Annotated in this window: 412 protein-coding genes, 15 tRNA genes, 7 rRNA genes, 2 riboswitches and 2 other annotated features (2 of these 438 only partly in view); of the genes, 64 read left to right on the top strand and 370 right to left on the bottom strand. The window is 51.7% G+C overall.

Annotated features, from left to right (window positions below; genetic code table 11):
* The 3 genes from MHH28_RS18380 to MHH28_RS18390 all read right to left on the bottom strand — a co-directional run.
* Positions 1–210, bottom strand: partial view of an Nramp family divalent metal transporter gene (locus MHH28_RS18380; RefSeq protein ID WP_405117166.1) — the 5' portion only. 1,086 nt of this gene lie to the left of the window's left edge; the window shows 210 of its 1,296 coding nt (coding positions 1–210); its start codon is at positions 208–210; its stop codon lies off the left edge, out of view.
* 641 nt (positions 211–851) lie between these two features.
* Positions 852–2,567, bottom strand: a complete 1,716-nt coding sequence (locus tag MHH28_RS18385; protein WP_405104471.1) for a glutamine--tRNA ligase/YqeY domain fusion protein — start codon at positions 2,565–2,567, stop codon at positions 852–854.
* A 77-nt stretch (positions 2,568–2,644) separates the two neighbouring features.
* Positions 2,645–2,909: a binding site (T-box leader), on the bottom strand.
* A gap of 72 nt (positions 2,910–2,981) precedes the next feature.
* Positions 2,982–4,550, bottom strand: a complete 1,569-nt coding sequence (locus MHH28_RS18390; protein ID WP_405104472.1) for a tetratricopeptide repeat protein — start codon at positions 4,548–4,550, stop codon at positions 2,982–2,984.
* Positions 4,551–4,669: 119 nt separating this feature from the next.
* On the opposite strand from MHH28_RS18390, the gene MHH28_RS18395 reads away from it, so the two are divergent.
* A complete protein-coding gene (locus tag MHH28_RS18395) occupies positions 4,670–5,869 on the top strand; it encodes an oxalate decarboxylase family bicupin (RefSeq protein WP_405104473.1) in 1,200 nt (399 codons plus the stop codon).
* 112 nt (positions 5,870–5,981) lie between these two features.
* Here MHH28_RS18395 and MHH28_RS18400 read toward each other — a convergent pair whose 3' ends face one another.
* On the bottom strand, positions 5,982–7,271 hold the full coding sequence (locus MHH28_RS18400) for an arsenic transporter (protein ID WP_405104474.1): 1,290 nt from the start codon (positions 7,269–7,271) through the stop codon (positions 5,982–5,984).
* A gap of 706 nt (positions 7,272–7,977) precedes the next feature.
* On the opposite strand from MHH28_RS18400, the gene MHH28_RS18405 reads away from it, so the two are divergent.
* Positions 7,978–9,024, top strand: coding sequence for an LLM class flavin-dependent oxidoreductase (locus MHH28_RS18405; protein WP_405104475.1), 1,047 nt, complete (start codon positions 7,978–7,980; stop codon positions 9,022–9,024).
* Positions 9,025–9,119: 95 nt separating this feature from the next.
* On the opposite strand, the gene MHH28_RS18410 is transcribed toward MHH28_RS18405, so the two are convergent.
* The 5 genes from MHH28_RS18410 to MHH28_RS18430 form a co-directional block, all read right to left on the bottom strand.
* Positions 9,120–9,608 carry a cysteine hydrolase family protein gene (locus tag MHH28_RS18410; protein ID WP_405104476.1) on the bottom strand — a complete coding sequence of 163 codons (489 nt, stop codon included), beginning with the start codon at positions 9,606–9,608 and terminating at the stop codon, positions 9,120–9,122.
* On the bottom strand, positions 9,605–10,126 hold the full coding sequence (locus MHH28_RS18415) for a GNAT family N-acetyltransferase (RefSeq protein ID WP_405104477.1): 522 nt from the start codon (positions 10,124–10,126) through the stop codon (positions 9,605–9,607). Before MHH28_RS18415 ends, MHH28_RS18410 begins: the two co-directional genes overlap by 4 nt.
* A gap of 160 nt (positions 10,127–10,286) precedes the next feature.
* Positions 10,287–11,141 (bottom strand): carbohydrate ABC transporter permease, encoded by an 855-nt coding sequence (locus tag MHH28_RS18420; protein ID WP_405104478.1) that lies wholly within the window; start codon positions 11,139–11,141, stop codon positions 10,287–10,289.
* A 3-nt stretch (positions 11,142–11,144) separates the two neighbouring features.
* The gene (locus tag MHH28_RS18425; protein ID WP_405104479.1) at positions 11,145–12,116 is read right to left on the bottom strand and encodes a carbohydrate ABC transporter permease; all 972 of its coding nucleotides are present in this window, start codon (positions 12,114–12,116) and stop codon (positions 11,145–11,147) included.
* A gap of 62 nt (positions 12,117–12,178) precedes the next feature.
* Positions 12,179–13,603, bottom strand: a complete 1,425-nt coding sequence (locus MHH28_RS18430) for an ABC transporter substrate-binding protein (protein WP_405104480.1) — start codon at positions 13,601–13,603, stop codon at positions 12,179–12,181.
* 444 nt (positions 13,604–14,047) lie between these two features.
* Here MHH28_RS18430 and MHH28_RS18435 point away from each other — a divergent pair, with 444 nt between their 5' ends.
* The 3 genes from MHH28_RS18435 (at position 14,048) to MHH28_RS18445 (ending at position 17,487) form a co-directional block, all read left to right on the top strand.
* Positions 14,048–14,482, top strand: coding sequence for a DUF4259 domain-containing protein (locus tag MHH28_RS18435; protein WP_405104481.1), 435 nt, complete (start codon positions 14,048–14,050; stop codon positions 14,480–14,482).
* A 126-nt stretch (positions 14,483–14,608) separates the two neighbouring features.
* Positions 14,609–14,731, top strand: a complete 123-nt coding sequence (locus tag MHH28_RS18440) for a hypothetical protein (RefSeq protein WP_405104482.1) — start codon at positions 14,609–14,611, stop codon at positions 14,729–14,731.
* A gap of 101 nt (positions 14,732–14,832) precedes the next feature.
* A complete protein-coding gene (locus tag MHH28_RS18445; protein ID WP_405104483.1) occupies positions 14,833–17,487 on the top strand; it encodes a cation-translocating P-type ATPase in 2,655 nt (884 codons plus the stop codon).
* Between the two features lie 80 nt (positions 17,488–17,567).
* Here MHH28_RS18445 and MHH28_RS18450 read toward each other — a convergent pair whose 3' ends face one another.
* The 7 genes from MHH28_RS18450 to MHH28_RS18480 form a co-directional block, all read right to left on the bottom strand.
* Positions 17,568–19,394, bottom strand: a complete 1,827-nt coding sequence (locus MHH28_RS18450; RefSeq protein ID WP_405104484.1) for an APC family permease — start codon at positions 19,392–19,394, stop codon at positions 17,568–17,570.
* Positions 19,395–19,616: 222 nt separating this feature from the next.
* The gene (locus MHH28_RS18455; RefSeq protein ID WP_405104485.1) at positions 19,617–20,276 is read right to left on the bottom strand and encodes a DUF4386 domain-containing protein; all 660 of its coding nucleotides are present in this window, start codon (positions 20,274–20,276) and stop codon (positions 19,617–19,619) included.
* Between the two features lie 65 nt (positions 20,277–20,341).
* Positions 20,342–22,483, bottom strand: coding sequence for a LuxR C-terminal-related transcriptional regulator (locus MHH28_RS18460; RefSeq protein ID WP_405104486.1), 2,142 nt, complete (start codon positions 22,481–22,483; stop codon positions 20,342–20,344).
* Positions 22,484–22,514: 31 nt separating this feature from the next.
* Positions 22,515–23,255 (bottom strand): DUF5071 domain-containing protein, encoded by a 741-nt coding sequence (locus MHH28_RS18465; protein ID WP_405104487.1) that lies wholly within the window; start codon positions 23,253–23,255, stop codon positions 22,515–22,517.
* A gap of 25 nt (positions 23,256–23,280) precedes the next feature.
* Positions 23,281–24,222 (bottom strand): metal-dependent hydrolase, encoded by a 942-nt coding sequence (locus tag MHH28_RS18470; protein WP_405104488.1) that lies wholly within the window; start codon positions 24,220–24,222, stop codon positions 23,281–23,283.
* 118 nt (positions 24,223–24,340) lie between these two features.
* On the bottom strand, positions 24,341–24,889 hold the full coding sequence (locus MHH28_RS18475) for an O-acetyl-ADP-ribose deacetylase (protein WP_405104489.1): 549 nt from the start codon (positions 24,887–24,889) through the stop codon (positions 24,341–24,343).
* A 171-nt stretch (positions 24,890–25,060) separates the two neighbouring features.
* Positions 25,061–25,726, bottom strand: a complete 666-nt coding sequence (locus tag MHH28_RS18480) for a VOC family protein (RefSeq protein WP_405104490.1) — start codon at positions 25,724–25,726, stop codon at positions 25,061–25,063.
* A gap of 180 nt (positions 25,727–25,906) precedes the next feature.
* Here MHH28_RS18480 and MHH28_RS18485 point away from each other — a divergent pair, with 180 nt between their 5' ends.
* On the top strand, positions 25,907–27,298 hold the full coding sequence (locus MHH28_RS18485) for a hypothetical protein (protein WP_405104491.1): 1,392 nt from the start codon (positions 25,907–25,909) through the stop codon (positions 27,296–27,298).
* A gap of 122 nt (positions 27,299–27,420) precedes the next feature.
* On the opposite strand, the gene MHH28_RS18490 is transcribed toward MHH28_RS18485, so the two are convergent.
* From MHH28_RS18490 to MHH28_RS18530, 9 genes are all read right to left on the bottom strand, one after another.
* Entirely contained in the window at positions 27,421–28,497 is a 1,077-nt protein-coding gene (locus MHH28_RS18490) for a WG repeat-containing protein (protein WP_405104492.1), read from the bottom strand.
* Between the two features lie 149 nt (positions 28,498–28,646).
* A complete protein-coding gene (locus MHH28_RS18495; RefSeq protein WP_405104493.1) occupies positions 28,647–30,056 on the bottom strand; it encodes a glycoside hydrolase family 1 protein in 1,410 nt (469 codons plus the stop codon).
* Positions 30,057–30,080: 24 nt separating this feature from the next.
* Positions 30,081–31,955: a beta-glucoside-specific PTS transporter subunit IIABC gene (locus MHH28_RS18500; RefSeq protein WP_405104494.1), complete on the bottom strand. Its 1,875-nt coding sequence runs from the start codon at positions 31,953–31,955 to the stop codon at positions 30,081–30,083.
* A 192-nt stretch (positions 31,956–32,147) separates the two neighbouring features.
* On the bottom strand, positions 32,148–33,005 hold the full coding sequence (licT, locus tag MHH28_RS18505) for a BglG family transcription antiterminator LicT (protein WP_405104495.1): 858 nt from the start codon (positions 33,003–33,005) through the stop codon (positions 32,148–32,150).
* 437 nt (positions 33,006–33,442) lie between these two features.
* Positions 33,443–34,318: a stalk domain-containing protein gene (locus MHH28_RS18510; RefSeq protein WP_405104496.1), complete on the bottom strand. Its 876-nt coding sequence runs from the start codon at positions 34,316–34,318 to the stop codon at positions 33,443–33,445.
* 176 nt (positions 34,319–34,494) lie between these two features.
* Positions 34,495–34,863, bottom strand: coding sequence for a VOC family protein (locus tag MHH28_RS18515; protein ID WP_405104497.1), 369 nt, complete (start codon positions 34,861–34,863; stop codon positions 34,495–34,497).
* A 70-nt stretch (positions 34,864–34,933) separates the two neighbouring features.
* Positions 34,934–35,353 (bottom strand): GNAT family N-acetyltransferase, encoded by a 420-nt coding sequence (locus MHH28_RS18520; protein WP_405104498.1) that lies wholly within the window; start codon positions 35,351–35,353, stop codon positions 34,934–34,936.
* Positions 35,350–35,940: a chloramphenicol phosphotransferase CPT family protein gene (locus MHH28_RS18525; RefSeq protein WP_405104499.1), complete on the bottom strand. Its 591-nt coding sequence runs from the start codon at positions 35,938–35,940 to the stop codon at positions 35,350–35,352. The genes MHH28_RS18520 and MHH28_RS18525 overlap by 4 nt, the downstream gene beginning before the upstream one ends.
* Before the next feature lie 67 nt (positions 35,941–36,007).
* Complete coding sequence (locus MHH28_RS18530) at positions 36,008–36,745, bottom strand: SDR family oxidoreductase (RefSeq protein ID WP_405104500.1); 738 nt, start codon at positions 36,743–36,745, stop codon at positions 36,008–36,010.
* Positions 36,746–36,926: 181 nt separating this feature from the next.
* Between MHH28_RS18530 and MHH28_RS18535 the strand changes: the two genes are divergently transcribed.
* Positions 36,927–37,835 (top strand): AraC family transcriptional regulator N-terminal domain-containing protein, encoded by a 909-nt coding sequence (locus MHH28_RS18535; protein WP_405104501.1) that lies wholly within the window; start codon positions 36,927–36,929, stop codon positions 37,833–37,835.
* Between the two features lie 46 nt (positions 37,836–37,881).
* On the opposite strand, the gene MHH28_RS18540 is transcribed toward MHH28_RS18535, so the two are convergent.
* Both MHH28_RS18540 and MHH28_RS18545 read right to left on the bottom strand, forming a co-directional pair.
* The gene (locus MHH28_RS18540; protein WP_405104502.1) at positions 37,882–38,256 is read right to left on the bottom strand and encodes a hypothetical protein; all 375 of its coding nucleotides are present in this window, start codon (positions 38,254–38,256) and stop codon (positions 37,882–37,884) included.
* Positions 38,257–38,283: 27 nt separating this feature from the next.
* The gene (locus tag MHH28_RS18545; protein ID WP_405104503.1) at positions 38,284–38,745 is read right to left on the bottom strand and encodes a GNAT family N-acetyltransferase; all 462 of its coding nucleotides are present in this window, start codon (positions 38,743–38,745) and stop codon (positions 38,284–38,286) included.
* Positions 38,746–38,982: 237 nt separating this feature from the next.
* On the opposite strand from MHH28_RS18545, the gene MHH28_RS18550 reads away from it, so the two are divergent.
* Positions 38,983–39,159, top strand: a complete 177-nt coding sequence (locus MHH28_RS18550; protein WP_405104504.1) for a hypothetical protein — start codon at positions 38,983–38,985, stop codon at positions 39,157–39,159.
* A 238-nt stretch (positions 39,160–39,397) separates the two neighbouring features.
* Here the strand turns inward: MHH28_RS18550 and MHH28_RS18555 are convergent, their stop codons facing one another.
* Both MHH28_RS18555 and MHH28_RS18560 read right to left on the bottom strand, forming a co-directional pair.
* Complete coding sequence (locus MHH28_RS18555; protein ID WP_405104505.1) at positions 39,398–39,913, bottom strand: GNAT family N-acetyltransferase; 516 nt, start codon at positions 39,911–39,913, stop codon at positions 39,398–39,400.
* Positions 39,914–40,149: 236 nt separating this feature from the next.
* The gene (locus tag MHH28_RS18560; RefSeq protein ID WP_405104506.1) at positions 40,150–41,436 is read right to left on the bottom strand and encodes an adenylosuccinate synthase; all 1,287 of its coding nucleotides are present in this window, start codon (positions 41,434–41,436) and stop codon (positions 40,150–40,152) included.
* A 111-nt stretch (positions 41,437–41,547) separates the two neighbouring features.
* Between MHH28_RS18560 and MHH28_RS18565 the strand changes: the two genes are divergently transcribed.
* Complete coding sequence (locus tag MHH28_RS18565) at positions 41,548–42,426, top strand: LysR family transcriptional regulator (RefSeq protein ID WP_405104507.1); 879 nt, start codon at positions 41,548–41,550, stop codon at positions 42,424–42,426.
* A 134-nt stretch (positions 42,427–42,560) separates the two neighbouring features.
* On the opposite strand, the gene MHH28_RS18570 is transcribed toward MHH28_RS18565, so the two are convergent.
* The 35 genes from MHH28_RS18570 to MHH28_RS18740 form a co-directional block, all read right to left on the bottom strand.
* The gene (locus MHH28_RS18570; RefSeq protein ID WP_405104508.1) at positions 42,561–43,058 is read right to left on the bottom strand and encodes a hypothetical protein; all 498 of its coding nucleotides are present in this window, start codon (positions 43,056–43,058) and stop codon (positions 42,561–42,563) included.
* Positions 43,059–43,066: 8 nt separating this feature from the next.
* Positions 43,067–43,813: a MerR family transcriptional regulator gene (locus tag MHH28_RS18575; RefSeq protein WP_405104509.1), complete on the bottom strand. Its 747-nt coding sequence runs from the start codon at positions 43,811–43,813 to the stop codon at positions 43,067–43,069.
* Positions 43,788–44,714, bottom strand: a complete 927-nt coding sequence (locus tag MHH28_RS18580) for a DUF2268 domain-containing protein (protein WP_405104510.1) — start codon at positions 44,712–44,714, stop codon at positions 43,788–43,790. Before MHH28_RS18580 ends, MHH28_RS18575 begins: the two co-directional genes overlap by 26 nt.
* A gap of 180 nt (positions 44,715–44,894) precedes the next feature.
* Positions 44,895–45,434: an AAA family ATPase gene (locus tag MHH28_RS18585; protein ID WP_405104511.1), complete on the bottom strand. Its 540-nt coding sequence runs from the start codon at positions 45,432–45,434 to the stop codon at positions 44,895–44,897.
* Positions 45,435–45,800: 366 nt separating this feature from the next.
* Complete coding sequence (glmS, locus tag MHH28_RS18590; RefSeq protein ID WP_405104512.1) at positions 45,801–47,633, bottom strand: glutamine--fructose-6-phosphate transaminase (isomerizing); 1,833 nt, start codon at positions 47,631–47,633, stop codon at positions 45,801–45,803.
* Positions 47,634–48,287: 654 nt separating this feature from the next.
* Entirely contained in the window at positions 48,288–49,628 is a 1,341-nt protein-coding gene (glmM, locus tag MHH28_RS18595; RefSeq protein ID WP_405104513.1) for a phosphoglucosamine mutase, read from the bottom strand.
* A gap of 111 nt (positions 49,629–49,739) precedes the next feature.
* A complete protein-coding gene (locus MHH28_RS18600; RefSeq protein WP_341183787.1) occupies positions 49,740–51,191 on the bottom strand; it encodes a CdaR family protein in 1,452 nt (483 codons plus the stop codon).
* The gene (cdaA, locus tag MHH28_RS18605) at positions 51,184–52,017 is read right to left on the bottom strand and encodes a diadenylate cyclase CdaA (protein ID WP_341183786.1); all 834 of its coding nucleotides are present in this window, start codon (positions 52,015–52,017) and stop codon (positions 51,184–51,186) included. Before cdaA ends, MHH28_RS18600 begins: the two co-directional genes overlap by 8 nt.
* 210 nt (positions 52,018–52,227) lie before the next feature.
* Positions 52,228–52,842, bottom strand: coding sequence for an anti-sigma factor family protein (locus MHH28_RS18610; protein ID WP_405104514.1), 615 nt, complete (start codon positions 52,840–52,842; stop codon positions 52,228–52,230).
* A 99-nt stretch (positions 52,843–52,941) separates the two neighbouring features.
* Positions 52,942–53,508, bottom strand: a complete 567-nt coding sequence (gene sigW / locus MHH28_RS18615) for an RNA polymerase sigma factor SigW (protein WP_341183785.1) — start codon at positions 53,506–53,508, stop codon at positions 52,942–52,944.
* A gap of 857 nt (positions 53,509–54,365) precedes the next feature.
* Positions 54,366–57,158 carry a phosphoenolpyruvate carboxylase gene (gene ppc / locus MHH28_RS18620; RefSeq protein ID WP_405117168.1) on the bottom strand — a complete coding sequence of 931 codons (2,793 nt, stop codon included), beginning with the start codon at positions 57,156–57,158 and terminating at the stop codon, positions 54,366–54,368.
* A gap of 300 nt (positions 57,159–57,458) precedes the next feature.
* The gene (locus MHH28_RS18625) at positions 57,459–57,737 is read right to left on the bottom strand and encodes a holin (RefSeq protein ID WP_405117170.1); all 279 of its coding nucleotides are present in this window, start codon (positions 57,735–57,737) and stop codon (positions 57,459–57,461) included.
* Positions 57,737–58,447, bottom strand: a complete 711-nt coding sequence (locus MHH28_RS18630) for a M15 family metallopeptidase (protein WP_405104515.1) — start codon at positions 58,445–58,447, stop codon at positions 57,737–57,739. Before MHH28_RS18630 ends, MHH28_RS18625 begins: the two co-directional genes overlap by 1 nt.
* On the bottom strand, positions 58,419–58,811 hold the full coding sequence (locus tag MHH28_RS18635; RefSeq protein WP_405104516.1) for a hypothetical protein: 393 nt from the start codon (positions 58,809–58,811) through the stop codon (positions 58,419–58,421). Before MHH28_RS18635 ends, MHH28_RS18630 begins: the two co-directional genes overlap by 29 nt.
* Entirely contained in the window at positions 58,798–59,019 is a 222-nt protein-coding gene (locus tag MHH28_RS18640; protein ID WP_341183781.1) for a hypothetical protein, read from the bottom strand. Before MHH28_RS18640 ends, MHH28_RS18635 begins: the two co-directional genes overlap by 14 nt.
* Positions 58,997–59,308 (bottom strand): hypothetical protein, encoded by a 312-nt coding sequence (locus tag MHH28_RS18645; RefSeq protein ID WP_341183780.1) that lies wholly within the window; start codon positions 59,306–59,308, stop codon positions 58,997–58,999. Before MHH28_RS18645 ends, MHH28_RS18640 begins: the two co-directional genes overlap by 23 nt.
* Before the next feature lie 319 nt (positions 59,309–59,627).
* A complete protein-coding gene (locus MHH28_RS18650) occupies positions 59,628–59,759 on the bottom strand; it encodes a hypothetical protein (protein WP_405104517.1) in 132 nt (43 codons plus the stop codon).
* Between the two features lie 51 nt (positions 59,760–59,810).
* Entirely contained in the window at positions 59,811–60,284 is a 474-nt protein-coding gene (locus tag MHH28_RS18655) for an XkdW family protein (RefSeq protein ID WP_405104518.1), read from the bottom strand.
* Between the two features lie 13 nt (positions 60,285–60,297).
* Complete coding sequence (locus MHH28_RS18660) at positions 60,298–61,773, bottom strand: hypothetical protein (protein WP_405104519.1); 1,476 nt, start codon at positions 61,771–61,773, stop codon at positions 60,298–60,300.
* An 11-nt stretch (positions 61,774–61,784) separates the two neighbouring features.
* Complete coding sequence (locus MHH28_RS18665) at positions 61,785–62,396, bottom strand: putative phage tail protein (RefSeq protein ID WP_405104520.1); 612 nt, start codon at positions 62,394–62,396, stop codon at positions 61,785–61,787.
* Positions 62,397–62,398: 2 nt separating this feature from the next.
* Positions 62,399–62,734, bottom strand: a complete 336-nt coding sequence (locus tag MHH28_RS18670; RefSeq protein ID WP_405104521.1) for a phage tail protein — start codon at positions 62,732–62,734, stop codon at positions 62,399–62,401.
* 12 nt (positions 62,735–62,746) lie between these two features.
* Positions 62,747–63,769 (bottom strand): DUF2793 domain-containing protein, encoded by a 1,023-nt coding sequence (locus MHH28_RS18675; RefSeq protein WP_405104522.1) that lies wholly within the window; start codon positions 63,767–63,769, stop codon positions 62,747–62,749.
* A gap of 1 nt (position 63,770) precedes the next feature.
* Positions 63,771–64,184 carry a phosphoglucomutase gene (locus tag MHH28_RS18680; protein WP_405104523.1) on the bottom strand — a complete coding sequence of 138 codons (414 nt, stop codon included), beginning with the start codon at positions 64,182–64,184 and terminating at the stop codon, positions 63,771–63,773.
* A gap of 2 nt (positions 64,185–64,186) precedes the next feature.
* Positions 64,187–65,245: a baseplate J/gp47 family protein gene (locus tag MHH28_RS18685; RefSeq protein WP_405104524.1), complete on the bottom strand. Its 1,059-nt coding sequence runs from the start codon at positions 65,243–65,245 to the stop codon at positions 64,187–64,189.
* On the bottom strand, positions 65,238–65,636 hold the full coding sequence (locus MHH28_RS18690; RefSeq protein ID WP_405104525.1) for a DUF2634 domain-containing protein: 399 nt from the start codon (positions 65,634–65,636) through the stop codon (positions 65,238–65,240). The genes MHH28_RS18685 and MHH28_RS18690 overlap by 8 nt, the downstream gene beginning before the upstream one ends.
* A 26-nt stretch (positions 65,637–65,662) precedes the next feature.
* Positions 65,663–65,956 carry a DUF2577 domain-containing protein gene (locus tag MHH28_RS18695; protein ID WP_405104526.1) on the bottom strand — a complete coding sequence of 98 codons (294 nt, stop codon included), beginning with the start codon at positions 65,954–65,956 and terminating at the stop codon, positions 65,663–65,665.
* A 5-nt stretch (positions 65,957–65,961) separates the two neighbouring features.
* Positions 65,962–66,924: a hypothetical protein gene (locus MHH28_RS18700; RefSeq protein WP_405104527.1), complete on the bottom strand. Its 963-nt coding sequence runs from the start codon at positions 66,922–66,924 to the stop codon at positions 65,962–65,964.
* 12 nt (positions 66,925–66,936) lie between these two features.
* Entirely contained in the window at positions 66,937–67,683 is a 747-nt protein-coding gene (locus MHH28_RS18705; protein WP_405104528.1) for a LysM peptidoglycan-binding domain-containing protein, read from the bottom strand.
* Between the two features lies 1 nt (position 67,684).
* Positions 67,685–69,517, bottom strand: coding sequence for a hypothetical protein (locus MHH28_RS18710; RefSeq protein ID WP_405104529.1), 1,833 nt, complete (start codon positions 69,515–69,517; stop codon positions 67,685–67,687).
* Between the two features lie 192 nt (positions 69,518–69,709).
* The gene (locus tag MHH28_RS18715; RefSeq protein ID WP_036696211.1) at positions 69,710–70,132 is read right to left on the bottom strand and encodes a phage tail assembly chaperone; all 423 of its coding nucleotides are present in this window, start codon (positions 70,130–70,132) and stop codon (positions 69,710–69,712) included.
* Positions 70,133–70,325: 193 nt separating this feature from the next.
* Positions 70,326–70,796, bottom strand: a complete 471-nt coding sequence (locus MHH28_RS18720) for a phage tail tube protein (RefSeq protein ID WP_405104530.1) — start codon at positions 70,794–70,796, stop codon at positions 70,326–70,328.
* A 1-nt stretch (position 70,797) separates the two neighbouring features.
* The gene (locus MHH28_RS18725; RefSeq protein WP_405104531.1) at positions 70,798–72,120 is read right to left on the bottom strand and encodes a phage tail sheath family protein; all 1,323 of its coding nucleotides are present in this window, start codon (positions 72,118–72,120) and stop codon (positions 70,798–70,800) included.
* Positions 72,120–72,326, bottom strand: coding sequence for a hypothetical protein (locus tag MHH28_RS18730; RefSeq protein ID WP_405104532.1), 207 nt, complete (start codon positions 72,324–72,326; stop codon positions 72,120–72,122). Before MHH28_RS18730 ends, MHH28_RS18725 begins: the two co-directional genes overlap by 1 nt.
* A complete protein-coding gene (locus tag MHH28_RS18735) occupies positions 72,323–72,949 on the bottom strand; it encodes a DUF6838 family protein (RefSeq protein WP_405104533.1) in 627 nt (208 codons plus the stop codon). Before MHH28_RS18735 ends, MHH28_RS18730 begins: the two co-directional genes overlap by 4 nt.
* Positions 72,950–73,211: 262 nt before the next feature.
* Complete coding sequence (locus MHH28_RS18740) at positions 73,212–73,703, bottom strand: ArpU family phage packaging/lysis transcriptional regulator (RefSeq protein WP_405104534.1); 492 nt, start codon at positions 73,701–73,703, stop codon at positions 73,212–73,214.
* Between the two features lie 296 nt (positions 73,704–73,999).
* Between MHH28_RS18740 and MHH28_RS18745 the strand changes: the two genes are divergently transcribed.
* A complete protein-coding gene (locus MHH28_RS18745) occupies positions 74,000–74,440 on the top strand; it encodes a helix-turn-helix domain-containing protein (protein ID WP_405104535.1) in 441 nt (146 codons plus the stop codon).
* 45 nt (positions 74,441–74,485) lie between these two features.
* Complete coding sequence (locus MHH28_RS18750; RefSeq protein WP_405117171.1) at positions 74,486–74,899, top strand: ImmA/IrrE family metallo-endopeptidase; 414 nt, start codon at positions 74,486–74,488, stop codon at positions 74,897–74,899.
* Positions 74,900–74,979: 80 nt separating this feature from the next.
* Here the strand turns inward: MHH28_RS18750 and MHH28_RS18755 are convergent.
* The 20 genes from MHH28_RS18755 to MHH28_RS18850 form a co-directional block, all read right to left on the bottom strand.
* A tRNA-Pro gene (locus MHH28_RS18755) sits at positions 74,980–75,053 on the bottom strand.
* Between the two features lie 17 nt (positions 75,054–75,070).
* A tRNA-Gly gene (locus MHH28_RS18760) sits at positions 75,071–75,144 on the bottom strand.
* A gap of 17 nt (positions 75,145–75,161) precedes the next feature.
* A tRNA-Pro gene (locus MHH28_RS18765) sits at positions 75,162–75,235 on the bottom strand.
* 37 nt (positions 75,236–75,272) lie between these two features.
* Positions 75,273–75,349 (bottom strand) — tRNA-Arg (locus MHH28_RS18770).
* Between the two features lie 8 nt (positions 75,350–75,357).
* Positions 75,358–75,432, bottom strand: a tRNA-Gly gene (locus MHH28_RS18775).
* Between the two features lie 7 nt (positions 75,433–75,439).
* Positions 75,440–75,523: transfer RNA gene (locus MHH28_RS18780), tRNA-Leu, on the bottom strand.
* A 15-nt stretch (positions 75,524–75,538) separates the two neighbouring features.
* Positions 75,539–75,611: transfer RNA gene (locus tag MHH28_RS18785), tRNA-Lys, on the bottom strand.
* Between the two features lie 5 nt (positions 75,612–75,616).
* Positions 75,617–75,690: transfer RNA gene (locus MHH28_RS18790), tRNA-Gln, on the bottom strand.
* Between the two features lie 53 nt (positions 75,691–75,743).
* Positions 75,744–75,819: transfer RNA gene (locus tag MHH28_RS18795), tRNA-Val, on the bottom strand.
* A 141-nt stretch (positions 75,820–75,960) separates the two neighbouring features.
* Positions 75,961–76,035 (bottom strand) — tRNA-Glu (locus tag MHH28_RS18800).
* Between the two features lie 11 nt (positions 76,036–76,046).
* A tRNA-Thr gene (locus MHH28_RS18805) sits at positions 76,047–76,122 on the bottom strand.
* 1 nt (position 76,123) lies between these two features.
* Positions 76,124–76,199, bottom strand: a tRNA-Asn gene (locus MHH28_RS18810).
* 9 nt (positions 76,200–76,208) lie between these two features.
* A 5S ribosomal RNA gene (gene rrf / locus MHH28_RS18815) occupies positions 76,209–76,325 on the bottom strand.
* 54 nt (positions 76,326–76,379) lie between these two features.
* Positions 76,380–79,307: ribosomal RNA gene (locus MHH28_RS18820) — 23S ribosomal RNA — on the bottom strand.
* 203 nt (positions 79,308–79,510) lie between these two features.
* A tRNA-Ala gene (locus MHH28_RS18825) sits at positions 79,511–79,586 on the bottom strand.
* Positions 79,587–79,615: 29 nt separating this feature from the next.
* Positions 79,616–79,692: transfer RNA gene (locus MHH28_RS18830), tRNA-Ile, on the bottom strand.
* Between the two features lie 47 nt (positions 79,693–79,739).
* Positions 79,740–79,856 (bottom strand): 5S ribosomal RNA (gene rrf / locus MHH28_RS18835).
* 125 nt (positions 79,857–79,981) lie between these two features.
* Positions 79,982–81,542: ribosomal RNA gene (locus MHH28_RS18840) — 16S ribosomal RNA — on the bottom strand.
* Together the 16S, 23S and 5S rRNA genes with 14 tRNA genes alongside form the textbook arrangement of a ribosomal RNA operon.
* Positions 81,543–81,921: 379 nt before the next feature.
* Positions 81,922–82,152, bottom strand: coding sequence for a hypothetical protein (locus MHH28_RS18845; protein WP_036692450.1), 231 nt, complete (start codon positions 82,150–82,152; stop codon positions 81,922–81,924).
* A gap of 240 nt (positions 82,153–82,392) precedes the next feature.
* Positions 82,393–82,947 carry a stage II sporulation protein M gene (locus MHH28_RS18850; RefSeq protein ID WP_405104536.1) on the bottom strand — a complete coding sequence of 185 codons (555 nt, stop codon included), beginning with the start codon at positions 82,945–82,947 and terminating at the stop codon, positions 82,393–82,395.
* Between the two features lie 190 nt (positions 82,948–83,137).
* Between MHH28_RS18850 and pdaB the strand changes: the two genes are divergently transcribed.
* Positions 83,138–83,941, top strand: coding sequence for a polysaccharide deacetylase family sporulation protein PdaB (pdaB, locus tag MHH28_RS18855; RefSeq protein ID WP_405104537.1), 804 nt, complete (start codon positions 83,138–83,140; stop codon positions 83,939–83,941).
* Positions 83,942–83,967: 26 nt separating this feature from the next.
* On the opposite strand, the gene MHH28_RS18860 is transcribed toward pdaB, so the two are convergent.
* Positions 83,968–84,789: a PPK2 family polyphosphate kinase gene (locus MHH28_RS18860; RefSeq protein WP_405104538.1), complete on the bottom strand. Its 822-nt coding sequence runs from the start codon at positions 84,787–84,789 to the stop codon at positions 83,968–83,970.
* Between the two features lie 133 nt (positions 84,790–84,922).
* Positions 84,923–85,513, bottom strand: coding sequence for a KinB-signaling pathway activation protein (locus MHH28_RS18865; RefSeq protein WP_405117172.1), 591 nt, complete (start codon positions 85,511–85,513; stop codon positions 84,923–84,925).
* A gap of 127 nt (positions 85,514–85,640) precedes the next feature.
* Between MHH28_RS18865 and gerD the strand changes: the two genes are divergently transcribed.
* A complete protein-coding gene (gerD, locus tag MHH28_RS18870; protein ID WP_405104539.1) occupies positions 85,641–86,354 on the top strand; it encodes a spore germination lipoprotein GerD in 714 nt (237 codons plus the stop codon).
* A 65-nt stretch (positions 86,355–86,419) separates the two neighbouring features.
* On the opposite strand, the gene MHH28_RS18875 is transcribed toward gerD, so the two are convergent.
* From MHH28_RS18875 to MHH28_RS18965, 19 genes are all read right to left on the bottom strand, one after another.
* Positions 86,420–87,529 (bottom strand): P-loop NTPase, encoded by a 1,110-nt coding sequence (locus MHH28_RS18875; protein ID WP_405117174.1) that lies wholly within the window; start codon positions 87,527–87,529, stop codon positions 86,420–86,422.
* Positions 87,530–87,624: 95 nt separating this feature from the next.
* The gene (gene cwlD / locus MHH28_RS18880; RefSeq protein ID WP_405104540.1) at positions 87,625–88,371 is read right to left on the bottom strand and encodes an N-acetylmuramoyl-L-alanine amidase CwlD; all 747 of its coding nucleotides are present in this window, start codon (positions 88,369–88,371) and stop codon (positions 87,625–87,627) included.
* A 71-nt stretch (positions 88,372–88,442) separates the two neighbouring features.
* Positions 88,443–89,618, bottom strand: coding sequence for a sulfate adenylyltransferase (gene sat / locus MHH28_RS18885; RefSeq protein WP_405104541.1), 1,176 nt, complete (start codon positions 89,616–89,618; stop codon positions 88,443–88,445).
* A 126-nt stretch (positions 89,619–89,744) separates the two neighbouring features.
* The gene (locus MHH28_RS18890) at positions 89,745–90,437 is read right to left on the bottom strand and encodes a phosphoadenylyl-sulfate reductase (RefSeq protein ID WP_405104542.1); all 693 of its coding nucleotides are present in this window, start codon (positions 90,435–90,437) and stop codon (positions 89,745–89,747) included.
* 494 nt (positions 90,438–90,931) lie between these two features.
* The gene (locus tag MHH28_RS18895; RefSeq protein WP_405104543.1) at positions 90,932–93,628 is read right to left on the bottom strand and encodes a phage tail protein; all 2,697 of its coding nucleotides are present in this window, start codon (positions 93,626–93,628) and stop codon (positions 90,932–90,934) included.
* A gap of 12 nt (positions 93,629–93,640) precedes the next feature.
* Complete coding sequence (locus MHH28_RS18900; RefSeq protein ID WP_405104544.1) at positions 93,641–94,192, bottom strand: phage tail protein I; 552 nt, start codon at positions 94,190–94,192, stop codon at positions 93,641–93,643.
* Positions 94,185–95,312 (bottom strand): baseplate J/gp47 family protein, encoded by a 1,128-nt coding sequence (locus tag MHH28_RS18905; protein WP_405104545.1) that lies wholly within the window; start codon positions 95,310–95,312, stop codon positions 94,185–94,187. Before MHH28_RS18905 ends, MHH28_RS18900 begins: the two co-directional genes overlap by 8 nt.
* 3 nt (positions 95,313–95,315) lie before the next feature.
* The gene (locus MHH28_RS18910; protein WP_405104546.1) at positions 95,316–95,645 is read right to left on the bottom strand and encodes a GPW/gp25 family protein; all 330 of its coding nucleotides are present in this window, start codon (positions 95,643–95,645) and stop codon (positions 95,316–95,318) included.
* On the bottom strand, positions 95,642–96,085 hold the full coding sequence (locus MHH28_RS18915) for a phage tail protein (protein WP_405104547.1): 444 nt from the start codon (positions 96,083–96,085) through the stop codon (positions 95,642–95,644). Before MHH28_RS18915 ends, MHH28_RS18910 begins: the two co-directional genes overlap by 4 nt.
* A complete protein-coding gene (locus MHH28_RS18920; protein ID WP_405104548.1) occupies positions 96,082–96,495 on the bottom strand; it encodes a phage baseplate assembly protein V in 414 nt (137 codons plus the stop codon). Before MHH28_RS18920 ends, MHH28_RS18915 begins: the two co-directional genes overlap by 4 nt.
* Before the next feature lie 3 nt (positions 96,496–96,498).
* Positions 96,499–97,530, bottom strand: a complete 1,032-nt coding sequence (locus MHH28_RS18925; RefSeq protein WP_405104549.1) for a phage late control D family protein — start codon at positions 97,528–97,530, stop codon at positions 96,499–96,501.
* A gap of 5 nt (positions 97,531–97,535) precedes the next feature.
* Entirely contained in the window at positions 97,536–97,736 is a 201-nt protein-coding gene (locus MHH28_RS18930; RefSeq protein WP_036721798.1) for a tail protein X, read from the bottom strand.
* Positions 97,733–100,714 (bottom strand): phage tail tape measure protein, encoded by a 2,982-nt coding sequence (locus MHH28_RS18935; protein ID WP_405104550.1) that lies wholly within the window; start codon positions 100,712–100,714, stop codon positions 97,733–97,735. The genes MHH28_RS18930 and MHH28_RS18935 overlap by 4 nt, the downstream gene beginning before the upstream one ends.
* Positions 100,715–100,863: 149 nt before the next feature.
* Positions 100,864–101,184 carry a phage tail assembly protein gene (locus MHH28_RS18940; protein WP_405104551.1) on the bottom strand — a complete coding sequence of 107 codons (321 nt, stop codon included), beginning with the start codon at positions 101,182–101,184 and terminating at the stop codon, positions 100,864–100,866.
* A 12-nt stretch (positions 101,185–101,196) separates the two neighbouring features.
* A complete protein-coding gene (locus MHH28_RS18945; RefSeq protein WP_405104552.1) occupies positions 101,197–101,715 on the bottom strand; it encodes a phage major tail tube protein in 519 nt (172 codons plus the stop codon).
* Between the two features lie 14 nt (positions 101,716–101,729).
* The gene (locus MHH28_RS18950; protein ID WP_405104553.1) at positions 101,730–103,175 is read right to left on the bottom strand and encodes a phage tail sheath family protein; all 1,446 of its coding nucleotides are present in this window, start codon (positions 103,173–103,175) and stop codon (positions 101,730–101,732) included.
* A gap of 3 nt (positions 103,176–103,178) precedes the next feature.
* Positions 103,179–103,451: a hypothetical protein gene (locus MHH28_RS18955; RefSeq protein ID WP_405104554.1), complete on the bottom strand. Its 273-nt coding sequence runs from the start codon at positions 103,449–103,451 to the stop codon at positions 103,179–103,181.
* Positions 103,448–103,873, bottom strand: a complete 426-nt coding sequence (locus MHH28_RS18960) for a hypothetical protein (RefSeq protein ID WP_405104555.1) — start codon at positions 103,871–103,873, stop codon at positions 103,448–103,450. The genes MHH28_RS18955 and MHH28_RS18960 overlap by 4 nt, the downstream gene beginning before the upstream one ends.
* Before the next feature lie 97 nt (positions 103,874–103,970).
* On the bottom strand, positions 103,971–104,492 hold the full coding sequence (locus tag MHH28_RS18965; protein WP_405104556.1) for a sigma factor-like helix-turn-helix DNA-binding protein: 522 nt from the start codon (positions 104,490–104,492) through the stop codon (positions 103,971–103,973).
* A 206-nt stretch (positions 104,493–104,698) separates the two neighbouring features.
* Between MHH28_RS18965 and MHH28_RS18970 the strand changes: the two genes are divergently transcribed.
* Both MHH28_RS18970 and MHH28_RS18975 read left to right on the top strand, forming a co-directional pair.
* Positions 104,699–105,094 carry a helix-turn-helix domain-containing protein gene (locus tag MHH28_RS18970; protein ID WP_405104557.1) on the top strand — a complete coding sequence of 132 codons (396 nt, stop codon included), beginning with the start codon at positions 104,699–104,701 and terminating at the stop codon, positions 105,092–105,094.
* 91 nt (positions 105,095–105,185) lie between these two features.
* Positions 105,186–106,082 carry an ImmA/IrrE family metallo-endopeptidase gene (locus MHH28_RS18975; RefSeq protein ID WP_405104558.1) on the top strand — a complete coding sequence of 299 codons (897 nt, stop codon included), beginning with the start codon at positions 105,186–105,188 and terminating at the stop codon, positions 106,080–106,082.
* Positions 106,083–106,145: 63 nt separating this feature from the next.
* Here MHH28_RS18975 and rpsI read toward each other — a convergent pair whose 3' ends face one another.
* From rpsI to MHH28_RS19150, 35 genes are all read right to left on the bottom strand, one after another.
* The gene (rpsI, locus tag MHH28_RS18980) at positions 106,146–106,538 is read right to left on the bottom strand and encodes a 30S ribosomal protein S9 (RefSeq protein WP_036692433.1); all 393 of its coding nucleotides are present in this window, start codon (positions 106,536–106,538) and stop codon (positions 106,146–106,148) included.
* Positions 106,539–106,558: 20 nt separating this feature from the next.
* The gene (gene rplM, locus MHH28_RS18985; protein ID WP_209878867.1) at positions 106,559–106,996 is read right to left on the bottom strand and encodes a 50S ribosomal protein L13; all 438 of its coding nucleotides are present in this window, start codon (positions 106,994–106,996) and stop codon (positions 106,559–106,561) included.
* A 231-nt stretch (positions 106,997–107,227) separates the two neighbouring features.
* Positions 107,228–108,007 (bottom strand): tRNA pseudouridine(38-40) synthase TruA, encoded by a 780-nt coding sequence (gene truA, locus MHH28_RS18990; protein ID WP_405104559.1) that lies wholly within the window; start codon positions 108,005–108,007, stop codon positions 107,228–107,230.
* Between the two features lie 278 nt (positions 108,008–108,285).
* Positions 108,286–108,651: a 50S ribosomal protein L17 gene (gene rplQ, locus MHH28_RS18995; RefSeq protein WP_019908254.1), complete on the bottom strand. Its 366-nt coding sequence runs from the start codon at positions 108,649–108,651 to the stop codon at positions 108,286–108,288.
* Positions 108,652–108,693: 42 nt separating this feature from the next.
* Entirely contained in the window at positions 108,694–109,638 is a 945-nt protein-coding gene (locus MHH28_RS19000; protein WP_036692422.1) for a DNA-directed RNA polymerase subunit alpha, read from the bottom strand.
* A gap of 131 nt (positions 109,639–109,769) precedes the next feature.
* Positions 109,770–110,165: a 30S ribosomal protein S11 gene (gene rpsK / locus MHH28_RS19005; RefSeq protein WP_020427052.1), complete on the bottom strand. Its 396-nt coding sequence runs from the start codon at positions 110,163–110,165 to the stop codon at positions 109,770–109,772.
* A gap of 19 nt (positions 110,166–110,184) precedes the next feature.
* Complete coding sequence (gene rpsM / locus MHH28_RS19010; protein WP_036721817.1) at positions 110,185–110,553, bottom strand: 30S ribosomal protein S13; 369 nt, start codon at positions 110,551–110,553, stop codon at positions 110,185–110,187.
* A 19-nt stretch (positions 110,554–110,572) separates the two neighbouring features.
* Positions 110,573–110,686 (bottom strand): 50S ribosomal protein L36, encoded by a 114-nt coding sequence (gene rpmJ / locus MHH28_RS19015; RefSeq protein WP_003322638.1) that lies wholly within the window; start codon positions 110,684–110,686, stop codon positions 110,573–110,575.
* 53 nt (positions 110,687–110,739) lie between these two features.
* The gene (infA, locus tag MHH28_RS19020) at positions 110,740–110,955 is read right to left on the bottom strand and encodes a translation initiation factor IF-1 (protein WP_018753971.1); all 216 of its coding nucleotides are present in this window, start codon (positions 110,953–110,955) and stop codon (positions 110,740–110,742) included.
* Between the two features lie 2 nt (positions 110,956–110,957).
* Positions 110,958–111,266 (bottom strand): hypothetical protein, encoded by a 309-nt coding sequence (locus MHH28_RS19025; protein ID WP_405104560.1) that lies wholly within the window; start codon positions 111,264–111,266, stop codon positions 110,958–110,960.
* Between the two features lie 11 nt (positions 111,267–111,277).
* Complete coding sequence (gene map, locus MHH28_RS19030; protein ID WP_405104561.1) at positions 111,278–112,030, bottom strand: type I methionyl aminopeptidase; 753 nt, start codon at positions 112,028–112,030, stop codon at positions 111,278–111,280.
* A gap of 4 nt (positions 112,031–112,034) precedes the next feature.
* The gene (locus tag MHH28_RS19035; RefSeq protein ID WP_405104562.1) at positions 112,035–112,679 is read right to left on the bottom strand and encodes an adenylate kinase; all 645 of its coding nucleotides are present in this window, start codon (positions 112,677–112,679) and stop codon (positions 112,035–112,037) included.
* Between the two features lie 98 nt (positions 112,680–112,777).
* Positions 112,778–114,076, bottom strand: coding sequence for a preprotein translocase subunit SecY (gene secY, locus MHH28_RS19040; protein WP_036721825.1), 1,299 nt, complete (start codon positions 114,074–114,076; stop codon positions 112,778–112,780).
* On the bottom strand, positions 114,076–114,516 hold the full coding sequence (gene rplO, locus MHH28_RS19045) for a 50S ribosomal protein L15 (RefSeq protein WP_036692409.1): 441 nt from the start codon (positions 114,514–114,516) through the stop codon (positions 114,076–114,078). The genes secY and rplO overlap by 1 nt, the downstream gene beginning before the upstream one ends.
* A 40-nt stretch (positions 114,517–114,556) precedes the next feature.
* On the bottom strand, positions 114,557–114,742 hold the full coding sequence (gene rpmD, locus MHH28_RS19050) for a 50S ribosomal protein L30 (protein WP_019908243.1): 186 nt from the start codon (positions 114,740–114,742) through the stop codon (positions 114,557–114,559).
* Positions 114,743–114,756: 14 nt separating this feature from the next.
* Positions 114,757–115,254, bottom strand: coding sequence for a 30S ribosomal protein S5 (rpsE, locus tag MHH28_RS19055; protein ID WP_036652980.1), 498 nt, complete (start codon positions 115,252–115,254; stop codon positions 114,757–114,759).
* A 26-nt stretch (positions 115,255–115,280) separates the two neighbouring features.
* On the bottom strand, positions 115,281–115,649 hold the full coding sequence (gene rplR / locus MHH28_RS19060) for a 50S ribosomal protein L18 (protein ID WP_405104563.1): 369 nt from the start codon (positions 115,647–115,649) through the stop codon (positions 115,281–115,283).
* Positions 115,650–115,733: 84 nt separating this feature from the next.
* Positions 115,734–116,276, bottom strand: a complete 543-nt coding sequence (gene rplF, locus MHH28_RS19065) for a 50S ribosomal protein L6 (RefSeq protein WP_036721827.1) — start codon at positions 116,274–116,276, stop codon at positions 115,734–115,736.
* Positions 116,277–116,306: 30 nt separating this feature from the next.
* Positions 116,307–116,705 (bottom strand): 30S ribosomal protein S8, encoded by a 399-nt coding sequence (gene rpsH, locus MHH28_RS19070; RefSeq protein ID WP_019908239.1) that lies wholly within the window; start codon positions 116,703–116,705, stop codon positions 116,307–116,309.
* Between the two features lie 32 nt (positions 116,706–116,737).
* Positions 116,738–116,923 (bottom strand): type Z 30S ribosomal protein S14, encoded by a 186-nt coding sequence (locus tag MHH28_RS19075; RefSeq protein WP_036589425.1) that lies wholly within the window; start codon positions 116,921–116,923, stop codon positions 116,738–116,740.
* A 44-nt stretch (positions 116,924–116,967) separates the two neighbouring features.
* On the bottom strand, positions 116,968–117,510 hold the full coding sequence (gene rplE / locus MHH28_RS19080) for a 50S ribosomal protein L5 (RefSeq protein WP_405104564.1): 543 nt from the start codon (positions 117,508–117,510) through the stop codon (positions 116,968–116,970).
* A gap of 30 nt (positions 117,511–117,540) precedes the next feature.
* Positions 117,541–117,894, bottom strand: coding sequence for a 50S ribosomal protein L24 (gene rplX / locus MHH28_RS19085; protein WP_019908235.1), 354 nt, complete (start codon positions 117,892–117,894; stop codon positions 117,541–117,543).
* 56 nt (positions 117,895–117,950) lie between these two features.
* Positions 117,951–118,319 carry a 50S ribosomal protein L14 gene (rplN, locus tag MHH28_RS19090; RefSeq protein ID WP_036680556.1) on the bottom strand — a complete coding sequence of 123 codons (369 nt, stop codon included), beginning with the start codon at positions 118,317–118,319 and terminating at the stop codon, positions 117,951–117,953.
* A gap of 40 nt (positions 118,320–118,359) precedes the next feature.
* Entirely contained in the window at positions 118,360–118,626 is a 267-nt protein-coding gene (gene rpsQ / locus MHH28_RS19095; protein WP_173140476.1) for a 30S ribosomal protein S17, read from the bottom strand.
* A 43-nt stretch (positions 118,627–118,669) separates the two neighbouring features.
* Positions 118,670–118,867 (bottom strand): 50S ribosomal protein L29, encoded by a 198-nt coding sequence (rpmC, locus tag MHH28_RS19100; protein ID WP_019908232.1) that lies wholly within the window; start codon positions 118,865–118,867, stop codon positions 118,670–118,672.
* On the bottom strand, positions 118,857–119,291 hold the full coding sequence (rplP, locus tag MHH28_RS19105) for a 50S ribosomal protein L16 (RefSeq protein WP_039298647.1): 435 nt from the start codon (positions 119,289–119,291) through the stop codon (positions 118,857–118,859). The genes rpmC and rplP overlap by 11 nt, the downstream gene beginning before the upstream one ends.
* A 2-nt stretch (positions 119,292–119,293) precedes the next feature.
* Complete coding sequence (rpsC, locus tag MHH28_RS19110) at positions 119,294–119,959, bottom strand: 30S ribosomal protein S3 (RefSeq protein ID WP_173140474.1); 666 nt, start codon at positions 119,957–119,959, stop codon at positions 119,294–119,296.
* 13 nt (positions 119,960–119,972) lie between these two features.
* Positions 119,973–120,305 carry a 50S ribosomal protein L22 gene (rplV, locus tag MHH28_RS19115; protein ID WP_036680546.1) on the bottom strand — a complete coding sequence of 111 codons (333 nt, stop codon included), beginning with the start codon at positions 120,303–120,305 and terminating at the stop codon, positions 119,973–119,975.
* 31 nt (positions 120,306–120,336) lie between these two features.
* Positions 120,337–120,615, bottom strand: coding sequence for a 30S ribosomal protein S19 (rpsS, locus tag MHH28_RS19120; RefSeq protein ID WP_036692395.1), 279 nt, complete (start codon positions 120,613–120,615; stop codon positions 120,337–120,339).
* 77 nt (positions 120,616–120,692) lie between these two features.
* Positions 120,693–121,523, bottom strand: coding sequence for a 50S ribosomal protein L2 (gene rplB / locus MHH28_RS19125; protein ID WP_405104565.1), 831 nt, complete (start codon positions 121,521–121,523; stop codon positions 120,693–120,695).
* A gap of 27 nt (positions 121,524–121,550) precedes the next feature.
* Positions 121,551–121,844 carry a 50S ribosomal protein L23 gene (gene rplW, locus MHH28_RS19130; protein WP_019908225.1) on the bottom strand — a complete coding sequence of 98 codons (294 nt, stop codon included), beginning with the start codon at positions 121,842–121,844 and terminating at the stop codon, positions 121,551–121,553.
* Positions 121,844–122,467, bottom strand: a complete 624-nt coding sequence (gene rplD, locus MHH28_RS19135; protein ID WP_036721837.1) for a 50S ribosomal protein L4 — start codon at positions 122,465–122,467, stop codon at positions 121,844–121,846. The genes rplW and rplD overlap by 1 nt, the downstream gene beginning before the upstream one ends.
* A 25-nt stretch (positions 122,468–122,492) precedes the next feature.
* Complete coding sequence (gene rplC, locus MHH28_RS19140; RefSeq protein WP_036692386.1) at positions 122,493–123,116, bottom strand: 50S ribosomal protein L3; 624 nt, start codon at positions 123,114–123,116, stop codon at positions 122,493–122,495.
* A 38-nt stretch (positions 123,117–123,154) separates the two neighbouring features.
* Positions 123,155–123,463: a 30S ribosomal protein S10 gene (rpsJ, locus tag MHH28_RS19145; RefSeq protein WP_017692074.1), complete on the bottom strand. Its 309-nt coding sequence runs from the start codon at positions 123,461–123,463 to the stop codon at positions 123,155–123,157.
* Positions 123,464–123,699: 236 nt separating this feature from the next.
* Positions 123,700–124,419, bottom strand: coding sequence for a Crp/Fnr family transcriptional regulator (locus MHH28_RS19150; RefSeq protein WP_405104567.1), 720 nt, complete (start codon positions 124,417–124,419; stop codon positions 123,700–123,702).
* A gap of 193 nt (positions 124,420–124,612) precedes the next feature.
* Here MHH28_RS19150 and MHH28_RS19155 point away from each other — a divergent pair, with 193 nt between their 5' ends.
* Together MHH28_RS19155 and MHH28_RS19160 are read left to right on the top strand one after the other, a co-directional pair.
* Complete coding sequence (locus tag MHH28_RS19155) at positions 124,613–125,029, top strand: V4R domain-containing protein (RefSeq protein WP_405104569.1); 417 nt, start codon at positions 124,613–124,615, stop codon at positions 125,027–125,029.
* A 34-nt stretch (positions 125,030–125,063) separates the two neighbouring features.
* Complete coding sequence (locus tag MHH28_RS19160; protein WP_405104571.1) at positions 125,064–125,405, top strand: cupin domain-containing protein; 342 nt, start codon at positions 125,064–125,066, stop codon at positions 125,403–125,405.
* A 163-nt stretch (positions 125,406–125,568) separates the two neighbouring features.
* On the opposite strand, the gene tuf is transcribed toward MHH28_RS19160, so the two are convergent.
* The 26 genes from tuf to MHH28_RS19290 form a co-directional block, all read right to left on the bottom strand.
* Positions 125,569–126,759 (bottom strand): elongation factor Tu, encoded by a 1,191-nt coding sequence (gene tuf / locus MHH28_RS19165; RefSeq protein WP_173140462.1) that lies wholly within the window; start codon positions 126,757–126,759, stop codon positions 125,569–125,571.
* A 108-nt stretch (positions 126,760–126,867) separates the two neighbouring features.
* The gene (fusA, locus tag MHH28_RS19170) at positions 126,868–128,946 is read right to left on the bottom strand and encodes an elongation factor G (RefSeq protein ID WP_405104573.1); all 2,079 of its coding nucleotides are present in this window, start codon (positions 128,944–128,946) and stop codon (positions 126,868–126,870) included.
* Between the two features lie 47 nt (positions 128,947–128,993).
* Positions 128,994–129,464 (bottom strand): 30S ribosomal protein S7, encoded by a 471-nt coding sequence (rpsG, locus tag MHH28_RS19175; RefSeq protein WP_020427074.1) that lies wholly within the window; start codon positions 129,462–129,464, stop codon positions 128,994–128,996.
* A gap of 45 nt (positions 129,465–129,509) precedes the next feature.
* Complete coding sequence (gene rpsL / locus MHH28_RS19180) at positions 129,510–129,929, bottom strand: 30S ribosomal protein S12 (RefSeq protein WP_020427075.1); 420 nt, start codon at positions 129,927–129,929, stop codon at positions 129,510–129,512.
* A gap of 134 nt (positions 129,930–130,063) precedes the next feature.
* On the bottom strand, positions 130,064–130,315 hold the full coding sequence (locus tag MHH28_RS19185) for a ribosomal L7Ae/L30e/S12e/Gadd45 family protein (RefSeq protein WP_238655649.1): 252 nt from the start codon (positions 130,313–130,315) through the stop codon (positions 130,064–130,066).
* Positions 130,316–130,494: 179 nt separating this feature from the next.
* Positions 130,495–134,106, bottom strand: coding sequence for a DNA-directed RNA polymerase subunit beta' (gene rpoC, locus MHH28_RS19190; protein ID WP_405104577.1), 3,612 nt, complete (start codon positions 134,104–134,106; stop codon positions 130,495–130,497).
* 113 nt (positions 134,107–134,219) lie between these two features.
* Positions 134,220–137,765 (bottom strand): DNA-directed RNA polymerase subunit beta, encoded by a 3,546-nt coding sequence (gene rpoB / locus MHH28_RS19195; RefSeq protein ID WP_405104579.1) that lies wholly within the window; start codon positions 137,763–137,765, stop codon positions 134,220–134,222.
* A gap of 425 nt (positions 137,766–138,190) precedes the next feature.
* Positions 138,191–138,787, bottom strand: coding sequence for a class I SAM-dependent methyltransferase (locus tag MHH28_RS19200; protein ID WP_405104581.1), 597 nt, complete (start codon positions 138,785–138,787; stop codon positions 138,191–138,193).
* Positions 138,788–138,923: 136 nt separating this feature from the next.
* Positions 138,924–139,283 (bottom strand): 50S ribosomal protein L7/L12, encoded by a 360-nt coding sequence (gene rplL, locus MHH28_RS19205; protein WP_405104583.1) that lies wholly within the window; start codon positions 139,281–139,283, stop codon positions 138,924–138,926.
* 63 nt (positions 139,284–139,346) lie between these two features.
* Positions 139,347–139,850, bottom strand: a complete 504-nt coding sequence (rplJ, locus tag MHH28_RS19210; protein ID WP_036721864.1) for a 50S ribosomal protein L10 — start codon at positions 139,848–139,850, stop codon at positions 139,347–139,349.
* A gap of 64 nt (positions 139,851–139,914) precedes the next feature.
* Positions 139,915–140,068 (bottom strand) — a sequence feature (ribosomal protein L10 leader region).
* 68 nt (positions 140,069–140,136) lie between these two features.
* On the bottom strand, positions 140,137–140,829 hold the full coding sequence (rplA, locus tag MHH28_RS19215; RefSeq protein WP_405104584.1) for a 50S ribosomal protein L1: 693 nt from the start codon (positions 140,827–140,829) through the stop codon (positions 140,137–140,139).
* Positions 140,830–140,910: 81 nt separating this feature from the next.
* Positions 140,911–141,336 (bottom strand): 50S ribosomal protein L11, encoded by a 426-nt coding sequence (rplK, locus tag MHH28_RS19220; RefSeq protein ID WP_019908208.1) that lies wholly within the window; start codon positions 141,334–141,336, stop codon positions 140,911–140,913.
* 75 nt (positions 141,337–141,411) lie between these two features.
* A complete protein-coding gene (gene nusG / locus MHH28_RS19225) occupies positions 141,412–141,945 on the bottom strand; it encodes a transcription termination/antitermination protein NusG (protein ID WP_020427084.1) in 534 nt (177 codons plus the stop codon).
* 21 nt (positions 141,946–141,966) lie between these two features.
* Positions 141,967–142,158 carry a preprotein translocase subunit SecE gene (gene secE / locus MHH28_RS19230; RefSeq protein WP_036692354.1) on the bottom strand — a complete coding sequence of 64 codons (192 nt, stop codon included), beginning with the start codon at positions 142,156–142,158 and terminating at the stop codon, positions 141,967–141,969.
* 21 nt (positions 142,159–142,179) lie between these two features.
* A complete protein-coding gene (gene rpmG, locus MHH28_RS19235) occupies positions 142,180–142,329 on the bottom strand; it encodes a 50S ribosomal protein L33 (RefSeq protein ID WP_074086515.1) in 150 nt (49 codons plus the stop codon).
* Between the two features lie 362 nt (positions 142,330–142,691).
* Positions 142,692–143,336, bottom strand: coding sequence for an RNA polymerase sporulation sigma factor SigH (gene sigH / locus MHH28_RS19240; protein WP_405104587.1), 645 nt, complete (start codon positions 143,334–143,336; stop codon positions 142,692–142,694).
* A 160-nt stretch (positions 143,337–143,496) separates the two neighbouring features.
* Positions 143,497–144,018, bottom strand: coding sequence for an NYN domain-containing protein (locus tag MHH28_RS19245; RefSeq protein ID WP_405117176.1), 522 nt, complete (start codon positions 144,016–144,018; stop codon positions 143,497–143,499).
* A gap of 2 nt (positions 144,019–144,020) precedes the next feature.
* The gene (gene rlmB, locus MHH28_RS19250; RefSeq protein ID WP_042140140.1) at positions 144,021–144,782 is read right to left on the bottom strand and encodes a 23S rRNA (guanosine(2251)-2'-O)-methyltransferase RlmB; all 762 of its coding nucleotides are present in this window, start codon (positions 144,780–144,782) and stop codon (positions 144,021–144,023) included.
* 24 nt (positions 144,783–144,806) lie between these two features.
* Positions 144,807–145,244 (bottom strand): Mini-ribonuclease 3, encoded by a 438-nt coding sequence (locus tag MHH28_RS19255; protein WP_405104589.1) that lies wholly within the window; start codon positions 145,242–145,244, stop codon positions 144,807–144,809.
* Positions 145,241–146,647, bottom strand: coding sequence for a cysteine--tRNA ligase (cysS, locus tag MHH28_RS19260; RefSeq protein WP_405104591.1), 1,407 nt, complete (start codon positions 146,645–146,647; stop codon positions 145,241–145,243). The genes MHH28_RS19255 and cysS overlap by 4 nt, the downstream gene beginning before the upstream one ends.
* A 51-nt stretch (positions 146,648–146,698) precedes the next feature.
* Positions 146,699–147,391, bottom strand: a complete 693-nt coding sequence (cysE, locus tag MHH28_RS19265; protein ID WP_405104593.1) for a serine O-acetyltransferase — start codon at positions 147,389–147,391, stop codon at positions 146,699–146,701.
* A 116-nt stretch (positions 147,392–147,507) separates the two neighbouring features.
* A complete protein-coding gene (locus tag MHH28_RS19270; RefSeq protein ID WP_405104595.1) occupies positions 147,508–147,636 on the bottom strand; it encodes a hypothetical protein in 129 nt (42 codons plus the stop codon).
* A 164-nt stretch (positions 147,637–147,800) separates the two neighbouring features.
* On the bottom strand, positions 147,801–149,264 hold the full coding sequence (gene gltX, locus MHH28_RS19275) for a glutamate--tRNA ligase (protein WP_405104597.1): 1,464 nt from the start codon (positions 149,262–149,264) through the stop codon (positions 147,801–147,803).
* A 58-nt stretch (positions 149,265–149,322) separates the two neighbouring features.
* The gene (ispF, locus tag MHH28_RS19280; RefSeq protein WP_405104599.1) at positions 149,323–149,811 is read right to left on the bottom strand and encodes a 2-C-methyl-D-erythritol 2,4-cyclodiphosphate synthase; all 489 of its coding nucleotides are present in this window, start codon (positions 149,809–149,811) and stop codon (positions 149,323–149,325) included.
* Entirely contained in the window at positions 149,808–150,506 is a 699-nt protein-coding gene (gene ispD / locus MHH28_RS19285; RefSeq protein ID WP_405104601.1) for a 2-C-methyl-D-erythritol 4-phosphate cytidylyltransferase, read from the bottom strand. The genes ispF and ispD overlap by 4 nt, the downstream gene beginning before the upstream one ends.
* A gap of 97 nt (positions 150,507–150,603) precedes the next feature.
* Positions 150,604–151,692: a PIN/TRAM domain-containing protein gene (locus MHH28_RS19290; RefSeq protein WP_405104603.1), complete on the bottom strand. Its 1,089-nt coding sequence runs from the start codon at positions 151,690–151,692 to the stop codon at positions 150,604–150,606.
* A gap of 210 nt (positions 151,693–151,902) precedes the next feature.
* Between MHH28_RS19290 and MHH28_RS19295 the strand changes: the two genes are divergently transcribed.
* Positions 151,903–152,298 carry a DUF1573 domain-containing protein gene (locus MHH28_RS19295; protein WP_405104605.1) on the top strand — a complete coding sequence of 132 codons (396 nt, stop codon included), beginning with the start codon at positions 151,903–151,905 and terminating at the stop codon, positions 152,296–152,298.
* Positions 152,299–152,564: 266 nt separating this feature from the next.
* Here the strand turns inward: MHH28_RS19295 and pssA are convergent, their stop codons facing one another.
* The 12 genes from pssA to MHH28_RS19355 all read right to left on the bottom strand — a co-directional run bounded on the left by pssA (position 152,565) and on the right by MHH28_RS19355 (position 167,944).
* Positions 152,565–153,302, bottom strand: coding sequence for a CDP-diacylglycerol--serine O-phosphatidyltransferase (pssA, locus tag MHH28_RS19300; RefSeq protein WP_405104607.1), 738 nt, complete (start codon positions 153,300–153,302; stop codon positions 152,565–152,567).
* A gap of 64 nt (positions 153,303–153,366) precedes the next feature.
* Entirely contained in the window at positions 153,367–154,443 is a 1,077-nt protein-coding gene (gene disA / locus MHH28_RS19305) for a DNA integrity scanning diadenylate cyclase DisA (protein WP_405104609.1), read from the bottom strand.
* A 13-nt stretch (positions 154,444–154,456) separates the two neighbouring features.
* Positions 154,457–155,824: a DNA repair protein RadA gene (gene radA, locus MHH28_RS19310; RefSeq protein WP_036692317.1), complete on the bottom strand. Its 1,368-nt coding sequence runs from the start codon at positions 155,822–155,824 to the stop codon at positions 154,457–154,459.
* A 217-nt stretch (positions 155,825–156,041) separates the two neighbouring features.
* Complete coding sequence (gene clpC, locus MHH28_RS19315; protein ID WP_405104612.1) at positions 156,042–158,510, bottom strand: ATP-dependent protease ATP-binding subunit ClpC; 2,469 nt, start codon at positions 158,508–158,510, stop codon at positions 156,042–156,044.
* 36 nt (positions 158,511–158,546) lie between these two features.
* Positions 158,547–159,611 (bottom strand): protein arginine kinase, encoded by a 1,065-nt coding sequence (locus tag MHH28_RS19320; protein ID WP_405104614.1) that lies wholly within the window; start codon positions 159,609–159,611, stop codon positions 158,547–158,549.
* A gap of 28 nt (positions 159,612–159,639) precedes the next feature.
* On the bottom strand, positions 159,640–160,161 hold the full coding sequence (locus MHH28_RS19325) for a UvrB/UvrC motif-containing protein (RefSeq protein WP_405104616.1): 522 nt from the start codon (positions 160,159–160,161) through the stop codon (positions 159,640–159,642).
* A gap of 30 nt (positions 160,162–160,191) precedes the next feature.
* On the bottom strand, positions 160,192–160,653 hold the full coding sequence (locus MHH28_RS19330) for a CtsR family transcriptional regulator (RefSeq protein WP_036721901.1): 462 nt from the start codon (positions 160,651–160,653) through the stop codon (positions 160,192–160,194).
* A gap of 360 nt (positions 160,654–161,013) precedes the next feature.
* Complete coding sequence (gene eis, locus MHH28_RS19335; protein ID WP_405104618.1) at positions 161,014–162,186, bottom strand: enhanced intracellular survival protein Eis; 1,173 nt, start codon at positions 162,184–162,186, stop codon at positions 161,014–161,016.
* A gap of 449 nt (positions 162,187–162,635) precedes the next feature.
* Positions 162,636–162,752 (bottom strand): 5S ribosomal RNA (gene rrf / locus MHH28_RS19340).
* A 127-nt stretch (positions 162,753–162,879) separates the two neighbouring features.
* Positions 162,880–165,926: ribosomal RNA gene (locus MHH28_RS19345) — 23S ribosomal RNA — on the bottom strand.
* 254 nt (positions 165,927–166,180) lie between these two features.
* Positions 166,181–166,256 (bottom strand) — tRNA-Ala (locus MHH28_RS19350).
* 127 nt (positions 166,257–166,383) lie between these two features.
* Positions 166,384–167,944, bottom strand: a 16S ribosomal RNA gene (locus MHH28_RS19355).
* Between the two features lie 493 nt (positions 167,945–168,437).
* On the opposite strand from MHH28_RS19355, the gene MHH28_RS19360 reads away from it, so the two are divergent.
* Positions 168,438–169,688: an MFS transporter gene (locus MHH28_RS19360; RefSeq protein WP_405104620.1), complete on the top strand. Its 1,251-nt coding sequence runs from the start codon at positions 168,438–168,440 to the stop codon at positions 169,686–169,688.
* 115 nt (positions 169,689–169,803) lie between these two features.
* Positions 169,804–171,078, top strand: a complete 1,275-nt coding sequence (locus MHH28_RS19365) for a molybdopterin-dependent oxidoreductase (RefSeq protein WP_405104622.1) — start codon at positions 169,804–169,806, stop codon at positions 171,076–171,078.
* A gap of 83 nt (positions 171,079–171,161) precedes the next feature.
* Here MHH28_RS19365 and MHH28_RS19370 read toward each other — a convergent pair whose 3' ends face one another.
* The 24 genes from MHH28_RS19370 to MHH28_RS19485 form a co-directional block, all read right to left on the bottom strand.
* Entirely contained in the window at positions 171,162–172,061 is a 900-nt protein-coding gene (locus MHH28_RS19370) for a hypothetical protein (protein WP_405104624.1), read from the bottom strand.
* Between the two features lie 13 nt (positions 172,062–172,074).
* Positions 172,075–173,349 (bottom strand): ABC transporter permease, encoded by a 1,275-nt coding sequence (locus MHH28_RS19375; RefSeq protein ID WP_405104626.1) that lies wholly within the window; start codon positions 173,347–173,349, stop codon positions 172,075–172,077.
* Complete coding sequence (locus MHH28_RS19380; protein ID WP_405104628.1) at positions 173,346–174,053, bottom strand: ABC transporter ATP-binding protein; 708 nt, start codon at positions 174,051–174,053, stop codon at positions 173,346–173,348. The genes MHH28_RS19375 and MHH28_RS19380 overlap by 4 nt, the downstream gene beginning before the upstream one ends.
* A gap of 30 nt (positions 174,054–174,083) precedes the next feature.
* A complete protein-coding gene (locus MHH28_RS19385) occupies positions 174,084–175,805 on the bottom strand; it encodes an alkaline phosphatase (protein ID WP_405117177.1) in 1,722 nt (573 codons plus the stop codon).
* 197 nt (positions 175,806–176,002) lie between these two features.
* Positions 176,003–178,015 carry an NAD-dependent DNA ligase LigA gene (ligA, locus tag MHH28_RS19390; RefSeq protein WP_405104630.1) on the bottom strand — a complete coding sequence of 671 codons (2,013 nt, stop codon included), beginning with the start codon at positions 178,013–178,015 and terminating at the stop codon, positions 176,003–176,005.
* A gap of 76 nt (positions 178,016–178,091) precedes the next feature.
* Positions 178,092–180,461, bottom strand: a complete 2,370-nt coding sequence (pcrA, locus tag MHH28_RS19395; protein ID WP_405104632.1) for a DNA helicase PcrA — start codon at positions 180,459–180,461, stop codon at positions 178,092–178,094.
* A 49-nt stretch (positions 180,462–180,510) separates the two neighbouring features.
* The gene (locus tag MHH28_RS19400) at positions 180,511–181,218 is read right to left on the bottom strand and encodes a heptaprenylglyceryl phosphate synthase (RefSeq protein ID WP_036721273.1); all 708 of its coding nucleotides are present in this window, start codon (positions 181,216–181,218) and stop codon (positions 180,511–180,513) included.
* A 167-nt stretch (positions 181,219–181,385) separates the two neighbouring features.
* Entirely contained in the window at positions 181,386–182,252 is an 867-nt protein-coding gene (locus MHH28_RS19405; RefSeq protein WP_405104634.1) for a phosphatidylinositol-specific phospholipase C/glycerophosphodiester phosphodiesterase family protein, read from the bottom strand.
* Positions 182,253–182,372: 120 nt separating this feature from the next.
* A complete protein-coding gene (locus tag MHH28_RS19410; RefSeq protein WP_405104636.1) occupies positions 182,373–183,773 on the bottom strand; it encodes an undecaprenyl-phosphate glucose phosphotransferase in 1,401 nt (466 codons plus the stop codon).
* Positions 183,770–184,723, bottom strand: a complete 954-nt coding sequence (locus MHH28_RS19415; RefSeq protein WP_405104638.1) for a glycosyltransferase family 2 protein — start codon at positions 184,721–184,723, stop codon at positions 183,770–183,772. The genes MHH28_RS19410 and MHH28_RS19415 overlap by 4 nt, the downstream gene beginning before the upstream one ends.
* A gap of 106 nt (positions 184,724–184,829) precedes the next feature.
* Entirely contained in the window at positions 184,830–185,816 is a 987-nt protein-coding gene (locus MHH28_RS19420) for a glycosyltransferase family 2 protein (protein ID WP_405104640.1), read from the bottom strand.
* A gap of 175 nt (positions 185,817–185,991) precedes the next feature.
* Positions 185,992–186,852, bottom strand: coding sequence for a dTDP-4-dehydrorhamnose reductase (gene rfbD, locus MHH28_RS19425; RefSeq protein ID WP_405117180.1), 861 nt, complete (start codon positions 186,850–186,852; stop codon positions 185,992–185,994).
* Positions 186,853–186,860: 8 nt separating this feature from the next.
* Complete coding sequence (rfbB, locus tag MHH28_RS19430; protein WP_405104642.1) at positions 186,861–187,883, bottom strand: dTDP-glucose 4,6-dehydratase; 1,023 nt, start codon at positions 187,881–187,883, stop codon at positions 186,861–186,863.
* Positions 187,884–188,065: 182 nt separating this feature from the next.
* On the bottom strand, positions 188,066–188,470 hold the full coding sequence (locus tag MHH28_RS19435; RefSeq protein ID WP_405104644.1) for a GtrA family protein: 405 nt from the start codon (positions 188,468–188,470) through the stop codon (positions 188,066–188,068).
* Positions 188,421–189,356, bottom strand: coding sequence for a glycosyltransferase family 2 protein (locus MHH28_RS19440; RefSeq protein WP_405104646.1), 936 nt, complete (start codon positions 189,354–189,356; stop codon positions 188,421–188,423). The genes MHH28_RS19435 and MHH28_RS19440 overlap by 50 nt, the downstream gene beginning before the upstream one ends.
* Complete coding sequence (locus tag MHH28_RS19445; RefSeq protein WP_405104648.1) at positions 189,337–190,434, bottom strand: DegT/DnrJ/EryC1/StrS family aminotransferase; 1,098 nt, start codon at positions 190,432–190,434, stop codon at positions 189,337–189,339. Before MHH28_RS19445 ends, MHH28_RS19440 begins: the two co-directional genes overlap by 20 nt.
* 32 nt (positions 190,435–190,466) lie before the next feature.
* Positions 190,467–191,021: an acyltransferase gene (locus tag MHH28_RS19450; RefSeq protein WP_405104650.1), complete on the bottom strand. Its 555-nt coding sequence runs from the start codon at positions 191,019–191,021 to the stop codon at positions 190,467–190,469.
* Entirely contained in the window at positions 191,018–191,431 is a 414-nt protein-coding gene (locus MHH28_RS19455) for a sugar 3,4-ketoisomerase (protein ID WP_405104652.1), read from the bottom strand. The genes MHH28_RS19450 and MHH28_RS19455 overlap by 4 nt, the downstream gene beginning before the upstream one ends.
* Before the next feature lie 23 nt (positions 191,432–191,454).
* Positions 191,455–192,804: a hypothetical protein gene (locus tag MHH28_RS19460; RefSeq protein ID WP_405104653.1), complete on the bottom strand. Its 1,350-nt coding sequence runs from the start codon at positions 192,802–192,804 to the stop codon at positions 191,455–191,457.
* A gap of 99 nt (positions 192,805–192,903) precedes the next feature.
* The gene (locus MHH28_RS19465) at positions 192,904–195,630 is read right to left on the bottom strand and encodes a YfhO family protein (RefSeq protein ID WP_405104655.1); all 2,727 of its coding nucleotides are present in this window, start codon (positions 195,628–195,630) and stop codon (positions 192,904–192,906) included.
* Positions 195,631–196,022: 392 nt separating this feature from the next.
* Entirely contained in the window at positions 196,023–198,425 is a 2,403-nt protein-coding gene (locus MHH28_RS19470) for a glycosyltransferase family 2 protein (RefSeq protein ID WP_405104657.1), read from the bottom strand.
* Positions 198,383–199,915, bottom strand: a complete 1,533-nt coding sequence (locus MHH28_RS19475) for a class I SAM-dependent methyltransferase (protein WP_405104659.1) — start codon at positions 199,913–199,915, stop codon at positions 198,383–198,385. The genes MHH28_RS19470 and MHH28_RS19475 overlap by 43 nt, the downstream gene beginning before the upstream one ends.
* Positions 199,912–201,120, bottom strand: a complete 1,209-nt coding sequence (locus MHH28_RS19480) for an ABC transporter ATP-binding protein (RefSeq protein ID WP_405104661.1) — start codon at positions 201,118–201,120, stop codon at positions 199,912–199,914. The genes MHH28_RS19475 and MHH28_RS19480 overlap by 4 nt, the downstream gene beginning before the upstream one ends.
* 11 nt (positions 201,121–201,131) lie before the next feature.
* Positions 201,132–202,499 carry an ABC transporter permease gene (locus MHH28_RS19485; protein ID WP_405104663.1) on the bottom strand — a complete coding sequence of 456 codons (1,368 nt, stop codon included), beginning with the start codon at positions 202,497–202,499 and terminating at the stop codon, positions 201,132–201,134.
* A 113-nt stretch (positions 202,500–202,612) separates the two neighbouring features.
* Here MHH28_RS19485 and MHH28_RS19490 point away from each other — a divergent pair, with 113 nt between their 5' ends.
* Positions 202,613–205,072 (top strand): O-antigen ligase family protein, encoded by a 2,460-nt coding sequence (locus MHH28_RS19490; RefSeq protein WP_405104665.1) that lies wholly within the window; start codon positions 202,613–202,615, stop codon positions 205,070–205,072.
* A 122-nt stretch (positions 205,073–205,194) separates the two neighbouring features.
* Here the strand turns inward: MHH28_RS19490 and galU are convergent, their stop codons facing one another.
* Positions 205,195–206,082 carry a UTP--glucose-1-phosphate uridylyltransferase GalU gene (gene galU / locus MHH28_RS19495; RefSeq protein WP_405104667.1) on the bottom strand — a complete coding sequence of 296 codons (888 nt, stop codon included), beginning with the start codon at positions 206,080–206,082 and terminating at the stop codon, positions 205,195–205,197.
* A gap of 158 nt (positions 206,083–206,240) precedes the next feature.
* The gene (locus MHH28_RS19500) at positions 206,241–208,760 is read right to left on the bottom strand and encodes a DUF3656 domain-containing protein (protein WP_405104669.1); all 2,520 of its coding nucleotides are present in this window, start codon (positions 208,758–208,760) and stop codon (positions 206,241–206,243) included.
* 267 nt (positions 208,761–209,027) lie between these two features.
* Between MHH28_RS19500 and rfbA the strand changes: the two genes are divergently transcribed.
* Both rfbA and rfbC read left to right on the top strand, forming a co-directional pair.
* On the top strand, positions 209,028–209,906 hold the full coding sequence (gene rfbA / locus MHH28_RS19505; RefSeq protein WP_405104671.1) for a glucose-1-phosphate thymidylyltransferase RfbA: 879 nt from the start codon (positions 209,028–209,030) through the stop codon (positions 209,904–209,906).
* Positions 209,907–209,927: 21 nt separating this feature from the next.
* On the top strand, positions 209,928–210,488 hold the full coding sequence (rfbC, locus tag MHH28_RS19510) for a dTDP-4-dehydrorhamnose 3,5-epimerase (RefSeq protein WP_405104673.1): 561 nt from the start codon (positions 209,928–209,930) through the stop codon (positions 210,486–210,488).
* A 78-nt stretch (positions 210,489–210,566) separates the two neighbouring features.
* On the opposite strand, the gene MHH28_RS19515 is transcribed toward rfbC, so the two are convergent.
* From MHH28_RS19515 to MHH28_RS19525, 3 genes are all read right to left on the bottom strand, one after another.
* Entirely contained in the window at positions 210,567–212,528 is a 1,962-nt protein-coding gene (locus MHH28_RS19515; protein ID WP_405104675.1) for a stalk domain-containing protein, read from the bottom strand.
* The gene (locus tag MHH28_RS19520; protein ID WP_405104677.1) at positions 212,509–213,702 is read right to left on the bottom strand and encodes a S1C family serine protease; all 1,194 of its coding nucleotides are present in this window, start codon (positions 213,700–213,702) and stop codon (positions 212,509–212,511) included. Before MHH28_RS19520 ends, MHH28_RS19515 begins: the two co-directional genes overlap by 20 nt.
* Before the next feature lie 131 nt (positions 213,703–213,833).
* Entirely contained in the window at positions 213,834–214,043 is a 210-nt protein-coding gene (locus tag MHH28_RS19525) for a hypothetical protein (RefSeq protein ID WP_209988697.1), read from the bottom strand.
* Positions 214,044–214,449: 406 nt separating this feature from the next.
* Here MHH28_RS19525 and MHH28_RS19530 point away from each other — a divergent pair, with 406 nt between their 5' ends.
* Positions 214,450–214,689: a DUF3977 family protein gene (locus tag MHH28_RS19530; RefSeq protein WP_405104679.1), complete on the top strand. Its 240-nt coding sequence runs from the start codon at positions 214,450–214,452 to the stop codon at positions 214,687–214,689.
* Between the two features lie 156 nt (positions 214,690–214,845).
* Here the strand turns inward: MHH28_RS19530 and uvrA are convergent, their stop codons facing one another.
* Complete coding sequence (gene uvrA, locus MHH28_RS19535) at positions 214,846–217,722, bottom strand: excinuclease ABC subunit UvrA (RefSeq protein ID WP_405104681.1); 2,877 nt, start codon at positions 217,720–217,722, stop codon at positions 214,846–214,848.
* Positions 217,723–218,294: 572 nt separating this feature from the next.
* Positions 218,295–220,286, bottom strand: coding sequence for an excinuclease ABC subunit UvrB (uvrB, locus tag MHH28_RS19540; RefSeq protein ID WP_405104683.1), 1,992 nt, complete (start codon positions 220,284–220,286; stop codon positions 218,295–218,297).
* Between the two features lie 181 nt (positions 220,287–220,467).
* Between uvrB and MHH28_RS19545 the strand changes: the two genes are divergently transcribed.
* On the top strand, positions 220,468–221,253 hold the full coding sequence (locus tag MHH28_RS19545; RefSeq protein WP_405104685.1) for a flagellar motor protein: 786 nt from the start codon (positions 220,468–220,470) through the stop codon (positions 221,251–221,253).
* Positions 221,250–222,146 (top strand): flagellar motor protein MotB, encoded by an 897-nt coding sequence (locus tag MHH28_RS19550; RefSeq protein WP_405104687.1) that lies wholly within the window; start codon positions 221,250–221,252, stop codon positions 222,144–222,146. The genes MHH28_RS19545 and MHH28_RS19550 overlap by 4 nt, the downstream gene beginning before the upstream one ends.
* A 100-nt stretch (positions 222,147–222,246) precedes the next feature.
* Here the strand turns inward: MHH28_RS19550 and gcvH are convergent, their stop codons facing one another.
* The gene (gene gcvH, locus MHH28_RS19555) at positions 222,247–222,639 is read right to left on the bottom strand and encodes a glycine cleavage system protein GcvH (protein ID WP_405104688.1); all 393 of its coding nucleotides are present in this window, start codon (positions 222,637–222,639) and stop codon (positions 222,247–222,249) included.
* Positions 222,640–222,824: 185 nt separating this feature from the next.
* A riboswitch (glycine riboswitch) is annotated at positions 222,825–222,922 on the top strand.
* Positions 222,923–223,106: 184 nt separating this feature from the next.
* Between gcvH and gcvT the strand changes: the two genes are divergently transcribed.
* Genes gcvT through gcvPB form a run of 3 tightly spaced genes read left to right on the top strand, consistent with a single transcriptional unit; the run spans position 223,107 to position 227,037 of the window.
* Complete coding sequence (gene gcvT / locus MHH28_RS19560) at positions 223,107–224,231, top strand: glycine cleavage system aminomethyltransferase GcvT (RefSeq protein ID WP_405104690.1); 1,125 nt, start codon at positions 223,107–223,109, stop codon at positions 224,229–224,231.
* Positions 224,228–225,580 carry an aminomethyl-transferring glycine dehydrogenase subunit GcvPA gene (gene gcvPA / locus MHH28_RS19565; RefSeq protein ID WP_405104692.1) on the top strand — a complete coding sequence of 451 codons (1,353 nt, stop codon included), beginning with the start codon at positions 224,228–224,230 and terminating at the stop codon, positions 225,578–225,580. The genes gcvT and gcvPA overlap by 4 nt, the downstream gene beginning before the upstream one ends.
* Positions 225,577–227,037, top strand: a complete 1,461-nt coding sequence (gcvPB, locus tag MHH28_RS19570; protein WP_405104693.1) for an aminomethyl-transferring glycine dehydrogenase subunit GcvPB — start codon at positions 225,577–225,579, stop codon at positions 227,035–227,037. Before gcvPA ends, gcvPB begins: the two co-directional genes overlap by 4 nt.
* 213 nt (positions 227,038–227,250) lie before the next feature.
* Here gcvPB and MHH28_RS19575 read toward each other — a convergent pair whose 3' ends face one another.
* A complete protein-coding gene (locus MHH28_RS19575) occupies positions 227,251–228,057 on the bottom strand; it encodes a LuxR C-terminal-related transcriptional regulator (protein ID WP_405104695.1) in 807 nt (268 codons plus the stop codon).
* A gap of 175 nt (positions 228,058–228,232) precedes the next feature.
* Here MHH28_RS19575 and MHH28_RS19580 point away from each other — a divergent pair, with 175 nt between their 5' ends.
* The 4 genes from MHH28_RS19580 to MHH28_RS19595 all read left to right on the top strand — a co-directional run bounded on the left by MHH28_RS19580 (position 228,233) and on the right by MHH28_RS19595 (position 231,420).
* The gene (locus MHH28_RS19580; RefSeq protein WP_405104697.1) at positions 228,233–228,583 is read left to right on the top strand and encodes a hypothetical protein; all 351 of its coding nucleotides are present in this window, start codon (positions 228,233–228,235) and stop codon (positions 228,581–228,583) included.
* 176 nt (positions 228,584–228,759) lie between these two features.
* The gene (locus tag MHH28_RS19585) at positions 228,760–229,809 is read left to right on the top strand and encodes an ATP-binding cassette domain-containing protein (RefSeq protein WP_405117183.1); all 1,050 of its coding nucleotides are present in this window, start codon (positions 228,760–228,762) and stop codon (positions 229,807–229,809) included.
* Complete coding sequence (locus tag MHH28_RS19590) at positions 229,787–230,596, top strand: ABC transporter permease (protein ID WP_405104699.1); 810 nt, start codon at positions 229,787–229,789, stop codon at positions 230,594–230,596. Before MHH28_RS19585 ends, MHH28_RS19590 begins: the two co-directional genes overlap by 23 nt.
* A 26-nt stretch (positions 230,597–230,622) precedes the next feature.
* Positions 230,623–231,420, top strand: coding sequence for an ABC transporter permease (locus MHH28_RS19595; protein WP_405104701.1), 798 nt, complete (start codon positions 230,623–230,625; stop codon positions 231,418–231,420).
* 567 nt (positions 231,421–231,987) lie between these two features.
* Here the strand turns inward: MHH28_RS19595 and MHH28_RS19600 are convergent.
* The 5 genes from MHH28_RS19600 to MHH28_RS19620 form a co-directional block, all read right to left on the bottom strand.
* Positions 231,988–232,800 carry a hypothetical protein gene (locus MHH28_RS19600; protein ID WP_405104703.1) on the bottom strand — a complete coding sequence of 271 codons (813 nt, stop codon included), beginning with the start codon at positions 232,798–232,800 and terminating at the stop codon, positions 231,988–231,990.
* A 184-nt stretch (positions 232,801–232,984) separates the two neighbouring features.
* On the bottom strand, positions 232,985–233,308 hold the full coding sequence (locus tag MHH28_RS19605) for an L-rhamnose mutarotase (protein ID WP_405104704.1): 324 nt from the start codon (positions 233,306–233,308) through the stop codon (positions 232,985–232,987).
* 110 nt (positions 233,309–233,418) lie between these two features.
* The gene (locus MHH28_RS19610; protein ID WP_405104706.1) at positions 233,419–234,579 is read right to left on the bottom strand and encodes an ABC transporter permease; all 1,161 of its coding nucleotides are present in this window, start codon (positions 234,577–234,579) and stop codon (positions 233,419–233,421) included.
* Positions 234,572–235,738 (bottom strand): ABC transporter permease, encoded by a 1,167-nt coding sequence (locus MHH28_RS19615; protein WP_405104708.1) that lies wholly within the window; start codon positions 235,736–235,738, stop codon positions 234,572–234,574. The genes MHH28_RS19610 and MHH28_RS19615 overlap by 8 nt, the downstream gene beginning before the upstream one ends.
* Before the next feature lie 15 nt (positions 235,739–235,753).
* Positions 235,754–236,689, bottom strand: a complete 936-nt coding sequence (locus MHH28_RS19620) for an ABC transporter ATP-binding protein (RefSeq protein ID WP_405104710.1) — start codon at positions 236,687–236,689, stop codon at positions 235,754–235,756.
* Positions 236,690–236,914: 225 nt separating this feature from the next.
* Between MHH28_RS19620 and MHH28_RS19625 the strand changes: the two genes are divergently transcribed.
* Positions 236,915–238,081, top strand: a complete 1,167-nt coding sequence (locus MHH28_RS19625; protein ID WP_405104712.1) for a sensor histidine kinase — start codon at positions 236,915–236,917, stop codon at positions 238,079–238,081.
* A gap of 187 nt (positions 238,082–238,268) precedes the next feature.
* Entirely contained in the window at positions 238,269–238,931 is a 663-nt protein-coding gene (locus MHH28_RS19630; RefSeq protein WP_405104714.1) for a response regulator, read from the top strand.
* Positions 238,932–239,115: 184 nt separating this feature from the next.
* Here the strand turns inward: MHH28_RS19630 and MHH28_RS19635 are convergent, their stop codons facing one another.
* From MHH28_RS19635 to ftsE, 5 genes are all read right to left on the bottom strand, one after another.
* A complete protein-coding gene (locus MHH28_RS19635; RefSeq protein WP_405104716.1) occupies positions 239,116–240,444 on the bottom strand; it encodes a PDZ domain-containing protein in 1,329 nt (442 codons plus the stop codon).
* 180 nt (positions 240,445–240,624) lie between these two features.
* Positions 240,625–242,091, bottom strand: coding sequence for a S41 family peptidase (locus MHH28_RS19640; RefSeq protein WP_405104718.1), 1,467 nt, complete (start codon positions 242,089–242,091; stop codon positions 240,625–240,627).
* A 143-nt stretch (positions 242,092–242,234) separates the two neighbouring features.
* On the bottom strand, positions 242,235–243,560 hold the full coding sequence (locus MHH28_RS19645; RefSeq protein ID WP_405104720.1) for a murein hydrolase activator EnvC family protein: 1,326 nt from the start codon (positions 243,558–243,560) through the stop codon (positions 242,235–242,237).
* A gap of 42 nt (positions 243,561–243,602) precedes the next feature.
* A complete protein-coding gene (gene ftsX / locus MHH28_RS19650; protein WP_405104722.1) occupies positions 243,603–244,517 on the bottom strand; it encodes a permease-like cell division protein FtsX in 915 nt (304 codons plus the stop codon).
* On the bottom strand, positions 244,507–245,193 hold the full coding sequence (gene ftsE, locus MHH28_RS19655; RefSeq protein WP_405104724.1) for a cell division ATP-binding protein FtsE: 687 nt from the start codon (positions 245,191–245,193) through the stop codon (positions 244,507–244,509). The genes ftsX and ftsE overlap by 11 nt, the downstream gene beginning before the upstream one ends.
* A gap of 188 nt (positions 245,194–245,381) precedes the next feature.
* Between ftsE and MHH28_RS19660 the strand changes: the two genes are divergently transcribed.
* The gene (locus MHH28_RS19660) at positions 245,382–246,809 is read left to right on the top strand and encodes a VanW family protein (RefSeq protein WP_405104726.1); all 1,428 of its coding nucleotides are present in this window, start codon (positions 245,382–245,384) and stop codon (positions 246,807–246,809) included.
* A 120-nt stretch (positions 246,810–246,929) separates the two neighbouring features.
* Here the strand turns inward: MHH28_RS19660 and MHH28_RS19665 are convergent, their stop codons facing one another.
* From MHH28_RS19665 to MHH28_RS19700, 8 genes are all read right to left on the bottom strand, one after another.
* Positions 246,930–247,532: a DL-endopeptidase inhibitor IseA family protein gene (locus tag MHH28_RS19665; protein ID WP_405104728.1), complete on the bottom strand. Its 603-nt coding sequence runs from the start codon at positions 247,530–247,532 to the stop codon at positions 246,930–246,932.
* 205 nt (positions 247,533–247,737) lie between these two features.
* Positions 247,738–248,394, bottom strand: coding sequence for a type 4a pilus biogenesis protein PilO (pilO, locus tag MHH28_RS19670; RefSeq protein ID WP_405104730.1), 657 nt, complete (start codon positions 248,392–248,394; stop codon positions 247,738–247,740).
* Entirely contained in the window at positions 248,381–250,003 is a 1,623-nt protein-coding gene (gene pilM / locus MHH28_RS19675) for a pilus assembly protein PilM (RefSeq protein ID WP_405104732.1), read from the bottom strand. The genes pilO and pilM overlap by 14 nt, the downstream gene beginning before the upstream one ends.
* Before the next feature lie 14 nt (positions 250,004–250,017).
* Entirely contained in the window at positions 250,018–250,767 is a 750-nt protein-coding gene (locus MHH28_RS19680) for a prepilin peptidase (protein WP_405104734.1), read from the bottom strand.
* Positions 250,768–250,866: 99 nt separating this feature from the next.
* A complete protein-coding gene (locus tag MHH28_RS19685) occupies positions 250,867–251,388 on the bottom strand; it encodes a type II secretion system protein (RefSeq protein ID WP_405104736.1) in 522 nt (173 codons plus the stop codon).
* A 144-nt stretch (positions 251,389–251,532) separates the two neighbouring features.
* A complete protein-coding gene (locus MHH28_RS19690; RefSeq protein WP_405104738.1) occupies positions 251,533–252,738 on the bottom strand; it encodes a type II secretion system F family protein in 1,206 nt (401 codons plus the stop codon).
* Entirely contained in the window at positions 252,725–253,786 is a 1,062-nt protein-coding gene (locus MHH28_RS19695; protein WP_405104740.1) for a type IV pilus twitching motility protein PilT, read from the bottom strand. Before MHH28_RS19695 ends, MHH28_RS19690 begins: the two co-directional genes overlap by 14 nt.
* Before the next feature lie 19 nt (positions 253,787–253,805).
* Positions 253,806–255,470, bottom strand: a complete 1,665-nt coding sequence (locus MHH28_RS19700) for a GspE/PulE family protein (protein WP_405104742.1) — start codon at positions 255,468–255,470, stop codon at positions 253,806–253,808.
* A 296-nt stretch (positions 255,471–255,766) separates the two neighbouring features.
* Here MHH28_RS19700 and MHH28_RS19705 point away from each other — a divergent pair, with 296 nt between their 5' ends.
* Complete coding sequence (locus MHH28_RS19705) at positions 255,767–260,293, top strand: DUF5057 domain-containing protein (RefSeq protein ID WP_405104744.1); 4,527 nt, start codon at positions 255,767–255,769, stop codon at positions 260,291–260,293.
* A gap of 111 nt (positions 260,294–260,404) precedes the next feature.
* On the opposite strand, the gene MHH28_RS19710 is transcribed toward MHH28_RS19705, so the two are convergent.
* The 3 genes from MHH28_RS19710 to MHH28_RS19720 are packed head-to-tail and all read right to left on the bottom strand — an operon-like array spanning position 260,405 to position 263,340.
* Positions 260,405–262,309 (bottom strand): hypothetical protein, encoded by a 1,905-nt coding sequence (locus MHH28_RS19710; protein ID WP_405104746.1) that lies wholly within the window; start codon positions 262,307–262,309, stop codon positions 260,405–260,407.
* Positions 262,284–262,811: a type II secretion system protein J gene (locus MHH28_RS19715; RefSeq protein ID WP_405104748.1), complete on the bottom strand. Its 528-nt coding sequence runs from the start codon at positions 262,809–262,811 to the stop codon at positions 262,284–262,286. The genes MHH28_RS19710 and MHH28_RS19715 overlap by 26 nt, the downstream gene beginning before the upstream one ends.
* Positions 262,795–263,340, bottom strand: coding sequence for a prepilin-type N-terminal cleavage/methylation domain-containing protein (locus tag MHH28_RS19720; protein WP_405104750.1), 546 nt, complete (start codon positions 263,338–263,340; stop codon positions 262,795–262,797). Before MHH28_RS19720 ends, MHH28_RS19715 begins: the two co-directional genes overlap by 17 nt.
* Before the next feature lie 264 nt (positions 263,341–263,604).
* Between MHH28_RS19720 and MHH28_RS19725 the strand changes: the two genes are divergently transcribed.
* The gene (locus MHH28_RS19725) at positions 263,605–264,390 is read left to right on the top strand and encodes an alpha/beta hydrolase (protein ID WP_405104752.1); all 786 of its coding nucleotides are present in this window, start codon (positions 263,605–263,607) and stop codon (positions 264,388–264,390) included.
* A 267-nt stretch (positions 264,391–264,657) separates the two neighbouring features.
* On the opposite strand, the gene argH is transcribed toward MHH28_RS19725, so the two are convergent.
* The 70 genes from argH to MHH28_RS20075 all read right to left on the bottom strand — a co-directional run bounded on the left by argH (position 264,658) and on the right by MHH28_RS20075 (position 345,713).
* On the bottom strand, positions 264,658–266,073 hold the full coding sequence (argH, locus tag MHH28_RS19730; protein WP_405104754.1) for an argininosuccinate lyase: 1,416 nt from the start codon (positions 266,071–266,073) through the stop codon (positions 264,658–264,660).
* 122 nt (positions 266,074–266,195) lie between these two features.
* Entirely contained in the window at positions 266,196–267,431 is a 1,236-nt protein-coding gene (locus MHH28_RS19735) for an argininosuccinate synthase (RefSeq protein WP_405104756.1), read from the bottom strand.
* A 643-nt stretch (positions 267,432–268,074) separates the two neighbouring features.
* A complete protein-coding gene (gene argF, locus MHH28_RS19740; RefSeq protein ID WP_405104758.1) occupies positions 268,075–269,043 on the bottom strand; it encodes an ornithine carbamoyltransferase in 969 nt (322 codons plus the stop codon).
* Positions 269,040–270,332 carry an aspartate aminotransferase family protein gene (locus tag MHH28_RS19745; protein WP_405104760.1) on the bottom strand — a complete coding sequence of 431 codons (1,293 nt, stop codon included), beginning with the start codon at positions 270,330–270,332 and terminating at the stop codon, positions 269,040–269,042. Before MHH28_RS19745 ends, argF begins: the two co-directional genes overlap by 4 nt.
* Before the next feature lie 122 nt (positions 270,333–270,454).
* A complete protein-coding gene (argB, locus tag MHH28_RS19750) occupies positions 270,455–271,270 on the bottom strand; it encodes an acetylglutamate kinase (protein WP_405104762.1) in 816 nt (271 codons plus the stop codon).
* A 112-nt stretch (positions 271,271–271,382) separates the two neighbouring features.
* On the bottom strand, positions 271,383–272,615 hold the full coding sequence (argJ, locus tag MHH28_RS19755) for a bifunctional ornithine acetyltransferase/N-acetylglutamate synthase (protein ID WP_405104764.1): 1,233 nt from the start codon (positions 272,613–272,615) through the stop codon (positions 271,383–271,385).
* A 21-nt stretch (positions 272,616–272,636) separates the two neighbouring features.
* Complete coding sequence (gene argC / locus MHH28_RS19760) at positions 272,637–273,692, bottom strand: N-acetyl-gamma-glutamyl-phosphate reductase (RefSeq protein WP_405104766.1); 1,056 nt, start codon at positions 273,690–273,692, stop codon at positions 272,637–272,639.
* A 161-nt stretch (positions 273,693–273,853) separates the two neighbouring features.
* Positions 273,854–274,738, bottom strand: a complete 885-nt coding sequence (locus tag MHH28_RS19765) for a YitT family protein (protein WP_405104768.1) — start codon at positions 274,736–274,738, stop codon at positions 273,854–273,856.
* Between the two features lie 72 nt (positions 274,739–274,810).
* Positions 274,811–275,945, bottom strand: a protein-coding gene (gene prfB / locus MHH28_RS19770; protein WP_405104770.1) for a peptide chain release factor 2 whose coding sequence is annotated in 2 segments (ribosomal slippage) — positions 274,811–275,851 and positions 275,853–275,945 — 1,134 coding nt in all. Because the reading frame shifts where the segments join, the coding sequence is not laid out codon by codon here.
* 467 nt (positions 275,946–276,412) lie between these two features.
* Positions 276,413–278,917 (bottom strand): preprotein translocase subunit SecA, encoded by a 2,505-nt coding sequence (secA, locus tag MHH28_RS19775; RefSeq protein ID WP_405104772.1) that lies wholly within the window; start codon positions 278,915–278,917, stop codon positions 276,413–276,415.
* Positions 278,918–279,225: 308 nt separating this feature from the next.
* Positions 279,226–279,783 (bottom strand): ribosome hibernation-promoting factor, HPF/YfiA family, encoded by a 558-nt coding sequence (hpf, locus tag MHH28_RS19780; RefSeq protein WP_405104774.1) that lies wholly within the window; start codon positions 279,781–279,783, stop codon positions 279,226–279,228.
* A gap of 227 nt (positions 279,784–280,010) precedes the next feature.
* On the bottom strand, positions 280,011–281,453 hold the full coding sequence (locus MHH28_RS19785; RefSeq protein ID WP_405104776.1) for an S-layer homology domain-containing protein: 1,443 nt from the start codon (positions 281,451–281,453) through the stop codon (positions 280,011–280,013).
* Positions 281,454–281,874: 421 nt separating this feature from the next.
* Positions 281,875–282,072, bottom strand: coding sequence for a cold shock domain-containing protein (locus MHH28_RS19790; protein ID WP_019915069.1), 198 nt, complete (start codon positions 282,070–282,072; stop codon positions 281,875–281,877).
* Positions 282,073–282,313: 241 nt separating this feature from the next.
* Complete coding sequence (locus tag MHH28_RS19795) at positions 282,314–282,649, bottom strand: flagellar protein FliT (RefSeq protein WP_405104780.1); 336 nt, start codon at positions 282,647–282,649, stop codon at positions 282,314–282,316.
* On the bottom strand, positions 282,642–283,034 hold the full coding sequence (fliS, locus tag MHH28_RS19800) for a flagellar export chaperone FliS (RefSeq protein WP_405104782.1): 393 nt from the start codon (positions 283,032–283,034) through the stop codon (positions 282,642–282,644). The genes MHH28_RS19795 and fliS overlap by 8 nt, the downstream gene beginning before the upstream one ends.
* Positions 283,035–283,062: 28 nt before the next feature.
* A complete protein-coding gene (gene fliD / locus MHH28_RS19805; RefSeq protein WP_405104784.1) occupies positions 283,063–284,946 on the bottom strand; it encodes a flagellar filament capping protein FliD in 1,884 nt (627 codons plus the stop codon).
* Positions 284,947–284,963: 17 nt separating this feature from the next.
* The gene (locus MHH28_RS19810) at positions 284,964–285,356 is read right to left on the bottom strand and encodes a flagellar protein FlaG (protein WP_405104786.1); all 393 of its coding nucleotides are present in this window, start codon (positions 285,354–285,356) and stop codon (positions 284,964–284,966) included.
* A gap of 205 nt (positions 285,357–285,561) precedes the next feature.
* Entirely contained in the window at positions 285,562–287,301 is a 1,740-nt protein-coding gene (locus tag MHH28_RS19815; protein ID WP_405104788.1) for a flagellin, read from the bottom strand.
* A gap of 246 nt (positions 287,302–287,547) precedes the next feature.
* Positions 287,548–287,784, bottom strand: a complete 237-nt coding sequence (gene csrA / locus MHH28_RS19820; RefSeq protein WP_076080051.1) for a carbon storage regulator CsrA — start codon at positions 287,782–287,784, stop codon at positions 287,548–287,550.
* A 1-nt stretch (position 287,785) separates the two neighbouring features.
* Entirely contained in the window at positions 287,786–288,232 is a 447-nt protein-coding gene (locus MHH28_RS19825) for a flagellar assembly protein FliW (RefSeq protein ID WP_405104790.1), read from the bottom strand.
* Between the two features lie 84 nt (positions 288,233–288,316).
* Positions 288,317–288,880: a DUF6470 family protein gene (locus MHH28_RS19830; protein ID WP_405104792.1), complete on the bottom strand. Its 564-nt coding sequence runs from the start codon at positions 288,878–288,880 to the stop codon at positions 288,317–288,319.
* 18 nt (positions 288,881–288,898) lie between these two features.
* Positions 288,899–289,816: a flagellar hook-associated protein FlgL gene (gene flgL / locus MHH28_RS19835; RefSeq protein WP_405104793.1), complete on the bottom strand. Its 918-nt coding sequence runs from the start codon at positions 289,814–289,816 to the stop codon at positions 288,899–288,901.
* Between the two features lie 13 nt (positions 289,817–289,829).
* Positions 289,830–291,425 carry a flagellar hook-associated protein FlgK gene (flgK, locus tag MHH28_RS19840; RefSeq protein ID WP_405104795.1) on the bottom strand — a complete coding sequence of 532 codons (1,596 nt, stop codon included), beginning with the start codon at positions 291,423–291,425 and terminating at the stop codon, positions 289,830–289,832.
* 58 nt (positions 291,426–291,483) lie between these two features.
* A complete protein-coding gene (locus tag MHH28_RS19845; RefSeq protein WP_036694669.1) occupies positions 291,484–291,984 on the bottom strand; it encodes a flagellar protein FlgN in 501 nt (166 codons plus the stop codon).
* A gap of 12 nt (positions 291,985–291,996) precedes the next feature.
* The gene (gene flgM / locus MHH28_RS19850) at positions 291,997–292,284 is read right to left on the bottom strand and encodes a flagellar biosynthesis anti-sigma factor FlgM (RefSeq protein WP_036694667.1); all 288 of its coding nucleotides are present in this window, start codon (positions 292,282–292,284) and stop codon (positions 291,997–291,999) included.
* Between the two features lie 106 nt (positions 292,285–292,390).
* Positions 292,391–292,798: a TIGR03826 family flagellar region protein gene (locus tag MHH28_RS19855; RefSeq protein WP_405104798.1), complete on the bottom strand. Its 408-nt coding sequence runs from the start codon at positions 292,796–292,798 to the stop codon at positions 292,391–292,393.
* Positions 292,799–292,939: 141 nt separating this feature from the next.
* The gene (locus MHH28_RS19860) at positions 292,940–293,821 is read right to left on the bottom strand and encodes a ComF family protein (RefSeq protein WP_405104800.1); all 882 of its coding nucleotides are present in this window, start codon (positions 293,819–293,821) and stop codon (positions 292,940–292,942) included.
* Positions 293,822–293,937: 116 nt separating this feature from the next.
* Positions 293,938–295,860 carry a helicase-related protein gene (locus MHH28_RS19865; RefSeq protein ID WP_405104801.1) on the bottom strand — a complete coding sequence of 641 codons (1,923 nt, stop codon included), beginning with the start codon at positions 295,858–295,860 and terminating at the stop codon, positions 293,938–293,940.
* A 363-nt stretch (positions 295,861–296,223) separates the two neighbouring features.
* A complete protein-coding gene (locus tag MHH28_RS19870) occupies positions 296,224–296,667 on the bottom strand; it encodes a hypothetical protein (protein WP_405104803.1) in 444 nt (147 codons plus the stop codon).
* A gap of 253 nt (positions 296,668–296,920) precedes the next feature.
* On the bottom strand, positions 296,921–297,643 hold the full coding sequence (locus MHH28_RS19875; RefSeq protein ID WP_405104805.1) for a response regulator: 723 nt from the start codon (positions 297,641–297,643) through the stop codon (positions 296,921–296,923).
* Positions 297,644–297,647: 4 nt separating this feature from the next.
* On the bottom strand, positions 297,648–298,805 hold the full coding sequence (locus MHH28_RS19880) for a histidine kinase (RefSeq protein WP_340751347.1): 1,158 nt from the start codon (positions 298,803–298,805) through the stop codon (positions 297,648–297,650).
* Between the two features lie 57 nt (positions 298,806–298,862).
* Entirely contained in the window at positions 298,863–301,580 is a 2,718-nt protein-coding gene (locus MHH28_RS19885; protein ID WP_405117184.1) for a stalk domain-containing protein, read from the bottom strand.
* 249 nt (positions 301,581–301,829) lie between these two features.
* Entirely contained in the window at positions 301,830–305,861 is a 4,032-nt protein-coding gene (locus tag MHH28_RS19890) for an Ig-like domain-containing protein (RefSeq protein WP_405104807.1), read from the bottom strand.
* Between the two features lie 220 nt (positions 305,862–306,081).
* Positions 306,082–307,284, bottom strand: coding sequence for a methionine adenosyltransferase (gene metK, locus MHH28_RS19895; RefSeq protein WP_076084485.1), 1,203 nt, complete (start codon positions 307,282–307,284; stop codon positions 306,082–306,084).
* Positions 307,285–307,489: 205 nt separating this feature from the next.
* The gene (locus MHH28_RS19900) at positions 307,490–307,762 is read right to left on the bottom strand and encodes a small, acid-soluble spore protein, alpha/beta type (RefSeq protein ID WP_405104809.1); all 273 of its coding nucleotides are present in this window, start codon (positions 307,760–307,762) and stop codon (positions 307,490–307,492) included.
* A gap of 188 nt (positions 307,763–307,950) precedes the next feature.
* Positions 307,951–308,520 (bottom strand): hypothetical protein, encoded by a 570-nt coding sequence (locus MHH28_RS19905; protein ID WP_405104811.1) that lies wholly within the window; start codon positions 308,518–308,520, stop codon positions 307,951–307,953.
* Between the two features lie 86 nt (positions 308,521–308,606).
* Positions 308,607–311,360: an Ig-like domain-containing protein gene (locus tag MHH28_RS19910; RefSeq protein ID WP_405104813.1), complete on the bottom strand. Its 2,754-nt coding sequence runs from the start codon at positions 311,358–311,360 to the stop codon at positions 308,607–308,609.
* Between the two features lie 588 nt (positions 311,361–311,948).
* Complete coding sequence (locus tag MHH28_RS19915) at positions 311,949–312,290, bottom strand: hypothetical protein (RefSeq protein WP_339220749.1); 342 nt, start codon at positions 312,288–312,290, stop codon at positions 311,949–311,951.
* Positions 312,291–312,415: 125 nt separating this feature from the next.
* On the bottom strand, positions 312,416–316,327 hold the full coding sequence (locus MHH28_RS19920; protein WP_405104815.1) for an S-layer homology domain-containing protein: 3,912 nt from the start codon (positions 316,325–316,327) through the stop codon (positions 312,416–312,418).
* Between the two features lie 206 nt (positions 316,328–316,533).
* Positions 316,534–317,661 carry a glycosyltransferase family 4 protein gene (locus tag MHH28_RS19925; protein WP_405104817.1) on the bottom strand — a complete coding sequence of 376 codons (1,128 nt, stop codon included), beginning with the start codon at positions 317,659–317,661 and terminating at the stop codon, positions 316,534–316,536.
* A gap of 116 nt (positions 317,662–317,777) precedes the next feature.
* Complete coding sequence (locus MHH28_RS19930; protein WP_405104819.1) at positions 317,778–318,470, bottom strand: WecB/TagA/CpsF family glycosyltransferase; 693 nt, start codon at positions 318,468–318,470, stop codon at positions 317,778–317,780.
* A gap of 70 nt (positions 318,471–318,540) precedes the next feature.
* Entirely contained in the window at positions 318,541–319,707 is a 1,167-nt protein-coding gene (gene csaB, locus MHH28_RS19935) for a polysaccharide pyruvyl transferase CsaB (RefSeq protein ID WP_405117186.1), read from the bottom strand.
* Entirely contained in the window at positions 319,680–321,719 is a 2,040-nt protein-coding gene (locus MHH28_RS19940; protein ID WP_405104821.1) for a DUF5693 family protein, read from the bottom strand. The genes csaB and MHH28_RS19940 overlap by 28 nt, the downstream gene beginning before the upstream one ends.
* A 142-nt stretch (positions 321,720–321,861) precedes the next feature.
* The gene (locus MHH28_RS19945) at positions 321,862–323,580 is read right to left on the bottom strand and encodes a phospho-sugar mutase (protein WP_405104823.1); all 1,719 of its coding nucleotides are present in this window, start codon (positions 323,578–323,580) and stop codon (positions 321,862–321,864) included.
* A 47-nt stretch (positions 323,581–323,627) separates the two neighbouring features.
* On the bottom strand, positions 323,628–324,050 hold the full coding sequence (gene fabZ, locus MHH28_RS19950; protein WP_339251866.1) for a 3-hydroxyacyl-ACP dehydratase FabZ: 423 nt from the start codon (positions 324,048–324,050) through the stop codon (positions 323,628–323,630).
* Positions 324,051–324,353: 303 nt separating this feature from the next.
* Positions 324,354–324,596, bottom strand: coding sequence for a DNA-directed RNA polymerase subunit beta (locus MHH28_RS19955; protein WP_405104825.1), 243 nt, complete (start codon positions 324,594–324,596; stop codon positions 324,354–324,356).
* A 9-nt stretch (positions 324,597–324,605) separates the two neighbouring features.
* Positions 324,606–325,421, bottom strand: a complete 816-nt coding sequence (locus MHH28_RS19960) for a flagellar hook-basal body protein (RefSeq protein WP_405104827.1) — start codon at positions 325,419–325,421, stop codon at positions 324,606–324,608.
* Between the two features lie 73 nt (positions 325,422–325,494).
* Positions 325,495–326,373 carry a flagellar hook-basal body protein gene (locus tag MHH28_RS19965; RefSeq protein ID WP_405104829.1) on the bottom strand — a complete coding sequence of 293 codons (879 nt, stop codon included), beginning with the start codon at positions 326,371–326,373 and terminating at the stop codon, positions 325,495–325,497.
* 49 nt (positions 326,374–326,422) lie between these two features.
* Positions 326,423–327,421: a rod shape-determining protein MreB gene (gene mreB, locus MHH28_RS19970; RefSeq protein ID WP_405104831.1), complete on the bottom strand. Its 999-nt coding sequence runs from the start codon at positions 327,419–327,421 to the stop codon at positions 326,423–326,425.
* A gap of 127 nt (positions 327,422–327,548) precedes the next feature.
* Entirely contained in the window at positions 327,549–327,836 is a 288-nt protein-coding gene (gene spoIIID, locus MHH28_RS19975; RefSeq protein WP_019915029.1) for a sporulation transcriptional regulator SpoIIID, read from the bottom strand.
* Between the two features lie 254 nt (positions 327,837–328,090).
* Positions 328,091–328,828 (bottom strand): peptidoglycan DD-metalloendopeptidase family protein, encoded by a 738-nt coding sequence (locus tag MHH28_RS19980; RefSeq protein WP_405104833.1) that lies wholly within the window; start codon positions 328,826–328,828, stop codon positions 328,091–328,093.
* A 61-nt stretch (positions 328,829–328,889) separates the two neighbouring features.
* Positions 328,890–329,783, bottom strand: a complete 894-nt coding sequence (gene spoIID / locus MHH28_RS19985) for a stage II sporulation protein D (protein WP_405104835.1) — start codon at positions 329,781–329,783, stop codon at positions 328,890–328,892.
* A gap of 534 nt (positions 329,784–330,317) precedes the next feature.
* Positions 330,318–331,694: a UDP-N-acetylglucosamine 1-carboxyvinyltransferase gene (gene murA / locus MHH28_RS19990; RefSeq protein WP_405104837.1), complete on the bottom strand. Its 1,377-nt coding sequence runs from the start codon at positions 331,692–331,694 to the stop codon at positions 330,318–330,320.
* A gap of 198 nt (positions 331,695–331,892) precedes the next feature.
* Positions 331,893–332,150: a DUF1146 family protein gene (locus MHH28_RS19995; protein WP_405104838.1), complete on the bottom strand. Its 258-nt coding sequence runs from the start codon at positions 332,148–332,150 to the stop codon at positions 331,893–331,895.
* A 351-nt stretch (positions 332,151–332,501) separates the two neighbouring features.
* Positions 332,502–332,918 carry a F0F1 ATP synthase subunit epsilon gene (locus tag MHH28_RS20000; RefSeq protein ID WP_036699230.1) on the bottom strand — a complete coding sequence of 139 codons (417 nt, stop codon included), beginning with the start codon at positions 332,916–332,918 and terminating at the stop codon, positions 332,502–332,504.
* A gap of 63 nt (positions 332,919–332,981) precedes the next feature.
* Complete coding sequence (gene atpD, locus MHH28_RS20005) at positions 332,982–334,379, bottom strand: F0F1 ATP synthase subunit beta (RefSeq protein ID WP_036721719.1); 1,398 nt, start codon at positions 334,377–334,379, stop codon at positions 332,982–332,984.
* Positions 334,380–334,414: 35 nt separating this feature from the next.
* The gene (gene atpG, locus MHH28_RS20010) at positions 334,415–335,284 is read right to left on the bottom strand and encodes an ATP synthase F1 subunit gamma (RefSeq protein ID WP_405104841.1); all 870 of its coding nucleotides are present in this window, start codon (positions 335,282–335,284) and stop codon (positions 334,415–334,417) included.
* A gap of 111 nt (positions 335,285–335,395) precedes the next feature.
* Entirely contained in the window at positions 335,396–336,907 is a 1,512-nt protein-coding gene (gene atpA / locus MHH28_RS20015) for a F0F1 ATP synthase subunit alpha (RefSeq protein ID WP_405104843.1), read from the bottom strand.
* A gap of 11 nt (positions 336,908–336,918) precedes the next feature.
* Positions 336,919–337,470 (bottom strand): F0F1 ATP synthase subunit delta, encoded by a 552-nt coding sequence (locus tag MHH28_RS20020; protein WP_405104845.1) that lies wholly within the window; start codon positions 337,468–337,470, stop codon positions 336,919–336,921.
* Positions 337,467–337,955, bottom strand: a complete 489-nt coding sequence (gene atpF, locus MHH28_RS20025; protein ID WP_405104847.1) for a F0F1 ATP synthase subunit B — start codon at positions 337,953–337,955, stop codon at positions 337,467–337,469. Before atpF ends, MHH28_RS20020 begins: the two co-directional genes overlap by 4 nt.
* Before the next feature lie 97 nt (positions 337,956–338,052).
* Positions 338,053–338,265, bottom strand: a complete 213-nt coding sequence (atpE, locus tag MHH28_RS20030; RefSeq protein WP_036699216.1) for a F0F1 ATP synthase subunit C — start codon at positions 338,263–338,265, stop codon at positions 338,053–338,055.
* Between the two features lie 104 nt (positions 338,266–338,369).
* Positions 338,370–339,137, bottom strand: a complete 768-nt coding sequence (gene atpB / locus MHH28_RS20035) for a F0F1 ATP synthase subunit A (protein ID WP_405104849.1) — start codon at positions 339,135–339,137, stop codon at positions 338,370–338,372.
* 29 nt (positions 339,138–339,166) lie between these two features.
* Entirely contained in the window at positions 339,167–339,544 is a 378-nt protein-coding gene (locus tag MHH28_RS20040; RefSeq protein WP_405104851.1) for an ATP synthase subunit I, read from the bottom strand.
* Positions 339,537–339,770 (bottom strand): ATPase F0F1, encoded by a 234-nt coding sequence (locus MHH28_RS20045; protein ID WP_405104853.1) that lies wholly within the window; start codon positions 339,768–339,770, stop codon positions 339,537–339,539. Before MHH28_RS20045 ends, MHH28_RS20040 begins: the two co-directional genes overlap by 8 nt.
* A 164-nt stretch (positions 339,771–339,934) precedes the next feature.
* A complete protein-coding gene (wecB, locus tag MHH28_RS20050; RefSeq protein ID WP_405104855.1) occupies positions 339,935–341,110 on the bottom strand; it encodes a non-hydrolyzing UDP-N-acetylglucosamine 2-epimerase in 1,176 nt (391 codons plus the stop codon).
* 39 nt (positions 341,111–341,149) lie between these two features.
* A complete protein-coding gene (upp, locus tag MHH28_RS20055) occupies positions 341,150–341,779 on the bottom strand; it encodes a uracil phosphoribosyltransferase (protein WP_405104857.1) in 630 nt (209 codons plus the stop codon).
* Positions 341,780–342,291: 512 nt separating this feature from the next.
* A complete protein-coding gene (glyA, locus tag MHH28_RS20060) occupies positions 342,292–343,539 on the bottom strand; it encodes a serine hydroxymethyltransferase (protein WP_405104859.1) in 1,248 nt (415 codons plus the stop codon).
* Between the two features lie 59 nt (positions 343,540–343,598).
* A complete protein-coding gene (locus MHH28_RS20065) occupies positions 343,599–344,183 on the bottom strand; it encodes a TIGR01440 family protein (protein ID WP_405117188.1) in 585 nt (194 codons plus the stop codon).
* Positions 344,184–344,338: 155 nt separating this feature from the next.
* Positions 344,339–344,422: riboswitch (ZMP/ZTP riboswitch) on the bottom strand.
* A 49-nt stretch (positions 344,423–344,471) separates the two neighbouring features.
* Entirely contained in the window at positions 344,472–345,059 is a 588-nt protein-coding gene (locus MHH28_RS20070) for a low molecular weight protein arginine phosphatase (RefSeq protein WP_405104861.1), read from the bottom strand.
* A gap of 75 nt (positions 345,060–345,134) precedes the next feature.
* On the bottom strand, positions 345,135–345,713 hold the full coding sequence (locus MHH28_RS20075; RefSeq protein ID WP_405104863.1) for a manganese efflux pump MntP family protein: 579 nt from the start codon (positions 345,711–345,713) through the stop codon (positions 345,135–345,137).
* Positions 345,714–346,092: 379 nt separating this feature from the next.
* On the opposite strand from MHH28_RS20075, the gene MHH28_RS20080 reads away from it, so the two are divergent.
* Together MHH28_RS20080 and MHH28_RS20085 are read left to right on the top strand one after the other, a co-directional pair.
* Positions 346,093–346,407, top strand: a complete 315-nt coding sequence (locus tag MHH28_RS20080; protein WP_340750738.1) for a helix-turn-helix domain-containing protein — start codon at positions 346,093–346,095, stop codon at positions 346,405–346,407.
* 5 nt (positions 346,408–346,412) lie between these two features.
* Positions 346,413–347,345, top strand: a complete 933-nt coding sequence (locus MHH28_RS20085; protein WP_405104868.1) for an IS3 family transposase — start codon at positions 346,413–346,415, stop codon at positions 347,343–347,345.
* 92 nt (positions 347,346–347,437) lie between these two features.
* Here the strand turns inward: MHH28_RS20085 and MHH28_RS20090 are convergent, their stop codons facing one another.
* The 17 genes from MHH28_RS20090 to MHH28_RS20170 all read right to left on the bottom strand — a co-directional run bounded on the left by MHH28_RS20090 (position 347,438) and on the right by MHH28_RS20170 (position 368,788).
* Positions 347,438–348,715: an L-threonylcarbamoyladenylate synthase gene (locus MHH28_RS20090; protein WP_405104870.1), complete on the bottom strand. Its 1,278-nt coding sequence runs from the start codon at positions 348,713–348,715 to the stop codon at positions 347,438–347,440.
* A gap of 527 nt (positions 348,716–349,242) precedes the next feature.
* Positions 349,243–350,028, bottom strand: a complete 786-nt coding sequence (gene spoIIR / locus MHH28_RS20095; protein ID WP_405104872.1) for a stage II sporulation protein R — start codon at positions 350,026–350,028, stop codon at positions 349,243–349,245.
* Positions 350,029–350,135: 107 nt separating this feature from the next.
* Entirely contained in the window at positions 350,136–351,323 is a 1,188-nt protein-coding gene (locus tag MHH28_RS20100) for an FtsW/RodA/SpoVE family cell cycle protein (protein ID WP_405104874.1), read from the bottom strand.
* 333 nt (positions 351,324–351,656) lie between these two features.
* Positions 351,657–352,850 carry an FtsW/RodA/SpoVE family cell cycle protein gene (locus tag MHH28_RS20105; RefSeq protein ID WP_405104876.1) on the bottom strand — a complete coding sequence of 398 codons (1,194 nt, stop codon included), beginning with the start codon at positions 352,848–352,850 and terminating at the stop codon, positions 351,657–351,659.
* 607 nt (positions 352,851–353,457) lie between these two features.
* Positions 353,458–354,570, bottom strand: a complete 1,113-nt coding sequence (locus MHH28_RS20110; protein ID WP_405104878.1) for a N5-glutamine methyltransferase family protein — start codon at positions 354,568–354,570, stop codon at positions 353,458–353,460.
* A 4-nt stretch (positions 354,571–354,574) separates the two neighbouring features.
* A complete protein-coding gene (gene prfA / locus MHH28_RS20115) occupies positions 354,575–355,642 on the bottom strand; it encodes a peptide chain release factor 1 (protein WP_405104880.1) in 1,068 nt (355 codons plus the stop codon).
* A gap of 245 nt (positions 355,643–355,887) precedes the next feature.
* Entirely contained in the window at positions 355,888–356,988 is a 1,101-nt protein-coding gene (ychF, locus tag MHH28_RS20120) for a redox-regulated ATPase YchF (RefSeq protein ID WP_405104881.1), read from the bottom strand.
* Positions 356,989–357,430: 442 nt separating this feature from the next.
* Positions 357,431–357,904 (bottom strand): GNAT family N-acetyltransferase, encoded by a 474-nt coding sequence (locus tag MHH28_RS20125; protein WP_405104883.1) that lies wholly within the window; start codon positions 357,902–357,904, stop codon positions 357,431–357,433.
* A gap of 47 nt (positions 357,905–357,951) precedes the next feature.
* Positions 357,952–359,088: a type 2 isopentenyl-diphosphate Delta-isomerase gene (gene fni / locus MHH28_RS20130; RefSeq protein WP_405117189.1), complete on the bottom strand. Its 1,137-nt coding sequence runs from the start codon at positions 359,086–359,088 to the stop codon at positions 357,952–357,954.
* A 526-nt stretch (positions 359,089–359,614) separates the two neighbouring features.
* A complete protein-coding gene (locus tag MHH28_RS20135) occupies positions 359,615–361,090 on the bottom strand; it encodes a phytoene desaturase family protein (protein WP_405104885.1) in 1,476 nt (491 codons plus the stop codon).
* Positions 361,087–362,241: a glycosyltransferase gene (locus MHH28_RS20140; RefSeq protein WP_405104887.1), complete on the bottom strand. Its 1,155-nt coding sequence runs from the start codon at positions 362,239–362,241 to the stop codon at positions 361,087–361,089. The genes MHH28_RS20135 and MHH28_RS20140 overlap by 4 nt, the downstream gene beginning before the upstream one ends.
* Positions 362,238–362,978: a lysophospholipid acyltransferase family protein gene (locus MHH28_RS20145; protein ID WP_405104889.1), complete on the bottom strand. Its 741-nt coding sequence runs from the start codon at positions 362,976–362,978 to the stop codon at positions 362,238–362,240. The genes MHH28_RS20140 and MHH28_RS20145 overlap by 4 nt, the downstream gene beginning before the upstream one ends.
* Entirely contained in the window at positions 362,947–363,732 is a 786-nt protein-coding gene (locus tag MHH28_RS20150; protein WP_405104891.1) for a carotenoid biosynthesis protein, read from the bottom strand. Before MHH28_RS20150 ends, MHH28_RS20145 begins: the two co-directional genes overlap by 32 nt.
* 2 nt (positions 363,733–363,734) lie before the next feature.
* Positions 363,735–364,592, bottom strand: a complete 858-nt coding sequence (locus tag MHH28_RS20155; protein ID WP_405104893.1) for a phytoene/squalene synthase family protein — start codon at positions 364,590–364,592, stop codon at positions 363,735–363,737.
* Positions 364,585–366,105, bottom strand: a complete 1,521-nt coding sequence (locus tag MHH28_RS20160; protein ID WP_405104895.1) for a phytoene desaturase family protein — start codon at positions 366,103–366,105, stop codon at positions 364,585–364,587. Before MHH28_RS20160 ends, MHH28_RS20155 begins: the two co-directional genes overlap by 8 nt.
* A complete protein-coding gene (locus MHH28_RS20165) occupies positions 366,102–367,658 on the bottom strand; it encodes a phytoene desaturase family protein (protein WP_405104897.1) in 1,557 nt (518 codons plus the stop codon). Before MHH28_RS20165 ends, MHH28_RS20160 begins: the two co-directional genes overlap by 4 nt.
* Positions 367,659–367,870: 212 nt before the next feature.
* A complete protein-coding gene (locus MHH28_RS20170) occupies positions 367,871–368,788 on the bottom strand; it encodes a MerR family transcriptional regulator (RefSeq protein ID WP_405104899.1) in 918 nt (305 codons plus the stop codon).
* A 289-nt stretch (positions 368,789–369,077) separates the two neighbouring features.
* Between MHH28_RS20170 and MHH28_RS20175 the strand changes: the two genes are divergently transcribed.
* Positions 369,078–370,622: a phospholipase D family protein gene (locus MHH28_RS20175; protein WP_405104901.1), complete on the top strand. Its 1,545-nt coding sequence runs from the start codon at positions 369,078–369,080 to the stop codon at positions 370,620–370,622.
* A 480-nt stretch (positions 370,623–371,102) separates the two neighbouring features.
* Here the strand turns inward: MHH28_RS20175 and cls are convergent, their stop codons facing one another.
* Positions 371,103–372,611: a cardiolipin synthase gene (gene cls / locus MHH28_RS20180; RefSeq protein ID WP_405104903.1), complete on the bottom strand. Its 1,509-nt coding sequence runs from the start codon at positions 372,609–372,611 to the stop codon at positions 371,103–371,105.
* A gap of 183 nt (positions 372,612–372,794) precedes the next feature.
* On the opposite strand from cls, the gene MHH28_RS20185 reads away from it, so the two are divergent.
* Both MHH28_RS20185 and MHH28_RS20190 read left to right on the top strand, forming a co-directional pair.
* Positions 372,795–373,709, top strand: coding sequence for a TetR/AcrR family transcriptional regulator (locus MHH28_RS20185; RefSeq protein WP_405104905.1), 915 nt, complete (start codon positions 372,795–372,797; stop codon positions 373,707–373,709).
* A 59-nt stretch (positions 373,710–373,768) separates the two neighbouring features.
* Positions 373,769–377,020: an efflux RND transporter permease subunit gene (locus MHH28_RS20190; protein WP_405104906.1), complete on the top strand. Its 3,252-nt coding sequence runs from the start codon at positions 373,769–373,771 to the stop codon at positions 377,018–377,020.
* 562 nt (positions 377,021–377,582) lie between these two features.
* On the opposite strand, the gene MHH28_RS20195 is transcribed toward MHH28_RS20190, so the two are convergent.
* A complete protein-coding gene (locus tag MHH28_RS20195) occupies positions 377,583–378,278 on the bottom strand; it encodes a molecular chaperone (RefSeq protein WP_405104908.1) in 696 nt (231 codons plus the stop codon).
* A 324-nt stretch (positions 378,279–378,602) separates the two neighbouring features.
* On the opposite strand from MHH28_RS20195, the gene moaA reads away from it, so the two are divergent.
* Complete coding sequence (gene moaA, locus MHH28_RS20200; RefSeq protein ID WP_405104910.1) at positions 378,603–379,604, top strand: GTP 3',8-cyclase MoaA; 1,002 nt, start codon at positions 378,603–378,605, stop codon at positions 379,602–379,604.
* Positions 379,605–379,727: 123 nt separating this feature from the next.
* Here the strand turns inward: moaA and MHH28_RS20205 are convergent, their stop codons facing one another.
* The 3 genes from MHH28_RS20205 to MHH28_RS20215 form a co-directional block, all read right to left on the bottom strand.
* Complete coding sequence (locus MHH28_RS20205; RefSeq protein WP_405104912.1) at positions 379,728–381,050, bottom strand: transcriptional regulator; 1,323 nt, start codon at positions 381,048–381,050, stop codon at positions 379,728–379,730.
* A 76-nt stretch (positions 381,051–381,126) separates the two neighbouring features.
* Positions 381,127–381,306: an aspartyl-phosphate phosphatase Spo0E family protein gene (locus tag MHH28_RS20210; RefSeq protein ID WP_036726170.1), complete on the bottom strand. Its 180-nt coding sequence runs from the start codon at positions 381,304–381,306 to the stop codon at positions 381,127–381,129.
* 378 nt (positions 381,307–381,684) lie between these two features.
* Positions 381,685–383,079, bottom strand: coding sequence for a helix-turn-helix domain-containing protein (locus tag MHH28_RS20215; RefSeq protein ID WP_405104914.1), 1,395 nt, complete (start codon positions 383,077–383,079; stop codon positions 381,685–381,687).
* A 181-nt stretch (positions 383,080–383,260) separates the two neighbouring features.
* Here MHH28_RS20215 and MHH28_RS20220 point away from each other — a divergent pair, with 181 nt between their 5' ends.
* Positions 383,261–383,641 (top strand): hypothetical protein, encoded by a 381-nt coding sequence (locus MHH28_RS20220; protein ID WP_405104916.1) that lies wholly within the window; start codon positions 383,261–383,263, stop codon positions 383,639–383,641.
* Positions 383,642–383,656: 15 nt separating this feature from the next.
* On the opposite strand, the gene MHH28_RS20225 is transcribed toward MHH28_RS20220, so the two are convergent.
* Positions 383,657–384,274, bottom strand: a complete 618-nt coding sequence (locus MHH28_RS20225) for a LysE/ArgO family amino acid transporter (RefSeq protein WP_405104918.1) — start codon at positions 384,272–384,274, stop codon at positions 383,657–383,659.
* Between the two features lie 170 nt (positions 384,275–384,444).
* Positions 384,445–384,858: a hypothetical protein gene (locus MHH28_RS20230; protein ID WP_405104920.1), complete on the bottom strand. Its 414-nt coding sequence runs from the start codon at positions 384,856–384,858 to the stop codon at positions 384,445–384,447.
* 107 nt (positions 384,859–384,965) lie between these two features.
* Here MHH28_RS20230 and MHH28_RS20235 point away from each other — a divergent pair, with 107 nt between their 5' ends.
* Positions 384,966–385,280, top strand: coding sequence for a helix-turn-helix domain-containing protein (locus MHH28_RS20235; RefSeq protein ID WP_340750738.1), 315 nt, complete (start codon positions 384,966–384,968; stop codon positions 385,278–385,280).
* 5 nt (positions 385,281–385,285) lie between these two features.
* Positions 385,286–386,218: an IS3 family transposase gene (locus tag MHH28_RS20240; protein WP_405104868.1), complete on the top strand. Its 933-nt coding sequence runs from the start codon at positions 385,286–385,288 to the stop codon at positions 386,216–386,218.
* Positions 386,219–386,533: 315 nt separating this feature from the next.
* On the opposite strand, the gene MHH28_RS20245 is transcribed toward MHH28_RS20240, so the two are convergent.
* The 3 genes from MHH28_RS20245 to MHH28_RS20255 are packed head-to-tail and all read right to left on the bottom strand — an operon-like array spanning position 386,534 to position 390,070.
* Positions 386,534–387,601 carry a sensor histidine kinase gene (locus MHH28_RS20245; RefSeq protein WP_405104922.1) on the bottom strand — a complete coding sequence of 356 codons (1,068 nt, stop codon included), beginning with the start codon at positions 387,599–387,601 and terminating at the stop codon, positions 386,534–386,536.
* A gap of 2 nt (positions 387,602–387,603) precedes the next feature.
* The gene (locus MHH28_RS20250; RefSeq protein ID WP_405104924.1) at positions 387,604–388,275 is read right to left on the bottom strand and encodes a response regulator transcription factor; all 672 of its coding nucleotides are present in this window, start codon (positions 388,273–388,275) and stop codon (positions 387,604–387,606) included.
* The gene (locus MHH28_RS20255) at positions 388,205–390,070 is read right to left on the bottom strand and encodes an ABC transporter ATP-binding protein (protein WP_405104926.1); all 1,866 of its coding nucleotides are present in this window, start codon (positions 390,068–390,070) and stop codon (positions 388,205–388,207) included. The genes MHH28_RS20250 and MHH28_RS20255 overlap by 71 nt, the downstream gene beginning before the upstream one ends.
* 240 nt (positions 390,071–390,310) lie before the next feature.
* Here MHH28_RS20255 and MHH28_RS20260 point away from each other — a divergent pair, with 240 nt between their 5' ends.
* Positions 390,311–391,528, top strand: a complete 1,218-nt coding sequence (locus MHH28_RS20260; protein ID WP_405104928.1) for an MFS transporter — start codon at positions 390,311–390,313, stop codon at positions 391,526–391,528.
* Positions 391,529–391,602: 74 nt separating this feature from the next.
* Here MHH28_RS20260 and MHH28_RS20265 read toward each other — a convergent pair whose 3' ends face one another.
* Entirely contained in the window at positions 391,603–393,306 is a 1,704-nt protein-coding gene (locus MHH28_RS20265; protein ID WP_405117192.1) for a glutamine--tRNA ligase/YqeY domain fusion protein, read from the bottom strand.
* 215 nt (positions 393,307–393,521) lie between these two features.
* Here MHH28_RS20265 and MHH28_RS20270 point away from each other — a divergent pair, with 215 nt between their 5' ends.
* Together MHH28_RS20270 and MHH28_RS20275 are read left to right on the top strand one after the other, a co-directional pair.
* Positions 393,522–393,767: a DUF2164 domain-containing protein gene (locus tag MHH28_RS20270; RefSeq protein WP_405104930.1), complete on the top strand. Its 246-nt coding sequence runs from the start codon at positions 393,522–393,524 to the stop codon at positions 393,765–393,767.
* 42 nt (positions 393,768–393,809) lie between these two features.
* A complete protein-coding gene (locus MHH28_RS20275) occupies positions 393,810–394,358 on the top strand; it encodes a GNAT family N-acetyltransferase (RefSeq protein WP_405104932.1) in 549 nt (182 codons plus the stop codon).
* Positions 394,359–394,655: 297 nt separating this feature from the next.
* Here MHH28_RS20275 and MHH28_RS20280 read toward each other — a convergent pair whose 3' ends face one another.
* From MHH28_RS20280 to MHH28_RS20370, 19 genes are all read right to left on the bottom strand, one after another.
* Positions 394,656–395,318 carry an MOSC domain-containing protein gene (locus MHH28_RS20280; RefSeq protein ID WP_405104934.1) on the bottom strand — a complete coding sequence of 221 codons (663 nt, stop codon included), beginning with the start codon at positions 395,316–395,318 and terminating at the stop codon, positions 394,656–394,658.
* The gene (locus MHH28_RS20285; RefSeq protein ID WP_405117194.1) at positions 395,308–395,832 is read right to left on the bottom strand and encodes a GNAT family N-acetyltransferase; all 525 of its coding nucleotides are present in this window, start codon (positions 395,830–395,832) and stop codon (positions 395,308–395,310) included. The genes MHH28_RS20280 and MHH28_RS20285 overlap by 11 nt, the downstream gene beginning before the upstream one ends.
* A 60-nt stretch (positions 395,833–395,892) precedes the next feature.
* On the bottom strand, positions 395,893–397,104 hold the full coding sequence (locus MHH28_RS20290; RefSeq protein WP_405104936.1) for an MFS transporter: 1,212 nt from the start codon (positions 397,102–397,104) through the stop codon (positions 395,893–395,895).
* Positions 397,105–397,660: 556 nt separating this feature from the next.
* Positions 397,661–398,488, bottom strand: a complete 828-nt coding sequence (locus MHH28_RS20295) for a formate/nitrite transporter family protein (RefSeq protein ID WP_405104937.1) — start codon at positions 398,486–398,488, stop codon at positions 397,661–397,663.
* 256 nt (positions 398,489–398,744) lie between these two features.
* Entirely contained in the window at positions 398,745–400,109 is a 1,365-nt protein-coding gene (locus MHH28_RS20300) for an FAD-dependent oxidoreductase (protein ID WP_405104939.1), read from the bottom strand.
* Positions 400,110–400,594: 485 nt separating this feature from the next.
* A complete protein-coding gene (locus MHH28_RS20305; protein WP_405104941.1) occupies positions 400,595–402,229 on the bottom strand; it encodes a formate--tetrahydrofolate ligase in 1,635 nt (544 codons plus the stop codon).
* A gap of 285 nt (positions 402,230–402,514) precedes the next feature.
* Entirely contained in the window at positions 402,515–402,991 is a 477-nt protein-coding gene (locus MHH28_RS20310; RefSeq protein ID WP_405104943.1) for a glutathione peroxidase, read from the bottom strand.
* 274 nt (positions 402,992–403,265) lie between these two features.
* Positions 403,266–403,604, bottom strand: a complete 339-nt coding sequence (locus tag MHH28_RS20315) for a DUF3243 domain-containing protein (protein ID WP_405104945.1) — start codon at positions 403,602–403,604, stop codon at positions 403,266–403,268.
* 158 nt (positions 403,605–403,762) lie between these two features.
* Positions 403,763–404,593: a D-alanyl-D-alanine carboxypeptidase family protein gene (locus MHH28_RS20320; protein ID WP_405104946.1), complete on the bottom strand. Its 831-nt coding sequence runs from the start codon at positions 404,591–404,593 to the stop codon at positions 403,763–403,765.
* A gap of 238 nt (positions 404,594–404,831) precedes the next feature.
* Positions 404,832–406,754, bottom strand: a complete 1,923-nt coding sequence (locus MHH28_RS20325; RefSeq protein ID WP_405104948.1) for a DEAD/DEAH box helicase — start codon at positions 406,752–406,754, stop codon at positions 404,832–404,834.
* A 371-nt stretch (positions 406,755–407,125) separates the two neighbouring features.
* A complete protein-coding gene (locus tag MHH28_RS20330; protein WP_405104950.1) occupies positions 407,126–408,796 on the bottom strand; it encodes an ABC1 kinase family protein in 1,671 nt (556 codons plus the stop codon).
* Positions 408,797–409,156 (bottom strand): phasin family protein, encoded by a 360-nt coding sequence (locus tag MHH28_RS20335; protein WP_405104952.1) that lies wholly within the window; start codon positions 409,154–409,156, stop codon positions 408,797–408,799.
* Between the two features lie 105 nt (positions 409,157–409,261).
* Positions 409,262–409,894 carry a ThuA domain-containing protein gene (locus MHH28_RS20340; RefSeq protein WP_405104954.1) on the bottom strand — a complete coding sequence of 211 codons (633 nt, stop codon included), beginning with the start codon at positions 409,892–409,894 and terminating at the stop codon, positions 409,262–409,264.
* 51 nt (positions 409,895–409,945) lie between these two features.
* Positions 409,946–410,758 (bottom strand): uroporphyrinogen-III synthase, encoded by an 813-nt coding sequence (locus MHH28_RS20345; protein WP_405104956.1) that lies wholly within the window; start codon positions 410,756–410,758, stop codon positions 409,946–409,948.
* A 156-nt stretch (positions 410,759–410,914) separates the two neighbouring features.
* Positions 410,915–412,903, bottom strand: a complete 1,989-nt coding sequence (locus MHH28_RS20350) for a methyl-accepting chemotaxis protein (protein ID WP_405104958.1) — start codon at positions 412,901–412,903, stop codon at positions 410,915–410,917.
* A 242-nt stretch (positions 412,904–413,145) separates the two neighbouring features.
* Positions 413,146–413,547 (bottom strand): Fur family transcriptional regulator, encoded by a 402-nt coding sequence (locus tag MHH28_RS20355; protein ID WP_405104960.1) that lies wholly within the window; start codon positions 413,545–413,547, stop codon positions 413,146–413,148.
* A 72-nt stretch (positions 413,548–413,619) separates the two neighbouring features.
* On the bottom strand, positions 413,620–414,744 hold the full coding sequence (locus tag MHH28_RS20360) for a Ger(x)C family spore germination protein (protein ID WP_405104962.1): 1,125 nt from the start codon (positions 414,742–414,744) through the stop codon (positions 413,620–413,622).
* The gene (locus MHH28_RS20365) at positions 414,741–415,841 is read right to left on the bottom strand and encodes a GerAB/ArcD/ProY family transporter (RefSeq protein ID WP_405104964.1); all 1,101 of its coding nucleotides are present in this window, start codon (positions 415,839–415,841) and stop codon (positions 414,741–414,743) included. Before MHH28_RS20365 ends, MHH28_RS20360 begins: the two co-directional genes overlap by 4 nt.
* Positions 415,838–417,205 carry a spore germination protein gene (locus MHH28_RS20370; protein ID WP_405104966.1) on the bottom strand — a complete coding sequence of 456 codons (1,368 nt, stop codon included), beginning with the start codon at positions 417,203–417,205 and terminating at the stop codon, positions 415,838–415,840. The genes MHH28_RS20365 and MHH28_RS20370 overlap by 4 nt, the downstream gene beginning before the upstream one ends.
* Before the next feature lie 153 nt (positions 417,206–417,358).
* Between MHH28_RS20370 and MHH28_RS20375 the strand changes: the two genes are divergently transcribed.
* The 4 genes from MHH28_RS20375 to MHH28_RS20390 all read left to right on the top strand — a co-directional run bounded on the left by MHH28_RS20375 (position 417,359) and on the right by MHH28_RS20390 (position 421,468).
* The gene (locus MHH28_RS20375; RefSeq protein WP_405104968.1) at positions 417,359–418,912 is read left to right on the top strand and encodes an FAD-dependent oxidoreductase; all 1,554 of its coding nucleotides are present in this window, start codon (positions 417,359–417,361) and stop codon (positions 418,910–418,912) included.
* Between the two features lie 168 nt (positions 418,913–419,080).
* Positions 419,081–419,800 (top strand): 3-ketoacyl-ACP reductase, encoded by a 720-nt coding sequence (locus tag MHH28_RS20380; protein ID WP_405104970.1) that lies wholly within the window; start codon positions 419,081–419,083, stop codon positions 419,798–419,800.
* A gap of 44 nt (positions 419,801–419,844) precedes the next feature.
* Entirely contained in the window at positions 419,845–420,189 is a 345-nt protein-coding gene (locus tag MHH28_RS20385) for an antibiotic biosynthesis monooxygenase (protein ID WP_405104973.1), read from the top strand.
* 175 nt (positions 420,190–420,364) lie between these two features.
* A complete protein-coding gene (locus MHH28_RS20390) occupies positions 420,365–421,468 on the top strand; it encodes an IS4 family transposase (protein ID WP_405104199.1) in 1,104 nt (367 codons plus the stop codon).
* 237 nt (positions 421,469–421,705) lie between these two features.
* Here the strand turns inward: MHH28_RS20390 and MHH28_RS20395 are convergent, their stop codons facing one another.
* The 7 genes from MHH28_RS20395 to cidR all read right to left on the bottom strand — a co-directional run bounded on the left by MHH28_RS20395 (position 421,706) and on the right by cidR (position 432,357).
* Complete coding sequence (locus MHH28_RS20395) at positions 421,706–423,934, bottom strand: MMPL family transporter (RefSeq protein WP_405104975.1); 2,229 nt, start codon at positions 423,932–423,934, stop codon at positions 421,706–421,708.
* A 1,106-nt stretch (positions 423,935–425,040) separates the two neighbouring features.
* Positions 425,041–426,945, bottom strand: coding sequence for an ABC transporter ATP-binding protein (locus MHH28_RS20400; protein ID WP_405104977.1), 1,905 nt, complete (start codon positions 426,943–426,945; stop codon positions 425,041–425,043).
* Positions 426,942–428,702: an ABC transporter ATP-binding protein gene (locus MHH28_RS20405; protein ID WP_405104979.1), complete on the bottom strand. Its 1,761-nt coding sequence runs from the start codon at positions 428,700–428,702 to the stop codon at positions 426,942–426,944. Before MHH28_RS20405 ends, MHH28_RS20400 begins: the two co-directional genes overlap by 4 nt.
* On the bottom strand, positions 428,695–429,081 hold the full coding sequence (locus tag MHH28_RS20410; RefSeq protein WP_405104981.1) for a MarR family winged helix-turn-helix transcriptional regulator: 387 nt from the start codon (positions 429,079–429,081) through the stop codon (positions 428,695–428,697). Before MHH28_RS20410 ends, MHH28_RS20405 begins: the two co-directional genes overlap by 8 nt.
* A 404-nt stretch (positions 429,082–429,485) precedes the next feature.
* Positions 429,486–430,895 carry a DNA-binding protein gene (locus MHH28_RS20415; RefSeq protein WP_405104983.1) on the bottom strand — a complete coding sequence of 470 codons (1,410 nt, stop codon included), beginning with the start codon at positions 430,893–430,895 and terminating at the stop codon, positions 429,486–429,488.
* 144 nt (positions 430,896–431,039) lie between these two features.
* Complete coding sequence (locus MHH28_RS20420; RefSeq protein WP_405104985.1) at positions 431,040–431,324, bottom strand: aspartyl-phosphate phosphatase Spo0E family protein; 285 nt, start codon at positions 431,322–431,324, stop codon at positions 431,040–431,042.
* Positions 431,325–431,439: 115 nt separating this feature from the next.
* Positions 431,440–432,357 (bottom strand): cidABC operon transcriptional activator CidR, encoded by a 918-nt coding sequence (gene cidR / locus MHH28_RS20425; RefSeq protein WP_405104987.1) that lies wholly within the window; start codon positions 432,355–432,357, stop codon positions 431,440–431,442.
* A gap of 111 nt (positions 432,358–432,468) precedes the next feature.
* Between cidR and MHH28_RS20430 the strand changes: the two genes are divergently transcribed.
* Positions 432,469–432,840, top strand: coding sequence for a CidA/LrgA family protein (locus MHH28_RS20430; protein WP_405117195.1), 372 nt, complete (start codon positions 432,469–432,471; stop codon positions 432,838–432,840).
* Positions 432,837–433,520, top strand: a complete 684-nt coding sequence (locus MHH28_RS20435) for a CidB/LrgB family autolysis modulator (RefSeq protein WP_405104989.1) — start codon at positions 432,837–432,839, stop codon at positions 433,518–433,520. Before MHH28_RS20430 ends, MHH28_RS20435 begins: the two co-directional genes overlap by 4 nt.
* 30 nt (positions 433,521–433,550) lie before the next feature.
* On the opposite strand, the gene MHH28_RS20440 is transcribed toward MHH28_RS20435, so the two are convergent.
* Both MHH28_RS20440 and MHH28_RS20445 read right to left on the bottom strand, forming a co-directional pair.
* Positions 433,551–434,519, bottom strand: coding sequence for a Gfo/Idh/MocA family protein (locus MHH28_RS20440; RefSeq protein ID WP_405104991.1), 969 nt, complete (start codon positions 434,517–434,519; stop codon positions 433,551–433,553).
* 53 nt (positions 434,520–434,572) lie between these two features.
* The gene (locus MHH28_RS20445) at positions 434,573–436,888 is read right to left on the bottom strand and encodes an ATP-dependent DNA helicase (protein ID WP_405104993.1); all 2,316 of its coding nucleotides are present in this window, start codon (positions 436,886–436,888) and stop codon (positions 434,573–434,575) included.
* A gap of 311 nt (positions 436,889–437,199) precedes the next feature.
* Here MHH28_RS20445 and MHH28_RS20450 point away from each other — a divergent pair, with 311 nt between their 5' ends.
* Positions 437,200–439,032, top strand: a complete 1,833-nt coding sequence (locus tag MHH28_RS20450; RefSeq protein WP_405104995.1) for an LTA synthase family protein — start codon at positions 437,200–437,202, stop codon at positions 439,030–439,032.
* 155 nt (positions 439,033–439,187) lie between these two features.
* On the opposite strand, the gene MHH28_RS20455 is transcribed toward MHH28_RS20450, so the two are convergent.
* The 3 genes from MHH28_RS20455 to MHH28_RS20465 all read right to left on the bottom strand — a co-directional run bounded on the left by MHH28_RS20455 (position 439,188) and on the right by MHH28_RS20465 (position 441,266).
* Positions 439,188–440,120: an IS3 family transposase gene (locus tag MHH28_RS20455; RefSeq protein WP_405104868.1), complete on the bottom strand. Its 933-nt coding sequence runs from the start codon at positions 440,118–440,120 to the stop codon at positions 439,188–439,190.
* 5 nt (positions 440,121–440,125) lie between these two features.
* A complete protein-coding gene (locus MHH28_RS20460; protein WP_340750738.1) occupies positions 440,126–440,440 on the bottom strand; it encodes a helix-turn-helix domain-containing protein in 315 nt (104 codons plus the stop codon).
* Between the two features lie 394 nt (positions 440,441–440,834).
* Positions 440,835–441,266: a MarR family winged helix-turn-helix transcriptional regulator gene (locus tag MHH28_RS20465; RefSeq protein WP_405104997.1), complete on the bottom strand. Its 432-nt coding sequence runs from the start codon at positions 441,264–441,266 to the stop codon at positions 440,835–440,837.
* A gap of 252 nt (positions 441,267–441,518) precedes the next feature.
* On the opposite strand from MHH28_RS20465, the gene MHH28_RS20470 reads away from it, so the two are divergent.
* Entirely contained in the window at positions 441,519–443,213 is a 1,695-nt protein-coding gene (locus MHH28_RS20470) for a methyl-accepting chemotaxis protein (RefSeq protein ID WP_405104999.1), read from the top strand.
* Positions 443,214–443,416: 203 nt separating this feature from the next.
* On the opposite strand, the gene MHH28_RS20475 is transcribed toward MHH28_RS20470, so the two are convergent.
* The 7 genes from MHH28_RS20475 to MHH28_RS20505 form a co-directional block, all read right to left on the bottom strand.
* Positions 443,417–445,426 carry a putative bifunctional diguanylate cyclase/phosphodiesterase gene (locus tag MHH28_RS20475; protein ID WP_405105001.1) on the bottom strand — a complete coding sequence of 670 codons (2,010 nt, stop codon included), beginning with the start codon at positions 445,424–445,426 and terminating at the stop codon, positions 443,417–443,419.
* Between the two features lie 225 nt (positions 445,427–445,651).
* Positions 445,652–447,316, bottom strand: a complete 1,665-nt coding sequence (locus MHH28_RS20480; protein WP_405105003.1) for a hypothetical protein — start codon at positions 447,314–447,316, stop codon at positions 445,652–445,654.
* The gene (locus tag MHH28_RS20485; protein WP_405105005.1) at positions 447,309–448,109 is read right to left on the bottom strand and encodes an ABC transporter ATP-binding protein; all 801 of its coding nucleotides are present in this window, start codon (positions 448,107–448,109) and stop codon (positions 447,309–447,311) included. Before MHH28_RS20485 ends, MHH28_RS20480 begins: the two co-directional genes overlap by 8 nt.
* Positions 448,110–448,308: 199 nt before the next feature.
* The gene (locus MHH28_RS20490; RefSeq protein WP_405105007.1) at positions 448,309–449,304 is read right to left on the bottom strand and encodes a Gfo/Idh/MocA family protein; all 996 of its coding nucleotides are present in this window, start codon (positions 449,302–449,304) and stop codon (positions 448,309–448,311) included.
* A 13-nt stretch (positions 449,305–449,317) separates the two neighbouring features.
* A complete protein-coding gene (locus tag MHH28_RS20495; RefSeq protein ID WP_405105009.1) occupies positions 449,318–450,271 on the bottom strand; it encodes a 1,4-dihydroxy-2-naphthoate polyprenyltransferase in 954 nt (317 codons plus the stop codon).
* Between the two features lie 32 nt (positions 450,272–450,303).
* Positions 450,304–451,077: a DUF6081 family protein gene (locus tag MHH28_RS20500; protein ID WP_405105011.1), complete on the bottom strand. Its 774-nt coding sequence runs from the start codon at positions 451,075–451,077 to the stop codon at positions 450,304–450,306.
* A gap of 43 nt (positions 451,078–451,120) precedes the next feature.
* Complete coding sequence (locus MHH28_RS20505) at positions 451,121–452,041, bottom strand: prenyltransferase (RefSeq protein ID WP_405105013.1); 921 nt, start codon at positions 452,039–452,041, stop codon at positions 451,121–451,123.
* 171 nt (positions 452,042–452,212) lie between these two features.
* Here MHH28_RS20505 and MHH28_RS20510 point away from each other — a divergent pair, with 171 nt between their 5' ends.
* The 4 genes from MHH28_RS20510 (at position 452,213) to MHH28_RS20525 (ending at position 458,131) form a co-directional block, all read left to right on the top strand.
* On the top strand, positions 452,213–454,585 hold the full coding sequence (locus MHH28_RS20510) for an EAL domain-containing protein (protein ID WP_405105015.1): 2,373 nt from the start codon (positions 452,213–452,215) through the stop codon (positions 454,583–454,585).
* Between the two features lie 121 nt (positions 454,586–454,706).
* On the top strand, positions 454,707–455,330 hold the full coding sequence (locus MHH28_RS20515; RefSeq protein ID WP_405105017.1) for an acetate uptake transporter: 624 nt from the start codon (positions 454,707–454,709) through the stop codon (positions 455,328–455,330).
* A 260-nt stretch (positions 455,331–455,590) separates the two neighbouring features.
* Positions 455,591–457,735, top strand: coding sequence for a putative bifunctional diguanylate cyclase/phosphodiesterase (locus tag MHH28_RS20520; protein ID WP_405105019.1), 2,145 nt, complete (start codon positions 455,591–455,593; stop codon positions 457,733–457,735).
* An 84-nt stretch (positions 457,736–457,819) separates the two neighbouring features.
* Positions 457,820–458,131 carry a hypothetical protein gene (locus tag MHH28_RS20525; RefSeq protein ID WP_405105021.1) on the top strand — a complete coding sequence of 104 codons (312 nt, stop codon included), beginning with the start codon at positions 457,820–457,822 and terminating at the stop codon, positions 458,129–458,131.
* Between the two features lie 299 nt (positions 458,132–458,430).
* Here MHH28_RS20525 and MHH28_RS20530 read toward each other — a convergent pair whose 3' ends face one another.
* Together MHH28_RS20530 and MHH28_RS20535 are read right to left on the bottom strand one after the other, a co-directional pair.
* Positions 458,431–459,363 (bottom strand): IS3 family transposase, encoded by a 933-nt coding sequence (locus MHH28_RS20530; protein WP_405105022.1) that lies wholly within the window; start codon positions 459,361–459,363, stop codon positions 458,431–458,433.
* Between the two features lie 5 nt (positions 459,364–459,368).
* Positions 459,369–459,683, bottom strand: a complete 315-nt coding sequence (locus MHH28_RS20535; RefSeq protein ID WP_340750738.1) for a helix-turn-helix domain-containing protein — start codon at positions 459,681–459,683, stop codon at positions 459,369–459,371.
* A gap of 305 nt (positions 459,684–459,988) precedes the next feature.
* Between MHH28_RS20535 and MHH28_RS20540 the strand changes: the two genes are divergently transcribed.
* Together MHH28_RS20540 and MHH28_RS20545 are read left to right on the top strand one after the other, a co-directional pair.
* Complete coding sequence (locus MHH28_RS20540) at positions 459,989–460,465, top strand: DsrE/DsrF/DrsH-like family protein (RefSeq protein ID WP_173135932.1); 477 nt, start codon at positions 459,989–459,991, stop codon at positions 460,463–460,465.
* 193 nt (positions 460,466–460,658) lie between these two features.
* Positions 460,659–461,373, top strand: partial view of an aminotransferase class V-fold PLP-dependent enzyme gene (locus MHH28_RS20545; protein WP_405105024.1) — the beginning only. The gene runs 803 nt beyond the window's last position; 715 of the gene's 1,518 nt are visible here — the first part of the coding sequence; it begins with the start codon at positions 460,659–460,661; the stop codon falls past the right edge of the window.

Genomic DNA, 461,373 nt, shown 5'->3' on the forward strand with positions numbered 1-461,373 from the left:
CAGGAGATACCCGTATTTCGAGCCTGCGGTAATATTGGTGGCGAAATTGCCGGGGTCCAGGTAAGCTACGGAAGCTATAAAAGCCGGGCCCAGGAACGGAAGGAGTCGCTTCAGTCCTTTGACATCTCCGTTAAGCACCGATTGTGCCGAATGATGATTCGTATGGCTTTTTAGTATAGGGGATGATTCTACTGCGGTATTCTGCTCCATCATGTTCTGTACCTCCTCTTGCCCGGAAAAAGTTGTCTATACACACGAAAGTTTCCCTGGTGCAACATTTAATCTGGTTTTATTATAATCCTCAATGTGAGAATTGTAAATGTATTTTCATTGGGTTTTCATACGCTGCCTGATCTTATGCCTGCACGCCTAATCCTCCACCCATATTATGTAATTCGACTCTATAAAGTGAGGCTTATGCCTTATGTTATTACCCGCTCCTACAATCGAGTTGACACCTCTGCTGGGGGTGATTGTACTTTGTGCAATAGATTACGCAATAATTTGCGATAGAACTCACTCTGTTGTATTTCATACATTTGATTTCCGGTTTTTTGTTTTCAAAGGCCATTTTCCCAATAATCTGCTGTATAAACTACAATAGAAGCTGTTTTTTGATCGATTTTAATGAAATCTAATGTACAAAGTGCAGCCAACGCTTTACTCCCAACCGGAAACGGTATGTCTCCCGCTTGTCGACCCTTAACTTGGCAGACGCCTCACGCAAATCAGCGATGCTCCTATAACAGGAGTATCGCTGCATGTGTAACTCTTTGAGCTTTTAAGAAATTACCTTGGCGAAGCCAGTCCGTACAGCGTTCACAGAATGTATGCGAAAGGTCTTGTATTTATTACGCTTCCCCAGATGTAGCCGTCTTGCCCTTCCAGGTGTCCTTCAGCGGGACGATTCTATTGAACACCAGCTTCTGATCTGTGCTATGCCTGCTGTCGATGCAGAAATAGCCGTGTCGCAGGAACTGATAGGTATCCCCGGGCTGCGGATTCCCTGCAAGCGGCTCCAGCAGGCAATTCTTGAGCAGAGTTACGGAACCCGGATTGATGTAATCCTCCCAGCTCTCCCCCTCCTCCTTCGGCCCGTTGTGATCCGTCAGCAGCTGCTCATACAGGTATACCTCACAATTCAGCGCATGGGCAGACGAGACCCATTGCACGGTCCCCTTAACCTTCCGGCCGCTGAGTGCACCGCCGCTCTTGGTATCCGGGTCGTAGGTACAACGCAGTTCGAGGATTTCTCCCGTCTCCGCGTCCTTTATGATTTCATTGCAACGGATAATATATCCGCCCTTAAGCCGCACCTCTCCGCCTAAGACCAGTCTGCGGAATCCCTTCACAGGCACCTCCATGAAATCCGCCCGTTCGATATAGAGTGTGCCGGAGAACGGCACCTCCCTTGAACCCAGCTCCGCGTTCTCAGGGTTGTTATTGACGGTAAGCAGCTCCGAGGCCCCGGCCGCGTAATTGGTAAGCACGACCTTCAGCGGGTCCAGCACAGCCATGACGGCAGGCACCTTCGCCTTCAGATCCTGTCTCAGACAATGCTCCAGCAGCGAAAAGTCTACCATGGCCGTATTGCGCACCATCCCGATCTCCTCCACGAAATCCCTGATGCTCTCCGGCGTAAATCCCCGTCTGCGCAGCCCGCTGAGCGTGGGCAGCCTTGGATCATCCCAGCCATCCACGTATTTCCCGGCTACCAGCGCCCGCAGATACCGCTTGCTGGTGACCACTCCCGTCAGGTTCACCCGGCCGAACTCCCTTTGCTTGGGTGCTTCCGGGGTATCCAGCTCCCGCAGCACCCACTCATACAGCGGGCGGTGATCCTTGAATTCGATGGAGCACAGCGAATGCGTCACCCCTTCCAGCGCATCTTGAATCGGATGGGCGAAGTCATACATGGGGTAGATGCACCAGGCATTTCCAGTGCGGTAATGCTCCGCGTGAATAATCCGGTACAGCACCGGATCACGCAGATTCATGTTCGGCGAGGCCATGTCGATCCGCGCCCGCAGTACTTTGGCGCCACTAGGATATTCGCCGCTGCGCATTGCTCTGAACAGCCGCAGATTCTCTTCCGGCGAGCGGTCCCGGTAAGGACTATCTGTCCCCGGCTCCGTTAATGTCCCCCGGTAAGCCGTCACTTCCTCCGCCGTCAGGTCACAGACATAGGCTTTGCCCTTCAGAATGAGCATCTCTGCGCTGCGGTAGATCTCCTCCGAATAATCGGAGCCGTAGTAGATATGCTCTCCGGGACTGCAGCCCAGCCATTCCAGATCACGTATGATCGCCTCCACATATTCCATATCCTCCTTGAGCGGGTTGGTGTCATCGAAGCGCAGATGGAAGCGTCCGCCATATTTACGGGCGATCCCCACATTCGTGTGGATGGCAAAAGCACTCCCGATATGCAGATAGCCATTGGGCTCCGGCGGAAACCGGGTACAGATCTCCCGGCTGTAGACTCCCTCCTCCACATCTTCTCTAATCAGCTTATCCATATAATTCTCCGGCAGGGCCGGTTCATTCGTATTAACAATATCGTCAGTCATTCGATCTCCTCCTGTAAATGGGTGGTATACTGCCTTCCCGGACAACAAAAAAGAACCTCACCTCCAAGACGTATGGTCTTGGGGACGAAATTCTCGCGGTACCACCCCAGGTTTATTAATATGTCACCATATTAATCTCATCAAGTACGGCGCTGCCGTCCGGCAGGGCTTATACTCTAGCTCTGTAACAGGAGCTCCTGTCGTACCATCCCCCGGCTGCTGCCTGGTTCCGGTAAGCCGCTCAGAGGCTTGTTTCCATTCAGTCTTCCCTGCTCCTTCACACCAGCCGGAGCTCTCTGTGAGGGAAGAACCTGAATGTACTCTTCTCGTCATCGCGTTTAAATTATTGGATACAGAATATCAAATCTCACGCCGGGTGTAAAGTACTTACGCCGGGCTGCCGGGAGCAGCAGCCTAAGCGTCTGCCGGGTCCTGGCTGAGTGCAGCCAGCAGCTCCAGCGCTTCCTCATGCTCCGGCTCGATCAGCAGGGATCTGCGCGTATAATCCAGCGCCGCCTCATCATCCTCCTGCTCATAGCTGCAGATCGCCAGGCAGTACAGCACCGTAATCACCGGCTCCTCCTCACTGGATGCAAGCGAATGCTCCAGGAAGCGGCGGGATTCCCCGTACTGCTCCATCTCGAACAGCAGCAGGCCGCAGTCGAGCGCCAGATCATACTTCTGCGGCATCGGATAGAAGCCCTTCCACATCCGGTCTATCCCCCGCTGCAGGTCCAGCAGCTCTTCGTCGCTGGCATCCGGCAGCAGCGCCGAGATCCGCTCCGCACTCTGGATGAACAGCTCCGCGTCATATCCCCCCAGCCGCCAGAAGGCCAGGATCTGCTGCATGCCGATGGTGTCATAATTCTTGTCGATCCACACCTTCAGGCTGAAGAAATCATCCGGCCCGAACCGCTCGACAAACCGCCGGTAGGCCAGCCGGGTATGCGGATGCAGCATCGGCTGCTCCAGCATCAGAATGCAGCCCACATTGAGATTCTTATAATGATGCTGCGTGAACTGCGACAGCGCGCCCTTCCGTTCAAAATAATGCACCAGCGCATGATAATTCGCCGTAAGCGAGATGCTGCCATGGTGGATCAGCTTCGGCGGTTCGGCGAATTCCCAGTTCTCCAGCCGGTGGTCCCCTTTATCGGCAGTGAGCAGCAGGAAGCTTCCCCGGGAGAGTGCCCCCAGACGCTCCATGCAGGACAGCGCCGCTTCCGGGAACAGCACATGTGAATCCTCCAGCTTCTCCAGATAGAACGAGATCACTTCATGATAAGGATATGAGCTGTCCTCATAGCCTGCTGCGCGCTTGTAATGATATTCCGGCACCAGATCACGGAGGACCTCGGACGGCCCCATAACAGCAGACTGCTCAGGATATTTCAGCGAGACTTCACATTCATAGATCTTGCCTTCATCGACATAGAGCAGCTCCTGCGGGATACTGTCGAAGAAGTAGTTGGCGATCACCATCAGCGGCTGCTCCAGCCCGCCGGGCTTAATCACCATTCCGCTCTGCGTTAAGCTCAGCTCGGTATCCCGGACCGCATCGAAACGGGCAAAGTCAAGAATCCCCTGCTCTACAAAAGGCTTCAGCCCCTCATGCTGCTGCCAGCCCTCAATGTTCTTCCAGGGCAAATCGCTCATTACGTAACGGAACGGCGGCAGCCGCACGCCCGCATACTGGATCAGCTCACACAACTGCTGCAGCACATGGAACGCCAGACGTCCCACTCCTGCACCCAGCTCCAGTACGATCACCGGCTCTGCGGTGTACCCCTTCTCCGCACGGTCCTGAAGAAATCCGAAGATCATCTCGGCATAAGCCGTTCCGATCATCGGATTGCTTGTAATATATTGCGGAACCTGGTCATTGGCCCAAGCCTGGAGGCCCAGCTGTTCATAATAGGTGCGCTGCAATTCCCATATCGGCGCTTCACTGAAGCGGTAGCGTTCTTGTCCATCTAATGTCATTGGTTCTAACCCTGCTCTCTTGATTATCTCGTACGGATATTTGTCCGGTAGTCAAATATTATCACATTTGCGCATATATTTTCTTGATAAGCTGTGCGTTCCAGAAAGGAGCCTATGTGATGAATCCTGAGCATCCCCGTTCTCCAGGCCAGCCCGTCATTCCCCAGCCCATACGCAGTGATGGTGCAGGCAATATCGACCTGGGTCCACGTGACGTCATGCGCGACCGGGAGAATCCCGACATGTTCATTCCTCCGGTCACGGACAACGGGCTGATCCCTAATCTGAAGTTCTCGTTCTCCGACGCCCATATGCAGCTGAATCATGGCGGCTGGTCCCGTGAGGTGACGGTCAGGGAGCTGCCGGTGGCCACTACGCTTGCAGGGGTGAATATGAGCCTGACGCCGGGCGGCGTGCGTGAGCTGCACTGGCATCAGCAGGCGGAATGGTCCTATATGCTGCTGGGCAGTGCAAGGATTACAGCCGTGGACCAGAATGGCCGCAACTTCATTGCCGATGTCGGTCCCGGCGATCTGTGGTATTTCCCTCCAGGCATCCCGCATTCCATTCAGGGTCTGGCTGAGGGATGCGAATTCCTGCTTGTGTTCGACGATGGAGGCTTCTCGGATCTGAACACTCTATCTATCTCCGACTGGTTCGCCCATACACCGCCCGAAGTTCTGTCCGCGAACTTCGGCGTACCTGAATCCGCATTCGCCTATCTTCCCAAGGAGCAGGTGTACATCTATCAGGACCAGGTGCCCGGCCCGATGGAGAGCCAGCGGATCGAATCGCCTTACGGGGAAATTCCGCTGAGCTTCAAACATCGGCTGATGGCCCAGCCGCCGTTCAAAACTCCGGGAGGCAGTGTGCGGATTGTCGACTCCAGCAATTTCCCCGTCTCCCGGAATATCGCCGCAGCCCTGGTAGAGATTGAGCCCGGGGCGATGCGTGAGCTGCATTGGCATCCGAATAATGACGAGTGGCAGTATTACCTCAGCGGGCAAGGACGGATGACGGTGTTCGGAGGCAACGGCGATGCACGCACCTTCAATGTCAGAGCCGGGGATGTCGGCTATGTGCCTTTTGCCCAGGGTCATTATGTCCAGAATACCGGCACCGATACGCTCTGGTTCCTCGAGATGTTCCGCAGTGACCGGTTTGCCGATGTCTCCCTCAACCAGTGGATGGCGCTCACGCCCCAGGAGCTGGTCCGCAGCAATCTGCATGCCGGGCCGGAGCTGATGAACGCCCTGCGCAAGGTGAAATGGCCTGTGGTGAAGTACCCGGATCAGGGTCAGGGGAAGAAGAAGGAATGATCTGGATTAGATTGTAAAAAAAAGAGCGGTCAGACTAAGGTCTGTACCGCTCCTTGTATATTGTGAATTGTACACGGGGTCGTGGTCCCTGGTTCGCTTATACGGCTCATGATCAGAGCCACTTCAGCTCCAGGTATAGACCCAGCAACGTGATGAACAGTGTGGGAACCGTCAGGATAATCCCTATTTTGAAATAGGTGCCCCAGGTGATCTTCACACCCTTGCCTGACAGCACATGCAGCCACAGCAGCGTGGCCAGTGAACCGATCGGTGTAATCTTCGGACCCAGATCGGAGCCGATGACATTGGCATAGACCAGCGCTTCTTTGATCAGGCCCCCGGTGTGTGCTGTATCCACAGCTATCGCACCAATCAGCACCGTAGGCAGGTTGTTCATTACTGAGGAGAGCAGTGCGGCCAGGAAGCCCATGCCCATCGTAGCCGCGAACAGCCCGTGCTTCGCAATGCCGCCGATCATCTCTGCCAGCACATCCGTCAGTCCCACATTGCGCAGTCCGTACACCACCACATACATTCCAATGGAGAAAAAGACAATCGCCCATGGCGCATCCCGCACCACTTCTCCAGTATTCACGAAAGGGCTTCTGCGGGCCAGCAGCAGGAAAATGACGGCAATCACACCCGCTACCACCGAGACGGGAATATTCAGAAACTCACTGATAAAATACCCGATCAGCAGAAGCGCCAGGATGACCCAGGACAGCTTGAACATCCTCAGGTCCTTAATCGCTTCTGCGGGAAGCTTCATTACCGAAGCATCATAGACCTTAGGAATGCTTCGGCGGAAGAACAGATATAGAACCAGGATACTTGCACCCAGCGAGAACAAGGTCGGCAGCCACATATGGCCCGCATACTGCATGAAGGTAATGCCGAAGAAATCGGCTGAGACGATGTTGACCAGATTGCTGACGGTCAGCGGCAGCGAGGTCGTATCGGCTATGAAGCCGCTGGCTATGATGAAGGGGAATACTTTTTTCTCGTCAAAATTCAGCGCCCGGACCATCGCCAGCACGATCGGCGTCAGAATCAGCGCCGCCCCGTCATTGGCGAACAGCGCTGCCACCACTGCGCCCAGCAGGATGACATAGATGAACATCAGCGTCCCGTTGCCGCGCGCCGCTGCAGCCATATGCAGGGCCGCCCACTCGAAGAAGCCGATCCGGTCAAGCAACAGCGAAATCAGAATAATCGCAACAAATGCCAGAGTGGCATTCCACACAATCAGCGTCACATCGCGGACATCCCCGAAGCTGACCACACCCGCCGCCAGCGCGACAATAGCTCCGCCGCAGGCGGACCAGCCAATGGACAAATTCCGCGGCTGCCAGATCACAAACACCAGTGTAACAACAAATATGAGACCGGCAACAATAATCATGCCCCGGCCACCCGTTCGATCTGCAGCAGCATTCCCTGAAGCACTCCTTAAGTAGATATAGATATAAGCCAATTTATATATACTAAAGCAGCCTAATCTGAAGTACAAGAGAAAAATCACTGGAAGAATCACCTGCGTTACGCAAGCCTGGTTAGAGGCATTGCCGCCCAGACCGGTAGCCGTCTGCTGCAATAATATTTATATGCTTAAGTACTAACTGTATGTAGGAATACATAGGCTGGAATATGGGGAACGAAGCAGCTTCTTGGAGAGGAGATGCAGGTCCGGAAGAGCCATCCTTGTTACGGGATTGGAGGTTCGGACTACCATGAGTACAGACCAGCTCATCGCACTGCTCGTTCTTGTTATTATGATTGTACAGCTTGCCGTCAAGAAGGATAAATCCTGAATCCTGCAGACAGCAGGCCGCTGAAGAGGCCGGGGCAACCCGGTCTTTTTGGCGTTAGGGCGTGTGAAGACAGCACGTACCGCCCTTTGTAATTTCACCTACGCGCCGCGTCCGGTCCAATTGTAATCGGTTTTTCGCATACATCGCTTCGATCTGCTAAAACTATAGTTTCCGATACAATAAGAAATCAATAACAGCCACTTATTTCACTTACTAAAGTTGAGAAACATTAAAAAGTATAGTAGAATGATCATATAAAGAAAGGGGCGGATGATGATGGCCGAGGAAAAGAAGATTATGGAAATAGGGATAAGCACGTTTTTGGAGACGACACCTGACCCGGTGACGGGACAGACGATCAGCCATGCAGAACGGCTGCGGGAAGCTGTCGAGGAGATTGTGCTCGCTGACCAAGTGGGCCTGGACGTATATGGAATAGGCGAGCATCACCGTAAGGATTATGCCGGGAGTGCTCCGGCTGTAGTACTCGCCGCCGCCGCAGCGACAACCAAGCGGATTAGACTGACCAGTGCTGTCAGCGTCTTGTCTTCAGATGACCCGGTCCGGGTCTATCAGGATTTCGCTACGCTGGACGGGCTGTCGAACGGCCGGGCCGAGATTATGGCCGGACGCGGTTCATTCACCGAATCGTTCCCGCTGTTCGGGTACAGCCTGGAGGATTATGATGAATTGTTCGAGGAGAATCTGGAGCTGCTGCTGGCGATCCGGGCCTCCGAGAAGGTCACCTGGCGCGGCGGGCACCGCCCGGCGATTCACAATCTTGCGGTCTACCCGCGTGCGGTCCAAGACCCGCTGCCCGTCTGGATCGCCAGCGGAGGCAATCCGGAGTCTGCCGTGCGTGCTGGAACGCTGGGTCTGCCGATTGCCTTCGCCATTATCGGCGGGATGCCCGAGCGGTTCGCGCCGCTCGTCAACTTGTACAAGGAGGCCGCGGCACGTGCAGGGCATAATCCCGACAAGCTGCAGATTGCCACGCACTCCCACGGCTTCGTAGGGGAGACTACCGAGCAAGCCGCTGCCCTGTTCTACCCGTCCACCCAGGCGCAGATGAATGTCATCGGACGCGAACGGGGCTGGGGCGGAACGTACAACCGCGCAGCCTTCGACGATGCCCGCAGCTTACGCGGAGCACTCTATGTCGGTGACGCGGAGTATGTCGCCGAGAAGATCATTCTGCTGCGCAAGAATCTCGGCGTGACCCGGTTCTTCCTGCATGTGAATGTCGGCTACATGCCGCATCGTGAGGTCCTGCGTGCCATCGAGCTGCTGGGCACCAAGGTGGCCCCGATTGTGCATGCAGAGTTAGCCCGTACTGAGGGGTAATAAAGACCGGACTGCACTCTAATTGCGCACTGTTACTCTTTCCTGTAAGAAACACCTCAAGCGACCAACCGCGCTTGAGGTGTTTTTGATGAAACCTAAGAATTTACCAGCGCCTCGATCACAGGATAAGAAACCAGATTCCGGTCTCTATAAGCCGCCGGGATCACATCACTTTGTGAGCTTAGAATGCCATTCTGCAATAGAACAGCCTTGAACCCTCTTTCCGCAGCCCCGTTATAGGTGAACAATACGCAATGCTCCGCAGCATACCCGGAGAGGATCAGCAGGTCGATACTCTGCTCCCGCACAATTTGTTCCAGATCCGTCTTCCAGAACGCATTCGAGTATTCCTTCTTAACGTTGAAATCCGTCTCCTCAATCTCAATTCCGGGGATGATCCCGAACTTCGCTTCCTCAGACGGCTGCATCCCTTCAATGTCCTGAATATGAATCACGGCATGTCCCTTGGCGCGCAGCAGCCCGGAGACATAATTGATATACTCGCAGACGCGGTCAATCTCCTTCTGCTCTACCCTGCTTACATGAACCTCTTGCAGATCAATAATTAACAATCCGATTTTCAATCCTGCTTCCCCCTATCCGTTGATCCTTCCACATTACCCGATGCCGCGTGTTCATTCAACCGCTTCTGCCAATCGATTCTTGTATATGTGGTCTCATACGCTGTACCGTCTTCTTTATAAAAAATCGCTGTTTTCAAATATGGCTCCGTAACCGCCTGATAACCGAGCCTGGTAACGAGCTGTATCATCCTTGGGTTGTCCACCGGATCAACACTGGTAAACAGTTCAGCATAGCCCAGCTTGCGGGCCAGTTCCTCATGGTAACGGATCAGAGCGGAGCCTACACCTTGTCCCCGGCTGGCTTCTTGTACATAGAGGTCACTTAATTTGGCTCCGCTCTTTCCATTTAACTTCAGCAGCCCGAACCCGGCAATCCTCCCATCCTTCTCAGCGGCAATAAAGCAGATGTCCCCTTGGCGATGCTGATCCAGATACTTGCGGAATAAGCCCTCGTGATTACGGATTGCACATAGACTACCCAGATCGCTCCCGCTGGCGGCTCTTATGTTATATTCCATTGCTGCCTCCCCCCTCATAGATCTTATCCCTAGAATTGTAGCATCAATTGGCACTGAACCGGAATCTCCCAACACAAAAAACTGCAGTAGAATGATCCACCGGAATGGACCCGTCTCTGCAGTATGTTTTGTCTTCACAGCTATCCTGAATCTGATCCGGTTACTCTTTGACCCCGCCCAGCGCTACGCCTGCGATAATATAACGGGACAGCAGGAAGTACACCACGAACAGCGGCAATGCGGTCAGCGCCAGCCCCATATAAATAGAGCCGAATTCCGTCTTGTAGATGTCTCCGCGCAGCAAGCTTACCATGATAGGCATCGTATATTTCTCCTTCTGGGTAAGGAGGATTAACGGCATGAACAAGTTATTCCAGTTGGCTACAAAAGCAAAAATCGCTTGAGTCGCAATGGCCGGCATCATCAGCGGCATAATAATCCGGTTGAAGGTGCGGAATTCGCCAGATCCGTCTACACGGGCTGCCTCTACGATCTCAATGGATAGAGTAGCGAGCAGATATTGACGCATGAAGAATACCACCGCAGGCGCTGCAATGGCAGGCAAGATCAGCGGCAGGAAGTTGTTGGTCCAGTGCAGCTTATACATGAACTGATAGAAGCCGATCGCACTGGCCTGGGAAGGAATCATCATCACGCACATAATGAAGGTGAAGAATGCGCCCCGCAGCTTCCAGCTGTAGGTAACCAGCCCGTAAGCCGCCAGTGAGGAGAAGTAGACCGTACAGAGCGTTGCACAGCTGGCAATAATGAAGGAGTTCATGAAGCCTTGCAGCGGATCAAAGCTCTTGTCGAGCAGTACCTTCAGATTGCTCATCATGTGGCTCGAAGGGAGCAGGGAGAGCCCGCTCTGAATTTCCGGCGTGGAGCGTGTGGCGTTCACGAACATGATCCAGAACGGCAGAATGCTCAGTACTGCCAAAGCGATGCAAACCACATAGATAATCGTCTTGTTGATAGTATGGGTAACCTTCCCGTTTTCACGAATCTTTTCCATGGATTACACCTCCCTGGCGGCTGTCTTAGCAGCATTTCTGTGTGTTTGTTTTTGGATTTTTTTCATTTTGGCTGCATCGCGGTCACGCATGACGTAGAACAGCAGGCCGGACAATACCGCCGAGATGACGAACATGATCATACTCGCCGCTGCTGCGCGGTTATACATGTAGCTGCCCTTGAACGCCTGCCCATAGATGAACATGGACGTAGTAAGCGTAGAGTCATCCGGTCCGCCCGCAAGGAATAATTGCGGAATATCGAACATGGTCAGACCGCCTACCATCGAGGTGATCAGCGTGAACAACAATATGGTACGCAGACTTGGCAGCGTGATCCGAAAGAAGGTCTGGAATCCGTTGGCGCCGTCAATTGCCGCGGACTCGAAAAGCGCCGGATTAATCCCCATGACGCCTGCAATCAGGACGATCATGGTGTTGCCGTACCACATCCAGAACTGGATGAAGGCGATAATACCGCGCGCTGTCGTCTTGTCCTGCAGGAAGAAGACCGGAGCGTCGGTCCATCCCAGCATTTGAAACAAGCTGTTGACCGGCCCCATCGGGTAGGCGAACAAAGTACTGAACAGCACGGCAATGGTACTTGCAGTGATGATGTTAGGCATATAGAGCAGGACCTTGAACAAGCCTTGCCCTTTAACATTCAGGCGTTTGTTGGTGAACCAGGCGGTCAGCAAGAGCGCAAGGGCCATCTGCGGAACGAAGTTCGTAATCCAGAGCAGTCCGGTGTTGATCAGGGACTTGCGGAAGGACACATTATCAAAGAGAAGATCCTTGAAGTTCTGAAACGGGTTATCCAGGATATGTATAGGCTTAGGAATGAGCCCCTTCATATCCGTGAATCCAATCACTGCCGTATACAGAATGGGATACAGTGAAAAAATCAAAAAGGCAAGTACAAAGGGAAAGGTAAAAATATAACCGAATTTCGCATAGCTGACATCCTTGCGGCGCATGCTCTCACCTCGTTAGTTGATTATAGGGGCGGGAAAACTTCCCCCGCCCCTCCGAATTCTTCTTATTCGCTTTCAATACCCAGCTGGTCTTTGACTTGCGATTTGAAGGTTTCGATTGCTTTTTCTTTGGTCTTATTGCCTGCAGTGTACTCGCGTACCTGTTCGCGCCAGGCTTTGTTGATTGTTTCGTCGAATTGGGTCAGGTTCTTACCGGATGCATTCGCATTGGCCGGAACGAAGACGTCGAACATGTTCTGTCCGCCGAGCAATGGCACTTCACCATTGGATTTGGACATAACCACGGAGGAAGCTACGCTATCCTTCGTACCTTGTTCGCCCGTTTTCATCGTACCGTTAGCCCAGTAATACTGGAGACCCGTCTCGGAGCTGTCGAGCGTTACCCATTTCACGAAATCTGCAACTGCTTGCTTCTTCGCTTCATCCTTGGTGACTTCGGCATTGGCCAAGAGCCAGGTACCGCCCCAGAAGAAGCCTGTAGTCGGCTCCGTCACTGCCCAGTCGCCGTTGGTGTCCTTCACCTGGCCGTTCATCACGTAGTTGATCAGCCAAGCCGGACCGAAGAATCCGAAGATCGGCTGAGCGCCTGCACCGGACATATCTGCATACCATGCTTCTGTCCAGTCTGTTGTATCGTTATGATAGCCGTTGTCTTTCAGCTTCTTGGAGAGATCCATGAATTCTTCACGCTTCGGATCAATGTGCAGCTTGCCGTCCACAATCCAGCCCTTGTCCGAGCTGTTCTCGATCGGGTGCCAGATGTCGCCGTCGCCGGATACGATACCATATCCTTTAGCCTTCAGCTTCTTCGCAGCATCGAAGAATTTATCCCAGCCGGGTCCAACCTCTGTTTTGATCTTGGCCGGATCATCGGTTCCGAACACATCCTTCGCAATGGAGCGGCGATAGATGAAAGCCCCGCCTGTAGCCTGGTAACCCAGACCTTTCAGGTGGCCGTCAGTGGTACTGCCGATATCTACAGAATACTGGGCGATGCCCGCATCTTTTACCATTTGATCATCAAGTCCGAGATCTGCATAATTGGCAGCATAGGTCGATGCATCGCCTTGCGTGTATTTAAGTACGAATGCGGATTCCGCTGCGTAAATATCCGGGGCATCCTTCCCGCCGCCTGCCAGCGCCTGGTCAAGCGCCGGCTGATAAGCGCCGTCTGTCGTTGCTATTACGGTAGTTTTGAATTCCACATTCGCATCAGGATGCGCTTCCATATACTTCTTGGTCATGTTCGGAATTTCGTCGGTGAAGCTCCACAGATTGATGGTTACCTTCTCACCGTTACCCACTGCTGGAGCTTTGGTAGCCTCTGCGGCAGTTGTAGCTGCTGGAGCTGTCGTTGCGTCTGTACCGGATGAGCTGGAATTCGAGTTCCCGCCTCCGCATCCTGCCAGCGCAGATGACATCACGAGCACTGTTGAGAGCCCCGCTAAAACACGCTTCATACTTTTCATACTTTGCCTCCCCTTTTATATTCATCCTCGGTTTCATGTAACCGCCTTCATATTATAGTGCTTGTCACTCTCCGGCATAAGGAACCCCTCATTGGGAAAAATACCACTATTTATGGGTTTTGCTCTTAAAAGGTACAAAAAAGACGCCCGGGGATGGCCCTTAGCGTCTCTAACAGGCTGGCGAGGGATCATCTACTGATCTCTTTTCCCAGAAGTATTCTTTTCAGGAGCAGACCGTCACTGAAGAATTCCTCTCCATACCGGATAATGATGCTTTTTCAACTCATTTTTCAACTGCCACTTCTAACATATGCTCTTCAGTAAGATCAGCATTCAGATTTAGAGCGGCTTGTTAACCGGAATCCGTTCTCCTTACGCTGCCATTTGACGCGCATTGGAAACGCTTCATATAATGAAGAGACTACAGTGACAGGAGGACATCGAATGGGCGCCTGGGGTATCACAGCATTGGAAAGTGATGAAGGGCTGGATCTAGTGGCAGCGATTGAGGACATGCTCCCTCGTGACACGCTGGATTTGGGTGAATTGATGACGAAGTTTGGTGAGGATCATTTCCTTTATGACGGAACCGTGCTCGCTCTCGCGGAGCTGTATATCGAGTTTCTGGAGAAGGGGCGTTTGGATTACGATCATGAGGAGAAAGTACGCTCCTTGACGCAAGTACGGGCGTTCACGGCCGATCGTATCTCGCTTGGAGCTTTGCTGGAGCATTTGAACGTGATTTGGACGGATATTGAGGGTGACTGCGAGGGGGATTTGGCGGAGCTGTGGCGGGAGTCGCCGAGCTGGGACGAATGGCGGGCTCATGTGCAGCAGCTGATTGCCAAGTTGGATGCACGGCTTGCCCAAGAACAGTAGCAGGATGATTGAACGGGAACAAAAGCGCCGCTACCCGATAGGGTTGCGGCTTTTTGTATAATGGATTTTTCGTTATTTCTGCGGAGAAATTGATCTCCGCCGCGTTTCTTCCAGTCCTCTACGAACTTGTCAAAGCTGTCAACCGGCTCAACGCCGGTGATGATCTTCGCCGCCATCTCCATCCACAAGCCGTTTTTGCCCAGCTCCGGCTTGGACAGCATCGCCTGGGTTGTCGGCATGCCGGTATAAGTAATTAGCTGCCCGGGCTGAAAATGTTGAAACTTGTCATACAAACTAACGTAAATTGGGACCATAGAGACAAAGAAACACGGGAGAGGAGCTTATACCTGATGGAGTATTACCGCAGCAGTGTGTCAGACACCCTGGAAGAAGTCCACAGTTCCACAAGCGGGCTTACGTCTGCTGAAGTAGAGAACCGGCTGGCCAAGGAAGGCTACAATGAGTTAAAGGGCAAAGCCAAAGATCCGCTCTGGAAGCTGTTCCTGGAGAATTTCAAAGATCCTATGGTCGTGGTGCTGCTCATCGCGGCAACGGTTCAGATCGTAATGGGACATATTATGGAATCCGTCATCATCTTTGTGGTGCTGATTCTGAATGCCGTAATCAGTGTGGTGCAGACCCGGAAGGCGGAGAGCTCGCTGGACGCCTTGCGCAAAATGTCCGCACCCGAAGCCAAAGTAATACGGGACGGGGCCCTGCTGTCGATTCCGGCAAGGGAGCTTGTCCGGGGAGACATCGTCTTCCTGGAGGCTGGCGATTATGTGCCTGCGGATGGACGGATTATTGAATCCGGGAGTCTGCGGATTGATGAGGGCATGCTGACCGGGGAATCCGAGCCCGTAGACAAGCATATCGAACCCATTCCGCAGGACGCTCCGCTGGGCGACCGGCGCAACATGGCCTTCAGCGGCTCGCTGGTCGTCTATGGCCGGGGAACATTGGTCATTACCGGAACGGCGCTCGGCACCGAGCTTGGGAAGATTGCCGGTCTGATTGAGAGCGCTGAAGCGAAGCAGACGCCCCTGCAGCGCAAGCTGGAGAGCTTCGGCAAAAAGCTGGGGATCGCCGTCCTGTTGCTGTCTGTGCTGATCTTCTCCATTCAGGCTGCACGCGTCTGGCTCTCGAATGACACGGTGGATACCACCGAAGCGATTCTAAATGCCCTGATGTTCGCCGTGGCTGTAGCCGTCGCCGCAATCCCGGAGGCGTTATCTTCTATCGTAACCATTGTCCTCTCCGTGGGCACGAACAAGATGGCCCGGCAGCATGCCATTATCCGTAAGCTGCCTGCTGTAGAAGCCCTGGGATCAACAAGTGTCATCTGTACAGACAAAACCGGGACGCTGACTCAGAATAAAATGACGGTTGTCGATTATTTTCTCCCCGGAGGACCGCAGGAGCAATTCAAGCTGAAGGCCGATGACTGGTCGGAGGAAGCCCGCAAGCTGCTGCATATCGCCGTACTCTGCAACGACTCCAATATCAATGAGGAAGGCAAGGAGCTGGGGGACCCGACTGAGGTTGCACTGATCGCCTTCAGCAACAGCAAGGACAGGGATTACCGCGAGATCCGCGATAACTTCCCGCGTGAAGCCGAGCTGCCGTTCGACTCCGAACGCAAGCTGATGACGACGCTGCATACCTTCGAGGGCCAGAAAGCCCTGCTGACCAAAGGCGGACCCGATGTCCTGTTCAGCAGATGTACCCATGTACTGCTGAACGGCCAGGAGGTTCCGCTGACACCGGAGGTTCTGGAGCGCTTCACCGAAGCCAACGAACAGTTCTCCAGCCGGGCCTTGCGGGTGCTGGCTTACGCCTATAAGACTGTTCCCAATACAGTGACTGAAGTGGGTCTTGAAGATGAACAGAATCTGGTGCTGGTCGGCCTGTCGGCGATGATCGACCCGCCGCGCGAGGCTGTATATGGCTCCATTGCCGAGTCCAACAAAGCAGGTATCCGTACGATTATGATCACCGGAGACCATAAGACCACCGCCCAGGCGATCGGCCGCGATATCGGGCTGATGGCAGAGCATGAGATTGCAGTCACCGGCCAGGAGCTGGATGCCATGTCCGAGGAGGAGCTGGACAACAGGCTGGAGCAGATCGGCGTCTATGCCCGCGTCTCCCCGGAGAACAAGATTCGGATCGTCCGTGCCTGGCAGCGTAAAGGCAAAATCACCGCCATGACCGGTGACGGCGTCAATGATGCACCGGCCCTGAAGCAGGCCGATATCGGTGTAGCCATGGGCAGCGGAACCGATGTTGCCAAAGATTCGGCGGCGATGATCCTGACCGATGATAACTTCGTATCCATCGTTAACGCAGTGGCCGTTGGACGGACGGTGTTCGATAACATCAAGAAGGCCATAGCCTATCTGTTCGCGGGCAATCTGGGTGCGATCATCGCGATCCTGTTCGCCCTGATCTTCGACTGGATTAACCCGTTCACCGCGATTCAGCTGCTATTCATTAACCTGGCGAATGATTCCCTGCCAGCCATTGCCCTGGGTATGGAGAAGGCGGAGCCGGATGTAATGAGCCGCAAGCCGCGGGATATCAGCGAGGGTATCTTCGCAGGCGGGATGATGCAGGCAGTGATCACCCGTGGTCTGCTGATCGGGATTGCCGTGATTATCTCCCAGTATATCGGGCTGCAGCATTCGGATGAAATGGGCATTGCGATGGCCTTCACTACGCTGATTCTGGCGCGTACCCTACAGACCTTCGCCGCCCGCTCCAACAGCCAGACCTCAGTGGAGGCCGGCTTCTTCAGCAACAAATATGTCATCGGCGCGGTCATGATCTGCTTCGCCTTCTATGGTATTGCGGTCCTTCCTGGTGTCCGTGAAATCTTCTCGATCCCTGCCACGTTCGGAATGAACCACTGGCTGACCGCCACCGGACTCGCCCTAGGCGCAGTCATTGTGATGGAGCTGGCGAAGCTGGTCCGCCGCCTGCTGCCTGCGAAGCAGGCTGCTTAAGCCAGGCTAAGTTAACGAACCTTAATAACAGCAAGAAGCCTGCACGCCCGGTATGGGGGTGCAGGCTTTTTTATACTCAATCACTTCTTCAAATGATAAGGCACTGTAGTGACAATCACATCGCTGCGGAACAGCAGACGGGCGCGTATCAGCAGGCTCGATTGATTATGAAGAATATTATGCCAGCCTTTCTTCGGAATGAACTGTGGAATAATGACCGTTACCCTATGGTTCAGCTCTGCGGCCTTCCAATTCACTTTATCAATAAACTTGGTCAATGGCTGTACGATGCTTCTATAAGGAGTATATAGAGTTACTAATCTTACGTCCGGCTGCCACTTTCTCCACTTCTCCTCGAACACCGCTTCATCTTCCCGCTCGAAGGGCACATAGACGGCTATAATCTGCTGCGGAGACAGCGACTTGGCATATTCCAGGGAGTTCATCACGACATGAGTGATTCCGGCAACCGGCACGATAATCACATTGCCTTCAATCTTGATCGTCTCCTCACAGGTCGAAATTCTAAGCTGGTCCGCAATGGCCTCATAATGCTTATGAATCCGGTGGAACACCAGGAGCAGAATCGGCAGGAAGACAAATACCGGCCATACCTGAGTAAACTTGGTCATGAAGAACATCATCGTTACCACGAAGCTGATTAGAGCGCCAACCGTGTTGATGATGAACTTTTGCACCCAGCCCGCAGGCTTTTCCCGGAGCCATTTCACCATCATTCCGCTCTGCGACAACGTAAAGGGAATGAACACACCTACGGCATATAAAGGAATCAGCTGCTCCGTTTTCCCCTCGAAGACATATATCAGAACCATGGACAGAACACCCAAGATGATAATACCGTTGGAGTAACCCAGCCGGTCCCCCCGCATGGTGAACATTCGCGGAATGAATTTATCCTTGGCAAGGTTCACAGCCAGCAATGGAAAGGCGGAATAACCGGTATTCGCAGCCAGTATCAAGATTAATGCAGTCGTTCCCTGGATAAAATAGTACATCGCATTCCGGCCAAAGGTTTGCTCGGCAATTTGCGAGACCACAGTGACGTCAGCACGGGGAGCAACCCCGTAATAATAGGCTAACACCACAATGCCGGAGAACATCACAGCCAATAAAGCCCCCATGGCGATTAAGGTTTTGGAGGCGTTGGACGCTTCCGGGTTTTTGAAATTCGGTATGGCATTGGAGATCGCTTCAACCCCCGTTAACGCAGAGCTCCCGGAAGAAAATGCGCGCAATAATAGAAATAGGCTGATCCCCGCTACCGGAGTCCCCAGTGAGGTATGCAGTTCTGCCGGAACGTTACCTGACAAGATGTTGTACAGACCTGTACCAATCAGGATGAATAAGGCCAGAACGAATAAATAGACCGGATAAGCGAGGACGGAAGCAGATTCCGTTACCCCTCTTAAGTTCAAAATCGTGATAAGCAGCACAAAAGCAATGGCAATCACCACTTTATGCTCATGCAGGCTTGGAAACGCTGAGGTGATAGCATCCGTACCCGCCGAAATACTTACAGCAACCGTTAAAATATAGTCCACCAGCAGAGAACCGCCAGCAATTAACCCCGGGTACTTGCCCAGGTTCTCCTTGGACACCACATAGGCGCCCCCGCCGTGGGAATACGCAAAAATAATCTGCCGGTAGGACAGAATGAGCGCGGTCAGCAGGATTAGCACACCCAGCGCTATCGGGATCGAATACCAGAAGGCGGCGGCCCCAATCGTAACCAGTACAATCAGGATTTGCTCCGGCCCGTAGGCAACGGATGACAGCGCATCAGAAGACAGTATAGCCAGCGCCTTCTTTTTATTCAACTTTTGTTCTCCGAGTTCACTGGACTTTAAGGGCCTGCCAATTAAAAATCGTTTTAAAAATGAAATCACTCAGTTTCACCACTCGCTTGTTATTTGTAGGATCTTGGTTGAACTCCATCTACTCCCGTTCCGGGACACAACAAAAACACCACAGAAGACTATTCTGTGGTGTTCAACATATCATGTCCGGCATTAATATAGCGTTAAGGAAAACGCAAAGACATTAAGATTGCATTAAGATTATTCTTTGGCCGGAGCATGGCCTGACCCTTGCTCCGGCCTGCGGACAATTCAGGGTGTCTCTGTACGCAGATTAAACCCCTTAACCAAGAGCCAAAGCGGCAGAATCATTTCAAATATGGCCCCTGGAATATACAGAATGGTTCCGGTATCACGGCCGCAGATGGCCAGACTACTGCTTGTTAACAACCCGGCATACCCGATGAAGCCAATCACAGACAACCATCGCGGAACCAGCTCTGAACGGTAGAGAACATAACACAATAACAAGCTGCCTAAGCTCAGCACGATCATAGCCAGTTGAAATAGCATCAAATGAGCTTCTACCGCTAAATCCGCTATACGCTGGAGGTGAGAATAACCTGAGGCTTCCGCCGATGTGTAATCTTCGCTCAACGAGATGAGCAGGATTGGCGCGATTAAACTGAGCATTAGAAGCGCAGACTCGATGATCCGGGAGCTTAAGTACCCTGCCGCAAACGCCCCGTTATATTTTTGTATAACAGGATAAAGCAGCATCGCAATCCCCACAACTGCTATAGCGTTGATCAACTCCAGCAATAATCCGGCGGTGGCTCTTGTTCTGTCTACAAATAAACCCGCGAGAAATTCAGGCTCCTGGAGGATGGGATTCAATAGCCCGCTCCCTAGCATGTAAGCCCCCGTTGACACCAGAAAGAGTACCCCTGCCACCCTTGCATTCCTATTCATCCTTATCTCCCCTTAACTCGAGTTACAAGGATTATAGCTAAGCGGCAGTATAGCCAGTAGACACTTTAGTGTGGTTTCAGCGGGTCTGGAAGCAAATTCAACTCACGGGCACGCGCGATCGCTTCTGTGCGTCTTTGTACTTGCAGTTTCTCAAAAATCCTGCGGTTGTGTCCTTTGACCGTGTCCACAGCTAAGAAGAGCTTCGCGCCGATGTCCCGGTTGGACAGTCCCTTGGCGATAAGTTCCAGCACTTCAAGCTCTCGTCTGCTGAGCGGCTCGATCAGGTGGTCTTCCTGGCCCGGTTTGCGGCCCCTCTGTACACGCTGCAGACCCGCCTGTGCTTCTTGAATAGCCGGAAGCGGCAGATCACCGGCCAGGCGAAGTGCCTCCTTGTAACATTCTCCTGCCGGACCGGGCCGGTTGTCCGCTTCCTCCATCTGACCCAGGCCGATCAGAGACAGAACAGCCATCGGTTGATGGCCCATCATATGGCTGTACGTAATGACCTCGTTATAGGCCTTTCGGGCTCCGGCATAGTCTCCCCGCCGTTGGCAGGCCACACCCAGCATCCAAGCAGCCGATGTCCTAACCGCAAGATTATCCTGACGGAGATATTCTAACGCACGGCTTGACTGGGTAATGACCTGGTCTATCTCCTGGCTTACATCTGCCCAAGCCTCCCTTGCAGGGGCAATCAGCCCGATGAGATCATCGGTCTTATCCTCCTGCTCCGTCAGTTGCATGAACGCCTCGGCTGCCAGTAACTTGGGGCTGGCTCCGCCAGGCTTTGATGCCATCATCAGCGCGGCTACGGCAGCCCGGGTTGCAGCAATAAGTCCGATCAATTCCCTAATACGGGCATCCTGCCGGACGCCCTCCAGCGCCGCTTCCGCTGCCCGCAGCTTAGGCTCGACATGTGTCGGCTTGCCGGTGATCAGCAGAACCGAACCATATATCACCAGCAGCACGGGTCTTGCCCCCAGCTCCGCAGCAGGCAACGACTCCAGCCATTTCAGTGCAAGGTCTGCTGCTCCGCGAAGATGCAGCGGCTTCCCGTCCCCTTCAAGCAGTCGTGCAGCACGCTCAATATCAGCCGATTGTACAGCATGACGAAACGCTTCGATCTCATAGCCTTGGCTTTCATACCATTCACTTGCCCGTTTATTCATTTCCGCGATACTGCTGTTGTCGTGACTATCCTGCAGCCGTCTTTGCAAGGATTCGGCAAACAAGTGATGATAACGATACCACTGTCTTTCATGGTCCAAGGGAATGACAAATAAGTTCTGGCGTTCAAGATCAAGTAGCTGCTGCCTGCCCGGCATTGCAGAATTAAGCAGAATGGCATCGCACAGAGAACCGCACAGGCGGTCAAGGACGGAGGTCCTTAGTAAAAAACTTTGAACTGCTTCCGGCTGCCGTTGCAGAACTTCTTCCACCAAATAGTCCAGTACGAAATGATGGCTGCCAGCGATAGACTGGATGAACCGTCCGGTACCATGATCCCCCTGTATCGAGAGTGCTGCCAGCTGCAAGCCGGCAATCCAGCCTTCGGTACGTGATGCCAATGCGTCTATTTCGTCTGCGGGCAGGGTAAGCCCCATGATTCCGTTAAGAAATTCTTCGGCTTCTGTGGAAGTAAACACCAGATCAGAGGCACGCAGCTCTGTTAACTGGTCTTGAACCCGTAACCGGGCTAATGGAATAAGGGGTTCCTCGCGGGTAATCATCACCAGATGAAAATCCCCGGGAAAATGGTCAAGCAGGAAGGAAACTAACTTGTCGGCAGATTTGGATTTCACTAGGTGATAATCGTCAAGGATGAGTATACAAGGAGCCATGGCGGCAATATCCTTAAGAAGTACCGGCAGGATCGACTCCATGGGCGGCGGCTCGGGAGACTGAAGCACAGCGAGCACGCCTTCACCTGTCTTCGGGGCAAGTGTTTGCAGGGATGAAATCAGGCAGCTCAGAAAACGCGCAGGCTCGCCGTCTTCTTCCTCCAGCGACAGCCATGCGCAAGGCCGCCCGCAATTGGCGATCCACTCACCGATCAATGTGGTTTTCCCATAACCCGCGGGCGCGGAGATCAGGGTCAATTTACGATGCATACCATCTCGAAGCTTATGGATCAACCGTTCACGGGGAACCGTTGCGGGCCGAAGCGGCGGGATATTGAATTTGGTATCTAGGATAGGTGTAGGCATAACCACATCTTACCATCCGCCATGACCATCATCAATGAGTCTGCCGCACTTCATTAGCAAGCTCCTCAATTTCACTTACGAGGTCATGAAGACTGGATTTCTGGTAACAGAAGCTGAATTCTTCCCGGTGCTGCTCCATATAAGACTTGGACAATCCAAATTGGGCGCTCACTTCACGGAATCCTCTTTCCAGCGCTTCACAATCGATGCCGGGATGCACGTTATCCAGCTCCACAATTTCTGCAAGAGCTCTCTGCTTCTTGTCCTCTAATAGTAGTTGAACGGCTTCTCCCGAATAGATCTGGTGGACCCATAGAATACGCAGGGCCTTCAGGCCTATCGTTCCTCCTGCTGTTAGCCGGATTAGCTCCTCCTGAAGCTGGGCAATCTGCTCCGGGCTCCAGTGATCAAGGATTACTTCAAAAATCCAGTACATCCATTCCTCATCTTGACTTTGATTCCTGAACACATCTTGAATATAGGGGATTAACGGATCACCGATCTCTCTCAAAAAAGGAGCAATCCGGCGCGATCCCGGCCAGTTCATGTCCTGAATCCACTCCAGCAGTCCCGGCAGGATCGGCTTCACGCGGGGATAGCCTAGCTTAACAATGACCTCCGCCGCTCCATCCCAATACTCTTTGCCCAGCGGCTGCAGCAATAGATGAAGCTGTTCATCGCGGATGTCCTGAAGCTTGTGAATGGCCTCTGCTTGTTCTGCTGCTGGTGTGTCCCAGTCCAGCTTTTGAATAAGTGCTTGAATGTCTTCCACTTGCTGACCCCTACTTTACAATAGTCTATTCCCTCTGTTCTTCTGCCCACGCTCCATCCTTATAGATGAAATAACGGGCATTTCCCTCCCGGTCGCGGGCAACAATCTTCCCTTCCGGCTCCTGTCTGCTCTCCCCGCTCACTTTAAATGAAGCTTCATCTTCAGCAGGAGGCACCCGGTACACGTACTCCAGCCCGTCTTTTCCCGAATTGCTGCGCACAACGTCACCCTTCGTGGCATAGATCAGATTAGCATCCAACAGGATGCCACCGCCCGGCACAGCCAACACCCCAAGCACCCTGCGCTGGGAGTCGATGACGTCAAACCCCATTTTCCAAAAATCACTCAGCTTGTGCACCTGATTATCCCCCAGCGGATACACCTGTACAGCAGCCTGTGGAGTGAGCGTGAATTTACGCGGAAGCTCCTGCTCCAGTTGTATCAGCATGGCAAGCTTAAGGCCAAGATAGATCACAATAAATCCAGCACACCCCATACTAAGTACCCGTCTCCTGCTCACAGGCACCGGAAGCACGAAACTCGTAACCCCCACCAACATAGGCACCCATACTGTAGGATCACCGAGATAGATCAATGCCAGCGTATAAGCTTCACTGGACAGCGGGTAGATCAAATGTACTCCATGTCCCAGATAGTCCACCAGAATATGACCCAGCACACTCCCCGCCAGACACAGATATAGTTGGATATATGAATATTTTTTCAATAGAAGCTTGAATATGAACACAATTGGAACCATAACCAGCCCCATGACGACGATGGAATGTGACCACGGAGATACATACCTGTTCCCCAAGAGATCCGGCACAATTCCCAGGAATGAGGCCAGTCCGAGTAAAACCACTTTTTCCTTAAAAGAAATCCCCTTGCGCATAAGCACCATCGATACAATGAAACTGCCCGTAAGCAGATGTGTCATCACATGCATAGCCAGTATAATCGTCAACTGTAGCCCTCCACTTTGCTGCTCTGAACAGCCAGACGTTCCCCACTGCCCAGAGCCTGTTAAGTTATAAACAAACGAAGGAGGCATAAGGTTCATTCGTGTTAACTCTTTATTCTTATTAAGCTTCGTACTTCTTGAATTCCTTCTTATAGAAGTCTAGGTTCTCTTCATCGAAACATACAAATATCACTTTCTTAATGCTGGTGTCATTCTCCGATAAATACCTGAACACTTCCCCTAGAGCGATGAAACAGGCGGAGTCTTTCGGATATCTGTAGATACCGGTGCTAATATTGGGAAAAGCGATGCTGCTCACTCCCTTTTCTTCTGCCTGCAATAATGCGTTTCTGTAGCAATTCCGCAGCTTGTCTTCCTCCTGATTCATGCCGCCATTCCACACGGGACCAACCGTATGAATGACATACCGGCTTGGTAATTTCCCGGCTGTGGTCACTACCGCCTCACCCACCGGACAACCGCCTTGCTGATTCCGGATCTTCATGCATTCTTCTAAAATAGCCTTGCCCCCGGCTCTATGGATAGCGCCATCTACACCACCTCCGCCCAGCAAGCTGGTATTTGCAGCATTGACGATTGCCTCTGTCTCCATTTGGGTGATGTCTCCGCGAATCAGCTCTATGCTGGAATCCTTCACGACCAGTTCCATAATTCCCCTCTCCTTATCCGTTTGGTGTGCTCGCTATTCACTGTACCGTATTACGGATTCATTATTTCCCCCTTAACGGGCATGAACCGGCCTTCAGCAATCTCAAATTAAAGCGGCAGCCCTGGCCACCCCCTCAGTCCTAGCTACCGTTACTTGTTATTTGCACTGCTGTTATGTTATCCCGCGGACCTGCATCCCCACTAAATCATCCAGCGTAATCTCACAGACGTCCGTCCTAATCATTAGCGGATGCGGATAAGCTTCCTCCTGGTCAGACATGAACCAGACCCGGCCTTGCCTAACTGCAATAATCAGCCCCTGCTCATCACCTGCGGCGGCGAACTGGCTATGGTAATCCTGCCAAGGAACGATCCCTACCCGGGATAGCTTGAGCAGTGCCTCCTCCACATCGCCTACAGGCAGACCGATCTCACTTACACATAACAGACTGGCCGAAGAAAATAATTCATTAGTGGAATTGTTCAGATTGTGCCGGGCAATCAGCTCCACAATATTACCTGCCGGATCATAGAAATAGATGGAATCGGCATTCCAGGACTCAAAGTGCACAATCTCCTGTCCTTGGCTCGGAATAATCTGGACCTTCGGAGTGATCCACAGCAACGCTTCATCTATCTGATTCTCAGGGATGTTGAACGCAAAATGATATTTCGGCTGTCTGCCTGGGTCAGACTCAGTAAAGGTTAGGGTAGACGCCCCTGCTTGTACACTAAAGGAGGCTGCAAGTTTCTGGACTACCGCCAGCCCAAGAGTATTCTCATAAAAGTCTTTCGTTTCTTTCAAGGAATGAGTTTGCATCTCTACTTCTCTTATCATTTAGGATCACCTCTGTTTGTGGCCTAAAGCCAGTACTTTGCTTCCATGGTATCCATGCAGAGAATTGAAGTCAAACCCGCATCTGCAACTTCTGCGCAGCAACCGCGTCCATAACAATATGGAAAATCTATCTATTATCAGAAAACAATAGGACAATTGAACACAACAGGAGGTTTATGTATGCGCTATATGGCAGCAATTGTGCTGGCGGCGGCTCTGCTCTCAGGGTGTCAGGGAGCAGACAGGGCCGCTGTGAACAGCTCTTCCTCAGCCCCACCCACAGCCTCCCCAACCATCGGATCACCTACGGCTGTGTCATCCACACCTTCCGCTTCAGCACCTTCAAGCGGGGAGGAGCCGCTGCTCTATATTGAGCAATTGAGAATTATCGGCGGAGGCGGACAACTGGTACAGGTGAAGTCGAACAGCGATATCAATAAACAATCATTGGAGCAAGCGCTGAAGAAAAGTCTGCAGACCAGTACTCCCGAGGCAGAGTTCCGTTACACGCTGGAATGGGAGTCCCCGCGCTTTGTGCAAATCCGCCTGCATCTGGATGAGAGCAGCGCCTGGTCCGGGACGTTCAACCTGGATGAAGCCGTCACCTCAGATGGGCGCAAGTATGCCAGTACCGAGCAGCCGCACCGCAACACGGTTGTGGTTAGAGCCCAGGCTGGTGGGGGCAGCCTGCTGTTCCAGGGCATCACCTCCGGCACCCGGCGCGTAGTACCTGCCTGGAACACGGGCTGGATCAAGTCGATTCAGACTGCTGGATCATCTGCTCCCTCCTATCTGTTCTACGGGCAGGAGAAGCACCATCTGGTACACGCCCTGACGGGCGAGGCGCTAGAGATTCCAGCTTGGCCGCAGGAGAAGAATGCCTACGGCAATGACTATGGCTACCATGAGCTGTACTCCGACCGCTTCTATTTGGGCTTCACTTATATGATTTCAGGCAATAAGACACTGTACCGGGTAGACCTGAAGGACTTCACCCGTACAAAGCTTCATGTGTTCAACAAGCCGGTTTACGGAATGTCCTCCTCTCCTGACGGTAAGCGCATTGCTGTATTAACTGCACATAACGAGTTTATCGGCCCGGAGGCAGATTTGACGGTACTGGATCAGAAGGGGAAAATACTGCATTCGCAGCAGAACGCCGCCTACATCTCCCATAGTGACGGCTTCCTGTTCGTATATTCTCTGACTTGGGAGGATGATTCGCATCTGCTTCTTCCCGCAGACAGAGGTGAGAAGAACCCTCTCGGCCAAAACCGCTACAATACCGGAAGCGGAACCTCCACGGTTATGCAGGATGAGCGGATCACGGACCAATTGAAGCAGGATCTCACAGAGCATGAGCGGCAGCCACATAATGATTTACTGCTATCCGGGCTGAAGTGGTCACCGGATGACAGATTCGCAGCCTTCCATTCAGGTACGGGCGCCATTCAGGTCTACGACACACAGGAGCGGACCTTCACGTTCGTATCCGCAGGCACGCTGCTGGGCTGGATGCCGGATGGAACGCTGGCCTGGGCGGATGCCGGGGATCATGTGTATACGTTTTGAGTAAAAAGATAGCTATTTATTGAAGCTAAACGGCGGCAGCCATTCACAGGAATGACTGCCGCCGTTTAGTGTGGAGCTATTTTGTTTTATCGGAAAACCATATACGAATAGTATCACACCAATTAACGTGGCCAGACGACGGTTCCGCTGCGGTTCATGTACCCTCTGATTTCCTCGCGAGTTTCTGGAACCAGTAAGGTGATTTCCGCCAACTCGCCGTTGAACGAATCCGCCCAATAGAGCTGCGGCTTGACCACGAAGCGGCCGGAGGTATTAATATAGCCATACCTCTGCCCCGGGCTGGCCGGAGCCAGACCGCCCTTGAACAATCCTCCGGCTGTGAATCCCTGGATGACTTTGGCGCCCTTCTTATTAATATAGAAGGTGGCTCCATTGCGCTCGACGAACGCCAGTCCTTCCGAGAACGGCTGCGCCATGCTGAACTGCGGCTTAATCAGGTAATTGCCATTTTTGTCGATGTAGCCGTATTTACCATTCACATACACGACTGCCGCCCCGTCGGAGAACGGTGTGGCGTGATCATACCGGGGCGTAATGCGAAGCTTGCCGGTGGTGTCGATATAGCCGTATTTGCCGCCAACGGCAAGCTTAACGATTGCCATGCCTTCGGAGAAATCAGACGTCGAGCTGTACCGGTACGGAATGATTAGCTCGCCCTTCGTGTTAATATACCCTGAGGCTTTGCCCATATTGACCGAAGCCAATCCTTCAGAGAAATTAAACGCCCGGACGTAGATTGGCTGTATGGCCACCTTGCCTTGACTGTCGATATACCCGTAACGGGTCGCCTTAGCTCCACCAGCGGTCTGAACCTGCGCGGTATACAGCGCGCGGTCATTATACAGAATGCCGGCATCTCTCAGCTTATATTCAAACAGCTTGGTACCGGCCGAGCTGAAATAATATTGCTTCTTAGCCGCATGGTCCTCGACATACACCGTCCCTCCAGGTATTCCTGAGTAACCATAACTATCATACACGGCTTCGATGACCACCGTACCTTTGCCGTTGATGAAGCCGTATTTCCCGTTCACTTCAACCGGATATAATTGATCGGCTGTCTTGGCCTGCACAGCGCCCGCACCGGCAGCCTGGGCCTTGTCCTGTGATAGACCTGCTACACTTGCACTGAACACCATCGTCGTCATTAGTAGGGTTACAGCCAGCTTTTTAAACACCTGTGGTTCACTCTCCTCAGAGGCTATTTTCCATTCTTTATGTATAGACGGCGATTGTACCGGTTTTGTTGTGCAATATTTGGAAGAAAAAAATAGGGCTGCCCCAAGCAGCCTCTCATGGCTACCAGGACAACCCTTTGCAATTACAATCAGCGAACCTCGCCTCTGGAAGCAATCAGCTTCTGATACCAGTAAAAGCTCATCTTGCGGATGCGGCGCAGCTCCTTCAGGTCGAACTCCTCACGGTCCACATAAATGAAGCCGTAGCGTTTGCTGGAGCCCTGATGCGTGCTGACCAGATCGATGGCAGACCAAGGACAGAAGCCGAACACCTCTACCCCATCGGTAAGTGCAAGCTGAATTTGCTCGATATGCTTGCGGAAGAATTCAATCCGGTACGCATCATTTACCGTTCCGTCTTCCTCCAGCTTGTCGAATGCGCCCAGCCCGTTCTCCGTAACAATCAGCGGCAGGTGGTAACGGGAATAGATTTGGCGGAGCGTTGTCCGGAAGCCAACCGGATCGATCTCCCAGCCGAACTCTGTGGTCTGCAGGTTAGGGTTCACTGAACCCCGATACGCTCCCGGCTCCCCGACGATTTCGTGCTGGTCGCCCGTGTGGGAGAAGTCGTTGCCGTCATTTTTACTCTCCCCAACGGTCTGTGAAGTGTAGTAATTGAAGGCGATGAAGTCCGGGTGGCCTTGCCGGAGGATATCCATATCCCCTTCCTCAATCTTCGGCTCGTAGCCCTTCTCCACTAGATAACTCCAGGCAATATGGTTATAACGTCCATAGACCGCCATATCTAGATAGAGCCAATTGCGAATCGCTGCATAGTTATCTGCGGCCAGCATATCCTCTGGCTTGGAGCTGGCCGGATAGATCACGCCGATGTTGGGGGCAGGCCCAATCTTCGCGCTAGGCAGCATCTGATGACATAGCACCATAGCCTTCGCCTGCGCAACGAGCATATGGTGATTCTGCTGGTAGAGCTCTTTTTGCGGATCGGTCATATTCTCATTCAGGGTTCCGATCGATCCCGGATGCAGAATCAGCATATTCTGTTCGTTGATGGTCAGCCACCACTTTACGCGGTCCCCGTAATTCTCATACAATGTCTTGGCATACTGTTCAAAAGCATCGATCGTCGCCCGATTGGACCACCCTCCACGCTCTTCAAGCCCGTAAGGCAGATCGAAGTGGTACATCGTGACGATAGGCTCAATGCCGTATTTAAGCAGCTCATCGATCAGATTGCTGTAGAATTCAAGCCCCTTCGGATTGACCGCTCCATCTCCTTGCGGGTAGATCCGGCTCCAGGCGATGGAGAAGCGGTACGCTTTGAAGCCCATTTCTGCCATCAGGGCAACATCCTCTTTGTACATATGGTAGTGGTCACTGGCGACCCTGAAGTCCGTGACCCCTTCCACGTGGTTGGCCAGGTCAATGACAGAAGGCCCTTTGCCGTCCTCATCCCAGGCACCCTCCAGCTGATAAGCTGAAGTGGACCCGCCCCACAAGAAATTCTCTGGAAAAGCGTGAAGTTGTTTGTGCAGCATACCTTATTCCTCCTCAGTCTTGTATTAATCCACCAATGTCAAAAGCACTTCGTTCTGCTCAATCTGCTGCTGGTCCGTCTCGAAGATCTCGACCTCTTTCGGGGTCAAGGTTACGATCACCGGCGTAATCGTCTGATACCCGGCTGCCCGGATCTGCTCCAGATCGAAGCGGATCAGCAGATCACCCTGGCTTACCCGGTCACCCTCCTTGACCACTGGTGTGAAGTGTTTGCCCTTCAGCCCGACCGTGTTAATACCGATATGAATCAGCAGCTCAGTTCCCGCAGCGGACGTGATGCCAATCGCATGACCTGTCGGGAAAATAGAAGTCACCGTCCCGTCCACAGGAGCGACCGCCTCCCCAATGACCGGATCAATGGCGAGTCCTCTGCCCATAGCCCCGGTTGAGAAGGCATCGTCCGGCACTGCGCTAAGCGGAAAGGCTGCGCCGGTCAGCGGGCTGAAGATCAGTTCCTTTTTCAAGTCCACAACTGGTGTTACTGGCTTGTCTGGCTGAATCTGTTCAGGCGCGGCTGCTGGAGCGGAAGCTTCGATTTTACCCTTACTCTCATATCCGAACAGCCAGGTCAGCAGCAGCCCTGTACCCATGGACACAACCATCGAGACAATGAAGATCGACATCGGCTGCTCTACCGGAATCGAGAAAATATTATGGAACACATACGCCGTATACAGCACACCGAAGTGTCCGTTAATCGCGCCGCCGAGCGCTCCGGCAATAATGACGATCGGAATGACCCGCTTGTAGCGGAGAATCAGGCCATACACAATCGGCTCACTGACCCCGGCCAGCAGTCCGGTAATCCCGGAAGAGGCGGCGATACTCCGCAGGTTCCGGTCTTTCTTGGCCCGCAGGAAGATCCCGAAGGCTACCCCGATCTGGGCGAATACCGCTGCTGAAGCCATGGCTTCAATCGGGTCACCGCCGTTCGCAATATTTTGCAGCGTGATGGGAGTGAAGCCCCAGTGGAGTCCGAACACGACCATGAAGGTCATCCCCCCGCCGAGGACGATCCCCGACAGGATGCCGCTTACGCCAATCAGCCAGGTCACACCGGAAGCGATCCAGTCGCCGACACTTGTACCGAATGGACCGAAGGCAATCACCGACAGCGGAACCATAATCATCAGCGAGAGCATCGGCACCATGAAGATCTGCAGGTCCTTGTGGATAATCTTCTTCAGCAGCTTATCCAGCAAGGCATAGATGCTAATCGCAATGAAGATCGGGAAGACGCTGGAGGCATAACTGACCATGACCACCGGAATTCCCAGGAAGGAATGTCCGCCATCTCCCTCCAGCATCGCCGTAAAGTTCGGTTCCATTAGCGCCGCCCCGATGGCTCCTGCTACGTAAGGGTTCGCTTTTAACTTGATGCCCAGGGTAATTCCCAGGAAGATCGGCAGGAAGTAGAACACGGCATTACCGGCCGCAGACAGAATCTTGTAGGCATCGCCTGAATCGGACATCCAGCCCAGCAGCGTAAGCACTGTCAGCAGCGCCTTAAGCATCCCCGATCCGGCCATTACAGGAATCAGCGGCGAGAAGCTCCCGGAGATAACCTCGAACACCTTTGATACCGCCGAAGTCTTCTGGCCGGAATTCTGATTATCGGTGGATGTGTTAGACAGGAAGCTGGTATTTTTGACAATTTCGGCGTACACATTCGCTACATTGCTTCCCACGACAACCTGGAATTGCCCCCCGCTCTCCACCACGGTAATGACGCCCGGATGCTTCTCCAGCGTCTCCCGCTCTGCCTTCTTGTTATCCTTGAGGCTGAATCTCAGCCGGGTGGCACAATGGACAAGATCGTTGATATTCTGCTCCCCGCCGACGAGACGGATGATGTCTTCTGACATTTTTTTGTTATCCATGCTGACTCTCCTTTGCTCTACTGCCAAAAATGGGCATAAAAAAAACCTAAACGAAAGTTGTGAGATCACACCGGTGTGATCCACATCTCGTTTAGGTATCGCCTGCTTCAGCAGTAACAATCCTTAGATTTAAGTTGTGACTCCAATATAGCGGATTAGGTAATCGTTTGCAAGCCCTTTCTTGCTTCCTTTTTAATCCAACGGGTTCATATCTCTCGAAGTGACCCGCTGAATATGAATTGTCAGATAGACCTTCTCATCAATGGACATGGCATTCCCGTAGGTCTCTTCCAGGTAATGATTAATCTTATTCGTACATGCAAAAGCCTGCGGAAATTTCACCTTAATCTGATCATACAGGAAGTTGTCGCCCGATGCGGACCGTTCCTGCTCCCCGCTGATCATACGCTGGAGAAAGTACTGGAGATGGGTGAGGAACCGGGAATAATTGAACGAATTCTCATTGAGCTTCACCTGGTATTCTTCTGACAGAATGCTGAAGATATCGCTCATCGCCTTGGTCACCTCGACCGTCCGCTGCATCTCCTGCCCATCCTGCCGCGCATTCACGAAATGCATGGCAATAAAGCTGGCCTCATCCTGATCCATCTCGATGTCAAAATGCTTGCGGATCAGACTCAGCGCATGTACGCCAATAGCGAACTCCTTGGGATAGAACCGCTTGATCTGCCAGAACAGGGCGTTCTTCAGATTCATCGACTTCCGGTAGCGGGCAATGGCAAAATGAATGTGGTCGATCAGCGTGATATATATATTGTCATTGAAGATGTCGCCCATATCGGCCTTGGCATAGGCAATAATCTCATCGGCCAGCGAGAAATATTCAGCCGAGGTCTCACCGATCAGATCAATCAATTTGCGCGGAACCTTCTCGGGCTTCAGCATGAAGGTCTTCTCAATCCGTTCCTCTTCGACCCGCTGGCCCGGCTTCTTCTTAAAGCCTAACCCGTTCCCAATGACAACGTATTCATGTCCGACCTGGTCTTCAGCCCGAATGACATTGTTATTGAAAATCTGCCGGATAATCATGGTGCTTCACCTCTTCTGTATGACTCCCTGAAAATATATCCTAAGATAACACAGTGGTATTAGAAAAGACAAGGGGCGCGGGCTTCTGTTCATTTGGAACGTATTGGTACTACAATGGTAGCTACGAATTGAACCAATAGAATCAGAAAAAATACGTTCCAAATGCTCGGAATGGATGCCATTGCCAAGTAGAATGAATAGGGTGCCAGCCAGATCCAAGAAATGGCCATGAACACGCGAAGACCAAGCCAGATTGAAATGGCCATGACGGCTGAAGGTACTATAAGCATGAGAAGCACAATCACTTGTGTGCTGCTGGATGCCGCCTGATCACTGTATGGGTTAGCAAACAGTAACAGAAAACTTAGTCCAATACCCAGTAGGGATAAGAAAAAGGCCAACCACCTCACCCCAAGTCTCAAATGCCCACCTCCTGTTCACTGTGGATAATAATCAGAGAATCCCGAAATCAGTACTCTGGAACCCTTAGTGACGCTGTCCACCTTCCAAGTTCCGTTCGCGAATATTAGCGAGACTGTCCGATCTTCTGCATATTGATCTTCACCTGTAAGACCATTCGCTACTATTACAGATTGTGAAAGTGTGGCAGAATTCTTACTGGTATACATAGGTGAAGTGACCGGCGTTTCATAAGCACCTGCTGTTTTCAATCCTTTGTTCTGAGTAATAGACTTAATTAATTTATCCGTGAAGTACGGTTTAAATGTTGAATTTACATTCTTAATTGAAGATACATTTGAGGCTTGATTTAATTTATCAGATAGAAGTTTCAAACGTGCTTCAGAAATTTTATTCTTTTCCGGAATTTGAATAGACGGGGTCTCCATATGAACAACCAATCCTTTGTTGCCCACTGTTACTGTAGCTTGTTTAGACAGTTGGTTCCACATTACCGTTGCCCCTAACGACTGACTAACAAAGCGAAGAGGAACATAAGTGGTTCCATTGATGACTTGTGTAGCAGTATCCAAATCAACATATTTCCGCGATGGTGTATCTGGAGCTTCACTTGAGGGAGCAGATTCAATAATCACACGTTTGAAATTTGCTGCAAGCCATATCGTCGAATTTCCGGTTTTGATTTTAACAACTTTATCTGTTTGAAACCATTTTAAGCTTGCGCCAAGATTTTCGGAGACAGCACGTAAGGGGATTAATACTCGACCGTTGTTTATTTGACCATTGTTAATCGTTGTAGATGTTTGTGCCTCTGCCGCATAACTAGACCCAGTTGTTAAAGGTAGCATAAGAAATGCAGTTGAAAGCAATGCAATCGTCCATTTTTTTATCATAATATTTCCTCCTCTTAAATAATTCACCACAAACTACTCTCACGCATCTGATTTCACTAAGAAAATAGAATTCGGTCACACAAAAACTCCCCATGCAGCAACAGGCTTTATTATCTCACCTGTCTACCATATGGGGAGCAAATCAGTGCAGAAACACTGTCTTCTTGTGGTGCGAATCAGCCTTTACTGTGAAGAGTGATCAGGTAACCGTCCGGATCGGCGAAGGTAAAGGTACGTCCGAAGGGGCCGTCGATGGGTGCGGATGTGATTTTTACGCCTGCTGCTGCGAGTTTATCGTGAATGTCTTGCGTATCCGGGGCATAGAGCCATAGCGCAACACCAAGTCCAGGCTGAGTCCCCGTACTGAGTTCGACTCCCGGCATGAGGTCACGAAGTGCAAATGCGATAGGCTTGGTGTCAAAAACCACCGCATGAGGCGGGCCCGCCTGTGAACGGACAAGTCCAAGATAGCGTTGATAAAATTCAGCAGAGCCTTCAAGATCGCTGACCTGAAGTGAGATGAAATCGGGTCCAATGACTGACATAATATAGCCTCCTAATATTCGCGTTTGTAGGTTAATATAGTCTTCATTATACCCACCCTTCCTGACAACGTTATGTCAGTAGCGTTCTATCTGCTCCCCCGGCATGGTTCAGCCTTGTCTCCTCCAGACGCCTCCTGCACAAGCGGTAAATCCGCATATGCTTGGTATCGTAGGTCAGGGTTACAATCTCCAGCCCGACATGCTCCGCTTCCTGAAGTAATCTCTTTACCAGGGCTTGCCCCAATCCCTTCCTCTGATATTCAGGATGCACGAGGATGTCCTCCATATAGCCATGCTGCAAGCCCATTCCAGCAACATAACCGAACGCTATTAGCTGCTGGCTCTGTTCATCCCTCACTCCTGCCCAGAAGTTGCATCGCTCGAATACAGCAGGGTAATCCACCTGCCTGCCCTCCCACCCCACGAGTTCCCTTAACACTGGAACTTCATGCGGTTGGATCGGGAGATTGAGGATGATCTCAAGGTTCATGGGCGGCTCCTTTTACGCAATTTCTGAAATGCCGAGTATTCCTGATTAGACTTAATATAACGTAAGATCTGTTCGGCGCATTCTGCCGGAGTCTGCTCTTCCGTGTTCACTTCGAGGTCATATTCATCAAAACAATAGACGACATCGAACTGGGCATCCGCCAGTCCAATCTGCCGGTCCCCTCTGGCCTGCTCTCTTCGGATGAGCTCTTCCCGAGAGCATAGGACGCCAACAAATAACGTAGTCCGGCCGGCAAAATGATCCAAAAACTCATTAAATCTCTTGTCGTTGTCGAATACGGTATCCACGATGACATTGAATCCCATTTCCGATAACAGCTTAATCGTCGAATAGAACACGGAGCAGATGGAATCATCCAGGATTTCCGAGACCACCTGATGGTCTATTTCCCGTACAGGATCATCCGGAAATTTATGATTAATGAAATCATTGTAATTCATGAAAAAATCATCAATTGATACATGATAAAACGGAATCTCTTTCTGCTTTATCAGTTCAGCCGAGATGGACGTCTTCCCGGAGCTTGAAGTCCCATTCAGAACAAGCAACATGCCTTTATTGTTCATTTTGCCCCCTCCTATTCATCTTCCATTATAAACCATAGGCGATAGAGGAAGGAACTCATCAGTTGTATCAGTTAAACCCGCCATTGACGCGAATCGTCTGTCCGGTGATCCAGCGGGCCTTGTCACTGACGAGCAGGTCGATCACATTCGCAATATCCTCCGGCTCCCCAAGCCGTCCAAAAGCATTCATCCGGCGGAAGGAATCCACCAGCTCCTCGGATTTCCCGTTCAGGAATAACTCTGTCGATACTTGTCCGGGTGCTACGCAATTCACGACGATATTCTTCGCCCCGAACTCCTTCGCTAATTGGCGGGTTAACTGCTCGACGGCCCCTTTGGTTGCGGCATAGACGCTATAGGTTGGCAGCATCGCGCCCGATACGGAGGTTGAGAAGTTGATAATCGTTCCGCCCCGCTCCATATGCTTCATCGCTTGCTGGCAGGCGAAATAAGTTCCTTTGACATTCACAGCAAAATGACGGTCGAACATCTCCTCCGTTACATCTGCGAGAGGCACACACTCCATAATTCCGGCATTATTCACCAGAATATCGATACGCCCAAATTGCCCGATTGTCTCCGAGAACAGCGCTTCGACCTCGCTTACTTTGCTTACATCGCCTTGAACGGCTATCGCTTCCCCGCCAGACTCCTTAATGATTTGCACGACCTCGTCCGCTTTCTCCCGGTGGGAAGAATAATTAACAGCTACTTTAATCCCTAATCCAGCCAATTGAATGGCGATTTGTCTACCGATCCCCCGTGACGCACCTGTAACAATCGCAACTTTTCCGTTCTGACTCACTCACGAACACTCCTTTATCCTCGTTTTAAGCCGGGTTGAACTCTGTCGGCCTTATGGATTCATTGTAAATCAATCGACGAGCATCCCGTTATAACAGACCTGTTCACTTCTTGCCTATTTCTCTTCAACTCGTTATGATTAACAGCAAACCCAACTCTTACGAAAAAAGGAGGCTTCTAACTTGGACGATACATTGCGGACCGGACCACTTTTACAGCAATTGGCTGCGCTGATTCTTCGCCATGCTCCATCGGCAGGCACCCGCCAGACGCTCATTCCTTCCTTGCAGCTGATGCACGCCACAGATGTAGCCGAACCGCTGGAGTCCGTGTATAAGCCATCGATCTGCGTCGTTGCTGAGGGATCCAAAGCAGCCGCCCTGTCCGGCGAAAGTTACCATTACGATCCTTCCACTTACCTGGTCACTTCGGTCGAGCTGCCGATTAACGGGAGAATTACCGGGGCTACGCCTGAGCATCCTTTTCTGGGCATCAAGCTAAGCTTCGATCCTGGTACCATCCTGGAAATTGTAAAAGAAATGGATGACCCCTCCCTTATCCCGGGTGAAACGTCTCTTGGCATCACGGTTGCCCAAACCTCCGGGCACTTACTTGCAGCCATCGTACGGCTCATCCAATTACTCGACGCGCCGCAGGATATTCCTGTTCTGTCCCCGCTCGTGATCCGTGAAATTCTCTATCGTGTTCTTCAGAGCGACCAAGGCGCACACCTGCATCAATTCGCCATCATCGGCAGCCATGCGCACCGGATTGCTCAAGCCATCCAAGTGATTACCAGGCAATATGCCGAGTCCCTTGTCGTGGAACAGCTTGCAGAATCCGTAAATATGAGCACCTCAGCCTTCCACAAGCACTTCAAGCGTGTCACCGCCATGAGCCCGCTCCAATACCAGAAGGTCATCCGACTGCAGGAAGCCCGCCGCCTCATGCTGACCGAATCGTTCAAAGCCTCTGATGCCGCCTTCCGAGTAGGCTATGAGAGCCCTTCCCAGTTCAGCCGGGAATACGCACGCCAGTATGGGAGACCTCCGGTGACCGATGTCCAGGGACTGCTGGGCTCAGCGAAATAGCGAAGTGGCAAGTGAAATTATCCGGCTGCAGACGATATTTTGCCCGCTATGGACAAACAAAAGCAGACATTACGTTCTTCGTGTCCTGGATTTGAATAAACACTCTCCATCTTTTCTTCGAAAATGGCTGATAAAAGAGCCGTTCCAGTTCTTCGAACTGTGCTTCATTCAGATGTAAAAAGAGCGCATGTTTTGCGATTTTGGCGGCAGGCTGGGAAGAAATTTTCCGTCCTCCGGCCTTTCGTTTGATAGGGATATGAAATTGCAGCAGGTCTTCCAGCTGATGCCAGCCTTCCCAACTCAGCCGGCCTCCGCGCTTCCAGTCGATGGCATAGAGGACATAATAGGCATGTACTCCTGATTGTTTGGCAGCAATAATCCAGGTGGAAGGAATAAACTTTTCCCGTTGTCTTCGATTCATTGAATTAAGCCCCTCTTTCAAAAGATATCAAAGTCCTTCACGCGTGACATCGAGATACATCCGGGGAGCCGGGCCGCCTTCCGTGTTGGCGAAGCCGTTAGCGATGAAGCCGGCGGCTTCGTAAAATCCTACAGCTTGCGGGCCAGCAATCACCTCTACACGTACACCGCGGCGCGCAATATCTTGGATCAGAGCACTCGCAACACCTTGGCGCATCCATTCAGGATCAGTGAACAGACCCTCTAGCTCAAGGCAGCAGTTGACAGGGCATACTGATGCAAAGCCGACGACTCTCCCGTCAACAACAGCGACACGTGTGAACGGCAACAGCTTGTCGTCCCATACGAGCCAATCAGGATGAGCAGCGAAGAGATCCCGGTCAGCCTCAACACTCAGCGAAGCACGGCGATAGATATCGCGAAGCAGGCCGATATCGTCGAAGACTGCGTTTCTAATGATGAAGTTAGACGAGTATAACGACTTTTTCATCCCGGTTCGACTCCCTTTTTAAGAAAATCAAAAAAAATAACGGCTTCATTCTCTGGCCAATTCTGAGAATTCTCTCTAACCAGCATGCAACCTATTTCCTGTTAGTTGAATAAGTACTGTGCATTATTTCTATCATCCATGTTTTACTTTTATTATGGGAAGGGTTAGAATAATATTGGTTTTATATACTTATTACCGATTATTAAGATGTGTACTCAATGAAAGGATTTGATGATTGTGGAATCGACTAATTTCAAAGTTATACCTGAAAAACTGAAAGGTAGGACGATTGAAGATATCGCCATCACTACTAAGGCTGTGGTTATTAAATTTACTGATGGTACTTTTTTAGATATCTATCTCGATGAGGCGGCACAAACATTAAAGACATCAACAAACAGGCTGGATAGTTAACTCAACCCTTTACACTTAGCTATCATTTTCCCAGCTTTCTACTTCACAGTATACGTCAAATACGACATATAACCTCCACTTATCTTCTTCAACTAAATTGCCCCGTTAGCTGGATTTGTTGCATTTCATGCATAATTTCAGCATATTCCGCTTTTATTGGCCAGTACTGCTGCATTTATTGCAGGATTTCGCTAAAAATGTCACTGGTTGCGGGGCATTGAACCGATTTCTCACCTGCTTATTTTGTCCGCTCCACAGAATACAGAAAAAACCCCATATCTGTATTCCTAAAATTCTTAGTATCTTTATCAATAATATTCATGCCGTTTCGGATAGCAACCTTTTGAGAGGCTATATTGGTGTCCCGAATAATAGAATAAACCCTATTTGCATTAAGAACTGAGAAGGCGTATTCCTTGCAAGCCATTGCCGCTTCTGTGGCGTAACCTTTGTGCCAAAACGCTTTTTGAAACAAGAATCCTATTTCCAAAACTTCTTTGTCTCTCCAGCCTTGCAGGGTCAAGCCACATTGACCAATCATTTCGTTGGTTTCTTTTAAGACAACAGCCCAAAGTCCGAAACCATAATCTTCATATCTTTTAAGATGCCTGTTAAGCCAATTTTGCGCTTCTTCTAAGGTGAATGCCCTCTCATAACTAGCACGCATTACTTCCTCATCACATAATATTTTGCACAATGCATCATAATCGGACTGTACCATTTCTCTAATGATAAGACGTTTTGTTTCTATCAAAAAAATCCCGCCTTTCTTTTAATTTCAGATAATGATCCATTGGAAAGTCAAATACAAGCAGTCCCCTCCGGCTGCGTAACCTTTGTTACATTGAAACCAGAATAACTACCAATCCATAAAAAAGACAAATATCGTATAGATATGCAAGAAGCACAGAGTTTAAACACACTCTGTGCTTCTTTTTTAAATATAGCAGCCGATCCTTAAATTGGCATCCATTTGCTAATTAGAATGTTTTATATGTTCCTCACTATTAACTGTTCACGTCTTGGCCCTATTGAAACGTACGTGATTGTCACATTAATTGCTGATTCAATAAACTCAACATAGTGCTTTGCGGCATCTGGCAGGTCATCATAAGATCTCGCATTAGATGTATCACATTTCCAACCTTGAAAGTGCTGCAGAATCGGCTTTGCTTTATCTAACTTAGCACTCACTGGAAATTGGTCAGTTATTGTTCCATCTTCTAATTCATAACCCGTGCAGACTGGAATGGTTTCCAAATATCCAAGTACGTCAAGATTCGTTAATGCGACTTCCGTTGCACCTTGTACCATACAGCCATAACGGGTTGCGACAGCGTCAAACCAACCGACACGACGAGGGCGGCCAGTGGTTGCGCCATACTCCCCCGCATCCCCTCCAAGCTGTCTCAATTCATCTGCCGCCAATCCATCTAATTCAGATACAAAGGGCCCCGTACCCACGCAGCTTGAATACGATTTTACTACTGCCAGTACCCTTGTAATCGCAAATGGAGGCAACCCAGCACCTACTGGAGCAAAACCTGCGAGTGTTGAAGAAGATGTAGAAAAAGGATAAATGCCATGGTCAGGATCTCGAAGTGCGCCAAGTTGGCCTTCTAACAGTATTGAATCACCATTTTCATAGGCTTCGTGGAGCATTGAAGTGGTGTTACAAACAAATGGACGAAGTTTTTCTCCTTGGCTTACTAATTCCGGCATCAACTCTTCGGGTTGAATCGGTTGCCGCCCGTACATATGTACAAGCAGCACATTTTTAATCTCCAGCGATTGTTGTAATCGTGAGTAGAGCCGCTCCTCATTGTACAAGTCCGACACTTGAATCCCAAGCTTTGCGTATTTATCAGCATAGAAGGGCGCGATTCCGCGTTTTGTCGATCCAAAACTGCGTGAACCTAGCCGCTCCTCTTCCAGTTCATCAAATAAACGGTGTATTGGAAGAATGATTTGGGTACGATCTGATACACGTAAACAAGGCTCTGGGACACCCCGGGCGATCAACTCTTCCCTTTCTCTCATAAGAGACTCTACATCAAGCGCTACTCCAGGGCCAATTACATTCGTAACGTTTGGATAGAAAACCCCCGAAGGCAGCATGTGTAGCGCAAATTTTCCGTAATCGTTGATAATCGTATGCCCCGCATTGCTTCCACCTTGATAACGGACCACATAAGATGATTTTGCGGATAGCACATCCGTCATTTTGCCCTTTCCTTCATCTCCCCAATTCGCTCCGACAATCGCTGTAACCGTCAATTTTATTCGCCCCCACAACTTGTAATCCTTTACAGCGATTATTATAATTTGAAGTGTGGGCATTAGTAAAATTGATTTTGATAATGACTGACATAAATTGAGGTAATGACTATGGAATTGAATATGGAATGGTATCGTGTTTTTTATTGGACGGCAAAACTAGGGAGTTTGACCAAGGCTGCAGAGAAACTCCATATCACTCAGCCTGCGGTCAGCCATACACTTAAACAGCTAGAAGGGGGCCTAGGCGGGCAACTATTTTTCCGTACGACAAAAGGGGTTACGCTAACTGCTGAAGGTGAAGTGCTGTTTAATTTTGTGGAGCAAGCCATGCATTTTATCGAAATTGGTGAGAAGAAACTTTCGGAGATGCAAGAGCTGTCTTATGGGGAAATCAACATCGGAGCAAGTGATACGCTATGCAAGCATTTTCTGTTGCCGCACCTTGAACAATTCCACAAACAATATCCAGAAGTCAGGATCCGCGTCACTAATCGGACAACACCTGAGACCCTCACACTTTTGAAGGAAGGTAAAATTGACTTCGGAGTTGTGAACCTGCCTGTGTTTGATTCAAAGATCGATTTCCGCACCAGTTCAACGCAGCAGGATTGCCTTGTTGGTAATCAAGAGTATGCGGCCTTAGCAGAAAACCCATTACCTCTGGAGGAACTTCATCGTTACCCTTTGCTGCTGCTTGAACCAGGAGGAAGCACAAGAAATTTTCTCGATGAGTATGCTGCATCTAACGGGATTACGTTAAGTCCTGAGTTTGAATTGGGCAGCCTTGATCTCCTTATACAATTTGCACAGAGCGGGTTTGGCCTTACCTTTATCGTGCGGAAATACGTTACCACTGAATTAAATACCGGTAAGCTAATTGAAATTCCCCTAACGCCTCCAATTCCTGAACGTCATGTCGGGATTGCGACACTTAAAAGTGTCCCACTTTCCGCTGCTTCGAGACGATTCCTTGAATTTTTGCCATGAAATTTTAAACTGGGCTCTTTATATGCAACAAATGCTGTAGATTCTTTTTCCACTAGGGCCCCGCCTATGATAAGCTGCGGCTAGTAGTTCGTTGGCTTTGCTAAGAATTGTTAGAATATCACTGTTGTAATCATTCAACGTTGTATCACATTCAATGATCTTCGTAATATGAGTAATAGTCCTGCAATCAAAGGTGTAGATAACGGGAGGAAAAGAACTGCATAAACAGGACCCCATTGCAAATAACCTTCAATGTTAACGGTCTCATACCCTCTGGTTTCACCACTAACAATAATTGCACCTGCTGTACCCATAATTAACACGTTTATAAAAGCGATGATCATACATAACACCATAAATTTGGCACCTTTAAATTGGATACGGTGGAATTGAAAACCGGATATCGCAAAAGACAAGGATAATGGAACACATAATGTCAAGAAAAACCATAGCCAGCCATCACTTCCTGCTCCTCCTGCAACACCGTTTCCGAAAATAGCTATAAGGAAACCAATGACCAGGCTGGCACAGACTTTTTTAACTTGGAAACTCACGTGATTCGCTGAATAATATAATTCTTGAGTATTATCACGTTGTGGTTTAAGACCGGCAGTTGAGCATTTACCATTCAATGAGATAATTACCGATTGATATTATGCATAATTGCGCTGTAAAGAAAATCTGCTAAATACTCATTACCATATTGATTAAAGTAGCTTTTGAATCGTGCATCGAATTTGTAGGTATGGGCAATGCAAGCCAGTAACTCTGCATCGCATGTCATGAATTGCATTAGATTTCCTTTCCACTCTTCGATTAATTGCTGCACTTCATCGGAGGAAGGATCCTGATGGATACAAGACGCAATTTTTTTATATATTTCCTCAGTATCGGAAAAACGTTTCTCTTTTTCATCGACAGATAGTTTTTCAATCGTCTCAATATACACTTTGTACGCCTCTGTTTCGCCATAAATGAATCTTGCCTCATTGGCATACTGTTCTTTCAATGGCAAAACGGAAGAATGGTTAAAAATGTGCAAATTACTAATATCATTCCCCGAAACGTATTCATCGAGAGCAGTCATGATGTTGTCCAGTCTTTGTTTTCTCAATAATAAAGTTTGTCTCTGCTTCTTTAATATTTGTTTCTGTTCTTGCCTGGTCAGCTTTAAAATGTCCGCAATTTCTTTCAAGGAAAAATCCAATTCCTTTAAGAATAAAATGGTTTGAAGTTTTTCCAAACTGCTTCGATCATATAGGCGATACCCTTTTTCAGTCAGATGTGTCGGTTTAAATAGATCGATTCTATCGTAATAGTGCAAGGTACGAGCTGTAATGCCTGTTATCTGAACAATATCTTTAACCGCTAATAATGGTTTCTTCATCCCAAAATCCCTTTACTTCGTCTAGTATTTGAGCAGCAGGCGTGATTGTTGCCTCAAAGATCGTTCTTCCCGTTTTTCTTAGGTAATACTGGATTAAATAATATCCGCAAGCGTAGCCGGCGCTGTAAGGCATATTGACCGGTTTAAAGTTCTGAAGTTCTGCGATCTCGTCACCGTAAAGATAAGGGGCAAATTGATCAAACCCCGTTAATTGCAATTGCTCTCTTAGCACGGGCTTAATGCGCCTGTTAAGTGTTTCTGCATTTGTTTTCGTTACCCAAGGGCCAAGCAACTCTTCTCCAAACATGAGCGTAGCAAAGTTCTCAGCTAATCCTTCACTTACAATAAGCTCGCCCAAATTAACGGTGTGATCCCATTGAATAAATTGATATCGCACATTATGATTGCATTCGTGCGCCAGCGAAGCCTTCATTCTAGGAAGCGTGTACTCATTTGGCAAGAGTGTACCCCAGATAAACCCGGGAATGCCCCCGAAGCCGCTATATCCTTCATTTATTAATAAGGCACGGCTTTCCGGATTTCCTAGTTGAATGGTAAACAAATATTCGGATACAGGGAGATTTATTTCATGTTCTATAAATAGATGGAGGCTTTTCTTTACAGCATGCTCACACTCTAACCAAAAAGAATCCGACGAAATCAACTCGATCTCTGATGAAATCTGCCCGGTAATCTGATCAGGGGACCGATGCATTATACTATTGAACGTAACAACGTCATAACCATTCGCCTCTTTAGCTTTAAAAGGGAGCTGTTGAATTTGCCATTGTTTCATAAAGGGAGCCATCATTTCATTTCTGAATAATTCAAGCTTTTCCTCGGGCGAAGCTTGGGCAACTTTTTGATAAATTTGGTCTGAACGCAATGTTTTTATGTTCATGTCTCTCACTCCTAGTTATTATTCATAGAGAGAATTATGCACTATGACCTAACGTCATAGTCAAGAACTTTTAAACTATCCTTCCGTTAGAATGAAGCAGCGGCAGTCTAAGACTTGATAAATAAAGTCTTGGACTGCCGCTGTGGTCGTTCAACTAACGTATCCCGTTAGCGTCATCGTTTATGTTATCAACGCCTCGTTTTGTAGTCGCATGATTATTTCTTTAACCGTCTCTGTAGGGGACAAATCAGATGAATCCAACCAAAGACCCGAGCGTGGAGTTTCATTTCGCAATACGCGATCCAACTCATCTACGCTCCAAATCCCATAACCCTTCTTAGCCCGCATAGCCTCTCTCGTTGCAACCACTGTAGAGTTTGGACAAAGCACGACTAAGTAAAATGGGCGGCTCTTAATAAACGAGATGAAATCGGTAAGTAACGGTCCAATGACAACATCTTGAACAACGACTGTATATCCCGCCTTATAATACATCTCCGCTGATTGGGCGGCGAGCTGGTATCGTAACCTCAACTGATCAAACTCGTCACTTTCTGAATCTGGACGAACCTCTTTGCGGTTATTTACAATCATTCTTCGAAAAATATCACCTCGTAAATGCACCGATTTATCAAATTGTTCGGACAGTAATTGTGCTACGGTAGATTTTCCACTGGCCATTATTCCTGTAATGAGTATGATGCTTGGATTTTCAATCAACGTAACCCACCATCCTTTAATATTATATAAACATAATAGTTGATAAGAAAAATCGAAAAAAGGTCGATTATAGATATATTCATTTATTACGCTACCCTGCCCGTTAGCTTAATCAAGCGCCCGCCAGTCTAACACTTTATTTTTCAGTCTAAACATTATTTTCTTTTGACAATTGAACTTCAACAATCCTCCGATATATGTGACTCTCCCCAAAAAAATAAAGCCGAACATCATAGAATCTCTTCTAGATGTTCGGCTCAGAACTACAATAAATAGGCGTTCCACACTTTTAACATTGGTTCCAGACTTTTTTACTGGTTCCAAACTTTTTTATCACCAGACACCGATGATACCCAATCCTATCCCCTACTCCACAGTAACACTCTTCGCAAGGTTTCTTGGCTTATCAACATCATGACCCAGAGCCAGCGAAGCGTAGTACGCCAGCAACTGCAGCGTAACTACCGACAGCGCAGCGGTCAGCAGCGGCAACGTCTGCGGGATCACGAATACCTGGTCAACGGAGCGGAGCAGGTCGTCTTTGTGCTCTTCATGGGTGATGGCCATGACATGGGCGCCACGGGCCTTCACTTCTTTGATGTTGCTGACGGTCTTCTCCAGCACAGATTCCAGGGTAGCCAGAGCGATGACAGGAACGCCTTCTTCGATCAATGCCAGGGTGCCATGCTTCAGTTCACCCGCAGCATAGGCTTCGGAGTGAATGTAGGAGATTTCTTTGAGCTTCAACGAGCCTTCCTGAGCTACAGCGTAATCTACGCCGCGGCCGATGAAGAACAGGTGCTTGTGCTCAGCAATTTGCTCAGCGTAAGCTTTGATCGCGTCTTTTTGACCGAGAATCACTTCTACTTGTTCCGGCAGAGACTGCATAGCGGCCAGAATCTTGGTAACCTCAGATTCAGACTGTGTGCCGCGTACTTCAGCCAGATACAGACCCAGCAAAGTGAATGCGATCAATTGGGACGTATACGCTTTGGTCGAGGCTACAGCGATCTCTGGACCCGCCAGCGTAACCAGTACACTGTCTGCTTCCCGGGCAATAGAGCTGCCTACTACGTTGGTGATCGCCAGCACATGGGCTCCGTTCGCTTGGCCTTCACGAAGAGCGGCCAGGGTATCTGCAGTTTCACCAGATTGGCTGACTACGATAACAAGTGTCTCCGAAGTTACGATGGGCGAACGGTAACGGTATTCAGAAGCGATATCATTCTCTACAGGAATGCGTACCAGGGACTCAATCAGATTACGTCCAACCAGACCGGCGTTATAAGCAGTCCCGCAAGCTACCACTTGGATATTGCGGATGTTCTTGATTTGTTCTTCTGTCAGGTTAAGCTCAGGCAGAATAACCTTGTTGCCTTCAGCGTTCATGCGGCCGCGCATCGTATCACGGTAAGCCTTAGGCTGCTCATGGATTTCTTTCAGCATGAAGTGCTCATAACCGCCCTTTTCTGCGGTAACGGCATCCCAATCGACAGTAATCATTTCCCGAGAAATAAAGTTGCCTTCAATCGTCATCAGTTCGACAGCATCCCGTGTCAGTACAGCCATTTCGCCGTCGTTCAGAATATATACGTTGCGGGTGTATTCCAGCAGTGCAGGAATATCGGACCCGATAAAGTTCTCGCCATCGCCAAGACCAATGATCAGCGGGCTGGCTTGACGCACAGCTACCAGCTTATCCGGTTCATATTCAGTCAATACACCCAGGGCAAAAGCTCCGCGCATGTAAGAGATCGCCTGCTGTACAGCCTTAACGATATCTCCCTTGTATTCACGGGCAATCAGGTGGGAGATGACTTCTGTATCTGTCTCCGAGGTGAAGTGGCATCCTCCGGCAATCAGCTCTTCCTTAAGATCAAGGTAATTCTCAACAATCCCGTTATGGACAACCGAGAATTTGTGAGTATTATCCGTGTGCGGATGAGAGTTCTCATCGGACGGCTTGCCGTGTGTTGCCCAGCGGGTGTGGCCGATGCCGGCACTTCCTGTCAGTGGAGTTGCATCCAGACGGGATTCCAGATTCGCCATACGTCCCTGTGCTTTTACAACCTGCAGACCATCCTTCGTGAACACAGCAATACCGGCGGAATCGTACCCGCGATATTCCAGCTTCTTCAAGCCCTCAACCAAGATCCCCTGCGAATTCTGATTACCAATATATCCTACAATACCACACATTATATTTTCCTCCGTCCAATTTATCGTAATTAGGGGCGCATGAGGAAAGAAACGTGCCGTGCGGCATGTTTTGAAGAAAAGCAAATATGATGTTGTCCATTACACTCAACATGATAACCTGTCAATTACATCGTTAGTCACGATTATGCACAGTCTTCTCCTCTGCCGTGGCAGAACCATCTGCGTTCCTGCAAATGCGCATACCCATGATTTGTACATCTTCAATTGGCACCCACAGAAGCGTTGTGTGCAAGGTCGCCCTCGCATTTTCCGCTTCCATTTACGGCTCTGGTGCATCACCGGGAGGTCCCCGCCGAACATTTCGAACACCTCCACCTCGTCAGCTTACATCTGCCGTGATCCGTTCAGACCGTCCTGCACTGTCGGCGCAGCTACCGGTCCTCCCTTCTCTCCCGCGCAAGATCAAGCTCTGGCGCTTGTGTTTCAATAACCTTACGATCCCCGCTTTCCTTCTGGAATGACACTCAGTCTATTATATGCATCTCAACCTGTTTTTGCAACGATGTGCCGAAGAAAACCTTTTTCATCCATTTCAAAATTCACCAGATAGCCATGACCACATTAATAATTCAGCCAGTGAACGAATCGGATCGATCCATCCACCAGCTGCGGGTCGTGCTATTCCATGTGTGATTACACCAGCTCGCGCTGAACCACTTCAACAATCTGCCCTACAAAAAGATCCAGCTCCGCCTTATCCGGCCCTTCGGCCATTACACGGATCAGCGGCTCCGTTCCCGAAGGACGCACCAGGACACGCCCGTTGTCGCCCAGCTTGCCTTCCACTTCCAGAATCGCGGCCTCAATCGCCGGATTGTTCGGATAATTGGTTTTGTCCTGCACACGCACATTGACCAGCACCTGCGGATATTTAGTCATCATGGACTTCAAGGTGCTCAGCTTTTTGCCGGAAGACTTCATGGTATTCACCAACTGGATGGCAGTCAGAATTCCGTCGCCTGTAGTATTATAGTCCAGGAAAATCACATGGCCGGATTGCTCCCCGCCCAGATTATAACCGCCGCGGCGCATCTCTTCCATCACATAACGGTCGCCGACCGCAGTCTTCGCGGTATTCAGCGACAGCTTCTCTGTGGCCTTGTAGAACCCGATATTGCTCATTACCGTTGATACAATAGTGCCGTCCTTCAGCTTTCCTGCACGGTTCATCGCATCCCCGCAAATGCAAAGAATGAAGTCGCCGTCTACCTCGTCGCCGTTCTCATCGATAGCGATCAGGCGGTCGGCATCCCCGTCAAAAGCAAGTCCCAGATCCGCACCATGGCGCAGCACCTCTGCACGAAGAGTCTCCGGATGTGTGGAGCCGAAGCCGTCATTGATATTAAGCCCGTCCGGCTCTGCCCCAATGGCAATCACTTCCGCACCCAGTTCCTTGAACAGACGCGGTGCCAGCTCATAGGCTGAACCGTGTGCACAGTCGAGTACTACCTTCATCCCCTTGAAGGTCTGGTCGATGGTTGTCTTCAGATACTCCAGATAGAGATATTTCGCTTGATCATCTGTCCGCAGTGTGCCCAGACCAGCTCCCACCGGACGCGGCAGCTCATCCTGCTCGGCATCCATCAGCTCCTCAATGCGCAGCTCTGTTTCGTCTGTCAGCTTGAAGCCGTCTCCGCCGAAGAACTTAATTCCGTTATCTTCCACCGGATTATGTGAAGCAGAGATCATCACTCCGGCATCCGCCTGGAGCAATCTTGTGATATAAGCAACAGCCGGGGTAGAGACTACACCCAGACGGATTACATCCGCCCCAATGGACAACAATCCGGCAATCAGTGCCGATTCCAGCATCGGACCGGAAATCCGTGTATCCATCCCGATGACCACCTTAGGCTTTTCCACATTTCCTGCCAGCACATATCCCCCGCAGCGTCCAATACTGTAGGCCATTTCTGCTGTTAATTCACGGTTAGCCACCCCGCGTACGCCATCTGTTCCGAAATACTTACCCATCTTATTTTCTCCTTTGTGAATACGCTGCTTCAGCTTAATAAATTATAGTATGAATGATTCAATAATTCGTGTATGTCAGGTGCTCATATAGACTCGTACATGACCGGAAAATTACGTTCCGCCCGTACTGTTGGCATTATTCCCGCTTGCGGGCGGCGTCGGTTCAGCCTCCGGCGGAATATGTGTCGGCGTCGGGGTCTCCTCTATAATCTCGACTGTAGGCTCAGGGGTAGGCTCTACGAGCGTCTCATTCCCGGATGCAGGCTCAGCACTGGGCTCCGGGGTAGGCGACGAGGCAGGCGTGCTCTCAGGCGCAGCAGTAGCTGCCGGAGCAGCAGGCGCTACCAGCTCCACCTTCGCAACAAGCTGCGAGGCGGGATTCTGCAGGGTAATGAACCGGGGGAGCGACACCTGCAGCGTGACATCATGAATGCCAGCCGCAAGCCCCCCGACATCTGCAACCACGCTGATACTATCCTGGGCCAGCTGATCCAGCAGCGTTGGCGCACCTGATATGGTCAGATCTATAGAGGTGCTTCCAGGGTCCAGCATACGGGCGGTCAGCCCGCTGCTGACGCCCTCCAGCTTAATCGGTACAGCGGAGAGGGTCCGCTGGGTAATCTCCGCCGCAGAGACCGCTACGTTCATGGCCGCAGGCTCAATCTTGCCGGTGCCCTCCGGCGGCTTAAGCTCCAGCTTCATCTGCTCGGTTCCTGCATTCTTGATCGTGCTCAAATCCAGTACGGCCTCATAGGAGGATAGGGTCTTCAAGGTCTCGGCACTGCCGAATACCGTGACCATATCCTGTTCAGGTGTCACCCTTGACAGCACCAGCGAACCGGGCAGACTGCCGGTGAAGCTGATGTCGAGCGGCAAGGTTTTGGAGGGGAGGGTAACAGGCACTTCCACTGCTGCTGTAGAGGGTTCAATGACCGCATCCTCCAGCTCTTTCCCCTTACTGTCCAGAGCATAGAGCTTCACCCGCTTCTCGCTAAAAGTCTCATCCTGCCCCTCCAGCTCCACCTTCCCCTGTACCTTCGCTACCCGCCCAAGATCACTTGCCGGCAGGGTAACCTCTACAGATACCGGGTCAATTACAGGCTCCCCTACTTCATAGCCTGCTGCCGGCTCTCCCGTAATATTCAGCGAGACGGGAAAAGACTTGGTCGTCCGCGGCTCTATATGCACATTCACCTGATTCGGGACCATAGCTTCCAGGGTGACACCACTCGGAGTCGAATACATCAGCGGAAGCGTGTTATCGCCGGGCTTCACATCCTTCAGATCCAGCCATACCCGATAAGCATCGGAGAACTTATAGGTCAGATCTGACTTTTTGCCCATTACCTCCATCCTGACGCTATCCACATCCTTGGTCAGTACATACTTCTCACTGTCGAAGCCTTCAATCTCCACTTTAACATTCTCAATCGTCTTCGATTCGTTATTAACCGTAGTCTGGTAGGTTGGCGCTGTATCTACATGCACAATGGTCCACAGAATAATGGCGAGTGCAAGGGCAAGGATCTTGTTGAAGTTGTTGTTCTTCATCCATTTATCCATTGTCTTTATTCCCCCTCCGTTTCCAGAAAGCGGAACTCTTCTCCATCAGGGGCGAGCTGGTTGCACTCAGCTCTTGGTGCAGCTTCGAGATCAGGGACTCTTCCTTAATATCCCGGACAATTTGTCCATTAATTGCCAGTGAGATCTGCCCTGTCTCCTCGGAGACGACCACAGATACCGAGTCTGCCACCTCGCTGATGCCGATTGCGGCACGGTGCCGGGTTCCCAGCTCTTTGCTGATGAACGGATTCTCTGAGAGCGGCAGATAACAGGCGGCCGCCGCGATCTGGCTTCCCTGCATAATCAGCGCACCGTCATGCAGCGGCGTATTGGGTATGAAAATATTAATCAGCAACTCCGAGCTGACTTGTGAGCGCATGGCGATCCCGGATTCCGTATATTCATTGAGCCCCGTCGCCCGTTCGAATACGATCAAGGCCCCTATTTTGCGGACAGCCAAATAATTCAGGGCTTTAATCACTTCACCGATTAATTTGCTAATCTCTTCATCGCTCTCCGCATTCCGCCCGAAGAACTTGCCCCGGCCCAGCTGTTCCAGCCCCCGCCGCAGCTCCGGCTGAAAAATAATAAAGACCGCAAATACCCCAAACGTAAACATCTGGTTCATCAGCCATTTCAGCGTGAACAAGTCGAGAAGCGTACTGCCGCCCCAGATCACGACCAGCACCAGAATCCCTTTGAGCAGCTGAACCGCCCGCGTCCCGCGCACCATATTGAGCACTTTATAGATAATGTAGCTGACAATTAGAATATCGATTATATCTTTAATGGATTCTTTCCATGTAAGGTCGGTAAAGTAGCTCATGACCGAAAACCCCCGTCATTTCAAATTAGCTGGGTTTATGTAAATTGTCTGTTAAGTTTGAATCTTATTCTAGGTTATAACGTTCCGCCTCCGGTTGCAAGTTTCGCGGCTGATAAATTGATGAACCTGTACTTTCAGGCAACAAAAAAGCGCCATCTTTCCGGAAAAAGAGGCGCAAATGAGTTATCTGCTACAAGCGACCAACATTAGCTATCGGTAGGCAACTTCAGAGAACATGTTCGTCACTTTATACCAGATCCAGCTTACGGCTTGGTCTATACTTTTGACTTGCCCGGAGATATGGGCGGTTGAAGCCTGATACAGCGAGCCGTCGATTACCGTTACGTTCCCGTTGACTTCCCCGTATACTTGAGTTTTACCGTTCTCCACCGTCAGATCACCGGAGATAATTTTGCCGGAGGGTACAATTACCGTATTCCCCTGGATCACAACCTGGTCGAGGTCTGCACCTCTCACTACAAGCTGCCGATCCTGATTCCAAAAGGTTACGGAGCTCATCAGCATCACCAGAATGAACAAAGACGCCGCCGTCAGGGCCGGATGTCTCTTGATCCAGGTGATAAAGGCTCTTTCCTTCTTGGGTTTCGGCAATGAATCCATAATCCGGCCAACCAAATCCTCCGAGGCCACAGGGGTCTGGTGCATCAGGGAAAACATCAGCATATCGGTCTGTTCCAGTTCTTTGAACCTCGCACGGCACTCCGTACAGGATAAAAGATGCTCCTTCAATTCCCTCTGCTGCAGGTCGGGCAAGTCGTCATCCAGGTAGTCGTGCATCATAGAGACGGCCAGTTTGCATTCCATAGGAGCCAATCCTTTCATACATGCTTATTTAGTGCATAAGACTTGCTTAACTTACATACGTCCCTGCCCTGCAGGAGTTTCATAAAAAATAATCTATTTTTACAATTTGGGTCCTAACTTCTTGCGCAAAAACTCACGCCCCCGGTGCACCCGGGTCTTGATCGTCGTTACGGGCATATCCAGCACATCGCCGATCTCCTGAAGCGACAAATCCTGCAGATACCGCAGAATCATGACCGACCTGTATTTCACGGGCAGGCTGTCGATGGCTTCATAGATGAGTCTCTGTGTCTCCGAGAGGAGCAGTTCCGTCTCCGGGGTCACATTATCGCTCGGAATCATGGAATACCCGTCAATACCCTCCTGGTCGTTCATCTCGGCATCCAGGGAATAGGTCGGGCGCCGCTTGCGCAGCCGGTCAATGCAGAGGTTCGTGCCAATCCGGTAGATCCATGTTGAGAACTTCTGCTTATCATCATACCTGTCCAAATTTCTGTAGACACGCAAAAAAGTCTCCTGAACAATATCCTCCGCCTCATGGCGGTTATTCAGCATACGGTAAGCCAAATGATAAATTTTGTCTTTATATAAATCCACAAGCTCAGCAAATGCCCTTTGGTCACCCTTCAGGGCGAGCTTTGTCAGTCTGCCTTCCAGATTCTCCACCTGTTAACTCCCCCAGACTTGCCGCCCTTGGACTGTCAGCTCTTCGAAGACCACGGTACAAGCAATTAAATCGTAAATCATGTGTCTTCAAAAATCAAGGTTTGTATTGTTACCTTCTATATAATGTGCTGGAAAAGGTTGCTGCCAGGTTGCGCTGAAGGAACCCCATGGCCCTCTGGCGGCTGATTAGTCGGGGGCTGCGCAGAACATTTGGACTTCCGGTCGCTGTTATTGGCAGATTTCCTGATTGGAACCGCAGGCTGCGGTCGAAATCTGCCAATAAAGGCGAACGCTATCGCTCCTACAGTTCCAAATTTCCGCTTCGCCCCCTCCATCAGCCTGGTTCCCCCACTGCTTTTCTTGTTGCCCAAGTATATCTCAGGCAACAATGGGGTGGGGCATGGGCTCGGCTGGGTCTTTGACTCCCGGCCTCCCTTCCTTCACAACAAACCCTCCGGACAGATGAAGCCTGCCGGTGCCTTATGCCCCTCTTGAAGCAGCACCCCACTTGTCTGCCCCACCTACATGAATCCTCATTCTATTTCTATTCGGTTTTCCGCATACAATTGGCCCGTGCGCCTTCGTAACCGCCAATTTCCTATAAAAAAATGCCCACCCCGGTTAGGAGGTGGGCGGAGACTTCTGAAGCGGCTTAGGGCCAGCTTCAAAGATTCAAGACCGAAAGATCAAAGCCTAAGATCGGAAAATCCAAACCTTAAAGCGGCTTCGCCGACTTTTAGACCCAAACCTTAAAGCGGCTTCGCCGACTTTTAGATCCAAACCCTAAAGCGGCTTCGCCGACTTTGAAGAACAAGATCGGTAGAGCAAAGTGCAGCTACGGTGAGCAACGCAAAGCATCAGCCGGTATTCCGAAGACCGGCGGCAATACCATTGATCGTGAGCAGCACTTCACGCAGCAGCTCGGCGTCATCCCCCTCAGCGTCACGCAGGGCGCGAAGCTCGGCGAGGAGCTGAACCTGCAGGTAGCTGAGCGGATCAACATACGGATTACGCAAGCGGATTGATTCCTGAATGACTGGAACATTATCCAGAATGTCCTGCTGACCGGTAATCTTAAGAATCAGCTCGGAAGTCAGCTTGAACTCGGCCTCAATCTGGCCGAAGATACGCGCACGCGCCTCCTCGTTCTTGCCCATCCCGGCATATTCCTTGGCGATGACAAGATCCGCCTTCGCAATAGCCATCTGCAGGGTATCGATCAGGGTCGTGAAGAATGAGAAGTTGGCATACATATGCTGCATGATCTTCATATTCTCTTCCTTGCCCTCATAGAAGCTCTGCAGACCCGTTCCGGCGGCGTACCATGCTGGAAGCAGATAACGGCTCTGCGTCCAGGCGAATACCCAAGGAATCGCACGCAGGTCCTCGAAGCGCTCGCTGTTCTTCCGCTTCGAAGGGCGTGAGCCGATATTCAGCTCCCCTACTTCCGGCAGCGGGGTTGACTCTTTGAAGTACGTAAGGAAATCCGGATCACGGAAAATCAGATCTTGATATTTGTTCAGGGACACCTCAGAGATGCGGGCAATAATCTCATCCCACTTGGCTTCATACAGATCCGTCTGCGGCGTTCTGGCATGAATAGCCGCTGTAATGAGCGCTGATGTTGCCTGCTCCAGACTGCGGTATGCAATACCTTTCATTGAATACCGGGAGGAGATCACCTCTCCCTGCTCGGTAATCTTGATCCCGCCGCCGATGGTGGAAGCCGGCTGGGCCAGAATGCTCCGGTTGAGCGGCATACCGCCGCGTCCGAGGGCACCGCCGCGTCCATGGAAGAACTTCAGCTTAATGCCGAAATCATCGGCAGTCGCTGTGATCTCCTTCAAGGCAACACGCAGCTCCCAGTTCGCTGTAACTACACCGCCGTCTTTATTACTATCGGAATACCCCAGCATGATCTCCTGGAGATCGTTCATCGCTCTGACTGCATCGCGGTAGATCGGCATGTTAAGCAGCGTACGCATAATCTGCGGCGCATCATGAAGGTCGTCAATCGTCTCGAACAGCGGCACTGCCTGCAGAGTACAGACTACCGTACCGTCATTGTCTTTACGGAACAAGCCGACTTCCTTGGAGAAGACCATTACCTCCAGAATATCACTTGCCGCTTCCGCCATACTAATCAGATAGCTTGTAATACACTGCTTGCCGTATTCCTCCTGTGCCTCATAGACCGCACGGTATACCGCCAGGCACTCCTCTGTCCCTTCACTGTAATTCTGGTAAGGGGAGGTCAGCGGACGCGGATCATTCAGCAGCTTCTCCAGCAGCACAATCTTCTCTTGCTCGGACAGCTTGGAGTAGTCCGGTGTAACATTCATCTTGGCCAGAATCTCGGTCATTGCATTCTCATGCTCCTGGCTGTGCTGGCGGACATCCAGCGTAGCGGTGTGGAAGCCGAACAGCTCCACCTGACGAATCAGCTTCTTAATGTAGGTATCCGCTACATAATCGGCATAGTGATGCCGCAGGCTGCGGTCAATCACGTTCAGATCTGCTATGAATTGCTCTGGGGACGAGTAGCGTTCCGGCGTTCCTTTTTTCTCATCGTCCAGCACATTCTGTGTCTTCGAGATCATATAGCTGAGTTTAATCCGGTAAGGCTCGTTATCATTACGCCAGGCATCGACCCGGTTGAGATTGATAATGTTCCGGTCCGCTTCAATGGATTCCACCAGCTCCGGCGTCACCTTCACAATGCTTGTACTAAAGCTGAGGTACTGCATCAGCTCGCGCATAATCCGCTGGTATTCACGAATAGCCAGCTTGCGCTGCAGACGTAGGGTCTGCAAGGTAACTGCTGCCTTCACCGACGGGTTGCCGTCGCGGTCTCCACCAATCCATGAACCGAAACGCAGATAGGTCGGCACATGCCAGTTCTGCCCCGGATAATATTTGCTCAGACAGCGTTCAAGCTCCTGATAGACATCCGGCAGCACTTCAAAAATCGTCTCATGGAAATAATACATCCCGTTACGCACTTCATCCAGCACCGTAGGCTTGCGGTCACGCAGTTCATCCGTCTGCCATAAGGTAATGACCTCATTCAGCAGCTTCTCACGGAGTTGTTCGCGTTCGCGGAAGGTCAGCGTCGGATTATCCAGCCCCATGACGTCATCGGAGATCCGTTTGTGGATATCGAGAATCGCACGGCGCATAGCTTCCGTAGGGTGAGCGGTCATCACCAGCTCCAGCGACATGCCCTTCATGATCTCATGAACCTCTTCATGCGAGAAATCCCGCTCGCGAAGCTCTTGAATAGCGCTCTCAATCGACCCCGGCTGTACCGTCTCCCCGGCAGAACGTTCGTAATCGCGTTTGCGGCGAATCCGGTGGTTCTGTTCGGCGATGTTCACCAGCTGAAAATAAATAGCGAAGGCACGGATCACCTGATGGCGATTCTCCGGGTCCAGCGAGCTGATCAGCTCTTTAAATTCATTGTGCAGTTCAGGCAAAAACAGTGAGCGCAGCGATTTGCTGGTCTCCCGGATCTTCTCCACGATATCCAGCAGTTCGTTGCCGCCTTGGTGTACCAAGACTTCGCCCAGTATGTTCCCCAGGAACCGTACGTCTCGCCGCAGCAGATTGTTGGAGTTGCTTTTGCTAACGGCAGTCGTAAGTTCGGTCATGCTGCTCCCCCCATCCTCTTCCGGATCAATGCTCTTAACATTGTCTATTTGAAAAGCTTTCCTCATATCATACAATAAAACCGCCCGGAAATCTTCAACTTTATTGCGCGGTAAAGCAGTGCAGTAATTTCGATTATACACTAACCCGGCTGTTTATGCAGTCAAAAATAATTATGTAATTCTTCCTATTAGATTATCTGTTATATATTTGTTTTATGTAGCGGTTATGTAAATTTATATAACGCCAGATGCTAAAAAACCGGCTCCAAGGAGCCGGTCATTTGTGTAACAGGTTACCTTTTATTTCATTGTATGATCGGAGCGGTTGTTGAATGCCAGTTCAAATAATCCGGTAGCCGATAATCCGGCCAATCCGCCTGCCCATAGACGCAAGGTCAACTCCAACTCTGTAAAAGGATACGCCGCCGCTCCGATCAGCAGCCCGATGCCAAGTCCAATAAACGGAATGCTGTTACGCGGCAGTGTGGTGTTATTTTTGATCAGCTGCACCAGGGCAAAAATAAATACGGCCAGGATAGAGGCAAAAGCCAACACATTATCCAGTAGTTCGCGGTTCATCATGAGATACCTCCCTTCTGCGGGATAGTGGTAATCTCGACCGTATTGACGGCCGGGTGGTAAGCAATCTGAGCGCCGAGCGCTTCCGCAATCTTACGTGCAGGAACATAGGTGACCCCGCCATCCAGCCATCCGTCCGCAATCTTCTTGCCATTGACCTGTACTGCAACTTTCATCTGAGTCTTCACTGCTTGTTCCTCCTTGGGCTTCATCTGTTCAACCACCGCCTCCACGGCCGCAGCCGCAGGCTTCTTCCCCGTCCGCAGCTCCGCCAGGCTTAATCCGAAGCGCATCTGCAAATGCGGGTAATCCTTGAAGCTCGTCCAGTCGCCGCCCCATTCGAACCCGATGGCCTTAGCGTGCTGCACCACCTCCATCCAATCCCGAGTGCCATTCTGGTTGCCGTCCCTGCTCATATCCCAAGAGACGCTGGAACCATTCGGAAGCAGCAGCGCAAAATCCACCGCCATTCCATAGTTGTGATAACTGTACCCGCCGCGCGCATTCGTCACGACCGCACCCGGCTTGGTTCGCCCCTGGGCATAGAGCGCATCCTGTTCTGCCATCGTCCGCAGGCCTTGCGTAATTAGGATGGGAATACCAGAGGCATAACTGCGTTCAATCAGTGCGTTCGCGGCGGCAAGGACGGCGGGATGAAGCCCGGACAGCCGGGCAGCGGATTTATTCAGAACCTGCGCCAGCGTCAGCATGCGAATCCCCTCCGTTCCTGATTTCAGAGAGGACCACGAACAGATCCCGGCGTCTGGTGTACATGAGCAAGGTCAGGATCACCAGCCCTAGGGTGGTTCCTGTCTGGGCAATGGCCCAGGCATCCGATTGCAGCGAGCTTCGTACAGCGTCCGGGACAGGCGCGGAGCTGAATCTGATCCAGAAGGCCACCGCCATTTTAACCGTATACGCCCCGAGGAAAAAGAACGCCGCCAGCATAAACAGACTGACTACGCGTACCCGGAATCTCCGGCGGAAATACAAAAAAAGCGCAGCCATCAGCAGCAGCGCACAGATAAAGGATATGGAATAGGCCAATAACAACACAATATCAATGCTGCTCATCTTCTGCCCCCCGATCATAGATTAGGAACTCGGCGAACCCGTTGTTCCTGATTTCTTCCTGAATGTCTTTGGATACATTCTTGTACCTGCGGATAGAGAGCGATACTCTATGTCCTGCCAGTGCAAGCTTCCGCTCTCTGTCCCGGTGCAGGGGCGATAGCCGCCTGATCCATTCACTCAGCACGTTATCCCCCCCTGTCTTCTTCATTCGTACTCCCCGTATGGCCGCCTGCGGAATGGTCTATTTTCAATCGCTGCAATACTTCCAGCGTGGGTGCCATGAAGTCTGACCGCTCTTTGTCGAGGATATTCTGCAGCCGGTCCCGGTCTTCCTCAGCACGCTCCAGCAGTTCACGCGGCACCAGATTCCCCTTCACAATTGACCGCAAAAGCACAAGCATAATCATGAGCAGAATCAGAGCGATGATATAAGCCAGTCCATACTTATCTGCAAGCGGCAGCAGCTTCTCCAGATTCGCAACATCATTGCTGTCCATTGCTTCACTCCCTTCTGTGTGGTTATTAAAATAATTATTAAAGTAGTTATATAAGACGCACTTAAGATTTAAACTTGAAGCTTCATCGTCACTGCGGTGAACATTTGGACTTCCGGCCGCTGTTGTCCGCAGATTTCTTGATTTTATACCGTTTCTAACGGTTGAAATCCGCAGACAAAGGCGGTCGCTATCGCTCCTACAGTTCCAAATTTCCCCTCCGCTTCTTTTGCTTTTTGTTTATTTCTTCAGTGCTTCTCATATAGCCCCCGGACGGGTCCGAGGGCAAAATAAAAACGCCTTGGTCGGCGCCTGCGGTTACCTATTCTTCAGTTGCCAGAAACTCCAGACCGTTATCTTCCAGAATTTCTTTGACGGCCAGCTTCAGCGTGGAGGGTACTTCACTATACTTCGTTTTCCCCAGAGTGACGCGTTGTGCGAAAAATAATGCCATTCTATCCTCACCACCTCTCCATATGAGTATGAGCTTATAAAAAACGAAATATTATGAATAGACCTGTATTGCCATTTCGGCAATGATGTCCTCAATAAAATCGGCACGCTCCGACAACGCGCTATTCTGCGCCTTCAGCAGCAGATTCTCATGCTGCAACTGCTCCATCTCCGTCAGCACCGGCGGCTTGTTCGCCTCAGCTTCCTGGTACGCTTCCCAAGCTGTCCGCAACTCAGCCTCTGTCGGCTGCGTCGCATCCAGCTTCCAGACCGCAATATACGGTCCGCGCTCCACCAGATCATAATCCTCGCCTTCGGTCAGCAGATTATAGTCGATACCGTAACGGTAATGGACGCCTTCTACGGGTTGTTCGCCGATTTCTGGCGGCTTGATCTCGTAGCGGACTCGGCCTTTGGCTTCGGCTCCCGGCCGAAGGACGGGTTCTGGTCCGTTGTCCTGGACGCTGAAGTCGTTCATGGGATTGGCGTTTGGGTGTAGGTGCTTGATTGCTTGTGACAAATTCATTTATTCATCTCCTTTATGCAACTCGAATTAATGATACATGTGTGTATGGATCATGAGGAGAAATAGAAATATTTTGAGTAGGGTTTACGAATATTTCTACATACTCTCCCGCACTAAGGCGCAGAAGCGAAGATCCGCCCAATGATAACCCTAATTGACTCGCATCACTCGTCTGTTCTATTAAAAGTCCATTTAGGTTCCCATTTACGAAAGCTCCAATAGCGGCCCGCCCTGCTCCTGAATTAGATACCGCTATACGGACATTCAATAAATATACTCCCGTTTCAGGAGAAACAAATCGACTGTTTACTGTGTCCGCAACATTTTTAATACTGTAAAGAGACTGCTTTAATGTAACCTTGCCCCATACTCCAGCACTTAATAATTGGTCAGAAAGCGGCTTCATCTCAGCCATAGGCCTATTTAATGTCGTATTATCTCCCCATGGGTTGAGCACTCCACCTGTTGTAAGTGTCCCACCTGCTATACCTTCCATTTGATTTCCAGTCAAGGAGCAGTTGAACTTTGTCACGAAGGAACCATCATTCGATCCAATTCCAACGGCATTCCCGGTTCCAGTAACACCGATCAAATCAATAGTCGATGCAGCACTGACATTGACCCCGAGAATTCGATTACTGAAAACACCACCGTTGATTATGCCAACAGAAAAATAAGCCATTACACCACTAAATGATCCTGTCGATGCCACAACTCTAAGATTATTCAGTCGGAACCCAGTGCATCTATTAACTATGAAAGCATCCTTACTCACAGTTGTAGCGGTGAGACTCTCTATAGTTACCTGCCCAAAATTGGAGTGTAACTCCATACTACTAATGGTAACAGTGGCCGGATTGGCTGGGTCTCCTGTTATGGTTAGACCTCCATTGGATCCAAAGTTAAATCCCCTAATAACAATGTTCTCTGAATAGTTACCGGAGGCGATATTAATTGCAGCTACATGACTGATAGTTTGGGGAAGCATATTCACAGCCTTCTGAATCGTCCGAAAAGCCCCACCCGCCGTATTCGCAAGCCCCGTATTCCCATCATTCCCATCCGTCCGGACGTAATAGGTAACATCCGCCGTAGTCTGCTGAGGTGTAGTCACCAGATTCGCCTTGCCATTCCAGGCCGTCTTCTCCGCATCGGTTACGAAGCGGTTGGACGAGTCCTGTACGATGATGGAAGGCGAGTGCGTGGACGGATGCACATAATTATTCGCCCCCTGCACCACGCTATCCAGCTTCGACTTATCCGCTGCGGCCATTAGCCCCGCAGCAGTCGTGGTTGCAACCGCCGTAGATGCCTTACCATTCCATGCCGTCCGCTCAGCCGCCGTAATATGCTTCACTGTATCGGCGGCGTGATCCTGCACAGCCTTGACGGCGGTGTCCAGAATATCCATATTGCCGTTCAGATCGGTGATATCTACAATGTCTGTACCATCGGGCTTTTTCAGCCCCAGATTACCCGTTGTCTTCATCGCTCACACTCCTATTCATATACTCTTAGTTCGTTCCAGGTCTTGCTGTGTGCACCGTTCCAGGTAAGGGACTTCAAGGAGTCCCACCAGGTGTAGCTGTACACGAAGCTATAGTCGAGATGGGCCGGCTTAATCTCTTCCATGATCTGAATCAGACCCGCCATGTTAGCTGGAATACCCAGCGTGCCGACGAAACGCACCTCGAAGCTGTAGGCTCCGGGCACCTCCACGACCTCCACATCCCCGCCGGAAAAAGCAGACGCCGTCCGCCGGATCATCTCCGGTGTCGTCGTGCCGCTGCCCCGCAGCTTGGCCTTGATCATCTCCCGCCGGGTAGCGTAGGACTTGTTCGGATCTGAGGCCAGTCCCAGCATCCGCTCCCAGCGGGACAGCCCCCAGGTGGCCGACTCCAGCGTCTTCTGCCCATCGCTGTCAGCCATGGCATAAGCCAATTCACCGCAGGCTATACCTGCGCTGGCCTGCACAGTCTCCATCTCAGGCACTCCCTGATAATAATCGGGCAGGTACTTCATCAGATCAGGAGCGGTAATCTCCGGCCCTTCCCCTGTCACACCATCTGCCGAATACGCCACAAGGCCATATATACTGTCTCCATAAGCCATAGCTACACCCCCTTCAGCTGGTTCCAGGTCAGCGGACCTTTGGGCAGATAATCATGGGTATGCGCAGCAGCCGGAAAGACAGAAGGCTTGCCGTCTACACCTGACCAGGGAACTGTATCCGCAGCCTGTGCATAATCGACCTTGCCGTTGTTATTGGTATCGTAGATGCTTTTCAGCATATCGCCTGTGCTTTGCCCTGCCGCCAGCAGCATATTGCTGCCGCCGCTGCCGATGAACAGCTTGCCGCTATCCGTGCAGTAGCCCAGCTCGCCTGCGGCCAGTGTGCCCAGCGCACTTTCCAGGCCGCGGCGGATTTGAATCAATGTCTTCAGTGCCATGCTCACCGCCCCCTAGAATGTTCCGCCATCGATACTGCCCACCGTCAGCCGGTTGCCGTTGCCCGCGTCATACACAATACTGCTGCCATCCACATTTGCCGCAACACCGGATGCATCTACGGTAATCCCCTTGCCTGCGGTTACAGCAATCGCATCTGCGCTTACCGTAACTCCATAGCCCGCTCCGATATTCAGCGTTACCGCATCCGCCTGTCCGCCGCCGGTAAGGCCGCTGCCAGCCGTAATGGTCTGCAGTGCCCCACCGGTACGCACCCAGGCGCTTCCGTTCCAGCTGTAGATTTTCTGCTCATCATCCACGTAGGCGGTCCAGCCAACAGCCGGAACATAATAAGACCAGCTACCTGCGGCATACTCCGCAATCTGATTGGTTTTACCCGCCCAGACTCCAGTCGCTCCAGCCGGGATAATATACCGGTCTGCCTCCACGGGACTGCCCGGCGGAGCAGTCAGGTTCTGATCCTTTACCGAAGCCTGAGGCTCGATATTATGCTTGGCCAGCTCGATTTCGTTTTTGATTTTTTGTGCGGACCACAGATCTGTCATCGCTGAGCCGCCATCGTTAATCACCCTGTGCTTCGCGGCATCGTTGATATGTGTTGCAATCTCTGCTGCCGTCTTCGTATTCGTGCCGTCCGACACTTTATTGGGATGCCCTGCTGTAAGATCTGCCCTCAGCACCTTGGCATATGTGGAACCGTCTGCAACATCGTCCACCGTTCCGGCCAGATCGGTTAATCTCTGCGCATTCACCCGGCGCCAGGCGGCCCCGTCATCGAAATACAGATACCCGTTGTTACTCCCGCTGCTCACAACATACAGACGCCCCACCGAGGCCGCCGCAGGTCGCGAAGCTTCGGGACCGGACAAGGCCCGGCCCACCATGGAATTAGAAGTACCGTCTCCGATATAGATCTCCTTCGTGTCTGTACAGAAGCCCATCTCTCCTGCTCTAAGCGCGCCGTAAGTGATCAGCTCCGCCCGCGTACCGCGTTTGACTTGAATGGTTTGTGCCATTTCACACCTCTCTTCTAAAAGATCCGCCGTCAATCCGTCCGGCCTGTTTGTAACGTTCCAGCTCACGCTGCGTGGCAGTCAGTCCCGTCTGTAACTGATTCACATCATCCGCTTCCACGGTGTCCCCAGGTGTCTCGTAAGTCACATACACCTCAGGAACATCGGCATAGATGCTGATAAGCCGCTGCCAAGGGGCCTCATCCGGGAAAGAGACCGAGTAATTCCGCACCTCTGTCCCGCTGAAGCGTGAGCCTGTGTACACGGCCAGTGTCTGATTGTTGATATTGTCATGAGCCAGCAGACCACTGAATACACCATTTGTAAGCAGAAGCTTCTCCTCTACAACATGACTGCCGCCGTTTGCCTTTTTGTTCAGCTTATCCTGAAAGACATCGATCTGCTCCGGATATCCCATGCCTACACCTCCAGTACGACATTGCCGAACAGCGGCACTTCCGTCTCCAGCAGCGGGATATTTGCCGTTCCGCCGTTCAGCTTAAGTCCGCTATAATCCACAACACCCTCGGTATCCAGCAGCAGCGCTCCAATGACGGATTGACTGATATAGGTAGCGGTAAAAGCTTTCTCCTTGCGGTACTTCTCCAGAAGCGCCGTAAACGCCTGAATGACCGGCTGCAGCGCATAACCCGCTGCCAGCGTGACCTTGGCGGTGACGCTGATCGTCTTGCCTGCGGCCGATTCCACCGTCACTACGGCACCCACCGGTGCTTGGCCCTCGCCAAGACCCGGCGCAGGATCAATGTACTGTTGCACCTGGGAGACCAGCAGCGTAGAAGCAGGCTGATGCCCCGCGTTCACAATGACCACTTTGACCGTCTTCGGCCCGGCCCACAGCGGGAAGACCCGCGCTCCCCCTACGCCCTGAATCTGCTCTGCCCACTCCATGTAATGATATTTATTGCCGCTCGTTGCTGGCCGGCGCGCCGAATCGAAGTACCGCTGCCGCAGCGCTTCATCCGTCTCCGCATCCGTACCGGGAACAAGCAGGGCCGTAATCTCCCCCCGGGCCAGCCCCGGGATATAATCGATAGGCAGCAGCGCCCCTGAATACTGATTCCCCTCAGTCCCGGCAGTCTCACTTTCGAGACGAACCATCCCAGGAGCCAGCTTCTCCGCCGCACTATAATGAAGCAGTCCCAGGGAGAAGCGGCTGCCCAGCGGAATGTCCAGCGGCTGCTCGCCGCTGGTATAGAACCTCGCACCCAGCTGCGCTTTGCCTGCGGGATGACGCTTCAGTCCCGTCCAGGCAATGGTCCGTTCCAGATATTCGCCGCCTGCCGTATCCGGGAAGAACAGATTGTTGCTGACCTCAAGCTCCAGATACATCTGGGCCATTTCGGCCGCTGCCGGAGCCAGCGCATCATAGATAATACTTCCCTCACGCTTGTCCAGCCCCTCTGGAACCCGGTCCAGCATCCGTTCAAGCAGGGCCTCATACGTCTGATCCTCATACACTCTCGATCCCCTCCTTTCTCAGTTCCAAATCACCATATACCGTGACAGCGATGCAGCTGAAGCTAACATTATCCCCGTCAAAAAAAATCTCCACATCCTCAAGCGCCAGAATCCGCTCATCCTGGAGCAGCGCATCGCTGATCAGCCGGCGAAGCTCCGGCCGGGCCAGCAGCCTGTCCTGACCCAGCACCAGCTTCCACTCTGTTCCATAGTCCGTACTATAGATCAGGTGCTCATAACGGCTGGTCTGGAGCACCTTGACCGCCGCCTGCTTCACCGCCTCCAGCCCGTCTACCCGTCCGCCGATCCGCCCGCGCTCCCAGTCCATCCGGTAGGTTAGACTTGGAGCATTCCCGGGATCGGTCACATTCCCTTCAAGAGCTCCCGTCACCGGACCGGATCTTCCTATCGCCGGAATCATAGATCCACCAGCCGATCGAGGACAATATAGCTCTGTCCGCCTTGCATCCGCACGAGCAGCACGCGGTCACCCGCTTCAAGTCCACGGCGCAGCAGGATCTCCCGGCCCTCGATCATAGCCTTGCTCTCCATCACGGATTCAACTACAACCAGTGCGGCTCCAGTCAGCAAGAGCCGCTGCTCCACCTGAATCTGCAGCGGCTGTGCCAGAACCACCGTCCCATAAGAAAAAGCCACCGGATTCGTATTCGATACTGCCCCGAGGCTTGCCTGTTTAATAATATCGAGCATGTTGTCTACACCACCTTAATGTCCAGGGACATCGTATGCTCCCCTCCAGATATTTTATGGCTGCATTGGTCCACCAGGAACAATTGTGTCTGGAATTCATCCAGCAGCACATAGATGAAGCTGCCCGCCCTCACCCGCATATCGCCAATGGCTTGTACAGAGAGGCTGATCTTCTCGCGGTTATGCTGCTTCAGCAGATTGTCTGCTTTCTCCTGGATCTGCGCGGCATTCGCCTTATCATCCGCCTTCTGGTAGAGATGCAGGATGCCCCAGCGTTTTACATTCTCCTTATCCGTAACCGGATAGAACTCGCGCTTCCCTGTCTTTTCGTTATCCTGGTACAGCAGGATCGTATTATACGTATTATCGTCAATGCTTCTTTTCAGCGAATAATCATACAGGTAATGGCCTGCCCCCAGGATCACATTCAGCAGCATGGACTGCGGACTGCGCAGCGTCAGCTTGCCGAAATCATCATAGAAGGCCATCAGCTGGCCCTTATACTGCAGCTCACTCCCGACAGCACCCATAATAATATCCAGCAGCTTCTTGCCGTCCTCGATCAGGGAGGGAATTTTATATAGAGACGGTTCCAGTAGTCCAACCCGCAAGCCGCGGTCTTTGGCAATAGTGCTGATAACCTCACTGGCTGTAACGTCCTGAAGCACATAACTGCCGTTGCCCAGCAGATAGCGGATCTGGTCATACGCCGTCAGCTTGATCTCCTGATTCGCACCCGTGTCGATGCTGAAGACGAAGCCGTAAAATACATCGACCCCGTCCCGCCGGAACTGTACAATATCCCCGTTACTGATAGCGAACTTCTTATGCTGGTATATCCCGCTGTCCACCAGGGTAAGCTCCAGCGTCGCTGGCTTGCCGGTCCGGGTTGTTTTCCACGAGATATCCGTAACGATCCCGGCAATATTCCAGATGGCGCCTTCCTTATTGATTAGAATTAATTCCATCGCCACGGCCTCCTAAGACAGCTTGATCACTCTGCCAACTTTGAGCTTCTTCAGTTCGCTGTCCGAGATATTATTCAGCTTTTGCAGCGTTTTGTATTTACTGCCGTCACCGAGCAGCTTTTGGGCAACCGACCAGAGCGTATCCCCGGCTTTGAGTGTATAGGTAGCAGGCGCTGCCTTCTCACTTGCCCGTTTCTGCTGCTTCTTCACTTCACCGGTGCTGCCCACCTTCACCGCTAACGCCTGATAGAACACATACTTTTTGAGTCCAAGTGTATAATCGATGTCCCCCGAGGACCCCGCACTAAGCTTCCAGGAGAAGTTCTCAATGCTAACCGCCATATTAATGCCAATATCCCCGGTAAAAGTCTGCTGCGCCTGCGCCCTGGCCTGCTTCAGCCAATCTGGGGTCTGCGTATTCTGCACGTTCGCCGGTTTCAGTCCTGAGAAAACAAACCGGACCGGCCTGCGGCTGAGCATCCATTTGCGGATCAGCTCTACATACTCATAGGGCTTCAGCAGCTTGCCGGCATTCTCGCCGGAATACACCACGAACGGATAATACTGTGCCGGGAACATACTCTCAATCGTAATCTCCGTCAGCTTCGGATAAGCAATCGCATTGATTTCGCCAAAATCCACAATCGTATAGCTTTTGCCATCGCTGTTCTCCTTGATCTCCAGCGTCTCAGGGTTCACCGGAAGCCGGATCACCTCTTCATAATTATTGAAGCTAAGATAGAATCCATACTCCTCCATGTTACGTGTACACCCCCTGCGCCGTAGAGACGAACTCCTCTTTCAGCTTTTGCCCGATCTTCGTAATGATAGAGTCAATATCGCCGGAATTATTAATATTTCCGGTTGTTACCTGCACCGTCGGCGTCAGCTCGACAAAATTCTGAATCGACTGAATCTCCGCCAGATCCCGCAGCATATCCAGATCATCACTGGAGATATCGACCTTTTCATTGATCTTGCCTACCTCGCCTACCTTGTTGACGTTGTTCATGTTTGTGGCAGCGGCCTGGGCAGGATTTGAAGAAGGAGCATCCTTGGGCTTGACCGGCTCCAGCTTGGTATCAAATTTATTAAGGAGATTTTTTGTTTTCCCAGCATATTCCTCCACACTCTTGGAGGTATCTACGAATTCCTTCTTCGGAGTATTGTATACATCCTTAGTCGATTTAGGTTCTACCAGCGTCCCTTGAACATTCTTGATCATATCACTGAAGACATGCGGGTTCTCCGGGTCAAGGAAGTTAGGCTTGAAATCAGCCAAGAATTCAAAGCCTGGAACTTTGCTTAACCACCCTGCCAGCGTTTGAACTCCTTTAAGCACGAAGTTTATACCCTCAGCTATGGCTTTGACGAACCCGCCTGCAAAGCTTTCAACACCTAATGCCATTTGATACATGAAGCCCAGGAAGTTCGTAGCCAGGTCATAAAACAGCTTCTGGACCGCATACGTCGGATCAATAAACAAGTTACGGAAGAAGTCTGCAAAGGAGACGAAGTTATTGTACAGACCGATTACAAAATTCTCTATAGTTGCCCTCAGCCAGCCAAATGCTCCCCCGATAAAAGCCACTACCTGGTCTACGGATACCCCCGCTTGCTGCAAAATATAAATAAGCAGCGCTACAGCAGCAACAATTAAAAGGATCGGCCACATGCCTACAAGCCACGCAGCAGCAAGACTATACAACTGCACAATCATCGCCGCTATGAAGACAATGGCAATGGCTGCAAGGATCGGACCTACTACATCCCAGTTCTCCTGAAATGCTGTGAACATATACATGATACCGTCCACCACTTCGCTAATCACCGTAGCAATGACCAAGAAGCCGTTCGCGATCAGATTTAGAGCCGTAGTCATTCCTTCAGACTGAAACGCATTGTTCAAGGTATCCAGAATCGGACGCAACGCAACAATCGCTTTTTGACCCATCAATTCAACTGCGTTGTCCATGTTGCCTTGCAGCTTGCCCCACTTTTCCTTATCTTTGTCAGAGGCATTGGCTACTACTGCCTTCGTGCCCAGTTCTTTCACCTTATCGAATACGCTCCCAAGGTCCAGTGCGCCTAATGAATCCTTTGCTTTGGAGAGGAATCCGGGCTCCGCTGCTTTTTTCTCCTTCTCAGCCTTTTCTTTTTCCTTCTCTTCTGCCTTTTCCTTTTTCTTGTCCAATAGATACCCAACTGCTTTTTCACCCACGTATGTGATTAACTCGAACCCGCTAACGTCCAGCGCCTTCATTATTTTTTGGACTTTACCCATGAACCCGTTTTTGGCATCACGGACCTCGCCGTCATCTGGACCGTTATCATCCGCCCCTCCAGCAGAGCGGCGGGATCGTGAAGAGGCCCCTTCCTCTGACAAGCGTCTGGCTGCATCCTGAGACTGCATGAATCCTTCCATGAAAGACTTGTTCTTCTCTTCATACACCCGCTCCAGGATCTGCTGCAGACCACTAAGCGAGTGGCTGGCCCGGTTAAAATTCTGGTTCAGCCTGTCCCACTGTGAGTTTACATTTTGCCAGACGGTTAGTGCAGTTACGGGAACCAGCGCTGTACTTGTAATTTCCATTCTTTCACCCCCTTCATCTCTTCTTCCCCTTGCTCCGCGCGCGCTCCCGCTTCTCCTTGTCCACGCGTACGGAGATCATGGCATAGATCGCCGCGCGTTCGCGGACGGAGAGCTTCATCAGCTCATGCGGCAGAATGTGCAGCTCATGGAGGGCGTAATAGGCCAGATTGGCCTCACCATCGCCCTCGTTGATTAGTTTTTTACGTCATCTACCAGCTCATTCATATCGGTGGCGAAGCCGTTCAGAGCCTGCACCCGCTCCCCAAGCGCCGCGAATTCTCCGGGCAGCAGCATTTTGCGCAGCAGCGATTCCGCGCCCATCACCCCGTAGGAACGCTGAAGCTCGGTGTTCTTGAGGTCCGGGTGCACGATGCTTGCCGTCATCAGCTTCGCCATATATTCATTGGGATCAATGTCCGTCGTGTAAGTGCCATTCTTTCCTTTGACCTTGCGGGTAGCCGCTTTGCGGCATTCCTGATTCTCTTCCTCATTCATACTGCGCAGCTTCCAGACCGCAGGGTTACCTTCCTTGTCCTTGAACCGCAGCGAGACCGCGAATTCCTCCGTTGTATCACAAGCCGCATTTTGCGCAAAAAACAAACTTAATTCACTCATATTGTTCCTCCCGGATTCTTATTGTGTTAAGGCAGCGAAGAGGCCCACCGCAGAATACCGCCGCCCAGCGCGGCTTTAACTGTAATGATCATCCAGGTACTTTGCGGGGGACCCCAAACCTATTCTTTCTTCTACGAACCACTACGAACGACTAGCCCTACCCGCTCTGAGTGAAGGGATCGTCTGTTATGCTTTATTGCCCGGAACTAGCCGGAGCCGCGAAGGGCTGCACCAGTTCCACATCCTCGAATGTAAAAGCAACCTCTTCCTCCAGCGCATCCGACTCCGTATCCAGCGAAGCCATAATAACACTGTCCAGATTGACATCCTTCAGCATGATGCGCTGGGCGCCTACGGTTGAGGACGGATCTTCATTGGTCACGATAATGCTGAAGTATTGGTCAATCCCTGTCTTCATGTACTCCAGCATCATCTGGCGGAAACGGCTCGTCATATAGAAAATCGTCATCGTCCCGCTGCCCGACCAGCCGGTCGCCTTATGCTGGACCCCGCGGCGTCCAAGCGTCTTCACTTCCGCCTTCTGCTTCTCAACCGTGGCTTCCAGGGTTTTGACATAGAACATCTCTTCTGTCTGTCCGTTAATCGTGGCATAGGCCCGGCCCTCCTGGCCGGACAGCGTATCGCTGGCTCTCAAGAATGTCATCTTAGACCACCTTCACTTTCATATATACTTTTTCTACGGAATCGACCGGCTTCACCGCTACCTCCAGCACTACGCTGTCGCTGTCCGCTCCGGGAGTTACCACAATGTCGGTCTGCGCATTGAAGTTCTCAATGGCCCCGAGGTTCTGGAGATCATTCATATAAGTGACGCACTGCGACCAGAACAATGCCCGTCCGTCCTCATTATTCGGCAATTTGCCAATGAAGTAGCTCTCAAAAATCCGCTTCAAATCACCAGCGATCCCATCCAGCACACGCAACACGCGGTTCTTGGAGAAGGCTTTGCCTTTGTCTGTGGAAAAGGAGGTGAACGTGTTGATGTCCTGCTCCACTACCGCCCGGCCGCCGCTATAGGTGAAGAGCAGCTCTCCGTCTGTGAGCGCCTCTACAGTCTCGGAATGGCTGAAACGCACATCGGCGTCCACCGCGTCATCATAGGCCTGATAAGTCAACGATTCATTCACCGCAGCAGCCGCAGTAGCACCGGCTACCCAAGCCACGGCATGGGCTTTATCCACTACCGTCCCGTCGCTCAGAATGACACCGTTCGCCACACTGATGATGCCTTCGTGGTCAGCCGTGGCGTAATCGGACAAGACCGCCTGCACCTTCTTGCCTTCCGTATTACGCAGACGCTTCACATAGGCGCTATACAGGGACTTCAGCGTGTTATCCTGTGACACCAGTCCTACCGTCTGGAAGTCCTGAACCTCCAGCGCCGACAGGAACGCACTATGCTCCGCATTAGTGACCGCACCATTCGCCCCGCCTGTCAGCGGCATGCCTGCCGTTACGCTCAGGGCACCGGGTCCGTTCGGTTTGAACTCCACGTAAGCATTCGCCATCAGCCCTTCAGCGGTGCTTACCGTCTGTTTGTCCACCTCGGCACCCTCCAGCAGCGTCCGGACATCGAACTGAGTGCTGTCATCGATATTTTTCTCAATAATCACCTTGAGCGCATTGCCGCGTTCCCCGCCATACAGCGCAGTCGCCTGAACTCCATTATTGGTTACTGCGGCCTTCACGCCCTGATTCAGACGGTAGAGCAGCAGCGTGCCCGCCCGCTTCAGCACCTCTCTCACCGGCAGCAGCTCTGCAGCCGTCAGGTCATAGCCCAGCTTTTGCTGGAAATCATCCTGCGCCGTAAGCTTAAGAATGACGCCCGCAGGCCCCCAAGGCAGTGCAAGCGCTAGCGCAGCCGTACCGCGTTCCCCCATTTTACCTGCTACAATGCCGTTCGAGGCCACATTTACATATACCCCCGGACGCACCTTGTTTTGTGTTGTCCATGTTCCTCCAGCCATTAGATAACCTCCTTATTTAGATACAGCTCCATTAAATGCTTAGCCTCTTCCAGGGTGTAGCTCCCGTCCTCTTGCAGAACTACCTCCAGTACATCCTTTTCCTTAGGCCCAAAAAGGGCCGAGCCCCTAATCTGCTTTTTCCCAAAAGCATCCGCTTCCCCGCTGCCGCGTACCCGCTCACTTGCCTTCAATTCCTTAGCACTCATTTCAGCCGCGCCCCTTCTGTGAAGTGTCCCATCAGCTCCGCCTCACCCTCCGGCAACTTCTGCTTCTGGAGATAGAGCATATAGTCCACGGTGAACAGCGCCCCCTGTCCCTCTCCTCCTGCTACCCAGGACTGGCGCACCACCCGGTAAGCGGGATTTACGCGTTCTCCTGCATCCAGTGCCTCGCACAACCCGTCAGCCATCGCCTCTGCGTCCAGCAGACTTCCTTGCTTATAGCGGATACCGAAGCGGTAGACCGCCATGTATCTGCCTTCACGTTGCCTGTCATAGGTTGCCGTGAGCAGCTCCAGCCTGAAGTAGGCTGACTGCGGCTTGTCCCCTTCCACATAGACAGGAATATCCGGGAAAAACTGCATCAGCGCAGCCGTGATAACTCCCCGTAGTTGTTGTACCGTCATGATTTCATTCCTCTCATGATTAGATGTGGTAATCCCTCCTGCCTTCCTTGAAGTCACCCGCGGGTTCGATTTCTGAAGAATAGGACCCGTCTTGTACCCGGCAATGACCGAAGGAGCTTTCACCGCGCTTGTATACCGGCCTGTAATGGCTGGATGATGTGGAGCATTCATGCTCCTGCGGTGTCCTTCTGCTTCATTTGCCATGTTATAATCATAGCCCCCCTGAGACCTTGCGCAGGCGCTATTACAGCGGAGTTAGCGATAACTTCCGGTGGTAAAAGGGATGGTAAACGGCGGTCCCCGCTCTTATCCCCGTCTCTCCTGCACGGCCGCTTCAATGGAAGGGTTCAATATAGGACAGGCCCGCCAGAATTTATAAGGTCATGCAAAAAAGCCGCATCACCCCGGCGGGCAATACGGCCATGTCGATTACATATGAAAGCTGCATTTTGTGTCCAAAGGACCTCTACCCCTTCGGCAGAGTCCCTCCGGCAGAGGTCTTCGTGAGTGCAGCCAGAGACAGCAGCTGCAGATCGGCGAGCGCCAGGGCCATCTTGTAGAACGCCTTCGATCTTATTTTCACATAAGTATCCTTGCTCACCGGGGGATCGAACACATGATTATATATGGTATAGTCGTAGCTCTCCTCCCTGCGCATGTAACGCTCCCGGACCAACTGCTGTTCTCTCTGGGTAAGCCGCTCCACCACCGAATCGATCACGGCACAGTAGGCCCGTCTGGCAGCAGGCACATCTACATTATGCGTTGCAATAGCTGCTGTCTGATCGGTAACCGTATGAGTTGCGCCATGGAACCGTTCTGTGTAAGAGTACGTTATCCCAGCCTCTTTGGCCTCGAACGTTACAGACTTGAAAATCCGGTATTTCTCCAGCATATTCTCTATAGTGACCTGAGTCCGTCGGCGGTCAAGCTCGGGCAGCGAAGATAGAATTATCATTTTATACCACTCCTTAGATGTTATACAGATTTATGAACTTTGTTGCGGACCTTTCCGGCCAAATGTGTTAAAATTCTACTTGTTCGTATAGTGTTCGCTTTTTTTAATAATATACCACTTATCTACCAATTCAGTAAAATCCCATTTTCGCCCGTTTTGCAGCATAAACAAGACCTATGCATGGTCATTCTTACCTTTTGGCAATATTGGACTCTTTATTGTTTACCTATTGGCATAAATAGCTTATAGTAGTAGCAACAGCTTTTTAGGCGATTAGGGATAAGGAGTGGTTATCGATGGCAGAGGAATTCGGAAACTATCTGAGACAGCTACGGGAAAGAAAGGGACTGACCATTAATCAGCTGGCAGCCCTTGCCGGAATCAGCGGAGCCCAAATATCACGGATAGAGAATGGATTGCGGGGTGTCCCTAAGCCGGCTACCCTGCGTAAGATTGCGGAAGCAACGGATGTCTCCTACGAGGAGCTTATGGGCCATGCCGGTTATTTAACAGAGACTGAGGGCAGTACAGAAGGCTCTGTGCCTGCGTGGGCCACGAGCAAGGATAAGCGGGACTTCCGCCAAATGCTGGAAGACGACGGTGAGCTGATGTTTGACGGGATTCCCTTGAACAAGGAGGACAAGCAGCGGATTAAGGATGTATTAACCGGCCTATTCTGGGAGGCGAAGCAGATGAACAAGCGGACCAAGCCCAAGCACGATCCAGGCAAGGAGTAAGTACCAGGCAATCCAACTACTATTAACATGCTGCGGGTGAAGAATATGGATGAGCTAATCAAGCGTTTGGTCAAAAAATACAATACCAGCAGCCCCTTCGAGCTGGCTGAAGCACTGGGGATCCATATCCGGTTCATGCATCTGGGTGACGGGACCAAGGGCCTCTATTACCGTAAGCTAAGAAGAAGGTTCATCGTCATTCATAACCAGCTGCCACTGGAGTGGCAACGATTCGTATGCGCGCATGAACTCGCGCATGACCGTCTGCATAAAGGGGTCAACCGGTTCTTTCTGGAGGAGAATTCCTATTTCTCGTCAGGCAAGCTGGAGCGGCAGGCTAACCTATTCGCGATCAAGCTGCTATCGGTCGGCACTGCCATTGAGCAGGATGAATCGGTGCAGAGCTATTATGCAAGGATCGGCATCCCGGCAGAGGTTGTCTTTTTTTTAGACGATTAAAGGAACATACGTTCCTTTGATGACGCAACAAAAAACTCTTACCGCAGTAAGAGTTCATTTGCCAGCCATAAGCTGTTCGATCGGGATGACACGATTTGAACATGCGACCCCCTGGTCCCAAACCAGGTGCTCTACCAAGCTGAGCTACATCCCGAAACTATGAGATTAATATGGAGCGGGTGATGGGAATCGAACCCACGCTATCAGCTTGGAAGGCTGAAGTTCTACCATTGAACTACACCCGCACAGGTGAAATGAAATATCGGGATGACACGATTTGAACATGCGACCCCCTGGTCCCAAACCAGGTGCTCTACCAAGCTGAGCTACATCCCGTTAATAAAAGTGAAACGATGATTCAATAAAGTGATAATGGCGCGCCCTGAGAGATTCGAACTCCCGGCCTTTTGATTCGTAGTCAAACGCTCTATCCAGCTGAGCTAAGGGCGCAAAAACATTGGAGCGGACGACGGGAATCGAACCCGCGACCCTCGCCTTGGCAAGGCGATGCTCTACCGCTGAGCCACGTCCGCAAATAAGTGGTGCGCGTGAAGGGACTTGAACCCCCACGTCTTACGACGCCAGATCCTAAGTCTGGTGCGTCTGCCATTCCGCCACACGCGCATGAATTAATAAAAGTGAGCCATGAAGGACTCGAACCTTCGACACCCTGATTAAAAGTCAGGTGCTCTACCAACTGAGCTAATGGCTCATATTTGGCAGGGGATATAGGATTCGAACCTATGATGACGGAGTCAGAGTCCGTTGCCTTACCACTTGGCGAATCCCCTACAATAGATACCTATATAATGCCCACAATTTCACCCAAATATCAAGGACATTATGGTGGAGGCTGAGGGGTTCGAACCCCCGACCCTCTGCTTGTAAGGCAGATGCTCTCCCAGCTGAGCTAAGCCTCCATATGTATGGTGACTAATAAGGGTACTGATTAATAATGGTGACCCGTATGGGATACTCTTCACTCCGTTACGAGATTGCGAAGTATTCCTAACGACGCCTATGCTTCAACGAACCTAAGGAATTCTCATCCCATAAAAAAGTGGTGACCCGTATGGGATTCGAACCCATGTTACCTCCGTGAAAGGGAGGTGTCTTAACCCCTTGACCAACGGGCCTAATAAATTTGTGGAGCTCTCAACCGGATTCGAACCGGTGACCTCTTCCTTACCATGGAAGCACTCTACCTGCTGAGCTATGAGAGCATGGCTCCCCGAACAGGACTCGAACCTGTGACAACTCGATTAACAGTCGAGTGCTCTACCAACTGAGCTATCAGGGAATATTGTCCGCTTGGCAACGTCCTACTCTCCCAGGACCCTTCGGTCCAAGTACCATCGGCGCTGGAGGGCTTAACGGTCGTGTTCGGGATGGGTACGTGTGGAACCCCTCCGCTATCGCCACCAAACGGCAGGCTTGATCGCCTGAAAACTGAATCCGAAACGAATCTGTGTATTAGAAATTGGATAAGCCCTCGACCGATTAGTATTGGTCAGCTCCATGCATTGCTGCACTTCCACCTCCAACCTATCTACCTCGTCGTCTTCAAGGGGTCTTACATACTGGGAAATCTCATCTTGAGGGGGGCTTCACGCTTAGATGCTTTCAGCGCTTATCCCGTCCGTACGTAGCTACTCAGCCATGCTCCTGGCGGAACAACTGATGCACCAGCGGTACGTCCATCCCGGTCCTCTCGTACTAAGGACAGCTCCTCTCAAATTTCCTGCGCCCACGACAGATAGGGACCGAACTGTCTCACGACGTTCTGAACCCAGCTCGCGTACCGCTTTAATGGGCGAACAGCCCAACCCTTGGGACCTACTTCAGCCCCAGGATGCGATGAGCCGACATCGAGGTGCCAAACCTCCCCGTCGATGTGGACTCTTGGGGGAGATAAGCCTGTTATCCCCAGGGTAGCTTTTATCCGTTGAGCGATGGCCCTTCCATGCGGTACCACCGGATCACTAAGTCCGACTTTCGTCCCTGCTCGACTTGTAGGTCTCGCAGTCAAGCTCCCTTATGCCTTTGCACTCTGCGAATGATTTCCAACCATTCTGAGGGAACCTTTGAACGCCTCCGTTACTCTTTAGGAGGCGACCGCCCCAGTCAAACTGCCCGCCTGACACGGTCCCCGTACCCGATAAGGGCACCAGGTTAGAACCTAGATACGATCAGGGTGGTATCCCAACGGCGCCTCCGCAGAAGCTTGCGCTCCTGCCTCACCGGCTCCCACCTATCCTGTACAGATCGTACCCAAATTCAATATCAAGCTGCAGTAAAGCTCCATGGGGTCTTTCCGTCTTGTCGCGGGTAACCTGCATCTTCACAGGTATTAAAATTTCACCGGATCTCTCGTTGAGACAGCGCCCAAGTCGTTACGCCATTCGTGCGGGTCAGAATTTACCTGACAAGGAATTTCGCTACCTTAGGACCGTTATAGTTACGGCCGCCGTTTACTGGGGCTTCGGTTCACAGCTTCGGGTTTAACCCCTAACCGCTCCCCTTAACCTTCCAGCACCGGGCAGGCGTCAGCCCGTATACTTCGCCTTGCGGCTTCGCACAGACCTGTGTTTTTGCTAAACAGTCGCTTGGGCCTTTTCACTGCGGCCCCCTCGGGCTATTCACCCTACCGAGGCACCCCTTCTCCCGAAGTTACGGGGTCATTTTGCCGAGTTCCTTAACGAGAGTTCTTCCGCGCGCCTTAGAATTCTCTTCTCGCCTACCTGTGTCGGTTTGCGGTACGGGCACCTTCTCCTGGCTAGAGGCTTTTCTTGGCAGTGTGAGATCATGACCTTCGCTACTGTAATTTTCGCTCCCCATCACAGCCCAGCCTTACGATGTGCGGATTTGCCTGCACACCAGCCTCACTGCTTAGACGGACATCCATCAGTCCGCGTCACTACCCTCCTGCGTCACCCCATCGCTCATAGCGGATTACGGTGGTACAGTAATTTCAAACTGTTGTCCTTCGACTACGCCTGTCGGCCTCGCCTTAGGTCCCGACTTACCCTGAGCGGACGAGCCTTCCTCAGGAAACCTTGGGCTTTCGGCGGATCAGATTCTCACTGATCTTTTCGTTACTCATACCGGCATTCTCACTTGTATGCTGTCCAGCGCTCCTTACGGTACACCTTCAACCCACATACAACGCTCCCCTACCCCAGATGCAAAGCATCTAGCCATAGCTTCGGTGGTGTGTTTAGCCCCGTTACATTTTCGGCGCAGAGTCACTCGACCAGTGAGCTATTACGCACTCTTTCAATGGTGGCTGCTTCTAAGCCAACATCCTGGTTGTCTGTGCAACTCCACATCCTTTCCCACTTAACACACACTTGGGGACCTTAGCTGATGGTCTGGGCTGTTTCCCTTTTGACAATGGATCTTAGCACTCACTGTCTGACTCCCGGCAAGAAGTAAATGGCATTCGGAGTTTGACTGAGCTTGGTAACCCTTGCGGGCCCCGCACCCAATCAGTGCTCTACCTCCACCACTCCATTCACCGAGGCTAGCCCTAAAGCTATTTCGGGGAGAACCAGCTATCTCCGAGTTCGATTGGAATTTCTCCGCTACCCCCACCTCATCCCCGCATTTTTCAACATGCGTGGGTTCGGGCCTCCAGTGCGTGTTACCGCACCTTCACCCTGGACAGGGGTAGATCACACGGTTTCGGGTCTACGTCCACATACTCAGTCGCCCTATTCAGACTCGCTTTCGCTGCGGCTCCGGCTTCTCACCTTAACCTTGCATGTTAAACGTAACTCGCCGGTTCATTCTACAAAAGGCACGCCATCACCCCTAAAACGGGCTCTGACTTTTTGTAAGCACACGGTTTCAGGTTCTATTTCACTCCCCTTCCGGGGTGCTTTTCACCTTTCCCTCACGGTACTGTTTCACTATCGGTCGCCAGGTAGTATTTAGCCTTAGCAGATGGTCCTGCTGGATTCATACGGGGTTTCACGTGCCCCGCACTACTCGGGATCCGTCTCGGAGGGAACACAGTTTGGGCTACAGGGCTTTTACCTCTATCGCGGGCCTTTCCAGACCTCTTCGCCTACTCGATTCCTTTGTAACTCCATGTGAGACGTCCCACAACCCCAAGAGGCAAGCCCCTTGGTTTAGGCTGTTCCGCGTTCGCTCGCCGCTACTGACGGAATCACTATTGTTTTCTCTTCCTCAGGGTACTTAGATGTTTCAGTTCCCCTGGTCTGCCTCTGCGTATCCTATGTATTCAGATACGAGTAACTGCGAATTACCACAGCTGGGTTTCCCCATTCGGACACCCCCGGATCAAAGCTTGCTTACAGCTCCCCGAGGCAGTTTCGTTGTTCGCCACGTCCTTCGTCGGCTCCTGGCGCCTAGGCATCCTCCGTGTGCTCTTAGTAGCTTAACCATGCGTTTTCCGTTAGGAAAATCGCTGTAGCAACTAATAACCATTTCAACTTGCTTACACAAGTTCCAGCTAAAAGATGTTCTAAAACGCAAATTCGTTTCGGTATCCAGTTTTCAAGGATCAAATTACTGTTATTTCGGGACATTCACGGCTGTGATGTTCGGAATAACAGATAATGTGCATATACTTTTGTAAAGAATTTTTGGTGGAGCCAAGCGGGATCGAACCGCTGACCTCCTGCTTGCAAGGCAGGCGCTCTCCCAGCTGAGCTATGGCCCCAAATAGGTATTTAATTCATAAGTGTTATATGGTGGGCCTTGGTGGACTCGAACCACCGACCTCACCCTTATCAGAGGTGCGCTCTAACCAACTGAGCTAAAAGCCCATATAACAAAACTTACAGTTGTGAAGCAATCAATAAATTGATTGTTCGCTTGGCGGCGTCCTACTCTCCCAGGACCCTTCGGTCCAAGTACCATCGGCGCTGGAGGGCTTAACGGTCGTGTTCGGGATGGGTACGTGTGGAACCCCTCCGCTATCGCCACCAAACGCATACGAAAGAGACTTGCTCTTTCAAAACTGAACACGAGTGAGTGTTCGAACCCGAAGGTTCTATTGTGGAAGCTTACGCTTCCGATTTGAATGTTTCCATTGCAGGAAACGATTCTCCATAGAAAGGAGGTGATCCAGCCGCACCTTCCGATACGGCTACCTTGTTACGACTTCACCCCAATCATCTACCCCACCTTCGGCGGCTGGCTCCCTTGCGGGTTACCCCACCGACTTCGGGTGTTGTAAACTCTCGTGGTGTGACGGGCGGTGTGTACAAGACCCGGGAACGTATTCACCGCGGCATGCTGATCCGCGATTACTAGCAATTCCGACTTCATGCAGGCGAGTTGCAGCCTGCAATCCGAACTGAGACCGGCTTTGCTGGGATTGGCTCCACCTCGCGGCTTCGCTTCCCGTTGTACCGGCCATTGTAGTACGTGTGTAGCCCAGGTCATAAGGGGCATGATGATTTGACGTCATCCCCACCTTCCTCCGGTTTGTCACCGGCAGTCACTCTAGAGTGCCCAGCTCTACCTGCTGGCAACTAAAGTCAAGGGTTGCGCTCGTTGCGGGACTTAACCCAACATCTCACGACACGAGCTGACGACAACCATGCACCACCTGTCTCAACTTTCCCCGAAGGGCACCTGATGCATCTCTGCTTCGTTAGTTGGATGTCAAGACCTGGTAAGGTTCTTCGCGTTGCTTCGAATTAAACCACATACTCCACTGCTTGTGCGGGTCCCCGTCAATTCCTTTGAGTTTCAGTCTTGCGACCGTACTCCCCAGGCGGAGTGCTTACTGTGTTAACTTCGGCACCAAGGGTATCGAAACCCCTAACACCTAGCACTCATCGTTTACGGCGTGGACTACCAGGGTATCTAATCCTGTTTGCTCCCCACGCTTTCGCGCCTCAGCGTCAGTTACAGCCCAGAAAGTCGCCTTCGCCACTGGTGTTCCTCCACATATCTACGCATTTCACCGCTACACGTGGAATTCCACTTTCCTCTTCTGTACTCAAGTCACCCAGTTTCCAGTGCGACCTCAGGTTGAGCCCAAGGTTTAAACACCAGACTTAAATAACCGCCTGCGCGCGCTTTACGCCCAATAATTCCGGACAACGCTTGCCCCCTACGTATTACCGCGGCTGCTGGCACGTAGTTAGCCGGGGCTTTCTTCTCAGGTACCGTCACTCCGGCAGCAGTTACTCTACCGGACGTTCTTCCCTGGCAACAGAGCTTTACGATCCGAAAACCTTCATCACTCACGCGGCGTTGCTCCGTCAGGCTTGCGCCCATTGCGGAAGATTCCCTACTGCTGCCTCCCGTAGGAGTCTGGGCCGTGTCTCAGTCCCAGTGTGGCCGTTCACCCTCTCAGGTCGGCTACGCATCGTCGCCTTGGTGGGCCGTTACCCCACCAACTAGCTAATGCGCCGCAGGCCCATCCCCAAGCGGCAGATTGCTCCGCCTTTCATTCTCTCCTCAGGAGAAGAAAGAAATTATCCGGTATTAGCTACCGTTTCCGGTAGTTATCCCAGGCTTGAGGGCAGGTTGCCTACGTGTTACTCACCCGTCCGCCGCTAAGTCTAAAAGGAAGCAAGCTTCCTTTTAGACTCCGCTCGACTTGCATGTATTAGGCACGCCGCCAGCGTTCGTCCTGAGCCAGGATCAAACTCTCCAATTAGGTTTTTCCGAAGGAAATAACCCTCCGAAAACTATCGAAAAGAGCGATTGCTCATTTTGAAACATCTGACGAGAATTGTTACATCCTCTAATTTTGGATCTCACCGAAGTGATTTCCCACTCACTCGTTGTTCAGTTTTCAAAGATCAATGTCTCGGTTTAGCTCTTCACCGCATCTCAGCGGCGACCTTCATAATATATCATAGTGTTTCATTGTTTGGCAAGCTTTTTTTTTGAAAAAGTTATTTTTCATTATTTCTTGCCTGCGTCTTCTCTTTAAACATTCAAAAGGAGCGCGAGATATAATGTATCATGTCGGCTCCCTTTTCGTCAAGCTATTTGGTTGATTTATTTGTTCCGCTTCTCATCCATTCCAAACATTAGTGCTTGAACTGAGAAGAACGTCCACCCCACGCATACTTAGACAACTCTTTCTGTGGGGCAAAACGCGCATACATACGGAAAACTGTTTTATATCGATTGGCTATGGCATGCCTAATGTTCTGATCTAAACGCTGGTCGCTCATATCCAGTAGCATCTCATCCAGCTCTTTGCGCAAAACATAGTCCAGCTCCTTGCACTCCTTCTCATTGAACAACATTCCCAACATAAGCTTGGCCTCCTTCATGAAATTCATAGTTATCCAAAATCATCAAACGCTGTTTCATTTCACACGAAAAGTAGCCATTTGATGCGGGAAGCTCTTATTGAAGTGTTTACACTAAATTAACCGGAGTACTGAACCTATAACCATTATCATAAGAAAATTCCATTTATGGACTCTCTTTATTCAAACTGGCAACAGATCCAAATGTTTCGGCTTTACTGTTATGCACAATTCCCGGGGATTTTATGATAAAAGCCAAAATGTAATTGTGCTCTCGATGATTGCTGCAACAAATAACAGAATCACGATCCAGACTGAAGCGGTGAAGGTCTGCCGCATAAAGGCCTGCCAGTTCACTGCCCCTTCCCCGCTCCGCCTCATCGCTCCAAAGAGTGCAGACAGCACCTTGCTGCCGAACTTCAGCCCGAAGGCGCAGGCAATGATGATGGCCGGAATCTCAATGATGCCATGCGGCAACAGTCCTTTTACAATTAGCGTGAACAGATCCTGTCCCTGTATCGCGGACAAATGAATCAGATAGCCGATAACCGCACCGTTGATTAACAGGAAGAATGCCGGGAGGAGTCCGAATAAGGCACCGAGATAAATGATCACTACGCTTTTGATACTGTTGTTGAGAAAAATGAATACAAAAAAGCTCCACTGCGGATTGGACGACTCTCTGAGATCCCCGCTAATCTGACTAAGTCCCTTCAATTGTTCATTAAGCAGCTGCTGAAGGCTTCCTGTGCCGATCCATCCCAAAATCCCCCCGACTATGAATAGTATTGTGGCCATTAGCAGCGCTGTGCGAATCGTCCTTAGATCTTTGAAAAATGTATTAAAAGATAACATGCGTACCTCCTGGTTTAGATTCTCCCTAATTGCAATTCGTATGGATTGATTCATATCTGAGGTCATAAGCGCCCTGTACGAGCATACATTTAGAACAAACAAGCATTTCGCATGGGAGAGGAGCGCTGACATTATGAATTCTTTTTATGTATTTAGCGGCAAAAAGATCAAACGGTTCCTGTACATCTTTGCCGCTGCGCTTCTTACCGCCGGCGTTGTCTATGTGGAGAGGGGCAATATCACCGTGTTCTCTGAAGCTACCCCTTCTGCAATTTACAGTGTGCCGACGGAAAAGAAGCTGATCGCCTTGACCTTCGATATCAGCTGGGGAGAGAAAAGACCCGAGCCGATTCTGAAGGTGCTGGAGGACAAAAAGGTGGATAAAGCGACATTCTTCCTGTCCTCACCTTGGAGCAAAACCCATCCTGAAATCGTTACAAGCATCAAAGACGCGGGGTTCGAGATCGGTAGCCACGGTCACAAGCATGTGAACTACAGTACACTAAGCAATGAAGAAATCCGCACACAGATCAGTACTGCCCATACGGTATTGACAGAGCTAACCGGCTCGCAGCCTAATCTGATCAGAATGCCTAACGGTGATTTTGACAAAAGAGTCCTGCAGGTGGCCACCGATCTGGGCTACAAAGTCATCCAATGGGACACGGACTCACTGGACTGGAAGAACATCGGTGTGGATAACATCGTCAACCGTGTAACAAGCAAGGCTCATCCCGGAGATATTGTGCTGCTGCATGCCAGTGACTCCTGCAAACAAACGCATGAAGCCCTGCCCCAGATTATTGACAAGCTACGCAGCCAGGGGTATGAGTTCGTAACCGTCTCTGAGCTGATCAGCCAGAGCAGCGCAAACGGCAAGGAAGTCCGCGATTCCGCCTGGCTGGATGATGGCCTGGAAGACGCTGCCGGAATGTGATATCCCGTAACGGTGCAGTCCGGAAATCAGTGGCGCGGTGAGATGAGCTCAGAGATATCCGGTGTTGGCGTATTCAGCTTCGGGTAGCTCAGGTCAAGCCCCTCAAGCGTTTTGACCACTATCTTCAGCGCCAGATAATTGCGGTACCAGCGGTGATTCGCAGGAATCCAGTACCACGGAGCCTTATCGATGCTGCTCTCCCGGAAAACATCCTCATACGCCTTTTGATAATCGTCCCAGTATTCGCGTTCCTGCAAATCACTGGCATCGAATTTCCAGTGCTTCGCCGGGTCGTCAAGCCGCTCCTTAATCTTCTCAAGCTGCTTCTCCTTGGAGATATGCAGGAAGAGCTTAATGACCGTCGTTCCCTCCTCCGCCAGCATTTCCTCGAACTGGCGGATGTAGCGGAACCGCCGCTTGGCATCCTCTTTACTGAGACTGCCGTGCACGCGCGGCACCAGCACATCCTCATAATGTGAACGGTTGAATGCTGCTATATAACCTTTGGGCGGGGTTTTCATATGGACTCTCCACAGGAAATCATGCGCTTCCTCCTCCAGTGAAGGCTTCTTGAAGCTGGTTACGATGAACCCCTGGGGATTGACGCCGGAGAATATATGTTTGACGGTTCCGTCCTTACCGCTTGAATCCATTCCTTGAAGAATGACCAGGAGTGAATGCTTTTTCTGTGCAAAAAGGATATCCTGCAGCTTGACCAGCCGTTCTTTCAGCTTCTCCATTTTGGCTTCGGCTTCTTCTTTGGATTTGAAGTCCCCCTGATCATCAGGATCAAGGTCCTTCAGGCGTGTTTCACTTGTGTCTTTTATCATATAGCGCTTGATGTTCATATATTCCCTCCTCCACTCTGTTCTTTAAGATTAACCTCTTCATCTTCATTCTAACCGCTCCCTGCAGGCAATGCCAAAACCCCGCATCCCTGGTTGTAGACAGAGAGGCGGGGCTTTGGCATGAATGTTATTGTCAGATTGAGGCCGGCTTCAGCACACGGTGCAGCATCAGAATCTGGAAGGCATTGCAGGCGACAAGCGGGACGAGAATAAATATGGTCGCGCTGTCCACACCGATCCGCAGAACGCCGATAATCTCCACGATCGTGATGGCGGTCATGTAGAAAAAAGTCGGGACCCAGGCCGAAGCGTTCGTGCTGCGCATTTTGAACCAGGCTACAATAAGTGCGGTGAACAGAATAGCCGCGCCCAGCGTCAAATCTGACCAGGCGCTCCGCTCTCCGCTGACAAAAGTGCGCAGGAACATCAGCTCCAGCAGCGCAAGCACGGCCAGCACCAGTTGTATGTAACGCCACGCCTTGCGCGGGAACACTCCAATGCCCGTATAGTTAAGAATCAGATAAGCAAAAAATCCAAGCTGGGCGTATACGCTTACAAGCACTCCATAGCCCAAAAGAATCAGGGAGTACAGGAGAAGATCGGCAGTGCCTTTAAATTGTATTCCGCCATTTCCTATCTGCAGAGCAAGTCCGGCAATGACTGCCCCGCCTGCACCGATCAAAAGCGTGGTCCAGAACAAATAAAACCATTTTCTTAAGCTCAGCGCTTTCACCTCCCCGTGTCAGATTTATTTTACCAAGGTTACCGTCAAAAAACCATTCCGCTTCAACATAAATGTTCCCTCACGCGGCATACTACAATCAGTAATTCCATAAAGGAGGGCAGCGCCAATGAAATGGAGGGCTTTGTGGTCTGGTGGCTTGGTACTCGGCTTGATAATCACCTTGACGGCCTGCGGAGGCGAACAGAGCAGTTCTTCTTCCGGTGGACAAGGCGGGTATAAGGAAATGAAGACGATGGTTGTAGATATATTGAAAAGCGACGAAGGTAAAAAGGCTGTAGAGGAAGCCCTGTCTACCCCCAGCTCGGAAGAGGGCGGCGGCAGCGGTGGGATAAGCATGAAAATGATGCCTATGCAAACGACGGAACAGATTCGGATCGCTGTTAAGGATACCCTCACCGCACCCGAGTATCAGAAGGAAATCGAAAAAATCATGACCGACCCGCAATTTGCCGGGGATTTTGCCAAAGCGATTAATAAAGAGAGCAAAGAACTTCATCTTCAATTGATCAAGGACCCCACTTATCAGAAGTCGGTTGGCGAAATTATGAAGTCGCCGGAAATGGCGAAAATGTTCCTCGACCTTACGAAAACTCCGGATTACCGTAAGCAGTCCATGACGATTATGCAGGAGGCCATGCAAAATCCGTTGTTCCGTATGGAGGTCCTTACTCTTCTCAAATCCGTAGTCCAGGATGAACTGCAGCCTAAGGTTGAGAAAAAGGATGCAGGGACAGGCGAAGACGGCGGCGGGGAAAAAGGGGGCGGGGACAGCCAGAAGCAGGAAGGCGGAGATGATTCCGGCTCCGGATCAGGTTCCTAACAAATAAGGCCTTGCCCTGTTAGGGGACAGGCCTTATTTGTGTTATGCGCAACGTCAGCGGATCATTATTGCTCGTACTTGGCAATCAGCTTGTCCGCTATCTCTGCGAACAATGCTCCGGTAGCCGTATCCGCCTTATAAACTGACGGTGAGAAGTCCGGCTCGGAGATATGGTTGTCCGGGGCCCCCAGCGGCACCTGGGCCAGCAGCTCTGTATGCAGCGTTTCCGCCAGACGGGCTCCGCCGCCTCTGCCGAAGATGTAATCCTTTTGGCCACAGGCGGAGCATTCGTAGTAGGCCATATTCTCAATGACGCCAAGAATCTCATGCTCGGTCTGCAGAGCCATAGAGCCCGCTCTCGCCGCCACAAAGGCTGCTGTAGCATGAGGGGTAGTCACTATGATCTCTTTGCTGTGCGGCAGCATCTGGTGGACATCAAGGGCCACATCTCCCGTACCCGGAGGCAGATCCAGCAGCAGGTAATCCAGCTCTCCCCAGCCGACATCGGCGAAGAACTGGCGCAGCATTTTGCCAAGCATCGGTCCTCTCCAGATCACCGGACTATTCTCTCTGATAAAGAAGCCCATCGACATGACCTTCACACCGAAGCGTTCTACCGGAATAATCGTACCTTCTTCCACAACCGGCCCTTCTTCAATGCCCATCATGTCCGGGATACTGAAGCCATAAATGTCCGCATCGATCAAGCCGACTCTCTTGCCCTTGCGGGCCAGTGCCACAGCCAGATTCACGGTGACCGTGGATTTCCCGACCCCGCCCTTGCCGCTGGCGATTGCAATGAAGTTGACTCCTGAATTCTCATCAATCAGCTCATGCCCCTCAAGGCCCGCTGCGTGTCCTTTGAGCTTCCCCTCTTGATCTGAATCGGGCTCGTCCCCGCCGCCTTCTCCGCGAAGCGTAGCCCGTTCATAATCGGTGGCATCACGCAGGCGGATGTGAATCTGCTCTGCCCCGCCCTCTGTAAGCAGGTCGCGCACCTGCTGCTCCAGCTCCATCCGCTTCTTCTCATCCGCATCCAGACATACGATGGATAACGAAATACGGTCCTCCTTGATCATGATATCGCGGATTAACTGTAATTCGATCAGGCTTTTTCCGGATTCCGGATCTGTAAGCGGCTGTAAAAGTTCCTGAATTTGTTCCCTGGTCTGCATGGAAAGCACCTCTGTTCCTATCCGGTGGTAAGCTCCGGTATTTGTACCCATTATAGCATTACCCCCGGAGGGAAGAGTAGTCCCACCCTCGGCTTCTATGGCTGCTCGGAGCTGTATCGCAGAATGCCCCGGTAGATGCTCGTTGCCACCTTCCGCTGGTACAGATCATCCCCCAGGAGCAAGGACTCCTGAGGATGTGACAGGAAGCCTACCTCAACGAGCACGGACGGCATCTTTAACACTTTTAACAAATAAATGGTATTCGCTGTCTTCGCCACGCGGTCGGTATTCTCAAGTGTCGCCCGCAGCTCATCCTGCACCAGCCCGGCCAGCACCTTGTTCGCCTCGTTGCTTGGATAATAGAAGGTCTGCGCCCCGCTCCAGCGGTTGGAGGGAATACTGTTCATATGTACACTGACAAACAGGTCGGCTCCCTTCTCTTCAATGCTCCGCACCCGCTGCTTCAAATCCTCCGTCTTGCGCCTTGCGTACCCCTTGGTGTTGTCACTGGCCAGATCATAATCCCCTTCACGGGTCATCACCACAATTGCCCCAGCCTGCTGCAGATAATCGCGCAAGTACAGCGACACGGAGAGATTGATATCCTTCTCAATCAGGCCTGAGCGGCTCACCGCTCCGCCATCCGGCCCCCCGTGACCTGCATCAATGGCAATGACCTTGCCGGAGAGCGGCAAGCTCCAATAATTGACCGTCCTGGCTGTCGGCATGTCGTATGCGATAATCCCGATCATCACCATGAGCAGCACAGCGCCCAGGAAGCTTTTTTTGATGCCGCGCCAAGAGATCCAGACCGAGACTTTATGCTTCTGCCCTCCAGACATAACAAAGACCCCCTCGTCCCGATAGATTCTACTCATCTATATGGGACAAGAGGGCCAAATAGTACTGGCTGTCAGGACTTTACAGAGACTTCCGGTGCCATGCCTTCAATCAGAATCTGCGCCACCTCGGGGCGTGTGAATTCGGGAGGCGGACATTGTCCGTCACGCAGCAGCGCCCGTACCTTCGTACCCGAAAGCGTCAAATGCTGGTCAGCCGGATGCGGACAGGTTTTGCTGGAGGCCATATTGCCGCATTTCACACAGAAGAAGCTGTGCTCGAAGAATAGCGGCGTGATCCCAAGCTCCTCGGCGGTGAAGTTAGCAAAGATCTCCTGCGCTTCATACGTACCATAGTAATCTCCCACCCCCGCATGATCACGCCCGACAATGAAGTGTGTACAGCCGTAATTCTTGCGCACCATGGCATGGAAAATAGCTTCACGCGGTCCTGCATAACGCATCGCTGCCGGGAAGACGCCAAGGAAAGTCCGGTTCTCTGGATAATAATTCTCCAGCAATGCCAGGTAACTCTTCATCCGCACGTTGGCCGGAACATCGTCCGACTTGGTCTCGCCCACCAGGGGATTCAGGAATAGGGCGTCTACAACCTCCATAGCGCATTTCTGGATATACTCATGGGCTCGATGCACCGGGTTACGCGTCTGGAAGCCTACAACCGTTCTCCAGCCCTTCTCAGCGAAGATCCGGCGCGTCTCGGCGGGGTCAAAATAGAATTCAGCGAACTTCTCCGGCTGCGGACGGTTCAGTACCGTTACAGGGCCGCCTACATACGTTGCCGGACGGGCCAGCAGCTTGCTGACTCCGGGATGCGCGGGATCGGTTGTTTTGAAGACATTGTGCGCCTCAACCTGCTGATCTACAGTATAGATACTCTCAATATCCAATAAACCGTAGATAACGCCATCGTCTTCACCGATTAGAGAAACCCTGTCGCCTGTCTTAAGAGTTGCTGCAAGCTCGTCACCGACAGCCAGTGTAACCGGTATACTCCAAACCGTGCCGTTAGCCAGACACATATTGCTTACTACCGAGTGATAATCCTCTTCGTTCAGGAAGCCGGTGAGCGGCGAGAACGCCCCTACACCGATCAGATCCAGATCCGATAAAGTCCAAGTATTGAGGGCAATCGATTGATGGGCTGAAGCTTGCTTCAGCAGTTCTTCCCGCTCTTCTCCGTCTGCTATACGCCGGATCAGCGTTCCTCCGTGAGGAAGTATTGAAGTCATCCCTGTTCTCTCCTCCTGTGCAATGCCTGTGTAGAGCTGTATAGAGTGCTGGTAACTTAGTGCGCGTAAATTAATGATTAGTGATTATATCTGAGCGATACAAATTTAGGAATGTCTTATTTATGTTTATTTATGCAGTCCGCACTCTGTCTTGTCCGAACCGGACCATCTGCCGGCACGCGGATCTTCACCAGGCATAACGGCCCGGGTGCATTGCTCACAGCCGATACTCGGGAAATTGCGGTCATGCAGCGGATTATAAATCACATCATTCTCGCGGATATAATTCCACACATCCTCAGTAGTCCAGTTCGCAATCGGATTGAATTTGACCAGGCCGAACTTGTTATCATACTCTACCTTCTTCGCATTAGCCCGGGTAGGGGCCTGGTCCCGGCGAATCCCGGTAATCCAAGCGTCGTATTGTGAGAGAATACGGGTCAGCGGCTCTACCTTGCGGATCGCGCAGCACTGGTTCGGGTCAGTGTTCCACAGCGCCTCTCCATACTGCTGGGCCTGCTCCTCCACCGTAATCTGCGGCGATACCCGGACGAACTCCATCCCGTACTTGTCAGCCATAATATCTCTAGTCTCATAGGTTTCCTTGAAATGATAATCCGTATCCAGGTAGAACACATCGGTCGAAGGACTCACCTTCTGGATCATATCCACCAGCACCACATCCTCCGCTCCAAAACTGCAGGCAAAGGTTATATTCGGAAAAGTCTCCACCGCCCAGCGGATAATCTCCTCGGGAGAAGCATTCTCCAGCTCTTCCGCTTTCACTTTGATTAAATCCTCTTTCTCGAGCAGGTTCATCTCAGTTTCCTCCATCCGGATATCGTCAAGATCGAAACCTACGAGGTTAATCCCGACTAATTCTATAAGATATAGTATATCCGTTTATCCGGCGAAGTCAATGGGTTTTGTTCAATTTGGAATAAAGTATGGAGTGGAATTTAATTCTGATCAAGATTAACTTGGTTTAAGTCAAAAAAAGACCTCTCCGTTTCTGGAGAGGCCACTAAGATATTCGAAACTAAATATTTTATGACGCTTCCACTTATCTATTCTACTTCCATTAGTGCGGAAACATCAGCTCGAATATTCTTCTGCACCTGTACCGTAATTCTCGGCTAGCACAAGCTGCACAGTGTCAGCGATACTAACTTCCCGATTTCCAACCCGTCCTCCAGTGGTGAGTTATCTGAGTTTGACGACACATACCTTTTCTCGCACGTGCTTAACCAGTTCCTAGATGCTCGCAAAATTCTGATCCTCAGTGTCTCCGGATAACCTCGGGCAAATATAACTCACTCTATAGTTCCAATAAAGTCAACATATATGTCATCTGCATAATTATTAAGGAGACTTTTAAGTGTTACAGATATCTTGGTCATTTTTCTTACACCGCCCTGCGTCGATTGTGAATATGCAGAATAATGCACATATATTTTTGGGCTTGGTTCTCTCAAAACAGATAATTGCCCATCGACGTAGGAAATCACACCACTGGATGCTGCAGGATTACTCTTCGGATACACAAGTACAGCAACAATATTGTTAATCCTACTGAATTCAGATTCAACTGTCACAGTATCGCCATTACCTACGAATTGCTCTACCCGATATCGTGCTACAGGAACCAGCGTCCCCACAACCCCATATATCCGCGTCCCCCCTCTAATGTTATTGGGCATGATATTATTATCTGCGCGGGCCTGAGCCGCCGACAATTGTATTTCTGGATACCCAGAGCCGCTGGTAGTTTGATAAGCTCCTACCGGAATACGTACGTACATATAGTTTCCATCCCATGTGGTTGATAAAGGTGCCGTATAAACTCCCCGACGCGGCATAGCACCCTGAATGCCCAGGACGTTTTTGTCCTCTGGAAAATTATTTGGATGTATATCAGTCGCTGGCGCCACAACCCACGATTCTCCACTGTACCAACCATTAGGAGGCTTCAGAAAAACCTTATCGCCTGCCCAAACAGTGTACTCTAATGCAGGCATGTGGTGATTTTCTCCTGAACGGTTTGGCATTATACCCGTATCCAGCCCGTTTTCATTGCCAAATTGAACGCCGTTCAACACTTGATCAGCTACCACATTTCCATACTCACCCCCTTCACCCTGTAAGATAAAAGCCGATCCGTCATAAACCAGTGTATAAACTCCACCTTGTGCAAATTGCGGGTTATTACTGTTCGGCTTTTTGATTGGCTTGGCTCCCAACCCGTTAAGGTTGAGTGTAACCGCACCTGTTGTGGCTAGATGGGCTTTGATAGATACCCGCATCCCGGCGGACAAAGCAACCGGAGCCGGAGTGATTGATGCAGCAAGTGCTGCCGTGGTTCCAGTAGTGACCGCATAAACAAGCGTACCTTGTACCACATCGATAAGTTGTTTGCCGTCCAGTAAATCAGCATCCAAACCGCTTCCCACCCCATCCACTGTCAATAATTTTGCAATTACATCAGCAGCAGTATAGGCACTAGCATTTAACTTAAGGGCTCCAAGCGCTGCAACGAATGCCGTTGTCGCTAACTGAGTACTGTTATTTCCGGCCGCAGCTGTTGGCGCTGTTGGCACTCCGGTCAGCGCCGGGCTTGCCAATGGAGCCTTAAGAGCATCAGCAGCCACAAGAGCCTGCCGTGCAGATTCTACAAAAGCTGTCGTGGATAATTGAGTCGTATTGGTTCCTGCTGGGGCTGTAGGTGCTTTCGGTATCCCTGTGAAATTGGGGGAATCTAGTAAGGCAAGTTCATTTATCCGTTTGCCTCCATGGTACTCAACATTTAACTTATCTACTTGAGTTGCAGAGGCGACAGTAAACGGCGCAGTCCCCTGTTCTACCCTACTTTCAATTATGCCTTGTATTAGTGCTCCTTTTTCAGGTTGTGTTCCTACATCCAATCCTGACTCTGAAACTACTAAACTGCCCACATGTATAACTTGTGCACTTCCATCTGTATTCCGAAACCCTATGGAATATGGTGATATTAAATCTGCATAAGACGTTATTTCTAACTTGTGACCATACGTATTACCGGGGTCCGTTATTGTCATGCCATTAAAGGTTGGACTTGCCGTGGTGCGCACATCTTGGTTTAAATGGTAATTGTCTACCGTATCTGCATTACCTCCACTTGCCGGTAAGCTTGAAGGAATGTCAGATTTATTAGCTTTGGCATTCCAAGCCGCCCGCTCTGTAGCTGTGAGGTGACGGGTGGTGTCATCCGCGTGGGCCTTAGCCGCTTCCAAGGTTGTTGCCGGTCCCGTTAATGCGCTGGCCTTGCCTGTAATTCCCTTGATTAAGGTGAATAAACTAGAGAACAACGTCGTGATGCTCCCGGTCAGACTGGGCGTAATATTGTCGGTTGCAGTCCGGCTTCCAATAACCGCGTCCGTGGCAGTGCCTGCTCCGCCTGCTCCCGCAGTGATCCCGGCCAGCTTATTCTTTTCGGCTGTGGTGTAATCATTAGCAGACAACCCCTTGCCGGAGACTTTATCCACTTTAGCAGCTTCAACGGTGTCCAGTTCGCTCTTCTTCGCAAACACCAGCGAATCATCAATGACTGCCGTAATATTGGCGGCTGTGCCTACTACTACGACACAATCGAACGTTTTCTCGATAATATCCGATCCGCCGCCCGGCGGAATATAGTCTGCGGTTACTCCGGCATTAGCGTAGGCGTAGAGAATTTCCCCGGCATCGGGGTCTTGTGCGAAGACACCTACCTCCCGCCAGTAAAATCCCGTAGACACATCCGCGTTCCGCAGCACCGAACCTATAATCGCCTTATTAGGCGGCTGTGTGGTTATTCGTGTAATCGGCAAATTGATCTTTTGCGAAATCAGTCCATTCATCGCCGGAACAGCTTGTCCTGTAAGTGAACCGTCGCCTACAGCAATGCGGGTATAATTCAACTTGCCCCCCGCCTGGGCTTTCCCCTGCAGTACAAGACCTTTATTGGTAAGCGTCATGCCTCCAAATACTGCCATATGATTCCCTCCCTAAATCTGAATATGTTCCCCGAAATGTAAAAAGCCGCCCAAATAAAGTGGCAGCGGCTCCGCTTGTGAAATAGTGACGCTATCCAGTACAGCAGACAACCGCTTCACTGCATCAACAGCGGCGATAAACTCCTGCGCCCGCGCCGCAGTCACATCAGCATTATTGGTGACTACCCGGAAATGATAGGGTTCTCCCCCATATTGCCACCATTCTTCGACTGCACCCTGGCCAAACAGGATGCCGATCAGATCTTCTACTGCACCCGCAGTCCCTTTGTGTCTGTGAAAAGGAATTGCATTTTGAATCAGCAGCCTCTTCTGTTCAACAGGAAGAGCCGGATCATAATACGGCGGCTTGAATTGCCAAGCCAGCTCATCTGTATCCGCATCTGTCCATTCCGCTGATCGGCTGAAAATATTCAGACCGGCGATCATAGCGCTTGTCTCTTGCAACTGTATATCTAGCGCAGCCGCAGCCGCGGCCATGGCAGGGTCCTTACGAATGGAAGGCGGGAGCATATCATTCAGGCTTAAGGTCTGGATATTAATCATCTGACAGCCCCCCGTAAGTCAATGCCGTTGTGCCGGATAGGGCCACTTGGGTTGCAGACATTGTTTTAAACACGGGCTCTGTCACCGTGACCCGTAGCGCCCCGGCAGCCATAATACGGGATATTAGCTCTGACGGGTTGATATCCCGGCCAAGCTTGGAGCGCTGCCATAGCTGATAAGCAACAACAGCTGCCGATACTGCCGCCTGAATACCCTGAACCTCAGCAGCCCGGCTGCGGCTAATATAATAGGTGAGCGCAGTATTGTAACTGATTGGCTGTGGTGCACTCACAGTTACCTGATCGGTCAGCGGCCGGATTCCCCGGTCTTCCAAAGTTTCAGCAATAGAATTCAGGACATCCTCGTTTGGAATCTCCCCCTCTGCCAGTAACGGAACCACGGTTACACGCCCGGGCGCCGGAGAGAAGGCATGAACATCCTTAATTGCCGAGGAAGCGGACTTGGCCCAGAATTCATATGCTCCCTGAGGCCCGGCCGTTGAGTACGATTCCGGCGCATGGCGGATGCGTTCCTTGAAGGCTTCATCCGTCTCAGCAGCAGCGCCGCCAGAGCTGGTGGTCAGATTCATTACCGACTGGACAAAAGGCAGCGGGTCCATTTGAACATTAATCTGTCCGGGCAAAAACCCGTTCCCTGTTGTGCCCGATTCAGAGCATCGTGCCTTAATAATGCCCGTTGCCTCTCCCGCAGGAATCTCTAGATATTCCATGGTTATAAAATATATCGATCCCTTCCCGCCCTGCACTCCGACACGTGTTCCTGCCGGTATTGAGGTCGCCGAAGCTAGTGGTATGGATAAAACAAATTGGAGCGTAACGATTGCCGCCGATGGCTCCAGTCGCTTCGATCCCTGAAATGCCCCCATGTGGTCCAATAGTGTGCCGGAGGCATAGCGCAGCAAATTTCCTTTGGCGGTCTGATTGATCAGCACCTTTTGCTGGATAATTAATGCTGCGAGTGAAGACAAAAAAAGCCGCACCGGATCGGCAGGCTGCAGCGTGCGTCCGGCAAGGCCTTCATATACAGTGATTACATTTTGCTGAATGGCGGCTGCATCCTCCTCCGTAAAACTGATTTCCGGTAACTCAGCATATTCCAATTCCTACTCCTCCTCTGCCAGGCTATATTTCAGTACTACGGCTAAGCTGCCTGTAAGCTGCTCTTCTATATCCTTATGAAAAGAAACATCGGCCACTATAGCACGCGGCTCCTGCTCTGTGATGGCTGTGATGATCGCTGCCGTCAGGCGGGATTCAGCGATGTATGCCGGTTCATCAATAATGGAGTAGTCCAGACCAATCCCCCGGGCTAATGGTGCGCTGCCAAGCGGAGTAGCAAGGATCATCTTTATATTCTGAGCAACTTCCTCTTCTACCGTTGCCGGGTGAAAATCAATCAGTGTGGGCTGAGTCATATCTACGGTATACATCATTTTACATACTCCTCAAGTGAGATCGTGACCTGTGCATCCAGTACATTGCCAATGCTATCCAGCCTGTTCCAATCCTGTGACAAACTGCTGATGACCCATAGCCCAACCCCCACATTCTTGCGTCCTATGATTAACGGCATCGCCTTGCCGGCACGGTCCAGCTCAGTAAGCCTGTCTAGCTCTTTGCGCGGATTAAGGCCAAGCGCCGCTGAGAATTGAACCGAGAATGAAACTGAATCTGCCCCCGGTCCCAGAAATTCCTTCTTGGGCTTCTTGCCGATAATGTCATGCTGGGCCCAACGGCTGGAGCTGCTGCGCTTGAATTCATCTATGGTACGAATCGCACCCTCCGCAACGACAAACACTACCGGCCCCAGACTGCCAATCTTATTCATTTTGTAATCTTGCTTCTGCTCTTTGCTGTTGCCCTTATTACTCATCCGGTTCTGCCTCCCCCATCATGAACTGAGCTGGCAGACAGCTTGCCGGTAACCGTCAAGTCTCCCTCGATACGCACCCCGCCGGCTGCCTTAACATTCAGCTTCTGGGCTGTTCGGTCATAATAGACATAGCTGCCATCCTCGAACCATACCCCCTGCTGATCCTGAGTGCCGGAAGGCTGAGCATCATCTGCATAGTAGCTTCCCAAACAGATGCCAGCGGAACGCGCATGATTCAAAAAAGCACACACGACCCGCTCTCCCGGCAACGGTACGGCATTGCCTTTTCCCCAGCCGCCCGGTGTCAGCACCGGCAACTCGCCGGAAACCATATCATCACGGTCTGCAAAAGTAACCCTGACACTTCCGGCTGCCGGATTAGCTGTCGATACCCTGCCAATAAGTATCACCTTTCACCACCCCAATACTTTACGAATGTCCAGACTGGTTGTATATCCGCTGCTTCCAATTGAGTGCCTTGCCGATTCAATAATGTATTTGCCGTCAAACCGCTTCCAGCCTTTGATATTAATGGTGAGTCCCGCAGCCATCCTTAGATCACCCATAAGCGAGAGAGTCCCTTTGCCGCCCTCTTTATTCTTTTCCCGGAGCCTTTTACGGGCCAGCCGCATAGCATCTGCCTGTGAGTCAACCTGTTCATTAATCTTAAGTACAGGGCCGCTCTTAGGTGCGCCTGGAGGGGTATACGTAGCCTTGAGAGACTCTTTGCCCTGTGAGGGAGTATACGTCACTGTACATGCCCGGAAAGCTGCATAGGCCGTATTGTAAGCGAAGCTGTAATCCGTCACATTGTCCTCCCCCCGCACGATCGTGGCCACCGCTTCTTTTTGTTCATATTCCTGTTCATCAAAAAGCACTAGGCATCCAGAAGATACTTTAATCGCGATACCTTCTTGTGTAGCTGTGTTCAGCAAAAAGGCCAAGTCCGACACCTCCGACTGCTCCAGCCGGTCATAAGAGGGGTTGTCCTGTGCCTCATAAATTAATTTCAGCATTGCGCGTTTGGCCACTTGAGCAGCGATTGTTTTCAGATTGGTTTTCTCCCAGCTGCGCGAACTGCGCTGCATCCGAACCTCGGAGGTCACGGGAAGCGAGACCGCCTTAATCGAGATCGTGTCGGGAGGACCGCTAAAATCAATACTGTCTACCTCAAAGGTGCCCAGCGGCAGCTTCTTGATTTCACCCGGCTTGTCCCAGTTGACCGTCCGGATCGCAGCAACCAATTGATCGCCTTCAACCGGGGACCAAGGCCCCTGCCAATTGCGCTCCCTATCCTCAAGCGTGACTGTAAGATCATCTAATGAACCTGAGGCAGCATCATTATACTGTAAATCTGTCAGCGATTTGGTAATATCCTGCGTAACATCTTTTCCGTTATAGCGCAGTTCCAGTACCGCTCTGCGTGCGTCCTGCATAAGTTCCATATGCTTCACTCCCTTCGCCAGGGAGGCAGTGAACTGGATATGTCCGTGGGCAGCTCTGGTACATTTAGTACAATATTGCCTGAGAATACACTGACAGCAGCATGTGCCGGATTAGCATTCAGGAGCAGCGTCAGGAAACGGGCATCTCCATAGATTTTAAAAGCAATCCCATCCCACATATCGCCTTGTACCGTTCTATAGATCATTGGAAGCTCACCCGCCTCTGCTGCAGCAGCATCGACTTGAACCGGCGTTCGAATCCGTCCTCTGTCTGCCTTAAAGCCTCCCGTACCTGTTCAGCTACAGATTTATCGCCCCCCTGAAGGGTTACACTGGGCGCCCAGGTTACATGAATATCCCCATTGTTAACAGAATTATTATTATACCCCATTAAATCATTTGCCTTCTCAAGCAAAGACCTCGACCGGGGCTTGCGGTTCAAGGGAATGGCGATTTCAGGACCAGCCTCACCAAAAATAGAGGGAACGTATGCGATACCGCCTTCAGCGTACCCCTCAAAACCCGGATCATGTTGCGCCAAGTAATTCATTTTTTGGCCAGCTTTAGTGCGGGAATTGGGTGTACCATTGGTTTCAATGGACTTATGGACTTCGCCCCACTCTTCCTTTGTAAGTTTCCAGTTTGGAACCTGTCCGGTTTGCTGCCATAAGACCATAATATTAACCATCTTTTCGGCAGGTACTTTGTCCAGCTCACTGGTGAGATTCCCCACTTTATATATTGCTTGATCAATCTGTTCTTTTTGAACAACGGACATATCCTTGTACTTTGCTACTTGTTCTTCCAAGGTTCCTCCGAGATTAAGCTCAATTAATTTTTTTTGGGAATTGTAATAGGTTAACATGCTATTTTCTGCTTTGTTTATGTCACCCTCGGTTTCTTTGATTTTAGCGTTTTGGTCATCGAAGGAATTCATATATTTTTCATAATCTCTTCTGATCGACTCAATAGCCCACCCACCGGAAACATCGTAATTTGTACCTTGAGCTTTATTGATTTTATCTCTTAATGCATCTATCTGTGCTACTTTCTCCTTTTCGCTTCCCTTTCCATCCCAAATCTCATCAAGCTGATTCACGTACTCACGATAATCTTGAAATTTAACCTTATTAGTCTCATATTCAGCGTTCTGCTTGGCGAGTTTTTCGGTCGATGCTGTGTATTCATCCTCCAAATCAGGCAATTTAGCCTGTGCTGAGAGTGCATCATGCTCTAACTCTCGTCTGCCTATCTCCTCACGGGCTTTGGCCAGATTACCGACAAGCCCAAGCTGATCGCTAAATCTTCCACTTTTCAAATCTTCAGCCGACAAAATACCAGGATTCATATCAATTAACTTTTGCTCTACATCTTTCTGTTTTCGTCTGGCTTCTGCTAATTCTGCAGCGGGGGTTCTGACATCCTTAATTTTCCTCGCCAACCGGTCATATTCGGTAATCAAGCCTTGGGTTTTAGTACTGGCTTCCTCAATCCCTGAATAATTGTTATAGGATTCTTCCAGTGTACCTCCCATATTCAAAAGCTCCTGGCGCGCATCCTCCTGATGCTTTTTGAAGGCGATGACACCGGCCGTGACCAGTCCGACACCGGCAACAGCGAGACCTACGGGATTCGTCAGCAATCCCAGTGCACCTGCAAATCCTCCAGCCGCTCCGCTGGCCGCGCTGGCCGCCTTAATGATCGTGGAGAACTCCTGAACAATCTTCACTGTTTTTGTGGCCAGCATCGCAGCAGGAACGGCGAGACCGATCACCATCAGCACTTCTTTGTTGTCTGACGCCCAGCTGGTCAACCCCTGAAGTGCAGGCATCACGCTCTCTCCCAGAGGAACCACAAGACCGGACATCAACTCCCGCCCTATGGCTGCAAACTGCTCGGTTAGCGTATTATCCTTAATCGCAGACACTTCATCCATCGTCTGCCGGGTCATATCAAACTGATGCCGCGTCTGGCCCAGCGACAACACCGCTTTGTTACCTATCTCCTCAAACTGAGACCCGAATATAGCGCTGGCCAGGGACGCTTGATGAACCGGATCTTTAATTGCTTTTAATTTCGCAATGACCTGATTCATGGCATCCTTACCTGTCAGAGACCCGTCTGCCAGCCCTTTGAAGATTTCATCCCCATTGCCCATTGTCTTGCGCAGTTGAAGCATGGCCTTGCTCGCCGAGTCTCCGCCCGCCTTCAAATCCTTGACCAGGGCAACAGCTCCATTCTTCCCGGCCACTTTCACCAATTCGCCGAATTCCTTCGACTTCGTTCCGCCACTTACAAGCGCAGCACTGAATTGATTCAGCTGCTCAGGTGCAAACAGCTCATAGACAGCGGCCTTTGTGGAATCCGAACCCTCTTTTACGGTGGAGCTGAATTTCTTCACAAGCCCGGCAAGACCCTCAAGGGAATTCCCCCCATTGTCCATGCCAGAGCTTAATAATTCAAACATCTCGTCAGCAGAATATCCCATCTTCTTGAAGTCAGCGCTGTACTTCTCTACGGCACTTAGAAGCCCGCCGGATGTGTTCATGCCCTTCTGCGCACCTTGGGCCATCAGATTATAGGCCTGCTCTGAAGAGATGCCGAACTTTTGCATCATCGCATCAACGGCTTGTACGGAGTCTGATATATCCCCCTTAAAAACATCGCGATACGTCATAGCGGTCTGAGTGGTCTTCTCCAGCTCATCTCCGGTTTGGCCCAGAACTTGCTTCACCGTTCCAACCGCGTCACCGATATCCTCGAAGTTTTTACCGTAATTCTGACTGTACAGGCTATCGGAGATTTCTTTCATTCCGCTCATTTCAGCGGCGGTTAATCCGGTTGATGCCTGAAGCTGCGCCATTGCCCCGGCAGAATCATTCACAGCCGTCCATACCGCTTTTAGGGGTTCAACCGCTTTAGTCAGCATGGAGAAATCCACTTCTTTGAAAGCAGTCTTAAGTTTGTCACCGAGTTGTTCGGCTTCGTCACCAGCGTCCTCAGCATCTCCGCGCAGTTGATCAAAGTAGCCCGCCCTGGCCAGCTCTTTAAGCACGTCTTCCAAATCCTTAATTTGCTGTTCCACTTCCTCGACAGAGCGGGGAACATTTGGATTCACCAATACATTCAGCCGGACAATAAGCTCACTGATGCTGCTTGGACTCCCTGAACCTGAACCTGCCATAGGTTACCTCCCTCCTTTAATTCTCGCCACCCGCTCTGCCCAATCCCCCAGTTCCTCAACAGGCAGGCCGAGAAAATAGGGGATTGGAGTATGGGTAAGCATGGCCAAAGAGACGGCGATGTCTTTGATCCCATCGCCGTCTCCGCAGCCTACAGCAGCAAAAAACTTTGTGCCTGTAAGGTAAGTTTTGTGAAATCCTTAGCGGGCAGAGCTTTGATCAGCCCCACATGGACACCAGCAGCCTTGGCCACAATATAAGCCTGATAGGCTTTATTGGTCTCCTTAATCAATTCCCCGCCGGATTGACGGGCAGACTCCATCTGATATTGCCGGTCACAGGTAAGGATGTCCTCACCGGTTAATTTGTCAAAATCAATACTCAGGCTCTCAAACGTATCGCCCTCAAAGTTGACAGGCCGGGCGAAAGTGTATACTTCCGCTCCGGTCTCCTCCAGTTCTTTTGTTCCCATCGTGCACTCTCCTTATAGACCAAGATTCTGTTTGGTAGCGGCAAGGTAATCCACTTCATATACTTTATGAATGTAGTTATACTTATCAATTTCCAGTACCTGGACACCATCCAGGGTGACCTTCAAATAGTTAACCGAGAAGTTGTTGGTAGTATCCATTGCGGCTCCAGTCTCCAGATTACCGAGTGTCAAGCCGAGCGGTCTCGCCCGAACAGTAACCTTAAACGGCACCTCGCGGTATTCACTTGTCGCGGTATCGAAGGTCTGAATGGAAGCACGCAGATCCAGCGTGTGGACCTTCGGTGCCAGCAGAGAGGCTGCTGCACTCTCAATCGTGCGCCATTTAAGCGCCAGACTCATCGCTCCCGTGTACCCTGGGGATGGCGCCGCCATTTCTCCGGCAATCCCGCCCCCTTTGATGGTATCTACCAGGTAAGTAATTTCAGGCAAAGTCGCGGTTGCTGTTCCCAAGTAATCGACGGCATTCAAATACACCGAATAATCAATAACCCGTTCTGATCTGTTTGGCATTATTGTTCCTCCTTCTACGCTACCAGCGCAGCTAAATATGTTGTGTCGTATTCAAGCAGGAATGAAATCTCCTGTGCCGGTCCAGGCGGAGTAAGATGCAGATGGAAGGTAATCTTGCCCGCCATCAGATCTGTCACCGGATTCTCGGATTCATTGAACTCTACCCGTCCGCCCAGCAGTGCTCCTGATGCCGTCAGGCCATTCAGCCAAATGTTAACGGAGTCCGTAACCGCTGCTACCAGCCGCTTGTTCATCGGGTCATCCACCTTCTGCATGTAAGTCAGAATCAGACTGTTGCCAATCCAGTTGAACATCCGGCGGACCGGAATAAAGCTGTCTTTAGGATCGGTTACGCCCGGATATGCAGCGGTGTTGTTCCCCCAGCTTTTCCAGCCGCTCGTTCCCAGGTTAAGTGCGGTTACAATGCCTGCACTGTTCAGGTAGCTGGCCTGATCAATTCCGAGGAATTGGCTTGTCCCATCGGATAATGCAGTGCCATCCGCCTGTAGAGGCTTATTAGAAGGCGATACAAAAGGGATACCGCCATTATCGGCATCCGCCGCGGCAATAAGGCCGGCAAGCTGAGTGGAGAAATGATATTTTTTATCCCCAAGCGTCAGCATCGGATAGGCGGCAATTTGTAGAGCATCCGTGTAGCTATTGTTGGCTTTCCAAGTACCGGCATCTGTATAAGATCGGGATGGATCAATATCCGTCAGGGCAATCGCCTTGAAATTCCCGTTAATATTTCCGGCCTTCGCCTTCATCACTGCAGCAACCTCAGGCAAATGCGACCAGCCCGGGGCCAGCAGCAGATCCGGAAGGATCCCGAAACGCGGGTAAGCCTGATGAACCAGTTCAAAACCGGTGTATTCACCCGAAGCGGTTACGCCCCCAATGATATCCTCAGCTTCTACAGCATCAGGGTCCAGCTTGTCATATCCAATAGAAAGTTGATCAATACTGGATGCGATTGCACCAGAAGCCTTAGTTGTGACTAACACTTGTCCATTCTCATCAAAAGCAGCTGTGTAATCCTTACCGGATACATAAGTAGAAGTACCATCTGAAGATTTAACAATCAGTGTCGGCAGTAGTACCCCTTCAGCCTGCAAAGTTGCCAACCGGTTACTGACAACTACCGCTGCTGGAGCAACCGTTGTTTTATGGATAGCCGGGTCAAGCACATTGACCAGGATCATAGGAGCTCTTTCGTACAAGGCAAAATGAGAATACACTAATTCGCTCAGCGTATACTGTGACCAGTCTTCACTATATCCCAGAGCAGCAACTGCTTCCGCATAGCTATTCACAAGCACCGGAGTATTAACCGGAACTGCTGCCGTCGCCAGATGAACCGGAGCTGTACCTACTGCAAAAGGAATTCCGCTTGTTGCTTTAGCCGGAGCCAGAACCGAAGTCGACTGTTCAATAATACTTACACCATGTTTAAATGCCATTGATTAAATCCCCTTCCCAAGAAGCCTTTGATAGACTGTATATTCAGCGGTACCCGCTTGAAGAATGCGCTCCTGCACAGTTGTCATTTCCTCGACCGGTACAATCAGTTCGGCCACATCCGGCTGTTCAGCCATTAGGGGCGTTAAATAAGATGGAATGCCTGACCGGAATACGGTCGCTTGCAGCAGTTGCCCGCCACGCAGGTTAGGCCCCAGATAAATCCGGATCGGCTCCCGCTGAGTTTGTTGCTGGTCTTCATTTTCAATAGAATTCACAATACTACCTCCTGTCGAATTTGGGGCAATGCCCAGGTTGTTGTAAGTTCGCCCCTCCATATTGCTGAAGGGTGTTCTTCATCAAGCTTCCATGTCCAACTAGCGTCCAAACTGAATTTCTGTTCAAGAACTCTCTGGCGCAATAGCAGAATACGTACCCGCTCCATCAGATTAAGCAGAACAATTAAGCCTGTATCATCTTCGGAGGAAGTTCCAAAGTGAAGTTTAATTTGAATTTGCCCGCGAACTGAATCTCCCTCACCCTCTGCAGGCCGAATCATAATCACAGGATAGACTGGATTTACACTGGCATCCGGCAGAAGATAACCTAGCAGCACTGGGGGCACAGGTTGCGTATCATCAGCTAATTCCTTTTTCAAAAAATTCTGGATTGCCATAATTAACATCGTGATGGTCATCATTGTCGCCCTCCTTATTTACGATGGTTAACCTCCCTTCTATTTATTAGGGGCTTTCACTAGACAAACCCATTTAATTATTTATAAAAAGCTTACTTTGTCAGATAAGGGATCTATACTCCTCCATTACGGAGCTGATCTTTTTTTGCGCCCGCTGGATATACTCACTGACACTGCCAGCCGAAATCATGAGCATTCCAGCAATAGCAACATGCGAGAACCCTTCGCCGTTAGCCAGCATATAACATTCCCGCTCTCTTCTGCTTAACAGTCCCAAGATATAATCCAGTTGATGTTGTTCATCCTCTGTGAGTCCTTGTGAAGGGATTGCATTGAAGTCGCAGGTGAAGTTCTGCATACGAAATGGCTCTAAAAGAATTTCCCGCTCATAACCCGCACGGCGTTCAATTCCCCGCTTGTTTCCCGGCCGCCGGCCATTGCTCAGCCAATCAATCACATATTTACAGTCACTCACCATTCCGGCGATTATCCTTTTATCATCTTCGCCCGCAGCTCTGTATATCTGCTCTACACGTTTTAATGAAATCTGATATTCCGGTAGCATTCTTTGTAATAAATCAGAATTTATGAATACCCTGTCCTCCTGCTCAATAGTGCTCATCTTAATTCCCCTTTCTTATATAATCTTCAAATGTGATACTCAATTTCGTATTTTTTAATTATAATATGCTCAATTTCGCACTACGTCAAGCCTTAAATAAGAATAAATACGAAAATGCATATTTACAATGGACAATAAAGACTTTACAATGAGGATAAACAATACGAAGTAGCGTATATACCAAGAATTATAGGGAGGGGCTACATGTGCAGCGGGCTGAAGTCTTAAAGAAGTTAATTGAAGAAACCGGCCTGAACACAAAGGCTTTTTCAGAAAAAGCGGGGATTCCTTATACAACGCTGAGATCCATCCTAATGCGCGGTGTAGGAGGGGCTTCTGTGGATAATGTCCTTAAGGTTTGTCGTGCACTGGGCATAACCACTGAAGAGTTGGAGCGTTTGGCCTTTGGCTCTAGTGAAGTAGAGGGTGCTTCTCCAATGGCTGAGCTATCTGAATTCGAGGCCTTCTTAAGCAATCCCGAGCATGGACTGTTCTTCAAGGATTACCTCGATGCACCAGAAGAACGCAAACGGGAAATGTTAACCTTTTGGCAATTTATTAAAGATCTTGAGAAGAAAAAAACAGAGTCTTCAGACAACTAATTCAATGTCAGCAAACATCGTGGTTTCAGCCAACGGGCTGATTCCTCATACCCATAGATGCGAACGTATATTCCTATTATGGAGGTTTCATATGTTTATTCATTATAAAAAAACGCATTTGGAGAATTTCGTAGAAAACCTCTATATAAGTCATTCTATTCTCCAACCGGAAGACATCACGATTTCCAGGCTTTCCGCCGAGTTAAATATCCATGTAGATTACGCTCCTGTTCAAAGCCGTGCATACGAGTCTTTATCAGGTCTGCGTTGTATATTATTGAACAACCGTTCTACACCAATGAAACAGCGATTTGATTTTCTGCATGAACTATGCCACATGCTGAGGCATGCCGGGAATCAAATGGTGCTTCCTGTTCCCTTTATCAAAGCACAAGAAGAGGATGCTGAGAAGTTTGTCCTTTATGCCACCATGCCCTTTTTCATGATTCAGCCCAATAATTTATCTGCAGATTACAATATAGCCATCCAGCAGATTTGCAAGATATTTGGGGTATCCAGAGATATGGCAAAAATACGGTTCGATCAAATTTTACGCCGTGAGTATGAGGGTGAAATGTTGCCTGGAGAGTATGAGGAATATAAATCATTTGATTCTGTCCAACAGAAACCAGAGATTCAACAAGTTATAGATAAACCTGTAATCTTTGCATATTATGATCCCCACAGCACCTTGGATGGTCCTGATCAGCTTATTGTCTGTCTTGATCACAATACTTTGTCCACTCAGCATGAATGGATTGTACCTGTGGAAGAAAGGTTTGAGGAAATAGAGCTGGATGCATTGAAGAACCTTGAGCTTGAATCTGCATCGAGGGGGGACTTGATCTGTTTTGATGGAGAACTTACCTTACAACTTCACCAGCTGGTGTATCGGTATGGTTGGTCCAAAAGGAATTTCGTATTGCAGATGAGGGATATAGAACAGATTCTTGAAGCGGATCAAAGTACAGTACGAAGATTTCTGTGATAAAAAACAAAAGCTCCCAGCCATAAAGGCCAGGAGCTTGAATTCCTTGATAACAAGGGAATCTTAACGTTTCGAGAACTGTGGAGCGCGACGAGCAGCTTTGAGGCCGTATTTCTTACGTTCCTTCATACGTGGGTCACGAGTCAGGAAGCCGGCTTTCTTCAGCGTACCGCGATATTCAGGGTCTACTTTGAGCAATGCACGGGAGATCCCGTGACGGATTGCGCCAGCTTGACCGGAAATGCCGCCACCATGTGCAAGTACGATTACATCGTAGCTGCCCAGAGTTTCAGTCAGGTTCAAAGGTTGTCTTACGATCATTTTCAGTGTTTCAACACCGAAATATTCGTCCATCTCACGTTTGTTAATGACAATGCGTCCTTCACCCGGTACAAGGCGAACACGTGCTACCGAATGTTTACGACGACCTGTCCCATAGTATTGTACTTGTGCCATGAAACTGTCCTCCTTTATTCTTATCCGCGAAGTTCGTAAACTTCAGGTTTTTGTGCTGCATGTGGATGTTCAACGCCTGCATATACTTTGAGTCTCAGCTTCATGTGATTTCCTTGACGAGTCTTAGGAATCATACCATGAACTGCGAATTCAATCATACGCTCAGGTTTGGTCTTGAGCAGTTCTTCCGCAACGGTAACCTTCAAGCCACCTGGGTGCATCGAGTGACGGTAGTATTTCTTGTTTTGCATTTTCTTACCTGTGAGGTGAATCTTCTCAGCGTTGATAACAATTACGAAATCTCCAGTATCAACATGTGGAGTGAATTGCGGTTTGTGTTTGCCGCGGATCAGGGCAGCGGCTTCGCTTGCCAAACGGCCAAGTGTTTTGCCTTCGGCATCAATGATGTGCCAATTGCGTTCAACTTCGTTCGGCTTCGCCATGTAGGTGGTACGCATGAATGTTTCCTCCTTGTTCTCGTACGAAAATCATCTGTTTCGTATATCTTGTTTCGCGATTGGATTACAATTTTGTGAGTTAAAAAACTAATTTGTTGGCATTTCCTTGATCGGGGCTGTGGGATAGCCATCAAGAAAACACAACTTTTATATTACAGTATAAACATGACAAGCGCAAGTGATTTTTAAACATTCAGCAACTATTTTTATGATAAAAATAGAACCGGCCGTTTAGCCCTCAATCTCGTCATATTCCACACTCCAGAGTGCCAGCCCCTTAGACACAGCCGTAGGTCCCGCCGCTGCACGATCACAAGCCGCAAGAATTGCAGGCATTCTATCTGCGCTGATTTTACCTTGCCCCACCTGCATCAGCGTCCCCATAATAATGCGTACCATATGCTGCAGAAAGCCACTGCCTGTGATATAGGTATGGATTACTCCCTGGTCAGAAGAGCCCGGACGGCACATGCTGCGGTCCACCTCAAGATAAGCCTCGTATATCGTCCGCACGTGCGAAGTCTTGGTAGACTTTCTTGAGGCAAACGAGGTGTAGTCATGGGTGCCAAGCAGCGCACCTAACCCCAGCTCCATCGCAGGAATATTCAGCTTCATCGGATGATGATGCTGCCAGCGCCGCTGGAACGGGTCCGGGAACCGGTTGCCGTTAATCGTGTACCGGTAGGTTTTACGCTTCGCCCCTCTGCGGGAGTGGAACGAGAGCGGTACCTCGGCAGCCTCAGTAACCACGATATCCTGCGGAAGCCTGGCATTCAGAGCCAGACACCAGCGCTCCAGCGGAATCTGGGAGGAGGTTATGAAGTTAAAAGGTTGGCCATAAGCGTGCACCCCTGCATCAGTCCGTCCTGAGCCCGTGATTTTGAGCGTCTCACCGGTCAGATGGAGAATAGCATGCTCCAGCTTGTCCTGAATCGTATTGCCCTGAGGCTGGGTCTGAAAGCCATCATAATGGGTGCCGTCATAATTGACTTTCATCAATAGATTGCGCATTTCATTCTCCTGTTGGTCCATATACTTAATTTACTCCAAGTGGAAACGGCTTTGCCGTCCTTTTAAAGGACGGTACCGTTTCGGCGAGAAATAGAAGGATAATGTATAGCGTCAAACATACACATTCTTATATTTTCAAAAAAAAGAGCCCCGGCGGGAGCTCCTTCTACTCTATACAAGGTGATTCCCGCGGTTATTTGCACGGCAGGGTAATATGCCCTGCAGTACAATAACGTTAAATACGTAAAGCGTACGTCCGGAAATCATGGCTTGTGAAACTACGCGCGGTCTACCAGTTCAAGATAAACCATAGGCGCAGCATCGCCACGGCGAGGTCCCAGCTTCAGGATACGAGTGTATCCGCCTGGACGCTCTGTGTAACGTGGAGCAATGTCAGAGAACAATTTTTGGATTGCATCTTGTTCACCATCTACAGTCTCACGACGAACAAATGCAGCTACTTGACGGCGAGCATGAAGATCGCCCTTTTTCGCTTTAGTGATCAGTTTCTCAGCGATGGAACGAACTTCCTTCGCTTTGGCTTCTGTTGTCTGAATACGTTCGTATAGGAACAGATCCGTTACCATATCGCGGAACAAAGCTTTACGCGCGCTGGAATCACGGCCCAATTTTTGGTATGCCATTTGTTTTCCCTCCTTCACTCAAGTCTCAAGAACCCCGGGATACTATTCTTCTGTACGAAGTCCCAAACCAAGTTCCTCTAGCTTCTCTTGAACCTCTTCCAAAGACTTGCGGCCCAGGTTACGAACCTTCATCATATCTTCTTCAGTTTTCGTAGTCAGCTCTTGCACGGTATTAATACCGGCACGTTTGAGGCAGTTGTAGGAACGGACAGAAAGATCAAGCTCCTCGATCGTCATCTCAAGTACTTTTTCTTTTTTGTCTTCTTCTTTTTCAACCATAATTTCGGCGTCTTTCGCTTCATCCGTAAGACCTACGAACAGAACGAGGTGCTCGTTCAAAATTTTGGCTCCAAGGCTAACGGCTTCTTCCGGTCGGATACTGCCATCTGTCCAAATTTCCAGCGTCAACTTGTCGTAGTTAGTCACTTGACCAACACGGGTATTATCAATACCGTAATTCACACGTGAAATAGGAGTGTAGATAGAGTCAACTGGAATTACACCAATTGGCTGATCGTCGCGTTTGTTCCGGTCCGCTTGGACGTAGCCGCGACCACGGCCTGCAAAAATGCGCATGTGCAGTCTCGCGCCAGGTCCCAGCGTTGCAATATGAAGATCCGGGTTCAGGATCTCAACATCGCTGTCCGCACGGATATCACCTGCGGTAACGATGCCTTCTCCTTCAGCATCAATCTCGAACACTTTCTCTTCGTCTGAATGGATCTTCAGAGAAAGAGCTTTAAGGTTCAGAATGATTTCCGTCACATCTTCCATTACGCCGGGAACGGTCGAGAACTCATGCAGAACGCCGTCAATTTGGACCGAAGTCACTGCGGCTCCCGGAAGGGAGGAAAGCAGAATCCGGCGAAGCGAGTTCCCCAGAGTCGTGCCATATCCACGTTCCAGCGGTTCAACTACGAATTTCCCATAGGTCCCATCATCATTGGCTTCTACGGTCTCAATCTTCGGCTTTTCGATTTCTATCACGAGTGTACCCCTCCTTCAAACGTCGCTCCTATATGAAACAGTCACCCCATCAGGTGTATCATGTAGTATGCCTAAACACCTATTATTAGCAGATGCGTCAGAATTATACCACAATCACAATTCTGATTGTACTAAACGCGGCGACGCTTCGGCGGACGGCATCCATTGTGAGGAACCGGAGTAACGTCTTTAATGAGGTTTACTTCAAGACCAGCGGCCTGAAGGGAACGGATGGCTGCTTCGCGGCCCGCGCCCGGTCCTTTAACCATAACTTCAACGGACTTCATGCCGTGTTCCATAGCTGCCTTAGCAGCTGTTTCGGCTGCCATTTGCGCTGCAAATGGAGTCGATTTACGGGAACCTTTGAATCCTTGACCGCCGGAGCTGGCCCAGGAAATTGCATTTCCGTGGGGATCCGTGATCGTAACGATAGTGTTATTGAACGTGGAACGGATATGTGCCACGCCAGACTCGATATTTTTCCGGTCGCGACGTTTCGTACGTACGACTTTTTTCGGTTTAGCCATTGTCTCTTATCACCTCTTCTTATTTCTTTTTGTTTGCTACAGTACGACGCGGGCCTTTACGGGTACGAGCATTGGTTTTGGTACGTTGACCGCGAACAGGCAATCCACGACGGTGACGAACACCGCGGTAACAGCCGATCTCAGTAAGACGCTTAATATTCAAGGAAATTTCACGACGAAGGTCACCTTCAACCTTAACCTCTTTGTCGATCGTTTCACGCAGTTTGCTGACTTCATCTTCCGTCAAATCACGGACACGTGTGTTAACGTCAATGCCTGTTTCATTAAGAATTTTCTGGGAAGTCGTTTTACCGATTCCGAAAATATAAGTCAAGGCGATCTCAACGCGCTTATCACGTGGCAAATCCACTCCAGCTATACGAGCCATTTTACGCTACACCCCCTTCTTAACCTTGTTTTTGTTTGTGTTTCGGATTTTCGCAAATTACCATAACAGTCCCTTTGCGGCGGATGACTTTGCATTTTTCGCAAATGGGCTTTACAGAAGGTCTTACCTTCATGTTAATTACCTCCTCAAAGTTTTGCGAAGCAAAACTTTTGTTGTAGTTCCCATCTATTTACGGTAAGTTATACGGCCTTTTGATAAATCATAAGGCGATAACTGCACGACCACTTTGTCTCCGGTTAGGATACGGATAAAGTGCATCCGCAATTTCCCGGACACATGGGCAAGTATTTGATGACCGTTCTCAAGCTCAACCTTAAAAGTTGCGTTAGGCAACGGCTCAATAACCGTTCCTTCTACCTCAATGACGTCTTCCTTAGCCACAGTTAGTCTCCTTTCTCATTAGCACTTTTTCCAGCGGGCTGGCCATACTTCATCACTGCAAACCGCAGCTTTCCGTTGGTGACCCGGCCGGTTTCTTCCAAACTGTCTACAATCTCACTGCTGATGAAGGGTATGAGCTCCAGGTGCTGAATATTCTTCTTCTTTGGGCTGTCAAACTTACGTTTGTCCCCGTCAGCAATGTATACAAATCTGCTATCCACAACTGCGATAACAACGGCAGCCTCTCCGGCATCCTTGCCTTTGAGAATTCTCACGATTTGACCAATCTGCGGGCTGCTCCCAGTATTCACGTGAAGATCACCTACGCATTCAGTTTTGTGAAAATTTCCATGCCGTCCGGTGTAACTGCTACTGTATGCTCGAAATGAGCACATAGTGAGCCGTCTACCGTAACGACCGTCCAGTTATCATCCAGTGTTCTGACATAACGTTCTCCGGCGTTGACCATCGGCTCAATGGCGAGTACCATACCCGGCTTCAGTCGTGGTCCGCGGTCCGCTATGCCATAGTTCGGAATTTGCGGTTCTTCATGCAGTTCTGCCCCAATGCCATGACCAACATACTCGCGGACAACGGAGAACCCCGCGTCTTCAATGTATGTTTGGATTGCATGGGAGATTGTAAACAGGCGCACATCCGGTTTGACTAACGCCAGTCCAGCGTACAGGGAGCCTTCCGTGACATCCAGCAGACGCTGAGCCTCTTCGGAAATGCTGCCCACCCCGTAAGTCCAGGCGGAATCACCGTGATAACCGCGGTACTCCGCACCGATATCCAGCGTAACGATGTCGCCTTCTACCAGTTTGCGTTTCCCAGGAAATCCATGCACCAATTGTTCGTTGACTGAAGCGCAAATGCTGGCAGGAAAACCGTTGTAGCCTTTGAAAGACGGCACAGCACCCTGACTGCGAATGTACCCATCGGCGATTCTGTCGAGCTCACCGGTCGTAATGCCCGGCTGGATAGCCTCAGCAATTAGACGGTGACTCTCGGCAACAATTCGACCAGCTTCCCTCATAAAGACAAGTTCCTGTTCGGATTTGCAAATGATCATTACATTAACCCCGCAGCATAGATACGATTTCAGAAGAAACGACATTGATTTCGTTTTCTCCGTTTACCTGACGCACAAGACCTTTATCGTCATAAAACGCAAGCAGCGGCGCTGTCTTGTTATCATACTCATCCAGACGCTTGCCTACGCTCTCTTCGTTGTCATCCGGACGCTGATACAATTCACCGCCATCAATGTCGCAGATGCCATCTTGCTTCGGCGGGTTGAAAATTAAATGGTAGGAGGTTCCGCAAACTGAACAGATCCGGCGTCCGGTAAGACGCGCCATCAGCAGTCCGCGGTCCACATTCAAGTTGACCACGTGATCCAGTGAAGTGCCAAGCCGGCTGAGGATTTCTCCCAGCGCTTCCGCTTGCGAAAGGGTTCTTGGAAAGCCATCCAATAAAAAACCTTTTTCGCAATCGGACTGCTGCAGCCGTTCTTCGACGATTCCAATAGTCACATCATCAGGTACAAGCAAGCCTTGATCGATATAAGATTTAGCCTTCAGCCCTACCGGAGTCCCCTGCTTGATTGCCAAGCGGAAGGCATCTCCTGTGGAAATATGCGGAATGCCAAGTTCCTTCACAACAACAGCGGCTTGTGTTCCCTTGCCTGCCCCAGGAGGGCCCATGAATAAAATGTTCACGATTCTCTTCTCCCCCCGAAAGTTCGCCACCAAGCAAGAAACAGCACAATAGGTACCGGGAAGTTTAAAACCTTAGGTACTTCGCCGGAACCTATCGCCTATTTATTGATGAAGCCTTTGTAATGGCGTTTGATCAATTGGCTCTCGATCTGCTTCATGGTATCCAGTGCAACACCGATAACGATCAGCAGTGCCGTACCACCAATCTGCACTTGCTTTGGTAACCCGGATAACGATCCAAATAATACTGGCAGTACAGAGATTAATGACAGGAACAGCGCACCGGACATGGTCAGACGCGACATTACTCTAGTCAGATACTTCTCAGTTGCCTTACCTGGACGTATACCTGGAATGTATCCACCATTCTTTTTCATATTGTCAGCCATTTGCTGCGGGTTCATCTGGACAAACGTATAGAAGAACGTAAATCCGATGATCATGACTACATACAGCAGCATGCCGAGCGGCTTGGTATGATCCAGATTGGCCGAGACCCATTTAGCCCAAGCATGGGTGGACCAGAAGCTCGATAAAACGACCGGGAATTGAAGTAGCGAAACGGCGAAGATAACAGGAATTACACCAGCCGCATTAATTTTAAGCGGAATGTGCGTATTCTGTCCACCGTACATTTTGTTACCGACTACGCGTTTGGCATATTGTACCGGGATTTTACGGATACCTTGTTGAACAAAGATCACCCCGACAATAATAGCAACAACCACGATCAGTACAATAACGACTTTAAGAATATTCAGGAACATCTGACCCGGCTGGATAAAGCTTGATTGCGCCGTAGTGGTGATATATCCCGGAAAGGCGGCGACGATTCCCGCAAAAATCAGGATCGAAATCCCGTTTCCTATACCCTTTTCAGTGATCTGCTCACCTAACCACATCAAGAACGATGTACCCGCCGTCAATATGATCGCAATAAGCAGGTAATCCGCAAAGGTTGCATTTGGAATCATCTCAGTGCCATAAATCCGGTTGAACCCGATAGATGTGGCAAACGCTTGAATCAAACCTAGCACTACTGTGCCGTAACGCGTAATTTGCGCCAGCTGCTTTTTCCCGTGTTCCCCTTGCTTAGCCCATTCGGCAAACTTAGGGACAACATCCATCGAAAGCAATTGAACGATGATGGATGCTGTAATATACGGGTAAATGCTGATCGCAAAAATCGAGAAGTTTTTGAGCGCTCCGCCCGAGAAGGTGTTCAAAAGACCCATCAAAGCGTCTCCGCCCTGATTTGTTGATTCCAGTACTTCTTTGTTCACACCGGGAACCGGTACAAACGAACCGATGCGGTAAATGATCAGAACGAACAGGGTAAACAGGATCTTTTTGCGCAAATCTTCAACATGCCATATATTCTTAAGCGTCTTGAACATTAGATCACCTCGGTTTTACCGCCGGCAGCTTCAATTTTCTCTACCGCAGATTGAGAGAACTTATTTGCTTTGACAGTTAATTTAACAGCCAGTTCACCATTGCCGAGAATCTTGATGCCGCTCTTAGTGTTGCTGACAACACCAGTTTCAAGCAAAAGCTCAGGAGTTACTTCTGTTCCTTCTGCAAAGCTATTCAGATCTTCCAGGTTCACAATCGCGTACTCTTTACGGGTAGGATTGACGAAACCACGTTTAGGCAGACGACGATAGAGTGGGTTTTGTCCACCCTCGAAGCCTGGACGTACACCACCGCCGGAACGGGAGTTTTGACCTTTATGACCACGGCCCGAAGTTTTACCGTTACCGCTACTTGGTCCACGACCAACGCGGTTGCGTTCTTTACGTGATCCAGGAGCTGGAGCAAGTTCATGTAACTTCATCGTTTGCACCTCCTTATGTTTGTTAATTTATGCGAGGCTTTTAGCCTTCAATTTCAGTAACGGACAGCAAGTGGCTCACTTTGTTGATCATCCCGCGAATTGCAGGAGTGTCGTTGTGAACCACGGACGAGTTGGTTTTGCGCAGGCCGAGCGTCTTAACAGTAACACGTTGTGTTTCTGGACGTCCAATTACACTGCGTACGAGGGTAATTTGCAATTTAGCCATTGACGTTCCCCTCCTTAACCGCGTAATTCTTCGACAGATTTGCCGCGAAGCTTCGCGACCTCTTCAATGCGTTTCAGACGGGAAAGACCCTCTAAAGTAGCATTGACCATATTCATGGAATTCGAAGAACCCAAAGATTTTGTCAAGATGTCGCCAACGCCTGCCAATTCAAGCACCGCACGAACCGGTCCACCAGCGATAACGCCGGTACCTTCGGATGCTGGTTTCAGCAGAACGCGTCCTGCGCCGAAATGTCCAGTAACCAGGTGAGGAATCGAAGTTCCTACGATTGGAATGTGGATCAGGTTTTTCTTGGCGTCTTCAATGCCTTTACGGATGGCATCCGGAACTTCGCCGGCTTTACCGATACCAGCACCAACGTAGCCGTTGCCGTCGCCCACAACAACAAGTGCACTAAAGCTGAAACGGCGTCCGCCTTTTACAACTTTTGCAACACGGTTGATGTGTACAACTCTTTCTGTCAGTTCTAAACTGTTCGGATCTACACGCAAGTCGTTAACCTCCTTTTAGAAATATTCTAGAATTCAAGACCAGCTTCGCGAGCTGCGCTAGCCAGAGCCTGAATCCGTCCATGGTACAAGTATCCACCGCGGTCAAATACAACCACAGCATAACCCTTTTCTTTGGCACGCTCAGCGATCAATTGACCCACTTTGCTTGCAGCTTCAACGCTGCCGCCATTTCCGATTGTAGCACTCAATTCTTTATCCAGTGTGGAGGCAGAAACGATAGTTACGCCTGTCACATCATCAATCAGTTGAGCGTAGATGTGTTTCGCAGAACGGAACACATTCAAACGTGGACGCTCAGTAGTACCCTGGATCTTCTTACGAACACGCAGGTGTCTCTTGAGACGAGCCTTGTTTTTATCCTCTTTTGTAATCATGACTTCCCTTTCACTCCCTTCAGTTTGCCGTAAACAGCTTCACTTTAAGATGCACGGGGTATCTTACAATTAAGGTAGAGCTGGTTATTTCTTCTTACCAGCTTTACCTTCCTTGCGGATGATACGCTCGCCTTCATATTTGATACCTTTACCTTTGTATGGTTCAGGTTCACGTACGGAACGGATTTTGGCAGCATAAGCGCCAACGCGTTCTTTGTCAATACCTCTAACGATGATCTTCGTGTTCGCAGGAACATCGAACTCGATTCCAGCTTCCGGTGTGATTTCAACCGGATGGGAGTAACCAACGTTCAGTACGATTTTATCTCCGGATTTGCTTGCACGATATCCGACCCCAACCAGCTCCAGAGATTTCGAGAAACCTTCAGTCACACCACTCACCATGTTGTTGACAACGGAGCGGGTTGTGCCGTGAAGTGAACGATGCAATTTGTTGTCCGACGGGCGAACAACAGTGATTTCGTTATTTTCAACTGTAATCTTCATGTCTTTATGAAGCTCACGAGTCAAAGTGCCTTTAGGACCTTTTACTGTAATAACGGCGTTGTCCAAAGTGACATCTACACCGCTAGGTACTGCGATTGGTTTGCGACCAATACGAGACATGTGTTGCACCTCCTTATCTTGTGACGTTTATTACCAAATGTAGCAGACAACTTCTCCGCCGGATTTAGATTGACGAGCTTCTTTGTCGGTCATAACTCCCTTAGATGTGGAGATAATCGCGATTCCAAGGCCACCGAGTACACGAGGCACTTCATTGCTCTTCGTGTATACGCGAAGACCTGGTTTACTGATTCTTTTCAGACCGGAGATAACGCGCTCCTGGTTCGGGCCGTATTTCAGGAAAATACGGATAATCCCTTGTTTGCTATCTTCAACGAATTCAGCATCACGGATGAAGCCCTCACGCTTCAAGATGTCCGCGATTTGTTTTTTCATAGTAGAAGCAGGCATTTCTACTGTCTCGTGACGCACAGTGTTGGCGTTACGAATACGAGTAAGCATATCTGCAATAGGATCAGACATAGTCATGTGTGTAAACCTCCTTCCCGTTTATAAACTTCTTACCAACTTGCTTTTTTCACGCCAGGAATCTGGCCTTTATAAGCTAATTCACGGAAACAAATTCTGCAAATTTTGAACTTCTGCAGTACCGAATGTGGACGACCACAACGCTCGCAACGTGTGTATGCACGTACTTTGAACTTAGGCTCGCGCTGTTGTTTAACTTTCATTGAAGTCTTTGCCACTTAGACTGACACCTCCTAAACATTTTCGGAGAAATGGATGATTCTTATTTCGTGAAAGGCATTCCCAGCTGATTCAGCAGCTCACGGGATTCCTCGTCCGTCTTAGCAGTCGTTACAATAACGATGTCCATACCGCGAACCTTATCCACTTTGTCATACTCGATTTCCGGGAAGATCAATTGCTCTTTAAGACCCAGTGTGTAGTTACCGCGGCCATCGAAGGCTTTGCTGGAAACACCACGGAAGTCACGAACGCGTGGAAGCGTTACGTTGATCAATTTATCCAGGAAGAAGTACATGCGCTCGCCGCGCAATGTTACTTTAACCCCGATCGGCATGTTTTCGCGCAGTTTAAAACCGGCGATGGATTTTTTAGCTTTAGTGATTACCGGCTTTTGACCAGAAATCAATTGCATATCGTTAACTGCAGCGTCAAGCACTTTGGAGTTTTGAACAGCGTCACCCACACCCATGTTGATGACGATCTTCTCGATCTTAGGCACTTGCATAACTGTTGTGTAGTTAAACTTCTGCATCAAAGCTGGTGTAATTTCATTCAGATAACGTTCTTTCATTCTTGCTGCCATGAAGATTTACCTCCTTTCATTAGGACTGTATTAGTCGATAATCTCTCCGGATCTTTTTGCTACCCGAACCTTCTTACCGTTATCTAGTACTTTATAGCCGATACGCGTAACTTTCCCGCTCTTCGGATCAATGTGCATTACGTTGGACACATGGATCGAAGCTTCCTGCTCGATGATTCCGCCTTGCGGATTCAACTGGTTAGGCTTCTGGTGTTTCTTCACCATGTTCACGCCTTCTACCAGGACGCGGTTTTCACGAGGATAAGCAGCGATGACACGGCCTTTTTTACCTTTGTCTTTCCCGCTGATCACAAGCACCACATCATCTTTTTTCACGTGCAGTTTATTGTTATGGGATTCCAGAACTTTTTTAACTCTAGGCATTGATTACACCTCCTATAACTGACCTTTTCAAGTACACCCGAGCATTACTCGAATTTTTAGATAACTTCCGGTGCCAAGGAAACGATCTTCATGTAGTCCTTGTCGCGAAGTTCGCGAGCAACTGGTCCGAAGATACGTGTTCCGCGCGGGCTTCTGTCGTCTTTAACAACAACAGCTGCATTTTCGTCAAAAGCGATGTAAGATCCATCTTTACGGCGTACCGAACGTTTTGTACGAACAACTACCGCTCTAACAACATCACCCTTTTTGACAACGCCGCCTGGTGTTGCTTGTTTAACGGAACAAACGATCAGATCGCCGATTGCTGCTGTACGGCGTCCAGTACCACCCAGTACGCGGATACACATCAGTTCCTTCGCACCAGAGTTGTCAGCCACATGCAAACGTGTAAATGGTTGAATCATTATTATTTTCCTCCTTCCGGAAAGGGATCTGCTTCAGGTCTTAGATGATAACCGCTTTTTCTACCACTTCAACCAGTCTCCACCGTTTGTCCTTCGACAATGGACGAGTTTCCATGACTTTCACGACATCACCAATTTTAGCTACATTCTCTTCATCATGTGCCTTGAATTTCTTCGTGGACTTGATGCGTTTGTGATACAGACTGTGCTTTTTATAGGTTTCAACAGCAATTACGATGGTTTTATCCATTTTGTCGCTGACTACTTTACCGATCAGCACTTTACGTGCATTACGCTCTTCGCTCATAATTAGCCTCCTTCCTGATTACGGATTAAGCATCCGCCGTCACTTAACTAATCCCAAGTACTCTTTGATGGATAACGGTTTTAGCACGAGCTATTTCCTTACGCACATCACGAATCCGAGTCGGGTTATCCAGTTGGCCTGTTGCCAATTGGAAACGGAGATTGAAAAGTTCTTCCTTAAATCCGGCGATTTTCTGTTCAATCTCAGCAGTGGTTAAGTTGCGAAGTTCATTAGCTTTCATTTGCTTCACCACCCAATTCTTCACGTTTCACAAACTTAGTCTTTACAGGCAGCTTGTGAGCGGCAAGACGCATCGCTTCACGAGCGATTTCTTCCGACACGCCTCCGAGTTCGAACATAATCTTACCCGGTTTAACTACAGCTACCCACTTCTCAACGTTACCTTTACCACTACCCATACGAACCTCGAGAGGCTTCTGAGTGATTGGCTTATCCGGGAAAATCTTGATCCAAACCTGACCGCCACGTTTGATGTAACGTGTCATCGCGATACGAGCAGCTTCGATCTGACGGTTAGTGATCCAAGATGGTTCCAGGGCCTGCAAACCATATTCGCCGAAGTTCAGTTCGGTTCCGCCTTTTGCCATACCCTTCATGTGACCGCGTTGTTGCTTGCGGTGTTTAACGCGCTTTGGTACCAACATGATTAGTTGCCTCCTTCCTGAGCAGCATGTTTCTTAGCTGGGGGAAGAACTTCTCCACGATAGATCCATACTTTTACGCCGATAAGGCCATAAGTTGTATGTGCTTCAGCTGTTCCGTAATCGATATCAGCACGAAGCGTATGAAGTGGAACTGTTCCTTCGCTATAACCTTCTGAACGGGCAATCTCAGCGCCGCCAAGACGTCCGCCAACCTGAGTTTTAATTCCCTTTGCGCCGGAACGCATAGTTCTTTGAATCGCTTGTTTCAGAGCACGACGGAACGATACGCGACGTTCCAGCTGTTGTGCAATGCTTTCAGCAACAAGAATAGCATCCAGTTCAGGGTGTTTGATTTCATTGATGTTGATGTGTACTTTCTTACCGCCGGCGATAGTTGTAACTGCGCTGCGAAGTACTTCTACTTCTGCTCCGCCTTTACCAATTACCATACCTGGCTTAGCAGTGTGAATTGTAACGTTCACTCGGCTTGCCGCTCTTTCGATCTCGATGCGGGAAACAGAGGAATCTTTCAACTTGCCTTTAAGGTATTCCCGGATTTTGACGTCTTCCATTAAAAGAGTACCGAAATCTTTGCCTGCATACCATTTTGATTCCCAATCGCGAATAATACCGACTCGGAGTCCGACTGGATTTACCTTTTGACCCACGTGTTATCCCTCCTTATTTCTCAGATACCACCAAAGTAATGTGGCTGGTACGTTTATTGATCCGGCTTGCGCGGCCCATGGCGCGCGGACGGAAACGTTTCATTGTAGGACCCTGGTTAACGAAAACTTCGCTTACGAATAAGCTGTTCACGTCCAAAGAGTAGTTATGCTCAGCGTTCGCAATCGCCGAGTTTAGTAGCTTCTCAACAACCGGAGAAGCGGACTTCGGAGTGTGGCGAAGAATTGCAATTGCTTCCCCCACTTGCTTGCCGCGAATCAAGTCAACAACCAGTTTCGCTTTACGAGCGGAAATCCGCACCGATCTTGCATGTGCTTTTGCTTCCATTGTTTTCCCTCCTCTCAAACGAAGACGTTAATTATCTTCTTGTTTTCTTATCGTCACCCGCGTGGCCTTTGTAAGTACGTGTTGGCGCGAACTCGCCCAACTTGTGACCTACCATATCTTCTGTTACGTATACAGGCACGTGTTTGCGGCCGTCATATACACCAAACGTATGTCCGATAAACTGAGGGAAAATGGTTGAGCGACGGGACCAGGTTTTAACTACGACTTTCTTGTCTGTCTCGTTCAAATCCTCAACTTTTTTCAGCAGGTAGCCATCGATGAACGGCCCCTTCTTTAAACTGCGACCCATGTGTGAATCCTCCCTTCATCCGGTTCTTCAAAACCGCGAATCGACGCTTCGCGCTTAACTAACTTGCCTGAAGCGTCTTATTTTGTGCGGCGACGAACGATATATTTATCAGATGCTTTGTTTTTCTTACGCGTTTTGTAGCCGAGGGTTGGTTTGCCCCAAGGTGACATTGGCGATTTCCGTCCGATTGGAGCGCGGCCTTCACCACCACCGTGTGGGTGATCGTTAGGGTTCATGACAACACCGCGTACTTCAGGACGACGTCCGAGCCAGCGGCTGCGTCCGGCTTTACCAATCTTGATCAGTTCATGATCTCCGTTACCTACGGCACCGATTGTTGCACGGCATACGCTGAGGATTCTGCGAACTTCACCGGAGTTCAAACGAACAGAAACGTATTTATCTTCTTTACCAAGCAACTGAGCTTCTGTACCGGCAGCACGAACCAATTGTCCGCCTTTACCAGGTTTCAGCTCGATGTTGTGGATAATTGTACCTACCGGGATGTTGATCAGCGGAAGGCTGTTACCAATTTTGATGTCTGCAGCAGGGCCAGACTCCACTTTATCCCCAACTTTAAGGCCTTTAGGAGCGATGATATAACGTTTCTCTCCATCAGCATAGTGGATCAAAGCAATATTGGAAGTACGGTTCGGGTCATACTCGATTGTAGCAACGCTACCTGGTATGCCGTCTTTAGTCCGCTTGAAGTCGATGATACGGTATTTACGTTTGTGTCCGCCGCCATGGTGACGAACCGTAATTTTACCTTGGTTGTTGCGTCCGGCATGCTTGAACAGCGGGGACAGCAACGATTTCTCTGGCTGGTTTGTTGTAATTTCTTCAAACGTAGACACAGACATGTTGCGTCTTGCCGGAGAGGTCGGTTTGTACTTTTTGATTGGCACTATAGTTTCCTCCTTACTTTAAGAGTATTATTCTACCGCTTCAAAGAACTCAAGCGGCTTGCTGTCCGGGCTAAGCTTCACGATGGCTTTTTTCCACTCCGGAGTATAACCGGAATATTTGCCGTAACGTTTCAGTTTGCCAGGTACGCGCATTGTGTTCACACTAACGACTTTTACTTTAAAAATAGCCTCGACAGCTTTTTTGATTTCGGTCTTGTTAGCACGGATATCCACTTCAAAAGCGTACTTCAGTTCGCTCATGTATTCGGATGTGCGTTCCGTAATCACTGGACGCTTGATTATATCACGAGGATCTTTCATTACGCGAACACCTCCTCTACCTTCAGAACTGCTTCTTTAGTGATGATCAGTTTGTCGTACGTCAGTACGTCAAGAACATTGATGCCGTCAGCCGCTACGAATTTCACCCCAGGGATGTTACGAGCGGAAAGTGCTACATTGTCATCATAACTAGGAGCTACGATCAGGGCTTTGCTGCCCACTTTAAGGTTGTTCAGAATGGCTGCGAATTCTTTCGTCTTCGGAGCATTCAGAGTCAGGCTATCCAATACGATGATGTCATTCTCAAGTACTTTTGAGGACAACGCGGATTTGATGGCCAACCGGCGAACCTTCTTAGGCAATTTCCAGGAATAGCTGCGTGGTGTTGGTCCGAAGACTACGCCGCCGCCTTTCCATTGTGGAGAACGAATGGAGCCTTGACGAGCACGACCTGTACCTTTTTGTTTCCAAGGCTTACGTCCGCCGCCACGCACTTCAGAGCGTCCTTTTACTTTGTGTGTACCACGACGAAGGGAAGCTCTTTGCATAAGTGCAGCTTCATGCAGCACATGTACATTCGGTTCGATACCGAAAACTGAATCACTCAGTTCAACTTCGCCAACTTCGTTACCACTAGTATTGAAAAGTGTTACTTTTGGCATTTCATGTTCCTCCTTTCTTCAATAATTATTTCTTAACGGTCTGTTTAACTTTCACGAAGCTGTTTTTAGGACCTGGAATAGCGCCTTTAACCAGCAGTACATTACGTTCTACGTCAACCCGGATGATTTCAAGCTTTTGAACCGTTATGGTCGTGTGACCCATGTGTCCTGGCAGGCGTTTGCCCTTAGGAACACGGTTAGCCTGGATGGAACCCATGGAGCCCGGTCTTCTGTGGTAACGCGATCCGTGTGCCATTGGTCCGCGGCTTTGTCCCCAGCGTTTGATGTTACCCTGGAAGCCTTTACCCTTCGAAGTACCTGTTACGTCAACAAACTCGCCTTCAGCGAAGATGTCAGCCTTAAGCTCTTGTCCAACCTCGAGTGACCCGAGGTCAACACCGCGAATTTCGCGAACGTAGCGCTTAGGTGTTGCATTTGCCTTTTTGGCGTGACCCTGTTCAGGCTTGTTGGAGCGACTTTCCTTTTTATCGGAAAAGCCCAACTGCACTGCTTCATATCCGTCGATATTCAGGTCTTTCTTTTGCAGTACCACACAAGGTCCAGCTTCGATAACAGAAACCGCAATTACGTTACCTTCTGGAGTAAACACTTGAGTCATACCGAGTTTTTTTCCTAAGATACCTTTCAATGTTGACACCTCTTTTCTTTTCCTGATTACTTAATGAATTACAATTTGATTTCGATATCTACACCGGACGGTAGATCCAAGCGCATCAAGGCATCCACAGTTTGTGGTGTTGGGTTCACAATATCGATCAAACGTTTGTGAGTCCGTTGCTCAAACTGTTCACGGGAATCCTTGTACTTGTGTACCGCACGGAGAATGGTAATGATTTGCTTCTCAGTTGGCAGCGGAATCGGCCCGGATACACCAGCACCCGAACGTTTTGCTGTTTCAACAATTTTCTCTGCGGATTGATCAAGAATTCTGTGGTCGTATGCTTTCAAGCGAATACGAATTTTTTGCTTTGCCATTTTAGTCCCTCCTTCTATCGCCCAATTTATTATCGGACATACTCCGTGAAAATTTTCCGACGTCGACCTCATGGCAAAGGGGCCGGGTGTGTCAGTAACCTCTCACATCATCGCAACGTCTCAGAACAACATTTATTATTATATCTAATAGGCGGCTATATTGCAAGAGCCTTTGCATAACAAATCAGCTTTTCCAGAAAAAAACTTCAATATTACCCGAATATCTCTGAAAATAATTAATTACTGATTTCAGCGAGCTGAATTAGTGCTTCCATCTCCAGAATATTCACGGTTCTCTTATGCATGGCGATGATCTTAAGGGCTTCCAGCTTGTTCAGCTTACGGCTTAGGGTCTCGGCAGTAGTACCGATCATTGCAGCCACCTCTTTTTGCGCCGACGGCAGATCTACGGAATGTCTCAGAGCTTGCACCGCCATAGCCGGTTCCGGCAAGTTGCGCGTGTATAAGTACACTAGAAGCCGGGCTAACCGCTTTTCCACTTCAAACATATGCAGTGCCCCTGCTGACTCTTCGGCCAGATGCAGCTGCTCGCTGACAGACATCAGGAAGCTGAACGCAAGGCCCGCATTCTTCTCCAGCAGAGGAATGAAATCCTTCCGGTGCATCCGGCACACCACTCCGCTCTCAATCATCTCCGCTGTTACATCATTATTTTTATTATGAAGCAAGGCAAACTGTCCGAAGTAATCCCCTGGGAAAAGAAACCGGACAATATGCTGTTTGCCCTCTTTACTGTTCTTCGTCAATTTGATAAGACCGTTCTTCACTACATATAAGGCTTCAGACGCCTCTCCCTCTCTGCAGACCTGACTGCCCTTCTTATATGAATGGGATTCTGTGATCGATTCTATGATAACCAGCTCCGCATCGGACAAGCCCCTGAATACCGGAACCTGACGCACGCAGGTATGCGAGCTGCACGTGTTACACTCCATCATGCTTCCTCCTTTACTGCCGCTTATTCCACCATATCAATGATAGAAGCAATGCCGGGTGACTGGACGCACAGTTTTTCATAAAACTTGATCTATATCAAGGATTAACATACCCGCAGCCTATACAATAGGTTTATAGAGAGAAAAGGAGTTGACGCACTTGCTGCAATACACTTTTGCTGATATGCGCCAGATGGAGAGAACAACCCTGGGCAACATGGTACCTCTTGAACTATTCCGGACTATCCGTCTCATCGGAATGAACCAGGGATTGCCGTTAGGCGGAAAAGGAACTACTGTTACCATTGGCAGAAAGATTGGCGAGAGCCTGCCTGTCACTTCCGTTGAAGAGCTACTGCAGATCTTTGAGGAGCTCAAAATCGGAATACCCCGGATTGTTCATTCGGATGAGCGCAGGATCAATATTGCTGTTGAAGATTGCTTCTGCAAAGGACTGCCTTCCCTGGAGGATGAGAAGATGGTCTGTGATCTGGAGGGTGCCATTATTGAAGGTGCGCTTTGCAAAATTCTCGGCCGCAAGGTTTCAGTGAAAGAGATCAAATGTAATGTCACCGGTCATGAGCATTGTGAGTATGAAGTTAGGCTGTAAACAATAATAATTCACACGAAAGCAGGGATTTATCATGGAAAAGAAAACATTAGCAGAGGCAGTACAGTATCAAGAGGAGCGCTTTACCAAAAAGATCATATTCCAAAAAGGGGATAGCGTTGTATTCGTGCTTAATTTCATGCCCGGGCAAAAGCTGCCCGTTCACAAGCACCCCGGAGCAGACGTCTACATCCTGGCCTTACACGGTGATGGTGCCATTCATGTTAATGAAGAAGAGTTCCCCTTTGTCCAGGGAGAGACCATCTACATCGCCGGTGACGAGTCATTCGCTTATACGAATAACAGTTCATCTCCGTCCAGTCTGCATGTGGTATTATCCAAATTGCCCAATGCGGATTATGCGAAGGAAATCTAAACCACTCAATTTAAAAATACAAAAGACCGTTACTCTTCTGGAGCAGCGGTCTTTTTGGCATATCTGCCGGTTCTTTTATACAGCCTTGCACAACAAAAACAGGGCCCCTTCGTTAGAAGGGGCCCTGACTTATATTCGGTCTATCCTCACGGATAGAGTCGAATTATTTCTGGATGGAAGCTACGGAACCGGCACCAACTGTACGGCCGCCTTCGCGAATGGAGAATTTAGTACCTTCTTCAATAGCGATTGGGGAGATCAGTTGAACAGTTACGGTGATGTTGTCACCAGGCATAACCATTTCAGTACCTTCTGGCAGGTTGATGATGCCAGTTACGTCAGTTGTACGGAAGTAGAACTGTGGACGGTAACCAGTGAAGAATGGTTTGTGACGTCCGCCTTCTTCTTTAGTCAGAACGTAGATCTGAGCAGTGAACTCAGTGTGTGGCTTAACAGAGTTCGGCTTAGCCAATACTTGGCCACGCTCGATCATGTTACGGTCTACACCACGCAGCAGTGCGCCGATGTTGTCGCCCGCTTGTGCGGAATCGAGCAATTTACGGAACATTTCTACGCCGGTAACAACGGATTTCTTAGTTTCTTCGTGAATACCTACGATTTCAATTTCTTCTCCGACTTTAACTGTTCCGCGTTCTACGCGGCCAGTTGCCACGGTACCGCGGCCAGTGATGGAGAATACATCTTCGACAGGCATCAGGAAAGGCTTGTCAGTCTGACGTTCTGGAAGCGGGATGTATGTGTCGATCGTTTCGAACATTTCAACGATCTTCTGTGCATACTCGCCATCAGGGTTCTGCAGTGCTTCACGAGCAGATCCGCGAACGATTGGAGTGTCATCGCCTGGGAAGTCGTATTCGCTCAACAGATCGCGAACTTCCATTTCAACCAGTTCCAACAACTCTTCGTCTTCAACCATGTCGCATTTGTTTAGGAATACAACGATGTAAGGAACACCTACTTGACGGGACAGCAGGATGTGCTCGCGAGTCTGTGGCATAGGGCCGTCAGCTGCGGATACAACCAGGATCGCTCCGTCCATTTGCGCTGCGCCAGTGATCATGTTTTTAACATAGTCGGCGTGTCCAGGGCAGTCTACGTGAGCGTAGTGACGGTTAGGAGTTTCATATTCAACGTGAGCGGTGGAGATAGTGATACCGCGTTCGCGTTCTTCAGGAGCCTTATCAATTTGGTCGAATGCTACAGCAGCACCACCGTATTTTTTGGACAATACAGTTGTGATTGCAGCAGTCAGAGTTGTTTTACCATGGTCGACGTGACCAATAGTACCAATGTTAACGTGCGGTTTGTTACGTTCAAACTTTGCCTTTGCCATTTGAACAGTTCCTCCTTATTGTGGGGTCCATATATTTGAGCCGTCCGCCTACATGCAATTCTAAGGTGACTTATGTGTTATACCCGGACGGCAAGTTAAAAATCGAAATTATTCTCCGCCTTTATTCTTGGCCGCGATTTCATCAGCAATACTTCTAGGAACTTCTTCATAGTGAGAAAGCTCCATTGAGAATACGCCGCGTCCTTGAGTACCGGAACGAAGTGTTGTAGAGTAACCGAACATTTCGGAGAGAGGCACCTTAGACCGGATAATCTGAGCTCCACCACGGGAGTCCATACCTTCGATCTTACCGCGACGGGAACTAAGCATCCCCATAACATCGCCCATATACTCCTCAGGAACAGTTACTTCCACTTTCATGATTGGCTCAAGCAGGACAGGTTTACACTTGTCTTTTGCAGCCTTAAGCGCCAATGATCCGGCAACTTTAAACGCCATTTCATTGGAGTCAACATCATGATAAGAACCATCTACGATAGTGGCTTTAACATCAACAAGCGGGAAGCCTGCGATAACACCATTTTTCATAGCTTCTTCAATACCCGCAAGTGCAGGAGCGACATATTCTCTAGGTACAGAACCGCCGACTACTTTACTTTCGAATTGGTTGCCAGTACCAGCCTCGAGAGGTTCGAATTCAACCCATACATGGCCGTATTGACCGCGTCCGCCGGATTGACGAACGAATTTACCTTCGACGCGAGCAGGCGCATTGAATGTTTCACGATAAGCAACCTGTGGTTTACCAACGTTAGTTTCAACGTGGAACTCACGGCGCATACGATCAATGATAATATCCAAGTGAAGTTCGCCCATACCTGCCAGGATCGTTTGGCCAGTTTCTTCATCAGTATGCGCACGAAGAGTTGGATCTTCTTCGGTCAGCTTACCGAGAGCAACGCCCAATTTATCTTGGTCGGCTTTGGTTTTTGGTTCAACGGCAATTTCGATAACCGGATCAGGGAAGTTCATAGATTCCAAAATAATTGGATTCTTCTCATCACACAGTGTATCGCCCGTGCTTGTATCTTTCAATCCTACAGCAGCAGCGATATCACCAGAGTACACGATGGAAATCTCTTGGCGGCTATTCGCATGCATTTGCAGAATACGTCCGATACGTTCACGTTTGTTCTTAGTAGCATTGACTACGTACGATCCGGACTCCAGAACACCAGAGTATACACGGAAGAACGTAAGCTTACCTACATAAGGGTCTGTCATGATTTTAAATGCCAAAGCTGAGAACGGCTCTTCATCCGAAGAATGGCGAACCCCTTCAGATCCATCATCATGATGACCAATAATAGCTGGAACATCAAGAGGTGACGGCAAGTAATCAACAACAGCGTCCAGCATAAGCTGAACCCCTTTGTTACGGTAAGAGGATCCGACAATTACTGGGAAAATCTTAACTTCACATACGCCTTTGCGCAATGCTGCTTTGATTTCCGGGATTGTAATTTCTTCACCTTCAAGATACTTCATTGTAAGTTCTTCATCAAGTTCAGCAACTTTCTCGATCAATTCGAGACGAAGTTCCTCAACCTTTGGAAGGTATTCTGCCGGAATGTCTGTTATTTCAATGTTTTGCCCCAAATCGTCCTTGAACATATGAGCTTTTTGCTCAATCAGGTCGATAATCCCAATGAAGTCGTTTTCTGCGCCGATCGGCAATTGAATAGCAACGGCATTAGCCATCAAACGATCACGCATAGAATCAATTACATTAAGGAAATCAGCGCCGATAATATCCATTTTGTTGACATAGGCGATCCGCGGTACACTATAACGGTCAGCTTGTCTCCAAACAGTCTCGGACTGAGGTTCAACACCCTCTTTGGCGCTAAATACGCCTACTGCCCCATCCAATACACGCAGGGAACGTTCGACTTCAACGGTGAAGTCAACGTGTCCTGGGGTATCAATGATATTAACGCGGTGACCCTTCCAAGCAGCAGTGGTAGCAGCGGAAGTAATGGTAATTCCGCGCTCCTGTTCTTGCTCCATCCAGTCCATTGTAGCAGCACCCTCGTGAACTTCACCGATTTTGTGCGTACGGCCTGAATAGAAAAGAATCCGCTCAGTGGTAGTAGTCTTACCAGCATCAATATGTGCCATGATCCCGATATTACGTGTATTTTTTAAGGAGAACTCTCTTGCCATAAAATGGATCTCCTTTCAAAATAGAAGTTATTTGAACGGCTGCAATCCTACCAGCGGTAGTGAGCAAACGCTTTGTTCGCTTCAGCCATTTTGTGTGTATCTTCACGTTTTTTCACGGAAGCGCCTGTGTTGTTGGAAGCATCGATAATCTCAGCCGCCAAACGCTCTTCCATCGTCTTCTCACCGCGGTTGCGTGAGTAGTTTACAAGCCAACGTAATCCCAAAGCAGTACGTCTCTCAGGTTTAACCTCGATAGGTACCTGGTAGTTAGCGCCGCCGACACGACGAGCTTTAACTTCCAGTACAGGCATGATATTCTTGATGGCTGCTTCGAAAACTTCCATCGGCTCTTTACCTGTACGTTCCTGAATCAACTTGAATGAATTGTACAAAATGCTTTGAGCGACACCTCTTTTACCACCCAGCATAATACGGTTGATCAAACGAGTAACCAACTTGCTATTATACAATGGATCTGGCAATACATCTCTCTTAGTAACTGGACCTTTGCGTGGCATGGATATCCCCCTTTCTTAAATGGTTATTATTCAGATATGCTTATCTTATTTCTTGGCCTTAGGACGTTTCGCACCATACTTGGAGCGAGCCTGCATCCGGTTAGCAACACCTGCAGTATCCAGTGCACCACGAACGATGTGGTAACGAACTCCTGCAAGGTCCTTAACTTTACCTCCGCGCAGCAATACTACACTGTGCTCTTGAAGGTTGTGTCCGATACCCGGAATGTAAGCAGTCACCTCAAGACGGTTCGTTAGACGAACACGGGCATACTTACGAAGTGCTGAGTTTGGTTTACGTGGAGTCATTGTGCCTACACGAGTGCACACACCGCGTTTCTGCGGAGCGCTCAAATTTGTAGCCTCACGCTTGAGGGCGTTGAACCCTTTTTGAAGAGCGGGAGATTTGGATTTTTCGATTTTGGCTTGACGGCCTTTACGAACCAATTGATTAATAGTTGGCATGTTGTGCCACCCCCTTCCTGAAATGATAGCCAATTTACAAACGCTAAGTCCACAGACCCAGGTGGTTCATAAAAAGACAAATGAAAAGTCCTTGCTGCCGAAGTGTACCCCGGTACAAAAACGTTCTCTTGCTGCTATTGTTTTAAGACGGCTGCCATCGCAGCACCAACTTCTATACCGCAGGCCTTGCCCAAATTCAGCATTGTGTCCACATACGTGACCTTCACACCTTGTTTGTTGCAAAGCATTACAATTCTGGAAGTAAGCCGTTGATCTCCGTCCTCTGCCACATAGACTTCTGCGGCTTGGCCCATCTCCACCGCCTTGACGGTTTGCTTGGAACCGATCTTGACCTGAGCATCCTGTAACCCTCTGTCATCAGTCATGAAACACATTACCTCCACTGAATAAGAATGACAAGACTACTCACGCACCTTAGACATATTAGCATCCACAGCACATGATGTCAAGAAAAACGACAATAAATTTATTAATAATCACAGCAGACAGCCGCGTCACGCCACATTCCTGCGTGACGCGGATACTGCTTGCCATGAGTATTCAATTATTCAGCAGGAACCGGCTCTAAAGCTTCTTCGCTGCTTTGTGCATTCGGGTCGCTCAGCTTCACATTGCGGTAACGGTTCATACCCGTACCTGCAGGAATCAGCTTACCGATGATAACATTCTCTTTCAGACCCAGCAGCTTATCCACTTTACCCTTAATCGCTGCATCCGTTAAGACGCGGGTAGTTTCCTGGAAGGAAGCCGCAGACAGGAAGGAGTCAGTTTCCAGAGATGCCTTGGTAATCCCGAGCAGAACCGGTTTGGCCACTGCTGGTTCATTTCCGGCAAGAATGGCTTCCTTGTTGGCTGCTTCATATTCATGAATATCCGCAAAGGCACCCGGCAGGAGACTGGTATCTCCGGCATCGATAATCCGGATTTTGCGCAGCATCTGCTTAATCATAACTTCAATGTGCTTATCATTGATTTCAACGCCCTGGTTACGGTATACACGCTGAACTTCTTGCAGAATGTAGTTCTGTACCCCGCGGATCCCTTTGATACGCAGCATTTCTTTAGGGTCAATGGAACCGTCTGTCAGCTCATCGCCGGCCTCGATCTCCTGGCCTTCGCTGACACGCAGACGGGAGCCATAAGTGATGGAGTAAGTCTTGGACTCTGCTTCACCCTGAACCTCGATTTCGCGGCGGTCCTTGGTTTCACGGATTTCCTTCACTACCCCGTCAATCTCACTGATTGTCGCCTGACCTTTAGGGTTACGGGCTTCAAACAGCTCCTGGATACGCGGCAAACCTTGCGTGATATCGTCTCCGGCAACACCGCCGGTATGGAACGTACGCATGGTAAGCTGTGTTCCCGGTTCACCGATGGACTGTGCGGCAATAATGCCGACAGCTTCCCCGATTTCCACGAATTTACCTGTTGCCAGGTTACGTCCGTAGCACTTCTTGCAGACACCGTGACGGGCACGGCAGCTCAGTACAGAGCGGATCTGCAGCTTGGTTACGCCAGCATTCACGATCTCTTCAGCCTTATCGGAGTCAATCAGATCGTTACGGTGAACGAGGATTTCCTTCGTCTCCGGATGACGGACGGTCTCGAAGGAATAACGGCCTTCAATACGGTCGTAGAGATCCTCGATAACTTCCTTGCCATCCTGAATCCGGCTGACCATGAAGCCTTTGTCGGTACCGCAATCTTCTTCACGGACAATGACATCCTGCGCCACATCAACCAGACGGCGTGTCAGGTACCCGGAATCCGCTGTACGCAGCGCTGTATCGGCCAGACCTTTACGCGCTCCGTGAGTGGAGATAAAGTACTCGAGGACAGTCAGACCTTCACGGAAGTTCGCTTTGATTGGCAATTCAAAGATCCGGCCCGAAGGTGTTGCCATCAGTCCGCGCATACCGCCGAGCTGTGTGATCTGCGATTTGTTACCGCGCGCCTTGGAGTCAACCATGAGCATGATGGAGTTGAAACGGTCCATCGATTTCAGCAGGACGTTGGTAAGCTCATCCTTAGTCTTCGACCAGATCTCGATGACGCGGTCATACCGTTCATCATTGGTGATCAGACCACGGCGGTATTGGTTCGCAACCACATCAACCTTAGCTTCGGATTCTTTAAGAATTGTAACTTTTTCCTCAGGCACGATAACATCCGATACGGCAACCGTAACACCGGAACGTGTAGAGTACGTGAAGCCGAGTTGCTTGATTTTATCCAGAATCACTGAAGTCTTGGTGGTGTGATACGTTTCGAAGCAGCGGGCGATAATGAGGCCCAGATATTCTTTACCTACAGCACTGGCTTCCGGAGCAGCCATGATCAGTTCGCGGACATCCGCACCCTTTTCATAGATGAAATACTTCTCAGGTGTTCCCTGCAGCAGGTTAGTTTTGGTGGCTTCGTTAATATACGGGAAGCTGCTTGGATAGATTTCGTTGAAGATAATCTTACCCACAGTAGTGATCAGCAGTGCATTCTGCTGCGCTTCTGTGAAGCTGGTTTTACCCAGAGCCTTAGCAGGGATTGCAACACGCGCATGCAGACCCGCCGTTCCGCGCTGATAAGCGGAGACCGCTTCGTTCACGGTGCGCAGAATCATTCCTGTACCCTTCTCTTCCTTGTTGTCCATGGTCAGATAGAACGTACCAAGGACCATATCCTGGGAAGGGGTAACGACCGGCTTGCCGTCTTTAGGGTTCAGGATGTTACCGGACGCCAGCATGAGAATACGGGCTTCAGCTTGAGCCTCAGCGGACAGAGGAACGTGTACCGCCATCTGGTCACCATCGAAGTCGGCATTGTAAGCCGTACATACGAGCGGGTGAAGACGGATTGCGTGACCTTCTACCAGAATCGGTTCGAACGCCTGGATACCCAGTCTATGCAGCGTAGGGGCACGGTTCAGCAGAACCGGATGCTCTCTGATTACCTCTTCAAGCACATCCCACACTTCAGGACTTACGCGTTCAACCTTACGCTTCGCACTCTTGATGTTGTGGGCCAGCCCTTTGTTAACCAGTTCTTTCATTACAAACGGTTTGAACAGTTCCAGTGCCATTTTCTTCGGAAGACCGCATTGGTACATTTTCAGATAAGGTCCTACGACGATAACGGAACGGCCTGAATAGTCGACACGCTTACCGAGCAAGTTCTGACGGAAACGTCCCTGTTTACCTTTCAGCATATGGCTGAGCGATTTGAGCGGACGGTTACCTGGTCCTGTTACAGGACGGCCGCGGCGGCCGTTGTCAATCAGTGCATCTACAGCTTCCTGAAGCATCCGTTTCTCATTCTGAACGATAATGTCAGGCGCGCCGAGGTCCAGCAGTCTTTTCAGACGGTTGTTCCGGTTGATTACACGGCGGTACAGGTCATTAAGGTCAGACGTAGCAAAACGGCCGCCATCAAGCTGAACCATTGGACGAAGCTCCGGAGGGATAACCGGGAGTACATCCATGATCATCCAGTCAGGCTTATTGCCGGAGTTGCGGAAAGCCTCAATGACTTCCAAGCGTTTGATCGCCCGGTTGCGGCGCTGGCCTTGAGCCGTACGCAGCTCCTCTTTGAGGAATTCCAGTTCTTTATCGATGTCGATATCCTGAAGCAGCTTTTTGACGGCTTCCGCACCCATGCCGGCCTGGAATCCGTAGCCGTATTTCTCACGGTAGCTGCGGTATTCTTTCTCGGACAACAGCTGCTTCTTCTCCAGCGGAGTTTCCCCCGGATCAGTTACAACATAAGATGCAAAGTAGATAATCTCTTCGAGCGATCTAGGAGACATATCCAGCGCCAGGCCCATACGGCTTGGAATACCTTTGAAATACCAGATATGAGATACCGGAGCTGCCAGTTCGATGTGGCCCATACGTTCGCGGCGGACTTTGGCGCGGGTAACTTCTACGCCGCAGCGGTCGCACACTACGCCCTTATAACGGACGCGTTTGTATTTACCACAGTGACATTCCCAGTCCTTTTGCGGTCCAAAAATACGCTCGCAAAAGAGACCCTCTTTTTCCGGTTTCAACGTACGATAGTTAATGGTTTCCGGCTTTTTAACTTCTCCGCGGGACCAAGAACGAATTTTTTCCGGGGAAGCGAGCCCGATTTTCATAAATTCAAAATTGTTAACGTCCAACAAGGAGCAACCCTCCTTAACCTATATCCTGATTTAGTACCACAGCCCTCTCTTGACGCTAAGGTCAACAGAGGGCATGGTCCTTTGTGTAATGAAATTAGTGGCTTGCTGGTGAACTACTCTATGCCGACTTCTGTGCCTTCCAAATTGAGGCTCAGCTTGTCGCTTGACGTCTCGTCCTCATCGTCCAATTCCTTCATCTCGATCTCCTGCTCGTCACCGCTAAGGATTTTGACATCCATACCAAGCGACTGCAGTTCCTTGATCAATACCTTGAACGATTCCGGAACACCCGGTTCTGGAACGTTTTCGCCTTTGACAATGGATTCGTACGTTTTGACACGGCCGACCACATCATCGGATTTCACAGTCAAAATCTCCTGCAGTGTATAAGCCGCGCCGTAAGCTTCAAGCGCCCATACTTCCATTTCCCCGAAACGCTGTCCGCCGAACTGAGCTTTACCGCCCAGTGGCTGTTGTGTAACGAGAGAGTAAGGACCTGTAGAACGGGCATGAATCTTATCGTCAACCATGTGCGCCAGCTTGATCATGTGCATGACGCCGACAGTAACCTCACGCTCGAAGCGTTCGCCTGTACGTCCGTCATACAGCACAGTCTTACCATTACGCTGCATGCCTGCTTCCTCCATCGTATCGAATACGTCATACTCACGGGCTCCGTCGAAGACCGGTGTAGCCACGTGGATACCCAGACGCAGTGCAGCCATACCGATGTGGACTTCAAGCACCTGTCCGATGTTCATACGGGAAGGAACGCCCAGCGGGTTCAGGACAACCTGTACCGGCGTACCGTCCGGAAGGAACGGCATATCTTCTTCTGGCAGGATACGGGCAACGACACCCTTGTTACCGTGACGTCCGGCCATCTTATCCCCTTCAGAAATCTTACGCTTCTGGGCGATGTAGACACGAACCAGCTGATTCACGCCAGGAGGCAGCTCATCGCCGTTCTCGCGGGTGAACACTTTGACGTCAACGATAATCCCATCACTACCATGCGGAACGCGCAGGGAGGTATCACGGACTTCACGAGCCTTCTCACCGAAGATTGCATGCAGCAGGCGCTCTTCAGCAGTCAGCTCAGTTACACCCTTAGGAGTAACCTTACCTACCAGAATATCGCCGGCATTGATTTCCGCACCGATACGGATAATTCCGCGCTCATCGAGATTGCGGAGCGCTTCTTCACCCACGTTCGGAATATCACGCGTGATCTCTTCAGGTCCGAGCTTCGTATCACGGGCTTCGGATTCGTATTCCTCGATATGAATCGAAGTGTACACATCTTCCTTCACCAGCTTCTCACTCAGCAGGATCGCATCCTCGTAGTTATAGCCTTCCCAAGTCATGAACGCAACGACTACGTTGCGGCCAAGCGCAAGTTCGCCCATTTCTGTGGAAGGTCCATCTGCCAGAATGTCACCTTTTTTAACGATATCCCCACGTTTGGCCAGCGGACGCTGATTAATACAGGTACCCTGGTTCGAACGCATGAATTTGTGTAATTTATATTTAACGATATCGCCTTTAACTTCCTTGCCTTCAACTGCCTCAACACGGCGCAGCCAGATTTCATTGGCAGAGGAGCGTTCGATAATACCGTCATATTTGGAGACAATACATACGCCGGAGTCTTTAGCAGACTTATGTTCCATTCCTGTCCCTACAAGCGGAGCCTTCGGAATGAGAAGCGGAACGGCCTGACGCTGCATGTTCGATCCCATCAGTGCGCGGTTGGAGTCATCGTTCTCAAGGAACGGAATGAGCGCCGTCGCGACAGATACGACCTGTTTTGGCGAAACGTCCATGTAGTCTACACGGTTGCTCGGCATGGTAGTGATGTTGTCGGAATCCTTGTTGTAACGAACGATAACCTGGTCTTCCTTGAAGGAGCCATCCTCATCGATCAGTACATTCGCCTGCGCAACTACATAGTTATCTTCTTCATCGGCAGTCAGATAATCGATTTGCTCCGTTACCTTACCAGTCTTCGGATCTACCCAACGATACGGAGCTTCGATAAAGCCGTATTCGTTGATGCGGGCGAAGGTGGACAAGGAGTTGATCAGACCGATATTCGGACCTTCCGGTGTCTCGATTGGACACATACGGCCATAGTGACTGTGATGGACGTCGCGGACTTCAAAGCCGGCGCGTTCACGTGTCAGACCGCCGGGTCCGAGTGCAGACAGACGGCGCTTGTGCGTAAGCTCGGCAAGCGGGTTCGTCTGATCCATGAACTGGGACAGCTGTGAACTACCGAAGAACTCTTTGATGGACGCGATGACCGGACGGATGTTGATCAGGGCCTGCGGTGTAATCGCATTGGCATCCTGAATCGACATTCTCTCGCGGACTACGCGTTCCATACGGGATAGACCGATACGGAACTGATTCTGCAGCAGTTCACCGACAGAACGCAGACGGCGGTTACCCAGATGGTCAATATCATCCGTGTTGCCGATACCGTGCAGCAGATTAATAAAGTAGCTGATTGAGGATATAATATCAGCCTGAGTAATATGCTTAACCGATTTATCAATGTTGCCATTGGCAATCAGTTTGATGACACGGCCTTCTTCGATTGGCGAGAATACGTCAATCGTCTGAAGCGGAATATCTTCGCTGTCCATTACACCGCCGGTTACGCGGTAGTTTTTGGCAGCCATGCTCTTCTCGAAATAAGGAATCAGCTCATCAAGCAGACGGCGGTCTACCATCTGGCCGGATTCTGCCAGGATTTCTCCGGTAGACTCATCAACCAAAGGCTGGGCCAGACGCTGATTGAACAGACGATTCTTAATATGCAGCTTTTTGTTGATTTTGTATCGGCCTACATTGGCCAAATCATAACGTTTCGGGTCAAAGAAACGCGCAACCAAGAGGCTCTTGGCATTATCAAGTGTCGGTGGTTCGCCCGGACGCAGACGTTCGTAGATTTCGATAAGCGCCTTCTCCGTGGAATCCGTGTTGTCTTTATCCAGCGTGTTGCGAATATATTCATCATTGCCAAGCAGTTCCAGAATTTCAGCATCACTGCCGAAGCCCAGAGCACGCAAGAGCACTGTTACCGGGATCTTACGGGTACGGTCGATACGGACATACATGATGTCCTTAGCGTCGGTCTCCAGTTCCAGCCAGGCTCCGCGATTTGGAATTACTGTGGCGGTGTAAGTTTTTTTACCGTTCTTATCCACTTTTGTGCTGAAATAGACGCTTGGAGAGCGAACCAACTGGCTGACAATAACCCGTTCCGCACCATTGATAATAAAAGTGCCGGTCTCCGTCATCAGAGGGAAATCTCCCATGAACACTTCCTGCTCTTTAACCTCACCGGTCTCCTTATTGATGAGACGCACCTTCACACGCAGCGGAGCTGCATATGTTACGTCCCGCTCTTTAGCGTCGTCAACCGTGTACTTCGGTTCACCCAGGCTGTAATCAATGAACTCTAGCACCAAATTCCCTGTGAAATCCTGGATCGGCGAGATGTCCTGGAACATTTCCCGCAATCCTTCCTCCAAAAACCAATCATAAGATTTTTGTTGGATCTCGATCAGGTTCGGGACCTCGAGTACCTCGTTAATTCTCGCATAGCTCCGCCGAGTGCGTCGACCATACTGAACAAGATGTCCTGCCAACTTTACTCACCCCTCATGTCTACTCACTTAAAAATTGATTGCGAACCCTTGTTTGGACCCGTATAATGGAACCATACCACAAGGATTCAGCCATAAATACAGAAAAGCCCCTTATCGAAATCTTTCGAAAAAAGAGCACATCTATCCACGGCCAAAATACTCCTTATCCAGTAGATTTGCCCAAAACGTGCGTATTATACGTCACCAGGCTACAGTTCATGCGCTATTATCTATTGTCCCGGCGACCTTCGCCGTGACAGGAACATAGAGAACGGAATTCGCAAAAACCTGCCGTGCGGCATGCGCTTACCGGGCGACAATATATCACTTGACATTTCAGCAAACTAAAGACATGGAGCCTAGCTTAATACTGACATTTTATAATAATACCACTGTGGGCATTGCATGTCAATGAGTATTATTATTTATTTTTGAGCTTTTAGGATCCGATAGCCCTTGTCTTTGCCTACTTCTTCTACCAGCGCATACAAACTCTCCAGCTTGGCAACCGCCGACGGCGCCCCCTGCTTCTTCTGAATGACAACCCACAGACATCCGCCCTCATTCAAATGCTCATACGCCTGCTCAAAAATCCCATGCACTACTGCCTTGCCGGCGCGAATAGGCGGGTTGGTCAGAATCACATCGAATGTCTGCCCCTCTACTGCCGATAGCACATCACTTTCCATCACCGTAACATTGCGGATTCCATTATGCTGCGCATTCTCGCGGGCAAGCTCTACCGCACGGCTGTTGATATCAATCATCGTGACATGTCCCTTCGGAGCAAGAAGCGCCGCACTGATCCCTATGGGTCCGTAACCGCAGCCCACATCCAGAACCTTAGCATGCTCCGGAATCTCCATTGCCTCAATCAGAACACGGCTGCCATGATCAATATCCCCTTTGGAAAAAACACCGGCGTCGCTGGTAAAGCGGAGGCGTTTGCCTCTCAGCTCCGTATCGATGCTGCGTCTGTCATGACGCGCCTCCGGCTGCTGCGAGTAATAATGCTGCGACATACAATCCTCCCTTTCAAGTTGAACTATACTAACCTGCAACGCTCCTTTATAGAGCAACCCCCTTGAACAAGTTCAAGGGGGTTGCAGGAACCGGAGAGAATTGCTTCTACTCCGGGGCAGTACCTATTGAATCAACTTATTTTACTTCTACAGCTGCGCCTGCTTCTTCCAATTTTGCTTTGGTAGCTTCGGCTTCTTCTTTGCTTACTTTTTCTTTGATTGCTTTTGGAGCGTTGTCTACAACGTCTTTAGCTTCTTTCAAGCCAAGACCTGTGATTTCGCGAACGATTTTGATAACGTTGATTTTGGAAGCGCCAGCGCTTGTCAAAATTACGTCGAATTCGGACTGTTCTACTTCTACAGCTGCTACTGCGCCGCCAGCTGCTACTGGAGCTGCTGCAGTTACGCCGAATTCTTCTTCGATTGCTTTAACCAGGTCGTTCAGTTCCAATACGCTCATGCCTTTAATTTCTTCCAGGATTGTTTCTTTGCTCATGATTGAACCTCCATTATATTTGAATTGGTTTGTGGTCTTGATTATGAAGCCAGAAGCAAAGGCTTACGCGCTTTGTTCTTCTTTCTCAGCAACAGCCTTAACTGCAAGCGCGAAGTTGCGCATTGGAGCTTGAAGCACACTAAGCAGCATGGAGAGCAAACCATCGCGGGATGGCAGTTCAGCCAGTGCTTTCAGTTGGTCCGCATCGATAACTTTACCTTCTACAACGCCGCCTTTCAGTTTCAAAGCGTCGTTCTTCTTAGCGAAGTCATTCAGAATCTTAGCTGCTACTACCGCATCAGTCTCGCTGAATGCGATCGCTGTAGGACCAGTCAGGACAGCGTCCAGATCAGTCAACTCAGCTGCCGCAGTTGCACGGCGAAGCAGTGTGTTCTTCAGGACTTGAAATTCAACGCCAGCTTCACGAAGCTGCTTACGCAGTTCAGTCACTTGCGATACGTTCAATCCGCGGTAGTCTGCAACTACAGTGGAGACACTGTTCTGCAGTTTGCCGGTAACAACATCCACCGCATCCTGTTTAGCTTGGATTACTTTTGCATTTGCCAATTGTATACACCTCCTGAAAATTTATGTCACGGCGATTCTTCCGGGGAAGCCACGCCGCTCCTACGCAGGCATTAGAAAAGCCTCCGCAGATTCACGAAGGCTTGATAAAACGGAAAGTTAGTCAGGCGAGCCTGTCACTTTTTGTTTCTATCACAACACCTCGGTAGGAAATTAAGCCCTACGGCACCTACTGTCTACGGTAAGCATATTCACATTTAAGATTGATCACCTTAATGTTCACAACTGTTATAGAATATCAAAGATAACTCGGAGAGTCAACCTTTAATTATCTGAAAGCAGCTGCGTTCACACGAGCGCTAGGTCCCATTGTGGACGAAATAGCGATGCCTTTAAGGTATACACCTTTGGCAGCAGCCGGTTTCGCACGGTTCAAAGCGTCCATAAGAGCTTTAAGGTTCTCGTTCAGTTGTTCAGCGTTGAAAGACACTTTGCCGATTGGCGCGTGAATTTGGCCCGCTTTGTCGAGACGGTATTCGATTTTACCGGCTTTGATTTCTTGAACAGCCTTGGTAACGTCGAAAGTAACTGTACCCGCTTTAGGGTTAGGCATGAGGCCTTTACCACCGAGCAGACGACCCAGTTTACCGACTTCACTCATCATGTCAGGTGTAGCAACGCAGACGTCGAATTCGAACCAGCCCTGTTGAATTTTGTTGATCATGTCAGCATCACCAACAAAATCAGCGCCAGCAGCTTCCGCTTCCTTCGCTTTTTCACCTTTTGCAAATACAAGCACGCGCTGGGTTTTGCCGGTGCCGTGAGGCAGGACAACAACACCGCGAACTGCCTGGTCTTGTTTACGCGGGTCTACACCCAGACGAACTGCTGCTTCAACGGTTTCGTCGAACTTGGCAGTTGCCGCCTTTTTCACAAGCTCTACAGCTTCTGAAGGCTCGTAAGTCGCTTCGCTGTCAATCAGCTTAGCAGATTCCATGTATTTCTTACCATGTTTAGCCATGAAAATGTTCCTCCTTTGTGGTCTTAGCGGAAATTCCTCCCACATATTGCGGTCATAAATGACCGGTTCATCGAATACTTATTAGTCTTCGATTGTGATTCCCATACTACGGGCAGTACCTTCAACCATACGCATTGCAGCTTCAACAGATGCAGCGTTCAGGTCGGGCATTTTGGTTTCAGCGATTTCACGAACCGCTGCGCGGCCCAGCTTCGCTACTTTTTTCTTGTTTGGTTCACCGGAGCCCTTTTCTACTTTTGCAGCGATGCGAAGCAGAACAGCAGCCGGAGGAGTTTTGGTGATGAAGGTAAACGAACGGTCTTCAAATACTGTAATTTCAACCGGGATGATCAGGCCAGCCTGGTCGGCAGTACGAGCGTTGAATTCCTTACAGAATGCCATGATGTTGACACCTGCTTGACCTAACGCCGGACCTACTGGAGGCGCTGGATTCGCTTTCCCTGCAGGAATCTGCAGTTTCACCATTTTAATAACTTTTTTAGCCATGAGTGACACCTCCTTGCGTAAATAGTGGTATTCGAATGCTAAGCAGCATTCTCCCACAAGAAACCCTTATGCTTGTTATATCTTCTCCACTTGAGTGAAATCCAACTCCAGCGGGGTTTCCCGTCCAAACATGTTGACATGCACCTTGATCTTGCTTTTGTCTGCCAAAATCTCTTCCACAGAGCCCACAAAATTCGCAAATGGACCGACCATAATACGTACGGATTCCTTAATTTCGAAATCAATCTTCGCTTTAGGTTCAACCATGCCCATATGCTTCAGAATCTGTTCAACCTCTTCGGGTAGCAGAGCGGTAGGCTTAGAGCCCGAACCAGTTGAACCGACAAATCCGGTAACGCCCGGCGTATTGCGGACTACATACCATGAATCATCCGTCTGAACCATTTCGACCAAAACGTAACCAGGGTAAACTTTGCGCATGACAGTTTTTTTCTTGCCATCCTTGTTTACCAGCTCTTCTTCCATAGGAACAAGAACGCGGAATATTTTGTCTTCCATGCCCATGGACTCAACGCGTTTTTCCAAATTGGCCTTGACCTTATTCTCATACCCGGAATAGGTATGAACAACGTACCATCTTTTTTCCATATCAAGCCACCTGGGACCTCTCTAAATAATCGCTTCAATCACAGCGGAAATACCGATGTCCAGAACCCAGAAGTAAAGAGAAATAACTACAATTGTACCGAGAACGATCAATGTATAGTTTTTCAGTTCTTTACGGCTAGGCCAGCGAACCTTTTTGAGTTCACTCCAGCTCTCAGTGAAAAAGGAAAACAAAGACTTGAAACTACGTTTCACGCCGACTACACCTCCAAAAGACTATCTGGTTTCGCGATGAGGAGTTTGCTCGTTACAGAACTTGCAAAATTTCTTCATCTCCAAGCGGTCGGGGTGATTTCGCTTGTTTTTGGTTGTTGCATAGTTTCTTTGTTTGCAACTTGTACAAGCCAAAGTGATAATTACCCGCATGATGTGCACCTCCCGAAGACGTACTTCTAACGGTTAAATTAGAAGACGTAGATATTGATTCAAAAAAAAGCCGCGAATTTAGGCCTACCTAAAACACTTTAGCATAATATCAATGTCTGTGTCAACGAAAGTTTCCCCCATCGCACTGGGTAATTTCGGGTGCCGTAGCCTTACGTCAATTGTCATCTTTGATCTTGCTTCTTCCTTTTACCACTGGCTGTCTTCCATATCATTATGCTGCAATCCGCTTGTGTATAAACCTGCCATCATCCAACGCTTCAGCCATCGTAAATTCATCGTCTTCCAGTCTAGTGGACACTAAAAAAAGACTCGAGTCCCGAGCCTTCCTAGTCATTATATCATTAATTGTCACGCACTTCCAGATATCTTTCCAATTTACGTTTCACACGCTGCAAAGCATTGTCAATGGACTTCACATGCCGCTTCAAATCCTCGGCAATCTCCTGATAGGACCGTCCGTCCAGATAGAGCATCAGAACCTTACGTTCCAGATCACTCAGAATCTCGGCCATCTTATCTTCCAGTCCGATGAACTCCTCCTGGTTGATAATCAACTCTTCCGGGTCCAGCACCTGGCTTCCGCAGATCACATCCATCAATGTCCGGTCGGAGTCCTCATCATAGATGGGCTTGTCTAACGAGACATATGAATTAAGCGGAATATGCTTCTGGCGGGTAGCTGTCTTAATGGCGGTTATAATCTGACGGGTGATGCACAGCTCAGCAAAGGCCTTGAACGATGACAGCTTGTCACCCTTGAAGTCACGGATGGCCTTGTATAAGCCAATCATGCCTTCCTGCACAATATCTTCACGATCTGCCCCGATCAAAAAATAGGAACGGGCCTTGGCACGCACAAAATTACGGTACTTGTTAATTAAATGCTCCAATGCGCCACTGTCGCCACTACGGAAGATCTCGACAATTTCTTCATCACTTATGAAATCATACTCGGACAGCATTATTTCCTTGAGGTCGACACTCACCAAGAATCCCCCCGGCTGCAACGCAAGACACATCGTTACTTCTCGAAATATAGGAACAGTATATATTATGTTACCTTACACCGTCAACCGGAATTGTCCAAAAACAATCTTCAATAACATATTATGTCATTTTCCCGCAAGAGCAACTGCCGATTCTGTCCTACTGTCTGCGCCAGTCCTCCAGCCGTTTGCGCGTCTCCGGAGGCAGCTTGTCTTCCAGCGAGTGGCGGTTCCCGGCTACACTTCCCGGTTCGATGGCTTTCTTCACCTGCTTCCGGTTCTCCTCGATCTCAAGCCGCAGTTCCCTGGCTGAAATCCTCAGTGCACCCTGGGCAAAAACGACATGCTGCTCTACAAAATCACTGGTGGCTACCGAGATCTGTCTGCGGCGGTGCGTGAATTCACCTACCAGCCGTTCGATGCATTCATCTGCCGTTTCCTTCTCTTTGGTGAAAAAAACCTGGACCTTCCCTTGCACGAAAGAACGCCCCAGCCCCGGTACACGGTAGGCATCAAATACGGCAATGACGCGCAGCCCGGAGAATGCCTGATAATCGGCCAGCATATCCAGCAGCCGGTCGCGTGCCGCCTGCATGCCGGTCTGCGACAATGCCGCAAGCTCCGGCCAGCCGCCGATCATGTTGTATCCGTCCACGAGCAGGATATCGCGCCAGTCTGCCATCATTATCCCTGTTCTTGGCGGCGGCGGAGTACCTCGTACATGATTACGCCCGCCGCCACCGAAGCATTCAGAGAGTTGATTCTTCCGGCCATCGGCAGCTTGAGCAGCACATCGCATTTCTCACGGATGAGGCGGCCCATCCCTTTGTTCTCATTGCCGATCACCACGGCTACCGGTCCGGTAAAAATATCCGATCCGAACAGATTCTGATCGGTATCCACATCCGTGCCGACTACCCAGACCCCCAGCTCCTTCAGCCGGTCAATGGTCTGTCCCAGATTCGTTACGCGGGCCACAGGCACATATTCAACTGCACCGGCAGAGGTCTTGGATACGGTAGCTGTAATCTGCGCCGAGCGCCGCTTCGGCACAATGACACCATGCACACCTGTACAGTCTGCCGTACGCAGGATAGACCCGAGGTTATGCGGATCTTCAATCTCATCCAGCAGCAGCAGGAACGGCGGTTCTCCCTTGGCTTCAGCAGCCGCCAGAATATCAGCAACCTCTGTGTAGGCAAAAGGTGCCGCTTGCGCAACCACGCCCTGATGCTGGACACCCGGTGCCAGCTGATCCAGCTTACGCTTGTCCACATGCTGAATCACAATGCCCGCCTTGCGCGCTTCCGCAACGATAGGTGCGGTCAGGTGCTTTTGCGCGGTCTCGGCGATCCAGATCTTGTTGAGTGTGCGTCCCGCTCTAAGGGCTTCAAGCACTGAATGCTTGCCTGCCAGTATTTCCTCTTCTGTTCTCAATTCTTCCATGGTTTTATCTCCTGTTCTGTATACTCACTTGGGCCGGTGCATCATATATTCAATACTGCTGTGAACAAGCTCCTGAATTCTCACCTGCTGTCCGGTGTAATATAAATAGCCGACCAGACATTCAAAAGCGGTGGCGTGGCGGTATTCCAGCACATCCGCATTTTTGGGAATGCTGCCCGATTTGGCATTGCGTCCCCGTCTGACCACATCCTTCTCCTCCTCTGTGAGCACCGGCTCCAGAAAAGCGAGTATGGTGCTCTGCGCCCTGGCGGAGACCAGCCCGGTAGCCGAGCGGTGCAGATGATTCGGACGCAGATTAGGCAGCGAGATCAGATACTGCCGGACGGCGACCTCGTAGATGGCGTCCCCTGCATACGCAAGGACAATAGGTGACAGCAGATTGGCCGGTTTGGAGGGCTCATACGGGAACCAGGCGCGGTTCAGATCAAACGGTCCGCTCATTTGCGCCGCCACCGCATTCCCTGTGGTGTGTCTTCCAGCAGAATGCCCAGCGCATTCAGCTCATCGCGGATTTCATCCGACCGGCTCCAGTTCTTATTCTTGCGCGCTTCTGCACGCTCCGCAATCAGGCGTTCCACCTCTTCGCTCGCCACCTCTTCCTCAGTCTCTACAGTGAGGCGAAGCACCGAATTCATCCCGGCAAAAGCCTTCAGCAGTGCTGCGAAGTCAGCAGGCTGCGCATCATTATCCGCAAGCGTAAGGTTCGCCAGGCTCACCCAGTCGAACACCGCCGTGATGGCATCGGGTGTATTGAAATCATCCTGCATGCGGGCATGGAAGTTGCTAAGGATGGCGGCCAGCCGGTCCGCAATCTTCGGACTTGCTTGACCCTCTGCTCCCTCCGCAGCCAGCTCCAGGCGATGCTTCACATTGCTTTCGGCCAGCGCGATCCGCTCTACGCTTTTCTCGGCAGACAGCAGGGCTTCCTCGGTGAAGTTCAGCGGATTGCGGTAATGGCTGGATAGCATGAAGTACCGGATGGCGCCCTGCTTGAAGCGCGCACGGATATCCTTCACCAGCAGACCATTCCCGAGCGATTTCGACATTTTCTCGTCACCGATATTCAGAAAGGCATTATGCATCCAGTAATTCGACAGCGGTTCGCCCGTCAGCACTTCCGTCTGGGCACATTCGCATTCATGATGCGGGAATTTCAGATCCTCGCCGCCCCCATGGATGTCGATCGTTGTACCCAAATATTCGCGCACCATCGCCGAGCACTCAATATGCCAGCCGGGACGCCCCTCTCCCCATGGACTGGACCAGTGCACTTCGCCAGGCTTAGCCGCCTTCCAGAGAACGAAATCCTCCTGGTTCTCCTTGCGCGAATCCACCTCGACACGGATACCGAACCGCAGCTCCTCCAGATTCTGGCGGGACAGCTTGCCGTAATTGGCAAATTTGCCGGTACGGTAATACACATCTCCACCGTTCTCATAAGCGAAGCCCTTGTCCTCAAGTTCCTTAATGAATGCGATAATCGTGTCCATGCTCTCTGTAACGCGCGGATTCATCGTCGCCGGCTTCACGCCAAGCCCGGCCAGATCCTCCTGATAGGCGGCAATGAACATTTCGGCAACCTCGGCTACGGTGATGTTCAGCTCTTCGGCCTTACGGATCATTTTATCATCCACATCGGTGAAGTTCGTCAGATAGCGGACCTCATTGCCAAGCGACTCCAGATAGTTGCGCACCATGTCAAAAACAATAACCGGTCTCGCATTTCCGATATGCATATAGCCATAGACCGTGGGTCCGCAGACGTACATCTTGACCTTATCCGGCTCCTGCGGTACAAATTCTTCCTTCGTGCGCGTCATTGTGTTGTAAATGTGCAAAGCCATTCTTCTCCCAACCCTTTCTATTGTCCCCGGATTCCTGAACTGCCGGTACCCTTAAATTTCGTAATCGCCGATATATTGCTGGCTTTCGAGCCGCCGCTGTTCCGTCTTCTGCTTATCTTCAGCACCCATCTGTTCCCTGATCTCCTCGATCTCCTTCTGCAGGAACCGGAGCGAATCGATCAGCGGGTCAGGCATCTTGGTATGATCCAGCCGGTCGGACACACGTTCTCCGTTACGCTTGACCACACGCCCCGGATTGCCTACTACCGTACTGTTGTTTGGCACCTCACGCAGCACAACTGCGTTAGAGCCGATATTAGAATTATCGCCGATTCGGAAGGAACCCAGTACTTTGGCACCGGAGCCGATGACCACATTGTTGCCGACGGTAGGGTGGCGCTTGCCCTTCTCTTTACCGGTTCCCCCGAGTGTAACCCCCTGATAGATAATAACATCATCGCCAATCTCGCAGGTCTCACCAATGACAATACCCATTCCGTGATCAATAAACAACCGGCTGCCGATGACCGCGCCCGGGTGAATCTCCACACCGGTCATGAACCGGCTGATCTGAGAGACCATACGGGCCAGGGTAAACCAGCGGCGTTTGTAAAAAGAGTGGGCCGTCCGGTGTGCCCAGATCGCGTGAAGCCCGGCGTAGGTGAAAACGACCTCGAACCTGCTGCGGGCGGCGGGATCATTGTCGAATACTGCCTGAATGTCCGACTTGATATGCTTAAACATCGCAGTTCCCCTCTTCTGTGACTTTTCAACAAAAAACGCCCCTGCAGCATTATAGCTGCAGAGACGTTTAACCGCGGTCCCACTCTGCTTGAACATTCGTATACGCCAGAGCTGTTTCACTTCGCAGCCCCTGTATCCGGTGTTCCTCTTGGCGTCTGTAACGGCGACAGCCCGGCACAGTCTACAGCCCCCGCACAGGGACGTTCAACCATGCAGCTCACAGGTGCATCTTCAGCGGCAGACAAATGAATAACTCCCAGCCTGCAAGGGCCTTGGCCCTTAAGCGGTTATTCTCTCTGGCAAATGTCTGTGCACGCCTACTTTTCCTGATCCCAGCTATTCATATATTCTTCTATCTTAGCGAAAAGCCACTGAACTGACAAGGGTCTTCTCCCCTCGCTTGTCCTGCTTACGCGCCTTTGATTTGTGATTTCAGACGTTCGATGACCCGGCTACGGCCGAGCAGCGCAATCGTAGCATTCAAGTCACGGCCATGCATCTGCCCGGTAAGAGCGACACGAATCGGCATAAACAGCGCTTTGCCCTTATGTCCGGTCTCCTTCTGCACTTCCTTGATCAGCACAGCCATATGCGGAGCGCTGAAATCTTCGGCAGCCTCCACTTTGGCCAGAAATGCGGACAGCACTTCAGGAACCTGGGCTTCGGCAAGTACCTGTGCCGCTTCAGTCTCCAGCTCCAGGTGGCTGCGGAAGAAAAGCTCGGAGAGGGCGACAATATCCGATGCGGCTGTCATTTGCTCCTGGTACAGCGCAACCAGGCTCTCCGCCCAGCTCTGCTGCTCCTCACTGAGTACCTCAGGCAGGCGGCCCGCCTTCTGCAAATGAGGAATGGCGAGTGCCGCGATCCGCTTAGGATCGGCATGCTTGATATAGTGATTGTTCAGATGCGCCAGCTTGTTCGTATCGAACACTGCCGGACTCTTCGACAGGCGGTCCGCCGTAAAGATTGAGATCAGCTCTTCCTTGGTGAAGATCTCCTCTTCCCCCTCCGGCGACCAGCCCAGCAGGGTGATGAAGTTGAACAGAGCTTCAGGCAGGTAGCCCAGCTGATCGTACTGTTCGATGAACTGAATGATCGATTCATTCCGTTTGCTCAGCTTCTTGTGGTCATCGCCGACAATCAGCGTCATATGGCCGAAGAGCGGAGCTTCCCAGCCCAGCGCCTCATAGATCATGAGCTGACGCGGAGTGTTGGAGATATGATCTTCTCCGCGCAGCACATGGGAGATGGCCATCAGATGGTCGTCCACCGCTACGGCGAAGTTATAGGTCGGAATCCCGTCCTTCTTCACGATGACAAAGTCGCCCATTTCTTTGGTATTGAACGAGATGCTGCCCTTGACGATATCATTGAAGGTATAAGTACGGTCTTCGGGAACAAGGAACCGGATGCTGGCAACGCGTCCCTCCGCCTCATAGGCCAGGCGCTGCTCCTCGGTCAAATTACGGTGTCTGCCGGAATAACGCGGAGTTTCGCCGCGTGCCGTCTGCTCCTCACGTTCGGCTTCCAGCTCTTCTTCCGTGCAGTAGCAGCGGTAAGCCAGACCGCGGTCCAGCAGATCCTGCCAGTATACACGGTATAGATCCAGACGTTCAGTCTGGCGGTAAGGTCCGTATTCCCCGCCTACATCCACGCTCTCATCCCAATCGATTCCCAGCCACTTCAAGTACTTCAGCTGGCTCTCTTCACCTTCTGCAATGTTGCGCTTAAGATCCGTATCTTCAATCCGGATAATGAATTTGCCGCCCAGATTGCGGGCGAACAGATAGTTAAACAAGGCTGTTCTGGCATTTCCGATATGTAAATGTCCCGTAGGGCTCGGTGCGTAACGCACCCGAACTTGATCCGCCATGGGTATCCCTCCGCTTCATAATGGTTAAAATTAGGCCTTTCCTTACGCTAAAGCCATCTCACGATGATATCACATCTTGCAGCAGACAGACAATAGATTGGGCGGCAATTCCCTCTCCGCGCCCCGCGAAGCCAAGCTGTTCAGTCGTCGTTGCTTTTACATTAACCTTCGACAGGTCAGCGCCCAGCGTGCGGGCAATAATCTCGGTCATCTGCGGAATATAAGGCGCCATCTTGGGCTTCTGTGCAATGATGGTCGAATCGATATTTCCCAGCCGGTATCCGCGCTCACGCGCAAGTGCCCATACTTGCTCCAGCAGCTTCAGGCTGTCTGCATCCTTGAAGGCCGGGTCCGTATCCGGAAAATGTCTGCCGATATCCCCAAGGCCCAGCGCTCCCAGTATAGCATCGCTAACCGCATGCAGCAGCACATCCGCATCGGAATGCCCGAGCAGCCCCTTCTCATAAGGGATCGTCACTCCGCCGATAATGCACGGCCTTCCCTCAACCAGCTGGTGTACGTCAAATCCTTGTCCTACAGCAATCATCTGTGTTCCTCTCCCCTGCTTCTTACTGTGAATTCTGCGAAATCCAGGTCCTCCGGTGTCGTGATCTTGATGTTCATGTAGCTGCCTTCTACAACGGACACGGTAATGCCGCTGCGTTCCGCCAGACTGGAATCATCTGTACCGAGAAAACCGTCCCGCTCCGCCTCCTTATAGGCGGACAGCAGATCGGACAAACGAAAAGTCTGCGGGGTCTGAATCGCCCACAGACTTCGCCGATCCGGCGTAGACAGCACGTTGCCCTCACTGTCCACCTGCTTGATCGTATCCTTAACCGGTACTGCAAGCACCGATGCTCCGGCTGACTGTGCCCGTTCGAGGCAAGCCTCTATCTCGTGAGTCTGCACGAACGGCCTTACCCCGTCATGAACCATGACCCAGCCGGTCTTCAGTTCATCCAGTCCTCGGCGTACCGAATGCTGGCGCTGCGTTCCGCCGGGAATGACTGCTGTCACTTTATCCAGCTTGTAGGCTTGTACCCATTGCCGGCAGCGCTGCACATCCTCTTCGCCGGTGACCAGCACGATTTCGGAGATCAGCTCAAGCTTCTGGAATATCTCCAGCGTATGCACGATAATCGGTTTGCCCTGCAGCAGCAAATACTGCTTACTCTCTGCCGTTCCCATCCGGGTTCCTCTGCCTGCCGCTACGATAACGGCGCCTACACTGTTTGACATTCTTTTTGGCTCCTGTCTTTCACGTATACTCCCATCATAACGTGTTTGGCTGCCATTTCCAAGCCCGCAAGGGCGCTGCCGGAGACCGTGGCTGAACTTATTGTGCTTTTTCCAGAAGCTTCGGTTTGGCAAAAATCATCCGTCCTGCCGATGTCTGCAGCACGCTGGTCACCAGAACCTCCATCGTAGTGCCGATATAATCCCGGCCGCCTTCCACAACAATCATCGTACCATCGTCCAGATAGGCTACACCTTGTCCATGTTCCTTGCCGTCCTTGATCACCTGAACAATGATCTCTTCGCCCGGCAGTACCACCGGCTTCACTGCATTCGCCAGATCATTAATATTCAGCACCGACACTCCCTGGAGCTCGCACACCTTATTAAGGTTGAAGTCGTTGGTGACGACCTTGCCGTGCAGCACCTTCGCCAGCTTGACAAGCTTGCTGTCCACTTCCGAAATTTCCTCGAAATCCCCTTCATAGATCAGCACCTTGACGTCCAGCTCCTTCTGAATTTTATTCAGAATATCCAGTCCTCTGCGTCCCCGGTTACGCTTCAGCAGGTCCGATGAATCGGCAATATGCTGCAGCTCCTCCAGGACGAACTCAGGGATCACAATCGTGCCTTCGATAAAGCCCGTTTTGCAGATGTCCGCAATCCGTCCGTCAATAATCACGCTGGTATCGAGGATCTTATGCTCCTGAGTTCCGCGTTCCTCTGGTTCGGTAGAGCGCGCCCAGCGTCCGGTATTCCAGAGCGAAGCCAGCTCCTCCTGCTTCTCCAGCCCAACCCGCAGTCCCATATAACCCAGGGCCAGTGTAGCAGCCACCTGCAGCAGCTCCCCTGCCTTGCCCAGCCAGGCCATAGCGGGATACAGCAGCAGAGACAGCAGCAGACCTCCCGTAAGCCCCGCTGCGCCTGCAGCAAGCTCGCTCATCGGGATACGCGAGCAATACGCAACCGCCTCCCGCAGTTTCGAACTTGCCCAGTCCGCGCATAAAGTCCCCGCAATCAGAAAAATAATGGCACCCAGCACCGCAAATAAAACGCTTCCTTCCATAGGCAAGCTATCCTCCAGTTTCCCAAAGCCAACCGGGAACCCTCTTTCTGCCGCGTGATATAGCGAATAACCGGACCAGGCTCCACAACACCCGGCAAGCATCAAAATCATTTTTTTCCACATAACCTCGCACCTCCTTTTATTCATCCATCAATCCTCTATACCTCACCAGTATGTTCCAATTTTTAGGACGATAATCCAGGAGAGCGTTATTTTTTCTGCAAGCCTGAAATTCCTGGCTGCTTCAATTGCCGTAAACTTCTATTGCTGGTTGAAAATGAGGGAGGCCCTGGCATATAATGAACTCAATTCGAACCCAGGGGTGAATGGAAAATGAGCGCACCAAGTTTACAGGCCTTTCAGGATCAAGTCTCCGAACTGCTGCTCCGTCACCGTAGTCTTCTGGATGTCTTGTCCAAGAATGGACAGAGCAGTGCTTCCGTCAACCGGGCCGTCGTCAAAGCCATTACCGAATGCGGCTGCATTCAGCTGCATGCCACCAAGCAGGTCTTCGAACCCACCTTGGGCCTTGAGCAAGCCAAGGAGCTTGCCGGGACCCATCTGGCCGGGGAACTGTGTGAGAACTGCCGGGAGGTCATTGGCTCGGAGCTGGGCCGCGAGTTGTTCTACATGTCTGCACTCTGCAATTTGCTTGACATCAATATGGACGAGGTTGTAGCCAAGGAATCGCAGAAATGCGCAACCCTCGGCTTGTTCAACTTGTCCTGAGCAGACTGCTCCCGCTCTCCTTCATCCATTCCGCCAGCTCAGAGGGGACCGTATGCCGTAGACTTCCCTTTCCGCAGGCAGCAAAAAGGCATTGCACTCTCCTGATATTCAGGAAAGGCAATGCCTTTTGTACAAATATAAGAATTTATATGTTTCACGCAATAACTTATCCTTATATTTCTCGCTGAAACGGTACCGTCCTTCAAAAGGACGGTACCGTTTCCACTTGTTACCGGTCTATGAATGAAATAAGTTCTGATGAAGGGCTATCCGTTCTTGGAATGATATACCTTATCCTCCGAGCGTCTTCTGCGGCGGCGTTGCCGGCGGACCTTGAACAGTCCTAAGCTCTGTCTGAAGCCGTACAAGGCGTACAGCGCAAGCAATCCAAAGATCAGCTTGGCAATCTGTTCAGGGAAGACAACGGCCACAGCTACAGCGATTACGATCACTACAGGTGCGCCTATAACCGCTTTTTTGGGAAAACCGATCTTCTTGAAGTTGGGATACTTCACTGTGCTGACCATCAGATAAGACAACAGCAGGGTAGCCACAATCATGAATGGTGCAGATACATCCTTATGGAAAAGCGCAAGCGTGGCCAGGACCCCGCCCGCAGCAGGAATAGGCAATCCTACGAAATATCCCGGAATCCCCGGGCGGACATTGAAGCGGGCCAGACGCAAGGCTCCGAATACAGGGAAGATGGCTGTGATCGTCCACCCCAGTGCAGGATTCAGCTCCTGCAGACTTGTCAAATACATAATCAGCGCCGGCGCTACTCCGAACGAAACCACATCAGATAAAGAATCCAGCTCCTTGCCGAATTCACTCTCACATTTCAGCACACGGGCCATACGGCCATCCAGCCCATCCAGCAGCATCGCGATAATCACCATGATAGCGGCCATGCTCAGCTTGCCGTCAAACGCCATCATGATACCAAACATTCCAAGCATCAGATTACCAATCGTAAAAAGACTTGGAATTGATTTTTGTATCATTTCTTCACCTCAATTTTCCTACTTGTACTACAGGGGATTGCAGCATTACGTGATTGTATGGTATTTACATTTGTCTGTCAATAAGAACTTGTTTCTGGAGCCGCTTCAATCCGTCCTGAATATTACGTGCCCGGACCTCGCCAATGCCGTCCACTTCATCGAGTTCAGCAATGCTTGCCGTCATAAGATTCGGCAGTCTTTCGAAGCGTTCCACCAAATTGTGTATAATTACATTCGGCAGCCTTGGGATCTTGTTGAGCAGGCGGTAACCGCGCGGAGTCACAGCTTCTTCGGAGGAAATCGCTGTCGAGGAATAGCCGAGCAGACGGGCTATATGGTTGTCATCCATCAGCTCATCATCCGTGCTGCGCTTCAGCCCGGCAATGATCTCGCGGATCTTGTCCTCTTGCTCCACTCTTGCATAGTCTCTGTACAGCAGCCATGCTTCTTCCTCAGTATTTCCCACCAGTTCTTCCATCTGCATGCTGATCAGGCGGCCTTCATTGCCAAGCTCGTTGATGTAACGCTTAATTTCCATTTTGATTCTCAGCACCATCTCCACGCGCTGGATCACACCGACGACCTCGGCCACCGTCACAATTCCCTCGTATTCAGAGGCGGACAGGTTGGTCAACCCTTGTGTCAGTACGGCTCTGTACTTCTCCAGGGTCTGAATCGCCTGGTTGGCTTTGGCCAGAATCGAACCGATTTCCTTGAGCGCGTAACGGATGGAGCCTTGATACAGCGTAATAATATTCCGTCGCTGGGAAATGGAAACTACCAGTTTGCCGGTCTGTTTGGCTACACGTTCAGCCGTCCGGTGCCGGATTCCCGTCTCGATGGAAGAGATGGAGGAATCGGGAATCAGCTGCGTATTGGCGTATAGAATCCGCTTCAGATCCTCACTCAGAATAATCGCCCCGTCCATTTTGGCCAGTTCATATAAATAGTTGGGCGAAAAATCGCAGTTAATGGAGAAGCCGCCATCGACAACCTCCATCACTTCCGGACTATATCCGACAACAATCAGTGCCCCGGTCTTCGCGCGAAGCACATTCTCCAGCCCCTCCCGGAAGGGTGTTCCCGGTGCGGCCATTCTAAGCAGATCATTCATATTATCTAATGGATTATATTCTTTCATGTCCCTGTGCCCCCTAATCTAACGCGACCGCTAGTGCCTGTGCTACTGTGCTGACGCCTATAATCTGGATATCCTGCGGATGCTTCCAGCCCTTCAGACTCTTCTCGGGCATAATCACCCGCCGGAAGCCAAGCTTGGCCGCCTCTTTCACCCGCATCTCTGCGCGTGATACTCCTCTAACCTCGCCGGTAAGTCCTACCTCCCCGAAGAACACGTCATACGGTTTGGTCGGGAAATCACGGAAGCTGGAGGCAATGCTGATGGCGACAGCCAGATCAACCGCCGGCTCATCCAGCTTCACCCCTCCCGCAACGTTGAGGTAAGCATCCTGATTCTGCAGGAACATGCCCATCCTCTTCTCCAGTACAGCAATAATCAGCGCCATCCGTTGATGATCCATACCCGTGCACATTCTGCGAGGCGAAGGGAAATGGGTCGAAGCCACCAGCGCCTGCAATTCAACAAGCACGGGTCTTGTGCCTTCCATGCTGGCTACCACTGCGGAACCGGCCACTCCGAGCGGGCGCTCGGACAGGAACAGCTCGGAGGGATTCTCCACCTCGGTCAGCCCGATTTCCCCCATCTCAAAAATCCCGATCTCATTGGTGGAGCCGAAGCGGTTCTTCACCGCCCGCAGCAGGCGGTACGTATGATGGCGTTCCCCTTCGAAATAAAGGACACAATCCACCATGTGCTCCAGCATGCGCGGTCCGGCAATCGCGCCTTCCTTCGTTACATGCCCTACAAGCACTGTGGCGATTCCCCGGATCTTGGCAATCCGCATGAATCTTGTCGTACATTCCCGCACCTGTGCCACACTGCCCGGCGCACTGGTTACCTCCGGCATAAATACAGTCTGGATGGAGTCAATGACGAGGAATTGAGGCTGAATCTGCTCAATCGCTTCCTCAATGCTCTCCATGTTAGTCTCACATAGAACGTACAATTCCGCAGACAGCGCTCCGAGGCGGTCGGCCCGCAGCTTGGTCTGCCGCACGGATTCTTCCCCCGAAATATACAGCACGCGCAGCCCCTGAGTAGTAAGAGCATGCGAGGTCTGCAGCAGCAGTGTCGATTTCCCGATTCCGGGGTCGCCTCCAACCAGCACCAGCGAGCCGGGAACGATCCCGCCGCCAAGCACGCGGTTAAGCTCACCGATGCCCGTCAGAATACGCGGCTCCTTGTCACTTTCTATATTTATGATCGATTGCGCCTTTTCTTTACTCTGAAAAATAGGTGCATTCATGCCTTGTGTTTTGACGACGCTTTCCGTTTCCTCTACCATCGAGTTCCATTCCTGGCAGCCCGGGCACTTCCCGAACCATTTCGGTGATTCGTAACCGCATTCGGTACAGAAAAATTTTGTTTTAGGTTTAGCCATGTGCACTCCTTACCGTCCGAACTTGCTAAAATTGCGGATATTTTACTCTTATTCAAAGTTTACCATTTCTGCACACTGAACGGAAGGTCACTTAAGATCTACTTTTCATTTGCGTCTTCTTTCGGCGTGTTCAGGATGCCTGAAGGGCGGAATCACAAATAAAGCTCCCGCCCCTCTATACGGAGGAATGGGAGCTTTGTTTCATTTTCCGGAACTATTATTCAGTTTCAACTGTTTTCTCCTGCGGGATCTCCGGCGGTGCTTCGACGGTGGTTACTACCAGCTCGCCGTTCACCTCATCAATATTGAGGGAATCCCCCTTCTTGATGTTACCTTTGAGCAGCTCTTCGGAGAGGCGGTCTTCGATATGCTTCTGAATCGCCCGGCGGAGCGGACGGGCACCGAAGGCCGGGTCATAGCCTTCTTTGGCCAGGAACGCTTTGGCCGTATCCGTAAGCAGGAAGTCTACATCGTACTCACGCAGACGCTTGCGCAGCTCCTCGGACATCAGGGTAACGATCTCGGCGATATGCTTCTCATCCAGAGAGTGGAAGACAATAATCTCGTCGATCCGGTTCAGGAACTCGGGACGGAAGCTCTTCTTCAGCTCTTCCATAACCTTGCCCTTCATATTGCTGTAATCAGCGCCTGCATCTTGAACTGCCGTGAATCCAAGCGTCGAATTCTTCTTGATCGCCTGGGCTCCCACATTCGAGGTCAGGATGATCAGTGTGTTACGGAAATCGACTACCCGGCCCTTGGAATCGGTCAGACGGCCATCTTCCAGTACCTGCAGCAGAATGTTGAACACTTCAGGGTGAGCCTTCTCGATCTCATCCAGCAGTACAACCGAATAAGGCTTGCGGCGCACCTTCTCTGTCAGTTGTCCGCCTTCTTCATACCCTACGTACCCTGGAGGCGCTCCGACCAGACGGGAGGTGGAATGCTTCTCCATGTACTCCGACATGTCGATGCGGATTACCGCATTCTCATCACCGAACATCGCTTCGGCAAGCGCCCGCGCCAGCTCGGTTTTACCGACCCCGGTAGGTCCGAGGAAGATGAAGGAGCCCATCGGACGTTTCGGGTCCTTCAGACCCGCACGCGCCCGGCGGAGCGCCCGGCTGACCGCCTTCACGGCTTCATCCTGGCCGATTACACGTTCGTGCAACAGGGCTTCCATGTTCAGCAGCCGGTCTGTCTCTTCTTCCTTCAGCTTGCTGACTGGAATGCCGGTCCAGCTGGCAACCACCTGTGCGATATCCTCAGGGGTAACCTGAGAATCGGTACGGCCCTGCTTTTCTTTCCACTGGTTCTTCGTAGTGTCCAGCTCTTCACGAATCTTCTGCTCGGTATCGCGCAGTGCAGCAGCCTTCTCGAATTCCTGGCTCTGGACTGCGGAATCCTTCTCCTTACGGATATCATCGAGACGCATCTCAAGTTCCTTCAGATTCGGCGGAATGGTGTAAGAATTCAGTCTTACCTTGGAGCCAGCTTCATCAATCAGGTCAATCGCCTTGTCCGGCAGGAACCGGTCCGGAATATAGCGGTCAGACAGCTTGACGGCTTCCACAATGGCTTCATCCGTAATCTTCACCCGGTGATGGGCTTCATAGCGGTCGCGGAGGCCAAACAGGATCTGAACAGCTTCTGTAGGCGAAGGCTGATCCACCGTGATCGGCTGGAAGCGGCGTTCCAGAGCGGCGTCCTTCTCAATATATTTGCGGTATTCGTCCAGCGTTGTGGCACCGATGCATTGCAGCTCACCACGGGCCAGGGCAGGCTTCAGGATGTTGGAGGCATCGATCGCACCTTCCGCACCACCTGCTCCGATCAGCGTATGAAGCTCATCAATGAACAGCACGATGTTACCCGCCTGGCGAATCTCATCCATGATTTTTTTGAGGCGGTCTTCGAACTCACCGCGGTATTTTGTACCGGCTACGACTGAACCCATATCCAGGGTCATTACGCGTTTGTCGCGCAGCGTCTCCGGAATTTCATTGTTGATGATCTTTTGGGCCAGGCCTTCGGCAATCGCCGTCTTACCCACCCCCGGCTCACCGATCAGTACCGGGTTATTCTTGGTCCGGCGGCTCAGCACCTGAATGACACGCTCAATTTCCTTGCTGCGGCCGATCACAGGGTCGAGGTTACCGTCCTTGGCATATGCCGTAAGATCGCGGGCCAGTCCGTCCAGCGTCGGCGTGCTGACATTAGCCGGAGCCCCGCTGTGACTGGAGGTCGCTTCGCTGCTGCCCAGAAGCTGCAACACCTGCTGGCGGGCCTTGTTCAGGCTGATGCCCAGATTGTTCAGCACACGGGCTGCTACGCCTTCTCCTTCACGGATCAGACCGAGCAGGATATGCTCTGTTCCCACATACGTATGACCCAGCTTGCGGGCTTCGTCCATGGACAGCTCGATGACCTTCTTGGCACGAGGAGTATAAGCGATGTTGGTCGGTTGTTCCTGACCTCTGCCGATCAGCGTTTCCACTTCATCTTGTATCTTCTCCAGACCCAGACCAAGTCCGATCAATGCCTTAGCGGCAATGCCGTCTCCTTCACGAATCAGTCCGAGTAAAATATGCTCTGTCCCAATGTTGTTGTGTCCCAAACGTACGGCTTCTTCCTGCGCCAGCGCCAGCACCTTTTGTGCGCGTTCCGTAAATCTTCCAAACATCATATCTCCTGCACCTCCACGGATAATAAATATCTATAATTAATGTTGTGATCCCAGTGTCTCCCGGAGCAGCTTCGCCCGGTACATATCGCGTTCAGTCGTTGACAGCTCATCACCGAACAGCTTTTGCAGAAAACCAGGCTGAGTCTTGACATTCAGCTCATTGAGCACTGAAATCGAAGGCCCTTCCAGAATCCCCAGATCCACACCAAGCCGCAGATCGGAGAGCCGCTGTGCAGATTCTTTCAGTTCCATCACAGCAGCATAGGCCAGAATCCCGTAGGAGCGCTTGATACGGTCAGTAATCCGCAGGGCGGAATCGGCCAGCAGGCGTTCACGCGCATTCCGCTCATGCTCTATAATCTGGGTGACTACGCTATGAAGATTCTCGATAATCTCACTTTCAGTCTGACCAAGCGTAATCTGGTTCGAGATCTGAAAGATATTCCCTACTGCTTCGCTGCCTTCACCATAAATTCCTCTAACGGTAAGCCCCACCTGATTGACTGCGGACAAAATCCGGTTGATCTGATGAGTCATTACCAAGGCCGGCAGATGCACCATAACCGAAGCTCTCAGCCCTGTTCCCACATTGGTGGGACAGCTTGTTAAGTACCCTCTGCGGTCATCGAAGGCGTAATTGACAGCAGCCTCGAAAATATCATCGATGGCGGTTGCCCTGCCCCAGGCTTCTCTGACCTGCAGCCCCGGAAACAGGCATTGAATGCGGAGATGATCCTCCTCATTAATCATAATGCTGACCGACTCGTCCTCATTAAGAATGACTGCTCCGCCTTTGGAATCATCGGCCAGATTAGGACTGATGAGATGCTTCTCGACCAGCACTTTTTTGTCCAGCTCACCCAGCTCATCCAATCTCAGCAGTTCAAAGCTGCCGAAATCTGCCGATGCCTCACCCTGAAATACAGGGGCAAGCTGCTCCAGCACCTCCTCCGCCTGCTCTGTTGAAGCTAACAGCGGGAACGGAAGATGCTCCAGATTACGGGCGATACGCATACGGCTGCTGATGACAATCTCGGAATGACTGCCGCCGCAGCGCATCCATTCACTAAGTGCTTGTTCGGTATACCGGAGACTTGACATGCCTGATCCCCCCTATATATCAAAGACTTTACTCTTGTAGCATTTCTTTTTCAAGCTTGCGGATTCTGTCCCTCAGCTCAGCTGCGGTCTCGAACTCCTCCTGCACAATGCTCTCCTGCAATTCCTGCTTCAGCTCATCAATCTGGCGCTTGCACATAATCTGTGCACCCGCCCGCTGTGGGAGCTTCCCGACATGCGCCGTACTGCCGTGTACCCGTCTGAAGAGCGGGTCGAGCGTACTGTCGAAATACTTATAGCAAGAGCTGCAGCCGAACCGTCCCAGCTTGCTGAACTGTGAATAGGTCATGCCGCAGTTTTCACAATGCAGACCCTGCACACTTTGCGCTGCCGACTTGCCCTTGCCTGAGCCTTCCAGATCCAGCAGACCGGACAGCAGACTGTGGATAGAGAAGCCTCCCGCAGTTCCGGGAATCAGTTCGCCCTTCTCCCTTGCACAGCTTTCACAGATATGAAATTCCGTCTTCTCCCCGTTCACGATCTTCGTGAAGTGGAGTGTAGCTGGTTTGACGCCGCATTCCTGGCATAACATGAGCGGTGTCCCTCCTTACCATTTGACAAATTATTTGCCCAATAAAGAGATTAGCATGGCCTTCATAAGCTTGGCACGAATCTCATCCCGGTACGGCAGATTGACCGTCAGGCACTCCCGGGATACAGCGGAACGCATCAGACATGCTTCACGTTTGGAGAGGAAACGGGCCTCCTCCAGCTGATAAATCAGCCCTTCAGCAGAATTCTGATCTATATCATTCCCTATCGTGGAGTTCAGATGTGCGTACAAGGCCACATTCTGTGGCAGCTCATAGCGCTGAATCCGGATATATCCGCCGCCGCCGCGTTTGCTCTCCACTACATAACCCTTTTCCAATGTGAACCGTGTACTGATGACGTAGTTGATCTGCGACGGCACACAGGAGAACTGGTCCGCCAGATCATTGCGCTGAATCTCCACCGTACCTTCGGGACTCTCATGCAAAATATTCTTCAGATATTGTTCAATAATATCGGAGATATTACGCATCACTCACCCTCCAGTGTGTTAGCATTGGTAAAATCGTGCTGCGCCTCCGCCTGCCGTCCAGACATGCTCTTAAGAATTTAACCCGGGCAGGGATTTAAGAATCGGCTGCAATAGCCTTGGGGCTGCCCTTTTCTTCTAAATGTTACATTCCTGAGAACGATGACGTTTGGCCTGCGTTGACTTTGACTTTCTTTGACTTTTTCATATTATAACATATTCTCACTGAATTCCAAGGGGTACCTTCTATTTTTTACTTTTTGGCTGTATTGTATTCCGGTTGCCCACAGAGATCACTGAATTTAGGCGTTATGTATGGCAGAGCTCCTCCGCTTCTAAGGGAAGGGGAAGAGCCGTTTTGTGTCAGAAAAAATCGAATAATGCCGTCTCGGCCTGCGGAATTAGTGCTTCCAGCCAGGCTGCCGCCTCAGCCGTCCCGGATAATTGTCCGTACCGGGCTGCCTGAAGCGGACGTCTGTATCCCATCAGCAGTGCTGTAAGCGTGCCGATACCGCATTGAAGATCAGCCTCTGACCGCTCTCCTTGCATCCGGGTAAGCGTCGCTTCCCCGTGCTCCGATACATTCCACCGCCATAACCCGTTATTCCAGGCTGCATGCTTATCTTCAATATAAAACACCCGCTCCCGGTCACCCTCCGGCACATTAAAGGTCATGTTCTCCACAAAAGCCTTAGCATTGACGATACGCGCCATGAAGTATGGATAATTCTCCTGCGCAATCCGCGGATCGGGAAGGAGGAAGGGAAGAATGTCGTCAGCAGGCACCAGCTTCAGCTGGGCAGCCGTAATCATCGAATCATGATTGGCCAGGAAGGTCCACAAGCCTTGGCGGGCCTGCTCATTTCCATAGATGAACTCATCGATGACCAGCTCCTGCTGCACTATTTTATACAGCACATAACCCTCCGGTTCACCCTGCTCCGAATAAAACACACAGGCATGCATCTCGTCATCAAGCACACTCTCCTTCCACCAGGACTCGCTGCGCTGGAGTGTACCGTTATACCTCCTGGCAAATGAATCGTACATCTGCTGGAATACTGCAATATCCGAGATCCCGCGCTTCACGGTGCCTTGTATCTCTGTCTTGTGCGGGAACTTCCCTACAGGAATGGTGTACTTCTTATATTCACAGTAGATCTCCCAGCCGAATTTACGGTAAAAGGGAATCAGGAACGGATGCAAAAAGGACAACGTCTGACCCGCTTCGTTCATCCTCTGGAGCGCATGGGTCAGCAGCTCGGCCACATACCCCTGCCGGCGGTTCTCCGGCCAAGTGGCAACACCGGCAATTCCCCCCATAGCAACGGGCTTGCCCTGTATATATACCTGTAACGGAAGTAGCGTCAGCTTCGCGCCGATGCTGTCCCCTTCAAAAATCCCCCAGGTTTGTTCCGGTTTGAAGTTCTCCCTGGCGCGTACTCTATCTTCTGCAGAAACCTTATACTTAAAAGCATATTCGGACAAGCTCAGGCTGTCCTCAAATTCTTCGGCACGCAATTGCCTGATTTCCATTCTGTTCCCCCCGTTAACATTCCATAGATTAACTGCGAAGTTTGACACTGAATAATTGCTTATTAGAGAGTATAACAAGCCAAGCCGCCGGATGCTAATAAAGGCTGGCCATCAGCTGCAAAAAGAATAGTTATCCACAGCTTTTGCACAGCAAAGCAAAAAACCGGAAAGAGATTCTTTCCAGCTGAAATGAGTTATCCACGATTACGTTTTATCTATCCACATTATTCACTTTTTATCCACAAAATCGGTGTATTACTTATGTTTTCGCTTGACTCATCCACAATATTATGCATATTGCACCCATTAACCGGGGAGAGATTCATTCCTGAAATTGTATCCACATGTGCGTAATTTTTCTGCACTTGCTGAAATCTATCCACAGCTTTTCCACAGCCCTGCACAAAGCAAAAAAACCACTGTCGATTGCTCAACAATGGTTCCTATGTGCTTGGCAACGTCCTACTCTCCCAGGACCCCTCGGTCCAAGTACCATCGGCGCTGGAGGGCTTAACGGTCGTGTTCGGGATGGGTACGTGTGGAACCCCTCCGCTATCGCCACCAAACATGCGTCTGTGAAACAGACGCTGCCGCTTGAAATTCGGTTCATCACGGATGTGTGAATGAATTCCGTTGCGTTCAGGATTTGATTCCTGAAAACTGAATCCGAAACGAATCTGCGCGTTAGAATTTTTGGATAAGCCCTCGACCGATTAGTATTGGTCAGCTCCATGCATTGCTGCACTTCCACCTCCAACCTATCTACCTCGTCGTCTTCAAGGGGTCTTACTGACTTGGGAAATCTCATCTTGAGGGGGGCTTCACGCTTAGATGCTTTCAGCGCTTATCCCGTCCGTACGTAGCTACTCAGCCATGCTCCTGGCGGAACAACTGATGCACCAGCGGTACGTCCATCCCGGTCCTCTCGTACTAAGGACAGCTCCTCTCAAATTTCCTGCGCCCACGACAGATAGGGACCGAACTGTCTCACGACGTTCTGAACCCAGCTCGCGTACCGCTTTAATGGGCGAACAGCCCAACCCTTGGGACCTACTTCAGCCCCAGGATGCGATGAGCCGACATCGAGGTGCCAAACCTCCCCGTCGATGTGGACTCTTGGGGGAGATAAGCCTGTTATCCCCAGGGTAGCTTTTATCCGTTGAGCGATGGCCCTTCCATGCGGTACCACCGGATCACTAAGTCCGACTTTCGTCCCTGCTCGACTTGTAGGTCTCGCAGTCAAGCTCCCTTATGCCTTTGCACTCTGCGAATGATTTCCAACCATTCTGAGGGAACCTTTGAACGCCTCCGTTACTCTTTAGGAGGCGACCGCCCCAGTCAAACTGCCCGCCTGACACGGTCCCCGTACCCGATAAGGGCACCAGGTTAGAACCTAGATACGATCAGGGTGGTATCCCAACGGCGCCTCCGCAGAAGCTTGCGCTCCTGCCTCAACGGCTCCCACCTATCCTGTACAGATCGTACCCAAATTCAATATCAAGCTGCAGTAAAGCTCCATGGGGTCTTTCCGTCTTGTCGCGGGTAACCTGCATCTTCACAGGTATTAAAATTTCACCGGATCTCTCGTTGAGACAGCGCCCAAGTCGTTACGCCATTCGTGCGGGTCAGAATTTACCTGACAAGGAATTTCGCTACCTTAGGACCGTTATAGTTACGGCCGCCGTTTACTGGGGCTTCGGTTCACAGCTTCGGATTGCTCCTAACCGCTCCCCTTAACCTTCCAGCACCGGGCAGGCGTCAGCCCGTATACTTCGCCTTGCGGCTTCGCACAGACCTGTGTTTTTGCTAAACAGTCGCTTGGGCCTTTTCACTGCGGCCCCCTCGGGCTATTCACCCTACCGAGGCACCCCTTCTCCCGAAGTTACGGGGTCATTTTGCCGAGTTCCTTAACGAGAGTTCTTCCGCGCGCCTTAGAATTCTCTTCTCGCCTACCTGTGTCGGTTTGCGGTACGGGCACCTTCTCCTGGCTAGAGGCTTTTCTTGGCAGTGTGAGATCATGACCTTCGCTACTGTAATTTTCGCTCCCCATCACAGCCCAGCCTTACGATGTGCGGATTTGCCTGCACACCAGCCTCACTGCTTAGACGGACATCCATCAGTCCGCGTCACTACCCTCCTGCGTCACCCCATCGCTCATAGCGGATTACGGTGGTACAGTAATTTCAAACTGTTGTCCTTCGACTACGCCTGTCGGCCTCGCCTTAGGTCCCGACTTACCCTGAGCGGACGAGCCTTCCTCAGGAAACCTTGGGCTTTCGGCGGATCAGATTCTCACTGATCTTTTCGTTACTCATACCGGCATTCTCACTTGTATACTCTCCAGCGCTCCTTACGGTACACCTTCAACGTATATACAACGCTCCCCTACCCCAGGATCGACTTCACTCCAGCTTCGAAGTCTGTGTTTATCCCCTGAAAGCATTTAGCCATTCATCCCTTCGGATGGTTCACGGCATCAATGTCAATCTGGATAAACACGCCTCAAAGGCGCAGTGAAGTCGATCCTAGCCATAGCTTCGGTGGTGTGTTTAGCCCCGTTACATTTTCGGCGCAGAGTCACTCGACCAGTGAGCTATTACGCACTCTTTCAATGGTGGCTGCTTCTAAGCCAACATCCTGGTTGTCTGTGCAACTCCACATCCTTTCCCACTTAACACACACTTGGGGACCTTAGCTGATGGTCTGGGCTGTTTCCCTTTTGACAATGGATCTTAGCACTCACTGTCTGACTCCCGGCAAGAAGTAAATGGCATTCGGAGTTTGACTGAGCTTGGTAACCCTTGCGGGCCCCGCACCCAATCAGTGCTCTACCTCCACCACTCCATTCACCGAGGCTAGCCCTAAAGCTATTTCGGGGAGAACCAGCTATCTCCGAGTTCGATTGGAATTTCTCCGCTACCCCCACCTCATCCCCGCATTTTTCAACATGCGTGGGTTCGGGCCTCCAGTGCGTGTTACCGCACCTTCACCCTGGACAGGGGTAGATCACACGGTTTCGGGTCTACGTCCACATACTCAGTCGCCCTATTCAGACTCGCTTTCGCTGCGGCTCCGGCTTCTCACCTTAACCTTGCATGTTAAACGTAACTCGCCGGTTCATTCTACAAAAGGCACGCCATCACCCCTAAAACGGGCTCTGACTTTTTGTAAGCACACGGTTTCAGGTTCTATTTCACTCCCCTTCCGGGGTGCTTTTCACCTTTCCCTCACGGTACTGTTTCACTATCGGTCGCCAGGTAGTATTTAGCCTTAGCAGATGGTCCTGCTGGATTCATACGGGGTTTCACGTGCCCCGCACTACTCGGGATCCGTCTCGGAGGGAACACAGTTTGGGCTACAGGGCTTTTACCTCTATCGCGGGCCTTTCCAGACCTCTTCGCCTACTCGATTCCTTTGTAACTCCATGTGAGACGTCCCACAACCCCAAGAGGCAAGCCCCTTGGTTTAGGCTGTTCCGCGTTCGCTCGCCGCTACTGACGGAATCACTATTGTTTTCTCTTCCTCAGGGTACTTAGATGTTTCAGTTCCCCTGGTCTGCCTCTACGCATCCTATGTATTCAGATACGAGTAACTGCGAATTACCACAGCTGGGTTTCCCCATTCGGACACCCCCGGATCAAAGCTTGCTTACAGCTCCCCGAGGCAGTTTCGTTGTTCGCCACGTCCTTCGTCGGCTCCTGGCGCCTAGGCATCCTCCGTGTGCTCTTAGTAGCTTAACCAAATTGCTCCGGTATTGGCTGCTTCGCTCATCTTGTTTTGAATAGCGCCCCCGGATTTCTCCGTGTGCTAGAATATTCAAAGCCAAAAGTCGCTCACCATCCAAAACCATCGCTCAAGCATTACTAATTATTGAAACTTGTTTACACAAGTTCAGCTTAAAGGAATGTTCTAAAACGCAAATTCGTTTCGGTATCCAGTTTTCAAGGATCAAGTTGTATCCAATATTTTAGACATACAAATAGATGAAGTTTGTTGGTGGAGCCAAGCGGGATCGAACCGCTGACCTCCTGCTTGCAAGGCAGGCGCTCTCCCAGCTGAGCTATGGCCCCGCAAATTCCATCAAAACCGAACAAATGGAAACGCTCAAGACTTTACGAAGTAAAGCCCGCTTCAGGAAGCAAGCTTACTGAAGACTTATATTTGAATGTTTCCGTTGCAGGAAACGATTCTCCATAGAAAGGAGGTGATCCAGCCGCACCTTCCGATACGGCTACCTTGTTACGACTTCACCCCAATCATCTACCCCACCTTCGGCGGCTGGCTCCCTTGCGGGTTACCCCACCGACTTCGGGTGTTGTAAACTCTCGTGGTGTGACGGGCGGTGTGTACAAGACCCGGGAACGTATTCACCGCGGCATGCTGATCCGCGATTACTAGCAATTCCGACTTCATGCAGGCGAGTTGCAGCCTGCAATCCGAACTGAGACCGGCTTTGCTGGGATTGGCTCCACCTCGCGGCTTCGCTTCCCGTTGTACCGGCCATTGTAGTACGTGTGTAGCCCAGGTCATAAGGGGCATGATGATTTGACGTCATCCCCACCTTCCTCCGGTTTGTCACCGGCAGTCACTCTAGAGTGCCCAGCTCTACCTGCTGGCAACTAAAGTCAAGGGTTGCGCTCGTTGCGGGACTTAACCCAACATCTCACGACACGAGCTGACGACAACCATGCACCACCTGTCTCAACTTTCCCCGAAGGGCACCTGATGCATCTCTGCTTCGTTAGTTGGATGTCAAGACCTGGTAAGGTTCTTCGCGTTGCTTCGAATTAAACCACATACTCCACTGCTTGTGCGGGTCCCCGTCAATTCCTTTGAGTTTCAGTCTTGCGACCGTACTCCCCAGGCGGAGTGCTTACTGTGTTAACTTCGGCACCAAGGGTATCGAAACCCCTAACACCTAGCACTCATCGTTTACGGCGTGGACTACCAGGGTATCTAATCCTGTTTGCTCCCCACGCTTTCGCGCCTCAGCGTCAGTTACAGCCCAGAAAGTCGCCTTCGCCACTGGTGTTCCTCCACATATCTACGCATTTCACCGCTACACGTGGAATTCCACTTTCCTCTTCTGTACTCAAGTCACCCAGTTTCCAGTGCGACCTCAGGTTGAGCCCAAGGTTTAAACACCAGACTTAAATAACCGCCTGCGCGCGCTTTACGCCCAATAATTCCGGACAACGCTTGCCCCCTACGTATTACCGCGGCTGCTGGCACGTAGTTAGCCGGGGCTTTCTTCTCAGGTACCGTCACTCCGGCAGCAGTTACTCTACCGGACGTTCTTCCCTGGCAACAGAGCTTTACGATCCGAAAACCTTCATCACTCACGCGGCGTTGCTCCGTCAGGCTTGCGCCCATTGCGGAAGATTCCCTACTGCTGCCTCCCGTAGGAGTCTGGGCCGTGTCTCAGTCCCAGTGTGGCCGTTCACCCTCTCAGGTCGGCTACGCATCGTCGCCTTGGTGGGCCGTTACCCCACCAACTAGCTAATGCGCCGCAGGCCCATCCCCAAGCGGCAGATTGCTCCGCCTTTCATTCTCTCCTCAGGAGAAGAAAGAAATTATCCGGTATTAGCTACCGTTTCCGGTAGTTATCCCAGGCTTGAGGGCAGGTTGCCTACGTGTTACTCACCCGTCCGCCGCTAAGTCTAAAAGGAAGCAAGCTTCCTTTCAGACTCCGCTCGACTTGCATGTATTAGGCACGCCGCCAGCGTTCGTCCTGAGCCAGGATCAAACTCTCCAATTAGGATGCTTGCGGAGCAAGCATCACCTGCAATCTCTTCGGTCCCACTCGGCTGAGCAGATGAAGAGATTGCAGTATAGAAAGAGCGATTGCTCATTTTGAAACTGACGATTCATAAATGAATCTTGTAAAAATTAAAGCGTTCCATTTGTTCAGTTTTCAAAGAACTTGCTCCCGGCATTTCAACTTATTGTCTCTTGCACAGGAATTAGATCATATCATTTTATCACTTTCTTTGTCAACTTATTTTTCTACCGCCGCTTCATTCAGCGTCGATGTCTCATAAGCACAAGAGATAATATATCACGCGCTCCAAACGTTGGCAAGTCTTTTTTATAAGTTGGTTAAGCAACCACTTTATTTGAGGTAATAATGAATAGTTGACCGCCCTCCTGCACAAATTGATTCCCATAACGCTCCATTTGTCGCTACAATAGAATTTATCTTCATCATCTACAGGTACCTTACTTATTAGTTGTTCTTGAAAGGAGTTCAAATGTCCAACAAGACCCTGCCTCAAGCTCCCTCCAGCTCTCTGGGGGAATCACGCAATCTGCAGCAGGCTACCATCTACCGCATTTTGCTCGCCGTCAGTTTTGTTCATTTATTCAACGATTCCATTCAGGCTCTGATTCCGGCGATGTTCCCGGTATTGAAAGATAACCTGGTACTCTCCTATGCCCAGATCGGCTGGATTGCGTTCGCGCTGAACCTCACCTCCTCGGTGATTCAGCCTATTATCGGCTTCGCTGCAGACCGGAAGCCGCGTCCTATTCTGCTGCCGCTGGGGATGTGCTGCACCTTTGCCGGGGTTTTCCTGCTCGCTTTTGCCGGTAATTATCTATTGGTGATTGTGTCCGTAATGCTGGTGGGCTTCGGATCAGCGGCCTTCCATCCGGAAGGGATGCGTGTGGCTCATATGGCTGCCGGTCAGCGCAAGGGGCTGTCACAATCCATATTTCAGGTGGGCGGCAACGCCGGTCAAGCCCTGGGTCCTCTATTAATGAAGTGGGTGTTCATTCCCTTCGGGCAGATGGGTGCTCTCGGCTTCACTGTTATTGCCGCTGCCGGAGTGGCTATCCAGGCCTATGTGGCCCGCTGGTACCGTGAGATGCTGGATGCCGGATATACCTTCCGCAAAAAGTCAGTGTCCCGCTCCATTGATCCTGCCCGCAGCAAACGCATTCTGATTACCACGGTCATCCTGGTCTTCATCGTGTTCGTGCGCTCCTGGTACGGCGCCTCCATAGGCGGGTACTATGCCTTCTATTTAATGGACAAATACGGGATGACGCTGGATAAGGCGCAGATCTATATCTTCATCTATCTCGCAGCCGGCGCTGTCGGCACCTTCTTCGGCGGGCCGCTGGCGGACCGCTTCGGCCGCCGTAACCTCATCCTGGTCTCGATGATCGGGACGGTGCCGTTTGCGCTGGCCTTGCCTTTTGTGAACCAGTTCTGGGCGGCTGTGCTGCTGATTATCTCCGGGTTCATTCTATTATCCAGCTTCTCCGTCACTGTTATCTATGCGCAGATGCTGTATCCGGGCAATATCGGCACGGTCTCGGGTCTGATTACAGGCCTGGCGTTCGGGCTTGGCGGAATCGGGTCTGTCGTGATCGGACATCTGATTGACACGATCGGAATCGCCACGGTGTTCGTGGCCTGCGGCTTCCTGCCGCTGCTCGGCCTGCTGGCGCTGCTGCTGCCCGGTGACAAGAAGCTGGAGGAATGGGCAGCCGAATAATCCTCGGAGCCCTGGATTGCGGCAGAGCATTATTCAAGCGACACTTTTTGCGGTACAATTAATTAAAACTTGAATTAATCACTCTAAGCTGGAGGCACCAGAGGAGGCTAAGCGCTTGAAGAACTTACTTACATCCCTTCGCAAAGGATATGGCAAGAAGCTCGTCTCCATTCACCTGTGGAATGCGTGGCTGGTCTTATTCCTCGCCCTTAGCGGTCTGATGCTGGTGGGCGGCTTCTGGAGAGAGCTGCTCGGCGAGGGCAGAGTGTGGCTGAAATGGGGCCATATCGGGTTTGGACTGATACTGTTGATCCCCGTGGTCTATTATCTGCTCCTGGCGGCGAAGCACTGGAAGCGGCTCAAGGGTAAACCTGCGCAAAAAGCCAATGTCCTCTTCGTGCTTACGCTGTTGATCGGCTGGCTGATCTCGGGAGTGGTGCTCTGGCAGTTCAGACTTGCCGGGCCGAGAGCGGCGAATAGCGCGTTATTCATTCATGATCTGCTGACCTGGGTCGGCCTCCCTGTAATCATCTATCACTCCATTACCCGGGTGAAATGGCTGAAGGAGCCCAAGAAGCGCACGATTGTGGCAGAAGCTGTACCTGTAGAGGAGAAATCCCCCCTTACCGGAAGGTCCCGGCCTGTGACACCTTCTGAAGCCCAGCCTATGTACTCACGCCGTGGTTTCATTAAGGTTGCGGTAGGCGCCGGTCTTGCGGTAACGCTCGGCCCTACTTTTGTCCGCTGGATCGGCAAGTCCCTGCAATTTCCGGGTACCGCCGACTATGCGGCCACGAATGCCAATGCATTGGTTCCCGATCCTGTGCCGCTGGCGGAATCCGCACCTCCTATAGGCGGGGGAGCGGAGGGCAGCTTTCGCGTATATACGGTCACGGCCATTCCCGCTTTCGACAACTCCAACTGGTCTTTTACCATTGATGGCCTGGTGGATAAGAAGCTGAGCTGGAACTGGGAAGAGTTCGTCAAGCTGCAGCGCGAGGTGCAGGTCAGTGATTTTCACTGCGTGACAGGCTGGTCTGTGTACAAAAATACATGGGAGGGCCTGCCCCTCTCGAAGCTGCTCGATATGGCCGGTGTGCAGTCTGAAGCAGTCATGGTCAAGTTCTACTCGGGCGACGGCGTCTATACCGACTCTCTGACCCTGGATCAGGCGCGGATGGACGATATCATGGTGGCAGTGATGCATGACGGCAAACCTATCCCCAATCAGCTCGGCGGGCCGGTTCGTCTGGTGACTCCGCAAATGTATGCTTATAAATCGGTCAAATGGCTGAACCGGATTGAGTTAATCAATGAAGATTATGTCGGGTATTGGGAACAGCGGGGGTATGACAAAGATGCCTGGCTTCCGGGTGCCAAGCGGGTGTAGTTGCAGCTCCTGCCTTTTATCCAATTACAAAAACCTCCTTTCCCATCAGGGATTTGGAGGTTTTTGTGCGCTTGTGTGGCGGATTACAGGCTGGTGAAGGAAGCGTCGTACAGTCGGAACATGGTTTTGTAGCCGGATTCGTCGATCTTAATCCCCACATCCAGTCGCCCCGATATCTCCAGAGGACCTGAGGTATACCGGAGCTTGCTGCCCTCAGGAACAAACACAATCATAATCTTGTTCCAGTACGTCTCATCCCCATTATCGAACGGACACTCCGCACCCGGCTCGGGGATCAGCAGAAACCAGTTGTTCTCAAAGGAAAGGACCTCGCCCATGAAGCCCTTAATGGTCACCTGCTGGCCGCTGATATCCCAGAATTGCTCGGAGGGCCGGGTCTGATCGCCTCCGTCAAAAAAACCGTTCCAGTCTATGGCTGTATTCCCTGTGGAGGCAACCACCACTGTAGCCGTTGCTGCCGCAGACGGTGAAGGCGATACGCTCAATGCCGGAGCAGATCCAGCCTTGGCGGATTCTGCTTCAGCGCTGCTCCCCCCGGTACCCTTAGGCCCTGCTGCTGGGCGGGGGCTTTGTACAGAAGAAGAGGCTTCCGGACTCGGGGGAGTAGTTACAGTCTTCCTGGAGGTCTTCCGGGTAGCCGTCTCAACAGGTGCAGCAGTTGGCGCGGGAGACGGCTTGAACGTAACCTTCACCTCGGGTCCTGCATCTGCACCTTTGGATGAAGGAGCGGATGCCGCAACCCCGTCTTTGGCTACTGGAGCAGTGGCCTGCGGGGAAGGGGAAGGTGATGCGGACGCCTCAGCTTCCGCCGTGACTTCTGCCGCGCTCTGCGGAGCTTCCGCTACTGCCGCAAAGGACTCCCCGTTCCCTTTAGTAGCAGCATTTTGGCCGCATGCCTGAAGCAACAGCATACCCGCTATAGCCCCCGACAGTAAAAGCAATCTTCCTTGTAGTCGTATCAATTGAACGTACCTCCTATGATTTGAACAAGGCGAGCGGATGCATCCGGTACATACGGAAGGCCGGTCCAAGCGAGGACAGCAGGCCTATAGCTAGCGCCCCAAGCACAATAAGCCAATGCTCCTGTGTCCAGTGGTAGGGCTCGATTTGAATGCCCGCCTGCGAGAACAGCATATCCTTAAGCAGATAGGCTCCGAGATGACCGATTACAAGCCCCGCGATGAGTCCGGTTGCTGTTACCAGCAGGCCTTCTGTAGTCAATGTCAGCCATACGTAGGCCCGTGATTTTCCGAGGAGGCGCAGTATTCCCACATCCTTGGTCCGCTCCGAGGCTGCTGCAACGAGAGATAATAGAATTGCAATCCCTGCGAGCAGCACGCAAATGGCCGTCAGCATCCCAAGCAGCCGGGAGCCCTGATCCACCGCATTCAACACATCCGACACAGCCTTGCTGGTATACGCCGCCTGAACACCGTTACTGCCATCGAACGCCTGCTTCAAATCATGGGCTCCCAGCAGACTGGCCGGCTTCACCAAGACCGCCGTAATCTCCCGCTCCTCAGGTGCCAGACCATGTACAGCCCAGGCATAGTCCACCGTTGTAAAGACCGCACGGTCATCCGGAGTATGGAGTTCAGGAAGAATACCGGCTACCCTGTAGCGAAAATCCTCATGGGCATGCTCACCGTGCTCTCCGGCTCCCTCTTCCTCAACTGCAACGTGTCCGTCAGACTGCCCGGCCTCATGCTCATCCCCATGTTCTGCCTTTGCGGATTCGTGATGCTCGCCTTGCACAAGTCCATGCGCGCCAGCAAAGGTATCGCCAACCTTCAGCCCCAGCGACCGGGCGACATATGAGCCTATAATGGTATCACCGGTATCGGCATACATCTTGCCTTCCTGGAGCTTGCTGCCCCCGTAGCGGGTGAAGAAATAACCGGAGTCTATCCCGACAATCGGATACCCCTTGTAGTTGTCGCCCGTAGTCAGCGCATAGGCCGCTTCCACAGACGGGTCCTGCCGTGCCTGATCCAGAACAGCGAGCGGGATATTCCCGGTTGGCGCGCCAATATGATAAAAGGTATTGAGCACCAGCTGTGTCTCACTGCCCGCTGCTCCTATCACAAGGTCAAAGGGGCCATAGCCCTTCTTGGCCCCCTGCTCTACACTCTGCCGGGACAGGACAAGCAGGACGATAAAAGCCACCGTAATCGCCACCGCACACACGGTGAGCAGGGACAGGAACCGCCGGTGCAGCACATTGCGGAGGGTGAGCCGGAACAGGCTCATAGTGAAATCCCCTCCTGTTCCACCGAACCGGACGAAGACCGCTGCCGGGGGAATGTCTCCCGGTGCACTTCGTTGATCTCCCGGATGTTCAAGCGTCGCGGAAACCGTTCAGCCATATTGAGGTCATGCGTGACCACGATTAAGGTGTGGCCATGAGCCGCACTAAGCGCCAGGAGCAGAGTGGATATCTCATCGGCCGTCTCCCAGTCCAAGCTGCCTGTCGGTTCATCCGCCAGCAGAAGCGGCGGGTGATTCACCATGGCCCTTACAATGGCAACGCGCTGCTGCTGCCCGCGGGAGAGCTGGGAAGGCAGATGCCTGCCGCGGCCCGCAAGGCCTACCTGCTCCAGCCAGCTGTCTACTATGCGCCGCCTCTCCTTTTGCGGAAGCCGGGCCGTCATGGCAATCTCGACATTCTGCCGCGCCGTCAGCGAAGGAATCAGATGGAAGTCTTGCAGCACGTAGCCGATAGCGGAAGCACGGAAGGCATCGCGCTTCGCCTCGGTCAACTCATGCAGCGGCTGTCCATCTACGGTAATTGTGCCGCTGTCTGCACTCATGATGCCGCTGATCAGATGCAAAAGCGTGCTTTTACCGGACCCGCTGGGTCCGGTAATGGCTACGCGCTCTCCTTGTTCAACCTTCCAAAGGGGGATATCGAGAATCGGCACCGCTCTGCCATCCACTTTGAATTGTTTGGTCAAATTCTGAATCTGGAGCAATAAGAGCCACTCCTATCTGAGGATAATACGTTCGGACAACGCATCCCAGGTTAAGGTCGTGCCCTTCAACTGGTTGAACGCACTAAGCGGAAGGTAGAGTACATTGTTATCCACATCCACCGTGTAGGCGGCTGCTTTGCTGTTCAGCTTCGCTGTTTTGCCGGTCAGATCGGCCTCGATGGTATTCTTTCCAATAGTGAGCTTGGCAGTAGAGGCGTTCCCTGTATAAGTTCCTCCAAGCGCCTTCACCAGAGCCTGTGCCGGGAACAGCACTTCATTGTCGCGGCTGATTTTGAACTTCGGATAGACGTATTTCGATTGCAGCTCTGCGGAACGCTTGTTCAGATCCAGTCCCAGGATTCCCGCTCCCATAGTTGCGATCTGCGTATTGTCAATCTGTCCCTTCACCTTGTCAGCAATCGGGCCATACGCCCATACCCCAACATCCACCGCAGAGTGGCCGTGACCCGACCAGCCGACCAGCAAGCGCTTGGATATCACGGCATTATATGCACCCTCCCGTTTGTAAGAAGACCCGTCGCCATTCATGATCTGAGTAACTTCCTCCTCTGTCAGATCTGTAATCCAGGTGTTGGCCGTGACGATCTTGCGGATTTCTTCCGGTGTCTGCGCTGCTTCAAGATCCGCCGCCAGACTCTCGGAGGAGTGCTTCTGCTTGTTCCACAGATCGATATTGATCTCATAGATATTGTCACGCGAGAGGGAGAGGCCGCCTGTCTCATGGTCAGCAGTCACTACCACGGAGGTATTGCCGTTTTTCTTCGCAAATTCAACGGCTGTCTTGAAGGCTGCATCGAAGTCGAGCGCTTCCTGCACCAGGGTCGGCAGATCGTTGGCATGACCGGCATGGTCGATACGCCCGCCTTCAATCATCATGACGAAGCCATCTTGATCGGCAGACAGAATATTCAGTGCCTTGGAGGTCATCGCGGCCAGGCTCGGAATCTCCGGGGTGCGGTCAGGGGTATAAGCCACATGGGAGTTGCCGAACAGGCCTAACACCTTGGCATTCTTGGAAGTGAGTGCATTTAAGGCCGAGGTGTTCTCAACCACGGTATAGCCTTTGGCTTTGAAGTCAGGCAGAAGGTTCTTATCCGTACGCTTGCCCTTCTCATCCTTCGTCAGGAAGAACTGCTTCCCGCCGCCCATAAGCACATCGACTCCGCTCTCCAGATACTGTGAGGCAATCGCCGATTCGTTGTCACGGTTACGGACATGGGAAGCGTACACGGCTGGTGTGGCGTGGGTGATCCGGGCAGTGGTCACAAGACCTGTGGCCTTGCCTGCACTCTCGGCAGCTTCAATGATGGAAGCAAAGGGCTTGGAGATATCCTCGTTTGAGACGCTGATGCCCGCATTATAGGTTTTATGGCCTGTAGCAAATGCAGTACCTGCTGAAGCGGAGTCCGTGACGATCCCGGAAACGATTTTCCCGCTGTCTTCTCCCCGGTCTGCATAGGTAGTGGCTTGTCCCACGTAGTAGGGATCGAGGTTCAGGTGATTGACACCCTTGGTGTATTGCTGAAAATATCTTGCCGCAGACACTTGGGCCGGTCCCATGCCGTCGCCGATCAGCACGATCAGATTCTTAGACTGGGCCTTGGCAGCCCCCCCGGAATTGGCCGGGCTCTTGGCCGCACCTGCAAGTGTTGCTCCTGATACTACTGCTGCCGCTAATCCTCCAAAAATCATACCCTTCATTAACTTCTTCATCATATACCCCTTTCTCATTATGACGGTTCTAACCCCAAGCTTACCTTGGAAAGGTTAACTAACTGTGAAAACAAGTATGGAGTTGTATTAAATTATCAAATGTTCACACATACACAAAAAAGCCCTGTACCCCTCCGCCAACAGGCAAAGGAAATACAGGACTCAGTATTCAACTCTATCAGTTGATCGTTCTCACCTTACATCTCCAGCAAGCGGATCAGTTCGTCTTCATCCTCAATGACTTGAATGCCGAGCTGCTGGGCTTTGGCCAGCTTGCTGCCCGCCTTCTCCCCGGCGATGACCAGGTCAGTTTTCTTGGAGACGCTCCCGGATACCTTGGCTCCCAGTGCTTCCAGGCGTTCGGCCGCTTCCTCGCGGGTCATTTTTTGCAGGGAACCGGTCAGGACGACTGTTTTGCCGCTGAAATAGGTATTGGTATTGACTACACGCGGAGCTTCAGGAGCCTTGGCCTCTACCCCCAGCGCCCGCATCCGGTCGATGCTGACCACTACGAACGGATCGGCAAAATAATTCACGATGCTCTCCGCCACAATACCACCAATATCCGGCAGCCCGGCCAGTTCCTCCGCAGTAGCAGCCATTACAGCTTCCAGACTGCGGTAATGGTCAGCCAGCATTCTTGTCGTGGCTTTGCCGGTATTAGGAATGCCCAGGGCATACAGGAAGGAGGCCAGATCTCTGCCCTTGCTGTCTTCGAGTGCCTTCAGCAGATTCGCCGCCTTCTTCTCTCCGAACCGCTCCAGCTTCACCAACTGGTCGAAGGTTAATTCATACAGATCCGCAGGCTCCCGCACACTAAGCTCCTCATGCAGCTGAGCCGCCGTCTTCTCACTGAATGTCTCAATATCCATGGCGTCTCTGGAGGCAAAATGCGTAATCCGGCTGACAATCTGCGGCTTGCAGTCAAGCTTGTTGTTGCAGAACAGATGCGCACCGCGCATCTCCAGCGGGAACTCGCAGGCCGGACACTCCTCGGGGAAGACAATCTCCCCGCCGTCGCTCTCCTCCGTCACCTTGCCCAGAATCTCCGGGATTACATCATTGGAGCGGCGGATGAACACCCGTGTGCCCAGCGCATGCTTCAGGTTCTTGCGTTCAATATCGCCTACATTGTTAAGGGTACAGTTCTGCACAGTAACCCCGGCTAATTCAACAGCTTCCACCCGCGCGAGCGGAGTGACCTTGCCGGTACGGCCGACATTCCAGCTGACGGATTCCAGAATGGTCGTGGTCTCTTCCGCCTCGAATTTATAGGCCACGGCCCAGCGCGGGAACTTGTCGGTATAGCCCAGCGCCTCACGGATGCGGAAGTCCGTGACCTTAATCACCGCCCCGTCAATCAGATAATCAAGACCGGAACGGCTCTCTTCAATCTCTGCCAGCTGCTCGGTCACATCATCGAAATTGCTGAAATAGTTAAGATATGGATTAACCTTGAACCGGTTGCTGCGCAGGAAATCCATCATCTCCTGATGATCGGCGAACTGTACACCCTCTGCATACCCCACATTATAAAAGAAAGCATTCAGCCTGCGGTCGGCAGTCATCTTGGGATTCAGGTTGCGCAGCGCACCCGCTGCACCATTGCGCGCATTCTTCAGCGGCTCTGCGGCGCGGGTATTATAGTCCGCCAGTACAGACAGGTTCATAATCCCCTCGCCCTGCACTTCAATCACGCCTTCCTTGAACGGGATATTCAAGGGAACAGACTTGATCGTCTTCACCTGTGCCAGAATTCCCTCACCTGTCACCCCGTTGCCCCGGGTAGCTGCTTGGACAAGCGCCCCATCACGGTAGGTCAGGTTCAGCGTTAAGCCGTCAAACTTCAGCTCCACCGCATAACACGGCTCGGGCAGCGGATTCTCCGGGTTCTTGGTATTATAATCATTCACCAGCTTCAGCACACGGGTGTTCCAGGTACGAAGCTGTTCAATGTTCTGGGCTTTATCAAGACTCCACAGCGGTGCCAGATGGCGGTGCGGCGTGAAGCCCTTCAGCAGTTCTCCGCCTACCCGTTGGGTCGGGGAATGCGGCAATACAATTCCGCTCTCTGCTTCCAGGGCCACCAGCTTATCGTAGAGCACATCGTATTCCTTGTCGCTGATCTGCGGGGCATCCAGCGTGTAGTAATGATAATTGTATTGATTCAGCTCAGCAACAAGCTCTTCCATCGTGAACATAATATCCATCCGGCACATCCCTCCGTCAAATGGGTTTCCTACGGTTAGCGTGAACCAAAAGCACTGTCGTTAATCGCAAGCTTAGTTATTCAACTTTGGTGATCGGCGCAAAGCCGGCCAGCAGACGCTTGACGCCCATCGGCGCCGGGAAGGCGATCTGCAGCTCCGTATCGTTGCCGCTGCCCTTCACGGCCACAATGGTGCCGATGCCCCATTTGCCGTGGGAGACCTTGTCGCCTGCCTTGAAGCCTCCGGCCTCTGCAGCCGCCCCGGCTCCGCCCGTCGTGCGCTGCGCGCCGCCGGTCGTCACCACGACCCGGCCCGCGCCCGGCACCGCGCTTGCCGAGCTGCCGCTGCCGAAGCTGGCGGCCCCGCCGCCTCCCGGCGCGTTCCCGGCCGCAGCGGTGCGGCTGCCGAAGTTCCCCCGGCCGCCTCCGCTTCCGCCGAAGCCGCGGCCGCCGTAGGCACCGCCTGACTCCGTGCCTCCGCGCCGGAAGCGGTCCGATTCACGGACGGTATCTTCCTTCAGCTCCTCCGGAATCTCCTCCAGGAAGCGGGACGGCGCATTCGCGTTCGTCCGCCCGAACAGCGTGCGCATCCGTGCACAGCTGAGGAACAGCTGCTTCTCCGCACGGGTAATGCCCACATACGCCAGCCGGCGTTCTTCTTCCAGTTCATCATTGTCCTGGAAGGCACGGCTGTGCGGGAATACCCCTTCCTCCATCCCAATGATGAATACGGTCGGGAACTCCAGCCCCTTCGCGCTGTGCATCGTCATCAGCACCACCGCATCGCTGCGTTCTTCTTCATCGTTCACGCTGTCGATGTCTGCAACCAGCGCCAGATCCGTCAGGAAGGAGACCAGCGACTTGTCTTCATTGTTCTTCTCGAATTCCATCGTCACAGACAGGAACTCGTCAATGTTCTCCAGGCGGGAACGGGATTCCAGCGTATTCTCGTTCTGCAGTTCAAGCCGGTACTGGGACAGCTCCAGAATCTTCTCGGTCAGCTCTGTCACCGAGAGGAACTCCACCATCCGGTGCAGGGCTTCGATCATATCGTAGAATTCCACCAGCGTATTGCGGGTCCGTCCGGCGAAGCCGAGATCATCCACCGTCTGCAGCGCCCGGAAAATCGAGACGCCCTGGGCAGCCGCCGCTGCCGCAAGCTTACCCACAGTGGTATCCCCCAGCCCGCGCTTCGGAACATTGATAATCCGCGTCAGGCTGATATCATCATCAGGATTGGACAGCAGGCGCAGATACGCCAGCAGATCCTTAATTTCTTTGCGGTCATAGAACTTGATGCCGCCGACGATCTGATACGGAATATCCGATTTGATCAGAATTTCTTCTATTACACGGGACTGGGCATTCGTACGGTACAGAATCGCATGGTTCTGGTAGGCCTGTCCCTGCTTCACATTCTTACTGATCTCCCCGGTGACGAAATATCCTTCGTCATGCTCAGTGTCACCGCGGAACACCTTAATCTTCGCGCCTTCATCGGAGTCGGTCCACAGCTTCTTCGGCTTGCGGCCCGTATTGAGGGCAATCACGCCGTTGGCGGCATTCAGAATGTTCGAGGTGGAGCGGTAATTCTGCTCCAGCAGAATCGTCTGGGCTTCGGGGTAATCCTCTTCGAAGTTCAAGATGTTCGAGATATCCGCCCCGCGCCAGCGGTAGATGGACTGGTCACTGTCCCCGACCACGCAGATCCGGTGGTGGCCTTCAGCAAGCATCCGGCAGAGCATGTACTGCGCCCGGTTCGTATCCTGATACTCATCGACATGAATATACTTGAACTTCTTCTGATAGAAATCCAGTACATCTGGCTTCTCCTTGAACAGCTCGATCGTCTTCATAATCAGGTCATCGAAATCCAGAGAGTTATTGCTTCTCAGGCGGTGCTGGTATTTGGTGTATACCTTAGCTACCAAGCCTTCAAAATAATCGCCGGCCTTCTGCTCATACTGCGCCGGTGTAATCAGCTCATTCTTGTTCGTGCTGATGACGGCCTGGATGGCCTTCGGCTCGAACTTCTTGGTATCGATATCCAGATCCTTCATACAATTGCGGATAACAGATAGCTGGTCTGTCGAATCCAGAATGGAGAAATTCGAGGTGAAGCCGATCTGATCAATGTCCTTCCGCAGGATCCGCACACACATCGAGTGGAAGGTGGATACCCAGATATCCCGGCCCTCCGGCCCTACCAGCTTGGAGACCCGATCCTGCATCTCCCGGGCGGCCTTATTCGTAAACGTAATCGCCAGAATCGCCCAAGGCGGTGCCTTACGGTTCGCGATCAGCCAGGCAATCCGGTGGGTCAGTACTCGGGTCTTGCCGCTGCCTGCGCCAGCCATGATCAGCAGGGGTCCTTCAGTTGCTTCTACAGCCTGACGCTGCGGGGGATTCAGACGGCTTACGGCGTCCTGTATGTTAACAAGTTGCATGTGTTACATGCTCCTTTCTGAATATAAACTACATCAAGATCTATCCATTCTACCAATCCATCTGCGGGGTATCCCGCACAGCCTGGACCGTCAACAGCGCTTGTTCCACATTACTATAAATAATATTGCCGACCACTACTGTATCACATAGTGCGGCTACATGCATGGCTTCCTCTGGACCTGTAATTCCGCCTCCATAGAAAAGCTGGCTGTGCTCAACCACTTCCCTGACCTCGCGCACAATCTCCAGATCTCCATAACGTCCGCTATATTCAAGGTAGACCACCGGGAGGTTCATCAGCTTGTCTGCAATCTGCGCATAGGCTCCCGCACCAGCCGCATCGAGCGAGCAGTCGGCACCGGTCAGGCGCGCTACCGAGGAATCGCTGTTCAGCACAATATAGCCCTCTGTCAGCAGCAATTCCCATGGGATCAGACTGCCGAAGCGTTCAATGGCCCGGCGGTGATGGCCGAGAATCCATGAAGTATCGTCAGTGTTGAGCACCATGGGAATCATATACAGGTCAAAACCGGGCACAGCGGCCTCCAGATCCGAGATCTCCAGTGCGCAAGGCAGGTCATACTGCCGGATTCTCGCAAGCAGACTCACCGTATTCTCATAAGTCACGCCGGTAGAGCCGCCTACGATAATCGCATCGGTTCCTGACTGGCACACAGCGGCCAGCTCCTTGTCACCAAGCACACGGTCCGGGTCCAGCTTGAATACATGCCGCCATGGCCTGATCATTTGCCGCATCTCGTTCATCTTTGTCCATCCTCATTGTTCATCTAAGTGAATATACACACTCCTGCGCTCGCAAAAATCCGTATCTCTAGTCTAAGTCAGCACGAAGGGGGGTGTCAATTTAAAAGAGAACAAAATGCGAACATTTTTTCGCATATTTGCCTTAGCCTTCTCCTCGATCAGCGGAGACCCTTGATCCGGTTCAAATCATTTTCCGGGACAAAATCAGTATAGAATCCGTTGACGCCCAGCCGGGACAGCTCCACAATCTCCTGCTCATCGTTCACGGTATGCACGTAGACTCTGGCGCCCGCTTTTTTCAAGTTACGCACGAAGGTCTTGGTAGCCCTGGTTGTCGGCATCGTGATGTCCACGCCGGTCTGCTTGACGAATTCAATGACCACCTCGTCGCTGTCCTCTGTCTGGTATAGGGTATAAATGATTTCCGGAAAAGCGTACACCTGCTTCACAACCTCCAGCATCTCCCGGCTGTAAATCTGCGGAACGATCCGCTCCAGCAGCGCAGGGTCCTTCTTCCGGGCGGCTTCTACAATGAGCTGAAATTGCTTCGTTACCTGTTCCGGTTCCAGCTCCTTCGTGTCCGTAACAATATAGGTATCCGGGTAGATCTCCATCAGATTGACGATTTTCTCAATATCCAGCGGAGAGTAGAGCTCCAGCACCGGGCTGTTCATCACTTCATCGTGAGTCAGCACCTCTCCCTGCTTGTCAGGAGGAAGAACCTCCTGTTGACCCAGCTTCTTACTCATACCTGTAGTCCATTCATGACGGGCCACGAGCTGTTCATCACTGGTCAGCAGCAGGTCCGCCTCAAAGATCCGGGTCCCCTGCTCATAGTTCGCAATAAAAGCGTCCTTGGTATTGGTATACGCCTTGTCATTGATTCCGCCCATGGCATGGGCAATGACCCTGTGGGCCGCGAAGCCTGTAGCTGGCTGTTTTTCTTTTCCTCCAAGCATCAATACAAGCAAAAGTGTAACAGCCCCGATCATAGTAATAGAAGCAATAAGCTTTGTTCTCTTCATGATGGCAGTCTCCTTTGCAAGTAGTAGAGAGTCGGCTGAAAAAAGCAAAAACGGCTGTGTCATCCTCAAGGGGCAGCAACCGTTTTTTAGCGGAGAATAGAATATAGATAAGACCGTGTATTAATAAGCGTTCTTAAACCCATTACGAATAGTCTTGGCAATAATCCGGATGTCGAACAGCAGAGACCAGTTCTCGATATAAAAAATATCATGCTTGATCCGGTCCTCAATCGAGGTATCCCCGCGCAGACCGTTACTCTGAGCCCAGCCGGTAATCCCCGGCCGCACATGATGCTTAACCATATACTTCGGAATCTCGCCGCGGAACTGCTCTACAAAATAAGGGCGCTCCGGCCGCGGACCAACCACACTCATCTGCCCGAACAGTACATTAAAGAATTGCGGCAGCTCATCCAGACTCGTTCGGCGGATAAACGTACCAAAGCGGGTCCGGCGCGGATCTTCCTTCGTGCTCCAGCCTGTGTCCACTTCACCGTCCGTCTGCATTTTCATGGAGCGGAACTTGTACATCATGAAATTACGGCGGTTCAGGCCCACCCGCTCCTGCTTGAAAATCACCGGGCCGGGTGAGGTCAGACGCACTCCGAGCGCAACAATCAGCATCACCGGAGACAGCATGAGAATGGCGAACAAGGCGAATACAATATCAAACGCACGCTTTGCCATTTTGTTCCCGGCCATATCCAGCGGAATATCGCGCACATTAATCATCGGCATCCCGGCAAAGTTATCGAAATACGGACGGGCCGGCAGGTAATCGAAGAAATCGGGGATAATCAGCGTCCGCATCCCGGCTTTCTCACAAGTTGCAATAATAGCCGGGTATTTCGAGTGGGCATCCAGCGGCAGCGCCAGAATCACCTCATCGACAGGAAGCATCTCCAGCATAGCCTCCAACTGATCCACTGTACCCAGAATCGGCTTATACCGCTGCTCCTCAATGCCATCCCACTGATGGAAGTCATCCAGGAACCCGATAGCCTCATAGCCCAGCTCCGGATACTGCTCCAGGTTGTTATAGAATCTTTTACCCAATGTGCCTGCACCAAGAATCAGGACGAACTGGCGGTTGAAGCCTTTTTCACGCAGCGACTTCAGCATCTTCTTCAGCACATAACGGTACAGCATAATGGATAGAATATTGAAGCCCATGTAGATCGCCAGGTATTGCCGGGAGATATCAATCTCCCTCAGGAAGAACATCAGGCCCAGCAGGATAAAGATCCCCATGGCATGAACCTGAAAAATCTTGATGAATTCATCAATGAACCGCTTCTTCCGCTTAGGCAAGTATAGAGACACTACAATACCGATCAGTACGGCTATGGCCCCATAGATAATACTCCAGTACCCATAGGATTCTATAGGCAGCGTCCGGTAGGATTCCAGCAAGCCGCTCTTGAACTTCAGCCACCAGGCCGCAAGGAAGGACAGCTGGATCACCAGGAAGTCAGCCACCATATATAATTGGGTCAAAAACTTTTGATTCCGGCGAATCATAATCTCACCTCAGCCTTCGATTCATTGCGGATACCGGCTTCCCCGGGAACATTCAGACTCTGTGCGGGTGTAGGTACCTTACGCGGGGCAATCAATGCGTTGCGCAGCAGCGATAAAGTGAACTTCACGCCGACGCCCGCATAGACCGCTCCATTTATCATACTGTTGTAACGGCGGCTATAATGCTTCTTATGAAATAAAATCATGGCCCGGTGGAACTCATACACAATCTTGAACGGCCTGCGCCGCGCACTGCCACCCTTGAGGTGCACGATTGACGTCTGCGGATAATAATAAATTCCCCAGCCCGCTTCCTTAATCCGGTAACACCAGTCCAAATCCTCTCCATACATGAAAAAGGTATCATCCAGCCCACCCACCTGCTCAATCGTCTCCCGGCGCAGCAGCATGAACGCTCCAACCAGACAATCTACCGGATATTCATCATCCGGGTCCAGATAGCCAAGCTGGTAGCCGTTGAACTTCGGACGGTCCGGGAACAGCTTACTGAAGCCAAAGGCATAATAAAAGGACGCAGACGGTGTCGGGAACCCTCTCCGGCAGGCCTTATCCAGCGACCCATCCGGCAGAATCACCTTACACCCGGACGCGCCAAGATCCGGACGGCTGTCCATGAACGCCAGCATCGTCTCCAGCGTATCCTTACGGATCACTGTATCCGAATTGAGCAGCAGCACATAACGCCCGGAAGCGACCTCCATCCCCTGGTTATTCCCCTTGGCAAAGCCTACATTCTCCGAATTGGCGATTAACAGCACCTCCGGAAACTCCTTGCTTATCGTCTCCACCGAGTTATCCTGGGAGTTATTATCGACTAGAATAATTTCATAGGAATACCTTGTCTCCGAATCATACACCGACCTCAGACAATCCATCGTCAGGCGGCATGTATTGTAATTTAGAATCAATATACTAACATCTACATTCACTGCTATACTCTCCTGACAAATATAGTAATCTATCGACAATTATTATAACACAAAAACCCCGCTGATAGGCAGCGCCTATTCAGGGAGGTTTTTACAAGGCTATCAGTCATTCCCCGGCAGGCTTGACTCTCTCCTGAATATACCGGCGCTTGCGCTTCAGGGCTGCTCTCTGTGCAAAAAAGGATTTCCAAGCTCCCAGCAGCTTAGGCTCTTTCAATAGCGAGTAGCCATGTGCGGCGATCTCGTAAGGAAGAGAATTTAGCAGAGTGAGCAGCAGTGTGCGGGAGGGCTCGTTCTTGTATATCATTTTATACCGATTAATATAGGAGATCCGCTTGATGAACATCGCTTTACCACTCCGGCCGGACGTCTTCCACCCCCGCTCATGGTAGCCTAGCGCTTCCGCATCATAGTAGGCCTTCCAGCCGAACAATTCCGCACGCCAAGCCACATCCACATCTTCCTTATACGCAAAAAAATCCGCGTCGAAAAACTCCCCCTCCACGCTGATATCTTCAATCATCCGCCGCGAGTACATCGCCGCTGCACCGGAGACACCCAATACTTCGCCAGACTCATTCCACTGGTCAGCAGGCTCTCCCGCTCCACGGTCAAACGCCCTCCGCGCCTTATTCATCCGCAGTCCGGTACTATCCACCAGCGTATGATCCGCCTTCAGCAGCAGCTTGCCTGTGGCACTGCCGATTCGGGAGTCCGCTTCCATCTGGGCGACCAGCCTGGATATATAGTCCGGGGCCAGCGTAAGATCCGGGTTCAACACCAGCACATAATCGGTCGTAGTCCCGGCAATCGCCTGATTGTGCGCAGGGGCGAAGCCGGTGTTATGTTCATTTTCCAGAAGGACCAGGGTTGGGTTGGATATGCTATTCTCATAAGCTCCGGATTGAGCCGCTGCTGTGTGCTCTTGATAGAACGCCCTCACCTTCTCCGCCGATCCGTCTGTGGATGCATTATCCACCACTACAATCTTTTTGACCGGATAATCTTGAGTGAGCACAGCTGACAAGCATTCCGCAATATCATCTGCGCTGTTATAAGTAACAATATGCACACTGACTGTTTTAAGTTTCATGGGGTACCTCGAATTCCATATATTCATTGTACGAACCTGTTACTCCCCATTATAACGAAAACAGAGGTGCCGGGCTATGGAAGGTTGTTGAATCGCTCTCATCAAGACTATCGAATTACAATAAGAAACCCCTAACCATTAAAATGGATTAGGGGTTCTTCAACATATCCTGCAGCTATTTCAGCTCCAGCAAAAAGTCTCTCAGCCCTTCCCGCCATGGACGGATATCCTGGAACCCGTTGGTACGGATGGCCAGATGCTCCATCACAGAGTTACGCGGACGCGGCGCTGGACGGGGGAATTGCTCCGTAGCACAAGGCTCAAGCTTCGCCGTGAATTTTAGCCCTAGAAGTCCCTCCGCCTCTGCAAAGATCGCCTGAGTGAACTCATACCAAGTGCAGGAATCACTGTTCGAGGCATGGTATACTCCATACTTTTCAGTCTGAATCAGCTCCAGCAGGAATCTGGCCAAGTCCACTGTATAGGTAGGCGAGCCCTTTTGGTCGTCTACCACCTGCAGCAGCGGCTTTTCCTGCCCCAGCTTCAGCATCGTTTTCACAAAATTATTGCCATACTTCCCGTAGACCCATGAGGTGCGTACGATGAAATACTTAGAAGATAACGACTGGACTAATACCTCTCCAGCCCGTTTGGACTTCCCGTAGATACTCTTCGGATCGGTATTATCATATTCATGGTAAGGCTGCTCCCCCATGCCGTCGAACACATAATCCGTGCTGATATAGACCAGCTTAGCCCCTGCCTTCTCAGCAGCGAGTGCCACATTGCGGCTTCCAGTAGCATTAATCAGGTACGCTGCATCCACATCAGTCTCAGCTGCATCCACCGCCGTATGAGCCGCACAATGAATGACAGCATCGGGAGCGAATGCACCAATCGTCTGTTGGCACTGGTCCAGATCGGTAATATCCATCTCCTGACGGTCACAGCCCAGCACTTCATACCCTTGCCCTTGAAGCAAAAGCATAAGATCCTGCCCCAGTTGCCCGCCAGAGCCTGTGACAAACACCTTCATCTTCGCCATTACAGAGAATCCCCCAGACGGGTACCGTACTGGAGTGCGGCATATTTCTGGTATTCGCCAGACTGAATGCGAGTCCACCATTCCTTGTTATTCAGATACCACTGAATAGTTTCCTTAATGCCGGTTTCGAACGTGTGCTTAGGCTTCCAGCCCAGCTCGTTCGTAATCTTTGTTGGATCAATGCCATAACGACGATCATGCCCTGGACGATCCTGAACATACGTAATCAGCGAATCCGGCTTGCCGAGCTCTTGAAGCACAGTATTCACGATATGCACATTCGTCCGCTCATTGTTGCCGCCGATATTGTACACCTCACCATTCACACCTTCATGAATAACAAGATCAATCGCGCTGCAGTGATCTTCAACATATAACCAGTCACGGATATTCATTCCGTCTCCATACACAGGCAAAGCCTGATCTGCCAGCGCACGCGAGATCATCAGCGGAATCAGCTTCTCCGGGAATTGATAAGGACCATAGTTATTCGAGCATCGGGTAATGTTCACCGGCAACCCAAAGGTTTCATGATAAGCACGCACCAGCAAGTCTCCGCCTGCTTTACTTGCAGAATACGGGCTGTTCGGCGTCAGTGGAGTCTCTTCCGTGAACAGACCTGTAGCACCAAGCGATCCATAGACCTCATCCGTGGAGACTTGAACGAACTTAGTTACACTGTATTTCTTAGCCGCATCCAGCAGCACTTGAGTGCCCAGCACATTCGTCTTCACAAACACTTCCGGCTCCAGAATACTCCGGTCCACATGCGACTCCGCCGCAAAGTTAACCACCACGTCTACACCGTCACCGATCAGCTTATCCATCGCCGCTGCATCAGTAATATCCGCCTTTACGAACGTATAGTTCGGATGATTCTCAACCGATTTCAGGTTTTCCAGATTCCCCGCATACGTCAGCGCATCGACGTTGACGATCTGGTAATCAGGATGTTGCTGCAGCATGTAGATTACGAAGTTGCTGCCGATAAAGCCGGCTCCGCCGGTGATTAGGAGTTTCATTTTGTACCCACCCTTATTAGTAGTTAAGATTAATGGCCATTCTCATTATGGGGCAATTATCTGTTATAAACATTACAGTCCCATCATATCTTATGCTCTAGGTCATTCCATAGTATGCCCCGGTCATTCTCAGTGGAATAAAATTCGTCTATTTTGAATTTAACGTAGGTAAATATTATTTGTTATTTGCTTTTTATAATAAGCTTAGAAAGAACAAAAGTAACTGGAATAGTCACTACAACAACAATTAAAGGTACAATCTTTGTAGATAGATGGAGATGTTCTACTAAAATATATAACATTAATAAATTAATGAAATATTGTATTAAATACACAATGGGAAATTTAAGAAATTTTTCGATTGACATTTTCTCTTTAAATACAAATACTGTATTCAAGTAATAGGACAGAAATATTCCGGAAACGTAAGAAACCGTATATGATAAAGAATAATTCAAAAAAAGTAGCAGTAGCAAATACATTAAATATGTAGTTAATGTATTAATCCCACCACTTACGACAAATTTCAAGAATTCTTTATTCAAAAGTTTGGTCAATAACGTAGGACGGCCGCTCTCTACTTTCATCTAATATCCTCCATAGATATTCACCAATAATACCCAACATTATCATAATGATTCCCAATAAAAAAGTAATTAAAGCAATAATTGTAGTCCAACCTTGAAGCTCGATAAATCCGGATAAAGTTCCCACTATTACAAAAACTCCGTATAAAAAACTTAAAATGGCTGTTATAACCCCTATAAAGGACATAAAACGGATTGGAGAATATGAGAAGCTTACAAAGGAATCAATAAAAAGCTTTATTTTTTTTGAAAGTGTCCATCTCGACTTGCCCAATTTTCTTTCCTGTCTTACATAAGGAATTTGCACTTGATCATGTCCGAGCCAATATATAAGACTCATAATATTAGTATTTTTTTCTTCGATCCTAACCACTTCATGAACAACCTGTTTATCTATTAGCAAAAAGTCGAATCCGCCCTTTGGATATCCCTTTAAAGCAAATTTCTCCAGCAACAAATAATAAGTATTAGAAAATAGTTTCTGAGAAAACGATTCTTCCCTGTCTTCTCTTGTAGCAAGCACAACTTTTTTTCCAGATCTCCAGTATTCTATCATTTCTTTAAATAATTCAGGAGGGTCTTGTAAGTCAGCCGCAATGATCCCAACGCAATCGCCAGTAGTATAGTTTAGGCCTGCTTGTATTGCAGACATTGAACCAAAATTACGACTTAACTTGATGACTTTAATTCGTGAATCTTGTTTTTTCGCCTCCATCAAGAGCGAAAACGATCTATCCTTTGAGCCATCATCAACAAATACAAACTCAAAATCACAATCCGGTATAATATTCTCTAAGTCCTTCAATCGCGGAATAGTATGTGGAATATTCAATTCGTTATAATAAATAGGTACAACGATCGATAACTTAATTCGGTCTATACTCATTTACAACCTCCACAATTCTTTTAACATCATCCATTTCCATCACTGGACTGATTGGAAGGCTCACAATTTCAGCATGAATTTTCTCAGAAAGGGGGAACACCATCTCACTCCACTCTTTATAAGCCTCTTGTTTATGAGGAGGAATAGGGTAATGAACCATTGTTTGAATTTCATTATTGGTCATATAATCTATAAAATGACTTCTTGACGGGGTCCTCACAACAAATACATGCCACACATGTGATAACGGTCCCTCTTCTACGCTTGGTAATACAATATGGTTATTATTGATATTATCTAAATAATATATAGCTATCTTTCTTCTATAGTCATTATCTTGATCCAGATATTTTAATTTCATACTCAAGATAGGAGCTTGAAACTCATCTAATCTGCTATTATATCCTTTAAATAGATTTTCGTATTTCTTATGCGATCCATAATTCCTTAAAGCGTGAAGATCTTTATACAGATTTTCATCATTTGTTGTAATTGCCCCAGCGTCTCCTAAAGCACCTAGGTTTTTACCCGGATAAAAACTAAATGCTGCAGCATCTCCCAAGTTTCCAACCTTTCTGTTACCATAAACAGCACCATGAGCTTGAGCACAATCTTCAATTATCTTTAAGTTATATTTTTCTGCGATATTTATTATAGGTTCCATATTACATGACTGGCCATAAAGGTGAACAACCAAAATTGCTTTAGTATTAGAAGTTATACTTTCTTCAATCTTGTTAGGATCTAAATTGTATGTTGTTAAGTTTGGTTCTACTAATATAGGCGTTGCCCCATTTGCAGATATAGATAATATGGATGCAATGTAAGTATTTGAAGGTACAATTACTTCATCCCCAGGACCAATGTTGTAAGCTCTCATTATTAATTCCAGGGCATCTAAACCGTTTGCTACTCCCAGAGCATATTCAGTACCGCAATAAGTAGCAAATTCCTTTTCAAATGCTTTAACTTCCTCACCAAGGATATACCACCCGGAGTGTAGGACTTTATGAACACTATCTAATATTTCCGTTTCATGACGCAGATTAATCTTCTTTAAATCAAGGAAAGGGATCATTTTAACCCACCTGTTCTATTTCGAGTAATTTATTAGTTTTCAATAATAATCTCGTTTTTTAAAGAGTACTGCTTACCGCAAGCTGGACAAGAGAATTGTTGACTCAATTTCTCACCACAATTACAAATGTAGCCTTTGAATTTAGCTGGATTTCCATACCAAAGTGTATTATTAGGAATATTTTTAGTTACCAGCGAGCCAGCCCCTACCATGGCATACTTACCAATAGTGTTCCCTGCGATTATAGTTGCGTTTGCACCTATTGAAACCCATTCCTCAAGTATAGTTTCAAGAAATTCACTTGGGTACTGTTTGGAGCGCGGTCTAAGATCATTAGTAAAGGTAACATTGGGTCCAATAAAAACGTTATCTTTTATTCTAACGCCATCCCAAATATAGACTCCTGATTTAACTGTAACATTATCTCCCAAAACAACATCATTTTCAATAAAAGTATGGTCATTAATGTTACAATTCGATCCAATCATCGCATTAGGTAAGATATGTGCGAACGCCCAAATGCGAGTGTCCGCTCCAATTTCCTCAGATTCGACAATAGCCTGTGGATGAGTAAAGTAGTGTTTCATCCCCCATACACCTCTTTGAATTTTTCATAATCACGAATATAATCTTCTGCATCATATAGATGTGATGCAAGTACGAGAAGAACACAGTCTGCTGAGAAATCATACATTTCATGCCAATCATTTGGTTCAAGAATTAAAACTTTTGTAGGTGAATCTAATAATACGTCTGTCTTTCTTTTGATGTTATCTAGATATACTTTGCAATTACCAGAAACACATACCAGTGCTTGCCTCGTCTTATAGTGAGCGTGAAATCCTCTCCGCACTCCTGTTATAGTATTATAAATATAAAATATACGATTAATTCCGAATGGAATCGATTTATTGCCCTCTAAAACGGTTAATAGCCCTCTTTCATCTCCAAGTTCCTCAATTTCTATTATTTCACTGTAATTAACCACTGAATCCATTTTATATCCTCCCTAATATTCACCTAAAAATCCAACCAATTGATTCTTCCTGTTTGAAAATCTATTAAAAATGACAAGTAAAATAATGAAATCAACAATATAATATTAATAATTGAAAATTTAAAAAATTTATTTATTTTTATTGATTTATCTATTTTCTTGTTACTTATATAATCCCACAAGTGCTGCGTGCTGATTCCTGCAAAGGGGAGGATGAGTACAAATAATGGATAACCAAACCTTGATTCGATTATAGTAGTTCCGATAAATCCCCAGTATATTAAAAATGAACTTACTAATGAAAGTATAATAAATCTCTCTAGTATAGTTTTATTGTTTTTAATAAATAAATACAATCCATAAAAACCAAAAATCCAGAATAAATATAAAAACAAAGATCCAAAAATTCTACTTATGGAGTAATAATCAGTAATGTATGTTTTTATATATCCCCAGTCTAGCACACCAAATAAATGAGAAGAATAAACTGTTATAAATGCTAGGAAGTTAGTATGAATTAATTCAAATATTCCATTTTTCAACGAATCGATTGAGTATGGTGCAGGAAAAAATAATTGTGCATTTTCACCTGGGATAACTACTGTTCCATATTTAAGATTAGAAGCTGCTAAATTACTTTGAAATTCATATAAATTAGCATGAATTAATGGCGTCCAGTGATCAAACTGTTTAATATTATTATATAATTGCGGAAAAAATATAATTAACATGATACAAGCAAAAAAAACAACCTTCTTAAGGTTAACATCTTTAATTACTTTTTTACGAATTATCATTAAGCAAAATACTATTGGAATAAAAACGATTGATGAAGGGCGTATCATTGTAGCAATATAACCAAAAGAAAAGATCAATAGATACGTTCTATTCTTATCATAATCCCCGAATATCAAATAAGTTAACGCTAGTAAAACGCAACAAGTGGCTAAAAGATCCGTTAAGAATAAAGTAGTTGATTGAACTAAATAGGGGTTTAGTAACCCAAAAAATAATATTCCAAGACTTAAAGATTCGCGGCGAGAAATTTCAAACATTTTCTCGCTAATTAACCAAATAGTATAAGCATAGAATAAATACTGAAAAACGCTCATTATAATCTTTATTAAAGCAATATCGCCATTTGTAAATATACTAATTATAGCTATTAAAAGTGAATAGAAATAAGTCCTCAATTCATCAGTAATATTAAACAAACCTTGGTTTAAAATCATTTTGCTAATATTTATGTAGCCCGTTTCATCGTAATAATTAACTTGATAATTCTCCCTTAAATAATACAGGAATAAAAATAAAGAGGATACAAAAATTATTATTTTAATTTTCCTATACCTATTAAATAATAAAATGTTCATTTTTAATTATGCTCCTTTAGCCAACTAGATTTTCTTTATAAGATTCCTCTTTAAATTTCCCACAAGAAATCCTACCAGAAAATATAAAGCAAATCTGCCTCAAGTCTTACTCGATTTTAATCTGAATATATACCTAAGTTTCTTAATATTAACTACTAGAATTACAACTAGTGAAAAAATCGTTATTAGAAGTCCTTTAATTAATAATGGAGGCATATAACTCAACTCCACTATATTATCCCCTTTTTGTAAGTCAATACCAATAAATCCTAAATTAATATTCGAGACATCAACTTTTTTGCCATTAATTTTAGCCTTCCAACCCTTATCATAGGGAATTGATAAGAAAAGTTTTTTAGGGGTGTCTGTTTCTATACTTCCTTTAATAAAGTCGTTAGTTTGCGAAAATAAATTAAAAGTATTTTTCTTTAGGTTATTGATATCATCTAATGATTCGTTACTAATAATTTGCATTTTAAAGTCAGATATGGTGAAAGTACCGGGGGCATTTGAAATATCAAACCTCATTTGTTCGATATCTGGATAATCAAAAATAAATTCTAAGTAATTATCACCAGCGATATAATTAAAAGATCTAGTATTCTCCTCTACGAAATTATTTTCCTTTCCAAAGAATAGCTGTCCACTAGATGATATATTACTATTAAATTTCAGGGACAGTTTAACCTTTCGCTTCATATTTTCATTCTTAATTAGAGGTAGAACGATCTGCGGGTCATTATTTAAAGCATTAAATGTGAAAACAGTCCCTAAGTCTCCATTTACAGGTTCTATATTTATTAAGCTAATATTTTTTTCATTTAATGGGAGTGTGTTAAAAACATTAGAAGCATCTATTCTACTCAAATCAATACTCTTGTATGTAAGAGCATCTTCAGCAACTTCTTTAGAAACAAATGATTTTAATAGGATATCACTACGTTCGGAAACATTGAATTTCGAAAATTCTTCATAAGAAATAAAATTGTCATATGCAAAACCTAAAGGCAAAGCATAGTCATCTTGATATATTTTTATATTTCCACTTTCATTGATAAGTCTATATCCATTAGGTAAAATTGCTGCATTGTTAACTAAAAAGTATTTAACACCTAATAGCCTATTTAAATTGGTGTTAGAATCTAATCCCGTGAGGTAATTGGGATGATTTATATTTTTGAATGGAACTTCCATACTTCTAAGAAAATCTAAATATGCAGGTTGATTTAAAGAATTATATGATTTGACTCCTTTATATCCTTGGATCATTGCGTCAGCATAAAATACAGAATTATAACTTTTATCTATTCTGTAAAATCCAAGATCATTACTGGATATATACTCTAAAGCATTCTTAGTATAATCATTATAACCTGTACTTGATTCAATTGTTTCCTTACTTAGCATAACTCTATTCACAGTTATAGATGAAAAAGATGCTAGTTCTAAACATATTAATATTAAAAACACTCTTTTAAATAAACTAATATATATATATTTCATATTAAGACAATATAGAGCCAGTAATACTAAAGAAATAAATAGATATTTAAATGAATGTGTAAAAAACTCACCCCAATTCAACAAATCATTTCCGATCAACAAAGAAGTTATAGACGTAAATAAGAAAAATGAGAATAATATCATTAAAAATCCTGTATTTATTTTCAATTTTCTTTCAAATATATAATTAAGAGATTTAGCATTAATTATAGAAACAAAAACAATTATTATGAATGTCCAACGATATGAGTTTGCACTAAAAGCATTTAATAACAGTGAAGAGAATGGAAATAGTAAGAAAAGAAAAAGAACTAACAAAAGAAGTCCATATATAATTCTACTTTTTCGATTAGAATGAACAAAAAACAAGGGAACTAAAACAAGTGATACCGTGCCCGTATATAACATTGGAGCTTCATAATAGTTCCAAACACCATGAAATTGATTTCCTGTCCCAAGTATATCATTTGAGAAAATCCTGAAAATTATAGTTAAATAGTCAATAACATTAGCAAAACTCAAAATATCCGCACCAAAAAATTGTCCATTAATTCTAGGGTTATTCAAAGCTACGTAAATTGATGGCAGTAAAATAAAGCTACTTAATCCTATTGCTAAAATAGAATACCCCGCAATTTTAGATATATATTCAAAAAAAGTCTTAGTATTAAACTTAAATTCTTCAAAATATCTTATTAATACATATATAACAAAAAACGCAACAAACATATACAAAAAGTAATAACTACTTAATGATACAAAGAACAAAGAAATAATATATAAAATATTTTTTTTCTCTTTAAGCCACTTTTCAAATCCTAATAATACAAATGGTATAAATACAATTATTGTCCCCATATGGTAATGCTGTCCCCATAAAATGATAAAACCATTAAACCCGAATAATAATGATGCTATTAAAGATGCATATTTATTAACACCTATATATTTCAAGTAAGTATAAAATCCTAAGGCTGCAATCATAATTTTCATCAATGCAATGTATGGTAATACATAAACTAAAAGATGGGGTCCCCAAAGTGCAGCAAGAATATTAAATGGGTCAGTAAGAATTGGATTAGTTGAAAATAAACTTGTTCCTATTCCTATATTAAAAGACCAAAAAGAAAAGTCGCCTGAATATATCATTTTCGATAAATAAGTTAGATATGGCCAATATGAGTTAATAGTATCATTACCTACATCATTATAAATATAGACATTCTTTAAGAAGAAAAAGTCTTTAAACACAAACAAACCAATCATTACCAAACCAAAAATCAATATAATCATTTCTTTTTCAATATTCTTAATTTTCCTCATAGTTGTCTCCAATTCAGTTGATACTTAATTACTTGTTGAAAAAAATACAGTCAAATAAACCAAGTTAAAATTATAAAACTTAGTCTTATGCATAGAAGTTTTTTACATCGAATGAAAACGGCTACTCAAATTCAAAACTCGTCGAAAGATCTCAGCGACAGGAGTAGATGGAGCAGCAAACAGAGTTTAAATGTTGATGATGTGGATCGCCGCATTTGATTAGCGTGCTTCTATCATAATATTTTCTTTGTGGAATCCCTTGATATGTGTAAAATGTCACTGGCCTAAGATACTACAGGTCTACTCTTTCAGATCTGAATAAAGTGAAAGTTAATTAAAAATCCTGATTGAAAATTCAGAAACTGGATAAATCGAGATTTGAAAAGTTTTTATTATATAGATTTTATTTTTTTGTTATTGGCCCTTAAACACCTTACCCCCAAATTATTACTTAGCACTTTAACTGGTTCTCCTATTGAATAATCCTCTTTCACCTTCGACAAGTTCGGATTGTAAGCCGGGTCATTTTCTAACAAATTGGACCAACGATTTTTGACCCAGGCTATTTCCTTCGAGAATCTTTCCTGTTTCTCAATAGTATCCTCATGTCCTCTACTTTTTGATTCATAATGATAAAGCTTCACGTGAGGTAACCAAACATTGTTGTAACCTGAACTCCATATTTTAAGACAGAGATCAACATCATTAAAAGCAACTTGTAGTTCCTCTTCCAGACCATTCACTTCATTATACACATCCTTGCGAAGCATTAGACAAGCTGCAGTAACAGCCGTATAATTTGATACTATTTTCAGTCTACGGTAATACCCTGTGTGATCAGAATTGAAGTATTTATGGCTATGACCAGCTACCCCACCAATTCCCAATATCACGCCGCCATGCTGAATTGTATTATCCGGATAATAGAGACAAGCGCCTACGGCACCTATTTCTTTGCGCAGAGCCTGGCCTGCCATTTCTTGCAACCAATCACCAGTGATGACTTCCACATCATTATTCAACAATAATATTAACTCTCCACTTGCTTTTTCCACACCAAAATTATTTAATTTTGAATAATTAAAGGGAATATCCAAAGCGTGAACCTTAAATCTATCTTCCTCAATGCTTTCATAATGACGATATAATTCGAATACATCAGTTTCATTACTTCCATTATCTACAATAATAACTTCAAAATTAGCATAGGTAGTTTTGTTGAAAATAGACTCCAAACATTGCCTTAAAACTGAGGACATATTCTTAGTAGGTATTATAATTGAAATTTTAGGATTATGTGTTGGTTTATATCTCATCAAATAAACATTCGAATGTCCTTCTATTGATTCTACAGTTGCATCAAGTGCTCTTCTGTGAATTGCATCCTCAATAGCTTTTAATCCAGCAACATGAGTATAGTCTTTTGTTGAGCCATTAGATGCAGTAGAAGTTGGTATCGCTCTCCAATGGTAAAGGATTTTGGGAATATGATAAATGTTACTTGTTAGTTCAGTAACCCTTAGCATTAAATCAAAGTCTTGGCTACCTTCATAACCAACTCGAAACCCACCTATATGATCTATTAGGCTTTTACGATACACAGATAAATGGCACGTATACATTTGAGACATTAGTAAATCTGGTGACCAGTCTGGTTTAAAGAACGGAGAGAATCGTTCCCCTTCAACTGATATTTTATCTTCATCACTGTAAATAACATCGGCAGCAGGAAATTCATTTAGTAATAATACATTTTCATAAAGAGCATCTGGAGTCAACTCATCATCGTGATCCAATAAAGCAATAAACTCTCCACTTGCTATCTCCAATGCCGAATTAGAGGAGTTAGATATATGGCCATTTAAATTTCTAAAAACTACTTTTATTTTCGGATCAATTTCCTGGTACTCTTTTAATACTTTCTTGATATGAGATTTTGTTGAAGCGTCATCTGAGATACACAATTCCCAATTAGGATAAAATTGTCCTCGCACTGAATCAATACATTTCCTTAGCCAAACTTCTTCTACGTTATACACTGGAACGACTATGGAAATTAAAGGCTTGTATTCAAGTTCTTCAATTGACTGTTTAGTTCTAATGATATCCGAGTCTGTCAACCGACTTTTTTCCATCCATTGTAAATAATCATCAACTGTGTCTTCATTACTGTATTCAAGAGTTTGCTTAATAATAATCCAGAGTGACCGTATACCTTTATTCCTATAAATACCCCAGGCCTTTTTCAGGGGGCCTCCGATCCCCCTAAAGCTGATACCTCGTTGATTACGATATTTTTTAAATGATCTCAACGCAATAGACACTCTACTGATTTTCCTAATCTTTAACCTTTTAAAACTAAATTGTATTTCCTTTTCTCCTGGATCAAACCTTATTGTCTTAGCTTCATTAGGAATATAAAGGAAAGTCTTATTCAATGTTACTCCTTTGGGAATTTCCGCAATTATCATGCTTCGAAATTCACTGAACCCTCTTCCATCATCCCAGTACATTTTCAATGGAATCTTTTCATCTGAGTTCGACTCCCAATATAACTCATTCCATCCATTTAATATATTACCTTCAACTAAAAAGTGCGGATCGGGTCCAACAACAATCCATTCATTATTAATTTCTCTTAGGTCATTAATCGGAACTAATTTCAAATTAATTCTTACTCCAAAGAAACCTAACATAAAGAACAAAAGCTTTTTAATTCTAAACAACAAAAAAACACCCACCCTCATTGATTTCACTTTCCAAAAATCTTTTTCAATCTCGATAGATAAATCCAAGATCTTGAGGTACGTATAGATTCTAATTCCTCATTATACTTTGAATTAATTCGAACCAATTCTTCATTCATTAATTTCATTTCTTTATTTTTACAGGTCATTTCTTCTTTTTCATTCGCCATAACTTCTATTAGTCTCTCAAATCGATTAATCTCATTCTTTAGATTTTCATTTACATAAGCTAAATGTGAGTTTTCCTCATTAATTAGTGATAACTTCCCCTGTAATTCTGATTCTTTCATTGCAAATTCAGTAATTTGTTTACTGAAGTATTCAATAAGTGATATCGACATATCATTTTCGATTAATTTTTGAATATTAAAACTAATCTCCTCAATAGAAACTTCATTTAATAGTTTAAATACTATGAAAGGATCATCATTGTAAAAAACAAAAGTATCCTCATAAACAAAATTATAATTACCACTCATCAAAATATCTTCTTTAGCCACTATCTGTTGGGAAGTTCTAACTGTAATATTATTAATTCGAAACGTCCCTTTAATATTAGAAGGATCAATTCTGAAAGAACTAATTGAAACACCATTGTAAATCATGCTTATGGATTTTTCTAATCCCTCATATTCAATCTTCTTGCTATTCACTTCACTAAAACCATCTCCAGAATCCATAAAAATTTGAAGATAATCCTCTATGACGTTAGATGATTCTTTAATATCAAGTCCAGCTAGCATATAAAATTTTCTTTCTAAATCTATCAGTTTAGCTATAAGTTTCTCTTTTGCTAGCAGATCTGTTTCCAACGGTTGCACTAAAGATAGTCCCTTTTTCTTCGCTGCAATACATATTTTTCTATAGGAATCATCAACATAATCATATTTAAAGATATATTGATTATAGAATCTATCAAGTTCGTTTCGATATATGCCTAATTTCGGATTTTGTGCCGCAACAAAATGAATTGTCATCATTTTTTCCCAAATGTCTACATCGCCATGACTTATAAAATCATAGTTTATTTCCTGTGAATCCAAATACTCTGAAAGATCATTTAAAATAGGCAGCCCATTCACCATGTGCTCTTCAAGCCAAATAAAGTCTTTATTAAAAATTGATTTATATACTGCATTCACTCGCCTTTCGGCTTCAACTACTTTAGGGGAATGAAAAGGTGCTGTGATGACAAAAAATTCCGAACTCACTCTATAAATTTCCTTAATAAACTTTTCCCTATCCTCTGGAAATATATGTTCAAAAACATCCAAAGCAACTACGATATTGTATTTATTATCGGGGAACTCCATAGAGGTAGCATCGCCTAATAAATATTTCGGGTTATCCTTTAAATTATCAGGTAGCTGAATGTCTAAATATGTTATGTGATCCTCAGGCAAAAATTTCTCGAGATTTTGATGTTCATTTGCACCAACCTCTAAAATACTAAATGTTTGCCCAGCTTCCCTTAAATTATTTATTAAATTCGCTACATTATTATATCTTTGATATTGATCAAATAGTATATCAATCACTTTAAGACCTCCCAATTATGATTAATATAAACAAGTCCTTCCGAGAAATACTTATTAGTTATTGTAAATGAAACTGAATTTTCTTTATAATGTATATTAACTAATCCTTCATTATTAAATAGACCTACATCCAAACAAAATGTACCTCCAAGTAAAGGAATCTGAGGTATACAGTATTTCACTTTATGACGTCCCATATCATTGGGTATCGATATTTTTTCCAAAAAGGTATTAGGACCAAAGATGTACTCTCTATTCGGAGTGTATATGGCTGCCCCCAACAAAAGGTCCTCAATTATTTCTTCATAAATTTCGTATTCAATCTCTACAAACATTTCATCAAATGTTTTAAAGGAGGTCTTATTAATTTCAACCTTAGTTATTAATGCGAGAATATCAGGATTTGAGGGTAATATAAAATCGGGATCTACCACTTCCACTTTCGGAGGTTTTTTCATCTCCTCTGAACTGTTTGTATCATTTCTCATATAATCTTCGTATCTATCCACTACTTCGCTTGACTCTCCGACTGACTCTATTTTTCCATCTTTTATCCAAACAGCTTTATTACAAAATCTTTTAACTTGTTCCGAAGCATGAGAAACAAATAGTATTGTCGTTCCACTACGCTTTAAATCTTTCATTTTATCTATACATTTTGTTTGAAAACGTGTATCTCCAACAGCTAGTGCCTCATCCACAATTAATATATCAGGTTCAACATTTATAGAGACAGCAAAGGCAAGCCTTGCAAACATCCCACTAGAATACAATTTAACTGGTTGATCAATGAAACTCCCAATATCAGCAAAATTAATAATAGATTCAATTTTTTCGTCCATTTTCTCCCTGTTATGGCCCATCATTAATCCATTAAGATAAATATTTTCTCTACCAGTATATTCAGGGTTAAAACCAGCGCCAAGCTCTAATATAGCAGATATTTTACCGTTCACTTGTATTTCCCCACTAGTAGGAGTAAGTACCCCTGTTATCATTTTCAAAAGTGTTGATTTGCCCGATCCGTTTCTTCCAAGAATACCAATAGCATCTCCTTTTTCCACAGAAAGACTAATTCCATTCAAAGCAACAAAATCTTTGTGATACACCTTTTTAAGTGGGTGAATGGATTCTTTAAAACGATCAGCAGGTTTATCATACAATTTATAGGACTTAACAATATTTTTAATCTCAATAATTTTCATAATTACCACTCCTATAGCACATCAGAAAAGTGAGGTCTAAGTTTTTTAAAAATTTTGAGACTGAAAGTGAACATAACCAAACAAAATATCCAGAAATAAACCGTTTGATACGGACGGTCAATAAATAAAATATGATCTATTAAAGAATCCCTATAGCCTTGAACAATATAATACATAGGATTTAATTTAAATAATCGAGCCAGAAAATCAGAGAGCATAGTTACGTTCCAACCGATTGGAGTAAACCAAAAACCCATTTGAAGTATTACTGCTATAATCTGGTTTAAATCTTTAAAAAACAAAACGACTGCTGATGTAAAAAAAGAAAGCGAAACAACTAAAATTAATGAACAAAAAATATAATAAATTAATTGAAAACTATAAAGTGTTGGGTAATGTCCATAAGCCCCATAAATCAAAAATATAAAACCAACAAAAAATACTTGAATAAAAAATGCAGAGAAAATTTTCACTAATGGAAGTAATTCAATTTTAAAAACAACTTTCTTCACTAAATAGCTGTAATCCATAAATGAGTTTGTTGAACTTGATAAAGCATCCGAAAAGAAGAACCATGGTATTATTCCCGCTATAAACCAAATAATAAACGGAGTATCACCGATATTCCCATTTCTTAATCCTACCTGAAACACAAACCAATATGTAGCAATGGTCAAGAGCGGATTAATAAACCCCCATAAAACTCCCAAATATGAAGAAGCATACTTTGTTTTAAAATCATTTTTAGCTAAATTAAAAATAAGCTTTCTATTGTTAACAAAGTCTTTAACAAACTGTAGAATACCTTTTACTGAACTTCCCACATAATAAAAAGTAAATGCTACTAACAAACTTAAAACTAAAACAACCCCCATATGAGTGCGATCAAGTTGTTTATTAAGTGTATCCAGCAGTACCGTTCCATTAAGAATGAAAAACGGATCAGTTCCAGTTGAAGCAAGAACTGCTTTTTCGCTATTGCCATCATTAGATAAAGAAATTTGATTTAATTGTAGATCACTCTTAAACAAATCGATCTTCACATCAGAATTACCGCTTAGATATATATTTTTTACAGATATTGAACCTTTTTCATTCCCAATATCTACTCTTATAAAAGAATACCCATTAGGAATTTCAAATTTTAGAGTTTGCCACTTTGTATTCTGATCATAGATCTTTTTAACGGAGTTAGTTTCGTCCCAGCCTTCGGGGGAGGAAGAATAGAATACTTGGTACTCATCAGATACTTCAGAATTAACATCCATTTTCAAGATTATTTTCCCATTATCTTTGACGTACAATTCAATGTAATAAAAAGAAACAACTAATACCAATAAAGCACTAAGTAAAAGTAAGATTCGTTTAACTAACTTCATTCAATATTTCTCCTAACTATCTCTTAAGATTCACCTAAAAAGGATAAAAGTTTTATTCAAATCGCTCATATGCTAAAATATCCTCGTACCTACAGATAAAGGAGATTATAAACGTGTCGAAACCAGTATACGGTAAAAATGCGGTTCAGTCGAGAAATGTTGAAAAGATATCCAGTTACATATGGGCGTTAGCGATAGGGTTCATTGTTTTTTTGGTCTGGGCCCCGTTTCAAGTGGGATTATTTAATGGACAGCAGATTGACTTTGAGAAGCCGATCTATCTGTCTTCACTCCTAAGCAGCCTATTGCTGCTGGTGTGGTTAGGCTTGTACTTCACCAAGTTCAAGCTGGAGGGACAGCGTGATGCGCTGGCTGTGGCTTCGTTGCTGTTGCCTGCTACCTACGCGTTGTCGCTTATTGGCGCTGCTTCGCATTATATGGCGATGAATCTGCTGTTTGTGCAGAGCATGTATGTCGCAGTATTCATTATAGCGTTATATTTGCTCCAACAAAAGCAACTAAATGTTGTCATTCAAAATGCTATTCTGGCAATTGCTTATTTCATCGTCGGTTTCGGTCTGCTGAACTGGCTTGGCAGCTGGAAATTTGCCGGAGGTATGGTAGGCTGGTTCTCCAACACGGTGCGCAATGGTAAATACTTGGATGCGGTCATGACGGACTCTAACGGTCTGCGTTTGACCTCCATTTTCCAGTATGCCAATACTTATGCGGCCTTCCTCATGGCCTTCCTGTTCGTGGCAGTGTATGCCCTGGTTCGCTCCAAAAAGTGGTACGGTACGCTGACGCACAGCTTCATGCTGGTGCCCATCATCGTCTCCCTGCTGTTGACCCTGTCTCGCGGCGGACTTGTCATGCTGCCTGTAGTGTTCATCCTGCTCCTGCTGTTCCTGAAGCCTGCGCAGCAGATTCTCTGGATTATTCATCTGGCGATATCCGGCCTTGCGGCTCTGCTGGTTACCAACCCGCTGACAACTCTTGGAACAGAGTTAAATACGACTTATTCCTCATCAGCAGCGCTTAAGGCCTGGGCCTATCTGATCGGAGCCTCGGCAGTAGTTGGCGCTCTGGGATGGGTGATTCAACGTTTTGTTGCACCTTGGCTGCATGAGAGGCTGGGAGGCTCAGAAACCCGCAGATTCACAGGACTATGGATTCCACTCGGCTCAGTCGTAGCTGTGGCTGTCGTTGCATTCCTGCTGATCGGGACAGGATTGAAAAGTATTTTACCGGATAATATCGAGACGCGGCTGGAGAACATTAACTTTAAACAGCATAGTGTACTCGAACGGTTCACTTTCTACAAGGATGCCATGAAGGTAGTGAAGGATTACCCGATTCTCGGATCAGGCGGCGGCGGTTGGGCTTCCTTATATGAAGAGTACCAGAACAACCCTTATATAAGCCGTCAGGTTCATAACTTCTTCCTACAGTATTTGATCGAAGTCGGGATTGTCGGGTTCATTGTATTTATGGGCTTTATCGGATATATTTTCTACAAATACATTCGTGCCTACCTGAAACGTGACAAGGATGAGTTCAATAACGGATTCTTCTTCTACATTATTGCGCTGTCTATCCTTGTACACAGTCTGCTGGACTTTAATATGAGTTACGCGTTCATGGGTATTCTGGTGTTCATCGGTTTGGCTGGTATGGGCGCTGTAATGGATAACAAACCTCTCCGTCAGAGCTGGAATAAAACAGGAATTCGTATGGGTTACATGGCTGTCCTGACCATCGGGACGGTATTCCTGCTGTTCCTGTCGATCAATTACATCGGGTCCAGCAATGCTGCTCTCAAAGGTAAGAGCTTAGTTTCGGTTAGTACTTCTTACGAGGAAATCAAAACTCCTTTGGTCAAAGCATTAGATGCCCGTCCGTACCATCCGGAAGCAGCATTATACTTGTCCACTCTTGACATGCAGGTATTCAAGCAAACCCAAGACGAACAATATCTGGCTGAAGCGTCCAATGTATTGACTCGCGCTTTGAAAGATGAGCCTTACAACAAAAATCTGTTGGCTCAATTGGCCAGCTATTACGATCTAAAGGGCCAGCCTGATATGGCATTGGCAGTATATAGTGACAATGCCTACAAGTTCAACTGGGATATTACATGGTATGAGTCATTGATTAACCGTGCTCAGACGCTTGCTGCGGCGGCGGCTGAGCAGAAGGATGAGGCTAAGAAACAGGAATTCATTACAAGCGGTCTGGACGCATACAAGCATGTAGTGGATGGCGTGGAGCATTTGAAAACCTTGCCGCCTGAGCAGCTCCAAGGCCGTCCGTTCTCGGTTACCCCTGCCATCGCACTGAATGTGGGCAAGCTACAGGTCATCTCAGGACAAAATGATGTAGCTGCCACTACGTTGAAGCTTGGGTTGAGTGAAGATTACAGTGATACCACTAACCGCGAGGTAGCCCGCTGGTACTTGGCTGCACTGAAGAAAGCAGGAGCAGCAGTTGATCAGCCCGTCTATGACAAGCTGGTTGCCGCTGATCCGGCCGAAGCCGCAGCCATTGAGGCTGTTGTGAAGACACAGTACTGATCAGAACAGCAGAACAGTTATAGAAAAAAAGCGGCTTACTGTCTGAGTACAGTAGGCCGCTTTTTTATGATGATTCAGGGGAGGTTGGATAAGTATATGCATGAAGATAAGCGATAGTTTTCTTACCTGCTAAACAGTTTCTCCTCGTTCTCGATAACCTGCTTCAAATACTCCAACAGCCCTTCCTTAAGCTCCTCATGCTGAAGTGCATAATGAATGCTTGTCTGGATAAAACCCATCTTCTCGCCGACGTCATGCCGTCTGCCTTCGAAGTCATAAGCAATAATCCGCTCTACTTCGCTTAAACGGGAAATCGCATCTGTAAGCTGAATCTCTCCGCCTACACCTACCTGCTGCTCACCCAGCATATCGAAGATACGCGGAGTCAGGATATAACGTCCCAGGATTGCCAGGTTGGATGGGGCATCCTCACGCTTAGGTTTCTCAACCAGCCGATTGGCTTTATAGACACGTTCTGCTAATTCAGAGCCGTCCACCACCCCATAACGGGAAACATCCTCCCATGGCACAGGCTGCACCCCAACAATGGATGATCTATATTGCTCGTACACCTCAATCATCTGCTTCAGGCAGGGCTTGTTCGACTCCACGATGTCATCCCCCAGCAGGACGGCAAAGGGCTCGTTACCGATGAACTTACGGGCGCACCAGATGGCATGTCCGAGGCCGCGCGGTTCTTTTTGGCGGATGTAGTGGATGTCGGCCATCTCGGAGGATTTGCGCACCGATTCCAGCAGTTCCCACTTCTGCTTCTCTGCCAGATTGAATTCCAGTTCGAATGAATTATCGAAATGGTCTTCGATTGCGCGCTTGCCTTTACCCGTCACAATAATAATATCTTCGATCCCGGAAGCAACCGCTTCTTCCACAATATATTGAATCGTTGGTTTGTCTACGATGGGCAGCATTTCTTTGGGCATCGCCTTGGTCGCGGGCAGGAAGCGGGTTCCCAGACCGGCAGCGGGAATAATCGCTTTACGGATCTTCATCTCATAGCTCCTTTATCGTAAATACTCATAATCTCAATTATAACAGTTCCTGCTGCTTTTGGGCAGCGCACAAAAACAAGCCCGGGAGAACTTCCAGAGCCATCCGATTGGATGGCCCCGGTTTCGCCCGGGCCTTAGCCATATTAAGTCGGTATCAATTACTTCGCATTCACCAACTGCCCGCGCGTAACCCCAAGCTGGTTAGTAGCCTTCAGGCTCTTCCATACCTGCGTACCGGAGATTTCACCACGCAGTGCACGGCTGTAGAGGCTAATGACCTCCGCGACCTGCTCTGGTGTCTCCTCCAGGAATTCAACACGGAAAGAAGCTACGCCTAGCTCACGGAAGTGATTGAGGTATTCAGCGCCCGACTGCTCGACGGCGTTATAGACGGTGTTGCGGCAGCCTTCATCCACACGGACGGGATGGGACATGCCGATGCGGTCCTGTAAGGACGCACGCTGCTCCTCACAAGGACGGCCACAGTTGGTGTAGTCCGTGCCTTCACTCATGAAGGTACAATAGACGCAGTGTTCTGTATGGAACATCGGCAGATGCTGGTGGATAACAACCTCCATGCGGGAGGTGTCGCTGTGCCCCAGCAGGTCGACCATCTGCTGAATGTTCAGGTCATACGACGGTGTCACCATGTCACAACCGGCGTCAAGGAACAGATCCACAGCCCGGTGATTGGCGATATTAAGCGAGAAATCGCCAATCAGCCGGGGATGCACAGCATCCGGGTGCTCCATACGGTGGCGCAGGTAATAATACAGCGCACCGGTGTTGCGCACCAGCACGGCATCCGGCTGCAGCCGCAGGATGTTGGCATGGTAGCCGTTCTCGTTCGGCATATGGATGCGCGGTGTGGCCAGCGCAATGCTGGCCCCTGCAGCCCGCACAGCGTCTACTGCCGCCGGGAACTGCTTGATGAACTCGAAGTCGGCGTAGATATTCGTTACGCCTGCTTCGAGCGCAGCCTGCACCTGCGGCAGGCTGCGGCACAGCGCGGTGAGCTCCGCCTCACCGCTGCCCGCTGCGGCGCCCCTGCGGGAGGCGCCGCCGTAGACCTCTACCTCCCGTTTCACATACACGGGAGGCTTAGGACGCTCGCCCGCAAGCAGCTCCACCGCCTGGCGGCGGATGCTGTTCAGCTCGCGCATGGGCACAATCACGTCGCCTTGCAGATGCGACTCCAGCGCTTCAAGCTGGAACAGGGTCCCGCCCAGGCGGCCGAATTGTTCTTCCAGCAGCGCGGTATCCATCGGACGCTTCTGCGCTGTCTCCAGCGCGAGCTCCGAATCCACACGGACAGTGACGTTCTTCTGAACGTCTGTCCACCAGGTCGTCAGCTTCTCGCCCACGCAGCCTTGTACTCTCACATGGACCGGGAATACCCGGTACGGCTTTTCAGTCTCGTAGGACTGGCGCAGCGCCTTGTCGAGCGCAGGGTCGTTCGTCTTCCAGATACGGTCTCCTACATGCAGTCGGCGCAGATCTACGTCATTACGGCCCGGAACGATGTCGATGATCCAGCCTTCCCCGGCTTCACCTTCCAGCTTGACGCCTTTGCGGCGCAGGTCGTAAACGCGGCCACCTTCTTCCTTCTTCGTCGGATCTCCGGCGTCGAACACAATGCCGTCTCCACGTTTAAGCGGAGCATGAATGCGGCAGACCACGCCATCGCGCAGAATCTGCTCCACGGTGCCCAGGTACACTCCCCGGCTCTTGGGGAAGGTGCCGTCGACTAATTTCTTATTATTGGTGCCTTCAAGGAAACCGTTGGTGAACCCGCGTGAGAAGCTCTGTTGCAGCTCACGCATATCCTCCTTCGAGGTAGGCGTCCAGTTACCGTCAAAATACTTATCAATCGCCTTACGGTACTTACTGACCACATTAGCGACATACTCCGGGGTTTTGAGCCGGCCTTCGATTTTGAACGAAGTCACTCCGGCTTCAATCAGCTCCGGCATCAGGTCAATGGCGGCAAGATCCTTCGGCGACAGAAGATAAGTCACATCGCCCATCGGCTTCACTTCACCGTCAATCATCAGATCATACGGCAGACGGCAGGCCTGAGCGCATTCCCCGCGGTTCGCCGAGCGTCCGCCCCACATTTCAGAGGTTAGACACTGGCCCGAGTAGGATACACAAAGTGCACCATGCACGAAGACCTCCATCGGCAGGCGGGCTTGCTCGCCAATCGTGCGGATCTGCTTCAGATTATTTTCACGGCCGAGTACGACGCGTTCCAGCCCCCACGGCTTCGTGAATTCCACCGCTTCCGGCGAGGTAATCGTCATCTGTGTAGAACCGTGAATCGGGAAGTCCGGAGAGATCTCACGGATCATCTTCACCAGCCCCAAGTCTTGCACGATTACAGCATCTACACCAGCGTCCACACAGGCATCAATCAGTCCCTTGGCATCCGGCAGCTCATTCTCGAACACCAGTATATTAAAGGTCAGGAACCCCTTCACGCCATAGCTGTGCAGAAACGCCATAATCTCCGGCAGCTCGTCCATCCGGAAGTTGTTCGCTCTGGCCCGTGCATTAAATTTCTCTACGCCAAAAAAGACAGCATCCGCCCCGTTCGCCACCGCTGCACGCATGCAGTCCCAATCTCCCGCCGGAGCCAGCAGCTCTACGTCTTCTCTGCGTATTCCTTGCTCTTTCATTTATATCCTCCCAAACCGCCTGATCGGCGGGTCATTTACAGCTTTTTAACTTATTAATTGTATCAAATATCACAGCTGTCTGCCAGTAAAATAGAAACACTTGGATTTTACTTTCCATAGGGATCTATCTTAAAATAGCCAAGAGCTCCTGCTTTAATAGACAAATGAAGAAGAACCAGCGTAAAATATGAATAGAAAAGAATAAATACGCAAAAGATCTCACGGTTCCCAAAATTTATATGCAGCAAAAGGAGAGTTGAAACAGTTATGAAAGGCATAATTCTTGCGGGAGGAAGCGGCACCCGGCTTTACCCTCTCACAATGGTAACCAGCAAACAATTACTGCCGGTCTATGATAAACCCATGATTTATTATCCTCTGTCCACATTAATGCTGGCAGGCATCAAAGAAATTCTTATCATCTCTACCGCTGAGGATACACCACGCTTTGAAAATCTACTTGGCGACGGCTCCCAGTTCGGAATTTCACTGCAGTATATCGTCCAGCCAAGTCCGGACGGGCTGGCGCAGGCTTTTATTCTGGGGGAAGACTTCATTGGGGAAGACTCCGTAGCTATGGTTCTCGGAGATAATATATATTACGGGAACGGCATGACCAAGATGTTGAAGCAAGCTGCCGACAAAACAAGCGGGGCGACCGTATTTGGCTACCATGTGCCCGATCCCGAACGTTTTGGTGTAGTGGAATTTGACGGAGACGGCAAGGTCCTCAGCATTGAAGAGAAACCGGAGCATCCAAAATCTAATTATGCGGTTACCGGCCTGTATTTTTATGATAACCGGGTGATTTCTATTGCTAAAGAAGTCAAGCCGTCGCACCGCGGCGAACTGGAAATCACTTCAATTAATGAAGCCTATCTGAAGCTGGGCGAGTTGGATGTTGCTCTGCTTGGACGCGGGTATACCTGGCTCGATACCGGAACCCACCAGAGTCTGGTAGATGCCACCAACTTCGTCAGAACGATTGAAGACCATCAGGGGATCAAAATCTCTGCACCGGAAGAAATTGCTTATGTCAATGGCTGGATCACCAAGGAACATCTCCTGGAATGCGGACATAAGCTGAGCAAGACCGGATACGGCCAATATTTAATTAAAGTTGCTACAGGTAAAATCCAATTTTAAACCATAGAAAGAGTGGATACGATGAAGTTTATCAAAACCAATCTTGAAGATGTTCTCGTCGTTGAACCGGCTGTCTTCGGGGACCATCGCGGCTGGTTCATGGAGACCTACAGCGAGTCCAAGTTTCATGAACACAATCTCTTTTACCAGTTCGTTCAGGACAATCAATCCTATTCCGCTGTAAAAGGAACTTTGCGCGGACTTCACTTCCAGCTTAACCCGAAGGCACAGACCAAGCTAGTACGCTGTACACGCGGATCGATCTTTGATGTGGCTGTCGATATTCGTCAAGGCAGTCCTTCTTACGGCAAGTGGTTCGGCGTTGAGCTAACTGCCGAGAACAAGAAGCAGCTTCTCATCCCTAAGGGGTTCGCCCACGGCTTCATGACACTAACGGAGGATGTCGAGGTGCAGTACAAGTGCGATGAGCTGTACGCGCCTGAATGTGACGGTGGAATTCTGTGGAATGACCCTGACATCGCCATTGAATGGCCGATTGATGTAATTCCTGTACTGTCTGCCAAGGATGAACAAGCGCCGCTGTTAAAGGATGTTAAGCATAATTTTGTTTATCAGGCTTAAGTAATTATTTTAATGGAAAATTGCAAAAATAACGTCCCGGCTCATCGGCAGCCCGGGACGTTATTTTTGTATTTATATTTATTCCGCCCACCCAAACGACCCCAGCACCTTCTCCAGTGTGGCTTGCTGGCTCGCCGTAGCATTGGCGGTGTTCAGCGTGATAGTGAGCGTATAGACCACCTCATTGCGGCTGAAGACAATGATCTTCGTGCTCACCGGGATGCTGTTCTTGGTCTGCTTTACTGTGAGTATGGTGGCTGGCATACCGGCGAAGGCGGTTTCCGTGACGCTTTTCACCTGCGGACCCTTGGGATCTTGCTTGGTGTTCTGGTAATAGCTCTGCAACTGGCTGACGGCATACTCCGGCGTGACCTCGGGGCTGGCATAGAGCTGGAACCGGCCGCCGGTGAAGCGGTACTCTATGCTCTGGCTCTCCAGAAGATCCTGAACCGGGCTCCACAGCCGCGGAATATCGAGCTTGTAGCCGTAGGTCTTGGACGTCTTGGTGACCGACTTCTGGCTGAGCTGGGTATAATCCTCTGACGCCAGGCGTCCGAAATTACTCTTAGTCTGGGCAAAATCAATATCGATTGCGTTCAGCACCTCTGTAAAGCGCGCCTGATCCGCGTTCTGTGCAGGCCCGGAGGCCGCAACATATTCAAAGTAATAACGGTACCCATTCTTCAGCAGCAGAATCTGATATTCCGTATTCCAGCCGCTGCCCGGATTAAGTCCAATTTCATTAATCAGTGCCGGCTCACCGGAGACCTTGCCCGCTGCGCTGTTCTTCAAGCTATACGCCTCCGCCACATAAGTGTCGCGGAGCTGAGACAGCAGTTCCTCGTTCCAGCTGGCCAGCGTGGAGCCTGCCGGGGCGGAGCTTACTTTTACACGCAGATAACTCCCCCGTGGGCCCGTATAGGAGAGCTGCTGGTCATCTGCACTCCAGTCGGCAGGAACCTTCAGCGCAATCCCATAGTCTTCATTGTACCCTGCGCGCAGCCCGTTGCGGATGGAGGAGAGATCGCGGAGCTTTCCGTCAGAAGTGTCAAAAGAAGGCTGAAAAGAATTCAGCAGCGCTGCATATTTGCCCAGGTCCTTATAATTCGCTGCATTGTCATCTGTCAGATAGATCTCATACAGCCTGCCATCAGCATAATATTGCCTGCCCTCCCAGAGCGCGCCGCTCGAATCCTTGCTCACAGTCCGGGCGTAAGGAACCTTGGCCTTAGACACAGCCTCCCGGTCCAGCACAGTTTCCCCGCCCTCCTCCGAGGAGCGGACCAGATTCTCGAGCAGCCCATCGGCATCCAGCGGAACGGCCTGCGGCGAAGCATGTACCTCCAGATAGTAACCGTTCTCCGCACTGGTAAAAGTCGCTACGCTCTCGTTCCCTCCGCTGTCGCCTACCACCAGCCCTGGCGGATAGTTCATGCTCCACTTCAGATAACTGTTGCCGATCCGGGTTTTGCCGGAGTCACTGTCGATCCCGCTCTGCGTTTCAGCGCCTGCTAGCGCCGCCGGAGGAGTCAATGTAACCCTTACGCCTCCATCCTCCGCCGGAGTAATCCGTGCGCCGAGCACTCCAGCCACGAACCTCAGCGGCACCATCAGTACACCGGATACCATACGCGGCGGCGCGGCGAGCTTGATTTTGACGCCATCCTTCCAGGCGGTTGTGCTGCCTATCGTCATCGCACCGGTATGCTGCCCGTACATCACCTTCACCACATCATCGCCTTCGAGGGAGACGGTGCTGCCGAAGGCTTTTTTGAATAGACCCAGCGGGACCAGCAGCGTTCCATTCTCTGAAAAGGGCTTCTGAATCGTAACCGCCTTCCCGTTAACCGTCGCAGATGTACTGCCCGCTTGAATACTAAGCTGTAGCATGGCCCCCTCCGCCGCCCCGGCCCTTCCCAAGGGAAATAGGCTGAGCAGCAGCAACAGGATTACAATGACAGACACGCCGCGCCGTAGATGCGCTGCCTTGCTCCCCGGCTTGGCTGTGCCTGCCGTCCCCTCATTCTGTCGTCTGATCATCGGCATCCCCCTCCGTCTTACCGGCACTCACCAGAGGGTCACCTTGTGCAAGAACAAGGCTTCTGGCTACGATATCGCCGTCACTCTGCATGAGCAGTTTTACCACTGCCCCCGGCTTGTATTGCCTGAATAATTCATTAACGTCAACAAGCGAAGTTACCCGGTGACCGTCTATGGCATACAGTGCATCTCCGGCCGTAATTCCTGCCTTGCGCGCTTCTGCCGTAAGCACCTTTGTCACCGTCAACGGCTCCTGCCCCGGCAGTCCGACGATTACAGGCCAGCTCTCTTCAAGCTCCACGCCAAGGCTCGGACGCCGGACCTCTCCGTATTGGAGCAGCTGATTCATGATGTACTTCACCGTATCGGCGGGAATCGAGAAGCCCATATTTTCAACACCCACGGCTGCGAACTTCATGCTGTTGACTCCGAGCACCTCGCCCTTCATGTTAACCAGCGGTCCGCCGCTGTTGCCGGGATTGATGGCCGTATCGCTCTGGATCAGCCGGTACGCCGCATCCACTGAACGGTTGAGACCGCTGATTACGCCTACAGTAGCTGAATTTCTCAGGGAAAAAGAGATCGGCGTTCCGATCGCTATAACCTTCTCTCCTACCTGAAGCTTGGCGGCGCTGCCTGCGAAGGTTGCGGGCCTCAGGGCTTTGGCTTTGATTTTGACCAGTGCAAGATCACTGAATTCGTCCGAGTATGTATCTGTGATGTTATAGCTCGTCCCGTCTGAGGTGACCACTACCGCCTTCTCCAGCCCGGTCATCACATGGGCATTGGTAATGATCCATCCGTCTGCGCTGACGATAATCCCGGAGCCGTGGGTCAGATTGTAACGGTCATCCGGTCCGCCGGTTTCTCCGCCTGCTTTGCCTATAATGCCGACTACAGACGGCGAGACTCTGCTTATGATCTGCGGAACCGGGTCTGCTGCTGCGGACTGGCCCCATTGCCCCCTGCTCTCCTTTTGCACCGGACCTGCTTGTCCGGCCTTCATTACGTTCACAACCGCGCCTCTCTCTGACGCTAACTCTCCCTGTTCCCTGTAGACCGCCCCATGCACAACACCGGATGCACTTATGAATGCCGATGCCGACAACGACAACAGCAGCATGCCCAGCAGTATATTCCTGCCCCGGGCAATCCCGCTCCTCCCCATTCCCATGGCTCTCCCCTTCTTTCCTGTGCGCGAAGCATATGAATTCTTATCTTTAAAAAAAGACGCCTTTAGGATCGCCGCAGGCGGTAAAGGTGTCTTTAAGATGAGCTTGCATCTGAGGTTATGTGTGCCTTACTTTAGCTGAACCAGTTCACAATCATTGCATAATCGGAGACCACAAAAACCAGCAGGCTCACCACCCCAAAGCCGATGGCAAACTTGTTCTTCTGCGGAGCTCTAAGCAGCCGGACCACACCGATAAGTATCAGGATCGTGAATACAATCATAAACGCATCGAAGGTATGAAATTTAGACGGTTCTTGCGCGGCAGCTTCTGCAAGCAGCATGGCAATCCCTCCCCGAGAGTGTTGTCAAGCAAGTTTCTCTAATCCATATCACCTTCTATGTTATCGTTACCATTTCCGTCACGCAATAGAAATATTTTAAAAACGGTGTATTTGTCACAAAAAATATCCCTTATGGCTAAATCACGCCTTGAATTAGCGATATTTATCATTGACCGCTGTTGTATTTTCGGTTTTCAATGAGCCAAGCCACCTCATTCCAGGTCATTCCAACCTACAGCTGCTGCTATCCATTCAACACAAAAGCTTCTCATTGAATCTTACGGCGGACATGCTGTAGATATGCCTGTAATGTACGCCCGCTGCTGGTTTAATTTTCGTATAATATAGTGTTACAATCAATCCTGAAATCAAAATAGAGGTTAGTAGAAAGAACGGTGATCCCTGCTTGAAATACATCGAATTCGGATTCGGAAATACATGGCTGATGCGGACAGAAATTGAACAGCCGGATGGTACAGAGGTCGAAGTACAGGGAATCGTCCGGCCGATTATCTTCCGTTCCTTCTACATCCGAGTCTGGATCGGAACAACCGTCTGGATTGCGGACTCACGGGAAGGGTTCAAACGGGGAACTAAAACTACCAAACAGTTTAAAATCATCTTCGGCATCCGCAGTGAGTTGTAGCGGGGAGCGGATACTATAAATTGCTGATGAGGCAGCCTTGGTGTTGCGTGTGTTTTGCTTACCACCGTAGTGTGAGTGCGAGGGATATTAGTTGAATATTAAAAATACCCCATGCCTCTCCTGTTAGAAGGGACATGGGTTATTTGGGTTATTCAGCTACACTGTCTCAGAGGTCTGTAGCTCCATAGCCTGCGTACGTTCTGTATCACGAATCAGGACAGGCTTCAGGTAGCGGCCCGTGTAGGATTCTTCCACACTGATCAGCTTCTCCGGTGTTCCGGTAGCCAGGACGGTACCGCCGCCGCTTCCGCCTTCCGGCCCCATATCGATGATGTAGTCAGCAGTTTTGATGACATCGAGGTTATGCTCGATGACCAGAACCGATTCGCCGGAATCGACCAGGCGGTGCAGTACCTCAAGCAGACGGCCGATGTCATCCACATGCAGGCCGGTTGTCGGCTCATCCAGGATATATAGCGTCTTGCCGGTGCTGCGGCGGTACAGCTCGGAGGCCAGCTTCACACGCTGGGCTTCACCGCCGGACAGGGTGGTTCCCGGCTGGCCGATGTTGATGTAGCCTAGGCCTACATCCAGCAAGGTCTGCATTTTGCGGTGAATCTTCGGAATATTCTTGAAGAACTCCGTTGCATCCTCCACTGTCATCTCCAGCACATCCGAGATATTCTTGCCTTTATACTTCACTTCCAGCGTCTCACGGTTATAGCGTTTGCCTTTGCAGACTTCACAGGGCACGTAGACATCCGGCAGGAAGTGCATCTCAATCTTGATGATCCCGTCTCCACGGCACGCCTCGCAGCGGCCGCCCTTCACATTGAAGCTGAAGCGCCCCTTCTGGAAGCCGCGCACCTTGGCCTCGTTCGTCTTCGAGAACAGATCGCGGATATCATCGAATACGCCAGTATAGGTAGCCGGATTAGAGCGCGGAGTACGTCCAATCGGGGACTGGTCAATTTCGATGACCTTGTCCAGATTCTCCAGGCCGCGGATTTCTTTGTGCAAGCCGGGACGGACCTTGACTGCCTTGTTCAGCTGGCGGGCAAGACTCTTGTACAGAATTTCGTTAATGAGCGAAGATTTGCCGGAGCCGGATACCCCGGTTACCGCTGTGAAGACACCGAGCGGAATCTTTACATTCACATTCTTCAGGTTATTCTCCTTCGCTCCACGGATCTCGATCCAGCGTTCATTATCGGTCGGCCGCCGCTTGGCAGTCACCGGGATGAACTTGCGTCCGCTCAAGTATTCACCGGTCAGGGAACCGGGATCCTTCATAATCTCCTCCGGGGTCCCCTGGGCAATAACCTGGCCGCCGTGTTTGCCGGCCCCTGGTCCAATGTCGATAATATAGTCAGCCGCCATCATGGTATCTTCATCATGCTCAACGACAATGAGCGTATTACCCAGATCGCGCATATGGGCCAGCGTGGCAATCAGCCGGTCATTGTCCCGCTGATGCAGGCCGATACTTGGCTCATCCAGAATGTAGAGGACGCCCATCAGACTGGAGCCGATCTGAGTAGCCAGCCTGATCCGCTGGGCTTCCCCGCCGGATAGAGAACCCGCTGCCCGGCTAAGGGTCAGATAGTTCAGCCCCACATTCACCAGGAAGCCGAGCCGGCTGCTGATTTCTTTGAGGATCAGATTGGCGATCGCTGTTTCTTTCTCACTAAGCTTAAGATCCGCGAAGAAGTCCAAGCAATCCCCAATGGACAGATCTGTCACATCCGCAACATTCCGCTCATTGATGGTCACTGCCAGAATCTCCTTCTTGAGCCGCTTGCCCTTACACGAATGGCAGGGCTTGGCGCTCATGAAGCCTTCAATGAACTCACGGATGCCCTCAGAGGCCGTATCGCGGTACCGGCGCTCCAGATTGGGAATAATCCCCTCAAACGCAACGAGGGCGTCTTTGCGCTGGCCGAAGTCGTTCTCATACCGGAAGCGGATCTTCTCGCTGCCCGTTCCATGCAGCAGCTTGTTCATATGCTCCGGCGAGAGGCTGCTGACAGGGACATTCTGCGGAATTTTGAAATGCTCGCATACCGATTTCAGGAACTGCGGATAGTAGTTCGACGTACTGCCTGTCCAGGCCAGGAATGCCCCTTCTTCAATGGATTTCTCCATATCCGGGATCAGCAGATCGGGATCGACTACCATATTCATCCCCAGACCGTCACATTCGGGGCAGGCCCCGAACGGGCTGTTGAAGGAGAACATGCGCGGCGCCAGTTCTTCTATGCTGAATCCGCAGACCGGACAGGCGAAGCTGGCGCTGAACAGCAGCTCCTCCTGACCCATTACATCCACGAGAATCTGACCGCCTGACAGCTTGAGCGCAGTCTCCAAGGAATCGGTAAGACGGGTCTCGATGTCATCCTTAATTACAATCCGGTCAACGACAACCTCAATCGTATGCTTCTTATTCTTCTCCAGGACAATATCTTCTGTCACTTCACGCAGCTCACCGTCCACACGTACACGGACGAAGCCTTGCTTCGAGATATCTGTGAACAGACCTTTATGCTCACCCTTACGGCCGGAAATGACCGGAGCCAGAATCTGCAGACGGGTCTTCTCCGGGTATTGCATAATCCGGTCCACCATCTGTTCAACGGTCTGGGAAGTGATCTCTATGCCATGATCTGGACAATGCGGATGGCCGATCCGGGCAAATAGCAGTCGCAGATAGTCATAGATTTCGGTAACCGTCCCAACCGTGGAACGCGGGTTACGGCTAGTCGTCTTCTGGTCAATCGATATGGCTGGGGAGAGTCCGTCGATGGAATCTACATCCGGCTTCTCCATCTGGCCCAGGAACTGGCGGGCATAGGCAGACAAAGACTCTACATACCGGCGTTGTCCCTCGGCGTAGATGGTGTCGAAGGCCAGGGAGGATTTACCCGAACCGCTCAGTCCCGTCAGCACGACGAAGCGGTCACGCGGAATCGTTACGTCGATGTTCTTGAGATTGTGGGCCCTTGCGCCCTTGATTACTATACTTTCATGTGCCAACGGTACCTCTCCTTTACTAGAAACAATTGAAATGCGAAACATTTTGGGAAAATATTTTCGATCCCTCCCAAACCCTCCCTTCCAAGGGAGGGCCCCAAGGGTTGCACCCTCTGGACACCCGCAAAGTTGGCGGAAGGAATTAGGCGGGGGAATGGACGACTACTGGGGCTATGGGCCCGCTAACCCCTACGGGGCCGCTATACTTCAAGATCAGGCTACGGCTCGCTGCCGCTTGCCGCAGACGCTGTCCCTCCGGGATACGCGCTAAAGCTTAACGGCACGCTGTCCCTTCGGGATACGCGCTAAGGGCTTAACGGCACGCTGTCCCTCCGGGATACGCGCCAAGAGCTTATCAGCACACTGTCCCTTCGGGATACGCGCTAAGGGCTTAACAGCACGCTGTCCCTCCGGGATACGCGCTAAGAGCTTAACTGCGGGCTGTTCCTGCGGAATGCGCAAAAGGCTTCAACAGCACGCTGTCCCTCCGGGATATGCAAGGGCATTGCCCCCTTATCTTCAAAAAGAACGGCCTGAATAGCGCCGTTCCCTGGATCGTAAACTTCAGCGCCGGGTTACTCGGCCCGCAGCTCAAGCAAGGCATCGCGCAGCTCGGCGGCGCGCTCGAATTGCAGGTTCTTGGCGGCGTCCTTCATCTCGGCCTCCAGACGCTGCATCAGGCTCTGCTTGTCTTTCTTGTTCAACTTGCCGCCGACACCGGTGAGGTAATCGGCCTTGGACTCGGCCACCTTGGTTGCCTCGATGATATCGCGCACCTTCTTGTTGATGGTCGTGGGGGTAATCCCGTGCTTCTCATTATGGGCGATCTGAATCTCACGGCGGCGCTGGGTCTCGCTCATCGCCTTCTCCATAGAATCTGTAATGCGGTCGCCATACAGGATGACACGGCCGTCCGAGTTACGGGCGGCCCGGCCAATCGTCTGAATCAGCGAACGCTCGGAGCGGAGGAATCCTTCCTTGTCGGCATCCAGGATAGCGACAAGGGAGACCTCAGGCAGGTCGAGCCCTTCTCTGAGCAGGTTAATCCCGACCAATACATGGAATGTACCGAGCCGGAGATCGCGCAGGATGGCCATACGTTCCAGTGTCTTGATGTCGGAGTGCATATAACGCACTTTGATCCCGATCTCCTTGAAGTAGTCGGTAAGGTCCTCTGACATCTTCTTCGTAAGGGTTGTAACCAGTACACGCTCATCGCGTTCGACCCGGTCACGGATCTCACTGATCAGATCATCAATCTGTCCCTCGGTTGGACGCACTTCAATGATCGGATCAAGCAGACCGGTAGGACGGATAATCTGCTGCACCATCGTATCGCAGTGTTCCATCTCATAAGGTCCCGGTGTAGCGGACACATATATAATCTGGCTCACCTTGTCTTCGAATTCCTCGAACTGCAGCGGCCGGTTATCCAGCGCAGACGGCAGGCGGAACCCATGCTCCACCAGTACCGTCTTACGCGCACGGTCACCATTGTACATCGCCCGGATCTGCGGAAGCGTAGCGTGGGACTCATCAATCACAATCAGCATATCATCCGGGAAATAGTCCATTAAAGTATAGGGAGTGGCTCCCGGCTCACGGAAGGTAAGCGGACCGGAATAGTTCTCAATCCCAGAGCAAAAACCGACTTCCTTCATCATCTCAATATCATAACGGGTCCGTTGCTCCAGCCGCTGGGCTTCCAGCAGCTTGCCTGCTTCACGGAGCACAGCCAGCCGTTCCTCCAGCTCACGCTCAATATTAACAAGGGCAACACGCATCGTCTCTTCCTGAGTGACAAAGTGGGACGCCGGGAAGATCGCAATATGATCGCGTTCGCCGATCAGCTCGCCTGTCAGAACGTCTATTTCGGTAATCCGTTCGATCTCGTCTCCGAACAGCTCTACACGAATCGCATGTTCGCCCTGAGACGCCGGGAAGATCTCAACCACATCCCCGCGCACACGGAACGTACCCCGTACGAAATTGATATCATTACGCTGATACTGGATATCTACAAGCCTGCTCAGAATCTGATTGCGCGGCTTCTCCATCCCTACCCGCAGCGAGAGCAGCAGGCTTCCGTATTCCTTCGGCGAACCGAGACCATAAATACAGGACACACTCGCCACTATAATGACGTCACGGCGTTCGAACAACGAGCTGGTCGCTGAGTGGCGGAGCTTGTCGATTTCTTCATTTATGCTGGAGTCTTTCTCAATGTAGGTATCGGAGGAAGGAATGTACGCCTCTGGCTGGTAGTAGTCGTAGTAACTGACGAAGTAATCAACGGAATTGCTCGGAAAAAATTCTTTGAACTCACTCGCCAGCTGCGCAGCCAGCGTCTTGTTGTGCGCGATGACCAGCGTCGGCCGGTTCAACTTGGAAATTACTTGTGCGATGGTAAAGGTCTTGCCTGTACCCGTCGCTCCCAGCAGCGTCTGGTGCTTCTTGCCCTGCCGGATGCCGTCTACTAACTCTTCTATGGCATGAGGCTGATCGCCCTGGGGTGTATACTCGGACTCCAGTTCAAAAGTCTTCGTACTGACGACAAGTTCACTCATTTGCCCGTCTCCCCTCTATCGTCTAAAATATATGAATATATTATAATTGTAACCAAATAGCTTCCTCCTCCATACCATGCTGAAAAATATGGAAGATAGGAATGCACGTTCCCGTTTATTATACAGCGTTGCCCAGACTGTTGCAAACCATAATATATAGAAATTTAAGGAGCCTGAACTTATGGATTTCACTACAATTATCGGCCTGCTGGCCGGGATTGCCGCTATGATTGGCGGCTTTCTGTGGGAAGGCGGCAGCATCGAAGGCCTGCTGCAGCCCAATGCAGCCCTGATCGTGTTCGGCGGCACCCTGGCGGCGGTACTCGTCAGCTTCCCGGCGTCCAAGCTCCGCAGCATTCCGGCGGCGCTCCGCCTGGCTTTTGGCAGACAGCGGGATACCAGCCGGGAACAAGCTGAGGAGCTGATCGCCATGGCTGCCCTCACGCGGCGCGGCGGCGTTCTCGCTCTGGAGAAACGGGCGGAGGAGCATCCCGATCCCTTCACCCGTGAAGGCCTGTTTCTGATCGTCGACGGCAATGACCCTGATCAGGTCCGGCAGATCCTGGAGCTTGGGATGGATGCCAAGGAACTGAAATATGAAGGCTATGCCAAAATATTCGAAGCCGCCGGCGGGTACGCACCCACCATGGGGATTATCGGCACCGTTATGGGGCTGATCCGGGTACTCAGCAATTTAACGGACCCTTCCCATCTGGGCGCGTCCATTGCCGTAGCTTTTACAGCCACGCTCTATGGCGTAGCCAGCGCCAATCTTATCTTTTTACCCATTGCCTCCAAAATCAAATCCCGCAGCCAAAGTGAGCTCGGGACCATGGAGATGCTGCTTGTCGGCATTCTGTCCCTGCAGAACGGGGATCACCCGCATCTGGTCCGCCAAAAGCTGGCTCCCTTCCTGGCAGACGCCCCTAAGCGCAGCACCGGTACCAGCCCGGGGGACCCGCTATGAGACAAAGAAACCGCCGGCAGCCCCGCGCCGCCGCAGGCAATGAGAGCCGGGACCGCTGGATGATTACCTACGCGGATCTGATCACACTTCTGCTTATTTTCTTCGTGATTCTGTATGCCATGAGCAGCCTGGATTCGCAGAAATATGCCATTGTGAGCGGCTCCTTATCGGATACCTTCAAAAGCGGGAGTGCAGTGCTGGAGGGCGGAAGCGGCGTGCTGGAGGGCAATCAGGAAATCACCGGAACGGATGTATCGAAGGACCATAATGAAGACAGTGGCACCGCTGGCGGTCCTTCTGCTCCAGGCTCTGTGAATGCGAACGGGGGAAATGGAGCCGGGGCAGATAATCCTGCAACCGGACAAGAGGGCGATGGGGCTTCACACGAGCCGTCGGCGCGCGAGCTTGCTTTTCGTGAACAGGAGGCGAAGCTGGCTGCGCTTATGGGTGTCATCACCCAGTACGTGGAGGAGAATAACCTGGGGGAACAGATTTTCGTTGCAGACAAGCCGCAGGGCATTGCCATCACGCTGAGTGACCGGTTCCTGTTCGATGCGGGCCAAGCGGAGCTGAAATCGCCTGCCCTCCCTGCACTGCGCCAGCTCTCCGGCCTGTTCCGCGGCATCGGCGCGACCATCAGCATCGAAGGCCACACCGACAATGTTCCCGTCACCCCAGGATCAGTCTACAGGGACAACTGGGAGCTTTCCGGTGCCCGTGCCCTCTCTGTCCTACGCTTCTTTTTGGATAAAGAGGGGCTGAGCCCTGCTACCTTCCAGTACGCGGGTTATGCCGATACCCGGCCTGCTTACGATAATACAACCGCCGAGGGCAAGCAGCGGAACCGCCGGGTTGAACTGATTGTGCTGCGGCAGCTTCAGGAGAAGGAATAGCCTATAGACGCAAAAAGACAGACCTCTCACATTAGTAACATCTAATGTAACAAAGAGAAGTCTGCCGTATTAACAGCCGCTTTCGCAAATATGCTAACTCTTACTCGCCAACCAGTTCCTTGTACGCAGCCGCATCCAGCAAGCCGGTTACGGCCTCTGCGAACTCAGCGTCCAGCTCCAGCTCAAAAATCCATCCGCCTCCGTACGGCTGATCGTTGATCAGCTCCGGGCTGGCCTCCAGCGCATCGTTGATCTTGGTCACCTTACCTGATACAGGGGAATACAGCTCCGATACCGTCTTCACGGATTCGATACTGCCTACGCTGTCGCCTGCGGAGATCGCCGCGCCGACCTCCGGGAATTCGACAAACACGATATCGCCCAGCAGATGCTGCGCATGGTCCGTAATCCCTACACGTACTACACGTCCCTCGCCCTGCTGTGCCCATTCATGCTCTTCGCTGTATAGCAGGTTGTCAAGCACTTCACTCATTTCCAAGCCGCCTCTTTTCCGTAGTTGGAGTTCTAAATTTAGTTATAGCCTAAGTTATCGGCTTGCCGAATGTCAATATAACTGACAGTAAAATTAAATTTGTCAACTTTTTGACGTTTTTTTGATTGACAGGGCGGAGGGTTACCCGGTTTAATGGAGTCAGCAGAAAAACATATGGTTGGCGAATGATGGCATAGGGAGAGACTGTCTCACAGGAAGACAGCGCCGAAGGAGTAAGCCCGGGATGGGTGAATCTCTCAGGCAAAAGGACCTTTGCCGGACGCATCTCTGGAGAGCATCCAGGCCTGCAGCATAGGCCGCACGGATCACCAACGGGGAAACCTGCACCAGAAGCGGCAGGGTAACTCTCAGGTACAAAGGACAGAGCGAAAGTCCATTTATGCATGCGTGCATAATGGCTTTCGCCTGTCCTTTTTCGTATGTAACCAGACCAAGGGAGTGACGAGATGGAAGCTTTGAGAAGAACGCCTTTTTATGATCTCTATGCCGCTTATGCGGATTCCAGATGTATTGATTTCGGCGGCTGGGAGCTGCCGGTGCAGTTCACGGGCATCGTGAAGGAGCATGAAGCCGTCCGTGAACGGGCCGGACTGTTCGATGTATCCCACATGGGGGAATTCATGGTTACCGGAGAGGGCGCTGAAGCCTTCCTCCAGAGAATGACCACCAATGATGTCAGCCGCCTGGAAGACGGCGCGGCGCAGTATACTCTCATGCTCTATCCAAGCGGCGGAGTGGTGGACGATCTGCTCGTATACCGGCTGGGGGAGGAGCGTTACATGCTTGTCGTCAATGCGTCGAATATCGACAAGGACTTCCAGTGGCTGCTGGAGCATCTTACCGCTGAATTCAGCGGTGTCACCCTGAAGAATATCTCGGACCAGACCCTACTGCTCGCTTTGCAGGGACCGCTGGCGGAGACGATTCTGGCCCAGGTCACAGAGGCGCCTCTAACAGAGCTTAAGCCGTTCCACTTCATCGAACACGCTGAAGTTTGCGGCGTCACCGTCCTGCTCTCCCGTACCGGATATACCGGCGAAGACGGCTTCGAGCTGTATGCTCCCGCAGATACTGCAGCAGCACTCTGGAACGGCCTGCTGGCCGCAGGCGCTCCGCATGGCCTGACGCTTGCCGGACTCGGCGCACGCGATACGCTCCGCTTCGAAGCTAAGCTGCCGCTGTACGGCCAGGAGCTGTCGGCGGAGATTACGCCGCTTGAAGCCGGTGTCCAGTTCTTCGTGAAGCTGGATGCAGGCGATTTCATCGGCCGTGACGCCCTGCTGAAGCAGAAGCAAGCCGGTCTGCCCCGGCGTCTTGTGGGCCTGGAGATGATCGACCGCGGCATTCCCCGCTCCCACTACCCCGTATTCGCGGACGGAGTGAAGATCGGTGAAGTCACCACCGGTACCCAGTCCCCGACCCTGAAGCGGAATCTCGGACTCGCCCTGCTGGACGCTGCCTATACGGAGATCGGCACAGAGGTGTACGTGGAGATTCGCGGCAAGCAGCTCAAGGCTGCCGTCATCAAAGCCCCATTCTACAAAAGAAGCCAAGGAGTGAAGCCGCAATGAAGCACCGCTATCTGCCTATGACCGAGCAAGACCGCGCAGAAATGATGGAGACCGTAGGCATCCAGTCTATCGATGAGCTGTTCGCCGATATTCCGCAGTCTGTCCGTTACCAGGGGACCCTGCCGATGTCCGGCGCCCTGGACGAATACGCACTGCTTCGCCATATGAAGGGGCTCGCAGACAAGAACGCCGATTTCGACACCCACACCAGCTTCCTCGGCGCCGGATTATATGACCACCATGTTCCGGTCGTGATCAACCATGTGATTTCGCGTTCGGAATTCTATACCGCCTACACCCCCTATCAGCCGGAGATCAGCCAGGGCGAGCTTCAGGCCATCTTTGAATTCCAGTCCTATATCTGTGAGCTGACCGGGATGAAGGTCGCCAATGCCAGCATGTATGACGGCTCAACGGCCCTGTCCGAAGCGGCTGTGCTGGCCGCAGGTGCCACCAAACGCAAGAAGCTGATTGTCTCCCGTACGGTTCACCCGGAAGCGCGTCAGGTGCTGCGTACCTCCGCCAACGCCTGGGGCCTGCAAATTGTAGAGATTGACTATGCTGACGGAGTAACGGATCTCGCCAAGCTGGCCGAAGCCATCGACAGCGATACCGCTGCTGTTCTGGTCCAGTCCCCCAACTTCTTCGGCGGTATTGAGGATCTGCGCCAGATTGAGCCGCTGATCCATGCGGTCAAGGGACTGCTTGTGGTCAGCGCGAACCCCATTGCGCTTGGCGTATTGGAGTCCCCCGGACGACTTGGTGCAGACATCGTAGTCGGCGACGCGCAGCCGCTGGGGATCGCCGCGTCACTGGGCGGCCCGACCTGCGGATTCTTCGCGGTGGCTGAGCCGCTCATGCGCCGGATGCCGGGCCGGATCGTCGGCCAGACGGTGGACCGGAATGGCAAGCGCGGCTTCGTGCTGACGCTGCAAGCCCGCGAACAGCATATCCGCCGTGAGAAGGCGACCTCGAATATCTGCTCCAATCAGGCGCTCTTAGCGCTGTGCGCTTCCGTCTACTTGTCCGTGATGGGTAAGGAAGGCATGCGCGAGGTTGGTGAGCTGAACATCCGCAAGAGCCACTACGCCGCAGGGCGGCTGGCTGAAATCACCGGCGCAGAGCGCATCTTCACTGCCCCGTTCTTCAATGAATTTGTCCTGAAGCTCCCGGAGGGCAGCAGTGTGAGTGCAGTTAACTCCAGGCTGCTGAAGGAAGGCTATCTGGGCGGCTATGACTTAAGCCGGGATTATCCCGAGCTGGCCGGACATATGCTGGTTGCCGTAACGGAGAAACGAAGCAAGACCGAAATTGACGAATTCGCAAGCGCACTGGAGGGCTGTCTATGAAACCGGAACAAAGTCTGATTTTTGAATTAAGCCGTCCCGGCCGCTCGGCCTACTCCCTGCCCCTGTGTGATGTGCCGCAGGACGAAAGCCTTGACACACTTCTTCCCGAAGGTCTGCTGCGCAGTGAACCGGTCGTGCTGCCGGAGGTATCGGAAGTGGATGTTATCCGCCACTATACCGCCCTGTCCCGCCGCAACTTCGGAGTCGATAACGGCTTCTATCCGCTCGGCTCCTGTACGATGAAGTACAACCCGAAGATCAACGAGGATGTCGCCCGCTTCCCCGGCCTGTCCAAGATTCATCCGTACCAGCCAGAAGAGAGCATTCAGGGTGCGCTTGAGCTGATGTACACGCTGCAAAAGGATCTCGCCGGCCTGACCGGCATGGATGCCGTGTCCCTGCAGCCTGCTGCCGGAGCCCACGGGGAGTGGACCGGCCTGATGATGATCCGCGCCTATCATGAGAGCCGCGGTGAAGTCCGCACCAAGGTCATCGTGCCGGATTCCTCGCACGGCACCAACCCGGCGAGCGCCGCAGCCGCAGGACTCGACACCGTGACCATCCCCTCCAACGACAAGGGAATGGTCGATCTCGAAGCACTGAAGGCAGCGGTCGGCAGCGACACCGCCGCGCTGATGCTGACGAACCCGAGCACCCTCGGACTGTTCGAGACACAGATCGTCGAGATCGCCGCGATTGTCCATGAAGCGGGCGGCCTGCTCTATTATGACGGAGCGAACTCCAACGCCATTATGGGCATCACCCGCCCGGGCGATATGGGCTTCGATGTGGTGCATCTCAACCTGCACAAGACGATGAGTACGCCGCACGGCGGCGGGGGGCCGGGAGCCGGACCGGTCGGTGTGAAGGCGAAGCTGATCCCGTTCCTGCCGCAGCCTACGGTGGCGCAGAACGAGGATGGCAGCTTCACGCTGGACTGCGGCGGGCCGGAATCGATCGGCCGCGTCAAAGCCTTTTACGGCAACTTCGGGATTCTCGTCCGTGCCTACGCCTATATCCGAACCTACGGTCCGGACGGACTGCGCGAGGTCTCCGAGAACGCCGTGCTGAACGCCAACTATATGATGCACCGGCTGGCTCCTTACTTCGAGATTCCCTTCCCGGGCGTCTGCAAGCATGAATTCGTCATGTCCGGCAAGAACCTTAAGCAATATGGTGTACGTACGCTGGATGTAGCCAAACGGCTGCTCGACTTCGGCTATCATCCGCCAACGGTCTACTTCCCGCTGACGGTAGAGGAATGCATGATGATTGAGCCGACCGAGACCGAGAGCAAGGAGACGCTTGACGGCTTCATTGAGACGATGATCCGAATTGTCAAGGAAGCTGAGGAGACCCCGGAGATTGTCATCAATGCACCGCATACCACAGAGATCAGCCGCCTGGATGAGACGCAGGCCGCGCGTAAGCCGGTACTGAACTGCTCCTGCGGTTAACCCTTACGCCTTAGAAGCCAGGCTTCTAAGGCAAACAAGTGGAAACGGCTTTGCTGTCCTTTTAAAGGACGGTACCGTTTTGGCGAGAAATAGAAGGATAATTTGTAGCGTGAAATATATCAATTCTTATATTTTCAAATAGCCGGGTCAGCGATACATCCGTATCGCTGACCCGGCTATCTTTTATATGTATCCGAATACGGACTTGCCCGGCTACGGCGTAAGACGCTTCACGAACTGGAAGCGGTCATTCACCCGCATTTTACTATAGATGCTCTTCAGCATATTGCGCACGGTGCCTTCGCTGATCCCCAGGTCGCTCCCGATGTGCAGCGCGCTTTTCTCCAGCAGCCACAGCCTCGCTACCTCCTGCTCCCGTGCGGTCAGCTTATATTCCAAGAGCGTAGCTTCCAGCCGATACTGCTGCATCTCCGGGTTCTTCTCCATCCACTTCTCCATGATATTCTCGGCAATCTGCTGCACGAACGGAATGGCGAATTCAATAGGCTCTCCTCTATGAAAAGAAATGTCAACATACCCGTAAACGGTATCATGGTCCTGCAGCGGAGCGCATACACAGTTCCAGTCCCGGAAGGTCTGATCCGTATGCTCCGGTCCCCGCACGACCCCGATGCGATTCATCTCCATCGCCAGCGATACGGCATTCATTCCCGCCTGCTGCCTGCATAAGCTGACCCCCGGCCGCAGCTCCGCCTGCTCCATCTCAGTCTGCGTATCCGAAGAAGAATAGACCAGCTCCAGAATGGTCCCCGCCTTGTCTGTCAGGAACACCACATAAGGAATGGAGAGCAGCTGGCTTAATTTGTTCATCTCACTGCGTATCGATGAGATCATAGCTCTATGATAGATATGCTCCTTGGGTTCTTCCGAAGAACCCGCCGCGGACATCCCGCCATTCAGTTCAGTCTCAGCTGCGTTCAGCGGCCGGAAGGCTTCAAGCTCGCTTGCTTCCAAATCCCCAGGCATACTCCATGCTCTTGATTGATTAAAGATTGTCACGAACGATCCCTCCATTTTTACCATTTCTTATATAACCGATTTTAAAAGAAAGCATTATAACATACAATTACGGAATAATGAACATTCAGTATTGGATCTGTAAATCCCCGCGTTAGCGCTGTAAAATGTAGAAATATGTTCACCCATATTTCTACAACATTCCAGGAGGTTCGACATGCTTCGCATCGGCTATCTATCGGTTGCTCTCAATCTGGCTACCGCCATGGTATCGTTCCTGCGCTTCGGCAGTAATTATGCCCTGTTCATCATGGCCAGCTACACACTCTTGACCCTTGCGGGATACCGGCTGCTGCAGAATAAAAGGGCGCTGCATCTGATTCCTCTGCTCACCTTCAGCTGCTCATTCCTCTTCTATAACGTGGTATATGTATTATTGAAGCAAATTAACCTCGTAGACCTCTACGCTGTAGACTGGAGGCTTGAGGTTCAGCTGGCGCTGCCCCTGCTGGTAGGCTTCGCCGTCCGGTCTCTCCTTAAGCGTAGCGGCAACTCCCGGTTAGTGTAGGTGATCCGGGAGTTGCCGTTTTTTTGCCTAATCGACCTAAACCGATAGTTTTCGACATCTGGACAGTGATATATTTACTCTTACGGCTTTTAGGCCGCTGAGGATGCAGAAATTTACAGCCGCAGCCATCTGCGGGAGCGCTTTCAAAATAAAAATCAGGAGGGTTCAACTTGAGTATGATTGAAGCCAGAGGGCTGAGCAAGTCCTTCATGCAGGCGGTGAAGGAGCCCGGCCTCAAAGGGGCGGTCAAGCATCTGTTCCTGCCCCGGCATATTGAGAAGGTGGCGGTCAAGCCGCTGGATCTGAGCATTGAAGCGGGGGAGACGGTGGCCTACGTAGGACCGAATGGTGCCGGTAAATCGACCACCATCAAGATGCTGACCGGCATTCTGATGCCTTCCTCCGGGAGTATCTCGGTGAACGGGATCAATCCGTACCGCAAAAGAATGGAAAACGCCGCCCAGATCGGCGCAGTCTTCGGGCAGCGCACCCAGCTGTGGTGGGATATTCCGATTGCCGAGTCCTTCTCGCTGCTGAAGGATATCTATCAGATTCCAGATGCCCTCTACAGGAAGAATATGGACCTGTTCACCGAAATGCTCGGGATGAGCGAATTCATCCACCTGTCGGCGCGGAAGCTCTCGCTGGGGCAGCGCATGCGCGCCGATCTGGCCGCAGCCCTGCTGCACAATCCGCCGATCCTGTATCTCGATGAGCCGACGATTGGCCTGGATGTATCCGTGAAGGAGAAGATCCGCGGGTTCATCAAGCAGATCAACCAGGAGCAGCAGACGACCGTGATGCTGACGACCCATGATCTGGGCGACATTGAGGATCTGTGCAAGCGGCTGGTGATTATCGATCACGGCGCGATTATTTATGACGGTACGCTGAGCGAGGTCAAGGCCCGTTTTGCCAAGAACCGCGTCATCTTCTTCCAAATGCGCTCCAGGGTGCCGGAATTGTACCGGCTGCTGGAGCAGACGCCCGGGCTGAAGCTGGAGCAAGGGAGCAGCCAGGAGTTCTCGGTCTCTTTTGACAGATATGAATATACCGCCAGTGAAGTGGTCAGCCGGGTGATGAAGCACGGGGAGGTTCTCGATTTCCGCATGGAGGATACCCACATTGAGCAGGTCATTAAGGCTGTCTATGACGGGCATCTGGACCTGAACGAGAACCGGGGAATTAGGGGGCAGGAGCACCATGATGACAGCAGCCCGGCTTAACAAATACAGAAGCATCGCCAACCGCTCCCTGCAGAATGTGATGGCCTACCGGAACACTTATATCATTAATATACTTGCGAATTCGATTAATCTGGTGGCGATCTTCTTCCTCTGGCAGGGAATTTATGGCGGACGCGAGGCGGTGGGCGGCTACTCCTGGGATCAGATGAAAACCTATCTGCTCCTAACCTTCCTGGCCAATTCCGTCTTGTCCTGGTATTCCGAGACCGCTATCTCCGGCAAAATTCTGGACGGCAGCGTCGCGATGGATCTGCTGAAGCCGATTGATTTCCAGACGGCCCGGTTCGCTGAGACCTTGGGTGCAAGTCTGCTGGAGGGGGCTATCAGTACGGTAATGCTGATTCTGTTCGCTACCTTCCTTACCGGAGTTACCTTTCCCCACTCGCTGATCGTCTATCTGCTGTTTGCGGTCAGTCTGCTCTGCGCGGTGGTAGTCAAATTCGGCGTGGTCTATCTGGCTGCCCTGCTATGCTTCTGGTCGACGGGGTCCCTTGGGATTGTCTGGACGCGGATTGCGCTCACCAACCTGCTGTCGGGCGCACTGGTGCCGCTGGCCTTCTTCCCGGACTGGCTGGAAAAGCTGGCATTGCTGCTGCCCTTCCAGGCCATCATTCATACACCGACGATGATCTTCCTGCAGCAGGCGGATACCGGGGAGAGTCTGCGCTTGATCGGCCTACAGCTTTTTTGGGGGGCAGGACTCTGGATGGCAGGCAAAGCCATGTGGAACTGGGCGATCCGCCAGGTGACCATTCATGGAGGCTAAGGCGGAAGGCGGAAGGAGGACGTAGAATGAAATTATCTCGAATGCTCTATCTCTATAGAAGGCTGTATGTGCAGCAGCTTAAGGCGATTCTGGAATACAATAAAGACTTTTATATCCTGATGTGCTCGGCGGCCTTGACGCAGGTACTGGGATTCGTGTTCCTGTGGGTGATCTATGACCGGATTCCGGATATTCAGGGCTGGCAGTTCTGGGAGGTTACCTTCATGTACGCCATGATCTTCCTGACGGAGGGGGCGGGTTCGCTGTTCTTCGAGGGCAGCTGGCGGCTGGGCAGGCTGGTCAACACAGGCGAGCTGGACCGTTATCTGCTGCGGCCGGTGCCGGTTGTTCTTCAGGTATTTTGCACAGGGATCGGAATTAACGGGCTGGGCAATCTGCTTATCGGCGGGGTCATCATCTGGCAGTCGCTTGTGCACAGCCCCATCCACTGGACAGCGGGTAAGGCCGCCATTCTGATCCTGTTATTCGTCACTGCGGTCATTATCCGGGTAGCGATTAATCTCATGGGCAACTCGGCGGCCTTCTGGATTCGCAATGCAGGGAATGCGTTCCCGCTGATGGTGCATAATCTGTCCGATCTCGCCAAATACCCGATTACCCTGTTTCCGCAGGCGGTCCGCATCTTTATTTCCACGGTGCTGCCCTATGCGTTCATCAGCTTCTATCCGGCAACCTATATTTTCGGCAAAAGCGGCTGCTCCGGCTGGTGGCTGCTCGCCCCTGTCGCGGCTGTAGGAAGTGCGGCGGCGGCTTACGGGGTCTTCCGGTACGGGTTGTCCCGGTATGAGAGTACGGGGAACTGAGGGGTGGCGATGTGGCGAGTGGGTAATGTGGCGGTATGGCGATGTGGCGAGTGGGCAATGGGCGGTATGGCAGTCCGCCGCTTACTTGCGGCGGGCCGGCGGGAGAGGGGGAGCTGACGGTAGCCGGGATAGGTGAATGAGGTGCAGAAGTGCACCTTATTTGCTGGTTTGGCGCACATTTGGGAATTTCAGGTGCATTAGTGCACTTCATTTACTGGTTTGACTAACATTCGGGGATTTCAGGTGCATTAGTGCACTTCATTTACTGGTTTGACTAACATTTGGGGATTTCAGGTGCATTAGTGCACTTCATTTACTGGTTTGACTAACATTCGGGGATTTCAGGTGCATTAGTGCACTTCATTTGTCCAATTGGTCGGTATCCAGTGAATTCAGGGGTACTAATGCACTTCACTTGCCCGTTTTGGCGTATGTTCGCTGAAATCAGCTCCGCCAGCCACCCGAATTCCTTCCCTTTTGATTTCAGCGGCTTATTATACAAAAAACCTCCCTTGGTTACCTGGAAGAAAAACTCCAGATACAAGGGAGGTTTTACTCTACTTCGTTCTACTGCGCAACAAATTGCCGCTTATCTAGGTCCAGCTCATACATCTGCGGCTTCAGCTCCGGGTCGGTCCCGGCACCCTCAGGCGAGTGTACAGCTAACTGTTCATTCTGGTTGGCAGGCGCGGGCTGAATCTCGGAGTAGACCAGTGTATCGTGTACGTATTCTCCCTGCTTGAAGGACAAGGGGAAGACTTCTCCGCTTCCTTTGTCCATAGCGAAGGCATAAGCAACGAGCCCATGTCCCGATTTATATTGGGGAGCAAGCAGGTATACCTCTGCCCCCTTGAAGCTGACTGCGGCGAACTCCAGGACACGGTCTGACGGCTGAACGAACAAGAAGGCAGGCAGCTTAAGCAATACCTGATCCTGCTTCCCTTCCCGGTACACGATGGAGTAATCGGCCTGATAGGTCTGATCCCCTTCGAGGCCGTCATTGCTGGGCACATTCAGATGCCCCCGCTCCTCCGGGCCGCTTGCGATCATCAGCAGCTCGCCTTGTCCAGCTGCGCTTCTGGCGCGGATGGTTCCTTTCTCATTCAAGGAATCGACAATCACAGAGCCGGCGATCCCCTTCAAGGGAAACTGGCTTGTGAGGCCTGCTGGAGCTGCCGGGGTCACTGCGGAAGCAGTTTCCGGGGCTGCTGGTGAAGCAGTTGGAGTAGGTGCCGCAGAATGAGACAAAGCGGCGGCTGTCGATTCTGCCGCCGGAGTAGCTGTGCCGGATGCAGCTTGACTGCTGCACCCCAGCAGCAGGCCAAGGGACAGGAGCGCACCTGCTGCCCGTATTCTAAGTGTAGACCGGATTGGACTCATTCCCCTCTAATCGTTTTTTGAGTACAACCCATTATAGAAGGTAATCACTGCCCACACGTTTAGATATTGTCTTTTTTCCGTTAAAAAATAGTCACAGGATCAGCCGGGCCGCCAATCACTATGAATTGTTGGTCTCAAACGCTTGTCTCCAAAATAGCTCCAATGATCCTGGCTGTAAACCGGGCTACTCCAGATAAAAGACCTCGCGCAGCGGCACCATCGGAACCGCATCGTTGAAATCAAAGGAGCCCTCGACCATCTTCGAGGTGATCGCATTCCAGCGGTTGCAGGCTTCACTTCCGGCGATGTAGGCGAATGCCGCCTCCGTATCCTCACATTCGAAGCAATAGAAGAACTGGTTGCCGTTCTGAAAAATAGAATAGTTGCGGAAGCCCGCCTTGCGGTGCTCCTCCAGTATCTCCGGCCATGGCTTCAGATGCATCTGCACGTATTCCTCTAAGTTTTCCTCTTTCACCGTCCAGGTCCAAGCCAGTTTGTTGCTGCCCATCCTCGTCTCCCCCTGTCATATAATCCTTTGATCCGATCATATCACATATTAATGAGGTTTGAATATGTCTGATTGGGACACTCGCTGACATCAAAGATAAGGTACAAGGTTCAGGCGCTGATTCCCGCCTCGTTCGGACGGAGAATGGCAGAGCCGATCGCCAGCAGGACGGCAGCCATCAGGCCTAAGACCGCAAACGGCAGCCACAGCTCATTCCAGCCGCCGCCGGTGGCGGCAATGTCCACCGCTTGAATCGCCCATTTCTGCGGTGTAAAATTGGCCAGCTTCTGCATATATTCTGGCATGATGGAGACGGGCCAGAAGCAACCCCCCAGCATGCAGGTCGGTGTAAGGATCAGCGAATTCAGCATCCCCGCATTACGCGGATTGCGGATCAGGCCTGCAACGGTGCTGGCTATCCCCATCGATACCAGCATGAAGGCGGCCAGAACAAGGAAGTAGAGAAGCAGCGGCAGCTGATAATCGTAGCGGAGCACCCATTTTCCCAGGACCAGCACCACCGTGATCTGAATCATCCCTACAAGAGCGCTGCCCAGGAAGTTGCCGAGCGCAATTTCATAAGAACGGACCGGAGCGCTGAACATGCGCATCATGGTACGCCCTCTGCGGTCATCCGTGATCCGGGAGACGGAGCTGGTCACCAGCGCCATCAGGAACATCAGCGTCAGGCCCGTAATGACGCCGAGCGTCTGGCGCGGATACAAATCATAATCGGTGCGTGTGCTGCCCACGTTATGCTGCTCGGCCTGCTTCAGCACAGCTGCGAGCTGCGTCAATTGATCGCCTGTTCCTCCGCCTGCGGCAGTAACGGTATGCGCAGCTTCGGCAATATTAGCGGCAGTGGCGGTGATCTTCATCTTCATCATGACCGAGCTTTCACTTGCCCGCAGCTCATAGATGCGGATCTGCGGCTGCTCCCCCGCCATCAAGGCGGCAGTGTATCCGGCAGGAATCAACACCCCCACTATTCCCTCCTGCTTAATTGTCGCTTCCTTCAAAGCGGCCTCGCCCGTACGCGGCTCGAACTTGTATTCTCCGGCCTGCTCAAGCTCCGCAATCAAATGTCTGCCGGCTGCGCCCGTATCCGCATTGGCATATAACACGGTTGCCGGCCCTTCTCCCATCCCTCCGGTAAGGGAGATGATCCCTGCCACCACTACGGCGGGAAGCAGGATGAAGATCACCATCCCTTTGACGGTGCCAATACTTCGTCTGACCATATTCCAGGCAATAATCACTATTTTATCCATGGTAGCCCACCTTCCGGTATGAGACAATCACTGCCGCGAACAGAGCCGCGCTGATGAAGCACATCACCCACAGATTCGGCAGAAGCTGCTCCAGGCTTGAATGCAGCATCATACGGATGAACGCCTGCTGTACCCAGTGATTAAGCGTGAATACTCCGACACTGTTCACCCAGGAATCGGGAAGCGGCGCCATCCCGCCGCTGGCGAAGGTCATCACAACCACCAGGATATTAATGATATTCGTTGCCGTTGCCGAGGACCGGCTGAAGAGGCAGACCAGCACGGACAGCGTCATCGAGGCGATGATCATCAGCAGGCAGAACAGCAGCAGCAGTCCCGGGCGGTTGCCCCAGTAGACCCCGAACAGCCAGGCGGAGAGCAGAATGATCGTGAGGCACTGCAGGATGCTGACCAGGCCAACGCCCAGCATTTTGCCGATGAATAGCTGCGAATCTTGTACCGGCATGGATTGGATTCTGAACAGCGTATGGTTCTCTTTATCGCCATAGAGCGAGGCTATTACGGTCAGTCCGCTGTACATGAGGAACATCAACAGCATGGACACCGCATAGAACTGGGCTGCCGAGTAAGTCTTGCCGCCATTGTTCAGATCCCCCAGCACCACTCCCGGCTTCCCGGCGGGTGCCGAAGAAGCTGCAAGCGCCTGCGGTCCAAGGGTAACGGCTGCCGCCTGCTTGTAATTCAGCTCCAGCAGCAGATTGTCGAAGGCTGTTCCGGCGACTATGTTATCGGAATGGCTCTTGCCGAGAATGAATTCCAGGCTCACCTTCTTGCCGCTCTGCACTTCCCGGTCGAAGCCCGCAGGTACAATAACCCCATAGGCATATTTGCTGGTGCGCAGCCCGCTCTCTGCCGCTGCACGGCTCTCCGCCTGGACCGGAATCATCAGCCCCTTCACTTCGGGCGTCTCCAGAAAGGCCGTAATGATAGCCGAAGGCTCCGTCCCCCCGCCTCCATTATTCACCACAGCTACACGGACAGGGTGAATCTCATCCGCTTCCTGTACCCCCACGACCCCGGAGAGCGAAGCGCCCAGCAGGAAGATCAGCACCAGCGGCAGCAGGAACATGTTGAGCAGCAGCGTGCGTGAGCGGAGCTGTCTGCGCAGCTCAAATCCCATAATGATCCAGATATTCACACCGATTCCTCCTCTCTAGTCCCGCAAGGTCCGGCCGGTCAGACTCAGGAACAGGGTCTCCAGATCCGGCTCTTCAATATTCAGCGAGGCAATAACCCCTTCGTGCTTGGAGAAAATAAAAAGAATATCCTGCAGCGCACTTTGCGAGGAGGGAAGATACAGCTCTACCGCATCCGGCACAGCTTCCACCCGGCTGATCCGGGGATGCTGCTTAAGCTCGTTCACTAAGGCAGGGGTGATGCCCGCTGCCTTCACAACGATTTTCTCCTCATGGGCCACCCGTTCTCGCAGCTCGTTCTCCGTACCGCAGGCAATGATATGCCCCTGGTCCATAATGGCCACCCGGTCACAGATCGCAGCTACCTCCTCCATATAATGGCTGGTATAGATCACAGACGATCCCATCTTGTTCAAGGCTTTCACGGATTCGAGAATATGATTGCGCGACTGCGGATCAATGCCGACCGTAGGCTCATCCATAATAATCAGGCGCGGTCTGTGCATGATGGCGCAGGCGATATTCAGCCGTCTTTTCATCCCTCCCGAGAAGGTGGACGGCTTATCCTTCGCCCGGTCGAGAAGGCCGGTGAACTCCAGCGCCTCCCGGGTCCGCTCCTTCAGCAGCTGGCCGCGCAGCCCATAGAGCCTGCCGAAAAAGCTAATATTATCGGTTGCCGACATGTTCTCATATAACGCCAGCTCCTGCGGGACAAGCCCGATGCGCTTCTTGACCTCAAGCGGCCGCTCCCTTACGGATAGCCCGTCGATGATAATGTCGCCGCTGTCGGCCTGAAGCAGTCCGCAGATCATGCTGATGGTCGTGCTTTTTCCGGCACCGTTCGGGCCCAGCAGGCCGAAGATTTCGCCTTCCTGTATACTGAAATTCACGTGATCCACAATCAGCTTGCCGTCATACCTCTTCACTACATCGCTCAGTACTGCAAGTGCCATTGCCGATGCCCCCCTGTTCCTTCATTCTCGTATTCTTATTGTACTGCAGGGCAGGTAGGAGCGAAGGTACCAAAGGTCATCACCCGGAGGTGACCAAAGTCATCTCCTGAAGGGCAGCGCTGTTATGCTAAGATGGAGATACCTGAGAAGAAGAGAAGAACAAGCTATCTTGTGAAACCTATACATTCTTAATCTTAATATTTTCTTGAAAAAGGATGAGCTTACTTGACCAGAGAACTGATTCTGCTGCGTTACGGACTCCTTATCATTCCGGCCATCCTCTCCGTGTATGTCTATGAATACGCCGACTATGACCGGTTCACGCTGCATTTCCTGCTGTTACTGCTGTTAGCAACCCTGGGTGCCAGGCTGTCACGGCGCTTTTCGGTGCTGACAGGGGGCATGGAGCTGATCGTTACCGCGTGGCTCTGTTACAACTATGGCCTGCTGATGGTATTTCCGGCCTTGTCGGCGGTGATCTCCTACACCCGGCTGCAGCAGAAGAACACTGCCCTGGCCTTCTTCTGTATTCATCTGGCTCTGCTGAATGCCGCTTTCCTTCATACGGCCCCGGCCCTGCTTGTGTTCACGAACCTCACCGTTCTGCTGTGTGCCGGCTTGAATCTGCTGCTGCTCCGGGCCGGGCGCGGCCGTACCGACACCTTATCTCTCTATGATGAGCTGCGCAAAAAGCATTTCGAGCTGGAAGAGGCCCGCGCAAGGCTGCTCCAGTTCACCTCGCACATCGAGGTGGCCGCGCAGGCTGAGGAACGGGTGAGGATCGCCCGCCAGCTGCATGATGACATCGGCCACCGGCTGATCCGGGTCAAAATGATGACCGAAGCGGCCATCCACACCCTCCCCTCGGCACCGGACACGGGACTGCAAATGATGCACCAGATCCGGGATCAGCTCTCGGGCAGTATGGAGGATATGCGTGCGGCACTGAAGCGGATTAACCATACCCCGCAGCTTGAGGGGGCTTATGCGCTGGACCGGCTGCTGGAGGAGGTAGGCCGGGATACCGGCATCGCTACCTCCTATACCGTGCAAGGAATTCCTTATCCGCTCTATCCGAGCCTTCAGGTGGTGCTGTACACCAATGCCCGGGAGGCCATCACTAATGCGCTGCGGCACGGCAAAGCCGATTCGGTCTGGATCAGCTTAACCTATACCGATCATGAGGTTAGTATGGAAGCCGGAAATAACGGCAGGCTGCCGGAGGAAGACCCCCTGCACAAGCTGCATCATGGCGGCGGAATGGGCCTGAAGGGCATGACCGAACGCAGTGTCCTGATTGGCGGAACGCTGGAGCTGCGGCTGCAGCCGCAGTTCACGGTCATCACGCGGCTGCCGGTGTACCGGCAGCCGGAGGGGTATTTGGCGCGCTGAGCCGGGACGGGATGATCCGCTGTCCAACTATATCCCCACGCCATGCAGCTCCCCGTTATACCGCATCCCTTAGCTTCCTATATTAGTCTTACAAGAGATGAAGCCACGCGGGGAGATTGCACACATTCATCAAGTCAGCCGGGGACGGACAGCGGGAGAATATTCAAAGATAAGGAGGTGCCGGACCATGATTAGAGTATTGATTGTTGACGACGATTCTTTTATCCGCGAGAGCCTGAAGGTATTGATCGGGCTGGATGCCGGAATCGAAGTAGCGGGAACCGCAGGGGATGGCCGGGAGGCCCTCTCTTTGCTGGGGGAGCTGCCCGGTGGAGCGGATGTTGTCCTTATGGATATTCGGATGCCGGGATGTGACGGGGTAGAAGGTACACGGCTGATCAAAAATGCTTATCCGTCCGTAGCCGTCCTGATGCTGACCACCTTCGACGATGACGAGTATATTATAGAGGCTCTGCGCGGCGGGGCCAGCGGTTATCTGCTGAAGAACATTCCCCCGGACCGGATCATTCAAGGCATCAAGACCGTATATGAGGGCAACCTGCTCATTCATCCCGGGATCGCCCATAAGCTGGCCGGCTTCCTCCAGCCTTCCTCGCGTCAGGATGCCCCAGAGGCACAGCCGCTTGCTTCCTATGGCCTGACGAGGTCCGAGCAGGCAGTCGTTACCTCCATCGCCGAGGGACTCACCAACAAGGAGATCGCCGCCAAGCTGTTCCTGAGCGAAGGCACCGTCAAAAACTATATTACCGACATTCTCAGCAAGCTCGGCGTACGCGACCGGACACAAATCGCTATTCTGTATCTGAAGACGGAGCGGGAGAACGGGTGAGATTTTAACAGACCCTTTCTGCAACGCGGAGCAAGAAGGCACTCCTGACACATGAAGGTTGCGAAGGTCACCGGATCAGAACGTAAAAAGGCCCGCTCCCCTGAACTTGGTTCAGAAGGAACGGGCTTTTGATGTTTCTATACCAGCAGCCGCTAGCGGGAACACTTACGTTGATACTCTTCCGTCAGATACCGCTAGACTCCTGCTGCTTGACCTCTGCTGCGGGCGGCGTCTTCTTCGCCCGGCCCAGCCGGTCGCCCTGCACTCCCCGCTGCCGGGTGCCTGTCCGCATCCCGATGATACTGAAGATGCTGGACGGCTTGGTCTCTGCCGTTAGGCTGCCATCGGGGTCCGGCACCAGAATGATGCCGAGCTGATGATGGTCCCCGGCATAGATCGCGCGCTGCAGATACTTGCTCTCGCCTTCGCGGTTCTGCACCTCCAGCTTGCAGAACGCGGGGTTCATGCGCAGCGCCTCATGCAGCTGCGCCGTGCTGGTCAACAGGACCCCGTTGACCTTCAGCAGAATCTCGCCCGGCAGGATGCCCAGCTCCTGCGCGGGGCTGCCCTGCAGCACGGCCAGCACCTTGCGGCCGGCCGGGGGATGCACGAAGACGGGGCTAAGGCTGCGCTCCTCCAGAGCGCTGTACCAGCTTAACCCTTCGTGCAGCAGAAGGGCCGTGAGCGCCGCGACAACAGTCAGCGGGCTCCATAGGTCCGCAAGCAGGCTGAGGCCGAGCAGGACGGCGCTGTAGACCAGCAGCCGTCCGAACGTACGGGCCGCCTTGCGTCCGGGCAGCATGCCCTGGGTCATCTCGCTGAAGCCGATGATGACCGGCAGCGAGACCAGGCCCAAGGCTCCGCCCAGCAGCGGATGCCACGGCAGCTCACTGATTCCCGCTCCGGGGGGAATCAGCACGAACAGCGGCAGCGGCCAGAAGGCCTGCAGCTGGTAGCCGCCCACCACCTTGCCGCGCTTGCCGGCCAGGAACAGCGGCGTCGCCAGCCGGGGCCCCTGCCAGCGCGCCAGCACCGCCTCGGCCAAGTGGAGCAGCGCGGCGAGCGCCAGCAGTGCCGGGATGTCCATCTCCCGCACGGCACCGGCAACTGTTCCGGCAGCTCCGCTCTGCAGCGCGCCCGGGAAGAACGACAGTACAAACTGCACGATGCCAAGCACGCCTATGGCATACGCAAAGCATAAATAACGCACCCGAAAGAGTATTAATACAAGACTGACCACCCAGATACAGGCTACAGCCGTATAGGTCACTGACACTCCCAGCGCAACCGCAGCAAGGGAGACAACCAGCCCCGTGAGTCCGCCGGTCCACACGGTCCGCCAGGTCTCCGGTCCCCAGCTATGCAGCTTCACATGGATCAGCTTCCGCTCCAGGGCGACCTGCCTGCGGTAATATAGGGCAATAAATAGAATAGCAATATAGTAATAGGGCTGCATCAGCAGATGAAGGACTGCCGTGCCCCAGCTGTTCAGCAGCTCCGGAAGGACATTCAACGGTTCGCACACTCCTTTTCATAGCCTAGAGCATAGGTAATCCTTTTGTTGCAAGTGGAAACGGTATTGCCGTCCTTTTAAAGACGGTACCGTTTCAGCGAGAAAGATAAGGATAATTATAGCGCGAAGCATGTAAATTCTTATCTTTTAAAGAAAAAAAGAAGGCTGAAATCAGCCTTCTTACTTGTTCGACGCCGCAGCCTTGATTTCCTTCTGAATCTCTTCGATCCCCTTATTCCGCTGATTGTCATTCACCGGGTTCTGGATGACCTTGATCAGCGCCAGCTCCAGTGCTTCAGCGGTCTTGGCATCAATTGCGCCTGTCGTCTTCAGCTTGGCTGTGCTCTGGAATTTCTTGACTGCCTCTTTGGTCCCGGCATCGAAATAGCCGTCCTTGCGGCCCGGCTTATAGCCTAGCCCGCCCAGCATAGTCTGGGCACTTTTGACATCTGCATTGTTCATATTATATTGCAGCGTAACGCTCTTGTTGATCGGCGCCACCGAGAAGTAATCCGGCTGGGCGACGGCGATGTCCGGCTTAATGCCTTTGCCGTGAATCCAGGTGCCGTCAGGCGTCAGCCACTTGGCAATCGTAATCTTCAGCAGGCTTCCGTCACCGAGCTGCTCCTCGAAGCTGGTCTGGACGGTTCCTTTGCCGAACGAATTCTCCCCGATCAGCTTGGCTCCGGCAGATTGCTGCAGAGCTCCGGCCATGATCTCCGATGCGCTTGCGCTGCCTTTGTTCATCAGCACAACTACCGGATACTTCTTGCTTGAACCCTTCGAGGTGCTGATCTCGCGCCGCTTGTTCTTGTCCTCCACCTGTACAATGGCTTTGCCCTTCGGTACGAACTGCTCGACCATCTCAATGACGACCGGCAGCACACCGCCCGGGTCATTGCGGACATCAATAACGAGCCCCTTCATGCCCTGCTTCTCCAGCTTGGTCAGCTCTTCCTTGAAGCGCTCCGAGGTGTTCTGCGAGAATTGCGTCACCTCGATGACACCCACATGTTCCTTCTCCATCGTCGCATAGACCGTCTCCAGTCTGACATCATCACGGGTAATGACGAACTGCAGCGGCTGCGGTGTTCCGGTACGCTGAACCTTCAGGGTCGCCTTGCTGCCCTTGGGTCCGCGGATTTTGGCTACAGCTGCATTCAGCTCCAGCCCTTCCAGCGATTCACCGTTCACGGAGAGGATTACATCCTTGGCCTGAATACCGGCCTTCTCTGCAGGTGAGCCCTTGATGGGTGACACCACAACGACCTTGCCGTTGTCCGAGGACACCTCAGCGCCAATCCCCGAGAAGGAGCCTTCGATGCTCTCCTCGAACCGCTGTGCCGTCTCCTTGCCCATGTAGTTGGAGTACGGGTCGCCCAGTGCTTCCATCATTCCGTTGACCGCACCGTCAATGAGCTTCTCCCGGTCCACCTTCTCATAATAATTGCCCTCGATCAGACTGAGAGCGGTGCCCAGCTTCTTCGATTCCTTCTCCTGTAGTCCGGCAGTCTGCAGGACCGTTGCCAGCCCTTCACCTGCAGCTTGTCCGAATACCTGCACATAACCGGTCACGCCGAGGGTCAGCAGACTGCCGCACAGCAGTGCCGCGACGATCATAAAGGCCGCAGTACTTTTCTTTAACATGATGTTCCCACCGTCCCTTCTTGTCCATCTTAACACCGGCATGGGACCGTTCCATGAGAAACGGCATCTCTTCCAGTATATGCCGCAGCATGAAAATATATTTATTCGATCAGCCAAACTTGCAATTTATCCGCTGTGTCCACTTACAGATAAGGCATAGGATTCACCGGTGTCCCATTGATCCGCACTTCAAAATGCAGATGCGGGCCGGTTGAACGTCCGGTAGACCCGGATTCGGCAATCTTCTGCCCGCGCTCCACCCGTTGTCCCTGGCTCACCTTGATGCCTCCCTCGCGTATATGTCCATACAGCGTCCATACTCCGCCGCCATGATCGATAATGACACAGTATCCGTAACCGCTGTACCACTCTGCTACTATAACGGTACCGGAATCCGCCGCATGAATACTCGTACCCTGCGGCACTGCAAAGTCCACACCGGTATGCAGCTTGCCGACCTCATGCGTCACCGGATGGGTCCGGTAGCCAAAAGGAGAGGAGATCCGCGCGTAGCCCACCGGCCGCAGGTAAGGGCCATCTCCACCGGAATATTCTTCTGCGCTCGCAACGGAGGAGCTGTCGCCGCCCGCAGACCTTGCGGCCTTCGCGTTCTTGGCAGCTTCGGCCGCCTTGGCTGCGGCTAATGCCGCCCTGCGCTGCGCCTCAGCCTTCGCTGCTGCCGCTCTGCGCGCCGCCTCCTCGGCCTTGAGCTTGTCCTTCTGCGCTTCCAGCGCAGAGCGGCTGCTGGCGAGCTCTACCAGCTTGGCATCCTGTTCGGCGGAGAGGACCTCCGAATTCTGAATCTCCTCATCGTAGTACGCGATGAGCTCCTGCTTCTCCGCCTCCTTCTCCTTCAGCATACTGCGCTGGGCTTCCAGATCGGTATACAGCTGCTTCGCCGTTGCATATTGCCCTTCCAGCTCCTGCTTCTTCACAATCACCGTCTGCTTGTCCAGCTTATGCTGCACCAGCAGATCCTGATCCTGATCCACGATCATCTTCAGGGAGTCGGCCCGGTCCAGGAAGTCGGAGAAGCTGGTCGAGGACAGCAGCACATCCAGATAGGAGACTGCGCCATCCGTGTACATCAGACGGACACGGGATTCCAGCAGCTTTTCGCGGGAGGCTACACGCGCCTCGGCCTCATCCAGCTCCGTTGCCGTCACGGTAAGCGACTGCTCCGTGCTGGCAATTTTGCCGGATATCGTGGTCATCTCACCCTTCACCTGTGCAATCTGCCCCAGTACATAATCCAGATTCAGCGTGGTCTTATTCTTATAGTGCTTCGCCTCCTGATTACGGGAGTCCGCCTTCTCCTGCGCCGCCTTGGCCGCCTGAACCTCCTGCTTCAGCTGCTTCAGCTGCTTATCAATCTCGGCAACACTTGTTTTCTTCGCATATCCGTCAGAGGGTCCGAACATTGTGACAGCCAGCAATATTACGGCCATTCCGGCAGCTATTCTTTTCAACTTGCACTCCCCGTCCTTTGTTCAAATGTGAATAATAGATAACTATACCTTCAAGAACTTACGGATTGACACGGTGCTTCCCCATACGCCAATCAGTACCCCCAGGCCCACCAGCAGCCCGCATAGCAGCACCCAGATATCCGCAAACGGAATCAGCTTCAGCCCCAGCATCGGATCTCCCTTCACGGAAGCCACCAGACTGCTGTAACCGGCGTAGAGCGCACCCGAGGTTACCAGTGAGCCGATCAACCCGATCAGGGCGCCTTCGATGAAGAAGGGCCAGCGGATGAAATAATTCGTCGCTCCCACGAGCTTCATAATGCCGATTTCCTTGCGGCGGGCCAGAATCGTTACCCGGATGGTATTCGAGATCAGGAACATGGACATCAGCGCCAGGCCTGCTACAAAAACAAACCCGATATTCCGCACAGCCTTGGTCACCTTGAATAAAGTCTCTACGGAGCCTTTGCCATAGTTCACCTTGTAGATCGGCTGCTCTTCATGCGTCTTGTTCAGTGCTTCTATCTTCTCTGCTACGAACGGAACTGTGGTCGGCTGAATCACCTCGACAAGCAGCTTGTCCGGCAGCGGATTATTATCTTCATCGAATCCTTCCAGGAGCTCGGCGGCATCCGGCCCCATATCTTCACGGAATTCCTTCAAGCCCTGTTCTTTGGAGACGAACTCCACCTTGCTGACTTCCGGCATAGCGCCGATTTCGTTTTCCAGCTTCTCCCGCATCTTCTGGTCCGTATTCAGCGTCAGATGCACATTGATCTGCACCTGGCTGTCTGCTTGGTCCGCGATTTGATTGACGTTGAGCACCAGCAGGATGAACACTCCGAGTACGAAGAGAGAGACAACGATGGAAGTGATGGACGCCACCGACATCCAGCCGTTGCGGAATACGTTTTTGAAGCCTTCCCGCACATGCCGCAAGAAGGTTTTAAAACTCATAACCGTATTCCCCTCTCAATTGGTCTCTGACGATCGTTCCGTTCTCAATGGCTAGCACCCGTTTGCGCATTTTGTTCACAATATCCCGGTTGTGGGTTGCCATAACGATCGTGGTGCCGCGAAAATTAATTTCATCCAGCAGCTGCATAATGCCCCATGAGGTCTCCGGGTCCAGATTGCCGGTAGGCTCGTCCGCAATAATAACGGAAGGGTTGTTCACTATGGCTCTGGCAATCGCGATCCGCTGCTGCTCTCCCCCTGAGAGCTGTGAGGGCTCACGCCCCGCCTTGCTGCGCAGTCCCACCAGATCCAGCACTTCGTTCACACGCTTCTTGATAATCTTCTTCGGCGCCTCAATAACCTCCATCGCAAAAGCCACATTCTCATACGCCGTCAGCCTCGGCAGCAGCCGGAAATCCTGAAAGACCACGCCGATATTGCGGCGCACATACGGGATCTTGCGGGGCTTCAGCTTGCCGATATTGAACCCGCCGACCGAGATCTGTCCTTTGGTTGGGGTTTCTTCTCTATAAATTAATTTCATGAACGTTGATTTACCTGCGCCGGACGGTCCGACAATATAAACGAACTCATTCCGGTCGATTTTGACGGATATTCCTTGCAATGCATGGGTCCCGTTAGCATAGGTCTTCCATACATCCTGCATCTCGATCATTTTCTCACTTCCCGATTCTGACATCTTCCGCCGGCCACCGGGCCGGGGGAGCTTCCATATACTGCATGATTACCGCAGGCGTATCTATTGTAACAAATCCATAACCCCTTGAGTACCCGAAAGTTTTACCGATTCCTTACATATACATAAAAACATCAGGTTTCGCCCCATAGAAGGAGAGATTGCCTATGAAAAAAATACACGCCGCTCTCATCGCGGGATTCGGTCTGATGCTGGCCGGTTCGCTGGCTGCCGGAGGGCTTCATCTATACGGCACGCAGCCCACTCTGCCCGCAAACACCGCTATCGCAGGCTGGGAGGTTGGCGGAATGAACATTGCTGCCGTAGAGGCCGGAATCCATTCAAGGCTTCAGGCGCTGGAAGCCACTCCGCTCGTGCTGAAGGCCAAGAACAATGCAGGGCTACAGCTTACCCTTCACCAGGCCGGTGTGACCTATGAAGCCGGAGAATTCCTCCAGGCACTGAAGACGCTGACAGACGGCACGCTGATGGAGCGCGTACAAGCCCGGCGCACCTGGCCCGGCCGCTGGAATATGGAGATTCAGCTGCAGACTGCACAGCTCCGGAGCCTCTTGAATCCCGCATGGGAACAAGAATCCTTCGGCGTTCCGGTCGATGCTGTCCGGCGGATCACCCCGGATGACCGTGTCGTATATACGCCGGGCACCTCCTCCTATGAAGTGGACTGGCAGGCGCTGGTGACTGCGGTGCAAGCGGCGGTACCTACCCGGATTGCCGCTGCAGGCGAGCTTCAGGATAAGCACATTCAGCTGGAGATCCCTCTTGCCGTCAAGCAGCCGAAGATTACGCTACAGGCGCTCAAGGATCAGGGTATCGAACGCAAAATCGCCCAGTTCAGCACCTCCCTCGGGGCCAGCGGCCCCGGGCGCAGCTATAATGTGGAGGCTGCCGCCAAAGCTGTCAACGGCACGGTGCTGCCGCCCAATGCGGTTTTTGATTACGGCAAGGCGATCCAGAAGGCCCAGACCGAATACGGCTTCCGCGAAGCCCCGGTTATTGTGAACGGCAAGCTCCAGCCCGGCACAGGCGGAGGGATCTGCCAGGTCTCCAGCACCCTGTACAACGTGGCGCTCCGCTCCGGGCTGGAGATCGTAGAACGGCGCAATCATTCCCTCCCGGTGAGCTATCTGCCCAAGGGACAGGATGCCACTTTTGCCGAGGGTTATATCAATTTCCGCTTCCGCAACAACACCGGCAAGTATCTGATCATCAAATCCGAAGTCCAGGGGCGCACGCTGACCATCAAGCTGTTCGGCACATTTCCGAAGAACGTCACCTATTCCATTGAATCCAGAACCGCCCAAGTGCTGCCCCCCACGGACAAATATGTGAACGATGCCTCACTCCCCAAGGGCGGAACCAGGGTACTGCTTGCCGGTAAAACCGGCTATGTAGTTGAAACTTATATCACCCGCTATGTAGACGGTAAAGCGGCGGAGCGAAAGCAGCTCTCCCGCGACATCTACTACGCCCAGAAACGTGTCATCGCCATCAACCGCGGCGGGATGAGCAAATCCGCCCAGCCTGAATCGCCGCGCCGGCAGCTCGTCGAGGACGGAGTGAAGGAGCGTTAACATCCGGTTCCCTGAACCCTTAGCAGTGTGTATAGCAAGCAGAAACGGCTGTGCCCTCCTTGTAACAAGGTGGGCACAGCCGTTAATGATGATGCGCTGGACGGAGCCTGAAGCCGTTGCTTAGAACAGAGTATCCGGCGACATATCAATTCTCCAGTAGCCGCTAACCTTCTTCAGCTTCACCGTTACCACTTCGGAAGACCCGTTCGCCCCCTCGGCAGGTACAGTCAGCTCAAACACTGCCGCCTGGGCATTCTTCGAGACCATCCGTGCAGTGGCTCTGCTGAAATCCAGCGAATTGCCCAGATCGGCATTAACCTGCGCCATTCTGCCCTCATGCTCCAGGAACTGTGTCTGTGCATAGAAGGCCGCCGCATTATGCGTGAATCCCTTCTTGATATAGCTCATCAGCTGCTGCTTCGTGCTCAGATCACCGGACAGATAGCGATACTCCTGCGCTTTATAAGTGAACAGCTCCGGGCTGAATACATTGCCTCCCCGGCTTGCATACGTATACAGCTTCTTGGCATGAACCACCAGCGGAACAACGCTCCGTTCCGTGAGATTGTTAATGGTAGCCGGCCCTTCCTTGCCCGGTGCCAACGCCGCAACCGTTCTAACTCCCTCAATGCTTGCCACCGGTGAAGCCGCAAGCGCTCCGCCCCCTGCAGAGACAAGACCCAGTGATAATGCCAGTGAACCGATCATCCATTTTTTGTTCAAAATTGAACGCCTCCTCGTATTCCTGTTTGCTAGTTGGAGGGATGCTTCTCCCTACACTGCTGCGATAAGTACTATATAACTTACGATAGCCCGTAAGCTGTAATACCCAAACCACCCCGGGGTGTAAACGGATAATGGGGGAAAAGCGTAAAAAAACTCTGCCCTTCGTTAAGAAGCAGCAGAGCTCTATAGTTATTCACTGTTATTAATTTCCGCTTATGGATACCGGAGTGGAATTCCCGGCAGCAAGTGCCTGATCTTCACCTTCAGGATCACTGGCATTTTCAAAAAAGGCTGTAAACGAAACATTCGCCGTTATAATTTTTGAAGAACCTCCTGCGCCGCCACCGTCCGAGGATAGCTGGTAGGTTAATGTATCGACATTTACCACACGGGGCAGCTGTTGCAGCGCAAGCAGCCAATTACTGATACTTGAATAATCCCCTTCGACTACAGCCGTCATAGCGAGCGGCTTGACAGTGGGGTAAACTACCGTCCCCGAACCTGTCATCGTCTGGATCGGATTCTCTTGGCCTATGCTGAAACTGACATCCCTCAGCTTCGCCCCGGATACAGATCCGATAGAGCGGAGATCCAGAATCATGCGTTCACTGTTGTCCCCTTTCGGAAGCTGGGTGAGCAATGCAGCCTCTTCAGCTTGCTGAGAGGTGTCATTCTTTCGTTCATCGATCTTGCGCTCAAGCAGACTATTCTGTTCATTCAACTGGCTGAGCTGGGATTCCTGATCCTTGACGGCTCGGCTGGCGGGCTGCAAACCAAGCATGAAGAATGCGAACAACAGCAAGAACAGGGTTAGCACGCCTAGTGTAATAGGGGACCTGTATTTATTAATTTGTTCCACTGCTATCCTCCTCTCCTGCCGCTGCCGGACGGTCCGTTCCACCTGTTATACCATCAGTCTTCGCTTTGAGTAAGCTCACATGATACACCGCAGTATATGTACCGGATGCGGAGACTGCCCCGGACTGTATAGTGTTATCCCCTTCAGTCAGCTTCTGAATTTCGGCTCCCTTAGAGAAAGACATTTTGCGCAAATTGGCCAAAAAAATAGAGGAAGCTTCCATACTTGGCACCCTTAATGTGAGATCGATAGAATCATGATACGTATAGTTTATACTTCGCAGCAAGCTGCCCTGCGGCAAACCCGAAGATAACTCATTCAATACAGGCACGATGCTCGTCCTATAGGTGAGGAGCTCATCCACTGCAGCCTTTCTGTTCAGAGTCCCGGAATTTCCATTTATCTTGGCAAGCTCGCTTTGAAGCATGAGAGAGCGGTCCTGGGCACCTTGGATTTGTTGCTCGTTCTCTGCGATCTGCCCTTTATTCGATGCAAAGAATATGCCGACTCCAATCGCACCGATCAGCCATACTCCTACAAGAGCGACAGCAACATACGGGAATAGTACAGCCTCCCGGTCCTCGCGCGGCAGCAGATTAACGGCAAGGATATTACTATCCTGAAGAGCTGCACCGGCAGCTACACGATAATCATTCAGCTCTGGATCAGGAGCACTGTCACCCGCGACATCCTCCAGTCCAATCGTAGATACTTCCAGCTCCGTCAAGGATTGCTGCAATTCCTCAAGCAGCTGGTTGCGAATCTCTAGCGGACCTGTAATTAGGACAGTTTGAATTCTCGTACTCCCGTCATGAAGACTATATTGATAGAAGTTCAGCATGCGCGATATTTCAGCGGTGATCTCCAGCATCCGCCCAGGCGCAAGTAAACCACCGGCTAGACTGGATGACGTAGCCGCAGCTTCCCTGACATAGTCAATTCCAGCTTGTATAGAGGGCTGTACTCCACTGTTCAGATCCATTTGATTGATCGTTCGGATAAACACCGGATTACCGCTGCGAAACATATATACATCAAGAACATTCTGTTCGATGTTAATCAGCATCGTATCCTCGAACTCCGCCTTCCGGCCAACCGTCAAGCTACGGGCAAGTGCAGTTGCCGCAATCTCCACCGTACCTACGCGCAACCCCGCTCCTTCAAGCACATCAATATAATCTTGAATGGGCTTGCGGGGGGCAGCAAACACCAGGAGATGGCTGTTCTCCTCATCCACATCCATCGTGACATAATCATAAACAGGGCTTTCAAAGGGCAGATGCATTCCCGTCTCCACTTCCAGCTTCACAAGCTGCTCTACTTGCTTCGGATTCGTGCTGGGAATACTCATCTTACGGATGATGATCTGGGATGGCGGAATTGACAGCGAGACCCGGCTCCCGCGCAGCCTCTCAGCCTTCACCCAGTGCTTGACAGTTTCCAGGAGAGCTTCACTATCGGCTACCTGATTCTCAACAATTAATCCTGGCGGGAGCGGAAGGTAACGCTTCTTGCGTACTTCCCATGACTTTTTGTTCTTAAAGCTGATATAGCGGATGCCCGTCTGCTCAATCGCAAGACCGGCCACCGGGTTCTGAAGTCCAAGCATAAGCCTTAAGCCTCCTAATGAATAAGCGAGAGATACCCGCCGATAATCTCTGAACCGTAACCGTAAGCAAGTAATGCTCCTAGAGCAAGCCAAGGACCAAAGGGAACGGGCTGCCCGCGCTCAACGATACCCGCTAATTGCAGTGAACCGCCAACCAGCGTACCTAGCAGACATGCTCCGAAGAAGGCAAGCAGCACATTAGGGAACCCTATGACCAGTCCCAGCAATGCGAACAGCTTACAATCTCCCATGCCCATTCCCCCGAACCAGGCAAAGGGTAGAATGACCGCTCCGCCAACAGCAGCACCCAGAAAGAATAACCATACCGGTCCTTCAACATTCAATAGAGTGAGCACTAGCAGGAAGGGTGTGAAAAATAGCAGTACTTTGTTCGGTATCAGCATATATTTGAGATCAGCCACCGTCACAATAACAGCCAAACTCGACAATACAATCGCCGTTACACCTCTAACGGTTACGCCGAACTCCAGATAGGACCACAAGAACAGCAGTCCAGTCGCAATCTCTCCTATCGGGTACAGCATCGATACTTTAGCACCGCAATGCCTGCATTTACCACCACTGGCAAGCCAGCTGAGTACCGGCACCAAATCCCGCGGCTTCAGGCGCGTTCCACAACCCGTGCAGTGTGAGGGAGGATGATTGAGCGATTCTCCCGCTGGCACACGCAGAGCAACAACGTTATAGAAGGAGCCTAATATTAGCCCGAGCAACATGATATAAACAGCGATAACGATGGTCATAGTCCGTTCCTTTTGTGTAATGTGATTTGTAAAAAAGGAACCGGAATGATCCGATTCCTTGAAAAATGAGTGGAATTACGTGGATTAATCAAATAATCTTTAAGGTTTTGTTACTGGTGTCGGTGTAGCTGGACTTGACTTTAGAACCTCCGAAGCTTTGTAGCTACCTCCAGCTTCTGTTTTACCTGTATCAATTGTAATACTTGTTTCTGGTGCAGAGCCAAGCGGCTTTGGCGCTATTTGTACTGAAGATAACTGGCCTTGGTTAGTGAAAATAACAATACCACCCTGAATAGTAGCCTTTGAACTTGGAAGACTCAAGTCAGTATCCAAATACCCCTCCCTCTGCATTTCAGCAATAGTAACACTTACAGGTGTAGTAGTATCAACGAACTTACCATCTTTTTCACCGGCGATATATAGTCTCGCCGCATCATAAATTTGGCGGGCTGTAGCTACGTCAGAGTCTTTTTTTGTATCCGAAATAATATTCCCGATCAACGGAATCGCAATAACAGCGATAATCCCCAGAATAACGATAACCGCCAATAATTCAATCAGCGTAAAGCCCTTCTGGCCTTCCTCTTTGCTCAATCTCTTCTTGATCGCATTTGCCAACATTTGATTTCCTCCTAAAATATAATAATGAAGTTGTAGATGATTGCTTGCGTTAGATGCTCTGAGGTGTTTGTTCGTTATATCTGCATTCGTCAGTACGAAAGCTATCTGCCCCCGCCCGGCGTCACCCCTCTCAAAGTCATTTCATCACATATTGCTGTAGATACTGAACATTGGCAGCATAATGGCTGCTACGATCACACCGACTACTCCCGCCAGGAAAGCTATCAATAACGGCTCAAGCAAAGACTTCAGCCGGTCAACAGTGTTTTCCACATCCATCTCATAGAAATCTGCTATCTTGGACAACATCTGATCGAGTGCCCCGGTCTCTTCACCTATGGCGATCATCTGTGTAACCAGCGGCGGAAAGACCCAGGCTTTTTTCAAAGGTTCTGACAGAGGCTTTCCTTGTCTGAGTGAGTCCCCTGCGCTGCGTATGTACTTTCCAATCACCTTGTTGCCCGCAATTTCTTCAACAATTGCCAGCGATTGCAGGATCGGCACTGAACTGGCATACAGCGAGGAGAAGGTTCTGGTGAACTGCGCAATAGAGCCCTTCTGATTAAGCTTCCCGAACACAGGCACCTTTAGCTTGGCGTAATCCAATGCATAGGCCCCCTTCTCTGTACGCTTCGTTATCTGAAAGGCTACTATGATCACAATCAGACCGATCAGCCAAAAATACCATTGCCCTTGTATACTCTTACTAAGCACAAGTACCATCTTGGTAATAGCCGGAAGCTCTGCATTCATCGACTCGAACATAGTTACGAACTGCGGAACGATAGCCCACAGCAGATAGATAACGGCTGCCACAGCCATAACACCAACCGTGATCGGATACATCAGCGCAGATTTAATTTTCTCAGTGGTGGTATGCTGCTTCTCGAAATACATCGCCAGCCGTTCCAGAGTTCCCTCAAGGTCCCCGGTCTCCTCACCCGCCCGTACCATACTCACGAACAAATGCGGGAATATCTTTTTGTGATCCTGTATGGCTTGTGAGAAAGCGATCCCCCGCAGAAGACTCGAGTTAACGTCCTGTAGCGCTTTGTCCAGCGGCTTACTGTCTGTCTGCTCCGCCAGGATCCGGGTCGCATCCACGATAGATACACCTGCCCGGATTAACGTGGCGAACTGGCGGCAGTAAATAATGAAATGAATGGTTTTCACTGGATTGCCGATATAAATCTCCATCGACAGGATAGAGTTTTTCTGCTCATTCAGTGAGAATACAGTAAGCCCCCGCTTGCGGAGTTCCTCCATGGCAATGGACTTATCTTGTGCCGTAAGCTTACCTTTGAGTGGTTTGCCCGCCGGAGTCTTGACCTGATATTCAAATTGAGGCATCGGAACTCACCCCTGCAAGATAGATTTTAGCTGCCGCTGGCTCAATTAGCCCCTTGGCCAGACACTCACGGATGTTCATCTCCAGCGTATGCATCCCCTGGGCCTTACCAGTCTGCATGATATTCTTAATCTGATGTGTCTTCTCGCTCCGTATCATATTACCGACTGCGGGCGTATTAATCAGAATCTCAGTTGCACTGATTCGCCCCTGACCTTGAGAGCGGGGGAACAGGCGCTGGGAGACTACTGCCAGCAATACAGAAGCCAGCTGCAAGCGGATTTGGTTCTGCTGATGTCCAGGAAATGCATCGATTATCCGGTCAATCGTCTGCGGTGCGTCTGAGGTATGCAGGGTTGCCATGACTAGATGTCCGGTTTCAGCTGCGGTTACCGCTGCCGATATCGTCTCCAAGTCGCGCAATTCTCCAAGAAGGATCACATCGGGATCTTGCCGGAGCGCCGCCCTTAAGCCGGTTGGAAAGCTGGCCGTGTCGCTTCCAATCTCTCTCTGATCGATAATGCAGGTCCCATGGCTATGTAAAAATTCAATCGGATCTTCCAGCGTAACAATATGTTTCCGTTCACTGCTGTTCATATGATGGATCATTGCCGCTAATGTAGAGGACTTGCCGCTCCCTGTCGGGCCTGTTACCAGAATCAGCCCCTGCGGCTTAAGTGCCAGCGATGATAGAATCGGCGGCAGCGCCAGCCTCTCCAGGGTCGGAATGTCAGCCGGAATACTGCGGGCAGCAATACTGATGCCTCCTCGCTGGCGGTACACGTTCACGCGGAACCGGACTCCGCCTTCCAGCGGGTAGGCGAAGTCATGCTCACCCGCTGCACGGAACCCGGATTCCCGCTCGGGGCCCAGCAGGTCTAGGGCCATCTGTTCAGCTTCACCTGGACCAATACATGTCCCCTCCACGTTCTCAAGCCTGCCGTCAATCCGCAGCACGGGAGGTGAGCCTACGGAGATATGCAAATCAGACGCCCGGGAGGAATACGCCAAGTGCAAAAGCTGTCTAATTGTTCTGGCTGTAACCGGCACTATTGTCTCCTCCTTATCATTAATGGGTTACCGTCTCCCGCAGCACTTCCTGCAGGGTTGTCACCCCTTGCGCTACCTTAAGTAAGCCGTCCTCCATCAGTTGGACCAGGCCGCGTACTTTTGCAGCTGAACGCAGTTCTTCCACAGAAGCGGCGTCCGTAATCAATTGACGTATATGGTCATCGATAGTCAACACTTCATGAATGGCAAGCCTGCCCCGGAAGCCTGTAGAGTTACAGCTTCCACAGCCGCTCCCCCGGTGAAGGATATCTGTCCGGAGTCCGTAACGCTCCAGCATAATCGCTTCCTGCTGGGACGGCTTATAGGTCTCCTTACAGTCCGTGCAAATTTTGCGCACCAGCCGCTGGGCAACGACACCGATCAATGACGAGGCAATCAGGTAGGGCTCGACACCCATATCGCGCAGCCGGGAGATGCTGCTTACAGCATCGTTAGTATGTAGTGTTGAAAGTACCAAATGCCCTGTCAGCGAAGCCCGTACCGCAATTTCGGCCGTCTCGGTATCCCGGATTTCCCCTACCATAACAATATTGGGGTCTTGACGGAGAATAGAGCGTAATCCTGCTGCGAACGTAAGTCCAATGGCCGGATTAACATGCACCTGATTAATCCCTTCGAGCTGATACTCCACAGGATCTTCAACCGTGATAATGTTGACATTCTCCTGATTCAACTGGCTGAGCGCCGAATACAGCGTTGTTGTCTTTCCGCTGCCGGTAGGTCCTGTAATGAGCATGATGCCATACGGACGGCCAATCATTTCCTTGAACGCTGCCGCATTTCCTTCGCTGAATCCCAGCGTATCCACTGCCTTTATTCCGGTACTGAGATCCAGCAGCCGCAGTACAATTTTCTCCCCGTGCATCGTTGGCAATGACGACACCCGAATGTCGATCATCTTATAGTCGAATTGCATTTTGATCCGGCCATCCTGGGGAAGGCGGCGTTCCGCTATGTTCAGGCGCGCCATGATTTTGAGTCTGGCTGTAATAAATCCCTGCATCTGCTTGGGAATCAGCCGCTCGGTGCGAAGCGTTCCATCAATCCGGTAACGGATGAGCAGGTTATTCTCGCCCGGATCAACATGAATATCGGACGCCCGCAATTGAACCGCCTGTTGAATCATCTGATTAACAAGCCGGACAATCGGCGAATCCTCATCCGTAATTTCCGTCTCTGTAATCTCTTCCTGCGTCGGCAGCTCAATCAGCATCTGGTTCATGGAATCGCGCATACCGTAGTGCCGGGCAATAGCGCGCTGCAATTCGTCTCTGGTAGAAATGGCCGGCTCAATCCGGAATCCCGTACTCATCCGCAAGTCTTCAATTGCAAAATAATCCAGCGGATCTGCCATCGCCACCATCAGCTTCCCCCCCTCCTTCAAGAAAGGGAGTACCTGATACCGCTTGGCCATACTTTCCGGAATAATCTGTGTTATCGCCGGATCGATATGATATTTATGCAGACTGACATGCGGGATACCCAGTTGAAATTCCAATACCTCGATTAACTGCTGTTCGGTAATGTACCCTTGAGAAATCAGCAGGTCACCTAATTTGCGTTTGGTATTACGCTGGTCTACCAGCGCCTCCTGAAGCTGTTCCTCGGATATAATTCCGTTCTCTACCAGCAAGTCTCCCAATCTCTTCTTTATGATTGCCAACCGCAGCTCATCTCCATGCCATGTAGATTATGTAAGGTTCATAGGTATATTTACTCATCAAAACACATGTTTCAAAATTTTATAATCAATATTTTGGTAAATAAATTTAAAAATATAATTCTAAAGTCTCAAATTTCAGGGTATATTTACACATTCCCTCATTGCCTAACTGTGAAATTTATCCTAGAATGATATATAGCATATTATAGGTGATCTTACAATAATTTTAGGCAAAAAATGCAATTTCGACATACGAAAAACTACTCAATCTATTTTTTCGATAAACGGAGGAATTGATGATGAAGGAAATATTTAGACGGAGAACATTAGTTTTTTTTTCTGGAGCCATAGCATTGATTGCAGCGCTAGTGTTGCTAGTTCAGATGTTCAGCCCGGATGTTGAGGCCTCCAATAACAACTATTCAATACGTATTCTGGAGATCACTGATCCGACCAGTAGCAGTCTAAGTTCAAGCGGCAGTGAACTGGAAGAACTCAAGAAACTGTCTAATGTCAACGTAGAGACTATGACCATGAAAAGGTTCGTGTCGCTGCGTGAGGACTGGGATGGAAAGTACGATGCAATCTACATAGGCCGCGGAAGCTTCAACAAGCAATTGGTTACAAGCACTGTGAATACTAAAGATACCGACCGGGACAAAGCCCATAATACGCTCGCTGTCCAGAATGATATCACGGGCCTGAAGGCACAAGAAATTATCGATTACTATATCAATAAAGGGCTTTATGTATACTTCCAAGAGGATACCTTTGCAACTCAGGATAAAGATAAGAGCCTTCAAGGGAAACTCTATGCCGCTTTTAATACCTACCGTTCTTCTATGGGCGCAAAAAGCAATGTCATATTTCTCACGGATACTACCCGCAGCAGCCTGATAACCGGAATTAAGACCCGCACTGCGCCAACAATAACTGGCCTAATTCGGCGTCCGCTGCTTACCATTTCCAATAAATCAAAGATTAAGAGTTACTTATCTAATCCTAATGAGACTTATGGACCAGGTGATACCCTTACATTCGGGATTAAGCTTGATAATGTCCCTAATATTGCTACCACCCCTGTCAGGGTAAGATTATATATGAATATGGATTCTTCAATTCCTATGACAGAAGAGCATGTGGTCGCCTCACTTGAGCTGAACTCAACGGAAGGGACGCTACACTACACACTACCGGATACTTATACCGGACTACTGTATTGGAAGCTGGAGGTCACCGATACCTCTACAAACCTTAAGGCCTTTGACCGAGACATAATCCGCTTTACGGGCGTTAAGCCTGTCATTAATGTTCTTCAGGTTATGCCCTCAGGCCGTTCTGACAGCTCGCTCCTCAATAGTCTGAACATGAATCAGAATTACTTGAATACCAGCAACTATCAGCTTTCCATTTCTACAATGAACGTCGACAAGTTTAATGCTTATATCACTGATCATGCCAAAGATCCCCAGCGTGGTCTAAACGGTGTTTATGACATGATCGTCTTCGGTTTTCAGGATATGTATGACCGGGTAACCAATCCAATGCTTTCAAAAGAGGCTGCTCAAGCAGTCTATGATTTCGCTAATACGACAAAACAAAGCATCATGCTCACCCATGATACGATTTTTATTGATGATCCGAACGATTCGAATTTCTGGGGGGATTTTTTCCGGGTGCCCGTTGGACAGGCTATACGAACTTATCTCGGGGGGAATGCAGTAAATACATCCTCCAAGGTAGTTCCTGTCAATAACGGCTTGCTGACGCAATATCCATTTAACCTTAACAATGCGAACAATACCTACTACCCTGTTGCCGATACACATGATCAATTCTTTATGCTGGATCTGGAACGGGCTGATGTAGTGCCTTGGTATAACATCAAGAGTGAGTCTGGAAAAATTCAGCGAGATGTCGACGACAGCTATAATCACTTCTACACTTACTCAGTAGACAGTATTACATTCTCCGGCACAGGGCATAGCAAAAAAGGGGATATCAATAGTAATATCAAATTTCCGGACTGGGAACAGAGGCTTTTCGTCAATACCATGTACAGGGCTTTTGCCGGTGCTAACCACGCTCCTGAGATTACGGTAAATTCTCCTGCTGAAGGCAGTGTCATCCCATCCTATGCCAATGAACTGCTGGTAGATTACAGCGCAAGAGATTTTGATCTGAATGACCGCAACCTGAAAACCTCCATTCGCTTTAAAACTGGAGGGAATTACATCGATCATACCGGGGTAAATGATTTGAACCTTCAGTCTGGACTGACGATCAGCCGTTCCTTTACCAATCCGCTTCCGAACGGCGGAGATCTACAAATCGAAATTAAGGCCTGGGACAGTCATGGTGCGCTGGCAACCAAAACGGTTAACGTAACGATCAAACCAGCCACCTCCAGCCTGACCGCTACACAATCCTTGCCCGCCAGCATTGTTGATGGTCATATTGTAAGGGGGGAAAACGTTGCTGTAACCTATACAATTATTCCAAAACCGATTCCATTCTCCCAGGCACAGATTACGGCAAATGTCGGCGACAGCCAGGTTATTTCTAATATCAACTTTAAAAACAATCTTCCATCCGGTCTGGAAATTGTCGAGTCATCCTCACCCATCAACCAAACAGGAACGGTAGAATCAGGCTATAGCATTAGCAAAAAATTAGATGATATTCGTTATACACTCCAGACGGGAACAAACGGTGTGAAAACATTTATTCCCGATCCAGGTCAGGAGGTTACTTTCTCCATTACAGTATCCCCGCAAAAAGGCGGGGACTTCACATTGAATTCGGCTTCTCTACAATATGATGAAATTCACGCGGCTGCTAACGGTTCACTTCTTGGAGCCGGACTGGATTACAACCTAATTGTTATCAATAATCAAACAGCGGCTACAATCAATAATCTCTCTATTAAAGGGCGGGTGGCTGTCAGTGGCGATGTCGACTTCCGCAATATTAGCGGGGGTGCCACTATTTACGGGGATAATGCTAACGGTGATTATTCTCAAAATGCTCTAGTAGTAGGCGGAAGTCTGTACTACAACAACAATATCACTATCAACGGTAATGCAGTATATGGTGGCACTTACTATTACAGCGGTGCCGCAGACACGCAGTCTATCAGAGGAAAGGTTGTGAAGGGATCACCTGTTGATTTCACTTCGCTTCGGGACCGGATGACAAGTCTTTCAGCCCGCCTAAGTACACTGACCGGTAATGGATCAGTAGAATCTGCGTATGGCACAATTAAACTAACGGGCACGGGTGATGCCAAACTATTTGTATTTACCGTTCCGGCTACTATGGTTGCTTCTGCAACCAGCTTAAATATATCTGTCCCATCAGGCTCTACTGTCTTAGTCAACACTGGCTCAGACAGTGATACTGTCAAAATGGCACTCAACACTAATCTCACCGGAGTCGATGCCGCCCATGTTATTTACAACTTCCCCAGTGTTAAATCATTGGAACTGCACTACACTCTGAGAGGAACATTCTTGGCTCCGAATGCAACTGTCAGTTTTGATAACGGCGAGCTTACTGGACAGGTTATCGCGGGTTCCGTTACGAAGATGACAACTTTATTCTACTCACCCTTCAGCGGAACCATTCCGGTTAATGAAGTCCTTGTCCCTGGCATGGCTGTATTTTCACCGGACTTAAAACTGCATGCAGCAATCCGTGTTGAGAAAATCACGCTTCCACCAACAGATATCCTGCTGAATGATAAACCCTTGCGGATTGTTCCTACAGAAATTTCACCAGCGGATGCGACCAATAAGATATTAAGCTGGAGCTCAGCTGATCCATCAATCGTGTCCATTGATCCCATAAGTGGAGATGTTACCGGCAATAGAACCGGTTCCGTTGAAATAACAGCTGCAGCTACAGACGGAAGCGGAGTGATAGGAAGAACTGTCATCACCGTCAAGGATCGCAGCCTAAGGATTGATGGCGGAGATAGTCCGATTAGACCTACTACCAATGTCGGACTTAGGGCCATTTATAATACAATCCTGGAGAAGAACATCACCTATAGCTGGAAGGTTTTGGATGTGAACGGCAAAGATGTGAGCAGCTATATCCAGGCTACCGCTGAGAACGCCACATTCAATGCACCTGCATCCGGACAATATAAGGTTCAGGTCTATGTATCCAGTGACAAGGCTGATAATATTTCTGCCAGCAAAATCATAACTGTGAAAACTCCACTTGAGACACTGACCATTTCGGGCAACGGAAACTCAATCCCAACGAAGGGTTCTCTTACTCTAACGGCAATTCTCACCCCAGTAAATGCAGACGAAACATCCTTGGAATGGAGCTTTTTCCATCCGGACGATAGCCAATATGCCGAGTTGAAACCCATTCCTGGAACGAACCAATGCCAACTGGTAGCAAAAGATGTTCCCAACCATACGATACAGGTTGTAGTACAAGACAAAACTAGCGGAATCTCCAGTCTTCCTTATGCTGTAAATATTACCGGTCTTACCAGTCTGGAATTCAGCCAGTTCAGCCATACTATTTATGTCGGCGATCCTGCCTTTAACCTGGCGGATCTGTTATGGACAATACCACGCACCTTTTCCTTGGCATCGATTCTAAATGACTTAACCTGGACTAGCAGTGACCCGGCTACTGCCTCGTTTGCCAATATGAACACAGGAGCAGTTACAGGGAACAAGAAAGGTACAGTAACGGTCACTGTCACCTACGCTCCTTCTGGAACAACTAAGGTTACGGCAAATATCGAAGTAATTGTTAAAAAACGCGAAGCGAACCTTAATGAGGGAGACCTCTACTAATTACCTTGGGGTAAAAATCTTATATCACATAAAAAGACCTTCTCAGTTCCCGATCTCTACTGAACGGATGAGAAGGTCTTTTTCGTTCTTAGATTATGCTAATTCTCTTAATTAATCTGTTGTATCGGTATCGGAAGAACTGGAAGGTACACTTACCAGTCTCATCGGACTGACAGCTATATTCACTTTGCGGACCCGCGGCAAACTGGATTGCTGATCGGTGTAGACCTTGTAATTGTATATGACCCGAAAACGCTCCCTTGCCCTCGGCTCTGTAACTTGAGGTTCCGAGAAGATCAACTGGCTGGGTAGTGCCGCTTCAGACGGTTCAGATGTATTACCCAGCACCGCGTTTACTGTCAAATCTCCTTTTGAGAAAAACCCGCCCTTCAACCAGAATATGGAACCCACCCCATAAAGCTTAGCTTCAGCATCCGTATAAAAAAATGCATTCATTTCATCTGGATCTGCATTGGAAAAAGCATCAATCCGGTTTACCAGCACCGGTCCCTTGGAGATTAGCACTAATTCCTTTTTATCAGCACCCGTTCCCAAACCGCTGATTACAGCATCCTCTACTGTAGTACTTCCCAGCACAAACATCGTAGAATCGAAGGAGACATTGCCTTTAATCTTCACATCACCGGTAACTAGAATGTTTGCTTTTATGGGAATAAAACCGGCTTTATTATTTATAATGTTCAAGTTACCATCCACCACAATCCACTTGGGCACACCACCTCTTTTAGCCATTTCTTCAAAAGTCAGTCCGTAGAAATCATTTCCCTCAATGGTGAGATTACCGTCAACCCGGTAAGATTGATTCAAGCCCATGAAGGACTCATGATACGCTTTAAGCTCATTATCATACTGTTCAAGTCTCGCCAGATAATCTTGATCACTCTCCTCCTCGCCCTGTGCAGGTTTCTCGGGAGGAGGATTAACGGTCTTGGCTTCAATAAGACTCCCTGTCTGAAGCCATTGGGTTAGCTCACTTGGATTCTTTCCGCTTAGCCGACCTCTCAGTGCATCGGCCGCATTGTCACTAGAAGGCGAAGTCGATTCGACCAGCTTATCGATAAAGGACTCCTCAACATTAATTTGCACAAACTTCTTCTGCTCTTTAATTTTAATTTTGTCCAAATCAATCCCCATAATATCCTGAACCGTTTGTTTCATATCGGAGCTGTCAGCTAATCTCTTGGCCTCCCCCCCGTTTCCTGACGGATCGAATACATGGTATTCAATATCTTTAAGAGACTGTACAAATACCTCTCCCAAATTGGCAGCATCCATTCCATTCGGCTGTATCTGCGGAAACATTGTTGGTTTTTTCAACCCGGAATCCCCTAGATATTTATACTCTGCCCTGTTAGAGATAATCAGCTTATTGCCTGCGTAAATATTACCTTTTACCACCGGAGCTCCATTTAGATAGACGTTCTGTTCGGAGCCAAAGGCATATTTCAGAAAGTCAGGATAGGTATCGATAGTAATTCTCTGCTGCAGTGTGCGTTGCACTCCATTCACCAATGCTGAAGCCTCTACATCAATATAATATTGTCTTGTCTGCTTAATATCATCGAATTTCTTGTCTTTATATTCTATGTAATCAATGATGCCACTGCTGTTAACGCCAAGCTCTGTAGATACATTGAGACCTTTCTGATCTAACCCGTTCAGAATATGCTCTAGCTTATCCGGGTTAATATCCGTTATTGGGGATAGCTTGGCTTGAATATACGCGGTGGCCTCATCCAAGCCCTTTTGCGCCAAGTGAAGACTTTGCACATCATTCTCTCTGGTCTCTGTCCGTACAGCTCCACCGACAGTCGCGCTGAGTACCCCCATTCCAAGAATCGTAAGCAACAGCACGATGAACATTACCAGAACCAGGGCAGAACCACTCTCTGAATGAAACTGCCGCCCCCCGTCTCTGTCGCCTCCCTCTTGTAAGAGACTCTTTAGCTTAAGCAGCATAGCCTTACCTTTAGAAGCCGAATTGGCTATCCACATGTAGCTCATCCTCCTCTGACGCTCCGCCTTTGTAATTCAATTTGAGCTGAATTCGCACCAGTCCGGATTCATATAATGCGTTAAGATTGGATCTATTCTCATCCACCTTGGTTACTGCTATAGTTGATCCCGCTAATGCCGAGTCCAAATGAAGTGCCGATGTGCTTCCCGGACCAATTCTGGAATCCCCTATTTGAATATCGTTGCCGTCAACCTGAATACGCAGCGGATCACGATCAGATCTTAATAGCATAATTCCTGAATTAGTACTCTGGATTTCCTCAGGTCCATACGTATAAAGTTGCGTAATAATGGAGGACATCACAAGATCAGCTTCATCGCGCAGTTTATTTTCCACCGTAATTTTATGATAGCTTCGAAAACCAAACATAGTCACGGAGCCAATGATCCCGGCCACAATGGCAAATAGACTGATGGCAGCGATCAGTTCTATTAGAGTAAAACCTTTCTCGCGCTCTGCTGCATTAGCGAATCTCTTCATTGCTGATATATCCCTCCACCTCTACTGGTGCCGCCGGGCCTCCCCCTGAGTCACGGGTAACCACAACCTTGACTGGGAGCAAGTAGTTTCGAAAATCGTTTTCATCCAGCCCTTTTTGATAAATAACGTCAATACTGTAATCCGTTCCGTTTACTATGGGGTGTAGTACATGAGACAGGGTTTCCGTGTTAAACGCCTTCCGGTAGGCAGCACCTTCATCGCTTACGGCATCACCGCAGCTCCCTATCTTGCAAACATCAGCAGAAAGTCTATCGGTCTTATCTCTGAAGAACTCTACCGTTTTGTCAAAATCCTGCTTCTCCATATAAAACAAAGCGTTCCGCGCCAGATTGACCATGATCGTCTTGTTCTGGTTGGACTTGGAATAGGTCATGGCGTTGGTGAAGTAGGAAGTCAGGACCAATGATACTATTGATAAAATGACGATGGCGGCCAGCACCTCAATCAAGGTGAAGCCTGCTTCCTTGTCCCGCTTGCGGCTGCGGTTCCATGGGTCTTTCGAGGACATTGTGCTCGCTCCCTATACTCTATTGGTTTCCGTTATGGATAGTTCCCGCGCAGCAGAACACCGGCCTCTCTCCCTTGTTATCTGGAGCGCATCCCTGTCTTAAGTCCTGTATCCTTCTACAATTCTATGTATCTTTCTACCTACTTCCATTATATTCTTTATCCTTGGGGACCAGCAATGCTTGATGATAATAAATCTAGAGAAATCTACAATTTAACTCGGGTGGGGGCTGTGCTATCATGTGGGCAGAAAGGGGATATGCACATGGCTTTGATTGAATGTAAATTTTATTCGGAGGTGCTGGGGCTCAGTACTTCGATGACTGTCATTCTGCCGCAGCAGACCACTACGCAGATCGGAATGAGCAACGTCTCCAGGGGCAAGCTTCACCCCACGTTATACTTACTTCATGGCTTGTCTGATGATGATTCGATCTGGCTCCGCCGGACTTCGATTGAGCGTTATGTGGCGGAGATGGGGATCGCCGTGGTCATGCCGCAGGTGCACCGCAGCTTCTACACAGATATGGCGTCAGGCGGACGGTATTGGACGTTTATCAGTGAGGAATTACCGGCGCTGGCCCGTTCCTTCTTCCCATTGTCGGCGAAGCGCGAGGATAATTTCGTGGCGGGATTGTCGATGGGCGGTTATGGAGCGATGAAGCTGGGACTGCGCAAGCCGGAAGACTGGGCCGCCGCGGCGAGTCTGTCGGGAGCACTAGATATGGCGCATAATTACTTGAACTTTGAAGTTGCAGCACAGAAATCCAAGGATTATCTACAGGTTTTTGGAGACAAGGACATTGCAGGCACTCCGGAAGACCTGCTGTGGCTGCTTCAGGAAGTTAACCGCTCCAAGGGACCGAAGCCGCTGCTCTATCAGTGTTGTGGCACCGAAGATTTCCTCTATGAGGACAATCAGGTCTTCCGTGAGGCGTGCTCCAAGACCAAGCTGTCTCTGACTTACGAGGAAGGGCCGGGCCAGCATGAGTGGGGATACTGGGATGCCAAGATCCGCGATGTGCTGAAGTGGCTGCCACTGGGCAAATAGAGTGTTCCTAGTTGTAAGCGGATACGGTTTATGCCCGTAAGCTTCTATCCATGGTGCGGAGAATGTAACCCTATGATTTGAAAAAAAGACTGTCCTACCGCATCTAACCGATGCAAGCGGGACAGTCTTTCGTTTAAAATATAAGAATTTATATGTTGCACACGATAACTTATCCTTCTATTTCTCGCTGAAACGGTACCGTCCTTTAAAAGGACGGCAATGCCGTTTCCACTTGTCCTCTAGTTTCGCCTCCAGGCTCTACCGGGCTTACTCCGCAGCATTCTCGTGCTGCTTCACCCATTCACCCGCAGCCTGCAGGTCTGCTTCGGCCCGCTCAATGGCGGCCTGCACCTGAACCGTAGCTGTGCCGCCGTAGACATTACGGGCGTTCACTACCGCCTCCGGCTGGAGCACCGCATAGATCTGGTCGTCGAACAGCGGAGAGAACTGCTTGAATTCCTCCAGCGTCAGATCCAGCAGGAACTTGCCTTCGTTGATGCAATAGAGGACCGTCTTGCCGATCACTTCATGCGCCTGGCGGAATGGCAGGCCTTTGCCTACCAGGAAGTCGGCGATATCGGTCGCGTTGGAGAAGTCCGTGTTCACCGCTTCGCGCATCCGCGCCTTGTTCACCTTCATGGTGGAGATCATCGGCGCGAACAACTGCAATGCCCCTGTCAGGGTAGCAACGGTATCGAACATGCCTTCCTTGTCTTCCTGCATATCCTTGTTATAAGCCAGCGGCAGCGACTTCAGTACGGTCAGGAGTCCGATCAGGTTGCCGTAGACACGGCCTGTTTTGCCGCGCACCAGCTCCGGCACATCCGGATTCTTCTTCTGCGGCATGATGCTGCTGCCGGTACAGAAGGCATCGTCCAGCTCCACGAAGCTGAATTCTGTGCTGCTCCACAGCACCAGCTCTTCGCTGAGCCGGGACAGGTGAGTCATGACCAGCGCTGCATTCGCCAGGAACTCGACGATGAAGTCCCGGTCGCTGACCGCGTCCAGACTGTTCTCGTAGACCCCCGCGAAGCCAAGCTGCTCAGCCACGAAGTGGCAGTCAATCGGGAACGTCGTTCCCGCCAGCGCCCCGGCGCCCAGCGGCAGCACGTTAATCCGCTTGTAGCTGTCGGTCAGGCGCTCCGCATCGCGGCGGAACATCGACACGTAAGCCAGCAGATGATGCGCGAACAGGATCGGCTGTGCCCGCTGGAGGTGAGTATACCCCGGCACGATGGTCTCCAGGTTGTCCTTAGCCTGCCCGATCAGCGCACCCTGCAGCTCATGCAGCAGCGCTACCAGCTCCACCACGCGGTTACGCAGGTAGAGGTGCATATCTGTAGCCACCTGATCGTTGCGGCTGCGGCCGGTGTGCAGCTTGCCGCCGACCGGGCCGATCTCTTCGATCAGGTTCTTTTCAATATTCATATGGATATCCTCATCGGCAATTGAGAACACAATCTCCCCCGCGCGCACCTTGTCCAGCACCTTCGTAAGTCCGTTCTTGATCGTCTCGACATCCTCCTGCGGTAGAATTCCGCATTTGCCCAGCATCGTGACATGCGCCAGACTGCCCTGCACATCCTCTTCCGCCAGCACCTTATCGAATTCGATGGAAGCCGTATACTCCTCCACCAGCTTGTTGGTCCCTTTGGTAAAACGTCCGCCCCACAGCTTGCTCACCTGTTGTTCCTCCTCGGTTGACGTTAGAAGGGCCGCCCCTATCCTTACGGGAGGAACGGCCTGCTTCTATCCGCTTCTATTGTGTGTCATCCTATAAAAGGCCGCCGAGCGGCCACCCGCTGCTACTTACTCGACTCTGCTACGCCCGCCGATACCTTCAGACGCAGGGCATTCAGACGGATGAAGCCGGTCGCATCGCCCTGGTCATAGGCCTGGGTAGGATCTGCCTCCATGGTGGCGATATCCGGGTTGTACAGGCTGACCGGACTCTTGACTCCGGCGCCGATGATATTGCCTTTGTAGAGCTTCACGCGCACCGTACCGGTCACGTTCTTCTGGCTTTCCTTCACCAGGGCCTGCATCGCAATCCGCTCAGGCGCGAACCAGAAGCCGTTATATACGAGCGTGCTGTAACGGGTAATCAGGCTGTCACGCAGGTTCATCACTTCACGGTCCATGGTGATCGATTCCATTTTGCGGTGAGCGGTGAAGAGAATCGTTCCGCCCGGAGTCTCATACACGCCGCGGCTCTTCATGCCGACAAAACGGTTCTCGACCATATCCACGCGTCCAATCCCATGCTTGCCGCCCAGCTCGTTCAGCTTCTCCATCACTTGCAGCGGAGATAACGGCTCGCCGTTCAGCGCTACACAGTCACCCTTGAGGAAGTCAAGCTCCAGATATTCAGCTTCATCCGGCGCATCCTCCGGCGCATTGGAGAGCAGGAACATTTCCTTGTTCTCCGGTGCGCTTGGATCGAACCATGGATCTTCCAGCACACCGCTCTCATAGCTGATATGCAGCAGGTTGCGGTCCATCGAATACGGCTTGGCCGCAGAGGCTTGCACCGGAATACCGTTGGCTTCCGCGTAAGCGATCATCTCGGCCCGGCCCGGGAACTGGTTGCGGAACTCTTCCAGACGCCAAGGCGCGATGACCTTAATGCTCGGCGATAACGCAGCAGCGTTCAGCTCGAAGCGCACCTGGTCGTTACCCTTGCCGGTGGCTCCGTGGGCAATGGCTGTAGCGCCTTCGGCGATGGCGATATCCACCATACGCTTGGCGATCAGCGGACGGGCAATGCTGGTGCCCAGCAGATATTGTCCCTCATAGAGTGCGCCCGACTGGAACATCGGGTAGATGAAGTCATTCGCGAATTCGTCGCGCAGATCATCGATGTAGACTTTGGATGCGCCGGTGGCGAGTGCTTTTTCCTCGAGGCCGTCCAGCTCTTCCTTTTGACCGATATCGGCTGTAAAAGCAATAATCTCCGCATCATACGTTTCTTTCAGCCATTTCAGAATGACTGAGGTATCCAGCCCGCCGGAATAGGCGAGTACAATTTTTTCTTTTGGCATGGGGTGTTTAGCTTCCTTTCGGTGTGGAGGGTGGTTATAAGATCAACTTCGGCTTTAAAAACGGGTTTTGGACGTCACTACAGAGAATATTTGGACTTCCGGCCGCTGTTGTCTACAGATTTCTTGATTTATACCGCTATTGCGGTTGAAATCCGTAGACAAAGGCGGACGCTGACGCTCCTACAGTTCCAAAATCCCCTTCCGATCCTCCCCAACCCTCTTATTTAAGTTCCCGTTGATCTTATATATGTGTTGTGTATATATAATTCAATTACTTCAACCCATCGAAACCTATCGCTTGCTCAGGGTTAGCATTGCACGATTAAGGCGCAATCGGTAGGCTTAGGTTTAATTGCAATCTGTACAATTAAATTGGCTGATATACCGCCGAAAGTGCGTTTAGCTGTAATTCGTGCAATTAAAACTCCTCATTTCCTGCATTCTTACCCATTGGAGAAGATTTAGTTGTACAAACTGCACTTAGGAGAGAAAAACCTTACTTTTCAATGTTTTTAATTGCACGAAATACACTATCTCTTAATATTCGCAGAAAATTTACACTTCACTTCATAAAATCAGCGCATTCGTTGGTGGAATGAGCTCATTTCTCTGCTCTTAATGCTCTGCTAGGCTACATCTACATCTAGCCCATCAAAGCCGCCATAAGCGCCTTCTGCGCATGCAGGCGGTTCTCCGCCTGATCGAAGATCACAGAGTTCGGGCCGTCAATGACGCCTGTGCTGACCTCTTCCTCCCGGTGGGCCGGCAGGCAGTGCAGGAACAGATAGTCGCTCTTCGCGCCCTTCACCAGCTCCTCATTGACCTGATAGTCCTTGAACGCCGCTTCACGCGCCAGCTGCTCGGCCTCGAAGCCCATGCTCGCCCATACATCCGTATAGATCACATCAGCGTCCTGTACCGCCTCCTGCGGGCTGCGGGTAATCGTGATGACCGCGCCTGTCTCCTTGGCGATCTCACGTGCCTCGGCCACTACAGCCTCGTCAGGCTCATAGCCCTCCGGTCCGGCTATGGCGACATGTACGCCCAGCTTCGCGCCGCCGATCAGCAGCGAATGGGCCATATTGTTGCCGTCGCCGATATACGCCAGCTTCAAGCCCTTCAGCTTGCCTTTGTGCTCGTACACGGTCTGGTAGTCTGCCAGCACCTGGCAGGGATGTGCCAAGTCGCTTAGGCCGTTGATTACAGGAACGGAGGCATAACGCGCCAACTCTTCGACTTTATCATGGCCGAACGTACGGATCATGATACCGTCCAGGTAACGCGACATGACCTGAGCCGTGTCACCCACCGTCTCGCCGCGCCCGAGCTGGATGTCATTTTTGCTGAGGAACAGCGCATGTCCGCCAAGCTGATACATGCCTACTTCGAACGACACCCGTGTACGGGTAGAGGACTTCTCAAAAATAAGGCCGATTGTCTTCCCCAGCAGCGGCTGATAGACCTCGCCGTTCTTCTGCTTGCGCTTCAGCTCAATTGCCAGATCAATCAAATATGTGATTTCCTCCGGGCTGTAATCGTTCAGCTCGAGTAGATCACGGCCTTTGAGCTGTGCGGCAATCGTCTCTGTAACGCCTGTTGTACCCTGACTCATGATTGGGCCTCCCCGCTTCCTTTGTTAGCATAAGTATGAATTAGTTCCGATAGGATGTCCACCGCCTGATCAATCTCATCGGTGCTTACATATAGATTAGGCAGCAGGCGAATGACATTCGGCCCGGCCTGAACGAACAGCAGTCCACGTTTCTGTCCGGCAAGCACGATCTCGGCCACCGGCTCCTCGCATTCGATGCCGATCAGCAGGCCTTTGCCGCGAATCTCCTTCACAAAAGAAGTGTCCGCCAGCTTCGCTCTCAGCTGCCCGCTTAAGTATTCGCCCATCTCCGCAGCCCGCTCTGGCAGCTTATCTTCGAGCATCGTCTCAATCGTGGCTTCCATAACCGCCGCAGACAGCGGTGTGCCGCCGAAGGTGCTGGCATGGCTGCCCGGGCTGAACGCCTCGCGCAGGTAACCCTTGCCCAGCATAACGCCTGCCGGGAACCCGCTGGCCACGCCTTTGGCCAAGGTGAAGATATCCGGCTCAATGCCGTAATGCTGATGAGCGAACAGCTTGCCCGTCCGGCCCATCCCCGTCTGTACTTCATCCACGATGAGCAGTAGTCCGTGTTCCTTGCACAGCGCCACTACTGCATCCAGGAATTCCTGCTGCACCTCAAGGACGCCGCCTTCAGCCAGCACCAACTCCAGCATGATCGCTGCTGTATGCTCGGTAATCGCTGCCTTCAGCGTCTCCAGATCATGCAGAGGCACGGTCTTAAAGCCCGCCGGCAGCGGCAGGAAGCCTTCCTTCACCTTGGCTTGACCGGTTGCCGTCAGTGTAGCCAGCGTGCGGCCGTGGAAGGACTGCTCGAACGTGATCACTTCGTAGCGGTCCGCCCCCTTCACCTTCTGGTGATACCGGCGCGCCAGCTTGATCGCCGCTTCATTCGCTTCCGCTCCGCTGTTGCAGAAGAAGACCTGATCCGCGCAGCTATTCTCTGTAAGCAGCGCCGCTACCCGGTCCTGGCCCGGAATGTGGAACAGGTTCGAGACATGCCACAGCGTATCAATCTGCTCCTTCAGCTTCGCGCCGACCTTCTCCGGTGCATGGCCCAGACTCGTTACCGCAAGTCCGCACATGAAGTCCAGGTACTTGTTGCCCTGGTCGTCCCATACCCAGCTGCCTTTGCCTTTGATCAGACTGATATCGTATCTGCTATACGACGGGAATACCGCACTCAACTTGGCCGGAGCTGGAGCAGCCCCCTGTTCCTGCGTTTCCGCTGAACGTCCCTGCGGCGCCCCTGTCAAAGAATCTTTGTCTGTCTGCGTAAGCTCACTCATTCTTAGTCACTCTCCCACCATGCTGCTGCCGGTCTCCCGTCAGCGCGTCTAATTTACTTGTCACTCTGCTACAGAACTACGAATACCTGTCAGAACGTCTTTCCACTCCATCTGCTATCTCCTTATCGGACAATCCGTGTCCCGATCTGCTCGCCGCGCAGCACCCGGCTGAGTACACGCGGCTCCTTGCCGTCTACAATGATGACCTCCGACACCTTGCCCTGGATGCAATCCATGGCCGCACGCACCTTGGGAATCATCCCGCCGTAGATTTCGCCGCCCGCAATCAGCTCTTCAATCTGCGCCACAGTCACGGACGGAAGCACTACCTTCCCCCCGTCCACAGTCCGCATAATTCCCGGCACATCCGTAACCACGATCATACTCGGTGACCCTATATAAGAAGCCACCGCTCCGGCAGCGGTATCCGCATTGATGTTGTACCGCTGGCCTTCGCCATCTACGCCCACTGGTGCAATGACCGGGATATAACCCATCGCCAGGATACCCGTCACAATCTCCGCTTTGACCCCGGTCACTTCGCCTACCAGACCAACTTCGTTATGATTGGCTACAGGCCGCGCCATGATCAAGTTGCCGTCTACGCCCGACAAGCCGAGCGCCTGCCCCCCGCTGGCCTGAATCCGCCGGACTATCGCCTTGTTGATGCTGCCGGACAAGGTCATCTCCACTACATCAAGCACCTCTTCTGTCGTCACCCGCAGGCCGTTCACGAAGCGGCTCTCAATGCCAAGCTTCTCCAGATTGCCGGAGATCGCCGGGCCGCCGCCATGGACAATGACAGGCTGGTTCCCGCTCTGCTGCAACTCCCGCAAATCCTCGAAGAACGAATCCGGCAGCGCAGCCAGCGTACTCCCGCCGCATTTCATCACGAACAGGCCACTTCCCGGCTGCTTCTCTATAGAATCCAACGCCATCTCCCAATTACCTCCCTATATGAGCTGAACTTAAAATATGAGTCTAAGCTCAGCCGTCCCTAAGCCACTACGGTGAATATATGGATATCCGGCCGCCGTCAGTCAACGCGTATTACGTGCGGTAAGCCGCATTAATCCGCACATAATCATAGGTAAGGTCGCAGCCCCAGGCTGTAGCCTGCCCGCTGCCGTCCGACAAGGTTACCGTGATGAGCACGGTATCCGTCTTTTGCAGATAATGCAGCGCCTGCTCCTCATCAAAAGCCACCGGACGCGAAGCGCGCAGCACCTCAATCTCACCCAGCTGAATATCTACCCGCTCCGGCGATACCGGAACGCCCGCGCGCCCTACAGCCGCGATAATCCGCCCCCAGTTGGCATCCGCGCCGAAGATCGCCGACTTCACCAGGCTTGAGCCGACCACGGTCTTGGCAATCGCTGCCGCAGCCTCATCATGAACCGCCCCGTTCACCTGCACCTCAATCAGCTTCGTCGCCCCTTCGCCGTCACGGGCAATCGCCATCGCCAGAGCGCGGCACACATGCGTGAACCCTGCGGCAAAAGCGTCCCAGTCCGCATGCAGCCGCGTCAGCTTCTCATTGCCGGCCAGCCCGCTGGCCATCGCAACCAGCATATCATTCGTACTGGTATCACCATCAACTGTAATCATATTAAAAGTAGAGTTAGTAGCTGTGCGCAGCAGATTGAGCAGATCCTCTCCATCAATGAGCACATCGGTGGTCATGAACCCCAGCATCGTCGCCATGTTCGGATGGATCATCCCGGAACCCTTGGCCGCACCGGCAATCGTAACCTCTGTCCCGCCTACCGTTACTTTGACACAGCTTTCTTTTTTAACCAGATCGGTAGTTAGAATCGCTTGGCTGAATTCCTCCGCACCGGCAGCGCCCGCGTCCAGCTTCTCCGGCAGTTCGGCAATCCCGCTGCGCACACAGTCCATCTTCAGCAGCTCCCCGATCACACCTGTAGAGGCCACAGCGACGTCCAGCTCGTTCACGCCCAAATAGCGGGCAGCTGCTGCACGCATCTCATAAGCATCCGCCTCACCCTGATCACCCGTACAGGCATTGGCATTGCCGCTGTTCACGATCACTGCCTGTAACGTCCCGTCCACTAGACTCTCCCGCGTCACCTTCAGCGGAGCCGCCTGAAATACATTAGTCGTATACACCGCAGCCGCCGTAGCCGGCACTTCACAGAGAATCGCACCGAGGTCATTGCGCTCTGTTTTTTTAAGACCGCAGTGCAGGCCTCCGGAGGTGAAGCCCTTCGGTGCAGTAATGCTTCCGCCTTCTACGACGGTATATAGTGGTTTCTCACTCATTGTTTGTTTGACCGCTGGCGCTTATGGATACACTGGTGTGTAACCAAGCCCGCGGGTCTCCTCCCATCCCATCATCAAATTGAGGTTCTGAATCGCCTGTCCTGCGGCACCCTTCACGATGTTGTCGATAACCGACACAATGGTGACCCGTCCGGTACGTGCGTCTGTAGCGAAGCCGATATCGCAATAATTCGAGCCGCTGACTTCCTTCGTCGCCGGAACCACTCCGGGTTCGCGCACCCGCACATACGGCCTGCCTGCATAATACTTACGGTATAAATCTACCAGTTCCTGTTCGCTATGTTCACCAATCAGCCCGGCATACATCGTCGTCATAATCCCCCGGGTCATCGGCACCAGATGCGTTGTGAACGTTACCGTGACTTTCTCTCCGGCGATATCGGTCAGTACCTGTTCAATTTCCGGGATATGCTGATGTTTGTTGATTTTGTAGGCTTTGAAGTTCTCGTTGATCTCGGCAAAATGCACCATCAGGCTCGTTCCCCGCCCTGCCCCGGACACCCCGGATTTCGCATCAATAATGATGCTGTCCGGCTTAATCCAGCCTGCCTCAAGCGCCGGAATCAGCCCCAGCAGCGTAGCTGTCGGATAACAACCCGGATTCGAGATGAAATCCACTCCGGCCGCCCGTTCGCCGTACACCTCACATAAACCGTATACCGCCTTCTCGAGGTATGCTGCCGGAGGAGCAGGGTGCTTATACCACTGTTCATACTCCGCACCATCCTTCAGCCGGAAGTCGCCGGACAGATCCACAACCTTGAGTCCCGCCTCAAGCAGCCCGGGCACCAGCTTCGCGCTCACTCCCGAGGGGGTAGCAGTGAATACAACATCCGCTCTGCTGGCAATCTCCGCTGCATCTACACCATCCAGCTTACGCTGCACCACTCCCGTTAGATGCGGAAAACCCTCCTCAATCGGCGCACCCGCACTCGAAGAGGAAATGACTGAAGTAATCTCTATATCAGGGTGGCCCTGCAGCAGCCTGATCAGCTCCACGCCCCCATAACCCGTTGATCCGACAATTGCCGCTCTCAGCTTGCCTGTCACTGTCATCCCCGCTTTCCGTTTCTCATTTCTATCATTATCGCCTGACTTGAACCGTTCTGCAAATATGTATTATTATACGACCGAATTAATATAAATACAACATGTTGCGTTAAGTTTATTCAGAGGATTTCCTGCAAAAAGAAAAGCGCAGAGCCCCCCAAGGGAGTCTACGCTTCTCGTTTGAAACCTTCGCCCAGCACTTCATGGGCCTCCGTAATAATTACAAATGCACCCGGGTCCACCGAGCGGACAATCGCCTTCAGCCGTGTAATTTCATTCTGGCCTACGACGACCATCAGCACCGTACGGTTGTCACCGGTATAGCCGCCTTGCGCGTTCAGCTTGGTCAGCCCGCGGTCCAGATCATTCAGAATCGCCTGCGAGATGTTCTCGGTATGATCCGAGATAATATACGCCACCTTCGTGGTGCTAAAGCCCACCTCCAGCGCGTTGATCACCCTGCCCGTGACGAACAGCCCGATCAGTGCATACATCGCCTGCTCCATTCCCAGCACAAAAGCCGCCAGGGTAATCACCGTACCATCCAGCAGCACGACAGACAGCGAGAAGCTGAAGCCGGTAAGCTTTTGAATAATCTGTGCAGCAATCGTCAGTCCGCCTGTAGAGCCGCGCCCCCGGAAGACGAGGCCCAGGCCGAGACCCACCCCAATCCCTCCATAAATAGAAGCCAGAAGCGGATTCGTGGTCGGCACCGGCCCGTCCTTCGTCAGGAAGATAAACAGCGGCAGCACAAAGCTCCCTAAGAGTGAGCGGATGCCGTACTGCTTGCCGAGGAAGATCACCCCGAGAATGAAGAGCGGAATATTCAGCGCCCACTGGGTAAAAGCTGGCTCGGCCCCAAACCAGGCCTCCGCCAATACAGACAATCCCGACACCCCGCCGGAAGCAATCCGGTTCGGAAGGAAGAACAGGTTGAATGCCAGCCCTGTGATCAGCGAGCCGATCAGAATGAGCGCAATATCCACCGTATGACGCAGCGGCCCGTTCAGGGGAATGAGCGGAGGTTTGTTGCGTGAATTGATTTTTTGCATGGTTGGCCGGACTCCTTTATGTTCAGAAAAAAATCCCTACACCTCCGAAGACGCGTAGGAATACTCTTGCGGTTATTCTGTCTCTGTCTTGATCTGGCTGCGCAGATACCCGTCAATGAACCCGTCCAGATCGCCGTCCATCACCGCTCCAACGTTGCCGGTCTCTACAGAGGTGCGGTGATCCTTCACCATGCTGTAAGGATGGAAGACGTAGGAACGAATCTGGCTGCCCCAGGCAATCTCGGATTGTTCGCCGCGGATCTCGTCGAGATGGGCCTGCTGCTCCTGGATTTTGCGCTCGTAGAGCTTGGAACGCAGCATCTTCATTGCCTGTTCCCGGTTCTTGATCTGTGAACGCTCATTCTGGCACGTTACCACCACGCCGGTTGGGATATGCGTAATCCGCACCGCCGAGTCTGTGGTATTGATGTGCTGACCGCCCGCGCCGCTGGCCCGGTACGTATCAATCTTCAGATCCTCTGTACGGATATCCACCTCAACGTCGTCTGCGATCTCCGGCACTACATCGCAGGATACGAAGGAGGTATGCCGTCTGCCTGAGGAGTCAAAAGGCGAAATCCGCACCAGCCGGTGAACCCCCTTCTCCGCCTTCAGGTATCCATACACATTGTATCCTTTAATCAGCAGTGTTACACTCTTGATCCCTGCCTCATCGCCCGGCAAATAATCGAGCACATCTACCTTGAAGCCCCGCTTCTCCGCCCAGCGTGTGTACATGCGCAGCAGCATCTGGCCCCAGTCCTGGGACTCGGTGCCGCCAGCACCGGGATGCAGCTCCAGAATCGCATTCAGCTTATCGTAAGGCTGATTGAGCAGTAGCTGCAGCTCGAACTCATCCACTCTGGCACTTAGACTGCGGATAGTTCCGGCCATCTCCTCAGCCAACGCATCGTCGCCTTCCTCATCGGCCAGCTCCACCATCATGGCTGCATCGTCATAATCCTGCTGCAGCTTCTCGTATTGGTCTACTACCGACTTCACGGCATTCATCTCGCCAATGACGCTCTGCGCCTGATCGGAATCATCCCAGAACCCGGGAGCCGCCATCTTCTCTTCAAAGTTCGCTATCATCTCCAGCTTCAGGTCTAAGTCAAAGTGACCCCCTAAGGTTGGTTAATTTCTTGCCGATTTCACGCAGGTCCTGCTTCACATTCGGATCGATCACTTGGATCACATCACCTTTCATAATTGAATATTGCGCCGGGCTGCCGGTTTGGGCTCACCGGCATGGACGGACATCTATGCTGCTGTCGCTTTGCTTCAGCTGCCCCATAGCCAGGTGTACGCCGTAACTGCGGGGAATGTTTGGACTTTCGGCCGCTGTTGTGCCCAGATTCATTTGATTATACCGCATAGCGGATTCAATCCGGGCACAAAGGCGGACGCTGACGCTCCTACAGTTCCAAACTTCCCCTCCGTTACTTCCACCTCAGCCATAAAGCTTCTGAAATCTCCCGTCTGCCGCACACCTGTGCATCCAGACCCTCAAAGCCAAAAAAGCAGCCGGGCCGCAAACGGGGGAGTCCCCCGGGCCCAGCCGCTTTTTATTGTCATTATAACCTAAGTGCCGGTGAACAAAACCGGAAGTGCGGGATGGTGAAAGGTATTCGCAGCTCAATGCCTGCTCTTTATTTCACCGGGCAGTAAATCTACTTACGCCTGACCATGGCAGTTCTTATACTTCTTGCCGCTGCCGCATGGGCATGGATCGTTACGGCCAACAGTGGATTCCACATGCACCGGACGTTTCTCGGCAGGCTCTGCGTTGGTGGAGATCTTATCTTCCTCCACTACCGATTGCCGCTCCTGATTCGTCTCGATGTGCGCCTTCATAATGTAGGTCGCAACTTCCTCCTGAATGTTCGCTGTCATGGCGTTGAACATCTCGAAGCCCTCGAATTGATATTCGCGCAGCGGATCGGTACCGCCGTAAGCACGGAGGTGAATCCCTTGACGAAGCTGATCCATGGCATCGATATGATCCATCCATTTGCTGTCTACGGAACGAAGCACAATGACCTTCTCGAATTCGCGTACCAGCTCGGAGCCAAGACGTTCTTCGCGTGCAGCATATTTCTCAAGTACACGGGCGAAGATGAATTCGATCATTTCCTCTACTTCTTTGCCCCACAGATCATCGCGGGTCAACTCATCCTCTTCCAGCAGCTTGCTGTTCACATAATCCGCAACCTCTTGCAGCTCCCAGTTCTCGGGGATATCGTCACTGCAGTGGGCATTCACAATGCGGTCGATGACCGGCTTGATCATTTCGAGTACGATGTCTTTGATATTGTCCGACTCCAGAATTTCGCGGCGCTGCTTGTAGATAATCTCACGCTGCTGGTTCATGACGTCATCATATTGCAAGACAACTTTGCGGATGTCGAAGTTGTTGCCTTCTACCCGCTTCTGGGCAGATTCAACGGCCTTGGTAATCATACGGCTCTCAATCGGCTGATCTTCCTCGAATCCCAGACGGTCCATCATATTCAGCACGTTGTCCGCACCGAAACGCTTCATCAGCTCATCCCCAAGGGACAGGTAGAACTGTGTCGAACCCGGGTCGCCCTGGCGTCCGGCACGGCCGCGAAGCTGGTTATCGATCCGGCGCGATTCATGGCGTTCCGTACCAATAATATGCAGGCCGCCAACATCGGTTACCCCTTCACCCAGCACGATATCCGTACCGCGTCCAGCCATGTTCGTGGCAATCGTTACCGTTCCCGGTTGACCGGCAAAAGAGATAATTTCCGCTTCTGCAGCATGGTGCTTCGCATTCAGTACCTGGTGTCTTACACCCTTGCGCTTCAGCATTTCCGATACCCGCTCGGAGTTCTCAATCGATACCGTACCTACCAGCACTGGCTGATTCTTCTTGTGGCGTTCCACAATTTCAGCAACGACCGCGTTGAACTTGCCGTTCTCGCTTTTGTAGACCACATCAGGCATGTCGATCCGTTGATTCGGCTTATTCGTGGGAACCTGAAGAACCTCAAGACCATAGATCTTCTTGAACTCCTCTTCCTCCGTCTTTGCCGTACCTGTCATGCCGCCCAGCTTACGGTACATCCGGAAGTAGTTCTGGAAAGTGATTGTAGCCAGCGTCATGCTCTCATTCTGCACTTCAATCTCTTCCTTGGCTTCAATCGCCTGGTGCAGCCCGTCGCTGTAACGGCGGCCCTGCATCAGACGGCCTGTGAACTCATCGACGATCATAACCTCGTCTTCGTTAACTACATAGTCAACATCTCGGCGCATAATCGCGTTCGCCTTCAGCGCCTGTACGATGTGATGGTTCAAGGTAACATGGCTATGGTCATACAGATTCTCTATCCCAAAAGCACGCTCAGCCGTAGCCACGCCCTTCTCGGTCAGCGCAACCGACTTCACCTTGATATCCACGGTGTAATCCTCTTCAGCAGTCAGCTTCTTGACGAAACGGTCTGCTGCATAATACAGCTCCGTCGACTTCTCAGCCTGGCCGGAGATAATCAGCGGGGTCCGCGCTTCATCAATAAGGATGGAATCGACTTCGTCAATAATACAGAAGTATAGCGGACGCTGTACCATCTGTTCCTTATAGAGCACCATGTTGTCGCGCAGATAATCGAACCCGAATTCATTATTCGTTCCGTACGTAATATCGCAGGCATATGCCGCTTGTTTATCATTATGGTCCATGCCGTTCAGGTTCACCCCGACGCTCATGCCCAGGAAGTTATAGATTTGTCCCATTTGCGCACTGTCGCGCTGGGCCAGATAATCATTTACGGTTACGACATGCACGCCTTTACCCAAGAGTGCATTCAGATACACCGGCAACGTCCCTACCAGTGTCTTGCCTTCCCCGGTCTTCATCTCGGAGATCCGGCCTTCATGCAGCGCCATCCCCCCAACCAGCTGAACGTCAAAATGCCGCATGCCCAGCGTCCGTTTGGAAGCTTCGCGTACGGTTGCAAAGGCCTCGGGAAGAATCTCTTCCAGGGTCTCACCTTTCTCAATACGGGCGCGGAATTCCGCTGTCTTCGCCTGCAGCGCTTCATCCGTAAGCGATACGAAATCCGGCTCCAGCCCATTAATTACTTCGACCGTCTTCATCAGACGTTTGACATCCCGTTCATTAGTGTCGCCAAATATTTTCTTAACAAGTCCTAGCATGGTTAACCCCTTTCATGCAACACAGATGGTGGAACCGAGCCCATCCTCATAGATTGAAAGGGCCACATATGATTTCGATTCCGCTGCTTCATAAATTGTAACAGTTTGTAAGAGAAGCCGCAATACAAGCTGCCCTAACCTTATTCTGCATAATCCCCTTACATAAGGACAGATGATGGCATTTTGCCGAATCTTCTATATATACGCACAAGAGCCCTATTCGCTTCAGGCGAATAGGGACTCGTCTAATTGTCCACGTTAGGCTGAACCGAAGCCCTTCATTATTCCAACAATTCCCGGTCTACAGATTAGTTCTGCTCGATCAGACCGTACTTGCCGTCATCACGCTTGTAAACTACGCTAACTTCGGAAGTGTCAATGTTGGAGAACACGAAGAACGTATGTCCGATCATGTTCATTTGCAGAATCGCTTCTTCCACATCCATAGGCTTCAAGGTGAACCGTTTGTTCCGCACAACCTCAAGATCATCGTAATCCTGTTCCTGCTCTTCAACAGCTACGGCGCTTCCCGCACCTTCAACGAACAAGGTCTTCAGGCTGCCTTCCTGACGGAACTTGCGATTAAGCTTAGTCTTGTGCTTGCGGATCTGACGTTCCAGCTTGTCCACTACGGCATCGATGGATGCATACATATCATCGCTGCGGTCTTCCGCACGAAGCGTCACACCAGCCAGAGGGATTGTTACTTCCACCGTATGAAGGCCGCGAACGACGCCAAGCGTCACATATCCTTCTGAGGTAGGGGGTGCTTCGAAATACTTCTCAAGTCTGCTGAGCTTCTTATCAACATAGTCTCTCAAAGCGTCGGTCACTTCAATTTGTTGACCTCGAATGCTGAATTTCATAAGGCACTCCTCCTTTGTTTACTTTTTCATTATAGCAAATTGTCAGGGCTAAGTAAAAAACAAATCATGACAGACTTTACATTCACCTAACAATAGATGTAACAGACCTGTCTTAACAACAAACGGCCCGGCTCGAGCATAACGCTGCCCTAGCCGGACCGAATACAGATGCTGTATTATCTCACTCTAATGCCTGGATTATGAATGATTGCATTCATCAAGCTTACTTATTTAGTGTGAATCCGCAGAAGCTCTACAGGTGACAACGTGCCATTAGAGTCAGTGATAAAGAAGACTTTATAGGCCGTATTGGCAGTGAGTCCAGTCAGGTTAATACTTTGCTTCACAACTGGATTACCTGTGAGTGTATCGGCCCAAGGCGTTGTTAATGTAGCACCCGCACTGTTCTTCCCTTGGGAAATCTGCAATGCGGTTGGATCAGCATCTGTTGCCTTAACAACCACATATTTCAGAGGGGTTACCGGTGTACCCGCCTGCCCGTAAGCAGCATATACTTCCGCAGACACTGTTGTTACGTTGATGATTCCAACTTGAGAAACCGACCAGTTGCTGCCTGCTGTTGTTTTCAATTGAAGCGGGGTTACGCCGGACCAGTTACCAGAAGCGTCAGCCAGGGCAACGTATACGGTATAATCCGTATTTGCAGTCAGACCATACACAGAGAAAGCAACAGTAGTATCGCCGGTTGCAGCGATTTTGCCGGAATGAACGCCTGCTGTTGTGGGATTAATCAGTCCGTCCTTCACTTGTGCGGCAGTTGGTGCAGTTACGTTCACGCTGTAAGGAGCAACTACATAATACACGGCTCCTGTAACAGAAGGCGTAACATATACATCAGCGGTAACAGAACCTACATGTCCGTAAGTCACGTTGCTTACAGACGGCGAGGTAACACTGCCACCACCGCCGCCGCCTCCACCGCCGCCACCACCACTACCACCGGTAACCGGAGTAGCTGTTGGGCTGGTGCTTGGCACAGGTGTTGCAGAAGGAGCCGGTGTTGCTGTCGGTGCTGGTGTAGGCGTTACTCCGCCCGTAGCCGGCTTATGCACCACCGAGTTGCTTATAATTCCAACCGCTTCGGCGCGGGTAAGCGACTTCTTCGGACCGAAGGTTCCGTCAGGATAACCGTTGATGATCTTCTTCTCAGCCGCCGCTCCCACTGCAGCCTTGGCCCATGCCGCAATCTGGGCATTATCCTTGAACTTAAGGGGAGTAGAGCTTGTACTTAGTTTAAGCAGCTTGGCAGCAATGACTGCTGCTTCTTGCCGGGTAAGCGGGTTATTGGCCCGGAAGGTTTTATTCTCATACCCGCCGATGTATCCGGCTTTTACGGCCTTGGATACTTCACTGTAGACCCAGTTGGATTTCTTCACATCGGTGAAGCTAATGGTAGCCGTTTCGGTGAATCCGAACAGGCGATTAATCAGTGCCACATATTCACCACGGGTAATTGCCTTATTCGGCTTAACCGTTCCGTCAGGATAACCACCCAGGTATCCTTTATCCAGCCAGCTCTGCAATTGCTTCTGTGCCCAGTGTCCTTTAATATCCTTGGGAGTCGTCGCTGCCGACACACTTCCCAGAGAACCGAGCAGCATTGAAATACCGAGTACTCCGGCCGTAAGGCCACGCCACAATTTCTTCATTCTGTTGTTCATCCTCCTGTGAGTTTGATGGGCATAGGCTTCACTGCATGACTTCTTTACAAAAGCTCCTTCGGAAGCATACGCCTAAGCAATAATGAGAGTGCAGACTAGGCAACAAAAAAAGCCCAACGGTTTCTATTACCCATATTTTGGAGATGGTAAACGCTTTTCCGAACTAATTTTTACAAAAACTCCAAATAAGCTCTCTTTTATTCCAAATTTGAAGAAAATTTATGAATTTAATGTAAAACAAACTCGCAAAATGCGGTCTGCTTTGGATGCTCTGGAGGATTGCTTATTACGATTGTATGCACCCTCAAGCCTATAAAAAAGACCCCAGGGAATATCCCCAGGGTCTAACGCTAGCGTTGTCTCAATTGCTAACCATCTACCATATATGTAGGTCGGCTTCGCCGGATGATTATAATTTGATGACGTTAGCTGCTTGTGGTCCGCGTGCGCCTTCAACGATATCGAACTCTACGGATTGGCCTTCATCCAAAGTCTTGAAACCGTCAGTTTGAATCGCGGAGAAGTGTACGAATACGTCGCCACCATCGGCAGTTTCGATGAAACCATAACCTTTTTCTGCGTTAAACCATTTAACTTTACCTTCCATTGACTAAACATTCCCTTCGTCATCAGATGAACGTGAGTCTTGCTCACAATTCGACTATACCACCGCTGCTTCTCTATTGTCAATTGGAATAGTAAATGATTACTTTCAATATTTTACCAGACTATAATTGACATCAGAAATGGATAGGTTTCGGTAATATAAGTTACAAAAAAAGGAGCAGACGATTTAAAAATACCCGCCTGCTCCCCGACTGAAACAGGGGAAATCTATTATTCTATCTTTATTTTTTGCGGTCCATGAGGAAGCTGTCCGGGGTGTATGCCGTCTCGTATGCGTTGCGTTGGATTTTGGCTTGACCACGTTTCTGGAGGAAGTCTTGGGCTTCTTGGCGAAGGGCATTCATCCGGTCCAGCAATTCATTATCATGTGACAGAATCCGATTAATTTCCTGCTTTTGCGCAGGAGTTGCCGGACAAATTTCGACCTCTTCTGTAATTGAATCGACAAGCTTTTGCCGCTCCTCTACGAAGTCTTCAAGCTCCTCATAGGTCGCGTCCTGGAGAGCCTCCATCATCTCCCCAGTCAGCAGATCCAAGTAACGGATAAGCTCATCCATTCGCAATCTCAGTTTGGCTTGCAGCTAGCTTGGAGGCTTGCAGCCAAGTTTCGCGGAGATCGGTAAGATAGCCGATGGCTTCTTCAGCCTTCTCCGGGCTCTTCTGGATGTTGGCCTGAATTAACAGGTAGTTCGTATATTCGTAAAGGGAGTAGAGACCCTTGGAGACTTCAATAGAGTGATCCAGCGTGCTCATCAATTCACTGATGATGGTCTGTGCCTTGCCAAAGTTCAAATTCGACTTCTCCAGATCCCGCTTGTTCAACCCGTCCACCGCAGTCTTCACGAAGCGGATTGCTCCATCGTACAGCATAATGACGAGTTGCGCAGGGGTTGAGGTCTGGACAGAAGACTGGCGGTATTTGTCATAAGGAGATTTAATCAAATGGGTCACCCTCTATTGTGAAATATTCTTATTTGCCGGTGGAGAAGAGGCTGTTGGACTGGGATTGCAGCTTGTTCATGGCGGTTTCCATGGCCGTAAATTGTTTGTAGTAACGGGTCTCTGTGTTATTCAACATCGTGGTCATGGCACTTAAGCGTGAGTTGTATAGCTTCATTTTCTTACCCATCACACTTTCTTCCTTGAACGTACTGGTAAGATCCATGGAATATCTGTTTGTTCCCGCCCGCTCAGATATTTTTTCAATGGCCACAGTAATTTTATCAGCCATTTTATCTAAAATACCCTCTTTAGGCGCGCTGGCAGGGCCCTGCAATAAGTCAAGCGCGAGCTGCGGATTAGCACTGATAGCCGTATTCAGCTTCTCCTCATTTATCACGAGCTTGCCGTTCGACATATAATTCCCGGTTGTAATACCAAGGGTGCTGAGCGGTCCAAGCTTATCACTGATAATGCTACGCATTTCAGACAACACGGATTTGATAATATCATCATTCTTGAGCAATCCGCTCTTGGCCTTCTCGGTCCAGGTTTTGATGTCATCCTCTTTCAATTCAGCCTTCTGCGCATCTGTCAGCGGTTTGAAATCACGATATTTAGCTTCATCAATCTTGGAATTCAAGGATAGGATCAGACTGTTATAATCCTCAACAAAGCTCTTGATGGACTCTACTGCTTTGCTCGGATCAGTCTGTGTCTTAATGATAACCGGTTCGCCAGGTTTGGTTAACTCCAGAAGCGTGAGTTGGACGCCGTTAATGGTTAATGTATTGCTAGTTACGTTATCAATATCTACATTGTTAATATTGACTTTACCATTTTCGCCTATAATTGTCGGAGTAATAGAGTTACTGTCAGCCGGATTGGACTTCATCCCATTGAAGAGCTTCATGAACCCGTAAGAGTTGCCGCTAAGATTGACAGCCCCTTTCGGATTACCGGGATTATCTACTATCCCAGTCAGCTTCAAAGTACCGTCATTAGTAAATTCTGCTGTTACTTTGGCATCGGTATCTGCATTTATCTTAGTCACAATCTCCGAAATCTTATCAGAGCCTTTGAAGGTAAATTCTTTGCCATTGATACTGAATTTGATGTCTTTGACTTCTGCATCGGTCAGAGCGCTTCCGTTAAGCATATTGGTAAGCTGTGTTAATGTAGTATCATTGGTAGCGCCTGTAACCTTATTAGTCTCAGCCACCTTTTTAGTGGAGAAAAGGCCCAGCAAGGTATTGCTGCTCGCAGGTGTTCCCATAGCAACGACGCCATCTTTACCGCTGGTCTTAGAGGCTATAGTCAGCTTGCCGGTAATTTCATCATAGCTGGCGATAGCATTAGCCTTAGCAGAAGAATTGATTGTTGCTACCAGAGTCGAAATCGAGGTCATGCCATTGAACAGGGATTTCCCGTCCTTATCCTTGAACGTCTCGCCGTTGATGCTGATGTCGAAGCCCTTCTTCAGGTACGCCTCCATATCTAAGCCCGACATGCTTCCAAGGTCAACACCATCAAGTGCAGCTAAGGAGGTCGTAGCCGGTATACCTTGCCCTAATCCGGCTGTCTCATAAGTCGTTCTTGTCGCAAGCTTCGTAACATCAACCTTCATATCCAAGCCGGTTGCCGTCGCCAGTGCTTCAGCTTTGACAGCCGTCGTATTTCCGCTAAGTACCGCTTTCTGGGCATTGAGTGCCGAGTTGCTACCATACTTGGTAGTTAATTTATTGGTCCGGAAATCGTACAGCTTGCTGTTCATTTCCCGGTAGCTTTCCCGTGTCCATTGCAGAAGCTGCTTGTCCTGATTCAGCTTGTCGAGCGGCACCCGCTTGGCAGCCATCATACTCTTCACCATACTGTCGATATCCATACCTGAAAACCCATTGACTCGAGTAACCAAAAAAGCACCACCTTCTACTAGATTTTCTCGTCTATAAGTATACCTGCAAGCTCCATCATATTCGCCACAAGATCCAAAGTCTTCTCCCGGGGAACCTCACGGATTAATTCACCTGTATCTTTGTTAAGGACTTTCACCATAATGTCATGTGTCTTCTCATGGATGCTGATCTCCAGCGTGGTCTGGGGGCCTTGCAGAGATTTCACTGCCCGTTCTATGGTGCGGATCAACTGCTCCTCACCTACTGATACACTCGCTCCCTGTTTCTCCTTCAGGCTCATATCTTTAACATCCCGGATGCCCGATGCTTGGTCTACAGGCGCTGCTGACCCTGTACTGGACGGTACTGCCTCTGGCTTGCCCTGTCCACTTGCTGTCGTACTAGCAGTTAGCGAAAACTGTACATTCATTAACCCCGACCTCCACCAACACTCATTTTATACTTTATATATCGGTTAGTTTCAGGGATAATTTAGGACTTACCGAAGATAAACAGAGAAAACTCCACTATAAATAGCGTTTTCGTGAAATAGTAATAGGTTAAGGCAGCAACAAAAAAAGCTCCGGGAAAATCCCGGAGCTTTAAGATGTAATATGTTGGAGAATGACTTGAAATTAACGAAGCAATTGCAGAACGCCTTGTGGCTGTTGGTTAGCCTGAGCCAACATAGCTTGTGCAGCCTGCGCAAGGATGTTGTTCTTAGTCTGTTGCATCATTTCTTTTGCCATATCAACGTCACGAATACGGGATTCAGCTGCAGTCAGGTTCTCGGAAGCTGTTCCCAAGTTGTTGATCGTGTGCTCCAGACGGTTCTGAGTAGCACCCAGTTTAGAGCGTTCGCTGGATACAGTTGCAGTAGCTTTATCCAGAATTGCGATAGCAGCAGCTGCACCTTCTTTAGTAGCAATGTTCAGAGCAGCTTCGCCCTTAACATCGTTAGTTCCGTCAGTTACTGTGTTAGCTGCTGTGAAACCAGCATCGCCAGCTTTACCAGTGATACCCAGAGCTTTGGAACGCATGTCGTTGATCGACAGGCTCATGGATTGACCAGTGTTAGCACCGATTTGGAAGGAAGTTTCGAAGGCTTTTTGAACGCCACCGTCTTTGATTTCGAGCTTATAAGTAGCGCCAGCTGTTGCACTATCAATTTTGATAATACCAGTTGCTGCACCAGTTGCAGCCGCTTTAATGCCTTCCACTTTACCATTCAATTGTGTTGATACAATATTGGCTAATACATCATCGAAGTTAGCTGTTGCATTGATAGCATCACTGATGTTTACTCCAATGCCCTTGCCAGTGTAAGTACCTTTATTTGCATCATAGAATTCGACCTGTTGGTCATTAATTGTAAAACCTTTACCAACGAGTGCTTCCACTTTAGCTTTGCTGTCAATATTAAGACCAGAAGCAGAGAAGTCCAAATTAGTTGTTGCCGCAGTTGCTGCTGCTGTTTTACCTACTGCACCCGTTACAGTTTCAGTGAACGATGCTCCAGTAGCTCCACTTTCATCATAACCAGAAATATTCCCTGCTGCACCTTCGAATTTACCTCCAGCAACTGCTGAAATTGTAACTTTTCCCGCACCATCAGAAACAGCAGTGTAATTACCTTTTAGCATTTCATTATTGTCAATCATTGCTTGGAACGCATTTGCTAATCCATCTGCTGAATTATTAGCATTTGCAGTACCAGCAATATTGATATCTGCAGTACCTGCACCTGTAACAGTTGCTTCAGAATCCGCCTTGGTATTGACATTTGCTTTAAATGAAGCAGTTAAATCCACACCATTTAATGTAATTTTAATATCGTCGCCAGCGACTGCTGTGGCATTCACAGTGATGTCAGCAGTCGCTTGTGTATGCACTGCATTTACACCAGTTTGAGAAACTGCAGTAGGAACTAATCCCGAAGCTGCTAAGTTCGATTTCCCATCACCCTGCAGCAACTTCTGAGTGTTGAACTCAGTTGTGTTACCGATACGGTTGATTTCGGAAGTTAGTGCGTTCATTTCATCTTGCAGCGCTTGACGATCGGAATCGGTGTTCGTTCCGTTCGCGGATTGGTTCGCGATTTCGCGTTGACGTTGCAGGATGGAGTGAGTTTCGTTCAATGCACCTTCAGCTGTCTGAATCAAGGAGATACCGTCTTGAGCATTACGGGAAGCCTGATCCAAACCGCGGATCTGACCACGCATTTTTTCGGAGATTGCCAGACCGGCAGCATCGTCACCAGCACGGTTGATGCGAAGACCGGAAGACAGCTTCTCAATATTTTTGTTCGTGTTGGCAGTGTTGATGGACAATTGGCGGTGAGTGTTCAACGCCGGTACGTTGTGGTTAATAATCATTTGATATTTCCTCCCTGAAATTGAGTTAGTTCCACATCCATGTGGTAAGCACTGAACCATTAAGGTCGGCCGCCCTGCCGGCTCAATGCCTAATACATATATCGACGGCTTGGCCCTAACTGTTTAGAGCATTTTTTCATTTTCCGATAATTATTTTGATTCTTTACTATGATCACAAAAAAACCCGAGCCACAAAAGCTGACTCAGGTTCATAAATATATCTTTTATTTCCCTAAAGAGACTACCCTAAGAATTCGATCCGCGGAGACGGTGTATCAAGGCATTCAAGTCGGAGGGTTGCGGCGCTACGGACTCACGGTTCGATTCCTGTATCGATAAGTAGACCTCTTTGCGGAAGATATCCACGTGCTTCGGTGCGGAGATTCCTACTTTTACGGTGTCGCCGTCTACACTCAGAATCGTGAGTTCAATCTGATCCTGGATCACGATGGTCTCCCCTTTTTTGCGGGACAGTACGAGCATATTAACCCCCATCCTTTCCATCAGCCACTAACTGCTCTTGCAGCAGACTGTGCTTCGTATGATATGAGGTGCGGTGTATTACAATCTGCTTCCCGGTCAATCCAATGGGATTGAAGATAATGGGCGCCAACAGATTAATGGTCGAAGCTTCTACTTGTTCTTTCAGCGTAACAATACAGCGGACAACCACATCGGATTCGATCCCCAGTTCTTCTGCTTCATCATCCGGAAGTTCAAATTCATAAGATGGATAGAAGGTAAAAGGGTCAGCAAGCAAAAAGGAATGGCCTTGCTCCTTAACCGACTGCAATACCCAAAACGGAGACTCGTCCAAAGCCACCAGCGCAAAGTCCGCTTCTTCATCAAAACCTGGAATTCCTTTGGCGAAGTGGAACACCTGATCCTCCCTAACTTCAAGTGTACCCATGGATAGTGTTTCTATAATCAAGTTATTCACTCCTTGTTGTTCTAATTATTGTTAGATAACAGAAAAGCTATAGAAGTGCCCAGAGCACATCCATAGCTTATTACATTACATTTGTACATTCAATTCCGGCGGAATAAACTGCACCGAAGCATATTGCTGCATATAAATATCAAGCTTGCCGCGTGTATATTCTGTCTCCGGGCGGTGTCTCTCTACCTGAATATCCACCGTGGCGGGTCTGAAATTAATTTCCGGTGCCCTCGCTTCGTAACGTAAGTCCACATTATCATATGAAGCTGGGCCACAAGGCTCAGGAAAGGAATTCGGCTCGGTATCCGTTCCGTAGATCTCAGCAATGCTATTCCCTGGCTTGAAAAATTCAGCCATTCGCGTCCCTTGCTCCACTCTGCGGGCAATGGCCTGAAGATATAATTGCTGAATCCCCGAATAGATTCTTCGGTTCATATCCAGCACACTGCCCCCATTATACGCGGCGCGTGCCCTGGTCTGGTCAATGATAAGCTCTGGAGGTGTGGATTGAACGCTTAGCTCACCCGGTGTTGTTGTGATACTAATGTCTGCCTTCGGTTGAGTGATAGAGAATGTCCCGAGATCCGCATCAATACCGATCCGTGCAGGTGTCTGTCGAATTTGCAAAATAGGCTGCATCAACAAGAACCCCCTCCGTTATCGGATAAAGTCAACAAGCGTTGTGGAGATAATCTTCGCTCCCACAGACAGCGAGGCATTGTAGATATTCTCCTGGATCTTCGACTGCATGATCAGTCCTTCATAATCGGCATCCTCTGTCTTAGCCTGGAGATCCGTTAAGTTAATGTTCAGATCGCTTAAGCGGTCCTGCATCAGCTCCACGCGGTTAGTCTTGGCTCCAATTTCAGAACGTGCTGATAGAATCGTCTCGGTGCGCGTATCAATTTTATCAAGCTGGCTGGAAATGCCTGTGAGGTCCCCCGCCTTCAAGGCAGATGAAAGATTATTAATTAAGGAAAAAATATTATCTGATTCACCAGTGGCACCAAATACCGCATTCCCCGTTAAATTGATCGGCATTTGAACCCCTTCGCCGACAATGTACTGAATTTGCCCGGCGTCCGTTATAACCTCCTGTGAGGTGTCGTAGGTTCCATCGGCCCCCTTGGGAAAATCATAAGGCTTGGTAGTATACTGCTCACCATTGAAAATATACTTTCCGTTCAGCTTACTGTTCGCTATATCCACCAGCTGCTCTTTGAGCTGCATCACTTCTTCATTGATACTATCGAGAGCTGATTGCGGATTACTGCCGGTAGAGGCTTGTACTGTAAGATCGCGAAGACGCTGAATCACATCCCCCGCCTGCCCCAATACCGTATCGTTATAATCCAGCCAGGACAACGCGCTATCCACGTTCTTAGTGTACTGCTCATTCGAAGACAGCTCGGCACGGTAACGCAGAGAATAGGTGATGCCTACCGGGTCGTCGGAGGGCTTGTTGATTTTGCGGCCGCTGGCCAGCTGGAGCTGGGTGTCGTTCATGGTGCGTGCATTACGGTTCAGGTTAAGCAGCAGCTGAGAGCTCATCATATTGGAGGTGACTCTGATCATTGTATGTTCCTCCTTATCTGCCGACTGTGCCGGTAGAATTAATCAATTTATCTAGCATTTCATCATAGGTGGTCATGAAGCGTGCGGCCGCACTATAGGCGTGCTGGAATACCAGCATATTGGACATTTCTTCATCCAGGGACACACCGCTGACAGACTGGCGGCGGGAACTCACCTGATCCACCAAATAATCGGAGTTGCTGGCCTGGCGCGTGGCCTCTTGGGATTGGATACCCAATTGTCCAACCATGGAGCTGAGATATGATCCGACCGTACCGGTCTTGGTGCCGTCCGCTGTAGCAAAGGTATTGTTATCCTTCATATTGCTGAACAGTAGCGCCAGTGTGTTATTCCCTTTGACGACAGATACGTTACCTGAGGTGTCAGTAGTAGTCCGCAAGGAAGTAGCAAACAGCGTGGGATCAGCAGCAATTTCCGGGTTCAGCTTGAGATTGGCAGCAGTGATCGCTTCCCCGGCTACCGCAGAGGTGAAGAACGGCCTGCCCGAAGTCCCATTCAACGCATAACCCAGCTGATGGAGCCCATTCAAACCCTTGACTGTTGTTCTTAGATCACCTGGCAACGGGATAGGTACCGCGCTTCCTGCTGAAAGAGTTGTTTTGGTGCCATCTGCATTAATAATCTCTGAATCCTTAAGCACAGTGGTCCCTGCGGGTAAGGTAGAGCCTGACGGTATGGTCACCTGCACTTCACCATTGGCAATGGTATTAGCCATCGTGTCGAGCTGCTTTCTGTAATCTGCTACATAAGTATTTCTGGAAAAGAGCATCCCATAGGCTTCGCCAGCCTTCAAATCACCGGAAGCGAAGGCGGTATTAAGAAAAGTACTGTCTACAGCCGCAGCTACGGTTGCCCCTTGAACTAACGGCTGTGTGCCCAGCGAGATGTTATATCCGGCATCTGTATCCATGATGGTGATATTGGCAATCTTGGACAGCTTGTCCGTCAGCAGGTCACGCTGGTCGCGCAGGTCATTGGCTTTGTCACCCATGCCTTCTATCTTGGAAATGGATTGATTGAGGTCAGCGATAGAGCTGAGGTAGCTCTGGATCTCTTTGCCTTTGACGTCAATATTGGTGGTTAGATCTCGGTCCAGATTGCTGAGCTGTGTACTCATATAGTTCATGGCATCCGTGAGGGCCTGGGCGGTCTGTACAACGATCTTGCGGGCGGTTGGATCTTCCGGGTTCTTACTGAGATCCGACCAGGATTTCCAGAAGTTATCCAGCACGATACGGACACCGGTATCCGAAGGCTCATTCACGATCGCTTCCAGCTTATCTAAAGTATCCGACTGAATGCTCCAGTTACCGCTTGCCGAGTTCTCCCCGCGGTACTGGTCATCCAGGAACATCTCGCGAATCCGCTCAATGGAAGTGAATTCAACCCCGGTTCCCAGCTGCCCTGGCATCGTCGAGTTATTCATGCCATAGGCTTCAATCGGGATGGCCGCCTTCATATTCACACGCTGGCGGGTATACCCCTCCGTGTTGGCGTTGGCAATGTTGTGGCCGGTGGTATTGAGTGCAGCCGTCTGGGTAAACAGGCTTCGTCTTGCGGTCTCGATGGAGTGGAATGTGGATGTCATGCTACTGTGTTCCTCCCTTGTGATTGCTGCGGACAGCGCGGCTCAGCGGATAACCTGGTTATCCACGGGCATCAAAAAGCCCCGGCCGAGTAACACTGCTGCCCTTGTCGGACGGATGATGATACGTCATTTCCTGATTTGGTCTTCCGACAAGCAAATCCAGGGAATAATCTATAAAGGTAAGCGACTGCTCAATCAGCTTCTGGTTCAGCTCATTGGCCTTTTTTAATTGCTGCAATGTGCCGGAAAGCTTCTGCTGAATATGCAGCAGGCGCGATTTGTCTTCGGGATCAAATACAAGGCGGGACAGCTCGGTAAGATTCAGATTCAGATTGGAACGGATTCCAACCCCCTGCAAAAACTCAAATGCCGCTTCTGCACGCCGTTCTTCCAGCTGTCCGATTACCTTCATCAGCTTGGACTCGCGGTTCAGGATATCAATAAGACCCTCTACCTTGTTGTCCATAATCGTCTGTTTCTTGACTGCGGCCAGATCCAGCATCTGCACATGCGCCTCGTCCAGCCGCTCAAGCAATTCTAATAATGTTGTAAGTGCCATGGGTGTGTTCACCTAATTCTCGGAGGATTGCTTAAAGTAGGGGGCGAGTGTCTCGGCGAGCTTGGCTGCGTCAACCTGGTAGGTACCTGCGGATACTTGCTGTTTCAGGCTCTCGATCTTGTTCGCACGTTCAGTGTCAATCTTCCCGCTCTTCTGTGCCTGAAGCAGCTTAATGGCTTCATCCGAAATCGATACCTCATCCTTGCGTGTACTCTTCTTCATCTGTTCCTGCCTTTGCGATTCCGCACTTCGTTGGTATGGATTAATCGCATTGATTCGTCCGGCATCGTTAATTTTCATAACTTCACCTTCCTTCTGTAATAAAAAAGCCGATAATCTTTACTAAGTTTATCGGCCCCTGTTGAAACATTCTTTATAGCTGCAAGCGTTTTTTTTGCAGAATTGTTTAGTTGCGGAACTTGTCCACCGCGCGGTAAGCGCCATCTGGAGCCTTCTTGGAAGCGCTCGAGTCTACACTTTCCTTGGCTGCATTGGCCAGGTCCTTGGTCAAACGGCTGCGGCAGCTGTCGCACATATGCCCGTCCCGGATCAGGGTTCCGCATACCTCACAAGGGTACATCATATTGGGTGCATTAGCTATGGAAATCCGGCCCTCCCGGATAAAACGCGTGATTTCCTTGATGGAAATATCGGTGGCATCGGACAGTTCCTGTATGTTGGTGCCTCTATTTTTGCGTAAGTATTCTACACAGATTTCGTACTCATGCTCTAACTCTTTGATGCAGGGCTGGCACAGGTTCATCAGGTTCTTCACATATAACCGGCCGCATCTCGGACAATTGTCTACATTCATTTCTACCGCGGCTCCCTTCTATCATTCTGCACAACTCATGAATCGCTTATGCTACTAAGATTACATGATCGCCGAAGATCCGTCTATGTTTAGTATCGGTCAGGGAAGCGGTTTTATTGAATTCCGGAGCGGCTACAACTGCTAGGAACGCGCCCAGGTCAGAGAGTAGATCTCAGCAGTGCAATCCAGACTGCGGCAGAGCTGTTGAAGCGCCCCGGCGCAGGCACGAATCGTACTTCCTGTAGTGTAGATGTCATCGACAATAATAATTCGCAGGGGGCGCTGTTCAAGCTGATGCGATGCACGGGAATTCAGGTGTTCCTTCAGACTTTGCAGAACTGCCGAATCTGTATTCCCGGCAAAAGCATGCTTCATATCGGCCAGCCGTTCCCTTCTGCTTTTGAAGCTCTGCTTGGCGGTGTGCTGGGTGCGGACCAACAGCGGGAGCTGGGGTATTCCTCGGCGTAGGGAGACTACTTCTGCCATCCGCTCCGCCTGATTGAAGCCCCGCTCGGACAGGCGGACAGCGCTCACAGGCACAGGGACCAGGATGTCGGCTTGCCATAAGTTAGATTGCATATGAGGCATTGATTGTAATAACGTGCGTGGTTCGCTGAAAAAATTACTTGGTTGTGCTCCATTCAGTGCTTGTCCGCTCTGTTCCTGTTGCAGCAGCGCATAGGCCCTGTCCAGCATCCGGCCGAGCAGAGGCGCGAGCCGCTCATTGCCTCTGTATTTGTATTGGCCCAGGATCTCGCGCATTTCACTGGTGTAGGCTACTGCACTCCGGTTGCACCGGATCGGCAAGGGTCCATGGCTGCGGCTGCAATCGGGACAGCCCACATGCCGCCCGCAGGTCTGGCACCGGGGAATACGAATCCATGGAATGCCGTGCTGGCAGTGCAGACAGATTCCAGGCCATTCGGGAGAAGGGCGGCCTCGGCGGCCGCAGAACAGACATTCCGGCTGCGAAGGCGCGATTATGGAGCGGGCTTGCTTCATCCATGATGTCAGGGGGCGCATTTTAATCCTCCTTATAAAGTAGGATGTGTGGAGATCAAAAGCTCAGCATGTACAGCATTCAAAATGAGGAGAGCCGGGCATTCACAGCTATTTCCTAAGGAATCATCACGAAAGCATTAAGACTTGAGATATCCTTGTCTGCGGGCGATGGCGTTCATCCTGCGGATCTGTGATATGGCAGCGCGCTGCGAGCGGCTCCACTCTGCTGAAGCGAAAATGACCTTGCCCGCCGGATCATCCTTGGAGCGCCCCGCCCGGCCCGCCATCTGTACCAAGGCCGCTTCATCAAAAAGTCCGCTGTCCGCATCCAGAATAAACACATCACTATGCGGTACTGTGACCCCACGCTCCAGAATCGTTGTCGTTACCAGCAGGGAAATGGTGCAATCCCGAAACTTAAGCACCTTCTCTGTCCTGCCCGGGTCTTGAGAGGATGTTCCCTCTATAGATATTCCGGGAAACATCCGCCGCAGAAGCTGTAGCAGCCCCTCAATGTGGGCAATCCGTGAGACAAAGAGAAACACCTGCGCTTGGCGGTCCAGAGACCGTCTCAGGGCAGAGCGTACCCCTGCCGGGAGCTTCCCCTGCTTCAGGCAACGAGCGAGCGGCGGCATATGAAGATGGCGCGGAACCGGCAAGGGATGGCCGTGAAAGCGGACCGGAACCCTCGCATGCGGCAATCTGCCGGCACGGGCAAGGCGCTGCAGCTCCGCAGGCGGCGTGGCGGAGAGAAGGATGAATCGTCCACCGGGCTTGCAGACCTGCCTTGCGGCATAGTCCAGCATGGGATCGTTGTGATAGGGAAACGCATCGATCTCATCGATAATGACCAGATCGAAGGCCTGGTTAAACCGCAGCAGCTGGTGCGTGGTCGCCAGGGTGATCCGGCTGCGGCGCAAGCGGTCCTCGCTGCCGCCGTACAGCACGGCGGGCGCATCCGCCGGGAAGGCCTTGGCCAGGCGCGGCGCAAGCTCCAGCACGACGTCACGCCGCGGCGTGGCGATCAGCGCCCGGCCTCCGGCCGCGAGCGCCGCCTCCAGGAGCGGGAAAGTGATCTCCGTCTTTCCCGCTCCCGTCACCGCCCAGAGCAGGAACCGCTCTGGGTCCGGGGCAGCGGAGCGCCTGTGCGGCTCCGACAGGAATCCCAGCGCAGCGGCGGCGGCTGCCGCCTGCGCTGCGCTAAGCCCCCACCGGCGCGCCGCCACGGTGGGGGACACGCCGGCCGTGCAGCGCACGGCCGGCAGCGGTGCGCTGCGCAGCAGCAGCGCACAAGCCCGGCTGCGCCCCAGTGCGAGGCAGGCCTCGCAATAGGCGCAGCCGGCCAGGCCGCACGCGGCGCAGGCCGTGCGGCCCGTGGGGACGCTGCCGCAGCGCAGGCAGCGCGGCACTTCGCGGCGGCGCAGGCCGAGCCGCGCGGCGCCCGCAGGGCCCTGGACGGCGGCTTCCAGCCGCAGCCGTCCCTGGAGATAGGCGAGCTGCGCGGCAGCCCGCCAGCTCTCTGCCAGCTCCGGGAGCTGCTCGGCGACCAGTGCCTCTGCTTCACCCTGAAGCAGAGAGCGCCCGTCCAGCGCCGCAACCAGCCGGTCTGCTCCCGCTGCAAGCACCTCCATTCCCCTCCTACGTAAGCTCTCCTGTTCGTTCCCCCACACACCCTCCAATCCCCCATACCCGCTCCATTCCCTGTCCTCCGGCAGCCTGTACACCTTAGCCTCCTCAAAAGGCCACCCTGCACCCCATTTCCCTCTGGCAGCCTGCTCCGCCCGAATCTCCGCCTTCAAGAGAGCAGCGGCGTACTTCCTCCAGACTGCTTCATCCCAGCGCTGCATCTGGTCCGTGAACCTGCAGACTGCTGCCAGCTTCACTGCCCAGCCGAGCGGCAATGACCTGGAGAGTAGCACCACCCGGTTGGCCGTCCGGGAGTTCCAGCCTGAACCGGCTGCTTTCCCCCCGCCCCACCACAGGGTATCTACCGCCATATTCAGCGACACTCTCGCTTCCCAATCCCCGCCCTGCGCCACCACATACACAGCCACCTTCAATCCTATTGCCCCCTTAAGTTTTAATGTACGACATTACCTTCGCGCGAGCAGAGTGTATGCTGTTTTTCACACACATTCAGGCCGTGTGACTGCATGCGAACACAATGTATACTGTTTTTCACATACATTCAGGCCGTGTGGCTGCTTGCGAGCACAATGTATGCTGTTTTCCACATACATTTGCTCCATATTCCGCTGTAACAGCCCATTGTATATGGTTTTAAGCATACCTTCGGCCTTCCGTCACATTCAGCATCAAAGTCATTCTACGAATCAGGAAACTATAGTTTCCTATACAACAAAAAAAGCACACTGCCCCATTCCTGGAGAGTGTGCTTCACCCGTAACTGGCATATTCAGCTGTCATTCGCCGTGCTTGGATGGGCATCCCCTGCTTCCCGGCAACTGCATGATCCGCAACGGCAATAGCGGCTCCTGAACCCGCAGGTCCACCGTAACCCCTTGCCGGAGTTCATCCCTGTCCGCTAGAACGTACGACGACACCGCAGGAGCAAATTCAATCGAAGAGTTATAATAAGCCATCCGTGAGGCTACCGCCATTGTCCCGTCCTCTGAACCGTCATCCACCAAGGTAATATGCAGGGGTCTGCCTATCCAGCAAGCATGAACTGCGAAGACCCGGAGATACCACTCCACCACGGCCTCATGATTACGGGTAATCAGAATATAGTGAAGCCGCTTTCCAGTCCGCGCTGCTGCCCGGGTCACTTCCCGATAATGCAGGAGTTGAACAAGGGCTGCTGCGGATGCATAAATAGTGATAATCCAGATTAACTGGGCGATCATGAAGATGCACCTCCCTCTTATACCACACTATATGCCGGTGATAAAAGGACGGTGACAGCCCAAGTATCGCGGGAACCCCTCCCGCCAGCTTCACTTCGGGTACATCATTAAATCAGCATTTTGCAAAATTCGAATAGAGTGCGGACTGAAACAATACTATGGCTGCAGCACCCGGCTGCATACAAGTTATGTACCGTTTTATAGGATCATTAGGATTCTCCAAAACGCTCAGTTAAACGATTATAGGGGGAAGCTATAAAGTTACCCAGCCATATTTGATAGAATTAATGACGGCCTGTGTCCGGTCATCCACTTCCATCTTTTGCAGAATACTGCTGACATGGTTCTTGACCGTCTTCTCACTGATAAACAGATACTCCCCAATCATCTTGTTGCTCTTGCCCTCTGCCATCAGCCGCAGCACCTCTGCCTCACGGCGGGTCAGCGGATTGTTGTCGCCTGCGACGAATTTGACACCGGCTTCCTTCACGGGCGTCTCGGCCATAGCGCCTGTCTCGTTAAGGTACGTCATGCGCCGCAGCTGATTAATCAGCTTGCCGGTCACCTTCGGATGGATAAAAGCATGCCCCTCGCATACGGAGCGGATCGCATTAATCAGCGACTCGGCTTCCATATCCTTCAGCAGATATCCGTTCGCCCCCTTGCGCAGCGTCTCAAATACATAGCTTTCATCATCATGGATCGAGAGGATAATCACTTTGACATCCGGGAACATTTCACGGAGCTTTTGCGTAGCCTCCACGCCGTTCTCAATGGGCATATTGATATCCATCAGCACGATATCCGGCTTGTTGCCGTTGCAGAATTCAAGCACCTGGATGCCGTCACCGCATTCGCCAATGACCTCGATGTCGTCCTCCATATTCAAAATACGCTTAAGCCCTTCACGAAACAATTGATGATCATCGGCCAAAAGAACTTTAATGGGCGCTTTGCCAGAGTTTTGGTTCTCCATCACATTACTCCTTTCCCTTTTCCACATTCGTCGGAATGTGAATTACGATTGTTGTGCCCTGGTTCTCGGCTGACTGTATTTCCATTCTTCCCTCCAGCAACTCCACGCGTTCCCGCATGCCCACCAGACCGAAGCTTTCCCGGTTGGCTTGTTCACTGATTTTTTTCACATTGAAGCCTAAACCATTGTCTTTCACGACGATCTTAATTAATTGAGCCTGATAAGTAATCTCCACGAGTACGTAGCTGGGATAAGCGTGCTTCGCGGCATTGGACAGACCCTCCTGCACCAGCCGGTATACCGCTGCTTCCATCGCTGAGGACAAACGGTGCTCTTTCCCCCTGGTTTCAAAAGAGGTACGGATCTTCGTCTTCTCCTCATAATCATGCACGTACTTCCGCAGAGTCGGGATCAGCCCCAAATCATCAAGCGCCATCGGACGCAGGTTGAAAATCACCTTGCGCATTTCTTCCAGGCTGTATCTTACCTGCCCCTTTAAGTCTATTACTTCGGCTTGTACCAGCCCAAATTCCTGCTTTACCAGCATTCTTTCTACAATTTCCGTCCTTAGGACTAGATTCGCCAGCATTTGAGCAGGACCGTCATGAATTTCCCGGGCAATTCTTTTCCGTTCCTCTTCCTGAGCCAGGATTATCTTGAGTCCGATCATCTGACGGTTCTTCGCAGATTCGACAATTCGTGTCACTTGGCCTAGTTCTCCGGACAGATATTCCAGGACCACGCTCATTTGCGAACCAATCGACTCGGCACGCTCTACAGAATTTTCGACACTGCGAACCCGCATTTGCAACTCATCGCGCCTGCTCCGCAGATACGCCTCCCTCTCCCTGGTCATCATCAGTTCAAGCTGCAGCTCCGTCGCCTTCTCATAGGCAATCCGGATGTCCTTCTCCGTGTAGCGGACAAAATCCCGGCTGACCTCTGTCAGCCGGATCCGGGAGCGGTGGTACTGCTGCTCCAGCTTGTCTACCTTTTGCAATGTTTCATCCGTTTCTTCCATAACCCGCTGCAGTTCTTTGTTGAGTGCAGCAAGCTCATCGCGTGCCACCTGCAATATTTCGAATATCTGATACTTGCTGCTCTCCATCACGTCGATGGTGTTCTTAATCACGCGATCTATCGCATCGGCTTGAAATTCCACGGATGCTTGCCCCATTTCTATCGAATCGTATTAAAGGCTTTCCTTTATACTAACATATCACGATTCGATAGTTACGGTCTTAGTGTTCTGTTCCCATTTTACAGTAAGTCCAAGCTGTTCTGTCACGAGTCGAAGCGGTACTAAAGTCCTGGCATTCAGGATTAGTGGCGCTACTTCAGCACTCTGCCGCTTCCCGTTCAGCACGAATTCCTTCTTGTTCACGGTCAGATCCAGCGCTTTGGAGCCGCGAAGGACCATAATCTTCTTGGTCTTGGCATCCCAGACCGCATTGCCGCCGAACGCGTCCAGTACATATTTTATCGGCACATACGTGCTGCCGTCCTTCACGATCGGAGCGACATCAATCGGCCGCTTGGCGCCGTTCACCGTCATCGCCTTACCGCCAATACTCATCGCCGCCGTCCCTTTGGGCAGTCCCGCCTCACTGGAGAGTGATGGCATTACGAAGGAAATATTATCAAAGGCCACGGTGCCCGTCTTGGCCCGTTCATCCTGGCCCTCCTCTACATTTACCACGTAAAGTCTCTTAAGGGAAGCTGGGAATTTAATCCCTGAGCCGGACAGATCGAGATTAAGCGTCTTCCAGCCGTTCCAGTCAATGACTTTGGCCAAATCGATATAGGCCGTCTTCCCGCTGGCATCCGCTAACTCGGCACGCAGCCAGTTCAGGCTCATGTCCCCCATCACATCCACTGACATGGAGGTTGCCGACTCCGGAATATTCTTGCCCGTTGTACCGTTGAACTGGGCGTAAGCGTACATTTTACCGGTGCCTGCCGTCATATCATAGCTAAGCGACAGTACCTTCGAGCCTGCACGCTCTGCGCTTCCAGGAACGACTGCTGCTGTCCCAGTAACCCCAGCCGCATTGGTAGTGAACGCGAACGGATAACTGACATTCTCGAAATCCTCCCACGCCGTGGCAGCCGCAGTAGACAAGACAACCGCCGTGCTGAAGCCGTCATAGCGGGCAATCGCATACCCGGTAGTTACGCCAGGATCAACCGCCTCCACCTTAAGCTTACCGTCCCCCACGCTTCCCTTGAAGCCGATAAACTCCCACTTCAATGCGGTTGCCGGAACAGCTATCGTTGCCCCGCTCTTCGACACCGCACTAACCGGAACCGATACAGTGGCCCCTGCCTGAAGCGATGCAGTAGAGGTACCTGCAACTAGGCTGGACAGGTCGTCTCCGCCCAGAACGGTGACCTCGGTCTCCGCGCTTGCCGTTCCGCTGCTCGCCTTCAGCTTGACGGTTCCCGGCTTGACGGCTGTAGCTTCACCCGCGTTCACAGTCACACTGCCTCCGCTTGCAGTCCAGGCGGGATTAGCTGCCGCTACATCCACCGGATTGTAATACGTATCATAACCTTTGAGGGAGTAGGTGGCCTTTTGCCCGATTAACAAGACCGAACTGCCGCTGATCTTGATCCCTTTCACTTCACCTTGCGGAGCAGAAGTGTATACCCCGACGCCGTTAACGATCGTGCGCTGCTCCTTGCCGTATTCCGTATTGAAGGTAAGTGTAGTCGAGGTTTCGGCCAGCGGGCGGTCTACCATCGTTGTAGAGCCCCCTCCGTCCAGATTAATCCCTTTCCACACTCCAATCTTCGTCATGAAGGATTGCAGCTCTGTCAGCGACAGACCTGCACTATTGCTGTTCTTCTCGGCTGCAATGACATATACATACCTTCCATCCTGGGAATACCCCAGCGCTGTACGTGCCCGGTACCCGCCAATACTGCTGGTGGAACGCGAGAACGACGACGCCTTGCCGTTATTGACCAGAATCGTATGCCCTCCGATCATCATCTGCAGCGTGGAAGGATCAAGCTCCTGCTGGGTGGTTTTGGAACGGAGCACATAGGTACTGTTCAGCTTCTGTCCTACTACCAGATGGGCCTTGACGAACTGGGCAGCCAGCCCGTGCGTCCGCAGAATATAAGCTCCCTTGGGTACGGTCACCGGCAGAGCCGAATCCAGCGAGATCTGGGTAATCGTATTATCCTCTACCAGCACCTCTGTCGGTGTAGTAGAGCTGCCCTTAGGCCGCTCCAGCGCTTTCCAAGCATCCGTATAGATATAAGCGGCATTAGCATGACTGTATGTTGAACTGCCGCCTTCGGGGTTGTAGGCCCCTTTGTTGATGCCGGAGAGCGGGAACTGGGCGCCATCCTCGGCAGTCAGCATCCCCTCAAACGTATATTCATCTATAATAGGTTTACGGTCTTTGGTTACCGCAAAAGCATACATTCCGTTCAGCTGTGAGGGGGTAGACACCAGCACTCCGCCGGATACCTGACCGCCAATCGGTGCACCTTCTCCGCCGGTATTGAAGTAATCCCCGTTCACCGCCGCGACCGCTCCGGTCTCCGCAGCCATGCCGCCGGTGCTCTGCCGGGTCGTCAGATTCCCGCCTTTGCCGGTCATTACATCTAGAGAGACATAAGGATTATTGAGATCGACACGAATGACGCTGGCCAGTCCTGTCGCACTTTTACCGGAACGCACCGTAGTGAATTTATATTTCATCATCATCGCACCGGAAGTGATAACCTCTTCACTCAGTTTTGTCGCCGAGAAGGACGCTGCTGCAGCTTGTGCTACCGGCGCATTCCCTGCACCCAGCCATCCGGCCCCCTCACTTCCGACAACCGGCATGATCCATATTACACCCGCCAGAGATGCAGCAATCCATTTTTTAGCAGGCGACCATTGATTTCCCCGTGTTGGCTCTGTACTCTTTTTCCCCATGAACAACTCATTCATTTCAGTGTAACTCTCCCATCTATTTGTACTCTTCTACTTCGCTATCAAGCTCCCGATATCAGTTCATAGTAATAGACTATACCTTTAATAGACTGAATTCAGCTCGAAAAGTTGCGAAAATTGGAGAGAAATAGCAGGTTTTACCGGCTGGGAGTAGCCACTGTGGTGCTGGATGTGCAGACAAAAAAACACCCGGCCTAAGGGCCGGATGCTCTGCTTAACGATACAGTTCACTTACAAATAGCCTGCCGATTTCAGCATCCGTTGCAGCATGACCGCAGCCTGCCCTCTGGTAGCATTGCCTTGCGGCTGGAACTCTGTGGTGCTGACTCCCTGAATAATCCCCGCCTTGACCGCCTTGGCTACAAATTCGATACTCTGGCTCAGGATTTTCGCCCGGTCCTTGAACGGGTTGAGCGTATCCATCACCGACGCACTCAGCGTCACCGGTTTCCCCGTGTACTCCAGCGCCCGCACCATCATAATCGCCATCTGCTCACGGGTAATCTTATCCTCCGCACGGAAGGTCCCGTCCGTATTTCCGGTGATAATGCCGGCTTTGGCTGCTGCGCCTATGAAATCACTGGTTTGCGTGAAGGGACGTACATCTTTGAACTGAGAAGCTTCACCACGCACAGCCTGTAGCCCCAGCCCCCTGCTAAGCATCACAGCGAACTCGGAACGGGTAATGGACTGTTCAGGCTTAAATGCAGTGCCATAGCTGCTATCGATGATATTTTTGGCGGCCAGCTCTGCCACAGCCGTCTTACTCCAATGGGAGGCCATATCTGCAAACGTACGCATAGAGATCAATACCCCCACTACCTGATTCCCCTGGGTACGTGCGCTAACCACGCTATTATTACCTACTGTAGCGATTTGGGCCGGTAGATAAATAGCATCATTGTATGTTGAATCTACTCCGGCTGCCATCGTTTGGGCGGGGTTCAGTATAGCAGCATTGCGAACCGTATATTGTCCTGCTACATTTAACTCCTTGGCGTTGGAATAGTTATCTTTAATAGAACCGGTTAGACGTAAATCCATAAGACCGGTAACGTTACGCATGGCCTGGCTGCCAATTTTTTGGTCAAATGAATAGAACGTTCCGGACGGAACACTCTCCATACGCAGGACAACTGAGACTTTAGTTATATCCGTTCCTAAACTGGAAATTAGCGTATTTGCATCCAGGTCGCTAAGCTTTATGCCATACATATGATCTCCGTACCGGATGATCAATTTAGCATTCTTGTTGCTTGCCGCTGCATCCGATAGAGCTTTTAGCGGGACGGTGACATAGGCTGACTTCTCAGTAGAAGGAACTTCGAATACCAGCTCATCCACACCCGCATTCTTCAGATATTGATAACTGGCCGCCACCCGCTCTGCATTCAGATCATATCTTTTAACCATTTGTTTGTAGACCGAGAGATCTGAAACTGTGAGTGCAGAATCACTCTTGAGCAATGGATATTCCTTGCCAAATTCACTGGCAGGCTGCGTTCCCAGATAAGAAGGGCGGCTTCCATTTCCGGCTGCACCAGTGGTCAGATTCTGAACAGACAATGAATTGAAGGAAGGAAGCGAGTTACCATTCGTGTCTGTTATCATCCCTGCACCAGACAGGTAAGAGAGCTCAACCTTTTGTCCGGACGTCACTGCTTGCGAGAGATTCAATTTCAAAAGAGTTCCTGACAGGCTGAAATCCTGAACATCAATACCACTTCCATCAGCCTTGACCCCAAACTGATTGGCATACAATTTCGAAGATGACTGCATGCTCTTATTAAAGGTAACATTAAGTTCATTGCCTTTCACCGTAGCTACGCTGATCTCAGAGACAACCGTGGCTGAAGTTACAGACACTGGCTGAAGATCCACATAGGCCGCACGATTTCCATTCAGATCACTAAGTCCAAGAGTACCTGGAACATAGGATACTGTAACGGTTCCGCTAAGCGGCAAAGCATTCTGAAGAGTCAATGTAGCTTGTGTTCCACTCACTGATACATTGGTAACATAGTTAGGTTTGCCTCCAACCAGCACCGAGAACTGGCTATTCATCGGCAAATTAAGGGTGGACAGACCTTCGTTATAATTCAGAAGTATCTTATTGCCCGCTCCCGTCGCATTCTGGAACACCGGTGGCACGTTATCCTTACTGTTACGGATATTGAACTCGGTGAAGCCTGCGATATTCTGCCCCAGCGAACTAACCAGCGGATACGAAGCGGGATAGTAGGATACCCGGACCGACTCCGAATTGCCCACCTCCGAACCTACTGTTAAATACAAGGTGTTGCCGCTGGAGCTGACCGAGTTCACCCCAAGGGAGTAGCCGTCAGTCGTTACGACAAACTGATCATACGCATAAGGAGAGACTGTTTTGAGCGTATCATTGAAGGTCAGTGTCACCGTTCTGCCGGTAATTCTGCCTTCTTTGGGCGTAGGGAGCGCCGATTCTATAGTATTGGTGATCTGCTGTCCAGAAAAGGTAGGCGCAACATTCCCGCTCGCATCCTGAATCGTCCGCACACCGCCGGTGTAGCTGATTCTCACATTCTGCCCTACAGCGATGCCTGTGCTGATCGCTACAAATACGCTGTCCCCTTGAATATAGGCACTTTCAATATTTCGGGCTTCCTCATTCACGGTTACCCCAAAGCTCGAAGCCAGCAGCGCCACTGAAGCATTAAGCGTCTCATTATACCTCAGGCGGATCGTCCGGTTGTTCTCCAGCACTGCGCCCGTCAGCGCCGGGGGAGTCTTATCTATGGCCACAGTGCGGAAGCTCCAGGATTTGGTGCCGCTTAATCCCTCATACTGCACACTGGGATCGGCGGCATCCGTGAACGTCCCTTTGGCGATATCGATATAATAGATCGTATCGGATTCCAGCGCTGCGGACGGCTTAATGATGAATTCCTTGGCAGAAGCGCCCTGCTGGACTACTGCTGTCACTTTAGATCCATTGCTTTTGTATAGAACAACCCCGTTCTCGACGGCGCTATTATAGACAACCTCCCGGTTGAAATTAACCGCAATCGTTTTGGAGATATCTACCAACTCACTGCGGTCCGCTGGTGATAACGCGGCTACGGACAGACTTGTCAGTGAAGCTGTTGTAAACGTCCAGGAATACGGGCCTGAAGCCGGGAAGATATGACCATCCTGATCATAAAAAGCCCCCTGCGGTATGGTAACTGTATATAGCGTACCGCTTAATAGCGGCGAAGCCGCAGAAGCTGGCAACAGTGTAATGGACGAACTTCCCCCGCCGGTGACACTCGTCGAATTGACATTCAGCCATCTTGTTCGCGGGTCCCCTTCTGCACCTGGAGAGACCGAGATCACTCCCGAGGCCGGACTCATCGGGCGGTCGAAATACAGCTTAAGGGCCCCGCTAACCGATGCGCCAAAAGATGCGTTAGCCGGAGCCGTAGATGCGGAGATGGCCCCTGTGCCGATCGTGGAGAAGCTCCAGCCGCTGCCGCTGGCTATCCCTTGATAGGTTCTGTTATTGGCATCCTTGAACGCATAAGCATCAATAAGCACATAGTAATTCCCGCCTGCTGGCAGCTTACTGGCCAGTGCCAATGTAACTGTAGTGGTGGAATCTGCACTCTGGAATGCTACCCCGGGTTCTCCCTCCTTTATCGCAAACTCCTGTATCACCGCATTATCCGCTGACGAGAGCAGCCTGACGCTGCCTCCCCCGGCTGTAAGGACTCCCGATAAGCGTATGCTCAGTTCATTTAAGCTTCCCGGCTCTACCCTGGAATTGATGGCCGGAGACATACTGCTTGCGGTAATCGCCGGATTCACCTCCGGTGCTGTCGTGAATTTCCAGCTTGTTGCTGCTGATTCATTGCCTGCACTATCCTTGAACAACCCCTTAGGTACACTTACGCTATATGTTTTGTAGGGAGCAAATTTAAGGCTGGAGCCTAATTTAATCTCGTAGCTTGCCGAGTTTCCAATTAGCCCTGCACTCCCGATTGCAATTTCCGTAAATACCGTTTCGGCATTTACATCTGTAATGGTGATTTTCCCGGCTTGCGGGATCACCTGACGGTCAAAGCCAAGTCCCAGCGAAGCCCCGACATTTACAAAGGCAGCTCCATTCGCAGGAGAAATGCTGATTCCGAATTCCGAAGCGGCGTATACCGCTGATGTATGTATACCGATAGCCGGACTGCCCAGACCAAGCAGCAGATGACCTGCAATAATGATCGCTGTACCTATTCTTACCTTCTTTTTCATTCTTGATAAAGCTCCCTTCAGCCCCTAGAGCGTTTCTTGTATACTGTTATATTTCGGCTAAAGGGCTTCCAAAGTTTAGAAGATGACGGCTGCGGGCACATTGACTTGCTTTTTCCATGAAAAAAAGCCCATATAATCCCCCCCCTGATGGGGGTACTATATAGGCATGATTATAATTTGATGGCATTATGCAAACAAGCTCAATTCATTTGCTGTACTTTTAGATCCCGGACTGGGCTTTTAACAAATCCGCCTTATCCACGCGTTCCCAAGGAAGATCCACATCGGTACGGCCAAAATGTCCGTAAGCTGCTGTCTGTCGATAGATAGGCTTACGAAGATCCAGCATCGAGATGATTCCTGCCGGACGCAGATCAAAGTTATCACTGATCAGTTGAACCAGCTTCTCCTCACTGATCTTGCCCGTTCCATATGTATCCACATTGATCGATACAGGGGTGGCAACACCGATAGCATACGCCAATTGAATCTCGCACTTGTCGGCAAGACCGGCAGCGACCAGATTCTTCGCTACATAACGTGCCGCATAGGCTGCCGAACGGTCCACTTTGGTCGGATCTTTACCGGAGAAGGCTCCACCGCCATGACGGGCATAACCGCCATATGTATCCACAATAATCTTGCGTCCAGTCAGACCGGCATCTCCTTGAGGACCACCAATAACAAAGCGGCCAGTAGGATTAATGAAATATTTAGTGGCTTCATCCAATAATTCGGCTGGAACAACCGGAAGAATGACATGCTCTTTGATGTCTGCCTGAATTTGCTCAAGGGTGATTTCTTCTGCATGCTGGGTAGATACCACAATAGTGTCCACACGCACCGGCTTGTCGCCCTGATACTCAATCGTAACCTGGGTTTTGCCATCCGGCCGCAGATATTTCAAGGTTCCATCTTTACGGACTTCAGCCAGACGGCGGGCAATCCGGTGAGATAGGGCAATCGGAAGCGGCATAAGCTCAGGCGTCTCATTGGTAGCGAACCCGAACATCAGACCTTGGTCACCGGCACCGATGTTAGCCGTCTCTTCAGCTAATGACGCAGGGTCCCGATGCTCAAGAGCAGCGTTTACACCCTGAGCAATGTCTGCCGATTGCTCGTTCAATGAGCTAAGCACCGCACAGGTATTATAGTCGAAGCCAAACTTCGCGCGGGTATAACCAATTTCCTTAATAGTATTACGTACGATAGCCGGAATATCCACATATTCAGACTTGGTGCTAATTTCCCCGATGACAAGCACGAGACCTGTTGCAACAGCTACCTCACAAGCTACACGGGCATTAGGATCGTTAGCAAGAAAAGCATCTAGTACCGCGTCGGATATCTGATCACAGATTTTATCGGGGTGTCCCTCCGTTACGGACTCAGAAGTAAACAGATGACGCCCTTTAATCGACATATACAACAACCTCCCATATTGTGAATCTGACACTGTATGCAAGGGGGCTCCCTAGTAGATAACAGGCCAAATATAAGTAGTAGAATTATAATAGCGGGTTGCCTGTTTTATTCAAAAAATGAACCTTTTCCGAGTGGAAAAGGTCTACGGCCTTCCTCAAAGGTCATATTATCTTATTTACCGGGTGCTGTCAATTGAAGCAAGCCTATGCGAAAAGCGACTGCTCGGCCTGTTTGATCAACCGCTTTGTGATTTCCCCGCCAACAGATCCATTATCTCTGGAACTAAGATGTCCCAGATACGGCGTTCCTCCAGAAACCCCTGATCCACCCATGCTCCCCAGCTCAGAAGCAAACTCCGTGTCCATTCCACCACCGTACGAAGCTCCATATAACCCGAATTCAGAAGCGATTTCATACTGCATTTGTTTCAGCATTGCCCGGCTCTCTGGTACCACTGTGCGATTAGTACGTGCCATGTTACAGCACCTCCTGCGAAATTTTTTAAGATTACAGGTAGTATTGTGTACGCATTCCAGTGAACTCAGTCGGCGCAATGTTTGTCAGCGGTGGGAATGAGTTCCGGTGTATATGGAGACCCAATATGGGGCATTCTTTATATAGAAGGAAAAATGTCGAACGAAGGTAACCCTAAACAGGTTAAAGCTTATTTCAGCGTATATGCACCACGGACCATAACAACGATTTTCATGGTTTGACCGTTCTGAACAGCGATTCCACGGCCATCCCGGGGGAATGATAACAGATGATTCGTAGGCGCAGCGACACCATTCGCCAAATCGACACCATCCGTCAAGTCAGCTACCCCATTGGTATCCTGGGAATAAATAACTGCTTTGCCGGCGCGAACAATGAATTCTGCACCCGCACCTGCAATTAGAGTCTGGCCTGGCTTCACATCAACAATTTCACTGGCATTTCCAGTATTTCCTGAATCAGCCGAACCGGAAGCCGGTGCTTTGGTAGGAGCTGTGGTTGCAGCCGGTGCATTGGTTGCAGTAGCAACTGGAGCTTGGGTAGGTGAACTTATGGTACCACCCTGCAAAGCCTTCTGAATCTGTTGGTCCACATAGCTCTTGGTAACCACCGGGTCCTCTGCCGTTCCTGGCTGTGAACCGACACCGGCACCTTCAGCCGTTAAGTTAAGCATGGAGCCTGCCCACAGGCCACCCGCCAGCAGCACCGCCGACATCGTAACTTTCCAAGCCGTCTTCAAATGTGATTCCTCCTCATAGTGGGATAAATGGCTATAAAAAAAGAATAGCCTCCGAAGAGGCTATTCTTAATTGCAGTAATCGGAGATTACTTAACGGAGTAGCTTGTTCCGTATACAACTTCATTGCCAGCAATGTCTCTAATGTCAGAAGATCCTTGATCTTTAACCTTAACAGACAACTGGTAAATTTCATTTGCATTCAGGTCGCGTGCTGCATTGTTAGCATCCAGGAAGGTTACATAGAATCTGTCAGCTTCAGTAGCATTACCGATTGTACTGATTCTTACCTTCTCAGGAGCAACAACATCATTGTTAATTGTGAATGTGAAGTCATTAACATCAACACTCTTAACCAATTCGCTGAATGTCAGAACCATAGTCTTGCTGTCTGCAGAATTGATCACTGCAGAATCAAGAGTAGGTTTCTTACCATCTTTCAACTCGATTGCAAGTGTCTTAGGCTCTACACCGTTGTTGGAGTTATCCACAACACCACTTACAGTCAGGTCATAAGACTTAGTCTTGTCAATGCTGGATTTAGGAATGAAGATCCAAGCAGTTTTGTCTTTTGCTGTGTTAACAATGCCAGTAGCATCAGCAATTGTGATATACGCAGTGGAAGGCAGAGCCTTGTTATCCAGCGTGTAGCTGTTAACGTCACGAACAGAGTTAATGTTCAGTTCATTGTCATCTTGCAATCTAACAGCAAGTCTGTACTCACTACCTACTTCTGTATAAGTAGCTGTTCCAACTACTTGTGGTCTGCCAGTATCGGAAGAAGCAGAGTTTCCATCAACTGCAAGGTTAACTGCTGCCAACTTATTACCAGCAGCGCTCTGGTCTTTAACAATGCCCTCAGGCAGACGCAGAGTGTGAGTTCCTGTCAAAGATCCCACATTGAAGATCAGGGACTTCTGATCATCAGATACACGAGCAGTGGTAGAAGCAAGACTAGTGGAGATACCAGTGCTTTCTTTGATCAGAGTAGCAGTAGCTCCAGTATATACGATTTCTTCAGAGAATTTAACTACGATACCAGTACCGGATCTGTAAACTGAGCTAGTAACGGTCGGAGCAGTTGTATCCTTAGTGAAAGTAACTGGTTGAGAAAGTGCACTTCCCAGCGTGTTGCCTAGAGTATCCTTAACGCCAGCACCGAATACAATCGTACCAGTGAAAGTACCGGAGTCTGGAAGCTTACCAAGCGGCGAAGTCAGAGTAAAGGTCTTCTGATCAGCACCACGTGTTACAGTGAACATACCTTTGCTTTCGCCATTCGGATCAAGCAGACGGATGTTATTGGACAGGGAGTTGAAGTCCATGTTTTTGTTGAATACAACAGTGACTTTCTTCTCGCCAGTTGCAGTCAGGCTAACGATTTGTGGAGCTGCAACATCAGAAGTTACAGTTACTTTAGTTGCAAACGGATTAGGTGTGATTGTGTTGCCTGCGTAGTCGCTCAGGTTTCTAATCGACACATCATAAGTTGCACCACTGTTTAATGTAGCAGTAGTCAGTGTCACTTCGTCAAGCGGTGCATAAGCATCACGGCTAACCGTAGCTGCAGATCCGTTAACGTAAGCGATCAGACCAGTCAATCTTACTGGCTCGCTCAGTTTCAGATAAACTTTGTTTGTTGTTGTTTTGGCAACAGAAGTTACAGATACAACCGAAGGAGCAACAACGTCATTTACATTGATAAGGTCAGTAAATGCAGGAATCACTTCATTGCTAGTTGTTCTTACTTCACCCTTAACAATTACAGTATACTGGCCTTTCAAATACTCATTGTTCTGGAAAGTAACCCAAGCTTCAGTACCATCAGCAGCCAGTGTAACATCTGCATCGTTAGGAAGTACACGAAGAGCACCGCTAAGTGGAGTAACTTCAACTAGACCGTCAACCAGTGTGCTTTTTCCGCCAACGTTCTCAATAAGCGTTTCTGGGTCGATAGCACGGTTAAACTTGATAACCAGTTGCTTAGCGTTTGGAGTTGTTACACCAACAACCTTAGGAGCCTGCAGAGTTACTTTTGCAGTGTAGTCCTTTTCAAGGTGTTTGAAGTTGATTGTTGTTTCAACGCCTGCTACCAGAGCAGTTGTCAATTCAACGTTTGCTGTAGTCTTGTCAGAGAAAGTTACAACTACTTTGGTTGGGCTTACTGCTTCAGCAGAAGCTACAGTCAATGTAGCAGTTTTACCAATTTGATCAGCATAGTAAGCTGTTTCAACTACCAAAGAACGAGTAGCGTTAGCTTTGAAGTTGGTGTCCTTAGCAACTAGACCAGCGTTGATAACCGCTTGAGCATAACCTTTAGCCCATACAGATGCACCGTTGTCAGTTGTAGTTGGTTGTTCCAGCTTCAGAGCGATTGCCAATACTTTAGCAACTTCTTCAACTGTTACTTTACCATTGTAGTTAAAGATACCTTTAACAGTGTCTTGACCTTGCATCAAGCCTGCAGCTGTAACAGCTTCTACATAAGGAACAGTCCAGTTTTTAGCTGTGTAACCTTTATCTTTGTAAGACAACTTGCCAGTTACTTCAGTAAGACCGAACAATTTAGTAACGATCTTAGCGAATTCACCGCGAGTCAGATCTTTTTCAAGGTGAGCTTTACCATCAGGGAATCCATTAACGACACCCTTTGCTGCTAAAGCATCAAATGCTTGTTGCGGAGTTACCTTTGCTGTTTCACCAAATGCTACAGAGGCAAACATCGAGAATGCCATTGCTGTAGATAATGCTACGGATAAAATTTTCTTCATAACCTTTTTTTCTCCTCCTTGGACCTTCATAAACTGGGATTTTTCTTTAGTTGTGTAGCTCATATCACTCATTTGTCGAGCACCCCCTTTCCCGAGTTGAGCAGATTAAGTATAAATAATGTCTGTGACGGGTATCACAGAAACTTGTAAACAGCTTCAAGGCATAGCAATACTAGATTCCTAATTCTACCTAAGTATTATACAATGTGCCTCTAGTCACGTAAAGCTAATTTTTCCATTTAGCAATGAGCAGTGCCTTTAAGGCCATCCGCTCTTGCCTTGTGCAAGTGACTCTACACCTTAAACGCAATAGTTTTGAAAAAGTTGCGCTTTGGTCAAAAAAACTTTTTTTGTCCTGCAGTATCCCTGCCCCGAAACTCTAGAAGATACAATATGTATGTTCTACTAACTATTGTTAATGTTGGGTGGCTACGGGAATCAGTATAGCATAGAGGTATTCCAAACGTCATTAAACAATATTTGTTAAGTTTATACACAAATATTATATATTAAAAGCGGGGCTTTTGTAGATCAGCCATTGAGCTAATAAGTATATACCCACATTGCAACACGGTTACACGTTTACGGATAATGATTTACATAAAGAAAGGCTGCCGAGATCACCTCAGCAGCCTTTCCTTGAACTTACTATATCCAGGACTATCGAATCTTCATCGATAGCTGTATTAACTCCTGGCGCTTCTCAGGACTTGCATTAACATTCTCATACATGGCATCAATCGCTGCACGGTTCTCGCGGTAGCTCTTCTCATGTTTGATTGTGCTATGGGACCATTCGATCAAAGCATTCTCTGCAATAACCAGTTCATTATAAGCATCATGGAAGCCAGTTGCTTGGACAAGCTCTTCCATTACTTCCTGAGTGATCTCCTGCAGAGCCCGCTTCGCTGCAATTTCCTTTTCCATAACCTTTGCTCTATTCTCAAACATATTCTTTGCTTTCGTGTAATCCAATTGTGCTTTTGATAAAATCGGTTTCATCGATGGCTTTCACCTTTCACGTAAAAATGGTTTCTTTGACATTGTAACGCAAATGGGAGCAGATTACAAAGATGTCCGAATGGTAATTTAACCTGTATAAGGTTATTACTCTTGGGCTCTCATCCCTAGCTCAGGGTTTTAGGGAAAATTGTAGTGCTTTTTTTCAAAAGCTCCACAGCAATTTTACCGGCCTCAGCTCTTGTCATATTGGCTTTGGGATTAAAGTTGTAAGAAGCCTTTTTCTGCCCTGGGGTGTTCACCTCAGCCCCGTTCATGATTTTAGCCTTTGACACGGCCTGAACTGCTGATAACGCGTAGGACTCTATCTTACCGGAATCCAGGAAGGACTTGGCTACTGCATCCTTCAATTTCTGATCGTTAACCGGCAGCTTCAGCTTGAGTGCTCTGGCAATCATCACAGCCGCCTGCTCACGCGTAATCGGTTGATCGGGTCCAAATACCCCATCGGTAAGCCCGGTCACAATTCCGGCTCTGGATGCTGTCTCAATATGTTCATAGTCCCAAGTCACTGAACCTGCTCCTGGAACCAAATCTGAATAGGTCTTATTACTATCGTAGTTAAGCGGCAGATTCAGGCCCTTTACAAGCAGGGTCGCAAACTCGCCTCTTGTTGTCTGATCGTCTGTACCAAATTGTTCAAAGCGGAGATTATTCATAATCCCCTTGGCATACAGGGCATTGAGAATGTTCCGGGCCCATTGATGATTCGTAATATCGTTATAGCCGCGGCTCATCTTCATAACCTTATAATAACCAAACTCGTCAAACGGAACACTGATCGTGTGCTTGTTGGTATCCACAGTACCGCCAATATTCACCCATTCACGGTTGGAGTTATATTGGAACACAGTGACAACCGTCCCCGCATCGTCAACGACATTGGAGTCAAAGGCCAGGGTTAGTTTCCCCCGCTTGGACGGTGTGATCTTGCGTTCTGCTGGAGTCTGCGGATCTCCGAACAAACCATCTACAGAATAGGGAGCCAGACCATTCGTGGCAGGAATGTAGCCTGCAGTTGAGACTGCACCCAGTTCGCCCAGGCCTCCGCTAATCCAGTACACATCCGATATTCTTACGAAGTTGCTGCTCTCATAAGGAGAACTAAATCGGAGTGAAAACTCATCGGGAATATTCCAGTTAGGAATCCCGCTCTCTTCAAACGTTACCGGGAAGCCGATGACATTGCCATAATCGTTACGGCGTTCCACCACACCTGTTGTCGGTTCAGCAATACCGAAGCGGAGTTTGGTATCAGGATAGAACTTCTTCAGATTGCGCGTATCTGTACTTTGCATTACCGTCCCTTTCGGGAAGTTGAGTTCCAGCTTCTTATTAAATACACTGTATTTGTCCGCTACCTTAGGTGCCATATACTGTGTATCAACGGCTACAGTGCCCGTATAGAATATTGAAATGGTATCTGTACTTGTACTGCTTCCTCTGACAATTTGAATTTTGATGCTGTTTGCCTTATCCGGCTTCAAGCCTACATAATCCAGAACGAACCGGCCCGGTCCCAGATCCGTTCGCTTAACGGCCTGCTCTTTATCAATAACTACATTTGTAGCTCCCTCAGCTTCAATATCAAAATGAACAAAGTTCTTATTCACAACATATTGGGTTCCTACTGAAGGTTGCGGCGACAGAATGCGGTAAGCACTGACCTCACGAATCAGTTCCAGCTTCTGGCTGGTCTTGGCACCCGTGCTGTTGATCAGTTCAAGCGTATAGATGTAGGTTCCCGGTGTATCATTAGTAAGATCCTGAATCCGCATGACGAAGTCCTTCTGACTGCCGGCAAAGCTGGTAGTGTAACGTTGATCTGCAAACACCGGGCTTGCTGTATTCGCGGCACTGGCATTGGCCGGAATATCAAGCGACAATATATTTTTGGTCCCCAGGTTCAGGTTCAGCTTCACCGCTCCGCTGCCTCGCAGCACCAGATCGTAAGTCTTCAGGCTGGTTGTATACTTTGTATCATTATAAATAAAGTCAGGTGTCAAATTGAACAGCTTGGTAAGCAGTACATCCGTTGGTCCAAAATTAGCGTCAGGGAATGTAGATCTTCCTGTGCCTAAGGCCGGCTGGAATTTGCTGATGGTCGATACATTCTCATCCAGAATATAGACGCGCAGTTCCTTGCGGACCTCACGAACCTGTCCCTTTTCATCAACCCCTGTTCCTGTCAGAACAATTTTGTTCTCTCCAAATACGATGGGTCCAGCGGTTGCGTCAATTTTTAAATCCACTGAGAAATTACCTAGTGAATCAAGCCATGTGGTAGCTGTTCCCGTTGGTCTTGTTTTTGCTCCATTCACATACATTTCAGCCAAAAAATATTTACTGCTTAGATTAAAATCAATATACTGCCCTTTGACATTCAACATTGTACTTTCTTTGGAATTGATTACATAAGTCTGTCCATCCGTAAGGTTGGATACATAAATATAGCTTTTGGAGGCAAATGAAATATTCACATCCTTGTTGGAGGACGAGCCATCAATCTTGAACCGGACGGTCTGATTACCGTTCTGGAAATCTGTAATTTTAAAGATATGCTCTGTTGGCGTTACCGCCTTTATCCATGTTGGCTCTAACATTCTGGTGGACAAAGGCAAATAGCTTGCCAGCAGCTTCACAGGTGTGGTTGATATAGCCGTATTGGTCTTAACCAAGATATAAAACTCACCCGAATCCACCTTAGCCCCATTCAACGCTACTCCTGCAGGTACTGTCCCTGTTGTTTCGTTATATCCCGGCAGATACTTCATATCTGTAATTACAATGTTATTCTTCATATACTGAAATTCAATGGAACGGTTAACAGTCTTAGTTCCATAGGCTACCGAAAGATTATGCGTCTGCTTCTCCAAGCGGTTAGCAGGTGTTGCATTATCCTTTGTTAGAGTTAAAGGAATTTTAAAGGTTACCAGCCGATAAGCAGGCGCATCTTTAATGGGAGAAGGCACCAGAATTTCTGAGCCTGATTTCAACTCTACAGTTCCACTGCTTCCAAGTGTTAATCCTGCACCATATTCGATAGCAGGCACTGTGCTATCCAGCTTCACAACTGCTGATCCGCTGAAGGGCACTCCGGAATTGTCTGGAACCATCATCTGGACGAACAAATTGGCAGTATCGCTGTCTTCGGTCATCACAGGCTGATCTCCGTACAAGAAGTCTTGACCTTGGCCATTCTTATCTCCTAAATACATGGCGACTATAGGGTTCTTCTCATCATAATAGAAAATTGAATATTGAAAGCTCAGCGTGTCAGAGCCATTCTGCACAACCAGCTTAAGGCTGTTCACCCCAGGCTTAAGCTCCATTCGCTGGGAAAAGAAGGTGCCATCCTGCAATAAAGATGTACTTGATGCAGTACCCTCATTAAGAGAAACGGTAACCTTGGTTGCATTCTGCGCCTTGCCTTCAAGCGTAATTTCCTTGTTGGCTACGACCAGCTGTGCACCTTCATTCAGATTCAGCTTCTCAGATCCCCCAAGAACCTGAAGCTTCTCCACATAAGGAACCTTATCAAACAGAACGTAAAATGCTTCTGAACGGTCATTGCTGCCTTGTGATCCGGTCAATGTAATCCGGTTCATACCGGGATACAGGGTCAAATTGGCGCTGAAACGGTTATCAGGGCTGTCAACATCCAGTTGAACAACTCCGGGTGTTACATGTGTAGGGTCTTCCAGCCACTTGTTATTCTTCTGATCCCAATTCAATAACTGTACATTTGCTCCCAGTGTAGAGCTGGTTACCTTTGTAAAGGTTCCCGTAACTGTCAGACTCGCATCTGTCACCTGCAATACATTGTCTCTTGCAATCTGCTTTGACGGCACTGAAGAAGACGGAAGTAAAGTCAGATCAACCGTATTCCGCAGCTTTTGATTATCCGGTGTAAAGTAACTGGTCGGCTTATCTGCAGCCGCCGCAATATTCATAAGTCCTGGTGGGACTAAGGATACCAATAAAGCGAACAGAAGTGTCCAGATAAATGTTTTTCTCATGCGCTGCATGTCATTAACCTCTCCCTTTTTGTTGATGATAATTATTTTATCGGTCCAGCAGTCCATAATTTGAAGGACTCTGTCCAACTTTTCTGTAAGCGGCATCCAGATCTGCAATAAGACAAAAAAAAGGCGCACCCTTTATGAAGGATACGCACCAGTATTTAATGAAGCTATTTGTGAATTGAGCTTGGCTTCAACAGAAATTATAACTTGCTGCCCCGCTCCTGCCCAACCTTCATCCGCATCCGCAAAAACAAATCAATCACCGGACGCTTGGTCTTGCTGATGACACCTGTGATCTCTGCGCCGATCTGCAGGAAGAAGAGCATCACGCAGATGACTACGAAGGTAACCCAGTTGGCTTCGTAGAGCGAAGCGGAGGTCTGGATGACCGCCAGGATTCCGAAGAAGGCGGCAATGCCGTAGATGATCAGTACCGTCTGGCGGTGGCTGAAGCCCAGCTCCCGCAGGCAGTGATGGAGATGGCCTTTGTCCGGAGCGAAGATCGGCTTCTTTTGCAGCTTGCGCCGCACGATGGCGAAGAACGTATCCGATAACGGAACTCCGATAATCAGGAGTGGTGTGATGAATGAGACCACCGCAATCTGTTTGAATCCGAGGAGTGCAAGCAGCGCCAGGCAGAAGCCCAGGAACAGCGAGCCCGTATCTCCCATGAAGATTTTGGCGGGATGGAAGTTGAAGAACAGGAATCCCAGGATGCTGCCCAGAAGCAGCAGACAGAGCAGGGCAACCATAGTGTTCCCCATCAGGAAGGCCATGACGGCAATCGTAGCAATGGCGATACCGGATACGCCTGCTGCAAGCCCGTCCAGCCCGTCGATCAGGTTCACGGCATTCGTGACGCCGACAATCCAGAAGATCGTCAGAGGGATGGCAATCCAGCTTTCCAAGGAAGAATAGCTATTATGAAAAGGAATATTTACGAAATCAACCGTAATGCCAAACCCGAAAACGACGATACAGGCAGCGGCAATTTGGCCCAGCAGCTTCACTTTGGCTGACAGCTCAAAACGGTCATCCAGACCGCCGATCAACACAATCAGCCCGCCGCCGCATAGCAGCGCCTTAATGAAATTAGCCTCCCGGGGAGTGAAGTCATACGGAATAATCGGTAATACGGCAAGCAGGCCTAACACAAACGCCAGAAATATGCCGAGTCCGCCAAGGCGGGGCATGATCTTCGTATGCACTTTCCGGGCATTTGGCACATCTGTCGCACCGATCTTAATAGCGAATTTCTTCACGAACGGCGTCAATAGCAGTGCAAGCACCATGCACACAATGAATCCGGCGATGTATATGATTAACATTTGAAAAGTCGACCCCCATTTCTCTACCGCATTGAATTATACGCTGAACCAAAAACAAATTCCAATACTGTTTTTAGGCGGTAACACGGATTTTTTCAGTAAATACCCTCATTTAACTAGTCTTTTGTGACTTTATCTTTCTCTCGCACCACTTTTACTGCGAATTTCGGCAGCGCAAGCATTCTTTTGTAACGTGACGGTTCCTTCAACAGCCGGTATAACCATTCTGCTCTTAATTTCTGGAAGGCAGCAGGAGCACGGCGGCTCTTGCCGGAGATCACATCAAAGCTCCCGCCGACCCCCATCATCACCGGGATCTGCAGCCGGGATTTGTATTTGGCGATCCAAGGCTCCTGGCTGTCCGCCCCTCTGGCGACAAAGAGCAGGTCAGGCTTCGCTTCAAGGATACCCTCTACAATCATTTCGTCCTCTGCCGGACCAAAATACCCGTCATGATATCCTGCGATGACAATACCGGGATATCTTGTTTGTAACCTAGAAGCCGTCTCGCGAATCACCTCAGGGGTGGAACCGAGCAAATATACTCTCCAGTTGTAGCTTTCGCCCTGATGCAATAATTCATGTAAAAGATCAAATCCCGCTACACGCTCAGCTACAGGCTCATGACAATATCCCGCTGCCCATACTACTCCAGTCCCGTCAGGGACAACAAGCTCTGCTGATTTCATAATCTCCATATAAGCGGGATTCTCCAGCGCCGCCATAACCATAATCGGATTGGCAGTAATTACCTGATGGGGTTCACGCTTATGAACTGCGTCAATCAAATAGGAAACGGTGGTTTTCATATCCGCCTTGGATACTCGTATGCCAAAAATAGGCACTGTAGGTAATGCGCTATCTGCTTTCACTTGTCACTCATCCTTTATGGCCGAAATATTGGGCAATTCGCCGGGCCGGAGCTTCTGCCGCTTGCACGAGCGCGGCAATCAGCGGCTCCCGCTCCTGCCTCCAGCTCTCCCCTGAACTCAGCAGCTCCAGCACCCCGGCAGCCACCTTGTCTGCCTCCAGTGTATCTGTCTTGCCCACCGGCTGACAGGCAACCCGCTCCAGGAAATGATCAATCTTCGGATCATAGGAGACACCCAGCAGCGGAACACGCTGTCCCGCAGCATAGATAAGGCTGTGCAGCCGCATGCCTATAAGCGCCTGACACCGGCTTACCTCCTGCAGCATCTGCAGCGGATGAAGCGCGTCTTCACGGATCGTTACCGATCCCCCATTATCCTCTATGCCCCGGCCCATCTTCTGCATCACATAGCGGGAAGCCTCATTGTCGGCAGAATGATGGAAGGGCAGAAAGCGAACATGGAGCGGTTGCACCGCCGAAGCCTTCACCAGACCTTCGGCCAAGGCATCCAGCTCCTGGCGGGATTGCTCCCAGAAGCGCACGGAGACACCAACGGTAGCAGGTCCGCCTTGCAGGCCGGAATCGGGTGTATCCCCGGCTACAGAACCCGCATCAGTATGCTCTGTCTGCATATCCTTAGGCAACTCCAGACCCATAACCGGGTCAGGTACAACGTCTATCTCATCAATGTTAAGCCCCATAGACTGAAGCAACAAGCGGGACTGTTCATCCCGCAAGGAGATATAAGCACATTTCCGGAAAATCGATTTGATTAGCGGATGAAACAGCTTGCGGTTCACCGGGCCGACCCCCTGGGCATAGATAAATGTCGGCTTCCCCATCCACTGGGCCAGCTTAATGATGCCCAGGTAATACGGAATGGTCTTGCTGCTCGTGACATCCTGAAGCAGGCTGCCCCCGCCGCTGATCAGGCCCGCACTCTCCGATAGGGCCCTCCGTACCTCACCCAGCTTCATCCGGTGTACTGATTCTACCCCGTACGTGGCGGCGGTCCACTCTGGATCAATGGATAATACCACAGGCTCCAGCGTAATTCCGGCAGCCTGGGACTGCTTGCGTAGAGCATTCAGAATAGACTGCAGAACGGCTTCATCTCCGCTGTTGCGGAACCCGTAAAAGCCGGAGATTACAATTTTTTGAGCAGCGGCGACCATCGTTTCCAACACCCTTCTGCAATCTGCCATACCCCTACAGCGATAATCCCGATGATCAGGCCGAGTCCAAGACCCAGGAGTCCGCGGATCAGCGAGATCAGCACAGGCGAGTGAATATGGGCAAAGGTATCCACCATAGACAACTGGCCAATGACTGCAATAATCATGATGAAGGCTGCGCTCCGGTATTTATAGGCCAGGAATGCACCGAGAATAAAGAGCGGATGAGCCAGCAGGAATTCCTTGTTGCGCGGTCTTACACCTACGGTATTCTCCAGGAAGACACGCAGGAGCTTCTCCGGTCCGCTCACACTTCCCGCATTGCCGGTCCGGCTTAAATAGTACATGCCCACGATGCCGATAACCCCGGCGGCAATGACCATAGCAAGTGTAATCGGCGTGCGCAGCAGCTTGCCCGTCTTGTTAAAGGCAAACTCACCACGGTACAAAAGAACATAAATGGCGATAAGCCCGATCGGGGCCAAATGCAGCAGACTCACACCGCGGAACTGTTCCAGTACCAGGGCATAGGTGATATTGTTCAGCAGTGCAATGACGAAAGGCACCGCACTGAAGGTGATTAACGCAGTTTTGACATACAGGACCAGACTATGCGTCAGACGGCGGCGCGGGCTCATTACGGCAAAGGTTAACGGATTGGCGCGTAAAGGCGGGCCCATCTCATTAATTTTGCGGATAGCCAGTATTATAGCCAGGGTAGGTGCACTTATGGCTACTGCAAGCGCAAGCGCCTGTTCAAATAAGGTCGGCTTCAGAACCAGCAGCCCGGCGCTTCCAACCAGTCCAAGTACCCACACTGGCAGCGTAAGCCAAGGAATGAAGTAGGAAAACAGCAGCGCAACCATAGCCACCGCTCCGATCACTGCAATCAGCTTGAAATAACGCTGGAAGGAGGAGTCGGCCACATCAAATGCTGTAGCTTGTCCAAGATTGAAGCCGTTAGCCTCAATCTTGGCCACCGCACCTTCAGGTCCGCTGAGACTCTCGATCAGATTATCCAGCGTATCGGTAATCGCAGCCTTCTTGGTATCTCTTGAGGGAATTGTATTCAGATAGATCATGCGGATATTGCGGTCTTTCGTGCCCAGCGCGAAGCGGTCTGCAATCACTTCCGTCTTCAGGTTGGAATCCGCCTCGCTGAGTGAATACAGGCGTGTCACGTTGTAATCCAGCATATAGGCCAGCTTGGAGAAGCCCTTCTGCTGAACCTTAATATTCTCGATAGCCGCAATCCCCATCCCGTGCTGCTTCAGGAGATTGGCGAAGGCTGTCAGACTGGCCGTATCGGCATCATCGGAGTAACCCTTGACAGACTCGCCTTCAAAAAGAATCCGCTTGACGCCAAGCTCGGCGTAACGGTCCAGCAGCTTCTTCACGGCATCCTGATTGTAGGCCAGAGAATCTACGAGCCGGGGCACAATACTGAAGCCCTTCCCATGCAGCATTTCCAGGGTAATAGGGTCCGGCTGTAGCGGCTTGAGCGTTGCATCCTCCAGCGGTGTCTGGATGATCAGCCCCTGTTGCCCCCGGTAGTTCCACTCTTCCGTCTGGATATCCAGCCTGCTGAAGGCATCCCGGATAACCGGCAAGAGCATTTCACTGTTCTTCGCACTGGTAAAGAGGACATATGTATAGTTCTCATTCTCCGGAATCACAGTATCGGTAAGATTGGCAATATCAGACGCTCCCCAGATCATCAGGCGGCGCGCCTTGCGGAAATCCTCCAGTGTATTCTCATAGATAGCCATACTCTGAACACCGGCAGCCTTCAGCCGGTCCAGCTGCTCGTTGATATAATCCTGCGGGTTCTCCCGGTAGCTCGCAACCTCAACCAGATCGCGGTAATCAAAGACAAACTCCACCGTTTTGGAAGACCTCTCTGTCTGCAAACGGTCATATACGACCGGAAGCGCCCCGATCAGTCCAATCACCATAATAATCCATAACCACTTGCGTGATGCTATATTCCAGCGTTGCCATTTCTGCTGCACCAAAGTACCTCCTCTTTCACTTTAAAGCTGATTGCCGTACCTCATAGATGCTGATCCTCTTGCCAGCGGCAAATTTAAGCGGAAACGGAGATCTCTCCATCTGGAGCAGCTCCGTTTCCGCAGTGAAGTTATATATTGTGTATTATTTCCCGTCTACCCGTGCCATAACCTGACGGGTCAATTCAGCAACCTTGTGCTTGGCATTGTCCAGTGATTCACCCACAACGGCAAAATACACTTTGATCTTCGGTTCTGTGCCGGAAGGGCGCAGGCAGAACCAGGAACCGTCCGACAGCAGATATTTCAGCACGTTCTCCTTAGGCAGTCCGTCCAGACCCAGGGAATAGTCCAGCACCTGCGTTACGGAAGCTCCGGCGATTTCATGCGGCGGGCTGGTCCGCCAGTCATTCATGATCCCCTGAATCTGAGCCACTCCGTCTTTGCCTTTCAACGTGCGGGATTCCAGACTCTCCAGGAAGTATCCGAACTGCGCATACAACTCTTGCAGCACATCATACAGGGTCTTGCCTTGGGCTTTGTAATAGGCACCCGCTTCGGCGATCAGCATCGCAGCCAGGACGGCATCCTTGTCACGGGCATAGTTGCCGGCCAGGTAACCGTAACTTTCTTCGTATCCGAACAGATAGGTATACTCGCCGGACTGCTCGAACTGGTTCATCTTCTCCCCGATATATTTGAACCCGGTCAGAGTGTTGAACACCGTAGCGCCATAATGGCTGGCTACAGCAGCGCCCATCTCACTGGTTACAATCGTCTTGACTACAGCACCGTTGCTTGGCAGCTTCCCTTGTTCCTGTAACCGGCTCAGATAATAATGAATCATAAGTGCGCCCGACTGATTCCCGGACAGCACCACAAATTTGCCTTCATTGTCACGGACCACAGCACCCATACGGTCAGCATCCGGGTCTGTACCGATCAGCAGATCCGCATTTAATTCCTCGCCCAGCTTCATCGCCAGGGTGAAGGCTTCGCGTTCCTCCGGATTCGGTGATTTCACGGTAGAGAATTCGGAATCCGGCTGTTCCTGCTCAGGGACTACATGCACCTGGGTGAAGCCGATCTTCTCCAGTACACGGCGGACCGGAAGATTGCCTGTTCCGTGCAGAGGCGTATAGACAATGGAGAAGTCACGGCCCAGCGAAGAAGCAATTTCTTCACGGCTGACACTTACCGCAGCAACCGTATCCGTAAAGGCTTCGTCCTCTTCGGCTCCCAGCCAGTGCAGCAATCCTGCGCTCTCTGCAGCGTCCTGAGACATGCGCTTCACCCCGTTGAAGGAGTCCACATTCAGGATATTAGCAATAACCTGCTCTGCTTCATGCGGCACCAGCTGACCGCCCTGGGCATTGTAGACCTTGTACCCGTTATATTCAGGCGGGTTGTGGCTGGCGGTGATCACGATGCCTCCAGAAGCCTTCAGATGGCGGACAGCAAAGGACAGCTGCGGCGTAGAGCGCAAGGAAGGGAACAGATGGGTCTCAATGCCGTTGCCGGCGAGTACAAGCGCAGCCTCCAGCGTGAATTCCGGCGAGAAGCGCCGGGAATCGTGGGCAATGACCACCGAGGGTCTGCCTTCTCCCGTATGCTGTCCCAGAATGTAATCTGCAAAGCCCTGAGTTGCCCGGCCCACCGTATAACGGTTCATCCGGTTACTGCCTGCCCCAATGACTCCGCGCAAGCCGCCTGTACCGAATTCAAGATCTCTATAGAATCGTTCTTCCAGTTCCTTCGGTTCACCCGCAAGAGCCTTCAGCTCTTCTTTGGTGCTCTCGTCGACAGAAGGGTCCTGCAGCCAGCGTGTCAGGGTCTCCTGCGCTTTCGGGCTTAATCCAGTCATGTCAATCTCTCCTTCTCCATCTATAATATATAAGTTTATAACAGGAACTAGCTCAGTGCGAACATAATCTCGCCGGAGGCTACCGTCTTGCCGTCCACCTTGGCGGTGGCTTGTCCTTTGCCGATGCTGCCTTTAAGCCGGGTAATCTCTACCTCAAGCACAAGGGTATCGCCGGGTACAACCTGTCCACGGAACCGGAAGCCGTCAAGCCCGGCCAGAAAGCCGATTTTCCCACGATTGGCCTCTACTCCGAGAATAGCTACAGCACCCACCTGAGCCAAGGCTTCGGTAATCAGCACACCCGGCATAACTGGAAACCCAGGGAAATGTCCGGCGAAAAACGGCTCGTTCACTGTAACATTCTTGATGCCTACCGCACGTTTGCCCATTTCTATTTCAGTAATTCTGTCCACCAGCAGAAATGGGGGCCGGTGGGGGATTATTTCTTGAATTTCATTGGTATTCATCATGATTAAAAAGCTCCCTTCGGTTGTAACCGCGTCTTATGAACCTCCGCCTACAGCAGCACTTTTGTTTTATTCTCCGCTGCCCTGCATAAATATGGGCAGCTTCGGCAAAAACTATAATTATCCTTCACCACCTGCAGCAGTGGAGGTTGAGATAAGGGGCTTTCTCCGCCGCACGCGGCAGCATGGCGGAGAGAGCCCTTTTTGGCGCTCTTAGGGCACGCCATCATTATACATTTTCCAGTATAAAAAAGAAAACTCCCCTGCACAACAAGGGAGCCTCCGATATCGGTGTGTCATTACGTTTCAGGGTGCGAATACCAGGTCATATACATGCTTCCAGGTACTCCACAGGAGCACATCGCTCAGTTCCTTTTTGCCGAGGATCACATACCCTACGACCAGCCCGCCCCCAAGCGCGGCAACGAGCAGCAATGGGATCAGGAACCACTGGATAATGGTCCAGGCCTTAATTCTGCGCCGCTTCACCGGCTGCTGTTGCTGTTCTTCTTCTGCATTCTGTGCAGTCTTAACCTTCTCACGACTCATTCCTTCACCTCACGCGCGCATGTTATTAGCCAGGCCCAGCATCTGGTCACTGGAGGACAGCGCCCGGGCAGCAAGCTGGTACGTACGCTGAATCTGCATCATCTCCGTCATTTCCCGGCTCAGATCCACGTTAGAGGATTCAAGATAGCCTGAACGCACGCCCACTGTCGAAGGCTCTGCAGCAGCCTTGAATGCCTGCTGCGCGGTCACACCCTCAGCCAATACATAGAAATTGCCATCTACCGCCTGGAGTGCTCTCTTACTAAGCGGCTCAACAATCATTAGACTGCCTGCCAGGACAGGCGGCTGTTTCTCATCCGTCTTGGTCCACACTTGCCCGCGCTCATCAATAGCAGCACTTACATTAGCCCCTACGGTGAGCGGGGTGCCGTTCGCACCCAGCACAGGGTTCCCGGTATTGTCCACAAGAATCATCCTGTTCTTATTGGCGGTATCCGGGGTGAAGTGGAAGTTCCCCTGGCGGGTATATGCCGTTTCACCGTTCACCTGAACACCGAACAATCCGTTGCCTTGGAGCGCCAAGTCCGTAGGCTTCCCTGTCTCCTGGAGCGTACCTTCCTCCCAATTACTTGAAACTGTAGGCACACGGACACCGAAGCCGATATTGAAGCCCAGCGGCATACTGCGTCCAGGCTGATTATAATCCTTGGACTGCTGCTGCACACGGGTAAGCACATCCTCGAATGAGCCTTCTTTACTCTTATAACCATTGGTATTCATATTGGCTATGTTATCCGCTATAATATCCAGCCGCTGCTGCAGACTGGCCATCGAGACAGCGGCACCGATTGTCGAGTTGTTCACAGGTCTAACCTCCCACAAGTCTGATAAGAAGAAACTGGCTTACACCGTCAGTATAAGGGTCCATGCAGCCCGGTTATACCCGGCCGACTTCATTCACGGCCTTCTGCAGGCTGCTGTCATAGAACTGGATCACTTTCTGATTCGCTTCATAAGCGCGGTAAGCGGCGTTCATATCCACAGTCACCTGAGTGGCATCCACATTGGAGTTCTCGAGGTAGCCCTGCCGTACCTGCAGATTATCCGTTCCATTAGAAAAGCGGATGTCTGCGGCCTCCACATCATCGGCATGGAAGACCCCGTTGCCGTCACGCACCAGCTCCTGCGGTCTTGTGATGACGCTGATTCCGATCCGGGCGCCTGAAGGCTGCCCCGTATTATTGTTAATCAGATTGCCCTGCCCGTCCACTGTAAGGTTATCCTGGGGCCCTGTCAATCTCAGCGGATTGCCGTTACTGCCCAGCACCTTGAATCCTCCTGAGCTGAGCACTTCCCCTGTGGGAGCAACGGTAAAGCTTCCGTTACGTGTATATAAATTATTTCCTTCATTATCTTGAACGGTAAAAAACGCCTGCGGCCGGTAAGTAACCTCGCCATCCGGACTGATATATTTACCCGAGCCGTCAAAAACAAGGTTGGTCCCAGGATTATCAGGGTCCTCGATCTGCAAGTCGGTGGACAGCGCAAAATCCGTGCTTTTGCCGCTCTCGATGAGGTCGCCCTGAAGGTATTGGGAGACGGACTGCTCGGCAAAAACCCCGGTGTTGATCCGTCCGACGGGCTTAGCGGCGCCCCCGCTCATTGCGGTAATCAGCACCTCGGGGAAGGCGTGGCTTACACTGTCCACCTGCTTGTACCCCGTAGTATTCAAATTGACCATGTTCTGCGTCGCCGTATCATGTCTGCGCTGCTGTGTTACCATGCCTGCTGCGGCTGTATATAATCCTCTGAGCATGAGGTCAGTCCCTTCCTGGAATCTGCTGTTCTCCCTTATTATCGGCAGGCTAGAACTTTTTCTTAACCACCTTGTCCAAATGATCCAGCATAATTCCTGTGCCCTTCACTACACAATGCATCGGGTCCTCAGCCACCCAGACCGGCACATGAAGCTGTTCGGAGAGCAGCTCGTCCAGTCCGTTAAGCAGAGCACCGCCGCCGGTCAATACAACTCCACGGTCAATGATATCTGCCGACAGCTCAGGAGGCGTACGCTCCAGCACCGACTTGGCCGCAGCCACAATGGATGACACCGGGTCCCACAGCGCTTCCTTCACCTCGGCGGATGAAATGGACAGGGTCTGGGGAAGTCCGCTCACCATATCACGCCCGCGGATATCCATCTCTGCCTTCATCCCGCCCGGACGTACCGAACCGATGGTCACCTTGATATCCTCCGCTGTACGTTCACCGATCAGGAGCTTATATTTCTGTTTGATATATTTTAAAATGGCATCGTCGAACTTGTCCCCCGCAATTTTAATGGAAGAGGCGGTAACGACGTCGCCCATAGACAATACGGCTACATCCGTCGTTCCGCCGCCAATATCGACGACCATATTTCCGCTAGGCTGATAAATGTCCATTCCTGCGCCAATGGCTGCAGCTTTGGGCTCTTCCTCCATGAACACCTCTTTGGCCCCGCTGCGCTCTGCCGCCTCACGGATGGACTTCGTTTCCACAGAAGTAATATTGGTGGGAGCACAAATCAAAATACGGGGCCGCGAATACCAGGTCCGGCCGCCAACGCTGTCAATAAAATATTTGAGCATCATTTCCGTAATGGCAAAGTCGGCGATCACACCATCCCGGAGCGGACGGATCGTCGTTATATTACCAGGTGTCCGCCCGACCATCCGGCGTGCTTGTTCACCAACCGCAAGGACCCGCTTCGTATCACTTTCAAGTGTGACCACGGAAGGTTCATTCAGAACGACTCCCCTTCCCTTGACATGAATGAGCACGTTGGCTGTGCCGAGATCGATTCCGATATCCTTGCTAAGCATAATGAAAGAGCCCCCAAAGTGTTATTTTAAATGAGAAATGAAGATTGTACCAAATTTAAAAATACCATACTTTAGGGGGTGAGTACAATGGACTAAACCTGAATTAGGGCTTGAAAATCCGAAAATCTTATGGCTTTGAGGCTACGGCAACCTCACGCTTCTTACCTGTGGTTTTCTTATATTTAATTTTTGTGGCTTCTCCCCCCCGAAGATGACGGATGGACTTGTGATATTCGAGAATGTGCTTCACCTGATCAGCCAGATCCGGATTGATCTCCGGCAGCCGTTCGGTTAAATCTTTATGCACCGTGCTTTTTGAAACACCAAATTCCTTGGCAATGGTCCGGACCGTGTGCCTGGTTTCCACGATGCAGCGTCCGATCTTAATGGTACGTTCCTTGATGTAATCGTGCACGCTCCCGCCTCCCAACTGTGAATAGTTTGGTACATTATATGAGTGGCGGGACTATATATTCGCGCTTTCAGGACATGACAAGCCCAGGAAGGCTCATTTTATTTCTCGGACAACCCAATTCACTGCATTTCACAGCCTGATTTCCGGAATAGAACCTGCCAGACTGTCCATTTCGGGTCAAGTAGCGACGGCAACGCCGTCCTTATAGGTTCATAAAAAAACAGGAGGCTTCCGCCCCCTGCATTTGTTTCGGCTTAGCGCTGCGGAAGCAGATCTGAAGGATTCACAATCTTGCCGTCCTCATGCACTTCAAAGTGCACATGGTTGCCAAGACTCTTCTCCATCTCGTTGCGTCCCGCTGTAGCCAGTGTATCGCCCTGCTTCACATCATCGCCCTGCTTCACCTTGGTTTCGCCAAGGCTCTGGTAGACCGTCTTCAGATCGCCTGGAGAGGTTACCTCGATTACCTTACCCAATACAGCCACATCTTCCACTCTGGTGACTTCACCGCTGAGTGCCGCCTTCACATCAAACGTCTTGTTGTCCTCACGGGCAATATCAATTCCGGTGTTGGTGACAAAGGTATTGTTGTACTGTACCATCGCCGCAATATGATTCTCTTCCGTGCCGTTCTCATCGTAGTACGGTTTGACCACTTCTACTTCACTTGGGCTGGCAACCGGCCAGACCAGGCTTTCGGCTGAAGCAACAACTTCCAGGGCTTCGGGATCACCGTTGACGGCTCCGGTTTTGTTACCGGCTTCTCCTTGGGATACTACCGCGGCGTTGTCCGGATTCAGCGGCTTCTGGCCGGCGTCCTGATAGACCCACACCAAGGTTAGTATAATTGCCGCTGCCGCCGTGTAGACTGCCGGGAATACCCACCGTTTGGATAACAGTCTGGTCCATGAAGAAGGCTTGGCGCCTGAATCTCCCTGCTTGTTTTTGAGAGATTCATCATGGGTTGATTTGATTTTGTCTTGTTCATTCATATGGTTATCACCTCAGTAACCAGTGTTACCGGGCGCTTCGCTTTTATACGTATCTTGCAGATTATTTTTTCAGGAGAGTTGAGATTCCGGTAAAAGTGACCCCGCTGTAGTAGTGTTTGAGAATCTGGGTAGCGGTCTTCCCCTGCTTCGCCATCCCGTTCGCCCCCCACTGGCTCATGCCGACACCGTGGCCGTTACCATAGGTTGTGATCAGTACCTTCCCCGCTTGGCGCTTCCAGGTGAACTGGCTCGAACGCAGCCCCAGCTTCTCTCTCACTTCCCGCCCGGTAAACACCTTCCCTCCAATAGAGATCTCTTTGATCCGGTGCCCGGTAGTAAGCGACAGCACCTCTGCCGGCAAGCCGGAGGAGGAGCGCGATGAGACCGGCTGCGCCTTGCCCGAGGCTCCCAGACTGGCTGCCGCCGGCAGCTCCCCGCTTCCCAGGCCCAGCTTGCTGCGCAGCTCCGAATTACTGAAGGTGTAGGTTGCCGCCAGGTTCGGGGTGATCTGCAGCTCCCAGGGGCTGGCTACACTGCGCAGGTAGGGAACCGCAGCATTCCAGTACTCCTCGGAGTTCTCGGTGTACCCTCCGCTGGAGGCGAAGAAGGAAGCCGTGATCGGCTGCCCTTGATAGGTCATGATCGTTCCGCGCGTCTCCAGGACCGCGCGGCGGAGCTTGGCCAGTCCGGCACGCTTGCTGCCGGACGCCCAGTCCCGTTCCAGCACGGCCTTCGATACGTAAGCCTGATGGCTTACCGTATCGCTCACATCGGCTTCAGGAACGGGCACCCCGCTGTGGTCGCCGGCCGCCAGACGGCGGGCAATGAACGTGCGGGCCGCTACGGCCTGCGCCTTGAGCGCTTCTAGCTCAAATTCGGCCGGCATCTCGGCCGCCAGTACGCCGCTGACGTATTCCTCCAGCGGCAGGGTCTCTATTTGTCCGCTCCGCGACAAATAGACGGAGACCTCCGGCTGCGGCGCCTCTGCGGCAGCCGCCTGGTCCCCCGCCGATGCCGGAGCCGGCGGGGGGACTGTTCGGCCGTGGCCTGCGGCACGGCCGGGGGGGCCGGCGGCTGTTGGCCCCCGCGCTGCGGGACAACAGCCAGCGGCAGCAGCAGCGCCGCCAGCAGGGGCGCTGCCAGCCAGGCGGCGGGGGCCAGCCGCCGCAGCGGAGACGCGCCGCGCCGCGCGCGCGCGTAACGGCGCGGACGCTTCAGGATGCGCCGCAGGTTCGTTAACTCTTTCATCTCTATGGCTCCTTCCGTAAGCACCGGTGATTCTTATAGATATGAATTTGCGGCACCTGCTAGAACGGGATTTTGAGAGAAAGAGAGTTGCGGAATACCCCAAAATAACCCCACAAAGTGGGGCTTTAGCTTAGATGATGACTCAGGTACTTTGCGGGGACCCCAAAACATATAAATTCTTATCTTTCAAAAAAGGGACCAGCCGCTAAGCGGCTGGTCCCTTTACATTTAAGAATAGCTATTATACCCAAGAAGGCTGAATCTGGAAACGGGGTCTGATTTCTTCGGCTTTGGAGGATTCGATTCTGGCCGGTTCAGGCTTGAGAACTTCTTCCTTCGCAGCCGGAGCAGCCGACTCTTCCATGGAAATACGCCATATGTCCGCACCGAGTCCTGACAGCTTCTCAGCCAGATGTACGTATCCGCGGTCAATATGATGTGTTCCGCTAACCTCCGTGGTGCCTTCGGCCACAAGTCCCGCCAAAATAAGTGCTGCACCTGCACGCAGGTCGGTAGCACATACCTTAGCGCCAACCAGGCTGGCATTGCCGGTTACAATCGCAGAGCGGCCTTCAATCTTAATCTCCGCGTTCATATTGTGGAATTCATCCACATGCATGAACCGGTTCTCGAAGACGGTCTCGGTCACTACGCTGGTTCCTTCCGAGCGAAGCAGCAGTGCCATCATCTGTGACTGCATATCTGTCGGGAATCCCGGGTAAGGTAATGTCTTGAGATCCACAGCCTTCAGCGGCTTGTCGCTGATGACACGGACTCCGTTCTCATCCGGGATAATCGTAATTCCCATTTCCTCCATCTTAGCAATCACCGGACCCAGATGGTCGGCAATGGCACCCTCTACATACACATCGCCGCCTGTGATCGCTGCTGCTGCCATGTAGGTTCCAGCCTCGATCCGGTCAGGAATGACATGATGTCTTACGCCGTGCATGCGCTCCACGCCTTCAATCCGGATCACTCCGGTTCCGGCTCCGCGCACAATGCCGCCCATCCCGTTCAGGTAATTCGCAAGGTCCACAATCTCCGGCTCCTTGGCGGCATTCTCAATCACTGTGGTGCCTTCGGCAAGCGCGGCAGCCATCATTATATTTTCGGTCGCACCTACGCTGGCCACATCCAGATAGATCTTGGCTCCGCGCAGTCGTCCGTTACTTTTCGCATCAATGTAGCCCTGGCCCAGACTGATCTCGGCTCCAAGCGCTTCAAAACCCTTCAAGTGCTGGTCAATCGGCCTTGTTCCAATGGCACAACCGCCAGGCAGTGAAATACGAGTATGCCCCATACGGGACAAGAGTGGGCCCATCACCAGGAAAGAAGCCCGCATTTTGCGTACCCATTCATATGGCGCTTCACAGGAGGTAATCCGTGTCGCATCCACTTCAATCACATCGTTCTGGTATGTAATACCTGCACCCAGAGATTCCAATACCTTATTAATCGTCATTACATCGTCTAACGGAGGTGCGTCCACAATGACGCTAACTCCTTCTTCTGCCAATAGAGAGGCGGCTATGATCGGTAGTACGGAATTTTTTGCGCCGCTAACTTTCACGCTCCCGGTCAATCTGTTGCCACCGCGGACGATAAATTTGCTCATTTCGGTTTCCCTCCGCGTCCATTATTTCTGAAATTAATTTTTGAGGTTAAAATTCGTTTGTTAAGATATTGAATATTCCGTCATTGCGTCTGAGGTGCAGATTCCTTGCTTAACTTCAGTGTTGACATAATAAAACCTTATTATTCGACACTTTTTTCACTACTCTGGCCTATACAGATATAACCAAAGCTGCTGCCGTTAAAACATCCGTACGGTAAGTCCGCTCCAGCTCAGGTAATCAAGCAGGAACCCGGCGACGAAGTGACCCAGGACAATCGCCAAGAGCAGGTGCAGCAGTCTGCCCTGCGGGCTCTTGGGATATCTTATGACCAATTCCAGCTTAAGGTTCTGAAGTGCCCACCAGGATAATGCAACGCAGATCAAAGAGACAACCATCGAAATCATATTGCTGGTGCCGATCGCACCCGACAACTCAGCGGATAAACGTGTGTTCATATTAGCCCCCTGTGTTAGGTACTCGGAAATCGACTCTTATATCATACTTGTGCAGGGGAAAAGAATCCAGTACTTTTACGAAATTTTAAACAATTCGTCCTTTAAAAGCAGATCTGTTTACGGTATCTTCATATTCTGCTAGATTCGCGCCAGTCAAATCCCCTCCAGCAAAGTGGGGCTAGGGCTCCCGGAAGCAATATTTTCTAACCTAGCAAGTAGAAACGGCTTTGCCGTCCTTTTAAAGGACGGTACCGTTTCAGCGAGAAATAGAAGGATAAATTATGGTGTGAAACATATAATTTCTTATATTTCAAAAAAAGCAGTCAAGCTCAGGGCTTGACCGCTTATCTGCTACTGTTGTCCTTTACCGGTCGAAACTTTGATCCGCGTTACAGCACGCTGCAAGGCCAGCTCCGCACGGCGGTGATCGATCTCATCCTGCTTGCTTTGCAGCTTCAGGCGGCGCTCAGCCCGTTCCTTAGCCGCTTCAGCGCGCTCCACATCAATATCCCGGGGCAGCTCAGCACTTTCAGCCAGCACCGTTACTTTATCTTTGTGCACTTCAACGAAACCGCCATGCACAGCGATGGAGACTGTAACGCCGTCCGCCTTAACGCTAAGCGGAGCAACCTGAAGCGGGGTTACGAGCGGAATATGTCCCGGGAGAATCCCCAGCTCACCGTTCACGCCGCGTACCGTCAGACTGTTCACTTGCTTGGAGTAGACCAGATGCTCCGGAGTAACTATTTCGAGCAAAAAGGTATTCACTTCCATTCCTCCTCAAAGCTTTACAGAATAAAGCCCGATCCCCCAGCATAAGCATGCTTAGGGTTACAACGTTTTCGCTTTTTCCACGGCTTCTTCAATCGTGCCTACGAACAGGAACGCCACTTCCGGAAGATCATCGTGCTTGCCTTCCAGAATTTCCTTGAAGCTGCGCACGGTCTCTTTGATCGGCACATATTTGCCTTTGAAGCCGGTGAACTGCTCGGCTACGTGGAACGGCTGGGACAGGAAGCGCTCAACCTTACGGGCACGGGCCACAATGACCTTATCCTCTTCACTCAGCTCATCCATACCCAGGATGGCAATGATATCCTGAAGCTCGGTATAACGCTGCAGCAGCTGCTTAACGCCTTGTGCCACGTTATAGTGCTCTTCGCCGACGATTTCCGGGGCCAGCATCCGCGAGCTGGAAGCCAGCGGGTCAACCGCAGGGAAAATCCCTTTTTCAGAGATTTTACGCTCCAGGTTGGTTGTTGCATCCAAGTGGGCAAACGCCGTAGCCGGTGCAGGGTCAGTATAGTCATCCGCAGGCACGTAGATCGCCTGGATGGAAGTAACAGAACCTTTCTTCGTGGACGTAATCCGTTCCTGCAGCTGACCCATTTCTGTAGCCAGAGTAGGCTGGTAACCTACCGCAGACGGCATGCGGCCGAGCAGGGCCGATACTTCGGAACCCGCCTGGGTGAAGCGGAAGATGTTATCGATAAAGAGCAGCGTATCGCGGCCTTCCACATCACGGAAATATTCCGCCATGGTCAGACCGGTCAGTGCTACGCGCAGACGCGCGCCCGGAGGCTCATTCATTTGTCCGAAGACCATCGCCGTTTTTTTGATAACGCCGGAATCGGTCATTTCGTGGTAGAGGTCATTCCCTTCACGTGTCCGCTCGCCAACGCCTGCGAATACGGAGATCCCGCCGTGCTCCTGTGCGATGTTGTTGATCAATTCCTGGATAGTTACCGTTTTACCTACGCCGGCACCGCCGAACAGGCCGATTTTACCGCCCTTGGCATAAGGGGCCAGCAAGTCGATAACCTTAATTCCGGTCTCCAGAACCTCTGCCTGAGTTGACAACTCATCAAAGGTAGGAGCCAGACGGTGAATCGGGTTTCTTGCAGCCACCACTTCAGCACCGTTATCGATCGGATTTCCCAGTACGTTAAATACGCGGCCCAGTGTTGCTTCACCGACAGGAACCGAGATCGGCGCTCCCTGGTCAATAGCGTCAATCCCGCGAACCAGTCCATCAGTAGAGGACATGGCGATACAACGCACCAGGTTATCTCCAAGATGATTGGAAACTTCAAGAGTCAGATCCATGCTGCGGCCATCGCTGAGGCTCGCAACAATTTTGATGGCGTTGAATATCTCAGGCAGCTGGCCGCGTTCAAATTCAATATCGACAACCGGACCCATAATGCTCACAACGCGTCCTTTGTTCATCTTCATTTCCCTCCTCGAAAGCTGTTACATGTGTATTAAGACTGCGCGTTCGCACCAGCCACGATCTCGGTAATTTCTTGCGTAATGGCCGCCTGACGGGCACGGTTGTACGTAAGCCTAAGTTCTCCGATCATTTTTGACGCGTTCTTCGTTGCACTGCCCATCGCTGTCATCTTAGCTCCCAGCTCACTGGCCTTGCCGTTCAGGAGAGCACCATAGATTAAAGTCTCGGCATACTTCGGAAGCAGAACTTCCAGTACGCCTGCTGGTGAAGGCTCGTATTCATAGGCAGCCGCTGCTCCGTGATGTTCGCCTTCCCCGACGCCTTCCATAGGCAGAAGTTTGTCTACAGTCGGTATCTGGCTGATCGCATTGACAAACTGGTTGTAGCAGATGTACAGCTCATCGTAGACGCCTGTCTCGAACTGGTTGACCGCCGAATAGGCAATCGACTTGATGTCGGCGAATTTCGGGGTATCGGACAGCTCGGTGATTTCTTCTACAATGGGATATTCACGGCGCCGCAAAAAGTCGCGGCCTTTGCGTCCGATCACAAACAGCGCATACTCATCCTTGGACTTATGCCGTTCTGCGATCAGCATCGTTACTTTACGCAAAATGTTGGCATTGTAGCCGCCGGCAAGACCTCTGTCCGAGGTGATGATCAAATAACCTGTTTTTTTGACAGGCCGGCTGACCAGCATCGGGTGCTGGATATCCTGCGTACCGGCAGCAATACTCGAGACGACCTCTTTAAGCTTCTCGGAATACGGACGGGCTGCTTCTGCCTTCTCCTGCGCCTTGCGCAGCTTGGACGCAGCGACCATCTCCATCGCTTTGGTGATCTGTCTGGTGTTCTGAACGCTCTTAATTTGACGTTTAATATCGCGCATGCTTCTTGCCATGATTTCACCACCTTAGAGCTTTGGCATAGCCAAAGCTAACTTCGTAAGCATAAGCTGAGCTTTGACGTAATCAAAGCTGACTTCGTAAGCATAAACTGTAATTTCTATATATTAGCTTGTAGCAAAGCCTCTTTTGAATTTCTCGATGGCTTCCTTGAGCGCAGCCTCGTTGTCTGCGGTGAGATCCTTGGTATCCGCGATGGATTTCAGGATTTCGGTTGCACTGCTTTCGATAAAGGCCAGGAATTCCTTCTCGAAACGCTTAACGTCCTTGACAGGAATATCATCCAGGTGTCCCTTAACAGCGGTGTACAGACTGAGTACCTGATGCTCAACGGTAAGCGGCTGATTGACACCCTGCTTCAGAATCTCCATCATACGCGCACCGCGGTTCAGACGGGCTTGAGTAGATTTATCCAGGTCGGACCCGAATTGGGAGAAGGCTTGAAGCTCACGGTATTGGGCCAGATCCAGACGCAGGGAACCTGCAACCTTCTTCATGGCCTTGATCTGTGCGGAACCCCCTACACGGGATACGGAGATACCGACGTTGATCGCCGGACGCTGGCCGGAGTTGAACAGATCGGATTCAAGGAAGATTTGGCCGTCGGTAATCGAAATTACGTTCGTAGGAATGTAAGCCGATACGTCAGAAGCCTGTGTTTCGATGAACGGCAAGGCGGTTAATGAACCACCACCAAGCGCATCGCTAAGCTTGGCCGCACGTTCCAGCAGACGGGAGTGCAGGTAGAATACGTCACCAGGGAAGGCTTCACGGCCCGGTGGACGGCGGAGCAGCAGCGACAATTCGCGGTAAGCCGAAGCCTGCTTGGAAAGGTCATCATAGATGACAAGCACATGCTCGCCCTTGTACATGAAGTATTCGCCCATAGCGCAGCCTGCGTACGGAGCAATATAGAGCAGCGGAGAAGGCTCGGAAGCCGACGCGGTTACCACGATAGTGTAATCCAGCGCGCCATGACGGCGGAGGGTTTCTACTACCTGTGCTACAGTAGATTGTTTTTGTCCGATAGCAACATAGATACACTTCATCCCGTTGCCCTTCTGGTTGATGATCGCATCAATCGCGATCGCAGTCTTACCCGTCTGACGGTCACCAATGATCAGCTCGCGTTGCCCACGGCCGATTGGTACCATGGCATCAATAGCTTTGAGTCCTGTCTGCATCGGTTCGTGTACCGACTTACGGTCGATAACCCCCGGTGCATTATGTTCTACTGGACGGAATTCCGTAGTAGCGATTGGACCTTTGCCGTCAAGCGGCTGGCCCAGTGCGTTGACTACGCGGCCCAGCATGGCTTCGCCCACCGGAACCTGCATGATCTGTCCTGTACGTTTCACTTGATCGCCTTCACGGATCGCTGTGTATTCACCCAGAATAACAACACCGACGTTGCTTTCTTCCAGGTTAAGCGCCATGCCTACTACACCGTTGGAGAACTCCAGCAGTTCCCCTGCCATTGCGTTTTCCAGACCGTAGACACGGGCGATACCGTCGCCGACTTGAATGACGGTGCCAATTTCGGCCACTTCGATATCGGCTTTATATTGCTCAATTTGACTTTTGATCAAAGTGCTGATCTCTTCAGGTCTGATGCCCAATATCCTCACCCCTATCTTCTTTGCTTATCATTAAAGGATTTCTCAAGACGCGTAAGCTTACCGGCCAGACTCCCGTCATACAGCGTATCACCGATGACCACTTTCAGTCCTCCGAGCAGGCTCTTATCTACCACATTGGTTACACGGATCTTCCGGTTTGTTAGCTGGCTGAATTCAGCAGCTACAGTATCCTGTTCTTCCTGACTCAGGGAATAGGCGGAGTAGACCGTAGCATCGCCGATGCCGAGGGCGTCCCCTTCTATTTTGATGTACGTAGCCAGCAATTCTGCGAAAATATCGGTTCTGCCCCGCTCTACCAGCAGTTCTACCATGTTCATTACCGCCTGCGAGACTTTACCCTGCAGTGCCCCGCGCAGCACATTCAGCTTGTCGGACTGCGAGATGCGCGGTGCCAGGATAAACCGTTTCACCTCTGCATCATCATGAAGCACTTCGACAACCATTTTAAGCTGGGCTTCCACTTCAAGCGTAATGTTCTCATCCACTGCAGCACTGTACAAGGCTTTGGCATAGCGTTTGGCAACTACCGTATCGCGGCTCATGATCGGCCTCCTACCTCTTTGAGGTATTGATCAACAAGCTGTTCCTGCTCGCCGTCAGCTGCAACTTCCTTCTCAAGCAGCTTCGAGGCAATGCGTACCGAAGCTGTACCCAGCTCGCTGCGCAGCGCTTCCACCGCTTTGTTCTTCTCGTTCTCAATGTCACGGACCGCTTCGTCTTTCAGACGGCTCGCTTCCACGTGGGCCTGCTCAAGAATCTTGTCAACCTGATTGTTGCTGGTAGCCTGAGACTGCTGAATGATAGCCTGTGCCTCTTGACGCGCCTGCTGCAGGGCCTGCTTCTGCTCTTCTACATAAGCGACCGCCTGCTCTCTGGTCTTAGCTGCTTCATCCATTTGCTGCAGCACCATTTCGCGCCGTGTCTCCATAATTCCAAACAGCTTGCTGAAGGCAAACTTGCTGAGCAGGAAGTATAGAATCGCAAATGCAGCAATAGAAAATACTATATTGGTCCAAACGATATCCACTGAGGTCACTCCCTTCCGTTACCGCGGCTTGCGGACATATACAAAAGTAAGGCGCGGATGGCACTTGCCCTCCCCGCCAAACCGTAAAAACGGTTTATTAAGTAAACATGATCAGGAACGCAATAACTGTAGCGGCCAAAGGAATAACTTCTACGATACCTACACCGATAAACATTGTTGTCTGCAGTGCGTTACGTGCTTCCGGCTGACGGGCGATAGATTCCACCGTTTTACTGACGATCATACCGTTACCCAGACCTGCGCCGAGTGCGCCCAAACCAACCGCGATTGCTGCTGCCAAAAATTCCATTTGTAAATATCCTCCTTTAATTTCGGTTCTTTTTGTAATTGCTTAATAATATAAAATCTCCCGCGAAGTATTCCGGCACCTGCCGCTTTCCTCACGGCAGCTTATTAATGCGCTTCTTCCTCATGGATCGTCATCTGTGCGATGTAGACCATCGTCAGAATCGTAAAGATAAAGGCCTGAAGCGCCCCGACAAAGATACTGAAGCCCTGCCAGACGGCCAAGAACGGAATACTGAGTATTCCCAGCTTCAGAATAACGGTAATCAGAACCTCGCCGGCAAAAATGTTGGCAAATAGACGGATGGCAAGCGCCACAGGCTTCGCCAGGTTCTCAATAATGTTCAGCGGCAGGAAAATTGGAAACGGCTCAATATAGTGCTTGAAATAATGCTTGCCGTTCAGCTTGATGCCCAGATAGTTCATGAGTACAAACACAACGATTGCAAGTCCAGCGGTTACGTTGATGTCTGCAGTCGGCGATTTGTACCACAGAATCTCCGCATGTGCGCCATCGGCCAGGTTCTTGGTTGCTTCGATAACATGTCCGAAGACTGTAACCGGCCCATGGGCTTCTGTAATGACGGAAAACGGCAGACCAAGGAGATTGGAGACGAAGATAAATAGTATCAGCGTCAATCCCAGTGATATGTAAGGTTTTCCCTTCTTCAGATCCATGGCGCTGCTGATCAGTCCCTGTACAAATTCGACAACCCATTCCATGAAATTCTGAAGCTTGGACGGATTCTCAACCGACAGGTTGCGGACGGACAGCATGACCAGTACGAACACAATTACCGAGCTGATTACCAGCATCAGCACAGCAGACAGGTCAATCGGTATTCCGCCAACATAGATTAAAGGCATTTCGTGCATAGTATCATCCCCCTTTCTCTTTAATATGGCTACAGCTTATTCTTGATTCCTAGATATATCCCCACGGGAATAGCCAGAAGCTGGGGGATGAACAGGCCGGCAATCGTTGCCTCCAGCGAGAAATGCTCATATTTGACAGAAAACATAGTAACCAGAATTGCAAAACTGATTCTTGTAGCAAAACCAAGGCTGAAGGAACTCTTTTCTTGCTTCGCCACCGATTCTGTCACTCTTCTGACCTTAAGGGCAAGATAACGGAAGTTAACCAGTCCTGCCAGCAAGCCGAGTGTCATGCCCAGAGTAACTGCGCGGGTCTCATGATGGAGAGCCCAGCCCATTACCAACCCTGCCATAATGATTACGGTCACCCTGGTGACGATATTGATTACGGGAGTCATATTATCCATTTTGCTCCCCCAGAAAATTTTTGATTAGCAGAGCCACATTCACAACTCCGAGAATCAACCCGGCAATTGTTCCGATGGCCAGCCAGGAAGCAGGTCCGTCCATCAGATTACGCAGCCACTTTGCCACAAAAAAACCTATTACAATGTAAGCGGCAAGCAAAGTGCCTGCACCCCCGAGTACCAGAGCTGTCCGCGCCAGTCCGGGCTCCTTCTTTGATTCCTTCATAGGCTACAATCCCAACTAATTTTACTGAATATCCAGACTCTTTGTCAATTCACAGAAAATTGCTCAAAAGCGCATGAAAACATGAAAATAATCACAGCAAAACATGCCAAAACCATATAAACCGTACAGTTTCACTGTATGCTGCTTTTATTAACTTTAGTATATTAGTTGTCGTTACCTAAATCATCATTTGTGAACATTGTGTGAAATTCTTCCGGACGTTCTTCAACTGCTCCGAAATGGTGCAAAATCGCATTGACAATTCTCTCGGAGGCTTTGCCGTCTCCATACGGGTTGGCGGCCCGGCTCATGGACTGATACAGGTTCTGATCGGTCAAAAGAGCATGTGTCCGTTGATACACCTTCTCCTCGTCCGTGCCCACAAGCTCCAATGTTCCGGCTTCGATCCCTTCCGGGCGCTCGGTCGTATCACGCAGCACAAGCACAGGAACTCCAAAGGAGGGAGCTTCCTCCTGCAGGCCGCCGGAATCGGTCAAAATCAGGTGGGTATGCGGATAAAAGTTATGCAGGTCAACGACATCCAGCGGATCAATCAGCTTGATTCTCGGGTGTCCGCCGAGGATCTCATGGGCCGGTTCCTTCACTGCAGGACTCGGGTGCACGGGATACACAATGGCTACATCTTCGAATTCATCAGCGATTCTTTTGACTGCACGGAAAATATGACGGTGCGGTTCGCCTTGGGATTCTCTGCGGTGCGCCGTCATCAAAATAAGTCTTTTTCCTGAAGCAAAATCAAGGACCGGATGCCGGTAGTCCGGCTGTACGGTATATTGAAACACATCAGTTACAGTGTTGCCTGTGATATAAATACTTGATTCTTTTTTGTTCTCGTGTCTCAGGTTGCCCGCTGACCAGTGGGTCGGAGCAAAATGCAGATCGGCAAGCACACCTGTCAGCTGGCGGTTCATTTCTTCCGGATAAGGCGAAAGCTTGTTCCATGTCCGAAGACCTGCTTCCACATGTCCAACCTGAATTTGCTGCAGGAAAGACGCATAGCTGGCCAGGAAAGTGGTCAGGGTATCGCCGTGTACAAGCACCAGGTCCGGCTTTACTTCACGGAGCACCGGCTCCAGGCCTTCCAGCACCCGGATGGTAATCTCATTCAGCGTCTGGCGGTCCTTCATTACGTCCAGATCATAATCCGGGGTAATCTTGAACACCTCCAGCACCTGATCCAGCAGCTCCCTGTGCTGCGCAGTTACGCAGACAATAGATTCAATCTGTTCAGGGTGCTTGTTCAACTCCAGAACCAAAGGCGCCATCTTGATCGCCTCGGGGCGCACTCCGAAAATCGTCATTACTTTAATTTTGGACATAACCCCTAACCCTCTCTTCTGAAAAATGTTTGTTCTATATTACTTGGTTCCGTACAGTCTGTCCCCGGCATCTCCGAGACCCGGAATAATATAACCATGCTCATTCAGATGATCATCCAGCGCGGCAACATAGATGTCTACATCCGGATGAGCGGCTTGTACAGCAGCAACGCCTTCCGGGGCAGCAATCAGGTTCATCATCTTGATCTGGGTACATCCGCGGTTCTTAAGCGAGGTAATCGCTGCAATCGCCGAGCCGCCTGTCGCCAGCATAGGATCAATTACGATCAGCTCACGCTCCTGCACATCTGTAGGCAGCTTGATGTAGTACTCTACCGGCTGCAGTGTATCCGGATCGCGGAACAGGCCTACATGCCCTACCTTGGCTGCAGGAAGCAGCTTCAGAACCCCTTCGAGCATCCCCAGACCGGCGCGCAGAATCGGAATCAGGCCCAGCATTCTTCCCGAAATCACTTTGCTCTGTGTCTCGGCCACCGGCGTCTGCACCGTAATGGTCTCCAGCGGAATGTCACGAGTAATCTCATAAGCCATAAGTGTTGCTACTTCATCGACATGCTCCCTGAACTCTTTTGTGTTGGTCCGCACATCGCGAATGAATGTCAATTTGTGCTGAATCAATGGATGATCGCAAATCACCAATTTTCCCATGTTGTCCCTCCGGTAATTGTAAGTCTTATTTATAGCCAGAGTAAGCGCTTTGCCTCTCAAGTGGCTAAATCCTATCTATTATATCATCACCCGGACTGCTTTTCACCTACAGAAGGACGAATCTGCCCGTTCTCCAGCTCCCTTGAAATTCCCAGCCCATGGAAGCTTAAGGGAATACAGCCACCCCTCTGGATATAAAACAAAACTTAGTTTGTACGATTAAGCGCTTTTAATACTATTCACAGTTCTTTCACCACTTTTAATGAAAGTTCCATGAACTTTCATGGATTTTTCAGTATAATTCATGGCGTTTTCTTCGCATGTAGTTGTGAACATTATGTAACAGCAAACAAGTGGAAACGACTTTACCGCCCTTTTAAAGGACGGTACCGTTTCGGCGAGAAATAGAAGGATAATGTGTAGCGTGAAACATATACATTTTATATTTAAAAAAGCCTTTGCGTAAACCCGGCGGAACCGGATACGCAAAGGCGATGGTAGAGGGATGGAGCTTAATACTGCAATCCCGGGTAAATCGGATATTGTTCGGTCAGCTTCGCTACCTCGCTTGCTGCCTGGGTCAGGTTCGCCTCATCCTTCGGATTCTTCAGGACATTGGCAATAATCCGGCCGATGGTAACCATGGCCTGCTCATCCATTCCGCGTGACGTCACAGCCGGTGTACCGATACGGATACCGCTGGTTACGAACGGGCTGGTCGGGTCGAACGGAATCGCGTTCTTGTTGACTGTAATTCCGATGGAATCCAGCACCTTCTCGGCGTCCTTGCCGGTGATGTTCAGGTTGCGGGTATCAAGGAGGATCAGATGGTTATCGGTTCCGCCGGATACGATGTTAATGCCAGCGCCGACAAGGGTCTCCGCCAGCACCTTGGCATTCTTGACTACGTTCTCGGCGTAAGTCTTGAAGGAAGGCTGCAGCGCCTCACCGAAAGATACGGCCTTGGACGCAATCACATGCATCAGAGGTCCGCCCTGGGAACCCGGGAAGACTGCTTTATCAATTGCGGCAGCCCATGGCTGTCTGCACAGAATCATCCCGCCGCGGGGACCGCGCAGGGTTTTGTGCGTAGTTGTCGTGACGAAGTGGGCATGCGGAACCGGATTCGGGTGAAGTCCGGCAGCCACCAGACCGGCAATATGGGCCATATCAACCATGAACAGCGCGCCCACATCATTCGCAATCGAACCGAGTGCGGCAAAATCAATCGTACGCGGATACGCGCTCGCACCGGCAACGATCATTTTGGGACGGTGCTTGAAGGCGGCCTTGCGCACTTCATCATAATCGATCAGGAACGAATCCTCCTGTACCCCATAAGCCACGAAGTTATACAGAATACCGGAAGCATTCACCGGGCTGCCGTGGGTCAGATGGCCGCCATGCGCCAGATTCATACCCAGCACGGTATCGCCAGGGCTGAGGGCGGCAAGATATACGGCCATGTTAGCCTGTGCGCCGGAATGCGGCTGCACGTTGGCATGCTCGGCACCGAACAGTTCCTTGGCACGGTCGCGGGCCAGGTTCTCTACGATATCTACATCTTCACAGCCGCCATAGTAACGCTTGCCGGGATAACCCTCGGCGTATTTGTTCGTAAGCACAGAGCCCATAGCTTCCATGACAGCTTCACTTACGATATTCTCTGAGGCAATAAGTTCAATGTTCGCACGCTGGCGGCTCAGTTCGAGGCCCATCGCTTCCAGTACTGCCGGGTCACTTTTACGCAATTGTTCCATGTTTCTAATTTCCTCCCTGTAACTCTGATTTATGTGGTGTTAGTTAAACCCTCTTCACTTCAGTCACAATTCGCGGAGCCGCTTGTCTCAGGTGTGCGGTACACGGCCCGCTCCCCGCCGATCAGCGGCGGTCTGCTCCATGCGGCATTAACCCGGGCTGCCCCGATATACCGCAGGCTCGGGCGGTAAGGTACGGCAATCCGGCGCAGATGCATACCGATCAGCGTCTCTCCGATATCAATACCGGCATGCGCTTCAATGGTCTCTGCCAGCACAGGGTCTGTCATGGACTGGTAAGCCGCGGCAGCCATGGAGCCTCCGGCTCCCGGAATGGGCACAGCCGACACCTCCCTGAGGCCAAGAGATTCCAGCAAAGCGCGTTCCAGCACCAGCGAACGGTTCAAATGCTCGCAGCACTGGTAGACCGGGTGAAACCCGAATTCATCCGCAATCTGCGTGATCCCCTCCAGCAGCTGCCGCGCAACCTCCAGCGCACCGCCTGTCCCAATCCGCTTCCCCGCCACTTCGCTGGTGCTGGCACCGACGACCAGTAGCTTCCCCGGACCGAGCTTGCCTGCTACTGCAAGTTCACGCGTTACCGCAGCAGCGGCTGCGGAGAGCGAAAGCTCTCCGCTGTCCGTCACCTGCTCTGCCGCCGGCATACCGGATAAGCGATCCTCCCCTGACTTTTGCTTCAGGACTTCCTCCATCTTACCGCCCCCTTCAACCGTTTCTGATTTCAATGGAGATGCAACTTTTAAACAAAAAAGAGCAGTCCGCAGGTTGAACTGCGGATGTGCTCTTTTGCCCAGGCGACCGGCCGTTTATTCCAGGTGCTCCATCGTGGTTTCATCCACACTCGTCGCCAGTTACACCGGAACCGGATCATATTTATTACATCTTAAGGGATTGGCGGCAAAAAATCAACCACTTCACAGCCGTCTTAGCGATTCAAGCTTATCGAGCAAACCGTACAGTGCGGTGCGGATCTCGGCAGCCGCCAGCTCGTAATCTTCGCGCGAGCCGCCGAACGGATCACTGATATCGAAGCTGGGGATACGCTGGCGGATCTCAATCATCCGCTGCATAGCCGCTGCATCCGGCTCTGTGCCAAGAGACAGGTTCAGCTCCGCCTCCGCATACAAGCTGTCCAGCTCCCGGATATCGGCGTCCACGGATTCCTGCGTCTGGACATACTCCTTAAGGGTATGGGTCTTCGTAACCGCGTCAGGAAAATATTGCAGCAGGTGCCGCTTGTGCGCTCCTGTCAGGGTAAGGATCAGATCGGCCCAGGCCACCGCCTCTCCGTCCAGCTGTGAGGATACGATGCGGTCCTGAATCCCTTCATCCTGCAGAATGCCGGCGGCATGTCTGGATATGGAAGTACCCGGAACAGCAGAAACTCCGGCAGACCGCACCTCCACATGAATGCCCCGCTCCTTCGCAAGCTTCCGCAGAAGCCCTTCGGCCATGGGACTGCGGCAGGTATTACCTGTGCAGACAAATAAAATATGCAGCAACCTTTCCACCTCCGGTAAGTATTATAATTTCGGTTGGTACAGCCTTTGAATCATTTGGTGTTACCCGTTATTGTATCAAAAGATGAACAGCAAACCAAACGCAAGCAGAATGGCCCCGCCCAGCGCTTCCCCGTATTCCCCCAGGCTGCGGCTCACCCGCCGGCCCAGCAGCAATCCTGTAATGGACATGACACCGCCGCAGGCACCGAAGGCCAGCACGGTTAGAATAATACTATTCACAAACATCCCGAGTGAAACCCCGACCGAGAAAGAATCCACGCTTACACTGAGCGAGATCAGCAGCATGCCCAGGGCCGTCCGGTGATCCATCTGCCTGCTGCTGCCGCCCCCGTCGTCCCGGCGGAAGGAATTGAACACCATATGTCCGCCCAGCAGAACCAGCAGGCCTCCGGCGGCATAGGTGGTAACCTGTCCCAGCAAATGGCCGACATAGCTGCCTGTGAACAGGCCCAGCAGCGGCATCAGCACATGAAAAAAAGCGATCAGCAGGCTGAGCTGCAGCACATGCAGCAGACGGATGCCCCTCATTCCGATACCCACGCCCAGCGAGAATGCATCCATCCCCAGCGCCACCGCCATAATGGCCACTGTTACAATCTGGCCCCAGCCCTCATATATTCCGCCCAAGCCCATGAATAACCCTCCACCCTGAGTCCGTAAGTTCTTGTACAACCACGATATGCGGACAAGATGGTATTCATGACTGTGAGGTAGATGGCAGGGACTGGATATTCTGGCTTATCACGGACTGAGAAGCTGTTATTTTCGAGAAAAACCACTTTTGCGCGGGCTAGCGGACTCCCCTGCGCTTATCCGCTGACTTCCACCCAAAAATGAGCTGACGGAGAGAAAATAAGCGCGATTACAGTCCGTTAGGCCTGGAAAAATGGACTAAATGCGAAAATAACAGCATTACGGTCCGCAAGGCCATCAGGAACTCCACAGCCCCCTAATGAAGTTGGAGTCCTCCCCCACAAAAATGTAGACTAGATACAGGAGGAGGATGAACACTATGGGACACCTAACGGGAACAAGAGAGAAGGCAGCGCAAGAGGTGTTATCTGGCATTAAGGCGGCGGTGGTTGCCCGAAAGTATGGGGTGACTCCGTCCACGGTGAATCAGTGGGTGAGGGATTACCGGGAAGCCCATGGAGAACAAGATCATCCGTACCCCCAGGAGCAGGTAGAGGAACTGAAGCGCCTGGTAGAGGTCGAGCAGAAATATGAGAAGGCGGTGAAGATGCTCGGTGAAAAGGAGTTAGAGATTGAGATTCTGCGTGAACTGCTAAAAAAGCCCACCCCTGCTTATCCGAAAAAATCGAGGTAGCCGAGATGTTCATTAAGCAGGGATATTCCGCAGCGTTGGTACTACGTCTCATCGGGCTCGCAGAGTCCACGTACTACGACCGTAAGAAACGCAAGTCACAGGATGCACAGGCCGTACTCCAGGGGCGCGGAAGACCCGTACCCGGCTACTCTCTGACCGAATCGGGAGAGAAGATTAGCGACGAGCAGATCCAGGAAATGCTCCTGGAACTGGTCGCTGGAGAAGAGCACGTGTACGGGTACAAGCTGCTGGCCAAGTGCTTGTGGAACCAGCACCAGCTGAGGCTCAATCACAAGAAAAGCTACCGGCTATGTCAGGCGCTGGAGATCCTGCAGCCCCAGCGTCAGAAGCGCTTTAAGCATCCCCGGAAGTTGCCGGAGAACCGAGTCATTACCGGCCCGGGCCAGCTCTGGCAGATGGACATTAAATACGGATATGTGGCAGGACGGGACCGGCATTTCTTCGTTCTGAGCATTATCGATGTGTTTACCCGGGTCATCGTCGGTTATCACCGCGGATCGTCGTGTGAGGCCAAGCACGCCTGCCAGACGCTGGGACGCGCCATGGAGCAACACTGCGCCCCTGGCAGCGCGCGCCCGGTGATCCGCACCGACAACGGCCCCCAGTTCGTCAGCCATCTGTTTGGCGACATGTGTGAAAGCTGGGAAATGACCCATGAACGCATTCCGCCTCGAACGCCGGATTTAAATGCTTTTATTGAATCGTTCCACAGTAATATCGATCGGGATTTGTTCCGCAAAGAGGCCTTCGACACGTTCGAAGAGGCCTATGAAGCGGTGGACCGGTACATGGACTTTTACAACAATCGCAGAATGCATACGAGTCTTCGCAACATGCCGCCAGCTACCTTTGCGGAGTGGGTCCTGACCCTAGAAGACCGCTCCAGCTTCTTCTGGCCGAGAGAAAAAGCGAAATAAAGAGCAAGACTACGACAAGTACTGATTTTATATGGAGGACTCCGGGATAAGGGGGTCGCACCGGGAATGAATGGGGGGATAATAATTCGGCGTTAGTCTGCGTCGATCACCGTTTCTCCGGCGGCTTTCATCAGCCGGTTCATGATGGCTGCGCCGAGGCCCGTGACCGGGCAGGCCTCGGCCAGGATGTACGTTGCCCCCGCTTCATCGAAACGCCGCAAGGCAGCATACAGGAAGCGGGCGGCCTCCTCCGGCGAGGCGAGCGAGCCGAGAGACACCGTGCAGGCGGCCGGGTCGGCGGGATACAGGGCCCTATGCTCCTCGAAGAGGAGCAGGCCCGTGATCTCGCCCGCCCGCTGCGCCGCCCGCAGCAGCCCCGCGGCGGTCTCCGCCACGCGCTGCGCGGAGGAGCCGCGCACTATGCCAAGCGCGCCGCGCGGGGCATAGTGCGTGTACTTCATGCCCGGCGCGCGCGGCGCCGGGCTGTCGCCTGCGGCCGCCTGCGATGCAGCGCCGGCTTCGCCGCCGCCGGGCGCAGCTGCCGGCGGCACAGGCACGGACCCGCCGCCGGATGCACCGGCAGGCGTGTCCGCCCCGGCGGCCGGCTTCGCCGCGGCCGCAGCAGTGCCCGTCACCGCCGCGAGCTGCTCGGCGGTGATGCCCCCGGGACGGAGCACCGCTACCGTCCCGTCCGGCTGCACCTGTACCACGGTCGACTCCAGGCCGACCCCGGCCGCGCCGCCGTCCAGAACCCCGCCGATATATCCGGCGAGGTCTTCCAGCACATGGGCGGCCAGCGTCGGACTCGGCCGCCCGGAGCGGTTGGCGCTGGGCGCGGCCACCGGACAATCCGCCGCGCGCAGCAGCGCCAGCGCTACCGGATGATCCGGCATGCGCACGCCGACCGTATCCAGGCCTGCCGTGACCAGCGGCGAGAGAACGCCGGGACGGACCGGCAGCACCAGCGTCAGCGGGCCGGGCCAGAAGGCGCCGATCAGCGCCGAGGCCACCGGATGCACCTCTGTCACCAGGCGGTCAAGATCCTCCCGCCGGGCAATATGCACGATCAGCGGGTTATCCGAGGGACGGCCTTTGGCTGCGAACACCGCTTCTACCGCTGCGGTATTCCGCGCATCCGCGCCCAGCCCGTACACCGTCTCCGTCGGAAAGGCCACCGTCTCCCCGCTCCGCAGCAGCGCTGCCGCTTCCGAGATCTGGCCGAGGTCGCTCCCGCTCACCGGCAACCCGGCAGAATTCCCCGTGCCGCCATCCGTCCCTTCCTTGCCGGCATCCAGGCTCCAGTACAAGGTCGACTCTATATGACCGCTGCGGCGCTGGGCCGCGAACGGTGAATGCTTATCTTCTGTCATCTAACATCACTAGCTTTCTGATTGAATTATTACGCAAGTGGAAACGGCCTTGCCGTCCTTTATTATAGCGCGAAGCATATAAATTCTTATCTTTGCACAAAGTCATCCTAACGGATGACTAGGATTACCTTCACGCCAGCACAATGTATACTGTTTTTCACATACATTTGGTCCATACGCCTGCATGGTAGTCAATGTATGCTGTTTTTGGCATACATTTGGGCCATACTCCTTCACGCCAGCATAATGTATGCTGTTTTTCACATACATTCGGGCATTCGCCTCCTATGCCAGCACAATGTATACTGTTTTTCACATACATTTGGTCCATAAGGCCCTGTGCCAGCTTATTGCATTCGGTTTTAGGCAGCTTGTCCACAACAGGAGGAATCTATAGTTTACTATACGACCAAAAACGGCCCCATCAGGCGGAGCCGCTTCTGCTCAAGTTCTGCAATCATCGTACCATATCCGACGCGAAAACTGTAGAATCTATACTGCGCTTACGCCATGCTTCACAGGGACATTCAGGCGAACAGCCCGCAGATCCAGCTCCAAATATTCTTCAGCAGCTCCCATACGAAGAACTTCACCTTTGGTGCCTCAGCCTGATCACCTGTGTTTCCTTCCTTGTTAGCGGAATCTGAGAGACTAGAGGCTGCCCCTTGTGCTGTTCCATCCGCAGCCTTCACCTTCGCACCGTCTCCCGCCGCCTTGGCCGAGACCTTAACCGCATCCTTAGCTCCTGCTGCAGCAGCCGGTTCCGCAGCCGCATCCCCTGTCCCCGCATCGATGAAGCAGAGCGGCGGGAACAGCACACACCACCAGTTCTGCCCTTTGCCTGCTCCAAGCGTGACCCGCACAGCCTCGTATTCTCCGGCAGGGTAGACCCGGCCGCCATACATTTTGGTTGGAAAAGGAACCGTGCCCAGCTCCACCTGATAGCCGTATTCAATCCCCCGCTGCGCAAGCTCTCTGCCCACCAGCTCATTCAGCTCCGGCAGATGATTGCGTATCAGGGCGCGGGCCTGTTCCAGACTCTGCGGATCTTCCAGCCCGGCCACCCACTGGTTGATCTGTTCCACCACGCGGTCACGAATCTGGCGCTTGACCAGCTGATCCCCGGTACCATCCGAATTGGCCAGAATACGCAGGCGGATCGACTCCTGCGGGATCGATACCTCCGCTACAGCGGCATCGCTTTTTTGCCCTTCCCAGGCCATCATCAGAATCATAAAAAAACAAATTAAAATGGCAGTATACTTAAAAGTAATCCGCAAGGAATCCCCTTGCTCCAGCTTATCATTCTCCATCTTCCGCAGCCCCTCTCCCTCTGAACCTCTTATGTTCCCAGTATGTCCAGGAATGAGAGACTGCAAACCTAGTAATCTATGATTAATGAAGTAGGGAGGGCGGATGCCTAGCTTTTGGGCAAAAGAGAGTGGCCCGGCTGCGGCAGCGGGAGATCATCCTCCGCATCCTGCCCGTAGAGCCGTACGCTCATCGCTATCCCCATACAGGCCATATTAATCAGCAGCGAGGTCCCGCCGTAGCTGATGAACGGCAGGGTAATCCCCGTCAGCGGCATCAGCCCGATCATGGCCCCGATATTCTCCAGAATCTGATAGAGCAGCATCGCCACGATCCCGACAATCAGGAGCGGCCCGCCGCGGTCTCTGCATTCCAGCGCAATCACAATTAATCTGTGGATCAGGATAAAAAAGAGCATCAGCAGAGCCGCTGCGCCCAGGAAGCCGAACTCTTCCCCAATCTGCACAAAAATCGATTCCGAATACAGATACGGCACACGGTTGCTCTGTACTGAGCTCCCCTGCAGATAACCTTCTCCGTCCAGCCCGCCGGAACCAATGGCCGTCTGGGCATTTTTGGTCTGATAACTCGCAGTGCTGCTGGCCAGCTCGGGCACCAGCCAAGGATCGAAACGTCTGACGAAATGATCCCGGCCCAGCGTTTTCTCAATGAAATCAACCGTCTGTTCGTGATAATGGATATAGCACAGGATGAAGCCCAGAATCGCCCCGCCCGCGATAACGAGACCGATCAGCGCATGCGAGAATCTGATATGGCCCACCCATAGCAGGCCAAGCAGGATGACGAGATAACTGAGCGCATTGCCCAGATCATTCTGGACGATGACCATCGCACACGGCAGCAATGCAATCAGACCCAGCGGCACGACATCGCGCCAGAACTGGAGCCGGATTTTATTTTTGCGGACAAGCACGGTGGTCAGAAAAATAATCAGAACCAGCTTAAACAGCTCCGCCGGCTGAATACTGAGTTCCCCGATGCCAATCCAGCCCTGCGCGCCGTTCTTCACCTTGCCGATGAAGCTGACCAGCACCAGAATGCCAATTCCAAGGATATAAATATACAGCCCGTAACGGACCAAGAGGCGGTAATCGAACAGGGTAAGCAGGGCGAACGCAACAAAGCCCACCGCATAATACTTAAGCATATTCATATGCATGCCGTCCAGGCGTTCTCTTCCGTGAGTTACGCTATAAATGGAGAAGATACTGATTCCCATCAGCACAATCAAAATAAGCACAATGCTGCCGTCTATTCTTTTGATTCTCTGCAACATAAGGAATAACCCCTTGCCCTCTCCGGATTAAGAATACGCCCGCTGTAACAAGCCCAGGCTGCAATCCACTAATTTCCATTGTAATGCAACTGGGAGCTTTTATTCAAATTTTCTAATTCTGCATAGCTGATCCACTTCACCCGAGCGGCCTTCCTTATCATCCTATTGCACAAGTGGAAACGGCATTGCCGTCCTTTGTAAGGACGGTACCGTTTCAGCGAGAAAGATAAGGATAACGATAGCGCGAAGCATATAAATTCTTATCTTTTAAAAAAATACCGGAACCCTTCGTAAACGAAGAATTCCGGTATTGATAAAGCTATTCTTAACAGGTCAGCTTCTCTTGGCAGGGGCAGCGGAAGAATACAGCGCATGACTCGGCAGATCCTCCTCCACCTCCTGGCCATGCAGACGCACGCTCATTACAAGCCCTATGCTCGCCATATTGATCAGCAGTGAGGTCCCCCCGAAGCTGATGAACGGCAGCGTAATCCCCGTCAGCGGCATCAGGCCGAGGAAGGCCCCGATATTCTCGAAGATCTGGTACAGCAGCATCGCCACCACCCCGACGATCAGGAACGGCCCGCCCCTGTCCTTGCACTCCAGTGCAATGAGAATCATCCGGTGAATGAGGATAAAGTACAGCAGCAGCACCAGCGCCGACCCGACAAAGCCGTACTCCTCCGCAATCTGTACAAAAATAGAGTCCGAATAGGTGTATGGCACACGGTCGGTCTGCACCGAGCTTCCCGTCATATAGCCTTCACCGCTCATTCCGCCGGAGGCGATAGCCATTTTGGCGTTCTTTGTATGGTAGATCGCTTTGGCCGTCGCCTTATCCGGCACCAGCCATGGATCGAAGCGCTCGATCCAGTGCGAGCGTTTGATATCTGTCAGGAAATCCTTAATTTCATCGTGATAATGAATATAGCTCATAATTCCAGCTGCCGCAGAGCCGCCTATCACCAGCAGCCCGATCAGCGCATGGGTGAATTTGATATTGCCGATCCACAGAAGACCGATCAGAATAACGATGTAAGAGAGCGCATTCCCAAGGTCATTCTGGCTGATCACGATGACAAACGGCAGGAGACTGAATAAGCCCAGCGGGACCACATCACGCCAGAACAACAGCTTATTCTTATTCTTGCGGACAAGCACAGCCGCCAGGAACAGAATCAGAATCAGCTTGAACAGCTCGGCCGGCTGAAGACTGAAGCTTGAGCCGAACTTGATCCATCCTTGTGCACCATTCTGCTCAGTGCCGACAAAACTGACCAGCACCAGAATGCCTATCCCCGTGACGTACACATACAGCGCATATTTTACAAGCAGGCGATAATCCAGGAACGTCAGCCCGATAAAGGCGATGAAGCCCATGATATAGAATTTGATCATCTTAATGTGCGAGCCGTCCAGCCTGTCGCGCCCGTGGGTCACACTGTATATGGAGAAAATGCTGACCACCATCAGCAGTACAAGAATCACCAGGATGACGCCGTCAATCTTTTTAATCTTCTGAAGCATATTCTGTCTCCTTACTCAGTACTGGTTCTTCCCGTTCTTGCCTCCCGGCCGCAGCCCAGGCAGAAGTTCCGTCATGTCTATTGTAAAGGAAGGGGCCGCGTAAATACAATTCACCAAAGTTTGGCGCTTTTCTGCTCCACCGGAGGGAGAGGCCACTGTACGCACCGTTCACTCCAGAAGTTTCTCATAAAGCACTGCCTATCCTTGGTTAACAGGAGCAACGGACAGTAGAGGACAGAGCAGCCCTTATTTGTGCCAAAAGCGCTGTTTCGGCATGTTTATCGGACTCCAGGGACGTTATTTACTGATTTTGCTGCCCGAATGGCACATTGAAGGGAAATAACGTCCCCTCCGTCCGCAAAAGTGACGAAATTCCCGCTGCTATAGGATATAGCGTCTTCTCGGTCCGTAAGGAACGGGCGCATGACTAGACGGCGGTCCGTTCCTCACCTCTTGTGGAGTAATATGGGGGACTCGCCATCGTAACGTGGCGCAGAATCGGTGGCTAATGCTGGCTCCCCAGCCAAAAACATTCCGGCGGCAGCTGAAGCTCCCACGGGTCCAGTCTCCATCTCCGCCCTCGCTCTTCAAGCGGCCAGCCGGTTGGTTACATCGGCCCGCTGCCGCCTGTCCGCTGGCGTGCAATCCCCAGCACATGCCGGGGAATCCCGGCGAGATCATCGATGGTGATGATCTCGTCCCAATGTCCGGCTGCCCGCAGCAGTCCGGCTACCTGCTCGGCCTGCCCCTGGCCGAGCTCAAAGCCGACCAGGCGCGGCGGAGCCGGGAGCAGCGGCAGCTGCTCCATCATGCGGCGGTACGGGTCCAGCCCGTCCCCGCCGCCGTCCAGCGCCGTGCGCGGCTCATGATCGCGCACCTCGCGCTGCAGCCCGGCGATGTCGCCGCCGGGAATGTACGGCGGGTTGGAGACGAGGATATCCGTCTCCAGCCCCGCGAACGGCTCGAGCAGATCGCCGAGCCGCAGGTCCACTGCCGTGCCGTGCCGCTGCGCATTGCGCCGGGCCACGGCCAGCGCGCCGGGCGAGATATCGCCGGCGCAGACCCGCCACGCCGGCGCTTCCGCCGCCAGCGTGACGGAGATCGCTCCGCTGCCGGCGCCGATATCGACGGCGGTCAGCGGCCGTGCGGCGTCGGCTGCGCCCGCGCCGCTCTCCCGGCGGGCGGCGCTGCGGCCCGCCCCGCTGTGTGCGGCTGCTTCACCCGCAGCCGCCGTATCTTCCGGTGCGGCTTCGCCCCGCACCGCCCGTGCCTCACCGCCCGCAGCTTGTCCCTGCTCGTCTCCATCACCTTCCGGTGCGGCTTCGCCCCGCACCCCTACCGTTCCGCCCGGCCACAGCTCCGCGCCGTACTTCAGAATCGCCTCGACGAGCAGCTCCGTCTCCGGGCGGGGGATCAATACCTCGGGCGTGACCTCGAAGGCGCGGCCGTAGAATTCCTGCTCGCCTATGATATACTGCACCGGCTCCCCCGCTGCCCGGCGGGACACCAGCGCTTCCCAATCGGCCTTGCGCTCCAGCGGGAAGGGATCGGCCAGCGCCATATAATAAGCCGCCCCGGACAAGCCCAGTACATGCTCCAGCAGGAGCTGGCTGCTGCGCTGCGGCTCACTGATCCCATGTCCGCTCAAAAAAGAAGAAGCCTCCGCAAAGGCTTCCCGGATGCTTTGCACGGCAGGCATGACGTAAGAGTCGTGTTTCAAAGCATTATTCTCCTTTTTCCATCAATTCTGCCTGTTCCGCAATGGACAACGCCGAGATAATCTCGGTAATATCCCCGTTCATCACCTGATCCAGACGGTGGAGGGTCAAGCCGATCCGGTGATCCGTCACACGGCTCTGCGGGAAGTTGTAGGTACGGATACGCTCACTGCGGTCACCGGTTCCCACCTTGCTCTTGCGTTCTCCGGAATATTTCGCTTCCTCTTCCTGACGCTTCAGATCCGAGATCCGGGCACGCAGTACCTGCAGCGCCTTCTCCTTATTGGAGTTCTGGGACTTGCCGTCCTGACAGGTAGCCACGATCCCCGTAGGTACATGGGTTACACGTACTGCCGACTTGGTCGTGTTAACGGACTGTCCGCCCGCGCCGCTTGAACAGAACGTATCGACACGGATATCCTTGTCATGAATCTCAATTTCGAATTCTTCCGCTTCCGGCATTACGGCTACGGTAGAGGTGGAGGTGTGAATACGTCCGCCGGATTCTGTGGTCGGGATGCGCTGCACACGGTGTGCGCCGCTTTCGAATTTCATTTTGCTGTAAGCGCCGCGCCCGTTGATCAGGAAGATCACTTCCTTGAAGCCGCCCAGATCATTCGTGTTCACATCCATCAGTTCCACGCGCCAGCCCTGGGTATCGGCATAACGGGTATACATCCGGTACAGGTCAGAGGCGAACAGAGCCGCTTCGTCTCCGCCGGCTGCGCCGCGGATTTCCACGATTACGTTTTTGTCGTCATTAGGGTCCTTAGGCAGCAGGAGCAGACGAATCTTCTCCTCCAAATGGGCCTGCCGCTCAGACAGCTCATCGATCTCCATCTTGACCATTTCTTTCATTTCATCATCAAGCTTCTCGGCCTGCATCATCTTCGCGGCTTCAAGCTCTTCCATTACGTTCTTATATTCGCTATACGCCTCGAAGGCGGGCTGCAAGTCGGATTGTTCTTTGGAATAGTCCCTCAGTTTCTTACTGTCGCTTGCAACATCCGGGTCACATAGCAGTTCACTGAGTTTCTCATAGCGGTCCGCCAGGGATTGCAATCGGTCCAACAAGGGAATTCACCTCTCCTGATTCAAATTCTTCATTCAATATTACTTTCAATATTACTTTAAATTGTTGCTACAACTGAAGTAGATATACGACTTTATATTATACCACCACAAGCATCAATTGGCTACAGCACCGGCGGCGGGGCGGGGAAATCTTTTGACACAAGGTCCGGATGACGCAAAGAAACCACTCAGCAAGCAAAACCCTCTACTCCTGAATGGCCTCTCTATAATAAGCGGTAAAATGTCTATACGTTGAACCGGAAATGCATAACGTCGCCGTCCTGCACCAGATATTCCTTGCCTTCCAGACGCAGTTGCCCGCGTTCCTTGGCGCCGTTCATTGAACCTGCCGCTACCAGATCGGTGTAAGCTACAACCTCGGCCCGGATGAATCCGCGCTCGAAGTCCGTATGAATCACACCCGCTGCTCCAGGGGCCTTGGTGCCCTTCCGGATAGTCCAGGCACGAACCTCTTGAACGCCCGCCGTGAAATAAGTGTACAGGCCCAGAAGCTTGTAAGCCGCTTTGATCAGACGGTTAAGACCGGATTCCTGCAGACCCAGCTCTTCCAGGAACATATCCTTGTCTTCGCCTTCCAGCTCGGCAATCTCCGCTTCCACCTTGGCACTGATCGGCACCACTTCAGCATTCTCGGCCGCTGCGAATTCGCGGACCTGCTGCACATAAGGGTTCTCCTCGGCAGTTGCCACTTCATCCTCGCCCACATTCGCCGCATACAGCACCGGCTTCAGGGTGAGCAGGTGAAGATCACGCACGATCTGGCGCTCGTCATCGGACAAGTCCAGACTGCGTGCAGGCTGGTCCTGATACAGGGCTTCCTTCACGCGCTCCAGTACTTCAACTTCCTGGGCGTATTTCTTGTCGCCGCCCTTGATATTTTTGCGGGAACGCTCAATCCGCTTCTCCACGCTCTCCAGGTCAGCCAGAATCAGCTCCAGGTTAATCGTCTGGATGTCGCTGATCGGATTCACCTTGCCGTCCACATGGGTCACATTCTCATCGACGAAGCAGCGCACCACATGAACAATGGCATCCACCTCGCGGATATGCGCCAGGAACTTGTTGCCCAGGCCTTCGCCCTTGCTCGCGCCGCGCACCAGTCCGGCAATATCGACGAATTCAAAAGCGGTCGGAACCGTCTTGTTCGGCTGCACCAGCTCTACCAGCTTATTCAGACGTTCGTCCGGTACTTCTACAACCCCCACGTTCGGGTCGATGGTGCAGAACGGATAGTTGGCGGATTCTGCGCCCGCTTGTGTAATTGCATTAAATAATGTCGATTTGCCCACGTTGGGAAGTCCAACGATACCTGCTTTCAAAGCCATTTATATGACAACTCCTATTTTCGGATGGTTTGATCACCGCATGAAATACCGAACTGATCTCAAACCATTATATATTAGAACAAATTCTCCAGCAACAGCGGATGTCAAGGGCGGTCGGACACCATCACCTTATCGGGTAAACATTAAATCACTTGGCGCGGTCCATTGTGTTCGGTTTTCCGCATACATTCGGCACATTCGCCCCACGCCAGCACATTGCGTTCGGTTTTTCGCTTACATCCGCATTTACGTCCGCACACTCTAAATTATGCAAAAAGACTCCCCGGGGGAGTCCCTTTTACTTCCGATTTTGCATCAACGTCCGAAGCCGCAGATAGTGGCACAACATGCTCGTACAGAGAAACATCTCCCTGTCCGCTTGCGGCTTGCCTGAAACCTATACCAGACCTGGAAATACAGTCTGCGGAATTCTGTCTGCGGGCTATAGCGTTTTGGACATCGTGATGTCTGTAACCTGGAAGCCCATTTTCCGGTACAATCCGAAGGCGCGCTCGTTGTGTCCGAAGACATGCAGGCCGATCTTGGCCGCCTTCAGCTTCCGGGCTTCCTCATCCAGCAGGAGCAGCGTCTGCTTGCCGTATCCCCGGCCCTGGAACGGCTCGAAAATATAAATGTCATAGATGAACGCCTCCCGCACCCCGCGGTTCTCGGTCACATTGAACCAGATATAACCCGCTTGGGTTCCCGACACGTCCTCTACTACCGAATAGAAATAAGCTCCCGCCGTATTGAGCCCTTGCGGCAGGTAGCGATTCATCGATTCCTGGGCCTGCGCTAATGCTGTGTCTGCATCCCAAGCACCGGCTTGTACTTTCTCTTCTGCGTAGTCGCGGGTAGATTGCTTCAAGAACGACTGAAATGCGGCTTCGTCCATCGGGACCAATGTAATCGTCATTTGGATACATACCTTCCTTCGGTTCTGATTATAAAAGCAAACCTGGCTCAGCGCCGGACCAGACGCGGCGTTCCGCGCAGCGCTGCAAGGTCCGGCGCGCCGATGCCGAACATCACCGTCTGCAGTTCCAGCTCCACCTGTGCCAGCGCCTGATCCAGCGCCTCCTCGGAGCTGACGGCCGGACCCAGCAGCCCCCGCCCGAAGCCCGCCAGATCCGCGCCAAGGGCCAGCGCCTTGGCAGCATCGACCCCGTGCTTCAGCCCGCCGCTGCCGATCAGCGCGCCGCGCGGGGAGACCGCGCGGACCTCGGCAATGCACTCGGCCGTGGGAATTCCCCAGTCGGCGAAGGCCTCCGCTGCCGCGCGGCGCACCGGATCGATGCTGCGGAACTTCTCTACCTGGCTCCACGAAGTGCCGCCCGCACCGGCCACATCAATGAAGGCAGCGCCCGCCTGATACAGCCGCGCCGCCGTATCGCCGTCTATCCCCCAGCCGACCTCCTTGATCCCCACCGGAATCTCAAGGCTGCGGCATAATGCCTCAATCCGCTTCAGCAGGGAGCCGAAGCCGGTGTCCCCCTCCGGCTGGAATACCTCCTGCAGCCCGTTCAGATGGAGCACCAGCCAGTCGGCTCCGGCAATCTCAACCGCCCGGCGGCATTCCTCTACGCCGAAGCCGTAAGCAAGCTGCACGGCTCCGACATTGGCAATGACCGGAATCGTGGGTGCTTGAGTCCGCACATGGAAGGTGGACGCCAGCTCCGCACGTTCTACAGCCGCACGCACCGAGCCGACTCCAAGCGCCCAGCCCCGGCGCTCCGCCGCTTCGGCCAGCCGCTCGTTAATCTTACCGGTAGCCGCGCTTCCCCCGGTCATGGAGCTGATCAGCAGCGGGGTACGCAGCCTATGCCCTAAGAATTCAGCACTCAGTGAGATCGTATCATAATCCAGCTCCGGCAGGGCGTTATGGCGAAACCGGTACTGCTCGAACCCGGTTGTAATTCCGCTGGCGGCCACATCTTCGTTCAGGCAGAGCCGCACATGCTCAATCTTCCGTTCTCCGGTCCGGGAGTCGGGCAGCAGAGATTGATGTCCGGCAAGGCCAGAGCCTGCTGCCTGCTGCCCCGGCCCGGACGCTGCGCCTGACTGCTCCACAGCGTCCTGCGGCACACCATTTCGCGGCATATCATTCATGCTGTCTTCCTCCATTTCTGCTTCACTATTCTCAAACTATAACAACATCACCCTACGGAGAATGTATGCTGTTTTTCATATACATTCTGCCATACGCCTGTGTGCAAGCACTATGTATGTTGTTTTTCACATACATTCGGCCATACGCCTGCCTGCGAGCACTATGTATGCCGTTTTTCACATACATTCGGCCATACGCCTGCCTGCGAGTACAATGTATGCTGTTTTTCACATACATTCGGCCATACGCCTGTGTGTGAGCACTATGTATGCTGTTTTTCACATACATTCGGCCATACGTCTGCCTGTGAGTACAATGTATGCTGTTTTTCGCATACATTCGCATTCGGACCATGCGCCGTTGTACCTGCCGATTGTATTCGGTTTCTAGCATACATTCAGCAACCAAGTCACTATAAGAGTTATTCATCTACTTGCAACATATCCGTTTCCACAAGTACTTATCATTATAGCACAACGCCGCCCGGCCTTTGAACGCGGGCAGGGTTCTCTCTCTTCATAGATGGCTTGCAATATACTCGCCCACCAGCCTGCCGGACAACGACACGACCGGGGTTCCCCCGCCGGGATGCGTGGTGCCGCCTACATACCACAGCCCCTTCACATCGCTGGAGCGGTTGCCTGGACGGGCAAAGGTCTGCTTCACCGTATTGGAGGATATCCCGTAAATGGCTCCCTGATGCGCCAGCGTATCGCGGGCGATGTCCTGCGGGGTATACCGCTCCAGTACATCCGCTGCGGCCAGCCCTGTAATGCCATGACCCTCCAGTACAGAGATCACCCGCTCCCCATACACAGCACTCTCCTCGCTCCAGTCACAGGCTGGATTCAGATAAGGCGCATTAGCCAGGATGAACAGGTTGCTGCCGCCCGCAGGCGCCATGTCAGGCTCGGAATAACCGGAGTGGCATACATACACTGTCGGCTGCGGCGGCGGACGCTTATGCCCGAAGATATCCTTGAATTCCTGTTCATAGTTCTCCGGGAAAAACACCGTATGATGCAGCAGCTTATCATACGTGCGGGGCACGCCCGCCAGCGTAACCAGCCCGGACAGGGACGGCTCATACGCCTCTATCTTACGGTCCGTCATTCCCGGCCGGACCGGCTCTGGCAGAAGCATCCGGTTGATGCTCAGAACATCGCCACCGGCAATCACGGTCTTGGCCGGATAGAAGCCCTGCGCCGTATCCACACCTTCCACCGCACCGGACACTACGGAAATCCCCGTCACCTCTGTGCCTGTAATCAGCCGCACGCCCAGATTCCGGGCGAGTGCCGAGAGGCCGCTGATTAATTCATAGGTGCCGCCCTCCACCCCGTACACGCCTTCCTGAATCTCCAGATGGCCGAGCATGGCGAAGATGGAGGGGGAACGATACGGCGATGATCCGACATAAGTGGCATAGCGGCCTAGCATAGCCAGCGTATTCGGGTGGCTGAAGTAGCGGAGCAGCAGGTCATGCAGGCTGAGAAAAGGTCTTACGCGCAGCAGATCCCGCACAAGAGAAGGCGACAGCTTATCCTTCCAGGACAGCAGCAGTCTGTGCAGGAACTGCTTCTCGCTGAGCTGGTACAGCCGCGAGGCTTCCGCCAGAAAGTCCGGGAACCGCGCAGCATCTGCCGGGCTGTAGGCGGCCATCTGCTCCCGCATTCTCCCGGTATCCCTGGAGAAATCGACAACCTTGCCGTCTGCGAATACGTTACGGGTACGCGGCTCCAGCTCATAGAGCCGCACATAATCCTCCATGCGGGCTCCAGCAAGCTCATAGAGCGAGCGGAAGACATGGGGCATTGTAATGGTACTTGGACCCCGGTCGAAGGTGTAGCCCCCCGCCTTCACTCGCTGGAGCTTGCCGCCGGGCTGCTGCTGGCGTTCCAGCACGGTGACTTCCCAGCCCGCAGCGGCAAGAGTCACCGCACAGGACAGCCCTCCGAATCCGGCGCCTATGATCACTGCCTTCTGTTTCATCCATACCGCCTTCCTTTCCATTCATAGCCTCCGCGCGGGCGGCTTCCGCGCCAGGACGCCACGGCAATCAGGGACAGACAGAGCATACCGGCCGGAAGAAGGAGGCAGAACCAGACCGGCTGCCGTCCGGCAGCATCACTGGTCCGCTTGACGGCCATACCGGCAAGCAGCGCAGCTGCGGGCCAGAGAGCCGCGCCGGGTGAGCCGCTCAGGCCATAGTACAGAACTGCGGCGGCTGGCAGCACATACAGCGACCAATACACGATAAGCACAGCCAGCAGAAGCACTGGGCTGCGGCCGATACCGGCATAGATATTCTTCCGGTAGCCGCTCCATACCTCCCGGGCATTGTGGTACATCCGCATGTGCACCTGCTCCGTAATATCCATGAGCGCTACTGTCCCGCCTGACCGCTTCACGGCGCGGGCCAGCGCCATATCATCCACCAGCTCGCTGCGGATGGCTGCATGCCCGCCGCAGCTGTCATAGCTGTCCCGGTGAATCAGGATGAAGCCCCCGTGCGCGGCAACAAACCGCGGATCACGGGACGCCCGGACCAGCGGAATGGGCAGGTGGCAGATGATGGTGAAGACCATCAGGGGAACGATCAGCCGCTCCAGCCAGCTTCCTGTATTCTGACGGGGAAAACCCGTGATCATGCCGCCGCCCGCTGCTCCGGCAGCGGAGAGCGCCGCCTGAAGTGCCTTCGGCTGCAGACGGACATCCGCGTCCAGGAACAGCAGCCAGTCTCCGCCTGCCGCCTCCGCAAGCTGGGCGCAGGCATGGGACTTGCCCAGCCAGCCCTCCGGCAGTTCGCATCCCTGCAGAACGCGGACCCTGCCGCCGCCCGCAGCAGCGGCAATAGCCCCCGTGCCGTCAGTCGATGAATCATCCAGTACAATAATCTCCGCCTCGATTCCGCCGGTGCTTGAGGCCAGGACGGAGGTAAGACATTCCCCAATATTATCCGCTTCATTCCGGGCAGGAATCAGCACCGACAAGCGTAAGGCCCGGGAGCCCCCTTGTACGGGCAGCGCCTTCACCGCTCTTGTTCCAGCTGCCCCCAGCTTGGGGAGCTGCGCTGCATTCCATATTGCGAACAATAGCTGAAGCAGCAGAATACCGGTTACAGCCTGAAAGAACATGTTCATCCTCTCCCTCCGCCCGGCCGCAGCAGGTCCAGCCATTCATTCGTTGATCTTCCTCTGCGCAGCAGCGGTCTGAATTCATCCGGCATGTAGCCTTGATGGTTAAGAACCCGGCTGCGGTGTGTCTCCAGTTGGCCGCCAAGAACAGTCTCCAGCGTCCGGGCTATCTCGGAACGGTCCATCTCCGCCCAGGGGAGCAGCTGCGGCGCACCGGCCAGCAGCGTGGCTTCCGGCTTGGTATGCCGGAACAGGCCGTGATATAGCGTTACCGGCACTACGGCAGTCTGCGGACTGAGGCGCAGCGCCAGGGCAGCCCCTTCCTTCAGGCTTAGCGGGCGGTGCTCCAGCGGCCGGATTTCGCCTTCGGGATACATCCAGACACGCTCACCCTTTTGCAGCAGCCCGGCTGTATACCGCAGAGAAGCCCGCGCATCCCCGGCATTGCCGGGGTTAATGGAATACGCGCCGAGCTTTCTGAAGAAGGCATATTTACGGAGCTGCTCCTCTTCCATCATGAAATAATGGCGCTTCCCCAGCAGCTTCCCCACGGCGTGATAGGCCAGCAGGCCGTCCCACCACGAGCTGTGATTCATCAGGTAGAGAATCCCCCGCCCGGCGGTGGCGGCGGGCTCAAGCTCGCCGCTGATACCGATGAAATGGAAATGCCTGCGCAGCAGATACATGGAGTTATAACGGTAGAATAACCAGTCAAACCTTACCGATGGAACGGCTTCCAGCATAGCGCAGACTCCCTTCGGCTAAGAAGGCGCCGGCCCCGGCGATCACCGCACAGGCAGGCAGTCCCTCTGTCAGACTGATTAGGCCGAACAGGATCAGTATCGCCTGATACAGGCGGGTGCCCCGGCGGGCAGCCAGGCGGGTGAACGGCACGGCCGGGAGCAGCATGGACAAGGCTGCGCCTGCAATCAGCCAGCCGCCGAAGTTGCTCCAAGGCACCTGATAGAAGCCCCCGCCGCCTTCCCAGTGCCAGAAGTTCCTGGCATGGGCAACGGGGTCAAGCACCAGATCCATCAGCACCGTCCAGAAGCCCACCTGCACGGCCCGCAGCAGCAGCAGCCGGAGTCCGCGCTGTCCGAAATCATGGCTGATAAGCACAGCATTGCACACAACGGCTATCCAAGCGAAGCCCAGTGTAACCGGCACACCGAATAATAAAGGCCCGAGAATCGAAGAGTAATTATAATCCCCAAACAACCGGCCGGAATGTACGCCCACCCATTCCACCGTCATTCCCCCTAACCAGATTAGCGCCGCAAAATATCCTATCCGCTTGGTAATCCGGCTTCCGGACGAATTGACTGACCAGTCAGACATGAAGGGCTGAAAGTATCCTTTGATTAATAAGTCCAGTGCATATGCGCCATAGAATACGAGAAACAATCCGTTGGAGAACTTCAGGCTATCGGGAATCCCGAGCCAGATCAACAGCAGAGCGCCAATGGTATACCAGATCCAAAATAGGGTTCGGACCATCGTTAAACCACCGCAGCTCGTACACCGGCATAACGCACGACCGTACGCTGGAACAGCTGGAGCTTGGCTTCATCGCTAACATAGGACCTTTTGCGGAAAACATCATAACCATCTGCCTCCACGGCATCCAAAATAGCGGCATAGAAGGATGCGGCAAGTTCAATGGCAAGGCCGCTCTCCAGCGGATACGTGTGCACATTCTCCAGTCCCTGCCGGAACCAGTCCAGCGCTTCTGTCCTTAGCTCCTGAATGACAGCGGTGAACTGAGGATTCACCTCTCCGTTCTCCAGCTCCTGCCGGGTATAGCCATGTCTGTCCATCACCTCAAGCGGCACATATCTGCGTCCTCTTCTGAGATCCTCCCCCACATCGCGGATGATATTCACAAGCTGCATTCCTATCCCCAGAGCAATTCCGGCTGTCCGGGCCGCTTCACTCTGATCATCCCGCAAGACGGGCAACAGCATCTCCCCAACCGTCCCCGCTACAAGATAACAGTAACCCTTGAGTTGCTCCATCGTGTCATAGGCTGTGAAGGTGAGATCCCTAAGCTGTCCCTCCATTTGCAAAAAGAACGGCTCACGCTGAAGCTGCGGGAAGCTGCTGAACAGCCAGCGCAGCGCCGGCCAGATGAAATGTCCGTCCGCCTGCTCCAGATTCATGAAATGCTCCCGCAGCTCATGAATGCTGTACGGCGAGTCTTCCGGCTCATCCACACTATCGTCAATAATCCGGCAGAAGGCATATATCACATGCACCGCTTCACGTCTGGGACTTGGCAGAACATCAAAAGCCTTATGGAACGAAGTGGACCCTCTCTTCATCAGTTCCTCACATTGCTGCAATATCCTCTCATCCATGTATGTTCATCTCCTTTATCATTTCCTGAACGGCAAGCTTCGCTCCCTGCATGACTATCGGCACACCGCCGCCGGGATGGACGGAAGCGCCTGCGGCATACAGTCCCTGGAGAGGGTAGGGCTTCGGCTGGGGCCGGAACACTCCCGACTGGCTCAGCAGCGGTGCAATACCGAAGCTGCCCCCGCCATACATTCCTTCCTGCTCCGCATCGGCAGGAGTTCTCAGCCTGCGCCAGATCACACTGGCGGCAAGCCCGGGGAAGCCCCTCTGCTCGGCATCCGCCATGATGGTGTCAGCCAACGCTCCGGCTGTTCTCTCCCAATCCAGCTCCGGCGCGGAGGGAACGGGAACAAGGAAATACAGCACACTCTGCCCGGGAGGAGCTGCGCTGTCATCCAGCGCTACCGGATTAAATACATAATAAGATGAATCGGCGGGAATCTGTCCCCGGTCAAACAGCTCATGCAGGCTGCTGTTCAGACTGTGCGGCAGGAAGAATTGATGCACCAGCGAGTCCGGCCACCGCTTGTCAGTGGCAGCATAGATCAGCAGACACCCTGAGGACGGCTTCCAGCTTCCGCGTTTTACCGCCTTGCCCGATAGAGGTCTGCCCTTATCCGCCGTCACCCCCAGCGCCCGGTTCTGCTTGAACACACCAGACGGCAGCAATTTCTCAACATTCGGAAAATCGCCATTGTACAGTACAGCATCATAGGGAACCGGCTGCCCCTGAACAACCACTCCGCAGCAGCTACTTCCTTCAACCAGCAAGGATTCCACCTCGGTGCCTGTATGAATCTGTACCCCGCGGCTTTCCAGTTCCCGGGCCATGATCTGCGGGAGCGTTCCGTATCCGCCCTTCAGCATCCAGATGCCGAAGGCATGCTCGGCATAGGGAAGCATCGTGTAGATACCCGGTGTGCGGAACGGCGCGCCTCCAATATATAAGCTCTGCAGGGAGAACGCATCTCTAAGCTCCTCGTTCCGGAAATACTGGCCGATAGCAGAGCGCAGGCTTTGGTAAGCGCGCAGACGGACCATCAGCGACAGATTAGACGGACTGAAGAATTCCCGCCCGCTGGCATATCCCCGTTCCAGGAACGACGTGCGCCCCTGCGGATACAGTACCGACATCTCTGTCATGAACCGGGTGAAGCCCTTGCCCTCTCCGAGATAGAGCCGCTCAATCTCCTCGGCCTGCGCCGCCGCATCCGCGAATTTGGTTAAGCTGCGCCCGCTTCTGAAGTGAACCCGGTAGAGCGGGTCACAGTGCAGCAGCTCCAGGCTGCTTCGCGCAAGGCCGCCTTCCTCCAGAATCCCCAGAAGCATCTCCGGCAGCAGCACGATGGTCGGCCCGCGGTCAATCCGGTAACCGTCCTGCTCTTCAAAAGCCACACGCCCGCCCGCCTGGGCCGCGCGCTCATAGATCACTACCTCATGCCCCTGACGGGTAAGCAGCAGCGCTGCCGTCAGCCCGCCGATTCCGCTGCCTACGACGGCCACGCGGCTCATAGCGGAACCCCCGCACCTGTGCCGGATGCGCCCGCCTGCACGATGAACCTGCCCCGCACCGCCTGGTCATGCTCCCGCAACAGCTGCGCGCTGATCTTGGCCGACTCGAAGATCGTCGGCAGGCCGCTGCCCGGATGGGTCCCCCCGCCGACCAGCCAGATGCCGCGCACCTCCTCGAAGGTATTATGCGGCCGCAGATGCATCATCTGCCCCAGATTATGGGCCAGATTGAAGGTCGCCCCGTTATATACATTCTGCTGATTCTGCCAGTCCAGCGGGGAGAAGAACAGGCTCTCCTCAATCCGCCCGGCGATCCCGGCCAGCTGCGGGATCTGCTGCAGCCGCTCCATCATCCAATCCTCCACCTCGGCCCGCTCCTGCTCCCAGTCGATATCCGCGCTCAGATTAGGCACCGGCATCAGCACGTAGAGCGAGGATTTGCCGGGAGGGGCCAGGGTCTTATCGATAACCGAAGGATTATGAATATAGATAGAAGCATCCTCCGACAGCACGCCCAACTCTGTGATCTCTCTGACATTAAGCTTGTAATCATCGGCAAAATGAACGGAATGATGACCCAGATCCACCTCTCCGTCCACGCCGAGATAGAGCATGGCTGTAGAGCAGGAATATCTTTTGCGGGCAATCTTGGCAGGCGTGTATTTCTTCAGAAGCCCGGGCTCGAACAGCTGTGTCATCGCAGAGCCGAAGTCTGCTCCAATCACAATATAATCCGCGGCCACCTTCTCCCCGTTCTCCAGCAGCAAGCCTGCGGCCTGTCCGTTCTTGACCCTAATGCGCTTCACACCGCTTGCGGTATGGACGCGCCCGCCATGCTCCTGAATGACCTCAGCCATGGCCTGAAGCACACGGTTAATGCCGCCGGCCGGATGGTACAGGCCGTAACGGTGCTCCATGTACGACAGAATCGTGAAGGTGCCGGGGCATTCCCACGGCGACATCCCCAGATACTTCGCCTGGAATGAGAATGAGAACCGCAGCCTTTCATCCTTGAAATAACGGGACAGGCGCTTATACACCGTGTCTGTAGCGTTCAGTTTGGGCAGCGCGTGCAGCACATCTCTTTTGACATAGTCCCCCAGTGATTGGAACGGACGCTGCAGCAGCGGGATCACCCGCTCCAGCTTGTCGGCTTCTTCAGCCATGAACCGGCGGTAGCCGCTTCCGTTCCCGGGGAACAGCCGCTCAATCTGCTCAGCCGTCTGGTCCTGGTTCGTGGAAGGCGTAAATACGGTATCTCCAAAATGCAGGGAATACAGCGGATCAAGCGGCGTAAGCTTGACATAGTCATGCACAGAACGCCCTGCCAGAGCGAACAGCTCCTCCAGCAAATGCGGCATCATCAAGAAGGTGGCTCCCCGGTCAAAATGGTAGTCTCCCAGCTTCAGCTCTCCTGATCTTCCGCCAACCGCCGCCTGCTGTTCATAGAGATCTACTTCATATCCTTCGGCGGCAAGCAGCATGGCGGCAGCCAATCCGCCCGGCCCTGCGCCGATAACTGCGACTTTTGCGGTATCTGTGGTTCGGATCAAGCGGCATCCTCCTTCGTTCAAACATTATACAAAAACTATACAATAGTGATACAAATATCATACATACTTTGCCGGGCCATGTAAATATCATCACCCGGACTTCCAGCAATTTGATTGCTAGACTTGTCCATAGCAAAAGAACCGGCCAGCCCCGCAAGCGGGTTCTGACCGGTTCCATAAGATATCCTGAACGATTATCGTTCACTGGTTTGCTACATTCTCTGCCTGGCTGCGGCATACTCCTGGTCGAACCAGGCCTGCCACCGCTCCGGCGGCTCCGCCATTAAATAGGTGGCCCTGGTCTCCAGCGGGCTGACCGCCTCATAAGCTTTGCCGCCCGCAATGAGCTGCAGCTCCGGGTACAGGCTGCCCAGCCGTTCAAGCAGCTCTTCCGCATAAGGGAGCAGCTTGCCATTCGTAACGGACAGACAGACGGCTCCGATCCGCTCCTGCTTCGCCAGCAGCTCCATCACACCCTCCTCGGGGGTATTGGCCCCCAGGTAGATGACTTCAACCCCGTTCCTGCGCAGGAACAGCGAGAACAGCAGCAGGCCGATCTGGTGATGCTCTCCCGCCGGGCAGAAGGCCAGCACCTTTTGCAGATGGGCGTATACCGGGAACACGTGAAAGAACTGCGACAGCCGGTTCGTGATCATATGCGTCATATAATGCTCCTGGGCCACAGTCGCCGTCCCCTGCTCCCAGTCATCACCGACCTTCACCAGCACGGGCACCAGCACCTGATGGACCATCGCCTCATAGCCATATAGGGAGAACCCGAAATCAATCAGCGCATCGGCCCGCTCGCCCTGAATATCGAGCAGCGCTGCGTAGATCTGCTGCCTCATTTTGTCCAATGCATCCTTGGGATCCCCGCCTGCAACGGCCAGCCGCTCATCCAGGTCCTTCTGCTTATGCTGCTTCAGCATCCGTACAGCATGTGAGATACTGATGCCCTGTTTATCGGTCTGTTCCTTCAACCAGCGGAGGTCCTCAATATTCTCCTGGTTGTACAGCCTATAGCCCGATTCGGTACGCTCCGGGACGACAGCCTGATACCGGTTCTCCCACGCCCGCAGAGTAACAGAGGGAATATCGAGCATTTCGACGACCTGTTTGATGGAATACACGATGGATCTCACTCGCTTCCTGTTTCACACTGAATACTTTGAAGATTCAAACCTTATACAAATTATTTACACTCATTATACAATTGCATGTGTGTTATGTCACCAGAACTTGTATAATGCAGCTTGCAGGTAGGGCACGGATGAAATGCGGCGCTTTTTGCAACACTAGATTTTTCGGGGATTTCTCACTCAGCTGCTTCACTTCTCCTTAGCGGGCGTTATAGGTACTTACCATGCTGGCGCCACGATCTAGCCGCTCTGGCCCCGCAGCAGACCCAGGAGGATGATTATGAATCAAGGCCGCCATCCCGTCACACCCGAACAGTTACAGCTCACACTGGCTTCAGGCGCCATTACGGCCTCCCGCCGCAAGCACCGGATTCAGTTCGTCCTGCGCCGCCGCTCCAAGGTCCTGATGGCCCTGCTCCTTCTTCTCCTCTGGCTGGCCGGGGTAATGCTCTATCAGACCCATAAGCCACTGCCGCAAGGGATCTCCACGGAGAGCCCTGCTTACAAGGTGAACAAGCTCGCCTTCTGGCATGATCTGACCTACCAGGACAGCGGCGGGAAGCAGGCAAGGGAAGAACAGATTCTGCCCAGAATCCTGCAGATTATTGAAGAGTCCAGACAATTCCTCGTGATCGATCTGTTCCTGTTCAATAACTATACGCATACAGACCAGCAGTTCCCCGCTGTCAGCCGACAGCTTACCGATAAGCTGCTTGCCCAGAAAGCCGCCTACCCTGCCCTGGAGATCGTCTTCATCACCGACGAGGTGAATACGAATTACGGCTCTGCGCCCAATGCCCTGCTGGAGGAGATGAGCGCCGCCGGGATCAAGGTGATCCTGACGGATGTGGATGATCTGCGTGATTCGACACCCGCCTATTCTGCGGTCTGGCGTACCTTCATCCAGTGGTTCGGGCAATCCGGCACCGGCTGGATTCCGAATCTGATGGCCAGCGGAGGACCGGACATTACGGCCCGCTCCTATCTGAAGCTGCTGAATGTCAAAGCGAACCACCGCAAGGTCGTGCTGAGCGAGAACACCGCCCTGATCTCCTCCGGCAATGTGCATGACGCCAGCGCATATCATTCTAATATTGCCCTGGAAGTGCAAGGTCCTATCCAGGAGGACATTCTGCGCAGTGAGCAGGCTGCGGCCAATCTGTCGGGAGCCGGCCCCCTGCTGAGTAAGACCCCTGCATTCCAGCAGGCTGCTGCTTCCGGGAAGTCTCCGCTTGAAGTCCGCTATCTGACAGAAGGCAAGGTGTACAAATATGCACTGGAGGGGATCGCCGCAGCGGGACCGGGGGATGTCATCTGGATGGGCATGTTCTATTTGGCAGACGACGGAATCATCGATGCCCTGCTGGCGGCAGATGCACGTGGCGCCCAGGTCAGGCTGCTGCTTGATCCCAACCAGAATGCCTTCGGACGGGACAAAATCGGCATCCCCAACCGGCCCGTTGCCATGGACCTGGACCGCCGCTCTGACGGGAACATCCTGATCCGCTGGTACAACACAGGCAAGGAGCAGTATCACAGCAAGCTGATGTTCATTGCCAAGGCATCAGGGGACTCCATCCTCCTGGGCGGGTCGACGAACTTCACAGCCCGTAATCTGGACGACTATAACCTGGAAAATGATCTCTGGGTATCCGTTCCGCGGGAACAGCCGCTGTATGCGGAGGTGGAGGGATACTTCACCCGGCTGTGGAACAACGAGGGAGCCGAGTACAGCCTGCCGCTGGGGGAATATCAGAGTGAGATTACCTGGCTGAAATACGTCCTCTACCGGTTACAGACCCGCCTTGGGCTCACTACCTTCTGATGCAAAAGAACAAATTCACCCTAGAGGGTGGATAAGATACCTGTGCGCAAACACAATGTATGCTGTTTTTCGCATACATTGTGACCATGAGCCTGCATCTGAATCAATGTATGCTGTTTTTCATATACATTCGGGCCATCAGCCTGCATCCGAGTACAATGTATACTTTTTTTCGCATACATTTGGCCTATGAGCCTGCATCTGAGTCAATGTATGCTGTTTTTCGCATACATTCCAGGCCATGTGCCGCTTCAGTCACATTCAGCAACACTGCCACTCGTTGAACTTCCTCAGAAGAAAATCATAATTTCCTAAAACAAGTGGAAACGGCATTGCCGTCCTTTTGAAGGACGGTACCGTTTCAGCGAGAAAGATAAGGATAATTATAGCGCGAAGCCTATACATTCTTATCTTTACAAAAAAACGGTACCGCGCCCCAAGGGTCGGTACCGTTTCTATTTCAGTCTGCCGGTCGTCCGCTTACAGCAGCGGGGACATCAGCCGGGCTGCGGATTCCAGCAGCCGCTCCAGCAGTCTTTTCTCCATGAAGGTCTCATGGACAATCTGCCGCGTGGACTGCAGGTCACGCTCGAAGTCTGCGACAATGCGCGAGACACTCTCGGTCTGCAGCAGCAGCGCGTTCACCTCAAAGTTAAGATGGAAGCTGCGCATATCCATGTTGGCCGTTCCGATCGTGGCAATCTCCCCGTCTGCGATCAGCAGCTTGGAGTGGATGAAGCCCTTCTCATATTCATAGATCTTCACGCCGGACTCCAGCAGCGCCGGGAAGTAGGAATGGGAGGCCAGGAACGGAATCCATTTATCCGGCTTGGCCGGGAATAGCAGGCGGACATCCAGCCCCGACATCGCTGCCACACGCAGCGCGGTCAGGATATCCTCATCGGGGATGAAGTAGGGACTGGCGATCCAGACTGATTTTTCCGCGGTAGTAATCATGGAGAAGAAAATATTTTTGAGCGCACGCCGCTCGTTATCCGGTCCGCTGGCAATAATCTGCACCGCCCCGTCACCGGTGGTGAAGCGAAGCTGCGGGGAGAGGTAATCCTGCTCCATGATTTTCTCGCCGGTGGTATGCATCCAGTCCTGCAGGAAGATAATCTGCATCGTCCGCACCGCTTCGCCTCTCAGCAGCATATGCGTGTCCCGCCAGAACCCGTAGGTCTTGCTGCGGCTCAAGTACTCGTCCCCGACATTCAGCCCGCCCATGAATCCGACATCGCCGTCGATGACCACGATCTTGCGGTGGTTCCGGTAGTTCACTCTGCTGGAGAAAAAGGAAGTCGAGTTCCCATAAGCAGCCACCTGCACCCCCGCATCGCTGAGTTCCTTGAGGAAGGCTCTGGAGAGCTGAATGCTCCCGACCGCATCATACATGAACCGGACCGCAACGCCCGCACGGGCTTTCTCAATCAGAATCTGCTGAATGCGCGTACCGATATGATCTGCCCGGAAAATATAATATTCCATATGGATATGATGCTGCGCCTGCCGCAGCTCCAGCAGCAGCGTCCCGAAGGTCTCCTCACCGTTCGTCAGGATGCGCGTCTCCGAGCTGAAGGAGATCGGCGTCCGGCCCAGTCTCTGCGACAGACCCAGCAGCTTCTGGCGCGAGGGGCTGAATACCGACCAGTCCTGGTGCATCCGCAGCGCATCATTCTCAATCCGCTCATAGGCCATCAGATCGCGCTGGGCTTTTTTGTCATACTTGCGGCGTTTGAACACATTCTGTCCGAACAGGAAGTAGAACACCAGGCCCAGCACCGGAATCAGCGCCAGCAGCAGAATCCAGGATACAGTGGTCGAAGGATTGCGGTTCTCCATGAATATACCCAATCCGATAGAGATGACCGTCAATGTGGAAAAAATACTGATAATGGTTCCGGCTGTGCTGCCGAATATCCCAAATCCAAAATAATAAAAAGCCAGCATAGCCGCTATGATGACTATAGCCTGCAGTCCTCTTCTCATATGTACCCTACCTTCTCATTCCGCCGATTATCACTGAACTGACACATTTATATCTTACATGAAGAATCCGATTCTTCCTACTGAAACCTGCAAATTTGTAATGCCGCAGGATATATAATATAATCTCACTGACCTTTCAGTCAAATATAGAACTGTCTAGTCAGAACGGGGGCCTATCTAGCCTTGACCGCTAATAGCACGACCAAAAAAGAACTGATCATCAAGACCGCCATGCAGCTATTCGCTGTCAAAGGCTCCTCCTCCACCTCCATGCAGGAGATTGCCGAATTATGCGGGATCTCCAAAGGAAGTCTATATCTGGTCTTCAAATCCAAAGACGAGCTGGAGCGCAGCATATACATCTATTGCTTCCGGATGATTCATGATCCCTTGCAGCAGGAAGAGCAGGCTACCGGAAGAGATCCCCGGGAGAAGCTGCGCAACCAACTCGAAATTCTGCTTAGCCACGTCTACGAGCTGCGCGAATTCCTGCAGCGCCAGTTCCAGGAGTTGGCAGGAAGAGGCGTGGCCGAGATTCCCGATTGGGTGAAGCAGAACAACGCCGCCCTCCTGCGCTGGTTCCAGCAGAAGCTGGAGCTCATGTACGGCCCCGGGATCCTGCCCTATGCGGGCGACCTATGCGTGCTCAGCCATGGGATGATCAACTCCAGCATCAAGCTGCTGTTCGGCCGGGAGACCGTGGTTGCTATCCCTGAGCTGGCTGACCGGCTGGTGGACTGGCTGGACATTATGGTGTCCGGCCTGCTTGCAAGACAGCCAGTCCCCCTGATCTCTTCCGCAGTGCTGGCCGGATGGGCTGAGGGTCAAGGGGAAGGCCCTCGCCAGAGCCCGCTTCAACTGATTAAGGCGATGAAGCTCCTGCTCAGTGAAGCGGACGGAATGCACCAGGAGCATGCGGAAGACGGCCTGGAGTCCCTGAGCATTCTGGAGAACGAAATCCTTACCTCCCAGCCCCGTAAAGCGATCATTCAGGGAATGCTGGCCAATCTTGAGGGGTATCCCGGGCTGTCCGGCGAGCTAAGTCAATTGAAGAAAGTATTCGCCCCTTATATGCACACTTCCTGCGGACTTCATTAAGCGCAGATGCGGCACACCTGTAAGATCAAGATGAAATGTACTGGAGGTTCTTTTTACTGATGAAAAGCCTAATTAATTTCTCGCTCCGCAACAAATTCGCCGTCTGGCTGCTGACGATCATTATTGTCTTCGCCGGTCTGTACAGCGGGATGACCATGAAGCAGGAGACCCTGCCCAACATTAGTATCCCTTATCTCAGCATTACTACTATTTATCCTGGAGCCGCACCCGAAGGCGTCGTGAATGACGTCAGCAAGCCGCTGGAGCAGAAGCTCCGCAATGTGGACGGGGTCAAGATGCTGACCTCCACCTCCCTTGAAAATGCGTCCAGTGTAACCATTGAATTCAACTACGGTACCAATCTGGACAATGCGACAGCCGCGGTGCGCGAGGCGCTGAACGAGGTGGCCCTGCCGGATAATGTGCAAAAGCCGCAAATCTCACGCTTCAGCCTCAGCTCGCTGCCGGTCATCTCCCTCAGTATCTCTGATGAGAGCTCCGGCGATCTGGAGGAGCTGACCCGGGTTGCCGAGAATGATATCCGCCCGGCGCTGGAGGATATAGAAGGCGTTGCCTCTGTGCAGATTGCCGGACAATATGTCAAAGAGGTCTCCCTGAAGTTCAATCCGGAGAAGCTGAAGCAGTACGGGCTGACCGAAGATACGATCAAAGGCATCATTCAAGCCTCCTCCCTGCGGGTTCCGCTCGGGTTGTTCGAGATGGACAAATCACAGAAGGCTGTTGTAGTTGACGGCAATATTACTACGGTGGAGGACTTGCAGAATGTCCGCATTCCGCTCGTTCCTTCTGCTCCCGCGGCTGGTGCTGGAGCCGGGGCCGCAGGCGGTGCAGCTTCAGGCGGTGCCGGTGCTGCAACTGGCGGTACGGGTGCTGCTGCGGCTGGCGGTACGGGTGCTGCTGCGGCTGGCGGTACGGGTGCTGCTGCGGCTGGCGGCAATAGTGCTGCAACTGGCGGTACCGGCGCTGGCGCGGGTGCCATGACCGGGCTGCCGACCGTGAAGCTGAGCGAGCTTGCCGCTATTGAAGTGGTCGGCAAGTCAGAATCGATCTCCCGCACCAACGGCAAGGAATCGATCGGGATTCAGATTGTGAAGGCCAATGATGCCAACACTGTCGATGTCGTGAACGGGGTCAAGGACAAGACCGAAGAACTGAAGAAGCAATACAAGTCGATGGACCTCACCGTGCTGCTGGATCAAGGTAAGCCGATTGAGGATTCGGTGAACACGATGCTGTCCAAGGCTGCCTTCGGCGCCCTGTTCGCCGTGCTTATCATCCTCCTGTTCCTGCGCAATATCCGTTCTACCATTATTTCCATTATCTCGATTCCATTATCACTGCTGATTGCGATCTTATGTCTGCGGCAAATGGATATTACGCTGAATATGATGACGCTCGGCGCCATGACCGTGGCCATCGGGCGGGTAGTCGATGACTCCATCGTCGTCATTGAGAATATTTTCCGGCGGCTTACGCTGTCCGGCGAGAAGCTGCGCGGCAGAGAGCTGATCAGCGCGGCTACCCGTGAGATGTTTGTGCCGATTATGTCCTCGACGATTGTGACGATTGCCGTCTTCCTGCCGCTCGCTTTTGTCAGCGGTATGGTCGGTGAGCTATTCTTGCCGTTTGCCCTCACTATGGTATTCGCACTGCTGGCTTCGCTGGTGGTTGCCATTACCCTGGTGCCTGCACTGGCCCATACCCTGTTCCGCAATGGACTGAAGAAGGGGAAGAAGGGACACGAAGACAAGCCTGGCGCATTGGCAGCCGGATATGTCCGAATCCTGGACTGGTGCCTCTCGCATAAACTAATTACCTTCGGTGTTGCTGTCCTGCTCCTGGCAGGCAGCCTGTTCCTGATCAAGCCGATCGGCGTTAGCTTCCTGCCTTCCCAGGAAGAGAAGAATGTTACGCTTACCTTCTCCCCGAAGGCCGGGCAGACGCTGGAGGATGTGAAGGCGCTGGGCCTGAAGGCGGAGAAGTTCATTCTAGCGCAGAAGCATCTGGATAAAATGCAATATTCGATCGGCGGCAGCAGCCCGTTCGGAATGGGCTCAGGCAATTCAGGCTTGTTCTATGTCACGTATGACAGCAATACACCTGATTTTGATACCGTGAAGGAACAGTTAATTGAAGGCTTAACCAAAGAGGTGCCAGATGGCGTGTGGGGCGATCTGTCCGGCATGGCCGGAGGCGGACTCGGCGGCAGTACCCTTACTGTCAATATCTACGGCGATACGCTGGAGCAGCTCAAACCGGTAGCGGATGAAGTTGCCGGGATCGTTAAGGAAGACACCAAGAACTTCAAAGACGGGAAGACCAGCCTCTCTGAAGCCTACGATCAATATACCATCGTAGCGGATCAGGCCAAGCTTAGCTCTCTGGGTCTTACAGCCGGACAGCTTGCGATGAAGCTGAGCCCTGCCGGAACCCGGCCTGTACTGACTGAGGTAGAGCTGGACGGCAAGAATTATAAGGTCTACATCGAGACCGACAAGGATTCCTACAGCAGTATTGAAGAAATGCAGGCGGCTACGCTCACTTCTCCGCTGGGCATTACCGTACCGATTGGCGAAGTAGCAAGCATTGAGCAAGGCCAGTCACCGGACTCCATTACCCGCGAAGACGGCAAAATGAAAGTCGAGGTAACCGCCGACATTATCTCAAGTGACATCAATAGTGCCTCAGGCGCCGTTCAGGACAAAATAGATGCTCTTGATCTCCCGGATGGCGTGACCATCACCTTCGGCGGGGTCACCGAGCAGATTAATGAGACTTTCGGACAGCTTGGCATCGCCATGCTGGCGGCTATTGCGATTGTGTACTTCGTGCTTGTGGTTACCTTCGGCGGTGGTCTGGCTCCCTTCGCCATCCTGTTCTCCTTGCCGTTCACAGTCATTGGCGCCCTTGTCGCCCTGCTCCTGTCTGGCGAGACCTTGAATGTCTCCGCACTGATGGGTGCCCTGATGCTGATCGGTATCGTGGTCACCAATGCGATTGTCTTAATTGACCGCGTAATCCATAAGGAGCAAGAGGGGATGTCTACCCGCAAAGCGCTGCTTGAGGCGGGTGCTACCAGGCTGCGTCCGATTCTCATGACTGCGCTGGCTACCATTGGCGCCCTGCTGCCACTGGTGACAGGCCTGGAGAACAGCGCCGGGATCATCTCCAAGGGACTTGGCGTAACCGTCATCGGCGGTCTCGTCAGCTCCACGCTGCTGACCCTGGTTGTTGTGCCGGTGGTCTATGAGTTCCTGATGCGGTTTCGGAGTAAGAAGACTTACGAATAAATAGGGGGATGAACTTCAGTTTCAGTTATATGGAGTGAACTGGGGCACCTCCGCTTCAGGCAGGACCGTGACTGCGGAGAATGTTTGGACTTCCGGTCGCTGTTAGGTTGGAAATTCCTGATTTGAACCGCTCTTTGCGGTAGAATTTCCAACCTAAAGGCGAACGCTATCGCTCCTACAGTTCCAAACTTCTCCTCCGCCACTCTCCCTGAAGGGGATTCTCCAGATCACAACCTATAAAGTGAAAGCTTAAGTTCAAGACCCCCGTCTGCTATGCAGACAGATCATTTATCTGCTAATTGTATTTTGTACACCTAAATGATGGTTAAAAGCCTGATTAGTCGGTATAACTGCATTCCGTACAATTAAAAACAACGGTATCGCTTGTTTTAGGAAAAATCGGGATATTTAGTTGTACAGACTACATTTATAACCATTTGCTTAGCGTTCAAGCATCATTTTAGTTGTACAGACTACACTTAAAGCATGTTGACCCCAAGCAGAAATAAGGCGCCCTTCCGGTTGATGGAAGGGCGCCTTATTGATTGAGTATGGATGCTTATTAAGCCATGGCTGCTGCGCTGCTCTCCAGCGAAGCCTTCCAGGCACGCAGCATGTGCAGATCCTGCGGCAGGAATTCCTCCAGCATATGGCTGAGTCCCAGATACAGCGGGCTGTCCGTTGCAGCGTTCATTCTTGCACAGAATAGCGGTGTCCACTTCAGCAGATGCTCTTCGAGGAACCTCTCCTGAATTTCCAGCAGCTCCATGGCACTGCGGATCGAGAAGCTGTTGTACAGCATCCGCTCGTGCAGCACCGCCATGAATTCCAGCTCAATGGCAATATGGTCATCGGCTTCGCCGCTGCACTTCTTGAAGACAATGCCTGCCGAAGCATACACATCCGAGAGCACGTTGCAGAATTCTTCCTCACGGCCCAGTTGAGCCGCTTCACGGGCTACGAAGGAGCTGACCGCACGCTCGTTCATCAGACGTTTGTATTCAAGCTTCTCTTTCTCACAGATAGCCGGGAGCATGGATGGCTCTTGGCTGCACAGATAACGCTTCAGCTCACGGCCGCCTTCGGTCATCTCCGCAGCGACACTCATCTCACGGTTACGGCTCCACTGGGCGACCAGTGAGAGTGAGGGTTTTCTTCCATAGAAGTCCACCAGTAGCTGATATATTAATCCCCGACTCTCCAGCCAGCGGCTGCAAGCCTCCGGCACGACAAGCGATGGAACGGTTGGTATAGTCATTTTGCAAATCCTCCCTACTTAGTTTGCCGGATGTCCGGGGGAACCTGAGGCTGCCTCCTGAATCTTCCGGTTATCATAGCTGTGCTTCGCAAAAGTAAAAGGTTATAAAGTTTGAATCTTCCGCACCTAAATTATATCGAATATGTTAAACGCTTTCGGTGAGCATTCTATGACCATTCCCTGTAATTGTCGCACTTTTGTCATAATTAGGATGCTCCTTTACCTTTCTGTCCCCTATGCTTTAGGTTGTCTGCTTGTGCATTGACGCGGCGGGATGCTTTCTTTAAAATTTAAACTAAAATCAACAGGTGAAGGAGCAACGCTATGGAGCCGCTAACTGATCCTTTTGGACGCGTACATGATTACCTCCGCATTTCGGTTACAGACCGCTGCAACCTGCGCTGTATCTATTGTATGCCCGCCGAAGGAATGCAATTCCAGCCGCAGGACGAGATTATGAGCTACGAGGAGATTGCCGCTGTGGTGGAGGCGCTTGCGCCACTGGGCTTACGGAAGGTCCGGCTGACCGGGGGCGAACCGCTGGTCCGCAAGGATCTGGAGAAGCTGGTCTCTATGATCGCAGTCATACCCGGCATCGAAGATATATCATTGACTACGAATGGCCTGATGCTTCCAGCCAAAGCGGCTATCCTGAAGCAGGCCGGACTATCCCGGGTGAATATCAGCCTGGATTCACTGCGGCCGGAGCGCTTCTCGATGATTACCCGGGGCGGCGATGTCGCCAAAGTGCTGAAAGGAATCGAAGCCGCTGAAGCTGCTGGCCTGTCTCCGATCAAGCTGAACGTCGTGCTGATGAAAGGCATTAACGATGACGAGATCAAAGAATTCATCGCTTTGACCCTGAATAGCCCGCTGAACGTGCGCTTCATTGAATACATGCCAATCGGCAGCGCCAGCGATACCTGGCGGCAGACCTATCTGCCGCTGGAGACTGTAGTAGAGGCCTGCAAGGAAGCGGGCTGGACCACCGAGGAGGCTGACATGCCTTCCGGGAACGGACCTTCGCAGAATAGGCGTGTCACCGGTGCAAAAGGGACCTTCGGGCTGATCCACCCGGTCAGCGAGCATTTCTGCGACAATTGCAACCGGCTGCGCCTGACCGCCGACGGCAACATCAAAGCCTGCCTGTACTGGCAAGACGAATATAATGTGCGCCCACTGATCAGCGACCCCGCTGCCGTGCAGGCCCTGTTCCGCCAGGCGCTCGGCAACAAGCCTCATAACCATGAAATGGCGCTGGCCCTGGAGCACAAAGCCCAGAGCCATACCCCCACCGCCCGCCGCATGTCGCAGATTGGCGGGTAGCGCACGGAGACAAATGTAACAGGCCCATGAACAAGTTCATGGGCCTGTCTGTATAACAATGTATAATCATAATATGCATGTATGAGTAGAACACATTCGTAGTTGTCTAAGCAAGTGTGTGCTTCAACCCGACTTCGGAATATCCGAAATCGCAATCTCGAAATCCACGGATATTGTCCCCCGGATCACTTGTTGCTCACTGTCTAATCTCGCGGATAAGTCAACGCTTTGCATGATCACATCATCACCTTTGTACCGTTTGCGGGATAGATAGTATGTTCCCAGTTCGCTGCAGAACTGGGTGTAGTTTTTTTCATGAAGAAATTTGTTATGTTCACCAAAGATACTATAAACCTTCCGGTAAGGAATGTAGTCCGCAAATCTCTGTATCACATGATCCACGTCCCACTTATACTGATTAGCCATTTGAACGATCTTGAACAGCGCCATGAATATTTCATTTTCGTGATTTGAGATGTATTCGACATATGCATCAAGAACCTCAATCTGCCCATCCATTAAGCGGTAAAGATACGTATTAGCCGTTCCCCACTCTATATATTGAGCCTTAATACGCCACGCTTCTTCGTCATCTTCCCGTATCCAGCTATGATCCATATATATAGGTATCATATCGAGCGCAGTTTTGTAATCTCCCATCTCTTCATAAACACAGGATCTCATAAGCTGAGCATGTAATATATAAGTATACAGCGGCCTTTTATATAACTTACGATCTCTATGCCTACGGCCTGATTCACCATGAAGGTCATAATGGACGGAAGCCACTCGGAGCATTTCTTCTACAACCTCAGATACCTTGTCCCATTTCTGAAGCGCGAGATAGATATCCGCCAACTGCTTCAACGCATCCAACTGATTGACTTCGTCCAGCTTATCGACATAATTCTCTAATAAAGTAGCAGCGATTAGATTTTTCTGCGGATCATCACCCAGATTAATCAGGAAGAGCCGATATTGGCAGAGAGCCAGCCGTTCAGAATGCTGATACTTCTCGCTGGCTCCCACATTGTCATAGATTAATGCTGCGGCCTGCCAGTTTTTCTGCTCAAATAACTCCTCCGCAACCTCGAACAGCAACGGTGCATACAGCAGATTATCCAGTAAATTCTGCGCCACCCGCTCAATACAATCCAGACGCGATAACGCCGCGCATTGCAGCAGGAACGGCCGTAAACGCCGCCAGGTCGGTGTCGAATCGTATAAACATTCATCCACATACTGACTGTAAAAGTAATCCTCCGGCAGCCCCATCCCGCTGGTCACGCGGGTCAGGTGGTTCATCGCCAAGGCTTGTTGCCCCTTCATGACCCGGCTGAGTGTACCGGAATGAATTCCGCTGGCAATTGCAAACTGATTAATAGACAGTTTATGTTTTGTGAGATACGCCGCTATCTCGTCTCGAATTTTGACTGTATGCTCCACCGCATTTACCACCTCTTTTATACACGTATCCGTTGGATCTTATATTTAAATTTCCAGTTATTTTCATGATCAATATTTAAGCAGGCGGACGCTTGTTCATCCGATAGGCATTATCGTAGGCATTGAGCAGCTCATCCAGTACTACGGATTGCCGCAAGACCTCCGGGTGATTGAAACCGCCATATTGAATATGTAATGTATGAAGCTTACTCCTAGCTTGCTCTATACGAATTCTAACGATTGCTGGACTATGCATGGGAATCCCGCCTCCTTATGCAACATTATAGATATTTATGTAAAACTGCATAAAATAGGTCTCTTTGCATTATCTACTATATTGGTTATAGGTACAATAATTTCAAAACCATGGCGAGGAAACAGTAAGTCTGCTCTGCCTCTTACAATTGACATCAACCGTTTGATAAATGTATGTACATCTACACGACAGTTAGGTTCTGAATATATCCCCTTTAAAAATCAGCAAATAAAAAACGTTCCCGGAATAAACGGGAACGTTAGTTGATGGGTCAGTTAACCACCAATACCATGTGAATTAGTTTGGATTAATGACTGAATGCTGCTATCTTTTACAATTCCACTAGTTGAAATTGTAGACAAAATTACGACAGATAAGCTACATAGAACCAGAAGCTTGATAAATTGTTTTTTCATTTGGTTTGCACACCTCTCTCATTAAAAGTTTGTATCTTTCCAACTCTTCTGCACTGGCAACATCCCTGTATTGTTCAAACAAATTGACACAAGTGATTGCTACACTCTCATTGTTTATAATAGATGAAGATTCCAAACATTCTAGTAAGAATTCAATCCCTCTGTTTCTTTTATTATGCAAATAATAGTTTGCCAATTCAGCGAGAAATCTGGCGTGTTTGTCTGCCATAATCTGTGAGTTGTATTGACCGAATTCTGATTTATATGTTCGATATGGGATATAGGCAGAGAAGCGCTCCAGAATGTGATCAACATTCCAATCATACCAATTTGCACATCGGATAATATTGTACATCGCCGTAAATATCTCGTCTGTTTGTGCAGATATATATTCGACATACTCGTCTAGCACTTCTATTTGTCCATCCAGCATGCGGTATAAGTAAATGTTCGCAGTACCCCACTCTCTAAACTGAACTAACGTTCGTCTCGCTTCTTCATCATCTTCCTTTATCCAGCTTCCGTCCATATAGCGCGGCACAAGTTCTATAGCAGATTTATAATCCCCGTATTCCATGCAAATACTAGAGAGAAAGAGATGAGCGCGCAAAATATAGAGATATAGTGGAGTTTTAGAAGTTTTAATGTTACCTTGATTAAGGTTTGACTGGAGCTGGAGATTATAACGGAGTGTAGCCAGTCCAAGCATCTTCTCTGCGAGTTCATCAACTTTAGGCCACTGCTGCAAGGAATAATAGACTTCCAACAAATCCTTTAACCCATCCAACTGATCCGCCTCGTTCAGGCGCGGGATGTAGCTCTCGAACAGAGTGGCCGCGCGCAGGTTCGTGCTCTGGTCATCACCCAGAGCAATCTGGAACAGGCGGTATTGGCAGGTGGCCAAGCGTTCGGAGTACTGGTATTTCTCGCTGGCGCTTACATTCTCATAGAGTAGTGCAGCCGCCGGCCAGTGGCCCTGCTGGAACAAGCCTTCCGCCACTTCAAACAGCATGGGTACATAAGTCAGATTATCCAGCAGGTTCTCCACCAGACGCTCGATACAATCGGTACGCCCCAGTTCCGCACATTTCACAATGAACGGGCGAAGCCGCCGCCAGGTCGGTGCCGAATAATAGAAGCATTCCTCCACATACAAGCTGTAAAAAAAATCCTCGCTAAGCCCCATTCCTGCAGTGATTAACTCCAGATGGCTCATGGCAATGGGCTGATGACCATTAATAATCCGGCTCAGTGTCCCGGAATTAATACCGGAGCTTATGGCGAAGTGATTAATAGACATCTCATGCCGGGTTAAATAATCTGCAAGCTGGTCTCGAATCATGACTGCAGGCTTCAAAGGAACATCACCTCCTACATCCCAGAATTTAGAACATTATGTTTATATCTGTAATAGTAGGGGATCGAATTTGAAAATTCAATAGAATAGAGTCAAATAAAACAACTATATCCATAAAGTGTGAAGAATTCGAAACAGTTTGGCAACGGGCTTGCCGAACCTTACGATAAGGGGAGAGTTTATGAGAAAAATCAGCATCATTTCAATTTCATTGATAATATTACTTGTTTTCATATATGTGTTAGTCAGACCAAATCCTGAGATTGTTAGCGTCAGTCTTATTTCCGAAACAGCGGAAATTACTTACACTGATATTGAAAGCATGCGAATATTCGACGATGCTATAAGAACGGTGAAAAAAGTACGCGGGGCTGTGGATGTGGCTCCCCCCACATATCGAATGAATGTTACTTACGCGAATAGCAAAGTTGTGAAATTCAGCTTTTATTTAGATTTTAAATCCAAAAGTGGATTCTTGATTAAAGATAGTAATAGCGAAAAAATGTTGAAATTAAAAGATCGCAGTTCTAAAGAATTAACAGATCTATTGAGTAAAGACTAATTTAAGAGAAATCACTTAGCCATACACCAGCCCCCACAGCTGGACTCCCATGTAGACGGCGATCGCCCAGATCAGCAGGGCGGAAACGGTATTCAGCCCCTTCATGACCTTGCCCGAAGCATCCAGCCTGCCGAGCTGGCGGCCCGCTGCAGCAAGACCCAGGAACCAGAGCCAGGAGACGGCCACTGTCGCCGCCGCGAAGGTCCAGCGCACCGCCCCTTCGTATTGCAGCGAGCTAGTCCCGATCACGCCCACCGTATCCAGAAGAGCATGCGGGTTCAGGAGGGACACAGACAGCGCATAAAGGATCTGTCCCTTCGCCGAGAGTCGGCCCGACTCATCCTTCGCTGGAGTAGAGCGCCAGATTCTCCAGCCCATGAAGGTGAGAAACAGAATGCCTGCCCCATATATAACAGGCGTGACCCAGCGCAGCGATAAAATGACCAAGGAGACTCCGCCGACTGCCGCAGCGATAAGCAGTGTGTCGCATACCGCTGCCGTCAGTACGACAGGGAGTACACTGCGGAATCTGGGATGCTGCGCCCCTTGATTGAAGACGAATATGTTCTGTACGCCCAGCGGCAGAATCAGCCCGAAGGCCAGGATAATTCCATGTAGAATGGCCTGCACCATTTCTTTTCCCCCTTATATCTTCCTAGTAGTGCTTCCAGATAAACAAGCCTCTCAGGCTTCCTCCGGTTATAGCCTACTGATCGTACCCTGCTCGTACCCTGCCATAGCAGCTGAAGTAACCATCCAAGTTCTGCGGCACATACCAGCCAAGACGAATGAACGGGGAGAAATCATGGTAGACTGGAAGAAAGAAGGAACGAAGAAAAAGATGTAAATAGATGAAAGAGAGAAATGAGGGCAATGCTAATAGCCGCTGTAGGGGGGAATTGGTTCGATTGCCTTCGCGGAGGCACAATGTATGCGGTTTTTAGCATACATTTCGCCCATACGCTGCGCACCAGGGCAGAATGTATACTGTTTTTCACATACATTTGGCCCATACGCTGCGCACCGACAGAATGTATGCTGTTTTCCACATACATTTGGCCCATACGCTGCGCACCAGCAGAATGTATACTGTTTTTCACATACATTTGGCCCATACGCTGCGCACCAGCAGAATGTATACTGTTTTTCACATACATTTGGATCATACGCTGCGCACCGGCAGAATGCATGCTGTTTTCCACATACATTTGGATCATACGCTGCGCACCAGCAGAATGTATGCTGTTTTCTCCACAGCCCCCTAATGAAGTTGGAGTCCTCCCCCACAAAAATGTAGACTAAAGATAGGAGGAGGATGAACGGTATGGGACACTTAACAGGAACAAGAGAGAAGGCAGCGCAAGAGGTGTTATCTGGCATTAAGGCGGCGGTGGTTGCCCGAAAGTATGGGGTGACTCCGTCCACGGTGAATCAGTGGGTGAGGGATTACCGGGAAGCCCATGGAGAACAAGATCATCCGTACCCCCAGGAGCAGGTAGAGGAACTGAAGCGCCTGGTAGAGGTCGAGCAGAAATATGAGAAGGCGGTGAAGATGCTCGGTGAAAAGGAGTTAGAGATTGAGATTCTGCGTGAACTGCTAAAAAAGCCCACCCCTGCTTATCCGAAAAAATCGAGGTAGCCGAGATGTTCATTAAGCAGGGATATTCCGCAGCGTTGGTACTACGTCTCATCGGGCTCGCAGAGTCCACGTACTACGACCGTAAGAAACGCAAGTCACAGGATGCACAGGCCGTACTCCAGGGGCGCGGAAGACCCGTACCCGGCTACTCTCTGACCGAATCGGGAGAGAAGATTAGCGACGAGCAGATCCAGGAAATGCTCCTGGAACTGGTCGCTGGAGAAGAGCACGTGTACGGGTACAAGCTGCTGGCCAAGTGCTTGTGGAACCAGCACCAGCTGAGGCTCAATCACAAGAAAAGCTACCGGCTATGTCAGGCGCTGGAGATCCTGCAGCCCCAGCGTCAGAAGCGCTTTAAGCATCCCCGGAAGTTGCCGGAGAACCGAGTCATTACCGGCCCGGGCCAGCTCTGGCAGATGGACATTAAATACGGATATGTGGCAGGACGGGACCGGCATTTCTTCGTTCTGAGCATTATCGATGTGTTTACCCGGGTCATCGTCGGTTATCACCGCGGATCGTCGTGTGAGGCCAAGCACGCCTGCCAGACGCTGGGACGCGCCATGGAGCAACACTGCGCCCCTGGCAGCGCGCGCCCGGTGATCCGCACCGACAACGGCCCCCAGTTCGTCAGCCATCTGTTTGGCGACATGTGTGAAAGCTGGGAAATGACCCATGAACGCATTCCGCCTCGAACGCCGGATTTAAATGCTTTTATTGAATCGTTCCACAGTAATATCGATCGGGATTTGTTCCGCAAAGAGGCCTTCGACACGTTCGAAGAGGCCTATGAAGCGGTGGACCGGTACATGGACTTTTACAACAACCGCAGAATGCATACGAGTCTTCGCAACATGCCGCCAGCTACCTTTGCGGAGTGGGTCCTGACCCTAGAAGACCGCTCCAGCTTCTTCTGGCCGAGAGAAAAAGCGAAATAAAGAGCAAGACTACGACAAGTACTGATTTTATATGGAGGACTCCGGGATAAGGGGGTCGCACCGTTTTCCACATACATTTGGCTCATACGCCTGCACGCCAGCGCTTGCTTTACGCGAAAGCGGAACGATAGTTACAGGCACACGGCCGACCTCCGGCCGTACAGGAATGACAGCCGCAGCGACTCCAGCCAGGCAGGGGCACTCCTGCGTCGGCAACTGGAACGATGATGTGGAGGCAGGATATTAACCGGCTTGGGGATGAACCTGGCCTAATCCGGCTGAGGTATCGGCGGACCACTCGCATCCACGGCGGGCTCATCTGCTCTGCTGAGGCAGACGCACGATAAACGCCGTCCCCTCTCCGGAACGGCTCGTTACCTCTACGCTACCTTCGTGGAGCTCTACAATCTTCTTCACGAGCGGGAGCCCCAGCCCGCTTCCGCTGCCGCTGCTGACGCTTCGGGACTTGTCTGCCTTATAGAACCGTTCGAAGATCCGCCCCAGCTCCTCTTCGGCCATACCGATCCCGCTGTCCCTGACCTCTACCTCCACCCACCCCCCTATGCTGCGCAGAGAGACGGTTATCCGTCCGCCCTGCGGGGTGAACTTGATGCTGTTATGCAGCAGGTTGGTCCATACCTGGCTCAGCAGATCCTGTACCGCGCTCACGGTGGTCTCCTGAAGCTCGGCTTCCACTTCTATCTCCTTGCCAAGCCACTGCGGCTCTGCGGCCAGGATCATCGCCTGTACCTGCTTATCCAGCCTATAAGGCTTGCGCTCGAACGGGAAGCTCTCCGCCTCCAGCACGGACAGCTTCAGCAGATTGTCGCTCAGGCCGGACAGACGGCGGCTCTCTGCTTCTATAATATCCAAGTAATGCTTGCGGATATCCGGACTGAGATTCTCCGCTTGCAGCGCGGCAGCGAACCCGCGGATCGAGGTCAGCGGCGACTGGATCTCATGGGATACGCTCGCGATGAAGTCCTGCCGCATCAGCTCCATCCGGCTCAGCTCACTCGCCATTTCGTTGATCCCTTCCACAATCCCTCCGAACTGCCGGTACTGGCCGCTGTTCTCCAGTTCAATCTTGAAATTGCCTTGAGAGATTTGCCGCATGGCTGTAAGGATCGGCATATAGAAGTTCTGATCCTTGCCGCGTGTAGCGTAGGCAATAGTGGCCCCGCAGACGAAAAAGATGATAATCTGCATAGCCATAACAAACAAGTGATACCCGTATTCAGAGAAGGACCAGCCGAAATGACGGACCAGCAGTCTTGATCCGAAATAGCTCCCGTTCCAGGATATATAGAGCATAATCAGCATTCCGGCGATAGGTCCGGCTATATTCATTTTCTCCCATATCTTCATGATTCTGCGCTTCATGCCTATCCCTCCAGCCGGTAGCCCAGGCCCCGGATCGTACGAATAGCGAAGCCGAATTTCTCCTGCGGGAACCGCTCGCGCAGACGGCCTACATGCACATCCAGCGTCCGCTCATTGCCTTCGTAATCATAGCCCCAGATCTCTTCAATCAGCCGGTCGCGGGTCAGCGTCTGCCCCCGGTAGCTGGCCAGCTTGAATAACAGCTCGAATTCCTTCAGCGGCAGGGTAAAATCGCCATGCTCAGACAATACTTCGTAGGTTCTGCGGTTCATCCGCAGACTGCCTACGGTAACACTCTGGGCGGCCGAGATCTGATAACGCTTCAGCAGTGCCTTGACCCTGGCGATCAGCACCGGCGGCTCGAACGGCTTGACCAGATAGTCGTCTGTGCCCAGTTCGAAGCCTTTGACAATCTGCGAGGTCTCCCCTTTGGCCGTCAGCATCAGGACCGGAAAATCATACCGCTTGCGCAGCTCCCGGCACAGCTCCCAGCCATCCATATTCGGCATCATAACATCAATGATCGCCAGATCCGCCGCAGTCTCTTCGAGCAGCCGCAGCGCCTCCAGACCGTCAGAAGCGCTCAGCACCTCTGCCATCCCCTCAGCTCTCAGGAACACTCCCACCAATTCGCGGATGTGCGGATCGTCGTCCACTACCAGTATTTTGGCCATAGTCTGTAGAATCCTCCTCTATCCCCCGGCTCTGAAGCTCAGGTGTGTTCATCTGCAGCTGCTGCTCGGCGAATTCACGGTACAGCTCATGGTCCCTCAGCAGCTCCTCATGCGTTCCCTTGCCGGTGATCCGGCCCTTCTCCATGAATATAATCTGGTCCGCATTCACCACCGTAGCCAGCCTGTGGGCGATCACAACCGTGGTCCGGCCCTGCATCAGATTGCCCAGCGCCTTCTGCACCACGGCCTCCGACTGGCTGTCGAGGCTTGAGGTCGCCTCATCCAGCATGAGGATCTTCGGATCGCGCAGCAGCGCTCTGGCGATGGCAATCCGCTGCCGCTGTCCGCCGGACAGCTTCACCCCGCGTTCCCCGACATCCGTGTTGTACCCGTCCGGCAGCTCCTCAATGAAGCCGTCCGCATAGGCCATGGCCGCAGCGCGCTTCAGCTCCTCCTTACTGATCTCGCGGTCCAGCCCATATCCGAGATTCTCGGCAATGGTACCGGCCAGCAGCGGACTTTCCTGTGAGACATAACCAATCTGCTTCCGCCAGGACTTCAGGGAGAACATCGACGCCGGTTTGCCGTCCAGCCGAATGACTCCGTTCTGCGGCTCATAGAAGCGTTCCAGCAGCGAGAACAGGGTTGTTTTACCGCCGCCGCTTGGGCCGACAATGGCCGTCACCTGCCCCGGCAGCATAGTGAAGCTTACCTTGTTCAGTACCTTCTCTCCCGTCTTGTATCCGAAGCTGAGATCTTCTACGGCAATCGGTCCCTCTGTGCCCTCGGCCTCTTCCACGCCTTCATACACCTCCTCCTCTGCTGCCAGGGTCTCAATAATCCGCTCGGAGGCACCCTTGGCCTTCTGGAGCTGGGTGAAGAATTGTGTCAGCTGCGTCAGCGGCATAATAATCTGGATCAGATACAGAATGAAGGCGACCAGTTCACCGGCGGTGAGCACCCCCGAGGACACCAGCATCCCGCCATAGCCGATAATGACTACCAGCAGCATCATAAAAACAAAGGAGATCAGCGGGCTGATCAAGGCGCTGATCCTGCCCTCACGAATCCCGAAGCCCAGCAGGTTCATAATCCCTTTCCGTCCGGCTTCATATTCCTTCTGCTCCGCTCCAGAGGATTTCACCAGCCGGATCTCGGACAGCACGCCGCTGAGAACAGCAGTGAAGGAGGCCGTCTCGTCCTGCGTCCCCTTGGAGATCTTGTACATCTGCCGTCCCAGCGGCACCAGGATGAGCGCTGACAGCGGCAGCACCGTGAACAGCACCAGCGTCATTTTCCAGTTCAGATAGAGCAGCACGGTGATGGAGCCGACAATGGAGATGAGGCTGGTGAACAGACTGGCCAGATGCTCCGAGATCAGTGTCTTGAGAATTCCTGTATCATTGGTCATCCGGCTGACGCTCTCGCCTGTCCGGTTCTCATTGTAGTAGGACACGGGCAGCACCAGGAATTTGCGCCACAGCCGATCCCGCAGCCCGGCGACAACCCTTTGTCCGACCGCATTCAGCAGATAGATGGAGACTCCGGCGGCAATGGTCTGAGCGATGAACGCTCCGGCAATTCCGGCAATCTGCAGTCTGCTGACAGAAGCCAGCGAGAAGCCGTCGACCAGATTCTTCGTGAACATAGGAATTACTAGACCTACCAGGGTCGAAATGATGCTGAGGCCAAGAGCCAGCGCCAGCAGCGGATAGGATGGCTTGGTTTCGTGCAGCAGCTTCAGGAACGGCTTCATGGCCGCCCCCTGCTTCTGCGGTGCTTGCTTGTTCTTCATATTGAGTCCCCTTTTCCGGCAGATAAATGTATGGAGCAGACGAGGCCCGCTTCTGCCCTTGGACCCAGAATAACGCTCCTGTGTAAACTGAAGTTAAACAGCGATTTTGCCATTGATTTGTAATTCACCATAAAAGATGGTTTGTATCCCTTTTCAACAAATGTTACAGTGATAACAGAGGCATAATAATACTGCCACATCAAGAATGCAAGGCACCCTAGCAGGAAAGGAGTGCAGAGTTTGCGGGAGAATCTCGATAAACAGCTGTCTTTCACCTCTCTGAAATGGTTCAACTTCTTCGTGTACGGCACTGTCGTCCTCTTCACCAGCTTCTTTCCGCTATATCTGCAGGATGTGGGGATGAATAAGCTGGAGATCGGAAGCCTGATGTCTGTAGGCGCACTGGTATCCATCATTGCCAATCCCTTCTGGGGCATCTGGAGTGACCGGTATCAGAATATCCGGCGGATTGTCCTCGTCATGCTGACTGGAACGCTGGTCTTGTCCCAGCTTGTTTTTCAGGCCAATACATATGAAATGATCTACATATCCATTCTGTTCTTCTACTTCTTCCAAGGGCCGCTGTTCGCCCAGAGCAACACGATGATTCTCAGCTATATTGACGGAACCAGCCGCAGATTCAGCTCTTTCCGATTATGGGGGTCGCTCGGCTGGGCGTTCACTGCCATACTTGCCGGTCCCGTAATTGAATGGGCGGGCATCTCTGTGCTGTCCTATCTTTTTGCTTCGCTGCTCTGTGCGGCGATGATTGCACTGATCACTCTGCCGAAGCTGGATCATTCGATCGGGATCGCCCCCCTGCCCTTCAAGGGAATGCGCCAGATCTTCTATAATCCGTTCTTCCTGTGCTTCATCCTGTTCGGCATTCTGGTCTCGATTCCGAATACGATGAATAACACCTTTGTGTCACTGTACATCACAGAGCTGGGCGGAAGCAAGACGATGATCGGTCTCGCTGTGTTCCTGTCCTCCATCCTGGAGATGGGCGTGCTGCTGCTGTGCAATTACGTTCTCCGGCGCAAAATCTCTGTCCTGCTGGCCTCGCTCACGCTGGTCAGCGCGCTGTTCTTCCTCCGCTGGTGGCTGATGGCCGATGCAACGACACCACTGCAGGTCGCGCTGATTCAAGTGCTGCACTCCATTACCTTCGGCGGGTTCTTCTATGTCGGAACCCAGTTGACCATGCTGCTGGTGCCGAGGCCTTACCGTTCCTCAGGACAAGCGCTCTACACGCTCACCTGGAGCGGAATGTCCGGTATTCTCGGCGGAGTCCTCGGCGGCTGGATGTATCAGACCCTCGGCGCGCAGACGATGTATCAATCCGGTGCGCTCCTCGCCCTGTTCGGCGCCATTGGCTTCGGAATAATGTGGCTCACCGTGATCCGCGGCAGCTACCGGCCTCGGACTGATTCTGAAGATGAACTGGCAGAAGACTAGGACTGCGCAGGATATAGCAAACAGGCTTGGCCTCCCGGCGGGAGACCAAGCCTGTTGCTGTGTATGGGGCCCTTCTAGCCTTGCTTGGGCTGGAAGGAGCTTTTGAGGGATACAATCAGATTGAACACCAGATGCTCCGGCGACGAATACTTGCTGTCTACGTTGAAGTACCCATGACGGAAGAACTGGAACTTGTCCTGTGCCACACTGTCCTTCAGTCCAGGCTCCACGAAGCCCTGCAGGATCTCGATAGACTTCGGATTCAGCTGATCCAGGAAGGTTGGCTCCGGCTTGTCAGCGGAAGGCTCCAGACCTTCAATCTCGGCATCCGTCTCCGGCTCTTCCGCAGAGATCAGCGGCTCGTAGAGGCGGAATTCCGCCGGTACAGCCTGTCCGGCATCTACCCAGTGCAGCGTTCCCTTAACCTTGCGGCCGGTGAAGCCGCTGCCGCTCTTGGTCTCAGGATCATAGGTGCAGTGCAGCTCCACGACTTCACCGTTCTCGTCCTTGATGAAGTCGTTGCACTTGATGAAATAAGCATTCTTCAGACGTACTTCATTGCCGGGGAACAAGCGGAAATACTTATTCGGCGGAACCTCCATGAAGTCATCGCGTTCAATATAGATCTCACGGGAGAACGGAATCAGGCGGTTCCCCATCTCCGGGTTCTCCACATTGTTCTCAATTTCGAAGTACTCGGTCTCGCCTTCCGGGTAATTCGTGATCACTACCTTCAGCGGCCGCAGCACGGACATCGTCCGGGGAACTGTCAGCTTAAGGTCTTCACGGATGAAGTGCTCCAGCATCTGCAGGTCCACCAGCCCCTGACTCTTGGAGATTCCGGTCTCATGCACGAAGCTGCGGATGGCCTCCGGCGTATAGCCGCGGCGGCGCAGCCCGGAGATGGTCGGCATGCGGGGATCATCCCAGCCGTCCACATGGCCTTCATCCACCAGCAGCTTCAGCTTGCGCTTGCTCGTAACGGTCTGGGCCAGATTAAGGCGTCCGAATTCATATTGATGCGGCGCAGCCTCCATCTCACATTCAGCCACCACCCAATCATAGAACGGGCGCTGATCCTCGAACTCCAGGGAGCAGAGGGAATGGGTAACATGCTCAATGGCATCCTCCAGCGGATGCGCGAAGGTGTACATCGGATAGATGCACCATTTGTCACCCGTATTGTGATGATGGGAGTGGGAGATCCGGTAAATGACCGGGTCACGCAGATTGATGTTCGGTGAGGACATGTCGATTTTGGCGCGCAGGACCTTCTCGCCGTCCTTGAATTCCCCAGCCTTCATGCGGTGGAACAGGTCGAGACTCTCTTCTATTCCGCGGTCACGGTAAGGGCTATCCTTCCCCGGTTCCGTCAGCGTTCCCCGGAATTCACGGATCTGCTCGGCGCTGAGATCATCGACATAGGCTTTGCCCTTCTTGATCAGCAGCTCGGCCCGCTCATACATCTCCCCGAAATAATCCGAGGCGAACCGCAGCTCTTCCCATTCATACCCGAGCCATTTCACATCCTCCTGGATGGAATTGACGTACTCGGTATCCTCTTTGACCGGATTCGTGTCATCGAATCTCAGATGGGTCTTGCCTCCGAACTCGTCAGCCAACGTGAAGTTAATCCAGATCGCCTTGGCATGTCCGATATGTAAATAACCGTTTGGCTCCGGCGGAAAGCGGGTGACAACTTCCTTAACCTTGCCCGAGCGGAGATCTTCGGTAATGACGTTCTTAATGAAATTGGAGGGTGTACCCTGGTTCTCCACATTGATCAACCTTTCATTCTGTAATATAACTACTTCCTTGTTATGAACATGTTTCCTACTAATATACCCGTTCAGCCCGGAATGTTCAACAAGTGGAAGCGGCAGGTGCCGTCCTTTTAAAGGGCGGTACCGCTTCAGCCCCGCATTCTTTGACTTCTCGCCAGACGATGGAGTAGCATGATAAATATAGGAATACCAAGATGAGGGGGATGCTTATGAAACCGGTTAAACTGCCCAAAGAACAGCGGGAGATGATCACGGACAACATCCGTGCCTACTTCGAAGTTGAACGCGGGGAAACGATCGGCCACCTGGCCGCAGACAACCTGCTGGAATTCTTCATGAAGGAGCTCGGACCAGCCATCTATAACGGAGCGCTTAGCGACTGCCGCACACTTGCCCTCCAGCGCATGCAGGCCCTGGAGGAAGATATCTACGCTCTGGAGTGGCATAAGCGTTAGTTCAGCGTGGCTTATATCTCATAACGCATAGGGGGCAGCCGCATGTTTAATTATGTCATAGATGATGAACTGAAGCTGAAGCTGCTCATGCCGGAGCATGCCCGTCAGATGTTCGCCCTGGTGGATCGTTCCCGCCACCGGCTCAGGCAGTGGCTGCCTTGGGTGGACGGCGTAACGCAGCAGGATCATCTTACCACGTTCATCAAGAACTCCGTGAAGCAAGGCATTGATAACGGCGGGTTCACCGCCGGGCTGTGGGTCCGGGAGGAATTGGCCGGAATTATCGGCTATCACGAGATTGACTGGCATAACCGCTCGGTCGGCATCGGGTACTGGCTGGGCGAAGGGTACGAGGGCCAAGGCTACATGACCAGCGCCTGCAGGGTCTTTGTGGATTACGCCCTGCTGGAGCTTGCGCTGAACCGCATCGAGATCCGCTGCGCTACCGGCAACATAGCCAGCCGAGCCATTCCTGAGCGGCTCGGCTTTATCTTCGAAGGAGTCATCCGCCAGGCGGAGAAGCTGCCTGCCGGTTATGTGAACCACGCAGTGTACGGCCTGCTGCGCAGCGAATGGAAGCTGCTGGACTGAGCGGGGAAGGATGCCGGCAATAGAGTACGGGTGAGCGAAGCACTCAGGGGGACGGGTTCGGTCCAGCGGATTCGGGGGCACTTCTGCTCCTCATTTCCGCTACCGGCCTACTTTCGGCGAATTCGGGGGCATACCGGATATAGTTGGATTTTGTCCACTTGCTGATGAACGATTTGCCTGTGCGCGGACAGAAGTTAGATAAACAACACTTAATTTCTCACCTTTCGCCTAACAGGGAGGAAACTAACTATTTTAGTTGGACTTTTTCTACTTGTTTGCGGTTATTTGCTAACCACCCTAACTCTCCGCCGCGTCCAGCCAGCCCCGGAACCGCTCCCGGAGGCCGGCTGCAAGGCTCTCCAGTCCGGCCAGCTCCGCAAGGCCCGTATGATCCTTGCGTCCATGCTCCATCGAGTACAGTACCTGTCTCACCGGGATACGGCCTGCTCCGCTCGCCAGCTTCACAATCCGGTCACCGGCTGCAAGGCTGCCTTCACGCAGCACGCGGAAGTAGAAGCCGCTGTATCCGGTGGACAGCACCTGGGCCGGCATATCCGCCGGTCCATGCTTCTGCGTAAGCTTGAAGCACGGAAAGCGCGGCTGGCTCACCTCCAGCAGTGCTGTACCGATCTCGAAGATATCCCCGATGCAGACCTCGGTCTCCAGCAATCCGCGCGCCGTAATATTCTCGCCGAAGGCAGAATACTCCAGCTTCCGGCCAAGCCGCTCCTCCCAGTAGGCATAGTGCTCCACCGGATAGACGCAGACCGCCTTGTCGGGGCCGCCGTGGTTGACCAGATCCGCTTGCCCGTCTCCGGTGAACCCTCCGGCCCGAAGGGCAAGCGGCCCGTCTACCGGCAGCTTGTAGATTCCGGTGTCCAGCGGCTTCCCGCGGTATTCCACCGTCTTCGGCTTACCTACATTCAGCGAGATGACTTGCATCTTCATTTCAGTCTCCATCCCCTTCTCCTCCCGTCAGCCAGCAGCTCATAAATACCTCATCCACGTAACGTCCGCTTAAGTAGAATTCCTCCCGCAGCCGTCCCTCTTCCTCGAATCCGCATTTGCGGTAGAACTTAAGCGCCGGTGTATTGCAGGAGAGTACACGCAGGCGCAGCTTGCGGATTCCATGCTTGGCTGCATGGCGCTTGATCTCCGCAATCAGCCGGCTGCCTACACCCAGCCGCTGAAACCGCGGATGGACCGCGATATTCACCTCACATACATGGCGGTTACTCTCCATCCCGCTGGGACAGCCGAAGCCTACATAGCCGCATAGCTCCCCGTCCTGCAAAGCCACAAGCTGGGAGCCGGGCGGCGCATGCAGCAGATAGTCCTCCCGCGAGCGCCACATCAGCGGACCCGGGGTTGTATCCTCTGTCCAGATCATATTGTCAAGAACTATCAGCTCACGGGCATCCCTGATTTCGGAGGGCCGGATGAGCAGCGCAGCATCTCTGTTGATTGGTTGCATCATTATACACCCCTTGCCTTACTAAGCAGATAGTAAAAGGATTAGTTACAGCGTGCACGGTTATGCAGTCCTGCGCTCAGGCTCTACGGCTGAACGGTTCATATAGGCATGGACCGCGAAGAATCCCACAGACAGCACCGCCATGCCGCAAGCCAGCCAGCCGGTTGGCGCAAGGCCGCCCCTGTCGAATTGAACTCCCATCAGATAAGGACCGATGACCCGGCCGACCGCGCCGATCCCGCCGCTGAGCCCGAGATAGAACGGCGCGCTGCGCTGGGCATGCTCCGAGATGAAGGAAGGCATCGCCGGAGAGATCAGCATCTCCCCAAGGGTTGCCAGCACCATACCCAGCAGCAGCCCCGGATAGCTTGGCATAAACAGAATGACCGCATATCCGGCGAGATAAAAGACTGCACTTGCGGTCATCTGCGCCGTTGAGGTCTGGGCGAACCCCCGCTTGATCAGGCTGACCAGCGGCTGAGCCGCGAAGATCAGCACGCCGTTCAGCGTCCAGAGGAAGCCGTATAACTGCTTCGACCAGCCTTCGGAGATAATATACGGCGAGACCCCGCTGTTCCAGATCGAATTGCCGATCAGCAGGAACATCGAGCCTACCGCCATGAACAGATAGATCCGTGTATGGCCGAGGAGTCTCCAGCCCGACACTTCATTCTGGGGATGCTTTTTAGCCGCTTGGCCCTGAGCCGGTGCCGCCCCTACCTTGCGCAGATAGACGAAGAAGAAGCCGGCAAATACGGCTGAGGTTACCCCGTTGAGCACAAAGCTCAGCATATAATTGCCCAGGAAGCCGCTCAGCGAGGTCCCCAGAGCTACCCCGATATTATTGGCAACATAGATGATATTGAACAGCTCCGCGCGCTGCTCCGCGAACCGGAAGCCGATAAAGGCCTGAATGGCCGGAAGGGAGAGGGAGTTGAACAATCCCATCAGTCCCATTACGATAATGAACACACTCCAGCTTCCGCTCGCCCACGGGAGCGCAAACAGCGTCAGGGCATTCATCGCCAGGGCGCCGACAATCAGGCGGTTCACCCCTACTTTATGATATAAAGAACCGCCCAGTAATTGTCCGGCAATTCCGCCGAGCGACTGCACCAGCAGAACGATTCCGGCGTCCTTCATACTGCGTCCCAGCTCATCGAATACGTACATCGTAACCAGCGGCCACATCAGCGCACTGCCGGTAGCATTAATAAGACTGGCAATCAAGAATACTCTAATTTCCTTCGGATAGGCTTGCAAGAATCTCATACTTTGTCTGTCATCCCCTGTAACATAGCTGTCATTAATCCATCCAGTATCATCCCAAAACAGGAGACAGGGCAAGCATATGCGTTAATGCTTTATCGCGGGAAACGAAGAAAACAATCTACTGAACATCAATCCTGTTTTACCGCTGCCGCGATATTTTATATTCTATAACCCGCTCTTTCACACGTAAAGAAAAAACCCTCGCCCGCGCTGATTCGTTCCCCGGAAGCCGGGGTAATGATCCATATGAAACACTCCCTATTGTATTCACCGTGAAGCCCGATTTCGTTCCCCCGAATCGGATTCCACGGTGAATTTTGTTTGTAGGGACAATCTCCTTTATCAAGTGGAAGCGGCCTTGCCGTCCCTTAAAGGACTGTACCGTTTCAGCGAGAAATAGAAGGATAAGTTATCGTGTGCAACATATAAATTCTTCTCTTTTAACAAAAAACACTCCCTGTCTCCAGGGTTCCCGCAAAGCGGGTGTGCCAAGAAGCCAGGAAGTGCTTGAGCCAACTTATGCTGCAGCCGGTCAACTACACCGGTTAAATATCTATTAAGCGTGTTTCTTCAAGCCTGCCGCCGGGAGGCCTTCCACGGAATTCACAGCTGCCGGCTCCTTGCGCAGATAAGCCATCCAGTACGCCGCAGCCACGAAGATTGCACCGCCTGTGAGATTGCCCAGCCAGACCGGAACGAAGTTGGCGACATATTGTCCCCAAGTGAAATGTCCTTCGAAGATCGCAGCAGGGATAAGGAACATGTTAGCTACAACGTGCTGGAAGCCGATGGCTACAAACGCCATGGTCGGGAACCAGATACCGAGGATTTTGCCGCTGAAGTTATCCGCCCCGTACGAGAGCCATACGGCCAGTGCTACGAGCCAGTTACAGCCGATCCCGGAGATGAAGGCCTGCAGGAAGGACGCATCAATCTTATGCTCCGCCATACTTACCAGCTTCTCCAGATACACTCCATCCGATGTAAGGCCAACGATGTGACCGAAGAAATAAGCGACGAACAAAGCGCCAGCCAGGTTGCTCAGTGTGATCAGCACCAGGTTCTTAATGACTTCCCAGAACGAGATCTTCTTCGCAATGAACGCCAGCGGCACCGCCATCATATTGCCTGTCAGCAGTTCCCCTCCGGCAAGCAGCACCAGGATCAGTCCAACCGGGAACACCGCAGCCCCGATGAAGTTAGCAATGGACCCCCACTCGGCGGGCGCACCGGCGATGACACGAATATCCAGCAAAAATCCGAGCGCGATAAACGCTCCTCCCAGAAAACCGAGAATGAGTACAGTGCTGAGCGGATTATGTGCTTTCTTGATTCCGTTCTCTACCGTCACTTCAGCGATTCCCTGCGGTTTGTTATAAGCCATGATTCCTATCCCCTTCTAATTACTTAAAATTTGTTCCTTTATGCCATTGTAACGTGATCCCAATCACATTTACGTGATAAAAATCACTATCCGAAAAACTAAGTGAAAGTTTTCACTGACATGTCAAATTTACCATATAAGCTTGCAGCACAGAGTGCTTTTTATCATAAAAAAGTCCGCAGATGGAAAGGTAGCTTTAGTATTTTGCATGGCCAAAAAAAGAGCCCTGAGCGGGCTCCAGTTCGTGACGGTATAATTAAGCGTGGACTGGCTCCTTGACTGCAGCCGGTTTCGGCAGCGCCTGGAGGCCGACTGTGTTCAGGAAGTTCCAAGGCTTGTTGTAATGCGGCTGGAAGAAGAAGTCGATGAAGGCCAGCTGGTCTACGGTCATCTTATTCTGGATGCAGACCGATACGGTATTGATCGACTGCGTCAAATCCATCTTGGACATGATCTGTGCGCCCAGAATGCGGCGGGTGGCACGGTCAAAGACCACTTTTACCTGAACCTGCTCGAAGGTTGGCATGAACTCCGGACGGTAGTTGTCGATCAGCATGACACTTTCCACATCCATCCCCTCGGCCTTGGCGGCATCCTCAGTCAGTCCGGTTCCGGCAATATTGTCCTCGTAGATCTTGATGCCCGATGTTCCTTGTGTACCCATGTAAGGGATCGTGTTCGAGACCAGATTGCGGGCAACCAGCGTTCCCATACGCACTGCGTTGGTGGCCAGCGGGATATACGCGTGTTTACCAGTTGGATTGTAATGAATCGCGCAGCTGTCACCAGCAGCATAGACATCCGGCAGACTGGTCTGCATATAATCGTTGACCATAATTGCGCCGTTCGGCAGCATATCCACTTGACCCTTCAGCAGCTCGGTATTCGGACGGAAGCCGATGCAGAGAATGACCAGATCGGTCTCATGCTCTCCCTTGCTGGTAATCACCTTGGTCACTCTGCCGTTCTCACCGGCGAACGAGGCGACCTTCTCGCCAAGCGCCAGCTTAATGCCATGATCCTCAAGCGACTGCTGGATCGGTGTAGTGAACTCTTCATCGAGATATTTGCTCAGGATACGGTCTTCCCCATCAATCAGCGTAACTTCCTTGCCGTTCATCTGAAAAGCTTCCACCAGCTCCACTCCGATATACCCGGCGCCGACCACAGTAATTCTCTTCACCTTTTGCGCTTCTTCGATAATGGTGTTGGAGTGATTGTAGTTCTTCGAGAGAAGAATGCCCTCCATCTCTATTCCTTCGAGCTTAGGTACGATCGGCCATGAGCCTGTTGTCATAATTAGTTTGTCATAAGTATCATCCATTTCCTCGCCGGTCACGAGGTTGCGGGCTTTCAGGGTCCGGCGGGCGGTGTCAATGTTGATTACCTCATGACGCATCTTCGTCTGCACACCCAGCGCGGCAAGCTGTTCCGGGGAGGAATAGAATAGTCCCTGCGGGTCCTTGACCACGCCCCCAACGTATAAGGCAATGCCGCAAGACAGGAACGAGATATTATCGTTGCGCTCGTAGACCGTAATCTGTGCATCCGGGTACAACTGTGCGGTATTTACAATGGCGGCCGTTCCGGCGTGGGTACATCCAATGACTGCTACTTTCATGATTTCTTCCTCCTCCAAGTTGAAAAGCTTATTTAGTAGGGCTTGTGAGCTCGTGACTGTGCTTATAAAACTATACGTTTGTGATTGTTTTCACTTCATACATTGATTATATTGTGATATTTATCACATTACAAGCACTTTTGTGATTTTCCTCACAATGTTCACAATTTCAAATTTTAATCACTTTGGAGTTTCACCACTTCATCCACTCCACCTGTGCCACCGATTCCCTCTTCAACCTTGGCTTAGTTTCCCCCGGAGGAGGGGCATTATGTCTGCCAGGAGCAGGAAACAGCAGGAGTGAACCTGGCTTATGCGGCGCTCCCGGTCCCACTGTGTTCGTTCTGTTTTTAGGCACGCGCTCATTTTCATGCTGGAGTTGTGCCTTGAAAGACATGTTTGTTTTTGCATACCAAATAGCCTCACCCACCGTAGCATACCTGCGGTAAAGTGAGGCCAAACTACATCTATTCGCTCATGATGTCTTATTCCAGACCTGAAATCACGCCATCCTCATCCACCCGCAGGCCTTCTGCCGCCGGTTTGGCGGGGAGGCCCGGCATGGTGACCATGTTCCCGGTGATCACTACAGCGAACCCCGCACCGAGGGACAGGGTGATGTCCCGGACGCCCATGGTGAAGCCTTCCGGCGCACCGAGCAGCCGGGGCTGATCCGAGAAGGAATACGGGGTCTTGGCCATGCAGACCTGAAGATGGTGCAGGCCCAGCCGGTCAATGATAGCCAGACTGCGCTTGGCTGCCGGAGAGAAGGTTACTCCCGTACCACGGTAGATTTCCGTAACGATGCGGTTGATTTTGGACGGGATATCCAGATGGTCTTCGTAGAGCGGTGTAACATTCACAGGCTCTTCCCGGTCCAGCAGCTTCATCAGCTCTTTAGCCAGCTCCTGTCCGCCCGCGCTTCCTTCAGCCCATACCTTGGATACCGCAGCAGGTACTCCCAGCCGCCCGCAGGCCTCCAGCACCTCATTCACTTCAGCAGGGGCATCCCCTTCAAAATGATTCAGCGCCACCAGCACAGGCACGCCGAACTTGCGCAGATTCTCAATATGCCGCACCATATTGGACAATCCGGAGAGCAGCGCCGGCCGGTTGACCTCATACAGCTCTTCCTTGCGGACGCCGCCGTTGTATTTCAGCGACTTCACCGTTACAACCAGGACAGCCGCCGCAGGAGCAAGCCCGGCCTGGCGGCATTTGATGTCCATGAATTTCTCGGCCCCCAGGTCCGCGCCGAAGCCTGCCTCCGTCACCACCACATCGCCCAGCTTCAGCGCGTAGCGGGTTCCGATCACACTGCTGCAGCCGTGGGCAATATTGGCGAACGGGCCGCCATGCACAATGACCGGGGTCCCTTCCAGCGTCTGCACCAGATTCGGCTTCACCGCTTCCTTCAGCAGCGCAGTCATCGCCTCCACCGCTCCGATCGCCTGTGCCGTTACCGGCTGGCCTGCATGGTCATACCCGACCAGAATGCGGCTGAGCCGCTGCTTCAGATCCGCAAGGTCGCTGCACAGGCACAGCACGGCCATAATCTCAGAGGCTGTTGTAATCTGGAAGCCGCTCTCCCGCACAGTCCCGTTGCCGTCGCCCATGCCGGTCACAATATTCCGCAGGCTGCGGTCATTCATATCCATAACTCTTTTCCAGACGATACGCTGCGGATCAAGCCCCAGACTGTTGCCCTGGAACATATGATTGTCGATCATCGCCGAGAGCAGATTATGTGCAGCGCTCACCGCATGGATATCCCCTGTGAAATGCAGGTTAATCTCATCCGCCGGAACGATCTGCGCCTTGCCGCCTCCGGTCGCTCCGCCCTTCATCCCCAGGCAGGGACCAAGCGAAGGTTCACGCAGCGCTGCTACCGTACGCACTCCCGCTACATTCAAAGCCTGGGCCAGTCCGATCGTCGTCAGCGTCTTGCCTTCGCCCGCGGGCGTAGGATTCATTGCGGTAACCAGCACCAGCTTGCCGTCCGGTTTGTGCTTCAGCTCTGCCCAGAGCGAGGGCGCCAGCTTGCTTTTATATTTGCCGTACAATTCCAGATGCTCCTCATTGATTCCCGCTGCCGATGCTACCTCTGTAATTAACCTCATGCCTCTATGTAACCCTCCTGCCGTTATTATCCTGCATCCTTGCTTCCTGTATGCGATTCATTGTAGTCAGGCGAACCATGTCTCTTCAAAGAATACAGGGTCTCTGAAAAGATTCAAGGATAATTTTCATAGGAGGGGTAACGGTGTACTGAATAACCAGCCACTGCGCGGAGCAGATACACTGTTATAATATGCAAAAACTCCCGGACCGGGCACAGGTGCACCACCATCCGGGAGAGCGCGTATAGCCTGGCTCCAACCTCGCAACAGATTAATTCAGCTTCATTACAACAGGGATTCGATAAGCCCCTTCATGCTCTCCGGTGATTCCTTCGGCTCGACACGGGCCACCACATTGCCGCTGCGGTCCACCAGGAACTTCGTGAAGTTCCACTGGATATCACTGCTCTCGCCGTCACCCGGCTGCTGGCCCTTCAAGAATTGGAACAGCAGGCTCGCATCCGGACCATTCACATCGACCTTGGCGAACACCGGGAACGTGACTCCATAGTTAATCTGGCAAAAGGACTCCGCTTCCTCGCTTGTGCCCGGCTCCTGGCCGGCAAACTGGTTGCACGGAAAACCCAGCACGACCAGCCCCTGGTCCCCGTACTGCTCGTACAGCTTCTGCAAATCCCCGTATTGCGGGGTCAGCCCGCACTTGCTGGCCGTATTGGCAATAAGCAGTACCTTGCCCTCATAGTCCTTAAACGGCACTTCCTTACCCGAAGGTGTCACTCCGGCAAAACTATAAATCGACATCGCTGCTTCGCTTCCTTTCGGCTGTATAGTAGGTTTAGTTCCATCACTTCATGTTCATGTTAAGCCATTCTTCTTCATTCTACCCTATTCACAGCCAAAACCAAATTCCGGCGGCCAGTCCGCTTCCGTGTCAAAAGTTTCTTGGACAACAAACAGGCAGCCCCGCAGCTATCACGGGACCGCCTGATTTTCTTTTAATGTTCTACTCATATAGATTAATGTTACTCTTCAGGGAGCCATGTTGCTTGTGTTGCGTGTGCTGCTTGTGATGCTTTTACTGCTGCACCATCTTCACCAGCATATGCGCCAGCCGGTGGCGCTCCTCCTTGTTCCCGGCCTTCCACAATTCCAGCAGCAGCTTCTCTTCACTATTGCGGGGCTCCTCATACGCGGCCAGATAATCGGCGATTTTCTCGGCAGCCAGGGCGAGCTGTTCGTTGCTCAAGCCGATTTTTTGTGCCAATTGAATGCGCTTTCCTAAATACGCCTTGAACTGCTCGAAATTGTCCAGAATCATCTCCTTCTGTTCCGGGTCGATCCGGTCCAGCGCCTCCGTTACGCGGTTCATGGTCACACTGCCGTCCTTACTCACCACATGATTATGTTCAGACATCCAGAACGCCTCCCATTTCATAGTGTGCGGTTTCCCACTACTTAACCAGCGCTCCCCGGGGTGAACCATACTGCTGAACGGGACACCACCCGCGAGCCACCGTCCAGATACACAAACGGCCCCGCTAAATCGCGGGACCGCCTGATTATAGTGTGGAGTTAATTCGATACTGGAATGGCATCATAATATTCTTCGAGTGTAATCCCTCTGTCGGCGATGGAAGCGGCAATCTCCTTGCCTACATAGCGGACATGCCAAGGCTCATACTTGTATCCGGTAATGGCCTCCTTGCCTTCAAGGAACCGGATAATATAGCCGTATTCAGCGGCATGGGCTGCAAGCCACTCCGCTTCCTTCGTCCCTGCAAAGCAGCTCTCGGCCGCACATTTGCCGTCTCGGCCGGACAGGTCAATGGCAAGTCCCGTCTGATGCTCGCTGTGTCCCGGCATGGCGCTGTAGGTCCGGGCCTTCTCTTCGCCGTCTCTGGCTACATAGTTATCGAACAGCCTTCTCTGGGTCGATTCCGAACGGTAGCCGGATACACCGGCCAGATAGACCCCGTCCTCCTTCGCCCCCGCGAACATCTCCTCCAGTGCCGCAGCCGCTTCACGGCGCAGCATCCGCTTTTCAATTTTCTCCGAGAAGATAAAAGGGACGTCCGGGTAGACCAGATCGGCAGGCTTATACTGATCAGGCAGGCTGTACTGCTTATTGACCATGACCGCGATGCTCTCCGGCTCGGCTACGACCATCTGCGCACCGTTGTTCCCGGAAGCGCCATTTCCTGAACCGGGGTCTGGCTGATCTGCGGGCTCCGGCACCGGTGAACCCTCAGGCGCTGTTTCCGGCCCCCCGGCTCCCAGATCTGTACCTGTGTTTATATGGGTCCCGTTCTCCGGGGAAGCAGACGGTGCGGTGTATTTCCCGATTCCCCAGCCGACCGCAATGACGACGATGAGTAGAATGACAATTTTGGCGGTTTTGGACATGCTGTGTAATCCTCCTAAACGTTGTGTAGCCTCGCACACTGAATTCTGCAACTCTCGCTGTCAGAAGTGCAGGCTACAATCTGTATCTCTCTATATTTGTACCCGAATATTCCGGCGGTATCTACTAGACAGGTCTCCCGGCAAAAAGGTTTCAGTAAATAAATATTACCATAGAATCATTGGCGGTTACGCCAATGGCCCTATGGTAACAAGGATTAGCTATGCGTGTAAAGCGCCTTTATCTGGAGGAGCCGCGTCCGCCTCGTGAACCGCCGCCACTGGAGCCCCCGCTGCGCCCGCCGCGCGATGAATTCCCGCCGCTGCTGCGTCCGCCCGAGCTGAAGCCGCCTTTGCCGCCCTTGGAGCCGCCGCGTGAGCCGCCTTTGGGAGCGGAGGCGCCTCCGCTCCCGGCATCGTTGCTGCGCGCTACATGTGCCCGGAATTTCGGGCTCGACTTCGCGCCGCCCGGGTTATACCCGGCTCCCGAGCCAGCACCCTTCGAGGCACCGTAGCTGAAGCCTCCGGCTTCTGCGCCCCGGGACACGTTGGTGCTGTAGCCGCTGCTCGGCCCGCCCTGGGAGGCGTTGCCTCTGGCGGCACCGCCCCGCGCGGCGCCGCCCTTGCCGCCGCGCCCGCCTGCGGCACCCGCACCTGCACCCGCAGCATAGCCGCTGGGTGCTGCGCTGTCGCCGCCGCTGGCGAAGGCGCCGTAGCCGCCGCCAGGTCTCGGCTTCTTCGCCGCGCCTTGCCCGGCGGAGTCGCCCTTCGGCGCCGCAGCCGCGCTGTACGCGCTGCGCTTGCCGCCTCCGGCCGCGTCCTTCCGGCTGCGGCCGCCGCCTTCCGCAGGCGCACCCCAGCCGCCTGCGTCTTTGCCGCCGCGTCCGCGCCCGCCCGGACGCCCTGCGGCTTCGCCGCGCGGCGCACCGCCGCTGCGGCCCTGCCCGCGGCCGCCACGGCCGGCGCGCGCCGCTTCAGGCGCAGCGCTCTGCCGCCCGCGCTGCGAGCCGCCGCCTTGGACCGAGGTGAATTCGCCTACGCCGAATTCATCCTTCTCGTACCGGCGGCGGTCCAGCCGCTGGGAGATGCCGTGCTCGATCAGTTCGAGCCCGGCGCGCTCGCGCGGCGAAGCGAACGTGATCGCGAGGCCCTTGCCTCCGGCGCGGCCCGTGCGGCCAATCCGGTGAATGTAGCTGTCCGCATCCAGCGGAAGATCGTAGTTGAAGATATGCGTGATGCCTTCCACATCCAGACCGCGTGCCGCCACATCCGTAGCCACCAGCAACTGAAGCTTGGCCTCACGGAACCGCTTCATGACGGCTTCGCGTTTGCCCTGCGACAGATCGCCGTGCAGCTCGTCGCAATCATAACCGGCCGCCTGCAGCGCCTCGTTCAGCTTGATGGCCCGGCGCTTGGTCCGGCAGAAGATGATCGCCAGGTACGGGCGGTCCCGCTCAATCAGCGAGATCAGCGCCTCTTCCTTGTTGCGGTCGGAGCATTCCACCACCTGCTGGCGGATATTGTCCAGAGGGATCGGTGATCCGCTCTTGATGATGATATCAAGCGGCTCCTTCATATAGTTCGCAGCCAGCCGCTTGATCGGGTCCGGCATCGTCGCGGAGAACAGCATCGTCTGGCGGCGGTAAGGCACAGCCGTAATGATCGTCTCCACATCCTCCAGGAAGCCCATATGCAGCATCTGGTCCGCTTCATCCAGCACCAGCATCTTCACGCCGCCAAGGTCCAGTGTCTCCCGGCGCAGGTGATCCAGCAGCCGTCCCGGCGTGCCGATGATCAGATGTCTGCCGCCTTCCAGCTTGCGCAGCTGCTTCTCCACATCCTGCCCGCCGTAGACGGCCAGAATCTTCACACCCGTGTGACGCGCCAGCTTGCGCGCCTCTTCGGTAATCTGCAGCGCCAGCTCACGCGTCGGCGCAAGAATCAGCGCCTGCGGATAAGCGGCCTCGACCCGGATCTTGCCCATAATCGGCAGCAGAAAAGCCAGCGTCTTCCCCGTTCCTGTCTTCGCACGTGCAATCACATCCAGACCCTGCACCAGCGGCGGAATCGCCTCTTCCTGCACCGGCGTCGGCTTTACGATGCCCTGCCCCTTGAGCAGATCGGTTAATACTTCAGATACTCCTAATTCCTTAAAACCCGGCAATTGCTCCACCTCACTATTTTTCTAAGTTTTCATAACTTATATTCATCCATGTAACGGAGTAATGTACGCAAGGTAAGCAGAGGCGGATCTCATCCTCAGGTCCTTTGACAAGGACGGTACCGTTCACATTCTTATCGTTTCAAATAAAAGCGGAAGCACCCCGTCACCGGAGCCCTTCCGTCCTATGGGCCCGCAAGGCAGCGGTCGAACGTTCGGTTATACGGCGCAGCAGCGATCCACCGGACGTTCAGACGGCACTCCATTTGCGTTCCATTACACTTTAATTGTGGCAAGTTATCTTAATATTGTACTTGATTTTGCAGCCTTTGTGTGCATCCGGCGAAGAATAATTATTTCCCGGCCTTCTCCCGCTAGAATCTGCCCGATTTGAAGATGGAGAAGAGCAGCCAGAGAATCATCAGCAGGGCGATGACCGAACCGATCTCCACGATCGGGAAGTCCCAGAGCAGCGAAGGCTCGCCGCGCAGGGATGAAGCGATAATCAGCCCGGCCATGATGATGCTGAAGGCCAGCAGTACAATGCTGAAGGATAAGCGGTTGCCGACCCGGCTGAACTTATGCTCCAGGCCCTCCAGCTCAGGCACCCCGATCTCGACCTTCAGCTTGCCCTTGCTAATCAGCGCCGAGAGCTGCCGGGCCTGGGCGGGAAGCTCGACCAGACTCTCGGCAAGATCAGCCACTCCGCCCAGCAGCTTGCGCTGCAGGCGGCTTCCGCTGAAGCGCTGCTTGAGCAACCGCCTGCCGAACGGCTCGGCCATCTGCATAATGCTGAAGCCCGGGTCCAGACTGGATACCATCCCTTCCAGCGTCAGCATTGTCTTGCCCAGCATCGCCAGATCCGGCGGAATCACCAGCCGGTGCTTGCGGGCAATGCTGAACAGGTCATTCAGCGCCTTGCCGATGCTGACCTGCTTGAACGGAATATCATAATACTGCTCGCGCAGCCGGTCCATATCCTCGTGCAGCGCCATCCGGTCGGCATCCTCCGGGATCACCCCCAGGCGCAGAATGGCCCGGACCATTGAGTCCGTATTCTTGCGCATTAGCGCGATCACCAGTGCGGACAAGCCGTCCTTCATGTCCTCGCTGAGCCGCCCGACCATTCCGAAATCAATCAGAGCCAGCTTCCCGCCCTCCAGCACCATCACATTGCCGGGATGCGGGTCGGCATGAAAGAAGCCATGGATAAAAATCTGGTTCAGCATCATCTCCACCAGCTGCTGGGCAATGGTCTTGAGCTTCATGCCCGAGCCCACCAGTTCGTCCCTGCGGTTCAGGGTGATTCCTTCCATGTACTCCATGGTCAGCACCCTGGTGGAGCTGTAATCCCAGTAAATGGCCGGAATATATACATTATCTTGAGCAGACAGCTGCCCGGCTATACGCTCGGCATTGCGCCCTTCCTGGGCGTAATCCAGCTCCGCCAGCAGTGCCCGGGAGAATTCCTCCACCATCCGGGCTAAGCCGTATTGCCTGGCCCAGTCCATCTTGCGCTCGGCGAGCAGGCTCAGATCCGTCAGAATCTCCAGATCCCTGCTCATCGTCCGCATGACGCCGGGGCGTTGTATTTTGACCGCTACGCTCTGCCCGCCATGCAGCACAGCCCGGTGCACCTGGCCGATGGAGGCGGCAGCGAGCGGATTGTTCTCGAAGTATTCGAAGACCGCATCGATCTTCTGGTCCAGCTCCTGCTCCAGAATATTGCGGGCCGTCTCGGCTGAGAAGGGCGGTACATTGTCCTGCAGCTTGACCAGCTCCTGAATAATCGCATCAGGCAGTAGATCGGAGCGCGTGCTGGCCAACTGGCCGAGCTTGACGAAGGTCGGCCCCAGGTCCTCCAGCACCCTGCGGACCCGTTCACCGAGCGTCACACTTTCGTGCACCTCCTGTGTAATGATCCGGCGGGGAAGAGACAGAAGATGGTAGAGGCCCAGTTCCTCCACCATATAGCCGAAGCCATGACGCATAAGCGCCATGGCGATTGCCCGGTAACGTCCGGCATGCCTTATGCGGACTGCCATTTATTCACTACGCGTTTCCGGCACGATGGTCTCCTGGGTGAACTCCTGAGGAGACTTTCCTTCCAGTTCGGCTACGCGCCCTTCCAGCTTGGCAATACGCGACTCCAGGCGGGCGATATCCTCCTGCACAGGAACCTTAAGCTCCTTCAGCACCCGCTGAACCTGCTCCTGCACGGCAAACTTGAACGCACCCCGTTCCTCATCTCCGCGCTCAACCAGCCGGTCCACCAGCGCCTTGGATTCCGACGGGGCCAGCTCGCCCCGCTTCACCAGCTCGTCTACAACCTTTTCCACTTTCTCCTTGCTGACAATGGTGAGGCCAACGCCTAATGAGATAGCTTTCTTCAACAGATCACTCATGGTACTTCCCTCCCAAAGATTGCAGTTATGGATAAAGTATACCCCTTCGCCCGCCATTTCACAAAATAACCCCACAAAGTGGGGCATAGCTTCGAACCCTGCGGATTATCTGGGGATACGCGCTGCCCAGGTGGCAGCCCGCAGAATCAGCTGGCGGACAGCCGGATGACGGAACGACGGCTCGTGATGGCCGGGCATCAGATAGACTACCCGCCCCAGGCCATAGCTGTGGCACCAGGCCGCAGGCAGCCTCTCCCCATCCGCTTCATATTCAAGCAGAATCTGCTTCTCGGTGAACGGATCGAACTCGAACCGGTACGGCTCTTCATCGAGCTGGAAGTCTTCGATGCCTTCGGTAATATCATGCTCCTGCACCTTGAACTGAAGCGGAGTATAAGCCGGATGGCCGGTGAATCTGCCGCCGATCAGATGGGCCAGTTCATAACGCTTCGCCAGGGATATTCCGGTGTGAAGGACAATCAGACCGCCGCCGCCGCTGACATAACTCAGCAGACCTGCAGTCTGCTGTGGAGATACGGTCTCGTTCCACAATTCATTATATGCGATGCAGAGATCATATCCAGACAGATGCTCGCTTAACAGCAGCTTTTTGTTCTCCGAGCACTGCACCGTCAGAAGCTCATTCAAGATTTCACTGACCTGCTTGTCCACACCCTGCAGCGGGTGAAACCGGGGGTGTGTATAATCGCCTAACAACAGGCATTTTCTCTTATCCATAGGTGTCTCCTCCATAGTTCTTGGTCTTAGTTGCGGAACGGCAGCCGCCCGCTACCGGTTCGCCGCAATATAGCGTCCCAGGCTGACGAACATGCTGCCCATCCGCTCGTGTTCCGGCATGACGATCCGCGTCACGCCCTCTTCCTTCAGGGCCTCCGAAGTCATACGGCCGACAGAGACCGCCAACACCTTGTCTTCAAAAGCCTGCACCAGCGCCTCCAGGCGGCCCCGCTCCCGCGCATGCTTCGCCAGGAAGCGGAACTGCGGGGCGCTGGTGAATGCCACCGCATCCACCTGTCCTTCCGTAATCTCTGTGAGCAGCAGGTCCAGCGCTCCAGGCTCCGGCTGCGTATACCGGTAAGGCTGCACACAGCTTACGGCTGCCCCCGCCTGCTCCAGCCACCCGACCAGATGAGGCGCAGTCTCCCCGTGCAACTGAATCATAACCCGCTTGCCCTGCAAATCCCAATCCTGCAGTCCGCGGATCAGACCGGCGGAGCTGCCGTCATCGTCACGCACCACCGGCTCAATTCCCCGTTTCTTCAGGGCGTTCACTGTCTTATAGCCACGGGCGGCAACAGGCGAAGCGGAGAGAACCTCCAGGAAGCGGTCCGCAAGCGCGTGCTTCCCGGCCATCTCGAACAATGCGTCCAGCCCCATCCCGGTAGTCAGGATGGCCAGATCCGGCGGCTGCTCCGTCCATGCAATCAGCCCGTCACGCAGTGCGGCATCATCCAGAAAGGTTGTTCCCTGGGCGGGACGTTGCAGCGCGGTTCCCCCCATATTCTCTACCAGCCTGGCCATGTCTTCCGCTTTGCGCGGACCGGCCAAGGCCACGGTAATGCCCTTAAGTTGCTCTGCCATGAACGATTCTCCCCTTCATCACCCCGTATTATTGCTTATCAGTATACTTGCAAAAGCAGGTAAAAGAAAAGACCGGACTGCATTTTATCCTCTGGCAGCCTGCGGATCATCAGCAAGGCCCGTCCCCGGCTTAAGCGCTCCGGCTACTGCGGGAGCCTACTTTCCGGGGTGCAGCTTGAAGCGCCCGACCAGCTGCTGCAGTTCATCGGCTTGGCGGCTCAGATCCGCCGTGGAGGAAGCTATCTCCTCCACGGAAGCGAGCTGCTGCTGGGCGGCTGCGGAGATCGTCTCGGTATTGCCCGCCGCTGCCTCGGTAATGCCGCTTATCTCGCCGATGGCCTGTTCCATACTGTCCGCTTCTGCGGTAAGGGTACGGACGGCTTCGTTCATGGCTTCGATTTTCTCCGCTGCGCCCTTAACGGCCCTGCGGATGCGCGAGAACGAACGTCCCGTTGTATCCACCGCCATAATACCGTCCATCACCTTGCTCTTCGCATCCTCCATGGTTGCTGTGGCCTGCATCATCTCAGAGTGAATCGACGTAATCTGTTCGGAGATCAGGCTGGCCGACTTCCCGGATTCCTCAGCCAGCTTGCGGACCTCCGAGGCGACTACAGCGAACCCCCGCCCCTGCTCACCGGCTCTGGCCGCTTCAATGGAAGCATTCAGCGCCAGCAGGTTCGTCTGCCGCGAGATCCCCGAGATTACACCGGCCATCCCCTGAATCTGTCCGACCCGCTCGCTGAGCTGATCGATCACGATGCCCATTTCCTCCACGGTCTCATGAATGCCGTTGATCTTGTCCACCACACTGATGACCGAATCATTACCTTCCGAAGCCGACAGCGAGGTCTTGTCCATCATCGCCGACACCTGCTCCATGAACTCCGAGATACGGGTTACCTCGTTTGTCGTGGCAGCCGTGCTTACTGTTCCTTTATGTACGCTGTTGACCTGCTGCTGCATACCGGCCGCTACCTCCTGAATCGCCACCGTGACATGCTCTATGGCCCGGGTCGTCTGCTCGGCCCCTGCGCTCAGCTGTCCGGCGGAGGAAGAGACATTCCCCGTCATCTCCTGAACTCCGGTAATCATCTGCCGCAGATTTCCGACCATCTGACGGAAATTCCCGGCCAGGAGGCCAATCTCATCGCCGCGGAAGCTCCCGATATCCTGCGACAGGTCGCCGCCGGCAATCTTCTCGGTCGCACTGCGCAGGCGGATCAGCGGCTTCAGGATGGACGAGATGTTGAAGTAGATCAGCACCAGGGCCAGCAGCACGGATACAGAGAGGACAAGCCAGACGGTCTCGCGGATATCCCGGGTTGCCTCTGTAATCTCATTTAAGCTGATGGTTCCCCCGATTCTCCACCCGGTCAGCTCGTTCACCATGAAGGTCAGCTTCTTGGGGGCATCCTTATATACATAATCGAAGCTTCCGCTCTCACTCCCGAACATCTGCTTCACGAAATCCAGCGAGGATTCCACGCCAACCGGTTCTGTGGGGTGCACCAGAAATTTCTTGCTGCTGTCGATAATCAGAATGTACCCTTCCCGGCCGACCTTGATACTCGTCGTAGCGGCCAGCGAGGACAGGTTCAGATCCAGACCGACTACGCCGTCTCCGCCCTCTAGCACCGCCGAAATCGCAATCGCGCTCTCTCCGTTCACCGTCTGGAATACCGGTGAGATCACGGTTCCGCTGCCATGCTTAAGCGCATTGATATAAGCATTCTCCTTGCGCGGATCATAGCCGTCCGGCAGCTTGGTCTCTGCGGCCCGGATACTCCTGCCTTTGCTGGTTCCGGCATAAATATCAAGCACATCGGGATGCAGCGCCGCATACTCCTTCAATCTGCTGCCCAGTGCGGGGGCAGCCATTCCAGCCGCTTCGCTATTGATGGAATCGGCCCCAAGCTGTGCGGCGAAATAGAGAATATCATCTATTTTGGACTGAATATTAGTGTTGATTATTTCGTTCACCGCAATGACGCTTTCGTTGGCATTATTGGTAAGCTGCTCCCCAACGCTGCTGCTCGCTGACTGATAGGTTAACCAGCCGATAATAATGCTTGGCACCAGCAGGACAAGCAGGTAGGTGACAATCAGCTTCGTGCGGATGTTCAGACGCACCTTTGTATTCATAGGATGGACTCACTCTCTCTTTCTTCATAGGTCTTAAGAACGATAACTCCGGCAGGCTTTATATATAATTATATATCGCACCTAGAAACCCTCTTTTCTCCAGCAACTCATGATTATTCTTCTATATTTATTGATAATTTTTATATCTGAACAGCAAAAAGACCGTTTCAATGAAAACGGTCTTTTGTTATATCCTATTGACGTACCAGGAGGTACCCAGCCTGCGAACCCATACAAAGGTCCTATTTGTTATGCGAATTCCTGCTCTGGCAGGCCGGGCACACACCGCCGAATACCACATGGGTATGAGTGATCGAATAGCCTGTATCCGCTGCTACCGAGTCGTTCCACTCCTTCGGAACCTGGCTCATCACTTCATCCACCGCACCGCAGATTTCGCAGACAATATGCTGGTGGTCATCCAGACGGGCATCATACCGGCTGGCCGCCTCCCCCAGCTTCAGCTCGCGGATCATCTGCTTATCCGTAAGATAACGGAGGGAATTGTAGACTGTTCCATAGGCCAGGTTATGCCCCTGCTCGACCAGCCGGTTCATAACTTCCGCAGCGGTAGGGTGATCCTCGGAATGGCGAACGATATCGTACACGGCTTGACGCTGCGAGGTTAGGTTCAGGGTTCTCATCTTTATCATCCTCTAACTTGTTTTTAGATCAAGTATAAATCTTGCTGCCGATAGCGTCAATCCGGGGCTGCCCTATTTGATCATTCCCGAGTATTTCACCTCCACTTTGGCCTCCACCCGGAAGCCGAGCCGGGGATACAATCTCTCCCATTCCGTCATTTCCGTCTTATTGTTCCAGTGTCTCGCTCCATAGTGCAGCCCCCAGCCCATCGGGTCCATTCCGCTCTCCCGGATTTTGACCAGCAATGCCTGAACGGCACTGCTCAGCTCCGCCGCACCCGCCTCTCCAATCTTCTTCAGCATATGGTGGGTGATCATCTCCTCCGTACTGTTCTCCTCCAGAATCGCCCGGATCTTGATGGTATAGCGGATGTAAGGCTCGCCCTCCCGGGGAACCACAATCTTGTAGCCGGAGGAAGAGCTCTCGGTGTAGTACTCATACATGCCGCTGCCGATATGGGCAGGGAAGTTCGTCCGCAGATTGGAGCGGGACAGCAGATTGAACAGCCGGGTCTCATCGGGGGTGAGGACCAGGCGGATTTTATTTTTATCCAGCAGAGCGATCTTGTTAATCAGGAACTGTTCCTTCCCCTGCGCTTCAATAATCGGCAGGATGGGGTCTATGCCATTCTCATAGATGCTTCTCATTAACTGATAGGAGTACACGCTTGAGATAAAAGGCGACTCCGTTCCCTGTCCGCTCATCGCCAGGATCAGCGAGTTGGACGGAATGCGCTCGGAGGGCGGCTTGACCTGCAGAACTTCAAGCGCTCCCGGTCTTCCTACCGCAAAGTTCAGAATCGACTGGATATCTCTGCGGCGCACCGCCCAATCTGTCACTTGCCAGATATCCTTCGCCGCTATTCGCTCTCCCAGAATTATTGTCTTGCAGTGGACATAATCCAGTTCCTTCTCTACTTTGGACTTCATTCTCCGCAGTGCTTCAGAGATACTCTCGGATTCTTCCGTGAGAATCAGCATCTTCTCGTCAATCTTCGTGACATCCCCTTGGGGGATTGCCAGCTTGAGGCTTACCTTGAAGGTTCCGTCCTGTTCGCCGGGGTCAATCCCGATGGCAACCACGAAGATTCTCCGGTCGATATCTTTGAAATTGCAGCCTGTGATGGTCATAGCCAGCAGAAGCAGCAGGATAAGGGTCCCGCCAACTCTGTTATATCGGCTACTTCTTCCTCTCATGCCCTGCGCCTCCTCACAATCCAGTAGCACCAGAACAACAATAAGATCAGCAGCAGCTCCCCATACCAGCGGATATGCAACAGGAACACTCCCAGCATGTTAAGGTTATATTGATCCAGTTGCAGAAGGACAAATGCCCCGGAAGCGAACAGAACCAGGATAATGATCTCCTGCCACAGTTTTTTCTTCGGCGCTCCGGTGGTGGTTGGAAGCAGACTGAGCAGCAGCTCCTTACCGACATGCCACTGGATGATGGCACTGACCAGCGATAGGGTGATATATGCGAAATAGAAGATGTACAACATGCGTTCAATCAGAAACGCCTCAATGCGGATGCTGTCCGCTGTCGTGAACCAGGTGTATACATGCCGCTCAATGCCGACCGTTCCGTGATATCCTATAGGCACAAAAAAAGTCAAAGCCAGTACCAGCAGGCCCTCCAGACTCAAAATCCACAGATGCTTCAGCTTCAAGCCATGAAACACCCGGTTGAAGATCGCCAGATTGATATAACCGCTGAAGGTAAAGGTTGCCGCTGCCAGGCTGTTCATATCGGGCGCATGCAGGGAATGGGTCATGATCTGCAGGACGGCATCCCAGCTAAAGTCGGGGTTAAGCACCGCCTTGACTGTCGTATACAGGATGAGCGGCAGGGTAATCCCGAGTGTAACCTCAAGCCCGTAGAGCAGGGACAGCGAATCGATCCGGGTGCAGAGGCAGACGACCGTCAGGAACCCGAACAAGACCGCATAAGGCCCGGTGTCCGGGCTGATAAACCGCTGGGTAATATCCACAAAGGACAGCATAATCAGCGCCCCGGCCATATACCACAGAAAGGCATAAATGAAGATCAGCGGGGATGCCAGCAGCTTGGGCAAGGCCGATGCGAAGATCTCCGGCAGTCCCTGCCCGGGGAATTTATTGATGACTCTGGTGAACAGGTAGATGAACAGGGTGCCCGTACCCACTGCAATCAGAATAGAGGACTGCGCACCGTCAAACCGGGCATCGATCAGCTCACGCGGGGCGAAGTTAATGACATTGATCAGGGAATTCATGAGAAACAGGCAATAGAAATAGCGGCTGTTCGCCATCATTGCCCACCGCTTTTCTTCTTATGGGCGGTTCCCAGGGTATCCAGAAAAAACAATTTGAAATACGGCTGGCCGAAGCTGCGCTGGCTGCATAAATACATCGTGAAGCCGACCAGGCAGACGACCACCCCGACAAGCCCCAGCACAGCCGCTGCGATCACGAATAAATACTTCAGCACACGGATGGAGAAGCTCATCAGATTCAGCGGAATCAGGAAATTGGAGATCGCCACCACAGAGACGAGTATAATCATGATGTTGCCGATCAGCCCCGCCGCTGTAGCCGCCTGCCCCAGAATCAGACCACCCACCGTTGTGGCTGTCGGGCCGATGGCGCGGGGCAGACGCAAGCTGGCCTCGGTCAGGAATTCCATCATCAGCATCATCAGAATAACCTCCACGAACGAAGGATACGGCACAGTCGCCCGGCTCCCCCCGATCAGTAGGGCAACCTGCACCCGCACAATCTCCGGATTGTACGAGGTGAAGGCAATATACAAGGCCGGCAGCCACAGCGTCATAGCCACGCCCAGGATACGCAGAAGCTTCAGGAAGCGCCCCACGAAGGGAAGGTGGATTTTGTCATCCATGGCGGTGAAGAAATCATTGAAGATGGACGGCAGGACAATGGCATATCCGGTAGTATCCAGCAGGAGCGCCACCTTTCCTTCCGCCAGATTGAATACCACCCGGTCCGGGCGCTCGGTCACAATGGTCTTGGGGAAAATCCGCAGCTGATCGCTGCTGATATATTTCTCCAGCTCACCGGCAGCCTGAAGAATATCCAGCTTGAGCGAATCCAGCTTCTCTTTTAACTCGGCCAGAACCTTGGGGTTCACTCTGTCCACATCATAGAGGATCGCCACCTTGGTCTTGGATACATTGCCGATGACGGTGAATTCCGTCTTGAGCGTCTGAGACTGGTAACGCCGCCGGACCAGATTCAGATTCACCGCCAGGCTCTCCCCCAGCGCATCGGAGGGCCCCTGGCTGATGCTCTCCGTAATCGTCTCCTTAATGCTGCTGGTCTCGGCCTTGAGGACATCGAAGAAGCAGAGCTTGTCCTGCCATCCTATGCAGGCATACCCGCTGAGCAGAAGGTCCAGCGCACGCTGGCCCTCTGCTGTCTCCTCACTGCCCGGATAATTGGCAATGTAGCTGTAATACGCGGCCGGTTGATCCATTTCGTAAAAGGGGGCAATGATATTCCGGCTGATCGCCTGTGCGTCCGTCACGCTTTTAATATACAGCAGGCTGGCCTGTCCCGCCGGAATAGCCATGTGCTTGTCCTCCAGATCGCCGAACCCGTCCAGCTCCCTCCTGATCCAGTCCAGGGAAACCTCCTGCTTATGCTGTTGTCCCGGCATGGATCATCTCTCCTAAACGCATTTCTCTGCGAACTTCTCCTTATATTGGCACTTTCTGGCGGTTTTCATGCACCAGTTGCCGAATCAGGGCGTTTCTTTTTCCAGAAGAGTGGTAATAAATGAAATGGATCATCACTTAGGAGGGATTAAATAATGAACTCACAGGAACACCGTTCGCAAGGTCTTCCGCAATTTCCGGAATCGCTCTGGGTGGGCAGCACCGGGCTTCCGTCTTTTCCGGTGCTTGCGGAAGACCATGTCACAGATGTAGCTATTGTAGGGGCAGGGATTACCGGGATTACTACTGCCTATCTGCTGTCCAAGGCCGGATATAAGGTCACGCTGCTGGAAGCCGGAGAGATTCTCGGCGGGACCACCGGCTATACCAGCGCCAAAATCTCCGCCCAGCACGGAATGATCTATGAGGGTCTGCTGAAGCATTTCGGCGAGGAGCAGGCCCGGATGTATTATCAGTCGAACAGCGAGGCGATGGAGTGGATGATTGCCACAGCGGCGGAGCTGGACCTGTCCTGCGGAATGACGCGGGAGGCGGCCTATCTATATGCGGATAAAGGCGACACGAAGACGCTGAAGGCGCTGAATGACGAATTCGAGGCTTACGGCAAGCTGAGACTGCCCGGAGAGTGGCTGGATCAGGTGCCCCTGCCGCTGGGCGCAGGCGGGGCCATCCGGATGCCGGACCAGGCGCGTTTTCATCCGCTGGAGTATCTGAAGGGGCTGCTGCAGGCCGTTCTGGACAGGGGCGGCACCGTATTTGAGCATACGATGATCGGGGAGAAGGTCGATACGGACGGACAGTTAACCCTGCATACGGAGGGAGAGAAGTTCCAGATCCGTTGCCGCCATGCCGTGTCTGCTTCCCACTTCCCCTTCTATGACGGCGGATCCCTCTACTTCTCGCGGCTGCATGCCGAACGCTCCTACTGTCTGGCGTTCGAGCCGGAGACCGATTACGAAGGCGGCATGTATCTGAGTGCCGGTGAACCGACCCGCTCGCTGCGGGCAGTGGAATGGGGAGACCGGAAGCTGGTCATTGCCGGCGGGGAGAACCACAAGACCGGTCAAGGCATCTGTACGTTCGGCCATTATGAGAATCTGGAACGGTTCGCCGGAGAGCTGCTGGGCATCCGCAGTATTCCGTTCCGCTGGTCCACTCAGGATCTGATTACGCTGGACCGGGTTCCCTACATCGGCAAGCGGGCCGAGGATGAAGAGATCTATATCGCCACAGGATTCGGGAAGTGGGGCATGACAAACGGAACCGTGGCTGCCCGCCTGATCGCAGACGGCATTCAGGGGAGCAGCAATCCGTACACCGGGTTATATGATCCCTCCCGCTTCAAGGCGGTTCCCGCCATCAAGAACTTCATCGTGCAGAACTTCTCTGTCGCCAAAGAGCTGGTCGCCGGTAAAGTCGAGATTGTGCACACCAAAACGAAGGATCTGGAGAAGGATCAGGGTGCAGTCGTCTTCCATGACGGCAAACGCGTTGGCGCCTACCGCGATCCCGAAGGCCAATTGCATCTTGTCGACAGAACCTGTACCCATATGGGCTGTGAATGCGAGTGGAATGATGCCGAGCGCTCCTGGGATTGCCCGTGTCACGGCTCCCGCTTCTCCTACGAAGGCGATGTGCTTGAAGGCCCGGCGACTCTGCCGCTTAAGACAATCACGCCGGGAGACTGAGCGGAATCACCGGGCGCTGCACGGCACTATGCGGCGGTCCCGGCTTCTCCCGCGGCCCTTCCTGCACGAAGCGGCTCCGGCGTGATTGTGCCCCGCCGCTCAGGTATAATAGACTGTATCATCTAGAGTTACCTATTATTCTATATATAAGGAGCGTGACGACAGGTTATGGATTTGAGAGGAACCAGTATTGTCATTACAGGTGCAGGCAAGGGAATCGGCAAGGCGCTCGCCATGGCGCTGGCCAAGGAAGGCGCCAACCTGGGGCTGATCTCCAGAACCTCGGCGGATCTGGAAGCGCTGAAGCTGGCGCTGACCGAGGTGTACGACGTCAAGGTCAGTATTGCCGTAGCCGATATTGCGGTACGTGAAGAAGCGGAGCGGGCAGTAGTGGCCCTGCAGAAGGATCTCGGTCCCTTCGACGCACTTATAAATAATGCCGGGATCGCCCAGTTCGGCACGTTCCTGGAGATGGACCCGGCCGACTGGGAACGGCATATGCAGATCAACCTGTTCGGGGCGTATTATGTGACCCGTGCCGCACTGCCTGCCATGATTGAGCGTTCAAGCGGCAACATCATTAATATCTCCTCCACCGCAGGAGAACGCGGATTCGCTACAGGCTCCGCCTACTGTGCTTCCAAGTTCGCTCTGATGGGCATGACCGAAGCACTGGCGATGGAGGTGCGCAAGCATAATATCCGTGTCGTGGCGCTAACCCCAAGCACGGTCAATACAGGCCTGGCGACAAGCGCAGGTCTCAAGATCGGGGACGAGGACCGGATGATGCAGCCGGAGGACGTGGCCGAGCTGACGCTTGCTGCGCTTAAGCTGCCTGACCGTGTCTTCCTGAAGACGGCAGGCATCTGGACCACCAATCCGCAATAATATGGAAGCGGAAATTACGTAAAGCCCTACAAGGAGGACTTGGCATGCTGGTAGTTACCAATACGATCAAGATCAAGGAAGGGCATGGCGAAGCGCTGGCCTCACGGTTCAGCGCAGATAACGGAGTGCAGAGCATCCCCGGCTTCATCCGCATGGAGGTGTGGCACGGCGCTCCCAAGGAAGGCGTCGAGGAGCTGAAGATCAGCACCGTCTGGGAGAACGAGGAAGCGCTGAACGGCTGGACCTCAAGCCCCGCCTTCCGGGATTCGCACCGCGGAGCCGGACGGAACGAAGCCATTGTCGGTTCCTCGCTCGACAAGTACGAGCTGCTGCACAGCCGCACTCCGGACACCCAGGCTGACAGTAGCACATCAGATCTAAACATGTGAGAATTACTTTAACTAATGGCTTGCTGAGGGGTTACCTCACCCCGATTAGGGTGCAAGGGGGAGGCTTAATTGCAATTCGTACAAGCCTGTTGATTAGCTAAAAAAAGGTAGAAAAAAGGCCGCTCATTCGGTAAAGTGTTTGTACCCCTACAAACATCCGAAATGAGGCGACCTCATGAAAAAGTCTACTTCAATCTCGAACATTCTGCAATCGGTGATTCCCGAAGAGAAACTCTCACCGTTTCTTCAAGAACTTGAATATGTCGATAAAGCAAGGAAATTCACCGTCTATGACCTCTTCTTGTTCTTGGCGGAGGCTTCGTTCCAGCAGTGGAAGGGGTATCGGGATGGTGAAGTACGCATGGTTTCAAGCAGCCTCAGACCCGTAGACCATTCTACGCTCTCGAAAAAAGCGAAGAAGGTTCCCTTCGAGCTTTTTAAGCAACTGCTGAACCTCATGATCGATCGGTGTAATCGCTCGACCCGAAGACATTTAGGGATTCCCAAAGCGTTATTGCTCGTCGATTCCACTAAAATTACCGTGGGTAAAGGGCGGCTTCCTTGGGCTCTGCTGAAAGGCGAACGAGCGGGAATTAAATTGCACGTGTCGGTAGTGGCCGATGAAGGCCGGCTCCATAAGGTGACCGAGACCACAGGGAATTCCCATGATTTCAAAAGCTGTCCCGAGGTGACCGACAAGCGGTTTATTCTCGTAGCTGATCGGGCGTATAGCGGTTACAAACGATTCGATGACTATCTGGAGCAGCACCAATTCTTTGTTATTCGGCTTCGGGACAACACGCTCTTTCACTCCCCGGTCTCCCGAACGCGAAGCGAACCCTTCACGGGAACACTCGAACAAGATTTCACCTGCCAATTGGGAAAAAAACAAGGGCTTTCCAAAAACCGTTTTCGCGTGGTGATCCTAAGAGATCCGCAAGGCAATCCGGTGATCCTTGCTACGAATCTGCACTGGCACTCCGCCGAGCGGATTGCAGAAATCTACAAAAAGCGGTGGCAGATTGAAGTGTTTTTTCGCTGGATTAAGCAGCACTTAAACATTCCAACCTTATTTGGGACCACACCAAACGCTGTGTACGGCCAGTTATATACGGCTCTACTGGTTTATGTGTTATTAAAATTCCTGTTTGACGAAGGGAATGCAGGGGTGCATTGGAGCGCAAAACTAACGTTTGCCGACTTTGACCGCTTATTTACGCTGCAACGTTTACCCGTAGAATGGATTACCTTTTTCGCTAATGATCTTGCATTCCCATAATTTAGCTAATCAACAGGCCTGCACATAATACACTTATCCCTGTTTTTTCGCTGCGAAGGCAGCTTCGTACCTTACTGCTTTTATGGAATGAAATCACTTGGCGCTTCTCCCTTCAATAGAGATTCGCTGGCAACAGCAAAAAAATCGCTCCTTTCGGGATGGTTGATGGATCTTCCATTTTCCCGAGAGGGCGATTTCTTTGTTGTTTTTTCAGAAAATTGTATAACTAAATACTTCTTATTGCTGTGTATCAGAAGCAGCGGCTTCGCTTATCTCCTGATGCTTACCCGGCCAGAAGGCCACGCGGCCGAAGAGGACGGTGATAGCCGGTACCAGGAACGGACGGACGACGAAGGTATCCAGCAGAACACCGATCGCCGTGATAATCCCGAACTGAACCAGAACTTGAATTGGAAGGCTTGCCAGCACGGCGAACGTACCGGCCAGGATAAGTCCGGCGGAGGTAATGACCGAGCCGGTCTCATTCACCCCTTCGGCAATCGCTTGCTTCAGCGGCATATGCTTACGCTTTTTCCAGATATTCGAGATCATGAAGATGTTGTAATCTTCCCCGAGCGCTACCAGGAAGACGAAGGAATATAGCGGAATGGAGCCTTGAATCGCGTCTGCTCCGAGCACATAATGAATGATGATCCAGCCCAGGCCCAGTGCCGAGAAGAACGACAGGATTACTGTGCCCACCAGATACACTGTGGCTACGACAGATCTGAGATAAATCAGCAGCAGCAGGGTAATCAGGCCGATAACGACCGGTATAATCAGATCGGTGTCCCGTTCCCCAAGCTCCTTGGTATCATGCTGGGTAGCGGTCTGCCCGCTGATCCATACCTTATCCTGCGCGTTCGCAATCCCTGATTCCGCCAGGGCCTGCTCGACCGTAGCCTGAAGTGCCGGAATATGGTCCATCGCCTCAATCGAATACGGATTGTCCTTGAACTCAATATCATAGGCGGTAATCTTCGGGTTGACCGCCCCCTGCTGCGGGTCTGAGACCACATCCACGTAGGACAGGCTGCTCAGCACAGATTTCAGGTCTTCACCGCCGGATAACCCTTCTGTATCGACCATCAGCTTGGCGGGTGCCAGCTCACCGGGTGAGAACTGCTTGCCGATCAGGTCGAAGCCTTCCCGCGACTCCATCGTCTTCGGGAATGATGACAGAATATCATAGGTGAACTTAATTCCGCTGGAGAACGAAGCCAGCACTCCCAGCAGCACCACGGTAATTCCGACAATGGCCCACGGGCAGGAAACGACCAGGTACCCGATTCCTCTGCGGCGGGCGGGCTGCGGCTGCGGCACCGGTCTGCCCTTGGCCTGGGCCCGCTCTGCTTCCATCTGCGGAGTGCGCGGCACGAACGGGAAGAATGAGGTCCGTCCGAAGATCGCCAGCAGGGCCGGAACCAGGGTCAGACTGGCTACGCCCATAATCAGAATGGAGACGCTGAACGGCACTGCAAACCGGTGGTATGCGCCGTATTTAGCCAGCAGCAGAGCGAAGAGGGCCAGCACCACCGTGAAGCCGCTCATCGCAATTGCCCCGGAGGAGTGGGAAATGGCACTCAGCAGTGCACGCCCCTTATTCTCCTCCACCTTCAGCATCTGGCGGAAGCGCGAGATCAGGAACAGGCAGTAGTCTGTTCCTGCCCCGAAGAGCAGCACGGTCATAATCGAGACCGCCTGGGAATCCACCGTAATCCAGCCTTCTTTGGCCATCAGACCGAGTACCGGGCTGGTTACACCATAAGCAAAGCCTACCGCAACCAGCGGAATCAGGGCCAGAATCGGTGAACGGTAGATCAGCAGCAGGAAGACCAGCACCAGAATGACGGTCGCAATCAGCAGCGACACATCGGCATTCTTGAATAACCCTGTAGCATCTACTGAGATTCCAACCGGACCGGATACCCGCAGGCTTAAGTCCCCGCTGTCCGGCTTGGCGGCAGACGGGTCAGCCCCCGTCTCTGTCCGGACCCGCTCCTTCAGGCTCTTTAGCGACTCCCCCAGCTGGTCGCTGTCCGCCGTCTTGTCGAACAGCACCGGGGTAACGATTGTGCTCCGGTCCTCCGACAAGGACGCCTGCAGCGCCTGCGGCGGCAGCTTGCCGAGCGGCGGAACGAAGTTCTGATGCTCCAGAGGCTGCTGCTCAAGCTTGCCGTATACTGCTGTAATATGTACGAGGTCCTCCTCGGAGATTCCTCCTTCACGATGCCATACAAGCAGTGCCGGCACGCCGCTTCCGGCCGGAAATTCCCGCTCGGCAACGACCGATGCCCGCACCGATTGTGAGTCCTCCGGCAGGTTGGAGGCATTGTTCGCAACCTGTGAATTCACCGAAGGCCATAGCATCGTAAGCACCCCAACCAGTACAATCCACACCAGCAGCGTGATCCATTTGGTCTTGCTCCCTGCTACCCATTTTCCGTAGCCAGACATACCTTTCATCCTCTCTCCTATCCGTCCGCCCAAGTAGAAACGGCTGTGCCGTCCTTTTAAAGGACGACACCGTTTCAGCGAGAAATATAAGGATAATTTATAGTGCGAAACATATAAATTCTTATATTCCAAAAAAATGAGCCGCGGGTCATTTTACTATCCTTATCATATATACCCCGAAAATTTTAAGCAAATCTTTTTTCTGAAATTCCGAAAAACTAGTACCTCATCAGATTTAAAATAGTGGAGCAGAAGCAATTCCCCTTCAAATTGCAACTTTTCCAAGCGGGGGTTGTTCTTTAGGGGCGTTTGGCCTAGCGTAACGGACTGAGGTGCTCTTATCCGGGAAGAAAGTCGTCACTTGGGCGATTAACGGACCCCAAGGACCTTATCCCCTGCAATTCAGCCCCAAAACGACTCGTAGAAGGACGATAAGGTCGCCTGAGTCCGTTACGCTGCATAAGGTGGCGTTCTCGTGAGAATAAGGTCTTTTCGGTCCGTTAGATTTTTTGGGAGGATAGGGTTTCATTACACGAACCCCTGAGTTTCACAAGCTTATCCATCCTTTTAAATCTGATACAGTACTAGTGTTAAAACTGCCGCTGCTTGCCCGGAAACAGCGGACTCCATGCCGCTAATAACGGGCGATTGCAGCCACTTTATCTAGTATTATCTGGAAAATCACATTTAGACCTGCGCCGGATTCCGCAGACAGAAATCTTGCAGGAATTGCAACTTCCGCTCACAGATAAGCTGATATTTGGAGGATTGCTGCACAAAATGCAGGAATTTTTGCTGGCAGCCTATGGATGGAGGAGGAATGCTGCTTTCTGTGCAACAATTTGAGATTTAGGCCAATTGGACGCGGGGAAAGTTGTATTTTGTGCAGGAAAGGTTCAGTTGGAGAGTTGAATGGTGGCATAGGTAAGTGGTGAGTTGGTGAGTTGGTGAGTTGGTGAGTTGGTGGGTGGGTTGGTTGGTTGGTGGGTGAGCGAGTGCAAAAAAAGCGTTCCTGCAGAGAATGTCCGAAGACGCTCTGCAGGAACGCTGGGTGATGCCTGGCTGTGAACTACAGCCGGTTATATTCAGGTAACTCTTCCATTCAGATGCAGAGATCAGCCTGCGTCCGGCAGGTCATCCTCCGAGAACTGGCTGTTATAGAGATCGGCGTAGAAGCCGCCGGCTTCCAGCAGTTCCACATGGGTTCCCTTCTCAATCACACTGCCCTGGTTCATGACCAGGATCAGGTCGGCATCCCGGATAGTGGACAGGCGGTGAGCGATGACGAAGCTGGTTCTGCCGTGCATCAGCGTGTTCATCGCCTTCTGGATCTGCACCTCTGTCCGCGTATCCACGCTGCTGGTCGCTTCATCCAGGATCAGGATGGACGGATCGGCCAGAATCGCCCGGGCGATGGTCAGCAGCTGCTTTTGACCCTGGGAGATGTTGGAGGCTTCTTCATTCAGAATCGTATCATACCCGAGCGGCAGCGTACGGATGAAGTGATCGGCATGCGCCGCCTTGGCAGCCCGCACCACATCAGCCTCTGTCGCCCCTTCCCGGCCGTAAGCGATATTATCGCGGATCGTACCGTTGAACAGCCAGGTATCCTGGAGCACCATACCGAATTTGCTGCGCAGTTCGCTGCGCTTCATATCGGTGATGTTCACGCCGTCGATCACAATCTCCCCGCCGCTGATCTCATAGAAACGCATGAGCAGGTTGATCAGCGTGGTTTTGCCGGCACCGGTCGGCCCAACAATTGCAATGGTCTGGCCCGGGCTGACCTCGATATTCATGTCTTCAATCAGCAGCTCATCCGGCTTGTAGCCGAACTGCACATGGCGGAACTCCACCGAGCCCTCTTCAGCATCTGCTGAACGTTTCGCCAGTGTAGTTGCCACTTCAGGGACTTCCTCTTCCTCATCCAGCAGTTCAAATACACGTTCCGCCGAAGCGATGGTGGACTGGATGATGTTGGCGATATTCGCGGTCTGCGTAATCGGCATGGTGAACTGGCGCGAATACTGGATGAAGGCCTGGATGTCACCGACATCAATTACTTTTTTGGTCACGAAGATCCCGCCGACCACACACACCAGCACATACCCCAGGTTCCCGATGAACATCATCAGCGGCATAATCACCCCGGAGATGAACTGGGAGCGCCAGCCGGAGTTATACAGCTCCTCGTTGATGGCATTGAAGTCCTTCAGGGAATTCTTCTCCCGTCCAAAAGCCTTGATGATCCGGTGCCCGGTATACATCTCCTCCACATGACCATTCAGCTGGCCCAGCGACTTCTGCTGTCCGACAAAATACGTCTGTGAACGCTTGGTGATCAGCATAATCACCACGAAGCTCAGCGGCAGCGTTACGATTGTAATCAGGGTCAGCCATGGGCTGATCGTCAGCATCATTACAATAACCCCGACAATCGTCACAATAGAGGTGATCAGCTGGGTCAAGCTCTGCTGCAGGGTGGTACTGATGTTGTCCACATCATTGGTGGCCCGGCTGAGTATCTCCCCGTGGGTCCGGGAATCGAAATATTTCAGCGGCAGCCGCTCCAGCTTGCTGTTGATCTGCTCGCGCATATCGTATACGACCTTCTGTGCAACACCAGCCATGACATACTGCTGGATATAGCTGAACAGTGCGCTGAACAGATATAGACCGGCGAGCAGGATCAGAATATCATTCACATAGCCAAAATCAATCTTCGCCCCAGGCACATCCATCATCTTGCCATAAGCGCCTTCGAAGAGCTTGGTTGTTGCTTTCCCCATAACCTTGGGGCTGAAAATACTGAATACGGTACTGGCAATGGCCATTACGAATACGATAATCAGCTGAACCTGGCGCGGACGCAAATACCGGATCAGGCGGCGCAGGGTGCCCTTGAAATCCTTCGCCTTCTCGGCGGGCATTCTCATGCCGGGACCGCCGCCCGGTCCACCGCCGAAGCCGCCGTGTCTGCCGCCCTGCGGCGGCTTCGCTGCTTTGTTCTGTTCACTCATGCTATTTCCTCCTCTGACAGCTGCGAGGATACAATCTCGCGGTACACCTCATTGTTGTCCAGCAGCTCACGGTGCGTGCCCATTCCGACAATTTTACCTTCATCCAGTACGATAATCCGGTCTGCATCCATTACCGTGCTTACCCGCTGTGCAACGATAAGGACCGTAGATTCCGTGGTCTCCTCCTTGAGAGCCGCGCGCAGCTTGGCATCGGTCTTGAAGTCCAGCGCGGAGAAGCTGTCGTCGAACAGATACACCTCCGGCTTGCGGACGAGGGCACGGGCAATCGACAGACGCTGCTTCTGGCCGCCGGAGACGTTGCCGCCCCCCTGGGAGATGTTCGAATCGAAGCCTTCCTTCATCGCGGAGACGAAGTCATAGGCCTGAGCCACCCTGGCGGCATGAAGAATCTCTTCTTCTGTAGCATCCTCTTTGCCGTATCGGATATTCTCGTTGATGGTACCGGTGAACAGCACGGCTTTTTGCGGAATATAACCGATCTTGCTCCGCAGATCCTCCTGCGTCATCTCACGGACATCCACTCCGTCCACACGCACCGCGCCTTCTATGGCGTCATAGAATCTCGGTATCATGTTAAGCAGCGTAGACTTGCCTGACCCGGTTCCGCCGATAATGGCGGTAATCTCACCGGGACGCGCACTGAAGGTAATGCCCGACAAGGCCGCCTGTTCCGCACCGGGATAAGCGAAGGATACATTCTCGAACTCCACATACCCGCGCATTCCGTCACGCCCGTCTTCATGGGTTGCTGTAGCCGTAGTCTTCAGCTCTGCGGTGGTAGGGTCCTTAATCTCGGGCTGCATATCCAGCACTTCATTAATGCGCAGCGCGGAGGCGGAAGCCCTTGGAATCAGCACGAACATCATCGAAACCATGATCAGCGAGAACATAATCTGCATCGCATACTGAATGAAGGCCATCAGGGAGCCGACCTTCAGGTCCCCGTCGCCGATACGGATTCCGCCGTAATACAGAATGGCAATCATCGAGAAGTTCATGACGATCATCATCAGCGGCATGAGTCCCGCCATCACCTTGTTGACTTTGATCGCCGTGTCGGTAAGGTCGCGGTTGGCCGTACTGAACCGTCTGTTCTCATGCTCAATCCGGTTGAAGGAGCGGATGACGCGGATACCGGTCAGATGCTCGCGCAGCACCAGATTTAATTTGTCCAGCTTAATCTGGATCGCCTTGAACAACGGCAAACCCTTCATTCCGATGAAGAAGATCGCTCCGACCAGCAGCGGAATTACCACCACAAAGATCAGCGAGAGCTTGGCATCCTCCGACACCGCCATAATAATCCCGCCGATCATCATCATCGGGGCACCGACCATCATGCGGAGCATCATAGTCAATACCGTCTGTACCTGTGTAATATCATTAGTCGTACGTGTAATCAATGAGGCCGTGCCCAGCTTATCGAATTCATGCAGGGTGAAATTCTCCACATGATTGAACATCCGTGAACGGGTATTCTTGCCGAAGCCTGCCGCCACTCTGGCTGACAGATAGCTCGCAATAATAGAGCATATCACACCGCCTGCCGCCACCAGCAGCATGAAGCCGCCGATTCTCCAGATATACGGCTGGTCTCCTTGCACAATCCCTTCATCGATAATGTTACTCATCAAGGTGGGAAGATACAGATCACCCATGGACTGCAGGAATACCAAAATTAAAACCCCTGCGATGGCCAAGCGGAAGGGCTTCAGTTGTTTCATTAATTTAATCATGCTTCTCATCTCCGTTCATTTGTAGCCGGTCTAGGTTAGGCGGCGGATTCTCCTCCATGAAGGTATAGACCTTCATTAGCAAATCCGCCAGCTGGTCGGATTCTTTCTCCCCCAGATACTCCACCATCTTCTGGAGTGTCGAGTCCATGTGGTTCCTGGCCTTGCGTGTAATAATTTTGCCCTGTTCGGTCAACTTGATGCGCACGACTCTGCGGTCGGAGGCATCGGCCTGCCGCTCGACCATCTGCTTGGCTTCAAGACTGTTGATCAATTGGGTTACCGTAGGCGGAGTCAAGCCCAGGAAACGGCTGATCTCCGAGACCTTAAGCCCCAGGTCCGAGGAATGTGACGCCCGTGCAATGCATATTAATAAAGTCATCTCACTTGGCTTATGCCCCTCCACCGAGTGATGCCATAGCCCCTTCCGCAGCTTCCTTAAGGCTGAGAAAAGCTTGTGCCCGACTGTGTTTTCACCTTCCCGCTCTATCCCAATGCTTCCACCTCATTTTAGTTAGGTCTACAAATAATTAACTCCTATATTAATTAGGCTACCTAATTATATTTTCGTGATTGTACTTTGTCAATTCCTGAATGCGCTCTTGATATGTATTTTTTTTCACATGTATACGCACAAATGCTCCCGCGACACGGACGGCCGGGGAGTTCCTGTTCACTTATATCATTGACTGCTCTGCTCCGGCCTAGAATTCCACTCCGTGTTCAACAGCCGTTAAGCCTCTTGTCTTGACCTTCTGGTCTGTGCCTGTACCGATAAGAATGAAGCTAAACAATACCAAAACGCTGGCCGTCATCAACATTGATCTCTTCATGTGCTCTCACCTCCCTGATCAGTTCACGGTAAGCATTCTGCTGGGTATCCGAGGCGTAGTCTCTGTTCAGTTCAAATAAGGTCACACAATTAATGAAATCCTTGCCGCTGTTCAGCCTGATGGTCAGACGCAGACAATGAATGATGTAGTCCAATCCTTTGGCATACTGCTGACGGGAGATATGGTACATTGCGATCTGATAATACAGACGGTACACCCGGTCAACATTGATCGTATCCTGGAATTGTTCAAAGCGCAGCATCTCCCGGGAAAAGCGTGACAACACCGCATCTGCGGAGAACCCGAAGCGGTTGGCCGACTCCATAATGATCACCATGCCGGACAGAATCTCGCCGGGATGCTCTGACAAGAAAGAGATATAGGAGGGCAATACAGAAATGTTGCCCATCAGCAGCTCAAGCGTATACCCGTTCGCGGCGGCAAACAGCTTGAAGCTGTCCACACTGCTGCGCCCCTCGTCATCCAGCATCTCAAACCAGCCCAGGTCCGCATAGCCGGCGGTATATTTCTTGGCCTGCTCATACTCGCCCTGCTTGGTAAGCGCCGAAGCCTTCAGCAGATAGCCGTGCCCGTAATAGACCACCAGCGGACGTTCCGCCTGGAAGGGCTGTCCCGCCCTCTTCCCCTTGCTGCGGCGCAGCTCCTCACGGTAGATCCCGCTTGCTAAGGCCCTCAGCTCATCGGCGAATTTCTCTACATCCTTCCAGCGGTGCAGCGCGAAGCACACCTTCGCCAGCTTCAGCAGCCCGTCCAGCTGCATCTCCTCGGGAAGCAGCCCGCGGTACGGCTCGAAGCTGATTACAGCACGCAGCTTCTGCTCCATATCCACATCGGGAGTTGACTGCAGAGACTTGAAGATACGGTACTGGCTAATCGCCATGCGCTCGGAATAGCTGTCTTGTTCATGGTCTACAATCAGCTTGTAGAACACGATGGATTCCTGGATTCTGCCGCTGCCAAACAGCCTCTCTGCCACCCTGTAGATAATATCGAGCGGCCGCTGATATTCCATAACCCGCCTTAAGACCTCTTCAATGCACATTTGCTTGCCGATCTCGGCACATTTGACCAGGAAGGGCTCGATGCGGCGGCGGGAGATCCGCTCTTCACCGAAGCACTCATCCACATACAGCGGATACAGCCAGCCTTCCGGGAATCCGAAGGCCCGGGTCATGGCATCCAGCTGTCCCAGTGAGATCGGCTTCGGCGGATTGCCGTGAAGAATGGCGCTGAGACTGCCGCGGTTCAGCCCGGAGACTTTGGCAAATGAGGCAAGATTATGGCCCGAGCGGGACAGACTCTTCTCGATTTCCGTACGTAATGTAGTCAGCTTCGCCTCCACCCGGCACCTCCCTATCCATCATTCAGGTTATCCTTCTATTAATTGCCATTATAGGACATGACTATGAAAAGCACAACAAAATGGCCCCACATTTAGTAGGACCACAGTTATCAGACACCGTCAGAAAAACGGTTATATTATAGATTATTGCTGCAAAGCCGCCTTATTCCTGATCCGCTGGCTCTTCTTATTCTTGCCGTAGGGCGCGGCTGCGTTCTTGCGGCTGCGCAGGCTCTCCATCATCAGGTTCTGGGCCATCACGATGTATCCGTCCAGCCGCTGGCTAAGCTCCAGCACCGCATGGTCGCTCAGACTCCGCTCCTGGGCTACCTCCAGCAACTCGCTTCTTAAGTTCTCTATAGTAAGGAACAGCTCATCTTCTCTGTAATCCCGGCCGCTAACATCAGGAGAATTCTGGTAAAGGCTCACGGTCACTCACCTTCTCTCTATCAACTTCTCCCCTATCATAAATCATGATGCCAAAAAACAAAATTTGCAGAAAAAGAAAAAAATGTCGGCGGAATTTATAAATAAGCTGCGTTATTTATAACTTCTCCGGCTGCTCCGGCGGGAGATAACGCTCCCCGAGTACCCCCATCGCAAAAGCAATCCACTCCCTTGCGGCAAAGGACAGATAGCGGTCCTTGCGCCAGATCATGCCCAGCTGCCAGGGGATGACCGGCTCGGTCTGAGGAATGACCGCAATCCGTGAACGGTCGATATCCCGGCAGATGGTCTCCGGCAGCAGCGCAATGCCCATCCCGGCGGCGACCATCCGGCTGATCAGATCCCACTGCGAGCTTTCATAGACTACCTTGGGCTGAAAGCCCGCCCTGAGGCATTCCGAGATAATCCGGTCATGCAGGGCGAAATCCTCCCGGAACAGAACGAACTCCTCTTCTGCCAGCTCTTTGAGCGGCACCTGCTGTGCTCCATCCAGGCGGTGCCCTGCGGGAACCAGCAATTCCAGCCGCTCTTCCACAAAGGTGAAGCTGTGGAACCGGGTCTGGTCCACCGGCAGCACAATCGCCCCGATGTCGAGCAGGCCGGACTCTACGTCATCTTCCACCTTTTTGGCCCCGTCCTCATGAAGCCGGATCGTTACCTCGGGATACCGCCGGTGAAATTCCCCGATAACCGCCGGGAAAAAGCTGGCCCCTACCATGGGCGGCAGTCCGATGCGGATATGCCCCTGCTTCAGATTGCGCAGGCTGTCCAGCTCCGAGGAGAGGCTGGCGAAGGACTCGACAATGTTCTGCGCCTTGACGAGCAGCAGCTCGCCGGCATCCGTCAGGCGGATGCTCCGGCCCTCGCGGTAGAACAGGTCGGCTCCCAGCTCCGTCTCCAGATTGCGGATCATCTTGCTGATGGTCGGCTGGGTAATATACAGCGATTCTGCGGCTCTGGAGAAGCTGTTCAGCCTCGCGGCCTGCACGAAATACTCCAGTTGTCTGATCTCCATTAGGGCCTCCTCCATGTATAGACAATAAGAATGTGAGCTATTCATTCTATTCATTGTACCTATGAAAGAATTAGATGTAAACTTTCAGTAAGATGAAAGGAAGTAATCATGATGAAGAAGATTGCCTTAGGCTTACTGCAGGTGGCCGGACTGACAGTGTTCTCCCTGCTGGTTAACGGATTGACCTCACTGCTGCATATTCCCCTTCCCGGAAGCATTATCGGGATGATTCTACTATTCCTGCTGCTGGAATCCGGCGTGATCCGCCTGAACTGGGTGGAGGCGGGGGCTTCGTGGTTATTGGCTGAGCTGCTGCTGTTCTTCATTCCATCGGCTATCGGAGTGATGAACTATTCGAAGCTGCTTGAATCCTTCGGCCTGCAGGTACTGGCCGTTGTGCTCGTAGGCACCTTTGCTGTTATGGCCAGCTCGGGTCTGCTGACAGGCGTTATCTATAAAGCAAAGGAGCGTAGAAGCTCATGATCACCGGACTCTTATTCCTCGGACTTACCATAGTGGTATACCTTATAACCAAACGTGTCTATGCAGCCAGCGGCAAAATGTACACCTCTCCGCTGATCATTACCCCGCTGCTGATCATCAGCTTCCTGCTTATCACCGGCAGCTCTTATGAATCCTACAATGCAGGCGGCAAATGGCTCTCAGACCTGCTTCAGCCGGCGACAATTGCCTTCGCGATTCCGCTGCACAAGAACTTCAAGGTACTCAAAAAGCACGCCGCCGAAATTGCGGCAGGCGTGCTGTCAGGAACGGTAACGGCTGTGCTGTCCTCGATGCTGCTGGCCAAATGGCTGCACCTGAGCGGAGATCTGGCCACCAGCCTGGTCCCCCGTTCGGTAACCACGCCGATTGCCATGAGCATCTCGCAGAGCATCGGCGGCGTCCCCAGCATCACCGCGGTCTTCGTCATTCTGACCGGTGTACTGGGGACGATGATGGGCCCCTCGGTGCTGCGCCTCTTCCACATTGAGAATGAAGTGGCGCGCGGAGTGTCGCTGGGCACCGCAGCGCATGGCACCGGGACCTCCAAGGCCTTCGAGCTCAGCTCGCTGACCGGCACCATCTCCAGTATCTCGATGATTCTGACGGCCCTGTTCTCCATCGGGCTGGCACCGGCCCTGCTTGCGGTGTTCATACATTAAGCAGCACCCTGCCAGAAGACGGAGTCCTGCCTACAGCTTCACAGGCATTCCGCTCTGGGCGGATTCATACGCGGCGCAGGTGACCTTCAGCGTCTTGTACCCGTCCTCATAATCGCTGAGAATGCGGGAGCGGTCCCCGGTACGGACGGCATACAGGAACGCCTCGCTCTCTACCGCGTAAGGATTGCCCGTATTCTTGTATTCCTTGCTGTCTCCGCTGCGGACTTCAAGGAGCCGCTCCGGGTTCCAGTCGAGCAGCCCGTTTTCATTATAGAAGCTGATTCCGGCCTTGTTCACCTCACCGGGCAGCACGCAGGTATTGGAGATGCTGGCGATAATGCCGCTCTCAAGCTTCAGAGACACGGTGCCCACATCAGCTACGGTCACCCCTTCATGCTTCTCATGCATAATCCGGTTGCCGAACATGCCGTAGACCTCAGTCACTTCACCGGCCAGATATCGCAGCAGGTCAACGATATGCGTCGTCTGCTCCGTGAACTGTCCGCCGGACTGCTCCTGATTGCGCCACCACGCTGCGCCGGGCATTCCGCCCATCCATTCCCCGGTGATCATCCCTACCTTATCCCCGGAGAGCATCTGCTTCAGCCGCTGGATATTCTCCTGGTAGCGGAAGTGATAGCCTACCGAGGTCAGCAGGTTATGCTGCTTGATATCCTCCAGCAGACTGGCCGGAATCATTGTACTTGAGCCAAGCGGCTTCTCGATGAAGAAGGGAATATCCCTGCGGATCAGCGCCCGTTCAATTGCCCCGTGCGACTGCGGCGGCACACAGATATAGACGGCATCCAGCTTGTGGCTGTCCAGCATCTCTGTTATCTCCCCGTACCCTTCGGCTCCATAAGGACGGGCCATCTCCTCACCCTTTGCACTGTTGCTGCCGCAGACCGCCTTCAGCGATACCCCCTCCATGCCTGCCAGCAAATCCGCATGTACCTTGGAGAACCAGCCTGTTCCAACAAGTCCGATATTAAGCGTCATGTGATTACCTCCTGAGTGGTCTGATGAATGCCTTGTCAATAGATTATACCCGCTTAGATCATGACAGAGTAGTCCCGCCACTCCTCAGGGAGCAGTTGACGGTAGGAAGGCTGCATGAAGCGGTCGTCCGCCAGTACAATGACACCGCTGTCGTTCTCGCTGCGGATCAGCCGTCCTCCGGCCTGCTGCACCTTGCACATCCCCGGGTAGATATACGCATAATCGAAGCCGTTCTTGCCCTGCGCCTGGAAATAGCTCCGCAGCAGGTTGCGCTCCAGCCCCACCTGCGGCAGTCCGACACCTACGACCATCACCCCGTTCAGCCGGTCGCCGGGCAGATCCACCCCTTCGGAGAAAATCCCGCCCAGCACGGCAAAGCCGAGCAGCGGCTCCGGGTTATCCGGCCGGAAAGCCGCCAGGAAGCTCTCCCGCTCCGGCTCGCTCATCCCGCTGCCCTGAAGCAGCGTGGGAACTTCAGGATACTTCTCCGTGAACACCTCGTAGACATGCTTCAGGTACAGATAGGAGGGGAAGAAGACCAGATAGTTGCCCTTTTTCGAGACCATGCCTTTGAGAGCATCACTAAGCGGCTGCAAGGAGGCCTCCCGGTCATGATACCGGGTGGATACCGGCAATACAGAGACCTGCCACTGTTCCTTGTGAAAAGGCGAGGCCAGACTCAGACTGTAGTCCTCCTCCCCTGCACCGATCATATCCCTGTAATACGAGAGCGGCGAGAGGGTCGCGGAGAACAGAATCTGGCTGCGGAAGCTCTTGGCCATGTGCTGGAGCAGATGTGACGGATCGAGATTGAACAGCTTCAGATACACATCCCCGCTGCGCACCTCGGCATAGGTGATGTAGCGTTCATCGTAGGTTTTGAAGGTGCGGAGCATCACTTGCACCTCGTAATAAGTATCCAGCAGGCCGCCCGTCCCGTCCTCCTCTGCCTGCGCAGAGCTTACCGGGGAAGAGGCATTCAGCAGCTCCAGCTCAGCTTCGGCCGCGAAGCTCTCCAGCAGCTCCGGCAGCTCCTCCGGATAGGCCGTCCACTCGCCCGCCCCCTTGTCCCCGCAGCTCTTGCGCAGTGCAATGAAGAAGGCATTCACCGCTTTGGCGGCGCTGCCGAGCCGGGGATTCGCCGTTTTGTAGGTCCGGCTGAGCGCCAGGAAGGGCGCCTTGGTAAGCGAAGCAGAATACATCTCCCGGCCCCGGTCCACCAGATTATGCGCTTCATCCACCAGCAGCACGGTGTTCTTCTTGCGCTCCTCGGACAGGCGCTTCAGGCTGATGCGCGGATCGTAGATGTAATTGTAATCGCAGATGACGACATCGCAGGCATAGGCGGCATCCAGGGAGAATTCAAACGGGCAGACCCGATGCTTATGGGCATAGGCGGCGATGGTCTCCCGGGTCATCAGCGTCTCATGCTCCAGCATATCAATCAGCGCGCCATTGATCCGGTCATAATAGCCCTCCGCATACGCGCAGGAATCATTGCCGCAGATCCCCTCCTCCCGGAAGCAGGCCTTCTCCTTCGCCGTCAGCGTAAGGACATGCAGATGCAGCCCCCGGCGGTTCAGCATCGCGGCCGCCTCCTGCGCCGCAATCCGCGTCACTGTCTTGGCCGTCAGATAGAAGATACCAGCCGCTTTGCCTTCCCCCAGCGCTTTGACTGCGGGGAACAGAGTCGAGATGGTTTTGCCGATGCCTGTCGGCGCCTGGGCGAAGAGATTGGCCCCCTCAGCAATTGAGGTGTAGACTGCGGCAGCGAAATGGCGCTGGCCGGGCCGGTACGCCTGGAACGGAAAGGACAAATCCGGGATGCTCTCCCCTCTCTTGACCTGGTAACGGACCATCATCTCGGCATAGGGCGCATACCTGCCTACTGTCTCCAATGCGAAGGCCGTCAGCGCTTCACGGGTCATCTCCCGGTACAGGCTGTACTGCGCCCCGCTTCCCCGCTGCACATAAGTGAGCTTCACCTGTATCGCGGGCAGCTCCAGGTCGGCTGCCAGAATGTAGGCGTACATGTAAGCCTGCGCCCAGTGTACCTCCCGCCCTTCCAGCGAGGAGTCCGGGACTCCGGCCATGGATTTGATCTCCTCCACGGTCAGGCTGCCGTCCTCCGCCGTAAGCAGCCCGTCGCAGCGCCCGTCGATCAGGAACATCAGCTCTCCGTAGGGAATCCCGGTCTTCAAATAGACCTCCTTGCGGTCCCCTTCCTTATATTGCTTCTGGATCAGCTGATGGCTGCGCGTTCCCTCCGCCATAGCAGCTCCGCTGCGGAAGCCCGGCTCCAGACTGCCGCTGCTGTAGGCAAATTCCACGAGTGCCCTCACGGACAGCGTGATTTCTGTATGCTCCATCCGTCCCCACCTCCAATAATTTCAACCCGCTTCTGCGGCGTAAGCTTCATATTCTTCGTTTAACGCCGATATTAACCTGCCTGAGGGAATGGCCTGCGCCGGATTCATTCTAGCCGTAGTTTACGCGCGCTCCAGGGAGTATACGGCCGTTTCTGATTTTTGACATTCCTTCCCTGGCACTGCATAATAAGTTCTATTGATAATGGTATCCTTATGTCCTCATGCCGCAGTTTCCTAGTCAGCCGGGAAACATGTTCATTCTATAGAAAGAAGGCGAAGCTGTGTCATCCCAAACTGTAAAACGATGGCTCTTGAAGCCATTTGTGTTCTTTTCCATTCTTTTTCTGTTCAAAAGCCTCCTGGCCTGGGGTGTGATCTTTGATGATCTGCAATTCTGGCAATCCCTGTTGACGGAGCTGCCCTTTGTTTGGGCCCTGTTTTTCCTGATTGAGCGTTTCGCTTCCAGACGGAAGCTCGGATATTACATGACAGTCAATCTGCTGGTGACTGCGATCTTTTTTGCCGCCATTATGTACTTCAAATATTACGGGGTCATTGTCACTTACCATGCCGCCGAGCAGGTGAATCAGGTCACCGCCGTCAAGAACAGCGTGTTCTCCCTGATGGACCCTTATTATCTGCTAATCTTCACCGATATTATCGTGCTGGGCTTCTACTTCTTCATTAACAAGAACGGCCGCAATTATAAAAAAGACCAGATCAACCGGCGCAGTGGCCGGACGCTGCATGTCGTACTGTTCGCGGTCTCGCTCGGACTGTGCCTGTTCAATATTCTTCCGAATAAGGCCAGCATGAATGAGATCAAGAAGGCCCAGGAGATGGGCATCCTTAATTATGAAGCATACACGATCTTTGCAAAAGATAAAACAGAGCTGGTCCAGGCCAGTGAAATCACACAGAGCACGATTAATCAGCTCAAGGGTACCGATCCTTCCGCCGTCTCGGCTTATGCCGGTGCCGCCAAGGGCAAGAATCTGATTGTGATCCAGCTGGAGTCCTTCCAGAACTTCCTGCTCGGTCTCAAGCTGGACGGCCAGGAGGTCACTCCTAACCTGAACCGCCTGATGGAGCAGAGCCTGTACTTCACGAACTTCTATCAGATGGTCGGCCAGGGCAACACCTCCGACGCGGAATTCGTGGTCAATTCGTCCTTCTATATTCCTCCGCAGGGTGCGGCTACCATGTCGTATGTTGACAAGAAGGTGCCAAGTCTGCCCCGTCTGCTGGCGGACAACGGCTATCAGACGGCCACGTTCCACACCAATGTGGTGGAATTCTGGAACCGGGGTGAGCTGTACAAGGCCCTCGGCTGGCAGAACTATTACGATCACAAGTTCTTCGGTGACGAGGACGCCTTCTTCTTCGGCGCTTCCGATGAGGTGCTCTACCGCAAATCTTCGGAGAAGCTGAAGGAAATGAGCGGTGCGGGCCAGCCCTTCTATGCCCAGGTCATCTCCATGTCCGCGCATCACCCGTTCACTATTCCTGCAGAGAAGCACAAGATGAAGCTTCCTGAGCGGTACGAAGGGACCTTTGTCGGGGACTACATCCGGTCACAGAACTATGCGGACTATGCCTTCGGACAGTTCGTGGATGAACTGAAGGCGGCCGGACTATGGGAGAACAGCCTGATTATGGTCTACGGCGACCATATGGGGCTGCCGATCTATTCGCTGGATCATGACGACAAGCAGCTCATGAAGGAAATCTACGGGGAAGATTACAGCTACGCCCATATGCTTAACATTCCGCTGCTCATCCATGGCGGAGGAATTGAACCGCAGAAGCTTGCGCAGGTCGGCGGAGAAGTGGATATTATGCCTACGGCCGCCAGCCTGCTGGGGGTATCGATGGATCACAACATTCACTTCGGCCAGGATCTGCTCAGCCAGACCTACAATCTGCTGCCGCAGCGGTATTACCTGCCTACCGGCTCCTTCATTTCCAGCTCCGCCCTGCTGATTCCGGGCAACAGCTTCGGGGATAACACCCAGTATCCGCTGGCTACCGGAGCTACCACCCCGGCCGGTACTGAGGATGAATACAACCGCGCGCTGCGGCTGCGCCAGCTGTCTGACAGCTACGTCACCCAGCTGCCGGACAAAGAACCCGCCGCAGAATAACTAGACAAGTAGAAACGGTACCGTCCTATTAAAGGACGGTACCGTTTTGGCGAGAAATAGAAGGATAATGTATAGCGTGGAACATATACATTCGGTGCGACCCCCTTATCCCGGAGTCCTCCATATAAAATCAGTACTTGTCGTAGTCTTGCTCTTTATTTCGCTTTTTCTCTCGGCCAGAAGAAGCTGGAGCGGTCTTCTAGGGTCAGGACCCACTCCGCAAAGGTAGCTGGCGGCATGTTGCGAAGACTCGTATGCATTCTGCGATTGTTGTAAAAGTCCATGTACCGGTCCACCGCTTCATAGGCCTCTTCGAACGTGTCGAAGGCCTCTTTGCGGAACAAATCCCGATCGATATTACTGTGGAACGATTCAATAAAAGCATTTAAATCCGGCGTTCGAGGCGGAATGCGTTCATGGGTCATTTCCCAGCTTTCACACATGTCGCCAAACAGATGGCTGACGAACTGGGGGCCGTTGTCGGTGCGGATCACCGGGCGCGCGCTGCCAGGGGCGCAGTGTTGCTCCATGGCGCGTCCCAGCGTCTGGCAGGCGTGCTTGGCCTCACACGACGATCCGCGGTGATAACCGACGATGACCCGGGTAAACACATCGATAATGCTCAGAACGAAGAAATGCCGGTCCCGTCCTGCCACATATCCGTATTTAATGTCCATCTGCCAGAGCTGGCCCGGGCCGGTAATGACTCGGTTCTCCGGCAACTTCCGGGGATGCTTAAAGCGCTTCTGACGCTGGGGCTGCAGGATCTCCAGCGCCTGACATAGCCGGTAGCTTTTCTTGTGATTGAGCCTCAGCTGGTGCTGGTTCCACAAGCACTTGGCCAGCAGCTTGTACCCGTACACGTGCTCTTCTCCAGCGACCAGTTCCAGGAGCATTTCCTGGATCTGCTCGTCGCTAATCTTCTCTCCCGATTCGGTCAGAGAGTAGCCGGGTACGGGTCTTCCGCGCCCCTGGAGTACGGCCTGTGCATCCTGTGACTTGCGTTTCTTACGGTCGTAGTACGTGGACTCTGCGAGCCCGATGAGACGTAGTACCAACGCTGCGGAATATCCCTGCTTAATGAACATCTCGGCTACCTCGATTTTTTCGGATAAGCAGGGGTGGGCTTTTTTAGCAGTTCACGCAGAATCTCAATCTCTAACTCCTTTTCACCGAGCATCTTCACCGCCTTCTCATATTTCTGCTCGACCTCTACCAGGCGCTTCAGTTCCTCTACCTGCTCCTGGGGGTACGGATGATCTTGTTCTCCATGGGCTTCCCGGTAATCCCTCACCCACTGATTCACCGTGGACGGAGTCACCCCATACTTTCGGGCAACCACCGCCGCCTTAATGCCAGATAACACCTCTTGCGCTGCCTTCTCTCTTGTTCCCGTTAGGTGTCCCATAGTGTTCATCCTCCTCCTGTATCTAGTCTACATTTTTGTGGGGGAGGACTCCAACTTCATTAGGGGGCTGTGGAGCATTCAGGCCATATGCCTGCATGCGCACCGAATGTATGCTGTTTTCCACATACATTTGGGCATTTGGGTGCTTGCGAGCACCATGTATGCTGTTTTTCACATACATTGGGTCCATATGCCAGCTTGCGAGCACCATGTATGCTGTTTTTCACATACATTCGAGCCATACGGGTGCTTGCGAGCACCATGTATGCTGTTTTTCACATACATTTGGTTCATATGCCAGCTTGCGAGCACCATGTCTACTGTTTTCCATATTCAAGACAAGAAGCAGCGCCTCTCCATAGTGGAGAAGCGCTGCTTCTTTGTGATCCTTATGTTAACGCTCCTGATTCTCCAGCATGAGATAATAATCGGCGAAGTTCTCCAGCTCCTCCGGCTCCAGTATGGCCAGATGCTCCCCCAGCAGCAGCAGCGACCGGCGCTGCGCTTCTTCCAGCACCTCTTGCCCCTTGCCGGTGATTGTGACGATCACCGCTCTGCGGTCGTTCTCGTCAGGAACACGGGCGATCAGCTCCAGCAGCTCCAGCCGGTCCAGCATGACTGTGACTGCACTGGACTTCACCTCCATCTTCTCCGCCAGCTGAATGACCCGTGCCTGCTGCTCCTGAAAGATCATGTGCAGCAGCCCGAATTGCGGCACGGTGAGTCCCAATTCCTTATGCATTGACATCTGCGACATGATTCTGCGCTGAACCTTCCACATGGATAATCCCACACGTTCGATCAACGGATTGATTTCTTGCGACATTCCTTCAGCTCCCAGTCCGTTCGTTCTGCTTCAAGCGTACCATTATACAGGGTAGACATCCAATATTTTTTTGAATATACAACAGGATTCAACGCTTATTTTGCAATGATTTTTTATACACTATTCATCCATTTCCGACACAAAATATCTTTTTTCTGACGTCTGCTCAAAGGGTAGCGTATGCGCTATAATCGTAGCAGTGAACCCTACAATTCACTTAATCTTTTAGAGTCAGGGCTGGTGATATTTGTTATGAAATTGGCAACAAAATTAACATGGATGATGCTGATTGTATTGCTGTTGGTTGGATCATCCATAGGCTTCTTCGGTTATCATGCTGCTTACAAGCAGATCGATGAAGCCGCAGGCATTGAATTGGTAGGCTGCGCTAATATTACTACCGGCCTTATCGATCCTGCCGACATAACCGCTCTGGCTGCCGGAGATACCCGCAAGCTGACGGCGATCGAAGACCGCATCGGCTGGATCAGTGATCACAAGCCTATTTTCAAAGAAGCCTTCATTCTTTCGCTGGACGGCAAGGTGCTGGCCGCGGACAAAAACTTCAAACAACGAGGATACAAGGCAGGAGACGCCTTCTACTTCTCCGATGAAGATAAAGAAATGATTACAGACATGAAGCATTCCGCTTACTCCAAGGTGTATACCTATCAAGGCACCTCCCTCAAAACCGGCTACGGCCCCATCTATCAGGACCATGACCCGACCAAACCCATCATTGCATTAATGGCGATTAACTTCGACGGCCCCTTAATTCAATCCCGGACGATGGATATCATCACCCAGCCCTTCCTGATCGGCAGCTCGATTCTGATTATTGCCATTCTCGCCGCCTATCTGTTCATCCGCCGGATGGTCAGCCCGCTGACTAAGCTGTCCGCATCCGTCAACACGGTAGCCAAAGGAGATCTTACCCGGGAACCGCTGCTCTTCACAGCCAAGGACGAGATCGGCGAGCTGGCCCGCGACTTCAATGCGATGACCCTCAATCTGCGCAACCTGATCACACAGGTCAACGATACCTCCATGCTGGTTACCTCCTCTTCCCAGGAGCTGTCTGCCAGCGCCCAGGAGACCAACCGGGCCGGAGAGCACAGCGTTAATGTTACCCTGGATTTGGCTGACGGGGCACATACCCAGCTGCAGAATCTGGAAGGCAGCTTCAAGGCGGTACAGGATATGTCGCATTTCATAACCGAAATTGCAGGGAATGCGGACAGCGCGATGAACCAGGCGGCCATCAACTCCCGGAAAGCCCGGACAGGCCGGGAATCGATGGATTCGACAACCTCCCAGATGGCCATCGTGGGTGCAAGCATCTCGGATCTCTCCGGTATTATCGAGACGCTGGGCAGCCATTCCAAAGAGATTGAGAATATCGTCGGCACCATAGCCAGTATTGCCGAGGAGACGAACCTGTTATCCCTCAATGCGGCGATTGAAGCTGCACGGGCCGGAGAAGAGGGGCGCGGCTTCGCCGTTGTGGCAGGCTCTGTACGCAAGCTGGCTGAACGTTCGGCCGGATCTGCCCGCCAGATCGGTGAGCTGGTCAGTCTGATTGTCCAGCAGATGGACAAGGCCGGAGAGACCATGAAGCATTCCACAGCAGAGATGCATCACGGCAAAGAGATGATTATAGCAGCCGGACATTCCTTCTCCGAGATTGAGACCTCCGTCTCTGATATGTCTTCCCACAGCCAGCAGATTTCGGCCACAGTCCGTGAGCTGGCCCTGCTCTCTGAGGGACTTGTCACTTCGATCCAGAAGATCGTGGCGGTCTCCAATCAGACGGCCGAGGGCGCGGAGACCCTGTCCGCCTCGTCCCAGGAGCAGCTTGCAGCCATGGAGGAGGTCGAATCCTCCGCTGCCTTCCTCTCCTCCCTTGCCGAGAAGCTGCAGGTATTGGTCGAGAATTTCAAAGTCTAGGCCGGAGCTTCATTTATGACATTACAGTATTACAAGTGGAAACGGCATTGCCATCCTTTGTAAGGACGGTACCGTTTCAGCGAGAAAGATAAGGATAATAATAGCGCGAAGCATATAAATTCTTATCTTTTGAAAAAGGCTGCCCTGATGTGGAATAATCTCCACCTCCAGGACAGCCTTTTATTCCATAGCAGCCAGGCGCATTATGCCGTATTCTCAATGAACCATTGGCCCAATTCATTAACCGGCATCGGACGGCCGTAATAGTAGCCCTGCATCACCCGGCAGCCCAGCGATTGCAGCAGCTCAATCTGCTCCGTAGTCTCCACGCCCTCCGCCACAACCTCCATGTTCAGATTGCTGGCTATGGCAATGATGTTGCTGATGATCGCTTTCTTGGAATGCATCTTGCTCTTGCGGATGAAGACCTGGTCAATCTTCAGCGTGTTGACCGGAATCTCATCCAGATTCCCGAGCGAAGAGAAACCGGTTCCGAAATCATCCAGTGATACCCTCACTCCCAGATCCCGCAGCTTGGAGAGCTGGGCTACCGTCTCCTCCATATTGTTCATGGCAATCGATTCGGTAATCTCCAGCTCAAGGAAATGCGCCGCAAGGCCCGAACGCGACAGCGCCTCTTCCACAACCTCATACAGGTATCCGCCTTCAAACATCCGCGCCGACATATTGATCGAGACGGCTACACTCGCTACCTCCGCCTTATGCCAGAGCATATTCTGTCCGCACACCTCATGCAGCATCCAGTATGTAATAGGAACAATCAGGCCGGTCTCCTCCGCAATCGGAATGAACTCTGCCGGAGAGATGATGCCATGCTCCGGGTGCCGCCAGCGCAGCAGCGCTTCAAGGCCCACCGTGACATTCAGCAGTGAATCCCATTTGGGCTGGTAGACCACCATGAATTCCGAGCGGGCCAGTGCCTTGCGCAGATCCTTCTCCAGTGACATCCGCCGTACCTGATGGCGGTTCATCTCCAGATCGAACACACTGAATTTATTCTTGCCCGAATCCTTGGAGGTATAGAGCGCCGTATCGGCCGCCTTCATTAGCGCCGAACGGTCGGTTCCGTGCGCCGGAGTCATGCTGATTCCCACACTCGCAGTTACGTACAATTCATTGCCTTCAATGCTGTAAGACTTCTTAAGCTCCTGGAGGATATGCTGCGCCACTTCCTCCGCCGCCAGGGCGGCGCAATCCGGCAGTGCAATCAGGAATTCATCTCCGCCAAGCCGGAATACCTTCCCCTTCCCGCCCACGCAGCGGGTTAACCGGGCAGACACCTCACATAGCAGCAGGTCTCCAATATCGTGCCCCAGCGTATCATTAATCGATTTGAAGCGGTCCAGATCAACAAAAAACACAGCCCCGGAGATCCCGCCGAAGAAATCATCCTTGAAGTAGCGCTTCAGCCCATGCCGGTTCGGCAGCTCGGTGAGCGGGTCATGATAGGCCATGCGCTCCAGCACATCCCTGTCCAGGAAAACAGTGCCGCCGGAGATCGCCAGCACAAACAGGGTAACCAGTGAGATCCCTGTCAGAAGAACCACATCGGTCTCCATCAGCATGGGGGCGGGTGCCTTCCAGCTTAAACCATGCAGGCCGCTTGCTCTCAGACTGGTATAATGCATACCGGTAACCGCCAGGGCAATGAACAATGCTGAATACAGCTTCCAGCGGCTGAAGCCCGTCTGATCCTTGAATCTGCGGAACATTACTATTCCGATATAAGAAGCGGCAAGGGCAATCAGTACCGATACAGCCTGATCGCCAGCCCTGTAATGAAGCTTGCCCTCTATCTCCAGGGAGGACATTCCCGCATAATGCATGAATGATATGCCGCTGCCGAGCAGGCCGCCGCCCGCAAGGAACCGCCAGCTTCTCTGGCGGGGAGCTGTGGCGCTCTGAAGGGCTGCATAGCTGGAGAACATAATAATGAGCAGGGAGAGAGCAGCCATACCCGGATGGTAGCTGGCCTTGAACGGCAGGCGGCTGGCCATAATGCCGACAAAATGCATGGCCCAGATGCCGCCGCCAAGCACACAGGCACCCGAGAGCAGCCAGAGACGTCTGACCCGGCCCGAGGAATGGGAGACCTGTGAAATCAGATTAAGCGCGGAGTACGCTGCTGTGGCAGCAAGCGCATAGGATAGTAATACAATCCAGATATTATAGTGGATTCCCATTTGATCCATAGTTGACCTCTTCACCGGTTTTAGTATCAGCATCGTTTCAGCGTCTAGCTCAAGTTAAAAATCAATATACGGATAGCGGATAAATGGAAGAGTATATAAAGATTACAGGTATTCTCTGAAAACTGACTTTAGCTGTATTTTACCTTGTATTCGCCAGGCTGTCTAAGTAAATACTGGAACTTGGACCCTTTTTTGAACGCCGGCAAAAAATGTCCATATTTGGCCTCAGCCGCCTGCACGAAGGGTTGGTAATCCGCTGTCCTGAGCTCGATCCGGCCGGAAAACCCAGTGCCATATCCAGGCGTTGGCAGCTGCCAGAATTACCATGTAGATGTATATCCCCGCCGGAATTAACGTGAAGACAAAGTGTACCCCGGCCAGACCCGCCAGAATGAACAGCTGCACAAATGCGCTGCCGGTAAATCCCTTACGCTGGGCGGCCTCGTACTTCTCCGAGAACGGGAGCGCCTTCGGGAACGTAAGGAAGCAAATAACGGCATACAGCAGCAGCGCAAGCAGAACGACTGCCATATCAGCAATGATCCATGAGCCCAAAAGGGCGATGAACACCGCCGCCTCCAGCAGAAAGAGCGGAATCAGCAGTTTCACGACCGCTGCCTTCAGCATTCCCCGGTAGACCATAGCCTTCCCCGGCAATGGAATCACCTGGTAGATCCACGCGCCCTTGTAGCTGGCCGAGTAACGGACCATCTGCACAACTGTCATCAGCAGCAGCGCGCAGTAATAGATAAACAGATAGGACTTGGAGCTTCTGACCCCGGCCATATCGCCGCTCCACACCTGATTGAAGATGAAGATAAAGGGAAAGATCAGCGAGAAGCCAATGGTCGGGTATACCCGGAGCTTGAACTCGCGTTCATTCTTCATCATCGACCAGGTGAAGCGGAAGAACTGGGCCTCCGTCCTGTTCCGGCATACGATCTCCGACAGCAGCCGGGCTAGCCGCCCGCTGTCCCGTCCCTCCGCCCCATGCTCAGCCAGCTTCTGGAGACTGCGTTCAAATACCGGCATCAGCCGGATGTAGGCGGCGAACATCACGGCAGGCACTGCCACAGAGAGCGCTGCCAGAATCATCACAGACCGGCTCCCTGATCCGCCGCCAAGCAGCTCGAACGGCGCCCCGAACCAGACCGGGGCCAGCAGATAATGCCACCAGTGGGGCGTGAAGCCCAGGTTCAGCTCCGATAGATTGAACATCCGGCTAACCAGCTGGGCACCGGCAGTGACCGCCACGGACAGAATAATTTGTACATAGTTGATGATGTCCTTGAGCTTTTCCCCGTCGAAGAACCTCAGGATCAGCAGATAGATTAGCGCAGTGAACACCAGAATGAAGCCGTCCATCAGCACAATCTCAGCCGCGTACACCAAGAAGAAGCCCGGTCCGTGCCGGAATAACGAGAACAGCAGCGAAGGGCCGGTGAAGGTCAGCGTTAAGGTCAGCAGATAGATCAGAATATGTAAACTCTTGGCCGTGTTCAGCGTGCGGCGGTCCACCGGCTTGGAGAAGAGGATGTTCTTATCGCGCAAATCCAGCATCACGGTTGAGAAGTCGGAGATCAGCGTCGTGGTGATCAGGAACATCACGATACTGAACAGCAGACTCATCATCAGGATATGGTTATCTCTGGGCGCAACCATGAATATCAGCATCAGCCCCAGCACCAGATAGAGCCACTGTACCTTGAAGGATGAGCCCTCCATCTCCAGCTTGGAATTCTGCGCCCCCGAGAACAGGGTAGGTGTCCGTCTGCCGTCCATCGTCAGCTTGACCTGAAGAATACGGCGCATGACGGCATAGTCGGCTCCCAGGGCCTTGAAGATCCACTGCACCCGGTCAAGCAGCTTCAGAATCCGGAATTCAGTCATGCGCCGCACCCTCGCCAATCACGGCCACGAACTCACTTGCAATATCCCTGTATTGATCGAACCCGGTCAGCTGATTAAAAATCTCCTCCAGCGACCCCTCCCGGCTCTGCTCCCGCAGCTCCGTAAAGGTTCCGTCCGCCACAATACCGCCTCCGTCCAGCAGGATGATCCGGCTGCTGATTCTCTCGACCACATCCATAATATGCGAGGAATAAAAGATGGTCTTGCCTCTGGCCGCAAGCGTGGCGAAGATCTCCTTGACCACCATGACACTGTTGGCATCCAGCCCGCTGAGCGGCTCATCCAGGAACAGAATATCCGGGTCATGCAGCATGCTGGCAATCAGCAGCACCTTCTGCTTCATCCCCTTGGAGTAGGAGGCAATCCGCATATCATAAGCCTTCTCCATACCCAGCAGCCCCATCAGCTTCCGCGCCTTGTCATCGGCATCCGCCTGCCGGAGTCCATACAGCTCACCGGTGAAGGTCAGATACTCCCGCGCCGTCAGGCTGTCATAGAGCTCCGCCACCTCGGGCACGTAGCCGATTCTTCTTTTGTACGCAGTATCCCCGTCCGAGATGTCTCTGCCAAAAATCCGTATGGTCCCGTTGTAGCCCTCCACCAGCCCGAGCATAATCTTGACTGTCGTGCTTTTGCCTGCACCGTTGGGTCCGATGTATCCGATAATCTGCCCGCGGTATACGTTCAGATCAATCCCCCGCAGCACCATCCGGTCACTGTAATTCATCCACAAGCCCTCAATTGAAATCACCGGCTCCTCCGTTAAGCCCATTCACGCCTCTCTCCCTTCGCTAAGCCTGCTCTTGATTCCAGAAACAAAAATTACCATTGATCCTATTCTAGCAAATTTTAGCACTTGATTCCTGTGATTTATCGCAGCCGTTATTCTGCATAAGCCCCAAAATGTCAAAAAGAGCAGCCCTTAGGCTGCTCTTGATGAACTCGCTATGATATCCGAAGAACAAAAATGATTACCTTAAGCTGATCCGCTCACGACTGCGGGCCGACGCAAGGCAGCTCTCGATCAGCCTCATATTCAGCACCGGGTCCTCTTCCGCAATCCAGGGCTTGCCGCTGAAGACGGCTGTGGCGAAGTGGTCGGCCTGCTGGACGTAGGGATTGGCTCCGACAGCTTCCACGCGCCGGGGCTCTTCGCCGCCGTACACGAAGAATTCCGCATCATCGAACCGGGCATTGAACGGCATCGGAACCTCGATCCGTCCCTGCGTACCGAGCACCTCCAGGAGCTGGCGGTTGTACGCCCACATCCCGCAGTCGAAGATCAGGCTCTTCCCGCCGGGAAACTCCACCAGCCCGGAGGCCACCATATCTACATTGTCATGCTCCGGCGAGAACAGCGCTTGCACGGTTACCGCCTCCGGCTCTGTACCGAACAGCAGCCGCGCGGCAGTGAGCGGATAGCAGCCGACATCGTAGAGCGATCCGCCTCCCCAGGCAGAGTTAAAGCGGATGTTGGAGGTATCCGTAGCATCGTTGTAGGTGAACGTGCCGCGGATGGTACGCACCGCGCCGATCTCGCCGCTATTGATAATCACCTGCAGCTCGTTGATGCGCGGATGATGGCGGTACATGTACGCCTCCGCCAAGTGAACTCCCGCCTTGCGGCAAGCTTCCACCATCTCGGCCGCCTCACGGCTGTTCAGCGCAATCGGCTTCTCGCATAAGATATGCTTGCCGGCTTCAGCCGCGCGGATCACCCATTCGCAGTGGAGATGATTCGGAAGCGGAATATAGACCGCATCCACCTCCGGGTCGGCAAGCAGCTCTTCATAGCTGCCATAGGCCTGCTCAATGCCGAACTCGGCGGCTACGCTGCTGCTCTTCGTGAGTCCGCGGCTGGCAACCGCCCGGATCACTCCGGTCTCGGACTCCCGGATAGCCGGCATGACCGATCCTGTGGCGATTTGGGCGCAGCCCATAATTCCCCAGCGAAGCTTCTCTGCCATCTTATCACCTTCCTTATCTTAGTGTGACCCATATAACAGCTATACCCAGCACAAGGATTCTTGCCGCACTCATCAGCACGAAATTCTTGACAGCGAGAATGAAGGTCGTGCCTTTATGCTGCTCCTGATAGAAACGTGCAATATTGCGGCGCAGCGGAATCAGGGTCAGCAGGAGCAGCAGGACCAGAAGCGGATGGACCCCGAGCAGAACGAGCACAATCAGATCGGCAAAAGACACATAATAGAGCAGCTTCCACAGCAGCAGCGCATTCTCCCGTCCGATGTACACCGGCAGCGTGTATCTGCGGTTATCGATATCATCCTCGATATCGCAGATATTGTTCGCCAGCATAATTCCGGCAATGCCCAGAATGGCCGGGACTGAGAACCAGAACAGATACAGTACCTCCAGGAAATTGATATGCAGGCTGATCCATTCCCCCTTCAGCAGCAGGGCCACCACCGCCTGATCCGAATGAATATAGGCCGAGATGAAAATAATGACGAACCCCATGAACAGCCCGGAGAACAGCTCTCCGAGCGGCATCCGCGAGATGGGGATCGGTCCGAAGGAATACAGGATGCCGATCAGGAAGGAGAGTCCCCCGAGCAGAAATACCAGCAGTCCGGTCTGGAATACCAGGGCAATGCCCCCGCCTGCCGCAAGCAGAAGGAGAATGACGATGAGCGCCACCACCGTAGGCTCCTTCAGCTTGAAGCGGACAATCGGATTATGGGTCTCATACCCGTAGCCATGGGTTTTGGCGGCTTTTTTGAAATCATAATAGTTGTTGATCGCTGTTGTCGCCATATCGAAGCTTAAGAGGGACACCAGCATCAGCACGAAGCGCAGGATATAGAAGTCCTCGAACCGGTACAGGGCGTACAGCGTCCCCAGCAGCAGCGGGAGCATACTTGCCACCTTGGTCGGCAGCTCGACAAACTTGAAGAAAGTTCTTATATTCACGGCTATTCATCCTTATCAGTCATATGGGCACGTTACTGTGCGGTGGTTGTAATGGTGACCGGCGACCATTCAGCGATCACTGTCTGTCCGTGCGCCGACACGCTGCCTTCCGGGGTCAGGTCCTTCTCCGTCATGATGCCCAGGGCAATGGTGAAGCTGTTGAACTTCACAGGCACATTCCGCTCGCGCCGCACCTCCCGGCCGTTCACATAGAAGACCGCCTCGTTGTTGCCCCGGTGGTAGGTAATGGTGTACGTATTGAATTCGCGCGGCTTGAAGTCCGTATCCTCCTTGAAAATGCAGAAGTACTTGGTGCCTCCGGTCTCTGGCACGGTAACCCCGGGGAACGGAAGAATGCCGTACACACTGGCGTATTTGTCGTTGCCCGCGAAGAAATCAAGCGCAGCGCCTGTGGTGAAATCCAGCAGGTTCAGCGACACATAGCCGTCATACAGATCCCCCGGAGCCGTACCTTGCGTGCGGGCGCGGATCTGCAGCTCGAAGCGGATCTCACCCTCCTCCGGGACTTCTACCGGCTGAGCCGAATAGTACATATGCTTGGCATTATCCAGAATCTGCACATGATCATGCTGGCGGCTCAGCTGAGCCCGCACGTACAGGTAACCGTTACGCACGATCACAACCGCTTCCGGCTCACGGTACGCCCAGAACGAGCCGTCCGGAAGCTTGAAGCCGCCCGTCTGCCAGACCTTTCCTTCCTCCAGAATCGTATGGAAATCCCCGATCACCGTTTGCTTGCCCTGTACAGCAGGCATACCTTCATTCTCTGGCTGTTGCTTGTCCATGATTTCTCCCGCTTTCTGTAATGTAGTAGAACGGATAAATGACTTAGAATAGACCTTGAATCAGCAGGGCTGCCGTCATGACGGCCCCGCAGCGGACGGATGCGCGCTGTGAGGCACCCATAAGCGGCAGGTAGGCTTCCGAAGGATTCTCCGGCCGGAGGCTGCGGTAGACCCGTATCGGCGCGGCGGCCGTCAGCAGAGCGAGCAGCGCATATACCGGCAGGATCTGAAGCAGCACACATGCAATCAGCGAAGCATAGGCGATGTAGAGCAGTACTTGCGAGAAGATCAGCGCTCTGCGTTCCCCCCAGACCACAACCAGTGTGCGCTTGCCGGCCTGCCGGTCCGCTCTCCAGTGCAGGAAGTGATGATTGAACAGCAGCAGGGTAGTGAGCAGGCCGCTTGGCAGCGACAGCAGCACCGGCTTCAGGCTGAACGTTCCGGTCTGGACGAAATACGCGCCAAGCACCGGCATTAATCCAAAGGCCAGGAAGATCGCAAGCTCACTGTAGCCTTTGCCCCGGTATCCGAACCGCAGCGGCGGAGCCACATAGAAATAGGCGATCAGCGCCCCTCCGGCCACAAACCACAGAATCTCCCAGCCGCTGTAGAAGCTGAGCAGCAGGCCGCAGCCAGCCGCAACGGCCAGCAGTCCCCAGGTCAGCAGGGCAAACAGCGACTCACGCATGACACCCCCGGACAGAAACCCGGAGTTCGTAGAGATGACTCCTGGCGTATGCTGCGCCTCTGTATCCGTTCCGTTGCGGAAATCCCACAGGTCATTCACCATATTGGAGAATAGATGGGCTGCAACCGCACCGATGAACGTTATTGCAAATAAAAACGGATGGAATACTCCCTGCCATACATATGCCCCGGCCGTTCCCAAGACAACCGGTATGAGCATAACGGGGATCACTCCAAACCGTGAGGCTTTCTTAAATAGAGTCCACTTCTCCATCATGCCAACAACTATCTCCTTTTATTATTATTTGATAATGATTATCATTAAATTATTATACATCAAAATTCGACACTTTGGTCAGATTTACGCTGCAAAATATTCCCTATTCGTGGTACACTATAATGGATGGTACTTATTTCCTATTAAGTCTTAAATAATGAAGGGGCTCCGATGAAACTCCGCAAAAAAATAATCATCTTCATTGGTTTTGTCGCTATCTTCGGAATTGGCGTCACCTACCTGTTGCTTCATGTGATTCTGCTAAGCCGTTTCGAGAAGCTGGACGAGGCAGCGCTGGAGCGCAATCTGAGCAAGGCAGTCGCTGCTTATCATCAAGAACTGGATAACCTGAGAACCGGACTCCTTGAGGTTGCCGTCCGGAAGGATACCTACCGGTTCATGGAGACTGCAGCGGCTACGGGCTCTGCCGACTCCGGCAGTGCGGCTGCCGCCTTCATCCGCAGCAGCCTTGAACCGTCTGCTTATCCAATGAATCATTTCGATATGATTGCCCTGCTAGATCTGAAGGGACAACCGCTGTACGGCGGCTCCTATGATCTCTCTGCTGGAGCAGTCACCCCGTTAACCCAGGAGCAGCAGACGCTGCTCAAGCTGGTCCGCAGCCGCCTGCCTGTCCCCGGGTCCCCAGATGTGAGCCGGAGCGGCTTCGTTAATCTGGACAAGGGGACGATGCTAATTACAATGACGCCTATTCTGAGCAGCAGCAAGGACAAGCCGGCCATCGGAACGGCCATTGCCGGACGGATGCTGCATCAGGATGGGATTGCACAGATCTGGGAGGATACCCAGTCCACCATGGAGATGTCGCGTCTCACCACCCCTCTGCTTGCGGACAGCGGAGGCGAACGCATCTGGACCAGCCCTGCCCGAGGCGGGCAGATGTCCATTCACACCATACTGGACGATCTGTTCGATGATCCGGGGATGGTTCTCACTCTGAAGGAGCCTCGCCAGTTCTACAATAGTGGGCTCAAGTCGCTCTCCACCTTCCGTCTGTGCTATTTCATCTCCATTATGCTCATACTGGCCGCCAGCCTGCTCTTCGTGAACCGCTTCATTCTGCGAAGGATGTCTTCACTGGTGCGCAACATCCGCAGGATCGGCAGCAGTAAGGATCTGTCCATCCGGATTCCCAGCTCCGGGCAGGATGAATTCAGCGAAGTGGAGGTGGAATTCAACCGGATGATTGATTCGCTGGAGCAGACCCAGGATGAGCTGCGGCAGCAATCGATGCTGGACCCGCTGACCCGGCTGCCCAACCGCTCACTGTTTTTTGACAAGCTGAATGAAGCAATTGCCGCCGTTAAGGGAAGTGACCGGCAGATCGTCCTGGTCTTCATTGATCTGGATCATTTCAAGACGGTGAACGATACCCTCGGCCATGATTTCGGCGATGCCATCCTGAAGGAGACCGCCTTCCGCATCACTCAGGTGGTCGGCAGCCATGATGTGGTCTCCCGCCTCGGCGGGGATGAATTCACCATTCTGCTCTACGATGTTCCGGATGCCGACAGCATTGCCCGGCAGCTCTCCCGGATTCAGGAGGCCCTCTCCATGCCGCATTCGATCAAGGGACATCTTCTATATAATACCGCCAGCATCGGCATCAGCATTTATCCGCAGAACGGGGAGGATGCCGATTATCTGGTCAAGCAGGCGGACCTGGCCATGTTACATGTCAAGGAGACCGGCCGCAACAACATCTTCCAGTATTCAGAGGATCTGGAAGCAGGCATCCGGCGCAAAAAGGTGCTGGCCCAGCAGCTCCTCTCGGCTGCCGCCGGGAATGAGTTCGAAGTGCACTACCAGCCGATCCTCAGCGCGGGGCAGCTGCAGGTCTCCAAGGTGGAAGCCCTGCTGCGCTGGACCAGCCCTGCTTACGGCAATATCTCACCGGCCGAATTCATTCCGCTGGCGGAGAGCAGCGGCTCCATTGTCGGCATCGGCAGCTGGGTGCTGCGCCAGGTCTGCTCCGACATGCGCGATTTCCGCAGCCGGGGCCTTGAGCTTATAGCCGCGGTGAATATCTCCGCGCTGCAGCTCATGCAGCCGGGTCTGCTGGAGCTGCTCCTGGAGCTGCAGCATGAATATGAGCTACCGGCCTCCAGCCTGGAGCTGGAAATTACGGAGAGTGTGCTCGTCTCCGGGGACGGCATCTTCCTGTCGCTCCAGCAGCTTCGGGCCCACGGGTTCCGCATCTCGCTGGATGATTTCGGCACCGGCTTCTCCTCCCTCAGCTATCTGCGCCGCTTCCCTGTCGATGTGATCAAGATTGACCGCTCCTTCATCTCCGAGATGTCACGCGAGTCTCAAGGAGATGTGCTCGTCAAGGCGATTATCGAGCTGAGCCATAATCTCGGGCTGCGCGTAGTCTCCGAAGGCATTGAGCTTAGGGAGCAATTCGATATGCTGCTGGAGCTGGGGAGCGACGAGCTTCAGGGATACTATATCAGCAGGCCGCTTCAGGCCAGGGCGCTGTATTCTTTTCTGGAGCAGGAACATTATTACACCGGACACAAATGACCACTTCTTTTATAGGCAAGCTACTGGCGTTATGATATGATAGGCAAGCTGATAACAGCACCCGCTCTAGGGTGCTGTTATCCTATGCGAACACTTATGAAAATTGGAGGCTTTCATTGTTATGTCAGCGCAACCGCACACCACTCAGTCCGTCAAAATCGTCACCGCCGACCCCAGCGCCATCGGCTTGTTCGGACTAGCCATCGTTACCCTGGTCGCTTCTTCACAAAAGCTCGAAATCACAACAGGTCTCAGCTATGCTATTCCATGGGCCATCTTCCTCGGGGCCTTCGCCCAGCTATTCGCATCCATCCAGGATGCCAAGCACAACAACACCTTCGGCATGACTGCCTTCGGCGCCTATGCGTTCTTCTGGTTCGGCATGGGGGCAAGCTGGCTGATCAAGCTCGGTGTATTCGGTGCAGTGCTGGCAGAGGGCGTTGATCCCAAGCAGCTGGGATTTGTTTTTGCAGGATATCTTGTGTTCACCCTCTTCATGACGCTCGGCGCCGTTGAGGCGAACCGCGTACTGCTGATCATCTTCATCCTTATCGATTTCCTGTTCCTCGGCCTCTCCATGGATGCCTTCGGCGTCGCTGCGGAGTTCTTCCACAAGCTGGCCGCCGTAGCGGAAATGGCTATCGGTATCGTATCGCTCTACGGCTGCGGCGCAGCAGTACTAAATGCCCATTTCGGACGTACCTTCCTGCCGGTCGGCGCCCCGCTAGGCATCTTCAAAAAATAGCTCCGGCCTTCCTGCCGGTCAGACTATGCCTTTCGCTCCAAAAGCCCGGATAAATACTGACTGCCCCTTTAGGCAGACGGTGTTTATCCGTTTTTGGATTCCGGCGGATTTTGTTAGGAATTCCCTTGCGCAAACACGATAAAAATGACATGCTATAGAGACTTAAGCGACATTTATCGACAATTCCCTGCGGTTTAAGCACCGCTTCTCCTAAGCTTTGACATCTGCGGCTTTCACTTTTCCGGTATCGGGGGCAATCCATGGCTTTCCTTAGTAAAAAGCCTTTGACCATTATCATCGGCTTCATCATCGTCCTGCAGCTCTGCTTGTTCTATTATTATTCTGTGTCCCTGGCCCGGGAATACAGAGCCGAGAAGGCAGATCTGGCCTCACAGGCAGTCATGCTGACCTCGAACATCGAAGAGAAAGTGGCCATTGTGAAAGGTGTCAGCTCCTTTATCCAAACTGTCGGCTTCGATGCCGATCCTGCGCTGGTCCGTAACTATCTGGTCACCGCTCACACCAAGAATACCAGCAACGTCACGAATATCATGATTGCTCCGGACGGCCTGATCCGCTATCTCTATCCGCTTGAAGGCAATGCGTCACTGATCGGCAGAAGTCTGCTGCTGGATTCCTCCCTGGCTTCTCCCGGCATGATCCAAGAAACGCTCCGTTCCCGCAAGATTACGATTGACGGTCCTCGCCAGCTGGCCCAAGGCGGCTATGGCATGGTGATCCGGCAGGCCATCTATCAGGCTAACTCCCTGGAGGGCATCGTCTCTGTCACCGTGAAGATTGACGATATCGTGAACCAGCTTGTGTATAAGGACAGCAATATCTATGTGACCGCCAAGGATCATACCTTCCTGTTCGGCAATGAATCCAGTGCGTTGGACCCGCAGCTTACCGTTCCCGTGAACACCTACAATCAGCACTGGCTGATGGGTGTCTCTCTGCCGTCCCACAAGAAATGGCAGGTGCTGAGCAGCGTGCTGTGGATCGATATTGCCTTTCTGCTTGTAATTGCCTTCATTCTATATATCTTCTGGTATCAGAGCCGCTTCAACCGCGAACTGGAGCGGGTGGTCAGCATTCGGACCCGGGACCTGCGTATTTCCAAGCGTTTGTATGAAAAGCTTGCGCATTACGACAGTCTGACGGAGATCCCCAACCGGCGTTTCTTCATGGATGAATTCGAGCGTCTGCTGCAGAGCTCGGAGCCGACGCAGACCTATACCTTATTCTTTTTCGACCTGAACCGGTTCAAGGAGATCAATGATACGCTGGGCCATTCTACGGGTGATCAGGTCATCAAGACCCTGGCTGGACGGCTGAAATCCGGGAGCCTGCCCTTCAAGCTGTTCGCACGTACCGGCGGAGATGAATTCGTAATGATCTTCCAGAACCTGCCGCACACACAAATTCCGGTAATAGCCGGACAGATCAGCGCCCTGATCTCACAGACCCTGCTGATCTCCGGAGCGCATCTGAGCCTGTCGACCAGCATCGGCATCTCCCTGTACCCCGAGCATTCGCAGAAGACGGACGATCTGATGAAATTCGCGGATATGTCGATGTACCAGGCCAAGTCGCAGGAGGATGCCAATTATTTCATCTTCGACTGGGAGCTGCGCGAGAAGCTGGAGCAGAAGACCATGATCGCCAAATATCTGCACTCCGCCCTGGAGCGGGAGGAATTCGTGCTCTACTATCAGCCGCAGATCAACGCCGTCACAGGTGCAATGATCGGGATGGAGGCGCTGATCCGCTGGAATCACCCCGAGAAGGGGCTGATCGGGCCGGGGACGTTCATCACCGCAGTCGAGGAGGCCGGGCTGATGATCCAGCTGACCGACTGGGTGCTGCGCGAGGTGTGCCGCCAGCTCTGCGAGTGGCGCAGCCTGGGCATGCCGCTGCTGCGGACCTCCATTAATATCTCCAACAGTTGGTTCTACAACCGCAACCTGATCGAGAATCTGCTGGCCGTGCTTGAGGAGTACGGGCTGGATACCAGTGTACTGGAATTCGAGATTACCGAGAGCACCGCGCTGCTGGAGGAGCATTATCCGCTGCTGCAGCAGATGCGCGATCATGGGATCATCGTCTCTATCGATGATTTCGGCACGAAATATTCTTCGCTGAATTATCTGAAGCATTTTCCCGTGAACAAAATCAAAATTGACCGCACCTTCATCACCGGCATCGGCGTCAGCTCCATTGATGAGACCATCATTAAATCCATCGTCTTCGTCGCCTCCCAGCTTGGCTATGACCTGATTGCCGAAGGGGTCGAGACGCAGGAGCAGCTGGCCTTCCTGGTGCAGCATAATTGCCCGCATATCCAGGGATTCCTCTTCTTCCCGCCGCTGCCTGCCGAAGAGATCCGCAAGCTGGCTTCCTGAGCCGGTCAGAATGCTTTGCACGCGGAAACCGGTATCGTTATAATTAGGTTAATTCCGATGTTATCCCGAAAGGATTCTGAGACTATGAATAAATTGACTGCCGGCGAATTGGCCGGAACCGCCCTGTTTGCGCTGATCCTCGCCCTCCTGGCGTACCGCATCATCCGCGGGATGCCGAAGATGGCCGGAGACATTACCGCCTTCCGCAAACGGACCCTTGTCTGGACCCAGGTCGCCCTGGTGCTTACCGTCCTTCAGCTCAACTTCAAGGCCGGGGACTGGCGCTTCGGCATTATTCTGGGCCTGATCGTCCTGTTCACCGGCAGCATCTGGCTGTCCGCCCGCCGCTACGACAACGCCCGCCAGGCTGAGGTTGAACATCGGGATGAGCATTGAGGCATACGGTACGAATTAGTATCAGGGAGCAGAGATAGCGGATTGGAGACAACCTGGAGTAACCCGGCCACCATTCGTCCTAAGCCTCTCTATCCGGATACATTTGGGCCATACGCCTGCGATGAGTACAATGTATGCTGTTTTTAGCATACATTCGGCCATTCGCCTGCGTGCGAGCACAATGTATGCTGTTTTTCGCATACATTCGGGCCATGTACCTGCTAGCGAGTACAATGCGGTGCGACCCCCTTATCCCGGAGTCCTCCGTATCAAATCGGTACTTGTCGTAGCGCTGCTCTTTATTTCGCCTTTTTTCTCGGCCAGAAGAAGCTGGAGCGGTCTTCTAGGGTCAGCACCCACTCCGCAAAGGTAGCTGGCGGCATGTTGAGAAGGCTCGTATGCATTCTACGGTTGTTGTAAAAGTCCATGTACCGGTCCACCGCTTCATAGGCCTCTTCGAACGTGTCGAAGGCCTCTTTGCGGAACAAATCCCGATCGATATTACTGTGGAACGATTCAATAAAAGCATTTAAATCCGGCGTTCGAGGCGGAATGCGTTCATGGGTCATTTCCCAGCTTTCACACATGTCGCCAAACAGATGGCTGACGAACTGGGGGCCGTTGTCGGTGCGGATCACCGGGCGCGCGCTGCCAGGGGCGCAGTGTTGCTCCATGGCGCGTCCCAGCGTCTGGCAGGCGTGCTTGGCCTCACACGACGATCCGCGGTGATAACCGACGATGACCCGGGTAAACACATCGATAATGCTCAGAACGAAGAAATGCCGGTCCCGTCCTGCCACATATCCGTATTTAATGTCCATCTGCCAGAGCTGGCCCGGGCCGGTAATGACTCGGTTCTCCGGCAGCTTCCGGGGATGCTTAAAGCGCTTGTGACGCTGGGGCTGCAGGATCTCCAGCGCCTGACATAGCCGGTAGCTTTTCTTGTGATTGAGCCTCAGCTGGTGCTGGTTCCACAAGCACTTGGCCAGCAGCTTGTACCCGTACACGTGCTCTTCTCCAGCGACCAGTTCCAGGAGCATTTCCTGGATCTGCTCGTCGCTAATCTTCTCTCCCGATTCGGTCAGAGAGTAGCCGGGTACGGGTCTTCCGCGCCCCTGGAGTACGGCCTGTGCATCCTGTGACTTGCGTTTCTTACGGTCGTAGTACGTGGACTCTGCGAGCCCGATGAGACGTAGTACCAACGCTGCGGAATATCCCTGCTTAATGAACATCTCGGCTACCTCGATTTTTTCGGATAAGCAGGGGTGGGCTTTTTTAGCAGTTCACGCAGAATCTCAATCTCTAACTCCTTTTCACCGAGCATCTTCACCGCCTTCTCATATTTCTGCTCGACCTCTACCAGGCGCTTCAGTTCCTCTACCTGCTCCTGGGGGTACGGATGATCTTGTTCTCCATGGGCTTCCCGGTAATCCCTCACCCACTGATTCACCGTGGACGGAGTCACCCCATACTTTCGGGCAACCACCGCCGCCTTAATGCCAGATAACACCTCTTGCGCTGCCTTCTCTCTTGTTCCCGTTAGGTGTCCCATAGTGTTCATCCTCCTCCTGTATCTAGTCTACCTTTTTGTGGGGGAGGACTCCAACTTCATTAGGGGGCTGTGGAGAATGTATGCTGTTTTTCACATACATTCGGGCCATGTACATGCTAGCGAGCACAATGTATGCTGTTTTTGGCATGCATTCAGGCCATGCGCCTGCGTGCCAGCACAATATGTACATTTCAGGCTCCCGCCAGGGGGCCTTTTTCTGTGGCTTCCGGCCGGGCGGCAGGCATACTTTCCCTCTTCCTAACCATACTAATGACATTCTATGGATACCGATGGAGGGCTAAAGAATGGGCAAAAAACTCAACCTGCTGATGTTCAGCGGGGAGTATGACAAGGCGATGGCCGGGTTGATTCTGGCAAATGCGGCCAGGGATATTGAGGTGGAGGTTACGATGTTCTTCTCGTTCTGGGGGCTGTTTCTCGTCCGGGACCCGGAGACGATGACGCTTGCGGACAAGAGTATCTACGAGAAGCTGATGGATGTCATTACTCCCAAGGGGCCGGAGCAGCTGCCGCTCTCGCGGATGAACTTCAGCGGGCTTGGCAAGCTGATGCTGGAGGAGATGATAGAGGATCAGGGGGCACCGAAGCTGATCCATTTCCTGAAGGGGGCGCGCAAAAAGAACATCAAGTTCTACGCCTGCAAGCTCTCAGTGGAGATCATGGGCTTCAAGCCGGAGGAGCTGCTGCCCGAGGTGGAGATTATCGATGCCGCCGCGTATCTGAAGGATGCGCTGGAGAGCGATATCCAGCTCTTTATCTGAGCGGCGGTGAGCGGCGAATCTGAGCCGCCATGGGCTTTAACCTATTTTCATCACCGGGCATATACTGAGGCAGACGAAGACGGTTCGGTAACGCGCGGCAGGCAGCCATTAGCTTGGGTTGAAGCTATACTTGAGCAGCGCCAGTGCCTGCCGGAATCCGTCTCAACGATAGAGCATTCATTGCCTGGAGGGATTGTCCGTGTTGAGTATCCACCGCACCGCTGCGGCAGAGGCGCCGTCTTCACTGCAAGAGCATTTCGCGGTATTCCGTGAGCATACTGTCGGGACCCGCCATCTGATCTCCACCCCCTACGGACAGCAGCCGCTGCTGTATGCCGACTGGACGGCCAGCGGCCGCCTGTATGAGCCGATTGAGCGCAAAATACAGGACACCTTCGGCCCCTATGTCAGCAACCCGCATACCGACTCCAACACCACAGGCCTGACCATGACCCTGGCTTACCAGGAGGCCAGGAATATCATCCGGCAGCATGTAAATGCCGCTCCCGCAGATGCCCTGCTCTTCTGCGGCAACGGCACCACCGGCGCGGTGAACAAGCTGCTGCGGATGATGGGCCTGAAGCTGCCGGAATGGCTGAAGCAGGAATATCTCTGCACACCGGAGGAGCGCCCGGTTATCTTCGTCACCCATATGGAGCATCATTCCAATCTGCTGCCCTGGCAGGAGAGCTTCGGCGATGTGGTCACCGTTCCCTCCGGGCCGGGCGGAGAGGTGGATCTGAAGAGGCTCGAAGAGCTGCTGCTAAGCTACCGGAACCGCCGCTTCAAGATCGGCTCCTTCACCGCCTGCTCGAATGTTACCGGCATCGCGACCCCGTATCATCAGCTTGCTGCGCTCATGCACCGGCATGGCGGGGTGTGCTTCGTCGATTTCGCAGCCAGTGCCC

Source organism: Paenibacillus sp. FSL K6-1217 (assembly GCF_045040735.1).
In the GTDB taxonomy this organism is placed as follows: domain Bacteria; phylum Bacillota; class Bacilli; order Paenibacillales; family Paenibacillaceae; genus Paenibacillus_AQ.

Bases quoted from the DNA above. Each gene is read 5' to 3' on its own strand.
- MHH28_RS18960 (WP_405104555.1), bottom strand. From the start codon at position 103,873: ATGATGACCATCACGATGTTAATTATGGCAATCCAGAATTTTTTGAAA.
- MHH28_RS20440 (WP_405104991.1), bottom strand. From the start codon at position 434,519: ATGACGCTTAATATCGGACTTGTTGGAACAGGCTGGTTCTCCAAGGTA.
- MHH28_RS20045 (WP_405104853.1), bottom strand. From the start codon at position 339,770: ATGAAGGAATCAAAGAAGGAGCCCGGACTGGCGCGGACAGCTCTGGTA.
- MHH28_RS20370 (WP_405104966.1), bottom strand. From the start codon at position 417,205: ATGCCGGGACAACAGCATAAGCAGGAGGTTTCCCTGGACTGGATCAGG.
- MHH28_RS20475 (WP_405105001.1), bottom strand. From the start codon at position 445,426: ATGGATCAAATGGGAATCCACTATAATATCTGGATTGTATTACTATCC.
- ftsX (WP_405104722.1), bottom strand. From the start codon at position 244,517: ATGAGTTTTAAAACCTTCTTGCGGCATGTGCGGGAAGGCTTCAAAAAC.
- MHH28_RS20510 (WP_405105015.1), top strand. From the start codon at position 452,213: ATGAAACTCCGCAAAAAAATAATCATCTTCATTGGTTTTGTCGCTATC.
- MHH28_RS18750 (WP_405117171.1), top strand. From the start codon at position 74,486: ATGGATGAGCTAATCAAGCGTTTGGTCAAAAAATACAATACCAGCAGC.
- nusG (WP_020427084.1), bottom strand. From the start codon at position 141,945: ATGGAAAAAAGATGGTACGTTGTTCATACCTATTCCGGGTATGAGAAT.
- MHH28_RS19360 (WP_405104620.1), top strand. From the start codon at position 168,438: ATGTCCAACAAGACCCTGCCTCAAGCTCCCTCCAGCTCTCTGGGGGAA.
- rpmJ (WP_003322638.1), bottom strand. From the start codon at position 110,686: ATGAAGGTAAGACCTTCTGTAAAGCCCATTTGCGAAAAATGCAAAGTC.
- rpsG (WP_020427074.1), bottom strand. From the start codon at position 129,464: ATGCCACGCAAAGGTCCAGTTACTAAGAGAGATGTATTGCCAGATCCA.
- MHH28_RS18975 (WP_405104558.1), top strand. From the start codon at position 105,186: ATGTTTATTCATTATAAAAAAACGCATTTGGAGAATTTCGTAGAAAAC.
- MHH28_RS19630 (WP_405104714.1), top strand. From the start codon at position 238,269: ATGATTAGAGTATTGATTGTTGACGACGATTCTTTTATCCGCGAGAGC.
- rpsJ (WP_017692074.1), bottom strand. From the start codon at position 123,463: ATGGCAAAGCAAAAAATTCGTATTCGCTTGAAAGCATACGACCACAGA.
- upp (WP_405104857.1), bottom strand. From the start codon at position 341,779: ATGGGAAAATTGGTGATTTGCGATCATCCATTGATTCAGCACAAATTG.
- MHH28_RS18925 (WP_405104549.1), bottom strand. From the start codon at position 97,530: ATGGAACTTATGCAGGACGCACGCAGAGCGGTACTGGAACTGCGCTAT.
- argJ (WP_405104764.1), bottom strand. From the start codon at position 272,615: ATGAGTGAGAAACCACTATATACCGTCGTAGAAGGCGGAAGCATTACT.
- rplR (WP_405104563.1), bottom strand. From the start codon at position 115,649: ATGATTACAAAAGAGGATAAAAACAAGGCTCGTCTCAAGAGACACCTG.
- MHH28_RS19445 (WP_405104648.1), bottom strand. From the start codon at position 190,434: ATGATCCCTTTCCTTGATTTAAAGAAGATTAATCTGCGTCATGAAACG.
- MHH28_RS19875 (WP_405104805.1), bottom strand. From the start codon at position 297,643: ATGGAGAACCAAAACTCTGGCAAAGCGCCCATTAAAGTTCTTTTGGCC.
- MHH28_RS19185 (WP_238655649.1), bottom strand. From the start codon at position 130,315: ATGACTGATGACAGAGGGTTACAGGATGCTCAGGTCAAGATCGGTTCC.
- MHH28_RS19660 (WP_405104726.1), top strand. From the start codon at position 245,382: ATGAAAAAAATACACGCCGCTCTCATCGCGGGATTCGGTCTGATGCTG.
- MHH28_RS18725 (WP_405104531.1), bottom strand. From the start codon at position 72,120: ATGGCTGGAGGAACATGGACAACACAAAACAAGGTGCGTCCGGGGGTA.
- MHH28_RS19455 (WP_405104652.1), bottom strand. From the start codon at position 191,431: ATGGATTCAGTGGTTAATTACAGTGAAATAATAGAAATTGAGGAACTT.
- MHH28_RS20290 (WP_405104936.1), bottom strand. From the start codon at position 397,104: ATGAGATTCTTGCAAGCCTATCCGAAGGAAATTAGAGTATTCTTGATT.
- MHH28_RS18625 (WP_405117170.1), bottom strand. From the start codon at position 57,737: ATGAACCGCGAACTACTGGATAATGTGTTGGCTTTTGCCTCTATCCTG.
- MHH28_RS18655 (WP_405104518.1), bottom strand. From the start codon at position 60,284: ATGAATTTGTCACAAGCAATCAAGCACCTACACCCAAACGCCAATCCC.
- MHH28_RS18720 (WP_405104530.1), bottom strand. From the start codon at position 70,796: ATGACATTCTTGAGAGCCAGCGATACGCTGTCCGGCCAGGAGGGCCGG.
- rpsI (WP_036692433.1), bottom strand. From the start codon at position 106,538: ATGGCACAAGTACAATACTATGGGACAGGTCGTCGTAAACATTCGGTA.
- MHH28_RS19255 (WP_405104589.1), bottom strand. From the start codon at position 145,244: ATGAGCGGACCGTTTGATCTGAACCGCGCCTGGTTCCCGTATGAGCCC.
- MHH28_RS19640 (WP_405104718.1), bottom strand. From the start codon at position 242,091: ATGTTAAAGAAAAGTACTGCGGCCTTTATGATCGTCGCGGCACTGCTG.
- ychF (WP_405104881.1), bottom strand. From the start codon at position 356,988: ATGGCTTTGAAAGCAGGTATCGTTGGACTTCCCAACGTGGGCAAATCG.
- MHH28_RS20500 (WP_405105011.1), bottom strand. From the start codon at position 451,077: ATGGACAAGCAACAGCCAGAGAATGAAGGTATGCCTGCTGTACAGGGC.
- MHH28_RS20240 (WP_405104868.1), top strand. From the start codon at position 385,286: ATGTTCATTAAGCAGGGATATTCCGCAGCGTTGGTACTACGTCTCATC.
- MHH28_RS20080 (WP_340750738.1), top strand. From the start codon at position 346,093: ATGGGACACCTAACGGGAACAAGAGAGAAGGCAGCGCAAGAGGTGTTA.
- MHH28_RS19600 (WP_405104703.1), bottom strand. From the start codon at position 232,800: ATGAGTCCAATCCGGTCTACACTTAGAATACGGGCAGCAGGTGCGCTC.
- MHH28_RS19790 (WP_019915069.1), bottom strand. From the start codon at position 282,072: ATGGAAGGTAAAGTTAAATGGTTTAACGCAGAAAAAGGTTATGGTTTC.
- ispD (WP_405104601.1), bottom strand. From the start codon at position 150,506: ATGTCAAACAGTGTAGGCGCCGTTATCGTAGCGGCAGGCAGAGGAACC.
- map (WP_405104561.1), bottom strand. From the start codon at position 112,030: ATGATCATTTGCAAATCCGAACAGGAACTTGTCTTTATGAGGGAAGCT.
- MHH28_RS20230 (WP_405104920.1), bottom strand. From the start codon at position 384,858: ATGATCCAAATGTATGTGGAAAACAGCATGCATTCTGCCGGTGCGCAG.
- MHH28_RS18735 (WP_405104533.1), bottom strand. From the start codon at position 72,949: ATGGCAAATGAAGCAGAAGGACACCGCAGGAGCATGAATGCTCCACAT.
- MHH28_RS20435 (WP_405104989.1), top strand. From the start codon at position 432,837: ATGATCACCGGACTCTTATTCCTCGGACTTACCATAGTGGTATACCTT.
- MHH28_RS20270 (WP_405104930.1), top strand. From the start codon at position 393,522: ATGAAACCGGTTAAACTGCCCAAAGAACAGCGGGAGATGATCACGGAC.
- MHH28_RS19385 (WP_405117177.1), bottom strand. From the start codon at position 175,805: ATGAAGAAGTTAATGAAGGGTATGATTTTTGGAGGATTAGCGGCAGCA.
- MHH28_RS19375 (WP_405104626.1), bottom strand. From the start codon at position 173,349: ATGAGCCTGTTCCGGCTCACCCTCCGCAATGTGCTGCACCGGCGGTTC.
- MHH28_RS18660 (WP_405104519.1), bottom strand. From the start codon at position 61,773: ATGAAGACAACGGGTAATCTGGGGCTGAAAAAGCCCGATGGTACAGAC.
- MHH28_RS19435 (WP_405104644.1), bottom strand. From the start codon at position 188,470: ATGAAAGTAGAGAGCGGCCGTCCTACGTTATTGACCAAACTTTTGAAT.
- MHH28_RS20430 (WP_405117195.1), top strand. From the start codon at position 432,469: ATGAAGAAGATTGCCTTAGGCTTACTGCAGGTGGCCGGACTGACAGTG.
- MHH28_RS18455 (WP_405104485.1), bottom strand. From the start codon at position 20,276: ATGAATAGGAATGCAAGGGTGGCAGGGGTACTCTTTCTGGTGTCAACG.
- MHH28_RS18915 (WP_405104547.1), bottom strand. From the start codon at position 96,085: ATGAGTAATAAGGGCAACAGCAAAGAGCAGAAGCAAGATTACAAAATG.
- MHH28_RS20190 (WP_405104906.1), top strand. From the start codon at position 373,769: ATGAAAAGCCTAATTAATTTCTCGCTCCGCAACAAATTCGCCGTCTGG.
- MHH28_RS18650 (WP_405104517.1), bottom strand. From the start codon at position 59,759: ATGGCATTATTTTTCGCACAACGCGTCACTCTGGGGAAAACGAAGTAT.
- MHH28_RS19605 (WP_405104704.1), bottom strand. From the start codon at position 233,308: ATGGGCAGCAACAAACTGGCTTGGACCTGGACGGTGAAAGAGGAAAAC.
- MHH28_RS19885 (WP_405117184.1), bottom strand. From the start codon at position 301,580: ATGGGGAAAAAGAGTACAGAGCCAACACGGGGAAATCAATGGTCGCCT.
- ispF (WP_405104599.1), bottom strand. From the start codon at position 149,811: ATGATTGCTGTAGGACAAGGATTTGACGTACACCAGCTGGTTGAGGGA.
- MHH28_RS19690 (WP_405104738.1), bottom strand. From the start codon at position 252,738: ATGCCTCAATTTGAATATCAGGTCAAGACTCCGGCGGGCAAACCACTC.
- MHH28_RS20245 (WP_405104922.1), bottom strand. From the start codon at position 387,601: ATGAAGCGCAGAATCATGAAGATATGGGAGAAAATGAATATAGCCGGA.
- MHH28_RS18645 (WP_341183780.1), bottom strand. From the start codon at position 59,308: ATGGACAGCAATGATGTTGCGAATCTGGAGAAGCTGCTGCCGCTTGCA.
- mreB (WP_405104831.1), bottom strand. From the start codon at position 327,421: ATGCTTAGCAAGGATATCGGAATCGATCTCGGCACAGCCAACGTGCTC.
- MHH28_RS20135 (WP_405104885.1), bottom strand. From the start codon at position 361,090: ATGAAACAGAAGGCAGTGATCATAGGCGCCGGATTCGGAGGGCTGTCC.
- flgL (WP_405104793.1), bottom strand. From the start codon at position 289,816: ATGATCAGAGTCACCTCCAATATGATGAGCTCTCAGCTGCTGCTTAAC.
- MHH28_RS19620 (WP_405104710.1), bottom strand. From the start codon at position 236,689: ATGGCACTTGCAGTACTGAGCGATGTAGTGAAGAGGTATGACGGCAAG.
- MHH28_RS19910 (WP_405104813.1), bottom strand. From the start codon at position 311,360: ATGAGTGATATGAGCTACACAACTAAAGAAAAATCCCAGTTTATGAAG.
- MHH28_RS20155 (WP_405104893.1), bottom strand. From the start codon at position 364,592: ATGGATGAGAGGATATTGCAGCAATGTGAGGAACTGATGAAGAGAGGG.
- fabZ (WP_339251866.1), bottom strand. From the start codon at position 324,050: ATGATGAATACCAATGAAATTCAAGAAATAATCCCCCACCGGCCCCCA.
- MHH28_RS18510 (WP_405104496.1), bottom strand. From the start codon at position 34,318: ATGATAAAAAAATGGACGATTGCATTGCTTTCAACTGCATTTCTTATG.
- MHH28_RS20145 (WP_405104889.1), bottom strand. From the start codon at position 362,978: ATGCTGGAAGCCGTTCCATCGGTAAGGTTTGACTGGTTATTCTACCGT.
- MHH28_RS20360 (WP_405104962.1), bottom strand. From the start codon at position 414,744: ATGAGAGGAAGAAGTAGCCGATATAACAGAGTTGGCGGGACCCTTATC.
- gcvPA (WP_405104692.1), top strand. From the start codon at position 224,228: ATGAAGCACCGCTATCTGCCTATGACCGAGCAAGACCGCGCAGAAATG.
- flgK (WP_405104795.1), bottom strand. From the start codon at position 291,425: ATGACATCCACATTCCACTCCATCGAGACCGCAAGACGAAGCCTGTTT.
- MHH28_RS20515 (WP_405105017.1), top strand. From the start codon at position 454,707: ATGTCAGCGCAACCGCACACCACTCAGTCCGTCAAAATCGTCACCGCC.
- MHH28_RS19995 (WP_405104838.1), bottom strand. From the start codon at position 332,150: ATGAACACACGTTTATCCGCTGAGTTGTCGGGTGCGATCGGCACCAGC.
- MHH28_RS18895 (WP_405104543.1), bottom strand. From the start codon at position 93,628: ATGGCAGTATTTGGAGGCATGACGCTTACCAATAAAGGTCTTGTACTG.
- MHH28_RS18485 (WP_405104491.1), top strand. From the start codon at position 25,907: ATGCGCTATATGGCAGCAATTGTGCTGGCGGCGGCTCTGCTCTCAGGG.
- MHH28_RS20465 (WP_405104997.1), bottom strand. From the start codon at position 441,266: ATGTCGCAAGAAATCAATCCGTTGATCGAACGTGTGGGATTATCCATG.
- MHH28_RS19610 (WP_405104706.1), bottom strand. From the start codon at position 234,579: ATGGATAAAATAGTGATTATTGCCTGGAATATGGTCAGACGAAGTATT.
- MHH28_RS19440 (WP_405104646.1), bottom strand. From the start codon at position 189,356: ATGAGTATAGACCGAATTAAGTTATCGATCGTTGTACCTATTTATTAT.
- MHH28_RS20375 (WP_405104968.1), top strand. From the start codon at position 417,359: ATGAACTCACAGGAACACCGTTCGCAAGGTCTTCCGCAATTTCCGGAA.
- rfbC (WP_405104673.1), top strand. From the start codon at position 209,928: ATGAAGTTTATCAAAACCAATCTTGAAGATGTTCTCGTCGTTGAACCG.
- MHH28_RS19405 (WP_405104634.1), bottom strand. From the start codon at position 182,252: ATGAAGAGAACAAAGCTTATTGCTTCTATTACTATGATCGGGGCTGTT.
- MHH28_RS18515 (WP_405104497.1), bottom strand. From the start codon at position 34,863: ATGTCAGTCATTGGACCCGATTTCATCTCACTTCAGGTCAGCGATCTT.
- MHH28_RS19520 (WP_405104677.1), bottom strand. From the start codon at position 213,702: ATGGGAATGGGGAGGAGCGGGATTGCCCGGGGCAGGAATATACTGCTG.
- MHH28_RS20020 (WP_405104845.1), bottom strand. From the start codon at position 337,470: ATGAGCCGCGATACGGTAGTTGCCAAACGCTATGCCAAAGCCTTGTAC.
- MHH28_RS20390 (WP_405104199.1), top strand. From the start codon at position 420,365: ATGAAAAAGTCTACTTCAATCTCGAACATTCTGCAATCGGTGATTCCC.
- MHH28_RS20330 (WP_405104950.1), bottom strand. From the start codon at position 408,796: ATGGCAGTCCGCATAAGGCATGCCGGACGTTACCGGGCAATCGCCATG.
- MHH28_RS19720 (WP_405104750.1), bottom strand. From the start codon at position 263,340: ATGTCCTCGAAAGACCCATGGAACCGCAGCCGCAAGCGGGACAAGGAA.
- MHH28_RS19765 (WP_405104768.1), bottom strand. From the start codon at position 274,738: ATGCAAAAAATCAATTCACGCAACAAACCTCCGCTCATTCCCCTGAAC.
- MHH28_RS20280 (WP_405104934.1), bottom strand. From the start codon at position 395,318: ATGGAGACTGAAATGAAGATGCAAGTCATCTCGCTGAATGTAGGTAAG.
- MHH28_RS18745 (WP_405104535.1), top strand. From the start codon at position 74,000: ATGGCAGAGGAATTCGGAAACTATCTGAGACAGCTACGGGAAAGAAAG.
- glmM (WP_405104513.1), bottom strand. From the start codon at position 49,628: ATGGGTAAGTATTTCGGAACAGATGGCGTACGCGGGGTGGCTAACCGT.
- MHH28_RS20040 (WP_405104851.1), bottom strand. From the start codon at position 339,544: ATGGATAATATGACTCCCGTAATCAATATCGTCACCAGGGTGACCGTA.
- MHH28_RS19410 (WP_405104636.1), bottom strand. From the start codon at position 183,773: ATGATTCGCCGGAATCAAAAGTTTTTGACCCAATTATATATGGTGGCT.
- MHH28_RS20345 (WP_405104956.1), bottom strand. From the start codon at position 410,758: ATGGCAGAGCAACTTAAGGGCATTACCGTGGCCTTGGCCGGTCCGCGC.
- MHH28_RS19485 (WP_405104663.1), bottom strand. From the start codon at position 202,499: ATGAAGTTAGTTAAACGAATCTTACTTTTACTTAGTGCTTTATTGGTA.
- MHH28_RS18670 (WP_405104521.1), bottom strand. From the start codon at position 62,734: ATGGCACTGAAGACATTGATTCAAATCCGCCGCGGCCTGGAAAGTGCG.
- tuf (WP_173140462.1), bottom strand. From the start codon at position 126,759: ATGGCAAAGGCAAAGTTTGAACGTAACAAACCGCACGTTAACATTGGT.
- atpD (WP_036721719.1), bottom strand. From the start codon at position 334,379: ATGAACAAAGGACGCGTTGTGAGCATTATGGGTCCGGTTGTCGATATT.
- MHH28_RS19330 (WP_036721901.1), bottom strand. From the start codon at position 160,653: ATGCGTAATATCTCCGATATTATTGAACAATATCTGAAGAATATTTTG.
- MHH28_RS18405 (WP_405104475.1), top strand. From the start codon at position 7,978: ATGGAAATAGGGATAAGCACGTTTTTGGAGACGACACCTGACCCGGTG.
- rplE (WP_405104564.1), bottom strand. From the start codon at position 117,510: ATGGCAGCAAGAATGAAAGAACGTTATCTGAATGAAATTACACCAGCT.
- uvrB (WP_405104683.1), bottom strand. From the start codon at position 220,286: ATGAGTGAACTTGTCGTCAGTACGAAGACTTTTGAACTGGAGTCCGAG.
- MHH28_RS18540 (WP_405104502.1), bottom strand. From the start codon at position 38,256: ATGAATCGAAGACAACGGGAAAAGTTTATTCCTTCCACCTGGATTATT.
- MHH28_RS18910 (WP_405104546.1), bottom strand. From the start codon at position 95,645: ATGATGTATACCGTAGATATGACTCAGCCCACACTGATTGATTTTCAC.
- rplM (WP_209878867.1), bottom strand. From the start codon at position 106,996: ATGCGTACCACCTACATGGCGAAGCCGAACGAAGTTGAACGCAATTGG.
- MHH28_RS19795 (WP_405104780.1), bottom strand. From the start codon at position 282,649: ATGGATGAGCTTATCCGTTACTTGGATCTGCTGACTGGGGAGATGATG.
- MHH28_RS20255 (WP_405104926.1), bottom strand. From the start codon at position 390,070: ATGAAGAACAAGCAAGCACCGCAGAAGCAGGGGGCGGCCATGAAGCCG.
- MHH28_RS20100 (WP_405104874.1), bottom strand. From the start codon at position 351,323: ATGTTGCAGAGAATCAAAAGAATAGACGGCAGCATTGTGCTTATTTTG.
- glyA (WP_405104859.1), bottom strand. From the start codon at position 343,539: ATGGAACAATTGCGTAAAAGTGACCCGGCAGTACTGGAAGCGATGGGC.
- MHH28_RS19830 (WP_405104792.1), bottom strand. From the start codon at position 288,880: ATGCAGCCTATTTTGCAAATTCGACAGACACCTGCACGGATCGGTATT.
- argB (WP_405104762.1), bottom strand. From the start codon at position 271,270: ATGGCGTTGGATTCTATAGAGAAGCAGCCGGGAAGTGGCCTGTTCGTG.
- MHH28_RS20355 (WP_405104960.1), bottom strand. From the start codon at position 413,547: ATGAGAACCCTGAACCTAACCTCGCAGCGTCAAGCCGTGTACGATATC.
- argF (WP_405104758.1), bottom strand. From the start codon at position 269,043: ATGAGTCAGGGTACAACAGGCGTTACAGAGACGATTGCCGCACAGCTC.
- MHH28_RS18860 (WP_405104538.1), bottom strand. From the start codon at position 84,789: ATGAACATCAAGCGCTATATGATAAAAGACACAAGTGAAACACGCCTG.
- MHH28_RS18710 (WP_405104529.1), bottom strand. From the start codon at position 69,517: ATGGAAATTACAAGTACAGCGCTGGTTCCCGTAACTGCACTAACCGTC.
- MHH28_RS18715 (WP_036696211.1), bottom strand. From the start codon at position 70,132: ATGAGTGAATTAAGTTTGTTTTTTGCGCAAAATGCGGCTTGTGATACA.
- MHH28_RS19290 (WP_405104603.1), bottom strand. From the start codon at position 151,692: ATGTGGAAAAAAATGATTTTGATGCTTGCCGGGTGTTGTGGAGCCTGG.
- MHH28_RS18695 (WP_405104526.1), bottom strand. From the start codon at position 65,956: ATGCTCGATATTATTAAACAGGCAAGCCTCGGGGCAGTATCGAATACG.
- MHH28_RS18680 (WP_405104523.1), bottom strand. From the start codon at position 64,184: ATGGGATATCCGGAGCAGATCGATGTCTTTCAGGATAAGCTGAACAAA.
- MHH28_RS20340 (WP_405104954.1), bottom strand. From the start codon at position 409,894: ATGGATAAGAGAAAATGCCTGTTGTTAGGCGATTATACACACCCCCGG.
- murA (WP_405104837.1), bottom strand. From the start codon at position 331,694: ATGAGCAAATTTATCGTCCGCGGTGGCAACAGATTGACCGGGAGCGTG.
- cwlD (WP_405104540.1), bottom strand. From the start codon at position 88,371: ATGTCTGGAGGGCAGAAGCATAAAGTCTCGGTCTGGATCTCTTGGCGC.
- MHH28_RS18480 (WP_405104490.1), bottom strand. From the start codon at position 25,726: ATGATAAGAGAAGTAGAGATGCAAACTCATTCCTTGAAAGAAACGAAA.
- cysS (WP_405104591.1), bottom strand. From the start codon at position 146,647: ATGGCTTTGCACATTTACAACACAATGACGCGCACGAAGGAAGAATTT.
- MHH28_RS20350 (WP_405104958.1), bottom strand. From the start codon at position 412,903: ATGAATACAAAGGTGCGTCTGAACATCCGCACGAAGCTGATTGTCACC.
- MHH28_RS20105 (WP_405104876.1), bottom strand. From the start codon at position 352,850: ATGCTTCAGAAGATTAAAAAGATTGACGGCGTCATCCTGGTGATTCTT.
- rfbB (WP_405104642.1), bottom strand. From the start codon at position 187,883: ATGAAACTCCTAATCACCGGCGGAGCCGGCTTTATCGGCAGCAACTTC.
- MHH28_RS19150 (WP_405104567.1), bottom strand. From the start codon at position 124,419: ATGGAGTGTAACACGTGCAGCTCGCATACCTGCGTGCGTCAGGTTCCG.
- MHH28_RS19460 (WP_405104653.1), bottom strand. From the start codon at position 192,804: ATGAACATTTTATTATTTAATAGGTATAGGAAAATTAAAATAATAATT.
- MHH28_RS19870 (WP_405104803.1), bottom strand. From the start codon at position 296,667: ATGATCGCCCAGTTAATCTGGATTATCACTATTTATGCATCCGCAGCA.
- MHH28_RS20175 (WP_405104901.1), top strand. From the start codon at position 369,078: ATGAATCAAGGCCGCCATCCCGTCACACCCGAACAGTTACAGCTCACA.
- MHH28_RS19945 (WP_405104823.1), bottom strand. From the start codon at position 323,580: ATGACTGGATTAAGCCCGAAAGCGCAGGAGACCCTGACACGCTGGCTG.
- cdaA (WP_341183786.1), bottom strand. From the start codon at position 52,017: ATGAGCTACTTTACCGACCTTACATGGAAAGAATCCATTAAAGATATA.
- MHH28_RS19450 (WP_405104650.1), bottom strand. From the start codon at position 191,021: ATGAAACACTACTTTACTCATCCACAGGCTATTGTCGAATCTGAGGAA.
- MHH28_RS18545 (WP_405104503.1), bottom strand. From the start codon at position 38,745: ATGAAAAAGTCGTTATACTCGTCTAACTTCATCATTAGAAACGCAGTC.
- secA (WP_405104772.1), bottom strand. From the start codon at position 278,917: ATGCTAGGACTTGTTAAGAAAATATTTGGCGACACTAATGAACGGGAT.
- MHH28_RS19295 (WP_405104605.1), top strand. From the start codon at position 151,903: ATGAGCGCACCAAGTTTACAGGCCTTTCAGGATCAAGTCTCCGAACTG.
- MHH28_RS19920 (WP_405104815.1), bottom strand. From the start codon at position 316,327: ATGAGAAAAACATTTATCTGGACACTTCTGTTCGCTTTATTGGTATCC.
- MHH28_RS20485 (WP_405105005.1), bottom strand. From the start codon at position 448,109: ATGGGCTTAACGGAGGAGCCGGTGATTTCAATTGAGGGCTTGTGGATG.
- MHH28_RS19595 (WP_405104701.1), top strand. From the start codon at position 230,623: ATGAAATTATCTCGAATGCTCTATCTCTATAGAAGGCTGTATGTGCAG.
- rpmD (WP_019908243.1), bottom strand. From the start codon at position 114,742: ATGGCTAAATTGCAAATTACCCTCGTACGCAGTGTAATTGGACGTCCA.
- MHH28_RS18415 (WP_405104477.1), bottom strand. From the start codon at position 10,126: ATGGAATATAACATAAGAGCCGCCAGCGGGAGCGATCTGGGTAGTCTA.
- MHH28_RS19590 (WP_405104699.1), top strand. From the start codon at position 229,787: ATGATGACAGCAGCCCGGCTTAACAAATACAGAAGCATCGCCAACCGC.
- MHH28_RS20195 (WP_405104908.1), bottom strand. From the start codon at position 378,278: ATGACTATACCAACCGTTCCATCGCTTGTCGTGCCGGAGGCTTGCAGC.
- licT (WP_405104495.1), bottom strand. From the start codon at position 33,005: ATGATTATCCGGCAGATTTTCAATAACAATGTCATTCGGGCTGAAGAC.
- MHH28_RS20460 (WP_340750738.1), bottom strand. From the start codon at position 440,440: ATGGGACACCTAACGGGAACAAGAGAGAAGGCAGCGCAAGAGGTGTTA.
- MHH28_RS20395 (WP_405104975.1), bottom strand. From the start codon at position 423,934: ATGAAAGGTATGTCTGGCTACGGAAAATGGGTAGCAGGGAGCAAGACC.
- MHH28_RS19245 (WP_405117176.1), bottom strand. From the start codon at position 144,018: ATGGCAGACTGGCGCGATATCCTGCTCGTGGACGGATACAACATGATC.
- rplX (WP_019908235.1), bottom strand. From the start codon at position 117,894: ATGCCTAGAGTTAAAAAAGTTCTGGAATCCCATAACAATAAACTGCAC.
- MHH28_RS20410 (WP_405104981.1), bottom strand. From the start codon at position 429,081: ATGACTTTATTAATATGCATTGCACGGGCGTCACATTCCTCGGACCTG.
- MHH28_RS19325 (WP_405104616.1), bottom strand. From the start codon at position 160,161: ATGTTATGCCAGGAATGCGGCGTCAAACCAGCTACACTCCACTTCACG.
- MHH28_RS19980 (WP_405104833.1), bottom strand. From the start codon at position 328,828: ATGAATGAACAAGACAAAATCAAATCAACCCATGATGAATCTCTCAAA.
- gltX (WP_405104597.1), bottom strand. From the start codon at position 149,264: ATGGCGGATCAAGTTCGGGTGCGTTACGCACCGAGCCCTACGGGACAT.
- MHH28_RS18495 (WP_405104493.1), bottom strand. From the start codon at position 30,056: ATGCTGCACAAACAACTTCACGCTTTTCCAGAGAATTTCTTGTGGGGC.
- MHH28_RS20295 (WP_405104937.1), bottom strand. From the start codon at position 398,488: ATGGCTTATAACAAACCGCAGGGAATCGCTGAAGTGACGGTAGAGAAC.
- ppc (WP_405117168.1), bottom strand. From the start codon at position 57,158: ATGACCGAACTTACGACTGCCGTTAGCAAAAGCAACTCCAACAATCTG.
- MHH28_RS19845 (WP_036694669.1), bottom strand. From the start codon at position 291,984: ATGGCACTTACAACATTATTAGAATTGCTTGAGCGGCTGGACGAGGCG.
- MHH28_RS18425 (WP_405104479.1), bottom strand. From the start codon at position 12,116: ATGCGCCGCAAGGATGTCAGCTATGCGAAATTCGGTTATATTTTTACC.
- MHH28_RS18400 (WP_405104474.1), bottom strand. From the start codon at position 7,271: ATGATTATTGTTGCCGGTCTCATATTTGTTGTTACACTGGTGTTTGTG.
- MHH28_RS18900 (WP_405104544.1), bottom strand. From the start codon at position 94,192: ATGATTAATATCCAGACCTTAAGCCTGAATGATATGCTCCCGCCTTCC.
- atpB (WP_405104849.1), bottom strand. From the start codon at position 339,137: ATGCACGAAATGCCTTTAATCTATGTTGGCGGAATACCGATTGACCTG.
- MHH28_RS20300 (WP_405104939.1), bottom strand. From the start codon at position 400,109: ATGAAAGTAGCAGTCATTGGATGTACCCACGCCGGAACGGCCGCCATT.
- pcrA (WP_405104632.1), bottom strand. From the start codon at position 180,461: ATGCAACTTGTTAACATACAGGACGCCGTAAGCCGTCTGAATCCCCCG.
- cysE (WP_405104593.1), bottom strand. From the start codon at position 147,391: ATGTTTAAGCATATCAAGTCGGACATTCAGGCAGTATTCGACAATGAT.
- MHH28_RS18665 (WP_405104520.1), bottom strand. From the start codon at position 62,396: ATGGCTTATGGAGACAGTATATATGGCCTTGTGGCGTATTCGGCAGAT.
- gcvPB (WP_405104693.1), top strand. From the start codon at position 225,577: ATGAAACCGGAACAAAGTCTGATTTTTGAATTAAGCCGTCCCGGCCGC.
- MHH28_RS20305 (WP_405104941.1), bottom strand. From the start codon at position 402,229: ATGAGGTTAATTACAGAGGTAGCATCGGCAGCGGGAATCAATGAGGAG.
- MHH28_RS19890 (WP_405104807.1), bottom strand. From the start codon at position 305,861: ATGAAAAAGAAGGTAAGAATAGGTACAGCGATCATTATTGCAGGTCAT.
- MHH28_RS19900 (WP_405104809.1), bottom strand. From the start codon at position 307,762: ATGGCACGTACTAATCGCACAGTGGTACCAGAGAGCCGGGCAATGCTG.
- MHH28_RS18610 (WP_405104514.1), bottom strand. From the start codon at position 52,842: ATGGAATGCAAACTGGCCGTCTCTATGATGCACGACTACCTGGATGAC.
- MHH28_RS18850 (WP_405104536.1), bottom strand. From the start codon at position 82,947: ATGGCCACAATACTATTCATAGTCGGGGGGATTTTGGGATGGATCGGC.
- pssA (WP_405104607.1), bottom strand. From the start codon at position 153,302: ATGATACAAAAATCAATTCCAAGTCTTTTTACGATTGGTAATCTGATG.
- MHH28_RS20225 (WP_405104918.1), bottom strand. From the start codon at position 384,274: ATGGTGCAGGCCATTCTACATGGAATTATCCTGGCCTTCGGGCTGATT.
- rplV (WP_036680546.1), bottom strand. From the start codon at position 120,305: ATGGAAGCAAAAGCACATGCAAGATCGGTGCGGATTTCCGCTCGTAAA.
- MHH28_RS18520 (WP_405104498.1), bottom strand. From the start codon at position 35,353: ATGAACCTTGAGATCATCCTCAATCTCCCGATCCAACCGCATGAAGTT.
- truA (WP_405104559.1), bottom strand. From the start codon at position 108,007: ATGCGCAATCTATTGATGAAAGTCAATTATGACGGCACCCATTATGAT.
- MHH28_RS20220 (WP_405104916.1), top strand. From the start codon at position 383,261: ATGAGAAAAATCAGCATCATTTCAATTTCATTGATAATATTACTTGTT.
- MHH28_RS19725 (WP_405104752.1), top strand. From the start codon at position 263,605: ATGGCTTTGATTGAATGTAAATTTTATTCGGAGGTGCTGGGGCTCAGT.
- MHH28_RS18945 (WP_405104552.1), bottom strand. From the start codon at position 101,715: ATGCCAAACAGATCAGAACGGGTTATTGATTATTCGGTGTATTTGAAT.
- wecB (WP_405104855.1), bottom strand. From the start codon at position 341,110: ATGTCCAAAATTAAAGTAATGACGATTTTCGGAGTGCGCCCCGAGGCG.
- cidR (WP_405104987.1), bottom strand. From the start codon at position 432,357: ATGGAGATCAGACAACTGGAGTATTTCGTGCAGGCCGCGAGGCTGAAC.
- MHH28_RS20530 (WP_405105022.1), bottom strand. From the start codon at position 459,363: ATGTTCATTAAGCAGGGATATTCCGCAGCGTTGGTACTACGTCTCATC.
- MHH28_RS18640 (WP_341183781.1), bottom strand. From the start codon at position 59,019: ATGAAGAAGACAGGGGGGGATAACGTGCTGAGTGAATGGATCAGGCGG.
- rfbA (WP_405104671.1), top strand. From the start codon at position 209,028: ATGAAAGGCATAATTCTTGCGGGAGGAAGCGGCACCCGGCTTTACCCT.
- MHH28_RS19685 (WP_405104736.1), bottom strand. From the start codon at position 251,388: ATGTTGGCAAATGCGATCAAGAAGAGATTGAGCAAAGAGGAAGGCCAG.
- MHH28_RS18600 (WP_341183787.1), bottom strand. From the start codon at position 51,191: ATGGATAAATGGATGAAGAACAACAACTTCAACAAGATCCTTGCCCTT.
- rplO (WP_036692409.1), bottom strand. From the start codon at position 114,516: ATGAAGTTACATGAACTTGCTCCAGCTCCTGGATCACGTAAAGAACGC.
- MHH28_RS18935 (WP_405104550.1), bottom strand. From the start codon at position 100,714: ATGGCAGGTTCAGGTTCAGGGAGTCCAAGCAGCATCAGTGAGCTTATT.
- eis (WP_405104618.1), bottom strand. From the start codon at position 162,186: ATGGAAATCAGGCAATTGCGTGCCGAAGAATTTGAGGACAGCCTGAGC.
- MHH28_RS19200 (WP_405104581.1), bottom strand. From the start codon at position 138,787: ATGTCGCAGCATTATTACTCGCAGCAGCCGGAGGCGCGTCATGACAGA.
- rplL (WP_405104583.1), bottom strand. From the start codon at position 139,283: ATGAGCAAAGAAACAATCCTGGAAGAAATTAAAGGCATGAGCGTATTG.
- rpmC (WP_019908232.1), bottom strand. From the start codon at position 118,867: ATGAAAGCTAATGAACTTCGCAACTTAACCACTGCTGAGATTGAACAG.
- MHH28_RS19550 (WP_405104687.1), top strand. From the start codon at position 221,250: ATGAGACAAAGAAACCGCCGGCAGCCCCGCGCCGCCGCAGGCAATGAG.
- MHH28_RS20405 (WP_405104979.1), bottom strand. From the start codon at position 428,702: ATGATTAAATTAATGAAACAACTGAAGCCCTTCCGCTTGGCCATCGCA.
- MHH28_RS20480 (WP_405105003.1), bottom strand. From the start codon at position 447,316: ATGACTGAATTCCGGATTCTGAAGCTGCTTGACCGGGTGCAGTGGATC.
- MHH28_RS18565 (WP_405104507.1), top strand. From the start codon at position 41,548: ATGGAATTGAATATGGAATGGTATCGTGTTTTTTATTGGACGGCAAAA.
- MHH28_RS20160 (WP_405104895.1), bottom strand. From the start codon at position 366,105: ATGAGCCGCGTGGCCGTCGTAGGCAGCGGAATCGGCGGGCTGACGGCA.
- MHH28_RS20090 (WP_405104870.1), bottom strand. From the start codon at position 348,715: ATGACAGAAGATAAGCATTCACCGTTCGCGGCCCAGCGCCGCAGCGGT.
- gerD (WP_405104539.1), top strand. From the start codon at position 85,641: ATGAAATGGAGGGCTTTGTGGTCTGGTGGCTTGGTACTCGGCTTGATA.
- rplK (WP_019908208.1), bottom strand. From the start codon at position 141,336: ATGGCTAAAAAAGTTATTAAAATGGTGAAACTGCAGATTCCTGCAGGG.
- MHH28_RS19465 (WP_405104655.1), bottom strand. From the start codon at position 195,630: ATGAGGAAAATTAAGAATATTGAAAAAGAAATGATTATATTGATTTTT.
- MHH28_RS20210 (WP_036726170.1), bottom strand. From the start codon at position 381,306: ATGCATAGTCCAGCAATCGTTAGAATTCGTATAGAGCAAGCTAGGAGT.
- MHH28_RS19815 (WP_405104788.1), bottom strand. From the start codon at position 287,301: ATGATTATTAACCACAACGTACCGGCGTTGAACACTCACCGCCAATTG.
- csrA (WP_076080051.1), bottom strand. From the start codon at position 287,784: ATGCTCGTACTGTCCCGCAAAAAAGGGGAGACCATCGTGATCCAGGAT.
- rplQ (WP_019908254.1), bottom strand. From the start codon at position 108,651: ATGGCATACCAAAAATTGGGCCGTGATTCCAGCGCGCGTAAAGCTTTG.
- MHH28_RS18635 (WP_405104516.1), bottom strand. From the start codon at position 58,811: ATGAGCAGCATTGATATTGTGTTGTTATTGGCCTATTCCATATCCTTT.
- MHH28_RS18475 (WP_405104489.1), bottom strand. From the start codon at position 24,889: ATGGAACTGGTCGTGAAGGATTCCAGCATAGAGCTGATTCGCGGAGAC.
- cls (WP_405104903.1), bottom strand. From the start codon at position 372,611: ATGAGAAGAGGACTGCAGGCTATAGTCATCATAGCGGCTATGCTGGCT.
- galU (WP_405104667.1), bottom strand. From the start codon at position 206,082: ATGAAGATCCGTAAAGCGATTATTCCCGCTGCCGGTCTGGGAACCCGC.
- spoIIR (WP_405104872.1), bottom strand. From the start codon at position 350,028: ATGGAGAATGATAAGCTGGAGCAAGGGGATTCCTTGCGGATTACTTTT.
- MHH28_RS20250 (WP_405104924.1), bottom strand. From the start codon at position 388,275: ATGGCCAAAATACTGGTAGTGGACGACGATCCGCACATCCGCGAATTG.
- hpf (WP_405104774.1), bottom strand. From the start codon at position 279,783: ATGAAATTCAGCATTCGAGGTCAACAAATTGAAGTGACCGACGCTTTG.
- rlmB (WP_042140140.1), bottom strand. From the start codon at position 144,782: ATGGAAGAATTGAGAACAGAAGAGGAAATACTGGCAGGCAAGCATTCA.
- MHH28_RS19860 (WP_405104800.1), bottom strand. From the start codon at position 293,821: ATGCGCCCCCTGACATCATGGATGAAGCAAGCCCGCTCCATAATCGCG.
- MHH28_RS18575 (WP_405104509.1), bottom strand. From the start codon at position 43,813: ATGAAGAAACCATTATTAGCGGTTAAAGATATTGTTCAGATAACAGGC.
- MHH28_RS20075 (WP_405104863.1), bottom strand. From the start codon at position 345,713: ATGGGCTTGGGCGGAATATATGAGGGCTGGGGCCAGATTGTAACAGTG.
- MHH28_RS19515 (WP_405104675.1), bottom strand. From the start codon at position 212,528: ATGATCAGACGACAGAATGAGGGGACGGCAGGCACAGCCAAGCCGGGG.
- MHH28_RS18950 (WP_405104553.1), bottom strand. From the start codon at position 103,175: ATGGCATTTAAACATGGTGTAAGTATTATTGAACAGTCGACTTCGGTT.
- MHH28_RS20150 (WP_405104891.1), bottom strand. From the start codon at position 363,732: ATGGTCCGAACCCTATTTTGGATCTGGTATACCATTGGCGCTCTGCTG.
- rpmG (WP_074086515.1), bottom strand. From the start codon at position 142,329: ATGCGGGTAATTATCACTTTGGCTTGTACAAGTTGCAAACAAAGAAAC.
- moaA (WP_405104910.1), top strand. From the start codon at position 378,603: ATGGAGCCGCTAACTGATCCTTTTGGACGCGTACATGATTACCTCCGC.
- MHH28_RS18525 (WP_405104499.1), bottom strand. From the start codon at position 35,940: ATGAACAATAAAGGCATGTTGCTTGTTCTGAATGGGACTTCAAGCTCC.
- MHH28_RS20505 (WP_405105013.1), bottom strand. From the start codon at position 452,041: ATGATGGAGAAGTGGACTCTATTTAAGAAAGCCTCACGGTTTGGAGTG.
- MHH28_RS18460 (WP_405104486.1), bottom strand. From the start codon at position 22,483: ATGCCTACACCTATCCTAGATACCAAATTCAATATCCCGCCGCTTCGG.
- MHH28_RS20455 (WP_405104868.1), bottom strand. From the start codon at position 440,120: ATGTTCATTAAGCAGGGATATTCCGCAGCGTTGGTACTACGTCTCATC.
- rfbD (WP_405117180.1), bottom strand. From the start codon at position 186,852: ATGAAGGTGTTTGTCACAGGCTCTGGCGGGCAACTGGGGCAGGATCTT.
- csaB (WP_405117186.1), bottom strand. From the start codon at position 319,707: ATGGTCGCCGCTGCTCAAAAAATTGTAATCTCCGGCTTTTACGGGTTC.
- MHH28_RS20525 (WP_405105021.1), top strand. From the start codon at position 457,820: ATGAATAAATTGACTGCCGGCGAATTGGCCGGAACCGCCCTGTTTGCG.
- MHH28_RS20400 (WP_405104977.1), bottom strand. From the start codon at position 426,945: ATGAGTGAACAGAACAAAGCAGCGAAGCCGCCGCAGGGCGGCAGACAC.
- rplN (WP_036680556.1), bottom strand. From the start codon at position 118,319: ATGATTCAACCATTTACACGTTTGCATGTGGCTGACAACTCTGGTGCG.
- MHH28_RS18940 (WP_405104551.1), bottom strand. From the start codon at position 101,184: ATGGGAACAAAAGAACTGGAGGAGACCGGAGCGGAAGTATACACTTTC.
- pdaB (WP_405104537.1), top strand. From the start codon at position 83,138: ATGAATTCTTTTTATGTATTTAGCGGCAAAAAGATCAAACGGTTCCTG.
- MHH28_RS18875 (WP_405117174.1), bottom strand. From the start codon at position 87,529: ATGCAGACCAGGGAACAAATTCAGGAACTTTTACAGCCGCTTACAGAT.
- rpsM (WP_036721817.1), bottom strand. From the start codon at position 110,553: ATGGCTCGTATAGCTGGAGTGGATTTGCCACGTGATAAGCGCGTTGAG.
- MHH28_RS19810 (WP_405104786.1), bottom strand. From the start codon at position 285,356: ATGAATGTACAGTTTTCGCTAACTGCTAGTACGACAGCAAGTGGACAG.
- gcvH (WP_405104688.1), bottom strand. From the start codon at position 222,639: ATGAGTGAAGTGCTTGACAACCTGCTATACAGCGAAGAGCATGAATGG.
- MHH28_RS19400 (WP_036721273.1), bottom strand. From the start codon at position 181,218: ATGCGGCAAATGATCAGGCCATGGCGGCATGTATTCAAGCTGGACCCG.
- MHH28_RS18965 (WP_405104556.1), bottom strand. From the start codon at position 104,492: ATGAGCACTATTGAGCAGGAGGACAGGGTATTCATAAATTCTGATTTA.
- rpsL (WP_020427075.1), bottom strand. From the start codon at position 129,929: ATGCCAACTATTAATCAATTGGTTCGTAAAGGCCGTCAAGCCAAAATC.
- rpsK (WP_020427052.1), bottom strand. From the start codon at position 110,165: ATGGCTAAACCGAAAAAAGTCGTACGTACGAAACGTCGCGACCGGAAA.
- MHH28_RS19580 (WP_405104697.1), top strand. From the start codon at position 228,233: ATGCTTCGCATCGGCTATCTATCGGTTGCTCTCAATCTGGCTACCGCC.
- MHH28_RS19915 (WP_339220749.1), bottom strand. From the start codon at position 312,290: ATGAAACCGATTTTATCAAAAGCACAATTGGATTACACGAAAGCAAAG.
- atpG (WP_405104841.1), bottom strand. From the start codon at position 335,284: ATGGCAAGAAGCATGCGCGATATTAAACGTCAAATTAAGAGCGTTCAG.
- rplF (WP_036721827.1), bottom strand. From the start codon at position 116,276: ATGTCTCGTATTGGTCGCAAACCAATCGCAGTACCTAGCGGTGTAGAT.
- MHH28_RS19545 (WP_405104685.1), top strand. From the start codon at position 220,468: ATGGATTTCACTACAATTATCGGCCTGCTGGCCGGGATTGCCGCTATG.
- MHH28_RS20125 (WP_405104883.1), bottom strand. From the start codon at position 357,904: ATGACGATTACATTGGTCCCGATGGACGAAGCCGCATTTCAGTCGTTC.
- MHH28_RS19500 (WP_405104669.1), bottom strand. From the start codon at position 208,760: ATGAAAGAGCAAGGAATACGCAGAGAAGACGTAGAGCTGCTGGCTCCG.
- rplD (WP_036721837.1), bottom strand. From the start codon at position 122,467: ATGCCAAAAGTAACACTTTTCAATACTAGTGGTAACGAAGTTGGCGAA.
- MHH28_RS18730 (WP_405104532.1), bottom strand. From the start codon at position 72,326: ATGAGTGCTAAGGAATTGAAGGCAAGTGAGCGGGTACGCGGCAGCGGG.
- rplW (WP_019908225.1), bottom strand. From the start codon at position 121,844: ATGAAAGATCCTCGTGATATAATCAAGCGTCCAGTGATTACGGAACGC.
- rpsH (WP_019908239.1), bottom strand. From the start codon at position 116,705: ATGACTATGTCTGATCCTATTGCAGATATGCTTACTCGTATTCGTAAC.
- MHH28_RS19320 (WP_405104614.1), bottom strand. From the start codon at position 159,611: ATGTCAAGTCTCCGGTATACCGAACAAGCACTTAGTGAATGGATGCGC.
- radA (WP_036692317.1), bottom strand. From the start codon at position 155,824: ATGGCTAAACCTAAAACAAAATTTTTCTGTACCGAATGCGGTTACGAA.
- rpsQ (WP_173140476.1), bottom strand. From the start codon at position 118,626: ATGAGCGAAGAGCGTAATGCACGTAAAGTGCTGATCGGTAAAGTAGTC.
- MHH28_RS18385 (WP_405104471.1), bottom strand. From the start codon at position 2,567: ATGACTGACGATATTGTTAATACGAATGAACCGGCCCTGCCGGAGAAT.
- MHH28_RS18630 (WP_405104515.1), bottom strand. From the start codon at position 58,447: ATGCTGACGCTGGCGCAGGTTCTGAATAAATCCGCTGCCCGGCTGTCC.
- MHH28_RS18445 (WP_405104483.1), top strand. From the start codon at position 14,833: ATGGAGTATTACCGCAGCAGTGTGTCAGACACCCTGGAAGAAGTCCAC.
- MHH28_RS20445 (WP_405104993.1), bottom strand. From the start codon at position 436,888: ATGGAGCATACAGAAATCACGCTGTCCGTGAGGGCACTCGTGGAATTT.
- pilM (WP_405104732.1), bottom strand. From the start codon at position 250,003: ATGCTTGGACTTCAGAACCCGGTGGCCGGTCTTGCGATTGAGCAGACG.
- MHH28_RS18705 (WP_405104528.1), bottom strand. From the start codon at position 67,683: ATGGAGGAGTATGGATTCTATCTTAGCTTCAATAATTATGAAGAGGTG.
- atpE (WP_036699216.1), bottom strand. From the start codon at position 338,265: ATGGAATTTTTGGCAGCAGCAATCGCGGTTGGTTTGGGCGCACTCGGC.
- clpC (WP_405104612.1), bottom strand. From the start codon at position 158,510: ATGATGTTTGGAAGATTTACGGAACGCGCACAAAAGGTGCTGGCGCTG.
- MHH28_RS19745 (WP_405104760.1), bottom strand. From the start codon at position 270,332: ATGAGTGAGCTTACGCAGACAGACAAAGATTCTTTGACAGGGGCGCCG.
- MHH28_RS18420 (WP_405104478.1), bottom strand. From the start codon at position 11,141: ATGGAAAAGATTCGTGAAAACGGGAAGGTTACCCATACTATCAACAAG.
- MHH28_RS19930 (WP_405104819.1), bottom strand. From the start codon at position 318,470: ATGAAAACCACCGTTTCCTATTTGATTGACGCAGTTCATAAGCGTGAA.
- rplP (WP_039298647.1), bottom strand. From the start codon at position 119,291: ATGTTGGTACCAAAGCGCGTTAAACACCGCAAGCAACAACGCGGTCAC.
- MHH28_RS20490 (WP_405105007.1), bottom strand. From the start codon at position 449,304: ATGGCAGAGAAGCTTCGCTGGGGAATTATGGGCTGCGCCCAAATCGCC.
- gcvT (WP_405104690.1), top strand. From the start codon at position 223,107: ATGGAAGCTTTGAGAAGAACGCCTTTTTATGATCTCTATGCCGCTTAT.
- MHH28_RS18395 (WP_405104473.1), top strand. From the start codon at position 4,670: ATGAATCCTGAGCATCCCCGTTCTCCAGGCCAGCCCGTCATTCCCCAG.
- disA (WP_405104609.1), bottom strand. From the start codon at position 154,443: ATGAAAGAATATAATCCATTAGATAATATGAATGATCTGCTTAGAATG.
- MHH28_RS18740 (WP_405104534.1), bottom strand. From the start codon at position 73,703: ATGATAATTCTATCTTCGCTGCCCGAGCTTGACCGCCGACGGACTCAG.
- glmS (WP_405104512.1), bottom strand. From the start codon at position 47,633: ATGTGTGGTATTGTAGGATATATTGGTAATCAGAATTCGCAGGGGATC.
- sat (WP_405104541.1), bottom strand. From the start codon at position 89,618: ATGACTTCAATACTTCCTCACGGAGGAACGCTGATCCGGCGTATAGCA.
- ftsE (WP_405104724.1), bottom strand. From the start codon at position 245,193: ATGATCGAGATGCAGGATGTATGGAAGACCTATGCTAACGGGACCCAT.
- MHH28_RS19155 (WP_405104569.1), top strand. From the start codon at position 124,613: ATGGAGAGAACAACCCTGGGCAACATGGTACCTCTTGAACTATTCCGG.
- secY (WP_036721825.1), bottom strand. From the start codon at position 114,076: ATGTTCAAGACGCTTAAGAATATATGGCATGTTGAAGATTTGCGCAAA.
- MHH28_RS19735 (WP_405104756.1), bottom strand. From the start codon at position 267,431: ATGCCAAAAGAAAAAATTGTACTCGCCTATTCCGGCGGGCTGGATACC.
- MHH28_RS20140 (WP_405104887.1), bottom strand. From the start codon at position 362,241: ATGAACATGTTCTTTCAGGCTGTAACCGGTATTCTGCTGCTTCAGCTA.
- MHH28_RS20320 (WP_405104946.1), bottom strand. From the start codon at position 404,593: ATGTCCAAAACCGCCAAAATTGTCATTCTACTCATCGTCGTCATTGCG.
- MHH28_RS19925 (WP_405104817.1), bottom strand. From the start codon at position 317,661: ATGTTAATCATATACATCGCCGGATTCATTGTGTGCATGGTGCTTGCA.
- MHH28_RS20310 (WP_405104943.1), bottom strand. From the start codon at position 402,991: ATGTCGATTTATAGTTTTGCCGGAGTGACACCTTCGGGTAAGGAAGTG.
- MHH28_RS20285 (WP_405117194.1), bottom strand. From the start codon at position 395,832: ATGCAACCAATCAACAGAGATGCTGCGCTGCTCATCCGGCCCTCCGAA.
- MHH28_RS19160 (WP_405104571.1), top strand. From the start codon at position 125,064: ATGGAAAAGAAAACATTAGCAGAGGCAGTACAGTATCAAGAGGAGCGC.
- flgM (WP_036694667.1), bottom strand. From the start codon at position 292,284: ATGAAAATTAACGATGCCGGACGAATCAATGCGATTAATCCATACCAA.
- MHH28_RS18930 (WP_036721798.1), bottom strand. From the start codon at position 97,736: ATGATCTATAGAACGGTACAAGGCGATATGTGGGATGGGATTGCTTTT.
- MHH28_RS20275 (WP_405104932.1), top strand. From the start codon at position 393,810: ATGTTTAATTATGTCATAGATGATGAACTGAAGCTGAAGCTGCTCATG.
- MHH28_RS20085 (WP_405104868.1), top strand. From the start codon at position 346,413: ATGTTCATTAAGCAGGGATATTCCGCAGCGTTGGTACTACGTCTCATC.
- MHH28_RS19710 (WP_405104746.1), bottom strand. From the start codon at position 262,309: ATGTGGATAGCCAATTCGGCTTCTAAAGGTAAGGCTATGCTGCTTAAG.
- MHH28_RS20365 (WP_405104964.1), bottom strand. From the start codon at position 415,841: ATGATGGCGAACAGCCGCTATTTCTATTGCCTGTTTCTCATGAATTCC.
- MHH28_RS19680 (WP_405104734.1), bottom strand. From the start codon at position 250,767: ATGACCATCGTTATCGCTGTTTATATCATGTTGCTCGGGCTAATATTA.
- MHH28_RS19955 (WP_405104825.1), bottom strand. From the start codon at position 324,596: ATGAGTCGTGAGAAGGTTAAGACTGCACAGAATGCAGAAGAAGAACAG.
- MHH28_RS20235 (WP_340750738.1), top strand. From the start codon at position 384,966: ATGGGACACTTAACAGGAACAAGAGAGAAGGCAGCGCAAGAGGTGTTA.
- rpsS (WP_036692395.1), bottom strand. From the start codon at position 120,615: ATGGGTCGCAGTTTAAAGAAGGGGCCGTTCATCGATGGCTACCTGCTG.
- MHH28_RS20315 (WP_405104945.1), bottom strand. From the start codon at position 403,604: ATGTCTGAACATAATCATGTGGTGAGTAAGGACGGCAGTGTGACCATG.
- rplA (WP_405104584.1), bottom strand. From the start codon at position 140,829: ATGGCTAAACATGGTAAGAAATACATGGAATCTGCTAAGCTGATTGAC.
- MHH28_RS18700 (WP_405104527.1), bottom strand. From the start codon at position 66,924: ATGGAATTAATTCTAATCAATAAGGAAGGCGCCATCTGGAATATTGCC.
- MHH28_RS19420 (WP_405104640.1), bottom strand. From the start codon at position 185,816: ATGAAACTTAAAACAGTCAGTGTGCATATTGTTACTTATAACAGCGCA.
- fusA (WP_405104573.1), bottom strand. From the start codon at position 128,946: ATGGCAAGAGAGTTCTCCTTAAAAAATACACGTAATATCGGGATCATG.
- metK (WP_076084485.1), bottom strand. From the start codon at position 307,284: ATGTCGATTAAAGGGCGTCATCTGTTTACTTCTGAGTCCGTAACGGAG.
- MHH28_RS18845 (WP_036692450.1), bottom strand. From the start codon at position 82,152: ATGTTGGGAATGTTGTTCAATGAGAAGGAGTGCAAGGAGCTGGACTAT.
- MHH28_RS18500 (WP_405104494.1), bottom strand. From the start codon at position 31,955: ATGGATAACAAAAAAATGTCAGAAGACATCATCCGTCTCGTCGGCGGG.
- argC (WP_405104766.1), bottom strand. From the start codon at position 273,692: ATGACAGTGACAGGCAAGCTGAGAGCGGCAATTGTCGGATCAACGGGT.
- MHH28_RS19785 (WP_405104776.1), bottom strand. From the start codon at position 281,453: ATGAAGAAATTGTGGCGTGGCCTTACGGCCGGAGTACTCGGTATTTCA.
- MHH28_RS20520 (WP_405105019.1), top strand. From the start codon at position 455,591: ATGGCTTTCCTTAGTAAAAAGCCTTTGACCATTATCATCGGCTTCATC.
- fni (WP_405117189.1), bottom strand. From the start codon at position 359,088: ATGCCGCGAAATGGTGTGCCGCAGGACGCTGTGGAGCAGTCAGGCGCA.
- MHH28_RS19480 (WP_405104661.1), bottom strand. From the start codon at position 201,120: ATGAAAATTATTGAGATTAAAAATATTGTTAAGTCCTATAAATTGTAT.
- MHH28_RS18390 (WP_405104472.1), bottom strand. From the start codon at position 4,550: ATGACATTAGATGGACAAGAACGCTACCGCTTCAGTGAAGCGCCGATA.
- MHH28_RS20540 (WP_173135932.1), top strand. From the start codon at position 459,989: ATGGGCAAAAAACTCAACCTGCTGATGTTCAGCGGGGAGTATGACAAG.
- MHH28_RS18675 (WP_405104522.1), bottom strand. From the start codon at position 63,769: ATGGCACAAACCATTCAAGTCAAACGCGGTACGCGGGCGGAGCTGATC.
- MHH28_RS20470 (WP_405104999.1), top strand. From the start codon at position 441,519: ATGAAATTGGCAACAAAATTAACATGGATGATGCTGATTGTATTGCTG.
- MHH28_RS18430 (WP_405104480.1), bottom strand. From the start codon at position 13,603: ATGAAAAGTATGAAGCGTGTTTTAGCGGGGCTCTCAACAGTGCTCGTG.
- MHH28_RS19715 (WP_405104748.1), bottom strand. From the start codon at position 262,811: ATGAAGAGATTCGCTAATGCAGCAGAGCGCGAGAAAGGTTTTACTCTA.
- MHH28_RS18890 (WP_405104542.1), bottom strand. From the start codon at position 90,437: ATGAACCTGCTCGAGAAAGAGGATTTAATCAAAGTGAAAGCGGAAGAG.
- ligA (WP_405104630.1), bottom strand. From the start codon at position 178,015: ATGGATATTATGTTCACGATGGAAGAGCTTGTTGCTGAGCTGAATCAA.
- MHH28_RS19855 (WP_405104798.1), bottom strand. From the start codon at position 292,798: ATGAATGTAGACAATTGTCCGAGATGCGGCCGGTTATATGTGAAGAAC.
- MHH28_RS20335 (WP_405104952.1), bottom strand. From the start codon at position 409,156: ATGAGTGATCTGTTGAAGAAAGCTATCTCATTAGGCGTTGGCCTCACC.
- MHH28_RS18580 (WP_405104510.1), bottom strand. From the start codon at position 44,714: ATGAACATAAAAACATTGCGTTCAGACCAAATTTATCAAAAAGTTGCC.
- MHH28_RS20385 (WP_405104973.1), top strand. From the start codon at position 419,845: ATGCTGGTAGTTACCAATACGATCAAGATCAAGGAAGGGCATGGCGAA.
- MHH28_RS19525 (WP_209988697.1), bottom strand. From the start codon at position 214,043: ATGCTGCTTGCAGAAGCTGCCGCGCAAGAACCGTCTAAATTTCATACC.
- MHH28_RS18435 (WP_405104481.1), top strand. From the start codon at position 14,048: ATGGGCGCCTGGGGTATCACAGCATTGGAAAGTGATGAAGGGCTGGAT.
- MHH28_RS19585 (WP_405117183.1), top strand. From the start codon at position 228,760: ATGATTGAAGCCAGAGGGCTGAGCAAGTCCTTCATGCAGGCGGTGAAG.
- MHH28_RS20380 (WP_405104970.1), top strand. From the start codon at position 419,081: ATGGATTTGAGAGGAACCAGTATTGTCATTACAGGTGCAGGCAAGGGA.
- MHH28_RS19965 (WP_405104829.1), bottom strand. From the start codon at position 326,373: ATGCTCAGAGGATTATATACAGCCGCAGCAGGCATGGTAACACAGCAG.
- MHH28_RS19705 (WP_405104744.1), top strand. From the start codon at position 255,767: ATGATGAAGGAAATATTTAGACGGAGAACATTAGTTTTTTTTTCTGGA.
- MHH28_RS20535 (WP_340750738.1), bottom strand. From the start codon at position 459,683: ATGGGACACCTAACGGGAACAAGAGAGAAGGCAGCGCAAGAGGTGTTA.